Source organism: Pseudomonas sp. NUPR-001 (genome assembly GCF_052147955.1).
Classification (GTDB): domain Bacteria; phylum Pseudomonadota; class Gammaproteobacteria; order Pseudomonadales; family Pseudomonadaceae; genus Aquipseudomonas.
Map to the genome: position 1 here is coordinate 5,437,474 of NZ_CP197353.1, position 459,000 is coordinate 5,896,473.

The 459,000-nt window shown below is 60.5% G+C and carries 405 protein-coding genes, 2 tRNA genes, 1 other RNA gene, 8 pseudogenes and 2 riboswitches (1 of these 418 only partly in view); of the genes and pseudogenes, 185 read left to right on the plus strand and 231 right to left on the minus strand.

The features are described 5' to 3' along the window. Positions 1–1,402 carry the 5' portion of an AsmA family protein gene (locus ACP6KB_RS25015; protein WP_442110145.1) on the minus strand. 632 nt of this gene lie to the left of the window's left edge, so the window shows 1,402 of its 2,034 coding nt (coding positions 1–1,402); the start codon lies at positions 1,400–1,402; its stop codon lies beyond the left edge, outside the window. A gap of 325 nt (positions 1,403–1,727) precedes the next feature. Here ACP6KB_RS25015 and ACP6KB_RS25020 point away from each other — a divergent pair, with 325 nt between their 5' ends. The 3 genes from ACP6KB_RS25020 to ACP6KB_RS25030 all read left to right on the plus strand — a co-directional run bounded on the left by ACP6KB_RS25020 (position 1,728) and on the right by ACP6KB_RS25030 (position 4,089). After that, on the plus strand, positions 1,728–2,138 hold the full coding sequence (locus ACP6KB_RS25020) for a hypothetical protein (protein WP_442110147.1): 411 nt from the start codon (positions 1,728–1,730) through the stop codon (positions 2,136–2,138). 133 nt (positions 2,139–2,271) lie between these two features. Further along, complete coding sequence (locus ACP6KB_RS25025; RefSeq protein WP_442110149.1) at positions 2,272–2,904, plus strand: TetR family transcriptional regulator; 633 nt, start codon at positions 2,272–2,274, stop codon at positions 2,902–2,904. 72 nt (positions 2,905–2,976) lie between these two features. Next, positions 2,977–4,089 carry an AGE family epimerase/isomerase gene (locus tag ACP6KB_RS25030; protein ID WP_442110151.1) on the plus strand — a complete coding sequence of 371 codons (1,113 nt, stop codon included), beginning with the start codon at positions 2,977–2,979 and terminating at the stop codon, positions 4,087–4,089. A 101-nt stretch (positions 4,090–4,190) separates the two neighbouring features. On the opposite strand, the gene ACP6KB_RS25035 is transcribed toward ACP6KB_RS25030, so the two are convergent. The 6 genes from ACP6KB_RS25035 to ACP6KB_RS25060 all read right to left on the minus strand — a co-directional run bounded on the left by ACP6KB_RS25035 (position 4,191) and on the right by ACP6KB_RS25060 (position 10,750). Continuing rightward, positions 4,191–4,958 (minus strand): SDR family oxidoreductase, encoded by a 768-nt coding sequence (locus ACP6KB_RS25035; RefSeq protein WP_442110153.1) that lies wholly within the window; start codon positions 4,956–4,958, stop codon positions 4,191–4,193. A 708-nt stretch (positions 4,959–5,666) separates the two neighbouring features. Further along, positions 5,667–6,383, minus strand: a complete 717-nt coding sequence (locus tag ACP6KB_RS25040) for an ABC transporter ATP-binding protein (protein ID WP_442110155.1) — start codon at positions 6,381–6,383, stop codon at positions 5,667–5,669. Continuing rightward, positions 6,380–7,255, minus strand: coding sequence for an ABC transporter ATP-binding protein (locus ACP6KB_RS25045; RefSeq protein WP_442110157.1), 876 nt, complete (start codon positions 7,253–7,255; stop codon positions 6,380–6,382). The genes ACP6KB_RS25040 and ACP6KB_RS25045 overlap by 4 nt, the downstream gene beginning before the upstream one ends. Then, complete coding sequence (livM, locus tag ACP6KB_RS25050) at positions 7,252–8,535, minus strand: high-affinity branched-chain amino acid ABC transporter permease LivM (RefSeq protein WP_442110158.1); 1,284 nt, start codon at positions 8,533–8,535, stop codon at positions 7,252–7,254. Before livM ends, ACP6KB_RS25045 begins: the two co-directional genes overlap by 4 nt. Positions 8,536–8,537: 2 nt before the next feature. Further along, positions 8,538–9,452, minus strand: coding sequence for an ABC transporter permease subunit (locus ACP6KB_RS25055; protein WP_028945700.1), 915 nt, complete (start codon positions 9,450–9,452; stop codon positions 8,538–8,540). Positions 9,453–9,613: 161 nt separating this feature from the next. After that, complete coding sequence (locus tag ACP6KB_RS25060; RefSeq protein WP_442110161.1) at positions 9,614–10,750, minus strand: branched-chain amino acid ABC transporter substrate-binding protein; 1,137 nt, start codon at positions 10,748–10,750, stop codon at positions 9,614–9,616. A gap of 470 nt (positions 10,751–11,220) precedes the next feature. Between ACP6KB_RS25060 and pncB the strand changes: the two genes are divergently transcribed. Continuing rightward, the gene (gene pncB / locus ACP6KB_RS25065) at positions 11,221–12,423 is read left to right on the plus strand and encodes a nicotinate phosphoribosyltransferase (RefSeq protein ID WP_442110162.1); all 1,203 of its coding nucleotides are present in this window, start codon (positions 11,221–11,223) and stop codon (positions 12,421–12,423) included. Positions 12,424–12,426: 3 nt separating this feature from the next. Next, positions 12,427–13,254, plus strand: coding sequence for an ammonia-dependent NAD(+) synthetase (gene nadE / locus ACP6KB_RS25070; protein WP_442110164.1), 828 nt, complete (start codon positions 12,427–12,429; stop codon positions 13,252–13,254). 73 nt (positions 13,255–13,327) lie between these two features. On the opposite strand, the gene azu is transcribed toward nadE, so the two are convergent. Beyond that, entirely contained in the window at positions 13,328–13,774 is a 447-nt protein-coding gene (gene azu, locus ACP6KB_RS25075) for an azurin (RefSeq protein WP_442110166.1), read from the minus strand. A gap of 349 nt (positions 13,775–14,123) precedes the next feature. On the opposite strand from azu, the gene ACP6KB_RS25080 reads away from it, so the two are divergent. Further along, positions 14,124–14,711 carry a TIGR00730 family Rossman fold protein gene (locus ACP6KB_RS25080; RefSeq protein WP_442110167.1) on the plus strand — a complete coding sequence of 196 codons (588 nt, stop codon included), beginning with the start codon at positions 14,124–14,126 and terminating at the stop codon, positions 14,709–14,711. Here the strand turns inward: ACP6KB_RS25080 and ACP6KB_RS25085 are convergent. The 11 genes from ACP6KB_RS25085 to rnr all read right to left on the minus strand — a co-directional run bounded on the left by ACP6KB_RS25085 (position 14,708) and on the right by rnr (position 31,261). Then, complete coding sequence (locus ACP6KB_RS25085; RefSeq protein WP_442110169.1) at positions 14,708–15,613, minus strand: transglutaminase family protein; 906 nt, start codon at positions 15,611–15,613, stop codon at positions 14,708–14,710. The genes ACP6KB_RS25080 and ACP6KB_RS25085 overlap by 4 nt on opposite strands. Beyond that, positions 15,613–18,099, minus strand: coding sequence for a circularly permuted type 2 ATP-grasp protein (locus ACP6KB_RS25090; RefSeq protein ID WP_442110171.1), 2,487 nt, complete (start codon positions 18,097–18,099; stop codon positions 15,613–15,615). Before ACP6KB_RS25090 ends, ACP6KB_RS25085 begins: the two co-directional genes overlap by 1 nt. Positions 18,100–18,138: 39 nt before the next feature. Then, positions 18,139–21,423 carry a transglutaminase family protein gene (locus ACP6KB_RS25095; RefSeq protein WP_442110173.1) on the minus strand — a complete coding sequence of 1,095 codons (3,285 nt, stop codon included), beginning with the start codon at positions 21,421–21,423 and terminating at the stop codon, positions 18,139–18,141. A 256-nt stretch (positions 21,424–21,679) separates the two neighbouring features. Next, complete coding sequence (locus ACP6KB_RS25100) at positions 21,680–23,983, minus strand: YgiQ family radical SAM protein (RefSeq protein ID WP_442110175.1); 2,304 nt, start codon at positions 23,981–23,983, stop codon at positions 21,680–21,682. Positions 23,984–24,083: 100 nt separating this feature from the next. Further along, positions 24,084–25,481, minus strand: coding sequence for a replicative DNA helicase (dnaB, locus tag ACP6KB_RS25105; RefSeq protein WP_442110176.1), 1,398 nt, complete (start codon positions 25,479–25,481; stop codon positions 24,084–24,086). Between the two features lie 110 nt (positions 25,482–25,591). Then, positions 25,592–26,038: a 50S ribosomal protein L9 gene (gene rplI / locus ACP6KB_RS25110; protein ID WP_133211574.1), complete on the minus strand. Its 447-nt coding sequence runs from the start codon at positions 26,036–26,038 to the stop codon at positions 25,592–25,594. A 21-nt stretch (positions 26,039–26,059) separates the two neighbouring features. Then, positions 26,060–26,959: a hypothetical protein gene (locus ACP6KB_RS25115; RefSeq protein WP_442110179.1), complete on the minus strand. Its 900-nt coding sequence runs from the start codon at positions 26,957–26,959 to the stop codon at positions 26,060–26,062. 36 nt (positions 26,960–26,995) lie between these two features. Beyond that, a complete protein-coding gene (rpsR, locus tag ACP6KB_RS25120; RefSeq protein WP_009403887.1) occupies positions 26,996–27,226 on the minus strand; it encodes a 30S ribosomal protein S18 in 231 nt (76 codons plus the stop codon). A 28-nt stretch (positions 27,227–27,254) separates the two neighbouring features. After that, positions 27,255–27,680 (minus strand): 30S ribosomal protein S6, encoded by a 426-nt coding sequence (gene rpsF, locus ACP6KB_RS25125; RefSeq protein ID WP_010221605.1) that lies wholly within the window; start codon positions 27,678–27,680, stop codon positions 27,255–27,257. Positions 27,681–27,920: 240 nt separating this feature from the next. After that, positions 27,921–28,673, minus strand: a complete 753-nt coding sequence (gene rlmB / locus ACP6KB_RS25130) for a 23S rRNA (guanosine(2251)-2'-O)-methyltransferase RlmB (protein WP_442110182.1) — start codon at positions 28,671–28,673, stop codon at positions 27,921–27,923. Next, positions 28,670–31,261, minus strand: a complete 2,592-nt coding sequence (rnr, locus tag ACP6KB_RS25135) for a ribonuclease R (RefSeq protein ID WP_442110184.1) — start codon at positions 31,259–31,261, stop codon at positions 28,670–28,672. Before rnr ends, rlmB begins: the two co-directional genes overlap by 4 nt. Positions 31,262–31,528: 267 nt before the next feature. On the opposite strand from rnr, the gene ACP6KB_RS25140 reads away from it, so the two are divergent. The 4 genes from ACP6KB_RS25140 to ACP6KB_RS25155 all read left to right on the plus strand — a co-directional run bounded on the left by ACP6KB_RS25140 (position 31,529) and on the right by ACP6KB_RS25155 (position 34,624). After that, positions 31,529–31,615 (plus strand) — tRNA-Leu (locus ACP6KB_RS25140). 87 nt (positions 31,616–31,702) lie between these two features. Beyond that, a tRNA-Leu gene (locus tag ACP6KB_RS25145) sits at positions 31,703–31,789 on the plus strand. A gap of 256 nt (positions 31,790–32,045) precedes the next feature. Then, the gene (locus tag ACP6KB_RS25150) at positions 32,046–33,056 is read left to right on the plus strand and encodes an extracellular solute-binding protein (protein ID WP_442110186.1); all 1,011 of its coding nucleotides are present in this window, start codon (positions 32,046–32,048) and stop codon (positions 33,054–33,056) included. Continuing rightward, entirely contained in the window at positions 33,056–34,624 is a 1,569-nt protein-coding gene (locus ACP6KB_RS25155) for an ABC transporter permease (protein ID WP_442110188.1), read from the plus strand. Before ACP6KB_RS25150 ends, ACP6KB_RS25155 begins: the two co-directional genes overlap by 1 nt. Before the next feature lie 71 nt (positions 34,625–34,695). Here ACP6KB_RS25155 and ACP6KB_RS25160 read toward each other — a convergent pair whose 3' ends face one another. The 12 genes from ACP6KB_RS25160 to ACP6KB_RS25215 all read right to left on the minus strand — a co-directional run bounded on the left by ACP6KB_RS25160 (position 34,696) and on the right by ACP6KB_RS25215 (position 49,006). Next, complete coding sequence (locus tag ACP6KB_RS25160; protein ID WP_442110190.1) at positions 34,696–36,630, minus strand: methyl-accepting chemotaxis protein; 1,935 nt, start codon at positions 36,628–36,630, stop codon at positions 34,696–34,698. 138 nt (positions 36,631–36,768) lie between these two features. Then, positions 36,769–38,058: an adenylosuccinate synthase gene (locus tag ACP6KB_RS25165; protein ID WP_442110192.1), complete on the minus strand. Its 1,290-nt coding sequence runs from the start codon at positions 38,056–38,058 to the stop codon at positions 36,769–36,771. Positions 38,059–38,112: 54 nt separating this feature from the next. Next, a complete protein-coding gene (locus ACP6KB_RS25170; protein ID WP_442110194.1) occupies positions 38,113–39,300 on the minus strand; it encodes an ATP phosphoribosyltransferase regulatory subunit in 1,188 nt (395 codons plus the stop codon). 278 nt (positions 39,301–39,578) lie between these two features. Beyond that, positions 39,579–40,445 (minus strand): protease modulator HflC, encoded by an 867-nt coding sequence (hflC, locus tag ACP6KB_RS25175; RefSeq protein ID WP_442110196.1) that lies wholly within the window; start codon positions 40,443–40,445, stop codon positions 39,579–39,581. Next, a complete protein-coding gene (gene hflK / locus ACP6KB_RS25180; protein WP_442110198.1) occupies positions 40,445–41,608 on the minus strand; it encodes an FtsH protease activity modulator HflK in 1,164 nt (387 codons plus the stop codon). Before hflK ends, hflC begins: the two co-directional genes overlap by 1 nt. A gap of 96 nt (positions 41,609–41,704) precedes the next feature. Then, positions 41,705–43,006, minus strand: coding sequence for a ribosome rescue GTPase HflX (gene hflX, locus ACP6KB_RS25185; protein WP_442110200.1), 1,302 nt, complete (start codon positions 43,004–43,006; stop codon positions 41,705–41,707). A 12-nt stretch (positions 43,007–43,018) separates the two neighbouring features. Beyond that, positions 43,019–43,279 carry an RNA chaperone Hfq gene (hfq, locus tag ACP6KB_RS25190; protein WP_028945676.1) on the minus strand — a complete coding sequence of 87 codons (261 nt, stop codon included), beginning with the start codon at positions 43,277–43,279 and terminating at the stop codon, positions 43,019–43,021. A 94-nt stretch (positions 43,280–43,373) separates the two neighbouring features. Continuing rightward, a complete protein-coding gene (gene miaA / locus ACP6KB_RS25195) occupies positions 43,374–44,345 on the minus strand; it encodes a tRNA (adenosine(37)-N6)-dimethylallyltransferase MiaA (protein ID WP_442110202.1) in 972 nt (323 codons plus the stop codon). 1 nt (position 44,346) lies between these two features. Further along, positions 44,347–46,263 carry a DNA mismatch repair endonuclease MutL gene (mutL, locus tag ACP6KB_RS25200; protein WP_442110204.1) on the minus strand — a complete coding sequence of 639 codons (1,917 nt, stop codon included), beginning with the start codon at positions 46,261–46,263 and terminating at the stop codon, positions 44,347–44,349. Then, positions 46,260–47,684, minus strand: a complete 1,425-nt coding sequence (locus ACP6KB_RS25205) for an N-acetylmuramoyl-L-alanine amidase (protein WP_442110206.1) — start codon at positions 47,682–47,684, stop codon at positions 46,260–46,262. The genes mutL and ACP6KB_RS25205 overlap by 4 nt, the downstream gene beginning before the upstream one ends. A gap of 3 nt (positions 47,685–47,687) precedes the next feature. Continuing rightward, complete coding sequence (gene tsaE / locus ACP6KB_RS25210) at positions 47,688–48,158, minus strand: tRNA (adenosine(37)-N6)-threonylcarbamoyltransferase complex ATPase subunit type 1 TsaE (RefSeq protein ID WP_442110208.1); 471 nt, start codon at positions 48,156–48,158, stop codon at positions 47,688–47,690. Continuing rightward, on the minus strand, positions 48,146–49,006 hold the full coding sequence (locus tag ACP6KB_RS25215) for an NAD(P)H-hydrate dehydratase (protein ID WP_442110210.1): 861 nt from the start codon (positions 49,004–49,006) through the stop codon (positions 48,146–48,148). The genes tsaE and ACP6KB_RS25215 overlap by 13 nt, the downstream gene beginning before the upstream one ends. A gap of 63 nt (positions 49,007–49,069) precedes the next feature. Here ACP6KB_RS25215 and queG point away from each other — a divergent pair, with 63 nt between their 5' ends. Beyond that, positions 49,070–50,185 (plus strand): tRNA epoxyqueuosine(34) reductase QueG, encoded by a 1,116-nt coding sequence (gene queG, locus ACP6KB_RS25220; protein ID WP_442110212.1) that lies wholly within the window; start codon positions 49,070–49,072, stop codon positions 50,183–50,185. A gap of 3 nt (positions 50,186–50,188) precedes the next feature. Here queG and ACP6KB_RS25225 read toward each other — a convergent pair whose 3' ends face one another. Then, positions 50,189–50,800 carry a trimeric intracellular cation channel family protein gene (locus tag ACP6KB_RS25225; RefSeq protein ID WP_442110214.1) on the minus strand — a complete coding sequence of 204 codons (612 nt, stop codon included), beginning with the start codon at positions 50,798–50,800 and terminating at the stop codon, positions 50,189–50,191. 100 nt (positions 50,801–50,900) lie between these two features. Then, a complete protein-coding gene (orn, locus tag ACP6KB_RS25230) occupies positions 50,901–51,443 on the minus strand; it encodes an oligoribonuclease (RefSeq protein ID WP_038615221.1) in 543 nt (180 codons plus the stop codon). A 91-nt stretch (positions 51,444–51,534) separates the two neighbouring features. On the opposite strand from orn, the gene rsgA reads away from it, so the two are divergent. Both rsgA and ACP6KB_RS25240 read left to right on the plus strand, forming a co-directional pair. Beyond that, a complete protein-coding gene (gene rsgA / locus ACP6KB_RS25235; protein WP_442110216.1) occupies positions 51,535–52,566 on the plus strand; it encodes a small ribosomal subunit biogenesis GTPase RsgA in 1,032 nt (343 codons plus the stop codon). A 260-nt stretch (positions 52,567–52,826) separates the two neighbouring features. Further along, positions 52,827–53,309 carry a molecular chaperone Tir gene (locus tag ACP6KB_RS25240; protein ID WP_442110218.1) on the plus strand — a complete coding sequence of 161 codons (483 nt, stop codon included), beginning with the start codon at positions 52,827–52,829 and terminating at the stop codon, positions 53,307–53,309. Positions 53,310–53,375: 66 nt separating this feature from the next. Here ACP6KB_RS25240 and motB read toward each other — a convergent pair whose 3' ends face one another. Together motB and motA are read right to left on the minus strand one after the other, a co-directional pair. Continuing rightward, the gene (gene motB / locus ACP6KB_RS25245) at positions 53,376–54,392 is read right to left on the minus strand and encodes a flagellar motor protein MotB (protein WP_442110220.1); all 1,017 of its coding nucleotides are present in this window, start codon (positions 54,390–54,392) and stop codon (positions 53,376–53,378) included. A 3-nt stretch (positions 54,393–54,395) separates the two neighbouring features. Beyond that, positions 54,396–55,247, minus strand: a complete 852-nt coding sequence (motA, locus tag ACP6KB_RS25250; protein ID WP_442110222.1) for a flagellar motor stator protein MotA — start codon at positions 55,245–55,247, stop codon at positions 54,396–54,398. Between the two features lie 129 nt (positions 55,248–55,376). Here motA and ACP6KB_RS25255 point away from each other — a divergent pair, with 129 nt between their 5' ends. Genes ACP6KB_RS25255 through asd form a run of 3 tightly spaced genes read left to right on the plus strand, consistent with a single transcriptional unit; the run spans position 55,377 to position 58,641 of the window. Further along, the gene (locus ACP6KB_RS25255) at positions 55,377–56,912 is read left to right on the plus strand and encodes an HDOD domain-containing protein (RefSeq protein WP_442110224.1); all 1,536 of its coding nucleotides are present in this window, start codon (positions 55,377–55,379) and stop codon (positions 56,910–56,912) included. A 46-nt stretch (positions 56,913–56,958) separates the two neighbouring features. Continuing rightward, positions 56,959–57,768, plus strand: coding sequence for a rhodanese-like domain-containing protein (locus ACP6KB_RS25260; RefSeq protein ID WP_442110226.1), 810 nt, complete (start codon positions 56,959–56,961; stop codon positions 57,766–57,768). 9 nt (positions 57,769–57,777) lie between these two features. Continuing rightward, on the plus strand, positions 57,778–58,641 hold the full coding sequence (gene asd, locus ACP6KB_RS25265; RefSeq protein ID WP_133211524.1) for an archaetidylserine decarboxylase: 864 nt from the start codon (positions 57,778–57,780) through the stop codon (positions 58,639–58,641). 47 nt (positions 58,642–58,688) lie between these two features. Here the strand turns inward: asd and serB are convergent, their stop codons facing one another. Next, positions 58,689–59,903, minus strand: a complete 1,215-nt coding sequence (gene serB / locus ACP6KB_RS25270) for a phosphoserine phosphatase SerB (protein ID WP_442110228.1) — start codon at positions 59,901–59,903, stop codon at positions 58,689–58,691. A gap of 135 nt (positions 59,904–60,038) precedes the next feature. On the opposite strand from serB, the gene ACP6KB_RS25275 reads away from it, so the two are divergent. After that, complete coding sequence (locus ACP6KB_RS25275; RefSeq protein ID WP_442110230.1) at positions 60,039–61,529, plus strand: histidine kinase; 1,491 nt, start codon at positions 60,039–60,041, stop codon at positions 61,527–61,529. A 136-nt stretch (positions 61,530–61,665) separates the two neighbouring features. Here the strand turns inward: ACP6KB_RS25275 and ACP6KB_RS25280 are convergent, their stop codons facing one another. The 9 genes from ACP6KB_RS25280 to ACP6KB_RS25320 form a co-directional block, all read right to left on the minus strand. Then, positions 61,666–62,370, minus strand: coding sequence for a PqiC family protein (locus ACP6KB_RS25280; protein WP_442110232.1), 705 nt, complete (start codon positions 62,368–62,370; stop codon positions 61,666–61,668). A 176-nt stretch (positions 62,371–62,546) separates the two neighbouring features. Continuing rightward, positions 62,547–64,805: a DNA topoisomerase IV subunit A gene (parC, locus tag ACP6KB_RS25285; RefSeq protein ID WP_442110234.1), complete on the minus strand. Its 2,259-nt coding sequence runs from the start codon at positions 64,803–64,805 to the stop codon at positions 62,547–62,549. 10 nt (positions 64,806–64,815) lie between these two features. After that, on the minus strand, positions 64,816–65,334 hold the full coding sequence (locus ACP6KB_RS25290; protein ID WP_442110236.1) for a retropepsin-like aspartic protease family protein: 519 nt from the start codon (positions 65,332–65,334) through the stop codon (positions 64,816–64,818). Further along, positions 65,331–66,317 (minus strand): esterase-like activity of phytase family protein, encoded by a 987-nt coding sequence (locus tag ACP6KB_RS25295; protein ID WP_442110238.1) that lies wholly within the window; start codon positions 66,315–66,317, stop codon positions 65,331–65,333. The genes ACP6KB_RS25290 and ACP6KB_RS25295 overlap by 4 nt, the downstream gene beginning before the upstream one ends. Next, complete coding sequence (gene parE / locus ACP6KB_RS25300; RefSeq protein WP_442110240.1) at positions 66,314–68,218, minus strand: DNA topoisomerase IV subunit B; 1,905 nt, start codon at positions 68,216–68,218, stop codon at positions 66,314–66,316. The genes ACP6KB_RS25295 and parE overlap by 4 nt, the downstream gene beginning before the upstream one ends. A 36-nt stretch (positions 68,219–68,254) precedes the next feature. Further along, positions 68,255–68,863, minus strand: coding sequence for a YqiA/YcfP family alpha/beta fold hydrolase (locus tag ACP6KB_RS25305; protein WP_442110242.1), 609 nt, complete (start codon positions 68,861–68,863; stop codon positions 68,255–68,257). A 103-nt stretch (positions 68,864–68,966) separates the two neighbouring features. Continuing rightward, positions 68,967–69,782 (minus strand): 3',5'-cyclic-AMP phosphodiesterase, encoded by an 816-nt coding sequence (gene cpdA / locus ACP6KB_RS25310; RefSeq protein ID WP_442110244.1) that lies wholly within the window; start codon positions 69,780–69,782, stop codon positions 68,967–68,969. 84 nt (positions 69,783–69,866) lie between these two features. Beyond that, positions 69,867–70,319 carry a DUF1249 domain-containing protein gene (locus tag ACP6KB_RS25315; RefSeq protein ID WP_038997472.1) on the minus strand — a complete coding sequence of 151 codons (453 nt, stop codon included), beginning with the start codon at positions 70,317–70,319 and terminating at the stop codon, positions 69,867–69,869. Further along, complete coding sequence (locus tag ACP6KB_RS25320) at positions 70,310–70,927, minus strand: NUDIX domain-containing protein (protein ID WP_442110246.1); 618 nt, start codon at positions 70,925–70,927, stop codon at positions 70,310–70,312. Before ACP6KB_RS25320 ends, ACP6KB_RS25315 begins: the two co-directional genes overlap by 10 nt. 183 nt (positions 70,928–71,110) lie before the next feature. Here ACP6KB_RS25320 and ACP6KB_RS25325 point away from each other — a divergent pair, with 183 nt between their 5' ends. Then, a complete protein-coding gene (locus ACP6KB_RS25325) occupies positions 71,111–71,857 on the plus strand; it encodes an RsiV family protein (RefSeq protein WP_442110248.1) in 747 nt (248 codons plus the stop codon). On the opposite strand, the gene cytX is transcribed toward ACP6KB_RS25325, so the two are convergent. Then, the gene (gene cytX, locus ACP6KB_RS25330) at positions 71,826–73,118 is read right to left on the minus strand and encodes a putative hydroxymethylpyrimidine transporter CytX (protein WP_442110250.1); all 1,293 of its coding nucleotides are present in this window, start codon (positions 73,116–73,118) and stop codon (positions 71,826–71,828) included. The genes ACP6KB_RS25325 and cytX overlap by 32 nt on opposite strands. A 105-nt stretch (positions 73,119–73,223) precedes the next feature. After that, entirely contained in the window at positions 73,224–75,113 is a 1,890-nt protein-coding gene (thiC, locus tag ACP6KB_RS25335; RefSeq protein ID WP_442110252.1) for a phosphomethylpyrimidine synthase ThiC, read from the minus strand. Between the two features lie 157 nt (positions 75,114–75,270). Continuing rightward, a riboswitch (TPP riboswitch) is annotated at positions 75,271–75,375 on the minus strand. 142 nt (positions 75,376–75,517) lie between these two features. On the opposite strand from thiC, the gene ACP6KB_RS25340 reads away from it, so the two are divergent. Then, positions 75,518–76,957 (plus strand): TolC family outer membrane protein, encoded by a 1,440-nt coding sequence (locus ACP6KB_RS25340; protein WP_442110254.1) that lies wholly within the window; start codon positions 75,518–75,520, stop codon positions 76,955–76,957. A 156-nt stretch (positions 76,958–77,113) separates the two neighbouring features. Beyond that, positions 77,114–78,361, plus strand: coding sequence for a hypothetical protein (locus ACP6KB_RS25345; protein ID WP_442110256.1), 1,248 nt, complete (start codon positions 77,114–77,116; stop codon positions 78,359–78,361). A 12-nt stretch (positions 78,362–78,373) separates the two neighbouring features. Here the strand turns inward: ACP6KB_RS25345 and waaA are convergent, their stop codons facing one another. Beyond that, complete coding sequence (waaA, locus tag ACP6KB_RS25350) at positions 78,374–79,642, minus strand: lipid IV(A) 3-deoxy-D-manno-octulosonic acid transferase (protein ID WP_442110258.1); 1,269 nt, start codon at positions 79,640–79,642, stop codon at positions 78,374–78,376. Between the two features lie 14 nt (positions 79,643–79,656). Continuing rightward, entirely contained in the window at positions 79,657–80,547 is an 891-nt protein-coding gene (locus ACP6KB_RS25355; protein ID WP_442110260.1) for a LysR family transcriptional regulator, read from the minus strand. Positions 80,548–80,634: 87 nt separating this feature from the next. Here ACP6KB_RS25355 and ACP6KB_RS25360 point away from each other — a divergent pair, with 87 nt between their 5' ends. The 4 genes from ACP6KB_RS25360 to ACP6KB_RS25375 are packed head-to-tail and all read left to right on the plus strand — an operon-like array spanning position 80,635 to position 84,012. After that, on the plus strand, positions 80,635–80,967 hold the full coding sequence (locus ACP6KB_RS25360) for a DMT family transporter (protein ID WP_442110262.1): 333 nt from the start codon (positions 80,635–80,637) through the stop codon (positions 80,965–80,967). A gap of 53 nt (positions 80,968–81,020) precedes the next feature. Then, a complete protein-coding gene (locus ACP6KB_RS25365; RefSeq protein ID WP_442110264.1) occupies positions 81,021–82,196 on the plus strand; it encodes an NAD(P)/FAD-dependent oxidoreductase in 1,176 nt (391 codons plus the stop codon). Next, positions 82,193–83,002, plus strand: coding sequence for an aldo/keto reductase (locus tag ACP6KB_RS25370; RefSeq protein ID WP_442110266.1), 810 nt, complete (start codon positions 82,193–82,195; stop codon positions 83,000–83,002). The genes ACP6KB_RS25365 and ACP6KB_RS25370 overlap by 4 nt, the downstream gene beginning before the upstream one ends. 47 nt (positions 83,003–83,049) lie before the next feature. Further along, positions 83,050–84,012 carry a metal ABC transporter ATPase gene (locus ACP6KB_RS25375; RefSeq protein WP_442110268.1) on the plus strand — a complete coding sequence of 321 codons (963 nt, stop codon included), beginning with the start codon at positions 83,050–83,052 and terminating at the stop codon, positions 84,010–84,012. A gap of 57 nt (positions 84,013–84,069) precedes the next feature. Here the strand turns inward: ACP6KB_RS25375 and hldE are convergent, their stop codons facing one another. The 3 genes from hldE to ACP6KB_RS25390 form a co-directional block, all read right to left on the minus strand. Beyond that, the gene (gene hldE / locus ACP6KB_RS25380; protein ID WP_442110270.1) at positions 84,070–85,491 is read right to left on the minus strand and encodes a bifunctional D-glycero-beta-D-manno-heptose-7-phosphate kinase/D-glycero-beta-D-manno-heptose 1-phosphate adenylyltransferase HldE; all 1,422 of its coding nucleotides are present in this window, start codon (positions 85,489–85,491) and stop codon (positions 84,070–84,072) included. Positions 85,492–85,636: 145 nt separating this feature from the next. Further along, positions 85,637–87,451 carry a lipid A export permease/ATP-binding protein MsbA gene (gene msbA / locus ACP6KB_RS25385; protein WP_442110272.1) on the minus strand — a complete coding sequence of 605 codons (1,815 nt, stop codon included), beginning with the start codon at positions 87,449–87,451 and terminating at the stop codon, positions 85,637–85,639. A gap of 15 nt (positions 87,452–87,466) precedes the next feature. Continuing rightward, the gene (locus ACP6KB_RS25390; RefSeq protein WP_442114377.1) at positions 87,467–88,642 is read right to left on the minus strand and encodes an O-antigen ligase family protein; all 1,176 of its coding nucleotides are present in this window, start codon (positions 88,640–88,642) and stop codon (positions 87,467–87,469) included. 100 nt (positions 88,643–88,742) lie between these two features. Between ACP6KB_RS25390 and ACP6KB_RS25395 the strand changes: the two genes are divergently transcribed. Then, positions 88,743–89,345: a toluene tolerance protein gene (locus tag ACP6KB_RS25395; protein ID WP_442110274.1), complete on the plus strand. Its 603-nt coding sequence runs from the start codon at positions 88,743–88,745 to the stop codon at positions 89,343–89,345. Positions 89,346–89,349: 4 nt separating this feature from the next. Here the strand turns inward: ACP6KB_RS25395 and ACP6KB_RS25400 are convergent, their stop codons facing one another. From ACP6KB_RS25400 to putP, 9 genes are all read right to left on the minus strand, one after another. After that, positions 89,350–90,444: a glycosyltransferase gene (locus tag ACP6KB_RS25400; RefSeq protein ID WP_442110276.1), complete on the minus strand. Its 1,095-nt coding sequence runs from the start codon at positions 90,442–90,444 to the stop codon at positions 89,350–89,352. 48 nt (positions 90,445–90,492) lie between these two features. Continuing rightward, complete coding sequence (locus tag ACP6KB_RS25405) at positions 90,493–91,266, minus strand: glycosyltransferase family 2 protein (RefSeq protein WP_442110278.1); 774 nt, start codon at positions 91,264–91,266, stop codon at positions 90,493–90,495. A 66-nt stretch (positions 91,267–91,332) separates the two neighbouring features. Further along, positions 91,333–92,289: a glycosyltransferase family protein gene (locus ACP6KB_RS25410; RefSeq protein WP_442110280.1), complete on the minus strand. Its 957-nt coding sequence runs from the start codon at positions 92,287–92,289 to the stop codon at positions 91,333–91,335. A gap of 48 nt (positions 92,290–92,337) precedes the next feature. Further along, positions 92,338–93,738 carry a PIG-L deacetylase family protein gene (locus ACP6KB_RS25415; protein WP_442110282.1) on the minus strand — a complete coding sequence of 467 codons (1,401 nt, stop codon included), beginning with the start codon at positions 93,736–93,738 and terminating at the stop codon, positions 92,338–92,340. Next, entirely contained in the window at positions 93,735–94,631 is an 897-nt protein-coding gene (locus tag ACP6KB_RS25420) for an antimicrobial resistance protein Mig-14 (protein ID WP_442110284.1), read from the minus strand. The genes ACP6KB_RS25415 and ACP6KB_RS25420 overlap by 4 nt, the downstream gene beginning before the upstream one ends. Beyond that, on the minus strand, positions 94,631–95,761 hold the full coding sequence (locus tag ACP6KB_RS25425; RefSeq protein WP_442110286.1) for a glycosyltransferase: 1,131 nt from the start codon (positions 95,759–95,761) through the stop codon (positions 94,631–94,633). The genes ACP6KB_RS25420 and ACP6KB_RS25425 overlap by 1 nt, the downstream gene beginning before the upstream one ends. Next, positions 95,745–97,502, minus strand: coding sequence for a carbamoyltransferase family protein (locus ACP6KB_RS25430; RefSeq protein ID WP_442110288.1), 1,758 nt, complete (start codon positions 97,500–97,502; stop codon positions 95,745–95,747). The genes ACP6KB_RS25425 and ACP6KB_RS25430 overlap by 17 nt, the downstream gene beginning before the upstream one ends. A 162-nt stretch (positions 97,503–97,664) precedes the next feature. After that, positions 97,665–98,501 carry a 23S rRNA (adenine(2030)-N(6))-methyltransferase RlmJ gene (locus ACP6KB_RS25435; RefSeq protein WP_442110290.1) on the minus strand — a complete coding sequence of 279 codons (837 nt, stop codon included), beginning with the start codon at positions 98,499–98,501 and terminating at the stop codon, positions 97,665–97,667. Positions 98,502–98,742: 241 nt separating this feature from the next. Next, entirely contained in the window at positions 98,743–100,227 is a 1,485-nt protein-coding gene (gene putP / locus ACP6KB_RS25440) for a sodium/proline symporter PutP (protein WP_442110292.1), read from the minus strand. A gap of 353 nt (positions 100,228–100,580) precedes the next feature. On the opposite strand from putP, the gene putA reads away from it, so the two are divergent. Beyond that, positions 100,581–104,534: a trifunctional transcriptional regulator/proline dehydrogenase/L-glutamate gamma-semialdehyde dehydrogenase gene (putA, locus tag ACP6KB_RS25445; RefSeq protein WP_442110294.1), complete on the plus strand. Its 3,954-nt coding sequence runs from the start codon at positions 100,581–100,583 to the stop codon at positions 104,532–104,534. Between the two features lie 90 nt (positions 104,535–104,624). Here the strand turns inward: putA and ACP6KB_RS25450 are convergent, their stop codons facing one another. After that, complete coding sequence (locus ACP6KB_RS25450; RefSeq protein WP_442110296.1) at positions 104,625–105,269, minus strand: hypothetical protein; 645 nt, start codon at positions 105,267–105,269, stop codon at positions 104,625–104,627. A gap of 234 nt (positions 105,270–105,503) precedes the next feature. Then, positions 105,504–105,746: a hypothetical protein gene (locus tag ACP6KB_RS25455; RefSeq protein ID WP_442114378.1), complete on the minus strand. Its 243-nt coding sequence runs from the start codon at positions 105,744–105,746 to the stop codon at positions 105,504–105,506. 426 nt (positions 105,747–106,172) lie between these two features. Here ACP6KB_RS25455 and ACP6KB_RS25460 point away from each other — a divergent pair, with 426 nt between their 5' ends. The 7 genes from ACP6KB_RS25460 (at position 106,173) to yccS (ending at position 117,309) form a co-directional block, all read left to right on the plus strand. Further along, positions 106,173–107,975, plus strand: coding sequence for an acyl-CoA dehydrogenase (locus tag ACP6KB_RS25460; protein WP_442110298.1), 1,803 nt, complete (start codon positions 106,173–106,175; stop codon positions 107,973–107,975). A 32-nt stretch (positions 107,976–108,007) separates the two neighbouring features. Then, a complete protein-coding gene (locus ACP6KB_RS25465) occupies positions 108,008–109,450 on the plus strand; it encodes a TldD/PmbA family protein (protein WP_442110300.1) in 1,443 nt (480 codons plus the stop codon). Beyond that, entirely contained in the window at positions 109,450–110,781 is a 1,332-nt protein-coding gene (locus ACP6KB_RS25470; protein ID WP_442110302.1) for a TldD/PmbA family protein, read from the plus strand. The genes ACP6KB_RS25465 and ACP6KB_RS25470 overlap by 1 nt, the downstream gene beginning before the upstream one ends. A gap of 77 nt (positions 110,782–110,858) precedes the next feature. Continuing rightward, a complete protein-coding gene (gene mdtD, locus ACP6KB_RS25475; RefSeq protein WP_442110303.1) occupies positions 110,859–112,286 on the plus strand; it encodes a multidrug transporter subunit MdtD in 1,428 nt (475 codons plus the stop codon). Positions 112,287–112,391: 105 nt separating this feature from the next. Beyond that, complete coding sequence (gene dbpA / locus ACP6KB_RS25480; protein ID WP_442114379.1) at positions 112,392–113,729, plus strand: ATP-dependent RNA helicase DbpA; 1,338 nt, start codon at positions 112,392–112,394, stop codon at positions 113,727–113,729. Positions 113,730–113,828: 99 nt separating this feature from the next. Next, positions 113,829–115,010, plus strand: coding sequence for an NAD(P)/FAD-dependent oxidoreductase (locus tag ACP6KB_RS25485; RefSeq protein WP_442114380.1), 1,182 nt, complete (start codon positions 113,829–113,831; stop codon positions 115,008–115,010). Between the two features lie 118 nt (positions 115,011–115,128). Further along, a complete protein-coding gene (gene yccS, locus ACP6KB_RS25490; protein ID WP_442110305.1) occupies positions 115,129–117,309 on the plus strand; it encodes a YccS family putative transporter in 2,181 nt (726 codons plus the stop codon). On the opposite strand, the gene ACP6KB_RS25495 is transcribed toward yccS, so the two are convergent. Next, positions 117,310–118,047: a substrate-binding periplasmic protein gene (locus ACP6KB_RS25495; RefSeq protein WP_442110307.1), complete on the minus strand. Its 738-nt coding sequence runs from the start codon at positions 118,045–118,047 to the stop codon at positions 117,310–117,312. 239 nt (positions 118,048–118,286) lie between these two features. On the opposite strand from ACP6KB_RS25495, the gene ACP6KB_RS25500 reads away from it, so the two are divergent. Further along, a complete protein-coding gene (locus tag ACP6KB_RS25500) occupies positions 118,287–118,739 on the plus strand; it encodes a GNAT family N-acetyltransferase (protein WP_442110309.1) in 453 nt (150 codons plus the stop codon). A 50-nt stretch (positions 118,740–118,789) separates the two neighbouring features. Here ACP6KB_RS25500 and ACP6KB_RS25505 read toward each other — a convergent pair whose 3' ends face one another. From ACP6KB_RS25505 to tkt, 9 genes are all read right to left on the minus strand, one after another. Further along, a complete protein-coding gene (locus ACP6KB_RS25505; protein WP_442110311.1) occupies positions 118,790–119,086 on the minus strand; it encodes a winged helix-turn-helix domain-containing protein in 297 nt (98 codons plus the stop codon). A gap of 17 nt (positions 119,087–119,103) precedes the next feature. Continuing rightward, positions 119,104–119,604, minus strand: a complete 501-nt coding sequence (locus ACP6KB_RS25510; RefSeq protein WP_442110313.1) for a M48 metallopeptidase family protein — start codon at positions 119,602–119,604, stop codon at positions 119,104–119,106. Positions 119,605–119,642: 38 nt separating this feature from the next. Beyond that, on the minus strand, positions 119,643–121,763 hold the full coding sequence (locus ACP6KB_RS25515; RefSeq protein ID WP_442110315.1) for a putative bifunctional diguanylate cyclase/phosphodiesterase: 2,121 nt from the start codon (positions 121,761–121,763) through the stop codon (positions 119,643–119,645). 216 nt (positions 121,764–121,979) lie between these two features. Further along, positions 121,980–123,044 carry a class II fructose-bisphosphate aldolase gene (gene fba / locus ACP6KB_RS25520; RefSeq protein WP_045182031.1) on the minus strand — a complete coding sequence of 355 codons (1,065 nt, stop codon included), beginning with the start codon at positions 123,042–123,044 and terminating at the stop codon, positions 121,980–121,982. A 100-nt stretch (positions 123,045–123,144) separates the two neighbouring features. Continuing rightward, positions 123,145–123,471, minus strand: a complete 327-nt coding sequence (locus ACP6KB_RS25525) for an MliC family protein (RefSeq protein ID WP_442110318.1) — start codon at positions 123,469–123,471, stop codon at positions 123,145–123,147. Between the two features lie 51 nt (positions 123,472–123,522). Next, the gene (locus ACP6KB_RS25530) at positions 123,523–123,774 is read right to left on the minus strand and encodes a hypothetical protein (protein ID WP_442114381.1); all 252 of its coding nucleotides are present in this window, start codon (positions 123,772–123,774) and stop codon (positions 123,523–123,525) included. Continuing rightward, the gene (locus ACP6KB_RS25535) at positions 123,774–124,937 is read right to left on the minus strand and encodes a phosphoglycerate kinase (protein WP_442110320.1); all 1,164 of its coding nucleotides are present in this window, start codon (positions 124,935–124,937) and stop codon (positions 123,774–123,776) included. Before ACP6KB_RS25535 ends, ACP6KB_RS25530 begins: the two co-directional genes overlap by 1 nt. Before the next feature lie 12 nt (positions 124,938–124,949). Beyond that, positions 124,950–126,017: an erythrose-4-phosphate dehydrogenase gene (epd, locus tag ACP6KB_RS25540; RefSeq protein ID WP_442110322.1), complete on the minus strand. Its 1,068-nt coding sequence runs from the start codon at positions 126,015–126,017 to the stop codon at positions 124,950–124,952. Between the two features lie 109 nt (positions 126,018–126,126). Continuing rightward, on the minus strand, positions 126,127–128,124 hold the full coding sequence (gene tkt / locus ACP6KB_RS25545) for a transketolase (protein WP_442110324.1): 1,998 nt from the start codon (positions 128,122–128,124) through the stop codon (positions 126,127–126,129). Between the two features lie 259 nt (positions 128,125–128,383). Between tkt and ACP6KB_RS25550 the strand changes: the two genes are divergently transcribed. From ACP6KB_RS25550 to ACP6KB_RS25565, 4 genes are all read left to right on the plus strand, one after another. Beyond that, the gene (locus ACP6KB_RS25550; protein WP_442110326.1) at positions 128,384–129,379 is read left to right on the plus strand and encodes an ArsR/SmtB family transcription factor; all 996 of its coding nucleotides are present in this window, start codon (positions 128,384–128,386) and stop codon (positions 129,377–129,379) included. A 19-nt stretch (positions 129,380–129,398) separates the two neighbouring features. After that, the gene (metK, locus tag ACP6KB_RS25555; RefSeq protein ID WP_045182013.1) at positions 129,399–130,589 is read left to right on the plus strand and encodes a methionine adenosyltransferase; all 1,191 of its coding nucleotides are present in this window, start codon (positions 129,399–129,401) and stop codon (positions 130,587–130,589) included. A gap of 171 nt (positions 130,590–130,760) precedes the next feature. Next, positions 130,761–132,446: an NAD-dependent DNA ligase LigB gene (gene ligB / locus ACP6KB_RS25560; protein WP_442110328.1), complete on the plus strand. Its 1,686-nt coding sequence runs from the start codon at positions 130,761–130,763 to the stop codon at positions 132,444–132,446. A gap of 131 nt (positions 132,447–132,577) precedes the next feature. Beyond that, a complete protein-coding gene (locus ACP6KB_RS25565) occupies positions 132,578–132,973 on the plus strand; it encodes a DUF1090 domain-containing protein (RefSeq protein ID WP_442110330.1) in 396 nt (131 codons plus the stop codon). Positions 132,974–133,049: 76 nt separating this feature from the next. Here ACP6KB_RS25565 and ACP6KB_RS25570 read toward each other — a convergent pair whose 3' ends face one another. After that, positions 133,050–133,499, minus strand: coding sequence for a c-type cytochrome (locus ACP6KB_RS25570; protein ID WP_442110332.1), 450 nt, complete (start codon positions 133,497–133,499; stop codon positions 133,050–133,052). A gap of 130 nt (positions 133,500–133,629) precedes the next feature. Between ACP6KB_RS25570 and mltA the strand changes: the two genes are divergently transcribed. After that, positions 133,630–134,781 (plus strand): murein transglycosylase A, encoded by a 1,152-nt coding sequence (gene mltA, locus ACP6KB_RS25575; RefSeq protein ID WP_442110334.1) that lies wholly within the window; start codon positions 133,630–133,632, stop codon positions 134,779–134,781. Between the two features lie 63 nt (positions 134,782–134,844). Here the strand turns inward: mltA and ACP6KB_RS25580 are convergent, their stop codons facing one another. Continuing rightward, positions 134,845–135,231, minus strand: coding sequence for an MAPEG family protein (locus ACP6KB_RS25580; RefSeq protein ID WP_442110336.1), 387 nt, complete (start codon positions 135,229–135,231; stop codon positions 134,845–134,847). 25 nt (positions 135,232–135,256) lie between these two features. After that, entirely contained in the window at positions 135,257–136,090 is an 834-nt protein-coding gene (locus tag ACP6KB_RS25585; RefSeq protein ID WP_442110338.1) for an EamA family transporter, read from the minus strand. Positions 136,091–136,311: 221 nt separating this feature from the next. Between ACP6KB_RS25585 and ACP6KB_RS25590 the strand changes: the two genes are divergently transcribed. Next, entirely contained in the window at positions 136,312–137,547 is a 1,236-nt protein-coding gene (locus tag ACP6KB_RS25590; RefSeq protein WP_442110340.1) for a cation:proton antiporter, read from the plus strand. 69 nt (positions 137,548–137,616) lie between these two features. Here ACP6KB_RS25590 and ACP6KB_RS25595 read toward each other — a convergent pair whose 3' ends face one another. Beyond that, entirely contained in the window at positions 137,617–138,015 is a 399-nt protein-coding gene (locus ACP6KB_RS25595; RefSeq protein WP_195885514.1) for an acyl-CoA thioesterase, read from the minus strand. Positions 138,016–138,197: 182 nt separating this feature from the next. Further along, positions 138,198–138,302, plus strand: a riboswitch (S-adenosyl-L-homocysteine riboswitch). A 21-nt stretch (positions 138,303–138,323) separates the two neighbouring features. Here ACP6KB_RS25595 and ahcY point away from each other — a divergent pair. The 5 genes from ahcY to ACP6KB_RS25620 all read left to right on the plus strand — a co-directional run bounded on the left by ahcY (position 138,324) and on the right by ACP6KB_RS25620 (position 144,830). Further along, entirely contained in the window at positions 138,324–139,733 is a 1,410-nt protein-coding gene (gene ahcY, locus ACP6KB_RS25600) for an adenosylhomocysteinase (RefSeq protein ID WP_442110342.1), read from the plus strand. Between the two features lie 96 nt (positions 139,734–139,829). Further along, the gene (metF, locus tag ACP6KB_RS25605) at positions 139,830–140,675 is read left to right on the plus strand and encodes a methylenetetrahydrofolate reductase [NAD(P)H] (RefSeq protein WP_442110344.1); all 846 of its coding nucleotides are present in this window, start codon (positions 139,830–139,832) and stop codon (positions 140,673–140,675) included. 104 nt (positions 140,676–140,779) lie between these two features. Continuing rightward, positions 140,780–141,862, plus strand: a complete 1,083-nt coding sequence (locus ACP6KB_RS25610) for a hypothetical protein (RefSeq protein WP_442110346.1) — start codon at positions 140,780–140,782, stop codon at positions 141,860–141,862. A 65-nt stretch (positions 141,863–141,927) separates the two neighbouring features. Further along, a complete protein-coding gene (locus ACP6KB_RS25615; RefSeq protein ID WP_442110348.1) occupies positions 141,928–142,713 on the plus strand; it encodes a substrate-binding periplasmic protein in 786 nt (261 codons plus the stop codon). Between the two features lie 224 nt (positions 142,714–142,937). Continuing rightward, positions 142,938–144,830, plus strand: a complete 1,893-nt coding sequence (locus tag ACP6KB_RS25620; protein WP_442110350.1) for a DEAD/DEAH box helicase — start codon at positions 142,938–142,940, stop codon at positions 144,828–144,830. 132 nt (positions 144,831–144,962) lie between these two features. Here the strand turns inward: ACP6KB_RS25620 and ACP6KB_RS25625 are convergent, their stop codons facing one another. The 3 genes and pseudogenes from ACP6KB_RS25625 to ACP6KB_RS25635 form a co-directional block, all read right to left on the minus strand. After that, entirely contained in the window at positions 144,963–145,541 is a 579-nt protein-coding gene (locus tag ACP6KB_RS25625) for a YceI family protein (RefSeq protein ID WP_442110352.1), read from the minus strand. 33 nt (positions 145,542–145,574) lie between these two features. Beyond that, positions 145,575–146,126 (minus strand): cytochrome b, encoded by a 552-nt coding sequence (locus tag ACP6KB_RS25630; protein ID WP_442110353.1) that lies wholly within the window; start codon positions 146,124–146,126, stop codon positions 145,575–145,577. 239 nt (positions 146,127–146,365) lie between these two features. Then, positions 146,366–147,841 (minus strand): annotated as a pseudogene (locus ACP6KB_RS25635) (flavin monoamine oxidase family protein); the annotation flags it as partial. Between the two features lie 192 nt (positions 147,842–148,033). Here ACP6KB_RS25635 and ACP6KB_RS25640 point away from each other — a divergent pair. Together ACP6KB_RS25640 and ACP6KB_RS25645 are read left to right on the plus strand one after the other, a co-directional pair. Beyond that, positions 148,034–149,440: an adenosylmethionine--8-amino-7-oxononanoate transaminase gene (locus tag ACP6KB_RS25640; RefSeq protein WP_442110355.1), complete on the plus strand. Its 1,407-nt coding sequence runs from the start codon at positions 148,034–148,036 to the stop codon at positions 149,438–149,440. Positions 149,441–149,531: 91 nt separating this feature from the next. Then, the gene (locus ACP6KB_RS25645; protein WP_442110357.1) at positions 149,532–150,251 is read left to right on the plus strand and encodes a 16S rRNA (uracil(1498)-N(3))-methyltransferase; all 720 of its coding nucleotides are present in this window, start codon (positions 149,532–149,534) and stop codon (positions 150,249–150,251) included. On the opposite strand, the gene trhA is transcribed toward ACP6KB_RS25645, so the two are convergent. From trhA to pilG, 7 genes are read right to left on the minus strand one after another with little or no spacing between them, the layout of a single operon-like run. Further along, entirely contained in the window at positions 150,248–150,865 is a 618-nt protein-coding gene (gene trhA, locus ACP6KB_RS25650) for a PAQR family membrane homeostasis protein TrhA (RefSeq protein WP_442110359.1), read from the minus strand. The two genes, ACP6KB_RS25645 and trhA, sit on opposite strands and share 4 nt — an antisense overlap. A gap of 55 nt (positions 150,866–150,920) precedes the next feature. Further along, entirely contained in the window at positions 150,921–151,388 is a 468-nt protein-coding gene (locus ACP6KB_RS25655; RefSeq protein ID WP_442110361.1) for a chemotaxis protein CheW, read from the minus strand. Next, positions 151,381–156,717, minus strand: coding sequence for an Hpt domain-containing protein (locus ACP6KB_RS25660; RefSeq protein WP_442110363.1), 5,337 nt, complete (start codon positions 156,715–156,717; stop codon positions 151,381–151,383). Before ACP6KB_RS25660 ends, ACP6KB_RS25655 begins: the two co-directional genes overlap by 8 nt. Before the next feature lie 16 nt (positions 156,718–156,733). Continuing rightward, a complete protein-coding gene (locus ACP6KB_RS25665; protein WP_442110365.1) occupies positions 156,734–158,779 on the minus strand; it encodes a methyl-accepting chemotaxis protein in 2,046 nt (681 codons plus the stop codon). Between the two features lie 15 nt (positions 158,780–158,794). Beyond that, positions 158,795–159,349, minus strand: a complete 555-nt coding sequence (locus ACP6KB_RS25670) for a chemotaxis protein CheW (protein ID WP_442110367.1) — start codon at positions 159,347–159,349, stop codon at positions 158,795–158,797. Next, complete coding sequence (pilH, locus tag ACP6KB_RS25675) at positions 159,346–159,711, minus strand: twitching motility response regulator PilH (protein ID WP_038615379.1); 366 nt, start codon at positions 159,709–159,711, stop codon at positions 159,346–159,348. The genes ACP6KB_RS25670 and pilH overlap by 4 nt, the downstream gene beginning before the upstream one ends. A gap of 45 nt (positions 159,712–159,756) precedes the next feature. Continuing rightward, positions 159,757–160,167: a twitching motility response regulator PilG gene (gene pilG / locus ACP6KB_RS25680; protein ID WP_133211362.1), complete on the minus strand. Its 411-nt coding sequence runs from the start codon at positions 160,165–160,167 to the stop codon at positions 159,757–159,759. Between the two features lie 261 nt (positions 160,168–160,428). Between pilG and gshB the strand changes: the two genes are divergently transcribed. The 14 genes from gshB to ACP6KB_RS25750 all read left to right on the plus strand — a co-directional run bounded on the left by gshB (position 160,429) and on the right by ACP6KB_RS25750 (position 174,349). Then, positions 160,429–161,382, plus strand: coding sequence for a glutathione synthase (gshB, locus tag ACP6KB_RS25685; protein WP_442110370.1), 954 nt, complete (start codon positions 160,429–160,431; stop codon positions 161,380–161,382). Between the two features lie 109 nt (positions 161,383–161,491). Continuing rightward, the gene (locus ACP6KB_RS25690) at positions 161,492–162,397 is read left to right on the plus strand and encodes a TonB family protein (RefSeq protein WP_442110372.1); all 906 of its coding nucleotides are present in this window, start codon (positions 161,492–161,494) and stop codon (positions 162,395–162,397) included. Positions 162,398–162,556: 159 nt separating this feature from the next. Next, positions 162,557–163,126 carry a YqgE/AlgH family protein gene (locus ACP6KB_RS25695; RefSeq protein ID WP_442110374.1) on the plus strand — a complete coding sequence of 190 codons (570 nt, stop codon included), beginning with the start codon at positions 162,557–162,559 and terminating at the stop codon, positions 163,124–163,126. Beyond that, positions 163,126–163,560, plus strand: coding sequence for a Holliday junction resolvase RuvX (gene ruvX, locus ACP6KB_RS25700; protein WP_128321645.1), 435 nt, complete (start codon positions 163,126–163,128; stop codon positions 163,558–163,560). The genes ACP6KB_RS25695 and ruvX overlap by 1 nt, the downstream gene beginning before the upstream one ends. 54 nt (positions 163,561–163,614) lie before the next feature. Next, positions 163,615–164,133: a bifunctional pyr operon transcriptional regulator/uracil phosphoribosyltransferase PyrR gene (pyrR, locus tag ACP6KB_RS25705; protein WP_442110376.1), complete on the plus strand. Its 519-nt coding sequence runs from the start codon at positions 163,615–163,617 to the stop codon at positions 164,131–164,133. 12 nt (positions 164,134–164,145) lie between these two features. After that, on the plus strand, positions 164,146–165,150 hold the full coding sequence (locus ACP6KB_RS25710; RefSeq protein ID WP_442110378.1) for an aspartate carbamoyltransferase catalytic subunit: 1,005 nt from the start codon (positions 164,146–164,148) through the stop codon (positions 165,148–165,150). After that, on the plus strand, positions 165,147–166,418 hold the full coding sequence (locus ACP6KB_RS25715) for a dihydroorotase (protein ID WP_442110380.1): 1,272 nt from the start codon (positions 165,147–165,149) through the stop codon (positions 166,416–166,418). Before ACP6KB_RS25710 ends, ACP6KB_RS25715 begins: the two co-directional genes overlap by 4 nt. Before the next feature lie 154 nt (positions 166,419–166,572). Next, positions 166,573–167,103, plus strand: coding sequence for an ATP-dependent protease subunit HslV (hslV, locus tag ACP6KB_RS25720; protein ID WP_028945572.1), 531 nt, complete (start codon positions 166,573–166,575; stop codon positions 167,101–167,103). Positions 167,104–167,180: 77 nt separating this feature from the next. After that, positions 167,181–168,524 (plus strand): ATP-dependent protease ATPase subunit HslU, encoded by a 1,344-nt coding sequence (hslU, locus tag ACP6KB_RS25725; protein WP_442110382.1) that lies wholly within the window; start codon positions 167,181–167,183, stop codon positions 168,522–168,524. Between the two features lie 93 nt (positions 168,525–168,617). After that, positions 168,618–168,995 (plus strand): gamma-butyrobetaine hydroxylase-like domain-containing protein, encoded by a 378-nt coding sequence (locus tag ACP6KB_RS25730; protein ID WP_442110384.1) that lies wholly within the window; start codon positions 168,618–168,620, stop codon positions 168,993–168,995. Between the two features lie 347 nt (positions 168,996–169,342). Continuing rightward, a complete protein-coding gene (gene phaC / locus ACP6KB_RS25735) occupies positions 169,343–171,022 on the plus strand; it encodes a class II poly(R)-hydroxyalkanoic acid synthase (protein WP_442110386.1) in 1,680 nt (559 codons plus the stop codon). 62 nt (positions 171,023–171,084) lie between these two features. Beyond that, a complete protein-coding gene (gene phaZ / locus ACP6KB_RS25740) occupies positions 171,085–171,933 on the plus strand; it encodes a poly(3-hydroxyalkanoate) depolymerase (RefSeq protein WP_442110388.1) in 849 nt (282 codons plus the stop codon). A 105-nt stretch (positions 171,934–172,038) separates the two neighbouring features. After that, a complete protein-coding gene (phaC, locus tag ACP6KB_RS25745; RefSeq protein WP_442110389.1) occupies positions 172,039–173,721 on the plus strand; it encodes a class II poly(R)-hydroxyalkanoic acid synthase in 1,683 nt (560 codons plus the stop codon). Positions 173,722–173,734: 13 nt separating this feature from the next. Beyond that, entirely contained in the window at positions 173,735–174,349 is a 615-nt protein-coding gene (locus ACP6KB_RS25750; protein WP_442110391.1) for a TetR/AcrR family transcriptional regulator, read from the plus strand. Between the two features lie 74 nt (positions 174,350–174,423). On the opposite strand, the gene ACP6KB_RS25755 is transcribed toward ACP6KB_RS25750, so the two are convergent. The 3 genes from ACP6KB_RS25755 to ACP6KB_RS25765 form a co-directional block, all read right to left on the minus strand. Continuing rightward, positions 174,424–175,173, minus strand: coding sequence for a phasin family protein (locus tag ACP6KB_RS25755; protein WP_442110393.1), 750 nt, complete (start codon positions 175,171–175,173; stop codon positions 174,424–174,426). A 10-nt stretch (positions 175,174–175,183) separates the two neighbouring features. Then, a complete protein-coding gene (locus ACP6KB_RS25760; protein WP_442110395.1) occupies positions 175,184–175,603 on the minus strand; it encodes a phasin family protein in 420 nt (139 codons plus the stop codon). Between the two features lie 189 nt (positions 175,604–175,792). Continuing rightward, the gene (locus ACP6KB_RS25765; protein WP_442110397.1) at positions 175,793–176,068 is read right to left on the minus strand and encodes a polyhydroxyalkanoic acid system family protein; all 276 of its coding nucleotides are present in this window, start codon (positions 176,066–176,068) and stop codon (positions 175,793–175,795) included. A 125-nt stretch (positions 176,069–176,193) separates the two neighbouring features. Here ACP6KB_RS25765 and ubiE point away from each other — a divergent pair, with 125 nt between their 5' ends. The 13 genes and pseudogenes from ubiE (at position 176,194) to ACP6KB_RS25830 (ending at position 186,344) form a co-directional block, all read left to right on the plus strand. Further along, positions 176,194–176,964, plus strand: coding sequence for a bifunctional demethylmenaquinone methyltransferase/2-methoxy-6-polyprenyl-1,4-benzoquinol methylase UbiE (gene ubiE / locus ACP6KB_RS25770; RefSeq protein ID WP_442110399.1), 771 nt, complete (start codon positions 176,194–176,196; stop codon positions 176,962–176,964). Then, positions 176,964–177,587 (plus strand): ubiquinone biosynthesis accessory factor UbiJ, encoded by a 624-nt coding sequence (locus tag ACP6KB_RS25775; RefSeq protein WP_442110401.1) that lies wholly within the window; start codon positions 176,964–176,966, stop codon positions 177,585–177,587. Before ubiE ends, ACP6KB_RS25775 begins: the two co-directional genes overlap by 1 nt. Beyond that, positions 177,584–179,185 (plus strand): ubiquinone biosynthesis regulatory protein kinase UbiB, encoded by a 1,602-nt coding sequence (ubiB, locus tag ACP6KB_RS25780; RefSeq protein WP_442110403.1) that lies wholly within the window; start codon positions 177,584–177,586, stop codon positions 179,183–179,185. The genes ACP6KB_RS25775 and ubiB overlap by 4 nt, the downstream gene beginning before the upstream one ends. A 74-nt stretch (positions 179,186–179,259) precedes the next feature. Further along, positions 179,260–179,652, plus strand: coding sequence for a phosphoribosyl-AMP cyclohydrolase (hisI, locus tag ACP6KB_RS25785; protein ID WP_133211315.1), 393 nt, complete (start codon positions 179,260–179,262; stop codon positions 179,650–179,652). A gap of 1 nt (position 179,653) precedes the next feature. Further along, positions 179,654–179,989 (plus strand): phosphoribosyl-ATP diphosphatase, encoded by a 336-nt coding sequence (locus ACP6KB_RS25790; RefSeq protein WP_133211313.1) that lies wholly within the window; start codon positions 179,654–179,656, stop codon positions 179,987–179,989. A 25-nt stretch (positions 179,990–180,014) separates the two neighbouring features. Then, the gene (locus tag ACP6KB_RS25795; protein ID WP_010222335.1) at positions 180,015–180,284 is read left to right on the plus strand and encodes a twin-arginine translocase TatA/TatE family subunit; all 270 of its coding nucleotides are present in this window, start codon (positions 180,015–180,017) and stop codon (positions 180,282–180,284) included. A gap of 3 nt (positions 180,285–180,287) precedes the next feature. After that, positions 180,288–180,668: a Sec-independent protein translocase protein TatB gene (gene tatB / locus ACP6KB_RS25800; protein WP_442110406.1), complete on the plus strand. Its 381-nt coding sequence runs from the start codon at positions 180,288–180,290 to the stop codon at positions 180,666–180,668. Further along, positions 180,665–181,456: a twin-arginine translocase subunit TatC gene (tatC, locus tag ACP6KB_RS25805; RefSeq protein WP_442110408.1), complete on the plus strand. Its 792-nt coding sequence runs from the start codon at positions 180,665–180,667 to the stop codon at positions 181,454–181,456. The genes tatB and tatC overlap by 4 nt, the downstream gene beginning before the upstream one ends. Further along, positions 181,453–182,160, plus strand: coding sequence for a 16S rRNA (uracil(1498)-N(3))-methyltransferase (locus ACP6KB_RS25810; protein WP_442110410.1), 708 nt, complete (start codon positions 181,453–181,455; stop codon positions 182,158–182,160). Before tatC ends, ACP6KB_RS25810 begins: the two co-directional genes overlap by 4 nt. Before the next feature lie 78 nt (positions 182,161–182,238). Then, positions 182,239–183,300, plus strand: a pseudogene (locus tag ACP6KB_RS25815) (methyl-accepting chemotaxis protein); the annotation flags it as partial. Between the two features lie 141 nt (positions 183,301–183,441). Continuing rightward, positions 183,442–184,155, plus strand: a complete 714-nt coding sequence (locus ACP6KB_RS25820; RefSeq protein ID WP_442114382.1) for a methyl-accepting chemotaxis protein — start codon at positions 183,442–183,444, stop codon at positions 184,153–184,155. 269 nt (positions 184,156–184,424) lie between these two features. After that, positions 184,425–185,486 (plus strand): annotated as a pseudogene (locus tag ACP6KB_RS25825) (methyl-accepting chemotaxis protein); the annotation flags it as partial. Positions 185,487–185,630: 144 nt separating this feature from the next. Beyond that, the gene (locus ACP6KB_RS25830) at positions 185,631–186,344 is read left to right on the plus strand and encodes a methyl-accepting chemotaxis protein (protein WP_442114383.1); all 714 of its coding nucleotides are present in this window, start codon (positions 185,631–185,633) and stop codon (positions 186,342–186,344) included. A 79-nt stretch (positions 186,345–186,423) separates the two neighbouring features. On the opposite strand, the gene ACP6KB_RS25835 is transcribed toward ACP6KB_RS25830, so the two are convergent. The 16 genes from ACP6KB_RS25835 to hutC form a co-directional block, all read right to left on the minus strand. After that, entirely contained in the window at positions 186,424–187,158 is a 735-nt protein-coding gene (locus tag ACP6KB_RS25835) for an amino acid ABC transporter ATP-binding protein (RefSeq protein ID WP_442114384.1), read from the minus strand. Next, positions 187,151–188,113, minus strand: a complete 963-nt coding sequence (locus ACP6KB_RS25840) for an amino acid ABC transporter permease (protein ID WP_442110412.1) — start codon at positions 188,111–188,113, stop codon at positions 187,151–187,153. Before ACP6KB_RS25840 ends, ACP6KB_RS25835 begins: the two co-directional genes overlap by 8 nt. A gap of 79 nt (positions 188,114–188,192) precedes the next feature. Further along, the gene (locus tag ACP6KB_RS25845) at positions 188,193–188,996 is read right to left on the minus strand and encodes a transporter substrate-binding domain-containing protein (RefSeq protein WP_442110413.1); all 804 of its coding nucleotides are present in this window, start codon (positions 188,994–188,996) and stop codon (positions 188,193–188,195) included. Between the two features lie 209 nt (positions 188,997–189,205). Next, positions 189,206–190,042 carry an IS3 family transposase gene (locus tag ACP6KB_RS25850; RefSeq protein WP_442107850.1) on the minus strand — a complete coding sequence of 279 codons (837 nt, stop codon included), beginning with the start codon at positions 190,040–190,042 and terminating at the stop codon, positions 189,206–189,208. Beyond that, the gene (locus ACP6KB_RS25855; protein WP_442107852.1) at positions 190,039–190,341 is read right to left on the minus strand and encodes a transposase; all 303 of its coding nucleotides are present in this window, start codon (positions 190,339–190,341) and stop codon (positions 190,039–190,041) included. Before ACP6KB_RS25855 ends, ACP6KB_RS25850 begins: the two co-directional genes overlap by 4 nt. 88 nt (positions 190,342–190,429) lie before the next feature. After that, positions 190,430–193,003: a glucans biosynthesis glucosyltransferase MdoH gene (mdoH, locus tag ACP6KB_RS25860; protein ID WP_442110415.1), complete on the minus strand. Its 2,574-nt coding sequence runs from the start codon at positions 193,001–193,003 to the stop codon at positions 190,430–190,432. Continuing rightward, a complete protein-coding gene (locus ACP6KB_RS25865) occupies positions 192,996–194,702 on the minus strand; it encodes a glucan biosynthesis protein G (protein ID WP_442110417.1) in 1,707 nt (568 codons plus the stop codon). The genes mdoH and ACP6KB_RS25865 overlap by 8 nt, the downstream gene beginning before the upstream one ends. Positions 194,703–194,963: 261 nt before the next feature. Beyond that, the gene (gene dtd / locus ACP6KB_RS25870; RefSeq protein ID WP_442110419.1) at positions 194,964–195,401 is read right to left on the minus strand and encodes a D-aminoacyl-tRNA deacylase; all 438 of its coding nucleotides are present in this window, start codon (positions 195,399–195,401) and stop codon (positions 194,964–194,966) included. Then, a complete protein-coding gene (gene pip, locus ACP6KB_RS25875; RefSeq protein ID WP_133211291.1) occupies positions 195,398–196,369 on the minus strand; it encodes a prolyl aminopeptidase in 972 nt (323 codons plus the stop codon). The genes dtd and pip overlap by 4 nt, the downstream gene beginning before the upstream one ends. Positions 196,370–196,538: 169 nt before the next feature. Then, entirely contained in the window at positions 196,539–197,342 is an 804-nt protein-coding gene (hutG, locus tag ACP6KB_RS25880) for an N-formylglutamate deformylase (protein ID WP_442110422.1), read from the minus strand. A gap of 10 nt (positions 197,343–197,352) precedes the next feature. Continuing rightward, complete coding sequence (hutI, locus tag ACP6KB_RS25885; protein WP_442110424.1) at positions 197,353–198,558, minus strand: imidazolonepropionase; 1,206 nt, start codon at positions 198,556–198,558, stop codon at positions 197,353–197,355. Positions 198,559–198,573: 15 nt separating this feature from the next. After that, a complete protein-coding gene (locus ACP6KB_RS25890) occupies positions 198,574–199,983 on the minus strand; it encodes an amino acid permease (RefSeq protein ID WP_442110426.1) in 1,410 nt (469 codons plus the stop codon). 106 nt (positions 199,984–200,089) lie between these two features. Further along, positions 200,090–201,622 (minus strand): histidine ammonia-lyase, encoded by a 1,533-nt coding sequence (gene hutH / locus ACP6KB_RS25895; RefSeq protein WP_442110428.1) that lies wholly within the window; start codon positions 201,620–201,622, stop codon positions 200,090–200,092. A 67-nt stretch (positions 201,623–201,689) separates the two neighbouring features. Continuing rightward, positions 201,690–203,369: a urocanate hydratase gene (hutU, locus tag ACP6KB_RS25900; RefSeq protein ID WP_442110430.1), complete on the minus strand. Its 1,680-nt coding sequence runs from the start codon at positions 203,367–203,369 to the stop codon at positions 201,690–201,692. Between the two features lie 287 nt (positions 203,370–203,656). Then, positions 203,657–204,229, minus strand: coding sequence for a HutD/Ves family protein (locus tag ACP6KB_RS25905; RefSeq protein WP_442110432.1), 573 nt, complete (start codon positions 204,227–204,229; stop codon positions 203,657–203,659). Beyond that, the gene (gene hutC, locus ACP6KB_RS25910) at positions 204,226–204,936 is read right to left on the minus strand and encodes a histidine utilization repressor (protein ID WP_442114385.1); all 711 of its coding nucleotides are present in this window, start codon (positions 204,934–204,936) and stop codon (positions 204,226–204,228) included. Before hutC ends, ACP6KB_RS25905 begins: the two co-directional genes overlap by 4 nt. A gap of 141 nt (positions 204,937–205,077) precedes the next feature. Here hutC and ACP6KB_RS25915 point away from each other — a divergent pair, with 141 nt between their 5' ends. Further along, positions 205,078–206,442, plus strand: coding sequence for a formimidoylglutamate deiminase (locus tag ACP6KB_RS25915; protein WP_442110434.1), 1,365 nt, complete (start codon positions 205,078–205,080; stop codon positions 206,440–206,442). 106 nt (positions 206,443–206,548) lie between these two features. Here ACP6KB_RS25915 and ACP6KB_RS25920 read toward each other — a convergent pair whose 3' ends face one another. The 4 genes and pseudogenes from ACP6KB_RS25920 to bamE all read right to left on the minus strand — a co-directional run bounded on the left by ACP6KB_RS25920 (position 206,549) and on the right by bamE (position 208,352). Beyond that, positions 206,549–206,833: a hypothetical protein gene (locus ACP6KB_RS25920; RefSeq protein ID WP_442110436.1), complete on the minus strand. Its 285-nt coding sequence runs from the start codon at positions 206,831–206,833 to the stop codon at positions 206,549–206,551. Between the two features lie 443 nt (positions 206,834–207,276). After that, positions 207,277–207,357 (minus strand): annotated as a pseudogene (locus ACP6KB_RS25925) (type VI secretion system tube protein Hcp); the annotation flags it as partial. A 162-nt stretch (positions 207,358–207,519) separates the two neighbouring features. Beyond that, positions 207,520–208,098, minus strand: coding sequence for a lipocalin family protein (locus ACP6KB_RS25930; protein WP_442110438.1), 579 nt, complete (start codon positions 208,096–208,098; stop codon positions 207,520–207,522). Then, positions 208,098–208,352 carry an outer membrane protein assembly factor BamE domain-containing protein gene (gene bamE / locus ACP6KB_RS25935; protein WP_442110440.1) on the minus strand — a complete coding sequence of 85 codons (255 nt, stop codon included), beginning with the start codon at positions 208,350–208,352 and terminating at the stop codon, positions 208,098–208,100. The genes ACP6KB_RS25930 and bamE overlap by 1 nt, the downstream gene beginning before the upstream one ends. 234 nt (positions 208,353–208,586) lie before the next feature. Between bamE and ACP6KB_RS25940 the strand changes: the two are divergent. Continuing rightward, a pseudogene (locus ACP6KB_RS25940) lies at positions 208,587–209,624 on the plus strand (HAMP domain-containing protein); the annotation flags it as partial. Positions 209,625–209,753: 129 nt separating this feature from the next. Beyond that, positions 209,754–210,479: a methyl-accepting chemotaxis protein gene (locus tag ACP6KB_RS25945; RefSeq protein WP_442114386.1), complete on the plus strand. Its 726-nt coding sequence runs from the start codon at positions 209,754–209,756 to the stop codon at positions 210,477–210,479. Positions 210,480–210,566: 87 nt separating this feature from the next. On the opposite strand, the gene ACP6KB_RS25950 is transcribed toward ACP6KB_RS25945, so the two are convergent. The 3 genes from ACP6KB_RS25950 to ACP6KB_RS25960 all read right to left on the minus strand — a co-directional run bounded on the left by ACP6KB_RS25950 (position 210,567) and on the right by ACP6KB_RS25960 (position 214,769). Continuing rightward, positions 210,567–211,163 (minus strand): DUF924 family protein, encoded by a 597-nt coding sequence (locus ACP6KB_RS25950; RefSeq protein WP_442110442.1) that lies wholly within the window; start codon positions 211,161–211,163, stop codon positions 210,567–210,569. A gap of 3 nt (positions 211,164–211,166) precedes the next feature. Then, positions 211,167–212,177: a class 1 fructose-bisphosphatase gene (locus ACP6KB_RS25955; RefSeq protein WP_403042320.1), complete on the minus strand. Its 1,011-nt coding sequence runs from the start codon at positions 212,175–212,177 to the stop codon at positions 211,167–211,169. A gap of 141 nt (positions 212,178–212,318) precedes the next feature. After that, complete coding sequence (locus tag ACP6KB_RS25960) at positions 212,319–214,769, minus strand: glycogen/starch/alpha-glucan phosphorylase (protein ID WP_442110444.1); 2,451 nt, start codon at positions 214,767–214,769, stop codon at positions 212,319–212,321. 198 nt (positions 214,770–214,967) lie between these two features. On the opposite strand from ACP6KB_RS25960, the gene ACP6KB_RS25965 reads away from it, so the two are divergent. Beyond that, positions 214,968–215,375: a YkgJ family cysteine cluster protein gene (locus ACP6KB_RS25965; RefSeq protein WP_442110446.1), complete on the plus strand. Its 408-nt coding sequence runs from the start codon at positions 214,968–214,970 to the stop codon at positions 215,373–215,375. 118 nt (positions 215,376–215,493) lie between these two features. Here ACP6KB_RS25965 and typA read toward each other — a convergent pair whose 3' ends face one another. Then, on the minus strand, positions 215,494–217,317 hold the full coding sequence (typA, locus tag ACP6KB_RS25970; protein WP_442110448.1) for a translational GTPase TypA: 1,824 nt from the start codon (positions 217,315–217,317) through the stop codon (positions 215,494–215,496). Positions 217,318–217,444: 127 nt separating this feature from the next. After that, positions 217,445–218,899 carry a tRNA uracil 4-sulfurtransferase ThiI gene (thiI, locus tag ACP6KB_RS25975; RefSeq protein WP_442110450.1) on the minus strand — a complete coding sequence of 485 codons (1,455 nt, stop codon included), beginning with the start codon at positions 218,897–218,899 and terminating at the stop codon, positions 217,445–217,447. A gap of 331 nt (positions 218,900–219,230) precedes the next feature. Here thiI and glnA point away from each other — a divergent pair, with 331 nt between their 5' ends. The 4 genes from glnA (at position 219,231) to ntrC (ending at position 224,110) form a co-directional block, all read left to right on the plus strand. Next, positions 219,231–220,637: a type I glutamate--ammonia ligase gene (gene glnA, locus ACP6KB_RS25980; protein WP_442110452.1), complete on the plus strand. Its 1,407-nt coding sequence runs from the start codon at positions 219,231–219,233 to the stop codon at positions 220,635–220,637. 152 nt (positions 220,638–220,789) lie between these two features. Further along, entirely contained in the window at positions 220,790–221,335 is a 546-nt protein-coding gene (locus ACP6KB_RS25985) for a chorismate mutase (protein WP_442110454.1), read from the plus strand. A 256-nt stretch (positions 221,336–221,591) separates the two neighbouring features. Then, positions 221,592–222,677, plus strand: a complete 1,086-nt coding sequence (gene glnL, locus ACP6KB_RS25990; RefSeq protein ID WP_442110456.1) for a nitrogen regulation protein NR(II) — start codon at positions 221,592–221,594, stop codon at positions 222,675–222,677. After that, positions 222,674–224,110 (plus strand): nitrogen regulation protein NR(I), encoded by a 1,437-nt coding sequence (gene ntrC, locus ACP6KB_RS25995; RefSeq protein WP_442110458.1) that lies wholly within the window; start codon positions 222,674–222,676, stop codon positions 224,108–224,110. Before glnL ends, ntrC begins: the two co-directional genes overlap by 4 nt. 253 nt (positions 224,111–224,363) lie before the next feature. Here the strand turns inward: ntrC and ACP6KB_RS26000 are convergent, their stop codons facing one another. After that, positions 224,364–224,801: a hypothetical protein gene (locus tag ACP6KB_RS26000; protein ID WP_442110460.1), complete on the minus strand. Its 438-nt coding sequence runs from the start codon at positions 224,799–224,801 to the stop codon at positions 224,364–224,366. Between ACP6KB_RS26000 and trmL the strand changes: the two genes are divergently transcribed. Beyond that, on the plus strand, positions 224,800–225,255 hold the full coding sequence (trmL, locus tag ACP6KB_RS26005) for a tRNA (uridine(34)/cytosine(34)/5-carboxymethylaminomethyluridine(34)-2'-O)-methyltransferase TrmL (protein WP_442110462.1): 456 nt from the start codon (positions 224,800–224,802) through the stop codon (positions 225,253–225,255). The genes ACP6KB_RS26000 and trmL overlap by 2 nt on opposite strands. A 126-nt stretch (positions 225,256–225,381) precedes the next feature. Here trmL and secB read toward each other — a convergent pair whose 3' ends face one another. The 3 genes from secB to ACP6KB_RS26020 are packed head-to-tail and all read right to left on the minus strand — an operon-like array spanning position 225,382 to position 226,584. Beyond that, complete coding sequence (secB, locus tag ACP6KB_RS26010) at positions 225,382–225,870, minus strand: protein-export chaperone SecB (RefSeq protein ID WP_442110464.1); 489 nt, start codon at positions 225,868–225,870, stop codon at positions 225,382–225,384. A gap of 41 nt (positions 225,871–225,911) precedes the next feature. Next, positions 225,912–226,166 (minus strand): glutaredoxin 3, encoded by a 255-nt coding sequence (gene grxC / locus ACP6KB_RS26015; protein ID WP_442110466.1) that lies wholly within the window; start codon positions 226,164–226,166, stop codon positions 225,912–225,914. A 1-nt stretch (position 226,167) separates the two neighbouring features. Continuing rightward, positions 226,168–226,584 (minus strand): rhodanese-like domain-containing protein, encoded by a 417-nt coding sequence (locus tag ACP6KB_RS26020; protein WP_442110468.1) that lies wholly within the window; start codon positions 226,582–226,584, stop codon positions 226,168–226,170. Positions 226,585–226,799: 215 nt separating this feature from the next. On the opposite strand from ACP6KB_RS26020, the gene gpmI reads away from it, so the two are divergent. From gpmI to ACP6KB_RS26040, 4 genes are all read left to right on the plus strand, one after another. Next, positions 226,800–228,329, plus strand: coding sequence for a 2,3-bisphosphoglycerate-independent phosphoglycerate mutase (gene gpmI, locus ACP6KB_RS26025; RefSeq protein ID WP_442110470.1), 1,530 nt, complete (start codon positions 226,800–226,802; stop codon positions 228,327–228,329). A gap of 190 nt (positions 228,330–228,519) precedes the next feature. After that, complete coding sequence (locus ACP6KB_RS26030) at positions 228,520–229,806, plus strand: murein hydrolase activator EnvC family protein (RefSeq protein WP_442110472.1); 1,287 nt, start codon at positions 228,520–228,522, stop codon at positions 229,804–229,806. An 89-nt stretch (positions 229,807–229,895) separates the two neighbouring features. After that, positions 229,896–231,218, plus strand: a complete 1,323-nt coding sequence (locus ACP6KB_RS26035) for a S41 family peptidase (RefSeq protein WP_442110474.1) — start codon at positions 229,896–229,898, stop codon at positions 231,216–231,218. A gap of 8 nt (positions 231,219–231,226) precedes the next feature. Beyond that, positions 231,227–231,997: a divergent polysaccharide deacetylase family protein gene (locus ACP6KB_RS26040; RefSeq protein ID WP_442110476.1), complete on the plus strand. Its 771-nt coding sequence runs from the start codon at positions 231,227–231,229 to the stop codon at positions 231,995–231,997. A 6-nt stretch (positions 231,998–232,003) separates the two neighbouring features. Here the strand turns inward: ACP6KB_RS26040 and ACP6KB_RS26045 are convergent, their stop codons facing one another. Both ACP6KB_RS26045 and ACP6KB_RS26050 read right to left on the minus strand, forming a co-directional pair. After that, positions 232,004–232,270, minus strand: a complete 267-nt coding sequence (locus ACP6KB_RS26045) for a hypothetical protein (protein ID WP_442110478.1) — start codon at positions 232,268–232,270, stop codon at positions 232,004–232,006. 77 nt (positions 232,271–232,347) lie between these two features. After that, positions 232,348–234,351 carry a BCCT family transporter gene (locus ACP6KB_RS26050; RefSeq protein WP_442110480.1) on the minus strand — a complete coding sequence of 668 codons (2,004 nt, stop codon included), beginning with the start codon at positions 234,349–234,351 and terminating at the stop codon, positions 232,348–232,350. Positions 234,352–234,773: 422 nt separating this feature from the next. Between ACP6KB_RS26050 and betI the strand changes: the two genes are divergently transcribed. From betI to trxC, 8 genes are all read left to right on the plus strand, one after another. Further along, positions 234,774–235,439 (plus strand): transcriptional regulator BetI, encoded by a 666-nt coding sequence (betI, locus tag ACP6KB_RS26055; RefSeq protein WP_442110482.1) that lies wholly within the window; start codon positions 234,774–234,776, stop codon positions 235,437–235,439. A 30-nt stretch (positions 235,440–235,469) separates the two neighbouring features. Beyond that, positions 235,470–236,942 (plus strand): betaine-aldehyde dehydrogenase, encoded by a 1,473-nt coding sequence (gene betB / locus ACP6KB_RS26060; RefSeq protein WP_442110484.1) that lies wholly within the window; start codon positions 235,470–235,472, stop codon positions 236,940–236,942. A gap of 81 nt (positions 236,943–237,023) precedes the next feature. Then, complete coding sequence (gene betA / locus ACP6KB_RS26065) at positions 237,024–238,721, plus strand: choline dehydrogenase (RefSeq protein ID WP_442110486.1); 1,698 nt, start codon at positions 237,024–237,026, stop codon at positions 238,719–238,721. Between the two features lie 201 nt (positions 238,722–238,922). Next, positions 238,923–240,665: a potassium/proton antiporter gene (locus ACP6KB_RS26070; RefSeq protein ID WP_442110488.1), complete on the plus strand. Its 1,743-nt coding sequence runs from the start codon at positions 238,923–238,925 to the stop codon at positions 240,663–240,665. Between the two features lie 39 nt (positions 240,666–240,704). After that, positions 240,705–244,061, plus strand: coding sequence for a mechanosensitive channel MscK (mscK, locus tag ACP6KB_RS26075; protein WP_442110490.1), 3,357 nt, complete (start codon positions 240,705–240,707; stop codon positions 244,059–244,061). Positions 244,062–244,119: 58 nt separating this feature from the next. Then, positions 244,120–245,580: a protein adenylyltransferase SelO gene (gene selO / locus ACP6KB_RS26080; RefSeq protein WP_442110492.1), complete on the plus strand. Its 1,461-nt coding sequence runs from the start codon at positions 244,120–244,122 to the stop codon at positions 245,578–245,580. Positions 245,581–245,693: 113 nt separating this feature from the next. Then, complete coding sequence (locus ACP6KB_RS26085; RefSeq protein ID WP_442110494.1) at positions 245,694–246,836, plus strand: helix-turn-helix domain-containing protein; 1,143 nt, start codon at positions 245,694–245,696, stop codon at positions 246,834–246,836. Between the two features lie 137 nt (positions 246,837–246,973). Further along, on the plus strand, positions 246,974–247,408 hold the full coding sequence (gene trxC, locus ACP6KB_RS26090) for a thioredoxin TrxC (RefSeq protein ID WP_442110496.1): 435 nt from the start codon (positions 246,974–246,976) through the stop codon (positions 247,406–247,408). On the opposite strand, the gene ACP6KB_RS26095 is transcribed toward trxC, so the two are convergent. Together ACP6KB_RS26095 and ACP6KB_RS26100 are read right to left on the minus strand one after the other, a co-directional pair. After that, positions 247,405–248,178 (minus strand): ParA family protein, encoded by a 774-nt coding sequence (locus tag ACP6KB_RS26095; protein ID WP_442110498.1) that lies wholly within the window; start codon positions 248,176–248,178, stop codon positions 247,405–247,407. The two genes, trxC and ACP6KB_RS26095, sit on opposite strands and share 4 nt — an antisense overlap. Before the next feature lie 53 nt (positions 248,179–248,231). Next, positions 248,232–249,152, minus strand: coding sequence for a LysR substrate-binding domain-containing protein (locus ACP6KB_RS26100; protein WP_442110500.1), 921 nt, complete (start codon positions 249,150–249,152; stop codon positions 248,232–248,234). Between the two features lie 108 nt (positions 249,153–249,260). Between ACP6KB_RS26100 and ACP6KB_RS26105 the strand changes: the two genes are divergently transcribed. Beyond that, the gene (locus ACP6KB_RS26105; RefSeq protein WP_442110502.1) at positions 249,261–250,535 is read left to right on the plus strand and encodes an MFS transporter; all 1,275 of its coding nucleotides are present in this window, start codon (positions 249,261–249,263) and stop codon (positions 250,533–250,535) included. A 99-nt stretch (positions 250,536–250,634) separates the two neighbouring features. On the opposite strand, the gene ACP6KB_RS26110 is transcribed toward ACP6KB_RS26105, so the two are convergent. The 11 genes from ACP6KB_RS26110 to pilM all read right to left on the minus strand — a co-directional run bounded on the left by ACP6KB_RS26110 (position 250,635) and on the right by pilM (position 265,757). Next, positions 250,635–250,982, minus strand: a complete 348-nt coding sequence (locus ACP6KB_RS26110) for a YgiW/YdeI family stress tolerance OB fold protein (protein WP_442110504.1) — start codon at positions 250,980–250,982, stop codon at positions 250,635–250,637. 138 nt (positions 250,983–251,120) lie between these two features. Then, a complete protein-coding gene (gene hemE / locus ACP6KB_RS26115) occupies positions 251,121–252,185 on the minus strand; it encodes a uroporphyrinogen decarboxylase (RefSeq protein ID WP_133211193.1) in 1,065 nt (354 codons plus the stop codon). A 171-nt stretch (positions 252,186–252,356) separates the two neighbouring features. Next, positions 252,357–253,775, minus strand: coding sequence for an FAD-dependent oxidoreductase (locus tag ACP6KB_RS26120; RefSeq protein ID WP_442110506.1), 1,419 nt, complete (start codon positions 253,773–253,775; stop codon positions 252,357–252,359). Between the two features lie 123 nt (positions 253,776–253,898). Then, positions 253,899–258,344 (minus strand): glutamate synthase large subunit, encoded by a 4,446-nt coding sequence (gltB, locus tag ACP6KB_RS26125; protein ID WP_442110508.1) that lies wholly within the window; start codon positions 258,342–258,344, stop codon positions 253,899–253,901. Between the two features lie 363 nt (positions 258,345–258,707). Further along, the gene (locus tag ACP6KB_RS26130; protein WP_442110510.1) at positions 258,708–260,324 is read right to left on the minus strand and encodes an AAA family ATPase; all 1,617 of its coding nucleotides are present in this window, start codon (positions 260,322–260,324) and stop codon (positions 258,708–258,710) included. 16 nt (positions 260,325–260,340) lie between these two features. Further along, a complete protein-coding gene (aroB, locus tag ACP6KB_RS26135; protein WP_442110512.1) occupies positions 260,341–261,438 on the minus strand; it encodes a 3-dehydroquinate synthase in 1,098 nt (365 codons plus the stop codon). A gap of 99 nt (positions 261,439–261,537) precedes the next feature. Then, the gene (gene aroK, locus ACP6KB_RS26140; RefSeq protein ID WP_442110514.1) at positions 261,538–262,056 is read right to left on the minus strand and encodes a shikimate kinase AroK; all 519 of its coding nucleotides are present in this window, start codon (positions 262,054–262,056) and stop codon (positions 261,538–261,540) included. 4 nt (positions 262,057–262,060) lie between these two features. Further along, complete coding sequence (locus tag ACP6KB_RS26145; protein WP_442110516.1) at positions 262,061–263,350, minus strand: type IV pilus secretin PilQ; 1,290 nt, start codon at positions 263,348–263,350, stop codon at positions 262,061–262,063. Positions 263,351–263,374: 24 nt separating this feature from the next. Beyond that, positions 263,375–264,307, minus strand: a complete 933-nt coding sequence (locus ACP6KB_RS26150) for a pilus assembly protein PilP (protein WP_442110518.1) — start codon at positions 264,305–264,307, stop codon at positions 263,375–263,377. After that, positions 264,304–264,831, minus strand: coding sequence for a PilN domain-containing protein (locus ACP6KB_RS26155; protein WP_442110520.1), 528 nt, complete (start codon positions 264,829–264,831; stop codon positions 264,304–264,306). The genes ACP6KB_RS26150 and ACP6KB_RS26155 overlap by 4 nt, the downstream gene beginning before the upstream one ends. Next, complete coding sequence (pilM, locus tag ACP6KB_RS26160) at positions 264,819–265,757, minus strand: type IV pilus biogenesis protein PilM (protein WP_442110522.1); 939 nt, start codon at positions 265,755–265,757, stop codon at positions 264,819–264,821. The genes ACP6KB_RS26155 and pilM overlap by 13 nt, the downstream gene beginning before the upstream one ends. Before the next feature lie 176 nt (positions 265,758–265,933). Between pilM and ACP6KB_RS26165 the strand changes: the two genes are divergently transcribed. Then, complete coding sequence (locus tag ACP6KB_RS26165; RefSeq protein ID WP_442110524.1) at positions 265,934–268,387, plus strand: penicillin-binding protein 1A; 2,454 nt, start codon at positions 265,934–265,936, stop codon at positions 268,385–268,387. Between the two features lie 176 nt (positions 268,388–268,563). Here ACP6KB_RS26165 and ACP6KB_RS26170 read toward each other — a convergent pair whose 3' ends face one another. The 3 genes from ACP6KB_RS26170 to rpmE all read right to left on the minus strand — a co-directional run bounded on the left by ACP6KB_RS26170 (position 268,564) and on the right by rpmE (position 271,050). After that, positions 268,564–269,832 carry a malic enzyme-like NAD(P)-binding protein gene (locus tag ACP6KB_RS26170; RefSeq protein ID WP_442110526.1) on the minus strand — a complete coding sequence of 423 codons (1,269 nt, stop codon included), beginning with the start codon at positions 269,830–269,832 and terminating at the stop codon, positions 268,564–268,566. 178 nt (positions 269,833–270,010) lie between these two features. After that, positions 270,011–270,832, minus strand: coding sequence for a thermonuclease family protein (locus ACP6KB_RS26175; protein ID WP_442110528.1), 822 nt, complete (start codon positions 270,830–270,832; stop codon positions 270,011–270,013). A 2-nt stretch (positions 270,833–270,834) separates the two neighbouring features. Next, positions 270,835–271,050: a 50S ribosomal protein L31 gene (gene rpmE / locus ACP6KB_RS26180; protein ID WP_133211167.1), complete on the minus strand. Its 216-nt coding sequence runs from the start codon at positions 271,048–271,050 to the stop codon at positions 270,835–270,837. Positions 271,051–271,220: 170 nt separating this feature from the next. Here rpmE and ACP6KB_RS26185 point away from each other — a divergent pair, with 170 nt between their 5' ends. From ACP6KB_RS26185 to ACP6KB_RS26195, 3 genes are all read left to right on the plus strand, one after another. Then, a complete protein-coding gene (locus ACP6KB_RS26185; protein WP_442110530.1) occupies positions 271,221–273,440 on the plus strand; it encodes a primosomal protein N' in 2,220 nt (739 codons plus the stop codon). Between the two features lie 134 nt (positions 273,441–273,574). Then, on the plus strand, positions 273,575–275,311 hold the full coding sequence (gene argS / locus ACP6KB_RS26190) for an arginine--tRNA ligase (RefSeq protein WP_442110533.1): 1,737 nt from the start codon (positions 273,575–273,577) through the stop codon (positions 275,309–275,311). A gap of 1 nt (position 275,312) precedes the next feature. Next, positions 275,313–276,002, plus strand: a complete 690-nt coding sequence (locus ACP6KB_RS26195) for an SPOR domain-containing protein (RefSeq protein ID WP_133214093.1) — start codon at positions 275,313–275,315, stop codon at positions 276,000–276,002. A 43-nt stretch (positions 276,003–276,045) separates the two neighbouring features. On the opposite strand, the gene ACP6KB_RS26200 is transcribed toward ACP6KB_RS26195, so the two are convergent. Further along, complete coding sequence (locus ACP6KB_RS26200; RefSeq protein ID WP_442110535.1) at positions 276,046–276,465, minus strand: NINE protein; 420 nt, start codon at positions 276,463–276,465, stop codon at positions 276,046–276,048. Positions 276,466–276,621: 156 nt separating this feature from the next. On the opposite strand from ACP6KB_RS26200, the gene ACP6KB_RS26205 reads away from it, so the two are divergent. Continuing rightward, the gene (locus ACP6KB_RS26205) at positions 276,622–277,248 is read left to right on the plus strand and encodes a C40 family peptidase (RefSeq protein WP_442110537.1); all 627 of its coding nucleotides are present in this window, start codon (positions 276,622–276,624) and stop codon (positions 277,246–277,248) included. Here the strand turns inward: ACP6KB_RS26205 and ACP6KB_RS26210 are convergent. Further along, positions 277,245–278,273 carry a type IV pilus twitching motility protein PilT gene (locus ACP6KB_RS26210; RefSeq protein ID WP_442110539.1) on the minus strand — a complete coding sequence of 343 codons (1,029 nt, stop codon included), beginning with the start codon at positions 278,271–278,273 and terminating at the stop codon, positions 277,245–277,247. The genes ACP6KB_RS26205 and ACP6KB_RS26210 overlap by 4 nt on opposite strands. Positions 278,274–278,339: 66 nt before the next feature. On the opposite strand from ACP6KB_RS26210, the gene ACP6KB_RS26215 reads away from it, so the two are divergent. The 9 genes from ACP6KB_RS26215 to ACP6KB_RS26255 all read left to right on the plus strand — a co-directional run bounded on the left by ACP6KB_RS26215 (position 278,340) and on the right by ACP6KB_RS26255 (position 284,959). Next, positions 278,340–279,026: a YggS family pyridoxal phosphate-dependent enzyme gene (locus ACP6KB_RS26215; RefSeq protein WP_442110541.1), complete on the plus strand. Its 687-nt coding sequence runs from the start codon at positions 278,340–278,342 to the stop codon at positions 279,024–279,026. A 35-nt stretch (positions 279,027–279,061) separates the two neighbouring features. Further along, positions 279,062–279,880 (plus strand): pyrroline-5-carboxylate reductase, encoded by an 819-nt coding sequence (gene proC / locus ACP6KB_RS26220; protein WP_442110543.1) that lies wholly within the window; start codon positions 279,062–279,064, stop codon positions 279,878–279,880. A 10-nt stretch (positions 279,881–279,890) separates the two neighbouring features. After that, positions 279,891–280,481: a YggT family protein gene (locus ACP6KB_RS26225; RefSeq protein ID WP_442110545.1), complete on the plus strand. Its 591-nt coding sequence runs from the start codon at positions 279,891–279,893 to the stop codon at positions 280,479–280,481. Between the two features lie 114 nt (positions 280,482–280,595). Continuing rightward, a complete protein-coding gene (gene metX / locus ACP6KB_RS26230) occupies positions 280,596–281,735 on the plus strand; it encodes a homoserine O-succinyltransferase MetX (RefSeq protein ID WP_442110547.1) in 1,140 nt (379 codons plus the stop codon). A 7-nt stretch (positions 281,736–281,742) separates the two neighbouring features. Then, positions 281,743–282,363: a methionine biosynthesis protein MetW gene (gene metW / locus ACP6KB_RS26235; protein WP_442110549.1), complete on the plus strand. Its 621-nt coding sequence runs from the start codon at positions 281,743–281,745 to the stop codon at positions 282,361–282,363. 24 nt (positions 282,364–282,387) lie between these two features. Next, positions 282,388–282,822, plus strand: a complete 435-nt coding sequence (locus tag ACP6KB_RS26240; protein ID WP_442110550.1) for a DUF4426 domain-containing protein — start codon at positions 282,388–282,390, stop codon at positions 282,820–282,822. Next, the gene (gene rdgB, locus ACP6KB_RS26245) at positions 282,819–283,415 is read left to right on the plus strand and encodes an RdgB/HAM1 family non-canonical purine NTP pyrophosphatase (protein ID WP_442110552.1); all 597 of its coding nucleotides are present in this window, start codon (positions 282,819–282,821) and stop codon (positions 283,413–283,415) included. The genes ACP6KB_RS26240 and rdgB overlap by 4 nt, the downstream gene beginning before the upstream one ends. After that, positions 283,412–284,626, plus strand: coding sequence for a radical SAM family heme chaperone HemW (hemW, locus tag ACP6KB_RS26250; protein ID WP_442110554.1), 1,215 nt, complete (start codon positions 283,412–283,414; stop codon positions 284,624–284,626). Before rdgB ends, hemW begins: the two co-directional genes overlap by 4 nt. A 9-nt stretch (positions 284,627–284,635) precedes the next feature. Continuing rightward, positions 284,636–284,959, plus strand: coding sequence for a DUF3392 family protein (locus ACP6KB_RS26255; protein WP_133214071.1), 324 nt, complete (start codon positions 284,636–284,638; stop codon positions 284,957–284,959). A gap of 65 nt (positions 284,960–285,024) precedes the next feature. Here ACP6KB_RS26255 and trmB read toward each other — a convergent pair whose 3' ends face one another. The 4 genes from trmB to ACP6KB_RS26275 all read right to left on the minus strand — a co-directional run bounded on the left by trmB (position 285,025) and on the right by ACP6KB_RS26275 (position 287,273). Beyond that, positions 285,025–285,747 (minus strand): tRNA (guanosine(46)-N7)-methyltransferase TrmB, encoded by a 723-nt coding sequence (trmB, locus tag ACP6KB_RS26260; protein WP_133214069.1) that lies wholly within the window; start codon positions 285,745–285,747, stop codon positions 285,025–285,027. A gap of 9 nt (positions 285,748–285,756) precedes the next feature. After that, positions 285,757–286,551, minus strand: a complete 795-nt coding sequence (locus tag ACP6KB_RS26265) for a thiazole synthase (RefSeq protein ID WP_133214067.1) — start codon at positions 286,549–286,551, stop codon at positions 285,757–285,759. A gap of 48 nt (positions 286,552–286,599) precedes the next feature. Further along, positions 286,600–286,800: a sulfur carrier protein ThiS gene (gene thiS / locus ACP6KB_RS26270; protein ID WP_028943904.1), complete on the minus strand. Its 201-nt coding sequence runs from the start codon at positions 286,798–286,800 to the stop codon at positions 286,600–286,602. 101 nt (positions 286,801–286,901) lie between these two features. Further along, the gene (locus tag ACP6KB_RS26275; protein WP_442110557.1) at positions 286,902–287,273 is read right to left on the minus strand and encodes a DUF423 domain-containing protein; all 372 of its coding nucleotides are present in this window, start codon (positions 287,271–287,273) and stop codon (positions 286,902–286,904) included. Positions 287,274–287,306: 33 nt separating this feature from the next. Between ACP6KB_RS26275 and mtgA the strand changes: the two are divergent. Next, a pseudogene (gene mtgA / locus ACP6KB_RS26280) lies at positions 287,307–288,064 on the plus strand (monofunctional biosynthetic peptidoglycan transglycosylase). Between the two features lie 62 nt (positions 288,065–288,126). Here mtgA and ACP6KB_RS26285 read toward each other — a convergent pair. Beyond that, a complete protein-coding gene (locus ACP6KB_RS26285) occupies positions 288,127–288,636 on the minus strand; it encodes a DUF1993 domain-containing protein (RefSeq protein WP_442110559.1) in 510 nt (169 codons plus the stop codon). 297 nt (positions 288,637–288,933) lie between these two features. Between ACP6KB_RS26285 and ACP6KB_RS26290 the strand changes: the two genes are divergently transcribed. Together ACP6KB_RS26290 and ACP6KB_RS26295 are read left to right on the plus strand one after the other, a co-directional pair. Then, positions 288,934–290,055, plus strand: a complete 1,122-nt coding sequence (locus tag ACP6KB_RS26290; protein WP_442110560.1) for a colicin E3/pyocin S6 family cytotoxin — start codon at positions 288,934–288,936, stop codon at positions 290,053–290,055. Continuing rightward, entirely contained in the window at positions 290,052–290,285 is a 234-nt protein-coding gene (locus ACP6KB_RS26295) for a DUF7683 domain-containing protein (RefSeq protein ID WP_442110562.1), read from the plus strand. The genes ACP6KB_RS26290 and ACP6KB_RS26295 overlap by 4 nt, the downstream gene beginning before the upstream one ends. A gap of 180 nt (positions 290,286–290,465) precedes the next feature. Here the strand turns inward: ACP6KB_RS26295 and rpoH are convergent, their stop codons facing one another. From rpoH to ftsY, 4 genes are all read right to left on the minus strand, one after another. Next, positions 290,466–291,320 carry an RNA polymerase sigma factor RpoH gene (gene rpoH, locus ACP6KB_RS26300; RefSeq protein WP_038615587.1) on the minus strand — a complete coding sequence of 285 codons (855 nt, stop codon included), beginning with the start codon at positions 291,318–291,320 and terminating at the stop codon, positions 290,466–290,468. Between the two features lie 114 nt (positions 291,321–291,434). Then, positions 291,435–292,463: a permease-like cell division protein FtsX gene (gene ftsX / locus ACP6KB_RS26305; protein ID WP_442110564.1), complete on the minus strand. Its 1,029-nt coding sequence runs from the start codon at positions 292,461–292,463 to the stop codon at positions 291,435–291,437. Next, positions 292,460–293,131, minus strand: a complete 672-nt coding sequence (gene ftsE, locus ACP6KB_RS26310) for a cell division ATP-binding protein FtsE (protein ID WP_038615591.1) — start codon at positions 293,129–293,131, stop codon at positions 292,460–292,462. Before ftsE ends, ftsX begins: the two co-directional genes overlap by 4 nt. Continuing rightward, positions 293,128–294,654 carry a signal recognition particle-docking protein FtsY gene (gene ftsY, locus ACP6KB_RS26315; RefSeq protein WP_442110566.1) on the minus strand — a complete coding sequence of 509 codons (1,527 nt, stop codon included), beginning with the start codon at positions 294,652–294,654 and terminating at the stop codon, positions 293,128–293,130. The genes ftsE and ftsY overlap by 4 nt, the downstream gene beginning before the upstream one ends. 231 nt (positions 294,655–294,885) lie before the next feature. Here ftsY and ACP6KB_RS26320 point away from each other — a divergent pair, with 231 nt between their 5' ends. From ACP6KB_RS26320 to ACP6KB_RS26345, 6 genes are all read left to right on the plus strand, one after another. Beyond that, positions 294,886–296,241, plus strand: coding sequence for a M16 family metallopeptidase (locus tag ACP6KB_RS26320; protein ID WP_442110568.1), 1,356 nt, complete (start codon positions 294,886–294,888; stop codon positions 296,239–296,241). Next, a complete protein-coding gene (locus ACP6KB_RS26325; protein ID WP_442110570.1) occupies positions 296,234–297,733 on the plus strand; it encodes a M16 family metallopeptidase in 1,500 nt (499 codons plus the stop codon). The genes ACP6KB_RS26320 and ACP6KB_RS26325 overlap by 8 nt, the downstream gene beginning before the upstream one ends. Continuing rightward, on the plus strand, positions 297,733–298,326 hold the full coding sequence (gene rsmD / locus ACP6KB_RS26330) for a 16S rRNA (guanine(966)-N(2))-methyltransferase RsmD (protein ID WP_442110571.1): 594 nt from the start codon (positions 297,733–297,735) through the stop codon (positions 298,324–298,326). The genes ACP6KB_RS26325 and rsmD overlap by 1 nt, the downstream gene beginning before the upstream one ends. A 117-nt stretch (positions 298,327–298,443) precedes the next feature. After that, on the plus strand, positions 298,444–299,802 hold the full coding sequence (locus tag ACP6KB_RS26335; protein WP_442110573.1) for a M16 family metallopeptidase: 1,359 nt from the start codon (positions 298,444–298,446) through the stop codon (positions 299,800–299,802). 175 nt (positions 299,803–299,977) lie between these two features. Beyond that, entirely contained in the window at positions 299,978–301,183 is a 1,206-nt protein-coding gene (locus ACP6KB_RS26340; protein WP_442114387.1) for a M16 family metallopeptidase, read from the plus strand. A 65-nt stretch (positions 301,184–301,248) separates the two neighbouring features. Beyond that, complete coding sequence (locus tag ACP6KB_RS26345) at positions 301,249–302,241, plus strand: hydrolase (protein ID WP_442110575.1); 993 nt, start codon at positions 301,249–301,251, stop codon at positions 302,239–302,241. A 93-nt stretch (positions 302,242–302,334) separates the two neighbouring features. Here ACP6KB_RS26345 and ACP6KB_RS26350 read toward each other — a convergent pair whose 3' ends face one another. Together ACP6KB_RS26350 and ACP6KB_RS26355 are read right to left on the minus strand one after the other, a co-directional pair. After that, positions 302,335–303,189, minus strand: a complete 855-nt coding sequence (locus ACP6KB_RS26350; RefSeq protein WP_442110577.1) for a sulfurtransferase — start codon at positions 303,187–303,189, stop codon at positions 302,335–302,337. 40 nt (positions 303,190–303,229) lie between these two features. Further along, the gene (locus ACP6KB_RS26355) at positions 303,230–303,895 is read right to left on the minus strand and encodes a TetR/AcrR family transcriptional regulator (protein WP_133214039.1); all 666 of its coding nucleotides are present in this window, start codon (positions 303,893–303,895) and stop codon (positions 303,230–303,232) included. Between the two features lie 149 nt (positions 303,896–304,044). Here ACP6KB_RS26355 and ACP6KB_RS26360 point away from each other — a divergent pair, with 149 nt between their 5' ends. The 6 genes from ACP6KB_RS26360 (at position 304,045) to ggt (ending at position 310,304) form a co-directional block, all read left to right on the plus strand. After that, a complete protein-coding gene (locus ACP6KB_RS26360) occupies positions 304,045–305,478 on the plus strand; it encodes a coniferyl aldehyde dehydrogenase (protein WP_442110579.1) in 1,434 nt (477 codons plus the stop codon). Between the two features lie 24 nt (positions 305,479–305,502). Further along, positions 305,503–306,036 (plus strand): twin-arginine translocation pathway signal protein, encoded by a 534-nt coding sequence (locus ACP6KB_RS26365; protein WP_442110581.1) that lies wholly within the window; start codon positions 305,503–305,505, stop codon positions 306,034–306,036. Between the two features lie 29 nt (positions 306,037–306,065). Beyond that, positions 306,066–307,664: a GMC family oxidoreductase N-terminal domain-containing protein gene (locus ACP6KB_RS26370; RefSeq protein ID WP_442110583.1), complete on the plus strand. Its 1,599-nt coding sequence runs from the start codon at positions 306,066–306,068 to the stop codon at positions 307,662–307,664. A gap of 112 nt (positions 307,665–307,776) precedes the next feature. Further along, positions 307,777–308,256, plus strand: coding sequence for a pantetheine-phosphate adenylyltransferase (gene coaD, locus ACP6KB_RS26375; protein WP_274296215.1), 480 nt, complete (start codon positions 307,777–307,779; stop codon positions 308,254–308,256). A gap of 108 nt (positions 308,257–308,364) precedes the next feature. Then, on the plus strand, positions 308,365–308,616 hold the full coding sequence (locus tag ACP6KB_RS26380; protein ID WP_010222176.1) for a YfhL family 4Fe-4S dicluster ferredoxin: 252 nt from the start codon (positions 308,365–308,367) through the stop codon (positions 308,614–308,616). Further along, positions 308,616–310,304, plus strand: a complete 1,689-nt coding sequence (gene ggt, locus ACP6KB_RS26385) for a gamma-glutamyltransferase (RefSeq protein ID WP_442110586.1) — start codon at positions 308,616–308,618, stop codon at positions 310,302–310,304. Before ACP6KB_RS26380 ends, ggt begins: the two co-directional genes overlap by 1 nt. A gap of 128 nt (positions 310,305–310,432) precedes the next feature. Here the strand turns inward: ggt and mutM are convergent, their stop codons facing one another. Both mutM and ACP6KB_RS26395 read right to left on the minus strand, forming a co-directional pair. Further along, entirely contained in the window at positions 310,433–311,245 is an 813-nt protein-coding gene (gene mutM, locus ACP6KB_RS26390; protein WP_442110588.1) for a bifunctional DNA-formamidopyrimidine glycosylase/DNA-(apurinic or apyrimidinic site) lyase, read from the minus strand. Between the two features lie 3 nt (positions 311,246–311,248). Further along, entirely contained in the window at positions 311,249–312,061 is an 813-nt protein-coding gene (locus tag ACP6KB_RS26395) for an HDOD domain-containing protein (RefSeq protein WP_442114388.1), read from the minus strand. 207 nt (positions 312,062–312,268) lie between these two features. On the opposite strand from ACP6KB_RS26395, the gene ACP6KB_RS26400 reads away from it, so the two are divergent. Continuing rightward, positions 312,269–313,465 carry a class I SAM-dependent rRNA methyltransferase gene (locus tag ACP6KB_RS26400; protein WP_442110590.1) on the plus strand — a complete coding sequence of 399 codons (1,197 nt, stop codon included), beginning with the start codon at positions 312,269–312,271 and terminating at the stop codon, positions 313,463–313,465. A gap of 67 nt (positions 313,466–313,532) precedes the next feature. Here ACP6KB_RS26400 and ACP6KB_RS26405 read toward each other — a convergent pair whose 3' ends face one another. After that, positions 313,533–314,213: a magnesium transporter gene (locus tag ACP6KB_RS26405; RefSeq protein WP_442110592.1), complete on the minus strand. Its 681-nt coding sequence runs from the start codon at positions 314,211–314,213 to the stop codon at positions 313,533–313,535. Positions 314,214–314,738: 525 nt separating this feature from the next. Here ACP6KB_RS26405 and ilvD point away from each other — a divergent pair. Next, entirely contained in the window at positions 314,739–316,580 is a 1,842-nt protein-coding gene (ilvD, locus tag ACP6KB_RS26410) for a dihydroxy-acid dehydratase (RefSeq protein WP_442110594.1), read from the plus strand. Positions 316,581–316,656: 76 nt separating this feature from the next. Here ilvD and ACP6KB_RS26415 read toward each other — a convergent pair whose 3' ends face one another. Genes ACP6KB_RS26415 through ACP6KB_RS26425 form a run of 3 tightly spaced genes read right to left on the minus strand, consistent with a single transcriptional unit; the run spans position 316,657 to position 321,859 of the window. Then, a complete protein-coding gene (locus ACP6KB_RS26415; protein ID WP_442110596.1) occupies positions 316,657–319,704 on the minus strand; it encodes an efflux RND transporter permease subunit in 3,048 nt (1,015 codons plus the stop codon). Beyond that, the gene (locus ACP6KB_RS26420; RefSeq protein ID WP_442110598.1) at positions 319,701–320,771 is read right to left on the minus strand and encodes an efflux RND transporter periplasmic adaptor subunit; all 1,071 of its coding nucleotides are present in this window, start codon (positions 320,769–320,771) and stop codon (positions 319,701–319,703) included. Before ACP6KB_RS26420 ends, ACP6KB_RS26415 begins: the two co-directional genes overlap by 4 nt. Next, positions 320,768–321,859 (minus strand): efflux RND transporter periplasmic adaptor subunit, encoded by a 1,092-nt coding sequence (locus tag ACP6KB_RS26425; RefSeq protein WP_442110599.1) that lies wholly within the window; start codon positions 321,857–321,859, stop codon positions 320,768–320,770. Before ACP6KB_RS26425 ends, ACP6KB_RS26420 begins: the two co-directional genes overlap by 4 nt. A 149-nt stretch (positions 321,860–322,008) precedes the next feature. Between ACP6KB_RS26425 and ACP6KB_RS26430 the strand changes: the two genes are divergently transcribed. Continuing rightward, on the plus strand, positions 322,009–323,205 hold the full coding sequence (locus ACP6KB_RS26430; RefSeq protein WP_442110601.1) for an AAA family ATPase: 1,197 nt from the start codon (positions 322,009–322,011) through the stop codon (positions 323,203–323,205). A 54-nt stretch (positions 323,206–323,259) separates the two neighbouring features. On the opposite strand, the gene ACP6KB_RS26435 is transcribed toward ACP6KB_RS26430, so the two are convergent. The 8 genes from ACP6KB_RS26435 to ACP6KB_RS26470 all read right to left on the minus strand — a co-directional run bounded on the left by ACP6KB_RS26435 (position 323,260) and on the right by ACP6KB_RS26470 (position 331,892). After that, the gene (locus ACP6KB_RS26435) at positions 323,260–324,150 is read right to left on the minus strand and encodes an ABC transporter permease subunit (protein ID WP_442110603.1); all 891 of its coding nucleotides are present in this window, start codon (positions 324,148–324,150) and stop codon (positions 323,260–323,262) included. Then, the gene (locus tag ACP6KB_RS26440) at positions 324,147–325,067 is read right to left on the minus strand and encodes an ABC transporter permease subunit (RefSeq protein ID WP_442110605.1); all 921 of its coding nucleotides are present in this window, start codon (positions 325,065–325,067) and stop codon (positions 324,147–324,149) included. Before ACP6KB_RS26440 ends, ACP6KB_RS26435 begins: the two co-directional genes overlap by 4 nt. Continuing rightward, positions 325,064–326,206: a polyamine ABC transporter ATP-binding protein gene (gene potA / locus ACP6KB_RS26445; RefSeq protein WP_133214009.1), complete on the minus strand. Its 1,143-nt coding sequence runs from the start codon at positions 326,204–326,206 to the stop codon at positions 325,064–325,066. The genes ACP6KB_RS26440 and potA overlap by 4 nt, the downstream gene beginning before the upstream one ends. A 59-nt stretch (positions 326,207–326,265) precedes the next feature. After that, on the minus strand, positions 326,266–327,360 hold the full coding sequence (locus tag ACP6KB_RS26450; RefSeq protein WP_442110607.1) for a polyamine ABC transporter substrate-binding protein: 1,095 nt from the start codon (positions 327,358–327,360) through the stop codon (positions 326,266–326,268). A 160-nt stretch (positions 327,361–327,520) separates the two neighbouring features. After that, on the minus strand, positions 327,521–328,618 hold the full coding sequence (locus ACP6KB_RS26455) for a polyamine ABC transporter substrate-binding protein (protein ID WP_442110609.1): 1,098 nt from the start codon (positions 328,616–328,618) through the stop codon (positions 327,521–327,523). 169 nt (positions 328,619–328,787) lie between these two features. Continuing rightward, on the minus strand, positions 328,788–330,146 hold the full coding sequence (locus ACP6KB_RS26460; RefSeq protein ID WP_442110611.1) for an aspartate aminotransferase family protein: 1,359 nt from the start codon (positions 330,144–330,146) through the stop codon (positions 328,788–328,790). Positions 330,147–330,193: 47 nt separating this feature from the next. Next, the gene (locus ACP6KB_RS26465) at positions 330,194–331,552 is read right to left on the minus strand and encodes a glutamine synthetase family protein (RefSeq protein ID WP_442110613.1); all 1,359 of its coding nucleotides are present in this window, start codon (positions 331,550–331,552) and stop codon (positions 330,194–330,196) included. Positions 331,553–331,559: 7 nt separating this feature from the next. Next, positions 331,560–331,892 (minus strand): hypothetical protein, encoded by a 333-nt coding sequence (locus ACP6KB_RS26470; RefSeq protein WP_442110615.1) that lies wholly within the window; start codon positions 331,890–331,892, stop codon positions 331,560–331,562. A 241-nt stretch (positions 331,893–332,133) separates the two neighbouring features. Here ACP6KB_RS26470 and ACP6KB_RS26475 point away from each other — a divergent pair, with 241 nt between their 5' ends. Both ACP6KB_RS26475 and ACP6KB_RS26480 read left to right on the plus strand, forming a co-directional pair. Further along, the gene (locus ACP6KB_RS26475) at positions 332,134–333,510 is read left to right on the plus strand and encodes a glutamine synthetase family protein (RefSeq protein ID WP_442110616.1); all 1,377 of its coding nucleotides are present in this window, start codon (positions 332,134–332,136) and stop codon (positions 333,508–333,510) included. Positions 333,511–333,915: 405 nt separating this feature from the next. Beyond that, positions 333,916–334,218, plus strand: a complete 303-nt coding sequence (locus ACP6KB_RS26480) for a DUF6124 family protein (protein ID WP_442110618.1) — start codon at positions 333,916–333,918, stop codon at positions 334,216–334,218. 78 nt (positions 334,219–334,296) lie between these two features. Here ACP6KB_RS26480 and argA read toward each other — a convergent pair whose 3' ends face one another. Both argA and argE read right to left on the minus strand, forming a co-directional pair. Further along, positions 334,297–335,595: an amino-acid N-acetyltransferase gene (gene argA, locus ACP6KB_RS26485; protein ID WP_442110620.1), complete on the minus strand. Its 1,299-nt coding sequence runs from the start codon at positions 335,593–335,595 to the stop codon at positions 334,297–334,299. 115 nt (positions 335,596–335,710) lie between these two features. Beyond that, positions 335,711–336,868 carry an acetylornithine deacetylase gene (gene argE / locus ACP6KB_RS26490; RefSeq protein WP_442110622.1) on the minus strand — a complete coding sequence of 386 codons (1,158 nt, stop codon included), beginning with the start codon at positions 336,866–336,868 and terminating at the stop codon, positions 335,711–335,713. A 127-nt stretch (positions 336,869–336,995) separates the two neighbouring features. Here argE and ACP6KB_RS26495 point away from each other — a divergent pair, with 127 nt between their 5' ends. Then, entirely contained in the window at positions 336,996–338,387 is a 1,392-nt protein-coding gene (locus tag ACP6KB_RS26495; protein WP_442110624.1) for a CYTH domain-containing protein, read from the plus strand. 149 nt (positions 338,388–338,536) lie between these two features. Here the strand turns inward: ACP6KB_RS26495 and ACP6KB_RS26500 are convergent, their stop codons facing one another. After that, positions 338,537–339,007, minus strand: coding sequence for an Lrp/AsnC family transcriptional regulator (locus tag ACP6KB_RS26500; RefSeq protein WP_133213991.1), 471 nt, complete (start codon positions 339,005–339,007; stop codon positions 338,537–338,539). A gap of 126 nt (positions 339,008–339,133) precedes the next feature. Here ACP6KB_RS26500 and ACP6KB_RS26505 point away from each other — a divergent pair, with 126 nt between their 5' ends. The 3 genes from ACP6KB_RS26505 to ACP6KB_RS26515 all read left to right on the plus strand — a co-directional run bounded on the left by ACP6KB_RS26505 (position 339,134) and on the right by ACP6KB_RS26515 (position 341,619). Beyond that, positions 339,134–339,454: a hypothetical protein gene (locus ACP6KB_RS26505; protein WP_442110626.1), complete on the plus strand. Its 321-nt coding sequence runs from the start codon at positions 339,134–339,136 to the stop codon at positions 339,452–339,454. 99 nt (positions 339,455–339,553) lie between these two features. After that, positions 339,554–341,263, plus strand: a complete 1,710-nt coding sequence (locus ACP6KB_RS26510) for a GspE/PulE family protein (protein WP_442110628.1) — start codon at positions 339,554–339,556, stop codon at positions 341,261–341,263. 53 nt (positions 341,264–341,316) lie between these two features. Next, a complete protein-coding gene (locus ACP6KB_RS26515; RefSeq protein ID WP_442110630.1) occupies positions 341,317–341,619 on the plus strand; it encodes a DUF2388 domain-containing protein in 303 nt (100 codons plus the stop codon). 95 nt (positions 341,620–341,714) lie between these two features. Here the strand turns inward: ACP6KB_RS26515 and gcvP are convergent, their stop codons facing one another. The 10 genes from gcvP to ACP6KB_RS26565 all read right to left on the minus strand — a co-directional run bounded on the left by gcvP (position 341,715) and on the right by ACP6KB_RS26565 (position 353,990). Continuing rightward, positions 341,715–344,591, minus strand: coding sequence for an aminomethyl-transferring glycine dehydrogenase (gene gcvP / locus ACP6KB_RS26520; protein ID WP_442110632.1), 2,877 nt, complete (start codon positions 344,589–344,591; stop codon positions 341,715–341,717). An 81-nt stretch (positions 344,592–344,672) separates the two neighbouring features. Beyond that, positions 344,673–345,056, minus strand: coding sequence for a glycine cleavage system protein GcvH (gene gcvH / locus ACP6KB_RS26525; protein ID WP_442110634.1), 384 nt, complete (start codon positions 345,054–345,056; stop codon positions 344,673–344,675). Between the two features lie 45 nt (positions 345,057–345,101). Beyond that, entirely contained in the window at positions 345,102–346,184 is a 1,083-nt protein-coding gene (gene gcvT, locus ACP6KB_RS26530) for a glycine cleavage system aminomethyltransferase GcvT (RefSeq protein WP_442110636.1), read from the minus strand. 121 nt (positions 346,185–346,305) lie between these two features. After that, positions 346,306–347,928: an ABC transporter permease gene (locus ACP6KB_RS26535; RefSeq protein ID WP_442110638.1), complete on the minus strand. Its 1,623-nt coding sequence runs from the start codon at positions 347,926–347,928 to the stop codon at positions 346,306–346,308. Positions 347,929–348,061: 133 nt separating this feature from the next. Further along, the gene (locus tag ACP6KB_RS26540) at positions 348,062–349,063 is read right to left on the minus strand and encodes an extracellular solute-binding protein (RefSeq protein WP_442110639.1); all 1,002 of its coding nucleotides are present in this window, start codon (positions 349,061–349,063) and stop codon (positions 348,062–348,064) included. A 113-nt stretch (positions 349,064–349,176) separates the two neighbouring features. Then, positions 349,177–350,394, minus strand: a complete 1,218-nt coding sequence (locus ACP6KB_RS26545) for a 2-octaprenyl-3-methyl-6-methoxy-1,4-benzoquinol hydroxylase (protein WP_442114389.1) — start codon at positions 350,392–350,394, stop codon at positions 349,177–349,179. Between the two features lie 9 nt (positions 350,395–350,403). Next, positions 350,404–350,886: a DUF4442 domain-containing protein gene (locus ACP6KB_RS26550; RefSeq protein WP_442110641.1), complete on the minus strand. Its 483-nt coding sequence runs from the start codon at positions 350,884–350,886 to the stop codon at positions 350,404–350,406. A 2-nt stretch (positions 350,887–350,888) separates the two neighbouring features. Beyond that, on the minus strand, positions 350,889–352,082 hold the full coding sequence (gene ubiH, locus ACP6KB_RS26555; RefSeq protein WP_442110643.1) for a 2-octaprenyl-6-methoxyphenyl hydroxylase: 1,194 nt from the start codon (positions 352,080–352,082) through the stop codon (positions 350,889–350,891). Beyond that, complete coding sequence (gene pepP, locus ACP6KB_RS26560; protein WP_442110645.1) at positions 352,079–353,413, minus strand: Xaa-Pro aminopeptidase; 1,335 nt, start codon at positions 353,411–353,413, stop codon at positions 352,079–352,081. The genes ubiH and pepP overlap by 4 nt, the downstream gene beginning before the upstream one ends. Before the next feature lie 22 nt (positions 353,414–353,435). Beyond that, entirely contained in the window at positions 353,436–353,990 is a 555-nt protein-coding gene (locus ACP6KB_RS26565; protein ID WP_442110647.1) for a YecA/YgfB family protein, read from the minus strand. A gap of 152 nt (positions 353,991–354,142) precedes the next feature. Between ACP6KB_RS26565 and ACP6KB_RS26570 the strand changes: the two genes are divergently transcribed. The 4 genes from ACP6KB_RS26570 to ACP6KB_RS26585 all read left to right on the plus strand — a co-directional run bounded on the left by ACP6KB_RS26570 (position 354,143) and on the right by ACP6KB_RS26585 (position 355,553). After that, positions 354,143–354,352, plus strand: a complete 210-nt coding sequence (locus tag ACP6KB_RS26570; RefSeq protein ID WP_133213963.1) for a TIGR02449 family protein — start codon at positions 354,143–354,145, stop codon at positions 354,350–354,352. Then, positions 354,349–354,666 (plus strand): cell division protein ZapA, encoded by a 318-nt coding sequence (locus tag ACP6KB_RS26575; RefSeq protein WP_442110649.1) that lies wholly within the window; start codon positions 354,349–354,351, stop codon positions 354,664–354,666. The genes ACP6KB_RS26570 and ACP6KB_RS26575 overlap by 4 nt, the downstream gene beginning before the upstream one ends. An 18-nt stretch (positions 354,667–354,684) precedes the next feature. Beyond that, a non-coding RNA gene (gene ssrS / locus ACP6KB_RS26580) (6S RNA) lies at positions 354,685–354,862 on the plus strand. Positions 354,863–354,944: 82 nt separating this feature from the next. Beyond that, positions 354,945–355,553, plus strand: a complete 609-nt coding sequence (locus ACP6KB_RS26585) for a 5-formyltetrahydrofolate cyclo-ligase (RefSeq protein WP_442110651.1) — start codon at positions 354,945–354,947, stop codon at positions 355,551–355,553. Between the two features lie 17 nt (positions 355,554–355,570). Here ACP6KB_RS26585 and ACP6KB_RS26590 read toward each other — a convergent pair whose 3' ends face one another. Continuing rightward, positions 355,571–355,711 (minus strand): hypothetical protein, encoded by a 141-nt coding sequence (locus tag ACP6KB_RS26590; RefSeq protein ID WP_165392175.1) that lies wholly within the window; start codon positions 355,709–355,711, stop codon positions 355,571–355,573. Between the two features lie 180 nt (positions 355,712–355,891). Here ACP6KB_RS26590 and ACP6KB_RS26595 point away from each other — a divergent pair, with 180 nt between their 5' ends. The 4 genes from ACP6KB_RS26595 to ACP6KB_RS26610 all read left to right on the plus strand — a co-directional run bounded on the left by ACP6KB_RS26595 (position 355,892) and on the right by ACP6KB_RS26610 (position 361,233). Then, positions 355,892–356,341, plus strand: a complete 450-nt coding sequence (locus ACP6KB_RS26595) for an EVE domain-containing protein (RefSeq protein ID WP_442110653.1) — start codon at positions 355,892–355,894, stop codon at positions 356,339–356,341. A 94-nt stretch (positions 356,342–356,435) separates the two neighbouring features. Continuing rightward, positions 356,436–357,395 (plus strand): HlyD family secretion protein, encoded by a 960-nt coding sequence (locus ACP6KB_RS26600; protein WP_442110655.1) that lies wholly within the window; start codon positions 356,436–356,438, stop codon positions 357,393–357,395. Further along, positions 357,392–360,115: a ribosome-associated ATPase/putative transporter RbbA gene (gene rbbA / locus ACP6KB_RS26605; RefSeq protein WP_442110657.1), complete on the plus strand. Its 2,724-nt coding sequence runs from the start codon at positions 357,392–357,394 to the stop codon at positions 360,113–360,115. The genes ACP6KB_RS26600 and rbbA overlap by 4 nt, the downstream gene beginning before the upstream one ends. Beyond that, positions 360,115–361,233, plus strand: coding sequence for an ABC transporter permease (locus tag ACP6KB_RS26610; protein WP_442110659.1), 1,119 nt, complete (start codon positions 360,115–360,117; stop codon positions 361,231–361,233). Before rbbA ends, ACP6KB_RS26610 begins: the two co-directional genes overlap by 1 nt. A 12-nt stretch (positions 361,234–361,245) precedes the next feature. Here ACP6KB_RS26610 and ACP6KB_RS26615 read toward each other — a convergent pair whose 3' ends face one another. Continuing rightward, complete coding sequence (locus ACP6KB_RS26615; RefSeq protein WP_442110661.1) at positions 361,246–361,650, minus strand: flagellar basal body-associated protein FliL; 405 nt, start codon at positions 361,648–361,650, stop codon at positions 361,246–361,248. Between the two features lie 235 nt (positions 361,651–361,885). Between ACP6KB_RS26615 and ACP6KB_RS26620 the strand changes: the two genes are divergently transcribed. Continuing rightward, positions 361,886–362,863, plus strand: a complete 978-nt coding sequence (locus ACP6KB_RS26620; protein WP_442110663.1) for an NADPH:quinone oxidoreductase family protein — start codon at positions 361,886–361,888, stop codon at positions 362,861–362,863. A gap of 5 nt (positions 362,864–362,868) precedes the next feature. On the opposite strand, the gene ACP6KB_RS26625 is transcribed toward ACP6KB_RS26620, so the two are convergent. The 6 genes from ACP6KB_RS26625 to trxA form a co-directional block, all read right to left on the minus strand. Continuing rightward, positions 362,869–363,510 (minus strand): energy transducer TonB, encoded by a 642-nt coding sequence (locus tag ACP6KB_RS26625; protein ID WP_442110665.1) that lies wholly within the window; start codon positions 363,508–363,510, stop codon positions 362,869–362,871. A gap of 178 nt (positions 363,511–363,688) precedes the next feature. Next, positions 363,689–364,345, minus strand: coding sequence for a gamma-glutamylcyclotransferase (locus tag ACP6KB_RS26630; protein ID WP_442110667.1), 657 nt, complete (start codon positions 364,343–364,345; stop codon positions 363,689–363,691). Positions 364,346–364,621: 276 nt separating this feature from the next. Further along, positions 364,622–365,590, minus strand: coding sequence for a CDP-6-deoxy-delta-3,4-glucoseen reductase (locus tag ACP6KB_RS26635; protein WP_442110669.1), 969 nt, complete (start codon positions 365,588–365,590; stop codon positions 364,622–364,624). Beyond that, a complete protein-coding gene (ubiD, locus tag ACP6KB_RS26640; protein ID WP_442110671.1) occupies positions 365,591–367,057 on the minus strand; it encodes a 4-hydroxy-3-polyprenylbenzoate decarboxylase in 1,467 nt (488 codons plus the stop codon). A 196-nt stretch (positions 367,058–367,253) separates the two neighbouring features. Then, positions 367,254–368,513 carry a transcription termination factor Rho gene (gene rho, locus ACP6KB_RS26645; RefSeq protein WP_010221159.1) on the minus strand — a complete coding sequence of 420 codons (1,260 nt, stop codon included), beginning with the start codon at positions 368,511–368,513 and terminating at the stop codon, positions 367,254–367,256. A gap of 229 nt (positions 368,514–368,742) precedes the next feature. After that, positions 368,743–369,072 (minus strand): thioredoxin TrxA, encoded by a 330-nt coding sequence (gene trxA, locus ACP6KB_RS26650; RefSeq protein ID WP_045201042.1) that lies wholly within the window; start codon positions 369,070–369,072, stop codon positions 368,743–368,745. A gap of 242 nt (positions 369,073–369,314) precedes the next feature. On the opposite strand from trxA, the gene ppx reads away from it, so the two are divergent. After that, entirely contained in the window at positions 369,315–370,817 is a 1,503-nt protein-coding gene (ppx, locus tag ACP6KB_RS26655; protein WP_442114390.1) for an exopolyphosphatase, read from the plus strand. Here ppx and ppk1 read toward each other — a convergent pair. Together ppk1 and hemB are read right to left on the minus strand one after the other, a co-directional pair. Continuing rightward, complete coding sequence (gene ppk1, locus ACP6KB_RS26660; protein ID WP_442114391.1) at positions 370,804–373,002, minus strand: polyphosphate kinase 1; 2,199 nt, start codon at positions 373,000–373,002, stop codon at positions 370,804–370,806. The genes ppx and ppk1 overlap by 14 nt on opposite strands. Before the next feature lie 79 nt (positions 373,003–373,081). Then, on the minus strand, positions 373,082–374,092 hold the full coding sequence (gene hemB, locus ACP6KB_RS26665; RefSeq protein WP_442110674.1) for a porphobilinogen synthase: 1,011 nt from the start codon (positions 374,090–374,092) through the stop codon (positions 373,082–373,084). A gap of 207 nt (positions 374,093–374,299) precedes the next feature. Between hemB and ACP6KB_RS26670 the strand changes: the two genes are divergently transcribed. Both ACP6KB_RS26670 and elbB read left to right on the plus strand, forming a co-directional pair. After that, the gene (locus ACP6KB_RS26670; protein WP_442110675.1) at positions 374,300–374,926 is read left to right on the plus strand and encodes a DedA family protein; all 627 of its coding nucleotides are present in this window, start codon (positions 374,300–374,302) and stop codon (positions 374,924–374,926) included. A 110-nt stretch (positions 374,927–375,036) separates the two neighbouring features. After that, a complete protein-coding gene (elbB, locus tag ACP6KB_RS26675) occupies positions 375,037–375,705 on the plus strand; it encodes an isoprenoid biosynthesis glyoxalase ElbB (protein ID WP_442110677.1) in 669 nt (222 codons plus the stop codon). A 71-nt stretch (positions 375,706–375,776) separates the two neighbouring features. Here elbB and ACP6KB_RS26680 read toward each other — a convergent pair whose 3' ends face one another. From ACP6KB_RS26680 to ACP6KB_RS26700, 5 genes are all read right to left on the minus strand, one after another. Further along, positions 375,777–376,229, minus strand: coding sequence for a YaiI/YqxD family protein (locus ACP6KB_RS26680; protein ID WP_133213927.1), 453 nt, complete (start codon positions 376,227–376,229; stop codon positions 375,777–375,779). A gap of 59 nt (positions 376,230–376,288) precedes the next feature. Then, on the minus strand, positions 376,289–378,187 hold the full coding sequence (locus ACP6KB_RS26685; protein WP_442110680.1) for an FTR1 family protein: 1,899 nt from the start codon (positions 378,185–378,187) through the stop codon (positions 376,289–376,291). 182 nt (positions 378,188–378,369) lie between these two features. Then, positions 378,370–379,002 (minus strand): LysE family transporter, encoded by a 633-nt coding sequence (locus ACP6KB_RS26690; protein WP_442110681.1) that lies wholly within the window; start codon positions 379,000–379,002, stop codon positions 378,370–378,372. 83 nt (positions 379,003–379,085) lie between these two features. Further along, a complete protein-coding gene (locus ACP6KB_RS26695; protein ID WP_442114392.1) occupies positions 379,086–379,622 on the minus strand; it encodes a mechanosensitive ion channel domain-containing protein in 537 nt (178 codons plus the stop codon). A gap of 50 nt (positions 379,623–379,672) precedes the next feature. After that, entirely contained in the window at positions 379,673–381,583 is a 1,911-nt protein-coding gene (locus tag ACP6KB_RS26700) for an ATP-binding cassette domain-containing protein (protein WP_442110683.1), read from the minus strand. A 50-nt stretch (positions 381,584–381,633) separates the two neighbouring features. Here ACP6KB_RS26700 and ACP6KB_RS26705 point away from each other — a divergent pair, with 50 nt between their 5' ends. Then, on the plus strand, positions 381,634–382,116 hold the full coding sequence (locus tag ACP6KB_RS26705) for a TIGR02444 family protein (RefSeq protein ID WP_442110685.1): 483 nt from the start codon (positions 381,634–381,636) through the stop codon (positions 382,114–382,116). Here ACP6KB_RS26705 and ACP6KB_RS26710 read toward each other — a convergent pair. Next, the gene (locus tag ACP6KB_RS26710; RefSeq protein ID WP_442110686.1) at positions 382,092–383,213 is read right to left on the minus strand and encodes an AlgP family protein; all 1,122 of its coding nucleotides are present in this window, start codon (positions 383,211–383,213) and stop codon (positions 382,092–382,094) included. The two genes, ACP6KB_RS26705 and ACP6KB_RS26710, sit on opposite strands and share 25 nt — an antisense overlap. Positions 383,214–383,439: 226 nt before the next feature. On the opposite strand from ACP6KB_RS26710, the gene ACP6KB_RS26715 reads away from it, so the two are divergent. Next, positions 383,440–384,105: an FKBP-type peptidyl-prolyl cis-trans isomerase gene (locus tag ACP6KB_RS26715; protein WP_442110688.1), complete on the plus strand. Its 666-nt coding sequence runs from the start codon at positions 383,440–383,442 to the stop codon at positions 384,103–384,105. Between the two features lie 16 nt (positions 384,106–384,121). On the opposite strand, the gene rsd is transcribed toward ACP6KB_RS26715, so the two are convergent. From rsd to ACP6KB_RS26755, 8 genes and pseudogenes are all read right to left on the minus strand, one after another. Further along, a complete protein-coding gene (gene rsd / locus ACP6KB_RS26720) occupies positions 384,122–384,592 on the minus strand; it encodes a sigma D regulator (protein ID WP_442110690.1) in 471 nt (156 codons plus the stop codon). Positions 384,593–384,815: 223 nt separating this feature from the next. Further along, on the minus strand, positions 384,816–385,334 hold the full coding sequence (locus tag ACP6KB_RS26725) for a disulfide bond formation protein B (RefSeq protein ID WP_442110691.1): 519 nt from the start codon (positions 385,332–385,334) through the stop codon (positions 384,816–384,818). 217 nt (positions 385,335–385,551) lie between these two features. Next, positions 385,552–386,790, minus strand: coding sequence for a heme biosynthesis protein HemY (locus tag ACP6KB_RS26730; RefSeq protein ID WP_442110693.1), 1,239 nt, complete (start codon positions 386,788–386,790; stop codon positions 385,552–385,554). Beyond that, on the minus strand, positions 386,787–387,881 hold the full coding sequence (locus ACP6KB_RS26735; protein ID WP_442110695.1) for a uroporphyrinogen-III C-methyltransferase: 1,095 nt from the start codon (positions 387,879–387,881) through the stop codon (positions 386,787–386,789). The genes ACP6KB_RS26730 and ACP6KB_RS26735 overlap by 4 nt, the downstream gene beginning before the upstream one ends. Before the next feature lie 45 nt (positions 387,882–387,926). Next, entirely contained in the window at positions 387,927–388,694 is a 768-nt protein-coding gene (locus ACP6KB_RS26740) for a uroporphyrinogen-III synthase (protein WP_442110697.1), read from the minus strand. Next, positions 388,691–389,632, minus strand: coding sequence for a hydroxymethylbilane synthase (gene hemC, locus ACP6KB_RS26745; protein ID WP_442110699.1), 942 nt, complete (start codon positions 389,630–389,632; stop codon positions 388,691–388,693). Before hemC ends, ACP6KB_RS26740 begins: the two co-directional genes overlap by 4 nt. A gap of 117 nt (positions 389,633–389,749) precedes the next feature. Then, positions 389,750–390,496: a LytR/AlgR family response regulator transcription factor gene (locus ACP6KB_RS26750; RefSeq protein ID WP_442110701.1), complete on the minus strand. Its 747-nt coding sequence runs from the start codon at positions 390,494–390,496 to the stop codon at positions 389,750–389,752. Continuing rightward, positions 390,493–390,599 (minus strand): annotated as a pseudogene (locus ACP6KB_RS26755) (sensor histidine kinase); the annotation flags it as partial. The pseudogene ACP6KB_RS26755 and the gene ACP6KB_RS26750, both read right to left, overlap by 4 nt. A gap of 219 nt (positions 390,600–390,818) precedes the next feature. On the opposite strand from ACP6KB_RS26755, the gene argH reads away from it, so the two are divergent. Beyond that, positions 390,819–392,213 carry an argininosuccinate lyase gene (gene argH, locus ACP6KB_RS26760; protein ID WP_442110703.1) on the plus strand — a complete coding sequence of 465 codons (1,395 nt, stop codon included), beginning with the start codon at positions 390,819–390,821 and terminating at the stop codon, positions 392,211–392,213. A gap of 54 nt (positions 392,214–392,267) precedes the next feature. On the opposite strand, the gene ACP6KB_RS26765 is transcribed toward argH, so the two are convergent. Beyond that, positions 392,268–392,933: a glutathione S-transferase family protein gene (locus ACP6KB_RS26765; protein WP_442110705.1), complete on the minus strand. Its 666-nt coding sequence runs from the start codon at positions 392,931–392,933 to the stop codon at positions 392,268–392,270. A gap of 148 nt (positions 392,934–393,081) precedes the next feature. On the opposite strand from ACP6KB_RS26765, the gene ACP6KB_RS26770 reads away from it, so the two are divergent. The 4 genes from ACP6KB_RS26770 (at position 393,082) to ACP6KB_RS26785 (ending at position 397,642) form a co-directional block, all read left to right on the plus strand. Further along, positions 393,082–393,366, plus strand: coding sequence for a hypothetical protein (locus ACP6KB_RS26770; RefSeq protein ID WP_442110707.1), 285 nt, complete (start codon positions 393,082–393,084; stop codon positions 393,364–393,366). 84 nt (positions 393,367–393,450) lie between these two features. Further along, positions 393,451–393,696: a TIGR02647 family protein gene (locus tag ACP6KB_RS26775; RefSeq protein ID WP_442110709.1), complete on the plus strand. Its 246-nt coding sequence runs from the start codon at positions 393,451–393,453 to the stop codon at positions 393,694–393,696. Positions 393,697–393,834: 138 nt separating this feature from the next. After that, on the plus strand, positions 393,835–396,717 hold the full coding sequence (locus tag ACP6KB_RS26780; RefSeq protein ID WP_442110711.1) for a class I adenylate cyclase: 2,883 nt from the start codon (positions 393,835–393,837) through the stop codon (positions 396,715–396,717). 82 nt (positions 396,718–396,799) lie between these two features. After that, positions 396,800–397,642 (plus strand): hypothetical protein, encoded by an 843-nt coding sequence (locus ACP6KB_RS26785; RefSeq protein ID WP_442110713.1) that lies wholly within the window; start codon positions 396,800–396,802, stop codon positions 397,640–397,642. A gap of 47 nt (positions 397,643–397,689) precedes the next feature. Here ACP6KB_RS26785 and rnk read toward each other — a convergent pair whose 3' ends face one another. The 3 genes from rnk to cyaY form a co-directional block, all read right to left on the minus strand. Continuing rightward, positions 397,690–398,109, minus strand: coding sequence for a nucleoside diphosphate kinase regulator (gene rnk / locus ACP6KB_RS26790; protein WP_442110715.1), 420 nt, complete (start codon positions 398,107–398,109; stop codon positions 397,690–397,692). A gap of 133 nt (positions 398,110–398,242) precedes the next feature. After that, complete coding sequence (locus tag ACP6KB_RS26795; protein WP_442110717.1) at positions 398,243–398,464, minus strand: DUF1289 domain-containing protein; 222 nt, start codon at positions 398,462–398,464, stop codon at positions 398,243–398,245. 1 nt (position 398,465) lies between these two features. After that, positions 398,466–398,798, minus strand: coding sequence for an iron donor protein CyaY (gene cyaY, locus ACP6KB_RS26800; protein WP_442110719.1), 333 nt, complete (start codon positions 398,796–398,798; stop codon positions 398,466–398,468). A gap of 195 nt (positions 398,799–398,993) precedes the next feature. On the opposite strand from cyaY, the gene lptM reads away from it, so the two are divergent. From lptM to ACP6KB_RS26830, 6 genes are read left to right on the plus strand one after another with little or no spacing between them, the layout of a single operon-like run. Further along, complete coding sequence (gene lptM, locus ACP6KB_RS26805) at positions 398,994–399,131, plus strand: LPS translocon maturation chaperone LptM (RefSeq protein WP_442110723.1); 138 nt, start codon at positions 398,994–398,996, stop codon at positions 399,129–399,131. A gap of 9 nt (positions 399,132–399,140) precedes the next feature. Further along, positions 399,141–400,388, plus strand: coding sequence for a diaminopimelate decarboxylase (lysA, locus tag ACP6KB_RS26810; RefSeq protein WP_442110725.1), 1,248 nt, complete (start codon positions 399,141–399,143; stop codon positions 400,386–400,388). Between the two features lie 4 nt (positions 400,389–400,392). Then, positions 400,393–401,223: a diaminopimelate epimerase gene (dapF, locus tag ACP6KB_RS26815; protein ID WP_442110727.1), complete on the plus strand. Its 831-nt coding sequence runs from the start codon at positions 400,393–400,395 to the stop codon at positions 401,221–401,223. A 13-nt stretch (positions 401,224–401,236) separates the two neighbouring features. Next, positions 401,237–401,974 carry a DUF484 family protein gene (locus ACP6KB_RS26820; protein ID WP_442110729.1) on the plus strand — a complete coding sequence of 246 codons (738 nt, stop codon included), beginning with the start codon at positions 401,237–401,239 and terminating at the stop codon, positions 401,972–401,974. After that, positions 401,974–402,873 carry a tyrosine recombinase XerC gene (xerC, locus tag ACP6KB_RS26825; RefSeq protein ID WP_442110731.1) on the plus strand — a complete coding sequence of 300 codons (900 nt, stop codon included), beginning with the start codon at positions 401,974–401,976 and terminating at the stop codon, positions 402,871–402,873. Before ACP6KB_RS26820 ends, xerC begins: the two co-directional genes overlap by 1 nt. Beyond that, positions 402,870–403,565, plus strand: coding sequence for an HAD family hydrolase (locus tag ACP6KB_RS26830; protein WP_442110732.1), 696 nt, complete (start codon positions 402,870–402,872; stop codon positions 403,563–403,565). The genes xerC and ACP6KB_RS26830 overlap by 4 nt, the downstream gene beginning before the upstream one ends. Before the next feature lie 209 nt (positions 403,566–403,774). Here ACP6KB_RS26830 and sutA read toward each other — a convergent pair whose 3' ends face one another. From sutA to glnK, 3 genes are all read right to left on the minus strand, one after another. Further along, positions 403,775–404,101, minus strand: coding sequence for a transcriptional regulator SutA (sutA, locus tag ACP6KB_RS26835; RefSeq protein ID WP_442110734.1), 327 nt, complete (start codon positions 404,099–404,101; stop codon positions 403,775–403,777). A 475-nt stretch (positions 404,102–404,576) separates the two neighbouring features. After that, positions 404,577–405,908: an ammonium transporter gene (locus ACP6KB_RS26840; protein WP_442110736.1), complete on the minus strand. Its 1,332-nt coding sequence runs from the start codon at positions 405,906–405,908 to the stop codon at positions 404,577–404,579. 42 nt (positions 405,909–405,950) lie between these two features. Continuing rightward, complete coding sequence (glnK, locus tag ACP6KB_RS26845) at positions 405,951–406,289, minus strand: P-II family nitrogen regulator (protein ID WP_002555808.1); 339 nt, start codon at positions 406,287–406,289, stop codon at positions 405,951–405,953. 371 nt (positions 406,290–406,660) lie between these two features. Here glnK and ACP6KB_RS26850 point away from each other — a divergent pair, with 371 nt between their 5' ends. Continuing rightward, positions 406,661–406,906: an accessory factor UbiK family protein gene (locus ACP6KB_RS26850; RefSeq protein ID WP_442110738.1), complete on the plus strand. Its 246-nt coding sequence runs from the start codon at positions 406,661–406,663 to the stop codon at positions 406,904–406,906. 94 nt (positions 406,907–407,000) lie between these two features. Here ACP6KB_RS26850 and ACP6KB_RS26855 read toward each other — a convergent pair whose 3' ends face one another. The 3 genes from ACP6KB_RS26855 to ACP6KB_RS26865 form a co-directional block, all read right to left on the minus strand. Continuing rightward, a complete protein-coding gene (locus tag ACP6KB_RS26855) occupies positions 407,001–407,303 on the minus strand; it encodes a DUF6124 family protein (protein ID WP_442110740.1) in 303 nt (100 codons plus the stop codon). Between the two features lie 415 nt (positions 407,304–407,718). Next, on the minus strand, positions 407,719–409,005 hold the full coding sequence (locus ACP6KB_RS26860; protein ID WP_442110742.1) for a type II toxin-antitoxin system HipA family toxin: 1,287 nt from the start codon (positions 409,003–409,005) through the stop codon (positions 407,719–407,721). Beyond that, positions 408,995–409,243: a helix-turn-helix domain-containing protein gene (locus tag ACP6KB_RS26865; protein WP_442110744.1), complete on the minus strand. Its 249-nt coding sequence runs from the start codon at positions 409,241–409,243 to the stop codon at positions 408,995–408,997. Before ACP6KB_RS26865 ends, ACP6KB_RS26860 begins: the two co-directional genes overlap by 11 nt. 243 nt (positions 409,244–409,486) lie before the next feature. Here ACP6KB_RS26865 and ACP6KB_RS26870 point away from each other — a divergent pair, with 243 nt between their 5' ends. The 6 genes from ACP6KB_RS26870 to ACP6KB_RS26895 all read left to right on the plus strand — a co-directional run bounded on the left by ACP6KB_RS26870 (position 409,487) and on the right by ACP6KB_RS26895 (position 415,249). Further along, entirely contained in the window at positions 409,487–410,983 is a 1,497-nt protein-coding gene (locus ACP6KB_RS26870) for a YifB family Mg chelatase-like AAA ATPase (RefSeq protein WP_442110746.1), read from the plus strand. A 140-nt stretch (positions 410,984–411,123) separates the two neighbouring features. Further along, positions 411,124–411,921 (plus strand): winged helix-turn-helix domain-containing protein, encoded by a 798-nt coding sequence (locus ACP6KB_RS26875; protein WP_442110748.1) that lies wholly within the window; start codon positions 411,124–411,126, stop codon positions 411,919–411,921. A gap of 152 nt (positions 411,922–412,073) precedes the next feature. Beyond that, on the plus strand, positions 412,074–412,397 hold the full coding sequence (locus tag ACP6KB_RS26880; protein WP_442110750.1) for a hypothetical protein: 324 nt from the start codon (positions 412,074–412,076) through the stop codon (positions 412,395–412,397). Between the two features lie 123 nt (positions 412,398–412,520). After that, entirely contained in the window at positions 412,521–413,204 is a 684-nt protein-coding gene (locus tag ACP6KB_RS26885) for a DUF3313 domain-containing protein (protein WP_442110752.1), read from the plus strand. 43 nt (positions 413,205–413,247) lie between these two features. Then, positions 413,248–413,748, plus strand: coding sequence for an outer membrane beta-barrel protein (locus tag ACP6KB_RS26890; protein WP_442110754.1), 501 nt, complete (start codon positions 413,248–413,250; stop codon positions 413,746–413,748). Between the two features lie 70 nt (positions 413,749–413,818). Beyond that, positions 413,819–415,249 (plus strand): mechanosensitive ion channel domain-containing protein, encoded by a 1,431-nt coding sequence (locus ACP6KB_RS26895; RefSeq protein WP_442110756.1) that lies wholly within the window; start codon positions 413,819–413,821, stop codon positions 415,247–415,249. A gap of 3 nt (positions 415,250–415,252) precedes the next feature. Here the strand turns inward: ACP6KB_RS26895 and amaA are convergent, their stop codons facing one another. After that, positions 415,253–416,539 (minus strand): L-pipecolate oxidase, encoded by a 1,287-nt coding sequence (amaA, locus tag ACP6KB_RS26900; protein ID WP_442110758.1) that lies wholly within the window; start codon positions 416,537–416,539, stop codon positions 415,253–415,255. 103 nt (positions 416,540–416,642) lie between these two features. Continuing rightward, a complete protein-coding gene (gene amaB, locus ACP6KB_RS26905; RefSeq protein WP_442110760.1) occupies positions 416,643–418,133 on the minus strand; it encodes an L-piperidine-6-carboxylate dehydrogenase in 1,491 nt (496 codons plus the stop codon). A gap of 136 nt (positions 418,134–418,269) precedes the next feature. Between amaB and ACP6KB_RS26910 the strand changes: the two genes are divergently transcribed. Both ACP6KB_RS26910 and hglS read left to right on the plus strand, forming a co-directional pair. Beyond that, positions 418,270–419,160 carry a LysR family transcriptional regulator gene (locus tag ACP6KB_RS26910; protein ID WP_442110762.1) on the plus strand — a complete coding sequence of 297 codons (891 nt, stop codon included), beginning with the start codon at positions 418,270–418,272 and terminating at the stop codon, positions 419,158–419,160. Positions 419,161–419,260: 100 nt separating this feature from the next. Beyond that, complete coding sequence (hglS, locus tag ACP6KB_RS26915; RefSeq protein ID WP_442110764.1) at positions 419,261–420,658, plus strand: 2-oxoadipate dioxygenase/decarboxylase HglS; 1,398 nt, start codon at positions 419,261–419,263, stop codon at positions 420,656–420,658. Positions 420,659–420,761: 103 nt separating this feature from the next. On the opposite strand, the gene ACP6KB_RS26920 is transcribed toward hglS, so the two are convergent. After that, entirely contained in the window at positions 420,762–421,682 is a 921-nt protein-coding gene (locus ACP6KB_RS26920) for a LysR substrate-binding domain-containing protein (protein WP_442110766.1), read from the minus strand. On the opposite strand from ACP6KB_RS26920, the gene ACP6KB_RS26925 reads away from it, so the two are divergent. Further along, positions 421,681–421,860 (plus strand): hypothetical protein, encoded by a 180-nt coding sequence (locus tag ACP6KB_RS26925; protein WP_442110768.1) that lies wholly within the window; start codon positions 421,681–421,683, stop codon positions 421,858–421,860. The two genes, ACP6KB_RS26920 and ACP6KB_RS26925, sit on opposite strands and share 2 nt — an antisense overlap. After that, entirely contained in the window at positions 421,838–423,229 is a 1,392-nt protein-coding gene (locus ACP6KB_RS26930) for a NorM family multidrug efflux MATE transporter (RefSeq protein ID WP_442110770.1), read from the plus strand. The genes ACP6KB_RS26925 and ACP6KB_RS26930 overlap by 23 nt, the downstream gene beginning before the upstream one ends. Positions 423,230–423,297: 68 nt before the next feature. Here ACP6KB_RS26930 and ACP6KB_RS26935 read toward each other — a convergent pair whose 3' ends face one another. Continuing rightward, positions 423,298–424,962, minus strand: a complete 1,665-nt coding sequence (locus ACP6KB_RS26935) for a putative bifunctional diguanylate cyclase/phosphodiesterase (protein ID WP_442110772.1) — start codon at positions 424,960–424,962, stop codon at positions 423,298–423,300. A gap of 265 nt (positions 424,963–425,227) precedes the next feature. Here ACP6KB_RS26935 and rep point away from each other — a divergent pair, with 265 nt between their 5' ends. Together rep and xpt are read left to right on the plus strand one after the other, a co-directional pair. After that, positions 425,228–427,237 carry a DNA helicase Rep gene (gene rep / locus ACP6KB_RS26940; protein ID WP_442110774.1) on the plus strand — a complete coding sequence of 670 codons (2,010 nt, stop codon included), beginning with the start codon at positions 425,228–425,230 and terminating at the stop codon, positions 427,235–427,237. Positions 427,238–427,300: 63 nt separating this feature from the next. Continuing rightward, positions 427,301–427,873 (plus strand): xanthine phosphoribosyltransferase, encoded by a 573-nt coding sequence (xpt, locus tag ACP6KB_RS26945; protein ID WP_028689919.1) that lies wholly within the window; start codon positions 427,301–427,303, stop codon positions 427,871–427,873. 60 nt (positions 427,874–427,933) lie between these two features. Here the strand turns inward: xpt and ACP6KB_RS26950 are convergent, their stop codons facing one another. The 6 genes from ACP6KB_RS26950 to dadA all read right to left on the minus strand — a co-directional run bounded on the left by ACP6KB_RS26950 (position 427,934) and on the right by dadA (position 433,983). After that, the gene (locus tag ACP6KB_RS26950) at positions 427,934–429,790 is read right to left on the minus strand and encodes an acetyl-CoA hydrolase/transferase C-terminal domain-containing protein (RefSeq protein WP_442114393.1); all 1,857 of its coding nucleotides are present in this window, start codon (positions 429,788–429,790) and stop codon (positions 427,934–427,936) included. A 178-nt stretch (positions 429,791–429,968) separates the two neighbouring features. After that, positions 429,969–430,391: a c-type cytochrome gene (locus ACP6KB_RS26955; RefSeq protein WP_442110776.1), complete on the minus strand. Its 423-nt coding sequence runs from the start codon at positions 430,389–430,391 to the stop codon at positions 429,969–429,971. 140 nt (positions 430,392–430,531) lie between these two features. Then, positions 430,532–431,080: a cupin domain-containing protein gene (locus tag ACP6KB_RS26960; protein ID WP_028942437.1), complete on the minus strand. Its 549-nt coding sequence runs from the start codon at positions 431,078–431,080 to the stop codon at positions 430,532–430,534. A gap of 108 nt (positions 431,081–431,188) precedes the next feature. Continuing rightward, on the minus strand, positions 431,189–432,262 hold the full coding sequence (gene alr, locus ACP6KB_RS26965) for an alanine racemase (RefSeq protein ID WP_442110779.1): 1,074 nt from the start codon (positions 432,260–432,262) through the stop codon (positions 431,189–431,191). Between the two features lie 94 nt (positions 432,263–432,356). Beyond that, positions 432,357–432,710, minus strand: a complete 354-nt coding sequence (locus tag ACP6KB_RS26970) for a RidA family protein (RefSeq protein WP_133213831.1) — start codon at positions 432,708–432,710, stop codon at positions 432,357–432,359. Further along, on the minus strand, positions 432,682–433,983 hold the full coding sequence (gene dadA / locus ACP6KB_RS26975) for a D-amino acid dehydrogenase (RefSeq protein ID WP_442110781.1): 1,302 nt from the start codon (positions 433,981–433,983) through the stop codon (positions 432,682–432,684). Before dadA ends, ACP6KB_RS26970 begins: the two co-directional genes overlap by 29 nt. Positions 433,984–434,139: 156 nt before the next feature. Between dadA and ACP6KB_RS26980 the strand changes: the two genes are divergently transcribed. After that, a complete protein-coding gene (locus ACP6KB_RS26980) occupies positions 434,140–434,628 on the plus strand; it encodes an Lrp/AsnC ligand binding domain-containing protein (RefSeq protein WP_431742253.1) in 489 nt (162 codons plus the stop codon). A 3-nt stretch (positions 434,629–434,631) separates the two neighbouring features. Here ACP6KB_RS26980 and ACP6KB_RS26985 read toward each other — a convergent pair whose 3' ends face one another. Beyond that, positions 434,632–434,985, minus strand: coding sequence for a YkgJ family cysteine cluster protein (locus tag ACP6KB_RS26985; RefSeq protein ID WP_442110783.1), 354 nt, complete (start codon positions 434,983–434,985; stop codon positions 434,632–434,634). A 115-nt stretch (positions 434,986–435,100) separates the two neighbouring features. Here ACP6KB_RS26985 and ACP6KB_RS26990 point away from each other — a divergent pair, with 115 nt between their 5' ends. Continuing rightward, on the plus strand, positions 435,101–436,405 hold the full coding sequence (locus tag ACP6KB_RS26990; RefSeq protein ID WP_442110785.1) for an NAD(P)/FAD-dependent oxidoreductase: 1,305 nt from the start codon (positions 435,101–435,103) through the stop codon (positions 436,403–436,405). A 119-nt stretch (positions 436,406–436,524) separates the two neighbouring features. On the opposite strand, the gene ACP6KB_RS26995 is transcribed toward ACP6KB_RS26990, so the two are convergent. Then, positions 436,525–436,755: a DUF1127 domain-containing protein gene (locus ACP6KB_RS26995; protein ID WP_442110787.1), complete on the minus strand. Its 231-nt coding sequence runs from the start codon at positions 436,753–436,755 to the stop codon at positions 436,525–436,527. A 177-nt stretch (positions 436,756–436,932) separates the two neighbouring features. Between ACP6KB_RS26995 and ACP6KB_RS27000 the strand changes: the two genes are divergently transcribed. Both ACP6KB_RS27000 and ACP6KB_RS27005 read left to right on the plus strand, forming a co-directional pair. Next, a complete protein-coding gene (locus ACP6KB_RS27000; protein ID WP_442110789.1) occupies positions 436,933–438,363 on the plus strand; it encodes an aminotransferase-like domain-containing protein in 1,431 nt (476 codons plus the stop codon). Positions 438,364–438,422: 59 nt separating this feature from the next. After that, entirely contained in the window at positions 438,423–439,979 is a 1,557-nt protein-coding gene (locus ACP6KB_RS27005) for a phospholipase D family protein (RefSeq protein ID WP_442110791.1), read from the plus strand. On the opposite strand, the gene ACP6KB_RS27010 is transcribed toward ACP6KB_RS27005, so the two are convergent. Continuing rightward, positions 439,976–441,115, minus strand: a complete 1,140-nt coding sequence (locus ACP6KB_RS27010) for an MFS transporter (RefSeq protein ID WP_133213817.1) — start codon at positions 441,113–441,115, stop codon at positions 439,976–439,978. The genes ACP6KB_RS27005 and ACP6KB_RS27010 overlap by 4 nt on opposite strands. Positions 441,116–441,208: 93 nt before the next feature. Next, positions 441,209–442,702, minus strand: coding sequence for an aldehyde dehydrogenase (locus tag ACP6KB_RS27015; protein WP_442110794.1), 1,494 nt, complete (start codon positions 442,700–442,702; stop codon positions 441,209–441,211). 196 nt (positions 442,703–442,898) lie between these two features. On the opposite strand from ACP6KB_RS27015, the gene ACP6KB_RS27020 reads away from it, so the two are divergent. Beyond that, a complete protein-coding gene (locus ACP6KB_RS27020; RefSeq protein WP_442110796.1) occupies positions 442,899–443,258 on the plus strand; it encodes a cupin domain-containing protein in 360 nt (119 codons plus the stop codon). 155 nt (positions 443,259–443,413) lie between these two features. On the opposite strand, the gene rpmG is transcribed toward ACP6KB_RS27020, so the two are convergent. Together rpmG and rpmB are read right to left on the minus strand one after the other, a co-directional pair. Beyond that, the gene (rpmG, locus tag ACP6KB_RS27025; protein WP_010225867.1) at positions 443,414–443,569 is read right to left on the minus strand and encodes a 50S ribosomal protein L33; all 156 of its coding nucleotides are present in this window, start codon (positions 443,567–443,569) and stop codon (positions 443,414–443,416) included. 11 nt (positions 443,570–443,580) lie between these two features. Further along, on the minus strand, positions 443,581–443,817 hold the full coding sequence (rpmB, locus tag ACP6KB_RS27030) for a 50S ribosomal protein L28 (RefSeq protein ID WP_010225868.1): 237 nt from the start codon (positions 443,815–443,817) through the stop codon (positions 443,581–443,583). Positions 443,818–444,179: 362 nt separating this feature from the next. Here rpmB and ACP6KB_RS27035 point away from each other — a divergent pair, with 362 nt between their 5' ends. Further along, entirely contained in the window at positions 444,180–445,769 is a 1,590-nt protein-coding gene (locus ACP6KB_RS27035) for an ABC transporter substrate-binding protein (RefSeq protein ID WP_442110799.1), read from the plus strand. A 74-nt stretch (positions 445,770–445,843) separates the two neighbouring features. On the opposite strand, the pseudogene ACP6KB_RS27040 reads toward ACP6KB_RS27035, so the two are convergent. Beyond that, a pseudogene (locus ACP6KB_RS27040) lies at positions 445,844–446,008 on the minus strand (JAB domain-containing protein); the annotation flags it as partial. A gap of 46 nt (positions 446,009–446,054) precedes the next feature. On the opposite strand from ACP6KB_RS27040, the gene ACP6KB_RS27045 reads away from it, so the two are divergent. The 4 genes from ACP6KB_RS27045 to ACP6KB_RS27060 are packed head-to-tail and all read left to right on the plus strand — an operon-like array spanning position 446,055 to position 451,609. Beyond that, a complete protein-coding gene (locus tag ACP6KB_RS27045; protein ID WP_442110801.1) occupies positions 446,055–447,278 on the plus strand; it encodes a tyrosine-type recombinase/integrase in 1,224 nt (407 codons plus the stop codon). Continuing rightward, complete coding sequence (locus ACP6KB_RS27050) at positions 447,244–448,851, plus strand: site-specific integrase (RefSeq protein WP_442110803.1); 1,608 nt, start codon at positions 447,244–447,246, stop codon at positions 448,849–448,851. The genes ACP6KB_RS27045 and ACP6KB_RS27050 overlap by 35 nt, the downstream gene beginning before the upstream one ends. Then, on the plus strand, positions 448,848–451,244 hold the full coding sequence (locus ACP6KB_RS27055) for a hypothetical protein (RefSeq protein ID WP_442110805.1): 2,397 nt from the start codon (positions 448,848–448,850) through the stop codon (positions 451,242–451,244). Before ACP6KB_RS27050 ends, ACP6KB_RS27055 begins: the two co-directional genes overlap by 4 nt. Positions 451,245–451,249: 5 nt before the next feature. Further along, positions 451,250–451,609: a hypothetical protein gene (locus ACP6KB_RS27060; protein ID WP_442110806.1), complete on the plus strand. Its 360-nt coding sequence runs from the start codon at positions 451,250–451,252 to the stop codon at positions 451,607–451,609. Positions 451,610–451,730: 121 nt separating this feature from the next. Here the strand turns inward: ACP6KB_RS27060 and ACP6KB_RS27065 are convergent, their stop codons facing one another. Beyond that, the gene (locus ACP6KB_RS27065) at positions 451,731–452,228 is read right to left on the minus strand and encodes a hypothetical protein (RefSeq protein WP_442110808.1); all 498 of its coding nucleotides are present in this window, start codon (positions 452,226–452,228) and stop codon (positions 451,731–451,733) included. After that, on the minus strand, positions 452,225–452,677 hold the full coding sequence (locus ACP6KB_RS27070; RefSeq protein WP_442110810.1) for a hypothetical protein: 453 nt from the start codon (positions 452,675–452,677) through the stop codon (positions 452,225–452,227). Before ACP6KB_RS27070 ends, ACP6KB_RS27065 begins: the two co-directional genes overlap by 4 nt. 89 nt (positions 452,678–452,766) lie before the next feature. On the opposite strand from ACP6KB_RS27070, the gene ACP6KB_RS27075 reads away from it, so the two are divergent. The 3 genes from ACP6KB_RS27075 to ACP6KB_RS27085 all read left to right on the plus strand — a co-directional run bounded on the left by ACP6KB_RS27075 (position 452,767) and on the right by ACP6KB_RS27085 (position 457,587). Then, positions 452,767–453,066, plus strand: coding sequence for a helix-turn-helix domain-containing protein (locus ACP6KB_RS27075; protein ID WP_442110812.1), 300 nt, complete (start codon positions 452,767–452,769; stop codon positions 453,064–453,066). A 1,436-nt stretch (positions 453,067–454,502) separates the two neighbouring features. Further along, positions 454,503–456,218 carry an ATP-dependent nuclease gene (locus tag ACP6KB_RS27080; protein ID WP_442110814.1) on the plus strand — a complete coding sequence of 572 codons (1,716 nt, stop codon included), beginning with the start codon at positions 454,503–454,505 and terminating at the stop codon, positions 456,216–456,218. Next, the gene (locus tag ACP6KB_RS27085) at positions 456,211–457,587 is read left to right on the plus strand and encodes a UvrD-helicase domain-containing protein (protein ID WP_442110816.1); all 1,377 of its coding nucleotides are present in this window, start codon (positions 456,211–456,213) and stop codon (positions 457,585–457,587) included. Before ACP6KB_RS27080 ends, ACP6KB_RS27085 begins: the two co-directional genes overlap by 8 nt. Before the next feature lie 87 nt (positions 457,588–457,674). On the opposite strand, the gene ACP6KB_RS27090 is transcribed toward ACP6KB_RS27085, so the two are convergent. Then, positions 457,675–458,871, minus strand: coding sequence for an MFS transporter (locus tag ACP6KB_RS27090; protein WP_442110817.1), 1,197 nt, complete (start codon positions 458,869–458,871; stop codon positions 457,675–457,677). Positions 458,872–459,000 lie beyond the last annotated feature (129 nt).

The window sequence follows — 459,000 nt, forward strand, 5'->3', positions numbered from 1 at the left end:
TTGCCTGGCCCTGCATCGGGACCGTGCGGCCATCCAATCGAACCTGCGCATCCAGCTTGCCGCCCGCAACACCGAAACGCAGCGGCTCCAGGCGCAGCACACCATCGTCGAGCACGAAGTGACTCGACAGGTCGTTGAACGGCAACGCTTCGTTGTGCACGATGCGTTTGCCGCTGAAGGTCACGTCGGCGTCCATGCTGCGCCAGCGCTCGGTACGAAACTCTTCAACCGGCAACACCTTGTCGCTCGGCTGCTTGCTCGCCCCGCCCCGGGCCTTTTGCTGGGCATTGGAGTCGGCGCCGATCAACGGCGCGAGGTCTTTGAACAGCAACTGATTGGAAACCAGGCTGCCGCTGAGTTTGGGCCGCGGCTGACGCGCGACGAAGGTCAGGTCGCCGTGGATATCGCTGTTACCGATCTTGCCGTTGAAGTCTTCATAGCGAAACAGCGCGCCACCGGGTTCATGCAGCTTGGCGGTCAGATGGCCGTCGGTGGAGTACGCGGGCGAGTCCGGCAGGATCACGCCGGTCAACGGGTAGAGATTGCCCAAGCTGGTACCGGACAAGCGCAAACGCAGGTCCAGCGCACCCAGGTTACGCGGGTCGGTCAATGTCCCGGCGAGGGCGATGCGGGTATCGGCGATCTGCACATCAGCCTGCAAGGGAAACGGCTGGTTCGCGTCCTGCAGCGCCAGCAAGCCACCAATCTTGCCATCACCGGACAGCGCCTGGTCCTTGTAGCGGCCTTTGACCTTGAAACCGAAGGCGTAGTCTTGCGCTGCGGTGCTTTTTTGCGCCGAGGCTTTGCCGACGATATCGCTGAAGGGAATCGGCTTGCCCAGCGGGTCGATCAACACCTCAAGGCGGGTTTTCAAGGTCTGGTCATCAAGGTTTACCTGGCCCTTATCGAAGCCAATGGCGCCGATGTCCAGCACCCAGGCCGAGGGCTCGGCCTGCGGGTCTTTGGCGCCGAAATCGAAGGTCCAGTTGGCGCGGCCATCGGCCAGGCGCTTGAGGCTGGCGGTGGGCTGGTTGAGGTCAATGCGCGGAATCACGATCTGCTGGAACAACAACGGCAACGGTGACAAGCGAAACTCCACCCGCTTGAGGCCGACCATCTGTGGCTCCTTGAGCCAGTCCGGGTTGCCCAGGGTCAGGTCTTCGGCGATGAAGCGCGGCCATGGCACCCAGGCACGCCAACCGCCCTGTTCGGGTTCACGCTGCCAGTGCACGGCGAGGTTGCCATTGATGGCGAAAGGCCGGTGCAACGCTTCGGAGACTTTGGCATTGAGGGTCGGCTTGATCCGGTTCCAGTCAAACGTCGCAATGACGATTACCAGCACGGTGAGCACCAGCAGCAGGCTGGCGAGGGTCCAGGTGAGGATTCTGGTGGGACGCGTCATTGCATAAATCTCCTGACGACCACGCTGCATCAGTGGACGTTTTGATGGCACTTAACCATCGGACTGACGAAACCCGCAGGGGTTTAATTGATCATGGAAATTGCCGATTTTTTCTTGGTTTCCCATCGATACCCACATTGATCAAACGCGCGCGCTGCCCGCAAACGGCTCTTCAAATCGGCTGTAAGCACTGAGCTAGAGCCTGCGCCGCAGAGCATCAATTCCGTTGATTGTTACCATTATCTTTATGAACTTCTAACTCTCGCCCCCAAGCGTAGCATTGGCTCCGTACTCACTTTCCAGCCCCACCAAGGAGCACCGAACAATGAAACGCCAATTACTGCTGAGCTTGTCCCTGTCCATCCTGGCCGCCAATGCCTTCGCCATCCCAGCCAGCGAACAAAGCCTGACCGCCGAATCCCGCTCCAGCTCGGTGGTGGTCTCGCAGCCGCTGAACACCCTGGCCGAAGGCGGCTCGGATCGCTTGCTGGAACGCACCAATCGCGTTGCCGAAGGTGGTTCGGATCGTCTGCTGGAACGCAACAATCGCGTAGCCGAAGGTGGCTCGGATCGTCTGCTGGAACGCAACAACCGTGTAGCCGAAGGTGGCTCGGATCGTCTGCTGGAACGCAACAATCGTGTAGCCGAAGGTGGTTCTGATCGTCTGAAAGAACGCTATCAGGTTGCCGAAGGTGGTTCTGACCGTCTGATCGAAAAGAACCAACGTGTGAGCTGAAGCCTATGCCAGACAATAAGAGATCCCAACCTTGCAACGGTTCCCCTCCAAGCCCGGTCAATTGACCGGGCTTTGTTTTCCCGGCGCAGGCTATTAGAGTGCAGGGCTGTTTCACTGCCAACTGACACTCGCCATGCTGCCGCGCGCCGAACAAAAGCAACAGACACGCCAAGCCTTACTGGATGCCGCCCGCCACCTGATGGAAAGTGGCCGAGGTTTCGGCAGTATCAGCCTGCGCGAAGTCAGCAAATGTGCTGGCATCGTCCCCACCGGTTTCTACCGCCACTTTACCGACATGGACCAGCTCGGCCTGGCCCTGGTCAATGAAGTAGGCGAAACCTTCCGCCAGACCATTCGTCTAGTGCGCCAGAACGAGTTCGAACTCGGTGGCATCACCGACGCGTCGGTGCGCATCTTCCTCGATGTGGTCACGGCCAATCGCCCGCAGTTCCTGTTTCTGGCACGTGAACAGTACGGCGGCTCACAGCCCGTGCGTCAGGCGATTGCCACACTGCGCCAGGGCATCAGCTCTGACCTGGCCACCGACCTTTCGATGATGCCGCGCTGGCAGCATCTGGATAATGCTGCACTGTCGGTGATCGCGGATCTGGTGGTAAAAACCGTGTTCGCCACCCTGCCGGAACTGATCGACGAACCTGGCGGTGACGTTGAGCAAGCACTGAGCCCTCAGGACAAGATCACCCAACAACTGCGTTTCATCTTCGTCGGCGCCAAACACTGGCAAGGGCTCAGCACCCCGAGTTGAGCCTGGCCGCCGCCGCCCGCGGGATTCCTGCTACCATGCGCGCAAACGCATTGATCGCGATGAATCTTCTCCATGCCCGACCTTCATAACGCCCAGCCTGAACTGCCTGCCCTGCTCGAACAGGTGCAGACGCACTTTACCCAGCGCATTGTGCCGCTCTGGCAAGGCCCGGGCTGGAACGCGCAGATGGCCCTGCCATTCGAAGCGCTCGATGCGCAGCAGCAACCACTGCCTGCACAGCGCTACCGGGCCATGGCCTGCGCCCGCCAGCTGTACCTGTTCAGCAGCCGCATCGAACAACCTGGCGCCCGTGAGCACGCAGCGGCACTGTTTCGCTCGCTGCAACGGCATTTCCACGATGCCGAACATGGAGGCTGGTTCTACAGCATCGATGCCCAGGGCAAACCGCTGGACCGGCGCAAAGATCTCTACACCCACGCCTTCATCATTTTTGCCTGCGCCCATTACTGGGGGCAGGTGCGCGAGCAACTGGTCGAGTCCACCCTCAACGCCGCACTGAGCGTGGTGGCCGAACAATTCGCCCGCGACGACGGTTTGTATGAAGCCAGTCTGGCTGAAGACTGGTCAGACCTGGGCAGCGGCCCGTTGCAGAACCCGTTGATGCACCTGGCCGAAGCATTCCTGGCAACCTTGGCGGTGCGCGACGACGAGCAGGTGCAAAGTGACCTGCTGGGGCTGGCCGAGGCCATGCAACAACACTTCATCGACCCTGAGCATGGGGTGATGCTGGAAAAGCCGCGCGGGTCTGTGGATAACTGGTTTGAACCGGGTCACCAGTTCGAATGGTTCTACCTGCTTGAGTCTTCAACGCTGCTACGCGGTAGCGAACTGCACGCGTCGCTTGATCGCGCATTCGTTTACGCCGAGCACTGCGGTGTGAAAAACACAGCGGTGTTGGCCATGCTCAGCCCAGACGGCCGGGTCCGCGATGCCACCCAGCGCATCTGGGCTCAGGCCGAGTACTTGCGCGCCCTGACCTTGCGCCCGAACAGCGCCAGCAAGGTCCTCGCCCAGCTCCAGGCGCTGCAGCAGCAGTTCCTGCATGCCGGTGGCTGGCACGAGTGCCGTGACGCCAGTGGCGCGGTGAGCCGCAGCGATATGCCGTCGACCACCCCGTACCACCTGGCTACCTGCCTTCAAGGCCTGGGTGGGCAACTTCCTTGAACAGATGCTAGCACTCTGTAGGAGCGGGCTTGCCCCGCGATCGCGGTGTGTCAGGCAGATCGCTATCGCGGGGCAAGCCCGCTCCTACCGGAGGGGGGGCGTCAGGCCTTGCTGGAGCGGTCGATCGAGAAACCGGCCCACGCCTGGCTCACTGGCATCAACTCCAGGCTGTTGATGTTGATGTGCGCCGGCTGGTTCATGATCCAGAAGATGGTCTCGGCAATGTCCTGCGGCTGGATCGCCTCGGCACCGGCATAGGTCGCGTCGTAGCGCGCCTGATCACCGCCAAAGCGCACCAGCGAGAACTCGCTTTCACACAGCCCTGGCTCGATGTTGCTGACGCGTACGCCGGTGCCCTGCAAGTCGCAGCGCAAGCTCAAGGAAAACTGCCCGACAAACGCCTTGGTGCCGCCGTACACATGGCTGCCCGGATACGGGTAGTTACCCGCCACCGAGCCGACGTTAAGAATGGTCGCGCCACGGCCATGGGCGATCAGCCGCGGCAACAGCAGACGGGTGCTGAACATCAGGCCTTTGATGTTGGTGTCGACCATGGTTTCCCAATCGTCCAGGTCGCACTTCGGCGCAGGGTCCGCACCCAGGGCCAGGCCGGCGTTGTTGATCAGCCCGCGCAGCTTGGCAAACGATGGCGGCAGGTTGGCAATCGCCGCTTCCATGGCCTTGCGGTCACGTACGTCGAGCACCAGGCCGTGCACTTCGGTTTTTTTCGACAGCTCTTCACATAGCGCATCCAGGCGCTCCTGACGGCGACCGGTCAGCACCAACGACCAACCTGCCTCGGCGAATCGACGGGCACAGGCTTCGCCGAAACCAGAGGTGGCCCCAGTGATAAATACGGTGGAAGTCATCGGGTACTCCTTGCAAGGTCGATATTACGGATCAGCAGAATGCCCGCCGCCAACCGCGTCAGCAAGCAGGCAGATGCTGTACAAAAAACGCTCAATAGTGGCAAAGCCTTGATCTGTAAGGGCTGGAGCAAGCTTTGCTCACCTTATCCACAGGCTCTTGCACAAACTCTGGGGGCAACTTCAGCCCTGTGCAATCGGGCTTTTCAGCGGCGCCAGCAAGTATTTTCCTTGACTATCAGCCCTCTTGCCTTAGTGCACCCGCATTAAAGCATTTCCGATGATGGCCCAACGCCTGTGAAAACGCTGCCTGCAGCGTTCTTTCCAATGCTTGCCCACAGAGTTATCCACAGGCCATTCAGTGAATCAGAGCCGTAGTTGCACCGCGTACAAAACACTTGACAATGGCCGCCGAAAATCTTTGTTGAATACTTGATCAAAAAACAACCACAAAGCTCAAGGCCTTGTAATTCAAGGCTTTCAGCAAGGTGCCACCAAGTTACCCACAGCCGCTTCCACACCAATGGTGGACAACTGAAAAGCATGGGAAAACATTCGTTTGCAGCGACTTTGTGTCGCGCTTGAGAGGAAGTGCTCGTAAGGTTTTCCACAAACGGGTGGATAACCCTGGTGGGAGCGGGCTTGCCCCGCGATAGCGATTTAACTGACACACCGCCATCGCGGGGCAAGCCCGCTCCTACCTAGGTTGTATCAGTGGCCGCCGAGGTAGGCGTTGCGCACATCCTCGTTGACCAGCAGCTCTTGCCCGGTGCCGCTCAGACGGATCTGGCCGTTGACCATGACATAGGCACGGTCCGACAGTTTCAGCGCATGGTTGGCGTTCTGCTCCACCAGGAAGATGGTCATCCCGCTCTGTGCCAACTCACGCAAGGTGGCGAAGATCTGTTTGACCACGATCGGCGCCAACCCCAACGACGGCTCATCCAGCAGCAGCAACTTGGGCCGGCTCATCAAGGCGCGGGCGATGGCGAGCATTTGCTGCTCGCCACCGGACATGGTCATGGCCCGCTGATTACGCCGCTCCTTGAGACGCGGGAACAGTTCGAACATACGCTGCATGTCTTCGCTGGCAAACTTGTCACCAATGGGGATGGTGCCCATCATCAGGTTCTCTTCCACCGACATGTCCGGGAACACCCGGCGCCCTTCCGGCGACTGGGCGATACCGTTGGAGGCGATGTAGTGGGAAGACTTGTGGGTAATGTCGGTGCCTCGGTAGACGATCTGCCCCGCAGCCGCTCGCGGCTGGCCGAAGATCGACATCAGCAGCGTCGATTTGCCCGCACCGTTGGAGCCGATCAGGCTCACCGTTTCACCTTCATCGATGTGCAACGAGACTTTCTTCAGGGCCTGGATCGGCCCGTAGAACACGTCGATCTCTTTCATTTCGAGGATCGCTGTACTCATACCAGTTCCTCTTCATCGGCGCCCAGATAAGCCGCAATCACCGTCGGGTTGTGACGAATGTCTTGCGGTGCGCCTTCAGCGATCACGTTGCCGTGGTCAAGCACCACGATATGGTCGGAAATGCTCATGACCATGCCCATGTCATGCTCAATCAGTACCACGGTCAAATCATGCTCATCACGCAGCACCCGAATCATCTTGCTCAGCGCTTCGGTTTCCTGCGGGTTGAGGCCAGCGGCCGGTTCGTCCAGGCAGATGATCTGCGGCCGCGTACACATGGCCCGGGCAATTTCCAGGCGACGTTGCTGGCCGTAAGACAACTCACCGGCCAGGCGGTTGGCGCAATCGACCAGGTCGACCACTTCCAGCCAGTAGAACGCGTGATCGAGAGCATCGCTTTCCGCTTTGCGGTAGGCCTTGGTGTTCAATACACCGGCCAGCAGGTTGCGGTTTACCCACATGTGCTGGGCCACCAGCAGGTTTTCCACCACCGACATTTCCTTGAACAGACGAATGTTCTGGAAGGTGCGCGCCAACCCTGCGCGGTTGACCAGGTGGGTACCGCCGAACATCTTGTAGTGCAGGCGGTTGATAAAACGTTTGGGCGAAACGAAGTCACCCAACTGGAAGCGCTCGCCAAGCAACTGAATGACGTTGGTACGAGTGCCGCGCATGTTCAGTTCGATCTTGCCGCCACTGGCTTTGTAGAAGCCGGTGAGGCAGTTGAACACCGTGGTTTTGCCAGCGCCGTTGGGGCCGATCAGGGCAAAGATGGCGTTGCGTTTAACCTTGAGGCTGACGTCGCTGAGCGCTTTGATCCCGCCAAAATGCATCATCAGGTTGTCGACCGAGAGAATCACGTCATCGCTCATGGCGCTACTCCTTTACGTGGCACCACACCGGTACGGCTGATACGAATCAAACCGCGCGGTCGCCAGATCATCATCAACACCATGAGCACGCCGAACAGCAGTACCCGGTACTCAGAGAAGCTGCGCAGCAGCTCTGGGGCCACGGTCAGTACGAACGCGGCGATCACCACACCGACCGTCGAGCCCATGCCGCCCAGCACCACAATGGCGAGGATCAGCGCCGACTCGAAGAAGGTGAACGACGACGGGTTCACAAAGCCCTGGTAGCTGGCAAAGAACACCCCGGCCAGACCGGCGGTGGACGCACCGATGGTGAAGGCCGAGAGCTTGACCAGCACATGGTTCAGGCCCATCGAGCGGCAGGCGATTTCGTCTTCACGCAGCGCTTCCCAGGCGCGCCCTACCGGCATGCGGGTCAGCCGGTGCTTGATGTACAGCACCGCCAGCACCACCAGGAACAGCACGATGTAGATGAACAGGAATTTCAGGTTGGGGTTGTAGTCAACGCCAAAGAACTCGTGAAACGGTATCCCGCCATCCTTGGCCCGACGCCCGAATTCCAGGCCAAAGAAGGTTGGCGACGGCACCGGCATGCCGTTGGGCCCACCGGTAAACGACAGCCAGTTGTTGAGCACCAGGCGAATGATTTCACCAAAGCCCAGGGTCACGATGGCCAGGTAGTCGCCGTGCATGCGCAACACCGGAAAGCCCAATATGCACCCGGCCAAGGCGGCAGCAATGGCCGCCAATGGCAACACCGTCCAGAAGCCCAGGCCCAGGTACTGATAGCCCAGCGCCAACCCGTAGGCACCAATGGCATAGAACGCCACGTAGCCAAGGTCGAGCAAACCGGCCAGCCCGACCACGATGTTCAGGCCCAGCCCCAGCAGCACATAAATCAGACCGAGGATCACCACGGTCAGCAGGTACTTGTTGGCAAAGAATGGAAAGACAATGGCGATCACGATCAGCGCCGGGATGATCCAGCGCAGCCGCGATTTGTAGTCCGGTGCCAACACATGCACGCCGGAGCCACCGCCCTCAAAACTCTGCAGGATCGACTGGCCCTTGGGGGTCTGCAGGAACAGGCTGAGCACAAAGCGCCCGACCATCACCCCGGCAACCAACCAGGCAACGCGGGTCGGTTCCATGTTGAAGCTGTAGCCGTCGAGCACCACGCCGACGATGGGCCCGAAGACAATCAGGGAAATCAGCCCAGCGAGAATCGCGTCGATCAGGCTGCGCTTGAGATCGAATGAAGCGGATTTGGCAGCAGACATACTTACACCTTCGCCACGAGTGGGCGACCCAGCAGGCCTTGGGGACGGAAGATCAGAATCAGCACCAGCAGGGAGAAACTGAACACGTCTTTGTAGTCAGAGTTGATCAGCCCGGAGAACAGCGACTCGGAGATGCCGAGGATGATCCCGCCGAGCATGGCGCCCGGTAACGAGCCGATGCCGCCCAGTACCGCTGCGGTGAAGGCCTTGATGCCGATGATGAAGCCGGCATAGAAGTCGAAGGTGCCGTAGTTCATGGTGATCAGTACACCGGCCAGCGCGGCCATCACGGCACCGATGACGAACACGTAGGAGATCACCCGGTCGGTGTTGATGCCGAGGATCGAAGCCATCTTGCGATCTTGTTGGGTCGCGCGGCACATGCGCCCCAACTTGGTGAACTTGATGATGTAGGTCAGCGCGGCCATACCGACGAACGCGGCAACCAGGATAAAGATCTTGGTGTAGGTCAGCTGGACGAACCCGGTACCCACTTCCAGGCGCCAGGCGCCTTCGAGCAGAGTCGGTACGCCTTGTTGCCGTGCACCCTGGCTGATCTGCGCGTAGTTCTGCAGGATCAGCGAAATGCCGATGGCACTGATCAATGGTGCCAGGCGCGTGGAGTTACGCAGGGGTTTGTAGGCGATGCGTTCGATGGTCCAGCCATACACGCCGGTAACCACAATGGTGAAGATCAGCGTCCCGAGCATCAGCAGCGGGAAGGATTCGATACCGAAGTACGCCAGCAATGCCAGACTGATCGCCGCCAGGTAAGCGGAGATCATATACACCTCGCCGTGCGCGAAGTTGATCATGCCGATAATGCCATAGACCATTGTGTAGCCGATGGCGATCAGACCATAGACAGACCCCAGGGTCAGTCCATTGATCAGTTGCTGCAGAAAAATACCATCCATAACGCAATCTCACGTATTTGAGATTGCACAAGCGCCGACTACGGTGAGCCCCGGATGAAGCGGCTCTCGCAGCGCAGGGATTGTGCAGATCTACGAGAAAAGACAGGTACGGCGCAAAACCGGGTAGCGACCCGGGCACAGGCCCGGGTCGAATACCGTTGTTATTTTTGTTTTTCCAGTTGGTGGTACTTGCCGTCCTTGTCCCACTGGTAGACCACGTAGTCGGAGACGGTCAGGTCGCCTTTGCTGTCCCACTTCTTCTCGCCCATCACGGTGCTCACCGGATTGGCCTTGAGCCACTTGGCAGCGTCTTCGCCCTTGTTCGACTTAGAACCGTTGAAGGCGGCGGCCAGCGCCTGGACCGAGGCATAGGCGTACAGGGTGTAGCCTTCAGGCTCGGTGCCACCTTTGCGGAACGCGTCTACCACCGCCTTGCTTTCTGGCAGCAGGCGCGGGTCGGCGCCGAAGGTCATGTACACGCCATCGACGTACTGCGCGCCACCGGCGGTGGTCACCAGTTCATCGGTGACGATGCCGTCATCGGACATGAACTTGACGTCTTTCAGACCTTGCTCACGCATCTGCCGAACCAGCGGACCGGCTTCCGGGTGCAGGCCACCGAAGTACACCACGTCGGCACCGGCGGCGCGGATTTTGGTGACCACGGCGCTGAAGTCTTTCTCGCCACGAGTCAGGCCTTCATACAGCACCGGCGTCACCCCACGCTTGGCCAGCTGGGCTTTGGTGGCATCGGCCAGGCCCTGACCGTAGGTGTCCTTGTCGTGCAGCACCACGACCTTCTTGCCTTTGAGCACATCGACGATGTAATCGCCGGCCACGATGCCCTGCTGGTCGTCACGCCCGCACATACGGAACATGGCGCTCAGGCCGCGCTCGGTAACCTGAGGGTTGGTCGAGCCCGGGGTAATCGCGATCACCCCAGCTTCGTCATACACCTCGGAGGCCGGAATGGTGTTGGACGAGCAGAAGTGCCCGACTACACCAATGACCTTGTCCTGATCGACCAGACGGTTGGCCACGGCCACAGCCTGCTTCGGCTCACAGGCATCATCGCCCTTGACCAGGACAATCTTCTCGCCGTTGACCCCACCCGCGGCGTTGACGGCATCAGCCGCTGCCTGGGCACCTTTCATGTATTGCTCGCCAAACGCTGCGTTGGCACCGGTCATCGGGCCCGCTACACCGATCTTGACGTCGGCCTGAACATACGAAGAAACACCCAGTGCCGTAGCTACGGCGAGGGCCAGAAAGCCTTTCTTGTAAAACGTCTGCGACATGAGGTGGTGCTCCTTGGAGTTTTTTTGGTTGGCACTACAACTTTCAGCAATTGCTCTGAGCAAGGGCCGTGCCATTGGATTTTTATTCTGGAAAAACTCATGAAGAACTTGTCGGAGCCCAAGCCGTGTCCTTTTTTTATTGGCTGTGCAACCGTCTGCCATACGGCAAGCGCCACCGCTTTCCAAACAAAAGAGCAACCGCTCAGTGCCATCATTGCAACCCCGGCAAGTGTTTACGTGCAACTAGCCTGTAACAGGATGCGTAACCGAACTGCACATCCGTGGTGCGCGACTGCTACAGCGGGCACCATTACAGGCTAGCCGCTGACTGGCGAAAGTGCTGCTACCTTGAGCTGCTACCGATGTACCCGAGGCGTGCCTGCCCCACCTGTGGAAAAAGGCTGGCACAATGGCGAGGTCTGTGTGTCGTCGCTGGCTGGTGATGGCGCGCGCCCCTATCGGAGCCCCTTATGAGCGAGAGCGCCTTCGCCGATCGCATCGTGCAAAACCTGCTCGACACGGATTTCTACAAACTGAGCATGATGCAGGCCGTCCTGCACAACTACCCCAACGTTGAGGTGGAATGGGAGTTTCGTTGCCGTAATGGCGAAGACCTGCGCCCCTATCTGGAGCAGATTCGTGAACAGATCGATCTGTTATGTGAACTGAACCTGGCCAACGGCCAACTCAACTTTCTTGAGCAGATCACCTTCATAAAGCCGGACTTCCTGCGTTTTCTCGGCCTGTTCCGCTTCAATCTTCGTTACTTGCAACTGGGCATCGAGAACGGTCAGCTGTTCCTGCGCCTGCGCGGCCCCTGGCTGCATGTGATCCTGTTTGAAGTGCCACTATTGGCGATCATCAGCGAAGTGCGTAACCGCCAGCGCTACCCGCAGGTCAAACTCAGCGATGCTCGCGACCAGCTGTACCGCAAGTTCGACTGGCTCAAGGCGCACGCCAGCGGTGACGAATTGGCCGAGCTGCAGGTGGCCGACTTCGGTACCCGCCGACGCTTCTCCTACAAGGTTCAGGAAGAAGTGGTGCGAGTGCTCAAGGAAGACTTCCCTGCACGTTTTGTCGGCACCAGTAACGTGCACCTGGCACGAAAGCTGGATATCAAACCCTTGGGCACCATGGCCCATGAATGGATCATGGCCCACCAACAACTGGGCCCGCGGTTGATCGACAGCCAGATCGCCGCCCTCGACTGCTGGGTACGCGAGTACCGCGGCTTGCTCGGCATCGCCTTGACCGATTGCATCACCATGGATGCCTTCCTCGGCGATTTCGACCTGTTCTTCGCCAAGCTGTTCGATGGCCTGCGCCATGACTCGGGTGACCCGGTGCGCTGGGCGGAAAAAGCCATCGACCACTACCGCAAGCTGGGAATCGACCCGATGACCAAGACCCTGGTGTTCTCCGATGGCCTGAACCTGACCAAGTCACTGGAGATCTTCCGCGCCCTGCGTGGCCGGATCAACGTCAGCTTCGGCATTGGCACCAACCTGACCTGTGACATTCCCGGGGTGGCGCCAATGAACATCGTGCTTAAAATGACCGACTGCAACGGCCAGCCTGTCGCCAAGATTTCCGACGAGGCCGCCAAAACTCAATGTCGCGACGAAAATTTCGTCGCCTACCTGCGCCACGTATTCAAAGTGCCCAAGGAGTAATTCATGCAAGCCGTTCAGCAAGAGATTGCGCAAGCGCTCAAGGTTCAGCCGCCGTTTGCCGACCGCGCCGCGCTCGATGCCGAAGTAACCCGGCGTGTGGCGTTCATCAAGCAGTGCCTGAACAACGCCCGGCTGAAAACCCTGGTACTGGGGATCAGTGGCGGCGTTGATTCGTTGACCGCTGCGTTGTTGGCCCAACGGGCGATCAACGAGCTGCGCAGCGAGACCGGCGACGCGGCCTACCGTTTCATTGCGGTGCGCCTGCCGTATCACGTCCAGCAAGATGAGCACGACGCCCAGGCTTGCCTGGACGTCATCAAGGCGGACGAGATACACACCGTGAACATCGCGCCAGCGGTACAGGCGCTGGCCAAAGAGGTGCAGGCGCTGGAGAACGGCAAGCCGGAAATGGTCGATTTCGTCGTGGGTAACACCAAGGCGCGGATGCGCATGGTGGCGCAGTACACCATTGCCGGTGCCCGTGGCGGGCTGGTGATTGGTACCGACCATGCCGCTGAAGCGGTGATGGGCTTCTTTACCAAGTTCGGTGACGGCTCCTGCGACCTGGCGCCGTTGAGCGGGCTGGTGAAAAACCAGGTGCGGGCGATTGCACGCAGCTTTGGCGCGCCGGAATCACTGGTGGAGAAAGTGCCTACTGCCGACCTCGAAGACCTGGCACCGGGCAAGCCGGATGAAGCGTCGCACGGCGTGACCTATGCGCAGATCGATGCCTTTCTGCACGGTGAACCGGTGAGCGAAGAGGCGTTTGCGATTATCCGGGGGACTTACGAGAAGACCCGGCACAAGCGCGAGATGCCGTTCGCGCCGTGAAATGCATCGCGGGGCAAGCCCGCTCCTACAAACCTGTAGGAGCGGGCTTGCCCCGCGATCAAAAGGCCCCGAATTACTTCAGAGTAATGGTGCCTTTCATCATCGAGATGTGGCCTGGGAACGAACAGAAGAAGCCGTAGCTCTCGCCTGCAGCCAGCTTGGACACGTCGAAAGTCACCTCATCTTTCTCGCCAGCGCCGATCACTTTGGTGTGGGCAATCACACGAGCATCGCCGTCCTTCAGATACTGCTTGTCGATACCGGCGCTCAGACCGTCGGTCGCGATAGGCTGCATGTCAGCCGTTTTGCTGATCACCAGGTTGTGGCCCATGACGTTCTTCGGCAGGTTGCCGGAGTGGGTCAGTTCGACGGTGAATTGCTTGCAGCTCTTGTCGATCGCGATGTCCTTGGTGTTGAAAGACATCTGGTCGGTAGAGTCGACCGTGACCTTGCACTCTGCGGCGAAAACCTGAGCGCTGGCGAGGGTCAGCAAGGATACGGCAACAACTTTGGCAAACATCGTGAATCTCCTTGGCAGGGTTTTGATCAGTTTGCAGACTGCCTGAAACCCTTCAGCCCAGCCCTGATATGGATCAAGGGGCTGGCCAAGGGCCAGTCAGTAGAATTGTTCTATGGATTGTATACAGCCAATCAAAGAGCACATCATGCGCCATTAAGGGACGATGAGACAACCTCTCATTCAGGAGCAATCAACATGTCCTTTAGTCGCTTGTTGCACAGTCTACTCGCCAGCTATGCCTGCGGTGCAAGCGGGGTCGCGTGCGAGCTGTCCTCTGCCGAATGAATCCGGCCTTGGAAGCCTCAGGCATGCGCTTTACTCTGTGTCGGCTTGTAACTGGAGAGAAGCAATGTCTGTACGTTCCGTTTGTGTGTTCTGTGGCGCCAGCAGCGGCGTCAGCCCAGCTTACCGCGAGGCGGCCATCGCCCTCGGCCAGGCCATCGCTCAACGCGGCCTGACCTTGGTGTATGGCGGTGGTGCCGTGGGGTTGATGGGTATCGTTGCCGATGCGGCGATGGCCGCCGGTGGCGAAGTCATCGGCATCATTCCCCAGGCGCTGAAAGATGCTGAAGTCGGCCACAACGGCCTGACCCGCCTGGAAATCGTTGACGGCATGCACGCGCGCAAGGCGCGTATGGCCGAGCTGAGCGATGCGTTCGTTGCCCTGCCGGGCGGCCTGGGCACCCTCGAAGAGCTGTTCGAAGTGTGGACCTGGGGCCAACTGGGCTACCACGCCAAACCGCTGGGCCTGCTCGACGTCAACGGCTTCTACAGCAAGCTGGGCAGTTTCCTCGACCATGTGGTCGAAGAAGGCTTCGTACGCCCTCAGCACCGCGCCATGCTGAAACTGGCCGACAGCCCCTCTCAGTTGCTCGACGCCATGGACAGCTATCAAGCCCCCATCGCCCCCAAGTGGGTCGACAAGAAACCTGACTAAGGCTGCCCATCCTCCAGCGGCATCACCGTGACCTGCACCTGCGGGTCATGACTGCCGCCACCGAGGATCACCCCGCGCAACGGTGACACATCGGAAAAGTCCCGGCCCCAGGCCAGGGTGATGTGCTCCAGCGCAGGGCGCAGATTATTGGTGGGATCAAAATCGACCCACCCCTGCACCGGGCAATACACCGACACCCAGGCATGCGAGGCATCCGCCCCGATCAGCCGTGGCTGCCCCGGCGGTGGGCGAGTCAGCAAATAACCACTGACATAGCGCGCCGCCAGCCCACGCGAACGCAAGCAGGCAAGCATCAAGTGCGCGAAGTCCTGGCAGACACCACGACGGCGCTCAAGCACCTCCACCAATGGCGTGGCCACTTGGGTGGCCTCGGCATCGAAGGTGAATTCGCTGAAGATTTTTTCCATCAGCGCCTGCGCGCCCGCCAGCAACGGCTGCCCCGCACCGAAGCACGACTCGCTGAAGGCCACGAAACGTTGTTTGAGGCGTACATAGGGTGATTCAAAGCGATAGCGGCACGCTTCCAGGTGCTCACCCGACAGCGGCTGGCTGGCGTAGGTCAGGGCATCGCGCACCTGCTCCCAGGCCGGTGAGGCGCTGAACTGCAGCTCGCAGCGAGGCAATACCTCGACCTGCAGACGTGCCACTACCCGTAGCTGCTCGTGCTGACGTTCGAAAGCCAGACGCGTGAGCGGGTTACCGAACACGTCCCACTCATCACGCCGCTGCGTCGGGGTCGGGCTGACCTGCAGCACCTGCGCCGTGCAGCGCTGCCAGGCGCACGGCCTGGGCCACAGGTGTGCCAGTTGCTGGGCCAGCGACACCGGGCTGTCATAGCGGTAATGGGTGTCGTGAATCACTTGATAATGCGCGCTGTTCATCACACCGACACCGTTTGCTGGCTGACATCATCGACATGGGCAAAGTGGCGCAAGGCCAGGCGCTCGGAGATTTCCCCGCTGGCCAGGGCAATGCCGTGCAGCAGGTCCGCCAGCCCGGCAAGCACCGCGTGGACGCTGTCCGTGCCGAACAGCGATCCCTCCAGGCTATGCAAATCGAAATGCTTGAGCTGTTCGGCCAGCAACGCCAGGCCTGGGTCGGGCTGGCTGGCGAACTCGTCACACAAGCGGCGATAGGCGCGTACCAACAGGTTGAGCTGAAACAGCACGGCATGGGGGTTCTGCTCATCAAGCAGGAGCAGGTCGAGCACTGGAATCAGCTGGGCGACTGCCAGGTAACGCGAACGGTAGGTGATGCTGCTGTTGCCCAGTTCCAGCAACCACTCAAGCCCCGCTTGATCAAGCACCGCAGGCCCGCGCAGAAAGGCGGCCAGGCTGCTGCACAGCGACTGCAAGCGCTCGATCCGGCGGCCGATCATCAGAAAGCGCCAGCCCTCATCGCGGGTCATGTCGTCCAGGGCAAAGCCCGACAATGCCGCCATGGACATCACCAGACGATTGAGAAAATCGACCTGCTCACCGAAGTCTGCCGCCTGATCATCAAGACTCTGGGTTTCGCGCTGCAATTCCACCAACGCCTGCCAGTTCTCTCGCGACAGCTTGCCGCGCACTTGCGACGCGGCCCACTGCAGGCGCTGCAGATTGGCGCTGAGGCTGAAGGCCCAGTCGCTGTCGGCCAGGGCGGTGCGCAAGCGCTCAGGCAAGCTGCCCTCCTCGGGCATCAGCGACAGCTCATCGGCCAAGGTTACTGCCGCCTGCAGGGCCAAGGGGTCATCGCCGTCCAGATAACGGGTGAGGATAATCCGCAGTAAGCGGGCACTGGCATCACAACGCTCGCAATAGCGCCCGAACCAGAACAGGTTTTCGACTACCCGTGAGGGCAGGTACGGGTCTTTGCGCACCAGGTCGGCGACGCCCAACGTGCGCTGGGCCCGCCACTGCTCACCGACGGGCGCCGCTTCGCCCAGCACCCAGGTGTCTTTGCTGGCACCGCCGCGTTGCATCGACACCACGTCGGCATCGGCCAGCGCCGCCACCCGGGTCAGGCCGCCGGGCAACACCCGATACCCCTCTGCCGAAGCCACCGCATACACACGCATGCCAATCGCCCGCGCATGCACCTGACCCTGATCCTGCTGCCATACCGGCGCCTGCGACAACTGCGCCAGCTCCTGAGCCACATAGGCATAGGGACGCGCTTGTATCCGCTCGGCAAGCGCCTGACGCTGGCGCGCATCAAGGTCGCGGCCAAACACCGGGGTAAAGCTCTGTGAAGGAAACGCTGGCTTGACCAGCAACTGCGGCAAGCGCTCAAGCGCCTTGGCCATCACCGGCGGTTCACCGCACCACCAGGTGGCTATCGACGGCAAACTCAACGCCTGGCCAAACAAACGCTGGTTGATTGCCGGCAAAAAGCCCAGCAGCCCGGGGGATTCCAGCACGCCACTGCCCAAGGCGTTGGCCACCAGCACCCGGCCGCGGCGCACGGCATCCAGCAACCCCGGTACGCCCAGTGCCGAATCCGTGCGCAGTTCCAGCGGATCGCAGAAGTCATCGTCCAAGCGGCGCATGATTGCATGGACCCGGCGCAAGCCGCTGAGGGTTTTGAGGTACACCGTGGCATCGCGCACGGTCAGGTCGCCGCCCTCGACCAGTGGATAGCCCAGTTGCCGCGCCAGGTACAAGTGCTCGAAATAGCTTTCATTGAAACGCCCCGGGGTCAGCAACACCACCAGCGGCGGTTCTTGCTCACTGGGGGCCAGGCGCACCAGGGTCTGCTGCAAGGTGTGGAAAAACCCGGCCAGGTGCTGCACTTTCAGGTCCCGGTACAGCTCAGGCAAGGCGCGGGAAACGATAGTGCGGTTTTCCAGGGCGTACCCGGCACCGGAGGGCGCCTGGGTGCGGTCGGCAGTGACCCACCAGCGCCCGTCAGGCGAGCGCGCCAGGTCAACCGCATACACGTGCAGGAAGGTGCCATCGGGTGGGCAAATGCCCTGGCAGGGCCACAGGAAGTTGTTGTGCCCGTACACCAGTTCGGCGGGCAGCAAGCCTTCGCGGATCAGCTGTTGCGGCCCGTAGATGTCGGCCAGCACGGCATTGAGCAGTCGTGCCCGCTGGGCAACGCCACTGGCCAGCTGTTGCCATTGCGCGGCAGGCAGCAGGTGCGGCAACAGGTCGAGCTCCCAGGGACGATCTGCGCCTTTGGGGTCGGCGTACACATTGTAGGTAACGCCATTTTCCTGCAACTGCCGGGTCAAAGAGGCCTGACGCTGAGCCAGTTGCCCCGGCCCGCTGCGCTGCAAGTAGTTACACACGCCCTGCCAGTGTTCGCGAACCTGGCCTTGGGCCTCGAACATTTCGTGGTAAGTCCCCGACTGCAGCGGGTAGGCATCGAACAGATCAGGCATGGCAGTGCTCAAAGGCCGCGAGTCATTTCAGAGTAGCGCTCAGTGTCGGCGCAAATCCAGGGTAAAGGGCAGTTCTGCATCGACTTCAATCGCTGGCACCGGAAGGTTGCCTGGGCTATGTCCAACCCTGAAGAAGCGCGCCTGACGACGACTCTGCGCTTCGTTGGCATTGACCGGCTGGGTCTCGTAGTTGCGCCCTCCAGGGTGCGCCACGTGATACTGGCAGCCGCCCAGCGAACGCCCCATCCAGGTGTCCAGCAGGTCGAACACCAACGGCGCGTGCACGGGGATGGTCGGCTGCAGGCAGTTGGCCGGTTGCCAGGCGCGGTAGCGCACAGCGGCGACACATTCTCCGACCCGCCCGGTGGCCTGCAGCGGCACAGCAACGCCGTTGCAGGTCAGCCGATAGCGCTCGGCACTCATACCGGTGACCTTGACCTGCAGGCGCTCCAGCGAGGAATCGACATAACGCACATTCCCCCCGCCACTGCCCTCTTCGCCCAGCACATGCCAGGGCTCCAGGGCCTGGCGCAACTCCAGCTCGATGCCCTTGACCGCGTAATCGCCGATGCGGGGAAAACGGAACTCCAGATGCGCGGCAAACCACTCGGCACGCAGTGGATAACCGGCGGCATTGAGCTCCACCAGCACATCGGCAAAATCCTGCTCAATGAAGTGCGGCAGCATAAAGCGGTCATGCAGTTCGGTACCCCAACGCGCCAGCCGTGCGGGGGCATAGGGTTCACGCCAGAAACGCGCGACCAGCGCACGCAGCAACAGCTGTTGCACCAGGCTCATGCGCGCATGCGGCGGCATCTCGAACGCACGTAGTTCCAGCAGCCCCAGGCGCCCGGCCGGGCCGTCCGGGGAGTAGAGTTTGTCGATGCAGAACTCAGCGCGATGGGTGTTGCCGGTCACATCGATCAGCAAGTTGCGCAGCAAGCGGTCCACCAGCCACGGCGCGCACGGTTCACCGGGGGCAGGCATTTGCGCGAAGGCGATTTCCAGTTCATACAAAGCATCATTGCGCGCTTCATCGACCCGTGGCGCCTGCGACGTCGGGCCAATGAACAAGCCAGAAAACAGATAAGACAACGATGGATGGTTGTGCCAGTAACTGATCAGGCTGCGCAGCAGATCAGGCCGGCGCAGGAACGGTGAATCTGCCGGGGTAGCGCCGCCGAGGACAAAGTGATTGCCGCCGCCAGTGCCGGTATGGCGCCCATCGATCATGAATTTCTCGCTGATCAGACGCGTTTGCCGCGCTTGTTCGTAGAGAAACTCGGTGCGCTCGACCAACTCGTCCCAACTGGCCGATGGCTGCACGTTGACTTCGATCACCCCCGGATCAGGCGTCACTTTGAAGTTAACCAGTCGCGGGTCAGCCGGTGGCTCATAGCCTTCAAGCAGCACCGGGCAATTCAGCTCCGTGGCGCAAGCCTCGATCACTGCGACCAACTCAAGGTAGTCTTCCAGCCGCTCCAAAGGCGGCATGAACAGGTACAGGCGCCCTTGCCGGGCTTCGGCGCACAACGCCGTGCGGGTCAGCCAGTCGGCCGATGCATCGACCTGCGGTGCTGGCCGCTCCTGCTCATCGACCTCGTGAGATTCACTGGCTGCTGCCAGTTCAGTGTGCTCGGGCAAGTCGCCTTGCGCCTGATTGGGATCGGTGGGGTGCACAAAGGGATACTCTGCAGCACTGACCCAGGGCTGCGATGCCAACGGCAAGCGGTAGCCGAGCGGCGAATCCCCCGGAACCAGGCGGCAATGCTGCTCACGCAAGTACCATCGGCCACTCTGCCAGCGTTGCTGATCGGCACTGCGCGCCAGCGGCAGCACCTGGCCGATCACTTTGTCCAGGCCTTGAGCAAACACCTTGCGCAGCCGTGCACGCTCCATCTCATCATCCAGGCGCGCATTGTCGACGCTGACGTTGACCGGCAAGCCGCCCTCGCGCCACAGGTAATACAGTGCATCTTCATAGGCCGGGAACACATAGCGTGCTGGCTGTTTCAAACGCTCGGCAACACTGGCCAGAAAGCGCTCGGCCAACAGGCTGTCAGCGCCATAGTCGTGGTGTTCTTCGGCGATCAACGCCGGATTGTTCCACACCGGCTCGCCGTCACGCCGCCAGAAGCAATTGAGCGACCAACGCGGCAGTTGTTCGCCCGGGTACCACTTGCCCTGACCGAAATGCACCAGCCCCTTGGGCGCATAGTGCTGGTACAAACGCTGGAACAGCTCAGCGGCCAGATGGCGCTTGTTCGGCCCCAGGGCGGTGGTGTTCCACTCGGCACCGTCGGGGTCATCCAGCGCCACGAAGGTCGGCTCGCCGCCCATGGTCAGGCGCACATCGGCCGCTTTCAGGTCGCTATCGACCTGACGCCCGAGCGCAACGATGGCCTGCCACTGCTCCTCGGTGTAGGGCAACGTCACCCGCGGCGACTCCCACAGCCGTTCCACCCGCATTTCATGGGCGAAGCTGCACTCACAGGGTTCAACCAGGCCACTGATGGGCGCCGCCGAGGTGGGATCAGGGCTACAGGCCAAGGGAATGTGGCCTTCACCGGCAAACAACCCGGAGGTCGCATCCAGGCCAATCCAGCCAGCACCGGGCAGGTACACCTCGCACCAGGCGTGCAGGTCGGTGAAATCCTGTTCAGTGCCAGACGGGCCATCCAGGGCTTTGACATCGGCGCTCAGTTGAATCAGGTAGCCAGAAACAAAACGTGCCGCCAGGCCAAGGTGACGCAGCAACTGCACCAGCAACCAGGCCGAGTCGCGGCAGGAGCCAGAGCTAAGCTCCAGAGTCTGCTCCGGGGTTTGCACGCCGGGTTCGAGACGAATCAGGTAGCTGATGTCCTGGCTCAGCTGTTGGTTCAGTGCCACGAGAAAATCAACGGAGGGCTTCGGGGTGCGGTCGATGCGCTCGAGGTACGTGGCAAACGCCGGCGTCAGTGGCAGTTGCTCCAGATAGGGCAGCAACTCATGGCGCTCATCTTTGCCGTAACTGAAGGGAATCGTCTCGGCATAGGGCTCAAGAAAGAAATCGAAAGGGTTGAACACCGCCATCTCGGCGACCAGGTCCACTTCTACCCGCAGCGTGTCGGTTTTCTCCGGGAACACCAGGCGTGCCAGGTAGTTGCCTTGCGGGTCTTGTTGCCAGTTGATGAAGTGCCCGTCGGGCTGCACTTTCAGCGCATAGGAGAGAATCCGCGTACGACTGTGGGGCGCCGGACGCAAGCGGACGATCTGTGGCCCCAGTTCGATGGCACGGTCGTAGGTGTACTGGGTGACATGATGCAACGCGACATGGATCGACACGGCGGGCCTCCTGCGAGCCTGAGCGGTAGCGGAACCGCGCAAGACTTGTGCCATGAGGCCAGGCCTGCGATTCCCTGCATGCAGTTCGTACGGTCGCATCCGGTGCGCACCAACGCGAAGCTGCCGAGCAAGCGTTGCACAGATTTGAGGCTTTGCCAGAAACAAGTAGGAGCGGGCTTGCCCCGCGATGCGATGTGGCTGACAAATCGCTATCGCGGGGCAAGCCCGCTCCTACCAGGGCCGACTGATGTCGTTTTTAACGCGGCAGTACCGGCTGGCGGGCGGGCTTTTTCTTGCCCTTACCGCCCTTGGCGGCTTCCTTGCGCTCCTTGGCGGCCTGCTGGTTGCGGGCAAATGCCGCCGCCTTGGCCTGTTCGCGCTTGTCCCACGGGTTGGAACCGTCGCTACCCCGTGGTGGCAGGCCAGTATGCTGGGTGAGGATCTTCTGCTCCTTGCCCACTTTATGGCTGCCGGCCGGCGTGGAGTTCTTGCGCCGTGCACTCTGGTAGCTGTCGGTGGCCGGTTGATGCAGCGGGATCAGCTGATGCTTGCCCGGGCCGATCAAATCAGCGCGGCCCATGCGCTCCAGTGCTTCACGCAGCATTGGCCAGCCTTTCGGGTCGTGATAACGCAGGAAGGCCTTGTGCAAGCGGCGCTGCGCCTCGCTCTTGACGATGGTGACCGGGTCGCTCTTGTAGGTGACCTTGCGCAACGGGTTCTTGCCCGAGTGGTACATGGCCGTGGCCGAGGCCATTGGCGACGGGTAGAACGCCTGCACCTGGTCGGCGCGGAAGCCGTTGCCCTTGAGCCACAGGGCCAGGTTCATCATGTCTTCATCGGTGGTGCCAGGGTGCGCGGCGATGAAGTACGGGATCAGGTACTGTTCCTTGCCTGCCTCTTTGGAGTACTTCTCGAACATGCGCTTGAAGCGGTCGTAGCTACCGATGCCCGGCTTCATCATCTGATTCAGCGGGCCTTCTTCGGTGTGCTCCGGGGCAATCTTCAGGTAGCCGCCAACGTGGTGCGTCACCAGCTCCTTGACGTACTCAGGCGATTCCACCGCCAGGTCATAACGCAGACCCGAGGCAATCAGGATTTTCTTCACGCCCGGCAAGGCACGGGCGCTGCGGTACAGTTTGATCAGCGAAGAGTGATCGGTGTTCAGGTTCGGGCAAATGCCGGGGAACACGCACGAAGGCTTGCGGCACGCCGACTCGATCTCGGGGCTCTTGCAGGCGATGCGGTACATGTTCGCGGTCGGGCCGCCGAGGTCGGAAATAACCCCGGTAAAACCTGGCACTTTGTCGCGAATTTCTTCGATTTCACGAATGATCGAGTCGTGGGAACGGTTCTGGATGATCCGCCCTTCGTGCTCGGTGATCGAGCAGAAGGTGCAGCCACCGAAGCAGCCACGCATGATGTTCACCGAGAAGCGGATCATGTCGTAGGCCGGGATTTTCTCCTTGCCGTACGCCGGGTGCGGAATGCGCGCATAGGGCATACCGAACACGTAGTCCATTTCTTCAGTAGTCATCGGAATGGGTGGTGGGTTGAACCACACATCCACTTCGCCGTGCTTCTGTACCAGGGCACGGGCGTTGCCCGGGTTGGTCTCCAGGTGCAGCACGCGGTTGGCGTGGGCATAGAGCACCGGGTCGTTACGGACTTTCTCGAACGATGGCAGGCGGATGACCGTCTTGTCGCGGGTCATGCGCGGGCTGTCGAGGATTTGTACCACCTTGGCTTCGTTCGGGTCTTCGACCTCGCCCTTCTCCTGCTCGATGGCGCAGGCCTGGGTGTCCTGGGTGTTGACGTACGGGTTGATGATCTTGTCGACCTTGCCCGGACGGTCAATACGCGTGGAGTCGACTTCGTACCAGCCTTGCGGCGTGTCACGGCGAATGAAGGCCGAACCGCGAATATCGGTGATGTCTTCGATTTTTTCGCCAGCAGACAGACGCTGGGCGACGTCGACGATGGCCCGCTCGGCGTTGCCGTACAGCAGGATATCGGCGCAGGCGTCGATCAGGATCGAATGACGGACTTTGTCCTGCCAGTAGTCGTAATGGGCAATACGGCGCAGCGAGGCTTCAATACCGCCGAGGACGATCGGTACATGCTTGTAGGCCTCTTTGCAGCGCTGGCTGTAGACCAGGCTGGCGCGGTCCGGACGTTTGCCAGCCAAGCCACCCGGGGTGTAGGCGTCGTCGGAGCGGATCTTTTTGTCGGCGGTGTAACGGTTGATCATCGAGTCCATGTTGCCGGCCGCGACGCCGAAGAACAGGTTCGGCTCGCCAAGCTTCATGAAGTCGTCTTTGGACTGCCAGTTCGGCTGGGCGATGATGCCTACGCGAAAGCCCTGGGCTTCCAGCAGACGACCGATGATGGCCATACCGAACGACGGATGGTCGACGTAGGCGTCGCCGGTCACGATGATGATGTCGCAGGAATCCCAGCCGAGCTGATCCATCTCCTCCCTGCTCATTGGCAGGAAAGGCGCTGGCCCGAAGCATTCGGCCCAGTACTTGGGATAGTCGAAAAGTGGTTTGGCTGCTTGCATGTCAGTGACCGGTAGCTAATCGATGGAAAATCGCGGGCGCGGAATATAGCACAAAAAATGACCAATTCCGACGTTAAAGGTCGGAATAAGCAGAATTGCCTTATTCGTCGTCGTCGAAGTTGTAACTGCCCGGCGCCAGGTTCTCGAAGCGCGTGTATTTACCGATGAAGGCCAGGCGGATAAAGCCGATCGGGCCGTTCCGCTGCTTGCCGATAATGATCTCGGCAATGCCTTTGTGTTCGGTTTCCGGGTGATACACCTCGTCACGGTAAACGAACATGATCACGTCGGCGTCCTGCTCGATCGCACCCGATTCACGCAAGTCGGAGTTCACCGGGCGCTTGTTGGGCCGCTGTTCAAGGGAGCGGTTGAGCTGCGACAGCGCCACGACCGGGCAGTTGAACTCTTTGGCCAACGCCTTGAGGGATCGGGAGATTTCAGAAATCTCGTTGGTACGGTTGTCGCCGCTGGAGCCTGGGATCTGCATCAACTGCAGGTAGTCGATCATGATCAGGCCGATTTCACCATGCTCACGTACCAGACGGCGGGTACGCGCGCGCATTTCCGACGGGCTGATACCGGCCGTATCGTCAATGAACAGCTTACGGTCATTGAGCAGGTTGACCGCCGAGGTCAGGCGCGGCCAGTCGTCGTCTTCCAACTGACCGGAACGCACTTTGGTCTGGTCGATACGGCCCAGGGAGGAAAGCATACGCATGATCAGCGATTCACCTGGCATCTCCAGGGAATACACCAGAACGGCCTTGTCGCTGCGCAACACGGCGTTCTCCACCAGGTTCATGGCGAAGGTGGTTTTACCCATGGACGGACGGCCGGCGACGATGATCAGGTCGGCCGGTTGCAGGCCGCTGGTCTTCTCGTCGAGGTCGGTGTAGCCGGTCGACAGGCCAGTGATCGCGTCAGCAGTGTTGAACAGCGTGTCGATACGGTCGATGGCCTTGGTCAGCAGCTCGTTGACACCGACCGGGCCACCGGTCTTGGGCCGCGCTTCGGCGATCTGGAAGATCTGCCGTTCGGCCTCGTCGAGGATCTCTTCGGCGTTACGGCCCTGGGGGTTGAACGCGCTGTCGGCAATGTCGGTGCTGATGCTGATCAGCTGACGCAAAGTCGCCCGCTCGCGAATGATCGCGGCGTAGGCCTTGATGTTGGCCACCGACGGGGTGTTTTTCGCCAGCTCGCCGAGGTAGCCAAGGCCACCCACTTGCGAGCTCAGGCCTTCTTTATCCAGTTGCTCATGCAAGGTGACGACGTCGAACGGGGCGTTCTGGTCGGCAAGCTTGTAGATCGCGCGGAAAATCAGGCGGTGGTCATGTCGATAGAAATCACCATCGGAGACTTGATCAAGCACTCGCTCCCAGGCGCCGTTATCCAGCATCAGGCCACCGAGTACGGCCTGTTCGGCTTCGATGGAATGCGGCGGCACCTTCAGGGCAGCGGTTTGCAGATCATATTGCTCAGGGGCGGATATCTCGTTCATGGCCACGCAGGAATCAGGGTGATGAAAAAGACAAAGGGCACGACCTGCAAAGCAGGATCGTGCCCGATGTTAACCGGCTGACACGCAAGGTGCCAGCCGATCGGTACAGCTTAGGCTGCGACAACAACCACGCGTACGGTAGCTTCAACGTCGCTGTGCAGGTGCACGGCTACGTCGTATTCGCCAACCTGACGGATGGTGCCGTTCGGCAGACGAACTTCAGCTTTAGCCACTTCAACGCCGGAGGCGGTCAGGGCGTCAGCGATGTCGTGGGTGCCGATCGAACCGAACAGCTTGCCTTCGTCACCAGCGGTGGCAGTGATGGTCACTTCCAGCTCAGCCAGTTGGGCAGCGCGAGTTTCGGCCGAAGCTTTTTTCTCTGCAGCGATTTTTTCCAGCTCAGCACGACGCTCTTCGAACGCAGCCAGGTTGGCAGCGGTAGCAGCGGTAGCTTTGCCGAATGGCAGCAGGTAGTTACGGCCGTAACCGGCCTTAACGTTTACCTTGTCGCCCAGGTTGCCCAGGTTGGCGACTTTTTCCAGCAGGATCAGTTCCATTTGGTAATAACCTCTTAACTTTTAACCTTCACCGTTCGCGGAATCGTTATCGGCACCTTTTGGGGGCGCCTTGCGACCGCGAAAATCAATCAGGCTGTCGACAATGGCCAGAACCACGAGCAACGGATAAGTCAGCTGCATAAACAGCAGCAGTGTCACGTACATCCCGACCAACCAGAACTTGCCCAGTCGGCCTTGCGCCACCAGCCCATGCATCAGGGCAAGCCCTGCGAACATCAGCGGTATGCTGCACAGCGGCGTTAACATCGCCAGTTCAGGACCGAAATTCGGCCCGACCAGCATAAGCACCACCAGTACCAGCGTTGGCACCAGGGGAAGCCTGACCGCTTGAAACTCGCGACCAAAACCTCCCGGGTTATACAGAACTGCTTGCCAGTAGCGCCCCAACATCAGGGCCAGCACACTGACGGCTTGCAACAACGCCGCTATGAGGCCGTTGAGCACAGGTACGATCAGGCTACCCAGGCGGGCCCGCTCCTCTACCGATAACTGTTGGTAGAGACCGTCGAGCATCTGCGGCAGGGCTTTTTCAAGCGCTCCAGCCAGAGCTTCAATCGGTTCGCGGAACACCGACCCCAGAATGACGCCATATACCAGGCCCATGGCGATGCTGAACAACAGCACCCGATTCCAGGACTGCCCGGCGCGCAACAGCGCAGCCAGCCCCAGCGTCCCCAGCAACACCATCAAGGTGCGCGGCTCGCCGAAGAACCACCAGGCCAACGCCGGCAATAATGCCCAGGCGAGGACTCCGGAGGCGTCCTTGAAACCGCGCCGCAGGAACACCAGGCTCCCGGCGGCGGCACTCAACCAGAACAACAGCGGCAATGCCGCACAACCCACCACCACCAGGGTGGCTTGCACACGACCACGCATGATGAAATCAGCTAAGGCGCGCATGCACTCTATCCTTTGCTACTTGTCGAAAACCCGGTCTCAGCGGCCGTGGCTGTCGGTGTAGGGCAGCAGGGCCAGGAAGCGGGCGCGCTTGATAGCGGTAGCCAGCTGACGCTGATAACGAGCTTTGGTACCGGTGATACGGCTTGGAACGATCTTGCCGGTTTCGGATACGTAAGCTTTCAGGGTGTTGAGATCTTTGTAATCGATCTCTTTCACGTCTTCAGCAGTGAAGCGGCAGAATTTACGACGACGGAAGAAACGTGCCATGTAATAGGCTCCTCAAAAGGTCCGTGGATTACTCGTCAGCGTTATCGCTGTTGTCGCTGTCATTGCTGTCGTCGCCATCGGCGCTGTCAGCATGCTCAGGACGGTCGCGACGCTCACGGCGCTCACTGCGGTTTTCTTCAGCCTTGAGCATCTCGGACTGGCCGGTAACGGCTTCGTCGCGACGGATGACCAGGTTACGGATCACGGCATCGTTGTAGCGGAAGTTGTCTTCCAGCTCGGCCAGGGCCTTGCCGGTGCACTCAACGTTCAGCATCACGTAGTGAGCTTTGTGAACATTGTTGATTGCGTAGGCCAGTTGACGACGGCCCCAATCTTCCAGACGGTGGATCTTGCCGCCGTCTTCTTCGATCAGCTTGGTGTAACGCTCAACCATGCCGCCGACTTGCTCGCTCTGGTCAGGGTGGACCAGAAAGATGATTTCGTAATGACGCATGAATGCTCCTTACGGGTTGTAGTCTGCCACCAGAGTGGTCAGACAAGGAGTGAATGACACTGTATGTCTTGCCTTGAGTGAAGGCGCGTTGGCGCCTGCCAGCATGGCAAGGGGCGCAATTGTAGAGAAGCGCCGGGGGACAAGCAAGGGAATTGGTGAATTATTGAGCAGCTGAAAAGCATCGCGGGGCAAGCCCGCTCCCACAGCACCTGTGGGAGCGGGCTTGCCCCGCGATCGGGCTCAGCCCTGCGCTTTAGCGTTACGTTGACGAACGGCTTCGAACAGGCAAACGCCCGTTGCCACCGACACGTTCAGGCTGCTGACGCTACCGGCCATCGGCAGTTTCACCAGGAAGTCGCAGTGCTCGCGGGTCAGGCGGCGCATGCCTTTGCCCTCGGCACCCATGATCAGGATGGTCGGCCCGGTCAGGTCTTGCTGGTACAGCTCCTGCTCGGCCTCACCCGCTGTACCGACGACCCACAGGCCACGCTGCTGGAGCTTCTCCAGCGTGCGCGCCAGGTTAGTCACGGCCACCAGCGGGATCACCTCGGCGGCACCACAGGCCACCTTGCGCACCGCAGGTGTCAGGGTCGCCGACTTGTCTTTGGGCACGATCACTGCCAGCGCCCCGGCCGCATCGGCGGTACGCAGGCAGGCACCCAGGTTGTGCGGATCGGTGACACCGTCGAGCACCAGAATCAGCGGTGCGCCTTCGGTACGGTCGAGCAGCTCTTCGAGCATCGCCTCGCCCCAGACCTGGCTTGGGCTAACCTCAGCCACGACCCCCTGGTGCACACCCTCGACCCAGGCGTCCATCTCGCGGCGCTCGGCCTGACCGACCGGCACCCGGCTCTGCCCGGCCAGCTCGACAATCACCTGCACGCGCGGGTCGCTACGCCCTTCCGACAACCAGATCTGCTTGACCCGCTTGGGATGATGACGCAACAGGGCTTCTACGGCGTGGACGCCGTAGATTTTTTCCAACTGACTCATGACTTGGCCTTGGGTTTACGTGATCCAGAGCTCGCTTTTGGCGGCCCTTTGCGATGCTTGCTCGGTTTTTCCGACGACTTGCCGCCTTTGCCCGCCGGCTTGCCGCCTGCGTGCTTGGCATCGGCCATCAGGGCCTTTTTCATTTCCCGGCTTTTGCGCACTTCGGCGTTTTTCGCCGCAGCATGCGAAGGGAAATACGCTTCGGCGGTTTCGTTCTTCTTGCTCCGGCGCGCAGGCTCGGCCTTGGTGGTTTCAGCCTTGTCGAGCACTGGAATTGTCTTGCCGTCTTGCGGGCGCACACCCTCGGCACGCGGCTTGCGGCCAATCGGTGCTTTGAGCGTGTTTTCAGCCATTTCGAAGTCGATCTTGCGCTGTTCCAGATCAACGCGCATGACCCGCACTTCCACCGTGTCGCCCAAGCGGAAGCTACGCCCGGTGCGCTCACCGGCCAGGCGATGGTGCACAGGGTCGAAGTGGTAGTAGTCGCCCGGCAAGGCACTGACATGCACCATGCCTTCGACGTAAATGTCGGTCAGTTCGATGAACAGGCCAAAACCGGTCACTGCGGTGATCACACCCGGGAAGCTCTCGCCAACACGGTCTTTCATGTACTCGCACTTGAGCCAGTTGACCACATCGCGGGTCGCTTCGTCGGCGCGCCGCTCGCTCATCGAGCACTGCTCGCCGAGCTGCTCCAGGGTCGGTTCATCGTACGGGTAGATGCGTGCCTTGGGGATGCTCGCGGCACCCGCGCGCTTGACATGCGGGGTGTCCTGACGCGAGCGGATGACACTGCGGATCGCCCGATGGGTCAGCAGGTCCGGGTAACGGCGGATCGGCGAGGTGAAGTGTGTGTACGCCTCGTAATTCAAGCCGAAGTGGCCGTTGTTGTCGGCACTGTAGACCGCCTGGCTCAGGGAGCGCAGCATCACCGTCTGAATCAGGTGGAAGTCAGGACGGTCGGCGATATTCGCCAGCAATGCCTGGTAGTCCTTCGGCGACGGGCCGTCTTTACCTTTGTGCAGCGACAGTCCCAGCTCACCGAGGAACGCACGCAGCTTCTCCAGACGCTCTGGTGGCGGGCCATCGTGCACACGGTACAGCGCTGGAATTTCGTGCTTCTTGAGGAACTCGGCCGTAGCAACGTTGGCCGCCAGCATGCACTCTTCGATCAACTTGTGCGCATCGTTACGCACTGTTGGCCGAATTTCGGCGATTTTGCGCTCGGAACCGAAGATGATCCGGGTTTCCTGGGTTTCGAAGTCGATGGCGCCACGGGTATGGCGAGCCGCCAACAGCACTTTGTACAGGGCATAGAGCTGCTTGAGGTCTGGCAGCACTTCGCTGTACTGCTCGCGCAAGGCTTTGCCTTCGCGGGTACGGGCATGCTCGAGCATGCTGCTGACCTTGTTGTAAGTCAGGCGCGCATGGGAGTGGATCACCGCTTCGTAGAACTGGTAATCGACCATTTGCCCGGATTTGTTGATGGTCATTTCGCAGACCATCGCCAAGCGGTCGACGTGCGGGTTCAGCGAGCACAGACCGTTGGACAACTCTTCAGGCAGCATCGGAATGACGCGCTCGGGGAAGTACACCGAGTTGCCACGCACCTGTGCTTCGGCATCCAGGGCAGACCCCAGGCGCACATAGCTGGAAACGTCGGCAATCGCCACGTACAGGCGCCAGCCACCGGAGAACAGGCGCAACTTGCCCAGGCTCTCGCAGTACACCGCATCGTCGAAGTCGCGGGCATCTTCGCCGTCGATGGTAACGAACGGCAGATGGCGCAGGTCGATGCGATGCTCTTTGTCTTTCTCTTCGACTTCCGGCTTGAGCTTGCGCGCTTCCTTGATCACGGCCTCTGGCCAGACGTGTGGAATGTCGTAGCTGCGCAGCGCTACGTCGATTTCCATGCCCGGTGCCATGTAGTTGCCGATCACTTCGGTGACATCGCCCTGCGGCTGGAAGCGCGGTGTTGGCCAGTGGGTGATCTTCACCTCGACGAACTGACCGACCTTGGCGCCGCCGTTACGCCCCGGAGTGACCAGCACTTCTTGCTGGACCTTGGGGTTGTCCGGGGTGACGAAGCCGATACCGCCTTCTTCGAAATAGCGACCAACGATGCTTTCGTGGGCACGGGAGATCACTTCAACGATGACGCCTTCGCGACGACCGCGACGATCGAAGCCGGACACACGGGCCAGGGCTTTGTCACCGTCGAAGACCAGACGCATTTGCGCCGGACTCAGGAACAGGTCATCACTGCCGTCGTCCGGGACCAGGAAACCGAAACCGTCGCGATGCCCGGCAATGCGGCCGAGGATCAGGTCCAGCTTGTCTACCGGGGCATACGTGCCGCGCCGGGTATAGATCAGCTGACCATCACGCTCCATTGCCCGCAAACGGCGGCGCAACGCTTCGATCTGATCTTCGGTGGTCAGGCCGAACTCTTCGACCAGTTGCTCGCGCGCAGCCGGCGAGCCGCGCTCGTCCAGGCGCTGCAGGATCAGCTCACGGCTAGGAATAGGGTTTTCGTATTTTTCCGCTTCACGAGCGGCCTCGGGATCGAGGGACTGCCAATCGGCCATTAGGAGGGGTTCACCTTGTCTATATAAGGGTTAGTTTGGCATAGGCGTATTGAAACCGGAAATTTCAGGCTTGGACAGCCCTCTCAGAGCTCCCAAGACGCTGCTAAAACTGCCTTTAGGAACAACGGCTTGAATTTTTTAAGTTTTTTTCTGAACGGGGCTTTACAGCCCTCAGGGTCATCCGTATAGTGCGCACCACAGCGACGGACACCGTCGTTATAGTTGAGATGCAACCTGATGTGAAGCATCATGTGACCTCAGCGAAATGCCCAGATGGTGAAATTGGTAGACACGCCAGCTTCAGGTGCTGGTGACCTTACGGTCGTGGAAGTTCGAGTCTTCTTCTGGGCACCAATTTCAAATCTTAGAACTGTTTAGCACTTCTGAGATTTACTGCAAGACGCTACACTGTTTTTGTTTCATGCAACATCGCTTCACTTTGCCCAGATGGTGAAATTGGTAGACACGCCAGCTTCAGGTGCTGGTGACCTTACGGTCGTGGAAGTTCGAGTCTTCTTCTGGGCACCATATTTCAGATAAAACCCGCGAAAGCGGGTTTTTTCGTTTCTACCTCCTGTGGGAGCGGGCTTGCCCCGCGAAGCAATGTTACTGGCACACCGCAATCGCGGGGCAAGCCCGCTCCCACAAGAAGCTCCCTCTCCAACAGTACCGCCTCGCGCATTCCGATAGCCTGCTCATGAAATTCCTCTCATGCAGGCAATTGAGAAGCCATATCGTTTATCATTGTTACCAGATATGTAGCCGCAAGCGAGGAAGTACCCGCATGACGTTCCGCAATGCCCCCCTATTGCGCGGCCTGGCCGTTTCTCTGTTGACCCTGGTACTCGGCGCTCCCGCCTTGGCCGCCGACCCGGTAACGCTGACCCTGTACAACGGCCAGCACAAGGAAATCGGCGATGCCATTGCCAAGGCCTACGAGGCCAAGACCGGCATCAAAATCAATATCCGCAAAGGCAGCAGCAACCAGCTGGCCAGCCAGATCATCGAAGAAGGCGAACGCTCGCCAGCCGATGTCATCTACACCGAAGAGTCACCACCCCTGAACAACCTGGGCGAGCTGGGCCTGCTGGCCAAGATCGACGATTCGACCCTGCAGGTGTTGCCCAAGGAATTCGTAGCGGCCAATGGCACCTGGATGGGCGTCACGGCGCGCACCCGTGTAGTGGCCTTCAACCCGAAAGTGATCGACGAAAAAGAACTGCCGCCTTCGGTCATGGACTTTGCCAACCCCGAGTGGGAAGGCAAGGTCGGTTTCGTGCCGACCAGCGGCGCCTTCCAGGAACAAGCGGTTGCGATCCTCAAGTTGCATGGTCGTGATGCTGCCGAAGAATGGCTGACCGGCCTGAAAGCTTTCGGCAAGACCTACACCAACAACATGGTTGCCCTCAAAGCCGTGGAAAACGGTGAAGTGGCAGCGGTGCTGGTGAATAACTACTACTGGTACGCCCTGAAGAAAGAGCGTGGCCAGCTGGATTCGAAGCTCTACTACCTGGCCGATGGCGATGTCGGCGGTTTGATGACCATTTCCGGTGCCGCCGCCGTCAAAGCCAGCAAGCACCCGAAAGAAGCCCAGGCACTGCTGGCCTGGATGGCCAGTGAAGAAGGCCAGCGCGTAATCACCCAGACCACTGCCGAGTACCCGCTGCACAAGGGCATGGTGTCGGATCAGGGCTTGAAGCCGTTCGAAGACCTGCGTCCGCCGAAAATCACTCCGGCTGATCTGGGTAATGCCGAAGAAGCCCTGGAACTTGAACGCGAAGTTGGCCTGCTCTGATGACTGCAGCCTTACCCGCACCGGCACAGCCCAGCCGCTACATCCCCAAGCGCAAACGACCTTCAATCTGGGTCGTGCTGCCAGTGCTGCTACTGGTCGGCCTGAGCTTGCTGCCGCTGCTCTACGTAGCGCTGAAAGCCTGGGAAGCCGGCTGGCGCGAGGCCTTGCACCTGCTCTGGCGCCCGTTCGTCTGGGGCCTGATGCGCAACACGCTGATGCTGATGGCCGGCGTCACCCTGGCGTGCATGGCGCTGGGTGTGTCGCTGGCCTGGCTACTGGAGCGCAGCGACCTGCCCGGCAGACGGGTGTGGGGCGTGATCCTGTGCCTGCCCTTTGCGGTTCCAGCCTTCGTCAGTGGCTTTACCTGGGTGTCGCTGAGCCCACGCTTTGAAGGCCTGGCCGGCGCCATTCTGGTGATGAGCCTGTCCAAGTACCCACTGGTATTCCTGCCTGTGGCCGCAACCCTGCGCAACCTCGACACCTCCCTGGAGGAGTCGGCGCGCACCCTGGGGCAAAATCGCTGGGGGGTGTTCTTCAAAATCACCCTGCCGCTGCTATGGCCCTCGATTCTTGGCGGCAGCCTGCTGATCGCCCTGCACATGCTGGTGGAGTTCGGCGCCTTGTCGATTCTCGGCCTGCAAACCTTCACCACGGCGATCTATCAACAGTTCGAACTGGAATTCAGTAACGCCAATGCCGCGATGCTGTCGGCAGTATTGCTGTTCATGTGCCTGCTGATGCTCTGGTTTGAACTGCGTGTGCGTGGCAATGCCCGCCACGTGCGAATCGGTCAGGGCGTAGCGCGACGCGGCGCACCGATTCGCCTGCGCGCCTGGATGCCCCTCGGGCAACTGTACTGCCTGACCCTGGCACTGCTGGGCAGCGGTATTCCGCTGGGCATGCTCGGGTACTGGTTGAGCGTCGGTTCGTCTGCCGCCTTCCCGGTGGCCGACATCAGCCGTGCACTGTTCTCGTCGTTGTCACTGTCGCTGGGCGGCGCCGCCTTGAGCCTGTTACTGGCATTGCCGGTGAGCTTTCTGGTGGTGCGCTACAAAGGCCAGTTGGCGATCTGGGCGGAGCGCCTGCCGTACTTGCTGCACGCCCTGCCCGGCCTGGTGATTGCCCTGACGCTGGTGTATTTCGCCCTGCACTATGTGCCGGTGCTGTACCAAACCACCGGGCTGTTACTGCTGGCCTATGCGTTGCTGTTTCTGCCACTGGCCCAGGCGCCAGTGCGCACTGCGCTGCACAAGGCGGCGCCACAGCTCGAAGAGGCCGCACGCACCCTGGGCGCAACGCAGTTCACTGCGTTTTGCAGAGTGACCTTGCCGATCATCTTCCCGGCATTGGCGGCGGCGTTTGCTCTGGTGTTTCTGGATGCCATGAAGGAGCTGACCGCCACCTTGCTGCTCAGCCCTACGGGCATGACAACGCTGGCCACTGAAGTCTGGGCGCATACCGCCAACGTCGAGTTTGCCGCTGCGGCGCCTTATGCGGCGTTGCTGATTCTGGTGTCGGGGTTGCCGGTGTATCTGCTGACTACGCGGATGTATTTGAATCGGGCTTGAGGGTATTTCGCAGGGCAAGCCCGCTCCTACAGGAGCAATCTGTAGGAGCGGGCTTGCCCCGCGATGCTTTCTCAGGCGCGAAACTGCCCAAGACTCGCCTTAAGCTGCCCCGCCAGATCATCCAGCACTTTGCTACTGGCCGTGGTTTGCATCACCACCTCAGCAGCCCGCTCGGCCTGGGCATGTATGGTCTGCACCCGCCCGCGCACCGCCTGCGCCCCCTGAGCCTGTTGCTCCGCCGCACGCGTGGCCAGGCCTATCGCGGCATGCACTTGCTCAACCGAAGCCTGCACCGATTGCTGCACCCGCGCGTTGTCGCGCAGCACCAGCAATCCCTCACTGGCCTGACGCCCGGCCTGACTGATCGCCGCCACGGCCTCCTTGGCGCCTTGCTGCAGCGCACCGATATGCGCCTGGATGTCGCCAGTTGAACTCTGGGTCTTGCTGGCCAAGGCGCGCACTTCATCGGCAACCACGGCAAACCCACGCCCGGTCTCACCCGCCCGCGCCGCTTCGATCGCCGCGTTGAGCGCCAGCAGGTTAGTCTGCTCGGCGATGCCGTGAATCACCGTCAGCACCACTTCGATCTGCTCGCTCTGCTGGGCCAGCCGCTCAATGACTTTCGAGCCGGTCTCAACCTGCCCGGCCAGGTCTTCGATCAGCTTGGCCACCTGGGTCGAGGTACGGCTGTTTTCGTCGGTGGCCTGGCGGATATCCACCACCTGCTGCAGGGCCGACTGCATGGCATGGCTCTCGGCCTGCGCCTCGTCCGCCATGGTCGACAGGTCGCGCAGGCTGGCCGCGACCTCATCACGCTGAAGCTCGGCAGCCGCATCGGCGCCGGCATTGCGCTGGGCCATGACACCGATTTCAACGCCGGTACGCTGCGCCACTTCACCCGCCTCGCGGACGATTGGCTGCAGCTTGTCGACAAACTGGTTAACCGCTGCCGCCATATCTCCAATCTCGTCGCGACTGTCGATACTGACACGCTTGGTCAGATCACCCTCGCCTGCGGCCAGATCGTTCAGTGCGGCAATCAGCAGGCGCAGCTTGTTGACCACGCGCCGCCCCAGCACCACCGCCACCACCAGCAGCACACCGAGCCCGACCAGGGCCAGGCCAACGCCGATGTTCCAACGCAGGGTTGCCGCAGCGTCCTGGACGCTCTGCGAGGTGTTGGCTTGCATACCAGCAGCACTGGTTTGCGCGGCCTCCAGGCGTGCACGCAAGGCCTTGTTGCTGTCAGCCGCCGCCCCGACCAGGCTTTCGCCGACCAGTTGATCACCGCTGGCGATCAGCGCGGAAAAGCGTTGATCGAGCGCAGCCAGCTCGGCATCCACTGCAGCGGTAGATACTCCCATCAGCACCTTGCCAATTTCCGCACCATTAGGGCTGATCGGTGCTTCGACGAAATACACCGATGGATCTTTGCGCGCCGCATCCAGCACCTTATCCAGCGCCCGCTCGCCCTGGCCCTTTTCCAGCAAGGCCTGGTTGACCGGGTTCTGCCGGTTCAGGTAACGGGTCAGGTGCTGGCCTTGGGCGTCGTCGTACACCACGAACAGCACATTGGGGTTGCGCTGGGCCCGGCGCGAGAACTCGGACAAGGTCGGCACATCGTTGTCCCACATGGCCCGCGGGGCGACCGAGGCCAGCAGTTCAGCCATGTCGTTAGCTGAGTCCTTGAGGTTTTTCTCCAGGGTCGCGCGCAACTGCGCCTGCTCACTTTGCAGACGCGTCGAGAGCCCCGCCGTCAGCCGCTGCCGAGTGCTGGCAGAAAGACTTTCCAGCCCGGCACTCACCTCTTGGCCGGCCTGCTCGAGTTCAGCCGACAATTTCTGACTGTCAGCCCCCAAACGTTTGCCCAAATCGGCCTCTAGGGTGGTGACTGTGCTCCGGGTCAGCGCGACGGCGACCAGCACTTGCACCAAAAGAGCGATACCAAGGGCAACAAACACAGGCCGCAGCAGGCGGCTTCGTAACAGTGAGAGAACGGCAGACACGTAAGAACCCTCTACTACTGGGGCCATTAAAATGATGGCAACCCCGAAACGATTCTTACAGCAAAGGTTGTGCCGAACAGCAGGCAGAAACGACAAAGGCCCCTATAGAGGGGCCTTTGTGTTCACTTCAATCGCGGATCAGGCGAACGGGTGACGCAGAACGATGGTCTCGATGCGGTCAGGGCCGGTGGAGACGATATCGATCGGCGCGCCGATCAGCTGTTCGATGCGCTTGATGTACGCACGAGCATTGGCTGGCAGCTCTTCCAGGGTTTTGGCACCCACGGTCGATTCGGTCCAACCCGGTACTTCTTCGTACACAGGCTGCAGACCTACATAGCTGTCGGCGTCAGTCGGGGCAACGTCGTTACCTTCTGCATCTTTGTAGCCGACGCAGATGTTGATGGTTTCCAGACCGTCGAGCACGTCCAGCTTGGTCAGGCAGATGCCCGAGATGCTGTTCACATCGATAGCGCGACGCAGGATAACAGCGTCGAACCAGCCACAACGGCGAGCACGGCCGGTAGTCGCACCAAACTCGTGGCCTTGTTTGGCCAGGTGCGCGCCGACTTCGTCGAACAGCTCAGTCGGGAACGGACCCGAGCCTACACGGGTGGTGTAAGCCTTGGTGATACCCAGGATGTAGTCGAGGAACATCGGACCAACACCCGAACCGGTAGCAACGCCGCCAGCGGTGGTGTTGGAGCTGGTGACGTACGGGTAGGTACCGTGGTCGATGTCCAGCAGCGAACCCTGGGCGCCTTCGAACATGATGTCTTTGCCAGCGCGACGCAGCTCGTGCAGCTCGGCAGTGACGTCCAGCATCAGCGGCTTGAGCAGCTCAGCGTATTCTTTGCACTCGGCCAGGGTCTTGTCGAAGTCGATGGCTGGCTCTTTGTAGTAACCAACCAGCATGAAGTTGTGGTATTCCACCAGTTCACGCAGTTTGTCTTCAAAGCGCGGCATGTTCAGCAGATCGCCAACACGCAGGCCACGACGTGCGACCTTGTCTTCGTAAGCTGGGCCGATGCCGCGACCGGTAGTACCGATCTTCAGCTCGCCACGCGCCTTTTCACGGGCCTGGTCCAGCGCAACGTGGAAGGACAGGATCAGTGGGCAGGACGGGCTGATACGCAGGCGCTCACGCACCGGTACACCCTTCTCTTCCAGCTTGGTGATCTCACGCAGCAGGGCGTCTGGTGCAACCACCACGCCGTTGCCGATCAGGCACTGCACGCCTTCGCGCAGTACGCCCGACGGGATCAGGTGCAGCACGGTTTTTTCACCGTCGATCACCAGGGTGTGGCCCGCGTTGTGGCCACCTTGGTAGCGCACTACGGCGGCAGCATGTTCGGTCAGCAGATCAACGATCTTGCCTTTGCCCTCATCACCCCACTGGGTGCCCAGGACTACGACATTCTTACCCATAACACTTGTCCTCATTCGCGCAAACTTGGCGCCGGCTCTTGCCGGCGGGGAATCTCAAATGGCCAGCGGCAGTACCTGCCAAAGCCCGTTTTGCTGAATCAATTGCCGATCGCAATCCGCCTCGACGGCGGCAGTCAATGGCTGCCCAGGCAAGGCCTGAACCACCCGCTGACCTTCACTGCGCAATTGGCAGACCAACTGCCAGAGTCCTGCGTCGCTGCTGTCGGGCATCCAGATCCCGCCAGACGGCAACACAACCTCGGCTCGCCCCAGTGTGACCAGGGTCTTCAAATCCGTGGAGAAACCAGTGGCCGGGCGCGCCCGACCAAAGTCTGCTCCGATGTCGTCGTAACGACCGCCCTGGGCGATCGACTGACCGACACCCGGAACGAAAGCGGCAAACACCACACCGGTGTGGTAGTGGTAGCCACGCAGTTCGCCCAGGTCGAAATACAACGGCAGCTGTGGATAACGCGCGGCCAGTCGCTCAGCGATGGACATCAGGTCATCCAGCGCTGCCAGCACTGCAGCTGGCGCACGGCCCAGGCGCACGCGCGCTTCGGCCAGCACTTCACGACCACCGCACAGCTCGGTCAGCGAGCGCAACATCGCGGCGAGATCGGCTGGCAGGTTGGCGGTCAGCTCGATGACTTCATCGATAGCCTTGCGCTGCAGGGCGTCGAACAGTTGTTGCTCGACCGCACCCGACAAGCCTGCGGCACGGGCCAGGCCGCGGTAGATACCGACATGACCGAGGTCCATGTGCACGTCCGGCACGTCGGCCAGTTGCAGCATGGCCAGCAGCAGGCTGATCACCTCAACGTCGCTGACCGGGCTGGCATCGCCGTACAGCTCGGCACCGAGCTGGATCGGGCTACGCGAGGTCGACAGTGCGCGCGGCTGAGCGTGCAGCACGCTACCGGCATAGCACAGGCGGCTCGGCCCTTCACGGCGCAGGGTATGCGCATCGATGCGCGCGACCTGCGGCGTGATGTCGGCACGAAAGCCCATCTGCCGGCCCGACTGCGGGTCGATTACCTTGAACGTCCGCAGATCCAGGTCCTGGCCGGCACCGGTGAGCAGCGATTCCAGGTACTCGATATGCGGGGTCACGACAAACTCGTAACCCCAGCTCTGGAACAGATCCAACACCTGACGACGCGCGATCTCGATGCGCGCCGCCTCAGGTGGCAGTACTTCTTCGATGCCATCTGGCAGGAGCCAGCGGTCTACCGTTGCCATTACGCCATTTCCCCTTTGGTCCAGGCGGCCTGCCCGCAGGCTAGCCTTGAGTGAAGCAGGTATCGCCAAACTATGACGCGCAGCACTGATTCCAGCGCAACCGCCGTGCCGATACCCTCAAATACCTTGGGCTGCTCTACAGATCAGCGGCGGCTTGCCACCGTTCGATCTTGCAGACGCAAAAAAGCCGGGAATTTCCCGGCTGCCGCATCATACACCCGTTTTCTCGCAGTATCACCCCGCCAGACGTTTAAACCGCCCGGCGGGGTGCAACCTTGTTACTTGTCTTTGTTCATGAAGCGGAAGAAGTCGTTGCTCGGATCGAGCACCAACACATCGCTCTTGTTGGCAAAGCTTTCACGGTAGGCCTTGAGACTGCGGTAGAACGCGTAGAAATCCTGGTCCTGACCATAGGCCTTGGCGTAGATCGCCGCCGCCTGGGCATCACCATCACCGCGGGTCTCTTCCGACTCGCGATAGGCTTCTGCAAGCAGAACACGGCGCTGACGGTCGGCATCGGCGCGAATACCTTCGGCCAATTCGTTACCTTTGGCGCGGTGCTCACGTGCTTCACGCTCACGCTCGGTGCTCATACGCTCGAACACGCTGCGGTTCACTTCCTTGGGCAGGTCGATGGCCTTGACGCGAACGTCGACCACTTCAATGCCCAGCTCCTTGCTGGCCATACGGTTCAGCGAGGCAGTGATGTCAGCCATCAGTGCGTCACGTTCACCAGAGACCACTTCGTGCAGGGTGCGCTTACCGAACTGGTCACGCAGGCCGCTTTCCAGACGACGCGACAGACGCTCGTCGGCGATCTGCTTGAGGCCCGAGGTAGCGGTGTAGAAGCGCTCGGCATCCTTGACGCGCCATTTGGCGTAGGCATCAACCATTACCGCTTTCTTTTCCAGGGTCAGAAAGCGTTGGGTCGGCGCGTCCAGCGTCATCAGGCGGGCGTCGAACTTGCGCACCTGGTTGACGTAAGGAATCTTCACGTGCAGACCAGGCTGAACATCTGTCTGGACCACACGACCAAAGCGCAGCATGACCGCACGTTCGGTCTGCGACACGATATAGAAGCTGTTCCAGGCCACGATCGCCAGCACCACGCCAACGATCAGGGCGATCAGCGATTTATTGCTCATCAGCGGCTCTCCCTAGAACGCAACTGTGTTTGCTGCTGTTGCAGCTCCGCCGCCGCGCGGTTGGCCGCGTCATTGACCGAAGCCGGGACGCTGACAGGTGCACTGCTGGCACGGCTGCCTTCAACCATCTTGTCCAGCGGCAGGTACAGCAGGTTGCTCTGGCCATCTTTGCCGGAAACCAGGACCTTGCTGGTGTTGCTGTAAACTTCCTGCATGGTGTCCAGGTACAGGCGCTGACGCGTTACCTCAGGTGCCTTGCGGTACTCGGCAACCAACTTGGTAAAGCGGTCTGCCTCACCCTTGGCGCGCGAGACGACTTCGTCGCGGTAACCGTTGGCATCCTCGATGATCCGCTGGGCCTGACCACGGGCCTCTGGCACCACGCCATTGGCGTAGGACTCGGCCTGGTTGCGGGCACGCTGCTCGTCTTCACGGGCACGGATCACGTCATCGAAGGCCTCTTGCACTTCACGCGGGGCTGCCGCGCTCTGTACGTTGACCTGAGTGACGGTGATACCGGTACGGTAAGTATCGAGGAACCGCTGCAAGCGCTCCTTGATCTCCACTGCCATCTGCTCACGACCTTCGGTCAGTACCTTGTCCATGGCGGTGGAACCCACCACATGGCGCAGGGCGCTGTCGGTCGCGTGCTGCAGGCTGACTTCAGGCTGATCAACGTTCAGCACGAAATCCTGCAGGTTGGTAATTTTGTACTGCACGGTCAGCGGCACTTCGACGATGTTTTCGTCTTCAGTGAGCATCTGCCCCTGCTTGGTGTAGGCACGCTCACGCGTGACGTTTTCCATGTACTTGCGATCGATCGGCGGGAAGTAGATGTTCAGGCCCGGCCCTACGGTTTCGTAGTATTTGCCGAAGCGCAGCACGACGGCCTGCTCCTGTTCGTCCACCACATACACGGCGCTGTACAGCCAGATAGCTGCCAGCACGGCCAGACCGACGCCGAGCAGGCCGAAGCCACCGCCCTTGCCGATGCCGTTGTCACCACCGCGTTTCTTGCCACTGCCAAACATGCCGTTCAGGCTGTCCTGCAGCTTGCGGAAGGCCTCGTCGAGATCCGGCGGTCCTTTCTTGTCGCCGCCACCGCGGCGTCCGCCCCAAGGATCTTGATTGTTCGAGTTGCCACCCGGCTCATTCCAAGCCATAGCGCTCTCCATCTGATAAAGCAAAGACGCACCCACGGCGCGCCGTCCAATGCTACAGAATGCCTGTCACGGCTGCCCGGCCGCGTCGCCGGGCTTTTATTGCAAAGTGTGTTGCTCGATGAACTCTGCCGGCTTCAGGCCTTCGCGACTGACCAGGCGATTGAACTCGACCCGAGACACCCGCACGGCCAGAAGGCTGCTGCCTTCATCGTCGTGCTCTTCGCCCTGTACAGCACCCAATGCAAAGAACTGCGCGCGCAACCGCGCGAAACGCTGTTCAAGGCGCAAGGTTCCGATAAACAGGTCATCCCCCAGCAATTCGGCGACTGCCTGCCCCACCAGCTCCAGGCCACGCCCATCACGCGCCGAGACCCAGACCCGCTGTGGCTTGCCATCGGCATCACGCTGAATCTGTGGCTCAACGCCTTCAAGCAGGTCGAGTTTGTTATAGACCTCGAGGATCGGCAAGCCTTCTGCACCAATCTCCCCCAAGACCGCCATAACCTGCTCGATCTGCTCCATGCGATCAGGCTCATGGGCGTCGATCACGTGCAACAGCAAGTCAGAGTTGCTCGACTCTTCGAGCGTAGCCCGAAAAGCTTCGACCAGCTTGTGTGGCAGGTGGCGAATGAAGCCCACGGTGTCGGCCAGCACGATCGGCCCGACATCATCGAGCTCAAGTCGGCGCAGGGTTGGGTCGAGGGTCGCGAACAACTGGTCGGCCGCGTAGACCTCGGATTCGGTCAGGGCGTTGAACAGGGTCGACTTGCCGGCGTTGGTATAACCAACCAGGGACACTGACGGGATATCTGCCCGCTTGCGCCCGCGACGCGCCTGCTCGCGCTGACTGCGCACTTTCTCCAGCCGCGCCTTGATCTGACGCAGGCGCACCCGCAACAGACGACGGTCGGTTTCCAGCTGGGTTTCACCCGGACCGCGCAGGCCGATACCACCTTTTTGCCGCTCAAGGTGCGTCCAGCCGCGTACCAGGCGCGTGCTCATGTATTCAAGCTGGGCCAGTTCAACCTGCAGCTTGCCTTCATGGGTGCGTGCCCGCTGGGCGAAAATGTCGAGAATCAGACCGGTGCGGTCAAGCACGCGACACTCGAAGACTCGTTCGAGGTTACGTTCCTGACTGGGTGTGAGGGTGTGATTGAAAATCACCAAATCTACCTGTTCGGCTTTGACCAGGTCGCGTAATTCCTCGACCTTGCCGCTGCCAATCAGGTATTTGGCGGTGGGCTGATGTCGCGCCACACTGGCGAACGCGACTATATCGGCCCCAGCCGACAACGCCAGTTCCCGAAACTCCTGCGGATCTTCGCGCGCCTCAGGGTTCTGACCTTCCAAGTGAACGAGGACCGCTCGTTCACCACCACCGTGGCGCTCAAAGAACAAAGCAGACTCCTATCAGGCGTTACCTGGCTCAGCGTCGCCATGCTCGGATTCGGATGCGCTTGGCAGACGGATCGGACGCACAGGAACAACTGTCGAGATAGCGTGCTTGTAAACCATCTGGCTGACGGTGTTTTTCAGCAGGATCACGAACTGGTCAAACGATTCGATCGTGCCTTGCAGCTTGATGCCGTTAACCAAATAGATCGAAACCCCAACTTTTTCTTTTCTCAAAGTATTCAAGTAAGGGTCTTGTAGCGAATGCCCTTTTGACATATGCCGCACTCCTGTAAGGATCAATAGTAAAAAAACAAAAAAACTGATGGCTCAAGCCGCCCCACCCCCAAGGATAGACGGCAATTACAAGGACTCAGCTCAATATGGTGGCCGTTCCCAGGTATTTCAAGGTGCGAGACAGATTGTCGCAAGCCAGGCTGTCTAACCACTGCAAGTCAGCCCAACTACGCAACCAGGTGAATTGCCGTTTCGCCAATTGGCGAGTAGCAATAATGCCGCGCTCCTGCATTTCAACTGATGTTAACTTGCCATCAAGATGATCCCAGACCTGGCGATAACCAACCGCCCGTATAGACGGCAGTCCCGCATGCAAGTCACTTCTGGCTCGCAGCAATCGGACCTCGTCAACGAAGCCCTGTTCCAGCATTTGCCCAAATCGTAGCGCAATTCGTTCGTGTAAAACGTGACGATCGGCAGGCGCAATGGCCAGGCTGGCGACAGTATAGGGCAAATGACCCGCCGCCGAAGGGCCTGCGGCGCTACTTTCCGCGGATTGACGCTGACGATGTGCCGTCATTGTCATGCCGCTGACCCGATAAACTTCCAGCGCGCGGATCAGCCGCTGCGGATCATTGGGGTGAATTCTCGCTGCTGACTCTGGGTCAACCGCCGCCAATTGCTGATGCAAGCCCTGCAGGCCGAGGCGCTCAGCCTCCTCTTCCAGCTCGGCGCGCACCTGCGGATCGGCAGCCGGCATGTCGGCCAGGCCGTCAACCAATGCCTTGTAATAGAGCATGGTGCCGCCGACCAGCAGCGGTATTTTACCGCGCGCAGTGATCTCGGCCATGGCTTGCAGGGCATCACGACGAAACTCGGCAGCCGAATAGCTCTGGGCCGGGTCGAGAATGTCGATCAAACGATGGGGATGGGCAGCCAGCACCTCTTTCGAGGGCTTGGCAGTACCGATGTCCATGCCTCGGTAAACCAGTGCCGAATCGACGCTGATCAACTCGCACGGCAGCACCTTGGTCAGCTCGATGGCCAGATCGGTTTTGCCCGCCGCGGTCGGGCCCATCAAGAATATCGCGGGAGGTTTACCACTCATTTTATCGACCGCGCAAAAACAGTTTGTCCAGATCGTCCAGGCCCATCTGGGTCCAGGTCGGTCGGCCATGGTTGCACTGGCCGCTGCGCTCGGTGTTTTCCATATCGCGCAACAGGCCGTTCATCTCCGCTATCGCCAAGCGGCGGTTAGCGCGGACTGCGCCGTGGCACGCCATAGTGCCGAGCAGTTCGTTCAAATGCGCCTGAATGCGGTCGCTGGTACCGTATTCCATCAAGTCGGCCAGCACATCCTGGACCAGGCGGTTGGCCTCGGCCTGCTTGAGCAGCGCCGGAATCTGCCGAATCGCCAGGCTCTCCGGGCCCAGGCGCTGAAGCTCGAAGCCCAGGCGCTGGAACCATTCGGCGTGTTCTTCGGCGCAGTCGGCCTCGCGCTGACTCAAGGCCAGCGACTCAGGCACCAGCAGGGGTTGGCCGCTCAGGCCTTCGCTGGCCATGGCCACCTTCAAGCGCTCGTACATAATGCGCTCGTGGGCCGCGTGCATGTCTACCAGCACCAGACCCACGGCGTTCTCGGCGAGGATGTAGATACCTTTCAGCTGGGCAAGGGCATAGCCCAACGGTGGAATGTCACCCTGGCTGTCGGGCAACGCCACCGGCGCCGCTTCGTTGAGCGGGGCAAAAAACTCGCGGTAGACGCCCTGCGCTTCCGCTGCCGGCAAGGCCTGAGTTGGGCGCGGGGTGTACTGATACTGATAGCCAGCGCCGCTGCCGCCACCGCTACTGCTGCTACCCATGCTGGAGGGGCGCATACCCGGCTCGGCCACAGGCTGTTCCAGCAGGTTGGCGGCCAGGCGCATTTCGCCCTGGGGGCCGAACTCGCCGGCCTGCAGGCCGCTGGGACGGATGATTTCGCTGCTGGCGGCAGGCGCGGCCAGTTGATCTTCCGGCCGCACGTCAGCCAAGGCCCGATGCAGGGTGCCATAGAGGAAGTCATGCACCATGCGTCCATCACGAAAACGCACTTCATGTTTGGTCGGGTGTACGTTGACGTCGACGCCAGTGGGGTCGACTTCAAGAAACAGCACGAAGGTCGGGTGCCGACCGTTGAACAGCACATCGCGATAAGCCTGGCGCACGGCGTGGGCCACCAGCTTGTCGCGCACCGCCCGACCGTTAACGAAGAAATACTGCAAATCGGCCTGGCTGCGCGAGAAGGTCGGCAAGCCTACCCAGCCCCACAGGTGCAGACCGTTACGCTCAATCTCGATGGGCAGTGCCTGCTCCAGGAACCCCGGGCCGCAAATCGCCGCCACACGCCGGGCGCGGGCGGTATCGTCCTGGGCCTCGTGCAGGCTGAGAATGCTCTTGCCGTTGTGGCGCAGGTGAAATGCCACATCAAAACGCGCCAGCGCCAGGCGGCGGATCACTTCCTGCAGGTGATCGAATTCGGTTTTCTCGGTTTTGAGAAACTTGCGCCGTGCCGGAGTATTGAAGAACAGGTCGCGCACTTCCACCGAGGTGCCCACTGGGTGCGCGGCCGGCTGCACGCGCGGGGCCATGTCACGCCCTTCGGTCTCTACCTGCCAGGCCTGGTCGGCATCGCGGGTACGCGAGGTGAGGGTCAGGCGCGCCACCGAACTGATCGAAGCCAGGGCCTCACCACGGAACCCCAGGCTCATGACCCGTTCCAGGTCTTCCAGATCACGGATTTTGCTGGTGGCGTGACGGGCCAGGGCCAACGGCAGGTCATCGGCAGCAATGCCGCTGCCATCATCACGCACCCGCAGGAGCTTGACGCCACCCTGCTCGACTTCGACGTCAATACGCCGGGCACCGGAGTCCAGGCTGTTTTCCAGCAGTTCCTTGATCACCGATGCCGGGCGCTCGACCACCTCACCGGCGGCAATCTGGTTCGCCAGCCGCGGGCTGAGCAGCTCGATTCGCGCACTGCCGGTCATTGCTGGGACGCCAGGGCAGTCGCGGGGATGTTCAAGCTCTGCCCGACTTTAAGTTCGTCGGTCTTGAGGTTGTTGGCCGAGCGCAGGCTGGCCACGTTGACCTGATAGCGCACGGCGATCATTGCCAGTGTTTCACCCGGACGCACGCTGTGCTCGCGCGGGCCTTGGGCAATCTTGCCGCTGTCACGCAGGAAAGCGATGTAGGTGCCCGGCGGCGGGTTCTGCTGGAAGAACTGGCGCACACCACTGTGGATCGAGCGCGCCAGCGATTGCTGATGGCTCGGGGTGGCCAGCTTGGCCGCCTCGTTGGCGTTGGAGATAAAACCGGTTTCAACCAGAATCGAGGGGATGTCTGGCGATTTGAGCACCATGAATCCGGCCTGCTCGACCCGACGCTTGTGCAGCGAGGTGACCCGACCCATGTTGCCCAGTACTTTCTGCCCGACGTTGAGGCTGGAACTGAGCGATGCGGTCATCGACAGGTCGAGCAACACGCCCGCGAGCATGCGGTCCTTGTCATCGAGGCTGACGTTACCGGCACCACCGATCAGGTCCGAACGGTTTTCACTGTCGGCCAGCCAGCGCGCGGTTTCCGAGGTGGCACCACGATCGGAGAGGGCGAACACCGAGGCACCAAAGGCCGCTTTCGACGGCGCAGCGTCGGCGTGAATCGAAATGAACAGGTCGGCGCCCTTCTTGCGGGCGATCTCCGTACGTTTGCGCAACGGAATGAAATAGTCACCGGTACGCGTCAGCTCGGCACGGAAGCCTTTTTCGCTGTTGATCTGGCGCTGCAACTCTTTGGCAATCGACAGCACGATGTCTTTTTCATGCTGGCCCTTGGAGCCGGAAGCGCCCGGGTCTTCGCCACCATGGCCTGCATCGATGGCGATGACGATGTCACGCTTGCCGCTAGGCACAGGGGTCAGCTTGATGGCTGGCTGCGCAGGCGTGACCGGCACGGCAGGCGTGGTGGCCACTGGCGGTGTTGGCGGCGGCGAAACCGCGTCGGCCGCCTGGTCGTACAGATCGACAACCAAACGATTGCCGTACTGGGCGTTCGGCGCCAGGGTGAAGCTCTTGGGCGTCACCGACTTGCTCAGGTCAATCACCACGCGCAGGTCGGTAGGCGTGCGCTGGGCCGAGCGCACACTGGTAATCGGGGTGTTGGAGGTAGACACCGACAGCGGTGCAGCCAGGGTCGCGCCATTGATGTCGATAACCAGGCGGTCCGGGGCACTCAGGGTAAAGACGCTGTGCTGGACAGGCCCTGAAAGGTCAAACACCAGACGCGTGTTATCCGGTGCTCGCCATAAACGCACACTTTTAACTTGCGTGACGGCCCAAGCATCAACAGTTACCGCCGTAAGCAGCAATCCTACGACCGCAACCAGCGCGCGAATGCGCATACCTATCCCCATTTTCTATTTGAATTCCAAGGCCAGAGCGGCACACCAGGCTTCGCCACGTGCCCCCTGCGGCGACAGGTTCAGCGAACGACCGCTCGCCTGGGGGCTTATGGTAATGGTCAGGTCGGGCTTTGGCAAAACACCTGCCCCCTTTTGGGGCCACTCGAACAGGCACAAGGCGTCATCTTCGAAGTAATCGCGAATACCGAGAAACTCCAGCTCTTCAGGATCGACCAAGCGGTAGAGGTCGAAGTGGAAGGCGCGGATGTCGCCGATTTCATAGGGCTCAACCACAGTAAAGGTAGGGCTTTTGACCGCCCCCTTGTGCCCCAGACCACGGATAATGCCCCGCGACAGGGTGGTTTTGCCCGCCCCCAGGTCGCCTTCCAGAAAAATCACGCCGTGACCTTTTGTCACTTCGGCGATACGGGTCCCGAAGCGGACCATGGCCTCTTCATCGGCCAAAAACAGGGTTACACCTGACACGCTGAATGCTCCTCCAATAAATGACGAATGGCCGGAACCAGATCACTGGCCGCCAAGCCCCGACCCTGCGCGCCTAGACGCTCTCCGGCACAGGCATGCAACCAGACCCCCAGGCATGCGGCGTCCCACGCCGACAGGCCTTGCGCCAGAAGCGCCCCAAGCACGCCGCTGAGCACATCACCCAGCCCTGCTCCCGCCATGGCGGGGTGACCGCGATCACACAAACGCAGTTGCCCGCTCGGGTCGGCCACCAGGGTGCCCGCGCCTTTGAGCACACATATGACCGCGTATTTGCGTGCCAGTTTGCGCGCCGCCCCGGCACGATCGGCCTGCACTGCTTCGGTAGACATGCCCAGCAAGCGTGCAGCTTCGCCTGGATGCGGGGTCATGATCGAGCCCGAAGCGATCGGCAGCGGCTCCCGTGCCAGCAGGTTCAAGGCATCAGCGTCCCACACCTGTGGAGCCGCAGCGTTGACCACTGCCGACAATAAGCTGCGGCCCCAGGCGGCCTGGCCAAGACCAGGCCCTACCACCAGCACCGATGCCCGCTCAAGTGGCGTCATCAACTGATTGGCCGAATGCACGCCCAGGCACATCACCTCGGGCAATCGAGCCAGCGCCGCAGGCACGTGCTCGCTGCGGGTGGCCAGCGAAACCAGCCCGGCGCCACAGCGTAACGCCGCTTCGGCACTGAGCATGACCGCCCCGCCAGTGCCACGATCACCGCCGACCACCAGCACATGGCCAAAGTCACCTTTCTGCGCTGCCCACGGGCGTGGCGCAAGTGCAGTCAATGCGCGACTGCTAAGGGTTTGTGGCTGGTTTGCCGAGTGTTTGGTCTGAGGCATGGGTCAAAGGCTCCGATGTCTGGCAGAATTATACGCACCTGAGTCTGCGTTGCCTTATTTCCCATGTCCGCTTCTATCCCCGATCTTCCTGTACTGGCCCAATCGATCAAGGATTGGGGCAAAGAGCTCGGCTTTGCCCATGTCGGCATTGCCGGGGTGGATCTGGCCGAGCACGAACAACACCTGGAACGCTGGCTGCAAGCCGGCTACCACGGTGAAATGGACTACATGGGGGCCCACGGCAGCAAGCGCTCACACCCCGACCAACTGGTACCGGGCACGCTGCGCGTGGTGTCGTTGCGCATGGACTACTTGCCAGGCGACACGCGCATGGCCCAGCAACTGGCCCAGCCGGAAAAAGCCTACATCTCCCGTTATGCCCTGGGACGCGATTACCACAAGCTGGTGCGCAAGCGCGTCCAGCACCTGGCCGAGCGCATTCAGAAAGAAATTGGCCCGTTCGGCTTTCGCGCCTTCGTCGACAGCGCCCCGGTGCTGGAAAAGGCCATCGCCGAACAGGCCGGCCTTGGCTGGATCGGCAAAAACACCCTACTGCTCAACCGCAAGGCTGGCAGCTACTTCTTCCTCGCCGAGCTGTTCGTCGACTTGCCGCTGCCGGTCGACCCGCCCCAGACCAGCGAACACTGTGGCCGTTGCAGCGCCTGCCTGGACATCTGCCCCACCCAAGCCTTTGTCGGGCCCTATGTGCTGGACGCCAGACGCTGCATTTCCTACCTGACCATCGAATTGAAAAGCGCCATTCCCGAAGAGTTGCGCGCCCTGATCGGCAACCGGGTATTCGGCTGCGATGACTGTCAGATCGTCTGCCCGTGGAACCGCTTTGCCCGGCCCACCGCCGAGAACGACTTCAAGCCCCGGCACAACCTCGACAGTGCCGACCTGGCGGAACTGTTCATGTGGGACGAACAGACGTTTCTCGACAGCACCGAAGGCTCACCGCTGCGCCGTGCCGGTTATGAGCGCTGGTTGCGCAACCTGGCGGTAGGGCTGGGGAATGCGCCGTCGACCATTCAAGTGCTGGAGGCACTCAAAGCACGCCTGGACTATCCGTCGGAGTTGGTGCGAGAGCATGTGCAGTGGGCATTGGCGCAGCATTCATCGCGGGGCAAGCCCGCCCCCACACACCCTACCGGTGGGAGCGGGCTTGCCCCGCGATGATGCTCAATGCTCGTCGTTGTAATGAAACTTCGGCATTTCCCAATGGAAGCGAATGGCCAACAGGCGCAGCAGGAAACCACCAAACAAGGTCAGTAAAATCGCCTGTTCACTGGGCACATTGAAGTGCACGCAGCCCAGGTAAAACCAGGCTGCAGCAAAGGATACGCTGGCGTATAGCTCGCGCCGGAAGATCAGCGGAATATCGTTACAGAATATATCGCGAAGAATCCCGCCAAATACCCCAGTGATTACCCCACTGATCGAGGCCACCAACATACCCTGGCCCATTTCCAGCGCAGTCATGCAACCGATCAAGGTAAACGCCACCAGGCCCAGCGCATCGAGCACCAGGAACAACGAACGCAAGTGACGCATCAAGGGTGCGATGAAAATGGTCATCAGCGCGGCGAAGCTGGTCAGCACCAGGTATTCAGGGTGTTTCACCCAAGTCAGCGGGTAATGCCCAAGCAACACGTCGCGCACCGAGCCGCCGCCCAATGCGGTAATGCAGGCGATCAACACCACGCCAAACCAATCCATGCCGCGACGCCCGGCAGACAGCGCGCCAGTCATGGCTTCAGCGGTGATAGCAATGAGGTAGAGCATCAACAACATGGTGCGGATCCGTGCAAGGGGGCGCGCAGTCTAACCAGTTGCCTCAAGCACCAAAAGGGGGCGCCGCACGGATTGTCTGTACAAGCGTGCGGCGACACGATCAGAACTTGATGAAGTGCTCACGGTAGTGGCGAAGTTCATTGATCGATTCGCGGATGTCATCCAGCGCCAGGTGAGTACCACCCTTCTTGAAGCTGTCACGCACTTCAGGTGCCCAGCGCGCTGCCAGCTCTTTGAGGGTCGAGACATCCAGGTTGCGGTAGTGGAAGTAGTTTTCCAGGCCACGCATGTGACGGTAGAGGAAGCGTCGATCCTGGCAGATGCTGTTGCCGCAGATCGGCGACTTACCCTTAGGCACCCACTGTTCGAGGAAGGCGATGGTCTGGGCCTCGGCCTCGGCCATGCTGACCTTGCTGTCCTTGACCCGCTGCGTCAGGCCGGAAGCACCGTGGGTACGGGTGTTCCACTCGTCCATGCGCGCCAGCACTTCATCGCTATGGTGAATGGCTATCACCGGGCCTTCGGCCAGGGTGTTGAGGTCGCTGTCGGTAACAATAGTGGCCATTTCGATGATGACATCGTGGTCCGGATCCAGACCGGTCATTTCCAGGTCGATCCAGATCAGGTTCTGTGGGTTCTGCATGATTCTGCTCCTCGGTAGGTGCGCAGTTTAGCCTAGTGGAGCGTGCTAAACTCCTCGCCGTTTAATAATGCATGTCTCACACGGAACCTTCATGGCCAAACGCCAGCTCAATCGCCGCCAGAACTGGCGGATCGAAAAAATCCAGGGTGAACGCGCTGCCCGCGCCGCCAAACGCGAACAACAGACCCTGAAGGAGCTCGAAGGCGGCGACCTGGGCCCCGAGCAACTGGGCTTGGTCATTGCCCACTTTGGCGTGCAGGTCGAAGTCGAGGCACAGGACGGTGATGACGCCGGCCAAGTATTCCGCTGCCACTTGCGCGCCAACCTGCCAGCACTGGTCACCGGTGACCGTGTGGTCTGGCGTGCCGGCAACCAGGGCATCGGCGTTATCGTTGCGCAGATGCCGCGTAACACCGAACTGTGCCGCCCCGACAGCCGTGGCCAGCTCAAGCCGGTTGCCGCCAACGTCGACCTGATCGTGATCGTCTTCGCTCCGGCGCCAGAACCTCACGCCAATCTGATCGACCGCTATCTGGTGGCCGCTGAGCATGCTGGTATTCGCCCCCTGTTGCTGCTCAACAAAGCCGACCTGATCAACGAACAGAACGCCCCGGCGCTCAATGCGTTGCTGGCGGTGTACCGGCAACTGGGCTATCCCGTGCTGGAGGTTTCAGCCCACCACGGTGATGGCATGCAGCAGCTGCAAGCGCAGCTGGACGGCCATATCAGCGTCTTCGTCGGGCAATCGGGGGTCGGCAAATCGTCGCTGGTCAACAGCCTGCTGCCCGATGTGCAGACCCGCGTTGGCGACCTCTCGGAGTGGTCCGGCCAGGGCACGCACACCACCACCACTGCACGCCTGTACCACTTCCCCGGCGGCGGTGAGCTGATCGACTCTCCAGGTATTCGTGAGTTCGGTCTTGTCCACGTCAGTCGCGCCGACGTCGAAGCAGGCTTTATCGAATTCAGCGACTTGCTCGGCACCTGCCGCTTCCGCGACTGCAAGCACGACCGCGAACCTGGCTGCGCTCTGCTCAAGGCCTTGGAAGACGGGCGCATCCAGCAGCAGCGCATGAACAGCTACCGCTCGATCCTTGCCAGCTTGCCGCAAGACAGCTACTGATCGCCTGGGTGAGGCTTACCGCGAGCCTCACCCTGCGGCTCTGTAGGACAAGCTTGTGGGAAAAGTTACCCAGCAAAGCAGGACCCTTCCTTAAATATCGTGGTCCCTTGCTGTCATAGCGGCTTTCATTGATTGTCACCTTTCAGGTTCGCCACCACGAAGCGAATCATCGCCATACCCTGCGTATGAAAGGACTCAACAATGACAATTCGATCCTTGCTCATCCACTGCCCTGCCTGCACACCCGGAGGGCTTGCCTGATGCCTGTCGTTATCAGCTATCGCCACCCACAACGCCTTGATGCCTACGTGATCAGCGAACGTCTGAAACTTGAAGGCATTGCCACCCACCTGGACCTGTTCGACGGCGACGCCGGGCAGACGGCCGACGATATCAGCGGCGTGCTGTGCAGCAACATTCGCAGCTGTACCCACCTGATCACCGTGCTTTCTCAGGACAACGCCGAAACCTGGTGGGTGCCTTTTCAGCTCGGTGCTGCCACCCTCAGCAATCGCCGCATCTCGCTGTATCACTGCGCAGAGAGCCCCTTGCCGGACTACCTCGACAAGTGGCCGGTCATGAGTGTGAGGGCGCACCTGGACCTGTTCGTTCTTGCTTACCACGACGAGCAGACCTTCAACCGCGCCATTGCCCGAGACGAGAGCGACGCCGACGCCTTGAACCGCCTGAACGCCGGTTTCTTCCATGCCGACCTGAAGGCCAAGATCCGCCGTGGATTTTGAGCCACCCCAGATAACACAACGCCCGTGGGCATCGCTGCACACGGGCGTTGTGTTCTGAGCGCAGGATTACTCCTTGCTCTCGTCCATCTTCAATACGCCATCCTCGAAGATATTCAGCTTCTGACGCAACTCACGGGGCTGCATCGGTTCGGCCTCGGGTGCCGCTGGAGCCGGAGCAGCAGGCGCGGGTGCATTGGCACCTGGCGCTGCACCTTCCGGCGCCGCAGGCTGAGGCTGCTCACCTTCAATGGTGCGCTGGGCCTTTTTGGTCAGGACAATAATGTCGATACGGCGGTTGACCGGATTGAACGGGTTGGCCCGGTCAAACAGTGATGACGAGGCATAACCCACCACCCGCGCCACCTGATCGTCCGGATAACCTCCCGCTACCAGGGCGCGGCGTGCCGCGTTGGCACGGTTGGCCGACAACTCCCAGTTACCGAAATCACCAGTACCGGCGTATGGCTTGGCATCGGTATGGCCGCTGATGCTGATCTTGTTCGGCACCGCCTTGATGGTATCGGCCATGGCCAGCAAGATATCTTCGAAGTAAGGCTGCAAGCGGGCGCTGCCCAGATCGAACATTGGCCGGTTTTCCGCATCCATGATCTGGATGCGCAAGCCATCCTGGGTGATTTCGAAGAGGATCTGATCCTTGAACTTCTGCAGTTGCGGGTTCTCTTCGACCTTGTTCTGCAACTCTTGCAAAAGCAACTCAAGGCGCTCGCGCTCAACTTGCTCAGCCATGCTCTCAACCTTGTCCTGATCCAGCTGAATGCTGGTATCGGGTGTCGGTTCAGACTTCACTTCCGGGTTGATGGTTTTTTCCGGAGCGAGCTGCGGCGAGCCGCCCAGGTCAATAATGTAGGGCGTGCCGCTTTCAGAAAAACCGATCGGGTCTTTGAAGTAGCCGGCGATAGCGATCTTCTGTTCCGGCGTGGCCGTGGACATCAGCCAGAGCACCAGGAAGAACGCCATCATCGCCGTGGCGAAGTCGGCGAAGGCGATTTTCCAGGCACCACCGTGGTGGCCGTCGCCAAAGCGCTTGACGCGCTTGACGATAATGGGCTGATTGTTCTCCATGACTTAGCGACCGCGAACCGCTTGTTCCAGCTCGGCGAAGCTCGGACGGTGGCCTGGGTACAGCACCTTGCGCCCGAATTCCACGGCCAGCGACGGTGGCATGCCGGAAGCCGAGGCCACCAGCGAAGCCTTGATGGCTTCGTAAACGTTGAGCTCTTCCTTGGCGTCCTGACGCAGGCAGGTAGCCAGCGGGCCGAAGAAGCCATAGGCCGCCAGAATACCGAAGAAGGTACCTACCAGCGCCGCACCCACGTGCAGGCCGATGGACTTCTGGTCGCCGTCACCCAGCGAGGCCATGGTCACCACGATACCCAGTACCGCCGCGACAATACCGAAACCTGGCATACCGTCAGCGATGCCTGTCACCGCATGGGAGGGGTGCTCAAGCTCTTCCTTCATGCTCAGCAGCTCCATGTCGAACAGGCCTTCAAGCTCATGCGGAGCCATGTTGCCGGTGGACATGATGCGCAGGTAATCGCAAATGAACGCGGTCATGCGCTCATCGCCCAGCACTGCAGGGTATTTGGCAAAAATCGGACTGGCAGCGGCGTCTTCGATATCGGCTTCGATCGCCATCATGCCTTCACGCCGGCTTTTGTTGAGGATCTCGTAAACCAACCCGAGCACCTCGATATAGAAGGTGTGGGTAAAGCGCGTACCAAACATTTTCAGCGACTTTTTGATTACATGCATGGTCATGTAACCAGGGTTCGCCTGCAAAAACGCACCAAAGGCCGCACCACCGATAATCAGCACCTCAAAAGGCTGGATCAGTGCAGCAATTTTGCCGTGGGACAGAACATATCCGCCGAGCACACTCGCGAATACGACGATGATGCCGATAATTTTAGCCATAGATTGAAAGCACTTACTGTCGTGGTCAGGGTCGTGGGCGGAAGTTAATAAAACTCTTCTTCTACTTATCGGCAGATCTGCGCCAGACTATAGTCAGTCAAGGCGAAAAGCCAGTTCGGCCCCCTCAGCATGCCAATTGAAACCATCGTGCCAGATCAAACACCAAAAACACTCGATGCCTGGGTCAAACTTCTCGATAGCGTACGACTGCCTGTTCCCCAGGCCAGTTACGAGCGCGTCAACGCCGCCATTGCCGACAGCCGCCGCTCACTGCGTGATATCGCGGAGATAATGCAGAGCAGCCCAAGCCTGGTGCTCAGCGTGATGCGCGAGGCCAACCATCACACCAACTCCAGTATTGGCGAGCCGGCCGAAAGCCTTGAAATAGCCCTGAACCGTCTGGGCCTGGCGCGCACAGCAGCGCTGCTGGAACGTTTGCCTGCGCTCCCAGAAGCCGACATTTCACCAGCCCTGCGCCAGTTGCAACTGGTCAGTCAGCACGCCAGCCAGCAAGCCAATGGCCTGTTCGCCAGCCGTCTGGCGCGACTCTGGCAGGAAATCCACTGGGGCAGCCTGTTGTTTCTGTCACCACTGTGGCCTTTGGCCCTGACTTACCCCAAGCACATTGAGGCGTGGGAACTGCGGGTGGTACACAAAGGTGAGTCGGCACAACAGGTAGAACTGGAGTTGTTTGGCGTACGGGTGCTGAGCTTGTGCAAGGCACTGGCCGAACACTGGCGCCTGCCGGATTGGGTCACTCGCGGCTACCACCTGCTGCAGGATGAACAACGCTTTCTGGCCCAGGCGCTGCACATCGCTCGCGAACAAAACAGCCTGCGCCAGCAACAACACCTGGACGAACACCCGCACCTGCGCCGCTGGTTCAATCAACCGGCCAACACCGTACTGCTGGCCAACGGCCTGGCGCTGGCGGCGCAAGTGGGCTGGACCAGCCCTCACGTTCGGCGCTGGCAACTATTGATCAGTCTGTATCTGCAGGTTGGCGTAGACGATGTTCAACAATTAACGCACCAGCAAGCGGCAAGCAGCGCTCGCCAGCATGCATGCAAGGATCTGTTTCACCCGGCCGAAGCGTTGCTCTGGCCCTGGCAACAACGCCGCCGTCACCCTGGGCAGATCGCACCGCCACCGCCCTCGGCCCAGGCGTTGGGCACCTGGCGCAAGCTCTGTGCCGAACTGCTGACTGAGCCCAGCCCCTTCAGCAACGCCATCCACCTGGCCACCCTGGCGCGTGATGCCCTGGTAGCCTGCGGCATGCAGCGGGTCGTACTGCTGATGACCGATAAATCACTGACGCAGTTGCGGGTGCAACAACTGGCTGGCGTACCGACAGAGGCGTCGAGCCTGGTGTTAGCCATCGAGCACAGCAAACTGCTCCAGCGCTTGATGAGCAGTGCCGCGCAGTTACGCCTGACACCCGAAAACCATGCGCAATTTTCCGCCCTGCTGCCGCCGCAGCTTCGCGCGCTGTTTCGCAGCGAGCACGTCTTGCTGCGCTCACTGTCGAGCAATGGTCGGGTGGTGATGCTGGTCATTGCCGATCAAGACGCCAAGCCGCTGACCGACATCAGCGTGCAGGCCTTCGGCAAAACCGCGCAATGTATCGAACGAGCCTTGACCGCCTTCAGCAACCGCAGCGCCTGACCCATGCGCTACAATCGCCACCCCTGCTCTACTCTGGAGACTCTGGATGACTGACTTTTCTGGCTTGCCCCTGGTAATCGAGCCGGCTGACCTGCAAGCCCGGCTGGATGTACCCGAGTTGATCCTGGTAGACCTGACCAGTGCCAATCGCTATGGCAGCGGTCATGTTCCAGGGGCACGCTTCGTTGACCCCAAGCGCACGCAATTGGGCCAACCACCGGCACCGGGCCTGCTTCCGGCCAAGGCCGATCTGGAAAAACTGTTCGCCGAACTCGGCCACAACGCCAACGCGGTGTATGTGGTGTACGACGACGAAGGTGGCGGCTGGGCCGGGCGCTTTATCTGGCTGCTGGATGTCATCGGCCACACGCGCTACCACTACCTCAACGGTGGCGCACAAGCGTGGCCGGCCAGCACCCTGAGCACCGACGTACCGGCGCCTGCCAACGCTACGGTCCAGCTGACCCTGCACGAAGAACCCACGGCCACCCGTGAATACCTGCAAAGCCGCCTCGGCGCTGCCGACCTGGCGATCTGGGACGCCCGCAGCCCGGCGGAATACCGCGGCGACAAAGTGCTGGCGGCCAAAGGCGGGCACATCCCCGGCGCGGTCAACTTCGAGTGGACTGCCGGCATGGACATGAACGACGCCCTGCGCATTCGTAAAGACATGCCACAGATTCTCGAGAATCTGGGCATCAGCAAAGACAAGGAAGTGGTCACCCACTGCCAGACTCACCACCGCTCCGGCTTTACCTACCTGGTGGCCAAGCATCTGGGCTACCCTCGGGTCAAAGCCTATGCCGGATCCTGGGGCGAATGGGGCAACCACCCCGATACCCCTGTAGAAGTTTAAGGAAACCTAATGAAATCCCGTTTGTTCATCATCAGTCAGTACCTGCTGCCTCACCACTTGCTGTCACGTCTGGCCGGCTGCGTTGCCGAATGCCGCGTGCGCTGGTTCAAGAATGCCTTCACCAGCTGGTTCGCTAAGCGCTTCCAAGTTGATATGTCCCAGGCCCTGGTTGAAGACCTGACCGCCTACGAGCACTTCAACGCCTTCTTCACCCGCGCGTTGAAGCCGGGCGCACGCCCGCTCGACGAGACCCCGGGCGCCATCGTCTGCCCGGCCGACGGTGCGGTCAGCCAACTGGGTGCGATCGAACACGGTCGCATCTTCCAGGCCAAAGGTCATAGCTTCAGCGCCCTTGAGCTGCTGGGCGGCGATCCGGCCAATGCGGCACCGTTCATGGGCGGCGAGTTTGCCACCATCTACCTGTCACCCAAGGACTACCACCGCGTGCACATGCCGCTGGCCGGTACCTTGCGTGAAATGATCTACGTGCCGGGTCGGCTGTTCTCGGTCAACAAGACCACCGCCGAAAACGTACCGGAGCTGTTCGCCCGCAACGAGCGTGTGGTGTGCCTGTTCGATACCGAGCGCGGGCCAATGGCCGTGGTGCTGGTTGGTGCAATGATCGTGGCCTCGATCGAAACCGTCTGGGCCGGCCTGGTGACGCCACCTAAGCGTGAACTGAAGACCTTCCGCTACGACGAAGCCAGCCGCGCGCCGATCCACCTGGAAAAAGGTGCGGAACTGGGCCGCTTCAAGCTGGGTTCGACGGCTGTCGTACTGTTTGGACCGGAGCAGGTCAAATGGGCTGAAGAGCTCGGTGCCGGCTCGGTGGTGAGCATGGGCCAACGCCTGGCGTTGCCAGCCCAGGCTTGATGCTGCTGTAGGTGGGAGCAACTGGCTTGCTCCCACCATAAGCCCCTTTAGCTGCGGCCGTCGCGATCGCGGAAGCCCAGCAGGTACAGCACGCCGTCCAGGCCCAAGGTCGAAATCGCCTGTTTGGCCGATTGTTTGACCAACGGCTTGGCACGGAACGCTACACCCAGACCGGCGATTGCCAGCATCGGCAAGTCGTTGGCGCCGTCACCCACGGCAATGGTCTGCTCCATCTGCAAACCTTCCTTGCGCGCCAGCTCAGCCAGCAGATCGGCCTTGCGCTGCGCATCAACGATTGGCTCTACCGCGACACCGGTAACCTTGCCATCAACCACTTCCAGCTCGTTGGCAAACACGTAGTCGATGCCCAGTTTGGCTTGCAACTGCTTGGCGAAGTAGGTGAAGCCGCCCGACAAAATCGCGGTTTTGTAGCCCAAGCGCTTGAGCTCGGCGAACAGCGTTTCGGCACCTTCGGTCAGGCGCAGCGAAGCACCAATTTCGTCGAGCACATTGACGTCCAGACCCTTGAGCAACGCCAGACGCTCCTTGAAGCTGGCACGAAAATCCAGCTCGCCACGCATGGCCCGCTCGGTAATTTCCGAAACTTGCTCACCAACCCCGGCTGCTTTGGCCAGTTCGTCGATCACTTCCGCTTCGATCAGCGTCGAGTCCATGTCGAACACCGCCAGACGACGGTTGCGACGGAACAGCGAGTCTTGCTGGAAGGCGATATCAACGTTCAGCTCTTGCGCCACACTGAGGAACTCAGCACGCAGCGCCTGCGGATCAGCCGGTTCACCACGGACCGAGAACTCGATGCAGCCTTTGCCCTGCTCAACCGGGGTATCCAGCGCCACACGGCCGGAAAGACGATCGATGTGATCGATGTTCAGCCCGTACTGGGCCGTGATGGAGCTGACCCGTTGCAGTTGCTCGGCAGTCACTTTGCGCGTGAGCAAGGTAACGATGTGACGCGCCTTGCCCTGGCCCTCGACCCAGCTTTGGTAGTCTGCTTCGGACACCGGCGTGAAACGGACCTGTTGGTCGAGTTCGTAGCCCGCAAACAGAATATTCTTCAGTACCGATGAAGCCTTTTCGGTATCCGGGATTTCCACCAGGATGCCAAAGGACAGCGTGTCATGAATCACCGCCTGACCGATGTCGAGGATGTTCACACCACCCTGGGCCAGAACGCCAGTGATGGCCGCAGTAAGACCCGGACGGTCTTCACCAGTGATGTTAATCAGAACGATTTCGCGCAAAACGGGCTCCGACTCGTGGAAAAAAACCACATTCTACCGACTTTCGGTGACCATCGGGCGCAGCCGATACTTTGCCGGTCCTTGAGCGCTCGCTATACTGCGCAGCAACTTCTCCGACATAAAGAGCCGCGCTCTGTGAACCGGCCCACGCCCGTTAAGACCGACAACTTCTTCCTGCTGATTTTCCGTGCCCTGCGCCACCGTCGTGTGCCGCTAGCGCTGCGCATCGCCTGCCATAACGTGCTGCTGGTTGCACTGGCACTGGTGATTTACGCCTGCGTGATGGGTTTGCAGTTCAAGCAGGCCATGCATGATCAGGCCGACGCCCTGGGCCAGAGCCTGACCACGCAAACCGCAACCTCGGCAACCGAGCTGCTGGTGTCCAACGACATCCTCAGCCTCAACGTGCTGCTGGGCAACCTGGTGAAGAACCCGCTGGTGGCCCATGCTGCCATCTACAGCGTCGATAACCGGATTCTTGCCGAGGCCGGCCAGCGCCCGAAGAACGGCCTGCTGGGTGAGGCTGAAGGCCTGTACCAGACCAACATCACCTTCCAGGACGTGACCGCCGGCAAGCTGCGCATCAGCCTGGACATGACCGAGTTCCAGCAGCCACTGACCATCAGCTTGCAGAGCATGGGCATCCTCGCCGGCATCCTGCTGGCGTTGGCCTTGGCCATGAGCTTGCGCCTCGGGCGCTTCATCTCGACGCCGCTGCTGCAATTGCGCGTCTGGCTGCGTGACATCAACGAGTACACCCCGGCAACTGATCGTCAGGATGAAATCGGTGACCTGGCGCGTCAGCTGCATACCCGCTTTGCCCCACCGCCCCGGGAAGTCGAGCCAGAGCCCGAAGAACTGGACGAAGACGAGCCCGAATTCGAAGTGCGCAACCTGCGTGATCCGAGCTTCGACGAAGCGCCTGCGGTGGCCAAAATCAGCAAACCTGTCACCGCCGACGATGAAAGTGATGACGCGTTTGCCGACCTGATCGATGTCGAAGACGACAGTGCGCCACGCCCTGTGGCCCTGCCGGTCAAGCGCGAACCCCAGGCCAGCGCTGTACTGGCCGTGCAACTGGGCTCCCAGGAGCAACTGCGCCGCCTGCCTCGTGCACGCCTGACCGAGCTGCTGGAACGCTACCGTGACTGCCTCGACCAAGCGGCATCACTGTACGAAAGCGAAGTGCACACCCTCAACGACGGCAGCACCCTGCTGTTGTTCCACAGCCAGGACAGCGGCGAGGATTACCTCACCAATGCCATCTGCTGTGGCGAACTGTTGCGGGCGCTGGGGCATGCCCTGCAAATCGAAGTGGCCGACAGCGGTATCACCTTGCAACTTCAACTAGGCCTGGCGCTGGGTGAAGACTTGCAGGGTCTGAGTCAGATCGATCTGCTGCTGACCGAGAAGGCCCAGGACGCCCTGGCCCTGTCGCAGCACAGCCGCAACCTGTTGCTGGTTGAGCGCAAGATCAGTGACGACGCTCTGATCCGCCAACGCGCCCGTATTCGCCCGATTGCCAGCCCTGAAGGCGCGAGCTGCGTTGAACGCCTGATGGAACCTTACCCGTCGATGCTGGAGCGCCAGCTGGCGCGCATGCACGAGCGCCGGGTCAAGACCTGATCAACCGCTGCAGGAGCGGGCTTGCTGTGGGAGCGGGCTTGCCCCGCGATAGCGATCTGCCAGTCACATCGTATCGCGGGGCAAGCCCGCTCCTACACCGGCCACAAAAAAGCCCGCATCGTTGCGGGCTTTTTGTTTAGAAGCGGAACACTTCCAGATCGGTACGAATCGGTGTTGCCAATGGAATCTTCGGCTTCTCCGGTTCTTTACGTACTTGCACCGGCGCCGCCTTTCTCGGTGTTTCTTCAACCAACGGTGGCTGGTTGGCGAGGGGCTTGAGGGCAACACTCAGCTGTTCAGCAAGCTTTTGCAGCAATTGACCCTGGGCCTGAACCTGGGCTGCGGCGCTGCCTTCGTGCTGCTGCTCAAGGTGAACGATACGGTTGTCCCGCACCTGGCCACGACGATCGAGCAAACGCCATTGCGCGTCGAGAATCGCCGGCTGGTTGGCACCAGAGTCCAGGCGGGTGATCGACAACAGTACCTGCACATCCGGCGTGAAACCGGTATTGCCCGGTGCCAGCACTACGCGCTGGCTGTCCAGGCGCCAGGCCAACTGACGGACCAGCAATTGATCGATATCTGCCGAAAGGCTGCCCGCCCAACGACCATCGGTCGCTGCAGTCAGGCTGCCATCAGGCTGGCGCTGCAACAGGGTTTCGCGCTGCAAGTAGTCAGCCACCGAGACCGGGCCGAGCACAACGGCCATGCCCGCGCTTTGCTTGGGTTGGCCAGGCTCACCGCTGTCAAGCTGGTACAGGGAAACCGGCTGATGCATGCTGCAACCGGCCAGACCCAGCACGCCGCACAGCAAAACCAACGGAAGACGCAGAAATTTCATCATCCCATCCAGGCGGCCGCCACAAGGCACACCGCAATGATACTCATGTAGATTCAGTCGGATACACAGCTACGCCGGTATCGCAAGGGGCCTATCATCCGCGAAATAACGGTGCGACTCCAGTGTTTAAACCCCGAACAGGCAGGAAAATACCTATTCGGGGCTTCTAACTCGGGTTATCCGAGGTTTTCGACCAACAACGCATCAACACGCTGGAAGCCACGCGGGAGTTTGTTGCCGCGGCGGCCACGCTCACCCTTGTAATGCTCCAGGTCGTCGGCCTTCAGTGATAGCGTACGCTTACCGGCCTGCAACACAAGCGTCGCGCCATCGGCAATCACCGCCAGGTCCGTGACGTATTCCTCACGGCTGGCAACTCGGTCACCAGGGATGCCGATGATCTTGTTGCCCTTGCCTTTGCCCAGTTGCGGCAAGTCGCTGACCTTGAAGATCAACAAGCGACCTTCGGTGGTCACGGCGGCCAACCAGTTCTGCTCACGGTCAGCGACCGCGCGCGGAGCCATGACCTTGGCGCCGTTGGGCAGGCTGAGCAAGGCTTTGCCGGCCTTGTTCTTGGCCTGCAGGTCTTCGCCCTTGACCACAAAGCCGTAGCCCGCATCGGAGGCGATCACGTACAGGGCATCATCTTCAGGCAGCAGCACACACTCGAACGTCGCGCCCGGTGGCGGGGTCAGGCGCCCGGTCAGCGGTTCACCCTGGCCACGGGCCGAAGGCAAGGTGTGAGCGGCAACCGAATAACTGCGCCCGCTAGAGTCGATAAACACGGCAAACTGATTGGAGCGCCCGGCCGCAGCGGTCTTGAAGCCATCACCGGCCTTGTACGAAAGCCCGGTGGCGTCGATGTCATGACCCTTGGCGCAACGCACCCAGCCTTTTTCCGAGAGCACCACGGTTACCGGCTCGGTCGGCATCAATTCGTTTTCCGAAAGCGCCTTGGCTTCCGCGCGCTCGATGATCGGCGAACGGCGGTTATCACCGTAGGTCTCGGCATCTTTGATCAGCTCGGCACGCACCAGCTTGCGCAGCTTGGTTTCGCTACCCAGCAAGGCGATCAGTTTGGCTTGTTCCTTGGCCAGCTCATCCTGCTCGTTGCGGATCTTCATCTCTTCCAGCCGCGCCAACTGGCGCAGGCGGGTTTCAAGGATGTAGTCGGCCTGGGTTTCGGTGAGGTCGAAACGGGCAATCAACGCCGCTTTTGGCTGGTCTTCGGTGCGGATGATGTGGATCACTTCATCCAGGTTGAGGAACGCAACCAGCAAACCTTCGAGCAAGTGCAGGCGGCGCTCAACCTTGTCGAGGCGGAATTTCAGGCGGCGGCGCACGGTTTGTACGCGGAATTCCAGCCATTCGACCAGCAGCGCCCGCAGGTTCTTCAACTGCGGGCGGCCATCCAGGCCAATGATGTTGACGTTGACCCGGTAACTGGACTCAAGGTCAGTGGTGGCAAACAGATGCTGCATCAGCTCATCGAGATCAACCCGGTTAGAGCGCGCGATGATCACGATACGGCATGGGTTCTCGTGATCCGACTCGTCGCGCAGGTCGGCGACCATCGGCAGCTTCTTGGCCTGCATCTGCGCGGCGATCTGCTCCAGCACTTTCGCCCCGGACACCTGATGCGGCAACGCGGTAACCACGATGTCGCCATCTTCAATGCGGTAGACCGCACGCATACGCACCGAACCACGACCACTTTCGTAGATTTTCAGCAGTTCGGAACGCGGCGTGATGATCTCGGCTTCGGTCGGGTAGTCAGGCCCCTGGATATGCTCACACAGCTGCTCGACCGTGGCCTTGGGCTCATCGAGCAGGCGCACACAGGCGCTGGCCACTTCCCGCAGGTTGTGCGGCGGCACATCAGTCGCCATGCCCACGGCAATACCGGTGGTACCGTTGAGCAGGATGTTCGGTAAACGCGCCGGCAACACCGCTGGCTCATCGAGGGTACCGTCGAAGTTCGGCACCCAATCGGCCGTGCCCTGGCCCAGTTCGCTGAGCAGCACTTCGGAATAACGCGACAGGCGTGCTTCGGTATAACGCATGGCCGCGAACGACTTCGGATCGTCCGGAGCACCCCAGTTACCTTGACCATCGACCAGGGTGTAGCGGTAGCTGAATGGCTGGGCCATCAGCACCATGGCTTCATAACAGGCCGAGTCGCCATGGGGGTGGAACTTACCGAGTACGTCACCGACGGTACGCGCCGACTTCTTGTGCTTGGAATCGGCGTCCAGACCCAGTTCGCTCATGGCGTAGACGATGCGTCGCTGCACCGGCTTCAGGCCGTCGCCGATGTGTGGCAGGGCGCGGTCCATGATCACGTACATGGAGTAGTTGAGGTAGGCCTGTTCGGTGAAGTCAGCCAGTGACCGGCGCTCTACGCCATCGAGGCTGAGATCAAGGGAGTCGCTCATGCGGGCCTCATCATTTCAGGTTCTGGCGCAGCAGCAAGGTGCCGCTGCGCTGGGTAAATTCGAGTTGTTTCAGGGCGCTCATGCCCAATAGCACCTGCTCGCCATCGAGCCCCGGTACCACCAGGGCACGCACTTCGCGCAGCAGGATATCGCCCAGTTGCAGGGTGTCCAGACGCGTGCGGTAGCCCTGGGTGCGGCCATTGGCGGTGCTCAGCATCACCGGGGCACCGCGCTGCAGATCAAGCTTGGCGGCCAGACGCTCGGGGATGGCGACATCGGTTGCGCCGGTATCGAGCAGAAAATGTACCGGCTGACCGTTGATCTGACCATCGGCGACAAAGTGGCCCTGACCGTTACCGGCCAGTTGCACTTCGATAAAGCCTTCACCGTGCTGCGAGCGAACCTCGGCATTGGGATTGGCCTGACGCTGCTCCCAGTCGCCGAAAAACCGCGTGGCCAGGAACAGACCGGCCGCCCAGGCGAGCACCAGCAGTACCCTGCCCGCACGCTTGCCCGGTGGCTGACTCACGACTTGCTGCTCCAGCCGCCAGGCGGCGCGGCAAAGCGCCAGACAATCGGTCGCGACTCGCCATCATTGCGGGTTGCGCCGTTGTTGTCCAAACCGATCCAGGCGCCTTCGGCATCAATCACCAACGCTTCGGCCAGGCCAAACGGCTGGGCGTACAGGCGCGACTCGGCCAAGCCACCTTCAGCGTAAGACCAGCAGCGTTCGACCTTGCCGTTCGCGGCGTCACGCCGGCAGATACGATGGGCGTTACGCTCCAAGGTAAACAACTTATTCTTGAACAGCGCCAAGTCAGCAAAGTCGCGGGGCAACGCGCGTGGCTCGAGCATCTGCGGCGGTTGCATTTCAACCCCGGCTTCGCTGAGCAACACGCAGCCATCCCCGCAGTTCCACACCGTTTGCTGGCGATTGATCAGCAGCAGGCCGCGTCGTTCACGCTCCGCTGCCAACCAGATGCGGTCTCCGCTTGGGCTCACTGCCAGCCCTTCGAACAACGCGTTGAAGTGCAGCAGCATGCCACTGGCCCGCGCCTGACGGACCATGCTCGGGTCGATTTTCAGCCAGTTCGGCTCACCCTCAACCGGCACCTGCAACACCGCAGCATGGGCTTCGCTGACCAGATAGCGATTGCCGGCATCGTCACAACTGATGCCTTCGAAATCCAGATCACCGCCGCGCACCTGGCCAGCCGCCCAGGTCCGGGAGCGAATGCCCCAGGGCAAGCCGCTTTCCGGTACCGTAGGCGCTGCCAGGTGGACGGACTGCGCCTGCCACACGGGCGTTTTGGTATCGAGCCGGTAAATCAGGTCGTCATCGCGGTCGGAGACGGTCCACAGCTCGCCCTTGCACAGGGCCAGGCCCGACAGATTGCCACCGCGCATGCCCTCGACCGGGTGCTCGGCGACAAACTTCAGCTCCGGCCAAGGGGCGGCTTGCGCTGACAAGGCAAAGACACCCAGCACCGCTGCCAGTAGTGAACGAATCAAGCCAGAACCTCAGCCAGGTTGCCTTTGGATTCCAGCCAGTTCTTGCGATCGCCAGCCCGTTTCTTGGCCAGCAGCATGTCCATGATTTCGCGGGTGCCGTCCAGATCGTCCAGGGTCAATTGGACCAGGCGGCGGGTGTTCGGATCCATGGTGGTTTCACGCAGCTGCGGCGGGTTCATTTCACCCAGGCCTTTAAAGCGTGTGACCTGTGGTTTGCCGCGTTTTTTCTCGGCTACCAGGCGATCGAGAATGCCATCGCGCTCGGCTTCATCCAGGGCGTAGTAGATTTCCTTGCCCAGGTCGATGCGGTACAGCGGTGGCATGGCGACATACACGTGGCCGGCTTCGACCAACGGGCGGAAATGCTGGACAAACAGGGCACAGAGCAAGGTAGCAATGTGCAGACCGTCGGAGTCGGCGTCAGCGAGAATGCAGATTTTGCCGTAGCGCAGCTGGCTCATGTCGGCCGCACCGGGATCGACGCCGATGGCCACGGCAATGTTGTGCACTTCCTGGCTGGCGAGGACTTCGCCGCCATCCACTTCCCAGGTGTTGAGAATCTTGCCGCGCAGCGGCAGGATGGCCTGGAACTCCTTGTCGCGTGCCTGCTTGGCCGAACCACCTGCCGAGTCACCCTCAACCAGGAACAATTCGGCGCGCATTGGGTCTTGCCCGGCGCAGTCGGCCAGCTTGCCAGGCAGGGCTGGCCCTTGGGTGACGCGCTTGCGCTCGACCTTTTTGCTCGCCTTCAAGCGCCGCCCGGCATTGCTGATGGCCAGTTCGGCCAGCTGCATGCCCAGTTCAGGGTGCGCGTTGAGCCACAGGCTGAACGCATCCTTGACCACGCCGGAAACAAACGCCGCAGCTTCGCGCGACGACAGGCGCTCTTTTGTCTGCCCGGAGAATTGCGGCTCCTGCATTTTCATCGACAGCACAAAGGTGATGCGCTCCCAGACGTCTTCCGGCGCCAGCTTGACCCCGCGAGGCAGCAGGTTGCGGAACTCGCAGAACTCGCGCATGGCATCGAGCAGGCCCTGGCGCAGGCCGTTGACGTGGGTACCGCCCTGAGCTGTAGGAATCAGGTTGACGTAGCTTTCCTGCACGCTGTCGCCGCCTTCCGGCAGCCACAACAGCGCCCAGTCAACCGCTTCCTTGTTGCCTGCCAGGCTGCCGCAGAACGGTTCGTCCGGCAGGCGCTGAAATTCGCTGACCGAATCGACCAGGTACGAGCGCAGGCCGTCTTCGTAGTGCCATTCGACCTTTTCGCCGCTGGCTTTGTCTTCGAAGCTGACCAGCAGCCCCGGGCACAGTACCGCCTTGGCCTTGAGCACATGCTTGAGGCGGCTGATGGAGAATTTCGGTGAATCGAAATACTTGGGGTCCGGGGCGAAGTACACGCTGGTCCCGGTGTTGCGCTTGCCGACCGTGCCGACCACTTCCAGCTCGCTGGCCTTGTAGCCGTCGGCGAAGGTCATCTGGTACTCGGTACCGTCGCGCTTGACCTTGACCCGCACCTGGCTGGACAAGGCGTTGACCACCGAGATACCCACCCCGTGCAGACCACCGGAGAACTGGTAGTTCTTGTTGGAGAACTTGCCACCAGCGTGCAGCTTGGTGAGGATCAGCTCAACCCCGGAAACGCCCTCTTCCGGGTGAATATCCACAGGCATGCCGCGGCCGTCATCGCTGACTTCCAGGGAATGGTCGGCATGGAGAATGACCTGCACCGATTTGGCATGCCCGGCCAGGGCTTCGTCGACACTGTTGTCGATCACTTCCTGGGCCAGGTGGTTGGGCCGGCTGGTGTCGGTGTACATGCCCGGGCGTTTGCGCACCGGATCAAGGCCCGAGAGGACTTCGATGGCGTCTGCGTTATAGGCACTAGCGCTGGGAATGGCCATGGGGTCTCGTCGTCAGTCGTAGGTGAATATAAGTCATCAAAATACAGAAAAATCGAGCGTTTGATACTGCTGGGGAGCAATACCGGCGAAGCTCAGTAGCGCTGGCAGACGCTCGGCGAAGCCCTGAAAGCTGTGATCGCCTCCGGCCTGGATGCGCAGTGCGCAGGTCCGGTAGAACTGCTCGGCCTCGCGGTAGTCGAGGGTCTCGTCGGCTGTTTGCAGCCAGACCTGGTAGCGCTCGCCATCGGTGGGCGGTGCAACCTCGAGCTCGGCCAGGGCCTGCACGTGATCCAGGGTCAGCTCCCAGGACTCACCGGTGTAGTGGTTCTGCTGAGTGCCCAGGTAGCCGTCAAAGCGGCGGTGCGGATTGACCGCCGGGTTGACCAGCAGCGCCTTGAGCCCATGGCGCTCAGCCAGATGGGTCGCATAGTAGCCGCCGAGGGAGCTGCCGACCAGTAATGGCGATTCAAGCTCGGCCAGCGCGGCTTCCAGCTGCGCCATGGCGTGGCGCGGGTGATGATGCAATGCTGGCACGCGCAGGCGCTCGCCCAGGCCGATCTGCTGCATCACCGCGACCAGCTGGCAGGCTTTCTTGGATGAGGGCGCGCTGTTGAACCCGTGAATATAGAGAATCGAACCCGTCATGCCGCCCCCAATGCGCCTGAGTTGCCTGGCGATACCAGGCAGGAAAGCGCGCATTTTAGCCTGTTCGACGGCAGATGCAGCAGTTTCACCCATTCAGCAACACTTAATAACCGTCGCCTTCGTAATCGATGGTGAAGGCGAAGTCGGTGACACGGGAAACGCCAGTGTCGATCGAGCCGTCCGCGTGCAGACGCAGCCAGCGATAGCCAGGGGCCTGTTCGCCCACCTTGAAGTCTTCGCTACCCGGCTCGAACTGAATACAAGTAGAGGGCGAGGCCAGCAAGCGCACGCCGTCGCGCCACTGGTCCCATTCCTGATGAATGTGCCCCCATAGCAATGCCCGCACTTGTGGATAACCTTTCAACAGGGCAAACAAGGCGTCGGCGTTGCGCAGGCCGATCGGCGCCATCCAGGCGCAATCGATGGGTACCGGCTGGTGGTGGAAGCAAATCAGGTGGTGACGCTCAGGTGCGGCCTGCAACGACTGTTCGAGTAGTGCCAACTGGCCCTGGTCGAGCACACCGGGTACCGCTCCCGGCACTGCCGAGTTGAGCATGAGGATGCGCCAGTTGCCGATGTCCAGCAGCGGGCTGAGCAAATCGCTGCCCTGCGCCACCCGCTCCATCGGCAGCGGCTCGTCATGGTTACCGGCAAGCCAGCGCGCGGGTGCCCCGAGGCGTGCGGTCAGCTCACGAAAACAGCGATAGGAGGCTTCGCTGCCATCTTGCGACAGGTCGCCAGTGGCCAGCAGCAGGTCAATCTGCGGCTGCTCTTCGAGGACTTTATCGATCACCCGCTGCAGGCTGTCGCGGGTGTTCATGCCCAACAATGTGCCGTGCGCTTCGGCAAATAGATGGCTGTCGGTCAGTTGCACCAGGTGCACAGGGGCGCCACTGGACGGGATAGAGGGTTGCGGCAAGGGCCGACTCCTTGGACGGATTCAGCGCAATTATGGCGGCAAGCGCCGGTTGAGCAAATACTCGAAATCGACCGGCGTCACATTTCAGCGAACGACAGCCAGCTCATGGCCACAGGCCAGGCAATGGCTCAGCCACTCACCCAGGAACAGGTTGAGTTGCGCCTTTTCGTCAGGCTGGTGCATCGCTGCATTCGGGTACGGATAGATGCTGCGAAAGCGCCGGGCATGCTCGGCGCTGACCACTTCGGCCATACGTGCATCGTGATACACCTGCACTTCCAGCTGCGGCACCGGCAGCCAGGGCAAGCTGTGCTCCTGGCGCACGCGCAAGGTGGTGGTGTAGGGGCACGCGAGCACTACATCCAGCACCAGCACGCCGAGCATCTGATCGCCCTGGGTCATACCAATTCGGCGCGAACTCATGGTCGAGCGCATGTCAGGCAACAAGCGCATCAATCGCGCATAGTTAGCCTCGCAAGCAGCCTGCAACCCGACCAGATCGACCCGGTAGCGTTCGCGCAAAAGATTCACGACCATAGCCCCCTGACTTCCTCTCGATTCAAGGCCAGCCACTGCAAGGCAATAATGCTTGCCGCATTGGCAATCAGCCCGTCACGCACGGCCTGCATGGCGTCTTCGAACGCCCAGACCTTGACGCGAATATCTTCACCCTCTTCTTCCAACCCGTGCAGGCCGCCCGCCCCAAGGCTGCTGCACTGGCCCAGATACAGGTGGACAAATTCATCGCTGCCGCCCGGTGACGGAAAGTATTTGGTCATCGGCCACAACGCGTTGAACACAAGCCCAGCTTCCTCCTGCGCTTCACGGTGTGCAACTTCTTCCGGCGCTTCGTCTTTATCGATCAGACCAGCGACCAGCTCGATCAACCACGGATTGCTGACCTTGCCCATGGCACCGACCCGAAACTGTTCGATCAGCACCACTTCATCACGCTGGGCGTCGTAGGGCAGCACGCACACGGCGTCGTGACGCACGAACAGTTCACGGCTGATCTCACGCCCCATGCCACCGGCGAACAATTCGTGGCGCAAGCGCACCCGGTCAAGCTGGTAAAAGCCCTTGAAGCAGTTAACCCGCTCGACGATCTCGACATCCTTGGGCACAGTGTTCGGCGTATCTGACATGGGAATCCTCATTACTTCTGTCACAGCTTCGCGCAATCCTAACCTGCACACCGCCGTGTTTCACCCCTTTAAAGTTGTAGGCCGGGCTGCGAGGATAGACAGCCTGCTGATATTCAGCTTAGTGGCGAACTGAAGGCCTTGCCGACGGTCCAAGCCCGATCACCTTTGCTTGAAAGGATCATCATGACGCTTGCGAAACTGACTACTGTGGCCGTGCTGGCCTTGGCCCTGGGGGCCTGCCAAAGCTGGTTCCAGCCCAACATGCGCACGCCGCTGGAGGTCAAGCGCGACCGCTGGGAACACATCAAACCCGGTTGCACGACGGCCGATTGCCCGCTGGTCAATATCGACACCATTCACTTCCCGGCCAACCCCAAGCTGGATGCGATTGTCGAGAAACGTCTGCTGCAAATGACCCAGGATAACCAGCACAGCGCGCTGCCCAGCTCGCTCAAAGCCTACGAAGAGCAGTTCATGGCCAGCGCCGAGCCGCGCCACAGCAGCTACTTGCAAGCCAAGGTACGCGAGCAGCATGACGGACTGGTGATCATCGAGTTTTCCAGCTACCTGGACACCGGCGGCGCCCATGGCATGCCCGGGCGTGGCTTTATCAACTACTCACGCCAGCAGGACAAGGTCCTGACCTTGCAAGACATGCTGGTGCCCGGCCAGGAAGAGACCTTCTGGAAAACCGCCGAAGAAGCGCACAGGGCCTGGTTGATCAGCACCGGCATGGACAAGGATGCCGAGTTCGTCAAAACCTGGCCGTTCCGCCAGACCCCGCATATTGCGCTGACTTACGGCGCGGTAGTGCTCAAGTACGAAGTGTATGCCATCGCCCCGTATTCCATGGGCCACATCGAACTGAAGATCCCCTACCCGCGCCTCAATGGTGTGATCAAGCCGCAGTTGTTTCCCGGCCGCGGATAACTGACGGCGCAGCCGCCCAGTACACGCACCCTGCCAGCAGCAAGGCCGGCAGGGTCGAACCGACATCAGCGGCGTAATGCGCCAGCACATGATAGGTAGCGACACCACAAGCCCAGGCCACTAGCGCACGCCAGTGCAGGCTGTGGATCGGGCTGGCGTCGCTGCGACGGCGGCGTACGATGAAGTGATCGACCAGCACTACGCCAAACAGCGGGGCAAACACCGAGCCGATCAGCAGCAGGAAGTTCTGGTACTGCGCCAGCGGCGCAAAGCAGGCGATCAGGGTGCACAGCACGCCAATGGCCAGTGCCAGATGCTCGACCTTCAAGCGAATCAGCAGGCCAGTGGATACGGCTGCCGAATGGATGTCGGCAAAGGCTTTTTCCGACTCATCGAGCAGAATCAGCAGCAACGGAATGCCGATACCGGCGCCCGCCAGGGCCAGCAGCAAGGTATTGACTTCGCCCGCCGGGGCAAAGGCCAAGGTGTAGGCCACGCCCAGGCTCATCATCCACACGTTGCCGAGCAGATAGCCCAGCGCCGTGCCGATAAATACCCGACTGCCATGACGGGCAAAACGTGAGTAGTCGGCAATCAGCGGCAGCCACGACAACGGCATGGCAATGGCGATATCGATACCCACGGCCAATGACATCGAACCGTCACCGGCACGCGCCCACAACGCGGCCAGGTCAGCCTTGGCAAACAGGTTCCAGGTCAGCCACAGGCAGGCGCCGAGCAGCAGCCAGATGCCCCATTTACGCAAGATCTTGCGCACGAAGGTCAACGGCCCGCTGACCGCCAGTAAGGTCGCCAAGGCGCCGAACAGCAAGGTCCACATCAACGGGTTGGTCAGCGCGCTGCCTTCACCGAAGGCGCGAGCGCCCAACAGGCTGGCGGCATCGCGCATGACGATAATTTCGAACGAGCCCCAGCCAATCAGCTGCAGCAGGTTGAGTAATGCGGGGAGTCGAGCCCCGTCACGGCCAAGGCTGCGGCGCAATGCCGCCATCGAGGACAGGCCGGTATCGCTGCCGATTACACCCACCGCCGCCAGCAACAGGACGCCCACGGTAGTACCAAGGATGATCGCCAGCACGGCATTGGCCAGGCCCAGGCCAGGGCCGAGCAAGGCGCCGGTCTGCAGGACCATCAGGCCGATGCCGAGGGAAAACCATAGGGAACAGAGGTCGCGACCGCTGAGGACGCGTTGCTGGTTGCTGACCGGATGGTCGGGGGAGAACTGGCTGGGTGTGCTCACAAGGGGGTCTCGACAGGGAGAGAGTTGTTGTTTTGGTTAGGTATCGCGGGGCAAGCCCGCTCCCACAGAGATATTCTGTGGGAGCGGGCTTGCCCCGCGATCGGGTTACACCTTCTTGTACAACTGGCTGCCTTCCTGGCGGAACCGCTCGGCCTGCTCGCGCATGCCATCCTCAACCGCCACATCCACCGCATCGATGCGCTGGTTGGCGGCGTATTCACGCACTTCCTGAGTGATTTTCATCGAGCAGAACTTCGGCCCGCACATGGAGCAGAAGTGCGCGACCTTGGCCGAATCCTTGGGCAGGGTCTCATCATGGAACGAACGCGCGGTGTCCGGATCCAGGCCGAGGTTGAACTGGTCTTCCCAGCGGAACTCGAAACGCGCCTTGGACAAGGCGTTGTCACGGATCTGCGCGCCCGGATGGCCCTTGGCAAGGTCAGCCGCGTGTGCGGCGATCTTGTAGGTGATGATCCCGGTCTTGACGTCATCCTTGTTCGGCAACCCGAGGTGCTCCTTGGGCGTCACGTAGCAGAGCATGGCGCAACCGAACCAGCCAATCATCGCCGCACCGATGCCGGAGGTGATGTGGTCGTAACCCGGAGCGATGTCGGTGGTCAGCGGGCCAAGGGTGTAGAACGGCGCTTCGTCACAGCACTCCAGCTGCTTGTCCATGTTCTCCTTGATCAACTGCATCGGCACGTGGCCCGGGCCTTCGATCATGCACTGGACGTCGTGCTTCCAGGCGATCTTGGTCAACTCGCCCAGGGTCTCCAGCTCGCCGAACTGCGCAGCGTCGTTGGCATCGGCAATCGAGCCCGGACGCAAGCCATCGCCCAGCGAGAAGCTGACGTCGTAGGCCTTCATGATTTCGCAGATTTCGTCGAAATGGGTGTAGAGGAAGTTTTCCTTGTGATGCGCCAGGCACCACTTGGCCATGATCGAACCACCACGGCTGACGATACCAGTCACGCGCTTGGCGGTCAGTGGCACGTAGCGCAGCAGCACCCCGGCGTGGATGGTGAAGTAGTCCACGCCCTGCTCTGCCTGCTCGATCAGGGTGTCGCGGAACAGCTCCCAGGTCAGGTCTTCGGCAACGCCATTGACCTTTTCCAGCGCCTGGTAGATCGGCACGGTACCAATCGGCACTGGCGAGTTACGGATGATCCACTCGCGGGTTTCGTGAATGTGCTTGCCGGTGGACAAGTCCATGACCGTGTCCGAACCCCAGCGAATACCCCAGGTCAGCTTGGCCACTTCTTCTTCGATCGAAGAGCCCAGGGCGCTGTTGCCGATGTTGCCGTTGATCTTCACCAGGAAGTTACGGCCAATGATCATCGGCTCCAGCTCAACGTGGTTGATGTTGGCCGGAATGATGGCGCGGCCGCGAGCGATTTCCTCGCGAACGAACTCAGGGGTGATTTCTTTCGGGATGCTGGCCCCAAAGCTGTGGCCCGGGTGCTGCTGATCAAGCAGGCCAGCGGCGCGTGCTTCTTGCAGCTTCATGTTCTCGCGGATGGCAACGTATTCCATCTCGGCGGTGATGATGCCCTGGCGCGCGTAGTGCATCTGGCTGACGTTGGCACCGGCCTTGGCGCGGCGCGGGTTGCGCACATGGGCAAAACGCAGCTTGGTCAGTTCAGCATCGGCCAGACGCTGCTGGCCGAAGTCCGACGACAGCCCGGCCAGGCGCTCGGTGTCGCCACGCGCGTCAATCCAGGCCGAGCGCACATCGCCCAGGCCTTTACGCACGTCGATGATGACGTTGGGATCGGTGTAAGGGCCGGAGGTGTCGTACACCAGCACCGGGGCGTTGGCTTCGCCGCCGAAGTCGGTGGGGGTGTCGTCGAGGCTGATTTCACGCATTGGCACGCGAATGTCCGGGCGCGAGCCTTCGACATAGATTTTGCGCGAACGGGTGAACGGCTGTACGGACTGTCGATCGACCTGGGCCGACTCACTCAGATTGGTAATATATTTTTCTTGTTTACTCATCACAGGCTCTCCAGACGGCTTCCTAGCGGTGGAATGTCGGGGAGAACCTGAAAGGCACGGACGCACCAAGATCGGTGCTGTGCCAGATGTGCGGTGATGCCTGCAGCGCTTGAGGCTGACTGGACATTCCCGGACCTGACACAAGAGACTCGCCGGGAAAGCGAGAAATCTTGTTCCCTACGCAGGCGCTAACCTGATCAGGTTCAACGGGATCCGGATTATCCGATCTCAGCCTCAACGCAAGGCACCCCGACAAGAACGCATTCAGTCTAGACTGGAGTCGCCTGCAAAGCCAACACTACAAACACAGGCACGATAAATGGCGCAAATGGCAGATTGTTGCAAAGTGTCTGCGCATCTACACTCACCGGTTCAGAAAGACTCATTTGTTCAAGGATCGCCCTATGCTGCGCAAACTTTCACTGGCCCTTGCCGTGTCTTGTGCTACCAACGGAATGGCCTGGGCAGCAGACGTGCCCTTGTCAGCGAAAAACGACTTGGTCAGCGTGTACCAGGAAGCTGTGGACAATAACGCCGATCTGGCGGCGGCCCGTGCCAACTACGGCGCACAGAAAGAAGTGGTACCGCAGGCCCGAGCAGGCTTGCTGCCCAACCTCTCGGCCGGCGCCGAAATGCAGAACACCCGAACCAAGCTTGACGACCCGTCGATCACCTCCAACCGCAGCGGCAACTCCTGGTCGGCAACCCTGGCTCAGCCGGTGTTCCGTGCCGATCGCTGGTTCCAATTGCAGGCCGCTGAAGCGGTCAACGAGCAATCCGCGCTGGAACTGTCGGCCACCGAACAGAACCTGATTCTGCAAACCGCCGAAAACTATTTCTCGGTACTGCGCGCCCAGGACAACCTGGCCTCGACCAAAGCCGAAGAAGCGGCGTTCAAGCGGCAACTGGATCAGTCCAATGAACGCTTCGACGTCGGCCTTTCCGACAAGACCGACGTGCTGCAGTCCCAGGCCAGCTACGACACCGCCCGCGCCAACCGGATCGTGGCACAGCGTCAGGTTGACGACGCGTTCGAAGCGTTGATTACCCTGACCAACAATTACTACAACTCGATCCAGGGCATACGCCATACCCTGCCTGTGCAGGTACCGGTGCCTAACGACGCCAAAATCTGGGTTGAAACCGCAGGTAAACAGAACCTCAACCTGCAGGCGACCAACTACGCTGTCACGGCGGCAGAAGAAACCCTGCGCCAGCGCAAGGCCGGGCACGCGCCGACCCTGGATGCCGTGGCGCAGTACCAGAAAGGTGACAACGACAACCTTGGCTTCACCAACCCCAACCTCGGCGGCCGCATCAGCGGCGACGTAGAACAGACCACCGTTGGCCTGCAACTGAACATCCCGATCTACAGCGGCGGCCTGACCAGTTCGCAAGTGCGCGAGGCCTATCAGCGTTTGAGCCAGAGCGAGCAGCAACGCGAAAGCTTGCGCCGCCAGGTGGTGGAAAACACCCGCAACCTGCACCGTGCGGTCAACACCGATGTGGAACAGGTGCAGGCGCGCAAACAGTCGATCATCTCCAACCAGAGCGCCCTGGAAGCCACCGAAATCGGTTATCAGGTCGGTACTCGTAACATCGTCGACGTACTCGATGCCCAGCGCCAGCTGTATACCTCGGTGCGCGACTACAACAACACCCGTTACGACTACATCCTCGACAACCTGCGCCTGAAACAGGCGGCGGGTACCTTGAGCCCGCAGGACCTGACGGACCTGAGCCGTTACCTGAAGCCCGACTACAATCCGGACAAAGACTTCCTGCCGCCAGATCTGGCCGCCCTGGCCAAGGCCAACTTCGACGCCCGTCCGCCGGAAAACTGAGTTCAAGCCATACCTGCATCAGGGGCATCGCAAGGTGCCCCGCTACACCCCTCCTGCCGTCCCGGCAACTCTCATTTTTACCAGTTTCGTCCCTTCTGGCTGGCTCGTAGGCTAAACCCGGCAACCTTCACTTCACTTGCACGGGACGCGATCAGCATGAATACGCTCAATGAACTGAGTCCAACCTGGCTGAGCAAGACCGCATTCGCCAGCAGCATCGGCACGCTTTGCCCGACCAAAGACAACAAGATCCTGGTATTCAGCGACTCCGATACGGAAAAGAGTGACGTCTTCATCGGCCGCCTGCTCAGTGACGGAACGCTCGACCGCAGCTTCCAAGGCACTGGCTTCATCAAACACGTGTTTCCGTGCGTTGAAGGCTCCTTGTTTTTTGCACTGAGCGCTCATCAGCAAAGTGATGAAAAAATCTTTCTGGTCGGCACTATCGTCGGCCCCGAGGCCCTGTACCCCGCAGCGGCAAGGTTCGAGGACTCAGGCAAGGCAGACCCTAGCTTTGGCGAAGGTGGCTTTGCGGTGTTCGCGGATAAGTCCGTGGCCAGGAAGGCTGGCGCGCAGACCATTGCCGATCTCAGAACCCTTCGCGAGCAGCCTTCCAACGCGCACAACGTCAACGCCTCACGCCTTGCCGATGGCGGCTACCTGATTGCCTCTGCCGAAATCGGTTACCTGCTCGGCGTCACAAAAGATGGCACGCTCAACACCGCGTTTGGTGATAACGGCTACCTGCGCCCAAAGCTGGAGAACGCTGAGGTCATAGAGCTGCAAAGTGCCATGGTGTTTGGCGAGCGCATTTATGTCGTGGGCTATGTGAACGCCTCCGGGGTCATTGCGTGCTTTACCCTGGACGGAAAGCGTGATGACACGTTCGGCGAGCAGGGTGCTCGCTCTATCCCGATCGCCGATGCCAATCACGTGCGACTGACTAACCTGAGCAGCGCAGCAAGCTTGCTCAACCTCATTGGCTTTGCTAACACCAGCACGCAAAGGAACGGCGCATTGCTGACTCGCCTGACCACCGAAGGCGCGCTGGACACTAGTTTCAACACCGGCAAGCCCGTGCTGCTGTACCCGGACGGCAGGCAGGCCGACTGCCGGCATGTCGCGTCAGGGCAGAACCAATCGCCCGATAAACCCATTTACATCGTCGGCCAGACCACCCTGCAAGATCAGGGTGATCCACGCTTTTACGCAGCCGCCTACCAAGCCAATGGCTCCCTGGATAACAGTTTCACCCCTGGAGGTTGGGGCCTGGGACCTGGGCGCTCAACGGCCCTGGGCATGTACCTGGGTTCGCAGAACAACATGCTGCTGTGCGGAACGGCCCGCGACGCCAACGGTACCTATGAAGGATTCGTGGCCAGTTACACACTCAACGGATCCTGACCCGCAGCCGAGTCAAAGCAGCCGACCCAAGCCTGCCAGCAAGCGCTGCAAAGCGCCCTGGTTGGCTTGCATGATTGCCAACCCTGCCGCCCCCATGCGCTGCGCATCACGTGGCAACTCGATCAAACGCCGTACGGCAGCTGCCAGCCCTTGGGCATCGTCCACTTCCTGCAAGGCTCCGGCGTCACGTAGCATTGCGGCAATTTCCAGGAAGTTGAACAGGTGCGGGCCGCTCAGCACGGGCAACGACAGCGCCGCAGGTTCCAGCACATTGTGCCCACCGTTGGGCACCAGGCTGCCGCCGACAAAAGCGATGTCGGCCAGGGCATAGAGAAACAACAGCTCGCCCATGGTGTCGCCAAGCAGCACTGCTGTCTGTGCTGTCACCACTTCGGCGCTGGAGCGGCGCACGGTGGGGAACTGCGCCGCACATAACGCGTACACCGCATTGAAGCGTTCGGGATGGCGCGGCACCAGGATCAGCAAGGCATCGGCATGATGCTCAAGCAACTGGCGGTGCGCGGCCAGAATCACTTCGTCTTCGCCCTCGTGGGTACTGGCGGCAATCCACACCGGGCGCTGACTGGCCTGCCACTGCTCACGCAAGGCGCGGGCGCGCGGCAACAACTGGTCGTCGATACGCAGGTCGAACTTGATCGAGCCGGTCACTTCCACACAGTTCGGGCGCGCACCCAATTGGCGAAAGCGCTCGGCCTCGGTCTCGGTCTGCGCCGCGATCAGGCTCATTTCTGCCAGCATCGGCCGGGTCAACCCGGCGAAGCGTGCATAGCCACGGGCCGAGCGCTCAGACAAGCGCGCATTGGCCAGGGCCACGGGAATGCCGCGTTTAGCACATTGGTGGATATGGTTGGGCCACAGCTCAGTTTCCATGATCACCGCCAGCTTCGGCTGCACGTGATCAAGAAAACGCCCCGCCGCCCACGGCAGGTCATAGGGCAGGTAACAATGCTGAATGCGCGGCTCATCGGCGAACATCGCCCGCACCCGTTCCGAGCCAGTTGGCGTCATGCAGGTGATGGTGATCGGCAGCTGTGGATAAGCCTGCAACAACGCACGAATCATCGGCGCCGCTGCGATGCTTTCGCCCACCGACACCGCATGCACCCAGATCCCGCCGCGGCGCATCGGCGGCAGGTTCATCGCAAAGCGTTCGCCAATGCGCTGGGCATAGGCCGGTGCCTTGCGCGAGCGCAGGAACAGGCGCAGCGCAACCAGCGGCAGGCCCAGGTGAAACAGCAAGGTATAGAGTGTTCTGTTCATGGCGCCGAAGTGTACTAGCCAATCGCTCGCAAGTGCACTGCGAAGCGCTCGGCCAGCCACTGCGCGGCAGGTCCGAGGGGTTCATCGCGGCGCCACACCAGCTCCACCACCAAGGCGGGCGGCGTCCATTCACTGATCAGTTCAACCATCTGTTCATGGTAGGTCGGGTACTGCACCACATGCCGGGGCAACCAGGCCCAGCCCAGACCACGCATCAGCAATTCGGCCATTGCGTAGAAACTGTCGGCCCGCCAGACCTGCGGGCTGATCGGCTCGCCTCCGGGGTAACCACTTTCCTGTGGGGCGATCAGCAACTGCCGATGGCGCGCCAGTTGCTGCCGATTGACCCGGCCGAGCTGCGCCAAGGGGTGGTTGACGGCACATACAGTGACCATCTCCACCTTGCCCAAGGCACGGCGTTCCAAGGCCGGCGGCATGCGCTCCGGACGAAACAGCAAGCCCAGGTCAGCGCGGCGCTCGACCAGCTTGCGCGCCACATCGCCCTGGGCGCCGCTGGCCAGTTGCACTTCCAGCAAGGGGAACTGCTGCGCCAGCTCATCAAGGCTGTCGATCACCGGTTGATAGGGCATGGCTTCGTCCTGAGCAACGCGCAGTTGCGCTTCTTGCCCACGCATCAGTGCCAGCGCCCGGCCGTCGAGGCGCTCGCATTGGCGCAACAGTTCACGCGCCTCCTCCAGCAACGCCGCACCCGCCTCGGTCAAACGCGGCTGACGGCCGCTGCTGCGCTCGAACAGGGTCACGCCCAGATCGGCCTCAAGCAAGGCAATGGCATTGCTCACCGCCGATTGCACTTTGCCCTGAGCACGGGCCACCGCTGAAAACGAGCGCTGCTCGGCCACGCCGACAAACAGCCGAAGTTGTTCCAGATTCCACTGTTGCGCCATGCAACCTATCTCCAGAAAAGATAGGTAATGACTTTACCCCAACCAGGCTTGCTCTAAAATGCCCAGCCAGAACAGAGGAACACCGACATGAACGCCTACACCTACCTGGCTATCGCTATCTGCGCCGAAGTCATCGCCACCGCCTCGATGAAGGCCGTCAAGGGCCTGAGCACGCCTCTGCCCTTGTTGCTGATGATTTGCGGCTATGCCGTGGCGTTCTGGATGCTGACCCTGGTGGTGCGCAGCATTCCGGTGGGCATCGCCTACGCCATCTGGTCGGGCCTGGGGATTGTCTTGATCAGCGTTGCCGCACTGGTGATCTACGGGCAGAAGCTGGACATCCCGGCCATGCTCGGCATGGCCATGATCGTCGGCGGCGTGGTGGTGATCCAGGTCTTCTCGAAAACCGCCGGGCATTGATTGCGCTCACAGGCTGTATACTGGGCTTCTGTCCAAGCTTGTGAGGTGCATGCATGCCATCCGTTATTTCCACCGACGTCCTGATCGTCGGCGCAGGGGTCGCAGGCCTCTGGCTCAACGCTCGCCTGCGCCGCCTGGGTTATTCGACGGTGGTGGTGGAACGCGCCAGCCTCGGTGGCGAGCAGACCCTCAAATCCCAGGGGATCATTCATGGTGGTGCCAAGTATGCCCTGCATGGCGCGCTGACCGGTGCCTCTGAAGCCATTGCCGATATGCCGCGGCGCTGGAGTGAAGCCCTCAATGGCAGCGGCGAGCTGGACCTGACCGGTGTTCGTCTGTTGTCCGACGCGCATTACCTGTGGTCGCCCGGCACCATCGCCGGCAACCTCACCAGTTTCTTCGCCAGCAAGGCGGTACGTGGCCGCGTTGACCAGGTCAAAGGCGAGCAACTGCCCCCTGCCCTGCAAGACCGCGCGTTCAAGGGCAAGGTCTACCGCTTGGCCGAACTGGTGATTGATGTCCCCAGCCTGCTGACCCGACTCGCGCAACTGGCCGGTGACAGCCTGCTGGCTGGCGAGCGGATCGAACCTGTGCAAGAAGCGGGCGAACTGGTCGGCTTGCGCGTCGATGGCCGCGAGATCCGTGCTCAACGCATCGTCCTCAGCGCTGGCGCCGGCAATGCTGCCCTGCTCGAAGCCATCGGCCTGAGCCAGCCGGCCATGCAACGCCGGCCGCTGCACATGGTCCTCGCCAAGGGCCCTAGCCTGAAACCCTTGTATGCCCATTGTCTGGGTGGCGGCCCGAAACCGCGTATCACCGTCACCAGCCACCCTGCTGCAGACGGTCAGTGGGTCTGGTACCTGGGCGGCGACTTGGCCGAAGCCGAGGGTGTAGCCCGTGAGCCCGACGCACAGATTGCGGCGGCGAAAAAAGAAGTTGCCCACCTGCTGCCCTGGATCGATCTGAGCCAGGTGCGCTGGGCCACCGTACGTGTCGATCGCGCCGAACCCGAGCAATCTGGTTTGGTACGCCCGGACAACGCCTTCCTCGCCGAGCAGGACCGCCTGCTGGTCGGCTGGCCGACCAAGCTGGCGCTGGCACCGGACTTTGCCGACCGCGTGTTGAGCAGCCTTGAACGTGACGGCATCAAACCCGCCGCCCAGGCCGCCCTGCCTGACCTGCCCAAACCACCCCTGGCGGTGCCGGTCTGGGAGCAATTGCTGCCATGAGCCTGCCCACCCTGCACGCCCTGCACCGCCCGCTGGGCAGTACCGGATTGCGCGTCTCGCCGCTGGGTCTGGGCACGGTCAAGCTGGGCCGTGATCAAGGGGTCAAGTACCCCAATGGCTTCACTATTCCCGATGACGATCAAGCCCGCCTGCTGCTGGCTCAGGCCCGCGAGCTGGGCATCAACCTGATCGACACTGCGCCGGCCTACGGCCACAGTGAAGAGCGTCTCGGCCCGCTGCTGCGTGGCCAGCGCGAGCAGTGGGTGATCGTCAGCAAGGTGGGCGAGGAGTTCGAAAACGGTCAATCGCGCTTCGACTTCAGCGCTGCCCACACGCGCTTTTCCATTGAGCGCAGCCTCAAGCGCCTGGAAACCGAGCAGATCGATCTGGTGCTGGTGCATTCTGATGGCAACGACCTGCACATCCTCGAACACGAGGAGGTCTACCAAACCCTCGAAGCCTTGAAGCAGGAAGGCAAGATTGGCGCTTTCGGCTTGTCCGGGAAAACTGCAGCCGGTGGCTTGAAGGCGCTGGAGCGCGGCGATTGCGCGATGGTCACCTACAATCTGAACGAACAGGCAGAGCGTCCGGTACTCGACTATGCCGCTGAGCATGGCAAAGCCATCCTGGTAAAAAAGGCCCTGGCCAGCGGACACGTCTGCCTCAGCCCGGGTGTTGACCCGGTGCGTGCCAGCTTTGAACTACTGTTTAGTCACCCGGGTGTGAGCAGTGCGATCGTCGGCACCATCAACCCTGTGCACCTGGCGCATAACGTCGCCACCGTTGCTGACGTATTGAATCGCTGACGCCAACGCCGCCGTCGCGGCCGACCCCAACGCAAGAAGGAGCCGACATGCCGCGAACGCTGATCCGCAAGAATCCGAGCAACTTCAAAACCCTGCCACTGCACGTCGAAGCCAGCCCTGAGGGGCTGTGCTACCAGAGCATCGGCAAGCCTCAGAACTTCAGCCAGACCCAACAGCGGCGCAAGCAGATCCACCTGGCCGACACCCAGCGCTTTGCCGTTGAGCTGGCCAACCTGGGGGTTTCTGTACGCCTGACCCTGCACTGGCAGAACCGTGACTACTGGGTATTGGTGCGCCAGCGCCGCCAGGACCGTGGTGACGTGGTGTTGAAGCTGATCTCTGGTTATGTGCCCGCCCAGGAACTGAACCTGCCGCTGCACACGGCTATCCAGGAAGTAGCCGAGGAGTGCTTGCTGGAAACGCCAGAAGGCTGGTTAGGGGGGCGCTTTAACGACACCTGGTTACCGGCTCCTTACGCCGATGCCCTGCACTACCGTGAAGCGCTGCCTTTTGTGCTGACCCCGCAATCTGGCGCGGCAAGGCCGGTGCACTGCGCCAACCTACAACTGCTGGAACGGCCCAGGGCTTACGTGCATCTGCCGACAGCGTCACTGCAGTTGATCTATGACCTGCGCCTGCAGGTACCACGCGAAGCCAAACCGCTGAGCCTGTTTCATGTCGACGAGCGCCTTGAAGGCAACCAATTGGTCGCCCGCCTCAATCGCTCCCGTCCCGACTTGTACCTGATGCCGTTGGAGGATGGACATCCTCGCGCCGAGCTCTACACCTTGAAGAAAGACCGCCTGGTACCGGCGAGCACACGCGGCCTGTACCTGGCAGAAAGCTTTGCCCGGCAAGAGGGATGGGTGGTCAGGGATGAACGGGTACGCTGGAAGGACTGGGTCAGCCAGCAAGGGCTGGCAGTGCCGAAAGCGGACAGCGGGTTGCAGCGTTTGACGGGCAAGGCCCGGGAGTTGTTGCAGCTGGCGCGTGGTGGCGTGCGTAAATAGCTTCGCGGGGCAAGCCCGCTCCCACAGTGGGAGCGGGCTTGCCCCGCGAAGGCTTGATCAGTTTTTGCGAATCTTCTCGACAATGGCCGTGGTCGAGCTGTTTTCCACCAGCCCCAACACCTTCACCGTGCCGCCGTAAGCCTTGACGATATCGGCGCCAACCACCTGGTCGATGCCGTAATCCCCGCCTTTGACCAGCACATCGGGCTTGACCTGGCTGAGCAGGTTTTCCGGCGTACCTTCAGGGAAGCTGATCACCCAGTCCACCGCGCCAAGACCGGCCAATACCGCCATACGCCGATCCACACTGTTGATCGGTCGGCCAGGGCCCTTCAGACGGCTGACCGAGGCGTCATCGTTGACCGCGACGATCAAGCGATCACCTTGCGCACGCGCCTGTTCCAGGTAGGTCACATGACCGGCATGGAGGATGTCGAAACAGCCGTTGGTGAAGACGATCTTTTCTTTGTGCGCGCGGGCATCGTCAATGGCCAGCAACAACTGATCGAGGCTCAGCACACCGCGCTCCGAACCTTCTTCACGCTGAATCGCGCGGCGCAGTTCCGGCGCGCTGATGGCGGCAGTACCCAGCTTGCCGACCACGATACCAGCGGCCAGATTAGCCAGGCCTACGGCATGAGGCAGGTCTTCGCCGGCAGCAATGGCGGCGGCCAGGGTCGAAATCACCGTATCACCAGCACCGGTGACATCAAAGACTTCGCGGGCACGGGCTGGCAGGTGCAAAGCAGGATGCTCGGGACGCAACAGGGTCATGCCATGTTCGCCACGGGTCACCAGCAAGGCCCCCAACTCCAGCTCACGCATCAGCTGGCCACCTTTGGCCACCAGCTCGGCTTCGTCGGCACAGCGACCAACGATGGTCTCGAACTCGCTGAGGTTTGGCGTGATCAGGCTGGCGCCACGGTAGATCGAAAAATCTTTGCCTTTGGGATCAGCCAGCACCGGAATGCCTTTGGCACGCGCAGCCTGGATCAGGCTCTGATGGTTCTTCAAGGCACCTTTGCCGTAATCCGACAGCACCAATACTTTGACCCCATCAAGCAGGGTGTCGACTTCTGCACCCAACGACAGCGGATCGGTGGCGAAGGGTTCTTCGAAGTCGATGCGCAGCAGTTGCTGGTGACGGCTCATGACCCGCAGTTTGACGATGGTCGGCTGGTGCGCAATGCGCTGGAAGATCGAGCGCACACCGGCGGCCTGCAGGCTGTTGGCCAGGCTCTCGGCAGCTTCGTCCTGACCGGTAACGCCGACCAGTGCGGCGGGTGCACCCAGGGCCGCGATGTTCAAGGCAACGTTGGCCGCACCACCAGGACGGTCCTCGATCTGCTCGACCTTGACCACCGGGACCGGGGCTTCAGGTGAAATCCGAGAGGTACCGCCATGCCAGTAGCGGTCGAGCATGACATCGCCCACCACCAGCACCGGGGCTTGATCGAAACGCGGCATGGACAACTTCATGGGCAACCCATATATACAAAATTAACAGGGGCGGGATATTAGCACAGGCAAAGCTAAGGCTTGATTGCTGCCTTTCCGACAAGCTATTGCAAGAAAACCTATTGCAAGAATCCACCGGAGCCCAGGACGGGCTCCGGCATCAGGCTCAGGTGATGTCGGCCTTGGTCGGTTCGTCCAGGCCCATGGCGTGAAGCCTGGCGTAGTAACCGTTGGCCGCCAGCAACTCGGCATGCGTGCCACGCTCGACCAGCTTGCCCTGATCCATGACCAGAATCATGTCAGCCTTTTCGATGGTCGACAGGCGGTGAGCGATAACCAGTGTAGTACGCCCCTTCATGACATGATCGAGCGCGGCCTGAATATGCCGCTCCGACTCGGTATCCAGGGCCGAGGTGGCCTCATCGAGGATCAGCAGCGGCGCATTCTTGAGCAGCGCCCGGGCAATTGCCAGGCGCTGACGCTGGCCGCCGGAGAGCAACACGCCATTCTCGCCTACCTGAGTATCGAAGCCCTGAGGCAACTGATCGACGAACTCCTTGGCGTACGCATCAGCCGCCGCAGCCTCGATTTCGGCCCGCGGTGCACCGGCCAGATCACCGTAGGCAATGTTATTGGCCACAGTATCGTTGAACAGCGTGACATGCTGGGTCACCTGCGATACATGGCGGCGCAGGTTGCGCAGCTTGTAGTCCTCGATTTCCACACCATCGAGCAGGATTTGCCCCTGATCATGGTGATAGAACCGGGGAATCAGCGCCGCCAGCGTCGACTTGCCGCTGCCCGAGCGCCCCACCAGAGCAATCATTTGCCCGGGTTCGGCGGTGAAGGAAATATCCGTCAGCACCTGACGCTCGGTACCTGGGTAGGTGAAGTTCAAATTGCGTACTTCCAGACGCCCTTCGACCCGATCCAACTCCACGGTGCCGTCATCGACTTCCGGTTTTTCATCCAGTTGCTCGAAAATGCTTTCAGCACCCGCCAAGCCCTTCTGGATGGTCGAGCTGACTTCCGACAACTGACGAATCGGCTTGGGCAACAGGCCGGCAGCGGTAATGTAAGCAACCAGGTCACCCGCCGTGGCATCGCCGCGCAGGAACAGTACCAGGAACATCAGCGCAGCCATCGCGCTGTAGATCACCAGTTGCAGCATCGGGGTATACACCGCCCCGGTCTTGGTCATGCGCAGTTGTTTGTCGGTATTGCTCTGGCTGGCATTGGCAAAACGCTGCTGCTCATAGCTCTCACCGCCAAAGCTGCGCACCACGCGATAGCCCTGAATGGTTTCCGAGGCCACGTGGGTCACATCGCCCATCGCCACCTGAATCTTCTTGCTCTGCTTGCGAAACTTCTTGCTGGCACTGCCGACCATCAGGGCAATGACTGGCAGGATTGCCAGCATGACCAGGGTCAGCTTCCAGTTCATCCACAGCAGGTAAATGAACAGGAACACAACCGTCAGGCCTTCACGGATCACCACCTTGATGGCATCGGTAGCCGCACCGGTGACCATGGTCACGTTGAAGGTAATACGTGAAATCAGATGGCCGGAGTTGTGGTTATCGAAGTAGCGGTTCGGCAGCACCAACAGCTTGTTGAACAACTCAACCCGCAGGTCATGCACCAGCCCGAGCGAAACCTTGGCCAGAAAGTAGTTACCCAGGAACGAGCCCAGGCCTTGCCAGGCGGCGATCAGCACGATCAGCAGCGGTACGGCCTGCAGCAGTTGCAGATCGCGCAAATACGGCACGTTGGGGAACAGCACCGCCTGGGGGTTGCTCAAGCCATCGACGAAATACTTGAGGATGCCTGCCAGCATGGGCTGGGTGGAGGCAAAGATCACGAAACCGAGGATACTCAGCACGAAAATGCCGATATACGGTTTCACATAGCTCAGTAGCCGGAAGTAGATTTTCAGGCTGGAGCTGCTCTGCTGCTCCGCCTTTAGCGGTGTTTCGGCCATCGTCGAGCTCGCTGTTCAGATTGAACCGGAAATTTTATCACAGCCCGGGCGACGGGCATGCATCCAGACCAATGCCATTGCCAAGCCCACCGGCAGCCAACTGATGAACCATTCGGCCCGCGGCGTGCCTGTCAGGCTTGCAGCATCGAACTGCATGGCCAGGGTAGAGAACAACCACAGACCCATCAGGCCCTTACCGATCGTCGTAGCGCGAACCCGCCAGATTTCCCGCAGCACACAGAGCCAAACGGCCAACCACAGCAGCATGCCGGGAATGCCCAATTCGATTGCGATATGGGTGAACATGTTGTGGGTGTGGTCGAACGGCATGCCCACGGCCATAACCTTATAGAAGCTACCCAAACCGAGCCCTGTCCAGGGATGTTCTGCGATCATCTGCAAACTGGAGTGGAAAATTTCCGGCCTGTACGACGTACCACGCCCCGTGATTTGCGCGTACATGAATACAAAGCCTGCGATTGCAGTTGCGACCGTGCCCAGAGCGATAACGCAGCTCCAGCGATCGCGGCGCCACAAGGGCATGGCGACCAATGTAATCAGCAATGCCAAGGCTGCGCCTCGGCTTTGGCACAACAGCAGAAATGCGCCCAGGCTTAACAGGGACAACGCCCAAAGCGCCTGGAACCAGCGTTGTTTTGGCATGAAATGCAGCATCCAGACTATGGCTGCAGTAATGACATACGCGCCTAGTATCGGATGAGAAACCTCACCGACGCCCAGCAGTCGGTAATGCCACGGAAATCCTCGCACACCGTAAAACTGATAAATCGAAATCGCTGATGCGACTCCCAACCCAATGCCACCCCATTGCATTAGCTTGATCAGTCGTTCGTAGTCCGCATTGGCCAACAGCGGAAAAAACAGTAAGAAGAATGCAATATACAACAGCCGCTTGAACTCACGGCCAGGCTCCTCACCAGTAGCCCAGGAAAGACTCAACGCCGACCACAACAGTAGCAGGGAAACCGACAGACACAGGCCGCGCTGCGATCGCCAGAGCTCGGCCAATACACCACGCGCAGACCACAGCAGTGCCAGCGTAGGCAGCCAAAGGAACAACACCAACCCCTGTTGATAGATCTTGTTGCTCGGTGCCAGGGCAATCGCCATCAAAAACCAAAGAAACCCTATCGCCAGCCAGGTCTGCGCCCAGCGCCTTGCGTACATCATCCGTAACCCCATCAAATCAATCACACCGGCATGGTGCATCTTTATACTTTTCGGCATTATGGCCGGTCATTATGCTTGCCAGTAGACAAGGCCCCTTTTCATGCAATGTTTCCGGCTACCCCAGGTCGACCTCAACCAGCTCATCCTCGGCGCCCAGGTGCTGGAGGCTGACAGCTATGGTGCCAAAGTTTACCTGCTAAGTGATGGCAATATCCTCAAGCTCTTCAGGCGCAAACGGCTAATTTCATCTGCCTTGCTGCGACCTTACTCGCAACGCTTCATCGACAACGTGTTGCAGCTGGAAAAGAAGGGAATTCCGACGCTAAAGGTGCTGAAGTATTACAAGCTGGAAGCGCCAGGGATGACTGCAGTGCTGTACCAGCCACTGCCCGGCGAAACCCTCAGCCAACTGTCCCGCAAAACCGGTTTCAGCTGGCAGGAGCGTCTGCCGGATCTAGTGGCCCTGGTACGCAGGCTGCATAACTCGGGCGTCTATTTTCGCTCGCTGCACCTCGGTAACATCGTCGTGACGCCAGATCAGCAAATGGGCCTGATCGATGTGGCTGATATGCGTTTCATGAGGGCGCCACTGTCCCGACGCATGATCAAGCGCAACGTGCAGCATTTCGCCCGCTACATTGCCCGGGAGCGTCTACAGGATCAGTTTCCACTCGCCGAGCTGGAGCGCGCCTTGCTGGGTTAAGCCCTCAGGACTCACCCAGCAAATCGCTGGAGATTTGACTGAAGCGCTGCCAGGCCTGCTCGGGGGCCAGCGCCTGGCACTGCGCCTGGGCCACCTGACTGCCATCGAGAGCAACACTCTCGACAATTGCCTGCCCCCACGCCGCCACATCGCCAACGCGAACATAGCACCCAGCCTCACCCAGTTGCTCACGAAACACCGGCAACTCGCTGCACAGCACCGGCACATCGGCCATTACCGCTTCTTGCAGCACCAGCCCCAGGCCCTCGGATCGAGAGGGGATCAGCACCCAGTCGAATGCCCGGTACAGCGTCGACATCTGACGGCAATGGCCTTGCAGCGTGACAGATGTCTCCAACCCCAAAGCCTGAATGCGAGACTCGAGCACCGAACGCTGATTGCCTTCACCGAGAATCACCAGATGCATATCGGGACGCTGCTGCCGTGCTTGCGCAAAGGCATCGAGCAGGTTGTCGAAGCCCTTGCTGTCGACCAGGCGCCCCACCGCACCCAATATCGGCCCCCTCTTGAGCGGCAACCCGAGTACCTGACGCGCCGCTTCGCGTGATAGCAAAGCCTTGCGAAACCCTGACGGCTCAAGCGCCGAACGCAACACTTGCACCGGCACGCCAAGGTCTTGCTGCAAATTGGCAGCCAAGGTCTTGGAAACCGCAACGAGTTTGACCTGAGGCGCGTCAAAGCTGCGCAACAACGCAATGTCACCACGGTGCAGGCGTGTCTTGCCATGAAAGACTACAGTCGCACGCACGCCAGGCAGACGCCGCAACGCTGGCAGGACCAACCGTGACACACCCAGCCCATCGAGCAGCAGCACTTGAGTCCCACCCTTTACCAGGGCTTTACGGAAACGACTGCGCATCCACGGCCGCAGCAACCGCCACAGATGCCGCCCTTTGAGCAGACGCTGCGACAACTGCCACTCACGCGTAGCGCCGTCATTGCAGCACGAACCCTGCCCCTGAAGAAGCCAACTGCTGACCGAAGCGCCCGGTGCCGCGTGGGAAAGAATCTGTTGATGCACCTTGTGCACCGAAACGTACGGCGCGCCGCCCGCCCACATGATATTGACGATGTTCACGGGGTATTACCCCTTGTTTTGGACCGGACTATGCGCAGATGAACCAAGTCAATGTGCAAAGAAACCCACTCCCGCCCCCAGAACTACACCGACTACCAGTATCACCAGCAACTTGACCCGATCACGCTTGCGCCGCCGCGCCTTACGCCGACGCTCGCCGGGCAGGCTCACATGCGCGCCGAACCCGGTGTGCAGTACTGCATCACCTTCGAGACTCACAGCAGTGAGATTCAACTCGGCATAGCGTTTGGACAGTGCCTTTTCACCAGCATAGGCGGCAAATGGCGCACAGCGCTGATAATCACTCAGCCGACGCAAACCTGGGTTCAACGAGAAACTCTGCCATTCCGGTTTGTCCGAAAGCACTGGGTAACAGGCAACACCGCCAATGACCTGGCGCTCGCCCATGCGCAGGTACGGGCTGTGCACTTTCAAGTCATGGGCATAGCTGCGCAACCAGACCTGAAGCAGCTGCGGACTCACGTCCAGAATGCTGCGCGAGTCCTCGACAAAACCTGGGCGATAGAACTCCCAGTCATCCTCGCAGTGAAAGATGTAGGGGGTTTTGACGTGACTGTAGGCCAGGTCGATCGATGGCAGTTGCCCCAGTTTTGGCCGATTGACGAACACTGTGCAGTGCGGCTTCCAATGCTCAGGCACAGCCTGATGAACAGCGTCATCGCCGGAGTCTTCAGTGATGAACACTTCGCGGATCGGTGCAGTGTTGAAACGATCGAAGCTCTCGAGCGTAATCTTGAGCAGGTCGAACCGCCCGCAACTGGTAACCACCAGGGTTACATCACTGTCTTCACTGAATCGCACCGGATTCTCTCCCCATCTTCTGTATGCTGTTGTTCAAGACCACGCCCCTTGTGCGGGACAATCGGCTCATATGCCCAGTCTCAAACGCAAACGCTGCCAACCGGTCAGGGCTGGACGGGAACGCAGAGGTGGCTGCATTTTTTCTACGATGCTGCGCCCCACTTGGGCGAAGCTGAACTGCGAAACAGCCAGATCACGACCATTTTTGCCAATGCTTTCGACCAAGGCGGGGTCGGCACGCAATACTTTCAGTTTTTCCTGCAAGCGGGCAATGCTGTCATACAGCACGACGTTATGCATGTCTTTGAGGCCCAGGGCGCGATTCTCCGCCTCGCCCTGATCAAAAGCCAGTAGCACACAGCCACAGGCCATCGCCTCGAAATTCTTGATCATGTACTCGCCCATGCCGACATCGGCACTGACGAAGAAACGAATACGGTTGAGCGTGTCGCAATACTCTTCGCCGGATTTGGTGCGTGTTACCAGCAGGTTTTCAACCTGAGCGAGCTCATCGAGCAATGCCTTGCGCCCACTGTAAGCGACACTGTTGGTGCTGCCGACAAACGCCAGCTCGATATCCCGCTCACGGCCCTGGTCGGCCAACAATTGCTGGTCGTAACCTTTGGGTACAAATTCGGCATCGAAGCCTTCCTGGCGCAGACGCTCACTGACCATGTACCCGGAGCTGATCACACGCGCCCACGGCAACTGCCGGTAGTGCGCACTGAATTTACCGGTGTACTTGCACGGGATGTAATTCTGATAGGCGTCGTGCTCGAGGATGACCAGGTTTGGCACGGTACGGATAAAACCGACCTGACGGATCTCTTGCTTGAATCGCAGGAAAAACACGATCCGGTCATACTTTTCGACGTCGACTTCACGATGGAAATAACTGCGCAGGTTGCGCTGATCGGCACTGCTGAGCCAGCGCAGATCGCATTCGCAATGGGCGGCGACGCCGTCATAGAGACGGTCGAGGATTGCCCGCTGTTCCTTCTGCACCAGAAATAGAACTTTCATTGTTTTCCTTGCGGCCTTTGCTCAGCCGCTAACAGTCATGCGCCAGGATCAACGATCACGGCGCCAGAACAATTCATGACGACGCACGGCCTTGCGGAAAAACTCGTTCTCGCCATAGGGCGAGGTTTTTCGGCCTGCCAGCCAACGTTGGAGCAAGCGTCGAATGCGACGCTTGAACGGTGCCGGCGGCTGCAAGTCATGCATCATGCCCAACGCCATCGCCTTGTCACGCTGGGTCGCGAGGTCTAGCGTCAGGCTGTACGGCGCCCAGATCTGACCATTCTCCAACTGTGGCGGCAAGGCTACGCCTGCACCGCTATCACCCATCGGCCAACGGTCGTTGTCATGCAGGTGGTTGGCATAGCCCAGTACGGTTTCCGGCTGCCACTCCAAGCCCTGCAAGGCTTCAAGCACTGCGGCTTGCGCACAGATATGGTCAGGGTGCGGGTCAAGACCCGGATGAGGCATTACCAGCACCTGCGGACGCGCTTTAAGCAGCACCTCGCGCAGGTCGGCCAGCAGGTTGTTCCAGGTGGGTGCGCCATCCTGATCACTCGGCAACGCCATCAGGTTGAATTGACGGAACAGGCGGGTATCGGCCAGGTCCGCCTCGCGGGAGGAAACGGGCTGATCCGGCGCCGCCTGCATGGCCGGCAACTGCAGGCAAAAATACCCCAGCTGTACACACTGCGACTCAGGAACACCCGCCCAACGTGGCACGGCAATGCTGTCCCAGGCGCGCAAACGGCCCTTCATACGGGCAGACTCAACCTTGCTCATGCCCATCTGCTGATAGTGCTCAGCCTCGATTTCGCCAGCGGTCAGGGTGACCACCCAAGTCTCTTTCGCCTGGCTGTAGAGGCCGTAAGCAGCCAGCTCGGCATCGTCGGCATGTGGTGCGATAACCATCACGCGCTTGTCGCGCAGGTCACTGCCAGCGGCTACCCACAACCGACCTTCAGCAGGCAGTCGGCAATGACGCCCAAGCAAGCGCAACTGCCCGGCCGCCAGCGGCTCGGCGAGCCCGGTCAGGTTAAGGTAACGCAGACCCGCGACACCACGCTCGAAGGTTTGTCGGTCGTCGCTGTTCAGCGCCACCGAAGGATCAAGCAAGCGCCCCAGCCAGCGGCTCTTGAGACGCAGCTCCAGCACCAGGGTTTCGTCCCCTGCAAGCTGCAACGGCGCCTGCGCCTGAACGACGCCATCGACCAGTTTGACCGGATGCGCCCTGCATTCGGGTGGAAACTGATACTGGTAATCCTCGCCAGGCGAGTAGAACAGGTGGTCGGCGAACCAGGCCTCATGCGCAGCCCACAGCAGTGGCAGCAGCAACAGCGGCAACCACCAGTGCACAAAGACGCCCAGGCCCAGCAGCAGCACCAAGCCGACCAGCAAGCCCATGCGCTTGTTGCGTCGGTGCTGTTTGAGCAATTGCTGCTTGCGGCTCACACCTGAAACACCGGCACGGGGTTGCACCAACGATCTTTGTACTCTCGATCGGCGCGACCAAAGGAAAACCGCAGTGGTTTATTGCGCGCCCGGGCATCTTCCCAGGCCGCCTGGGTATTGAGGAAACTCAATACGCTACCGGGGCTGAACGCCTTGGTTTGCGGGTCAACACCACCGTTGATGTACTCGACACTGATCCACTCTGGTGCTTCCACCCGGTAGACCAACTGAATGGCAATCGGCGCATCCTCAAGAAACAGCACCGAGCCGATCAGCAGTTCGCGCAGACGCTCGATCACCTCGGCCATGCGTTCGGCACCCGTAGCCGGAAACCCCCAGCGACGCTGGAACAGATCGCAGTAGATCGCTGCCAGTTCACTACTGGTGAACGACGATACCGGGCGCACCTGGCCGCCCGCCTCTTCCAGCAAGCGCAATTCGCGACGCTGGTTGTAGCGAAACTTCTTCGACAACTCTTCAGGCGTGCGCGCCATCGCCAGCGACTCGGCTTGCGGCTTGAGCTGGGTGAAGCGGCCCTGATTGAGCTCGGACAAGTAACGCCCGGCATGGCGCAGCGGTGCCTGGGCATCGGCAGCGGCAGGCAGAATCAGCTCGGCGTTACCCAAGTCGTACAAACCCTTCTTGCCATGACGCTTGAGTACGTCTTTTGACAACGCCAGGTAACGCCCCCAGGTAGGGATCGCCGCCTTCAGCTCGCCATCGCGCTGCCAACCGAGGTAGCGCACCGGAATCTGCGCCAGCTCTGCCAGTTGCTCGACCACCAGCGGGTGCGTGGCAACACTGCCACCGAAGCGCTGCCAGGCCTGCGCATACGCCGCCCCATCGATCTCGCTCCAGCCGCGCTCGCGCCAGCCTTGAATTCGATTGAGCATCAAACCTCCGCAGTCAACGCACGCACCGCTGGCAACTGCCAGAACGTATCGCGCACAGCACTATCGGAAAAACGCTCATGCAGCCGCGCAAGCATGCGCTCGGCACACTCCTGGCGCTGCCCTTGATCAAGCACGGCCAGATGCTGCAACCCTTGGGCCAGACGGCTGGCGTCTGCCAACGGGAACAGAATACCGACACCCTCAACCACCTCCACGGCGCCACCACAGGCGGTTGCCAGCACCGGCACGCCAGCGACCATGGCCTCCAGCAGCACCATGCCGAACGGCTCGTGGTCGGAGCTCAGGGCAAAAGCGTCGAACGCCTGGAAGTAGCGTCGGGCATCAGCGACCTGGCCAAGAAAATCCACTTGCCCAGCGATACCCAATTCGACCGCCAGGTCCTTCAACGACTGCTCCAGTCGTCCCTTGCCGAGAATCGCCAGGCGCGCACCGGCCGGCAAGCCTGGCAACGCCTCGGCAAAGCCACGCAGCAAGGTGGCCTGGTCCTTGTCTGGGTGCAGGCGCCCGACATTGCCGACAATCCAGGCCTGTGGGTCCAGCCCCAGCGCTTGTCGCGCCTCGGTTGCGGGCACCAATGCAGACTGCAGTGCCTCGATGTCGATGCGGTTGTAGAGGGTCTGAATGCGCTCAGCTGGCCACTTGGGCAAGCACTTGCGCATGTCGTCACGCACCGCGTCGGAGACACCGAGCAAGCTCAAGCGCTTGGCGAACAGGTTGGCGAACAGCCGACGACTGCTGCGCTGATAGTCGCCAAACGCGTGATGCACACCGATCACCGGCAAGTTACTGCCAAGCAAGGCGATGTAGATCGGCTTGAAACGGTGAGCGATGCAGAAACTGAAATTACGGCTGGCAACGATCCGCCGTAACGCGCGGATCGCCCCCAATTTCAGGCCACGGATAGCCTTGGAGCTGAACTCCAGGAAGATCACCTCATCAGAGGCGCAACCGGCGGCCACCTGCGGATCGGCAGCACCGGTAAGGAACACCGTGGTGACCTTGTAGTCGCTGCCGTTGAACAGGCTGGCGTACTGCCGCGCGCAGTCCAGAAACGGACCGTCATAGCCGTGGCAGAACTGCAGGACGCGCTTTTCAGCCCTGGACGTCATAAGTGTTCGCGCCGTCCTTGACTACCAGAATGTCTTCCATGATCAGGTACTGCAGGTCCGAACCGAAGAACATGTTCAGAGCGTCGGTCGGCGAGCAGATCATGGGCTCACCACGGCGGTTAAGCGAAGTGTTGAGCGAAACACCATTGCCGGTGAGTTTTTCCAGCGCCTTCATCATGTCGTAGTAGCGCGGGTTGTATTCGCGCTTGAGCACCTGGGCCCGCGAGGTGCCGTCTTCGTGGACGACCTCTGGCACACGGGTTTTCCACTCTTCAGCCACTTCGAAGGTGAAGGTCATGAACGGTGCCGGGTGATCGATCTTGATCATCTGCGGGGCGACGGTGTCGAGCATCGACGGGCAGAAAGGCCTCCAGCGCTCGCGGAACTTGATCTGATGGTTGATGCGGTCGGCAACGCCGGCCACGCTTGGACAACCAATGATCGAACGACCACCCAGAGCACGCGGACCGAACTCCATGCGCCCCTGGAACCAGGCCACCGGATTGCCATCGACCATGATCTGGGCGATCTGCTCGGGCATGTTTTCCAGCTTGCGCCATTTCGGCTGGCTCGGGTGACGGGCACAGGCGGCGATCACGTCCTCGTTGGAGTACGCAGGGCCGAGGTAGACGTGTTCCATCTTCTCGACCGGCACACCGCGGGCGTGGGAAACATAAGCTGCCGCACCCACTGCAGTACCGGCGTCACCGGAAGCAGGCTGAACGAACAGCTCCTTCAGATCAGGACGGGCAATGATCTTCTGGTTGAGCTTGACGTTCAGCGCGCAGCCGCCAGCGAAGGCCAGCTTGCCGGTTTCCTTGAGGATGTCGCCCAGGTAGTGGTCGATCATCTGCAGGGCGATCTTCTCGAACAGCGCCTGCATGCTCGCAGCGTAGTGAATGTACGGCTCGTCGGCGATGTCGCCTTCGCGCTTGGGGCCCAGCCATTCGATCAGCTTCGGCGAGAAGTAGAAGCCCTTGCCCTTTTCTTTGTAACGGCGCAGGCCGATAACGTTGGCATAGTCGGTGTTGATGACCAACTCGCCGTTCTCGAAGCTGGCCAGACGCGAGAAGTCATACTTGCTGGCGTCGCCATACGGCGCCATGCCCATGACCTTGAACTCGCCATCGAGCATTTCGAAGCCGAGGAACTCGGTGATCGCGCCATACAGGCCGCCGAGCGAGTCCGGGTCGAAGAATTCCTTGATCTTGTGGATCTTGCCGTTTTCGCCGTAGCCAAAGAAGGTTGTGGCGTATTCGCCTTTACCGTCGATCCCGAGGATCGCGGTTTTTTCCTTGAAGCCCGAGCAGTGGTAGGCACTGGAGGCGTGCGCCAGGTGGTGCTCGACCGGCTCGATCTTGACCTTCTTCGGGTCGAAGCCCAGTTGCTCCAGGCACCAGACGATTTTCTTGCGGTAGCGCTTGTAGCGACGGTTGCCCATCAGGATCGCGTCCAGCGCACGGTCCGGGGCGTACCAGTAGCGCTTGGCGTAGTGCCAGCGGGCCTTGCCGAACAGACTGATCGGGGCAAACGGAATGGCCACCACGTCTACGTCAGACGGCTTGATCCCCGCCTGTTCCAGGCAAAACTTCGCCGATTCGTAGGGCATGCGGTTCTTTGCATGTTTGTCGCGCACGAAGCGCTCTTCTTCAGCGGCGGCAATCAGCTTGCCGTCGATGTACAGGGCCGCGGAAGGATCATGGCTAAGGGCGCCGGACAGGCCAAGAATCGTCAATGCCAAGGGTCTAGCCTCTTCAAACTGTAAATATGCGCCCTGGCCCCGTGGGGCGAGCGGCAACGAAAGAGCGGGATTATAACCCAAACTGTAGGAGCGGGCTTGCCCCGCGATTGTTGCGAGGCAGTTACACTCTGTCGCGGGGCAAGCCCGCTCCCACAACCGCAGTTATTCGGCGATCAGCCAGTCCATGCGCCAGCTACCTTGGGTCTGCGCCAGCACTTGGGAGAGCCACGGCAGCAATTCACGCAGCTCATCTTCCAGCCCCCATGGCGGATTGGCGATGACCAGCCCGGAGCCATTCAGACCCTGCGGACTGTCCTGGGGATGCACATACAACTCGACGCGCAGCAGCTTAGGGGCGCCAGTACTGGTCAGATCCTGATAGAAACGCACCAGCTGACGCTGATCCTTGATCGGATACCAGATCGCCGCGACGGTCTGGCGCATGCGACCGATAGCCTCTTTCATCGCTACCGTGCAACGCTTGAGCTCATCAGGCTGCTCGAACGGCGGGTCGATCAACATCACCGCGCGTTTTTCCTGCACCGGCAGCAGCGCCCGCGGCACATGCCAGCCTTCACCCAGGTGCACCGTCACACGCGGATCTTTCTTCATGTTGTCTTTGAGCATGCGCCCGTCTTCAGGGTGCTTCTCGTTGAGCAACACGCGATCCTGCTGGCGCGCCAAGCGCCGGGCCAACTCGGGCGAGCCTGGGTAATAACGCAATTCACCGTCGGGATTCATCTTGCGCAGAATGCGCAGATAGTCAGCGGCCACCTCCGGCAGGTCATCACGCCCCCAAAGCCGCCCGACACCTTCAAGCCACTCACCGGTGCGTGTTGCCTGATCACCCTGCAAGTCATACAAGCCAAGACCGGCATGGGTATCGAGGTAGGCGAACGGCTGCTCCTTGCGCGACATCAGCGCAATCAGACGGGTCAATACAAGGTGTTTGAAGACGTCGGCATGGTTGCCGGCGTGAAAGGCGTGACGATAGTTCATGGCAACTCCTGCAAGACTGCGCAGTTTACCTTGTCGCGCCAGGCTGTGGGGCAACTGTCTTGCACCATCTGTGGGAGCGGGCTTGCCCCGCGAACACGGGCGAAGCCCGTGCCATTCACCGCAGTGCCTGCATCGCGGGGCAAGCCCGCTCCCACAGATGAGGCAAGACAGTTCCCACACAAAAAAATGGCCCGACCTTCAATGAAGGCCGGGCCATTTTCACGCGGAGTTCAGCAGTCGATCAATGACCGGCTTTGAACGCCTCATCTGCAGTTTCGAAACGCGAAACCATCGCAGCCGACGGGCTACCCGCCTTACTGACAATGTAGATAGCCAAGGCGCCCAGGATGAAGCCTGGGATAATTTCGTACAGACCCCAGATAGCGAAGTGCTTCCAAAGGACGACAGTAACCGCACCCACCAGGATACCGGCCAACGCGCCATTACGGGTCATGCCTTTCCACAGTACCGAGATCAGTACAACCGGGCCGAAGGCGGCACCGAAGCCGGCCCAGGCATAGCTGACCAGACCCAGTACACGGTTGTCCGGATTGGAAGCGATCATGATGGCGACTACTGCCACCAGCAGCACCATGGCGCGGCCGACCCAAACCAGCTCGACCTGCGAAGCGGTCTTGCGCAGGAAGGTCTTGTAGAAGTCTTCAGTCAGGGCACTGGAGCACACCAGCAGCTGGCAGCTCAGGGTACTCATGACCGCAGCCAGAATGGCCGACAGCAGTACACCGGCGATCCATGGGTTGAACAGGATCTTGGCCAGTTCGATGAACACACGCTCATGGTTCTCGGTAACCGGACCGGCAACTTCCGGGTGCGCCGAGAAGTAGGCGATACCGAAGAAGCCCACCGCACAGGTACCCACCAGGCACAGGATCATCCAGGTCATGGAGATGCGACGGGCCTTGGCGATCGATTTGACCGAGTCGGCAGCCATGAAGCGCGCCAGGATGTGCGGCTGACCGAAGTAGCCCAGACCCCAGCCCATCAGCGAGATAATGCCGATAAAGGTGGTGCCCTTGAGCATGTCGAAGTTCGCCGCATCCTTGGCCTCAATGGCCAGCATGGTGGTGTCGAAGCCACCGGTGGCGATCAGCACGATCACCGGGGTCAGGATCAGCGCGAAGATCATCAGCGTAGCCTGAACGGTATCGGTCCAGCTCACCGCCAGGAAGCCGCCAACGAAGGTGTAGGCGATGGTCGCCGCCGCACCTGCCCACAGCGCTGTCTCATAGGACATGCCGAAGGTGCTTTCGAACAGGCGGGCACCGGCAACGATGCCGGAAGCGCAATAGATGGTGAAGAACACCAGGATCACGACAGCGGAGATGATCCGCAGCAGACCGCTCTTGTCTTCGAAACGGCTGGAGAAGTAGTCCGGCAGGGTCAAGGCATCGCCGTTGTGCTCGGTCTGCACACGCAGACGACCGGCAACGAACAGCCAGTTCAGGTAGGCGCCGATGATCAGGCCGATGGCGATCCAGCTCTCCGACAGACCCGACATATAGATGGCGCCCGGCAGGCCCATCAGCAGCCAGCCACTCATGTCCGAGGCACCGGCGGAAAGCGCCGTTACAACGCTACCCAGGCTACGGCCACCAAGGATGTAGTCGGAAAGGTTGTTGGTGGAGCGATAGGCCATGAAGCCAATCAACACCATTGCCGCGATATAGATCACGAAAGTGATCAAGGTTGGATTGCTTACACTCATTGTTGCGCCCTGGCGTTTGTTTTTATGTAGCGACAGCCTCAGAGGAGGTTGCACCCAGGCCGCGAATCCTATGCAACAACGCAAAGTAGGTGCAACCAGTTTTTACAATACAGTTGCACCTCGTCGGATTTTTTGCGCACTAGCGGTTTTTTGCTCCTTTTTGGAGCAAAAAGCGTCGCCAACCGAAGAAAGTGCACCACAAACAACCATTCGTCCCCTGGGGTTTTACCCACCAGACGAGCTGCACTTTTTTCCTACAGAATTTGGGTTGCACTAGGTTGCACCCAGATTCGCGCGCGGCTAATCTTGACGCTAGCTTACGCCACAGCCTGTGGCAATAATGAGGATAAGAAATGGCGACGACCACCCTTGGGGTCAAACTTGACGACCCTACCCGTGAGCGACTCAAGGCAGCTGCGCAGTCCATCGACCGCACGCCGCACTGGTTGATCAAGCAAGCGATCTTCAACTACCTGGAGAAGCTCGAGGGTGGTGCCACCCTGACCGAACTCAACGGTCAGGCCATCGGCAATGGCGATGAAGTCGGCGAAGTGTCGGGCGATCACGCCCACCAGTGCTTCCTCGAATTTGCCGAAAGCATCCTGCCGCAGTCGGTACTGCGCTCGGCCATCACGGCCGCCTACCGTCGCCCAGAGCCAGAAGTGGTGCCAATGCTGCTGGAGCAGGCGCGCCTGCCTGCCGCCATGGCCGAAGCCACCAACAAGCTGGCTGCTGGCATTGCCGAAAAACTGCGTAACCAGAAGAGCGCCGGCGGCCGTGCCGGTATCGTTCAAGGCCTGCTGCAAGAGTTCTCCCTGTCGTCCCAGGAAGGCGTGGCCCTGATGTGCCTGGCCGAAGCACTGCTGCGTATTCCGGACAAAGGCACTCGCGACGCCCTGATCCGCGACAAGATCAGCACCGGCAACTGGCAGCCGCACTTGGGCAACAGCCCGTCGCTGTTCGTCAACGCTGCAACCTGGGGTCTGCTGCTGACCGGCAAGCTGGTCTCGACCCATAACGAATCCGGCCTGACCTCCTCGCTCAGCCGCATTATCGGCAAGAGCGGCGAGCCGATGATCCGCAAGGGCGTCGACATGGCCATGCGCCTGATGGGCGAGCAGTTCGTTACCGGCGAAACCATCGCCGAAGCCCTGGCCAACGCCAGCAAGTTCGAAGCCAAAGGCTTCCGCTACTCCTACGACATGCTCGGCGAAGCGGCACTGACCGAGCACGACGCACAGAAATACCTGGCCTCCTACGAGCAAGCGATCCACTCGATCGGTAAAGCCTCGCACGGTCGCGGCATTTATGAAGGCCCGGGCATCTCGATCAAGCTGTCGGCCCTGCACCCACGCTACAGCCGCGCCCAGTACGAGCGCGTGATGGAAGAGCTGTACCCGCGCCTGCTGTCGCTGACGCTGCTGGCCAAACAGTACGACATCGGCCTGAACATCGACGCCGAGGAAGCCGACCGCCTGGAGCTGTCGCTGGACCTGCTCGAGCGTCTGTGCTTCGAGCCACAACTGACCGGCTGGAACGGCATCGGTTTCGTTATCCAGGCCTACCAGAAGCGCTGCCCGTACGTGATCGACTACGTCATCGACCTCGCCCGCCGCAGCCGTCACCGCCTGATGATCCGTCTGGTAAAAGGCGCCTACTGGGACAGCGAGATCAAACGCGCCCAGGTCGATGGCCTGGAAGGCTACCCGGTCTACACCCGCAAGGTGTACACCGACGTGTCCTACATTGCCTGTGCACGCAAACTGCTGTCGGTACCGGAAGTCATCTACCCGCAGTTCGCGACCCACAACGCCCACACCCTGTCGGCGATCTACCATATCGCCGGTCAGAACTACTACCCTGGCCAGTACGAGTTCCAGTGCCTGCACGGCATGGGTGAGCCACTGTACGAACAAGTGGTCGGCAAGGTTGCCGATGGCAAGCTGAACCGTCCGTGCCGCGTATACGCCCCGGTTGGTACTCACGAAACCCTGCTGGCTTACCTGGTCCGCCGCCTGCTGGAAAACGGCGCCAACACCTCGTTCGTCAACCGCATTGCCGACCAGTCGATCTCGATCCAGGAACTGGTCGCCGACCCGGTTGCCACCATCGAGCAAATGGCTACTCAAGAAGGTAGCGCCGGCCTGCCGCATCCGCGCATTCCACTGCCGCGTGACCTGTACGGTGCCGAACGCGCCAACTCTGCTGGCATCGACATGGCCAACGAACATCGCCTGGCCTCGCTGTCCTGCGCACTGCTGGCCTCCGCGCACAACGACTGGAAAGCCGCCCCGATGCTCGGTTGCGCCTCCAGCAATGAAGCTGCCGCTGCGGTCCTGAACCCGTCTGATCACCGCGATGTGGTCGGCCACGTGCAAGAAGCCACCGTTGCCGATGTCGACAACGCCATCCAGTGCGCACTCAACGCCGCGCCAATCTGGCAGGCCACGCCGCCAGCTGAGCGCGCTGCGATCCTCGAGCGTGCCGCCGATCTGATGGAAGCGGAAATCCAGCCGCTGATGGGCCTGCTGGCCCGTGAAGCTGGCAAGACCTTCGCCAACGCCATCGCCGAAGTGCGTGAGGCCGTCGACTTCCTGCGTTACTACGCCGTCCAGGCCCGTAACGACTTCAGCAACGACGCCCACCGCCCGCTAGGTCCGGTGGTGTGCATCAGCCCATGGAACTTCCCGCTGGCGATCTTCAGTGGTCAGGTTGCCGCCGCGCTGGCTGCGGGCAACCCGGTACTGGCCAAGCCTGCCGAGCAAACCCCGCTGGTCGCCGCTCAGGCTGTGCGCCTGCTGCTCGAAGCCGGTATCCCTGAAGGCGTGGTGCAATTGTTGCCAGGCCGTGGTGAAACCGTCGGTGCGCGCCTGGTCGGTGACGACCGCGTCAAAGGGGTGATGTTCACCGGTTCCACCGAGGTTGCTCGTCTGCTGCAACGCAACATCGCTGGCCGCCTGGATTCCCAGGGCCGTCCGATCCCGCTGATCGCCGAAACCGGCGGCCAGAACGCAATGATCGTCGATTCCTCGGCGCTCACTGAGCAAGTGGTTATCGATGTGGTTTCCTCGGCCTTCGACAGCGCCGGTCAGCGCTGCTCGGCACTGCGCGTACTGTGCCTGCAGGAAGACTCGGCCGACCGCGTGATCGAGATGCTCAAAGGTGCCATGGCCGAAAGCCGCCTGGGCAACCCGGAGCGCCTAGCCGTAGACATCGGCCCAGTGATCGATGCAGAAGCCAAGGCTGGCATCGAGAAGCACATCCAGAGCATGCGCGACAAAGGTCGTTCGGTGTACCAGATCGCCATCGCCGACGGCGAAGAAATCAAACGCGGCACCTTCGTCATGCCAACCCTGATCGAACTGGAAAGCTTTGACGAACTGCAGCGCGAAATCTTCGGCCCGGTACTGCACGTGGTGCGCTACAACCGTAAGAACCTCGACCAGCTGATCGAGCAGATCAACGCTTCCGGTTACGGCCTGACCCTGGGTGTTCACACCCGGATCGACGAAACCATCGCCAAGGTCATCGACAACGTCAACGCCGGTAACGTCTACGTCAACCGCAACATCGTCGGTGCCGTGGTCGGTGTCCAGCCGTTCGGTGGTGAAGGCCTGTCGGGTACCGGTCCGAAAGCCGGTGGCCCGCTGTACCTGTACCGCCTGCTGTCGACCCGTCCTGCCGATGCGATCGAGCAATCGTTCCAGCGCACCGACGGCGACAACACCCCGGACACCCGTCTGCGTGATGAACTGAGCAAGCCGCTGCAAGCGCTGAAAGCCTGGGCTGCAAGCAACCAGCTGAACGAACTGGGCAGCCTCTGCGAGCAGTTCGCCAAGCAGTCGCAAAGCGGTATCAGCCGTCTGCTGGCGGGCCCGACCGGTGAGCGCAACAGCTACACCATCCTGCCGCGCGAGCACGTGCTGTGCCTGGCAGAGGTCGAAGCTGACCTGCTGACGCAACTGGCTGCAGTGCTGGCGGTTGGCAGCTCGGCCGTATGGCCAGAGGGCGAACTGAGCAAAACCCTGCGCAACCGTCTGCCCAAAGAGGTTCAGGCGCGCATCAAGCTGGTCGGTGACTGGACCAAGGACGAAGTAGTGTTCGATGCCGTCCTGCACCACGGTCATTCCGATCAACTGCGTGCGGTCTGCGAGCAAGTGGCCAAGCGCGCCGGTGCCATTGTCGGTGTTCATGGCCTGTCGTCGGGCGAAACCTCGATTGCCCTGGAGCGCCTGGTGATCGAGCGCGCGCTGAGCGTCAACACCGCTGCAGCGGGTGGTAACGCGAGCTTGATGACCATCGGCTGATAGCCTTAAGCAACAAATCGCGGGGCAAGCCCGCTCCCACAGGTGGATTTGAAACCTGTGGGAGCGGGCTTGCCCCGCGATGCTTTTCACTCAACCTTGGCTCAACACCCAGCTCAAATACAGCGCTATCAGGGTAGCCACTATCGTTATTACCCAGTGAATAATTCCGATAGCCATCCAGGCCCAGTTCGCCAGGGTGAACGATGAGTTGCTCACTCCCAGAGGGTCACCTTCTACGAAGTTGATCGCCCGTTGTATTGTGCTCATCAGCCACAGCTGAACGCCCATCAATGACACAGAGAACAAGAGCAACTTCAGCGAATCCGATAGTATTTCTCCAGACTGCTCGGTACTCCACTGCCCTACAGGCTCTTCTGTCAACACTGGTGGCGTCAGGCCCAAGGCAATTGAGAGTAGAGCAGTCATCACAAGCCCCAACATAAGCATCGCCGGCGACCACTCATATCGCTGCTTCCTAGATTGGATCTGCCGATCGAGTCTGGCCAGCAACGGATAGAGAAACAGAAGAGGGCATATTGAGCGCAAGAATGGGCTCAACTTTTCTCCCGTTGCCTGTCGATAAGCCGCCCAATTCCGATAATTCCAATAGAACATATAGAAACCAAACGTAAAAAAGCTCATCACGATGTGCTTCTTGACCGACACCACGAAAAACATCGGTTCAGTTTTAGATTCAGGCGACTTGTAGCCGATTTCAGTAGCGATAGTGCTCATTGCAGATAGTTAAGTCCGTAAAGGGAAGACTCCGCTATCAGACAGACTGCAACGACGCCATGTATGCAGTCCAATTCCTCAAATCATGTACGCTCCGTCTCTCGTTTACGATAAGCCCACCCCCACAAATCCTGGTGGGAGCGGGCTTGCCCCGCGATGAATTACGGCTAAGCCCTCAGTCCTGAGGTAGCACCACGAGCATTAGCTGGCCGGAGCAGGAAGTACCGCAAGGATCTAATGCAACGGTCGCGCTGGTGCCTGCATCTGCAACTGGATCAATGCGGACTCAAGCAGCACGCTCAGTGACTCGATCTCATGCATTGTTGCCATCATCAGAATCGAAACGGGCGATTTGGGCTGTAGCAGAATCGCCTGATGAGCCACGGCTTGCGCGCACTGTGCATAATCCGCAGCCTGGATGAGCGTATCTTCAAGGGTATGGTGATGATGGGGTGGGTCGGGGACAATTTTCAGCATTGTGTGTTTTTCCTGAAAATGGGCCGCCATCCTCTTGCTGTCAAACATGAAGGGTGGCAGCTGTGCATGGGTTGACAGACCGGCAGGAAAAACCAAAAAACCCGGCGCACACAAAGTGCCCCACGCACAGCCACCATAAAGGCAAAAGCCATGAGTTTTAACCTGGACGGCCTGTCAAAGCCGGTCGTTGATGCGCAACGACTCACCGAGACTAGGGGGCAATCCAGAGCACTGCAATGACTTGGAAGTGCCAGAAGTATCTTTGGGAAATGGCCTACAGGAAAGAGGAGAAGTCTTAAAAACCTTGTCAGAATTGCCGCCAGCCATGGCACACAACTTTGCCTGACTTATCACCCTCACCTATTTCCCTGTTACCTCCCACTCCCCGCCTCTAGACTCGTCCGATCACACGATAGGACCGCCGCCATGTCCGAGACTCTGCTCAGCGCCCGCAACCTCGCCTTCGAACTCTACGAAGTGCTCGACGCCGAGGCCCTCACCCAACGCCCACGCTTTGCCGAACACACCCGCGAGACCTTCGACGCCGCCCTGAGCACGGCACGCACCATCGCCGAGAAGTACTTCGCCCCACACAACCGCAAAGGTGACGAACAGGAACCGCGCTTTGAAAATGGCGAAGCGGTGCTGATCCCGGAAGTGAAACCTGCGGTGGATGCCTTCCTTGAGGCGGGCTTCCTCAACGCTACCCGTGATTTCGAAGTCGGTGGCATGCAGCTGCCTACCCTGCTCTCGCAAGCCTGCTTTGCCCACTTCCAGGCGGCTAACGCGGGTACCACCGCTTACCCGTTCCTGACCATGGGCGCCGCCAATCTGATCGAAAGCTTTGGTAGTGACGAGCAGAAACGCCTGTTCCTGCAGCCGATGATCGAAGGCCGTTTCTTCGGCACCATGGCGCTGACCGAACCTCATGCTGGCTCATCCCTGGCCGACATCCGCACCCGTGCAGAACCCGCCGAAGACGGCAGCTACCGTTTGCGCGGCAACAAGATTTTCATCTCGGGCGGCGACCATCCGTTGTCAGAGAACATCGTCCATATGGTCCTGGCCAAACTCCCGGATGCACCGCCAGGCGTCAAAGGCATCTCGCTGTTTATCGTGCCCAAGTTCCTGGTCAACACCGACGGCAGCCTTGGCCCACGCAACGATGTGCAATTGGCCGGTTTGTTCCACAAGATGGGCTGGCGCGGCACCACGTCGACGGCGCTGAACTTTGGCGACAACGGCCAGTGCGTCGGCTACCTGGTGGGCAAGCCGCACCAGGGCCTGGCCTGCATGTTCCAGATGATGAACGAAGCGCGTATCGGCGTCGGCATGGGGGCGGTGATGCTCGGTTATGCCGGTTACCTGTATTCGCTCGACTACGCCCGTCAGCGCCCACAAGGGCGTCCGCTGGACAACAAAGACCCTGCGACCGCAGCGGTGCCGATCATCAGCCATAGCGATGTAAGGCGCATGCTGCTGACCCAGAAAGCCTATGTCGAGGGCGCTTTCGATCTAGGCCTGTACGCGGCGCGGCTGTTCGATGAAACCCAAAGCGGCGAGACCGAGGCCCAGCGCCAGCAAGCCCACGAACTGCTCGACCTGCTCACCCCGATCGTCAAATCCTGGCCTTCGGAGTTCTGCCTCAAGGCCAACGAGCTGGCGATTCAGATCCTCGGTGGCCACGGCTACACCCGCGAGTACCCGGTCGAACAGTACTACCGCGACAACCGCCTGAACCCGATCCACGAAGGCACCCACGGCATCCAGTCGCTGGATTTGCTCGGGCGCAAGCTGGCACAGAACGGTGGCGCCGGGCTCAAGCAACTGGTGCGCCTGATTGCCGGTACCTGCGAGCGGGCCAGCGGGTATGTCAGCCTCGACCACCTGCGCACGCCACTGGAGCAATTACAGGTGCGTCTGCAACGTGTGACGCTGGGGCTGCTCGGCGATCTGGCCCAGGGCCAGGTCAACAGCGCCCTGGCCAACTCCGCGCTGTACCTGAAAGCCTTCGGCCACTGTGTGATCGGTTGGCGCTGGCTGGAGCAGGCCATTCATGCCGAACAAGGGCTAGCACACGGCAACCCGGCGGACCGCGAGTTCTATCAGGGCAAACTGCAAGCGGCGCGTTATTTCCTGACCTGGGAAGTGCCGGGCTGCCATAATGAGCTGGCATTGCTCGAGGCCCGCGACGACACCTGCCTGAGCATGCGCGACGAGTGGTTCTGAGGGGGAACCACCGTATCCACGGAGGTTCTTGCATGTTCGAGATGACTGCAGTGCTGCGCCAACGCTTTGCCGCGTTGCGCAGCGGTGCCGAGTTTTTTTCCCTGCGCTATGTGCAGCAGTCCCAGCAACAACTGTCGGTGCGCAAAAACGTTGCCGAACCGCCGTTTATCTCCCGCGACGAAGGGGCCATGCTGACCGTCAGGCTCAACGGCGTAGAGGCCTATGCTGCCACCGCTGACCTTTCGCAATCGGGTTTGCAACGCGCCCTGGAGCAGGCAGAGCACCTCGCCGCTCAGATTTTCACGCGCACGCTGCTGGATCTGCGTGAGCAACCAGTGGCCACTGAACGCACCGACTATTGCTCACCCAACCTTGAGCAACGCTTCCCGTCACTTGCTGACTGCTACGACCTGCTTGCCCGTGAGTCGGGCAGCGTGCCCGCCGACAGCCGCCTGGTGAACTGGCAGGCAAGCCTTGGCATCAGCAACGTCGAACAGATCTACCTGAACACCGCTGGCGCCGAGTTGCGTCAGGCGCAGCGCTTTGTCTACCCGGGGTTCAGCGCCACCGCCTTCGATGGCCTGGACAGCCAGAGCCGCACCCTGGGCCGGGAAAACTTCGGCCAGCAAGGCGGCATGGATGTGATTGAGCGCTGCGGCCTGGTGGGCGCCGGGGCCAAGGTTGCCGATCAGGCCCTGCAGCTGCTGCTGGCGCCCAACACCCCGAGCGGTGTGCGCGACCTGTTACTGATGCCGGACCAGATGATGCTGCAGATCCACGAGTCCATCGGCCACCCGCTGGAGATGGACCGGATCCTCGGTGACGAACGCAATTACGCCGGCACCAGTTTCGTCAAAGCCAGCGACTTCGGCACCCTGCAATACGGCTCGAAGCTGCTCAATGTGACCTTCGACCCGAGCATTGGCGAAGAACTGGCCAGCTACAGCCATGACGACGACGGCACAGCCGCCAACAAGCAGTTCTTGATCCGCGACGGCCTGCTGGTACGGCCACTGGGTGGAGCGCTGTCGCAGTTCCGCTCGGGCCTGGACGGTGTAGCCAACAGCCGTGCGTGCAGCTGGAACCGTGCGCCGATTGACCGCATGGCCAACCTCAACATCGAGCCGGGTGACCAACGCCTTGATCAGCTAATCGGCAATATCGAGCACGGCATCCTGATGCGTACCAACCGTTCCTGGTCTATCGATGACGCCCGCAACAAGTTCCAGTTCGGTTGTGAATGGGGCCAGTTGATCGAAAACGGCGAGCTCAAGCACGTGGTCAAGAACCCCAACTACCGAGGTATTTCCGCGCAGTTCTGGGGCAACCTCAGTGCCGTGGGTGACGCCAGCACATTCCAGGTCCTGGGCACACCCAATTGCGGCAAGGGCGAACCGAACCAGGTGGTCCGGGTCGGGCACGCCTCGCCCGCCTGTGTATTCAGCCAGATCGACGTATTCGGAGGAGACGCCTGATGGCTGCCACCCCACTGCACAGTTTCCAGCGCCTGGTGAGCAGCCTGCAGGAGCAGGTCAACGCCGCCGAACACTTCACCCTGAGCTACAGCGCCGAACACTCGCACTTCATCCGCTTCAACCACGCCAAAGTCCGCCAGGCCGGTGACGTGCTGCAGGCCAGTTGCATCCTCAAACTGGTGAACGACGGCCGCCAGGGCGAACTGCAGTTCACCTTGAGCAATGACCCCGACGTCGACCAGCAGCGCCTGGCCGAAGCTATCGAACAACTGCGGCAAACCCTGCCGCTGCTTGAGGCCGACCCTTACCTGCAACTCAATGACAGCGCTTGGCAAAGCCACAGCGTGCAGGATCAAGCGCTGCCGGAAATCGAGCAGGTACTGACGCAGATCGAGCAAGGTGCCGGCGAACTGGATTTGGTTGGCATCTACGCTGCTGGCCCGATCTGCCGCGGCTTTGCCAGTTCGTTCGGGGCCTTTGGCTGGCACCAGGCCAACAGCTTCAACTTCGACTGGAGCCTGTTCCACCCCAACGGCCAGGCAGTCAAAGCCAACTATGCCGGGCAGTACTGGGACAGCGAAGCCTTCGCCGAGCGCCTGCGTCTGGCACGCGAGCAGCTGGAATACCTCGGTCGCCCGCTCAAGCAACTGACACCCGGCGAATACCGCGCCTACCTGGCACCGGCCGCCATGGACGAAATCATGGGCATGCTGTGCTGGGGCGGCTTCTCTGCCCAGTCACTGGCGACCAAGAACAGCCCGCTGCAACGCCTGTACGCCGGTGATGCCCGCCTGAGTCAGCAGGTCAGCATTGCCGAGCAGGTCAGCGGCTCGCTGAGCCCGGCGTTTTCCGATGAAGGCTCACCGCGCAGCGACCTGCGCCTGATCGAGCAAGGCCAGGGGCTGGACCGGCTGATCTGTGCGCGCAGTGCCGCCGAATTTGAACTGGCGGCCAACGGTGCCGACAGCCATGAAACGCCCTGCGCCTTGAGCATGGCTGCGGGCGAGCTGGAGCACAGCGACATCCTCAGCCGTCTCGGCACCGGTCTGTACATCAGCAACCTGTGGTACCTGAACTTCTCCGACCTGCCTGCCGCACGCATGACCGGGTTGACCCGTTTCGCCACCTTCTGGGTCGAGGACGGGCAGATTCAGGCGCCGGTGAGCACCATGCGTTTTGATGACAGCGTCTACAGTTTGCTGGGTTCCCAGCTTGAGGCACTGACACGCGAGCGCGAGCTGATTCTGTCGACCAGCACTTACGGACAGCGTCAGACCAGCTCCAGCCATTTGCCGGGGGCTTTGGTTAAACGCCTGACCCTGACGTTGTGATACACCTGATCGCGGGGCAAGCCCGCTCCCACCGGAGCGGGCTTGCCCCGCGATAGGTCCTTGAAGGATTAAAGGCCATGCCCGAGCGCACCCCGCTGGACCCCATAACCGCCCGCTGGATCCCTTGGGTCGTGGCCATCGCTTTCTTCATGCAATCGCTGGATGGCACCATCCTCAACACCGCCCTGCCGGCCATGGCCCGTGACCTGGCGGAAGACCCGCTGCGCATGCAATCGGTGATCATCGCCTACATGCTCACCGTGGCCCTGCTGATTCCCGCCTCAGGCTGGATTGCCGATCGCTTCGGCACCAAGCGGATCTTTTTCGGCGCGATCTTGCTGTTCAGCCTCGGTTCCCTGCTCTGCGCCCTGTCCGAAAGCCTCAGCATGCTGGTCGCCGCACGGGTAGTCCAGGGCTTGGGCGGCGCCTTGATGTTGCCGGTCGGGCGCTTGGTGGTACTTCGCGCCTACCCGCGCTCGGAGCTGGTGCGGATCATGAGCTTCATCACCATTCCCGGCCTGCTCGGCCCGTTGCTAGGCCCGACCATGGGTGGCTGGCTGGTGGAGATCCTCAGCTGGCACTGGATCTTCCTACTTAACCTGCCGGTGGGCGTGGTCGGTTGCTATGCCGTCTGGCGCTTCATCCCCGACCTGCGCGGCAGTGAACGCACACGCTTCGATACGGTGGGCTTTGTGCTGTTCGGCGCGGCGATGGTGCTGATCACCATTGCCATGGAAGGCCTGGGTGAACTGCATCTGCCGCACCTGCGGGTGATGCTGCTGTTGTTTGCCGGCATGGCCTGCCTGGCCGCCTACTGGTTACGCGCAGGCAGCATCGACAATCCGCTGTTTTCTCCCAGCCTGTTCCGCACCCGAACCTTTTCCGTTGGCATCCTTGGCAACCTGTTCGCCCGTCTGGGCAGCGGCGCCCTGCCGTTTCTGGTGCCGTTGCTGCTGCAAGTTGCCTTGGGCTACTCACCTGCTCAGGCCGGCATGAGCATGATTCCGCTGGCCGCCGCGGCGATGGTGGCCAAATCCATTGCCCGGCCACTGATCGAGCGCTTCGGCTACCGCACCATCCTTACCGGCAACACGCTGTTGCTCGGCCTGTTGCTGGCGAGCCTGGGCCTGGTGGACGAGCAAACGCCCTATGCCCTGCTGTTGTTCCAACTGGCCCTGCTCGGCGCGGTGAACTCCATGCAGTTCACCGCGATGAACACCGTGACGCTGATCGACCTCGACGATGCCAGCGCCAGCAGTGGCAACAGCCTGTTGTCGGTGGTGGCGCAACTGTCGCTGAGCCTGGGCGTCGCCTGTGCCGGCGCCCTGCTCGGCGGCTTCAGCGCCGCAGGCAGTGCTGAAGGCGTAGAAAGCACGTTGGGGGCCTTCCAGCTGACCTTCCTGACCATTGGCTTGATGGCCATGCTGGCGGCGGCGATCTTCATGCAACTGTCGAGGACAGACGGAAGGCGTGCCCGTCGTCCGGAACCGGAGATCGAGGCTTAGGGCTATTGGCGTCGAGACTGGTACACTGCGCGACATTTTGTTTTGCAGGCCCGTCTCGTGACCACCATTGCCACCGCCTTCGCCACTTTGCCGCTGTCCGCCGCCATGCTGGCCAACCTGGAAGCCCTCGGCTACGCCCAGATGACCCCGATCCAGGCACAAAGCCTGCCGGTAATCCTCAAGGGCCTGGACCTGATCGCCCAGGCCAAGACCGGTAGCGGCAAAACCGCTGCGTTCGGCATTGGCCTGCTCAACTCGATCAACCCGCGTTACTTCGGTTGCCAGGCCCTGGTGCTGTGCCCGACCCGCGAGCTGGCCGATCAGGTGGCCAAAGAGCTGCGCCGCCTGGCCCGCGCCGAAGACAACATCAAGATTCTGACCTTGTGCGGCGGCGTGTCCCTGGGCCCACAGATCGCTTCGCTTGAGCACGGCGCGCACATCATTGTCGGTACCCCAGGCCGGGTGCAGCAGCACTTGAGCAAAGGCACCCTGGTGCTCGACGGCCTCAACAAGCTGATTCTCGACGAAGCCGACCGCATGCTCGACATGGGCTTCTACGACGCCATCGCCGACATCATCGGGCAAACCCCGAGCCGCCGTCAGACGCTGCTGTTCTCGGCGACCTATCCCGCTGGGATCAAGCAACTGGCTTCGTCGTTCATGCGCGACCCGCAAACCGTCAAGGTCGAAGCCCTGCACGCCGATACCCAGATCGAACAACGCTTCTATGAAATCGCTCCGGAACAGCGCCTGGAAGCGGTCACCAAAGTGCTCGGGCACTTCCGCCCGCAATCCTGCGTAGCCTTCTGCTTCACCAAGCAGCAGTGCCAGGAGCTGGTCGAACACCTGCAAGCCAAGGGCATTTCCGCCCAGGCCCTGCATGGCGACCTGGAACAGCGCGACCGTGACCAGGTGCTGACCCTGTTCGCCAACCGCAGCCTTTCGGTGCTGGTAGCCACTGACGTTGCCGCCCGCGGCCTGGACATCGATGCCCTGGAAATGGTCATCAACGTCGAACTGGCCCGCGATGCCGAAATCCATGTGCACCGCGTCGGCCGTACCGGCCGTGCCGGTGAGAAAGGCCTGGCGGTGAGCCTGGTGGCCCCTGCCGAAGGGCATCGTGCCCAGGCCATCGAAGACTTGCAGAAGTCGGCGCTGCGCTGGGAACAGCTGGACAGCCTCAAGGCCCAGAACGGCGCGCCGCTGCTGCCGACCATGAGCACCCTGTGCATTGCCGCCGGACGCAAAGACAAACTGCGCCCGGGCGATATCCTCGGCGCCCTGACCGGTGACGCTGGGTTGCCGGGCACCCAAGTGGGCAAAATCGCGATTTTCGACTTCCAGGCGTTTGTCGCGGTAGAGCGCACGGTGGCCAAGCAGGCCCTGCAACGACTCAACAGCGGCAAGATCAAAGGCCGTTCGTTGCGGGTCCGCATCGTCTGAGTTGTTTGAAACTTTTCGCGGGGCAAGCCCTCTCCCACAGCCCTTGTGGGAGCGGGCTTGCCCCGCGATGACTTCCCCACCGTACCAGAGGATTTTGCAGTGCGCTCCACCGAAGTGATCATCATTGGCGCAGGCGCCGCAGGCCTGATGTGTGCCCTGACCGCCGCCGGTCGCGGCCGTCAGGTGCTGCTGCTCGACCACGCCAACAAACCGGGCAAGAAGATCCTGATGTCCGGGGGTGGCCGCTGCAACTTCACCAACATGTACACGGAACCGGCCAACTTCCTCTCGCAGAACCCGCATTTCTGCAAGTCGGCCCTGGCCCGCTACACCCAGTGGGACTTCATCGAAATGGTCGGCAAGCACGCCGTGCCGTACCACGAGAAGAAGCTCGGCCAACTGTTCTGCGATAACAAGTCCAGCGACATCCTCGACATGCTCCTGCGCGAATGTGCCCAGGCCGGTGCCGAACTGCGCATGGACACCCGCATCGAGCAGATCGAGAAAATCGACAGCGGTTACCTGCTGGAAACCAGCGCCGGGCAACTGCAGTGCCAATCGCTGGTGATCGCCACCGGCGGCCTGTCGATCCCGACCCTGGGCGCCACCGGTTTTGGCTATCAGGTGGCTCGCCAGTTCGGTCACAACCTGTTGCCGACGCGTGCCGCACTGGTGCCGTTCACCATCACCGAGCCGGTGCTCAAGGGCATCTGCACCGAGTTGTCGGGCAGCTCGGTGGATTGCATCGCCAGCTGCAACGGCACCAGTTTCCGCGAGAACCTGTTGTTCACTCATCGTGGCCTGAGTGGCCCGGCGATCTTGCAGATCTCATCGTTCTGGGAAGCGGGCGACACCGTCGAAATCAACCTGCTCCCCGACCACGACGCCCTGACCTGGCTGCAACAGCAACAAGCCGAGCGCCCTAACAGCGAACTGAAGACCTTGCTCGCCGAAGTCTTCACCAAAAAGATGGCCAACCTGCTCAGCGAGCACTGGTTCGTCTCCAAGCCGATGAAGCAGTACACCCCGGCAGAGCTGGCGCAGGTCAGTGACAAGCTCGGCGCCTGGCAGGTGGTGCCAGCCGGTACTGAAGGCTACCGCACGGCTGAGGTAACCCTCGGTGGCGTCGATACCCGCGAGGTGTCGTCGAAAACCATGGAGTCGCTGAAAAGCCCTGGCCTGTACTTCATCGGCGAAGTACTCGACGTCAGCGGTCACCTGGGCGGCTTCAACTTCCAGTGGGCCTGGGCATCGGCTTACGCGGCCGCGCAGTTCGTCTAACCTTCGCGGTAGAATCAGCGCATCAAGGAACAAATTTTGCTGTTCAGAGGCTAGCGGTAACACGCTTGCCATCTGAATGGCTCAATTTCGATCATCGCCCAAGGCCTGCCTACCTGACATGTCATCCCCCTCGCTCAGCCAATCATTGCGTCGCCTCTGGGCCCTGGACAAATTCAGCTATGCCATCCGCGTACTCATCGCCCTGACCGGCAGCATGGTGCTGTGCTGGTACCTGGATGAGATGAGCCTGCTGATCCCGCTGTTCCTCGGCATTATCGCCAGCGCCCTGGCCGAGACCGACGACAGCTGGCAAGGGCGCCTGAACGCCCTGGCCGTTACCCTGGTGTGCTTTACCGTTGCTGCGTTGTCAGTGGAATTGTTGTTCCCCTACCCGCTGGTGTTCGTCTGTGCCCTGGCCCTGGCAAGCTTTGCCCTGACCATGCTCGGCGCCCTGGGTGAACGCTACGGCGCCATCGCCTCGGCGACCCTGATTCTGTCGGTCTACACCATGATTGGAGTCGACCAGCGCGGTGGTGAAGTCAGCGATTTCTGGCACGAACCCCTGCTGCTGGTGGCCGGTGCGGCCTGGTATGGGCTGCTCTCGGTACTATGGCAGGCGCTGTTTTCCAACCAGCCGGTGCAGCAGAGCCTGGCGCGGCTGTTCCGCGAGTTGGGGCGTTACCTGAAGCTCAAGGCCACACTGTTCGAACCGATCCGCCAGCTGGATGTGGAAGCCCGACGCCTGGAACTGGCGCAGCAAAACGGTCGTGTGGTGGCGGCGCTGAATGCGGCCAAGGAAATCATCCTGCACCGGGTCGGCAATGGTCGGCCAGGCTCGAAAGTCAGCCGTTACCTGAAGCTGTACTTTCTCGCTCAGGACATCCACGAGCGCGCCAGCTCGTCCCACTACCCCTACAACGCCCTGGCCGAAGCCTTCTTCCACAGTGACGTGCTGTTTCGCTGCCAGCGCCTGCTGCGCCAGCAAGGGGTAGCGTGCCAGCAATTGTCCGAGTCGATCCAGTTGCGCCAGCCGTTCACCTACGACGCTGGAACCGCCCAGGCCCTGGAAGACCTGAACGCCTCGCTTGAACACCTGCGCATCCAGAGCAACCCGGCCTGGCGCGGGCTGCTGCGCTCCCTGCGTGCCCTGGCCGCCAACCTGGCCACCCTCGACCGTCTGCTGAGCGATGCCAGCAACCCCGACAATCTGGCCGACGCCAGCGACAGCAGCCTGCTCGACCGCTCGCCCCACAGCCTGGCTGATGTCTGGAGCCGCCTGCGCCAGCAACTGACCCCGACCTCACTGCTGTTCCGCCACGCACTGCGCCTGCCGCTGGCCTTGTCGATCGGTTATGGCATGGTGCACCTGATCCACCCCACCCAGGGCTACTGGATCATTCTGACCACCCTGTTTGTCTGCCAGCCCAACTACGGTGCGACTCGGCGCAAGCTGGTGCAACGGATCATCGGCACTGGCATTGGCCTGACAGTGGGCTGGGCACTGTTCGACCTGTTTCCGAGCCCGATCATTCAGTCGCTGTTTGCAGTGGCCGCCGGCGTGGTGTTCTTCGTCAACCGCACCACCCGCTACACCCTGGCCACTGCGGCGATCACCCTGATGGTGCTGTTCTGCTTCAACCAGGTCGGCGACGGCTACGGGCTGTTCCTGCCGCGCCTGTTCGATACCCTGGTTGGCAGCCTGATCGCGATTCTCGCGGTGTTCCTGTTCCTTCCAGACTGGCAGGGACGACGCCTGAACAAGGTGCTGGCCAACACCCTGAGCTGCAACAGCATCTACCTGCGCCAGATCATGCAACAGTACGCCCAGGGCAAGCGTGACGACCTCGCCTACCGCCTGGCCCGGCGCAACGCGCACAACGCTGATGCGGCGCTGTCGACGACGCTGGCCAACATGCTCATGGAGCCCGGGCATTTTCGTAAGGAAGCCGATGTCGGTTTTCGTTTCCTGGTGCTCTCGCACACCTTGCTCAGTTACCTGTCAGGGCTGGGCGCGCACCGGGAAACCACCCTGCCTGCCGATGTTCAAGAGCAGTTGATTGACGGTGCTGGCGCCAGCCTGGCCAACAGCCTGGATGAGATTGCTGAAGGCCTGGCGAGCAAATTGCCGGTGGCGATTCACAGCGATGCGGAAGAAGCCCTGGCCACCGAGCTTGAGCAGATGCCCGAAGAGCTTGAGGAGAACCAGCGTCTGGTGCAAACCCAACTGGCCCTGATCTGCCGGCAGTTGGGCCCATTGCGCACCCTGGCCGCCCATTTGATCAAAGACACCCCGACCTGATCAGAAGCCGTAGTGCTTGAGCAAGCGCTCATAGCTGCCATCGGCTTTCATTTCGCTGATCGCCTGATTAAAGCCCGCGACTACCTTTTGATGCTCGGGGGTCTTGAGGCTCACCAAAATGTGCAGGGTGTTTTCGCCCAGCGGTTTTTCGACGACCTCGATACTGTCGCGGACCGAACGCGTCTCGCGTTGCAGGAAGTACCGCGCAACGTACTCGTCTTCAAGGGTTAGCCCCACCCGCCCGGCCGCCAGCATGCGTACCGCAACGGAAAAATTGCGCACCGGTATTTTCTGCAAGCGCACATCTGCATCGAACGCAGGCGAATAGGCATAGTCCCTGACAACGGCAATAGGATAGGGATACAAATCGCTCAATGCCTTGAACCTGAGCGGATCACCCTTGCGCTTGAGCAGGCGGATACGATTGGTCATGTAAGCGCTCGAAAACGCGCCAATATGGGTACGGCTTTCGTTGAACCAGGCATTGATCAATACGTCGTAGCGCCCTTCCTCAACCCCCAGCAAGGCCCGCGCCCAAGGCGCCTGCTCGAACTCGCTGGTGAAACCGGCGCGCTGCAAGGCGGTGGTGACAATCACCGTGGCCAAGCCGCCACCCGGCATGCTGGCGTCGGTAAACGGTGGCCAGCTGTCGGCGACCAGGCGCAGTTTTTCCGCGTGGGCGGTGTTGTACGCCAACAGCAATCCCAACAAAACCAAGGCTCGAAGCAGTGCGGCCATGCTCAAATCCTTTAGTACACACGCCATTACATGTCGTTGATATCAACTGTTCGAGCGCTATTGCTGCCTGCTCGGTTACGCAGGTTACACAAATAAGAAGCCTGAAGTCAGAACCAATGATGTCAAATGGCCTCTATTTTGAATGACATCACATTTTGTGTTGACTTGTGGCAATTTCATCCTCGTCCTGGCCCCTGGTATCTGCCATGATCAAGGCCATTAACTGCTTGAGAAGCCCCATGAGTATTGACTGGATCTGCAAACATCACAGCGACCTTGGCAAAGAACAACTCTATGCCATTCTGCAGCTGCGCACCGAAGTCTTCGTTGTGGAGCAAAAGTGCGCCTATCAGGACGTCGATGGCCAGGATCTGGCCGGTGACACCTGCCACCTGATGGCCTGGCAGGACGACCAACTGCAAGGTTATCTGCGCCTGCTCGATCCGGAGTCCCAAGGGGGTGATGTGGTGATTGGCCGGGTGGTGATCATGCCGTCGGCACGAGGACAGGGGCTGGGGCACGCGCTGATGGAGAACGCGCTGGAGCAGGCCGAGAAACACTGGCCGGGGGTGCCGGTTTACCTCTCGGCACAATCGCATCTGCAGGACTATTACGGGCGATATGGCTTTGTGGTGGCGGGTGAGGAGTTCGTCGAGGACGGCATTCCACATATCGGGATGCGTCGCGGCTGAGGGCCTCTTCGCGGGGCAAGTGGGAGCGGGCTTGCCCCGCGATCAGGCCTTCAAGGATACCCAAGCACCTCACGAATACTGCGCAGGTGCTGAATGATCCACTGTTTGTCGATCGCCCCCCAATCGCGAATCCGATAATGCCCGGCATGATTGCGTGCGCCCGCCTGCTGCTCGAACTCACAGACGATGTCCAGGTCGGCCAGCGCTGCAATGGTGTCCTGGGCGGTGCGCCGCGGCATGCCGGTGGCTTCCATCAGGGCTGGCACGGTTGTGGCGGTCTGGCTGTCGATCAGCCAGGCAACATAGAGACGGCGGTAGAAGCTGGTCTTGGTCTTGCTCACATCCATTGGCAGGTCCTCGCAGCTCACCCTATACCAGGCAGCTCGCGGTAAGTGAGGTAGACACGCAAGTCGAACTCCAATTGATGGTAGCCCGGCTGCATGTGTTCACAGAGTTGGTAAAAGGCCTTGTTGTGATCGCTTTCTTTCAAGTGCGCCAACTCATGCACAACGATCATTTTCAAAAACTGCGGCGCGGCTTCCTTGAACAACGAGGCAATGCGGATTTCTTTCTTCGCCTTCAACTTGCCGCCCTGCACCCGTGACACCGCAGTGTGCAGGCCTAGCGCACGATGGGTCAGGTCGAGGCGGTTATCGAACAGTACTTTGTCGAGGTTCGGCGCGTTGCGCAGGTATTCCTGCTTGAGGCCCTGGGCATAGCTGTACAGCGCCTTGTCACTTTGCACTGCATGACGCTCCGGGTAACGCTGCTGCAGGTAGTCGCCCAGGCGATTGCTGGCAATCAACTGGCGTACCTGCTCTTGCAGGGCAGGCGGATAAGCTTGTAAGTACTTGAGCGGCGTCATGGTCAGCAAGCGAGCGAGTAAAAACGCAGTTTACCCAACTACACCTGATGCCAGTCAAAAAAGCGCGGAAACTCGCCGGCATCGCTGGCGGTCATCGGGTGTGCCAATAGAAAGCCTTGCACGTACTCACAACCATTGGCCCGCAGCCATTGCACTTGCTCGTGGGTTTCAACCCCTTCGGCGATCACGCTGATCTGATAGGCCCGGCAAAGATCGATCACACAACTCACCATTGCCGCATCTGCAGTGGATGCCGGTATTCGCGCGAGCAGATGTCGATCCAGCTTCAGGGTGTCGATGGGCAGGTCGCGGATCATGCTCAGCGAGCACTCGCCCACGCCAAAGTCATCCAGCGCGATGCGCACACCAAGCTCGTGCAACCGGTGCAACTGTTTGACCGCATCGTCCAGGTTGTAGCGCAGCGAGGCTTCGGTAATTTCGACTTCCAACTGGGCAGGCTGCAGTTCCTGGCAGAAAATCACCCGCGCCAGTTCTTCAACCAGGTTGGGCATACTGAACTGCGCCTGGCTCAGGCTGATACTCAAGACCAGATCCGCATCGTAGGACTCATACCAGGCCCGGCGCTGCGCAGCGCCTTGCTGGTAAATCCAGCTGGCCAGACGTGTGATCAGGCGCGCCTCTTCAAGCAAGGGAATGAACAGCCCTGGCGGCACATCGCCGACACTGGGATGACGCCAGCGCAACAGCGCTTCAAAGCCGCGCAGGCGGCCGTCTGCCAGGCTCACTTGCGGCTGGTAGACCAGGCAGAAATCCTTGTGCTCAATCGCCTCACGCATGCTGTCTTCGAGCATCAGCCGCGACCGCGCGCGACCGTTGAGGTCCTGGTCGTAATACCGGTATTGCTGGCGGCCCGACTGCTTGGCGGCATACATTGCCGCATCCGCAGCCCGTAGTAATCCGTCCAGGCTGGTGCCGCTCTCGGGATACGTAGCGATACCGATGCTGACGCCCAACGTCACTTCCAGCCCGCCGATCTCCTGATAGATCGACATGCGCTCAATCAACATTTCCGCGCATCGAGCGGCCTGCTCGGGGTATTCGAGCGAATCGAGCAGCGCGGTGAACTCATCGCCCCCGATGCGCGCAAGAATCGCGCAGTGCCCCAAACAGTCCTTGAGCTGCTCAGCCACCCAGTGGAGCACCCGGTCACCGGCTTCATGCCCCAATGAGTCGTTGATACGTTTGAAGCCATCCAGGTCCAGGAACAGCAACGCGTGGGGCCGGTCTGCACGCTCGTTACGCAGCAATGCACTTTCGGCTGCCTGGTAGAAACCACGGCGGTTGAGCAGGCCGGTCAGTGGGTCGGTGATGGCCTGGTATTCAAGCTGTTGGTGCAGGCTGCGCACCACAGACATGTCCAGCACCGTAACCACCAATGCACGCTGCTCGCTGGGCAGCGGCGCGCACGACAGCGCTACCGGAATCGGGTGCCCACCCAGGGTGCGTAATACCGCATCGTGAATGCGGAAGGTATCGCGCGACAGGTAAGCTTCGTGGAACGCCGACTCTCGCCAGGATGCCGCGCCGGGTGACTGGATGAAGTCCAGCAGGTTCATTCCCTGCAAGAGCTCGAAAGGCGCATCGAGCAACCTGGAGATCGCCGGGTTGGCGAAGCGGATCACCCCGTCTTCGGCAACCACCAGAATGCCTTCGGCGGCGTTCTCAAGCACCGAGGCATTGAACGCGCGGGCAGCTTCCAGGTCATTGCTCAGGCGCTGCAAGGCACGACGGCTACGCTGCTGCTCCAGCAGGGCCTGAACCTTGGGCTTGAGGATCTGTGGGTCAAACGGTTTGAACAGGTAATCCACCGCACCACTGGCATAGCCTTTGAGCACAGCATCTTGAGACTGTTCGTTGGCGGTCAGGAAAATAATCGGTGTGAGCCGTGTGCGCTGGCTGCCACGCATCAGCCGGGCCACTTCAAAGCCATCCATGCCTGGCATCTGCACATCCAGCAGGACCAGATCGACGTCGTGCTCCAGTAACGCGCTCAGGGCTTCGGTTCCGGAGCTTGCGGTCAGTACTTGCCAGTCCTGTCGGGCCAGCAGGGCGCGCATGCTGATCAGATTCTCAGGGTAATCATCGACGACCAGTAATACCGAGCGGCCTTCGTTTATGTGAGGTTGAGCGCAATCCATGCTGCTTCTCTTGTGAAACTGACATCGAACTTCGGTTGAAATCCGAAATTAACTCTAGACCTGGCTGTAAAAATTCTGAAGTGATCAGATTGCCATCACCCAAGGAAAGTTCCGCAAGCCGACTAACGGACTGTCCATCGAGGCCAATTTATCCATAGCCGTGGCGCGAAAGGCGAAAAAAAACCCGCATCGCTGCGGGTTTTCTTGACGCGGGTCTTAGTTGACCTTGGCGGCCAGCTCACCTTTGAGGTAACGCTGGAACATGCCTTCCAGGGAGATCGGCTTGATCTTGGAGGCATTGCCGGCAGTGCCGAACGCTTCGTAACGGGCGATGCAGACGTCACGCATGGCGGTGACTGTGGCACCGAAGAACTTGCGTGGGTCGAACTCGCTCGGGTTCTGGGCCATCAGGCGGCGCATGGCACCGGTCGAGGCCAGGCGCAGGTCGGTGTCGATGTTGACCTTGCGTACGCCGTACTTGATGCCTTCGACGATTTCTTCAACCGGCACACCGTAGGTTTCTTTGATGTCGCCGCCGTACTGGTTGATGATCGCCAGCCACTCTTGCGGAACCGAGGAAGAACCGTGCATCACCAGGTGGGTGTTAGGGATGCGCTTGTGGATTTCCTTGATACGGTCGATCGCCAGTACGTCGCCGGTAGGCGGCTTGGTGAATTTGTAAGCACCGTGGCTGGTACCGATGGCGATTGCCAGGGCGTCAACCTGAGTCTTCTTGACGAAGTCAGCAGCTTCTTCCGGGTCGGTCAGCATCTGGCTGTGATCCAGGATGCCTTCAGCGCCGATGCCGTCTTCTTCACCGGCCATACCGGTTTCCAACGAACCCAGGCAGCCCAGCTCACCTTCAACCGAAACGCCACAGGCGTGGGCCATGGCCACGGTCTGCTGAGTCACACGGACGTTGTACTCGTAGTCGGTCGGGGTCTTGCCGTCTTCACCGAGGGAGCCGTCCATCATCACCGAGCTGAAGCCCAGCTGGATCGAACGCTGGCACACGTCAGGGCTGGTGCCGTGGTCCTGGTGCATGCACACCGGGATGTGCGGGAATTCTTCGATCGCTGCCAGGATCAGGTGGCGCAGGAACGGCGCACCGGCGTATTTGCGGGCACCGGCCGAAGCCTGGACAATCACCGGGGAGTCGGTCTTGTCGGCAGCTTCCATGATGGCGCGCATCTGCTCGAGGTTGTTAACGTTGAAAGCCGGAACGCCGTAACCGAACTCGGCGGCGTGGTCCAGCATCTGGCGCATGCTAATGAGTGCCATTGTGTATCTCTCTCCCGACAAGCGTCGTTTTTCGTGCAAGCCTGCCGCAGTGGCGGCTGCTATTCAAGTAGTGTGGGCCGCCATTACACGGCCCGGCCAGTCACGGCGCCTTGCAGCCCCGCCCTATCAAATCGTCGGTGGCAGCCCAGTACACCAGGCCTTCGTCACCTTTGCTGTGAAACGCCAGCACACCATCGCTGTACAGACTGCCGGAAGCGCTAGGTTCAGCCTTGAGCCGGTAAACCTGATCACCGCCGCCCAGACGCACGTCCATCTGCTGCTGGCTGCTATCGGCAAAGCGCCAAAGCACTTCGGCCTGACTGTCACACACCCAACGGGTCCAGGTGTCCGACACTGGCGCCGAGGGCGTCAGGCTTGCGCATCCGCCCAGTACTGCCAGGGCCATCAAGGCCATGACTCCTTTCATGCAATATCCTCTAGCAGACCACAAACTGGCCGGTAGGTTGCCATCAACCGATCAAGGGCAACCCGGCGCCCGGCGCTGGTGTTCGTCGTCGTATTTTTCCAGGCCATCCGGGCCGAGTCGCTTGTTGATCACCGGCACGGTTTCCGCCTGCCATTCAGACTGATAGCAGCCGCCTTTCGGCGCACCAGGCTTATCAGTCTGCGGCTCCGGGGTGCTGGAGCATGCGCCCAGCAGTGCGACCAGGACAAACACAGACAATCGCTTGACCATCAGGTCACTCCCTTTGCCAGGCGCTGAGCGAATCAGGCCTTGGCCCGTTGTTCCAGTACTTCTACGGCAGGCAGCACTTTGCCTTCGACGAACTCGAGGAACGCACCGCCACCGGTAGAAATGTAGGAGATTTGCTCGGCAACGCCATATTTATCGATGGCCGCCAGGGTATCGCCACCACCGGCGATGGAGAACGCGGCGCTGTCGGCAATGGCCTGGGCCAGTACCTTGGTGCCGTTACCGAACTGATCGAACTCGAACACACCAACCGGGCCGTTCCACAGAATGGTCTGCGACGACTTCAGCAGCTCGGCGAAGTTGGCTGCGGTTTGCGGGCCGATGTCGAGGATCATGTCGTCTTCGGCAACTTCAGCGATCAGCTTGACGGTGGCGGCAGCGGATTCAGCGAATTCCTTGGCCACGACCACGTCCACTGGCAGCGGCACATTGACCTTGGCAGCGATGGCTTTGGCAGTGTCGATCAGGTCTGGCTCGTACAGCGATTTACCGACCGGGTGACCAGCAGCAGCCAGGAAGGTGTTGGCAATACCGCCGCCAACGATCAGCAGGTCGCAGACCTGGCTCAGGCTGTTGAGCACGTCCAGCTTGGTCGAGACCTTGGAGCCGGCGACGATGGCAGCCATCGGCTTGGCCGGGGCCTTGAGGGCCTTGCCCAAAGCGTCGAGTTCAGCGGCCAGCAACGGGCCTGCAGCAGCGACCTTGGCGAATTTGGCCACGCCGTGGGTCGAACCCTCGGCGCGGTGAGCGGTACCGAAGGCGTCCATGACAAACACGTCGCACAGGGCAGCGTATTTCTGCGCCAGTTCGTCAGCGTTCTTCTTCTCGCCTTTGTTGAAGCGTACGTTCTCGAACAGCACGATATCGCCGGCTTTGACTTCGACACCGTCCAGGTAATCGGCAACCAGCGGCACTTCGCGGCCCAGGGCCTTGCTCAGGTAATCGGCAACTGGCTTGAGGCTGTTCTCGGCAGAGAATTCGCCTTCGGTCGGGCGGCCCAGGTGCGAGCAGACCATCACGGCCGCGCCTTTTTCCAGCGCCAGCTTGATGGTCGGCAGCGAAGCAAGGATGCGCGCATCGCTGGCAACCACACCGTCCTTCACAGGAACGTTGAGGTCTTCGCGGATCAGCACGCGCTTACCTTGCAGGTCGAGGTCGGTCATCTTCAACACGGTCATGAATGCAGTCCTTCAGGGCTGTTTACAAGTAGAGCGGGTTTGATTGACGACGTGCAGATAGTGTTCGGCAACGTCGAGCATACGGTTGGCAAACCCCCATTCGTTATCGAACCAGGCCAGCAGGTTGACCAGCCGGGGGCCGGAAACGCGGGTCTGACTGGCATCGACAATCGCCGAATGAGGGTCATGGTTAAAATCACAACTGGCGTGCGGCAGTTCAGTGTAGGCCAGCAAGCCCTTGAGCGGCCCACTCAGGGCGGCTTCACGCAGCACCTGATTGACCTCCGCCGCGCTGGTATCGCGGGCGGTTTGCAGGGTGATGTCCAGGCACGACACATTGACCGTCGGCACGCGTACGGCTTTGGCCTGAATTCGCCCGGCAAGTTCCGGCAGCAAGCGCTCGATACCACGCGCCAGCCCGGTGGACACCGGGATCACCGACTGGAACGCCGAACGGGTACGGCGCAGGTCTTCATGGTGGTAGGCATCGATGACCGGCTGATCGTTCATGGCCGAGTGGATCGTGGTGATCGACACATACTCAAGGCCGAACGCCTGGTCCAGCACACGCAGCAGCGGTACACCGCAGTTGGTGGTGCAGGAGGCGTTGGAGACCAACTGCTCGCTGCCATCCAGGCAATCCTGGTTGATGCCGTAGACAATCGTGGCATCGACATCCGATTCACTGGCCATCGGCTGGGAGAACAGTACGCGTGGTGCACCGGCGTCGAGAAAACGCTGGGCATCGGCACGGGTGTTGTAGGCGCCGGAACACTCCAGCACCAGGTCGACGCCGAGCGCCGCCCAGTCGATACCTTCCGGGGTGGCACTGCGCAAGACTTTCACGCAGTCACCATTAATATGCAGACAGTCGCCATCGACCTTCACCTCACCGGGGAAACGCCCGTGGGTGGAGTCGAAGCGTGTCAGGTATTCGATACTGGCCTGATCGGCCAGGTCGTTCAGTGCGACAATCTCGAAGCCCGCCTTCGCCCCCCGTTCAAAGAGTGCGCGTAAAACACAACGACCGATACGGCCGTAGCCGTTGAGTGCAACTTTGTAGGGACGCGGTTGGGGCATGGGATGCTCACGGAACAGAAGCGTTATCTGCGAATCGCGGGGCAAGCCCGCTCCTACAGGGGATACCTGTGGGAGCGGGCTTGCCCCGCGATGAATCCAACACTGTTGATCAGTCTTCCAGCAACTCTTCAGCAGTACCCAGGATGTTTTCCAGGGTGAAGCCGAACTCTTCGAACAAGGCGGCCGCAGGGGCCGACTCGCCGTAGGTGGTCATACCGATCACACGGCCTTCGAGGCCGACGTACTTGTACCAGAAGTCGGCATGGGCCGCTTCGATAGCAATACGTGCACCGACCTGAACCGGCAGCACCGACTGCTTGTAGGCAGCGTCCTGGGCGTCGAACACGCTGGTGCACGGCATCGAAACGACGCGCGCCTTGCGGCCTTGCTCGGTCAGCTTGTCGAAGGCCTGAACGGCCAGGCCGACTTCGGAACCGGTGGCAATCAGGATCAGCTCAGGCTCGCCTGCGCAGTCTTTCAGCACATAGCCGCCACGGCTGATGGCTTCGATCTGGCCAGCATCACGGGTTTGGTGCTGCAGGTTCTGACGCGAGAAGATCAGCGCCGACGGGCCGTCTTTGCGCTCCAGAGCGTGCTTCCACGACACCGCCGACTCAACGGCGTCGGCTGGACGCCAGGTGTCCAGGTTCGGCGTGCTGCGCAGGCTGGTCAGTTGCTCGATCGGCTGGTGGGTCGGGCCGTCTTCGCCCAGACCGATGGAGTCGTGGGTGTAGACGTGGATAACGCGCTGCTTCATCAGTGCCGACATGCGCACAGCGTTGCGGGCGTATTCCATGAACATCAGGAAGGTGGCGCCGTAAGGTACCAGGCCGCCGTGCAGGGCAACGCCGTTCATGATGGCGGTCATGCCGAACTCGCGCACGCCGTAGTACATGTAGTTGCCGCTGGCGTCTTCAGCGCTGACGCCCTTGCAACCTTTCCACAGGGTCAGGTTGGAACCGGCCAGGTCAGCCGAACCGCCGAGGAACTCAGGCAGCAGTGGGCCAAAAGCGTTGAGGGTGTTCTGGCTGGCTTTACGGCTGGCGATGGTTTCGCCTTTGGCCGCAACTTCAGCGATGTAGGCCGATGCTTTCTCGGAGAAGTCAGCTGGCAGCTCGCCGCTCAGGCGGCGCTTGAGCTCGCTGGCCAGCTCAGGGAAGGCTGCAGCGTAGGCGGCGAAGCGTTTGTCCCACTCGGCTTCAACGGCTTTACCGGCTTCCTTGGCGTCCCACTCGGCGTAGATCTCAGCCGGGATTTCGAACGGACCGTGGTTCCAGTTCAGCTCTTTGCGGGCCAGGGCGATTTCGTCGTTACCCAGCGGAGCACCGTGGCAGTCTTCCTTGCCCTGTTTGTTCGGCGAACCAAAACCAATGATGGTCTTGCAGCAGATCAGGGTTGGCTGCTCGCTCTTGCGTGCGGTTTCGATGGCGGTGCGAATCTCGTCGGCGTCATGGCCGTCGACATTGCGGATCACCTGCCAGTTGTAGGATTCGAAGCGCTTCGGTGTGTCATCGGTGAACCAGCCTTCGACTTCGCCGTCGATGGAGATGCCGTTGTCATCGTAGAACGCGATCAGCTTGCCCAGGCCCAGGGTGCCGGCCAGGGAAGCGACTTCGTGGGAAATGCCTTCCATCATGCAACCGTCACCCAGGAACACATAGGTGTGGTGATCGACGATGTTGTGGCCTTTACGGTTGAACTGCGCACCCATCACTTTTTCGGCAATGGCGAAACCAACGGCGTTGGCCAGGCCCTGACCGAGCGGACCAGTGGTGGTCTCGACGCCTGGGGTGTAGCCGAATTCCGGGTGGCCCGGGGTACGGCTGTGCAGCTGACGGAAGCCTTTCAGATCGTCGATGGTGACGTCATAGCCAGTCAGGTGCAGCAGCGAATAGATCAGCATCGAGCCGTGGCCGTTGGACAGCACGAAGCGGTCACGGTCAGCGAAGCTCGGGTTGCTCGGGTTGTGCTTCAGATAGTCGCGCCAAAGAACCTCGGCGATATCCGCCATGCCCATTGGGGCACCTGGATGGCCGCTGTTGGCCTTTTGCACGGCATCCATGCTGAGGGCACGAATGGCGTTGGCACGCTCACGACGGCTGGGCATCGCTTATCTCCTGGGGCTTGAATTGATTACGGAACGAAAAAAGGCGGCCATTTTCGCCCAGGCACATGCCTGGGGGCAATGACGTATGGTCGATGCAGCATGATTTTCCTGTGATTGAGAGCAGAATCAGGCATTAGCCCGGGCAAATCGCAGGTTGAGCTGACTCGGCTGCGACGATTTGCCCCGCTCATCGTCCAATATCAAAACTTTTTGATATTGCTCTTGCGGCAACCGGGTGCCGTGTCTAGACTGCCGCCCCATGAACCTACCCTTGTCGGCAATCCGTCCGGAGCAAAGCGAAGACCTGGCTGCCCTGTGCAAAGCCAGCGGTGATCCGCTACGCCTGAATGTATTGCGGGCACTGGCCAGCGACTCGTTCGGCGTGCTGGAGTTGGCGCAGATTTTCGCCATCGGCCAGTCGGGCATGAGCCATCACCTCAAAGTCCTGGCCCAGGCCGGGCTGGTGGCCACCCGCCGCGAGGGCAATGCGATCTTCTATCGTCGCGCCCTGCCCGACGGTTTGCGCCTGGGCGGCAAGCTACACACGGCACTGCTCGAAGAAGTCGACAGCTTGTTTCTGGCCGACGATGTGCAGGAGCGCATCGGCCAGGTCCAGCAGCGCCGGGCCGCCACCAGCCAAGACTTCTTCCTGCGTGTCGAAGAAAAGTTTCGCGCCCAGCAAGACCTGATCGCCGGGCTTGCGCAATACCGCGAAAGCCTCCTGGCGCTGCTCGACAAACTCAGTTTCAGCGCCGATGCCAGTGCCCTTGAAGTGGGCCCCGGCGATGGCGAGTTTCTTCCCGAGCTGGCCCGGCGTTTTGTTCGGGTCACCGCACTGGACAACAGCCCGACCATGCTCGAGCTGGCGCGCCAGGTCTGTCAGCGCGAAGCCCTGGTCAATGTGAACCTGCAGTTGGCCGATGCACTCAGTGCAACGGATGTGGAAGCCGACTGCGTAGTGCTGAACATGGTGTTGCACCATTTCAGCGCCCCGGCCGAAGCCCTGCGGCAGCTGGCCAACCGTGTGAAAGCAGGCGGCAGCCTGTTGGTTACAGAGTTGTGCAGCCACGACCAGAGCTGGGCCAGAGAAGCCTGTGGCGATATCTGGCTGGGCTTTGACCAGGACGACCTGGCCCGCTGGGCCAGCGCTGCGGGACTGACGCCCGGGGACAGCCTGTATGTGGGCTTACGTAATGGTTTCCAGATCCAGGTCCGCCATTTTCAGCGGCCGGCTGGCGACACTCAATATCGGTAAATTTTAGGAACCCGTCGAGATGAGCGAATACTCCCTTTTCACCTCCGAGTCCGTGTCTGAAGGGCATCCGGACAAAATCGCCGACCAGATTTCGGACGCCGTACTGGACGCCATCATCACCCAGGACAAATACGCACGCGTTGCCTGCGAAACCCTGGTGAAGACCGGTGTAGCGATCATCGCCGGTGAAGTCACCACCTCGGCCTGGGTCGACCTGGAAGAAATCGTACGTAAAGTCATCGTCGACATCGGCTACAACAGCTCCGACGTTGGTTTCGACGGCGCCACCTGCGCGGTCATGAACATCATCGGCAAGCAGTCGGTAGACATCGCCCAGGGCGTTGACCGCAGCAAGCCGGAAGACCAGGGCGCAGGCGACCAGGGCCTGATGTTCGGCTATGCCAGCAACGAAACCGACGTGCTGATGCCAGCGCCGATCTGCTTCTCGCACCGTCTGGTCGAGCGCCAGGCAGAAGCACGCAAGTCCGGCCTGCTGCCGTGGCTGCGCCCGGATGCCAAGTCGCAGGTTACCTGCCGTTATGAAGGCGGCAAGGTCGTCGGTATCGACGCCGTGGTCCTGTCGACCCAGCACAACCCTGAAGTGTCGCAAAAAGACCTGCAGGAAGCGGTCATGGAGCTGATCGTCAAGCACACCCTGCCTGCCGAACTGCTGCACAAAGACACCCAGTTCCACATCAACCCGACTGGCCAGTTCATCATCGGTGGCCCGGTGGGTGACTGCGGCCTGACCGGTCGCAAGATCATCGTCGACAGCTATGGCGGCATGGCCCGTCACGGTGGCGGCGCATTCTCCGGCAAAGACCCGTCCAAGGTTGACCGTTCCGCCGCCTATGCCGGTCGTTACGTGGCCAAGAACATCGTTGCTGCCGGCCTGGCCGAGCGCTGCGAGATCCAGGTTTCCTACGCAATCGGTGTAGCCCAGCCGACGTCGATCTCGCTGAACACCTTCGGCACCGGCAAAATCTCCGACGACAAGATCGTCCAGCTGGTACGTGAATGCTTCGACCTGCGTCCGTACGCCATCACCACCATGCTCGACCTGCTGCACCCGATGTACCAGGAAACTGCAGCGTACGGCCACTTCGGTCGCATCCCGCAACAGAAGACTGTCGGCGACGACACCTTCACCACCTTCACCTGGGAACGTACCGACCGCGTTGACGCCCTGCGCGCTGCTGCCGGTTTGTAAGCACCCCCTGTAGGAGCGAGCTTGCCCCGCGATGCTGCCGCCAGGCACACCGCGATCGCGGGGCAAGCCCGCTCCTACTAGCCTGACATATGGGCTGACAACTGAGATCCATGCACCGGCCAGCCATTGCCTAGGCTAAGGATTCCCTATCGCCAAGCAAGGATGCTGGCCATGTTGCACAAGCTGCTGGTTTTTCTTTCGGTTGCTTTCTACCTCCCCACACCCTTTGCCCAAACGTGCCCGGCCTGGCCCGTCGAGCGTGCGCGTGACGAAGTCGTTCGACTGCAAGAAGCCGTAAGCCGATGGGATGATCACTATCATCGCCTGGGCGTTTCGCTGGTAGCAGACGACATCTACGACCAGAGCCGACAGCGCTTGCAGCACCTTCAAGGCTGCTTCGGCCTGACTGACACCGCCAGTCCGCTGGCCAGTGCCCGCGGCCAGATCAGCCACCCCGTCGTGCATACCGGCGTGGAAAAGCTGGTCGATGATCAGGCAGTCACGCGCTGGATGCAGGGCAAGCAACACATCTGGATTCAGCCGAAGGTGGATGGCGTGGCCGTGTCACTGGTCTTCCGACAGGGCCAACTGGTGCAACTGCTCAGCCGCGGCGATGGTGTGCAGGGTCACGACTGGAGCCACCATATTCCCGCGCTTGGCGGTATCACCCGGCAACTGCCACAACCTCTCGACCTCACCCTGCAGGGCGAACTGTACTGGCGCCTCGATGCGCATGTGCAGTCAAGTGCAGGCGGGCTGGGAGCACGCGGGACCATCGCCGGGCTGATGGCGCGCAAACAATTGAGCGCAGCCAAGGGTGCGGGTATCGGGCTGTTTGTCTGGGACTGGCCACAAGGCCCCGACACTCAAGCCGAGCGCCTGGCCAGGCTGGCGGCGCTGGGCTTCGCTGACAGTCAGCGCTTCAGTGTGGCCATCAGCAACCCGACCGAAGCGGCGCGTTGGCGCCAGCACTGGTATGACACTGCCCTGCCCTTTGCCACTGACGGGGTGATTCTGCGTCAGGACAGCCGCCCACCGGCTGAGCGCTGGCGGGCCAACGCACCGTACTGGATCGCTGCCTGGAAATACCCCTTGCGCCAGGCCATGGCCGAAGTGCGTGCCGTACATTTCCGGATCGGCCGCACCGGCAAGGTCACGCCTGTTGTCCAACTACAGCCTTTCACCCTCGATGACCGGCGCATCACGCAAGTCAGCCTGGGCTCACTGGCGCGCTGGCACACCCTGGATATCCGCCCGGGTGACCAGGTGGCAGTGAGCCTCGCCGGGCTGACCATTCCGCGCCTGGAGCAGGTGGTGCATCGCAGCATTGAACGCCCTGCCGTACACCCTCCGGCAAGTGGCCGGTTTCACCCGTTGAGCTGCTGGCAAGCCGGCCCGGACTGTGAAGAACAGTTCATCGCGCGGCTCACCTGGCTGAGCAGCAAGCAGGGGTTGGACATGCCGAAGCTGGGCGCTGCGACCTGGCGTGAACTGGTGCAGGCGGGTCAGGTCAGCACCCTGGCCGACTGGCTGGCATTGAACCGCGACCAGTTGAGTGAGCTGCCGGGCATCAGCACAGCCCGCGCCGATGCCCTCGTACGAAGCTTTCAAAGCGCTCGCGAACGCCCGTTCCCCCAATGGTTGCGAGCCTTGGGCGTACCTGCGCCGCGTCATCTGACGCTGCATCCTGACTGGCCCACACTGGCCACCAGAACCGTCGATCAGTGGTCCCAGGAAGCGGGAATCGGCGCAACTCGCGCTAAACACCTGCAGGCTTTTTTCACTCATCCTCATGTGCAATCGCTGGCTGAACAATTGCTCGCCCATGGCATTCAAGGCTTCCAGCGCGCCGGCTAATCACAGCCGCCAGCAAGCGTAGGATTTCCCTGCTTTGCAACTGAAAAACCTACACAGGGTTTCTTAATTGAGCAAATCAAGGCAGGATTTCTCCCAACTTTTGCTGCCCCGCCCCGAACAAGGAGGCTCACATGAAGCTATTTTCCCACCTGGTACTGCTTGGCGTTATTGGTTTTGGCGCCACCTCGATCCAGGCTGCCCAGCCAGACGAAGGCCTGACCGGGTGCGCTGCCAAACGCAGTGCCATCGAAAATCAGCTCACCGAAGCACGCGCGCACAACAACAGCGATCAAGTTGCTGGCCTGGAGAAGGCGTTGAGCGAAGTCACGGCTAACTGCACCGACGCCAGCCTGCGCAAAGAGCGTGAGCAGAAAGTGCTCGAAGCGCGTCACGAAGTCACTCAGCGCACCAAGGACCTGGACAAGGCCATGAAAAAAGGCGACGCCGAGAAGATCAACAAGCGCAAAGACAAGCTGGCGGAATCGAAGAAAGAGCTGCAGGAAGCGTTGGATCAGCTTGAGCAGTAAGTGATTGAGTGATTATCGCGGGGCAAGCCCGCTCCCACAGAGCCTGTAGGAGCGGGCTTGCCCCGCGATCACGTATTCAATGGTTACGAAATTCGGTATGACAAGCCTTGCACGCTGCTTCAACCTTATCGGTCGGCGCGGCCAGGTCCGCTGCTTTCAGCGGTTGGGTACGGGTAACAGCCACCAGTTCAGCGGTAGCCACTTCCAACTGGCGAGCCAAGTCTTGAAAACGTGCCTGCTTCTCCCAGACCTCTGGGCGCGCACTGGTTTCATCGTCTTCGCGAACCTGCGGAAAATGCTTCCACGGTTCACGGGACAAGTTGTCGAGCTTGACGGCGCCATCGGCAAATTTCTGGCTGTCAAAAGCCAGCCGCCCGCGCAGCATGCCGCCCAGGTCCTCACTGGTCTTGAGCATCTGTTTGAACAGGGTCTTGCGCTGGCCCAACGGCGAGTTGGGATCGACACCACCGCAGGCAGTCAGGGTCAGGCAGGCCAGCACAACAACAGAGAGTCGCTTGAGCATCATGGTTATTTCGGCTCACGGTAAAAAAGGCGGCCAGTATCCTCGCCTCGCCCGCAAAGACCAATACCCTTATTAACTCTATGGATTGCCTGGACCGCTACACCCCAGGCAAACCGCCAAGGAAACCCCGTTCATGAAATTTTCGCTGCGCCACCTGGGATGGTCGCTTTCGGTACTGGCACTGCTCGCCGGATGCAACGGCGGTGGCCCGGAAAAGCCCAAACCTCACGCGCTCGCCACTTATGTCAGCAGCACCTGGAAAGACCTGCCGCAGGTCAGCGACAGCGACCTGCTGGCCGGTTTCGAAGCCTGGCGCAGTGCCTGCGAACGTCTCAAACGTGATGCCATCTGGGCCAACACCTGTGCGGCAGCCGCCGCGGTGCCCAGCGACAGCGTCCAGGTACGCAACTTTCTCCAGACCCAACTCGACGTCTACAGCATGCGCTCGGGGGGAAACAACGCGAACGGCCTGATCACTGGTTACTACGAACCGGTCTACCCCGGCAGCCTGACGCAAACCGACAGTGCGCATGTACCGGTCTACGGCGTACCCGACGACATGATCGTGGTGGCGCTGGACAGCGTCTACCCGGAGCTCAAGGGCAAACGCCTGCGTGGCCGCCTCGAAGGACGCACCCTCAAGCCTTACGACACTGCCGAAGTAATCAACCAGCAAGGCGTACCAGCCCCCGTGCTGGCCTGGCTGACCGACCCGATGGACCTGCAGTTCCTGCAGATTCAGGGTTCTGGCCGGATCCAGCTGGAGAGCGGCCGCCAGTTGCGCGTTGGTTACGCCGACCAGAATGGCCACCCCTATCGCCCGGTGGGCCGCTGGCTGGTCGAGCAGGGTCAGCTGAAAAAAGAAGACGTGAGCATGGGCGCTATCCATGCCTGGGCGCAGGCCAACCCGGCCCGCGTGCCCGAGCTGCTGGCAAGCAACCCCAGCTACGTGTTCTTCAGCACCCGCCCGGACAGCAACGAAGGCCCACGCGGCTCGCTCAACGTGCCGCTGACCGCAGGCTACAGCGTGGCCATCGACCGCAAAGTGATTCCGCTGGGCAGTCTGTTGTGGCTGTCCACCACCCGCCCTGACGGCGCCCCCGTGGTGCGTCCAGTGGCCGCTCAGGACACCGGTGGCGCAATTACCGGCGAAGTGCGTGCCGACCTGTTCTGGGGGACCGGCGCTGAAGCGGGTGAGCTGGCTGGCAACATGAAACAGCAGGGCCAGATCTGGTTGCTGTGGCCCAAAGGCGCGGCGTTGCCTGAAGTGCCGAAAGTGTTGTGAACCTATCGCGGGGCAAGCCCGCTCCTACAGTCGCTGTGGGAGCGGGCTTGCCCCGCGATCAAATCAAGCTGACACCACAAAAAACGACACGATCAACCCCACACCCACGAACCACACCAGCGAGCGCAGTGCAGCCCAGTCCGCCAGGTAGCAAATGATGTAGAGCAAGCGGCTGGTGATATACATCACCGCCAGCACATCCTGGGTCACTTGTTCGGCATTGCCGACGATATCGGCAATGATCACCGCCGCCGCAAACGCCGGGAACGCTTCAAAACTGTTCAACTGCGCCGCATGGGCGCGCCGTGGCAACCCTTCGAGGCTGTCGAGAAACGCCCGTGGATCATGGTTCTGACGCAGACCGAAACGGCCGCTGCTGAGCTTGGCGATACTGGTACAGAGAATCGGCAGGAACAACGCAATCAATACACACCACAGAGCAACGGTCATGGCTAAATCCTTGTCAGAGGGAACGTCAGAGTTTCATGATCAGCATGCCGATCAGCACCAGGGCACAAGCTAAGAGCCTGGGACCGCCAAAAGGTTCTTTGAGGTAGCGCATACCGAACAGCACCACCAGGATCACGCTCACCTCACGCAGCGCCGCCGCCTCGGCCACCGAGCCCAACTGCATGGCCCAGAGCACCAGGGCATAGCTCAACAACACGCATAAGCCGACCGCCAGACCAAGCCGCCACTGCAAGCGCCAGAACAGCATGAACGGTGCGCGACGAGCGACACCCGCCAGCAACGGAAACGGCCAGGCACTGAGCAGCGTCAACCATACAAGATAGTCCAATGGCTGCGACCACAGCCGGATCGCCTGGCCATCGAACCAGGTGTAGCAACCGATGCACAAGCCGATCAAGGCCACCACCGGCAGCATCGACCACGGCAGACGATCACCGCCCCCGCCCTGCCAGAGCAGGCAAGCCATGCCACAGGGAATCAGCAGAATGCCAATGATCTGCTGGCTGCTCAGGGTTTCACCCGCGAAGGTCAACGTCAGGGCCAGCACCACCAGCGGCGAGAGCCCGCGCATCAGTGGATACACCAAGCCCAGGTCACCGACGCGGTAAGCCTGGATCAACAGGAACCGATACAACTGCTCAAACAATGCCGAGGCCAGCAACCACGGCCACACCTCGGCGGGCGGGAACTGCACGAAGGCCACCATTACCAACGCAAACACCAATGCCACGGTATCCATGCTGGCAATGACCAGCAGGCGCTCGCCGCTGAATTTGATCAAGGTGTTCCAGGTTGCGTGCAAGAGCGCGGCAATCAGAACCAGGGAAGTGGCTAACACGCGAAAGTCCTTGGCTATGCAGGTTGGGTCATCAATGGCCAGCCGCTATCTAAGCATTTCCGTCAACGCGGCGTCGCGCAGATTCGCCTGATGCGCAACGAATTCCACACTGTGTGGTCAACGCATGCAGCAAAAAACTGTGCCCCCACCCGCCCGGCAGACCATCCAAAGGCTGCCCGATGGGATCGGGCGCCACATTGAAAGCCATTACAGGACCCGGAATGCTTGAGCTTGTTGCTGCGTTTATCTGTTTGACCACACTTCTTACCTACCTGAACTACCGCTTCATCGGCCTGCCGCCCACCATCGGCGTGATGGTCACCGCGCTGTTGTTTTCCCTGTTGCTGCAAGGCCTGAGCGTGATCGGCTACCCCGGCCTTGAAGAGCGCGTGCAAGGCTTGATGAGCCAGATCGACTTCAACGACTTGCTGATGCACTGGATGCTGTCGTTCCTGCTGTTTGCCGGCGCCCTGCACGTCAACCTCGCCGACCTGCGCAGCTATCGCTGGCCGATCGGCTTGCTGGCTACCTTCGGAGTATTGATTGCCACCGTGGTCATCGGCTTTCTTGCGCACTGGATCTTCGCCTTGTTCGGCTGGCACGTCAGCCTGCTCTACTGCTTGCTGTTCGGCGCACTGATTTCACCGACCGACCCGATTGCCGTGCTGGGCGCCCTGCGTACCGCCAATGCCTCAAAGCCACTGAAAACCACGATTGTTGGCGAGTCATTGTTCAACGACGGTACTGCGGTGGTGGTCTTCACCGTGTTGCTGGGCATTGCCCAACTGGGCGAAACCCCAACCGTCAGCGAGACGCTCGTGTTGTTCGCCCGCGAGGCGATTGGCGGTGCGGTATTCGGCGGCCTGATCGGCTATGTGACCTACCGCATGATCAAAAGCATCGAGCAGTATCAGGTCGAAGTCATGCTGACCCTGGCCCTGGTGATCGGCGGCTCGGCCATGGCCTACGAGCTGCACGTTTCGGCACCGATTGCGATGGTGGTGGCGGGGCTGATCATCGGTAACCTGGGGCGCAATCTGGCGATGAACGAGATGACCCGGCGTTATCTCGACGGTTTCTGGGAACTGATCGACGACATGCTCAATGCCCTGCTGTTCGCGCTGATTGGCCTGGAACTGCTGCTGTTGCCCTTCTCGTGGATGCACCTGGCGGCGGCCTGTGTCCTGGCGTTGGCGATCCTGCTGTCGCGTTTGCTGACTGTGGCCCCGGCCATCGTCATGCTGCGTCGCTGGCGCACAGTGCCACGCGGCACCGTGCGGGTACTGACCTGGGGTGGTTTGCGCGGCGGTGTGTCGGTGGCCCTGGCGTTGTCGCTGCCAGCGGGCAGTGAACGCGACCTGCTGCTGAGCATCACCTACATCGTGGTGCTGTCGTCGATCCTGTTGCAGGGGCTGACGATCGGGCGGGTGGTGCGCGGGGTTACCGAGCAACCTTGAGGCTCTTTCGCGGGGCAAGCCCGCTCCTACCAGTTCTCTGTGGGAGCGGGCTTGCCCCGCGATGCTTTCTTACTCTACCGCCGTATCAAACTGATCCTTGATGTACTTGATCTCGGTCCGCCCATGCGCCGCCGGCAGGCCGTCTTCACCGAGGTTGACGAAGACCATGCGGTCGACGGTCAGAATGCTCTTGCGGGTGATCTTGTTACGCACTTCACACTTGAGCGTGATCGAAGTCCGCCCGAATTCGGTGGCAGTAATGCCCAGCTCGATGATGTCGCCCTGACGCGAAGCGCTGACAAAGTTGATCTCCGAGATGTACTTGGTCACCACACGCTGATTACCCAGCTGGACGATGGCATAAATCGCCGCTTCTTCGTCGATCCAGCGCAGCAGGCTGCCGCCGAACAGGGTGCCATTGGGGTTGAGGTCTTCGGGCTTGACCCACTTGCGGGTGTGAAAATTCATATCTACTCCTGACCATCTTGCCAATCAATGTGGGTAATGATGGCAGAGCCTGCCGCCCTCCTCCATTTAACATCGACTATGGTCTCGATTAATCGACAGAAAACCTTGGGCTGATGCGCGGGCGCAGCTATAATCGCCATCGCTTTAAAACGGTAATCTGCACTTGATACCGTTCCCGCCACCTGTCCGAGGGGCGCTGCAGCAGGTTCAACCTGTCAGGCTCGGATGGGGCGTTGCCTGGCCAGGCTTGCCTGCAGGCACTAAACGCACAACGGCGCCCATTCGCACATTACGAATGGAGGCTCTTCATGAGCGCTGTAAACACGCCTGCCGGTTTTACCGATTTCAAGGTCGCTGACATCTCCCTGGCTGCCTGGGGCCGTCGCGAAACCATCATCGCCGAATCGGAAATGCCTGCACTGATGGGCCTGCGCCGCAAGTACCTGCAAGAGCAACCGCTCAAGGGTGCAAAAATCCTCGGCTGCATCCACATGACCATTCAGACTGCCGTGCTGATCGAAACCCTGGTTGCCCTGGGTGCCGAAGTACGCTGGTCGTCCTGCAACATCTTCTCCACTCAGGACCAGGCCGCTGCCTCCATCGCCGCTGCTGGCATCCCGGTATTTGCCTGGAAAGGTGAAACCGAAGAAGAGTACGAGTGGTGCCTGGAGCAAACCATCCTCAAGGATGGCGCGCCATGGGACGCCAACATGATCCTCGACGACGGCGGTGACCTCACCGAGCTGCTGCACAAGAAGTACCCGGCTGTGCTTGAGCGCGTTCACGGCGTGACCGAAGAAACCACCACTGGCGTGCACCGTCTGCTGGACATGCTGGTCAAGGGCGAGCTGAAAATCCCGGCGATCAACGTCAACGACTCGGTCACCAAGAGCAAGAACGACAACAAGTACGGCTGCCGTCACAGCCTCAACGACGCCATCAAGCGCGGTACCGACCACCTGCTGTCGGGCAAGCAAGCACTGGTCATCGGCTACGGTGACGTGGGCAAGGGTTCGGCCCAATCGCTGCGCCAGGAAGGCATGATCGTCAAGGTCACTGAAGTTGACCCGATCTGCGCCATGCAAGCCTGCATGGACGGCTTCGAACTGGTTTCGCCGTTCATCGACGGTATCAACAATGGCACCGAAGCCAGCATCGACAAAGCACTGCTGGGCAAGATCGACCTGATCGTGACCACCACCGGCAACGTCAATGTCTGCGATGCCAACATGCTCAAAGCCCTGAAGAAGCGCGCTGTGGTCTGCAACATCGGCCACTTCGACAATGAAATCGACACCGCTTTCATGCGCAAGAACTGGGCCTGGGAAGAAGTCAAACCACAGGTACACAAGATCCACCGTACCGGTGCTGGCGAATTCGACCCGCAAAACGACGACTACCTGATCCTGCTGGCTGAAGGCCGTCTGGTGAACCTGGGCAACGCCACTGGCCACCCAAGCCGCATCATGGATGGCTCCTTCGCCAACCAGGTACTGGCGCAGATCTTCCTGTTCGGCCAGAAGTACGCCGACCTGTCGCCAGCCCAGAAAGCTGAGCGTCTGACCGTTGAAGTACTGCCGAAGAAACTCGACGAAGAAGTGGCCCTGGAAATGGTCCGCGGCTTCGGCGGCGTGGTGACTCAGCTGACTCAGCAGCAAGCCGACTACATCGGCGTCACTGTTGAAGGGCCGTTCAAGCCACACGCCTATCGCTACTGATTCAAGTAAGTAGCTTCAAGCTTCAAGCTGCAAGCGGTTCGCGCCGTTTCTGCTTGAGGCTTGTGGCTTGTAGCTTGCCGCTGAAGAGAATCTTCTATGTCCCAGGAACGTCGTTACAGCTTCGAGTTCTTCCCGACCAAGACCGATGCTGGACATGAAAAACTGCTCGCCACTGCCCGCCAGCTGGCCAGCTACAACCCCGATTTCTTCTCCTGCACCTACGGTGCCGGTGGTTCGACCCGCGACCGCACGCTGAACACCGTGCTGCAGCTGGAAAGCGAAGTGAAAATCCCTGCTGCCCCGCACCTGTCGTGCGTCGGCGACAGCAAGGAAGACCTGCGCAGCCTGCTGACCCAGTACAAGGCTGCCGGCATCCAGCGTATCGTCGCCCTGCGCGGCGACCTGCCTTCGGGTATGGGCATGGCCAGTGGCGAACTGCGCTACGCCAATGAACTGGTCGAGTTCATCCGCCAGGAAAGCGCTGATCATTTCCACATCGAAATCGCCGCCTACCCAGAGATGCACCCGCAGGCGCGCAACTTCGAAGACGATCTGAACAACTTCGTGCGCAAGGCCAACGCCGGTGCCGACAGCGCCATCACCCAATACTTCTTCAACGCCGACAGCTACTTCTACTTCGTCGAGCGCGTGCAGAAGCTGGGCGTGAACATTCCTGTGGTACCGGGGATCATGCCGATCACCAACTACAGCAAACTGGCGCGCTTCTCCGACGCCTGCGGCGCCGAGATTCCACGCTGGATCCGCAAGCAACTGGAAGCCTATGGCGATGACGTCGGCAGCATTCAGAAGTTCGGTGAAGAAGTGATCACCCGCATGTGCGAACAACTGCTGCAAGGCGGTGCGCCGGGGCTGCACTTCTACACCCTGAACCAGGCCGATCCGAGCCTGGCGATCTGGAACAACCTCAAGCTGCCACGCTGATCGAAGCACTACAAAACTCGTAACAATTGCTGCGGGATACTCAAAAGGCCTTGGCATACGCTAAGGCCTTTCTGCTTTACAAGACAACGGACGCTCGTGCTTTCATGCCTCAAGGACATACCCCGCCTCGCCCGCAACTCGTTTATCTGGTTTTCGGCCCTGTAACCTACCATCAGGAAGCTCAGTTCAGCATTGTCAGCGCCCTTGCCAACCTGGCCAAAACACCAGGAGAAACCCTGGACATCCAGGTCTATAGCGACAACCCCGAACCGTACCGACATCTTCCGGTAATCGTCCACGCACTGGACGACGCTACCCGTGAAACCTGGAACCAACCTTATGGTTATCACTTTCGCAGTAAGCACGTCGTACTGCGCAAGGTCCTGGCCGATGCACCGGTTGCTGCACTGATCGATACCGACACCTTCTTCCATCAGTCGCCGATGGAGCTGTTCCGACGCATCCAGCCTGGCACGCTGTTATGTAACGCGATTGGCGCCACCTTCGGTAACGACAGGCATTGCCCGCTGTATCAAAGTCTGGCGCCCATGCTCGAGGCGCGCGGGCTGGCCGATCAGCACATGGACCTGCTCAACTCGGGCGTCATCGGCCTGACGCAGGAAGATGCGCCGCTGCTCGACCACTCGACTGCCCTGATGGACGAGTATTACCCGCATGCCAAGGGCGCTTACACCCTTGAAGAGCTTTGCCTGGCCGTTGCCGCCTACCGCCGCCTGCAGGTCAACCAGTGCACCGATCTGCTGCACCACTACTGGAGCCGCAAACAGCTGTTCAGGGCCAAAGTCCAGGCCTGGCTGGCCAAGCACCAAGAGGCGCCGTTGAGCTGCCAGGCCCTCGCGGATGTCGCCCTGGTCAATGCCGCGCTACCCCGGCCACCCGCCCTGCAACGTCTGGGCTACAAGGCGCTGAGCCTGACCTTGCCGAGCGAACAGCGCCAGTTTCTACGTGAACTGATGTACGGCTGTTACGAATACCCCAACGAGTTCGATCGAGCCTGCGCCAGCACCTGGTGGGACAAGGCGTTGGAAAACGTCACTACCCGCCAATCGCAGCCGCTATGCGAGCACACTCTGCGCCAGTGGTTCGGCCGTCCGGGCATGCGCCTGGGCCTGGGCCGCAAGCACACGACCGTGCGTGATTCGCTGCTAAAACGCGCCAAAGCCTGACAAGCTGGACTGCACAACACGCACGCCTACTAGCCATAGGCGTGCACACGTCGTAATCTCCAGCCATGCCAGATTTCTCCCGCCTGATTGCCGCCCTGTTGCTCACTTGCCTGAGTGCATTAGCCCATGGCGAGAAATTGCGTATCGTCACCGAGCCGTGGGCACCTTACGTGTACCTGGAAGATGGCCAGGCCAGAGGCTTCGACTATGAGGTCACCGTCGAGGTTTTCAAACGCCTGGGGGTAGAGTTGGACTGGCAGTTCCTGCCCTGGAAACGCTGCCTGGCGATGGTCGACCAGGGCCTGGCGGACGGCATTCTGGATATTTTTCAGACTGAAGAGCGGCGCAAACTGCTGTTCTACCCCAACGAACCGCTGTCGGATGTGGAATTCGTGCTGTTCTACGCCAACGCCCGCCCGCACAACGTCAGCAGCTTGAATGACTTGCGCGGTTTGACCGTTGGCACCTCGCCCGGCTATGCCTACGCATCCGTATTCAGTGAATCGACATTGTTCAGACGCGAGCCCGCGCCAACGCATGAAGCCAACTTCGGCAAACTGCAGCGTGGAAGAATCGATCTGCTGATAACCGACCGCCGCGTCGGGCGCTACCTCAGCAAAAACCTGGGCCTGGATCAGCAAGTCAGCGAGCTGCCGCTGGTGGTCAGCCGCCAGAGCCAGTACCTGGCGGTACGCCGCAGCGCTGGCATGGATGTGTTGATGCAGCGCTTCGCCGTCGAGCTGCGCCGCTTCAAGAGTGAACCGGCATACGCCGCCTTGAATGCCCGTTATGCCGGTGTCGGAGACAACTTTCGAACCACCGTTGAGCAGCAGGAACGCAGCACGCCCTGATTGCTCTGTTATACTCGGGCCTTCCCGCCAGGCTTACGCCCGGACGCTCGGCCTTGCAAAAGGCATCCCGACCGGCAGGATAGCGCGGCCAAACGCCCGCCCGCCATGCTCCGGATGCGCATTGAAGTCCCTGCTGGACCGGACGCGATAGCATCTTCCGATGCCCGTCGCGCCAGGCAAGATTATCCCATCGGGCTTAGCCCCCACTAAGAACAGGATTACTCATGTCCTTTGCTTCCCTCGGTCTCTCCGAGGCTCTAGTCAGCGCCATCGAGGCAGCTGGCTATACCCAGCCCACTCCGGTGCAACAGCGGGCTATTCCCGCCGTGTTGCAAGGTCGCGACCTGATGGTTGCCGCCCAGACAGGTACTGGTAAAACCGGTGGTTTCGCCCTGCCGATCCTCGAGCGCCTGTTCCCAGGTGGTCACCCAGACAAATCCCAGCGCCATGGCCCACGCCAGCCGCGGGTCCTGGTGTTGACCCCTACGCGCGAACTGGCAGCCCAGGTGCACGACAGCTTCAAGGTCTATGCCAGCAATCTCAAATTCGTCAGCGCCTGCATCTTCGGTGGCGTCGGCATGAACCCGCAGGTTCAGGCCATGGCCCGTGGTGTGGATGTGCTGGTTGCCTGCCCGGGTCGCTTGCTCGACCTGGCCGGTCAAGGCAGCGTCGACCTGTCCCACGTCGAAACCCTGGTACTGGACGAAGCCGACCGCATGCTCGACATGGGCTTTATCCATGACGTGAAGAAGGTCCTCGCTCGGCTGCCAGCCAAGCGTCAGAACCTGTTGTTCTCGGCGACGTTCTCCGAAGACATCACCGACCTGGCCGACAAGTTGCTGCACAACCCCGAGCGTATTGAGGTCACCCCGCCCAATACCACGGTCGAGCGCATCGAGCAGCGCGTCTATCGCCTGCCGGCCAGCCACAAACGCGCCCTGCTGGCACACCTGATCACCACCGGTGCCTGGGAACAGGTGCTGGTCTTCACCCGTACCAAGCATGGCGCCAACCGCCTGGCTGAATACCTGGAAAAGCACGGCCTCACCGCCGCAGCGATCCACGGTAACAAAAGCCAGAACGCCCGCACCAAAGCCCTGGCCGACTTCAAGTCCGGTGCTGTGCGCATCATGGTTGCCACCGACATCGCCGCACGCGGCCTGGACATCGACCAACTGCCGCACGTGGTCAACTTCGAGTTGCCTAACGTCGAAGAAGATTACGTACACCGCATCGGCCGTACTGGCCGTGCCGGGCGTTCGGGCGAGGCCATCTCGCTGGTTGCCCCGGATGAAGAAAAGCTGCTCAAGAGCATCGAGCGCGTGACGCGCCAGAAAATCCCGGATGGCGACCTGATGGGCTTTGATGCCTCCAAGGTCGAAGCCGAGAAGCCTGAAACCCGCGAGCGTCCGCAAAACGCCCCACGCGGTGGCCGTGGCCAGCGTGCCGATGGCACCAACAGCGGCAACGGTGGACGCAAGGACAAAGGCAAGGATCAGGGTAAAGAAAAAGGTCGCGACAAAGACAAGGAAAAAACCGCCGAGAAAGCTGCCGGTGGCCGCCAGGAACGCAAACCACGCGACAACAAAAAGCCACGCCAGCAGCAATCGGCCCAGACAGGCATCCCAGCCGTGCCAGCCGATCGCGATCCGGAAGAGTTCCTGGATGACGACGTGGACAACTTCGGCAACCGCGCCGACTACGTCAGCCCCTATCAGAACAAGGGCAACCAGGGCCGCAACCGTCGCCCGGGCGCGCCAGCCCAGAACGGTGCAGGCGCTAACGGCCAACAACGTAGCAACAACGGTGGTGGCCAAGGCCGCAACCAGGGCCAACGCAATGGTTCCGGTGGTTCGGCCAGCGGTGAGAAGCGCGGCGGCTCGCGCAGCGGTGGTGGTGGTCAGCAACGTCGTGATGGTGGTGGCCGTAACCGTCGCCCAAGCAGTGACAACCCGTCGAGCGAACCGGCTGTACGCAACCCGCGTGAGGGCCAGCCGCAGCCGAAAATCATGCACAAAGAGTCGAAGATCGACCGCTTCCCGACTGCCGAACAGCTGGAGCAACTGCCTAGCCGTCCGCGTGGTGAGAAACCTGCACTGCTGACGCGTAATCGCTGATTCAGTAACGCAGACACAAAAACGCCGCCCCTCGGGGCGGCGTTTTTGTGCGTGGTGTAGGAGCGGGCTTGCCCCGCGATTGCGATCTTCCTGATACATCGCATCGCGGGGCAAGCCCGCTCCTACAGGCGCTTACTTCTGTTTAACGCCTTCGACCGAGATGTCCAGGTCCAGAGTCTGGGAAGATGCACCTGGGCCTTTGATACCGAAGTCATTCAGGTTCAAGGTGGTGGTGGCGTTGAAACCTGCACGCTCACCGCCCCATGGATCTTTACCTTCGCCGATGAACACAGCCTTGAAGGTCACAGGCTTGGTCACGCCGTGCATGGTCAGGTCGCCCGTCACGTCAGCGGTTTTCTCGCCGGTCGACTTAACGCTGGTGGAGACGAACTTGGCGTCTGGGTACTTCTTCACATCGAGGAAGTCTTTGCTGGCGATGTGCTTGTCACGCTCGGCGTGGTTCGACCACAGGCTGGCGGTTTTCAGATCAACCGCGATTTTGCTGGCTTCTGGCTTGGCCGAGTCCCAGCTGAACGAACCATCGAAATCTTTGAAGGTACCGTGAATGAAGCTGTAGCCCAGGTGGCTGATTTTCCAGTCAACGAAAGCGTGTTGGCCTTCCTTGTCGATCTTGTAGTCTGCAGCCATGACCTGGCCAGCCGAAAGCAGTGCGGTACCGAGCGCCAGAGCGGCAAAAGTCTTCTTCAACATGCGTCTATATCCCTTTGGAGTGGAGGTTGAACATCAAGCTTTGCGGCCCAACATACGTTTGAGGGTCGCGTCACGGTCGATAAAGTGGTGCTTCAGGGCAGCCAGGCCATGCAAACCGGCAAAAATCACCAGGCCCCAGGCCAGGTAGAAATGGATCTCTCCGGCAACATCTGCCTGATCAGGCAAGTTACTCACCAGCGCTGGCACTTCGAACAGTCCGAACACCGGGATACCCACGCCATCGGCGGTGGAAATCAGGTAGCCGGCGATCATCACTGCAAACAGACCGAAGTAAAGCAGACTGTGCCCGGCCTTGGAGGCCAAGCGCGTCAGTTTGCCGTGGTTAGGCAGTGCCGGCGGCGGCGGGCTGATGAAACGCCAGGCCACGCGGGCCAGCATCACCGCCAGCAGCACCAGACCGATACTCTTGTGCAGTTCCGGCGCGTCTTTACGCCATGTGCTGTAGTAGTCCAGGCCCATCATCCACAGGCCAAGCGCGAACAGTCCGAAAACTGCCAGTGCCACACCCCAGTGCATCACGATGCTGACCAGGCCGTAGCGAGAAGATGAATTGCGCAGTTGCATTGCCGTGTTTCCCTGTAAGAACTGTGCTCAAGACTAACGCGTTATCTATCGAATTAAAGCGGAAAATTTTGCTTTGAACGATCGAGAAAGACGATTGTTAGTGTTTTACAGCGCTATTAAGGAAACATTAACTGCAGGGGAAGGTATGCAGCGATCGCGGGGCAAGCCCGCTCCCACCGACCCGGTAGGAGCGGGCTTGCCCCGCGATAAATTCAGCGCATTTACTGCGCCGAGGCAGGCTTATCGTTACTGCCAAACAGCCGAGAGAAGAAACTTTCCTTGCTCTCTTCTTTCTTCACCGGTGCCGCCGTTGGCGCCGCTTTGACCACGTCAAACGACTTGCCCGCCGCCAGGTCCTGAACCTGACTGGCCGCACGCTGGCCGCTGCGCAGGGCACCTTCCAGGGTGCCCGGGTACAATGCGTCAGTGTGTTCGCCAGCAAAGGCTACACGCTGCACCGGACGCTCCCACAGGCGCCAGAACTTACTGATCTGACCCGGACCGTAAGCCAGGTAGGCACCGCCCATGTTGGAATCGGTGCTGTAACGGCGGACTTCGTAGCCGGTGAATGCACCACGGGCCTGCGGGTAGAACGCATGCATGCGAATCAACACCTGGTCGACCATCTGCTTGTCGCCGAAAGCCTGCAGCAAGCGCGCATTGTCACCCGAGAGGTTGATCACAACGTTGGCACCACCTTTAAGCGCAGGCTCAACCCAGAGCATGCCCAGGCCGGTGTTGCTGAAGATCTCGCCAGACATACGGGCGCGGCTCTCCCACACCGGATGCTTGAACTTCAGCAACAGCTGGTCGCGCCAGCCGTAGTTGGTGCCCTTCAGGGCTGCTAGGTGCTTGGTGTCCAGGCCCGGCGTCATCTGGATCTTGGCCAGGGCCCGTAGCGGCACGGCCAGCACTACATAATCCGCCTGATAGCCGACGCTGCCGACTTTAACGGTGACGCCGTCCTTGTCCTGAACAATGGCGCTGACCGGCGAGCTGGTCTTGATGGTCTTCAGCTGTTTGACAAACGCCTGGGCCAAGACCGGGCTGCCGCCTGGCAGGCGTGCAGCGCGCAGGTCACGGTCGCTGACACCACGGTAGACACGGGTCTGTTGGGCGAAATAGAGCAGCGACAGGCGCGATGGCTCGTCGTAGCGCGTGCGGATCTGCTGGTTGATCAACTGCCGCGCCGTGGTTGGCAATTGCAGCTTGTCCAACCAGGTGGAGACGTTCAGTTGATCCAGGGCGAACAAGGTGCTGTTGGCGGCCGGATTCTGCGGATCATCAATCGAGCGCGCCAGGTCGTCGAGGGTCTTTTCGTAGCGTTTGAGCGCCTCGGCGGTGGCCGGCTGCTTGGTTGCCAGATCCGTCGAGCTGAAATACTCGCCGTCGATCAGGTAACCTGGCGTTCGCACGAATTCCGGTGCTGGCTGGGTACTGATCTTGAAGGTGTCGAGGTACTGGTTGAGGATCGGCTGGGCCTTGCTGTTACCGATCCATTCACTGGTGGCCAGGCCCGAACGCCCGCCCATCCCCGACTTGGCTTCAAGCAGGGTCACCTGCCAGCCTTTACCTTGCAATTCATAAGCAGCCGTCAGGCCAGCCAGACCACCACCGACGACGATTGCCGTCGGGGTTTTGTCCTTGGCCAGCGCAGCGCCGCTGAACAGTCCTATCATTACCAGCGCACAGGCGCGTAGCCACCCAGCAGACATGTTGGCGAACTCCGGTTTTAAGCAGAAAGTTAGGGGGAGACTCCCCCTGAAAAGAGTAGCCGAAGAATACGCGAGGCCAAGCCACCCGACCAGCGACACCAACGCTTGATTAACGGCTACGGGTTGTCCTTGAGCGACGCTTTGCATAGGCTTGCGCCGCATGTCTGCGCTGTCGTCGCCAGGAGAATGGAAATGGGCCTAAACCAACAGTGGATGCAACGTGACCTGAAGGTCCTGTGGCACCCCTGCACCCAGATGAAAGACCACGAGCAACTGCCGCTGATCCCGATCAAGCGCGGTGAAGGTGTGTGGCTGGAAGATTTCGAAGGCAAGCGTTACCTCGACGCGGTCAGCTCCTGGTGGGTCAACGTCTTCGGCCATGCCAACCCACGGATCAACCAGCGCATCAAAGACCAGGTCGATCAGCTTGAGCATGTGATTCTCGCTGGCTTCAGCCACCAACCGGTGATTGAGCTGTCCGAGCGTCTGGTGCAGATCACACCTGAAGGCCTGACACGGTGCTTCTACGCCGATAATGGCTCGTCCTGCATCGAAGTTGCGCTGAAAATGAGCTTTCACTACTGGCTCAACAAAGGCCAGCCAGCGAAGAAGCGCTTTGTCACGCTGAGCAACAGCTACCACGGCGAAACCATTGCGGCGATGTCGGTAGGTGACGTGCCACTGTTCACCGAAACCTACAAGGCGCTGCTGCTTGACACCATCAAGGTGCCAAGCCCGGACTGCTACCTGCGCCCGCAAGGGGTGAGTTGGGAAGAACATTCGCGCACGATGTTCGCGGCCATGGAGCAGACCCTCGCCGAACACCACGAAACCCTCGCGGCAGTCATTGTCGAGCCGCTGATCCAGGGTGCTGGCGGCATGCGCATGTACCACCCGGTGTACCTCAAGCTGCTGCGCGAGGCCTGCGACCGCTACGGTGTGCACCTGATCCACGATGAGATCGCGGTCGGCTTCGGCCGTACCGGAACGATGTTCGCTTGTGAGCAGGCGGGTATCCGCCCGGATTTCCTCTGCCTGTCCAAGGCCCTGACCGGCGGCTACCTGCCGCTGGCGGCGTGCATGACCACCGACGAGGTGTACAACGCCTTCTACGACGACTACTCGACCCTGCGCGCCTTCCTCCACTCGCACAGCTACACCGGCAACCCGCTGGCCTGTGCAGCGGCGCTGGCGACCCTGGACATCTTCGAGCAGGACAACGTCATCGCCAACAACCAGGCCCTGGCCCAACGCATGGCCAGCGCCACCGCACACCTGGTCGATCATCCGCATGTTGCCGAAGTACGCCAGACCGGCATGGCCCTGGCCATCGAAATGGTCCAGGACAAAGCCAGCAAAACCGCCTACCCCTGGCAGGAGCGGCGCGGCCTGAAAGTCTTCGAACACGCCCTGACCCGTGGCGCGCTGCTGCGTCCGTTGGGCAGCGTGGTGTATTTCCTGCCGCCCTATGTGATTACCCCGGAGCAAATCGACTTCCTTGCCGAAGTGGCCAGCGAAGGTATTGATATCGCGACCCGCGACAGCATTAGCGTGGCGGTGCCGGGTAATTTCCATCCTGATTTTCGTGATCCGGGCTAGTAAGAGTATCGCGGGGCAAGCCCGCTCCCACAGGTGATGTGGGAGCGGGCTTGCCCCGCGATAACAGCCAACACCTCTACCGAGTTTAGAAATGAGACTGTCCCGCTTTTTCATCGATGCCCCGCTGAGCCTCGGCGAGCACGATCTGCCTGAAGCCCAGGCCCACTACATCGGCCGGGTGCTGCGCATGGCCGCTGGCGATGCCGTACAGCTGTTCGACGGCAGCGGCCAGGAGTTCCTCGGCCAGTTGCTCGAGGTCGGCAAGAAGACCGTCCGGGTTCAGTTGAACGAATCCTTCACCGGGCAAGCCGAATCCAGCCTCACGGTTCACCTCGGCCAGGGTCTGTCGCGCGGGGAACGGATGGATTGGGCGATCCAGAAAGCCACCGAGCTGGGTGCCACTGTCATCACCCCGATCGTCAGCGAACGCTGTGAGGTGCGCCTCAAAGACGAGCGCGCCGACAAGCGCCTGGCCCACTGGCGCCAGGTGGCGATCAGTGCCTGTGAGCAGTGTGGCCGCTCCAGCGTGCCGCAGATCAATCCGCCCCAGCTATTGGCCGATTGGCTCAACGCCTGTGATGAACAGCTCAAGCTGGTCTTGCACCCGGTGGCCGAGCCGCTGCTCAGCCATCAAAAACCGCAAAGCCTGGCCTTTCTGATCGGCCCGGAAGGCGGCTTGAGCGACGCCGAAGTCGAGCAAGCCAAAGCCGCTGGCTTCCACGCTGCCCGCCTCGGCCCGCGGGTGCTGCGCACCGAAACTGCGCCGGTGGTGGCCTTGGCGGTGGCTCAGCAACTGTGGGGCGACTTCTAGAGCACGTAGAAGAACACGGCGATGAAGTGCAACAGGCTGCCGGCGATCACGAACAGGTGCCAGATACCATGCCAGTGGCGAAAGCGGCTGTCATAGGCAAAGAAGATGATGCCGATGGTGTAGAACGCACCACCGGCAGCCAGCCAGCTGAAGCCCGCAGTTCCCAGACTGGCCAGCAACGGTTTCACTGCTACCAGCACGATCCAGCCCATCACTGCATAGATAATGATCGACAGTACCCGGGCTTCGCTACGCGGCTTGATCTCTTGCAGCATGCCGATCAGCGCCAGCCCCCAGACCACGCCGAACAGGCTCCAGCCCCAGGGCCCGCGCAGGCTGACCAGGCAAAACGGCGTGTAACTGCCGGCAATCAGCAAATAGATCGACAGGTGGTCGAGCTTGCGCATCACCACTTTGGCCTTGCCACGCACGCTGTGATAGAGGGTCGAGATGCTGTAGAGCAACAGCAGGGTGAAGCCATAGATCGCCAGGCTGACGATCTTCCACGGGTCGCCCTCAAAGCTGGCGATTACCAGCATCCAGATGGCGCCGATACAGGCCAGCACGGCGCCGACCAGGTGGGTCCAGGCGTTGAAACGTTCACCGTGATACATACAAACGGGTCCTCCGAACGACGGACAAGCGTTCCATCCTACACAGGTGAATGTGTCAAACCAGCCCGGCCTCCTCAAGTAGCTGCTCAAGTGCAGCAAGGTCAGGCACCCGGGCAACCTGATCGCCCACCTGCACCGCCGCCAGCTCCAATGCTGCCAGCGGCACATCAACATAATTGAGTTGGCTGTCGAGTTTGCAAGAGCGCGGAATGCCTTGCACCAGCATGGCAATAAAACGCAGGCGGCTGCCGCCCAAGGCATTGAGCACCACAATCCGCGCCCGCTCACCGACCCGTACCTGACCGCCGCAGGCGGCCTCGAAGTTGAGCAGCGGCAAACGCTGATTACGCCAATCGATCCAGCCCAGCATCCATTGCGGTTGTTCAGGCGCCGGCAAGCCAGCCTGATAACCGATCAGCTCGGCCACCGCGACGTTGGGTAGCACCAGGCAGCGGTCATCCAGTGCCAGCAACAGCCCGGTGAGGCTGCTGCGCCGACCATTGCGGGCAGGTTGTTCAAGCATGGCGGGCACTCCACAGGGCAATGCTCTGCAGCAGCACAGACTCTTGATAGGGTTTGCCCAGGTAGTCGTTGACCCCGATGGACATGGCCCGGTCGCGGTGTTTCTGCCCGGTTCGCGAAGTAATCATGATGATCGGCAGGTCCTTGAGGTCCGGATCGTGACGCACCAGGGTGGCGACCTCAAAGCCATCCATGCGTGGCATTTCGATGTCCAGCAGCAGGACGTCCGGGCGGTGTTCCTGCAGCAGCGCCATGGCGTCGACGCCGTCTTTGGCGGTCAGCACGTTCATGCCGTGACGCTCAAGCAGACGGCCCGTCACTTTACGCACCGTCACCGAGTCATCCACCACCATTACCAGCAACGGCCGCTTCGGCGCCCGCTCGATCTGCTGTTGGCGCACGTAGGGGCTGCTGCCTGCTTGCTGCAGTACATGCCGCTGTTGCAAGCCGCGCAATTGTCCGGGCAGGTCGAGAATCAGCACGACCCGGCCGTCACCGAGCAAGGTCGCCCCGGACAGTCCCTGAACGCTGGCAAACTGCGGCCCCAGGCTTTTCACCACGATCTCGCGGCTGGCCGCCAGGCTGTCGACCTGAATCGCAAACTGCTGCTCATGCACATGCACCAGCAGTACCGGCAACGGCAGGCTCTGCCCAAGCAGGCGCGGTTGTACTGCACCCTGGAGCAGTTCACCCAGGTAACGCAGTTCGTAGCGATGCCCGGCGTATTCATAGTGCGGCGAGTCGAGTTGGTAACACGCCTCCAGCTCGGCAGGCGGTACCCGCACAATGCCCTCGATGGTGTTCAGCGGCACGGCATATTGTTCCTCGCCGTAGTGCACCATCAGGGCGCGGTTGACCGATACGGTGAACGGCAAGCGAATCAGAAAACGCGCGCCCTTGCCCGCACTGGACTCGATCACCATCGAGCCACCCAGCTGCTTGACCTCCTCATGGACCACGTCCATGCCCAGGCCGCGTCCGGAAATCTGGGTGATTTTCTCCGCCGTGGAGAAGCCCGGCTGGAGGATGAACTGCATCACCTCATGGTCGCTGAGCACCGCTGCCGGGTCGAGCAGCCCGCGCTTGATCGCCTTGCGTCGCACAGCATCCAGCGGCACACCGGCGCCGTCGTCGGTCATTTCGATGACGATGTCGGCGCCTTCGTGCAACAGGTTCAGCGAAATCAGCCCCTGCTCCGGCTTGCCCGCCGCCAGGCGCGCTTCGCGGGCTTCCAGGCCATGGTCGACGGCATTGCGCAGCATATGCTCCAGCGGCGCCACCATGCGCTCAAGCACACTGCGGTCCATCTCGCCTTCCGCATTGCCGACCACCAGCTCAACCTGCTTGCCCAACTCGCTGGCCACCTGCCGCACCACACGTTGCAAGCGCGGTACCAGGCGTTCGAATGGCACCATGCGCGTACGCATCAGGCCTTCCTGCAGGTCACTGTTGACCCGTCCTTGCTGCTGCAGCAGGCCCTGCGCTTCCTGGGCGCGGACGCTCAAGGTTTCCTTCAGATCAAGCAGGTCGGAGGCCGACTCGAACAAGGCCCGCGACAACTGCTGCAGTTGCGAATGGCGGTCCATTTCCAGCGGGTCGAAATCGTCGTAGACCTGACCATCGCCATCACCCGCCTGACGGCTGAGAATCCGCCCCTGGGTTTCGGTGTCCAGGCGGCGCAGCTGATCGCGCATGCGCTCCAGCGTGGTTTCCATCTCGTTCAACGCCACTTGCGCGTCATTGACCTGCTGTTCGATGCGCCCGCGGATGATCGAGTGCTCGCTGGCCAGGTTGCCCAGGTCATCGAGCAGTTCCGAGGCCACCTTGACCATGTCCACCGGCCCACGCTCCGGCACGGCCGCCGGCACTTCCAGCGGCGCCACATCAACCTGTGACTGATGTGCAGCGGTATCGGCCAGCGCTGCGCTACTGAAATTGCGGATGTAATCGATCAGCGCCGTCGCCGCGTGCAGCGGCTGTTGCAAGCGAACCGCGTCGAGCATGTGCGCCAGACGGTCATGGCAGTTCTGCAGCAAACTGAACAGCGCCGCACTGGGTTGCAGTTGCCCGGCCGCCAACAGCTCGTAGAGAAATTCCAGTTCATGGGCGAGGTCGCCAATCGGTGCGATCTCGACCATCCGCGCGCCCCCTTTGAGGGTATGCAGGTCGCGCAGCAGGTTCTCCACCTCGACGCTGTTGCGCGGCTCGGCCTGCCAACGCAGCAAGGCGGCCCCGGAGCTTTCGACAATGTCGAAAGATTCTTCGAGGAAGATCTCCAGCAGCTCTTTGTCCCCGGCTTCTTGCACCGGGTCGGCAACTTTGTCGGCGGCCACCGCCGGGGGCGCGTTATGCCGGTACTCGCGCAGCGCTGCCAACAACTCCACTGCCGCCACCGGTGAAGCACCGGCCTGCAACTGTTCAAGCATACGGGCCAGCTTGGCGTGGCTGCGCTCAAGCAGGGCATACAGCTCTGTTGTGGGAGAGAAGCGCCGATCAACCAGGCCTTCGTACAACAGCTCAAGCGCTTGAGCGAGCACCTCGACCGTGCCAATTGCCGCCATCTGCGCGCCGCCTTTGAGGGTCTGCAGGTCGCGTTGCAGCGATGACAGCGCCGAGGCATTGTCCGGCTCGCTGAGCCAACGCTGCAGCGCCTGATTGGCACTTTGCAGCAAGTCGCTGGCTTCTTCGAGAAACAGCTCAATCACTGCCGGATCGGTCGCCAGGGCTGCGGTTGCGGCGCCAAGATCGGCAATCTGCGCCTGACCATCCTGGTGGCTGATCAGGCCGGTTGCGTCTGGCGCCAAGGCTTCCTCAAGCAACTCGCGCAAGGCTTCCAGACGTTCCGGTCGCGGGTCCACTTCTTGCCCGGCGGCAAGCTGATCGAGCATGTCGATCAGCGCTTCATGGGCCAACTGCGCCTGTTCGAAAAAGCGCGCGCTGACCGCCAGGCTGCTTTCCTCGACCGCGCCGTACAGGTCCAGCAACGCCTCGCACAGTTCATCCACCTGCCACAAATCCGCCAGGTGCGCACTTTCGCCCAGTGTGGTCAGTTCATCGAGCAGCGCGCTGAGCTCCTGACGTTCGCCGGGGTGCTCTTGCCAGCGCAGCAACAGCGATTCGGCATCCAGCAAAATATCCATGCCCTGGGCGAGGAAGCTGGCGATCAACTGCGGGTCGCGCTTGATCCGCCCGCCTTGGCTTGGCGCCTGCAGCAATGCTTGCAGGCGTGCTTCCACCACTTGATGGATTTCGTCGATCAGGGTCGAGGCGCCTTTGATCGCCGCCAATGGCGCACTGGATAACTGCTCCAGGCCCCGACGCAGCAGCGGTTCGGCGCTTTCCAGCAGGTAGATTTCTTCCAGGTCGAAGGCCAACTGATGCGCCTTGAACTCGCGTGCCAGCAGATCGAGGGCCGCAGCCAGCTCTGCAATCGGCGCGACACCGGCCATCGCCGCACTGCCTTTGAGGGTATGGAAGGCGCGCTGCAAACTGTCGCTGACCGGCAGCGGCAACTGTTGATCGGCGGTTTCCAGAAAGCGCTCAAGGCTGGCCAGATGCCCGGCCGCCTCGTTGCGGAAAATCTCCAGCAACTGCGGGTCGATGGCTTCGTTGCTGTCCGCCTCATGGGGCGCGTCGTTCATGGCCAAGGCATGCAGGTGCTGCGCCAGCTGTTGGACATCACTGGACACTTGCGCCTGGCCATTGGCGAAGGCCGCCAACAGACCGGGAATCAGGTCCAGCGCCTGCTGCAGACTGGCCAACGGCGCCGCCGCCATTTCCACCCGGCCTTCCAGAACACGGTTAAGCAAATGCTCAGCGGCCCAGGCCAGCTCGGCCAAGCCTTGCGCCCAGACCATCCTGCCGCTGCCTTTGAGGGTATGCAGGCCTCGACGCACATCTACCAGTGCGTCGCGATCCGCGTGATTGGCCTGCCAGCGTGCCCACTGTTGGTTCAGCAGTGGCAGTAGCTCATCGGCCTCTTCAAGGAACACCTCGCGAAGCTCGTCATCGACCACCGGTGTTTCGACAACGGCGGCCTTGATTTCCACCGCTTCGGGCTCGGGCTCGGGCGCTGGTGCATAACCCAATGCGAGCAAGCTGGCCTGGGCCGCATCGAGAAACCGCCACGGATTGGCCTGAGCGTCGGCGGCCAGCCACTGCAAGTAGCATTCACCGGCACTCAAGGCATCGGCCAGGTGCGCCAAAGCCGTGTCATCCGGTGGCGCAGCGCCGAGCATGCGCCGCTGCATGAATTCGGCACAACCGCCCATCAACGCTGCGGCACGCGGCAACATCAGCATGGCCAAGGCACCGCGGATCTGATGCAGCAGGTTCGGTAGCACCAGCAAGCGCTGGGGTTGCCAGCCAGCATCGAGGCAATCGCCAATCTGGTCCTTGACCTGTTGCAACACCGCACGTGCTTCTTCGAGCACCAACTGACGGATTTCCGCCAGGTCAGTGCCGGGCAGCGAGCTCTGGTTCGGGTGCTGCTCCAGCGGTCCGACCATGCCCGCCAGCGTCGCCTCGACATACAGCAAGGCCCCGGCCACATCCATCAGCACGGCATCGTCGGCAACGCGCTGACCCTGGGCCAGGCTTTGCAACACCAGTACCTGATCGATGATCACCCGCCGCGGCTGGTTAAAGCCGAGCACCGCCAAGGTGTCGGCAATCTGCCGCAGGGGTGCCAGCAAGGGTTGCAAGTCGTCCAGACGCTGACGGTCGCTGCGTACGAACAGGTCCAGGCGCTCCTTCACCCGCATCAGGTCTTCACACAACGCGGCGACCACCGAGCGCAGGGCATCGCGGTCGGAGCCGGCCTGCAGACGCTCACGCAGGGAGCTCAACGACAAGTCGAGGTTGGCCATCTCTTCGGCGGCCACAGGCGCTGCATCCGACAGACTCCCCGGCGCCAGTGGCTCGGCACCGCGCTCGGCACGCAACTGGTTGAGCACCGGCAGCACCACCAGCGGCAGGTCGCTGCGGGCGCTACGCAGGCGCTCCAGGTACAGCGGCAACTGCTCAAGGCCGCGAAACAAAGCGCCCAGTGCTTCGCCGCGCTGGCTGACGCGCTTCTCTTTGAGCGCCAGCCCCAACTGCTCAAGCTCTCCGGCCAGAAACGCTGCGCCGCTGAGTTCGAGCATCACCAGGCAGCCGTGCACCTGATGCAGGTTATCGATGAACCCGGCCAGGTCGTCTTCGTCGCCAGGTTCGGCACAAAAATGCTCCAGCGCCAGCCGCGCCTGCGCCAGGCAGTCTTCGATGGCGCCTTTGACCCAGGCCAGGGCTACCGTATCGCGCCGCTCAGCCATATTTGCTCCCGTAGCCATGCTCACCTGCAGGCGCTCAACGTGGTGGTGTCGGTGGCAAGGTAAAACCGGACACCGAACGGCGCATTTCACTGGCCATACGTGCCAGGTTGCCAATGCTTTCAGCGGTTGCGTTGGAACCGGCTGAGGTCTGCGAGGTGATCTGCTGGATAACCGCCATGGTATGCGAGATCTGCCCGGCCGATGAGGTCTGGAGCTGGGCGGCATCGGAGATGCTGTGGATCAGTTCGGCGAGGGTCTGCGATACCCCTTCGATTTCTTCCAGGGCAACCCCGGCGTCCTGCGCCAGGCGGGCACCTCGTACCACTTCGGCGGTGGTCTGCTCCATGGAGATGACCGCCTCGTTAGTGTCGGTCTGAATGGTGCGCACCAACGCTTCAATCTGCCGGGTGGCCGACGATGAGCGCTCTGCCAGGCGCTGCACCTCGTCGGCCACCACGGCGAAGCCGCGCCCGGCCTCACCGGCCAGCGACGCCTGAATCGCGGCGTTGAGGGCGAGGATGTTGGTCTGGTCGGCAATGTCATCGATCAGGCTGACAATGTCGCCAATTTCCTGGGATGACTCGCCCAGGCGCTTGATCCGCTTGGCGGTGTCCTGGATCTGCTCGCGAATGTTGTCCATGCCGTGGATGGTGTTGTGCACCACCTCGTTACCCTTGTTGGCAATGGCCACGGAGCGCTCGGCTACTTTCGCCGACTCGTAGGCGTGGGTAGACACCCGGTCGATCGACTCGGCCATGTCCCCCACCGCCACCGATGCCTCGGTAATCTGTTCAGCCTGATGCTCCGAGGCCTTAGCCAACTGGTGCGCGGTGTTCTGGGTGTCCTGCACGGCGCTGGCCACTTCCTCGGCACTGAGGTTGATGGTGGCAACCAGATCGCGCAGTTGGTCGATGGAGTAATTGATCGAGTCGGCAATCGCACCGGTGAAGTCTTCGGTGACCGACACCATCACCGTCAGGTCGCCATCAGCCAGGTCCTCTATTTCATCCAGCAGGCGCATGATCGCTTGCTGGTTGCGCTCGTTCATCTGCGCGGTTTCACGCAACTGCCGATGCGTCTCACGCACCATCACCAGGCCAATCAGAATGATCGAGGCCAGCGCCAGCAGGCCCAGCACATAGCCGCCGACGGTATCCAGGGTGCGCCCGCCGGCCAGGTTCTCAAAGCCGTTGGCCAGGCGCGAGGCCTCGTCGAGCAGGGTCTGCGACTGATTGAAGATGTTCCCGGCGGCCTCGCGTACCCGGAACAGCTCTGGCGAGGTTTCGAGAATTTCGTCCACCGAACCGGCAACGAACTGGAACAGCTCGGCAATCTCTGCCAGGCGTGCCCGGGCATCCGGGTCCTGAACGCGAGTGACCTGGATGCTCGGGTTGCCGCTGAGCATGCCTTCAAGCACCTGACCGAAGCGGCTGGCGTCACGCCCGAAGGCATCTGCCGCCTGCACCGAGGTTTCATCACCGGCCAGCACTGTGTTCACCGAGCCGAGGATGCGCTCGGCAAGCAGCGACTGGCGTTGAGCTACCACCACTTGATTGGCCGGTGCTCCGCTCTGCAGCAGGATTTCCACGACTTTCTCGTATTCCACCTGAAGCTGCGGCACCGTCTCAGCCAGAGTCGCGGCAACTTGATGCAACGACAGCACCGTTTGTTCGCTGGCCAGAATGGTATCGGTGTTCTTGCGCAGGCCTTCCCAGTCGCGCAGTACGGCATCCATTTCATTGCGCACTGCCGGTGGTGCGGCAGGCAAGCCGGTGGCAGCATCGCCCTTCTTCAGATACCCCCAGCGCTGCTCAAAATCGTTACGCGCCTCACTCAGCAGCCGAAACGCGCGGGCCTTGCCCGCTGCTGCTTCGGTGGCGTTCTTGGCAATGCGCTGGGACAGCACCCGCAGCTCACCGGCATGGCCGATGTACTGCTTGTCATAGTTGGCCTGAGTATTGAGATAGGCAAAATTGGCGAACAGCAGGATGATCGACAGGATCAGCACGACGAACAACGCCGCGATCCGTGCGCTGCTGCGCGAGCCTGGGGTCGAAGAAGCCGTGGTGGTCTTGGTCATGAATCTGGCATTCCTTTACAGCGCCACGTCGAGAAAGCCCGGCGCCTGGGCCAAGGCCAGCGGGCTGAAAATGGCCCAGCAGCGTTGCTGCTGGAAATGACCCTGAACAAAGGGTTCCGCCCCGCTCAGCAAGGGATCGGGCGGCGACAGTTCAAGGCTGTGCAGGGGAAAATGCTGCAACCCCAGCACCTCATCGACCAGCAAGCCGGCAAACAGCTCCTCCTGATCGAGCACCAGCACCCGGCGTTGCTTGCGTGGCGCCGACAAGCCCAGGCCAAAAAAGCCGCACAGGTCCATGACCGGCAACAACCGCCCGCGCAGGTTAGCCACACCACTGACCCAGGGTTTTACCCCGGGAATCCGGCTCAGGCGCGGCTCATGCAAAACTTCGGCAACCTCGCCCATCGGTGCGACGAACCACTGCTCACCGATGCGAAAGCCAATACCGCTCCAGCTCTGCAACCGGGTTTCCTGCAACGGCAGGTCCGCCGCCAGCAGCCGGCAGCGCCGGTCGATATCCAGCAGCAGCTCGAACGCCGTCAGCGACTCGCCCATCGGCCGGGTGGTCAACCTTTGAGGACGCCGTTGAGCACTTTGATCAAGGTTTCTTCATCCACCGGCTTGGTCAGGTAGTCGCTGGCGCCCTGGCGCTTGCCCCAGACCTTGTCGGTTTCCTGATCCTTGGTGGTGACAATGATCACCGGGATGGCAGCGGTTTCCGGGTCTTTGCTGAGCTGGCGGGTGGCCTGGAAACCGTTGACCCCTGGCATGACGATATCCATCAGCACCGCGTCAGGCTTTTCATGACGCGCCAACGCCACGCCATCGGCGCCGTTTTCGGCTTTGAGCACCTGATGCCCGTGTTTTTCGAGCATTCCGGTCAGTTTGTACATTTCGGTCGGCGAATCGTCGACGATCAGAACTCGGGCCATGCTGTTCCCCATCAAAAGACTGGACGTCGCTGCCGCGGCGCGGCGTCAAGGTGCGTGTTGTTCTTCTGCGGCGAACCCGGGCACGTGCGCCCTGATTGCATCCAGCAGTTCTTCCTTGCTGAAAGGCTTGGTTAAAAATTGATCAGAGCCAACCACGCGGCCTCTGGCCTTGTCGAACAGACCGTCACGGGACGACAGGAGGATCACCGGGGTGTCCTTGAAGACGCTGTTGTGCTTGATCAGTGCGCAGGTCTGGTAACCATCCAGACGTGGCATCAGCACGTCGACAAAGATGATCTGCGGATGCTGGTCGACGATCTTGGCCAGCGCATCAAAGCCGTCGGTGGCCGTGATGACCTCGCAGCCGGCTTCACTGAGCAACATTTGTGCGGTGCGACGGATCGTTTTCGAATCATCGATGACCATCACCTTCAGTGCCGCGCCGGGCTGTTCCATAATTGCTCTACCATCGCTGCTCGCTATGAGCGGCAAGCTGTAAGATTCAAGCTTCTGGCTTGCAGCTGGAGACGACCGTGCAGGCCACGTGCCAGGCCTTTTTAGCACACTCTGGGGGTGCATTCCATCGGCCCGCGCCACGGCCGGTTGAGTCATCGCCCAAGATGCGTTTTTCCCTTGACCGCCAGCGTTGCGAGCGCCACCCTGACGCCACTTTTCATTTGAGCCAACGCGGCACACTGCCGCCAGAGGATATAGCCCATGAGCGTTCGCCTCGGGATTGTCATGGACCCCATTGCGCGCATCTCCTATAAAAAGGACAGCTCGCTGGCCATGCTGCTTGCCGCCCAGGAGCGCGGCTGGTCGCTGTTCTACATGGAGCAGCAAGACCTCTATCAGGGCAAGGGCCAGGCCCGCGCGCGGATGCGCCCGCTGAAGGTGTTCGCCGACCCTGAGCACTGGTTCGAGATTGAAGCCGAACAAGACTGCGCCCTGAGCGATCTGGACGTGATCCTGATGCGCAAGGATCCGCCGTTCGACATGGAATTCGTCTACAGCACCTATTTGCTGGAACAGGCCGAAGCGGATGGCGTGCTGGTGGTCAACCGCCCGCAAAGCCTGCGTGACTGCAACGAAAAGCTGTTCGCCACCCTGTTCCCGCAGTGCACGCCGCCAACCCTGGTCAGCCGTCGCCCGGACATCATTCGCGAATTCGCCGCCGAGCATGGCGATGTGATCCTCAAGCCGCTGGACGGCATGGGCGGCACGTCGATCTTCCGCCACCGCGTGGGCGACCCGAACCTCTCGGTGATTCTCGAAACCCTGACCGCACTTGGCGCGCAGCAGATCATGGCGCAAGCCTACCTGCCGGCGATCAAAGACGGTGACAAGCGCATCCTGATGATCGATGGCGAGCCGGTGCCTTACTGCCTGGCGCGGATTCCGGCCAGTGGCGAAACCCGTGGCAACCTGGCCGCTGGCGGGCGTGGCGAAGCGCGTCCATTGACCGACCGTGACCGCTGGATCGCTGAACAGGTCGGCCCGACCCTGCGCGAAAAAGGCCTGCTGTTCGTTGGCCTGGACGTGATCGGCGAGCACCTGACCGAAATCAACGTCACCAGCCCGACCTGCATCCGCGAAATCGACAACGCCTTTGGCACCCGCATTGGCGTGCAGTTGATGGACGCCATTGATCGCAAGCTCAAAGCGCGCTGACAGCCGACGCGGAGCAACTGCCCAGAGTGGGGTATCATGCCGGTCGTTTTTTTGACCTGCGCACCCACTCTGGCGGTTTTCCCCGAGCCTTGTGGTTGCTGGATACCTGATGACGCTGCCTGCTGACATCCCTGCCGACTTCAACCCGCCCCGCGTTCGCCCGGCGGATCGGCTCGGCTTTACCCTGTTTATGGCAGCCTTGGTACACCTGGCGCTGATTCTCGGTGTGGGCTTTACCATGACCAAGCCGGAGGAAATCCGCCGGACCATGGAAATCACCCTGGCGACGTTCAAAAGCGAGAAGGCACCGGAAAAGGCTGACTTTCTGGCTCAGGATAACCAGCAAGGCAGCGGCACCCTGGACAAGAAGGCGGTGCCGAAAACCACCGAAGTCGCACCATTTCAGGACAGCAAGATCAACAAGGTAACACCGCCCCCGGCCGCCAAGCCGGAGGTGAAGCCACAACCTGCACCACCCAAGGCGGTGGTCGCCACCCAGGCACCTAAACCGCAAAAAGTCGAAACACGGCCCAAAGAAGCCAAGCCGCAGCCTAAACCCAAGGCCGCAACCCCGGATTTTGACAGCTCGCAACTGTCCAGCCAGATCGCCAGCCTTGAAGCCGAGCTTTCTCATGAGCAGCAGCTGTACGCAAAGCGTCCGCGTATTCACCGATTGAATGCCGCCTCGACCATGCGCGACAAAGGCGCCTGGTACAAAGACGAATGGCGCAAGAAGGTCGAGCGTATTGGCAACCTCAACTACCCCGACGAAGCCCGCCGTCAGCAAATCTACGGCAGCCTGCGGCTAATGGTCTCGATCAACCGCGATGGCTCGCTGTATGAGGTGTTGGTGCTGGAGTCTTCCGGACAGCCGCTGCTCGACCAGGCCGCCCAGCGCATCGTCCGCCTGGCGGCGCCCTTTGCACCCTTCACCGGTGATTTGGCCGACATCGACCGCCTGGAAATCATCCGCACCTGGCGCTTCGCCCGCGGCGACCGCCTGTCCAGCAACTAACTGTAGGAGCGGGCTTGCCCCGCGATGCGGTTTACCTGACAGACCGCTATCGCGGGGCAAGCCCGCTCCCACCTAGAACTCCGCGAAGCCAGCACGAGCCCACAAAACAAACATGCTTCAGGCTTGTCAGTCCGGCGCCCCGACGCCACACTAATAGCCATGAAAAACCTCAGCCCGAGTTACCTCAAGCATCAGTTCCTGATTGCCATGCCGCACATGGCCGATCCGAACTTCGCGCATACCTTGACCTACATCGTCGAACACAACGCCAATGGCGCGATGGGGCTGGTGGTCAATCGGCCTCAGGAGCTGAACCTGGCCGATATCCTCGAACAACTGCGCCCGGACGTCGAGCCGCCAGCAGGCTGCATCCAGATGCCGATCTACATGGGCGGCCCGGTACAAACCGACCGCGGTTTTGTCCTGCACACCAGTGACAAGAGCTTTCAGGCCACTGTCGAACTCAATGGCTTGTCGCTGACCACCTCCCAGGATGTGCTGTTCGCCCTCGCTGATGGCGTTGGCCCCAAGCAAAGCCTGATCACCCTGGGCTATGCCGGCTGGGAAGCCGGGCAACTGGAGGCTGAACTGGCCGACAATGCCTGGCTCAACTGCCCGTTCGACCCTGAAATCATCTTCGGCATGGCCTGCGAGCAGCGTCTGGCCGCAGCAGCAGCGAGCCTGGGCATCAATCTGAGCCTGCTCACCAGCCAGGCGGGGCACGCCTGATGGCCGAACTGCGACTGCTGCTGGGTTTTGACTACGGCACCAAACAGATCGGCGTGGCCGTTGGCCAGGTGGTCACCGGCCAGGCCCGCGAGCTGTGCACGCTCAAAGCGCAAAACGGTGCCCCGGACTGGGCCCAGGTGGAAAAACTGATAAAGGAATGGCAACCCGATGCCATCGTCGTTGGCCTGCCGTTGAACATGGACGGCACCCCCAGCGAAATGAGTGCCCGCGCCGAGAAGTTCGCCCGGCGCCTCAACGGCCGCTTCAACTTGCCCGTGCACACCCACGACGAACGCCTGACCACCTTCGAAGCCAAGGGCGAGCGTATGGCCCGCGGCGGCCAACGTGGCAGTTACCGCGACAACCCGGTCGACGCTATTGCCGCCGCCCTGCTGCTGCAAGGCTGGCTGGAGGCCAATACCGGGCAATCCTGATCATCGGATTCAAGCCGGGGTAGCGCTACGCCCCCGGCCTCTTGAGGAGCAAGCATGAGCCTACCCAATCCCGCCGAACTGATCCGGCAGATGGCTGTCGACCTTCGTGCCCACCTGGCCCGGCGCAATATCAGCGAACCACGCTTTATCGGCATTCGTACCGGTGGCATCTGGGTTGCCCAGGCCCTGCTGGAAGAACTGGGCAGCGACGAGCCACTCGGCACCCTGGATGTTTCCTTCTATCGCGATGACTTCAGTCAAAACGGTCTGCACCCGCAAGTGCGACCCTCGGACCTGCCGTTCGAGATCGAGGGCCAGCACCTGATTCTGGTGGACGACGTACTGATGAGCGGTCGCACCATCCGTGCGGCGCTCAACGAATTGTTCGATTATGGCCGTCCGGCCAGTGTGACCCTGGTGTGCCTGCTCGATCTGGATGCCGGCGAATTGCCAATCCGCCCGAATGTGGTCGGCGCGACCCTGTCGCTGGCGGCCCATGAACGGGTAAAATTGACCGGACCCGCACCGCTCGCCCTCGAGCGCCAGGACCTCGCCTCCGCTTCCGCACTTTAAGAGTCCCTCGCGATGACGCCAATCGACGCCAAGCGCCCGCTGCAGCTCAATGATCAGGGCCAGCTGCGCCACTTTCTCTCGCTCGACGGTTTGCCCCGCGAACTGCTGACCGAAATCCTCGACACCGCCGACTCCTTCCTGGAAGTCGGCGCCAGGGCCGTCAAGAAGGTTCCGTTGCTGCGCGGCAAAACCGTCTGCAACGTGTTCTTCGAGAACTCCACCCGTACCCGCACCACCTTCGAACTGGCTGCCCAGCGGCTGTCGGCCGACGTGATCACCCTGAATGTGTCGACCTCCTCGACCAGCAAGGGCGAAACCCTGTTCGACACCTTGCGCAACCTTGAAGCCATGGCCGCCGACATGTTCGTGGTGCGCCATGCCGATTCCGGCGCTGCGCACTTCATCGCCGAGCACGTATGCCCGGATGTCGCCATCATCAACGGTGGTGACGGCCGTCACGCCCACCCGACCCAGGGCATGCTCGACATGCTCACCATTCGTCGGCACAAAGGCGGCTTCGAGAATCTCTCGGTAGCCATCGTCGGCGACATCCTGCACTCGCGGGTGGCGCGCTCGAACATGCTCGCCCTGAAAACCCTGGGTTGCCCGGACATCCGCGTGATTGGCCCGAAAACCCTGCTGCCGATCGGTATCGAGCAGTACGGCGTGAAGGTCTACACCGACCTGGAACAAGGCCTCAAGGACGTTGACGTGGTGATCATGCTGCGCCTGCAGCGTGAGCGCATGGCCGGTGGCCTGTTGCCGAGCGAAGGTGAGTTCTATCGCCTGTTCGGCCTGACCACTGCGCGCCTGGCCGGGGCCAAGCCTGACGCCATCGTCATGCACCCGGGGCCGATCAACCGTGGTGTGGAAATTGAATCGGCGGTGGCCGACGGTGCCCACTCGGTGATCCTCAACCAGGTCACCTACGGTATCGCCGTGCGCATGGCGGTGCTGTCCATGGCCATGAGCGGGCAAACCGCCCAACGTCAATTCGAGCAGGAGAACGCCCAGTGACCCTCAGTATTCTCGGAGCCCGGGTCATTGACCCACTGAGCGGCCTGGACCAGACCACTGACCTGCACATCGATGCCGGTAAAATCGTTGCCATCGGCGCCGCCCCGGCAGGCTTCAAGCCTGCACGCAGCATCGATGCCCAGGGCCTGGTAGCCGCGCCTGGCCTGGTAGACCTCAACGTCGCCCTGCGCGAGCCGGGCTACAGCCGCAAGGGCAGCATTGCCAGCGAAACCCGCGCAGCCGCTGCGGGCGGTGTAACCAGCCTGTGCTGCCCACCGCAAACCAAGCCGGTGCTGGACACCTCGGCGGTCGCCGAACTGATCCTCGACCGCGCCCGCGAAGCCGGGCACAGCAAAGTGTTTCCGATTGGCGCTCTGAGCAAAGGCCTGGAAGGCGAGCAACTGGCCGAGCTGATTGCCCTGCGCGACGCGGGCTGCGTAGCGTTCGGCAATGGCCTCAACGCCTTTGGCAACAACCGCACCCTGGCACGCGCCCTGGAATACGCGGCAACCTTCGACCTGACCGTGATTTTCCACTCTCAGGACCGCGACCTGGCCCAGGGCGGCCTGGCCCATGAAGGCGCCATGGCCAGCTTCCTCGGCTTGCCAGGCATCCCGGAAACCGCCGAAACCGTGGCGCTGGCCCGCAACCTGTTGCTGGTCGAGCAGACTGGCGTACGCGCGCACTTCAGCCAGTTGACCAGTGCCCGTGGTGCACGTCTGATTGCCCAGGCTCAGGAACTAGGCCTGCCGGTCACCGCTGACGTCGCCCTGTACCAGCTGATCCTCACCGACGAGGCGCTGCGCGACTTCTCCAGCCTGTACCACGTGCAACCACCGCTGCGCACCCGTGCCGACCGCGACGGCCTGCGTGAAGCGGTGAAGTCCGGGGTGATCCAGGCTATCTCCAGCCACCACCAGCCGCACGAGCGCGATGCCAAGCTGGCGCCATTCGGGGCCACCGAGCCGGGCATCAGCAGCGTCGAGCTGTTGCTGCCGCTGGCCATGACCCTGGTGGAAGACGGCTTGCTCGACCTGCCGACTTTGTTGCAGCGTTTGTCTGCCGGCCCTGCCGACGCCCTGCGTCTGCCTGCGGGTCAACTGAAGGTAGGCGGTGCTGCCGACCTGGTGCTGTTCGATGCCAACGCCTCGACCGTAGCCGGTGAGCAATGGCGCTCCAAAGGCGATAACTGCCCGTTTATCGGCCACTGCCTGCCAGGCGCGGTGCGTTATACCTTGGTCGATGGCCACATCAGTCACGAGGCCTGATTTTCGCGAGGCAAGCCCGCTCCTACCGCTTACCGTAGGAGCGGGCTTGCCCCGCGATGCATTCAACCGCTCATCCCCCAAGGTTGAAATCCTTCCCTGCACCCCCATATGAGTCTGCATCGGCATTTTCGCCCCGCTGCGTGGAGACTCTCCCTTGACCACTATCGTTTCAGTTCGCCGCCACGGCAAAGTCGTCATGGGCGGCGACGGCCAGGTTTCTCTCGGCAATACCGTGATGAAAGGCAACGCCAAAAAGGTTCGCCGTCTGTACCACGGTCAGGTCATCGCTGGTTTCGCCGGTGCCACCGCCGACGCATTCACCCTGTTCGAACGTTTTGAAGGCCAGCTGGAAAAGCACCAGGGCCACCTGATCCGTGCCGCCGTCGAGCTGGCCAAAGAATGGCGTACCGATCGCTCCCTGAGCCGCCTGGAAGCCATGCTGGCGGTCGCCAACAAGGACGCTTCGCTGATCATCACCGGCAACGGTGACGTGGTCGAACCCGAAGACGGCCTGATTGCCATGGGTTCCGGTGGCGCCTATGCCCAGGCTGCGGCCCGCGCCCTGCTGCAAAAAACCGACCTCTCGGCGCGTGAAATTGCCGAGACCGCCCTGAACATCGCCGGTGACATCTGTGTGTTCACCAACCACAACCTGACTATCGAGGAGCAGGACCTGGCCGAGTAAGTCAGCTGTTCTGGCGCCTGGCCCCGGTGGCCAGGCTTTTCCACGCTGACTTATCGAGCCCAAGGACCATCACTACCATGTCCATGACCCCCCGCGAAATCGTCCACGAACTCAACCGCCACATCATTGGCCAGGACGACGCCAAGCGCGCCGTCGCCATTGCCCTGCGTAACCGCTGGCGGCGCATGCAGCTGCCTGCCGAGCTGCGCGTTGAAGTCACCCCCAAGAACATTCTGATGATCGGCCCGACCGGCGTCGGCAAAACCGAAATCGCCCGTCGTCTGGCCAAGTTGGCCAATGCGCCGTTCATCAAGGTCGAAGCGACCAAGTTCACCGAAGTCGGCTACGTTGGCCGTGACGTCGAGTCGATCATCCGTGATCTGGCCGATGCCGCCATCAAGATGCTCCGCGAACAGGAAATCATCCGTGTCGGCCACCGCGCCGAAGACGCTGCCGAAGAGCGCATCCTCGACGCCCTGCTGCCGCAAGCACGGGTCAGCAGCTTCGCTGAAGAAGCCGCACAGACCAGCAGCGATTCCAACACCCGCCAGCTGTTCCGCAAACGTCTGCGCGAAGGCCAGCTGGACGACAAGGAAATCGAGATCGAAGTGGCCGAAGCCATGGGCGTCGACATTTCCGCGCCGCCTGGCATGGAAGAGATGACCAACCAGCTGCAGAACCTGTTTGCCAACATGGGCAAGGGTAAGCGCAAGAGCCGCAAGCTGAAGGTCAAAGAAGCACTGAAAATGGTGCGTGACGAAGAAGCCAGCCGCCTGGTCAACGAAGACGAACTCAAAGCCAAGGCCCTGGAAGCGGTCGAGCAGCACGGCATTGTGTTCATCGACGAAATCGACAAGGTGGCCAAGCGTGGCAACGTGGGCGGCGCCGACGTTTCGCGTGAAGGCGTACAGCGCGACCTGCTGCCGCTGATCGAAGGCTGCACGGTGAACACCAAGCTGGGCATGGTCAAGACTGACCACATCCTGTTCATCGCCTCCGGTGCCTTCCACCTGAGCAAGCCAAGCGACCTGGTGCCTGAGCTGCAAGGCCGTCTGCCGATCCGCGTTGAACTCAAGGCCCTGAGCCCGGAAGACTTCGAGCGCATCCTCAGCGAGCCGCACGCCTCGCTGACCGAGCAATACCGCGAGCTGCTCAAGACCGAAGGCCTGCACATCGAGTTCGCGCCTGAAGGTATCAAGCGCCTGGCTGAGATCGCCTGGCAGGTCAACGAAAAAACCGAGAACATCGGTGCCCGTCGCCTGCACACCTTGCTCGAGCGTCTGCTCGAAGAGGTGTCGTTCAGCGCCGGTGACCTGGCCAGCGCCCACAACGAAGCGCCGATCCGTATCGACGCCGAGTACGTCAACAGCCACCTCGGCGAACTGGCGCAGAACGAAGACCTGTCGCGCTATATTCTGTAACTGAGCTGCAAGCTTTAAGCTGCAAGTTTCAAGCTGGACACCGGTGTCTTGCAGCTTGTAGCTTGCAGCTTATAGCCCAAGAGCAATTTAGCCATGCCCCGAATTCCTACCGGTATCAACCTGCACAAAGCCTCCAAGACCCTGTCGCTGACCTACGGACCTGATGAGGTGTACCACCTGCCCGCGGAATTCCTGCGTGTGCACTCCCCTTCCGCCGAGGTTCAGGGCCACGGCAATCCCATCCTGCAATTTGGCAAACTGGGCGTCGGTCTCACACAGATCGAAGCGGCCGGCCAGTACGCACTCAAGCTGACCTTCGATGACGGCCACGACAGCGGCCTGTTCACTTGGGAGTACCTGGAGCAACTGTGCCTGCGTCAGCAATCTCTGTGGGAAGACTACCTGCAGGAGCTGGAAAAGGCCGGAAAATCCCGCGACCCTTCCGAGTCTGTAGTCAAGCTGATGCTCTAGTTCGGGCCTCCCAGGATTTAGAGCGCATTTTCTAATTCTATTTGCTTGAATGCCTGCGTAACGGCCAATGGATGGCCGTCTTGCGCAGCACTCGAAAGTCGGGTAACCAATAGATCTGGCAAGTTCCCTGCATCCTTTTGACGCAGGGTCGGGCCGGTACGCAGGTGTCGCGAGCGAAAGCAGGCAGTCTTCTCAAGCAGAACAAACCCGCAGGGCTCATCGTCGTTTGCATCCGGCCGCAGGACCGTAGTTCGATATCACTGGTCACCCGAGCAGCAGTACCGGACCTCGTCTGTGTTACGCGCACAGCACACCGGTACTCGTCTCAGGACAACGGAGCGTCGTAGATGAGTAACAAGAACAACGATGACCTGCAGCGCCAAGCCTCGGAGAACACACTGGGCCTGAACCCGGTGATCGGTTTGCGCCGCAAGGATTTGCTGACTTCTGCGCGCATGGTGCTGGGCCAGGCTATTCGCCAGCCGCTGCACAGCGCCAAGCATGTCGCACATTTCGGCCTTGAGCTGAAGAACGTCATTTTCGGCAAGTCGGCACTGCAACCGGAGAACGACGACCGTCGCTTCAATGATCCGGCCTGGAGCCAGAACCCTCTTTATCGCCGCTACCTGCAAACCTACCTTGCCTGGCGTAAAGAACTGCACGAATGGATCGACACCAGCAACCTGTCAGACCAGGACATCAGTCGCGGTCACTTCGTCATCAACCTGATGACCGAGGCCATGGCGCCGACCAATACCGCCGCCAACCCGGCTGCGGTCAAACGCTTCTTCGAAACCGGTGGCAAAAGCCTGCTCGACGGCCTGTCGAACCTGGCCAAGGACATGGTCAACAATGGCGGCATGCCCAGCCAGGTGAACATGGAGGCCTTCGAGGTCGGCAAGAACCTGGGCACCAGTGAAGGCGCCGTGGTGTATCGCAATGACGTGCTGGAGCTGATCCAGTACAAACCGATCACCGAACAGGTGCATGCCCGCCCACTGCTGGTGGTGCCACCGCAGATCAACAAGTTCTACGTCTTCGACCTCAGCCCGGAAAAGAGCCTGGCGCGTTTCTGCCTGCGCTCCAACGTGCAAACCTTCATCGTCAGCTGGCGCAACCCGACCAAGGCCCAGCGCGAATGGGGGCTGTCGACCTACATCGATGCCCTCAAGGAAACGGTCGACGTCATTCTCGCCATCACCGGCAGCAAAGACCTGAACATGCTGGGCGCCTGCTCAGGCGGGATCACCTGCACCGCTTTGCTCGGGCACTACGCCGCACTGGGCGAGAACAAGGTCAACGCCCTGACCCTGCTGGTCAGCGTGCTCGACACCACACTCGACACCCAGGTTGCGCTGTTTGTCGACGAGCAGACCCTCGAATCGGCCAAGCGCCAGTCCTATCAAGCCGGTGTGCTTGAAGGCAAGGACATGGCCAAGGTGTTCGCCTGGATGCGGCCCAACGACCTGATCTGGAACTATTGGGTCAACAACTACCTGCTGGGTAACGAGCCGCCGGTCTTCGACATCCTGTTCTGGAACAACGACACCACGCGTTTGCCGGCCGCCTTCCACGGCGACCTGATCGAATTGTTCAAAAGTAATCCACTGACCCGCCCCGATGCACTGGAAGTGTGCGGAACGCCGATCGATCTGAAGAAAGTCACCGCTGATATCTACAGCCTGGCAGGTACCACCGATCACATCACACCGTGGCAGGCCTGCTACCGCTCGGCCCAGTTGTTCGGCGGCAATATCGAGTTCGTACTGTCCAACAGCGGGCACATCCAGAGCATCCTCAACCCTCCGGGCAACCCCAAGGCGCGCTACATGACCGGTAGCGAACTGCCGCCTCAGGCCACTGACTGGCAAGAGAATGCGCACAAGCACACCGACTCCTGGTGGCTGCACTGGCAGAACTGGCTGGCCACGCGTTCCGGTGAGCTGAAAAAAGCGCCCACGCGCCTGGGCAATAGGGCCTACGCCGCTGGCGAGGCGGCACCGGGGACTTACGTACACGAGCGCTGATCACAACGGCCGCCGGGGCCACAGGCTGGCCTCGGCGACTCATCCACTACAGGGCCTCGCGCATGCCGCAACCGTATATCTTCAGAACTGTCGACCTGGATGGCCAAAGCATCCGTACCGCAGTTCGCCCCGGCAAGCCGCACTTGACGCCATTGCTGATTTTCAACGGCATTGGCGCCAACCTGGAGCTGGTGTTTCCGTTCATTCAGGCGCTTGACCCTGACCTGGAGGTGATCGCCTTCGATGTTCCCGGGGTCGGCGGCTCATCCACGCCCAAGCGCCCCTACCGTTTCCCCGGGCTGGCCAAGCTCACTGCACGCATGCTCGATTACCTCGACTACGGCCAGGTCAATGCCATTGGTGTGTCGTGGGGCGGTGCACTGGCCCAGCAGTTCGCTCATGACTACCCCGAGCGCTGCAAAAAACTGGTACTGGCCGCCACCGCCGCAGGTGCGGTGATGGTGCCGGGCAAGCCCAAAGTGCTGATGCTGATGGCAAGCCCACGGCGCTATGTCCAACCGTCCCATGTGATTCGCATCGCTCCGCAGATCTATGGCGGAGCCTTTCGCCGCGACCCGGACCTGGCAATGGCGCATGCCGCCAAGGTGCGTTCCTCGGGCAAGCTCGGGTACTACTGGCAGCTATTTGCCGGCCTCGGCTGGACCAGCATCCATTGGCTGCACAAAATCCAGCAGCCGACCCTGGTGCTGGCCGGAGACGATGATCCGTTGATCCCGCTGATCAATATGCGCCTGTTGGCCTGGCGCATTCCCAATGCCCAGCTACACATAATCGACGACGGTCATTTGTTCCTGATCACCCGGGCCGAAGCCGTTGCTCCAATCATCATGAAGTTTCTCCAGCAAGAGCGCCAACGTGCCGTTATGCACCCTCGCCCAGCACCTACCTGAGGCGTTGCGTCCACTTGAGTCTGTGGCAAGACGCCCGCGACATGAGATTGGTGTCGCTCTTGCATTGATCTGTTAGTTGATGGCCTGACGACGGAGTGTTGCCTGATGAAAGACAAACCCGCGAAGGGGTCGGTACCGGTCCCCGCTTCGTACATGAACGTGCAGAACGCAATCACCGGCCTGCGTGGTCGCGACCTGCTGTCGACGTTGCGCAATGTCAGCCGCCACAGCCTGCGCCATCCGTTGCACACGGCCAAACATATGCTCGCCCTGGGCAACCAGTTGGGCCGGGTGCTGCTCGGCGACACCCCGCACCAGCCAAGCCCACGCGACAATCGCTTCAATGACCCGGCCTGGCAGCTCAACCCCTTTTACAGCCGTGGCCTGCAAGCATATCTGGCCTGGCAGAAGCAAACCCGCAAATGGATTGATGAAAGCCAGCTGGACGCCGATGACCGTGCCCGCGCACATTTCATCTTCGCCTTGCTCAACGATGCGATGGCTCCGACTAATTCCTTGCTCAACCCGGCCGCCGTCAAAGAGCTCTTCAACTCCGGTGGCCTGAGCCTGGTGCGCGGCCTCAACCATCTGCTCGACGACCTGCGTCATAACGATGGCTTGCCGCGCCAGGTCAATCCCGAGGCGTTCGAAGTGGGCCGCAACCTGGCCACCACCCCCGGCGCGGTGGTGTTTCGCAATGAACTGCTGGAACTGATCCAGTACAAGCCAATGAGCGAAAAACAGTACGCCCGGCCAGTGCTGGTGGTTCCGCCGCAAATCAACAAGTTCTATATCTTCGACTTGAGCCCGGCCAACAGCTTTGTGCAGTACATGCTCAAAAATGGCCTGCAGACCTTCATGATCAGCTGGCGTAACCCCGACCCGCGGCATCGTGAGTGGGGCTTGTCGAGTTACGTCGAGGCACTCGAAGAGGCCATGAATGTGTGCCGGGCAATCACCGGCAGCCGCGAAGTCAACCTGATCGGCGCCTGCGCCGGCGGCCTGACCATGGCGGCCCTGCAAGGTCACCTGCAGGCCAAGCGGCAGTTGCGCAGGGTCAGCAGCGCCACGTACCTGGTGAGCCTGCTCGACAGCCAGATCGACAGCCCCGCCAGCCTGTTCGCCGACGAGCAGACCCTGGAAGCAGCCAAGCGCCGCTCCTATCAACAGGGTGTACTCGATGGCCGGGAGATCGCCAAGGTCTTCGCCTGGATGCGCCCCAACGACCTGATCTGGAACTACTTCGTCAATAACTACCTGCTGGGCAAAGCACCGCCGGCCTTCGACATTCTCTACTGGAACAACGACAACACCCGCCTGCCCGCCGCCTTGCACGGCGACCTGCTGGACTTCTTTAAGCACAACCCGCTGACCCACGCCGCTGGCCTGGAGGTCTGTGGCACCCCGATCGATTTACAGAAGGTCAACGTCGACAGCTTCAGCGTTGCTGGCAGCAACGACCACATCACCCCGTGGGATGCGGTGTACCGCTCGACCTTGCTGCTGGGCGGCGAAAAACGCTTCGTCCTGGCCAACAGTGGCCATGTGCAAAGCATCCTCAACCCGCCGGGAAACCCCAAGGCCAACTACGCCGACAACCCGCGCCTGAGCAGTGATCCACGGGCCTGGTTCTACGACGCCAAGCAGATTGAAGGCAGTTGGTGGCCGCAGTGGCTGGAATGGATACAGGCGCGCTCTGGCGCCCAACGCGAAACCCTGATGACCCTGGGTAACCAGAACTACCCTCCCATGGACCCCGCACCCGGAACCTATGTCCAGGCGCGCTGAACAAGTAGAACGGATGAAAACCCGCGACCGAATTCTCGAGTGTGCCCTGCAGCTGTTCAACCAGCAGGGCGAACCGAATGTCTCGACCCTGGAGATCGCCAATGAGATGGGGATCAGCCCGGGCAACCTGTACTACCACTTCCATGGCAAGGAGCCGTTGGTGCTGGGTTTGTTCGAGCGTTTCGAAGACGAACTGACACCCCTGCTCGACCCGCCGCTGGAGGTGCGCCTGGATGCCGAGGACTATTGGCTGTTCCTGCACCTGATCGTCGAGCGCATGGCCCAGTACCGTTTCCTGTTCCAGGACCTGTCGAACCTTACTGGCCGCCTACCCAAGCTGGCTCGCGGCATGCGTAACCTGCTCAATGCCCTCAAGCGCACCCTTGCAGCACTGCTTGCCAGCCTCAAAGCACAAGGCCAGGTGGTCAGCGACACACGCGCGCTGGGACAGCTGGTGGAACAGATCACCCTGACGCTGCTGTTCTCACTGGATTACCAGCGTGTGCTGGCCCGTGATGGCGAGGTCGGTGTGGTGGTGTATCAGGTGATGATGCTGGTGGCGCCGCATCTGGAAAACGGCTCGCGGCATGCGGCTGAACAGCTAGCACTGCGGTATCTGGATGGCTGAAAAGCATCGCGGGGCAAGCCCGCTCCCAGCGAATACCACTGTGGGAGCGGGCTTGCCCCGCGATAAAGCCCAGATCAGTTCTGACTGATCGGGCTTACGGCTGCCGACGGTGCCGGCGCGACAGGTGCTGCCGTTACGACAGGCGCTGCGGTAGCTGCCGGTGCTGCACTGGCAGCAGGTGCTGCTGGTTTGGCGGCGGCAGGTTTGGCCGGCGCTTTTTTCACTGCAGGCTTTTTCGCCGCTGCCGGCTTGGCTGCTGCCGGTTTCGCTGCGGCTTTGGCGGCTGGCTTGGCTGCAGGTTTTGCCGCTGGTTTGGCTGCCGCGGTTTTCGCTGCAGGCTTGGCCGCCGCTTTCGGCGCGGCCTTGGCCAGTGGCTTGGCTGCAGTTTTGCTCGCTGCCGGTTTGCTGGAGACCGACTTGACCGAAGCGCCGGTCAGTTTCTCGATCTGCTTGGTCAGGGTATCGACCTGCTGGTGCAGTGCCTTGACTTCATTGCGGCTAGGCACGCCCAGACGCGAGATCGCACTGTTCAGGCGCTTGTCGAAAGCCTCTTCGAGCTCGCTCCATTTGCCCAGCGCGCGGTCTTTCACATCGCCCACCCGAGAGGTGGCCGACTTGGCCGACGTCTTGGCCGCATCGACAGAACTCTTGGCCTGTTTTTCAGCCTTCTCGCCATCTTTGACCAGCGACTCGAACAGCTTGCTGCCGTCCTGATCGATCTTGGAGTAGATACCCAAGCCAGCCAGCCAGATCTTGCGGGAGTACTTCTCGACCCCACCGACCCAGGAGCTGCCTTCTTTTTCGCTATTCTTCTTGCCAGCCATCCCGCTCTCCTTATTGTTTACGTGCGACACGTTCAAGCAATGCCGTCAGCTCGTCGAGCTTGACAGAGAGTGTCTCCACGTCATGTTTAGACGGAATACCGATGCGATTCAAGGCGCTGGCAACCCGTGAGTCGAAAGCCTTTTCGATTTTATCGAGCTGAACTTCGACCTTGCCTTTGACGCTGCTGATCTCACCCTTGACCGAATCGATCTGGCTGTTGGCGGCATCGAGCTCATGGTCGATGCGTTTCTTGCCACGCTTCTCGACCGTCTCGCCAGCCTTGACCAGCTCTTTCAGGTAGTCAGCACCTTCCTGACCAACCCGGGCATAAGCACCCAGACCCGCCAGCCAAATTTTGCGCGCGTAGCCGCGCACTTCACCCAGCGTGCTCTGGGCGTCGTCTTTTTTCTTCAGAATCACTTTTGCCATGCTCTGCACCTCACGCTCGAAAGATATGGAGGAACTGCCCATGGAAGCTGGGCTTGAGCATAAGGTAGGGAGAAAAATTAGAATCCTCACCCTAAGGAGGGAAATTTTCGGTAGGAGCGGGCTTGCCCCGCGATATCGGTGTGTCAGACATATCGCTATCGCGGGGCAAGCCCGCTCCTACCGGGTGTTTCAAGTCAGTGCTTTGTCGAGCGCTCGCTCGATCTCGCTCTTGATGGTTGCGCCCATCATCGACAGCATCATGCCGAGCTTCAGTTCGACCTTGATGGTGTCTTCACCGATCTGCACGCTGCCCGAGGCACCACTGCGTTTGACCTCGACACGGTCACCGTTCCAACGGGCGCTGAGGTCGTACTCACGCGCCAGCTTGTCGACCAGAGCCTGGGCCTTTTCCCGCGCCGCTTCGCGGCCCAGGCTGTGTTTGCGCTCAACGCTGATCTGGGTCATTCATTCAATCCTGAGTTCAGAGGCATACTTCTATTATGCCCGCGCCCTGACCTGCGACACACCCCGCCAAGACAAATCCGACCGTACGCCCTAGAATGGCCAGTAATTTTTTCCGGTGAAGCGATATGAACGACCAGCGCAAAGGCGACCACGCCGAACCCACCACCCATTTCGGTTACCAGAACGTGCCGGAAAGCCAGAAAGCAGAGAAAGTCGCTGAGGTTTTCCATTCGGTAGCAGCCAAATACGACTTGATGAACGATGTGCTTTCCGGCGGTATGCACCGCTTGTGGAAGCGTTTCACCATCGAGCTGTCTGGCGTGCGCAGCGGCAACCGTGTGCTCGACATCGCCGGCGGTACTGGCGATCTGGCCGCCAAGTTTTCCCACCTGGTCGGCCCAACCGGCCAGGTAGTGCTGGCCGACATCAACGAGTCGATGCTCAAAGTCGGTCGCGACCGCCTGCTCGACCGTGGCGTGGCTGGCAACATTGAATTCGTCCAGGCCGATGCCGAGAAGCTGCCGTTCCCGGACAACCACTTCGATTGCGTCACCATCGCCTTCGGCCTGCGCAACGTCACGCACAAAGACGAAGCCATCCGCTCAATGCTGCGGGTGCTCAAGCCCGGCGGCCGCCTGCTGGTGCTGGAATTCTCCAAGCCGACCAGCAAGCTGATGTCCAAGGTCTACGATGCCTATTCGTTCGCCTTCATGCCGCTGGCCGGCAAGCTGATCACCAACGACTCGGAAAGCTACCGTTACCTGGCCGAATCGATCCGCATGCACCCTGACCAGGAAACCCTCAAGGCCATGATGGTCGATGCCGGTTTCGACCGTGTGACCTACCACAACATGACCAGCGGCATCGTCGCCTTGCACCGCGGTATCAAGCCCTGATGCTCCTGGCCGGCGTACTTGCCAGCGTCGAGCACGGTTTGAACCGTGTCTTGCGCCTGGACAGCACTGCGCTGCCGCGCCTGGCGTCGCTCGATGGCAAAGTGATTGCCATCGACTGTCGCCAGCCGGCAATGCAGGTGTTCATTCTGCCCAGTGATGAAGGCTTGATGCTTGCCTCGCACTGGGCCAATGCGCCCGACTGCACCTTGCGCGCTCCTGCCAGCAGCCTGCTGCGTTTGGCCCTGAGCCAGGACAAGAGCGCCGTGCTGCACAGCCCGCAGGTTGAGCTCGAAGGCGACAGCGCCGCGCTGCTGGACCTGGTCGCCGTGCTTCAGGACCTGGAGCTGGACTGGGAGTACGAAGTCTCGCGCTGGCTTGGCCCGGTGGCCACGCAACTGCTCAGCGGTCACCTGCGCAGCCGCGCCAGCTGGACGCGCCAGGGCCTGGCCGCGATCAGCCAGAACCTCTCTGAGTACCTGGCCGAAGAAGCCCGTACCCTGGTCGGTCAACGCGAAGCTGAAGCCCGCTTCAGTGAACTCGACACCTTGAAAGTCGATATCGAACGCCTCGAGGCGCGCATTGAGCGCCTTGCCCGATCCCTTGATACCAGCGATAACGCATGAAGCTGCTTGCCGTCCGCCGTCTGTTTCGCATCCAGCGCGTGGTCATCCGCTACCGCCTCGATGACCTGCTGTTCGACCTGCCCCTGCCCTGGTGGCTGATGGCCTTACGGCACGTGATGCCCTGGCGCTGGCTGCCACGCAAACCGCTGGACCTCAGCCGTGGCGCGCGGTTGCGCCTGGCCCTGCAGGATCTTGGGCCGATTTTCATCAAGTTCGGCCAATTGCTGTCAACCCGCCGCGATCTGCTGCCTGAAGACATCGCCGACGAGCTGATGCTGCTGCAAGACCGCGTACCGCCGTTCGACCCGCAAAAAGCCGTGGCGATGATCGAAGAACAGCTCGGGGCGAAGATCAGCGAGGTGTTCAGCCGCTTCGACGTCGAGCCACTGGCCTCGGCCTCGGTCGCTCAGGTGCATGCGGCCAAGCTCAAGAGTGGCGAAGAGGTGGTGGTCAAGGTCGTGCGCCCTGGCCTCAAGCCGATCATCGCCCAAGACCTGGCCTGGCTGTTCCTGATCGCCCGCGGCGCCGAGCGGGTGTCGGCCGATGCCCGTCTGCTGCACCCGGTAGAAGTGGTCAGCGATTACGAGAAAACCATCTACGACGAACTCGACTTGCTGCGCGAGGCGGCCAACGCCAGCCAGCTCAAGCGCAACTTCGAAGGCTCGGAGATGATGTACGTGCCCCAGGTGTACTGGGACTGGTGCCGCCCCAAGGTGCTGGTAATGGAGCGCATCTACGGCATTCAGGTGACCGACCTGGCAACCCTCGCCGACCAGCGCACCGACATGAAACTGCTGGCCGAACGCGGTGTGGAGATCTTCTTCACCCAGGTGTTCCGCGACAGTTTCTTCCATGCCGACATGCACCCGGGCAATATTTTCGTCAGCACCGTCAAACCGTGGAGCCCGCAGTACATTGCGATCGACTGCGGTATCGTCGGCAGCCTGACGCCGGAAGACCAGGACTACCTGGCGCGCAACCTGTTTGCCTTCTTCAAACGCGACTACCGCCGCGTGGCACAGCTGCACATCGACTCGGGCTGGGTCCCGGCGCATACCAAACTCAACGAGTTCGAAGCGGCGATCCGTACCGTTTGTGAGCCGATCTTCGAAAAACCGTTAAAAGATATTTCTTTCGGCCAGGTACTGATGCGCCTGTTCCAGACGGCGCGGCGCTTCAACATGGAAGTGCAGCCACAGCTGGTGTTGCTGCAAAAAACCCTGCTTAACATCGAAGGCCTGGGCCGTCAGCTGTACCCCGAACTGGACCTGTGGAGCACCGCCCAGCCGTTCCTGGAGCGCTGGATGCGCGAGCGAGTCAGCCCCAAGACCCTGCTGCAGAACCTGCATGGCCAGGTTGAGCAGATCCCACACCTGGCCGGCATGACCCGTGACCTGCTGGAGCGCATGTCGCAACCGCACCAGGCCGAAGCCTCTGGCCAGAAGAACGTCGATGGCTGGGCCTTGCGTCTGCTCGGTGCCGGCCTGCTCGGCGGTGGCGCCACCCTTGCCGCCGGTGCGGTCAGCCTCAGTGCCCCGGCGGCCTGGCCGGCCTGGCTGATGCTCGCCGCAGGCCTGTACCTGATCGTGCGTCGATAGCCAGCCGGGCCGCCGACTGGCACACTAGCGCAAGAAGTCGGAGGCGGATCGGGCCTCTAGTTTTGGAGTCGTACATGAAAGACTGGCTGGACGAGATCAAGTGGAACAGCGATGGCCTGGTACCGGCTATCGCCCAGGACCACAAGACCGGGCGCGTGCTGATGATGGCCTGGATGAATCGCGAGTCGCTGGCCCTGACGGCCGCCGAGCAGCGGGCCATCTATTGGTCGCGCTCGCGTGGCAAACTGTGGCGCAAGGGCGAAGAATCCGGGCACGTGCAAAAACTGCATGAAATGCGCCTGGACTGCGACGCCGATGTGATCATCCTGATGGTCGAGCAACTGGGGCATATCGCTTGCCATACCGGTCGCGAAAGCTGCTTCTACCGTGTGTACGAAAACGGCGAGTGGAAGACCGTCGATCCCGTCCTCAAAGACCCTAACGCCATTTACCACGCAGGACACTGACATGAGCGACACCCTGAACCGCCTGGCCGAAGTGCTGGAAGCGCGCAAAGGCGCCGAACCTGACAGTTCCTACGTGGCCAGCCTTTACCATAAAGGCCTGAACAAGATTCTGGAAAAGCTCGGCGAAGAGTCGATCGAGACCATCATTGCTGCCAAGGATGCCGCCCACAGCGGAGATTACAGCGATGTCATCTACGAGACCGCCGATCTGTGGTTCCATAGCCTGGTCATGCTCGCCCAACTGGGCCAGCACCCTCAAGCGGTGCTGGATGAGCTGGATCGCCGCTTCGGCCTGTCCGGGCACGCCGAGAAAGCCGCACGTCAGCCATCGGCCTAACTGAATTAAATCGAGGGATTGCACCATGGGTATTTTTGACTGGAAACACTGGATCGTCCTGTTGGTCGTGGTGGTACTGGTGTTCGGTACCAAGAAGCTGAAAAACTTCGGCAGCGACCTGGGTGAATCGATCAAGGGCTTCAAGAAAGCCATGAACGAAGAAGAAACCAAACCGGCCGAACAAACCCCACCGCCGGTGCAACCCGTTCAGCCACAAGCCACTTCGCCATTGAACCAGCCGCAAACCATCGACGGCCAGGCGCACAAGGTCGAAGAGCCGATCAGGAAAGATTGATCAATGTTCGGGATCAGCTTCAGCGAACTGTTGCTCGTGGGCCTCGTCGCCCTGCTGGTACTCGGCCCTGAGCGCTTGCCGGGGGCCGCGCGTACGGCTGGCCTGTGGATTGGCCGTCTCAAGCGCAGCTTCAATAGCATCAAGCAGGAAGTGGAACGCGAAATCGGCGCCGATGACATCCGCCGTCAATTGCACAACGAGCACATCCTCTCCATGGAGCAGGAAGCGCGCCGGATCCTCAACCCGCAGAGCGTCAGCCCTGAAGCCCCTGCGGCGCCGGTAGCCAACAGCGAAGCCGTCCCGCCCTCACCTGTCGCCAGCGCCGAAAGCACACCGGCTGCCAGCGCAACCACCGAACCGACACAGCCGCCGCGAGCCCCATGAGCGATATTCCGGAAAACGACCAGCCGATGCCGCTGGTTTCGCACCTCACCGAGCTGCGTACGCGCCTGCTGCGTTGCGTCGCGGCCATCTTCCTGATCTTCGCCGGGCTGTTTTCCTTCGCGCAGCAGATCTACACCCTGGTGTCGGCGCCACTGCGTGAGCACCTGCCGGCCAACGCCACGATGATTGCCACCGACGTGGCCTCGCCGTTCCTGACGCCGTTCAAGCTGACCATGATCGTTTCGCTGTTTCTGGCGATCCCGCTGATTCTCCAGCAGATCTGGGGCTTTATCGCACCGGGTCTGTACCGTCATGAAAAGCGCATTGCCATCCCGTTGCTGATCTCCAGCATCATCCTGTTCTACGCCGGGATGGCCTTTGCCTATTTCCTGGTGTTCCCGCTGATTTTTGGTTTCTTCGCCAGCGCCACCCCTGAAGGGGTGTCGATGATGACCGACATTGCCAGCTACCTGGACTTTGTCATGACCCTGTTCTTTGCCTTCGGCGTGGCCTTCGAGATCCCCGTTGCGGTGGTCTTGCTGGTGTGGATCGGCGTCGTCGATGTGAAGTACCTGAAGAAGATCCGTCCGTACGTGATCATCGGCTGCTTCGTGGTCGGCATGATCCTTACGCCACCCGACATCTTCTCGCAGACCTTGCTGGCGGTGCCCATGTGGCTACTGTTCGAGATCGGCGTGTTGTTTGGCGGGCTGATCCGCAAGCGCGGCGAGCATCCGGAAGACGCCACTGACGACCACAACGACCAGCCGCCAGCGACTCAACCGTGAACCTGCTGTTACTCGAAGAAGCCGATTTCATCGCGGCCGATCGCGTCGTTCTGGCTGATCGGCGCTTTACCCACATGCAGGAGATTCACCGTGTAGCCGTCGGCGATACGCTGCGCGTCGGACGCATTGGCGCACGCATGGGCGAAGCCCGGGTAGAGCGTCTGGAAGGCCATGAGGCGGAATTGTCGGTCACCTTCGACCGCGAACCGCCGACCAAACTGCCGTTGACTCTGGTGCTGGCCTTGCCACGCCCGAAGATGCTGCGCCGGGTGTTCCAGACCGTCGCCACCATGGGCGTGCCGAAACTGATTCTGGTCAACAGCTACCGGGTCGAGAAAAGCTTCTGGCAAACACCGTTCCTGGAGCCCGAGGCGATCCGCGAGCAGCTGATTCTGGGCCTGGAACAGACGCGTGACACGGTGCTGCCCGAGGTCATCATCGAAAAGCGCTTCAAGCCGTTCGTCGAAGACCGCCTGCCCGCCATCGCTGAGGGTACCCTCGGTCTGGTCGGCCACCCCGGGCCATTCCCGCCCTGCCCGCGTGGTCTGAACGAGCCCGTTACCCTGGCAATCGGCCCGGAAGGCGGCTGGATTCCCTACGAGATCGACTTGCTGGGCAAGGCCGGTCTTACCCCCGTGCAACTGGGTGAGCGCATTCTGCGCGTAGAGACTGCAGTCACCGCCTTGCTCGCTCGTCTGTTCTGACTTCAGTTTTGCGATCTGGCGCCGATGCAAGGGCACCAGAACAACAAATCGCCTCGCCGATCGCATTGGAGTCCCACCATGTACCGTTGGTTAGCCCAGCACCTGAGCAACGTGAGCGTCAATCGAAAACTCGGCATCGGCTTCGGCCTGGTTCTGCTCCTGACCTTGAGCATTACCCTGACCGGCTGGCAGGGCGTTAACGGCATTATCAACCGTGGCGACACCCTGGGTGGCATCTCCCAGGTGCTGCAGGCCACCCTTGAACTGCGCATCGCCCGGCAAAACCTGCAGCTCAAGGCTGATGACGCCTCGGCGCAGAACCTCGAAAACGCCCTGGCGAACCTTGAGCGTCAACTGCAGCAGGTTGGCCAACGCATTGTCCTGCCCGAGAACCTGCGCCGCATCGAGCAGCAGAAAGAAGCCGTGCGCCAGTACCGCCTTGCCCTCGACAGTGCCGAGAAAGCCGCGCGCCAGCGTGAGGCCGCCCGTGCAGTACTGGGCAGCAGTGCCGATGAAGCGGCAAAGCTGACGACCGAGGTCGAGCAGCAGTTGCTCAGCGGTAGCGACCTGAACCTGTTCAACAGTGTCGTGGGGGCAAACAAACTGCTGCAGCAGGCACGCTTCCAGGTGCGCGGCTACACCTACAGCGGCAAGGCCGAGTTTCAGCAAACCGCGCTTGAAGCCATTGACCAGGCCGTCTCCCAACTCAAGACGTTGGCCGATGTACTGCCAGCGAGCTACACCGGCAATCTCAACCAGGCGGCTCGCGCGCTGGGCAATTACCGAGCGGCGGTGATCGAGTTCGGCAGCGCACAAAATGCCTCGGAACAAGCTGCTCAGCAAATGGCTGCGCAAGGCCAGATCCTGCTGGAGCAAAGCCAGCATTTGACCAGCACACTGACGCAACTGCGCGACGAAGAATCGCAACATGCGAAATCCACGCTCACCCTGGCCACGGCGATTGCCTTGCTGTTCGGCATGCTCGCTGCCTGGGCCATCACCCGCCAGATCATTATTCCGCTGCGCCAGACCCTCAATGCCGCCGACCGCGTTGCCAGTGGCGACTTGCGCCATGATCTGGTGGTCGAGCGTCGTGACGAGTTGGGTCAGTTGCAACACAGCATGCAACGCATGACTGTCAGCCTGCGCGAGTTGATTGGTGGCATCGGTGACGGTGTCACGCAGATCGCCAGTGCAGCTGAAGAGCTCTCGGCGGTGACCGAGCAAACCAGCGCCGGGGTCAACAACCAAAAGGTCGAGACCGATCAGGTGGCCACCGCCATGAACGAAATGGCGGCCACCGTGCAAGAAGTCGCACGCAATGCCGAAGAAGCCTCGGAGGCCGCTCTGGTGGCCGATCAGCAGGCCCGTGAAGGCGATCGTGTGGTCGGTGAAGCCATTGCCCAGATCGAGCGCCTGGCCAACGAAATGAATCTCTCCAGCGAGGCGATGGGCCTGCTCAAGAGTGAGAGCGACAAGATCGGCAGCGTGCTCGATGTCATCAAGTCGGTCGCCCAGCAAACCAACCTGCTGGCCCTCAACGCGGCTATCGAAGCTGCCCGCGCAGGCGAGGCCGGACGTGGCTTTGCCGTGGTCGCCGATGAAGTGCGCAGCCTGGCTCAACGCACCCAGCAATCGACCGAAGAGATCGAAGCCTTGATTGCCGGTTTGCAAAGCGGCACGCAACAGGTCGCCAGCACCATGGATGCCAGCCGCAACCTGACCGATAGTAGCGTCGAGCTGACCCGTCGCGCCGGCACTTCTCTGGACACCATTACCCGCACCGTCTCTTCGATCCAGGCCATGAACCAGCAGATCGCGGCGGCAGCCGAGCAGCAGAGCGCGGTGGCAGAAGAGATCAACCGCAGCGTCATGAACGTGCGCGACGTGTCGGACCAAACCTCCGCTGCCAGCGAGGAAACTGCAGCCTCCAGCGTCGAGCTGGCACGCCTGGGCACTCACCTGCAGGGCCTTGTAGGCAAATTCCAGCTCTGAGCTAAACAACCTGTGCTACCGCATTGTGTAGCACAGGTTGGACCTCTCGCCGTTCAGGCAATCTGCCTTTGGGCAACCTTCCTACATACCCCGAAATTCAGCCGTTTTCCTGACCTATCAGGGCGAAATCTCCTACACGGTTTGCAGGTCTAGGCCGCTGCATGTCTGCCGATCAGCAAGGGGCAGCGCCTGAACCCTTCATGGCGTCTGCTCCCCAAAACTGCAGGAGCCCCTCCATGTTCGGAGCTATGAATCGGATGCTAGGCAACATGAGCGTCAGGCTGAAACTGACCCTGGCTTTTGCCTTGGTCCTGGTACTGACACTATTGATCACCTTCAGTGGCTGGCACGCGCTGGAAGGCGCCATTGTGCGCTCGGAAAAACTTCAGGAAATCGCCCACCTCAACGCCACGGGTAAAGACCTCAGGGCCGAACGCATCACCTTTCGGGTACTCAGTGATGCCCAGAGCAAGGCCCAGGTCGAGCAGTCACTGGCCGCCCTGCACACACTGCTGACAAGCATGCGCGAGCGCTATGAAGCGCCCGAAGATCGGCAGATGATTGCCAGCATGCTGCAAACCGTTCAGGGCTTTACCCAGGGCTTTGCACAACTGCAGCAAGCGGTAGCGTTACGCCTTACGCGACAACAGGCCATGCACGCGGCTGAACAGCGCCTGGTCGAACTGAGTGACGCGCTGCAGAGCCAGGTGCTGGTGAACCTGCGCGACGATAGACAACAAAGCGCCCAAGGCCGTCTGCTGAACCTGATCGAAGCCTTCACGCGACACATCGACGTCGCCAACCAGCAGAGCCTGGCACCGGCCTATACCTTCGACCCCATCGACAGCTACAGCGCTGTCGGCCAGATTGCCGTCGAGGCCGCTGTGCAGGCCGTTGTACAACTGGCGCAACTGATGCAGCAACACGGCCTGTCAGGGACCGCGCTGGATAACCTGCGCTCGGCACTCTCTGGCTATCAAAGCAGCCTTGATCAGTATCGTCGCGCTGCCATTGAGGTGGAGCAGCTGCAGGGCCGCCTGGAACAGCTAGGCATCCAGCTGCGTGATACCAGCGGTGCACTGAGTGAACACCAGATCGAACAGCGCGACACTGAAGCGGTACAGGCCGAGGCGGGCCTGACGCTTCAGGCCGCCTTGGCGTTGATCTTTGGCAGCCTGGCCGCGTGGTTGATCACCTTGCAGATCACCACACCGCTCAAACACACGCTGGCGTTGGCCGCCCGGATTGCCAAGGGCGACCTGCAGCACGCCGAGAAGGTCCAGCGACGCGACGAAATGGGCCAATTGCAGAACAGCATGTATGCCATGACCCTGAGCCTGCGCGAATTGCTCGGCGGTATCGACCAGGGCATCAGCCAGTTGTCTGCGGCAGTCGAGCAGCTGGCGGCGGTCAGCGAACAGACCAAGGTCAGGGTCGCCCAGCAAAAAGATGAAACCGACCAGGTTGCCACGGCCATGAACCAGATGAGCGCCACCGTTCATGAGGTTGCGCGTAGTGCCGAACAAGCCTCACAAGCGGCGACCGCGGCGGACCAGCAGGCACAACTCGGTGACCGCGTGGTAAGCGAGGCAGTGGAGCAGATTGAAGAGCTGGCCAAACAGATGGACCACTCGATCAGCGCCATGCATCAACTGGCCGGTGAAAGCCAGCGTATCGGCAGCATTCTGGATGTGATCAAGTCGGTGTCGGAGCAAACCAACCTGCTGGCACTCAACGCGGCCATCGAGGCCGCACGGGCGGGGGAAGCGGGACGTGGCTTCGCCGTAGTCGCCGATGAAGTCCGCGGGTTGGCGCAACGCACCCAACAATCAACCGAAGAGATCGAATTGTTGATCGGCAACCTGCATGAAGGCACCGATCAGGTTACCCGCCTGCTCGACAACAGCAAGAACCTGACCCGCGACAGTGTCGAATTGAGCCGCAAGGCAGGCGACGCGCTGGGGCAGATTACCCACACGGTGTCGAACATTCAGGGGATGAACCAGCAGATTGCCACGGCCAGCGAAGAGCAGAGTGCCGTTGCTGAAGAGATCAACCGCAGTGTGATCAACGTACGCGAAGTGTCGGACCAGACCAGTACAGCCAGTGAACAAACGGCGGCGTCCACGGCTGAACTGGCACGGCTGGGCCGTCACCTGCAGACACTGGCAGGACGCTTCAACCTGTAACCCTGTAGGAGCGGGCTTGCCCCGCGATTGCGGTGTGTCAGGCATACCGCAATCGCGGGGCAAGCCCGCTCCTACCGGGTTACAGCACCTGGCGCAGGAAGGCTTGGGCCCGCAGGTCTTTGGGCGAGGTGAAGAACGCCTCAGGCGGCGAGTCTTCCAGCAATTTGCCATGGTCGAAGAACAACACGCGGTCCGCCACTTCACGGGCGAAGCCCATTTCGTGGGTCACGCAAACCATGGTCATGCCTTCCAGGGCCAGGGTTTTCATGACGTCGAGTACTTCCCCGACCATTTCCGGGTCGAGCGCCGAAGTGGGCTCATCGAACAACATGACTTTCGGGTCCATCGCCAACGCCCGGGCAATGGCGACCCGCTGCTGCTGCCCACCGGACAGGCGCGAGGGGTATTCATTGGCCTTCTGGCCAATACCGACTTTCTCCAGCAATGCACGGGCCTTGGCCTCACGCTCAACCTTGCTGCGTTTACGCACCACTTTCTGCGCCAGGCACAGGTTCTCCAGCACGGTCATGTGCGGGAACAGGTTGAAGTGCTGAAACACCATGCCGACTTCACGGCGGTAGGCGTTGACGTCGGTCTTCGGGTCAGCCAGTTGCAGACCATCGATTGCCACAGTGCCTTCGTCGAACGACTCCAGGCCGTTAAGGCAACGCAGGAAGGTCGATTTGCCCGAGCCCGAAGGCCCTAGCACCACCAATACTTCACCCTTGGCCACGTTGGTGCTGACGTGATCGACAGCACGCACCACTTGGCCCCGGGTATCGAAGACTTTTACCAGATCACGGACTTCAATCACTTTGCGCAAGCCTCCGCTCAAGCCGGCCAGCAATCTGCGACAGCGGCAGGTTGATCAACAGGTACAGCCCGGCGACGCAGAACCAGATCTCGAACGTCGAGAACGAGGTGGTGATCGCTTCGCGGCCGCTCTTGGTCAGTTCGGTAATGGCAATCACCGACACCAGCGAGGTGTCCTTGACCAGGCTGATGAATTGCCCGGCCAGCGGTGGCAGCACGCGTTTGAAGGCTTGTGGCAGCACCACATGGCGCATCGACTGACCGGCGCTCAAACCCAACGAACGGGCCGCTTCGCCCTGCCCTTTGGCGATCGACTGCACACCAGCACGGACGATTTCGGCAACATACGCGCCGGTGAACAAGGCCAGCGCAGCCACCCCGGCAAACTCGCGGGAGAGGTTGAGCACCGTACCGATGAAAAAGTAGAAGATAAAGATCTGAACCAGCAGCGGCGTACCGCGCACCAGCTCGACATACACCGTCGACAGGTCGCGCAGGGTCGGGTTGTTGGACAACCGGCACAACCCGGCGAACAAGCCGATCACCAGGCCCAGAATGCCCGAGGCCACAGAAATCCAGATCGTGGTCCACAGGCCCCAGGCCAGCGGGCCTGCAGCCCAGTGATGGGTCACACCGATCAGGTCGCCTTCAGCCACGTCGTCACCGCGCGACAGCAACAGGCTGGCCGATTCGACGTCGAACACTTGCTCGCCACCACTTTCGTCGCGCAGCGTAACGCTGGCCATGTCACCTTTGTTGGTGATCGACTCGATGGTGCCATTCTCGCTTGCGCGCTGGGCCACTTCGGCCTGGTAGGCGAAATACTGCGGCACCCGATTCCAGCTCCACTCATAGGAGATCGTCGAGGTCGCGTAGTACAGGCTCAGCGCCAGGCCCACCAGAACCAATGCGGTCAGCCCGTGCCAGGGCCACTGGGCTTTCTTGTGTTTGATCACGTCAGGGTACTTCCGTAAAAGCGAACGCGCAGGGCTTGGCCTGCGCGTCGGGTTTCAAACCGGGCGTGGTGCCTCGGCCTTATTCCATGTCCTTGAGCCAGGCGGTGTCCTTGAACCACTTGTCGTGGATGCGATCGTAGGTACCGTCGTGCTTGATCTGGTGCAGGAAATTGTTGATGAAGTTCAGGCTGTCGTAGTCGCCTTTCTTCAGGCCAAAGGCCAGGGGTTCGAAGGTGAACGGCTTGTCGAGGAACAGCAGCTTGCCCGCACCGGCTTTGTTGACTGCAACGACGTTGTACGGCGCGTCGTAAACGAAGGCATCGGCCTTGCCGTTGACCACGTCCATCACCGCTTCTTGCTCGTTGTCGTAACCGTGGTACTTGGCTTTGCCGATCAGCTTCTTGGCGACCATCTCACCGGTGGTACCGAGCTTGGAGGTCAGGCGGTACTTCTCGTTGTTCAAGTCTTTGTAGGACTTGATTTCGCCAGCCAGTTCCTTGCGGATCAACAGGGTTTGACCGACCACGATGAAGGGTTCGCTGAAGTTCAGCTTCAGGTTGCGCTCTTGAGTCAGGGTCATGCCGCTGCTGATGATGTCGAACTTGTCGGTCATCAGGGCCGGAATGATGCCGTCGTAGGCGGTGGAAACCATCTCCAGCTTGACGCCCATGGACTTGGCCATGGCCTTGAGGATATCGACTTCGAAGCCGACGATTTCGCCGCGCTTGTTGGTCATCTGGAACGGCATATAGGTCGGGTCCATGCCCGCACGCAGGGTACCGCGCTTGACCGCCTCATCAATAGCGCCGGCCGCCTGTGCGGCATTGACTGCCATCAGTGCGGTGACGCCGACCAGCAGCATCGACAGATATTTCTTGAACATCACCAGATCCCCCAGCAAGAAAGCTCGAATTTTATTCTTGGCGCGAACCGTCCTACAGACGGGTGCGAGATATCGGGAGGGATGCTAACGCATGGACAGCGTTGTGGGTATCAGAAAAAGGGCTTAAACAAAACGCGGGGCAAGCCCGCTCCTACAGGGTGTAGGAGCGGGCTTGAACTGGTCAAGTAATCCTGGACACCCGTTAAGGTTTACGCCGCCAGCTTCTCTGCCTCGACCGGCGACCGGTATCCGTTGTAGCTGTGAGGCCTAGTGGTGTTGTAGCGGGTGATAAAGCGCTGCACATCCATTCGGGCCTCATGCTCCGAGTCGTAGCCATCTTCGGGTACCCACTCAGATTTCAGGCTTCCAAAAAACCGCTCCATCGGGGCGTTGTCCCAGCACTCGCCTTTACGGCTCATGCTCTGCCGGTGCCCATGCTCGCGCAGCTCATTTCTGAACTTGTGGCTGGTGTACTGACAGCCTTGGTCAGAGTGAAATAGCACACCCTTGGGGCGTCCGCGCAGCTCGGTTGCCATGCGTAAGGCCGCGCAGGTCAGTTCAGCATCCGAGATCATCGAGAACGACCAGCCGACAATCCGCCGTGCAAACAAGTCCAAGACAGCCGCGAAGTACAGCCAGCGCTTACCAGCCTTGATGTACGTTACATCTCCGCACCAGACCTCATTTGTCGCCCGCACATCGAATTGCCGTTTGAGCTCGTGCGGTGCGGTCAGGGCTTCAACGCCTGAAGATTTGTATTTGTGGCGTCTGCGTTGACGGCTGCTGATCCCAGCTTCTTGCATCAGGCGGCGCGCCTTGAAGCGGCCGACTGGGTGTCCACTGGCTTGCAGCATCTTGGCCAAGGTGCGCGAACCTGCCGCCCCTCTCGACTCACGATGATGTCTGATCAACTGGGCCTTGAGTTTTTCCCGTCCGGGGTAACGCCGGTCCTTACGCTGGCGCCAGCAGTAGAAACTGCTGCGGCTGACCCCAAGCACCCGACAACACTCATTAACGCCGTATTGCTCACCCAGCTCATCGATCAACGCGAGTGATCTTTGGCGTCCAAAAGCAGGAGAGCGCTGGCCTTTTTTAGGATTTCGATATCCCGGTCTTTCTGCTTGAGCAGGGCTTTGAGCCGTTGGATTTCCTGCTGGTCTGCCGTTATTGCCTTGGCACCCACAGGGGTTAAGCCTTGACGCTCCTGGCGCAGTTGATCGACCCAACGACGCAACGCTGTAGGGCCAATGCCTAAACTGGCACAGACCTGTGGAACTGATTGGCCTTCGTCCAGCACCATGCTGGCCGCCTGTAGCTTGAAGTCACTCGAGTAAGAATTACGCATATCCAAACACCTCAGGTTTGGGCGCCATCATAGCGCCCGATTGAGGTGTCCAGGATCATTAGGCCAGTTCAGCTTGCCCCGCGATCAATCAGGCGCTGGCCAAAGAAGGCTGCGCCTCAGGCTCCGGATGCAGAGGCAGCAACGGCGAGTGCGGATCGTTGGCGATCGACTTGCGCCAAACGTCCAGCCAGGCCTCGTTGCTCTCAGCCCAGACCCGGTTGTGCAGGCGCGCCAAGGCGACCGGATCACTGAGCAGGGCCAGACGGGTATTGCCGTCCAGATTGCCTGGGCCGACCTCCAGCGCCTTACCGATACGCTCGGCACGCAACGCCTCGATCGGCGCCGCGACACCGTGACGCGCCGTGGCCAGGGCACAGGCCAGGGCGTTTTGCTGCGGATCGACCACCGCCCGGGCAAAACCGTCGTGCATGGCGTGCCAGCGGTTCTCGTGGGTGTACTCATCGGTTGCCAGTAGCTCGCGTGGCGTCGCGTATTCCTCAGGGATCAGGAACAGGCTTTCATCCTTGGCACGCAGGCCCAGGTGCACGCGGCTGGAGATCACCGACACCGGGATCGACAGCATCAGCGAACCGACAATCGGCACCAGCCACCACAGGAAGCTCGGGTTCAACCACGCCACCAGCAGAGCCCAGGCCACACCCAGCAAGGTTTGCGGGCCATGACGGCGCACCGCCTCGCTCCACGGCGTGGAGTCATCGTCACGTTGCGGCGAGTTCCAGGTCGCCGCCCAGCCGAGGAACGCGGCCAGAACGAAACGGGTGTGGAAAATCATCCGCACCGGCGCCAGCAGCATGGAGAACAGCATCTCCAGCAGCATCGACAGGGTGACTTTGAAGCGCCCACCGAACTCTTTCGCACCCTTGGCCCAGATCAGGATGACGCTGAGCAGTTTGGGCAGGAACAACAAGACAATGGTGGTGGAGAACAGCGCAATGGCCTTCTCCGGATGCCACTGTGGCCACAACGGGTAGAGCTGACGCGGCTCAAGGAAGTACTGCGGCTCCATCAGGGTGTTGGTCGCCAGCAACGCCGTCGACAGCACCAGGAAGAAGAACCATAGCGGTGCCGACAGGTACGACATCACGCCGGTGAGGAACACCGCACGGTGCACCGGGTGCATGCCCTTGACCAGGAACAGGCGGAAGTTCATCAGGTTGCCGTGGCACCAGCGCCGGTCGCGCTTGAGCTCATCGAGCAGGTTGGGCGGCAGCTCTTCGTAGCTGCCCGGCAAGTCGTAGGCAATCCACACGCCCCAGCCGGCACGGCGCATCAGCGCAGCTTCGACGAAGTCGTGGGAGAGGATCGCACCGGCGAACGCACCCTTGCCCGGCAACGGCGCCAGGGCGCAGTGCTCGATGAACGGCTTCATGCGGATGATCGCGTTGTGCCCCCAGTAATGCGACTCACCCAGCTGCCAGAAGTGCAGGCCAGCGGTGAACAGTGGGCCGTAGACGCGCGTTGCGAACTGCTGCATGCGCGCATACAGGGTATCCATGCCCGAGGCTTTCGGCGCGGTCTGGATGATCCCGGCATCCGGGTTGGCTTCCATCAAGCGCACCAGGCTGGTCAGGCATTCGCCACTCATCACGCTGTCCGCGTCGAGGACCACCATGTAACGGTAGTCGCCACCCCAGCGACGGCAGAAGTCGTCGAGGTTGCCGCTTTTGCGTTTCACCCGGCGACGACGGCGACGGTAGAAGATCCGCCCGAAGCCTTTGGCTTCACGGCAGACTTCCAGCCACGCCTGTTGTTCGGCCACGGCAATATCGGTGTCGTTGGTGTCACTGAGGACAAAGAAATCGAAGCGGTCCAGGTCACCGGTGGCGGCAACCGACTCGAACGTCGCGCGCAAGCCGGCAAACACCCGTGGGACGTCTTCGTTGCAGATCGGCATGACGATGGCGGTACGCGCACCGGCCTCGATCGGCTCGTTACCGGCGCTGCTGCCGGAAATGCGGTACTTGTCGCGCCCGGTCAACAGCTCAAGAAAGCCCATCAACGCCGTCCAGAACCCGGCTGACACCCAGCAGAACAGGATGCCGAACAGAATCAGGATGCTGGTCTGCAGCGCATACGGCCAGACCTGGGTGATGGTCTGCATCAGCGACTGGTGCATGACTTCATCAAGGTCCACAAACGACCAGCCCTGGTACGGCAAGATGCCTTTCATGTACCAACCGGCAACGATGGTCTGCCCGAGCATCAGCGCCAGCAGAATGTAGCGGCGCATCGAGCCGACCCAGCGCCAGCGCGCCTTTGGCAGCTCGCGCTTGGGCGGGGGCGGCGCGTTGGTGCGCCCGGTCAGGCGGCGCCAGGCGCGGATCAGAATATTGGTGCGCCACGGCTCGGGAATCACCCGTGTGCGGCGGATTGGCGGCGTCGCTTTCAGGCACACCCGGCCACTGGCATCGACGGCCAGCATCTCGGCGTCGTGCATGTCCTGGGCGCAGGTCAGCGTCAGCCGCTCACCCACCGAAGCCTGTACGGCTTCGGCGTCACGGGTGCCCGGCTGCGCCGACAATCGTTGATGCAGCTCGCTGAACGAGGTGCAGCTGGCAAGTTCTGCCCGCTGCTCATCGCTCAGTGGTAAGTGGGCCAGGTATTCGCCAAGCGATTCTGGCCGTGCTTGAGAGTTACTCATCGGCAGGCAACTGATAGCTCCAGGTCTCGGTCAGCACCTGTTCGGTGGTGGCCGGTGCCCCAGTGGTGGACGCCGCATCGGCGGCAGGTTGCTCGGCAGGTTTCTCGGCTTTGGCGGTCTTGGCCGCAGCCTTGTCCTGTTTAGCCGGCTTGGCAGGCTCGACCGGAACGTCACGCAGCAGCGCTGCACGCATTTCAACGGACTTGCTCGGATCCTTGACGTTCATCCGCAAGGTCAGGCGCCAGCCTTTGATTTCCGGGTTGTAGCGCAGGTTATTTTCCACCAGTTCAGCGTTGTCACCAAGGCTGACCTGACTACGAACAGCAGTGTCTTCCGGCAGTTTAGCCAGCACCGGGCCTTCAAAGTCGACCAGGAAGGCAATGCTGCCGTCTGGCTGGCGAATCAGGTTGGACTGCTTGACGTCACCGGTCGAACGCAGGGTCTGCTTGACCCAACCCAGGTTCGGCGAGTGGAACTCGGACTCGTCGATAGTCCAGTGTAGACGGTAGGCGTATTCGAACGGCGTACCTGGCTCCGGCAGCTTTTCCGGGCTCCAGAAGGCAACGATGTTGTCGTTGGTTTCATCGGCGGTCGGAATCTCGACCAGATCGACGGTACCCTTGCCCCAGTCACCCACCGGCTCGATCCAGGCACTTGGGCGCTTCTGGTAGTTGTCATCGAGGTCTTCGAACTGGCTGAACTCGCGCTGACGCTGCAGCAGGCCGAAACCACGTGGGTTTTCAACGCTGAAGTTGCTCACGGCCAGGTGTTTCGGGTTGTTCAGCGGACGCCACAGCCATTCGCCATTGCCGGCATGGATCGACAGGCCTTCGGAGTCGTGCAGGGCCGGACGGTAGTTCGGCACCTTCGACGGCTGGTTGCCACCGAACAGGAACATGCTGGTCAGCGGGGCGATGCCCAGGCGGCTGACGTGGTCACGCAGGAACACCTTGGACTTGACGTCGACAATGGTGTCGCTGCCCGGACGCAGGGTCAGCTTGTAGGCGCCGGTGGAGCGCGGCGAGTCGAGCAGCGCATAGATCACCAGGTGCTTGTCGGTAGGCTTTGGCTTCTCGATCCAGAACTCGGTGAAGCGTGGGAACTCTTCACCCGACGGCAGCGCGGTGTCGATCGCCAGGCCACGGGCGGACAGACCGTAGACATGGCCCTTGCCGACGACGCGGAAATAGCTGGCCCCCAGCAGGGTCATGATTTCATCCTGCTTGTCGGCCTTGTTGATCGGGTACAGCACGCGGAAACCGGCGTAGCCGAGGTTTTCGGTGGCCTTGGCATCGAACTGCACGTTGCCGAAATCGAAACGGCTCGGGTCGTACTTGATTTCCTCGACCTTGGTCGCGGTCACTTCGTTGATTTTCACCGGCGTGTCGAAATGCATGCCCTGGTGATAGAAGGACAGCTTGAACGGCGTCTTGTCGTTGGCCCACTCGGCTTTTTCCGAGCGGAAGCGGATCTGCTGGTAGTCGCCGTACTTCATGTCACGGAACACGGCTGGCAAATTGCTTTTCGGCGCCTCGTACTTTTGCCCGGCAAGATCCTTCGCCTTGGCCGCAACATCGTCAAGGTTGAACGCCCAGAGCTGGCCAGCGCTGAGCAGGCCTACCAGTGTTGCGCCTGCCAACAAGGCTTTACGCAGCCGATTGCCAGAGGTTATTGGTGCATTACAGGGACTTACAATCACGAGCAACCCTCGCCGAAAACAGATCAATAAACCAACGGCCAGCTACAAATGCCAGGTTGGCGAGCACTGTTCGGACTCCGAAAGGGCGCAATGATTCCCCAAACGGTTCCGGACAGTCTCAAGTCAGAGTAAAACGAACCTACGAACGCAGGTCCTTAAAGCGCGCGATTATCCAGCAGGCTGCGTTACAACGCATCAGGCCAAGCAAACTATTTATGCTACAAACCCCCTTGTTTTCGTGCAAACAGGGGTTTTTTGCCATCAGATTTGTAACATAAATGTTACCGGGCCATCATTGACCAAATGCACCTGCATGTCAGCCCCGAACAGACCGCTGGCTACCGTGCCATGCTGCGCCTGTGCCCGGGCCAATAAATAGTCAAACAGTTCGGCACCGAGCGCCGGAGGCGCCGCGGTGGAAAAGCTTGGACGCAGACCACTTTGGGTATCTGCGGCCAGGGTGAACTGCGAAACCAGCAGCAACCCGCCGTCGATATCCTTGAGCGACAGGTTCATCTTGCCCTGCGGGTCGCTGAACACCCGATAGTTAAGCAGCTTATGCAGCAATTTATCGGCGTGCGCCTGGGTGTCGCCCGGCTCGACGGCGACCAACACCAACAAACCCTGGTCAATCGCCCCTACGGTTTTGCCTTCGACATCGACCCGCGCACCACGTACGCGCTGCAGCAGCCCCTTCATGCTTCTTCCAGAGGCAGATCGAGCAAACGCCGGGCCATCTGGTCGGCAGCACGCACCAACGCATCGGTAATCCCCGGCTCGGAGGCAGCGTGACCAGCGTCGCGAATCACCTTCAATTCGCTGTTCGGCCAGGCCTGGTGCAGCGCCCAGGCGTTGTCCAGCGGGCAGATCACGTCGTAGCGGCCATGCACGATGACGGCTGGCAAATGAGCGATCTTGGGCATGTCACGGATCAGTTGGTCTGGTTCAAAGAACGCATTATTGGTGAAGTAGTGGCATTCGATACGGGCGATCGACAGTGCCCGCTGTGGTTCAGAGAACCGATCGACCACCAACGGGTTAGGGCGCAGCGTTGCAGTGCGGCCTTCCCAGGTGGACCAGGCCTTGGCTGCATGCATCTGGGCAATCTGGTCGTTGCCGGTCAGGCGCTTGTGGAAGGCTTTGACCAGGTCGCCGCGCTCTTCGGCCGGAATCGGCGCGATATAGTCCTGCCAATAGTCCGGGAACAAGCGGCTGGCGCCAGCCTGGTAGAACCATTCGATTTCTTGCGGGCGGCACAGGAAGATACCGCGCAGAATCAGGCCGTGAACGCGCTCGGGGTGCGTCTGGGCATAGGCCAGGGCCAGGGTCGAACCCCAGGAGCCGCCGAACAGCACCCACTTTTCGATACCCAGGTGCTTGCGGATGCGCTCCATGTCTTCGACCAGGTGCCAGGTGGTGTTGTTTTCCAGGCTGGCATGGGGAGTGGAGCGCCCGCACCCACGCTGATCGAAGGTGACGATCCGGTACAGGTTGGGATCGAAGTAGCAACGGCTCTGGGCATCACAGCCAGCACCCGGGCCGCCATGGATGAACAGTACCGGCAGACCCTCCGGCGAACCGCTCTCGTCGACATACAGCACATGCGGTGCTTCCACGGCCAGATCGTGCCGTGCGTAAGGTTTGATCTGCGGGTACAAGGTCTGCATTACGCACTCCGTGTGGGAATTATTCTGCCGTTGGGCATCATAAACCTGAATTGCGCTTTGAGCATGTCCCTGTGTTGCGCACAGGGACGTTATTGCTCGCTTTGCCGGTTCCCACAGGTGTCAGTACAGACGAATCGATTGAGGTCGGGGCGTTGGCTCCCTCCCAAGATCAGGCCTGGTAACGCTCCCGTCCCCAGGCCAGCACTGTCTCCAGCAATTTACGCAACACCACCTGGGTCGGTTGCGCCAGGTCTTCGCGATACTTGAACGGCTCGACCTCTTCCATATAGGTGCTCTGCGCCAACTCCAGCTGCACGGCATGGATATTGTTGGCCGGGTCGCCGTAATGGCGGGTGATGTGGCCGCCTTTGAAGCGGCCATTGAGTACGTGACTGTACTGCTTGGCTGTGGCGCAGACGTCTTGCAGTCGTTCGGCAAGCTGAGGATCACAACTGGCGCCATTGAAGGTGCCAAGGTTGAAGTCGGGCAGTTTGCCTTCGAACAGGTGCGGGATGTGCGAGCGGATCGAGTGCGCATCCCACAGCAGCGCATAGCCGAACTGCTCGCGCAGGCGCGCCAGCTCTTTGCCGATCGTCTCGTGGTAAGGACGCCAGATGTTGTCCAGGTACTCGGCACGCTCTTCCGGCGAAGGCTCCTTGCCCGCCTGGAACAGCGGCTCGCCTTCAAACAGTGTGGCTGGATACAGGCCTGTAGTAGCCCCGGCGTACAGTGGTTTATCGTCGTCCGGGCGGTTCAGGTCGATCACAAAGCGCGAGTATTCAGCCGCTACCACACTGGCACCCAGCTCACGGGCAAAGTCGTACAACTGCGGAATATGCCAGTCGGTATCGGGCAGGCTTTGCGCTTGCGCTACCAATCCGGCCTTGACCACCGGCGTCAGGCGCAGGCCGGCGTGCGGCATGCTGATCAGCAGCGGCAGGCTGCCTTGGTGAAAGCTCAGTACCTTGTCCATAGGCCCTCCTTCAATTGAAAATTTCACGGCCCAGGCGCACCACCCGCTTGGGCAGGTCACCGCCCAGCCAGTAGCACAGGTCTGCCGGACGCTCGATCTGCCAGGCGACAAAGTCGGCGACCTTGCCGACCTCCAGCGAACCATGGCTGTGGCCCAGCCCCAACGCCGTTGCCGCATGCGTGGTGACGCCGGCCAGGGCTTCTTCCGGCGTCATGCGGAACAGGGTACAGGCCATGTTCATCATCAAGCGCAGCGACAGGGCCGGCGAGGTGCCCGGGTTCAAGTCGCTGGCAATCGCAATCTTCACCCCATGCTTGCGCAAGGCATCCATCGGCGGCAGTTGGGTTTCGCGCAGGAAATAGAAAGCGCCTGGCAGCAAGACCGCGACAGTACCGGATTTGGCCATGGCGATGGCATCGTCTTCGGTCATGAACTCCAGGTGATCCGCCGACAGCGCCTGATAGCGCGCCGCCAAGCTCGATCCGTGCAGCGACGACAGCTGTTCGGCATGCAACTTCACCGCAAGCTGCAGTTGCTGAGCCTTGATGAACACGCGCTCGACCTGTGCCGGAGAAAAGGCCAGGTATTCACAGAAGGCATCCACCGCATCGACCAGCCCCTCAGCGGCCAGGGCCGGGAGCATGTCATCGCAGATGTGGCTGATGTAATCGTCCGCCCGATCCTTGTATTCCGGCGGCAAGGCATGGGCCGCCAGGCAGGTGCTGCGTACGGTCAGCGGCAACTCCTCACCCAGACGACGAATCACCTTGAGCATCTTGCGCTCGTTGGCCAGATCCAGGCCATAGCCAGACTTGATCTCCACGGTGGTCACGCCATCGCGCATCAATGCCTGCACCCGCTGGCGAGCGCTGGCCAACAGCTCATCTTCGCTCGCCGCACGGGTGGCACGTACGGTGCTGGCAATACCACCGCCTTGTGCGGCGATTTCGGCATAGCTGACCCCCTGCAAGCGCTGCTCGAATTCGCCGCTACGATTGCCACCGAAGACCGCGTGGGTGTGACAATCAATCAGCCCCGGCGTGACCCAGGCGCCGCCCAGGTCCACGGTTCTGTCAGCGTTCAGGGTCGGCAGCGACGCGCGCGGTCCGATCCATTCGATGTGACCGCCACGGGTGACAATCGCCGCATCCTCGATGATCGAGTAAGTGCCTTGGGCCATGCTCGCCACATGGCAGTGCTGCCAGAGGGTTTTCATGCAATCGCTCCGTTTTTAGCGTTGAAGTTGAGACGGATCCTGGGCCACCAATGCTGCATTCTTCGCTGCCCGCGGCTTGCACCACAGCAGGTAGGACGCAACCAGGAACAGCACCCAGACCAGGCCAACCAGCAGCGCCGCCTGAGTATCCGGAAAATAACCGAGCACGCCGAACACAAACAGCATGAAGGCAATCGCCGCCGCCGGCCCGTACGGCCAGAACGGTACCGGGAACTTGAGTTCGGCAACTTGCTCAGGCGTCATGCTGCGGCGCATGGCAACCTGGGTGAGCAGGATCATCAGCCAGACCCAGACCGTCGCGAAGGTGGCGATCGAAGCGATCAGCAGGAACACGTTTTCCGGAATCAGGTAATTGAGCACCACGCCACCGAGCAACGCCGCGCCCATGACCAGTACGGTCATCCACGGCACACCGTGGCGCGAGATCTTGGCGAAACCTTTTGGTGCATGCCCTTGCTGGGCCAGGCCGTACATCATTCGCCCGGCACCGAAGATATCGCTGTTGATCGCCGACACCGCCGCCGAGATCACCACGATGTTCAACACCGTTGCCGCCGAGCCAATGCCCAGGTTGTTGAAAATCTGTACGAACGGGCTGCCCTGGCTACCAATCTGCGGCCATGGGTACAGGCACATCAGCACGAACAGGGTGAGCACGTAGAACAACAGAATACGCATCGGTACTGCGTTGATCGCTTTGGGCAGTACACGTTGCGGGTCTTTGGCTTCACCGGCGGTGATGCCAATGATCTCGATGCCGCCAAAGGCGAACATCACCACGGCAAACGAGGCGATCAGGCCCGCAATACCGTTGGGCATGAAGCCGCCATGGGCGAACAGGTTGCTGACACCTACCGCGTTTTCAGCACTGGCGTTGTTCAGGCCAAAGATCATGATGCCGAAACCGGCGAGGATCATCGCGACGATGGCGCCGACCTTGAGCAGCGACAGCCAGAACTCCATTTCGCCGAACACTTTGACGTTGCACAGATTCAGGCCGCCAATCACGAAGACGATGCCCAACACCCAGATCCAGCGTGCGACTTCCGGAAACCAGAAGCCCATGTAGATGCCGAATGCCGTGACGTCAGCGAGGCAGACGATGATCATCTCAAAGGCATAGGTCCAGCCGAGGATGAACCCGGACATCGGCCCCAGGTAGGTGCTGGCATAGCTGCCAAATGAGCCGGAGACGGGATTGTGCACAGCCATTTCGCCCAGTGCGCGCATCACCATGAAGACGGCGGCGCCACCGATCAGGTAGGCCAGCAAGACTGCCGGACCAGCCATCTGAATGGCCGAGGCAGAACCATAAAACAGCCCGGTACCGATCGCCGAGCCGAGCGCCATAAAACGAATATGACGGGCCGTCAGGCCACGTTTGAGCCCTTCTGCTTGTTGCATGTCACGTCCTTATTGTTGTTCTGGTCGTGAGGGGAATGATCGCGGGGCAAGCCCGCTCCCACTGCAGACAATCTGTGGGAGCGGGCTTGCCCCGCGATAGGCTGAATTACAGGCTAGGCAGCACCTTGGCCGGCAGCAGACCGGTCAGTGTGCCTTCAGCCAGCAAGGCGATTGCCGCCTCGATGTCAGGGGCAAAGAAACGGTCTTTCTCGTAGAACGCCACTTTGCCACGCAGCGTCTGGCGCGCCTGCTCAAGCTTCACCGAGGTTTTCAGACCTTCACGCAGGTCCAACCCCTGAGCCGCCGCCAACCATTCCACAGCAACTACGCCACGGGTGTTCTCAGCCATTTCCCACAGACGCTTACCAGCAGCCGGCGCCATCGACACATGGTCTTCCTGGTTGGCCGAAGTCGGCAGGCTGTCGACGCTGTGCGGGTGGGCCAGTGCCTTGTTCTCACTGGCCAGTGCCGCAGCGGTCACCTGGGCAATCATGAAGCCGGAGTTGACCCCACCATTGGCCACCAGGAACGGCGGCAGCTGGGACATGTGCTTGTCCATCATCAGCGAGATGCGGCGTTCGCTGAGCGAGCCGATTTCGGCAATGGCCAGGGCGATGTTGTCGGCGGCCATGGCTACTGGCTCAGCATGGAAGTTACCCCCGGAAATCACATCACCTTCGTTGGCGAACACCAGCGGGTTGTCGGACACCGCGTTGGCCTCGATCCCCAGCACTTCGGCAGCCTGGCGCAGTTGCGTCAGGCAGGCGCCCATGACTTGCGGCTGGCAGCGCAGCGAGTACGGGTCTTGAACCTTGCCGCAGTTCTGGTGCGAGGCGGACACCTCGCTGCCGTCGCCGAGCAAGTCGCGATAGCAGGCCGCGGCGTCGATCTGACCACGCTGACCACGGGCGGCGTGGATACGGGCATCGAACGGCGAGCGCGAGCCAAGCACCGCTTCAACCGTCAGAGCACCAATCGAAGTGGCTGCTGCGAACAGGTCCTCACCTTCGAACAGGCCGCGCAACGCATAAGCAGTCGAGGCCTGGGTGCCGTTGAGCAGCGCCAGCCCTTCCTTGGCCGCCAGGGTCAGCGGCTCAAGGCCAGCGACCGCCAGGGCTTCGGTGGCAGGCAGCCACTGGCCGTTGTGGCGTGCCTTGCCTTCACCCAGCAACACCAGCGACATGTGCGCCAGCGGTGCCAGGTCGCCGGACGCGCCCACCGAGCCTTTCAGCGGAATGTGCGGGTAAACCTCGGCATTGACCAGGGTGATCAGCGCGTCGATGACTTTGCGGCGAATACCGGAGAAACCACGGCTGAGGCTGTTGATCTTGAGCACCATGATCAGGCGCACCAGGGCATCGTCGAGCGGCTGTCCCACGCCAGCGGCGTGCGACAGCACCAGCGAACGCTGCAGGTTTTCCAGGTCGTGGCTGGCGATGCGGGTCGATGCCAGCAGACCGAAACCGGTGTTGATGCCGTAGGCGGTGCGGTTTTCCGCAAGAATTTGCTCGACACAGGCCACGCTGTCATCGATCTGCTGATCGGCGCTGGCATCCAGCTTGAGGGTTACTGGCTGCTGGTAGATCGCACGCAGCTGAGCCAGGGTCAAGGTGCCAGGCTTCAGGGTCAATTCAGTCACGTTAATGCTCCGTACTCGTGAGGCGCTATGGCCTGCATAGTTATCAGTATCAACCATTTGGCGCAGATCAGCCTGTGATCATCGGCAGGTTCAAACCTTGTTCCTTGGCACAGTCGATGGCGATCTGGTAACCGGCATCGGCGTGACGCATAACACCGGTGGCCGGGTCGTTGGTCAGGACGCGAGCGATACGTGCAGCCGCCTCGTCGGTACCGTCGCAGACGATGACCATGCCCGAGTGCTGGGAGAAGCCCATGCCCACGCCACCACCGTGGTGCAGCGAGACCCAGGTGGCGCCGCTGGCGGTGTTGAGCAAGGCGTTGAGCAGCGGCCAGTCGGAGACGGCGTCGGAGCCATCACGCATGGATTCGGTTTCACGGTTAGGGCTCGATACCGAGCCGGAGTCGAGGTGGTCGCGGCCAATCACGATCGGTGCCGACAGCTCGCCGCTGCGTACCATTTCGTTGAATGCCAGGCCGAGCTTGGCACGCAGGCCCAGGCCTACCCAGCAGATACGCGCTGGCAGGCCCTGGAAACTGATGCGCTCGCGGGCCATGTCCAGCCAGTTGTGCAGGTGCGCGTCGTCCGGGATCAGTTCCTTGACCTTGGCGTCGGTCTTGTAGATGTCTTCGGCATTACCCGACAGCGCCGCCCAGCGGAACGGACCAATACCGCGGCAGAACAGCGGACGGATGTACGCTGGGACGAAGCCTGGGAAGTCGAAGGCATTGCTTACACCCTCCTCCTTGGCCATCTGACGGATGTTGTTGCCATAGTCGAAGGTCGGCACGCCTTGCTTCTGGAATTCGAGCATGGCTTGAACGTGCACGGCCATGGATTGCTTGGCGGCTTTGACCACGGCAGCAGGTTCGGTCTGGGCGCGGTCGCGATACTGCTCCCAGGTCCAGCCGGCGGGCAGGTAACCATTGAGTGGGTCGTGGGCGCTGGTCTGGTCGGTGACCATGTCCGGACGCACACCGCGCTTGATCAGCTCAGGCAGCACTTCTGCAGCGTTACCCAGCAGGGCGACGGAGATGGCTTTGCCTTCGGCGGTGTATTTGGCGATGCGGGCCAGGGCGTCATCCAGATCCTTGGCCTGTTCGTCGACATAACGGCTGCTCAGGCGGAAGTCGATACGGCTCTGCTGGCACTCGATGTTCAGCGAGCAGGCACCGGCCAGGGTTGCGGCCAGCGGCTGGGCGCCGCCCATGCCACCGAGGCCAGCGGTCAGCACCCACTTGCCCTTGAGGCTGCCGTTGTAATGCTGGCGGCCAGCTTCTACGAAGGTTTCGTAAGTGCCTTGAACGATGCCCTGGCTGCCGATGTAGATCCAGCTGCCAGCGGTCATCTGGCCGTACATGGCCAGGCCCTTGGCATCCAGTTCGTTGAAGTGTTCCCAGTTGGCCCAGTGCGGTACCAGGTTGGAGTTGGCGATCAGCACACGCGGCGCGTTGGCGTGGGTCTTGAACACGCCGACCGGCTTGCCCGATTGCACCAGCAGGGTCTCGTCTTCGTTAAGGTTGGTCAGGCTCTCGACGATCTTGTCGTAGCACTCCCAGTTACGCGCGGCACGGCCAATACCACCGTAAACCACCAGCTCTTTCGGGTTTTCGGCCACTTCCGGATCGAGGTTGTTCATCAGCATGCGCAGCGGCGCTTCAGTCAGCCAGCTCTTGGCGGTGAGCGTGTTGCCACGTGCAGCGCGGATTTCAACGTCACGGAATTTATTGGATTTATTGTCGGTCACGGAAACGGCTCCTAAGCGATCAGTTCAAACCAACCCAGGCATTGGGTGTGTGATGATGCTTATACAAACACATATTTACTTGTATGTACAAGCATAGGCAATTGAAAAACCAACTCACCGCCATCCCCCTGGAACCGGCTGGAACGCAGGCAGCAGAGCGCCGCAACGCGCGGGAATGGCGATGAAAAAAATTTCTCAAGGGATAAGCCGTGCAGCAAAACCGACCAGTGGCGTTGCACCACCTCGGGTCAGCCTCAGCCGATTTGCTCGGCCGAGGCATAACTATTTCACTGAGCGATGAGTTCGATCAGGCAGCAACGGCCTTGCACGTTCAAGGTTTGCAAGGTGGCGTTGGCTTCAAGCTGCAAGCAGTCGTAACGACCAAGCTGCAGCGGCTGTTCACCGTTCAGTGCCACCTCCACATGGGCCGCAGCAGCAAACAACAACAGCGTCGAAGCAGAACTGAATACCCGCTGGCTGCCATCGAGCCACTGCAAACGGGCGCGGTAACGCTCGGGCGAATAGATCAGGTTGAAGTCGCGGATCGAACCGCCGAGCAAGGTACAGCTGACCTGGCTTTCGCCACCGAAGGCAAACGCATCGAACGGCTGCAGCGGCCGGGTGGCCTGGCCATCGACGTGCAAACGCATGCCCTCACCTTCGAGCACGGTGATGATGCGCTGATACCCGGCAAAACTGGAAAAGCCACCCGATTCGGCGATATCGGCAATCGACAGCCGCCAGCCGAAGCCTTCCAGGCCTTCGCCTGCGTCGCGGGCAATCTCTTCGGTACTGCCGCCACCGTTTTTCCACGGCATGCGGGGGTAATCTTTGGCGCGTAAAACCTGCAACTGGCTCATTTACTGAAGCGTCCTTCCAGACGGTGACGGGAACCGGGGTGAATCAGACGAGCGGCAGTCACCGGCTGACGCCCCGACCAGGTACGACGGCGAATCAGCAAGCACGGCTCGCTCGGTTCGATCTGCAACAAACGGCACTCCTCCGGCTCGGCGAGGATCGCTTCGACCACGTGCTCACCCTCGGTCAGCGGTGCGACCTGCGACAGGTACGCGTAGGGCGTCTGCCGGGTGAAGTCCTGCTTGAGGTAATCCGGGGCGATCTGTGCGTTGACGAAGCGGTCTTCGATCTGCACGGCAATACCGTTCTCGTAGTGCACGATCAGCGAGTGAAACACCCGCTGGCCCTCTCGCATGTCCAGGGCCAGGGCGCGCTCGGAGCCCGCCGCTTCCTCGGCCAGGGTGATCACCTTGCAGGTGTGCTGATGGCCACGGGCGGCGATTTCGTCGGCGATGTTGTTGACTTCAAACAGCGCTGAGCGGGTCTTGGGCTCGGCCACAAAGGTACCAACGCCTTGCATACGCACCAGCAGCCCTTCGGCGGTGAGTTCACGCAAGGCGCGGTTGATGGTCATGCGGCTGAAGCCCAATTCACTGACCAGCTCACTTTCCGACGGCACGCGGTGATGCGGCGGCCAGCTACCGTTCTGGATCTGCTGGGCAATCATCTGCTTGACCCGGGCATACAGTGGCGCCGGCCCCTCGCCCATCTGGGCAACCAGCGCGGAGACAGGAGGTGTCGGCACGGAAATATCCTTGTTCGGTTGAATGAACGTAGCTTGCCGGAGTTTACCCAGCAGGCAAACGTCTGTATATGTATATACAAATAATCACAATGAGGTGTTGCACCGATGTCCGTCTTCTTTGCCGAGCGCGCTCTGCTGCCTACGGGCTGGGCCGAAAACGTCCGAATCGAGGTCGGTGCCGATGGTTTGCTCAGCCGTATCCAGCCTGACGCCCAGGCAGAAGGCGCCGAACGGCTGGCTGGTCCGTTGCTGCCGGGCATGCCCAACCTCCACTCGCATGCCTTCCAGCGGGCGATGGCCGGGTTGGCAGAAGTCGCGGGCAACCCTAACGACAGCTTCTGGACCTGGCGCGAACTGATGTACCGCCTGGTCGGCAAGATCAGCCCCGAGCAATTGCAGGTCATCGCCCGCCAGCTGTACATCGAGATGCTCAAGGCCGGCTACACCTCCGTTGCCGAGTTTCACTACGTGCACCATGACAGCCATGGCCAGGCCTATGCCGACCCGGCCGAGTTGTCGCTGCGTATCAGCCAGGCGGCCAGCGCCAGCGGCATCGGCCTGACCTTGCTGCCGGTGCTGTACAGCCACTCCGGCTTTGGCGGGCAGGCACCAAACGACGGGCAGCGACGCTTTATCAACAGCACCGAACAGTACCTGAACCTGCAAGCGCGGCTGGCGCCGCACCTGGCGAAGCAGCCTGCCCAGGCGCTGGGCCTGTGCTTCCACTCCCTGCGCGCGGTAACCCCAGAGCAGATTGCCCAGGTGCTGGAGGCCAGCGACAAGGCCTGCCCAGTGCATATCCACATCGCCGAGCAACAGAAGGAAGTCGACGACTGCCTGGCCTGGAGTGGGCGTCGGCCGCTGCAATGGCTGTACGAGAACACCGAGGTTGATCAGCGCTGGTGCCTGGTCCACGCCACCCACGCCGAACCCGACGAAGTCGAGCTGATGGCCCGCAGCGGCGCCGTCGCCGGCCTGTGCCTGACCACCGAAGCGAACCTTGGCGACGGCATCTTCCCGGCAGTGGACTACCTGGCCCAGGGCGGACGCCTGGGAATCGGTTCCGATAGTCATGTATCGCTGAGCGTGGTCGAAGAACTACGCTGGCTGGAGTATGGCCAGCGCCTACGTGACCAGCGCCGCAATCGTCTGTATCGCGGCGATCAGCCGATGGTTGGACGGACCTTGTATGACGCCGCGTTAAGTGGCGGCGCGCAGGCGCTGGGACAGCCGATTGGTGAACTGGCCGTGGGCAAACGGGCGGACTGGCTGGTGCTTGATGGCGCCGATCCGTATCTGGCGACTGCAAGCGAGGATGGCATTCTCAATCGCTGGTTGTTCGCCGGAAGCGATCGTCAGGTGCGGGATGTGATGGTCAATGGCCAGTGGGTGGTGCGCCACGGGCGGCATGCCCAAGAAGAAGAAAGTGCGCAGGCGTTTGCCGGCGTTCTGAAGACAGTATTGAGCTGAGGCACAAGAAATGCCTTGCTCTCGGCAAAGGGCAAGGCATTAGGGTCGTACTTTGCTTTTCATTCAATTAAGCTTCTGACAAAAGAGGCTGATAAGTTCAATAGATTCAATCACCCTGCAAGCGCTCAGTCTTTTTTGGGATAAGTGTCGCTTGAGCAACTGCAGCAATTATCACCAACCAAAGAACAAGTGGATATTCATCGACACTGTTGGATACGTCACCAACGAAAAATATCTTTTCATATGTGACAACATCCAAATGCAGCGCGATAAAAAATCCATTAAACAAAAAACAAAAGAAAATACCCGTAAAACCCAAATCCGGACCTGTGAAAGCTCTCTTGAAGTGACGACCAAGACAAAGCCCGGCAATGAGCAAAATCAAGTACAACAGAAGCTTCAGTTATCCAGCCCCTCTTGTATACACCGACACACTAAAGCCTTCAAGCTCGATGGTGCAGTACTTTTCTTGTGTGCCCAAGGCACACGTACGGCATAAGCGGATCGTACAATCAACCACCTCCCAACTGATTTCAACCATCCTGGAAGCGCTCAGTCTTTTTAGGGATGAAAGTCGCATGCGCAACTACACCAATTAGCGCTGGAAAACCAACAAGTGGATATTCATCAACCCAGCTGGATATATCACCAAAAAACAGCAATCTTTCGTGCGTTACGATCCCCAGATGAACCGCCCCCAAAAGACAATTTAATAAAATACAAAAACTGCTCCTGAATAGCCTAGATCGGGACCAGTAAAAAAGCCCTTAAAAAATCGGCCTAGCCAAATTCCAAAAACAAGAAAGGCCAGATAAAGAAATAGCGTCACCTAGTTATCTCATCCTGAGCTGAACAGCCTGCAGAGATAAGACCTTGCGTCTTACCGGTGATGGTCATGTAACCGTAGCTCGCCATGCGCATTACTCCCTGTGGTCAGAGAGCGAGGCCTAGCGGGCAGGCACCAAGAGATATGTAGGGCGCTTCCGATAATTGTTACAGGAGCGGGTATTTGAGCGTCGCGGGGCAAGCCCGCTCCTACCGATGCGGTGGGAGCGGGCTTGCCCCGCGATCAGGCCATCAAGGCTTATGTACAGCGATATCGGTATCCGACACCCGCCAGATCAAACGGGTGGTGTCATACCCCTGCTGCCGCGCCTTGGCCAGCAAGCTCTCGCGCTGCCAGGCCGGAACGTTTGGCGTGCGCGACAGTATCCACAAGTACTTGCGATCCGGGTTGCCGACCAGTGCGGTCTGGTAGTCGTCGCCGATATAGAGCACCCAGTATTCACCTTTAGCGACGCCGGGCAGCACTTTCGAGAACCAGTTGTCGAACTCCACCCAGAGCTTGTCGGTTTTGCCCGGCAATTGCGCCGTGGCGGTACCACTGGCTTCCTGCCACTCGCCGTCCAGGGTCACGCAACGATTGAGCACACCCACCGAACCGTCCGGCCGCAGGTTGTAATGCGCTTCGGACTGGGCGCAGTCACGCTGGAAAAACATCGGCAAGCGCGCCAGCTCGAACCACTTGCCCTGGTAACGCTTGAGGTCGACATTGGCGACCGTCTTAGGCGGTATCGGCCCCGTCCCCGAATTTGATGCGCAGCCCCCTAGAATCAGGCCAGCACACAGGGCCAGCAGCAGATACACCGGTTTCATTATTTGAGCCCCTGCCCCGAGTACATCAGCACCTTGTCAGCAGCGTACTGCACGCTGATGAAGGTCTTTTCGTCACCCCAGGTGCAGCTGGACATACCCAATGCGCCAGAACAATCCTTAGGGGCGCCGAGCAGCTTTTCGACCTCGGCCTTGGTCATACCCGATTTGAGCTGTGAATAGTTTTCCTGATTGATCTTGTTGCACGCAGTCAGAAACACGCACAAGGACAGCAGGGCGAGGGAACGCAACGACATGAAAGGTCACTCCTGGACATGAGGGCATAGGCGCGGTGGCCTACTGACAGCTTAGAAGGGCAAAACCGCCTGTGGTTCCCAAGCCCCGGCGCTTTCCTGTAGCCATTTGCCTACCTTTGGTCGTATAGCGCGATTGGCGGTTAATCTTTTTCCAGCAACGGACGACACAGAAAGGCGCTGCGACGTTTTGCCGCGCCCTCCCCGTTGACCCGCCGTGTGCAGATAGACCTCGCAATGACAAAAAACCTGAAGTTCAGCCACAAAATCCTGCTGGCCGCCGCCCTGGTGGTCGCTGTTGCCTTTACCTGCTTTGTCCTGTTCAACGATTACCGCCAGCGCCAGACCTTACGCAACAACACCGAAGCCTCGATGCAGGAGCTCGGCAGCCTGACCAGCAGCAACATCCAGACCTGGCTGCAAAGCCGCGTGCAAATCCTGCAGTCGCTGTCCCAGCAACTGGCGGTTGAAGGCGCCAGCAAAGACACCCTGACGCGCAGTCTCAACTTTCCGGTGTACGGCAGCAATTTCCTCCTCACCTACTTTGGCGGCCAGGATGGCTACATGCAGTCGGTGCCGCTGGGCAGCCGCCCCGCCGACTACGACCCCCGCGTACGCGGTTGGTACAAGGCCGCCAGCAGCGCAGGCCAGACCATCATTACCGAGCCGTACATTTCAGCCTCCGCACAAAAACTGGTCATCACCCTGGCAACGCCTGTGCTGCATCAGGGCCAACTGATCGGCGTGAGCGGCGCCGACACCGATCTGGACAGCATCAGCGCGATCATCAACGCCCTGAACTTCGACGGTCATGGCCAGGCCTTCATCGTTAACGGTGACGGCAAAATCCTCGTGCATCCCGATGCCAAGCTGGTGCTCAAAGACCTCAGCGAAGCCTATCCACACAACACCCCGCAGATTGGCAAAGGCCTGAAGGAGGCTGAGCAAAACGGTCAGCAGCAGTTCATCACCTTCACCAAGGTCAACGGCGTACCCTCGGCCGACTGGTATGTCGCCCTGGTGCTCGATCAGGACTTTGCCTTTGCCATGCTCAGCGAGCTGCGCACTTCGGCGATTGTCGCCACGGTGATTGCGGTGCTGATCATCATTGCCTTGCTCGGCGTGTTGATCCGCGTGCTGATGGAGCCGCTGCACGCGATGGGCCGAGCCATGCAGGACATCGCAGAAGGCGAAGGCGACCTCACCCGCCGTCTGCGCATTCACGGCCAGGATGAATTCGGCAGCCTCGGGCAATCGTTCAACCGCTTTGTCGAACGCATCCATGAGTCGATTCGAGAAGTGTCTTCGGCCACTGGCCAGGTCAATGAAGTCGCCCTACGCGTGATCAGCGCCTCGAACGCTTCGATCCATAACGCCGACCAGCAAGCCAGCCGTACCAGCAGTGTGGCTGCGGCGATCAACGAGCTGGGCGCCGCCGCCCAGGAAATCGCCCAGAACGCCGCCCTTGCTTCGCAGCATTCAAGTGATGCGCGCTCGCTGGCAGAAGAAGGTCAGCAGGTGGTTGAGCAAACCATCGAGGTCATGCACCAGCTGTCGAACCGCATCAGCGACTCGTGCGGCAACATCGAAACGCTCAATGCCAACACGGTGAACATCGGCCAGATTCTGGAAGTGATCAGCGGTATCTCGCAGCAGACCAACCTGCTGGCCCTCAATGCCGCCATCGAAGCCGCACGCGCCGGTGAAGCCGGACGCGGTTTTGCCGTGGTTGCCGATGAAGTGCGTAACCTGGCCCACCGTACTCAGGACTCGGCGCAACAGGTGCAGCGCATCATCGAAGAGCTACAGGCGGGCGCGCAAGTGGCGGTCAGCACCATGACCGAAAGCCAGAGCCACAGCCAGCACAGCGTCGGTATTGCCAATCAGGCGGGTGAGCGGCTGGGCAGCGTGACCCAGCGCATTGGCGAGATCGATGGCATGAACCAGTCGGTCGCCACCGCCACTGAAGAGCAGACAGCCGTGGTCGAGTCGATCAATGTCGACATTACCGAGATCAACATGCTCAATCAGGAAGGGGTGGAAAACCTGCAAGCGACATTGCGTGCCTGCAATGACCTGGAGAATCAGGCCAGCCGGTTGAAGCATCTGGTGGGTAGTTTCAGGATTTGATGTGAGATTGATCGCGGGGCAAGCCCGCTCCCACAGGTTAGTGGATCACCTTTGTGGGAGCGGGCTTGCCCCGCGATCGCATTCAACTCAGAACCGCGACCCAGGCTCCAACAGAAAATCCATTTCCTCATCGGTACTAGGCCGATTCAAAACCAGATTGCGGTGCGGGAAGCGGCCGAAGCGGGCAATCACGCGCTGATGCTGTTCGGCATAGTCGAGAAACCCTTCGAACAGCTCCCGGTCACACTCAGGTTGGGCATCGAGCAGCATCCGGGAACGCTCGACACTGGCGTTCTGCCAATCCAGCACTTCGGCATGCTCCAGCACCAGCAGGACAAACACCCGCTGAATCGGCAGCAGCTGATAGTCCCAATCCTTCTGCAGCCCCTGCATGACCACCACCTGGGCACGCCGGTCACCCTCGAAGGCGCGCGGCGTGTCGCGGTAGATCATGCGCGGCAGTTGGTCCAGCAGCAGGATCAGCCCCAGCCAGCCTTGCGGGCTTTGCTGCCACTCATCCAGGCCGCCAGCCAGGGCGTGCTCGACCAGATCGCCGAAGCGCTCCTGCGCTTCGGCATCGTGGTGCTTGCCGAACCACAGGGTCTTCTTCTCGTCAGCGACGCTCTGAGGGCTGGTGCCCCATCCGAACCACCACTCCAGTAACGGCTGCCAAGGTGCGAGCATGACTTACTCCTGGTGATAACCGGTAACGCGCTCGACTTCCTGTTTGGAACCGAGGAACACCGCCACACGCTGGTGCAGGCTCTCAGGCTGGATGTCGAGGATGCGCTGAGTGCCGTCGGTGGAAGCACCGCCGGCCTGTTCGATGATGAAGGACATCGGGTTGGCTTCGTACATCAGGCGCAGTTTGCCTGGCTTGGAAGGCTCACGGGCATCGCGTGGGTACATGAACAGGCCGCCACGGGTCAGGATGCGGTGCACGTCGGCAACCATCGAGGCGATCCAGCGCATGTTGTAGTTCTTTTTCAGCGGGCCGGTCTCGCCTTCGAGCAACTCGCCAACGTAACGCTTGACCGGGGCTTCCCAGTGACGCTGGTTGGACATGTTGATGGCGAACTCTGCGGTGGTTTCCGGCACCTTGATGTTCTCGTGGGTCAGCACGAAGCTGCCCAGCTCGCGGTCCAGGGTGAAACCTTTGACGCCGTTGCCCAGGGTCAGGATCAGCATGGTTTGCGGGCCGTAGATCGCGTAACCGGCAGCTACCTGCTTGGTGCCCGGCTGCAGGAAGGCCTGTTCGTTGAGGCTTTCGTTCTGGCTCAGGTATTCGTTAGGGCAACGCAGTACCGAGAAGATGGTACCGACCGAGACGTTGACGTCGATGTTCGACGAACCGTCCAGCGGGTCGAATACCAGCAGGTAGGCACCTTTCGGGTATTTGCCCGGGATCTGGTAGGCGTTGTCCATTTCTTCGGACGCCATGCCGGCCAGGTGACCGCCCCACTCGTTGGCTTCGAGCAGGATGTCGTTGGAGATCACGTCCAGCTTCTTCTGCACTTCGCCCTGCACGTTTTCCGTGCCCATGCTGCCCAGAACGCCGCCCAGGGCGCCCTTGGAAACGTTGTGGCTGATCTCCTTGCACGCACGCGCCACCACTTCGATCAGGAAGCGCAGATCGGCAGGGGTACTGTTGCTGCGGGTCTGCTCAATCAAATAGCGACTCAGGGTAACGCGGGACATGTAAGGCTCCGAAGGAAGGGGGTAATAAAAACCCCCGCAGTTTACAGGGAGAGCGCAGCGCTAGCGAGCTATCCGACACGCTTGCCCGATCAGACGGCACTCAGGCCCGAGAGTTCACCCCCTCAGGCCTTGATTCACAGCTTAGTCGAGGGCTTTCCAGATCTGCGTGGCGTATTCGCGAATCGTGCGATCCGATGAGAACCAGCCCATGCGTGCAGTGTTGAGTACAGCGATACGCCACCACTGCTGAGGGTCGTGCCAGAGCGCTTCGACGCGCATTTGTGCATCCCAATAGGCGTCGAAATCGGCGCACACCAGAAAGCGGTCATGGGCCACCAGCGAATCCACCAACCCCACGTAGCGGGCTGGGTCATCCGGGGAAAACACCCCGCTGCGAATCGCCTGCAGCACGTCACTAAGCCGGTGTGAAGCGCTGATCGCAGCATTTGCACCGAAGTCGCCGCTGCGCTTGCGCGCCTCTACTTGCTGGGCGCTCAAACCGAAGATGAACATGTTTTCGGCACCCACCTGCTCGCACATCTCCACGTTGGCCCCGTCCAGCGTGCCGATGGTCAGGGCGCCGTTGAGGCCAAACTTCATGTTGCTGGTACCGGAGGCTTCGTAACCAGCAGTGGAAATCTGCTCGGAGAGGTCGGCTGCCGGGATGATGCTTTCTGCCAGGCTGACGTTGTAGTTGGGCAGGAACACCACCTTGAGCAAACCGCGCACGGTGGGGTCATTGTTCACCACACGAGCAATATCGTTGCTCAGCTTGATGATCAACTTGGCCTGGTGATAACTGGCCGCCGCCTTGCCGGCGAAAATCTTCACCCGCGGCGCCCAGCCAGCGCCCGGTTCAGCACGGATGGCCTGGTGCAGGGCCACGGTATGCAGCAGGTTCAGCAGTTGACGTTTGTACTCATGGATACGTTTGACCTGCACGTCGAACATCGCTTCCGGGTTGACCGTAATGCCCAGGCGCTCCTGAATCAGGCTGGCCAGTGCCTTCTTGCTGTGCAGGCGTTGGGCGGCAAATTGCTTGCGAAACGTGGCCTTGTCGGCAAACGGGTCAAGGTCGCGCAAACGGCCTTCGGGGTTATCCAGCACCTCCTCCCCCAGCGCCTCGACCAGCATGCCGGTCAGTTGCGGATTGGCCTGGAACAACCAACGGCGGAAAGTAATGCCGTTGGTCTTGTTGTTGATCCGCTCGGGGTAGAGCTTATGCAGTTCGGCAAACACCGTGCTGCGCATCAATTTGCTGTGCAACGCCGACACGCCATTGACACTGTGCGAGCCAAGAAACGCCAGGTTACCCATGCGCACGCGACGGCCGTTGTCTTCCTCGATCAGCGACACTGCACGCAGCACGTCGAAATCGTGAATGCCCTTGGCACGCAAGGCATCGATGTGGAAGGCATTGATCAGGTAGATGATCTGCATGTGCCGCGGCAGCAGACGTTCCATCAGGCTGACCGACCAGGTTTCCAGCGCCTCGGGCAACAGCGTGTGGTTGGTGTACGCCAGGGTCTCGACCGTCAGCTGCCAGGCGGTATCCCACGGCACTTCGTGCTGGTCGACGAGCAGACGCATCAGCTCGGCCACGGCAATCGAGGGGTGGGTATCGTTGAGCTGGATCGCGGCCTGCTGCGGCAGGTTCAACAGCGTGTCGTGCATGTTAAGGTGCCGGCGCAGCAGATCTTGCAGCGAGGCGCAGACGAAGAAGTATTCCTGGCGCAGGCGCAGCTCCTGGCCCGCTTCGGTGCTGTCGGCCGGGTACAGCACCCTTGAGATGCTCTCGGCACGCGCCACCTCGGCTACCGCCCCCAGGTGATCACCAGCGTTGAATCGCTCCAAGTGCAGCTCTTCCAAAGCCCGTGCACGCCACAGGCGCAAGGTATTAACACTGGCCCCGCGCCATCCCACCACCGGCGTGTCGTAGGCAACGGCCCGCACGGTCTCGGCAGGCCACCAGACCTGACGTTGTTGGCCATCGGCGCCTTGCACTGTCTCGACACTGCCGCCGAAGCTGATCGGGTAAATCACTTCAGCCCGCTCGAACTCCCACGGGTTACCGAAATCCAGCCAGTTTTCGGTCTGTTCCTGCTGCCAGCCATCGACCACGGCCTGACGAAACAGGCCATGTTCATAGCGAATGCCATAGCCGTGGGCAGCAATCCCCAAGGTCGACATGCTTTCCATGAAGCAAGCGGCCAAGCGGCCAAGACCACCGTTGCCCAGCGCCGCATCCGGCTCCAGCAGGCGAATGCGCTCCAGATCGACATCCAGGCCGCTAAGGGCCTCGCGGGCAATCTCCAGCAACCCCAGGTTGCTGAGGCTGTCGTACAGCAAACGCCCGATCAGAAACTCCAGCGAGAGGTAATACACCCGCTTCTGGCTCTTGCGGTAAATCTGCCGGGTGTGGTCCATCCAGTGATCGACCATGTGATCACGGGCAGCCAGGGCGATTGCTTCAAACCAGTCATGCTCAAACGCATGCTCTGGGTCTTTACCTACCGCGTAAGTCAATTTATTCAGTACAGCGGTGCGAAACGCGGCCACCTCTGCGTCACGAGCGAGTGGTTCCTGAGACATGCGACGTCCTCGATCAGGTTGACGAATGCGGATGGAGATTTCTCAGCCTAGACCGTTCGACACAGAGCGACAGTGCGGGTTCGGGTGTTTGTGCGTAAAAGCGCGATCCGGTGGTAAACAACCGGCAAATGGTTGTTCACATTTTGATCAACTCCGGTATGATCGCGCGCCTACCAAAACACCTAAAACCAGAACCTGATGAAACCGACCCTGATTGCCGCCGCCGAAGTCGACCGCCTGGAGACCTGGCAGAAGTACCAAAGCCATATGTGCGGGGGCTGCAACTCGACCTGCTGCACCTTGCCGACAGAAGTGAAAATCAAAGACCTGATCCGCATGGGCGTGGTCGATGAGTTCGAGGTGGGCGAGCCACCGAAGAACATTGCCAAGCGTTTGCAGAAGGACGGGATCATCCAGCGCTTCAACCAGAAGTCGGGGATTTTCACCCTGGCGCAGATGAGCAACGATGATTGCTTGTACCTGGATCGTAAAAGCCGCTTGTGCACCATTTACGAAACCCGTCCGGATACCTGCCGTAACCATCCACGGGTGGGGCCGCGGCCGGGGTATTGCGCGTACATTCCCAAACCTGCGGCGCGCCGCTAAACGCATCGCGGGGCAAGCCCGCTCCCACCGTAGGAGCGGGCTTGCCCCGCGATTGATTTCCAGACAAACAAAAACGCCCCCGGCCTTGCGACCGGGGGCGTTTTCGTTTCAGCCGGGCTTAGTTAGCCTTGGCTTTCTTGGCAGCGCGGGTACGCTCGCCTTCGTCGAGGATCTTCTTACGCAGACGGATCGACTTCGGCGTTACTTCACACAGCTCGTCGTCCTGGATGAATTCCAGAGCCTGTTCCAGAGTGTGACGTACTGGCGGAACCAGGGCGATGGTTTCGTCCTTGCCCGAAGCACGCATGTTGTCGAGCTTCTTGCCTTTGGTTGGGTTAACGCCCAGGTCGTTGTCGCGGCTGTTCAGACCGATGATTTGACCGTTGTAGATCTCCTGGCCGTGCTCGACGAACAGCTTGCCGCGCGCCTGCAGGGTTTCCAGGGAGTAGGTCAGGGCCTTGCCGGTTTCGACCGAAACCAGAACGCCGTTCAGACGGCCAGACATGTGGCCCGACTTCATGGTGTCGTAACGATCGAAGATCGAGGTCAGGATGCCTGCACCGTTGGTCAGGGTCAGGAACTGGTTACGGAAACCGATCAGACCACGGGCTGGAATGTTGTATTCCAGACGTACACGGCCCTTGCCATCCGGCGCCATGTTGGTCAGGTCGCCTTTACGCAGACCCATTTCTTCCATGACCTTGCCCTGAGCTTCTTCAGGGATGTCGATGGTGACGTTCTCGAACGGCTCCTGCTTGGTGCCGTTGACTTCGCGGATGATGACTTCCGGACGGCCTACAGCCATTTCGAAGCCTTCACGACGCATGGTTTCGATCAGAACCGACAGGTGCAGCTCACCACGGCCGGAAACCTTGAACTTGTCAGCCGAGTCGCCTTCTTCAACGCGCAGTGCAACGTTGTACAGCAGCTCTTTGTCCAGACGCTCTTTGATGTTACGGCTGGTGACGAACTTGCCTTCTTTACCGCAGAACGGCGAGTCGTTGACCTGGAAGGTCATCGAAACGGTTGGCTCGTCAACGGTCAGCGGCTTCATCGCCTCAACCGCGTCAGGGCTGCACAGGGTGTCGGAGATGAACAGCTCGTCGAAACCGCTGATGCAGACGATGTCGCCAGCCTGGGCTTCTTCAACGTCAACGCGGTGCAGACCGTGGTGACCCATCAGCTTGAGGATACGGCCGTTGCGCTTCTTGCCGTCGACGTCGATAGCGACAACCGGGGTGTTCGGCTTGACGCGACCACGGGCGATACGGCCAACACCGATAACACCCAGGAAGCTGTTGTAGTCCAGTGCCGAGATTTGCATCTGGAACGGACCGTCACGGTCAACAGCTGGCGCTGGAACGTTGTCGATGATCGACTGGTACAGCGGGGTCATGTCTTCAGCCATGTCGGTGTGGTCCAGACCGGCAATACCGTTCAGGGCCGAGGCGTAGACGACTTTGAAGTCCAGCTGTTCGTCGGTAGCACCGAGGTTGTCGAACAGATCGAAGATCTGGTCCAGAACCCAGTCAGGACGTGCGCCCGGACGGTCAACCTTGTTGATGACCACGATTGGACGCAGGCCGGCTTCGAACGCCTTCTTGGTCACGAAACGGGTTTGCGGCATCGGGCCGTCTTGGGCGTCGACCAGCAGCAGTACCGAGTCAACCATCGACATTACACGCTCAACCTCGCCACCGAAGTCGGCGTGGCCGGGGGTGTCGACGATGTTGATGTGGTAGCCGTTCCAGTTGATGGCGGTGTTTTTCGCCAGAATGGTAATACCGCGCTCTTTTTCCTGGTCGTTGGAGTCCATGACGCGCTCGTCGTTGAGCTCGTTACGCTCCAGAGTGCCGGACTGACGCAGAAGTTTGTCAACCAGGGTGGTTTTACCATGGTCAACGTGGGCGATGATGGCGATGTTACGCAGATTTTCGATCACTTGTGTATCTCGATCAGAGGATTCGGGTTGCCACTATTTTAAGTGGCGAATATGAATGAACGGCGCTCAGACTGCCCGGCGGTCGGGAGGGCGATGGCGGATACTTCCGCCATACAGCCCCGGCGTCTTATGCCGGACGATAAACACGCACATTGGCATGTCCCTCGCTCAGCAGGTGGTGGGCATGCAGCCGACTCATCACGCCCTTGTCGCAATACAGCAGGTACTGGCGCGTTGGGTCCAGTTCCTTGAAGCGGCTGTTGATCGCATAGAACGGCATGACTTTGACTTCGATGCCATCCAGTTCCAGCGGTTCATCTTCCTGGGCATCCGGGTGACGGATGTCGATCACGACCTGACCGGCCAGTGCCTGGCCGACTTCTTCGACCTGGATGTCCTGGCTCAGCTCCTCGATCACATGGTCGATGGAGATCAGGCGGGCGCGCTCCAGAGCGCGCTCCAGCACGGCCATGTCGAATTGTTTCTCTTCGTGCTCGATGCGGTGGCGCTTGGCGTGGGTGGTCGGGTTCACCGAAATCACCCCGCAGTATTCAGGCATGTGCTTGGCGAAGTCAGCGGTACCAATTTCCACGGCCTGGTCGATGATGTCCTGCTTGTGGGTGGCCAGCAGCGGACGCAGTACCAGTTTATCGGTGGCCTGGTCGATGATCGACAGGTTCGGCAGGGTCTGGCTGGAAACCTGGGAAATCGCCTCGCCGGTGACCAGCGCGTCGATTTCCAGGCGGTCGGCCATGTGCGCCGCCGCGCGCAGCATCATGCGCTTGAGGGTCACGCCCATGTAACTGTTGTCGACCTTGCCGAGGATCTCGCCGACCACTTCCTCGAACGGCACGCTGATGAACAGCACGCGCTGGCTGCTGCCGTATTTCTTCCACAGGAAGTGGGCAACTTCCATCACCCCCAGCTCGTGGGCACGGCCACCGAGGTTGAAGAAGCAGAAGTGAGTCATCAGGCCGCGGCGCATCATCTGGTAGGCCGCCACGGTGGAGTCGAAACCACCGGACATCAGCACCAGGGTCTGCTCCAGGGCGCCCAGCGGGTAGCCGCCGATGCCTTTGTGCTGGCTGTGGATCACATACAGGCGCTGGTCGCGCACTTCGATGCGTACCTCGACTTCGGGGTTGCGCAGGTCGATACCGGCGGCGCCGCACTGCTGACGCAGCTGGCTGCCGACATAACGGTCGACATCCATCGAGGTGAAGGTGTGGTGACCGCCTCGCTTGCAGCGCACAGAGAAGCGCTTGCCGGCCAACAGGTGACCGAAGTGGGTCTTGCACTTGGCGACGATGTCGTCGAAGTCACCCAGCGGGTACTCTTCGACCTGCAGGAAGTGGGCGATACCCGGCATGCAGGTCAGGCGCTCGGTCATCTCGCGCAGGACTTTCTCGTCCTCGACGCGGGTAACCACCTCGAGATTGTCCCAGACACCATCGACCGCCAGCTCAGGATCGAGGTCCTTGAGCACGATACGAATGTTGCGGCCCAGTTGACGGATGAAGCGCTTGCGAACCGGGCGGCTCTTGATGGTGATCTCTGGAAAGACTTTTACGATTAGTTTCATGAAAAACAGCGCGCGAGGTGCCGACTAAAAAAGTGGGGCGCGGATTATAGCGGAAATTGCTCAAGGTTTAACCAATTAATCTACAGAAGGTTTCACGCGCACTCATTTGGTGCGCTACGCACCAAAAGCGCCTCTTAAGAGTGCAGAAAACCACCGGCATTTCAGCCAAACCGCCCGTTAATGCATGAGAATCGGGCAAAACATCCAAACCGGGGCACTGGCATGCAATTTGCTCCCTTGTGAGGCAGGTTGCCTTGGCCGACTATTCGCGCCCGGCATCACCCAAATTAAAGGGCTGCACAGGCAAGCTCTACCCCACCCGGAGGACACTATGTCGAAGTCGGTTCAACTCATCAAAGATCATGACGTTAAATGGATTGATCTGCGCTTCACGGACACCAAAGGCACCCAGCACCACGTGACCATGCCAGCTCGCGATGCGCTGGAAGACGACTTCTTCGAAGTCGGCAAAATGTTCGACGGTTCCTCCATTGCTGGCTGGAAAGGCATCGAAGCCTCCGACATGATCCTCATGCCGGTCGACGACACCGCCGTACTGGACCCGTTCACCGAAGAGCCGACCCTGATCCTGGTCTGCGACATCATCGAACCTTCGAGCATGCAAGGCTACGACCGCGACCCACGTGCGATCGCCAAGCGCGCTGAAGAGCACCTGAAAGCCACCATGATCGGTGACACCGTGTTCGCCGGTCCAGAGCCTGAGTTCTTCATCTTCGACGAAGTGAAGTTCAAGTCCGACATCTCCGGCTCGATGTTCAAAATCTTCTCCGAGCAAGGCTCGTGGATGTCCGACCAGGACGTAGAAGGCGGCAACCGCGGCCACCGTCCAGGCGTTAAAGGTGGCTACTTCCCAGTTCCGCCGTTCGACCACGACCACGAAATCCGTACTGCCATGTGCAACGCACTGGAAGAAATGGGTCAGACCGTCGAAGTTCACCACCACGAAGTGGCAACTGCCGGCCAGAACGAAATCGGCGTCAAGTTCAACACCCTGGTGAAGAAAGCTGACGAAGTTCAGACCCTGAAGTACGTCGTGCACAACGTTGCCGATGTCTACGGCCGTACCGCTACCTTCATGCCTAAGCCACTGTACGGCGACAACGGCTCGGGTATGCACGTGCACATGTCGATCTGGAAAGATGGCAAGAACACCTTCGCTGGCGAAGGCTATGCCGGTCTGTCCGACACCGCCCTGTACTTCATCGGCGGTATCATCAAGCACGGTAAGGCTCTGAACGGTTTCACCAACCCTTCGACCAACTCCTACAAGCGTCTGGTACCAGGCTTCGAAGCCCCGGTCATGCTGGCCTACTCGGCCCGTAACCGTTCCGCTTCGATCCGTATTCCTTACGTGTCGAGCCCTAAAGCCCGCCGTATCGAAGCACGCTTCCCGGATCCGGCTGCCAACCCATACCTGGCCTTCGCTGCACTGCTGATGGCCGGCCTGGACGGTATCCAGAACAAGATCCACCCAGGCGACGCTGCCGACAAGAACCTGTACGACCTGCCGCCTGAAGAGGCGAAAGAGATCCCACAGGTTTGCGGCAGCCTGAAAGAAGCCCTGGAAGAGCTGGACAAAGGCCGTGCGTTCCTGACCAAGGGCGGCGTGTTCTCCGACGACTTCATCGATGCCTACATCGCCCTGAAGAGCGAAGAAGAAATCAAAGTCCGCACCTTCGTACACCCACTGGAATATGAGCTGTACTACAGCTGCTAATTCAGTGACGCCTGCGCAAGCGGCGTGACGCTACAAAAAGAGGCCTCCTTCGGGAGGCCTTCTTTTTTTCTGACAAAGGTATGCGAAGCAGCCGACAGGTAAAAAGATTGAGCCACGGCACACTCAGCGCTCCCTTTTCTGAAGGCCTTATCATGCGTACTTTCTTGCCTGTCTTACTGTTTACACCCCTGCTGCTCACCGGCTGCACCTCAACACCCTCCCCTGACAGCGAATTGCAGCGGTTGCTCAACAGCGTTGATCAACGCCTGGACATCGCCCAGGCCGTGGCCCTGAACAAATGGGACTCGGGCCAGCCCGTACAAGACCTTAGTCGCGAAGTGCAGATCATCACTAACGTTCAGGCTCAGGCGGTGCGTTTCGGCGTTGACCCACGGCGGGCGGCAATATTTTTCGGCGACCAGATTGAAGCCAACAAACTGCTCCAGTACAGCGCGCTGTCGAAGTGGCACGCCGTAGGCAGTGCACCCGGCACGCACCGCGTCGATCTGGCCATGCACTTGCGCCCGCAACTGGACCGCCTGCAGCGCAGCCTGCTCAGCGAGCTTGCAGCGTTCGATCGCAATCGTCCCGAAGATTGCCAGCGCACGGTGGCTCAGGCCATTGGCCAACGGGCAAACGACCCACAACGCGCCTTGGCCCTGGTTCGCGCCACCGCTCACCTGTGCGCCGTGCAGTAATCTTTCCTCTATGCTCTATATTGGTGCACGAAACAGCGTGCACTTGAGCGATTCAGCCCATTTTGGTTCAAGCACACTGCCGTTTTAGGGCTTTATAGCCATATTTAGCGCAAATACAGGTCTTTATCCGGCAGATCCGCTTCTTTTCGGAGCCTTGGTTTGTTTTTTGCATTTTCTTGTTACCAGCAGACAACCAGCGCCCACGACCCTGGCCCAGCCGGAGTCGTCATGAGCCAAAAGAGGTCACAGACACCCCATGACCATCAGCGATGCCCTGCACCGACTGCTACTGGACAACCTGACCACCGCTACCATCCTGCTCAATGCCGAATTGCGCCTTGAGTACATGAACCCGGCAGCGGAAATGCTCCTGGCCATCAGCGGCCAGCGTAGCCATGGGCAATTCATCAGTGAGTTGTTCACCGAGTCACCTGAAGCGCTCAACTCCTTGCGCCAGGCGGTGGAACACGCCCACCCGTTCACCAAGCGCGAAGCTCAGCTGACCTCGCTGACCGGGCAAACCCAAACCGTCGACTATGCGGTAACGCCGATCCTCAACGCCGGACGGACTTTGCTGCTGCTTGAGGTTCACCCGCGCGACCGGCTGCTGCGCATCACCAAAGAAGAAGCCCAGCTGTCCAAGCAGGAAACCACCAAACTGCTGGTACGCGGCCTGGCCCACGAGATCAAGAATCCACTGGGTGGTATTCGCGGGGCGGCGCAGTTGCTGTCGCGGGAACTCCCCGAGGAAAGCCTCAAGGATTACACCAACGTGATCATTGAAGAGGCTGATCGCCTGCGCAACCTGGTCGATCGTATGCTCGGTTCGAACAAACTGCCGTCACTGGCGATGACCAACATCCATGAAGTGCTCGAGCGGGTCTGCAGCCTGGTCGAAGCCGAAAGCCAGGGCGGCATCACTCTGGTGCGTGACTACGACCCAAGCCTGCCCGATGTGCTGATCGACCGCGAACAGATGATTCAGGCGGTGCTCAACATCGTGCGCAACGCCATGCAGGCCATCAGTGGCCAAAACGAGCTGCGCCTGGGGCGTATCAGCCTGCGCACTCGGGCCATGCGTCAGTTCACCATTGGCCATACCCGCCATCGCCTGGTGGCCAAGGTCGAGATCATCGACAACGGCCCGGGCATTCCCGCCGAACTTCAGGAAACCATCTTCTACCCCATGGTCAGCGGCCGCCCGGACGGTACCGGGCTGGGCCTGGCCATTACCCAGAACATCATCAGCCAGCACCAGGGCCTGATCGAATGTGACAGCCATCCTGGCCACACCACCTTCTCGATCTTTCTGCCGCTGGAACAAGGAGCCTCCGCCTCATGAGCCGTAGTGAAACCGTCTGGATCGTCGACGATGATCGCTCCATCCGCTGGGTTCTGGAAAAAGCCTTGCAGCAGGAAGGCATGACCACACAAAGTTTCGACAGCGCCGACGGCGTCATGAGCCGACTGGCTCGGCAGCAGCCGGACGTGATCATTTCCGATATCCGCATGCCGGGTGCCAGTGGCCTGGACCTGCTGGCGCAGATTCGTGAGCACCACCCACGCCTGCCGGTCATCATCATGACCGCGCACTCAGACCTCGACAGCGCGGTGGCGTCCTATCAGGGCGGCGCGTTCGAATACCTGCCGAAACCGTTCGACGTTGATGAAGCGGTATCGCTGGTCAAGCGTGCCAACCAGCACGCCCAGGAGCAGCAAGGCCTGGACACCGCACCGAGCCTGACCCGCACCCCGGAAATCATCGGCGAAGCGCCGGCGATGCAGGAGGTGTTTCGCGCCATCGGTCGCCTGAGCCACTCCAACATCACCGTGCTGATCAACGGTGAGTCCGGAACCGGTAAAGAACTGGTCGCCCACGCCCTGCACCGTCACAGCCCACGGGCCGCCTCACCGTTCATCGCCCTGAACATGGCGGCGATCCCCAAGGACCTGATGGAGTCCGAGCTGTTCGGCCACGAAAAAGGTGCCTTCACCGGCGCGGCCAACCTGCGCCGCGGGCGCTTCGAGCAAGCCGATGGCGGCACCCTGTTCCTCGACGAAATCGGCGATATGCCCGCCGACACCCAGACACGCCTGTTGCGGGTATTGGCTGATGGCGAGTTCTACCGGGTGGGTGGTCATGTGCCGGTCAAGGTCGACGTGCGCATCATTGCCGCAACCCACCAGAACCTGGAAACCCTGGTGCAGGCCGGCAAGTTTCGCGAAGACTTGTTCCACCGCCTGAACGTCATCCGCATCCACATTCCACGCCTGGCCGACCGTCGTGAAGACATCCCGACACTGGCGCGCCACTTCCTCGGCCGCGCCGCTCAGGAGCTGGCGGTCGAGCCTAAACTGCTCAAAGCCGAGACGGAGGAGTTCATGCGCAACTTGCCGTGGCCGGGCAACGTGCGTCAGCTGGAAAACACCTGCCGCTGGATCACCGTCATGGCCTCGGGCCGGGAAGTGCATATTGGTGACCTGCCGCCCGAGCTGCTCAACCTGCCGCAAGACAGCGCGCCCGTCACCAATTGGGAACAGGCGTTGCGTCAATGGGCTGACCAGGCGCTGAGCCGCGGCCAGTCGAGCCTGCTTGATAGCGCCGTGCCGAGCTTTGAACGGATCATGATCGAAACCGCCCTCAAGCACACCGCCGGGCGTCGTCGGGATGCGGCGGTATTGCTTGGCTGGGGGCGTAATACCCTGACGCGCAAAATCAAAGAACTGGGCATGAAAGTCGACGGTGGTGAAGAAGACGGCGACGACGAGGCCTGATTTTTTACCGATATCGCGGGGCAAGCCCGCTCCTACAGAAGACCTGTAGGAGCGGGCTTGCCCCGCGATGCTTTTTGCACCGAACCTGTGCCCCGCGCACCACCGCAAAGCACAAATCCCCCGCAAAACCCCACGCTAGACCCTTAAACCCCCTATTTCACTGGCTGCCACAAAACTGGCACACACTCTGCAATAGAATCAGTACTTCCAGTTTTGGGGGCCTTGGTACAGGCAGGCCGGGGATTCCCCTCTTTTATTCGTGCAGACGTACCTGCACACGCCAACGCCCTTCATCCTCTGCACCGGCCCAGTTGCCGTGCAGAGGACGGGCCGCCACCAGCGTCACAAGCAACCCACCATCACTTTTCTGCACCCGCCAGCTGACCGGCTTGCCCTGTTGCTGCAACTGGCCACGCGCAGCCTTGCCTTCTGCATCGAACAGCAACGCCAGGGTGCCATCGACCTCTTCGCCATGCAGCTTGGGCTCTTCGTTGAACCATAGGTCCAACCCGCCCTCCACCACCTGCACCTGTTCCAACACCCGCGGTTCAGGCGCGGTCAGGCGCCCGATCATCAGGCCCACCAACATGCCGAAGATTGCCAATGAAAACAGCACCCGTGGCCATTGTTGCGAACGGATGTCCGGTTCAGGAGTAGAATGCTCGCCATCTTTATGCTCGGAGCCGTGCATGTTTCACGTCATCCTCTTCCAACCAGAAATTCCACCGAATACTGGCAACATTATACGGCTGTGCGCCAACAGCGGCTGCGACTTGCACCTGATCGAACCCATCGGCTTCGAGCTGGACGACAAACGCTTGCGCCGCGCCGGGCTCGACTACCACGAGTACGCCAGTCTCAAGCGCCATGCCGACCTGGCAAGCTGCCTGGAAAGCCTTGGGCAACCACGGCTGTTCGCCTTTACCACCAAGGGCTCGCACCCCTATCACGAGACCAGTTACCAGCCGGGTGACGCCTTTCTGTTCGGCCCGGAAAGCCGTGGCCTGCCCGCCGAGGTGCTCGACAGTCTGGCACCCGAGCAGCGCCTGCGCCTGCCGATGCGTCCGGGTTGCCGCAGTCTGAACCTGTCCAATACCGTGGCGGTGACGGTGTACGAAGCCTGGCGCCAGCAAGGGTTTGCCTGATGTTGATCGCGGGGCAAGCCCGCTCCCACAGGTTGAACCTAATCCCTGTGGGAGCGGGCTTGCCCCGCGATAGAGCCCCATGAAAAAAGCGCCCATCGGGGCGCTTTTTTCAGTTCCTCACACTGCTTATTGCAGCGAAGGTGCTTCACCTGCTTCCTGCATGCGCTGCATTTCTTGCGCGTACAGGGCATCGAAGTTGACCGGCGAAAGCATCAGCGCCGGGAACGAGCCACGGGTCACCAGGCTGTCCAGCGCTTCGCGCGCGTACGGGAACAGGATGTTCGGGCAGAACGCACCCAGGGTGTGGCTCATCGAAGCCGCATCGAGGTTCTTGATCAGGAAGATACCGGCCTGCTGAACTTCAGCAATGAACGCCACTTCGTCGCCGTTCTTCACGGTAACCGACAGGGTCAGTACGACTTCGTGGAAATCGCCTTCCAGGCCTTTCTGCTTGGTGTTCAGGTCCAGGGCAACGCTCGGTTCCCACTGCTGACGGAAGATCGCCGGGCTTTTCGGCGCTTCGAACGACAGGTCGCGCACATAGATGCGCTGCATGGAGAACTGTGGTGCGCTTTCGTCGGCTGCAGCAGCGTCGTTGTTCTGTTGGTCAGTCATGACAGATCCTTCTTTGCAGGGTCTTTAATAAGGGTTCTGGTTCAAGCCTTGAGCAGGCCGTCGAGTTTACCGGCGCGCTCAAGGGCATACAGGTCGTCGCAACCGCCGACGTGGGTGCTACCAATCCAGATCTGCGGCACCGAAGTACGGCCGGCCTTCTGGCTCATCTCGGCGCGCACTTGCGGCTTGCCATCGACCTTGATTTCCTCGAATGCCACGCCTTTGCTCTGCAGCAGGTGCTTGGCGCGTGAGCAATAAGGGCAGTAGTCACTGGAATAGACGATGACGTCGCTCATTTCACTTCACCAACGGCAGGTTATCGGCTTTCCAGCTCGACACGCCACCCGACAGTTTGGCAGCGGTGAAACCAGCCTTGAGCAGTTCACGGGCCGTGGTGCCAGCGTGCTGGCCCATGGCATCGACCACGATCAGGGTCTTGTTGGCTTTATGCTTTTCCAGCTCGCCGATACGGGCAGCGAACTTGTCCTGCGGAATGTTCACGGCGCCGACGATGTGGCCAGCGGCATAGTCCTTGGCCGAACGGATGTCGATAACCAGGCCTTTTTCGCTGTTGACCAGAGCGGTCAGCTCGCCGGTGCTCAGGCTGCGTCCGCCTTTGCGCGCTTCGGTAACGATCAGCAGCACCAGCAGAACGACGAAGGTACCAACCAGCAGGTAGTGGTTTGTTGCGAATTCAATCAGGTGAGCAACCATCGGAGGGTGTTCCAGGCCATTAAAAATGTCGGCCAGTATACACAGCCCCCAAGGTCGGCCAAAGCCCGCCCGACCGGCTTGTCGCCAGTAATTCTCATCCAGGCGCTACTGTCCGTCGGCCAGCGCCCGCTGGTGAACAAGGTTAATTCGTCATTCATGGCCAATTTGCCCTAAAATGCGTGTCTTTATCATCTGAACAACCGTGAGTTCTATTGATGACGAGCACGCCCAAGCCTTTGGTCCTGATCATCCTGGATGGTTTCGGTCACAGCGAAAGCCACGAATACAACGCCATCTACTCGGCCAACACGCCGGTTTACGATCGTCTGCGCGCCACCCGGCCGCATGGCTTGATCTCCGGCTCCGGCATGGACGTCGGTTTGCCTGACGGGCAGATGGGTAATTCCGAGGTCGGCCACATGAACCTCGGTGCCGGTCGCGTGGTGTACCAGGACTTCACCCGCGTCACCAAAGCCATCAAAGACGGTGAATTCTTCGACAACGCCGTGCTCTGCGGTGCCGTCGACAAAGCCGTGGGTGCTGGCAAGGCTGTGCATATCCTTGGTCTGCTCTCCGATGGCGGCGTGCACAGCCACCAGGACCACCTGATTGCCATGGCTGAACTGGCAGCACAGCGCGGCGCCGAAAAGATTTACCTGCACGCCTTCCTCGACGGTCGCGACACACCGCCGAAAAGCGCGCAATCGTCCATCGAACTGCTCGACGCCACCTTTGCCAAGCTGGGCAAAGGCCGCATCGCCAGCCTGATCGGCCGCTACTACGCCATGGACCGCGACAACCGCTGGGACCGCGTATCGACGGCCTACAACCTGATCGTCGACAGCGTTGCCGACTACACCGCCGACAGCGCCCTGGCCGGCCTTGAAGCCGCCTACGCTCGCGACGAAAGCGACGAGTTCGTCAAAGCCACGCGCATCGGTGAGGCGGTCAAGGTCGAAGACGGCGACGCCGTGATCTTCATGAACTTCCGCGCTGACCGCGCGCGCGAACTGTCGCGGGTGTTTGTCGAAGCCGACTTCAATGAGTTCCCCCGTGCCCGCCTGCCGAAACTGGCGGCCTACATCGGCCTGACCCAGTACTCGGCAAAAATTCCGGCACCGGCCGCTTTTGCCCCCGGCAGCCTGAATAACGTGCTTGGCGAATACCTGGCGAAGAACGGCAAGACCCAGCTGCGTATCGCCGAAACCGAGAAGTACGCCCACGTCACCTTCTTCTTCTCCGGCGGTCGCGAAGAACCGTTCGAAGGCGAAGAACGCATCCTGATTCCGTCGCCAAAGGTTGCCACCTACGATCTGCAACCGGAAATGAGCGCACCGGAAGTCACCGACCGTATCGTCGAGGCCATTGAGCAGCAGCGCTACGACGTGATCGTGGTCAACTACGCCAACGGCGACATGGTCGGCCACAGCGGCGTGTTTGAAGCGGCAGTGAAAGCGGTCGAAGCCCTGGACCTGTGTGTTGGCCGCATTGTCGATGCCCTCGACAAAGTCGGCGGCGAAGCGCTGATCACTGCCGACCACGGCAACGTCGAGCAGATGGAAGACGCCTGCACCGGCCAGGCGCACACCGCTCACACCACTGAGCCGGTGCCGTTCATCTATGTTGGCAAGCGCGACCTGAGCGTGCGCGAAGGCGGCGTGCTGGCCGACGTGGCACCGACCATGCTCAAGCTGCTGGGCCTGGAAAAGCCGGCGGAAATGACCGGCACCTCGATTCTCGTCTGAAGGCTCAAGCCGCAAGTGATGAGCGTTAAGCGGCAAGAAGCAGCGTGTTTGCACGCCCTTCCTGCCGCTTGAACCTTAAAAGTTATCGCTAAAGCCGACCAATGCCTCAATGCATATGCCTTGAGGCGTTTTTTTTGGCGTCTATGGCGGGCATACTAGGCCAGTCTCTATCCCTGGTGTCGCCCACTCCATGTTTCGCGCCCTGATCCTACTCGCCCTGTCTTGCCTGCTCAGTCCGGCGTTTGCCGATGAGCGCGCGCAAACCCAGCAGCAACTCGACGCTACGCGTCAGGACATTGCCGAGCTGAAAAAAATGCTCGGTCAGTTGCAGCAGGAAAAATCCGGTGTGCAGAAAGACCTGCGCAGCACTGAAACCGATATCGGTAAGCTGGAAAAGCAGGTGGAGGCCCTGCAGCAGGAACTAAAAAAGACCGAGGGCGAGCTGGAGCGCCTTGATCACGAGAAAAAAAAACTCCAGAGCGCCCGCGTTGAACAACAACGCCTGATTGCCATCCAGGCCCGTTCGGCCTACCAGAACGGCCGTGAGGAATACCTCAAGCTGCTGCTCAACCAGCAGAACCCGGAAAAATTCGCCCGCACCCTGACCTATTACGATTACCTGAGTCAGGCGCGCATGACGCAACTGCGTAACTTCAATGAGACGCTGCGCCAGCTGGCCAACGTCGAGCAAGACATCAGCCTGCAACAGGCGCAGTTGCTGGCTCAACAAGGCAACCTCGACGCCCAGCGCCAGGAACTGGAAAAAGTCCGTGTCGAGCGCCAACAGGTGCTGGCCAAGCTGAACAACGACGTCAAAGCCCGCGACCAGAAGCTCCAGGCCCGTGAACAAGACCAGGCCGACCTGACCAAGGTCCTCAAGACCATCGAGGAAACCCTGGCCCGCCAGGCACGTGAAGCCGAGGAAGCTCGGAAAAAAGCCCTGCTCGCAGCCCAGGAAGCGGAAAAACAGCGCCAGCGCGAAGCCCTGGCCGCCAGCAGTAGCAGCACCCCGAGCAAACCCAAGTCGATGCCCGGCCCGCTGGTTTCCAGCAACGGCGAAACCTTCGGTGGCGCTTTTTCTTCGGCGCGGGGAAAACTTCCATGGCCAGTTAATGGTCGATTACTCGCCCGCTTTGGTGAAACCCGGGGTGACGATTCACGGGCAAAGTGGGATGGTGTGATGATCAGTGCCTCACCCGGCAGCCAGGTACGCGCCGTACACGGTGGCCGAGTAGTGTTCGCCGACTGGTTGCGTGGCGCTGGACTTCTGGTCATTCTCGACCATGGTAATGGTTACCTGAGCCTCTACGGCCATAACCAGAGCCTGCTCAAGAGCGCCGGAGACGTCGTCAAGGCCGGTGAGGCGATTTCCACCGTCGGCAACAGTGGCGGCCAGGACAACTCAGGGCTGTACTTCGCCATCCGCCAGCAAGGTCGCCCCAGCGACCCCGCACAATGGTGCCGTGCCCAGGGATAGGTACCACCCCCTATTTGACGGCCTAGCGTGACATCGCGCTGTGCCGAGGCTCCAGCCGGAGCGCTACCAGGATCAGGAGTTCGTTCGACATGCTGCATTTGCCTCGCCTCACCTCACTGGCCCTGACCATCGCCGTGGTCCTCGGTGCGCCTCTGGCCCATGCGGCCGAGCCGACCAAGCCGACCACTGTGCCGGCCACGACGGTATCGGCGGCGGCCAAGGCGCCGTTGCCACTGGAGGAGCTGCGCACCTTCGCCGAGGTCATGGACCGGATCAAGGCAGCCTATGTCGAACCCGTCGACGACAAGACCCTGCTGGAAAACGCCATCAAGGGCATGCTCAGTAACCTCGACCCGCACTCGGCCTACCTTGGCCCGGAAGACTTCCAGGAGCTGCAGGAAAGCACCAGCGGCGAGTTTGGCGGTTTGGGCATCGAAGTCGGCATGGAAGACGGTTTCGTCAAAGTCGTATCGCCGATCGACGACACGCCAGCCTCGCGCGCCGGCATCGAAGCCGGTGACCTGATCGTCAAGATCAACGGCCAGCCGACCCGTGGCCAGACCATGACCGAAGCCGTCGACAAGATGCGCGGCAAGATCGGCGAGAAAATCACCCTGACCCTGGTCCGTGATGGCGGCACTCCATTCGACGTCACCCTTGCCCGTGCAGTCATTCAGGTCAAGAGCGTCAAGAGCCAGCTGCTCGAAGATGGTTACGGTTACATCCGCATCACCCAGTTCCAGGTCAAGACCGGCGAAGAAGTCGGCAAGGCGCTGGCCAAACTGCGTAAAGACAACGGCAAGAAGCTGCGCGGCCTGGTCCTGGACCTGCGCAACAACCCCGGCGGCGTTTTGCAATCTGCAGTAGAAGTGGCTGACCACTTCCTGACCAAAGGCCTGATCGTCTACACCAAAGGCCGTATCGCCAACTCCGAGCTGCGCTTCTCGGCCGACCCTGCCGACGCCAGCGAGGGCGTGCCGCTGGTGGTGCTGATCAACGGTGGCAGTGCTTCGGCGTCGGAAATTGTCGCCGGTGCCCTGCAAGATCAGAAGCGTGGCGTGCTGATGGGTACCGACAGCTTCGGTAAAGGCTCGGTGCAAACCGTTCTGCCGCTGAACAACGATCGCGCCCTTAAGCTCACCACCGCGCTGTACTACACCCCGAACGGCCGCTCGATCCAGGCCCAGGGCATCATCCCCGACATCGAAGTGCGCCAGGCCAAGCTGACCGCCGAAGCCGACAGCGAGAACTTCAAGGAAGCCGACTTGCAGGGCCACCTGGGCAACGGCAACGGTGGTGCCGACCGTCCAACCGGCAGCACCAAGCGCAAAGAGCGTCCGCAAGACAACGACTTCCAGCTCAGCCAGGCCCTGAGCCTGCTCAAAGGCCTGAGCATCACCCACAGTAAGTGACAGCCTGCATGCGTTACCTGCTGGTCTTGCTGTACCTGTTGAGCGGCGCCGTGATCGCGGCGCCTGCTCAACCGGGCAAGGCTTATATGAGCATCATCATCGACGACCTCGGCCAGAGCACGGCCCGGGACAGCCGCACCTTGGCCCTGCCCGGCCCGGTCACCCTGGCGATCATGCCCGATACCCCGCACGCGACCGAATTCGCCCGCCAGGCTCACAAGGCAGGTAAAACGGTGATCCTGCACATGCCCATGGACCCTGCCACTGGCCCCTATGCCTGGCACCCCGGCACCACCATGCCAGCGCTGGCGCAGCGCCTGGACGCCGCCCTGGCCAAAGTGCCGTACGCTGCGGGGATCAACAACCACATGGGCAGCCGCATGACCTCGCAACCTGAGCCCATGGCCTGGTTGATGGGCGAACTGCAACGCCGCCACCTGTTCTTCGTCGACAGCCGCACCAGTGCCGCTACCGTGGCTGCCGCCAAGGCCCAGGCCACCGACCTTGCACATGTCTCGCGGGATGTATTTCTGGACGATGTGCGCACCACCGAAGCAATCGCCAGCCAACTGCAATCGGGCGTCGAGCTGGCACGCAAACAAGGCTCGGCGGTGTTGATCGGCCACCCTTATCCACAAACCCTCGAGGTGCTGGAACGGGAAATGCCCCGGCTGAAAAGCCAGGGCATCGAACTGATCAACATCCAACAGATGATTGCCGAGCGCAGCAACCAGGCCATGCCCGCACACGGCAGTCATGGCCTGTATCGCAATCGCTGAGACCAGTCAGGCAAACGGAATCATCCCGTCGACATCGGACAAGACCAGATTGCCCCGATAGACCGCCAGCAACTCACGGGAGTCACTGTGCGCCGCCTCAATCTGGACTTTCCGGCCAATCAATCGCTGCGACCAGATTTTCAGGTGCCCTTTCACAAACTGACGTGCCGGAATTGCCGCCGTCTTGTAGTGAAAATGCGCTTCCCAAATTGCCGTACCTGCCTGGTCGTCCCGCGATAGCGAACTGCCTGTCACACCGCTATCGCGGGCCAAGCCCGCGCCTACCAGTGCAAGTCAAACAAAAAGGCCCTGTTCTTGCGAACAGAGCCTTTGAGGTTACCCGGAACAGGTCAGCTATAGACCCGGCCCAGCAACTGGCGATGACTCTCGAACTGATCGAGCACATCACGGGTGATCTGATCTGGGGTAAAGCCCATCAGATCATATTCCTGGCTACCGCTTTGCAGGTAAACCTCGGCACGGTAAAAACGCTGACGCACTTCGCTTTCACCTTCTACCGGTGCTTCACTTGGCGCCGCCAGGTAGCCGTCAAGGCTCACTTCGTAAACGAACGGGTTGCCCTCTTCCATCATGACCCGCAGGCCCATGGTCGAACGCGACTGCCCCACTCGGGTCTCCACCTCGACCCCTAGGTTCTGCAACTGTACGGCCGCTTCCTTGAGCGCCGGGCTTACCTGTTTGTCCATGAAGCGCTGAACCATCGCCTGGGTCGGCTGCAGATCCAGCTGGCTCAAACGCTCGCTGAAACCACGACGACCACGCGCAGCCAGTTCGGCTTGCTCCTGCTCGGTCTGGCTGTCTTGTTTCATGGCCTTGTACAGGCCGAACATGAACAGCACCAGCACCACCGAGAACGGCAGGCCCGCCAGTACCACCATGGTCTGCATCGCGGCGAAGTTACCGGCGAACAGCAAACCAATGGTCACCAGGGTGATCACCACCGACCAGAACACTACCATCCAGTGCGGCGCGTCCTCGTCGACTTGACCGCCTTTGCACGACAGGTTGGCCATCATCACCGCGCCCGAGTCGGCCGGGGTGAGGAACAGCACGAAGCCTACGAACACTGCGACACCAATGACGATCTTGGCCGCTGGGAAGAACTCCAGCAGTTGGTAGATCGACATCGACGGTTGCTCAAGCGCGGTCTTGCCGAGCTCTACGGCGCCATGGTTCATCACCAGGTCCAGCGCGGTGTTGCCGAAGATCGACAGCCAGGCCAGGGTGAAGCCCAGCGGAATCAGCAGCACGCCAGCAACCAGCTCACGCACGGTGCGGCCCTTGGAGATACGGGCGATGAACATGCCGACGAATGGGCCCCAGGAAATCCACCAGGCCCAGTAGAACACGGTCCACAGCCCCAGCCAGCGCTCAGACTTGCCCGCCTCGCTTTCGTAGACGTAGAGATCGAAGGTCTTCAGCACAATGCCGTTGAGGTAGTCACCGACGTTCTGAACGAAACCGTTGAGCAGGTGCAGGGTGTCACCGGCCAGCAGCACAAAGATCAGCAGGCCGCTGAACAGAACGATGTTCAGGTTGGACAGGCGGCGGATGCCGTTCTCCACACCGGACACTGCGGCCACAGTGGCCACTGTCGCCATCACCAGGATCACGATCAGCAGGTTGGTATTGCTGTGATCCATGCCGAACAGGTATTCCAGGCCCGAGGCCACCTGCATCGAACCGATGCCCAGGTTGGTCACCAGGCCCAGCAACGTCACGAACATGCCGAAGATGTCCACCGCATGACCGGCGCCACCTTTGACCCAGCGCTCACCCATCAGCGGGTAAAGCGCCGAACGCAGAGCCAGCGGCTGGTTATGACGGTAGGCGAAGTAGCCCACAGCCAGGCCAACCAGGGCGTAGATCGCCCAGCCATGCAGGCCCCAGTGCAGGAAGGTCAACTGCAAGCCCTGACGCGCAGCCTCAGCAGTGGCCGAGGCGCCTTCTGGCGGGTTGAAGTAGTGATCCAGCGGCTCGGAGGCGCCGAAGTACAGCAGCGAAATACCAATACCCGACGAGAACAGCATGCCGGCCCAAGCGCCGTAGCTGAAGTCTGGCTTGTCGTCCTTGCCACCCAGCTTGAGTTTGCCGAAGTTGGAAAACGCCAGAACGATGACGAACAGCAGGTAACCGCCGATCACCAGCATGTAGTACCAGCCGAAGCTACGTGTCAGCCAGGTCTGGGCGACATTGAGCACTTCGCCGGCTTTTTCAGGAACAGCGATAAGCAAGGCAGTCAGTACAAGGATCAGCAACGCGGAAGTGATGAACACCACGCTATTGACCCGGACCCTCTCGGTGGGGGTCTTGATTAGGGAGGCAGAACTCATTGCACATTTGCTCCGGGCAGTGCGAGAGAAACGAAAACAACCTGGCCCTGAGCAAATGGTGCAATAGCCCCACTGCATCAGGTGTTATAAAAGCACCTTGAAAAAACCGTGATCCCGAATCGATTGCGTTGAGAAAAAACAGACCAAAAGCCCCGCTCCGAGGGTTGCCCTGGCGGTCATGGACCGCTCGGCAGATCTTCTCAACACGCCGTTTACACCCGTCAACACCTTGTATTCCGGGGGTTCCACGTCTTTTTGGGGTGCCAATTTGGGCCATCTGACATCGGAAATTTCCTGTCAATGGCACAGATTGTCGCAGAGCTTATTCTTTGTTGATTGAACGTTCAATCAAAACAAAATAGACTGGCCTTCGCCGAGGCAGCCGCTCGTCGACTGCTCGCAGGCCTGAGGAGATTTGCAAAATGCCCAAGGTCGGTATGCAACCCATTCGTCGCCAGCAGTTGATCGAAGCCACATTGCTGGCCATCGACCAGGTCGGAATGGGTGACGCCAGCATTGCGCTGATCGCCCGTTTGGCCGGTGTGTCGAATGGCATCATCAGTCACTACTTTCAGGACAAGAACGGCCTGATCGCGGCGACCATGCGGTACTTGATGAGCGTGCTGAACGAGAACGTCGCGGCCAACCGCCAGGCGCTCAAGGACAACAGCCCGCGTGCCCACCTGCAGGTGATCATCGAAGGCAACTTCGACGCCAGTCAGGTCAACGGCCCGGCAATGAAAACCTGGTTGGCCTTCTGGGCCTCCAGCATGCACCAGCCGTCTTTGCACAGGTTGCAGCGGATCAACGATCACCGCTTGTATTCCAACCTGTGCTGCCAGTTCCGTCGCGCCCTGCCGTTGCCTCAGGCACGCAGCGCAGCCCGCGGCCTGGCAGCGTTGATCGACGGACTGTGGCTGCGCGGTGCGCTGTCAGGAGACGCCTTCGACACCGACCAGGCGAAGCAAATCGCTTACGAATACATGGATCTACAACTGGCGAAACAGACGAGCCCGGACACACAAACCCAGGCCTCTGAACCACTACGCGCCGCGAATGCCAAACAGGCAGGAGCGCCGCTCGGATAGCCAATAACACTATGCACTTGCGAGGACACTATGGCCCGTTTCGAACTGCAAAAACTCTACATTGATGGTGGTTATGTCGACGCTTCCAGCGACGCTACCTTTGACGCCATCAACCCGGCCAACGGCGAAGTCCTCGCTCAGGTACAACGCGCCACCCAAGCAGACGTCGAGCGTGCCGTAGAAAGCGCCGAACGCGGCCAGAAAGTCTGGGCTGCCATGACCGCCATGCAGCGTTCGCGCATCCTGCGCCGCGCTGTCGACATCCTGCGCGAGCGCAACGATGAGCTGGCTGCCCTGGAGACCCTGGACACCGGTAAGTCCTACTCCGAAACCCGTTACGTCGACATCGTCACCGGTGCTGACGTACTGGAGTACTACGCTGGCCTGGTGCCTGCGATCGAAGGCGAGCAGATCCCGCTGCGCGACAGCTCGTTCGTCTACACCCGCCGCGAGCCACTGGGTGTGACCGTGGGTATCGGTGCCTGGAACTACCCGATCCAGATCGCCCTGTGGAAATCCGCACCTGCCCTGGCGGCCGGTAACGCGATGATCTTCAAGCCAAGCGAAGTCACCTCGCTGACCACCCTGAAACTGGCCGAGATCTACACCGAAGCAGGTCTGCCAGACGGCGTGTTCAACGTCCTGACCGGCAGCGGCCGTGAAGTCGGCACCTGGCTGACCGAGCACCCACGCATCGAGAAAATCTCCTTCACCGGCGGCACCACCACCGGCAAGAAAGTCATGGCCAGCGCCTCGAGCTCGACGCTCAAGGAAGTCACCATGGAACTGGGCGGCAAGTCGCCACTGATCATCTGCGAAGACGCCGACCTCGATCGCGCCGCCGACATCGCCATGATGGCCAACTTCTACAGCTCCGGTCAGGTCTGCACCAACGGCACCCGCGTGTTCGTCCCTGCCTCGATGAAAGCGGCTTTCGAAGCCAAGATCGCTGAGCGCGTTGCCCGCATCCGCGTTGGCAACCCAGAAGACGAGAACACCAACTTCGGCCCGCTGGTCAGCTTCGCCCACATGGAAAGCGTGCTGGGTTACATCGCCAAGGGCAAGGAAGAAGGCGCACGCGTACTGTGCGGCGGCGAGCGTCTGACCGACGGCGAGTTCGCCAAAGGTGCGTTCGTGGCACCAACCGTGTTCACCGACTGCCGTGACGACATGACTATCGTCAAAGAAGAAATCTTCGGCCCAGTGATGAGCATCCTCTCCTACGAGAGCGAAGAAGAAGTCATCCGCCGTGCCAACGATACCGAATACGGCCTGGCCGCTGGTGTTTGCACCAACGACATCAGCCGCGCCCACCGCATCATCCACCAGCTGGAAGCCGGTATCTGCTGGATCAACGCCTGGGGCGAGTCGCCAGCTGAAATGCCGGTTGGCGGCTACAAACAGTCGGGTGTTGGCCGCGAAAACGGCGTGAGCTCGCTGGCTCAGTACACCCGCATCAAGTCGGTACAAGTCGAGCTGGGCAACTACAACTCGGTGTTCTAAGCACCCCTGTAGCCGCGCCTGGGCCCGCAAGGCCCGGGCGCTTCCCGCTTTCCTGTCTACCGCCAAAATGAGGGAACAGAAATGTCCCATGAATTCGATTACATCATCGTCGGTGCCGGCTCGGCCGGTAACACCCTGGCGACCCGCCTGACCGAAGACCCAAACGTTACCGTTCTGCTGCTCGAAGCCGGTGGTCCTGACTACCGCATGGACTTCCGCACCCAGATGCCAGCTGCCCTGGCCTTCCCGTTGCAGGGTCGTCGCTACAACTGGGCCTACGAAACCGATCCAGAGCCACACATGGATGGCCGCCGGATGGAATGCGGTCGCGGCAAGGGCCTGGGTGGCTCGTCGCTGATCAACGGCATGTGCTACATCCGCGGCAACGCCATGGACTTCGACGGCTGGGCACAACTGCCAGGCCTGGAAGACTGGACCTACCTGGATTGCCTGCCGTACTTCCGCAAAGCGGAAACCCGCGACATCGGCGCCAACGACTACCACGGTGGCGAAGGCCCTGTCAGCGTGACCACGCCTAAAGCCGGCAACAACCCGCTGTTCCACGCCATGGTCGAAGCCGGTGTACAAGCGGGCTACCCGCGCACCGAAGACCTCAACGGCTACCAGCAGGAAGGTTTCGGCCCGATGGACCGTACCGTGACGCCTAAAGGCCGTCGCTCCAGCACCGCCCGCGGCTACCTGGACACCGCCAAAAAGCGTTCGACCCTGAACATCGTGACCCACGCCCTGACCGACCGCGTGCTGTTCGAAGGCAAGCGTGCCGTCGGCGTCACCTACCTGGTAGGTTCCAGCGAAGAACGCGTGGAAGCCCGTGCGCGTAAAGAAGTCATCGTCTGCAGCGGCGCCATCGCCTCGCCGCAGTTGCTGCAGCGCTCCGGTGTCGGCCCGGCCGAACTGCTGAAGAGCCTCGACATTCCGGTGGTCCATGACCTGCCGGGCGTCGGCGAAAACCTGCAGGACCACCTCGAACTGTACCTGCAATACGCCTGCACCCAGCCGGTATCGCTGTACCCATCGCTGCTCTGGTACAACCAGCCAGCCATCGGTGCCGAGTGGCTGTTCAACGGCACCGGTATCGGCGCCAGCAACCAGTTCGAAGCCGGTGGTTTCATCCGCACTCGCCCAGAGTTCGAATGGCCGAACATCCAGTACCACTTCCTGCCGGTTGCGATTAACTACAACGGCAGCAACGGTGTACAGGAACACGGCTTCCAGGCGCACATGGGTTCGATGCGTTCGCCAAGCCGCGGTCGTATCCAGGCCAAGTCGAAAGACCCACGCCAGCACCCAAGCATCCTGTTCAACTACATGGCCACCGAGCAAGACTGGCAGGAATTCCGCGACGGCATTCGCCTGACCCGTGAAATCATGGCCCAGCCGGCACTGGATGCCTTCCGTGGTCGCGAGATCAGCCCGGGCGCCGAGGTGCAGACCGACGAAGAGCTGAACACGTTCATCCGCGAGCACGCCGAAACCGCGTTCCACCCGTCCTGCTCGTGCAAGATGGGCACCGACGACATGGCCGTGGTCGATGGCCAGGGTCGCGTGCACGGTATGCAGGGCCTGCGCGTTGTCGATGCGTCGATCATGCCGATCATCATCACCGGCAACCTCAACGCCACCACGATCATGATCGCCGAGAAAATCTCCGACAAGATCCGCGGCCGCCAGCCACTGCCGCGTAGCACTGCCAAGTACTACGTTGCCAATGGCGCACCGGTCAAAGGCAAGGCCATGCGTGAAGTGAAGCAGGCCTGATGCATTTCGCGGGGAGCCCGCTCCCACAATCACTGTAGGAGCGGGCTTTCCCCGCGATAAAAAAAGCACCTCACGGTGCTTTTTTTGTGCCTGCGATTAACCCTTTACAGCCCGCCAACCCCTCAGGTTAGAATCCTTGGCACGCGACCTGCTTATTCACAGCACACCGCCCCCTTCCTGCTTTTCCCCGGAGTACTGCCTTTGGATGCGTCCACCATCAATAGCCTGTTCTTGATCGGCGCATTGCTGGTAGGTGCAAGTATTTTGGTCAGCTCACTGTCATCACGGCTGGGCATCCCGATTCTGGTCATCATCCTCGCCGTTGGCATGCTTGCCGGGGTGGATGGCGGCGGAATCATCTTCAACAATTACCCAACCGCGTACCTGGTGGGCAACCTGGCACTGGCGGTGATCCTCCTCGATGGCGGCTTGCGCACGCGTGTCGCCAGTTTCCGTGTGGCCCTGTGGCCGGCCCTGTCGCTGGCCACCGTTGGTGTGCTGATCACCACCGGACTGACCGGCATGGTCGCCGCCTGGCTGTTCAACCTGAGCCTGATCCAGGGCCTGTTGATCGGTGCGATTGTTGGCTCTACCGACGCCGCTGCAGTGTTCTCGCTACTCGGCGGCAAAGGCCTGAACGAACGGGTCACCGCCACCCTGGAAATCGAGTCAGGTAGCAACGACCCAATGGCGGTGTTTCTCACCGTCACCCTGATCGACATGATCGCCAGCGGCCAGACCGGCCTGCACTGGAGCCTGCTCACCCATCTGCTGCGAGAGTTCGGTATCGGCGGCCTGATGGGCCTGGGCGGTGGCTGGTTGATGCTGCAACTGGTCAATCGCATCAACCTGGCCGGCGGCCTCTACCCGATTCTGGTGATCGCCGGCGGCCTGGTGGTGTTCTCCCTGACCAACGCCCTGCACGGTAGCGGTTTCCTCGCCGTTTATCTGTGCGGCCTGGTGCTGGGTAACCGCCCGATCCGCAGCCGCCACGGCATTTTGCACATGCTCGATGGTATGGCCTGGCTGGCACAGATCGGCATGTTCCTGGTGCTGGGTCTGCTGGTGACACCACACGACTTGCTGCCCATTGCCCTGCCCGCCCTGGGCCTGGCGCTGTGGATGATCATCTTCGCCCGCCCCCTGTCGGTGGTGGCCAGCCTGCTGCCGTTCAAGGCCTTCCATGGCCGCGAAAAGGCCTTTATCTCCTGGGTTGGCCTGCGCGGCGCGGTACCGATCATTCTCGCCGTGTTCCCGTTGATGGCCGGGCTGCCTGATGCGCAGCTGTTCTTCAACCTGGCGTTCTTTATCGTGCTGGTGTCGCTGTTGGTGCAGGGGACCAGCCTGCCGTGGATGGCCAAGCTGCTGAAAGTGACGGTACCGCCAGACCCGGCGCCAATCTCCCGCTCTGCCCTGGAAGTGCACATCACCAGCGAGTGGGAGCTGTTCGTTTACCGTCTTGGTGCGGAAAAATGGTGCATCGGTGCCGCCCTGCGCGAGCTGAAAATGCCCGAAGGCACCCGTATCGCTGCCCTGTTTCGTGGCCAGCAACTGCTCCATCCGTCGGGAAGTACCACCCTGGAAGTCGATGATTTGCTCTGTGTAATCGGCCATGAACACAATTTGCCGGCCCTCGGGAAGCTGTTCAGCCAGGCCCCGCAACGCGGTCTCGATTTGCGCTTCTTTGGTGACTTTGTGCTCGAAGGTGACGCAGAACTGGGGGCTGTAGCGGCGCTGTACGGTTTGCAACTCGACGGCCAGGACCCTCATACACCGCTCAGCCGCTTCATCGCCCACAAGGTTGGCGGGGCGCCGGTGGTCGGTGACCAGATCGAATGGAACAACACACTATGGACGGTGGCGGTGATGGAAGGGAACAAGATCCTCAAAGTAGGCGTCAAATTCCCCGAAGGTACTCGACCCGGCCCTGGGCTGTTCCTTTAAACTCAAAACTTCGCCTTTGGCTGTAAGAACTTTCTGCCTATGTCCCCGCGCATTTTATTAAGCGCAGCCTTGCTCGGGCTGTGCCTGTCACTCTCCTTCGCTTGGGCGGCAGAGCCGCCTACCCGTGCCTCGGTCCAACACAGCCTCGACAAGATTGCCGAACGCAAGCTGCCCGAAGCGGAGCAGAAGGCGCTACAGCAAGTGCTGGAAAAAACCCTGGGCTTCATCGCTACCCAGGAAGACAGCGAGAAAAAACTCGTCGCGCTCAAGCAACAGCTGAGCGATGCGCCGCGCAAAACCACCGAGAGCCAACGCGAACTGGCCAAGCTCACTGAGAGCAAAGTGGTCCCCGTGGCCCAGCGCTATGCCGCGCTGAGCGTACCGCAGCTTGAACAGCTGCTGGCCGAGCGCACCACCGAGCAAGGTGAACTGCAAAAGGCCTTGTCTGAAGCCAACAGCCTGACCATCACCTCGCAGACCCGCCCGGAGCGCGCGCAGGCTGAAATCAGCGCCAACCAGACCCGCGCCCAGCAGATCAACAGCAGCCTGAAACTTGGCAAAGATGGCGGCAAACCGCTCACCACCGATGTGCGCAACCAGCTCAATGCCGAACTGGCGGCGATCAATGCGGTAACCCTGCTGCGCCGTCAGGAACTGGCCGGCAACAGCCTGCTGCAAGACCTGGGCAACGCCCAGCACGACCTGCTGATCGAGCGGGCAACCCGCCTGGAACAAGAAATCCAGGACATGCAGACGCTGATCAACCAGAAGCGTCTGGCGCAGTCACAGCAAACCGTTACCGAACAGTCCCTGGAAGCGCAGAAGGCCGGTGGCAGCACCTTGCTGGCCACCGAAAGTGCCGCCAACCTCAAACTGTCCGATTACCTGCTGCGCAGCACCGACCGTCTCAACGAACTGACCCAACAGAACCTCAAGACCAAGCAGCAACTGGACAGCCTGACCCAGGCCGACCAGGCCCTGGATGAGCAGATCAGCGTGCTCAAGGGCAGCCTGCTGCTGTCGAAGATCCTCTACAAACAGAAACAGGCACTGCCGCACCTGAAGGTCGACCGCAACCTGGCCGACCAGATCGCCGATATTCGCCTGTACCAGTTCGAGATCAACCAGCAGCGCGAAACCATCACCAGCCCCAGCAGCTACGTCGACAAGCTGCTCGCCAACCAACCGCAGGAAGATGTCACTCCGCAGCTGCGCAAGGCCTTGCTGGAAGTGGCGATTACCCGCAGCGACCTGCTCGAACGCCTGAACCGCGAACTGAGCGCGCTACTCAACGAATCCATCACCCTGCAGTTGAACCAGAAGCAGTTGCTCAGCACCTCGCAGAGCTTGCGTAACACCCTTGATGAGCAAATGTTCTGGATCCCGAGCAACAAGCCGCTGGATCTGGAATGGCTGGGCACCGTCCCTGAACGCCTGCACAAACAACTGATCAGCTTGCCCTGGGGTTCGGGGATCAAGGAACTGGGCGATGGCCTGGTTCAGCGCCCCCTGCTGTTCCTGCCGCTGTTGCTGCTGATCGGTGCCCTGTTGTGGCGGCGCAAGTACCTGTATGCCCGTCTGAGCAAGGTCCATCAGGATGTCGGACACTTCAAACGTGACAGCCAGTGGCACACGCCCCAGGCCATCCTGATCAACATCCTCCTGGCCCTGCCGGTGAGCCTGGGCCTGGCGCTGTGCGGCTTCGCCCTGCAGATCGACGCCCGCGGACAAAACGCCAACCTCGGCGCCGCCTTGTGGCAGGTCGCCCAGGCCTGGCTGGTGTTCTACACCGCTTATCGCGTGCTGGCCCCCGGCGGCGTGGCGGAACTGCATTTCCGCTGGGACAAGCCGCAAGTCGAGTTCCTGCGTCGCTGGGTCCGTCGCCTGGGCGCGGTGGTGCTGGCGTTGGTCGGTGTAGTGGCAGTGGCAGAACATCAGCCTTCGGCGCTGGCCGACGATGTGCTCGGCATTGGCGTGGTGCTGACCTGCTACGCCATGATGACCTGGCTACTCAGCCGCCTGCTGCTCAGCAGCCCGGCGCACCGCAATACCTCAGTGTTCCGGAAAGCGGTGGGCGTGGCCTTCACCGCCCTGCCGATCGCGCTGTTCATCGCCGTGTGCTTTGGCTACTACTACACCGCGCTGAAACTCACCGACCGCCTGATCGACACCCTGTACCTGCTGATGTTCTGGCTGGTGGTCGAGGCGGCCTTCGTTCGCGGCCTGGCCGTCGCCGCCCGGCGCCTGGCCTACCAGCGGGCACTGAGCAAACGTCAGGCCACCACCAAGGAAGGCCTGGATGGCGAAGTCATCGTCGAGGAGCCAACCCTCGACATCGAGCAGGTCAACCAGCAGTCCTTGCGCCTGATTCGCCTGGCGCTGCTCGGCGGCTTCATCGGGGCGTTGTACTGGGTCTGGTCCGACCTGATCAGTGTGGTGGCCTACCTCGACAACATCACCCTGTACGAGTACACCAGCGGCACAGGCGCCAGCATGAGCATGGTGCCGATCAGCCTCAGCGACATGCTCGGTGCCCTGGTGATCATCGGCATTACCTTTGCCCTGGCGCGCAACCTGCCGGGCTTGCTCGAAGTACTGGTGCTGTCACGCCTGAACCTGGCCCAGGGCAGCGCCTATGCCACCACCACACTGCTGTCGTACGTGATTGCCGGGGTCGGCTTCGTCTCCACCCTGTCGGCCCTCGGTGTGAGCTGGGACAAACTGCAATGGCTGGTGGCGGCACTGTCGGTAGGCCTGGGCTTCGGCATGCAGGAGATCTTCGCTAACTTCATCTCCGGCATCATGATCCTGTTCGAGCGTCCGGTGCGTATCGGCGACACCATCACCATCGGCAACCTGTCCGGTACGGTGAGCAAGATCCGTATCCGTGCGACCACCATTACTGACTTCGACCGCAAGGACATCATTGTTCCGAACAAGACGTTCATCACCGGGCAACTGATCAACTGGTCGCTGACCGACACCATCACCCGCGTCACCCTCAAGCTGGGTGTCGACTATGGCTCGGACCTCGACCTGGTGCGCACCCTGCTGCTCAAGGCGGCCAACGACAACCCGCGGGTGCTCAAGGAGCCGGAACCGATTGTCTACTTCCTGAACTTCGGCGAAAGCACCCTGGACCACGAACTGCGCATGCACGTACGCGACCTCGGCGACCGCAACCCGGTACTGGACGAGATCAACCGCTTCATCAACAAGGAATTCAAGAAGCAGCAGATCAACATCTCGTTCCGGCAGATGGAGATCTACCTGAAGAACATGCAGGGTCAGGAATACAAAATGGTGCCGATCGAGACCATGGACCGCACCGTGAGCGTCAACAAGCCGCTGGGCGATGGTGAGCAACCGAGCGCAACACCCGGCAAACCCGCCTGACTGGACGTAGACGGCCATACCCTTGCAGAATGATCGGATATTCTGCTGGAGATGGCCGTTGAAAGCCCTCGACGAACTAACCTTCGACAACCGTTTTGCCCGCCTGGGCGACGCGTTCTCAACCTCGGTGCTTCCCGAGCCCATTGCCGAGCCTCGCCTGGTGGTAGCCAGCGAGGCCGCCATGGCCCTGCTTGACCTGGAGCCAACCGAAGCACACTCCCCCGTATTCGCCGAACTGTTTGGCGGGCACAAGCTGTGGAGCGAAGCCGAACCCCGCGCGATGGTCTATTCCGGGCATCAGTTCGGCGGCTACAGCCCGCGCCTGGGCGATGGTCGCGGCCTGCTGCTGGGCGAGGTGTACAACGATGCCGGCGAGCACTGGGACCTGCACCTCAAAGGCGCCGGGCAAACCCCTTACTCGCGCATGGGCGACGGTCGTGCGGTGCTGCGCTCCTCGATCCGTGAGTTCCTTGCCAGCGAAGCCCTGCATGCCCTGGGCATCCCCAGCAGTCGCGCCTTGTGCGTGATCGGGTCGAGCACACCGGTGTGGCGCGAAACCCAAGAGCGCGCAGCCATGCTCCTGCGCCTGGCCCCCAGCCATGTACGCTTCGGCCACTTCGAGTATTTCTATTACACCCGCCAGCCCGAGCAACAGCGCATCCTCGCCGAGCATGTACTGAGTCAGCATTTCCCTGAATGCCAGACCGAGCCCGAGCCTTACCTGGCGATGTTTCGCACCATTGTCGAGCGCAACGCCGAGCTGATTGCCTTGTGGCAGGCCTATGGCTTCTGCCACGGCGTGATGAACACCGACAACATGTCGATTCTGGGCATCACCTTCGACTTCGGCCCCTTCGCCTTCCTCGACGATTTCGACGCCAACTTCATCTGCAACCACTCAGATGATCAGGGCCGCTACAGCTACAGCAATCAGGTGCCCGTCGCCCACTGGAACCTCAGTGCCCTGGCCCAGGCGCTGACACCGTTCATCAGTGTCGAAGCACTGCAACAAACCCTGGCCCTGTTCCTGCCGCTGTACGAGGCCCATTACCTCGACCTGATGCGCCGTCGCCTGGGCCTGCTGCAGGCTGAAGAAGATGACAAAGCGCTGATCGAACGCCTGCTGCAACTGATGCAGCCGGGCGCGGTGGACTACACCCTGTTCTTCCGCAAACTGGGTGATCAGCCGGCCGAGGCGGCGCTGCGTGTGGTGCGTGACGACTTCGTCGACCTGGCCGGTTTTGATGCCTGGAGCAGCGACTACCTCGCGCGCCTGGCCCGTGAGCCCGGCAACAGCGAAGGCCGCCGCGAGCGTATGCATGCGGTCAATCCGCTGTACATCCTGCGCAACTACCTGGCCCAGCGCGCCATCGAGGCGGCTGAAGGTGGAGACTACGAAGAAGTGCGGCGCCTTCATCAGGTGCTGCGCAAGCCGTTCGAAGAACAGCCCGGCATGCAGGCCTATGCCGAACGGCCGCCGGAGTGGGGCAAGCATCTGGAAATCAGCTGCTCATCCTAGACAACACCCTGTAGGAGCGGGCTTGCCCCGGGTACAAACCGGGGACATCCTTTACATTTCAAACCGGGGACATGGTTTACAGGCTAATACGCATGGTCAGGAGGTATCTGATCATGCCCTGGAACCAAGAGTCCCCTATGAACCAACGCATCCGATTGATTGGCGACTGGCTCTCCGGTGATTTCACCAAGAGCCAGCTTGCCTGGCGTTTCAAGGTCAGCCGTCCAACCGTAGACAAGTGGATCGCCCGCTATTGCGCAGACGGTGCCGCCGGGCTGGTCGACGCCTCCCGCAAGCCGCACCACAGCCCCCAAAAGGTCAATGATGAAGTCCTGTCTCGCCTCCTTGCGATGAAAGAGGCGCATGCCCGTTGGGGGCCGAAAAAGCTCATCGAGCTGCTGCGTCTGGAGGATCCATCCACCTGCTGGCCTGCGCCCAGCACCGCTGGCCAATGGTTGGATCGCTATGGGTTAGTCAAAAAGCGCCGCCCTAAGCGCCACTACGGCAAAAGTGCCCAGCAAATGCGTGAGGCCAATGAGCCCAATCAGACCTGGTGCGCGGATTACAAAGGTCAGTTCAAGATGCTGGACGGCCAGTGGTGCTTCCCGTTTACGGTCACCGACCATGCCTCACGAATGATCTTGGCGTGTCGGGCCCACGCCAAGGTCAACAGCTTGCCGGTTCGGCAGACATTTGAGCGGCTCTTCGAAAAACATGGCATGCCTGAGGTAATCCGCACCGACAATGGCATCCCGTTCGCATCACCAGGGCTTGCGCGAATGTCCACCTTGGCTGCGTGGTGGATACGTTTAGGTATTTATCCCGAGCGAACCGGGCTGGGGCGCCCCGATCAAAATGGCCGTCACGAACGCATGCACCGCAGCCTGAAGGCCGAGCTTCCACTGGGGCAAAATTTCCTCGAGCAGCAGCTTCTGCTGGAGCACTTTCGCAACGAGTTCAACCATGTGCGCCCTCACGAAGCGCTGGAGATGAAGCGTCCAGGCGAGCTGTATGTGCCGTCCAACCGCCCTTATCCCGGTTGTGTACCTGATGTGGAATACCCGGCAGAGATGCTGGTACGAAGCGTCAGGCAGAACGGTTCGATCAAGTGGAAAGGCAAGTTGTTGTTCGTCAGTGAAGCCCTTGCCGGTGAGCGGATCGGGCTTAAAGAAGTCGAAGATGACACCTGGGAGTTGTACTTATGTGACTATCCCTTGGGAAGGCTGAGACGCGGTGAAAACCGCGTCCAGGCCTAGAATGTGTAAACCATGTCTCCGGTTTACTGTGTAAAGGATGTCTCCGGTTGTACACCCGCGATAGCGGTCTATCAGATACAACGCATCGCGGGGCAAGCCCGCTCCCACAGGCAGGCAGACCAACTTTTGGAGTATCAATGACGGATTCACTGGTGATCCCTTGCCCCCACTGCAACGGCCTGAACCGTATCCCGGCTGAGCGTCTTGGCGACGCCCCCAAATGCGGCCGCTGCAAAAAACCGGTGCTGCTGGCCAAGCCGTTCGACCTCAAGCAAGGCGACTACGCCAGCCAGATCAAGGGCGATCTGCCGTTGCTGATCGATGTCTGGGCTGATTGGTGCGGACCGTGCAAACAGTTCGCGCCGATCTTCGAGCAAGCCGCGATCCAGCTCAGCGGGCGCTGCCGCCTGGCCAAGCTGGACAGCGAAAGTAATCAGCAACTGGCGGGGCAACTGGGGATTCGTTCGATTCCCAGCCTGATTCTGTTCAAGAACGGCCGGGAAGTCGCCCGCCAGAGCGGCGCATTCCCACTCCAGCAACTCCTGGAGTGGCTGCGCAGCCAGGGGATTTAAGCGTTTTCTTCGAGCAAGGCGTGCAGCTCGACAAACTGTTGCGTCAGCTTGTGGCGAGGTTCCAGGTGAATCAGCGGCAAGCTGGCCTGGTGCGATTCACGCATTTTCACCGAGCTGTTGAGGTACACCGGTAGCACCGGCAAACCTTCGGCGAGCAATTCGTCGAGCATCTGCTGAGGCAGGCTGGCGCGCGCCTGGAACTGGTTAACGACGATCCCCTCGACTTGCAGGTCTTCGTTGTGATCTTCCTTGAGGTCTTCGATCTCGGCCAGCAAGCCATACAGCGCCTGGCGCGAAAAGCTGTCGCAGTCGAACGGAATCAACACGCGATCCGCCGCGATCAGCGCGGAAACCGCATAAAAATTCAGCGCTGGCGGCGTATCCAGATAGATCCGCTCATAGTCCTCATCCAGCTCGTCGAGCAATTTACGCAGCTTGTTGATCTTGTGTTTGGCCTCAAGCTTGGGCTGCAAATCAGCCAGCTCGGCGGTGGCGGTCACCACATGCAGGTTGTCGAAAGGGGTTTCGTAGATATCTACCTTGTTCTTCTTGGCAAACGGCCCGGACGACAGGGTCTGCTTGAAGAAGTCGGCAATACCCATGGGAATGTCATCGCCGGTCAGCCCGGTGAGGTACTGGGTCGAGTTGGCCTGGGCATCCAGGTCGATCAGCAAGGTTCGATAGCCTTCATTGGCACTCACCGCTGCCAGGTTGCAGGCGATACTCGATTTACCCACACCACCTTTCTGATTGAACACCACGCGCCGCATGGAAAGACCTCCGTGTATCAGGGAATGACCGAGTATGTCGGCGCCGCGCCGGATTAGCCAGCACCATCCAGCACTCCAGCGCCACGCGCGTGCTGGGCACACAGCAACGCGGCAAACGCATCGGCCATCGGCGACGACGACTCACGCCGCTGCACCAGCCACACCGCGGTGTCTGCACCGTCATCGAGCAACGTGCGGTACACCACCCCGTCAATGCGCATGCGTTGAAACGAAGCGGGCAACACCGACACCCCCAGGCCCGCCGACACCAGGCCGATGATGGTCATCGCCTCGCTGGCCTCCTGGGCGAAGTGGGGGCTGAAGCCCGCTTGTCGGGCCAGGCTCAACAGTTGTGCGTACAAGCCACTGCCATAGCTGCGCGGGAAGAACACAAACGGCTCGTTCGCCAGTGCCGCCATGTGCACGCCCTGTTCGCTGCCCTCGGCCAGCGGATGAGCGGCGTTGATCACCGCGACCAGCGGCTCGCGGAACAACTCGGTGGCAACCAGGCTGTCCGGTAGGGCCAAGGGGCGCATCAAGCCGACTTCGATGCTTTCGTCGAGCAGCGCATCGGCCACCGCCTGGCTGCTCATCTCCTTGAGGTTCAGGTGCACAGCGGCAAAGCGTTGGCGAAACGCGTAAATGGCTTTGGGGATCGAAGAATTGAACGGCGCCGATGAGGTGAAACCGATCTTCATCTCACCCAGCTCACCCAATTGCGCACGGCGAGCGACGTCAGCCGCTTTATCGACCTGGGCCAACACCAGGCGCGCCTCTTCAAGAAACAGGCGCCCCGCTTCACTGAGTTCAACGCGACGATTGGTACGCTCGAACAACCGCGCCCCAAGCTCCTGCTCCAGCGCCTGAATCTGCTGGCTCAAGGGTGGCTGGGAGATCCCCAGGTTTTGCGCGGCCCGGCCAAAATGCAGCTCTTCGGCAACGGCGATGAAGTAGCGCAGGTGACGCAATTCCATACGGCCTCCAATAGGTCGTAAAAGCTCTTAAACAGGTCGAACAATATATTGGAAATGATCATTAGCCAGCTATATGCTTTTTTCACTGCCTGACAGGCCGTAGCGCCCATGAGGTCCCCCGTGAAAACTGCTGTTGCTCCACACGCCCACGATATCCCCGCAGCCCCCCTCGACGAAGTCGTCGCCACCCTGAACGAACGCTGGATCGAAAAAGGCACGCCAGCCTTTATGCGCACGGTATTGGCGCTGTTCTGCGGTGGATTCGCCACCTTCGCGCTGCTGTATTGCGTGCAACCGATGATGCCGCTGCTGTCCCAGGAGTTTTCCATCAGCGCCGCGCAAAGCAGCCTGATCCTTTCGGTGTCGACCGGTATGCTGGCTGTCGGCCTGCTGATTACCGGTCCGATTTCAGACCGCATCGGGCGCAAGCCGGTGATGGTGTTTGCCCTGTTCTGCGCCGCCCTGTGCACCATCGTCAGCGCGCTGATGCCCAGCTGGCACGGCGTGCTACTGACCCGCGCGCTGCTCGGCCTGTCGCTGAGCGGCCTGGCAGCGGTGGCCATGACCTACCTGAGCGAAGAGATCCACCCTCAGCACATTGGCCTGGCCATGGGCTTGTACATCGGTGGCAACGCCATTGGCGGCATGAGCGGGCGCCTGATTACAGGGGTACTGATTGATTTCGTCAGCTGGCACACCGCCCTGCTGGTGATCGGCAGCCTGGCCCTGATCGCGGCCGTGGTGTTCTGGAAAGTCCTCCCTGAGTCGCGCAACTTCCGCCCCCGCTCACTGCACCCGCGCAGCCTGCTGGAGGGCTTTACCCTGCACTTTCGCGATGCCGGGCTGCCGTGGCTGTTCCTCGAAGCGTTCTTGCTGATGGGCGCCTTTGTCACCCTGTTCAACTACATCGGCTACCGCCTGCTGGCCGAGCCTTACCATATGAGTCAGGCGCTGGTTGGCTTGCTCTCGGTGGTGTACCTGTCGGGTATCTACAGCTCGGCGCAGATCGGTGCGCTGGCCGACAAGCTGGGCCGACGCAAAGTGTTCTGGGGCACCATTGTGCTGATGTTCAGCGGCCTGCTGATGACCCTGTTCAGCCCGTTGCTGCTGGTGATTGTCGGCATGCTGGTGTTCACCTTTGGCTTCTTTGGTGCGCATTCGGTGGCCAGCAGCTGGATTGGGCGGCGCGCGACCAAAGCCAAGGGCCAGGCCTCGTCACTGTACTTGTTCAGTTACTACGCAGGGTCGAGTGTGGCCGGTACGGCCGGAGGGGTGTTCTGGCATCACGCCGGGTGGAACGGTATCGGGCTGTTCATTGGCAGCTTGCTGGTGGTGGCGCTGCTGGTGGCATTGCACTTGAGCCGGTTGCCAGCCAAGGCCTGAATGCTTCTGTAGGAGCGGGCTTGCCCCGCGATAGCGGTTTTATCTGACACACCGCATCGCGGGGCAAGCCCGCTCCTACAAGCCCCGCGATGCCTTTGATCAGTTGATCACTTCAACCAGGTCAACATCCACCTCACGGCTCATCAAGTGCTTCTCGACTTCACCGGTCAGCTTGACCTTGGTCTTGTCGTTGAACGGCACCGGCGGCATGTCTTCTTTGTCGATCTCGACGGTGATGGTGCCGGTGTTGTCCTTGAATTCGAACTTGTCGTCGTTGTTCAGCTTCTTGACCACAAAGCCCTGCAATACAACCGGGGTATCGTCTGCAGCGTCGTTGGCGGCAGCAACGGTGGTCACTGGCTGTGCGCCCGGGCCGGTGTAACCCGTGGCCAGGGCAGCGGTGCTGAACAGTGGGGCAAGCAGCAGAGCGAGGTAACGTTTTTTCATGGTGAAGATCCTGTCTGGGTTTCGATGAACAAAGATTACCCAAACAGGCTGAATTCAAACTTAATGTGGGAGCGGGCTTGCCCCGCGATACGATGTGACTGACACAACGCAATCGCGGGGCAAGCCCGCTCCTACCAGTTATTGGTGGTATTGCGCCGAGAGTTCGTGCACGGCGTTGATGAACGCGCCAGCGTGCTCCGGATCAACTTCTGGGGTAATGCCGTGGCCCAGGTTGAACACATGGCCGCTGCCATGCCCGTAGCTGGCCAGGATGCGCCCGACTTCAGCGCGGATCGCTTCTGGCTTGGCGTAGAGCACGGTTGGGTCCATGTTGCCCTGCAGCGCGACCTTATTGCCGACACGCTGACGCGCTTCGCCAATGTCGCAGGTCCAGTCCAGGCCCAAGGCATCAGCGCCAGCGTCGGCGATGCTTTCCAGCCACAGGCCGCCGTTCTTGGTGAACAGGATCACCGGCACTTTGCGCCCTTCGTGCTCGCGGATCAGGCCGCTGACAATCTTGCGCATGTAGGCCAGCGAGAACTCCTGGTAGGCCGCCGCCGAGAGGTTGCCGCCCCAGGTGTCGAAGATCTGTACCGCTTGCGCACCGGCAAGAATCTGCCCGTTGAGGTAGCTGATGACCGACTGCGCCAGCTTGTCCAGCAGCAGGTGCATGGCTTGCGGGTTGTCGTAGAGCATGGCCTTGGTTTTGCGGAAGTCTTTCGACGAACCGCCTTCGACCATGTAAGTGGCCAGGGTCCAGGGGCTGCCGGAGAAGCCGATCAGCGGCACGCGGCCGTTGAGCTCGCGGCGGATGGTGCTGACGGCATCCATCACATAGCCGAGGTCTTTCTGCGGATCAGGAATCGGCAGGGCTTCGATATCAGCCAGGGTGCTGATGACTTTCTTGAAACGCGGGCCTTCGCCGGTCTCGAAGTACAGGCCCTGGCCCATGGCGTCGGGAATGGTGAGGATGTCCGAGAACAGGATCGCAGCGTCCAGCGGGTAGCGGTCCAGCGGCTGCAAGGTCACCTCGCAGGCAAACTGCGGGTTCATGCACAGGCTCATGAAGTCACCGGCCTTGGCGCGGCTGGCGCGGTATTCCGGCAGGTAGCGGCCGGCCTGGCGCATCATCCACACGGGGGTGACGTCTACGGGTTGCTTGAGCAGGGCGCGCAGAAAACGATCGTTCTTCAAGGCAGTCATGTCGGCATCCGGAAAAAAAGTGCGGGCATTTTCTCAGACACCAACGGAAAAGGCACGGTCAGTACCGTGCCTTTTGTCTATCGGGTTGTGACAGATCAATAGATTTGTTGAATTCATCGCAGGACAAGCCCGCTCCTACCGGGTTCGGTGGGAGCGGGCTTGCCCCGCGATTCAGACTTGCAGGTAATCCAGAATCCCCTCAGCCGCATTGCGCCCTTCGAAGATCGCCGTCACCACCAGGTCCGAACCGCGGACCATATCGCCACCGGCGAAGATCTTCGGGTTGCTGGTCTGATGCTTGTAGGTGTTCTTCTCTGGAGCCACCACACGGCCCTGGCTGTCGGTCTGGATGCTGAACTGCTCGAACCACGGCGCCGGGCTCGGACGGAAACCGAAGGCGATGACCACGGCATCCGCCGGGATGATCTCTTCGGAGCCCGGGATCGGCTCGGGGCTGCGACGGCCACGGGCATCCGGCTCGCCAAGACGGGTCTCGACCACCTTCACGCCTTCTACCTTGTCTTCACCGACAATCGCGATTGGCTGGCGGTTGTAGAGGAATTTCACCCCCTCTTCCTTGGCGTTCTTCACCTCTTTGCGCGAGCCAGGCATGTTCGCTTCGTCACGACGATAGGCGCAGGTCACCGCTTTGGCGCCCTGACGGATCGAAGTGCGGTTGCAGTCCATCGCCGTGTCGCCGCCACCGAGCACCACAACCTTTTTGCCCTTCATGTCGACGAAATCTTCCGGCGACTTTTCAAAGCCCAGGTTGCGGTTGACGTTGGCCACCAGGAAATCCAGGGCATCGTGCACGCCCGGCAGGTCTTCACCCGGGAAGCCGCCCTTCATGTAGGTGTAGGTACCCATGCCCATGAACACTGCATCGTACTCTTCGAGCAGTTGTTCCATGCTGATGTCCTTGCCCACCTCGGTGTTCAGGCGGAACTCGATGCCCATGCCGGTGAAGACTTCGCGGCGATTGCTCAGCACGGTCTTTTCCAGCTTGAACTCCGGGATGCCGAAGGTCAGCAGACCACCGATTTCCGGGTTGCGGTCGAACACCACCGGGGTCACACCGCCACGCACCAGTACGTCGGCGCAGCCCAGGCCAGCAGGGCCGGCACCGATGATGGCGACACGCTTGCCGGTCGGCTTGACCTTGGACATGTCCGGACGCCAGCCCATGGCAAACGCGGTATCGGTGATGTACTTCTCCACCGAACCGATGGTGACGGCGCCAAAACCGTCGTTGAGGGTGCAAGCACCCTCGCACAGACGATCTTGCGGGCAGACCCGGCCGCACACTTCCGGCAGGGTGTTGGTTTGGTGCGAAAGCTCCGCAGCGGCGAGGATGTTGCCTTCGGAAACCAGCTTCAACCAGTTAGGGATGAAGTTGTGTACCGGGCACTTCCACTCGCAGTACGGGTTACCACAACCCAGGCAGCGATGGGCCTGCTCGGCCGATTGCTGGGGTTTGAAAGGCTCGTAGATTTCCACGAACTCTTTCTTGCGTTGACGCAACAGTTTCTTCTTCGGATCTTTGCGCCCGACCTCGATGAACTGGAAGTCATTACTCAGACGTTCAGCCATGTTCTAAACCTCATAACAGCAGCTGCTAGCTACAAGCCGCAAGCTGCAAGACGATCACTTAAGCCGGGCAAGCTTCGAACTGCTCTGACTTGCAGCTTGAAGCTTGCCACTTGCAGCTGTTGATTACTGCGGGTTGGCACGGGTGCTGGACAGCAGGTTCTTCAGGTTCGCGGCTTTCGGCTTGACCAGCCAGAAGCGACGCACGTAGTCGTCCAGGTTTTCCCAGAGCTCACGCCCCCATTCGCTACCGGTTTCTTCGACGTATTCAGCCAGCACGCGCGACAGGTGGCTACGGTAAGCCTCCATCGCTTCGCCACTGATACGCTGGATTTCCACCAGTTCATGGTTGAGCTTGTCGACGAAGCTGTTGTCCATGTCCAGCACGTAGGCGAAACCGCCGGTCATGCCAGAGCCGAAGTTATAACCGGTCTTGCCCAGGACGCAGACAAAACCACCGGTCATGTATTCACAGCAGTGATCGCCAGTACCCTCGACAACCGCGTGGGCACCAGAGTTACGCACAGCAAAACGCTCGCCTGCGGTGCCTGCGGCAAACAGCTTGCCGCCAGTGGCGCCGTACAGGCAGGTGTTACCAACAATGGCGCTGTGCTGAGTAGCGAACGGGCTGCCCGCAGGCGGCACGATAACCAGCTTGCCACCGGTCATGCCTTTACCGACGTAGTCGTTGGCATCACCTTCGAGGTACAGGTTCAGACCACCGGCGTTCCACACGCCGAAGCTCTGGCCCGCAGTGCCTTTGAAGCGGAACGTGATCGGCGCCTTGGCCATGCCCTGGTTGCCGTGCAGACGCGCGATCTCACCGGAAATCCGCGCGCCGATGGAACGGTCGCAGTTGCAGATGTTGAGCTCGAACTCGCCGCCGCTGAGGTCGCGAATGGCAGGCAGCGCCATATCGACCATTTTCTCGGCCAGCACACCCTTGTCGAACGGCGGGTTGCGGTCAACTTCGCAGAACTGCGGCTTGTCGGCCGGTACATGCGGGCTGCCGAGCAACGGGCTGAGGTCCAGGTGTTTCTGCTTCTCGGTTTCGCCGGGGAGCATTTCCAGCAGGTCGGTACGCCCGATCAGTTCGCCAAGGCTACGCACACCCAGTTTGGCCAGCCACTCACGGGTTTCTTCAGCCACGTAGGTGAAGAAGTTCACCACCATGTCGACGGTGCCGATGTAGTGGTCTTTGCGCAGCTTGTCGTTCTGCGTCGCCACGCCAGTCGCGCAGTTGTTCAGGTGGCAGATACGCAGGTATTTGCAACCCAGGGCGATCATTGGCGCGGTACCGAAGCCGAAGCTCTCGGCGCCAAGAATCGCCGCCTTGATCACATCCAGACCAGTTTTCAGGCCGCCGTCAGTCTGTACCCGCACCTTGCCGCGCAGGTCGTTGCCACGCAGGGTCTGGTGGGTTTCCGCCAGGCCCAACTCCCACGGCGCACCGGCGTACTTGATCGAGGTCAGCGGCGAAGCGCCGGTGCCGCCGTCGTAGCCGGAGATGGTGATCAGGTCGGCGTAGGCCTTGGCCACACCGGCAGCGATCGTACCGACGCCCGCTTCTGCCACCAGCTTGACCGAGACCAGCGCCTGCGGGTTGACCTGCTTGAGGTCGAAAATCAGCTGCGACAAGTCTTCGATCGAGTAGATGTCGTGGTGCGGCGGTGGCGAGATCAGGGTCACGCCAGGCACTGCATAACGCAGGCGGGCAATCAGGCCGTTGACCTTGCCGCCGGGCAGTTGACCGCCCTCACCCGGTTTGGCGCCTTGAGCGACCTTGATCTGCAACACTTCGGCGTTGACCAGGTACTCAGGGGTGACACCGAAACGACCGGTGGCCACTTGCTTGATTTTCGAGCTTTTGATGGTGCCGTAGCGGGCCGGGTCTTCGCCGCCCTCACCGGAGTTGGAGCGCGCGCCCAGACGGTTCATCGCTTCGGCCAGCGCTTCATGGGCCTCTGGCGACAGTGCACCGAGGGAGATACCGGCAGAGTCGAAGCGCTTGAGGATGGCTTCCAGCGGCTCGACCTCTTCCAGGGCCAGCGGCTGCTCGGCCGTCTTGACCTTGAGCAGGTCACGGATCATCGACACCGGACGCTGATCGACCAGTGCGGTGTATTCCTTGAACTTGCTGTAGTCGCCCTGCTGCACGGCAGCTTGCAGCGTATTGACCACATCCGGGTTGTAGGCGTGGTATTCGCCACCGTGGACGAACTTCAGCAAACCGCCCTGCTGGATCGGCTTGCGCGGGCTCCAGGCTTCGGCGGCAAGCAGCTTCTGCTCGTTCTCGATATCGACGAAACGCGCACCCTTGAGGCGGCTGGCAACGCCTTTGAAGCTCAGGCCGACCACCTCTTCAGACAAACCGACCGCTTCGAACAGCTGCGCACCGCGGTACGAACCGATGGTGGAGATGCCCATCTTCGACAGAATCTTCAGCAGGCCTTTGGAAATGCCCTTGCGGTAGTACTTGAAGACTTCGTCCAGATCGCCCAGCACTTCGCCGGTACGGATCAGGTCGGCCAGCACTTCGTAGGCCAGATACGGGTAAACCGCCGAGGCACCAAAACCGATCAGCACCGCAAAGTGATGCGGATCGCGGGCGGTAGCGGTTTCTACCAGGATGTTGCTGTCGCAACGCAAGCCCAGTTCGGTCAGGCGGTGGTGCACGGCACCCACGGCCAGCGACGCATGCACCGGCAGTTTGCCCGGCGCGATGTGGCGGTCGCTCAGCACCAGTTGGGTCTTGCCGCTGCGCACGGCTTCTTCAGCCTGGTCGGCGATGTTGCGCACCGCGGCTTCCAGGCCTACAGCCTCTTCATAGTTGAGGTCGATCAGCTGACGCTCGAAGCCTGGGCGGTCGAGGTTCATCAGCGAGCGCCACTTGGCCGGCGAGATCACAGGCGAGCTGAGGATCACCCGCGAGGCGTGCTCAGGGGATTCCTGGAAGATATTGCGCTCGGCACCCAGGCAGATCTCCAGCGACATGACAATGGCTTCACGCAGCGGGTCGATCGGTGGGTTGGTGACCTGGGCGAACTGCTGGCGGAAGTAGTCATAGGTCGAACGCACGCGCTGCGACAGGATCGCCATTGGCGTGTCGTCGCCCATCGAACCCACTGCTTCCTGGCCCTGTTCACCCAGCGGGCGCAGCACCTGGTCACGCTCTTCGAAGGTGACCTGGAACATCTTCATGTATTGCTTGAGCTGGTCAGCATCGTAGCTGGCCACACCCTGGTCGTCGCTGAGGTCAGCCTGAATGCGCAGGGCATTCTGACGCAACCAGCGCTTGTACGGGTGACGCGACTTCAAACGGTTGTCGATGGCGTCGGTGTCGAGGATCTGACCGGTTTCGGTGTCCACGGCGAAGATCTGACCCGGCCCTACACGGCCCTTGGCGATCACGTCTTCCGGGGTGTAGTCCCACACGCCGATTTCCGACGCCAGGGTGATGTAGCCGTTCTTGGTGGTCACCCAGCGCGCTGGGCGCAGGCCGTTGCGGTCAAGCAGGCAGACCGCATGGCGGCCTTCGGTCAGCACCACACCCGCCGGGCCGTCCCACGCTTCCATGTGCATGGAGTTGTATTCGTAGAACGCGCGCAGGTCGGCGTCCATGGTTTCGACGTTTTGCCACGCTGGCGGAATGAGCATACGCACGCCGCGGAACAGGTCGATGCCACCCGTGACCATCAGCTCCAGCATGTTGTCCATGCTCGAGGAGTCGGAGCCGACACGGTTGACCAGCGGACCGAGCTCTTCAAGGTCGGGGATCAAGTCGTTGGCGAACTTGGTGCGCCGCGCCTGGGCCCAGTTGCGGTTACCGGTGATGGTGTTGATCTCGCCGTTGTGGGCGAGGAAGCGGAATGGCTGCGCCAGCGGCCATTTCGGCAAGGTGTTGGTGGAGAAGCGCTGGTGGAAGACGCAAATGGCCGTCTGCAGGCGCTCGTCACCCAGGTCTGGATAGAAGGCGGCGAGGTCCGCCGGCATCATCAGGCCTTTATAGATAATGGTCTTGTGCGAAAAGCTGCAGATGTAGTGGTCGGTGTCATGGGCGTTGGCCACAGACGAGCGACGACGGGCACTGAACAGCTTGATGGCGAATTCCTGATCGCTCAGGCCTTCACCGCCGACGAACACCTGCTCGATCTGCGGCAGGCGCTCCAGGGCCAGGCGGCCGAGGACGCTGGTGTCGATCGGTACCTTGCGCCAGCCCACCAATTGCAGGCCGGCCGCGAGGATCTCGCGATTCATGTTTTCGCGCGCAGCTTCGGCTTTGCTGTTGTCCTGATTGAAGAACACCATGCCAACCGCGTACTGCTTGGGCAGCTCAACGCCGAATTGCTCCTGGGCTACCGCGCGCAGGAACTGATCGGGTTTTTGCATCAGCAGGCCACAACCGTCGCCGGTTTTGCCGTCAGCGTTGATGCCACCGCGGTGGGTCATGCAGGTCAGCGCCTGCATAGCTGTTTGCAGAAGGTGGTGGCTGGGTTCACCCGTCATATGGGCGATCAGGCCGAAACCACAGTTATCCTTGAATTCTTCGGGATGGTACAGACCTGTTTTCATAGACACTTTCTCACCAGGTTCGCCTCTCACCAAGGCAAATCTCTTTTTAGTACAACCACTTACCATCCACGCCGAACGAACGCCAGCTTTGCGGGGGCAATAGGAGAGCCATTGTTGCACAGCGACAGGGAAGCCCACAAATTTACGACGCATTGTCGCAAACCCATGTCGCATTTTTGAATGTTTTTAAGCGTGCGCCGTGGTAACGGCATGGCTTGAGTCTGAAGCGTTTCAGCCTGGACTGCAAGATGGGCTTGTGGCCGGCAGTCTGGGACAGAAAAGCCTGCCGCGCATTACGCAGCAGGCTTGACCTTAATTCAGGAGTCGCTCAGCAGGTGGCGGGGGTAGTGCCACCGAGCTTTATCAGCGGGTCGCGGCCAGCTCTTGTTGGACGCTGGCAACGGTACGAGGCCAAGGTTTACCAGCCTGGACCTTGGCTGGCAAGGCTTTGATTGCAGCCAATGCTGCATCGCGGCTGGAGAAACTGCCGTAAGTAATCACATACAGCGGCTTACCCTGCAAGGTTTTCTTGAAGTAGCGATAGTCGCCACCTTGCGCCTTCACGTAGGCCTGAGCGGAAGCCTCGGAGCTGGTGCCCAGGATTTGCACCACATAATTGCCCGGTTTTTGCCCGGCATACCAGCCGCCACCTGCAGCGGGCTTGGCTGCTGGCTTCTCGACGGGTTTCTCGACAGGCTTGGGTGCTGGCTTGGCAACGGCAACCTGGGTTGGCGCAGGTTTTACCGCAGGCGCAACCGGTTTGCTGGCAGCAGGCGCAACCGGCTGTGGTGCTGGCGCGACAGGCTGGGCCTGGGCAATCGGCTGGGCCGGAGCCGGCGCAGGGCCAGCACTGACGCCAGCAGGCGGGGCGATAGTGGTTACGGTCGGTGGCTGCAGTGCAGTGTCACCGGCTGGCCCACCCTCTTCACCTTCGCCCATGCCGGCCGCCTCAGCCAACGGGCCGCGCATGACCGGTTGCGACTGCCCAACCAGTGGCAGTGGCATTGGCTGCGAATTACCGGCGAACTCGATGGCCGGGCCACCATTGTTCGACTGTGCGTTGCCTGGCTGGCCTTCACCCAACGGCAGCTGCGCTTGCTCGGCAGGCGCGGTTGGCGCCTGATCGCCCTTCTTCGGCATCAGTACAGCGGCAGCAACCGCAACGACCACAACAGCAGACAGTGCCAGCACGTGTTTTTTAGGCATATTGAACCCCATTGATGGTCGCTTGGCCGTGGTCCGGCTGGCGATCATGGCTTCGATCAAGGTATCGCGGGCAACCTGGTTGATATTCCCAGGCCAACCATCCGAGTTTTGGTGAATATCGACAATCTGCTCACTGGTGAACACCTCGATCCCTCGTCCGGCACCTTCCAGGCGCTGCTCGAGGTATTCCCGGGTTTCTTCTTCGCTGTAGGGCGCAAGCTCGATGACATGGAAACGCTCCAGGTCAGTATCGATCGCTTCCAGCCCGGCAATCAGTGACGGCTCACCGAACAGGAAGACATGCGGACGCCCTTCCGGCGTACCCGCCGCCAGCTCCAGCAAGGCTTGGAGTGCCGACTCGTCCAGTTGTTCCGCGTCGTCCACCAACAGATAGACTTCTTGCCCCGTCAACGCCAGTTGCACGACCTGGGCCAGTAGCTCAGGCACTTCAGGCTGGGCAACACCCAACGCCTGAGCCACCTGGGCCAACACCGCAGCCGCATCGTTGGCGCCGCGCGCGGAAACCACCACGCTTTGCACCGTTTGCTTGTTGGTGCTGGCAACCAGTGCCTGACGCAGCAAGGTCTTGCCACTGCCCTGAGGGCCGGTCACTACCAGCAACAGCTGGCTGTAACGCGCCAGATGGTGCAGTTGGCCAAGCACCGGCTTGCGCTGGGCGGGGAAGAACTTGAACCCGGGCACCCGCGCAGCGAAGGGATCGTGGTTCAACTGGTAATGGCCGAGAAAGGCCTCGTCGGCATGCAGACTAGTCATCGAACTCTCATCAACCTCAAAGCTGAGCCACGATTGCGCGGTAATCCGCCGCCAGCGTGGCCTGAAGAATCTCTTTCGGATAGTCGTCGGTGACCACCGCTGCGCCCATTTGGCTCAGCAGGACCAGACGCAAACGACCGTCGAGTACCTTTTTATCTACCGCCATGTGCTCCATGAACTGCGCCGGGGTCATTTCCTGTGGGGGCACCACCGGCAAACCTGCCTGTTGGAACAAACGAATACCGCGATTGCGCTCTTGCTCGCTGATCCAGCCAAGGCGCATGGACATTTCCAAGGCCATTACCGTACCGGCGGCGACGGCCTCACCATGTAGCCAAACACCATACCCCATGTGGGTTTCGATGGCGTGGCCGAATGTATGTCCGAGGTTGAGGGTGGCGCGCACGCCAGACTCGCGCTCATCGGCGCCAACAACGGCAGCCTTGGCCGCACAGGAGCGGCGAATCGCTTCGGTCAGGGCGACCTGATCCAGCGCGCGCAATGCCGACATATTGGCCTCAAGCCATTGCAGGAAAGGCTCGTCACAGATCAGGCCGTACTTGATCACTTCGGCAAGGCCGGCCGACAGCTCGCGCGGGGGCAACGTATTGAGGCTGGCGGTGTCGATCACCACGGCGTTGGGCTGATAGAAGGCACCCACCATGTTTTTGCCCAGCGGGTGGTTGATCCCGGTTTTACCACCCACCGAAGAATCGACTTGCGACAGCAAGGTGGTCGGCACCTGGATGAAGTCCACGCCGCGCTGGTAGCAGGCAGCGGCAAACCCGGCCATGTCACCGATCACGCCGCCGCCCAGCGCCACTACGGTAGTGCGGCGGTCGTGGCGGGCGGTGAGCAAGGCATCAAAAATCAGCTGCAGGGTTTCCCAGTTCTTGAAGGCTTCGCCATCAGGCAACACCACTGGCAGCACCGAATAGGCGCCCAGGGTCTTGCTCAGACGCTCAAGATAAAGGGGTGCGACAGTCTCATTGGAGACGATGGCGACCTGCCGACCGGCAATATGCGGCGCCAGCAGCTCTGGCTGGTCCAGCAGCCCTTCGCCAATGTAGATCGGGTAGCTACGTTCGCCCAATTCGACCTTAAGTGTCTGCATGTGTCCCCACAATGAACGAGGCGCGGCATCGATGGCTCGATCCGCGCGATAACGATGTGCCCTGTCAAGGCGTGACTGGCCGCCGAGGATAGTCCCGGCTTAACGGGGCGGCAACTTCTGCAAGCGCTCGAGAATATCCAGCACAACCATCCGCGGTGGCCGTTCGTCGGTTTCCACCACCAGGTCGGCGATCTCGCGGTAAAGCGGATCACGGATCTCCAGCAAGGCGCGCAAGGTCGCCTCGGGATTGGCAGTGCGCAGCAACGGACGATTACGGTCGCGCGCAGTGCGCCCGACCTGCTGCTCGACCGAGGCGTGCAGGTACACCACGCGCCCACCGGCATGCAGGGCCTGGCGGTTGGCATCGCGCATGACCGCGCCTCCGCCGGTGGCCAGAACCACGCCATCGTAGCCGCACAGCTCGGCGATCATCGCCTGCTCGCGGTCACGAAAGCCCGGTTCGCCTTCCTTGTCGAAGATCCACGGGATGTTGGCGCCCGTACGCAGTTCAATTTCCTTGTCGGAATCTTTGAACGGCAGGCGCAGCTCTTTGGCTAACAGGCGACCGATGGTGCTTTTGCCAGCACCCATGGGCCCCACAAGTATCAAATTTCGCACAGAATCAACGACTCACAGCAATCGCCTGGTCACTCATGATACGCGGAGTCAGGAAGACCAGCAGCTCGGATTTTTTCTCTTGTATAGCATCGCGACGAAACAGCCGACCAACATACGGCACATCGCCTAAAAATGGCACCTTATCGACAACTTTACTTTGCACCGTGGAGTACACGCCGCCAATCACGATGGTCTGCCCATCGCTGACGCGAACCTTGGCGTTGACCTCGTTCTTCCTGATTGCCGGCACCTGATCCAACGCGTTGAGATAGTCCGGCTCGTCCTTGGTCACTTTCACGGCCATGATCACCCGGTTGTCCGGGGTGATCTGCGGTGTTACCTCCAAAGACAGCGACGCCTCACGAAAGGTCACGGAAGTCGCGCCGCTGCCGCTGGTCTCCTGGTACGGCACCTCGGTGCCCTTGAGGATCCGCGCAGTCTCCTTGTCGGCGGTGACCACCTTGGGCTGGGAGATGATTTCGCCATTGCCGGACTTCTCCATGGCGCTCAGCTCAAGGTCCAGCAGCAGGTTGTCCCGCACCAGGCCAAGGCCAATGGCCGAGCTAGCACGCTCTACGCCAAGATCAACGAAAGTATCCGCCCCACCCAGCGTCAAGCCGCCTCCCAGGCGTAACTCGCCACCCCAGCGCACACCCAATCCGCGCTCATAATCAACGTTTGCCTCAACGATCCTGGCCTCGATCATGACCTGACGTACCGGCACATCCAGGCGCGCGATCAACTGGCGCAGCGCCTCCAGTCGCTCAGGAGACTGGCGGGCAACCAGAGTATTGGTTCGCTCATCGACCGTAAGCGCTCCCGCAGCAGGCTCCGACGGGTCGCTCGCCATCAGCGATTCGAACACCGCAGCGATATCCACAGCCTTGGCGTAATGAATGGGCAGCAACTCCCGACCTGTCGCCGCCAGGCCTGCCGCTTGTTGACGGCCTTCGAGCAATTGCCGCTCATGTCCCGCCAGCTCTCCGATAGGCGCCACCAGCAGCACATTGCCTTCAGCACGCTTCTCCAGGCCCTTGCTGCGCAGCACCAAATCGAGTGCCTGTTCCCAAGGGACTTCCTGCAGGCGCAAGGTAATTTTTCCCTGCACCGCATCGCTGGCCACCAGGTTTACCCCGGAAAAATCCGCCAGTATCTGCAACACCGAACGCACCTCAACGTCTTGAAAGTTCAAGGACAACGGTTCGCTTTCCGGCACCGGGCTACTTGCCTGAGCGCTGAGCGACAACCCGATAGACAGCGTGGCAAACAGCGCCAGGCACCTTGCTGCGTTCATCTGCGACCTCCCTGGTCTGCATGCTTACCCCGCACTCGCGGGCACTTTCATACTCAACGTTCGCTGTCGCTCGACCCAGCCCTGGCCCACAACGAAAATTTCTTCGGCGATGTGCACCTGGCGCTCTTCAATCCGCACGATGCGGCCCCGATCACGCCCTAAGCGATCCCCAACCTGCAGGCGATGGACTACGCCGCCAGCATCCAGCAATGCAAAACGCAGCTGATGGCGGGTCAGGCTGCCCACCATCTCGAACTGGTCGAGCGAAAGCGTTTCCAGGTGCTGGCGGGCTTGCACCCTTGGCGAAGGCGCGAACGGGCTACGCGAAAAATTCGGTACAGTCCGAGAAGGCTGAGGTTCAGCCCCGGGCGAAACGGCGACCGGCTCGCGACTGCGGTAGGCGCTGGCACGCAGTTGCAGTCGCAGCCCGGCCTGACCCGGCAGCTGCACCGCCGACAGCGAGAAGTTCTCTTGGGTCACCAGCCGGGGCAGTTGCGCCAACCCCTGAGCAAAGCTCGCCAAGGCGATGTAGGTGCCTCGCAGTTGCAGCTGCATCGGCATTTCGATGTACTGCTCATGCGGGATTTCCGGCAACAGTTGCAACTGCTCGACCAGCACCCCGTCAGCCTGCGCCTGATGCGCGATACCTTCCAACAGCTCGGCCAGCTCACCGCCTGCAGCCAAGCGCCAGCGAGATACCTCTAGTTGCTGATACGACGCCGCCAATTGCGCCTCGCGGCTGACCAGCGCCTGCGCCTGCAAGGCTTTATCTGCACGCTCGGTCTGCAGGCGCTGCGCGTGTTCCGCACCCTGCTCAAGCTCAATGAACAGCCCCCTCAGGTGGACGATGTACGCCAGCCCCAGCAGCAACATCAGGCCGCTGCCCAGTAATACCCACTGCCGGATCAACGAGCCGCCGATCAGCCGCTGCCACCGGGCGGTGGATAACGCATTCAAGGTTTGGGCCTCATGACCACGCTCACCTCGAACGCCTCACCCTCGTCCACTGCGCTGGTGTGTTGCAACATCGCCTCGCCAAACGCGCTGGACAGGCCGCGCAGCAATTGCGCAACCAACGTCCCTGAGCGGGCCACGCCCTGAAGATGCAAGCCCGCGTCTTCGTGGGTTACAGCGGTGAGGTACACCCCCTCGGGCACCACCTGCTGAAGTTGCTCGAACAGCTCGAACAGAAACAACCGCTGGCCCTGCAGCCGCTCCAACACCTGCTGATGCTGCTTAACCTGTTCCTGCTCAACACCATGCTGCGCGATCTTCGCCAACTGACCATCGAGTTGTGCGATGGCCTGCTGCAATGAAGCGGTTTCCAGCCCTTGACGCTGCTGTGCCTGCCGCGCCAGAGCGTCCCCTAAGCAGACAATCAGTACAGCCAGCAAGCCGATAGCGGCCAAACGCACAGACAAACGCCGGATTTCGGCCTGACGTTGATGCTCACGCCAAGGCAGCAGGTTCAAACTAAGCATCGTTCGCCCTCACGCAGTGCCAAACCGCAAGCGATGGCAAGACTCGGGGCCTGCGCCATGAGTGCCTGAGCTTCCAGCCCTGGCGCCAGGGTCATACCCTGAAAGGGATCGACAGCACTTACAGCAATACCCAGGTGCCGCTGCAACGGGTCGCACACGTGCACGCCAGGTACCCCGGCACCACACAGCAGCAATTGCTTTGGCAGCGCCCTCCCCGGGCTGGACAACACGTAGTTATCCACCGCCGCAACCAGCGCCGCCACAGCATCCCCCTGCCGCTGTATCGGGACTTCGCGGCGCAGCGGCACGGGGTCGGCACCTTGCTCATGAAACACCAGGGTGTCAGCTTCCAGCTGCAACAGCAGCTCGCCTCCCGCGACACTGGGCCGAACAGCACGGTGCAAGGCATGGGCATCAGATTCCACCGCACAGGCATGCACCCCGGCCACCTCAAGACTGGCCTGCAACGCGTCAAGCAAGGCCAGGTGACAAGCCGCAACGAGCACGTGCTGACACTGGGGATCATCAGGGGCAATGCCAACAATCTGAAAGTCGATGGCAGCGTCTTCCAGGGCAAACGGAATGAAAGGACCGACATCCGCCGACAGATTTTCGGCAATCGCGTGATCGTCAAAGCCAACCGGCATTGCCACCTGCTTTTCGATGATCAGTCCGGCAGGCAAGGCGATCGCGGCTCTGCGGGCTGTGCCCACGCGGTGCTGAACAGCCTGGAGCAAACACGCCCCAACCTGTTGCACATCGCTAATCCAGCCATTGTGCGTGGCCGCGGCCGGCAAGGGCTCAAGCGCCCAGGCCTGCACGCAATAACCACCGCGATGGCGGCGCAGTTGCACCAGCCTGATGAACGGAGGGGTAATTTCCACCCCCAAAAGTGAACCGGCATCCTTGCCCCAGCGTCCAAGCATCGGTTTTCCTTTATCACTGCAGGTGTACAGCGGGCTTGAGCCCATCACACCTGGCTGACTCCCTGTCGGCGGCGCCAATAACGCGACCGTACGAAAAATGCTTATAATGCCCAGCGTTTTTCCTTGTCCGCTGGCACTGCGCGCAACCCATTCTTTAACCTGGACGCCCAAAAGCCTTGATACGTCTGCTGAAGTTCATCTGGTGGTCTTTCGTCGCAGTCATTTGCGCCATCGTGCTCGGTCTGAGCGGCGCGTTTCTGTATCTTAGCCCCAGCCTGCCCTCGGTAGAGGCCCTTAGAAGCATCCAGTTGCAGATCCCTTTGCGGGTCTACAGCAGTGACGGAAAACTGATCGCCGAATTCGGCGAGATGCGCCGTTCTCCCATCCGTTTCGCCGACATTCCGCCCCATTTCATCCAGGCTTTGCTATCGGCCGAAGACGACAATTTCGCCAATCACTATGGCGTCGACCCCAGCAGTTTGATGCGTGCTGCAACACAATTGCTCAAGTCCGGGCACATTCAAACCGGCGGCAGCACCATCACCATGCAGGTGGCGAAGAACTTCTTCCTCAGCAGTGAGCGAAGCTTTTCGCGCAAGACCACCGAAATTCTCTTGGCGCTGCAGATTGAACGCGAGCTGACCAAAGACGAGATCCTCGAGCTGTACGTCAACAAGATCTACCTGGGCAACCGTGCCTACGGCATCGAAGCGGCCGCTCAGGTGTATTACGGCAAGTCGATCCGCGACATCAGCCTGGCGCAGATGGCGATGATCGCCGGCCTGCCCAAGGCGCCGTCGCGCTTCAACCCGCTGGCCAACCCGGTACGCGCCAAAGAGCGCCGCGACTGGATTCTGGGGCGGATGTACAAATTGGGCAAAATCGACGAAGCCAGCTATCAAGCAGCCCTGGCCGAGCCGATCAACGCCAGTTACCACGTGCCAACACCTGAAGTCAGAGCCCCGTACATTGCGGAAATGGCCCGCGCCGAAATGGTTGGCCGCTATGGCAGCGACGCCTACACCGAAGGTTTCCGGGTAACCACCACGGTTCCAAGCGACCTGCAGGAGATCGCCAATAAAGCCGTGCTCGATGGTTTGACCAACTACGACGAGCGCCACGGCTATCGCGGTCCTGAAGCACGCTTCCCCGGCAAGACCCACGCGGCCTGGCTGCAGGAACTGAGCAAGCAACGCCCACTGGGCGGCCTGGAGCCGGTGATTGTCACCCAGGTCGACAAGTCCGGCCTGCAGGTGCTGACCCGATCCGACACCCTGGAAACGGTTGCCTGGGAGACCATGAAGTGGGCCCGGCCGTTCATCAACACCAACAGCCAAGGCCGTGCGCCGCAGCAGCCGTCTGACGTCGCCAAGGTTGGCGACCTGATCCGCGTTCAGCGCCTGGACAACGGCAGCCTCAAGTTCAGCCAGGTGCCGGGCGCACAGAGCGCATTGGTCTCGCTGGACCCGAACAGCGGCGCCATCCGCGCACTGGTCGGTGGTTTCTCCTTCGAGCAGAGCAACTACAACCGCGCCATGCAGGCCAAGCGTCAACCGGGCTCGAGCTTCAAGCCCTTTGTCTACAGCGCAGCGCTGGACAACGGCTACACCGCCGCCAGCCTGGTGAACGACGCCCCGATCGTGTTCGTCGATGAGTACCTGGACAAGGTGTGGCGCCCGAAAAACGACACCAACACCTTCCTCGGCCCGATCCGCATGCGTGAAGCGCTGTACAAGTCGCGCAACCTGGTGTCGATCCGCCTGCTGCAGGCCATGGGGGTCGGCCCGACCATCGACTACATCAGCAAGTTCGGCTTCAACAAGCAGGACCTGCCGCCCAACCTGTCTTTGGCACTGGGTACCGCGACACTGACGCCAATGGAAATCGCCACGGGCTGGAGCACCTTTGCCAACGGCGGCTACAAAATCACGCCGTACCTGATCGAGCGTATCGAAAGCCGTAATGGCGAGACCCTGTTCACCGCCAACCCACCGCGGGTGCCACAGGCTGAACAGGTCGAAGCAGGTATCGCCGCACCGGAAGCACCGATCAGCCCCCAACTGCCCGGCGAGCCTGCTGCTACGCAAGCCAGCAACGCTGCGGCCATCGCCCAGCCACCTGCCGTAGCCGAGCGCATTATCGATGGGCGCACCACCTACATCCTCACCAGCATGCTGCAGGACGTGATCAAGCGCGGTACCGGGCGGCGCGCCCTGGCCTTGGGCCGTTCCGACCTTGCAGGCAAGACTGGTACCACCAACGAATCCAAGGACGCCTGGTTCTCTGGTTACAACGCCGACCTGGTGACGACTGTCTGGAGCGGCTTCGATCAGCCTGAAACCCTGGGTCGCCGTGAATACGGCGGTACAGTGGCATTGCCGATCTGGATGAACTTCATGGGCCCGGCCCTCAAAGACAAGCCCAACCACCCGCCTGCCGAGCCGGAAGGCATCCTCAGCCTGCGGGTTGACCCGGTCAGCGGCCGGGCGGCAACGCCAAGCACGCCGAATGCCTACTTCGAGCTGTTCAAGGCCGAAGACACACCGCCTTCGGTCAATGAGCTGGGCAACGGCGCAGCACCGGGCAGCCCGCTGCCAGCAGACGAAGCGGCACCGATCGATCTGTTCTGATCGCGGGCTGTTGATCATCCTGTGGGAGCGGGCTTGCCCCGCGAACACGGGCGAAGCCCGTGCCATTCACCGCAGTGCCTGCTTCGCGGGGCAAGCCCGCTCCCACATAAGGTTGGCCTCAAGGCAAAAAAAAGCCCCGACGCTTGCGAGCCGGGGCTTTTTGTTACGCGTTCGGATTAACCGTTGAACACGTCATCCACGCTTTTCAGCGGGTAGTTCTTCGGATACGGCAGGGTCGCTACGCCGGTTTCGATAGCCGCTTTAGCCACAGCATCGGAAACGACGGTGATCAGGCGGGCATCCATTGGCTTCGGAATGATGTACTCACGGCCGAATTCCAGGGCGTCAACGCCGTAGGCTGCACACACTTCTTTCGGAACTGGCAGCTTGGCCAGGTCTTTCAGTGCGTTGGCAGCAGCGATCTTCATCTCTTCGTTGATGCGCTTGGCGCGAACGTCCAGAGCACCACGGAAGATGAACGGGAAGCCCAGAACGTTGTTGACCTGGTTCGGATAGTCGGAACGACCGGTCGCCATGATCACGTCGCTACGGGTAGCGTGTGCCAGTTCCGGGGAGATTTCCGGATCCGGGTTGGAGCAGGCGAAGACGATTGGGTTTGGCGCCATCGACTTCAGGCCTTCAGGGCTCAGCAGGTTCGGGCCGGACAAGCCTACGAACACATCAGCGCCGTCCAGGGCATCAGCCAGGGTGCGCTTGTCGGTAGCGTGGGCAAACACTGCCTTGTACTGGTTCAGGTCGTCACGGCCAGCGTGGATCACGCCAGTACGGTCAACCATGAAGATGTTTTCGATTTGCGCGCCCATGCTCACCAGCAACTTCATGCAGGAGATGGCGGCGGCGCCAGCGCCCAGGCAGACGATCTTGGCATCGGCCAGGGTCTTACCAGCGATTTCCAGGGCGTTGATCATGCCGGCGGCGGTAACGATCGCGGTACCGTGCTGGTCATCGTGGAACACTGGAATGTCGCACTGTTCGATCAGCGCGCGCTCGATCTCAAAGCACTCTGGTGCCTTGATGTCTTCCAGGTTGATACCACCGAAGGTGATGGAGATACGTTTGACGGTGTCGATGAAGGCTTGCGGGCTTTCGGAGTCGACTTCGATGTCGAATACGTCGATGCCAGCGAAACGCTTGAACAGAACACCCTTGCCTTCCATGACTGGCTTGGACGCCAGTGGGCCGAGGTTACCCAGGCCGAGAATGGCGGTGCCGTCGGAAATGACTGCTACCAGATTGCCCTTGCCGGTGTACTTGTAGGCCAGCTCTGGATCGCGACCGATTTCACGTACGGGCTCAGCTACACCCGGGCTGTAGGCCAGCGCCAGGTCGCGAGCAGTCGCGGTAGGTTTGGTGAGCTCGACGCTCAGTTTCCCCGGACGAGGCTGAGCATGATATTCGAGAGCGGCGGTTTTCAAATCTGACATGGTGGGCATTCCGCTATTTACTGTTCTGACGGACCGCCGAGGATACGCAAAGAGCAAAGGGCCGACAAGACTGGCCGGTCACTTGTGTCAAGGCCTTTAACCTACGACTTTCCGCCAAGAGCCGCAGCCCGCAAGGGTTTCAATGTGTACAATCGAATAAAAAAATGTTCACAATATTTTATCTTTCGATGCGTTCCAGCATCGACGGATCGGTCAATGGCAGCAACCAGCGCTTCTGCCCGGGTTTCAAGCCGCCTTTGCGGGAACGATCCAGCACCCAACCTCGCGCTTCAACCATCTGCCCTTGCAAGCCTTGTACAAAGGAAGCGGGAAAGTTGCGCTGTAACCGCGCAGGCACCTGAAGCACCAGCGAATCGTCGATTTCGATCCAGATTCCGCCGCGATTGCGCTCGATGCCCATGACTTTGCCGCTGATCAGCGCAAAGCCGGATTGCTGTATCTGCGCCGCCGCTAGCACCGCAGGTTTGCGCCACAGGCCAGCCTTGGCCTGACGAGCGGCATGCTCGGCCTGCTGCTGGCAGTCGCTCAAACTCACGTTGGGGGCGACGGCCACCCGGTAGCCCAGCCCCTCGCCCAGCAGTTGTGCTTCGAAATTGTCGCCAGCACGGCCATAGATATGCGCCAGAGTGCGCCCGTACTTGTCTCTGGGCTCGACGCCCGGCACCAACCCGACTTCGCCGCCATTGGCCTTGACCAAGGCCTGCAGACGCTGCCGGGCAGCTTCGGCGAAGGGTTCACTGGCGCGGCCCTTGCGGCCGATTTCCGGGGCGTTGATGCCAATCAGGCGAACGCTGCGGCCATCATTCAGACGCACGGTATCGCCATCTACCACCTGGCGCACGCTCACGCGCTGTGGATCGACGGGCGTCGGGCAGAACGCCTGAGCCTCAAGCTGCCAAATTGCGCCCACAAAAAAGGCGCCCACAAGGGACGCCTTTTTCAGCAGCAATGCCAAACCCATTGGGCCAGCTTCGCGCAATCTTACTTCTTGGCACCGAACATGCCGAAGCGATCTGCGAACTTCTGTACGCGGCCGCCAGTGTCCAGAACCTTTTGCTTACCGGTGTAGAACGGGTGGCACAGGTTGCAGACGTCGACTGGCAGTGCTTTGCACAGGGTCGAACGCGTTTCGAACTTGTTACCGCAGCTGCAGGTAACTTCTACAACTTCGTAACCCGGGTGGATTTCTGGCTTCATGGGGTATACCTCAGTGCTGACGTGCCGCCACTCAACACCATTGTTGAATACCGCACGCAAAATAGGGCCCGAATAATACCAGAGCATGCCGCCAACGCAAGTTGTCGCTTGCACCAACCGTCGTCTGCTAGGCTCGCCGGGTCTTGCAACCCCTTCAGAGAACTCATCGCGTGTCCGACGTCATCCTGCGCCTCGCCCTGCCCTCGCCCCTGCGGCGACTGTTCGACTACAGGGCGCCGGCAAGCATGGCGCGCCAGGAATTGGCAGCGGGCATGCGCATTCGCGTGCCGTTCGGGCGCCGGGAAATGATCGGCATACTGGTCGAAATCGCTGACAAGAGCGAAGTCCCGGCAGACAAACTCAAACCGGCCATCGCCCTGCTCGACCCGGTGTCGCCCCTGCCTCCGGCGCTGTTCAAGCTGTGCCTGTGGACCGCCCAGTACTATCAGCACAGCCTCGGCGACACCCTGAGCTGGGCGTTGCCGGTGCTATTGCGCCAGGGCGAGCTTGCCGAGGCGCGTCAGGAGCGCTTCTGGCACGTGGCACCCGGCGCGCGCCTTGATGATCCGCGTATCGCCCGCGCACCACGCCAGCGCGAAGCCCTGGCAACCCTGGCGCAGCACCCCCACGGCGTTGCCCACACCCTGCTGAGCAAATTGATGCTGAGCAAAGACAGCCTCGACCTGCTGCTGGCCAAAGAACTGGTACAGGTCGAGGTGCGCCGCCACCTGCCGCAGGAGCGCCATGAACACTGGCTGGCGCAACCGGAGCTGCCGCTGAACGACGAGCAACGTGCTGCCTTCAACGCCGTTCGCTCGGGCTTTGGCAGCTTTCATGCCTTCTTGCTGGCCGGGGTTACCGGCAGTGGCAAGACCGAGGTGTACCTGCAGCTGATCCGCGAAACCCTCGAGGCCGGCAAGCAAGCCTTGATCCTGATTCCGGAGATCAACCTCGGGCCACAAACCCTGGCGCGCTTCGAACAGCGCTTCAACGCCCGCATCGCCCTGCTGCATTCGGCAGTCAACGACCGCGAACGCCTGGACGCCTGGCTGGCGGCCCGCGACGGCGAGGCCGACATCATCATCGGCACCCGTTCAGCACTGTTCACCCCGATGAAGCGCCCCGGCCTGATCATCATCGATGAGGAACACGACGGCTCCTATAAACAGCAGGAGGGGCTGCGTTATCACGCCCGTGATCTGGCCGTGGTGCGTGCGCGCCAGGAGCACATTCCGATTCTGCTCGGCTCGGCAACGCCCTCTCTGGAAAGCCTGCACAACGCCCACAGTGGCCGTTATGGCCTGCTGCGCCTGAACCAGCGTGCTGGCGGCGCGAAACAGCCGCGTTTCCTGCGTCTGGACGTGAAAAGCCGGCCACTGGACAGCGGCATCAGCGGCCCCTTGCAGCAGGCCATCGGCCAGACCCTGGCGGCCGGCCAGCAAGTGCTGGTGTTTCTCAACCGTCGCGGTTTCGCCCCGACCCTGTTGTGCCACGATTGCGGCTGGATGTCGGAGTGCCCGCGTTGCGATGCGCGCATGACCGTGCACCAGCGCTCCAACGAGCTGCGCTGCCATCACTGCGGGTACGACGAGCGCGTACCGCGCCAATGCCCGCAGTGCCACAAAGTCGATTTGCGCCCGGTGGGCGCTGGCACCGAGCGCGCCGAAGAGCGCTTGAGCATCTTGTTCCCCAACGTTCCGGTGCTGCGTGTAGACCGCGACAGTACGTCGCGAAAAGACGCCATGAACCAGTTGTTTGCCACCATTCATCGCGGTCAGCCCTGCATCCTCGTCGGCACCCAGATGCTCGCCAAAGGGCACCACTTTCCGCGTGTGACTCTGGTGGCGATTCTCGACGCCGATGGCGGCTTGTTCTCCGGCGACTTCCGCGCCAGCGAACGCATGGCGCAGTTGATCGTGCAGGTGGCCGGGCGCGCCGGGCGGGCCGAGGAACCGGGCAAGGTGATCATCCAGACCCACCTGGCCGACCACCCGCTCCTAGTACAACTGACCGAGCAAGGCTACTTTGCCTTCGCCGAGCAGGCCCTGAGCGAACGCCGTGCGGCCGGCCTGCCGCCGTTCGCCCACCTGGCACTGCTGCGCGCCGAAGCGCACAAGCCGGGGCAAGCCGAAGGTTTTCTCGACGAAGCCTGCAGCGCAGCAGAGCGGCTGCTGGCCGAGCTCAACCTGCACGGCATCGAACTCTTGGGCCCGGTACCGGCGCCGATGGAACGACGCGCGGGTCGTTTTCGTGCACAACTATTGCTCCAGGCCAATGCACGGGCGCCTTTGCATCGACTGATCAGCGCCTGGTTGCTACTGTTGGAACACATGCCGTCCGGGCGCCAGGTGCGCTGGTCTTTGGATGTAGACCCCGTAGACCTGTACTGACCCCCACTGTGGGAGCGGGCTTGCCCCGCGAATGCGCCTCAAAGGTTGGCAACCTCGCCCCGGCAACGGATAATGTCCAGTTTTTCCACCTGCGCATCGAAGCGCTACCGCGCTCGCGGTTGAAAGAGAAGCCCATGAAAGACACCATTCGCCAGCTTATCCAGCAAGCCCTCACCCAACTCGTCACCGACGGTGTGTTGCCTGAAGGGCTGACGCCGGCGATCCAGGTGGAAAACGCCCGGGACAAAACCCACGGCGACTTCGCCAGCAATATCGCGATGATGCTCGCCAAGCCGGCCGGCATGAAGCCGCGTGACCTGGCGGAAAAAATCATTGCCGCACTGCCTGCCGATGAGCAGGTCAGCAAGGTCGAAATCGCCGGCCCGGGCTTTCTCAACTTCTTCCAGAATACCCAAGCCCTGGCTGCCCGCCTGGATGCAGCCCTGGCCGATGCCAAACTCGGGGTGAAAAAGGCCGGCCCGCAGCAGAAGGTCGTGGTCGACCTGTCGGCGCCTAACCTGGCCAAGGAAATGCACGTTGGCCACCTGCGCTCGACCATCATCGGCGACGCGGTATCTCGCGTGCTGGAATTCCTCGGCGATACCGTGGTGCGTCAGAACCACGTCGGCGACTGGGGCACTCAGTTCGGCATGCTGATGGCGTACCTTCAGGAAAACCCGATCACCAGCGACGAGCTGTCTGACCTGGAAAACTTCTATCGCGCCGCGAAAAAGCGCTTTGACGAGTCGGAAGAGTTTGCCGACCGCGCCCGTGGCCTGGTGGTCAAGCTGCAAGCCGGTGACGAGGAATGCCTGAAGCTGTGGACCCGCTTCAAGGACATCTCGCTGTCGCACTGCCAGAAGACCTACGACCTGCTCAACGTCAAACTGACCATGGCCGACGTCATGGGCGAAAGCGCCTACAACGACGACCTCGCCAACGTCATCAACGACCTCAAGGCCAAGGGCCTGCTGGTCGAGAGCAAGGGCGCCCAGTGCGTGTTCCTTGATGAATTCAAGACCGCTGAAGGCGAACCACTGCCGGTAATCGTGCAGAAAGCCGACGGCGGCTACCTGTACGCCACCACCGACCTGGCGGCCGTACGCTACCGCAGCAACGTGCTCAAAGCTGATCGCGCCCTGTACTTCGTCGACCAGCGTCAGGCCCTGCACTTCAACCAGGTGTTCGAAGTGGCGCGCCTGGCCGGCTTCGTTGGCCATCCGATGGACATGGAGCACATGGGCTTCGGCACCATGAACGGCGCCGATGGCCGTCCGTTCAAGACCCGCGACGGTGGCACGGTGAAGCTGATCGACCTGCTCACCGAAGCCAAGGAGCGCGCCTACGCCCTGGTCAAAGAGAAGAACCCTGAGCTGCCAGAAGATGAACTGCGCGCTATCGGCCAGGTGGTAGGCATCGACGCGGTGAAATACGCCGACCTGTCCAAGCACCGCACCAGCGACTACAGCTTCAACTTCGAACTGATGCTCAACTTCGAAGGCAACACCGCGCCGTACCTGCTGTACGCCTACACCCGTGTTGCTGGCGTATTCCGCAAACTGGGCAAAAGCTTCGACGAAGTGGACGGCAAGATCGTCCTGCAGGCCGCTCAGGAGCAAGACCTGGCCGCGCGCCTGGCCCAGTTCGGTGAAATCCTGAACAACGTCGCCGAGAAAGGTACCCCGCACGTACTCTGCGCCTACCTGTACGACGTTGCCGGCCTGTTCTCCAGCTTCTACGAGAACTGCCCGATCCTGGCTGCCGAAACCCCTGAACAACAGCAGAGCCGCCTGCGCCTGGCCGCCCTGACTGGCCGTACCCTCAAGCAAGGTCTGGAGCTGCTCGGCCTGGAAACCCTGGAGCGTATGTAAGTTGGCTGCCAAGAAAAAACCCGCACCCAAGCGCGGCGCCAGCCGCAACCAGGCCCCGGCAAAGCAACCGATTCCGGGCTGGTTGTGGCTGGCGATCGGCCTGACCGTCGGCGCCTTCATTGTGTTTCTGATGAAACTTGAGCCGGGCAACGAAGAAGTCAAACGCAGCAAGCCTGAACAGCTGAAAGCCGAGAAGGCTGCCGAAGCCAACAAGACCGCGCCTAGCCCGCAACAGCCGGTCAAGCCCAAGTACGACTTCTACACCTTGCTGCCCGAATCGGAAGTGATCGTGCCGCCGGAAGCCGTACCGGAGAAAACCCCGCCGGTACCGGCGCAGCCTCCGGTCACTCCGGCGGAAGCAGCCAAGATCGACACTGCGCGGGCTCAGGCGGCGCTGATGGGGCAAACGCCACCGCCCGCGCCACCGGTGATCAAGCCTGCGGCGACCACCCAGTTCTTCCTGCAGGCCGGGTCGTTCCGCAAACAGGCGGACGCCGACAAAGTGCGGGCACAGATCATCCTCCTTGGCCAGGCGGTCAAGGTCGAGTCGGGTACGGTGAAAGAAGAAACCTGGTACCGGGTGCTGGTCGGCCCGTTCAGCAATCGCGAACAACTGACCGTGGCCCAGAAACAACTGGCCGGCAGCGGCTTCAGCAACCTGCTGCTGCAACAGCGCCAGACCCGCCAGTAACCCTGCGTGGGGCCTTGTCGGCAACGACAAGGCCGCCGTTGCGTCAACGACGCTGGGCGTTGGCCAGCGATACCTGGGTGTTCAGCGTCCAGAAGTCATACAAGATCCCCACCAGAAACAGCCCACCCGTGCACAGGTAGATGATCCCGGTGATCCATTTGCCCTGGTACATGCGGTGCACGCCGAACACGCCGAGAAAGGTCAGCAGAATCCAGCTCAGGCTGTAGTCCAGTGGGCCGGCATGGAAACGCAGATCAGCCTCGCGATCCATCGACGGGATCAGGAACAGGTCGATCAGCCAGCCGATGCCCAACAGGCCCAGGGTGAAGAACCAGATCGTCCCGGTAACCGGTTTACCGTAGTAAAACCGGTGCGCCCCGGTGAATCCGAAAATCCACAGCAGGTAACCGATCACCTTGCTGTGAGTGTCGTGCAGCTGCCCATCCTGTTGATAACTGTTCATTCATAGCCTCTGCGGGTTATCGATAAATTTTCTAAGAAAAAATGTGACTTTTTCGTGTCAGGGCGACGTATGGCAGCGCTCCAATCGACCAACGGATCAGAAATTGATCAAAAAGCTGTTATAAAGTTGCGCGCTAACCAACCAAGAGCCCTGCCTATGCGTCCTTTTTTGAAGACATGGCTAACCATTTGCCTATTATTGCCACTGGCCGCCCACGCCACCAACCGTGAGCAACGTCTACCCAACGGTTTTTCCGGGTACACCACAAATTCCAACGCTGTACGTTCCAGCTCCAGCAAGCACGTCAGCAGCAAAGCCCAGCCGCGTAGCTACTCCAGCAAGCCAGGCTTACCGGTCGCCGCAATGTCGCCGCAACAAAGCAGCGAAGTGCTCAGCCGTGCCGTCAATGTGCTGGGCACGCCTTACCGCTGGGGCGGTAGCACCCCGAGCAGAGGCTTCGACTGCAGCGGCCTGGTCAAGTACGCGTTCCACGGCATCGAAGAAGTCGACCTGCCTCGTACCTCCAGCGCCATGGCCCAGGGCCAGGGTGTGAAGGTCAATCGCAACGACCTCAAGCCCGGCGACCTGATCTTTTTCAACATCAAGAGCCGTCGGGTCAACCATGTTGCCATTTACCTGGGCAACGACCGCTTCATTCATGCCCCGCGCACCGGTAAGCGCGTCAGCATCGACACGCTGAACAAGCCGTACTGGCGCAGCCGCTACGTGGTAGCCAAGCGCGTACTGCCAAAAAGTCAGCAATTGGCCCTGGCCAACCGTTAACACCATTGATGCGTCCGCTCGCGGGCGCTTTCAAGGCTGATCACACCGCGCGACAGCAGGCCCTGCAGACAACCGTCAAGGGTTTGCATGCCTTGCGCCGCACCCATCTGCATCGTCGAGTACAACTGCGCCACCTTGCCTTCACGCACCAGGTTACGTACCGCGGGCGTGGCCAGCAGAATTTCGTGCGCCGCAACCCGCCCGCCGCCGACCTTGTCGACCAACACCTGCGACACCACCGCCTGCAGGGCTTCGGCCAGCATGGTGCGCACCAGGTGTTTTTCCTCTGCGCTGAACACGTCCACCAAACGATCAATAGTCTTTGCCGCTGACCCGGCGTGCACGGTCGCCAACACCAAGTGCCCGGTTTCTGCCGCCGTCAGGGCCAGGCGGATGGTCTGCGCATCACGCAGCTCGCCAAGCATGATCACATCAGGGTCCTGACGCAGGGCACCGCGCAAGGCCTGGGCAAAGCCGGCACTGTGGCGGCCGATTTCGCGCTGACTGATCAGGCTGCGCTGAGGCCGGTGAACAAATTCAATCGGGTCTTCGAGGGTCAGGATATGCAACGCCTGCTCGCGGTTAAGGTGGTCGAGCAACGCGGCCAGGGTGGTGGATTTGCCCGACCCCGTCGGCCCGGTGATCAGCACCAGCCCCGCCGGCAACTCGGCAATCTGACGAAACACCTCACCCAGTCCCAGGTCGCTCAGCGTGCTCACCTGACTTGGAATCACCCGAAGCACCGCTGCAGGGCCTCGGCACTGGACAAAGGCATTGACCCGAAACCGCGCAAGATCGGCTACGGCTAGCGAAAAGTCGATATCCAGATGTGTTTCAAAATCCTTTTTCTGCGCCGTCGTCATCAACTGGTTCAGCAGCTCAAGCACCTGTTCAGCGCTCAGCGCCGGTAAATCCAGGCGGCACAATTGCCCATCCAGGCGTACGGTCGGCACCTCCGACGCGGCCAGGTGCAGGTCCGAGGCCCCGGCATTTATTGCCAGGGTCAGCAGTTCAGTCACATCCATGAGACTCCCCAAAGGCTGCCAAGCAGGTAGAATGCCGCAGACCCAAAGAGCCGCTGGCATCGATCAATGTCCACCATAGCAGACAACCTTTCCACGCTCGCCGCCCGCATCAGCGCTGCTGCGCAGGCCGCAGGGCGCGCGCCGTCCGACATCCGCCTGCTGGCGGTAAGCAAAACCAAACCCGCCAGCGCCGTGCGCGAGGCCTTTGCCGCAGGGGTGCGCGATGTCGGCGAGAACTACCTGCAAGAAGCCTTGAACAAACAAGGCGAATTGACCGACCTGCCCTTGACCTGGCACTTCATCGGCCCCATTCAGTCGAACAAGACTCGTGCAATTGCCGAGCATTTTGACTGGGTACATTCCGTGGACCGCCTGAAAATCGCCCAACGCCTGTCCGAGCAACGCCCTGACAGCCTTGCCGCGCTGAACATCTGCCTGCAGGTCAACGTCAGCGGTGAGGCCAGCAAGTCTGGCTGTACGCCTGAGGAGCTGCCCGCTTTGGCCGCCGCTATCGCCGCCTTACCGCGGTTGAAACTGCGCGGGCTGATGGCAATCCCAGAGCCGACCGATGATCGTGTCGCTCAGGAAGCCGCTTTTGCCCGGGTTCGCGAACTGCAAGCCAGCCTGGGGCTGGGCCTGGACACGCTGTCGATGGGTATGAGCCACGATCTGGAAGCGGCCATCGCCCAAGGCGCAACGTGGGTGCGAATCGGCACCGCGCTGTTCGGCGCCCGCGACTATGGCCAAGCCTGAAACATGCCTTTCAACTTTTCCCTTAAGGACCTGACATGAGCAAGACTCGTATTGCCTTTATCGGCGCCGGCAACATGGCCGCCAGCCTGATCGGCGGCCTGCGCGCCCAGGGCCTGGACGCCTCGCAGATCCGCGCCAGTGATCCGGGTGCCGAGCAGCGGGCAAAAATCCATGCCGAGCATGGCATTGAAATGTTTGCCAACAACGCCGATGCCGTCGAAGGCGCCGATGTTGTCGTCCTGGCGGTCAAGCCCCAGGCCATGAAAGCCGTGTGCGAAGCGCTCAAGCCGAGCCTCAAGCCTGAGCAACTGGTGGTGTCGATCGCCGCCGGGATCACCTGCGCCAGCATGAACAACTGGCTCGGCGCCCAGCCGATTGTGCGTTGCATGCCCAATACTCCAGCACTGCTGCGCCAAGGCGTGAGCGGTCTGTTCGCCACTGCCGAAGTGTCTGCTGCACAGCGCCAGCAGGCCGAACAGCTGCTGTCAGCCGTCGGTATTGCCCTGTGGCTGGACACCGAGCAGCAACTGGATGCGGTGACCGCCGTCTCAGGCAGCGGCCCGGCCTACTTTTTCCTGTTGATCGAAGCGATGACCGCCGCCGGTGAAAAACTCGGCCTGCCACGCGAAACCGCCGCCAAGCTGACCCTGCAAACCGCCCTGGGCGCCGCGCACATGGCTGTCAGCAGCGACGTCGATGCCGCCGAGCTGCGCCGCCGCGTGACCTCCCCGGCTGGCACCACGGAAGCGGCGATCAAGTCGTTCCAGGCCGATGGATTTGAAGCGCTGGTGGAAAAAGCGCTGGGCGCTGCCGCGCATCGCTCGGCCGAGATGGCCGAACAACTGGGCAACTAAGGAGCCGAACATGATCGGATTGAACACCGCTGCCAGCTATATTGTGCAAACCCTGGGCAGCCTTTACCTGCTGATCATCATGCTGCGTTTCATCCTGCAGCTGGTACGCGCCGACTTCTACAACCCACTCAGCCAGTTTGCCGTGCGTGCCACCCAGCCGCTGCTCAAGCCCATGCGCCGGATCATTCCAAGCCTGTTCGGCCTGGACATGTCTTCGTTGCTGCTGGCGATCATCGTGCAGATGCTGGTCATGGGCCTGACCCTGCTGCTGAACTACGGCACCATCGGTAACCCGGTGCAGCTGCTGATCTGGTCGATCATTGGCGTCACCGCGCTGTTCCTGAACATTTTCTTCTTTGCCCTGATCATCAGTGTGATCCTCTCCTGGGTCGCTCCGGGCAGCCACAACCCGGGCGCCGAGCTGGTCAATCAGATCTGCGATCCGTTCCTGGCGCCGTTCCGCCGCCTGCTGCCGAATCTGGGCGGCCTGGATATTTCGCCGATCCTGGCGTTCATGGCCATCAAGTTGATCGACATGCTGGTAATCAACAACCTGGCGGCAATGACCGGGATGCCGGAAATTCTGCGCCTGTTGATGTGAGTTTTCGCGGGGCAAGCCCGCTCCTGTAGGAGCGGGCTTGCCCCACGATGCTTTTCTTGCCGCACAGATCAACGGTCTTTAGACTTACGCCTCATTTAAGCGTGAGCAGGGTCGATGTCCACTGTCTTTCCCGAAGATTCGGTCGGTCTGGTAACACCGCAACTGGCGCAGTTCAACGAGCCCCTGGCCCTGGCCTGCGGCCGCTCGCTCGCCACCTATGAACTGATCTACGAAACCTACGGCACCCTCAACAGCACGGCCAGCAATGCCGTACTGATTTGCCATGCGTTGTCGGGTCACCATCATGCGGCGGGCTATCACAGCCCCAACGACCGCAAGCCGGGCTGGTGGGACAGCTGCATTGGCCCAGGCAAGCCAATCGACACCAACCGTTTCTTCGTGGTCAGCCTGAACAACCTCGGCGGCTGCAATGGCAGCACTGGCCCAAGCAGCGTCAACCCGGTAACCGGCAAGCCGTATGGCGCCGACTTCCCGGTGCTGACCGTGGAAGACTGGGTGCACAGCCAGGCGCGCCTGGCCGACCGTCTGGGCATCGCACAGTGGGCCGCGGTGATTGGCGGCAGTCTGGGCGGTATGCAGGCGCTGCAGTGGACCATCACCTACCCTGACCGCGTGCGCCACTGCCTGGACATCGCCTCGGCGCCCAAGCTTTCGGCACAGAACATCGCCTTCAACGAAGTGGCACGCCAGGCCATCCTCACCGACCCGGAGTTCCACGGTGGCTCGTTCCAGGACCAGGGCGTGATCCCCAAGCGCGGGCTGATGCTGGCGCGCATGGTCGGGCACATCACCTACCTGTCGGACGACTCCATGGGCGAGAAATTCGGCCGTGAGCTGAAAAGCGACAAGCTCAACTACGACTTCCACAGCGTCGAGTTCCAGGTCGAAAGCTACCTGCGTTATCAGGGCGAGGAATTCTCCGGGCGCTTTGACGCCAACACCTACCTGCTGATGACCAAGGCGCTGGATTACTTCGACCCGGCCGCATCGCACGGCGGCGATCTGGCGGCAACCCTGGCGCATGTCACGGCGGATTACTGCGTGATGTCGTTCACCACCGACTGGCGTTTCTCGCCAGCGCGCTCGCGGGAAATCGTCGACGCCCTGATCGCCGCACGCAAGAACGTCTGCTACCTGGATATCGACTCGCCCTATGGCCACGATGCCTTCCTGATCCCGACCCCGCGCTACATCACGGGATTCACGAACTACATGAACCGCATCGTCTGCTGAGGAACCTATGAGAGCCGACCTGGAAATCATCCAAGACTGGATCCCCGCCGGCAGCCGGGTACTCGACCTCGGTTGCGGTACCGGTGAACTGCTGGCCTCGCTGCGTGACAACAAGCAGGTCAGCGGCTACGGCCTGGAAATCGACCCCGACAACATTGCCCAGTGCGTGGCCAAGGGCGTCAACGTCATCGAGCAGGACCTGGACAAAGGCCTGGGCAATTTCGCCAGCAACAGCTTCGACGTGGTGGTCATGACCCAGGCCCTGCAGGCTGTGGAATACCCTGACCGGATCCTCGACGAAATGCTGCGCGTGGGCCGCCAGTGCATCATCACCTTCCCCAATTTCGGTCACTGGCGCTGCCGCTGGTACCTGGCGACCAAAGGTCGCATGCCAGTTTCCGACTTCATGCCGTATACCTGGTACAACACGCCGAACATCCACTTCTGCACCTTTGAAGACTTCGAGGCGTTGTGCAGCGAACGTCGCGCACAAGTTCTCGACCGCCTGGCCGTTGACCATTTGCACCGCCACGGGTGGGCGAGCAAGCTATGGCCTAATCTTCTAGGGGAGATCGGCATTTACCGTGTCAGCAGCCCCGGCCTTACCGAACACAAGGTCGCGGTTTAACCCGCACACTGGAGGAGAACGATCATGGGTCGCTTGTTGAGTTTTCTACTGGCTGGCTGCCTGAGCATGACGGCGGTTGCCGCCGATGCCATCAAGGGCGAGCGCCAGGAAGTTTTTGGTGATACCACGGTGCACTACAGCACCTTTATCTCGACCTTCCTGCAGCCGGACATCGCCAAGGCGGCGGAGCTGGTGCGCAGCAAGAACCAGGGCGTGATCAACGTCTCGGTGATCAAGGCCGGCACACCGGTGGTCACCCAGGTCAGCGGCAGCGTCAAAGATCTCACCAGCAATTCGATCCCGCTGAAATTCAAGCAGATCACCGAACAAGGCGCGATCTACTACATCGCCCAGTTCCCTGTTGAGCAACAGGAAACCCGTACCTTCACTATCGACGTTGGCATTGGTGGTAAAACCGAGACCATCAGTTTCAACCAAGAGCTTTTCCCAGGCGAATGATGACTTTCAAGCAAATCGTATTGGCCAGCCACAACGCCGGCAAACTCAAAGAACTGCAGGCGATGCTCGGTGATACCGTGCAACTGCGCTCGATTGGCGAGTTCAGCAGCATCGAGCCCGAAGAAACCGGCCTGTCGTTCGTCGAGAACGCCATCCTCAAGGCACGCAATGCCGCGCGCATTTCCGGCATGCCGGCCCTGGCGGATGATTCGGGCCTGGCCGTGGACTTCCTTGGCGGCGCTCCGGGCATCTACTCGGCACGCTATGCCGACGGCAAAGGCGATGCGGCCAACAACGCCAAGCTGCTGGATGTCCTCAAGGATGTGCCACAGGAGCAGCGCGGCGCTCAGTTCGTCTGTGTGCTGGCACTGGTACGCCACGCTGACGATCCACTGCCGATCCTGTGCGAAGGCCTGTGGCATGGCCGCATCCTGACCGAAGCCAGCGGCGAGCATGGTTTTGGCTACGACCCGCTGTTCTGGGTACCTGAACGCAACTGCTCCAGCGCCGAACTCAGCCCCGGCGACAAGAACCAGATCAGCCACCGTGCCCGTGCCATGAGCCTGTTGCGTCAACGTCTGGGCCTGGCATGACCGATCGTTCGCCGGCACAGCCACTGCACCTGGGCGAGGCTGGCTTTACTTCCCAAGCACCGCGGGCGGCCTTGCCACAGCTGCCGCCCCTGGCGCTGTACATCCATATCCCCTGGTGCGTGCGTAAATGCCCGTACTGTGACTTCAACTCCCACGCCGCCACCCCGGAGCTTCCGGAACAGGCCTACGTCGATGCCTTGCTGGCTGATCTCGACCAGGAACTGGGCGCCGTGTATGGCCGCCCGATCAGCTCGATCTTCTTTGGCGGTGGCACCCCCAGCCTGTTCAGCGCCAATGCCTTGGGCCGCTTGTTGGCAGGTGTGGAGCAACGCATCCCGTTTGCCGCTGATATTGAAATCACCCTGGAAGCCAACCCCGGGACCTTTGAGCAGGAGAAGTTCAAGGCCTACCGACAACTGGGGATCAATCGCCTGTCGATCGGTATCCAGAGCTTCCAGCAGGCCAAGCTTGAAGCGTTGGGCCGGATTCACAATGGTGACGAAGCCATTCGCGCCGCCGATATGGCGCGCAATGCCGGGTTCGATAACTTCAACCTCGACCTGATGCACGGCCTGCCCGATCAGTCGCTGGAAGATGCCCTGGGCGACTTGCGCCAGGCGATCGCGCTCAACCCCACGCACCTGTCCTGGTACCAGCTGACGCTGGAGCCCAACACGGTGTTCTGGAACCAGCCGCCGCTGCTGCCTGAAGACGACATCCTCTGGGATATTCAGGAAGCTGGCCAAGCCTTGCTGGCCAGACACGGCTACAGCCAGTACGAAGTGTCGGCCTATGCCCAGCCGGGGCGTGCCGCGCGACACAACCTCAACTACTGGAGCTTTGGCGATTTCATCGGCATCGGCGCGGGCGCCCACGGCAAACTCAGCCACCCCGACGGCCGTATCCTGCGGACCTGGAAGACCCGCCTGCCCAAGGACTACCTGAACCCGGCCAAAGCCTTCAAGGCCGGCGAGAAGCTGCTGCCGGTGGATGAGCTGCCGTTTGAGTTCCTGATGAACGCCTTGCGCCTGACTCAGGGCGTGGACGCCGAACTGTTCAGCCAACGCACCGGACTGCCGCTGGAACAGCTGGCTGCGGCCCGCCGTGAAGCCGAACAAAAGGGCCTTTTGCAGGTCGAAACGTCGCGGCTGGTCGCTACCCCACGGGGCCAGTTGTTCCTCAACGACTTGCTGCAGTATTTCTTGACCTAAGGATTTCGAATGGACTTGGTACTCGACCTGCTTTCGACCGTTTCGCGCTGGAGTCGCAGTAATCTGTCGGAGATCTCACTGGCGCTTGTGGGCTGCTTGCTGGTGCTGTTTGGCACCGACATCAAAGGCTGGGTCGAACAACGCCTGGGCGGCCTGGCAGGCGCCTTGCGCGTCCCGTTCATGGCCTTGCTGGTGATGATCGGCAGTGGTGCGGCGCTGATCTATGCCACGCCGTGGGTGGTGAAAGGCCTGGCGCAGTTCAACAACTATGCGTTGGCGCCGGTATTGCTGGTTGTGCTGGTGTTGATCGGCGTGGTTGCTGATCGGCGCTGAATAAACATCGCGGGGCAAGCCCGCTCCCACAGCACCTGTAGGAGCGGGCTTGCCCCGCGATCGATTTACGCCAGCTTCTCGAACTTCAAATCCCACACCCCATGCCCAAGTCGCTCGCCACGGCGTTCGAACTTGGTGATCGGGCGTTCAGCCGGACGCTCTACGCACTTGCCATCGGCCGCCAGGTTGCGATAACCCGGGGCGACATTCATCACTTCCAGCATGTATTCAGCATAGGGCTCCCAGTCGGTGGCCATATGGAACACACCGCCCACCTTGAGCTTGCTGCGCACCAGAGCGGCGAACTCAGGCTGAACAATGCGGCGCTTGTGATGACGGCTCTTGTGCCAAGGATCAGGGAAGAACAGCATCAGGCGATCAAGGCTGTTGTCTGCCACGCACTTGTTCAGCACTTCAATGGCATCGCAGTCATACACCCGCAGGTTCTTCAGGCCCTGGGTCAGCACACCGTTAAGCAGCGCGCCAACACCCGGACGGTGTACTTCTACACCGATGAAGTCCTGCTCTGGCGCGGCAGCAGCCATTTCCAACAGGGAATGGCCCATGCCGAAACCGATTTCCAGGGTGCGCGGCGCCGAACGGCCAAACACCTGGTCGTAGTCTACCGGGCTATCGGCCAACGGCAGGATGAACAACGGCCCACCCTGCTCCAGGCCACGCTGCTGGCCTTCGGTCATGCGCCCGGCGCGCATCACGAAACTCTTGATGCGGCGGTGTTGGCGCTCTTCGCCTTCGGTGGAGATCGGCGTTTCTTGCGATTCAGTCATCAGGGGCTCTTACTTGATCAGACCATCCAGCGGCGACGAGGCGCTGGCATAGAGTTTTTTCGGCATGCGCCCGGCGAGGTACGCCAGACGACCGGCAACGATAGCGTGCTTCATGGCTTCAGCCATCATGATCGGCTGCTGGGCATTGGCAATCGCCGAGTTCATCAGCACGGCCTCGCAGCCCATTTCCATGGCGATGGTCGCATCCGAAGCGGTACCGACACCGGCATCAACCAGCACAGGCACTTTCGATTCTTCGAGGATGATCTGCAGGTTGTACGGGTTGCAGATGCCAAGACCAGTACCAATCAGGCCAGCCAGTGGCATGACCGCGATGCAACCGGCTTCCGCCAGCTGGCGGGCGATGATCGGGTCATCGCTGGTGTAGACCATCACGTCGAAACCGTCCTTGACCAGCACTTCGGCGGCCTTGAGGGTTTCGATCACGTTAGGGAACAGGGTTTTCTGGTCGGCCAACACTTCCAGCTTGACCAGATTGTGACCATCGAGCAGTTCACGGGCCAGGCGGCAGGTGCGCACGGCTTCGACCGCGTCGTAGCAGCCCGCAGTGTTTGGCAAAATGGTGTAGCGATCCGGCGGCAGCACATCGAGCAGGTTCGGCTCGCCCGGGTTCTGGCCAATGTTGGTGCGACGCACAGCAACGGTGACGATCTCGGCACCCGAGGCTTCGATGGCCAGGCGGGTTTCTTCAAGGTCACGGTATTTGCCGGTGCCGACCAGCAGGCGCGACTGGAAGGTACGGCCGGCCAGAGTGAAGGGCTTGTCGGTGCGAAGGTTGCTCATCGGAAATCCTCTGAAAGGTTGAGGGACTTGCAAGGTGATCCTGGGGCCCTAGCCGCCGCCGATGGCATGCACGACTTCGACCTGGTCGCCGTCACGCAACGCCGTGGCGGCGTGCTGGCTACGTGGCACGATATCCAGGTTGAGCTCTACCGCGACACGGCGCCCGACAAGGTCCAGGCGGGTCAGCAGGGCCTCGACGCTTTCGCCATCGGGCAACTCGAAGGGTTCACCGTTCAATTGAATGCGCATGCGCACGGCCACCATTGTTTTTAGGGGCCCGCATTCTAGCCCTGATCAGGTGCTGCGACCAAGGCCAAGCATTGCCATTCGTCTCGATTTGGACCGCCGAGTCAAGCCAGGCGCCAGGCAGCGAGCCCCAGGCACAGCCAGCCAGCGAGGAAGGCCATGCCGCCAATCGGGGTGATCATGCCCAGTTTGCCGATACCGCTGAGGGTCAACAGGTACAGGCTACCGGAGAACAACACAATCCCTAGGGCAAACAGACCACCGGCCCAGGCAACCAGGCGACCGGGCAATTGCGTGGCCAGCACGGCAACGCCGAGCAGCGCCAGGGCGTGCACCAGCTGGTAGGTGACCCCGGTGTGGAAGACTGCCAGGTATTCGCTGCTCAGGCGGCCTTTCAAGCCATGTGCGGCAAAGGCGCCCAGGGCTACACCGGTAAAGCCGAAAAAGGCAGCGAGCATGAGAAAACTACGCAACATGAGGCGACTCCTAGTCATCACAGGGTCTGTATAATGGCCCGCTCATTCGGTTCGGCCAAGCCATCTCTATGTTGTCGTCCATTATCCGCCGTCTTACCCGCGCCCTGCTCTGGTTCGCTGCTGGCAGCGCATTGTTGGTGCTGGTACTGCGCTGGGTTCCGCCACCGGGCACGGCGCTGATGGTCGAGCGCAAGGTCGAATCCTGGTTCAATGGCCAGCCCATTGACCTGCAGCGCGACTGGGAGCCCTGGGAGCGCATTTCCGACGAGCTCAAAGTGGCGGTCATTGCCGGCGAAGACCAGAAATTCGCCAACCATTGGGGCTTCGACTTTATCGCCATCCAAGCTGCACTGGCGCACAACGAGCGCGGTGGCAGCATTCGCGGCGCCAGCACCCTGAGCCAACAAGTGGCCAAGAATCAGTTTCTCTGGTCGGGGCGCAGTTGGTTGCGCAAAGGCCTGGAGGCCTGGTTTACCGCCCTGATCGAACTGCTCTGGTCCAAGGAGCGGATACTGGAGGTGTACCTCAATAGCGCCGAATGGGGTGAAGGTGTGTTTGGTGCCCAGGCTGCGGCGCAACATCACTTTGGCGTCGACGCCAGCCGCTTGAGCCGCCAGCAGGCCAGCCTACTGGCCGCCGTGCTACCCAGCCCGCTCAGATGGAGCGCTAGCCGCCCCAGCAGCTACGTGGCACGGCGTGCGGGCTGGATTCGCCAACAGATGCGCCAATTGGGTGGCAGCGACTACCTCGCGCAATTGGACAGCCCACGCAAGGCACCCTGGAACCAATAAAAACCCGGCAAAGCGCACACTTTGCCGGGTTTTCATTGTTTGCCGATTACGGGGTAAACGCCTTAGAACGCGCCCATGTAATCACGCTTGCCCACTTCCACACCATTGTGACGCAGGATTGCGTACGTGGTGGTGACATGGAAGAAGAACTGCGGCAGGCCGTAGGTCAGCAAGTAGGCCTGACCAGTGAAGCGCTTCTCTTTCGGCGTACCCGGACGGGTCACGATTTCAATACCTTCCTTGCCATCGATCTGCGCTGGCGCAACGCTGTCCAGGAACGCTAGTACCTTGCTGATCAATGCTTGCAGCTCAGCAAAGGTGGTTTCGCTGTCGTCGTATTTTGGCAGCTCGACCTCAGCCAGACGTGCCGATACACCCTTGGCGAAATCAACCGCGATCTGCACCTGGCGAACCAGTGGAAACATGTCCGGATAAAGGCGTGCCTGCAGAAAGACGCTCGGATCAATGTTTTTAGCCGTAGCGTGAGCTTCAGCCTTGTTCAAAACCTCACTCAAGGCGTTGAGCATTTGCTTGAAAACAGGAACAGAAGCGGCATACAAGGAAATGGTCATAACAGTCTCGACATGGGTGGCGGAAAAAGTGACGGGGCCAACGTGGCGCGATTATAGACCGGCGCTGTCGCCTGAATGGCCCAGCACCATAAAAAAAGGTTCTTCACGGATTGTCGATTTGGTACGAATTTGAGCGCGGAAGCTCAAAATTACGAAAGATTTTGCGGATGAAATTACGAACTTCATCTCCCGTAGTTTCGACGGAGCTGAAATTTTCAGTTACCGAGCAAAATTGACCAACATCCGCACTGAAAGACAAGCTCTCGGCGTCTACATGAAGTGGCCCAAGGACTTGACATGAACAAGGAAAAACCGAAAAAGCCTTTCGACGATCAATGGGGGCAGAAGCTTCCGAACGGTGGAGCCTCTTGGGCCGCGTTTAATCCTCCCCGCGATCCAGAGCCGGTGGCCTACATTGCAAAAGATGAATGGCCAGCAACAAAGCCGCGTAGCGACCGCGTATTTGCCAAATCCTGCGCACCGGGAAACTGGTGCAGCACCAAGCCGGGTACCGACACCGTACCCGCCTCAGACTTTGGCAAAGTCATGCTGGCTGCTCCCATGCTTGTGCCCTCGTCAATCGAAGCGATTGGACTGACGGCAGGCTTCGACGCAGTGCTGGGACGCATAGCCGGTAGCGGCATCCTGCAAAAGGGGTTCAGATGGGCCCTGCGAGGCAGCCCTGCCGGCGTATTCATCGCTGGAATGCTCCCAGCCGAGATGGGCGATGGGACGCTCTACAATGATGACGATCTGCGTCAGATGAGCCATGCACCTACCCGCGTCCGCTTTCAGTTCCGCCGTGATAGTGAAGGTGTAATGCAGGTCTATGGTATTCATACCGGACCGACCGGTGACGATTCTGTTCGCACGGTGCAGGTCAAATGGAATGCCAACAAAACGGTGCTCGAAGCGGATCTGAACGGCATCACCATTTTATGGACCCCCAGAGGACCGCTAGCCATCCCGTCCATGTCCCACCCCGAGCAGCGCAGTGGCGATCCCATCATCCTTGTTCATCCGATACAGGAAAACAAAGACTCGGCGATTGAGGTTTATCCAACTGGCGAGGACGTTGAAACCCACGACTGTATATTGGTGTTCCCGGCAAACACCGGTCTTAGCTCGCTGTATCTGGTATTCACACGACCTATTGGCGGTGACCACAGCTATCATCCTCCCCCCAAAGGGCTCACGGCTTTTCCTGATGCCAAGATTGCCCCGCGTAAAACGCCAATAAAAGGCGGGGGCGGTCTGCGCAAAAGGTGGAAAACCAGCGACGGCATCATTTACGAGTGGGATAGCCAGCATGGCACCGTTGAAAAATACAACAAACGGGGAAAGCACCTTGGGGAGTTCAACCCAAATACTGGCGAGCAAACGAAAGATACGGACAATGCGCGCGAGGTGGAACCTTGAAATACATCATTGAAGCATTCGATAAAGAGACCGAACAACTAGCTTATGAAATCACTCTGCCTGACGGATGCGATACACAGCTAGCGGAAATCATGGGGTGGATAGCGCCCCAGCGAGGGGATGAAGGATACAACCTGACCAGCGAACAGGTGGCGGCGATTGAAGTGCTCGCCAACAGAACCATTCACGAACACGACCATATCCTGCAGCTCACCTGCAACATCGATTAATTGTCTGACCGAGGGGGGGCGTGCCGAACGGGAGGCAGCCGTAACTCTTGATGATGCCGTAACGGGATAAGCACACATTTGCAGTGCACAACCCAGTCCTGCCCCATCTACCCACGAAAATCCGTGAACCTAAAAAAAGCCCCGACACGTCGGGGCTTTTTGTTTGTGGCGTATCGCGACTTAGATTGCGATCAAGGCTTTCACCTTGTTCATCGCATTCTTTTCCAACTGACGGATCCGCTCGGCAGACACGCTGTATTTCTCAGCCAGGTCATGCAGGGTGGCCTTTTCCTCGGCCAGCCAGCGCTGGTAAAGAATGTCACGGCTGCGATCGTCCAGGCCCTGCAGCGCTTCGTGCAAGTTGCTGGTGGAGTTGTCGCTCCAGTCGGCATCTTCCAGTTGCAGCGCCGGGTCGTAGCGGTGGTCTTCCAGGTAATTGGCCGGCGACTGGAAAGCGCTGTCGTCATCGGCTTCGGACGCTGGATCGAACGCCATGTCCTGACCGGTCAGGCGACTTTCCATCTCCCGCACTTCACGCGGCTCGACACCCAGGCTTTCGGCGACACGATGCACTTCATCGTTGTTCAGCCAGGCCAGACGTTTCTTCTGGCTGCGCAGGTTGAAGAACAGCTTGCGCTGGGCCTTGGTGGTGGCGACTTTGACAATGCGCCAGTTACGCAGGATGAACTCGTGAATCTCGGCCTTGATCCAGTGCACGGCAAAGGACACCAGACGCACACCCATTTCCGGGTTGAAACGTTTGACCGCTTTCATCAGGCCAACATTGCCTTCCTGAATCAGGTCAGCCTGGGCCAGCCCGTAGCCGGAATAGCTGCGAGCGATATGTACGACAAAACGCAGGTGGGCGAGCACCATCTGCCGAGCTGCCTCAAGATTCTGCTCGTAGTAGAGACTCTCGGCCAGTTCACGCTCCTGCTCCGGCGTCAGCAGTGGAATGCTGTTTACCGTGTGCACATAGGCTTCCAGGTTTGCACCGGGAACCAAGGCATAGGCAGGTTGCAACGAAGTGGTCATACGAAAAAACCTCCGACTCACTAAACTCGTGCCCGTGGGCACTGCCAACATTGACCGGGAACCGCGAAACAAGTTCCCTGAAACATGAAAATAGTCAATAGCAGCAAAAAGACACTATCGCGGTGCGAGCTCGCTCAAATGACGGGCGACCGCAATCCAAGCACCGATATACCCTAACAGTACCGCTCCAAGCAAGAGCGACAGACCATCGGCAGGTGGTACCCCGGCCAAGGCGAAATTACTGCCATACAGCCCGGAAAGCCCGATAACCGCGTCATTCAGCCAGTTCAGGCCAAATGCCAGTACGCCCCAGGCCAACACCCCAGCACCCAGACCATACAAGGCGCCCATGTACAGGAAAGGCCGACGCACATAGCTGTCGGTGCCGCCTACCAGCTTGATGACTTCGATCTCGGTACGGCGGTTCTCGATGTGCAGGCGAATTGTGTTACCAATTACCAAAAGCAGCGCCGAAACCAGCAAGACCGTCAGTCCGAAAACAAATCGGTCGCCCAGCTTGAGAATCGCCGCCAGGCGCTCGACCCATACCAGGTCCAGTTGCGCCACATCCACCTTGGGCAACTCGGCAAGACGCTGACGCAAGGCCTCCAGGGCCGGCTTGTCGACTTCCGCCGGGGTCACGATGACCACGCCGGGCAACGGGTTTTCCGGCAGTTCGCGCAGGGCATCGCCCAACCCGGACTGCTGTTGGAACTCTTCCAGCGCCTGCTCGCGGCTGACGTACTCCGCTTCCGCTACGCCCGGCAAGCCTTTGATCTGCTCGCGCAATGCCTCGCCATCACGGCTATTGGCATCGAGCTTGAGGTACAGGGAGATCTGCGCCGCACGCTGCCATGAACCACCCAGGCGCTCGACATTGCTCAGCAACAGCGAAAGCCCCATCGGCAGGCTCAGTGCCACCGCCATGACCAGGCAGGTGAAAAAGCTGCCGATCGGCTGCTTGGCGAGGCGCCGCAAGCTGTCGAGCAAACTGGAGCGGTGGCTTTCCAGCCAGGCATGGAACAGGGTGCGGAAATCCGGACCATCGTCGTCATGGCTGCTGCGTTTGTTTTTTTCAGGTGCCGGATCGGCGGCCTTGGGGGCTACCCGCTCGGAAACCTTGGGACTGCGTGTTGCACTCATTGCCCGGCCTCCCCGTCGCCGATCAAGCGGCCGCGCTGCAGGGTCAGCATGCGATGGCGCATGCGCGCGATCAGTGCCAGGTCGTGACTGGCGATCAGTACGCTGGTGCCCAGGCGGTTGATGTCTTCAAATACCCCCATGATCTCCGCCGCCAGGCGTGGATCGAGGTTACCGGTGGGTTCGTCCGCCAGCAGCAGGGCCGGGCGGTGAACGATGGCGCGGGCAATACCGACGCGCTGTTGCTGGCCGGTAGAGAGGTCGCCGGGAAACAGTTCGGCCTTGTCTGACAGCGCCACGCGCTCAAGCGCCGAATCGACGCGCTTGGCCACTTCAGCCTTGGACAAGCCAAGGATCTGCAGGGGCAACGCGACGTTGTTGAATACGGTGCGATCAAACAGCAGCTGATGGTTCTGGAACACTACGCCGATTTGCCGACGCAGGAACGGAATCTGCGCATTGCTGATCTGCCCCAGGTCTTGCCCGGCCAGCAGCAGCTTGCCACTGGTCGGCCGTTCCATTGCCAGCAGCAAGCGCAGCAAGGTGCTCTTGCCTGCGCCCGAATGACCGGTAACGAACAGAAATTCGCCCCGACGCACCCGAAAACTCAACTCATGCAGGCCTACGTGGCCATTGGGGTAGCGCTTGGCGACCTGTTCGAATCGAATCATGGATGCTCCCGCTCGGCAAACAGTGCTTTCACGAAGGGTTCGGCTTCGAAGGTGCGCAGATCGTCGATACCCTCGCCCACGCCAATATAGCGGATCGGCAGGCCGAACTGCTTGGCCAGGGCGAAGATCACCCCACCCTTGGCCGTGCCATCGAGCTTGGTCAGGGCCAGGCCGGTCAGCTCAACGCTCTGGTTGAAGTGCTTGGCCTGGTTGATGGCGTTCTGCCCAGTACCGGCGTCCAGCACCAGCAGCACTTCGTGCGGCGCGTCGGCGTCGAGCTTGCCGATCACCCGGCGAACTTTCTTCAACTCTTCCATCAGGTTGTCTTTGGTGTGCAGACGACCGGCGGTATCGGCGATCAGTACATCGATGCCCCGTGCTTTGGCGGCCTGAACGGCGTCAAAGATCACCGAAGCGGAGTCGGCACCGGTGTGCTGGGCAATCACCGGAATCTGGTTGCGCTCACCCCAGACTTGCAGTTGCTCAACCGCTGCGGCGCGGAAGGTGTCACCGGCCGCCAGCATGACTTTCTTGCCTTCAAGCTGGAGCTTCTTCGCCAGTTTGCCGATGGTGGTGGTTTTACCGGCGCCGTTAACGCCAACCACAAGAATCACGAATGGCTTGTTCTGCGCTTGAATGCGCAATGGCTGCTCAACCGGCTTGAGCAGGTCGGCCAGCTCACCTTGCAGCGATTTGTACAGGGCATCACTGTCGGCCAGCTGCTTGCGCGCCACCTTCTGGGTCAGGCTCTGGACGATCACCGAAGTGGCCTCGACGCCTACGTCGGCCGTCAGCAGACGGGTTTCGATTTCATCAAGCAGGTCGTCGTCGATGGCCTTCTTGCCCAGGAACAGGCTGGCCATGCCCTCGCCGATGCTGGCACTGGTCTTCGACAAGCCTTGTTTGAGGCGGGCGAAGAAACCACCTTTGCTCTCTTCAACGGGCGCCTTGGCGACTGCTTCGACAGGTGCTGGCACGGCAGCAACCGGCTCAACAGCGGCTACAGGCGCTACAGGCGCTACAGGCGCTACAGGCGCTACAGGCGCTACAGGCTCGGGGGTAATGGTTGCAACTGCAACGGGTTCCGGCTCGACGGCAACGGGTGCTGGCTCAACAACTACCGGCGCAGGGACATGAACAGGCTCAGGGACAACCTGAACCTCCACTACCGGCGCCGGACGCTCCGGAATCGGTGGCGGCGTGTGTGGTGTCAGGTCGGCCACCAGCGCTACCGGCTCTTCAGGAACCGGCAACACCAGCCCGCCCGTCGGCGCTTGTGGCGCTTCGACCGGCGCAACCTGCACAGGCTCGGGCGCGGCAACCGGCGTCACAGCAGTTTCTACCGGGGCAATGGCCGCCGGCGCTGCTTCGCTCAGCGCTACGGGCTGCTCCGGCTCAACCGGTGCAGGGGTTTGTGGCTGCTCGGCAACAGGTTGCTGGGGCTTTTTGCGCAGCCAGCTGAACAGGCCTTTCTTTTCACCAGCCGCGGCCGGCGTCTTTTTGTCGTCGTTGGAACCAAACATGGAAGACGGCTATCTCAGGGTAGCGATACGCCACTGCGGCGCATCGAAAAATTCTTTTCACGCAGAACAGACTACTTTTATTCCGGCTTGTTCATGCGCAACATTTTGTCTTGGGGCCTGCGGGTCAGATCCACGACAGGCATGGTCGTCGAGCAACCGGATCAGTATCCTAGCACCTCCTAGCCCGCTGACGCTAAGACCACGCGGGCAGTCCTACAGGTTAAACAACGTATGAATGCTCTAGCCCGCCGCGCCGCTGGCCTGTTGCTCAGCACAGTTTGTCTGCCACTGGCCGCCTTTGCCGCCCCTGCGCAGCCCACCCACGAGTTCATTCTCGACAACGGCCTGAAAGTGGTCGTGCGTGAAGACCACCGGGCGCCAGTGGTGGTTTCGCAGATCTGGTACAAGGTCGGTTCGACCTACGAATCCCCCGGCCAGACCGGCCTGTCCCATGCCCTGGAACACATGATGTTCAAGGGCAGCGAAAAGCTTGGCCCCGGCGAAGCCTCGCGCATCCTGCGTGACATGGGCGCCGAAGAGAACGCCTTTACCAGCGACGACTACACCGCGTATTACCAGGTGCTGGCCCGCGACCGCCTGCCGGTAGCCCTGGAGCTGGAAGCTGACCGCATGGCCAGCCTGCGCCTGCCCGCCGACGAATTCAGCCGCGAAATCGAGGTGATCAAAGAGGAGCGCCGCCTGCGCACCGACGATCAGCCCAACGCCAAGGCCTTCGAACTGTTCAGCGCCATGGCCTTTCCGGCCAGCAGCTACCGCACGCCGACCATTGGCTGGATGGCGGACCTGAACCGCATGAAGGTTGAAGAGCTGCGCCATTGGTACGAATCCTGGTACACGCCGAACAACGCCACCCTGGTGGTGGTCGGTGACGTCACCGTCGATGAAGTCAAAGGCCTGGCCCAGCGCTTCTTCGGCACTATCCCGAAACGCCCGATTCCACCGGCCAAGTTGCCGCTGGAACTGGCCGAGCCGGGCTATCGCGAAACCACCCTGCATGTGCAAACGCAACTGCCTAGCTTGATTTACGGCTTCAACGTGCCTGGCCTGGCCACCGCCAAAGACCCTCGCACCGTGCACGCCCTGCGCCTGATCTCGGCGCTGCTCGATGGCGGCTACAGTGCGCGCTTGCCTAGCCGCCTTGAGCGCGGTGAAGAACTGGTGTCCGGCGCCTCGTCCAGTTACAACCCGTTCACCCGCGGTGACAGCCTGTTCGTGATCTCGGCAATGCCGAACCAGCAGAAGCAAAAGACCCTGGCAGACGTCGAAACTGGCATCTGGAAGCTGCTCGACGAACTCAAGACCACGCCGCCTTCGGCTGAAGAGCTTGAGCGCGTGCGCGCTCAAGTAATCGCCGGGCTGGTCTACGACCGTGACTCCATCAGCAGCCAGGCCACGGCCATCGGCATGCTGGAGACTGTCGGCCTGTCGTGGAAGCTGATCGACAGCGAACTTGATGAACTCAAAAGCGTGACCCCCGCCGACATCCAGAACGCCGCGCGCACCTATTTCACCCGCGAACGCCTGAGCGTTGCCCATGTACTGCCTGAGGAGAACGCTCATGAGTGAACGCAGCGCACCCCGCTACACCCTGATCGGCCTTGGCATCTTGTTGCTGGTGGCCGTGCTGGCGTTTTTCCTGGCCAAGCCCGCCCAATCGGACAACGCCGCGCAACCCGCTGCCAGCACTGCCGCCAAACCAACCAACAAACTGCAATCGCTGGCAGAACTGGACGGCAAGGCCCCTAGCCGCCGTCAACTGAACATCCAGACCTGGAACACCGCTGAAGGCGCCAAGGTACTGTTTGTCGAAGCTCGCGAACTGCCGATGTTCGACCTGCGCCTGACATTCGCCGCCGGCAGCAGCCAGGACGGTGATGCACCCGGCCTGGCCACCCTGACCAACGCCATGCTCAACGAAGGCGTGGCCGGCAAGGATGTCACCGCGATTGCCGAAGGCTTCGAAGGCCTGGGCGCCGATTTTGGCAACGGTGCCTACCGCGACATGGCCGTGGCAACCCTGCGCAGCCTGAGCGCGACCGACAAGCGTGAGCCGGCACTCAAGCTGTTCGCCGAAGTCGTCGGTCAGCCAACCTTCCCGCAGGATGCCCTTGCACGCATCAAAAACCAGATGCAAACCGGCTTTGAGTATCAGAAGCAGAACCCGGGCAAGCTGGCCAGCATTGCGTTGTTCGAGAAACTGTACGGCACTCACCCTTATGCCCACCCCAGCGATGGCGATGCCAAAAGCATCCCGCCCATCACTCTGGAGCAATTGCGTAGCTTCCATGCCAAGGCCTATGCCGCCGGCAACGCCGTCATCGCCCTGGTGGGTGACCTGAGCCGCAGCGAAGCCGAGGCCATTGCTGCCCAGGTGTCAGCCGCCCTGCCCAAAGGCCCGGCGCTGGCCAAACTGCCTGAGCCGAGCGAACCAAAACCAGGCGCAACCCATATCGACTTCCCGTCCAAGCAGACGCATCTGATGCTGGCGCAGCTGGGTATCGACCGCAACGATCCGGACTATGCAGCGCTGTCGCTGGGTAACCAGATCCTCGGCGGCGGTGCCTTCGGCACGCGCTTGATGAGTGAAGTGCGCGAGAAACGCGGCCTGACCTATGGTGTCTACTCGGTGTTCAGCCCGATGCAGGTGCGCGGCCCGTTCATGATCAACCTGCAGACCCGTGCCGAACTCAGTGAAGGCACGCTCAAACTGGTCCAGGACATCCTCGCTGACTACCTCAAGACCGGGCCTACTCAGCAGGAACTCGACGAAGCCAAGCGCGAGCTGGCGGGCAGCTTCCCGCTGTCCAACGCCAGTAATGCGAGCATCGTTGGCCAACTGGGTGCCATCGGCTTCTACAACCTGCCGTTGACCTGGATGGAAGACTACATGCAGCAGTCCCAGGCGCTGACCACCGAACAGATCAAGGTGGCCCTGAACAAGCACCTTGCGGCTGACAAAATGGTTATCGTTACCGCAGGCCCTAGCGTGCCGCAGCAACCGCTGCCGCCGCCCACTGACAAACCTGCCGAGCAACCGCTTGGCGTACCGGAGCATTAATGGCCAGTCCATCTGCAAAATCGGCCAAGCCACATCAAGGCCAAGGCCAGCTACGCATCATTGCCGGCGAATGGCGCAGCCGTCGCCTGAGCTTCCCTGACGCCCCCGGCCTGCGCCCCACGCCAGACCGGGTACGTGAAACCCTGTTCAACTGGCTGGCACCGCATATCGAAGGCGCCAAGGTCCTCGATGCCTTTGCCGGCAGCGGCGCGTTGTACCTGGAGGCGTTGTCGCGCGGTGCATCCGAGGCCGTGGCACTGGACAGCAACCCGGCGGCCATTGCCAGCTTGCGGCAGAACCTGGAAATTCTGCGCTGCCCGCGCGGTCAGCTGATCCAGAGCGATGCCCAACGCTACCTGCAAGGTGAGCCGAAGCTGGCCTTCGACCTGGTATTTCTCGACCCGCCGTTCCACCAGGATCTGCTGCCCACCACCTGTGCCTTGCTCGAAGAGCGCCAGTGGCTGGCAGCCAATGCCTGGATCTACACCGAAAGTGAAACCCCGCCTTCAACCCTGCAGTTGCCTGGCAACTGGCGCCTGCATCGGGAAAAAAAGGCTGGCCAGGTGTACTACGCACTCTGGCAACGCGGCTGACACAGCCATCGGCCCGGCATCTGCCGGGCCGTCAACCTGTGTGGTAACTATCTAACCCCCTTCGCCCCTGCTCTTGCCTGATCGTGCTGCTGGTCACCCACCAGAAGGAGCACCCTCATGCAACGACGCTCTGCGCCAATCTATGGCTTGATCGGCCTGCTCGGCTTATTGATGCTCGCTGCGCAAGCCATGGCCGACACCCCCAATCGCCACGAATTCACACTGGACAACGGCTTAGAGGTAATCGTAGTTCGAGACCAACGCGCCCCGGTTGTAACCACCCAACTACTGGTCAAGGTGGGCTCAAGCCACGAATACCCCGGCCAATCCGGGTTATCCCATGCATTGGAACACCTGCTGTTTCGTGGCAGCGCAAAAACCGCGCCCGGTGAGTTCTCGAAAATCATCGAGCGCCTGGGCGGCACTGACAACGCGCTGACCAACCGCGACTTCACCCTCTACCACCAGACCCTGCCCAGTGACCGCCTGGCCGTCGCCCTGGAATTAAGTGCCGATCTGTTGAAAAACGCCCACCTCTCAAGCGCCGAATTCGCGCGTGAGATCGAGGCGGTGAAAGCAGAGCGCCGCGAGAATGTCGACAGCTACCCAAGGGCAAGGCTCGCTGAGCAGTTGTACGCCATCGGTTTTCAGAGCAGTAGCTACCACACGCCGGTAATCGGCTGGATGGACGACCTGGAGCGCATGACCAACGAGGAACTCAAAAGCTGGTATCGACAGTGGTATGCCCCCAACAACGCCATTTTGATCGTCGTCGGCGATGTGCAGCCTCACGAGGTGCAACTGCAAACGGAACGCTACTTTGCAGGTTTCGCCCGACAAAACCTTCCCAGCATCAAATCACCGGTACAAGCCAGCGCAGCGGGGCCGCGGCACGTAACGGTGTACGACGCGTTCAATACCCCCATGCTATTCATGTCGTTCAATGTGCCCAGCTACGCAACGGCCAAAGACTCGCTCGATGTCGATGCCCTGCGGCTGATCCAGGCCATGCTGGGTGCTGGACGCAGTGCACGGCTGCGCACACAACTGGTACAGGAGCAAAACCTGCTTTCCAATCCGCACGTCAGCTACGCCCCGCTAGTCAGAGGCGATACGTTGTTCAACCTTTCGGCGTCGGTCAATCCGACCCAGGTCAAGCCGTTAGCAGAACTGCAGCAGGCCATTCGCGCCCAACTTGAAATCCTCAAAAGCACCCCTCCCAGCCCGGCAGAGCTGGCCAGAGCCCGCGCCCTGTTGTTGGCCGAGCGGGTTTTCAGTCAAGACCAGCTGGAAGGCCAGGCCGCTGAAATCGCAGCGACCCGTGGCAGCGGGCTACCCGCCTCGCTGCTGGATAACGATGCAATCAATCTGGCACGCGTGACACCTGAACACATCCAGCAAACCGCACGTACCTACCTCACCCCGGAGCGCCAGGTAATGGCCTATTTGCAGGCCAAGGAGGCCGAAGATGAGTAAGTTCAAGCAAAGCCTGTCGTTTGCCCTGCTGTTGGCTTTTCACGGTGCCGCAACCGCGCAACTGGAATCCCTGAAGACGCCTCCTCAAGCGCTCTCTGAGCTGCAGCTACCGATTGAGTCATGGCAAACACCGCAAGGTAGCAAAGTACTGTTTGTACGCAGCAACCAGTTACCCATGTTCGATCTACAGGTTGTGTTTGACGCCGGTGGTGCCCGGGATGATGGTGCTGACGGCCTTGCGCAGCTCACCATGGGCATGCTGGATGAAGGCACCAGCAAACGTGATGCGGCACAAATCGCCGAAGGGTTCGACGCAATCGGCGCAAAACTCAGCAAGACGGTAAGAACCAGCAGGGCCGAAGTCAGCTTGCGCAGCCTGAGCTCGGCGTCGCATCGAGAACAAGCCGTTAACTTGTTGGCAGAAATGCTGGGGGAGCCGCTGTTCGACGAAGCAAAACTGGAAAAAACCAAGAATCAATTGATCAGCTTGTCGGCACGACGACAGGATTCTCCCCACGTCAAAGCCTACGACCAGTTGCTTGAGCATGCCTTTGCCAACCACCCGTACGTGACCAATAGCTATGGCAGCGCAACGACAATCAATGCAGTGACTGCAGCAGACCTTCGCGACTTTCACCTTCGCGCCTTCAGCGCAGGTAATGCCTTGATCACCCTGGTCGGCGATCTCACCAGCAAACAAGCCCATGACATCGCGCTGCAGCTATCCAAGGCGCTACCTGTAGGGCCGACACTACCGCCACTTCCGATACCCGCCGTATTTGAGCCCGAGATTTACCACCTGGAACATCCAGGGTCTCAATCTTTCTTGTTGTTTGCCATTCCAGGGGTAAGCGTCAAACACCCGGACGCCCCGGCGCTGGCATTAGCCAACCTGATACTCGGTGGCCCCGGAGCAAACTCCCGACTCGTCGAAGTGCTACGCACCCAACGTGGGCTGACCTACGGCGCTGACTCACAATTGATTCAACTGGCTGAAAACGGCCTGTGGACCTTTAGCACTCAGGTCCAGGCGAAATATCAGGATGCTGCGATGAGCCTCCTGGAAAGTGTGCTGCAGGAATACGCCGATAACGGGCCGAGCGAGCAACAGTTTGCTGACGCGAAACAGCAGCTACGCGGCAGCTACCTGCTCGAATCGGTGAGTAACCAACAGATCAGTCAGGTATTGGCCCACATTGGTTTCAATCGACTGCCGCAAGACAGCCGGCAGACGTTCATCGAACAAATCCAGGCACTGACCCTGGTTGAGCTGAAAGTCGCCTTGAAAAGTCACCTGAAGCTCGACAATCTGGTGCAGATCAGCGTCGGCCCGACGGTCGATCAACTTGAATTGCCCAATGTCCAGCCGACCAGCGGCTAATCCATTTCGGCATGTTTCAGTGACCGGACATACACTTGTCTAAAAGAAATTTGCGAGCAAAAACGATGTCTGCCACCGCCCCCAGCCCCTTCAAACCCGCCGTGGGGCTGGGCAATCCACACCTGCAAACGCTGTGGGGGCCGCTGTGGCGCAAATCCACTGCTCTGACCCGCCAACGTGAGCGCTTGTGGCTGGCCGATGGTGACTTCCTTGACCTCGACTGGCATGGTCCGCACGAGGCCAGCACCCCGTTAGTGCTGGTATTGCACGGCCTGACGGGGTCCTCCAACTCGCCCTACGTCATTGGTATGCAGCAGGCGCTTGCCAATCGCGGTTGGGCCAGTGTGGCGCTGAATTGGCGCGGCTGCTCGGGCGAACCCAACCTGCTGCCACGCAGCTACCACTCCGGTGCCAGTGAAGACCTCGCCGAAGCCATCGGCCACCTGCGTGCGCAACGGCCACTGGCACCGCTGTATGCCGTTGGCTACTCGTTGGGCGGCAATGTGCTGCTCAAGCACCTGGGCGAGGCAGGCTCGACCAGCCAGCTACAGGCGGCGGTGGCGGTTTCGGTACCTTTTCGCCTGGATCAGTGTGCTGATCGCATTGGCCTGGGGTTTTCCCGCGTGTACCAGGCGCACTTCATGCGCGCCATGCTTGCCTATGTGAAAGACAAACAACGTCACTTTCAGCATCACGGCCAACACGAATGCCTCGCGGCGCTGGAGCGCCTGGGGCCACTGGAAAACCTTCGAACCTTTTGGGACTTCGATGGCCGCGTGACCGCGCCGCTCAATGGGTTCAAAGATGCCAACGACTACTACCGCCGGGCATCGAGCCGCTACTTTCTCGGCGAGAACCGGACACCCACGCTGATCATTCACGCCAATGATGACCCGTTCGTGTTCAGCCACAGTTTGCCAGCGGCCAATGAACTGGCCCCGCAGACCACCTTTGAGCTGCACTCACGCGGCGGGCATGTCGGTTTTGTTGACGGCAGCGTGCGGGCCCCGGGCTATTACCTGGAGCGGCGGATTCCGCAGTGGCTAGGAGAGCGGTAGGAGCGGGCTTGCCCCGCGATGCGATGTAGCTGACAGATTGCTGTCGCGGGGCAAGCCCGCTCCCACACCGGATGATCTCCCACCGCAATGGAATCAATCGCCTGTTGCAACCTGACGCTGCGGATCGGTAATCCACTCACTCCACGACCCGGCATACAGCTTGCCCAGCGGATAGCCCGCCAACGACAAGGCAAACAGGTTATGGCACGCCGTCACCCCCGAACCGCAATACGCCACCAGTTGCTCCGCTGAACGCTTGCCGAGCTTTTCAGCAAAACGCTTTTTAAGCTGGGCTGCCGGGAGAAACCGGCCATCGGCGCCGAGGTTGTCGGTAAACGCCGCGCACTGCGCCCCGGGAATATGCCCGGCCACCGGGTCGATGGGTTCCACTTCTCCGCGAAAACGCGGCAAGCCACGGGCATCGATCAACGTCAGGTCGGGCTGGCTCAGGCGCTCACCCAGCTGTTTGGCGTCCAGCACCAGATTGGCATCAGGCTCGCCACTGAACGTACCTTCACGCTTGGCCGGAGCATCCAGGCTCAATGGCAGGCCTGCCGCGTGCCAGGCCTTCAGGCCACCATCGAGAATCGACACACCGCTGCGCTTGCCGAGCCACGCCAGCAACCACCAGGCGCGCGCCGCAAAGGCTCCCGGACCGTCGTCATACAGGACGATTTCACTGTCGTTATCGATGCCCCAGGCGCGCAGCCGCTCGATCAGACGCTGTGGGTCCGGCAACGGATGACGCCCGGTCACGCCCTTGATGATCGGGCCACTGAGGTCGCGTTCCAGGTCGGCAAAATGCGCTCCTTCAATATGCCCCTCGGCGTAACTGCGCTGGCCATAATCGATGTCTTCCAGAGCAAAACGGCAATCGAGTATCACCAGCGCCGGCGCCTGCAGGCGTTCGGCCAATTGCTGGGCGGTGATCAGTTGCGCGAGGGGCATGACAGTCTCCTGAACGATTGAATAAAGAGGGCCTGAAGCCTTATTGCTCCAATGCCTGGTTAAGCGATACGTAGAATTCTTCGCACAAGGCATCCACTGCCGGGCGCGCACTGGCCGTGACAAAGCCAAGCTCCAGCACCAGCACCTGATAAATCCCGCGTTTGACCGCGTCTTCGCTCAAGTGGGCGGAGTTTTCCCGGGTGGTACACAGAAAACGCACCCAGGAGGTGAGCACGATCCAGGCATTGAGGGTCAGCGATTCGATCTGCACCGCATCCATCTGCACGATGCCGGCTTCGACGAAGCCGCGGTAGATGGCCTGGCCCTGAATCAGGCAGCGCTGGGAAAAGCGCCGGTAGCGCGCGGCAAGCTCCTTGTCGCTGTCGAGCAAGTGTTCGAGGTCGCGGTGCAGAAAACGGTAATCCCACATCGCCGCCAACAGCTCTTTGAGGTAATAGCGCTTGTCTTCGACGGTCGACAGACGCCCCTGCGGCGGGCGCAGGAAGCTTTCCACTTGTTCTTCATACTGGGTGAAGAGCACCGCAATGATTTCTTGCTTGTTGGCGAAGTGGTAGTACAGGTTGCCCGGGGAAATCTCCATATGGGCTGCAATGTGATTAGTACTGACACTGCGCTCGCCTTGTTGGTTGAACAGCTCCAGGCTGTTCTGCACGATGCGGTCGCGGGTCTTGATACGCGGGGCCATGGCCAGCTCCAAATGCCGAGCTTTTTGTGAATAGGTCCATCTTACGGTTTATCCGGATCGGGATGTACCTGCCTATCATCAAAAAGGGGTCGCACAAGGCGATCTTTAGAGTATAAGCTCTATAAAAACGTCTTGCCGTGGAGTTGCGCATGTCCGCCGATGCTGCTGGTCTTTTGCCGTCGATCGCCTTTGATGAACTCACCGCCCAGTTCGATGCCCAGCGACAGGCGTTTGCGGGCAACCCGATGCCGCCGTTGGCTCAACGTCGGCAATGGCTCAAAAGCCTGCGGCAGATGCTGCTCAGCCATCAAGACGCATTGATTGCCGCTATTCATGAGGACTTCAGTGGGCGTAGCGCCGACGAAACCCGCCTGGCGGAACTGATGCCGAGCGTCCAGGGCTTGCTGCATGCCGAACGCCACCTCAAGCAGTGGATGAAGGCCTCACCACGCAAAGTCGGCCTGGCTTTTCAGCCGGCCAGCGCCAAGGTGGTGTATCAGCCGCTCGGTGTGGTGGGGATCATCGTGCCGTGGAACTACCCACTGTTCCTCGCCATCGGCCCGCTAACCGGCGCTCTGGCTGCTGGCAACCGGGTCATGCTCAAACTCAGCGAAGCGACGCCCGCCACCGGTGAGCTGCTCAAGCAGTTGCTGGCGTCAGTGTTCCCCGAAGACCTGATCAGCGTGGTGCTGGGTGAGGCGGATGTGGGTGAAGCCTTCTCGCGCCTGCCCTTCGATCACCTGCTGTTCACGGGCGCTACCAGCGTTGGCCGGCATGTGATGCTCGCCGCCGCGCAGAACCTGACACCGGTAACCCTGGAGCTGGGCGGCAAATCGCCCGCCATCGTTTCCTCCAGCGTGCCGCTGGCCGACGCTGCCGAGCGCATAGCCTTCGGCAAAAATATCAATGCCGGGCAAACCTGCGTGGCGCCTGACTACGTGCTGGTTCCCCGGGAGCGAATGGATGACTTTGCCAGCGCCTACCGCAATGTGGTGCAGCGCTTCTACCCGAACGTAGCGAACAACCCCGATTACAGCGCGATCATCAACCCGCGCCACCTGGCACGCCTGGAAGGCTACTTGAACGATGCCAGCGAAAAAGGCGCGAAAATCGTCAATTTGTACCCACAAGAGGCGCGACAAGGCAGACGCCTGCCTCCGCACCTGCTGCTACAGGTCAACGACCAGATGCGCGTAATGCAGGATGAAATCTTCGGGCCGCTGCTGCCACTGGTGCCCTACGACACCCTTGACCAGGCGCTTGCCTACATCAATCAGCGCCCTCGCCCCTTGGCCCTGTATTACTTCGGCTACGACCGGGCCGAGCAACAGAAAGTCCTTGAACAGACCCACTCCGGTGGCGTCTGCCTCAACGACACCTTGCTGCATGTCGCCCAGGACGACCTGCCGTTTGGCGGAGTCGGTCCGTCTGGCATGGGCCACTACCACGGTTATGAGGGTTTCCTGACCTTCAGCAAGGCCAAGGCGGTGTTTGCCAAGCAACGCTTCAACGCAGCACGCCTGATCTACCCGCCGTATGGCAAACCTTTGATCAAGTGGGTGTACAAACTCTTCATTCGCTAATCACGACTACCAGGCATAACAACAATGACCACCAGCCTGCCAGTAACACCTGCCCTGAGCCGCCGCGGCTTGCTCAAGTTCAGCCTCGGCGCCAGCGCCTTCCTGGCCACCGCCGGGTTGGGCGCCAGCCTCAGCGGTTGCTCGGCGCAAACGCCTGCCAGTGGCTACCTCACCTTGCGCCAGAGCGATTTGCCGATTCTGCGGGCCCTGATCCCGGTGATCATGGCCGGCACCTCTGCCGCCGAACACCTTGACGCCATGCTGCAGCGCTTGGACCACAAGCTCGCCAGCCTGTCGCCCGCCATGCTCAAGCTGACCCAGCAGCTGTTCGATGTGCTCGCCCTGCCGGTCACCCGCGGGCCGCTCACCGGCATCTGGGGCAGCTGGGAAAACGCCAGCGGCGAGAACATCCGGGCCTTCCTGCAACGTTGGGAGAACAGTTCGCTGAATTTGCTGCGCATGGGCCATGCCTCGCTGCTGCAGCTGTTGCAGATGGCCTGGTATGAGATGCCCGAATCCTGGGCGCAGTGCGGATACCCCGGCCCGCCGAAAATCTGAACCACACTCATAACGACAAGAGGCTGAAGATGCCCGTACCCGATCTGTTCCGCGAAGGCATGGCCCGCGGCTGGAAAACCCGTGATGCGTCACGCCTGGAGCAAGACCTGACCCTGGAAGCCGATGTCGCCATCATCGGCAGCGGTGCCGGCGGCGCCACCAGTGCCGAACTGCTCAGCGCCGCCGGTTTCAAGGTGCTGCTGATCGAAGAAGGCCCGCTCAAGACCAGCAGCGACTTCAACCTGCTCGAAGACCAGGCCTACTCCAACCTCTATCAGGAAGGGATCGGGCGCATGAGCAAGGATGGCGCCATCACCATCCTCCAAGGCCGCGCAGTGGGCGGTACCACGCTGATCAACTGGACATCGAGCTTCCGCACGCCGGAACCTACCCTGCAGCACTGGGCCAGCGAGCATGGCGTCAAAGGCTTGAGCAGCGCGGAACTGGCGCCCTGGTTCGAGCGCATGGAGCAGCGCCTGGGTATCGCGCCTTGGGCCCTGCCGCCCAACGCCAACAACGAAATCCTCAAACGTGGCTGCGAGGCGCTCGACTACAGCTGGAAGGTCATCCCGCGTAACGTCCGCGGCTGTTGGAACCTCGGCTATTGCGGCATGGGCTGCCCGGTCAACGCCAAGCAGTCGATGCTGGTGACCAGCATTCCCGCCGCCCTGGAAAAGGGCGGTGAACTGCTCTATCTGGCGCGCGCCGAACGCCTGATCCACGACGGAGAACGCATCAGCAGCCTGCAATGCGTGGCCATGGATGCGCGCTGCGTAAACCCTACCGGACGGCAAATTCAGGTCAAGGCACGGCACTACCTACTGGCCGGTGGCGGTATCAACAGCCCGGCCCTGCTGCTGCGCTCAGAGGCACCAGACCCCCACGAACGCCTGGGAAAAAGGACCTTCCTGCACCTGGTCAACTTCAGTGCCGGGCTGTTCAAAGACAAGGTCAACCCGTTCTACGGCGCGCCTCAGTCGATCTACTCCGATCACTTTCAATGGCGCGACGGCGTCACCGGCCCGATCGGCTACAAACTTGAGGTACCGCCTCTGCATCCGGCGCTGGCGGCCACCTTGCTCGGCAGCTTCGGCAGTGAAAATGCCTTGCGTATGGAGCAATTGCCCAACACCCACATCATGCTCGCCCTGCTGCGTGACGGGTTCCACCCACAGAGTGTCGGTGGCGAGGTACAACTGCGCAGCGACGGCACGCCGGTTCTCGATTACCCGGTGTCGGCCTACGCCTGGGAGGGCGTTCGCCGTGCGTTCCACAGCATGGCCGAGATTCAGTTCGCCGCCGGCGCCGAAGCGGTGCTGCCAATGCACAGCGACGGTCGCTATGTGAAAAGCCTGGCCGAAGCCCGACAACTGATCGATAGCCTGAGCCTGGAACTGTTCCGCACGCGGTTGGGCAGTGCCCACGTCATGGGCGGCTGCGCCATGGGCGAAGACCCGCGCCAGGCCGTCTGCGACAGCCTTGGGCGCCATCATCAGCTGGCCAACCTGTCGATCCACGACGGCTCACTGTTCCCCACCAGCATCGGTGCCAACCCGCAATTGTCGGTGTATGGCCTCGCGGCACGGCTCACCGATGGCCTGATCGAACGCCTGGCTGCCAACAGATGACAACAAATGGACACACTGTCTATAGTGCCTTCAGCGTGCGCAGGCGACTTGGCCGACTGCCACTGCTGCGATACCATCCGACTCCCCAACGCACTCCTGCCAGGACGACGCGATGAACCGAGTGTTGTACCCAGGTACTTTCGACCCTATTACCAAGGGCCATGGCGATCTGGTCGAGCGTGCCTCGCGGCTGTTCGACCAGGTGATCATTGCGGTCGCTGCCAGCCCGAAGAAAAACCCGCTGTTCCCCCTGGAACAACGGGTAGAACTGGCTCGTGAGGTCACCAAGCACCTGCCCAATGTCGAAGTCATCGGCTTCTCTTCCTTGCTCGCGCACTTCGCCAAGGAACAGCAAGCCAATGTCTTTCTGCGCGGCCTGCGCGCCGTCTCGGACTTCGAGTACGAGTTCCAGCTGGCCAACATGAACCGCCAGCTGGCACCGGATGTCGAGAGCCTGTTCCTGACCCCGTCAGAGCGGTATTCCTTCATTTCCTCGACCCTGGTTCGGGAAATTGCAGCGCTCGGTGGCGATATCAGCAAATTCGTCCATCCGATAGTGGCCGAAGCCCTGACTGAACGCTTCAAGAAGTGACATCGGCGATTTGACCACGGCGCCCGCGTGCACTGCGGGCGCTAATGCGGCACAATTATGCCCATTGGTTTTCAAATGCCCGGGTTCTGAGCCCTGGCCGGAGTCCCCATGTCCCTGATCATCACCGACGATTGCATCAACTGCGACGTCTGCGAACCCGAGTGCCCAAACGCCGCTATTTCCCAGGGCGAAGAGATCTACGTGATCGACCCGAACCTGTGCACCCAGTGCGTTGGTCACTACGACGAGCCACAGTGCCAACAAGTCTGCCCGGTTGACTGCATCCCGCTGGATGAAGCCCACCCCGAGACTGAAGAGCAGTTGATGGAAAAATACCGCCGCATTACCGGCAAGGCCTGATGCTGTTTGTCGCCAGGCTAGCACCGCTGGTTCTTGGCGCCTCGCTGGCGCTGGGGGCCGTCAGTGCCCAGGCACAAGGTCCGGGCCGCGCGGCCATCGCCAGCCCGCACGCCGAAGCGACTGCTGCTGCGCGAGAAATTCTCGAACAAGGCGGTAATGCCTTTGACGCCGCCATTGCCGTGAGCGCCGCCTTGGCGGTGGTCGAGCCTTATGGTTCCGGGCTTGGCGGCGGCGGTTTCTTCCTGCTGCGCGAGGGCGGCAGCCCGGCACGCTACGTGTTTATCGACGCCCGTGAGCGCGCGCCAGGAAAAGCCAGCGAGGGCATGTACCTCAAAGACGGCAAGGTTCAGCCTGGCCTGTCGATCAACGGCCCCCTGGCTGCGGCAATCCCCGGACTGCCCGCCGCGCTGGCCGATCTTGCTGCGCACTACGGCAAATTACCGCTGAAAAACACCCTGGCCCCGGCCATTCGCTTGGCCAACCAGGGTTTTAGCGTCGACCGCATCTACCGCGACCGGGCAACCATGCGCCTGAACGCACTGCGCGACGATCCGGAAAGCGCCCGGTTGTTCCTCAAGCAAGGTGAAGTCCCGGCACTTGGCGCACAGATTCGCCAACCTGAGCTGGCGACCACCCTTGAACGTCTGGCCAATCAGGGCCGCGATGGCTTCTACCGCGGCCCAACTGCGCAGGCTATGGTGCAAGGCGTGCAGGCTGCCGGCGGTATCTGGAGCCTGGACGACCTGGCCAACTACCGTACCGCCAAACGCGAACCCCTGCGCTACCAGCTGGCCGGGCAGCGTGAACTGATCAGCGCACCGCCGCCGTCCGCCGGTGGCGTCGCCCTGGCCCAGAGCCTGGCGATGCTCCAGCGCCTGCCTTGGCAGAGTGCCGAGCCGGTGCAACGCAGCCACTACGTACTGGAAGTATTGCGCCGCGCCTACCGCGACCGCGGTCTGCTCGGCGATCCGGATTACGTCGCCAACCCGGTGCCGCAACTGCTGGCGCGCAATTACCTGACCCAACTGGCCGACAGCATCGACGTCCACCAGGCCACGCCAAGTAGCAGCTTGCCTCCGGCACCAGCCTGGCGCGAAGGCGACCACACCACCCATTTCGCCGTGATCGACGCCGACGGCAATGCCGTGGCCGCGACGCTATCGGTCAACTTGCCCTTCGGTGCGGCCTTCAGTGCGCCGGGTACCGGCGTGGTGCTGAACAACGAAATGGACGACTTCGCCGCTGATCCGCGCGGCAGCAACAGCTACGGTCTGGCCGGCAGCCAGGCCAATGCCGTCGCCGCAGGCAAACGGCCGCTGTCGAGCATGAGCCCGAGCTTCATCGAAAGCCCGACCCAGTTCGCCGCGTTCGGCACACCCGGCGGCAGCCGGATTCCCAGCATGGTGCTGCTGTCGATGCTGGGCTTTCTGGAAGGCAAACCGGTCGCCAGCTGGCCCGCTGTACCACGCTACCATCACCAGTACCTGCCGGATGTGGTCGAACACGAACCGGGCGCGTTCAGTACAGAACAACAGCACGAACTGCAGGCCCGCGGCTACCAGCTCAAAGACCTTGGCCGCACCTACGGGAACCAGCAAGTGCTGTACTGGGACAAAGCCAAACAAACCCTGGAAGCCGCCAGTGATCCGCGTGGCGTAGGCGAGGCCGAGGTGCTCAGCCCGCGATAGCGGTGCACCTGCCACATCGCCTCGCGGGGCAAGCCCGCTCCCACAGGAAGACAATTGAAAATTGCTCACGGCCCCCCTGTAGGAGCGGGCTTGCCCCGCGATAAAGGTCATCTGCCGAACCGCCGCCCTTACTTCTGGCAGCGCGGGCAGAACACGCTGGCGCGCTGGCCCAGTTTGACCTCGCGCAAAATGCTCCCGCAAACCTTGCAAGGCTCTTCCCGGCGCCCGTAAACGAACAGCTCCTGCTGGAAGTAACCCGGCTGGCCATCACCGCCGATAAAGTCGCGCAACGTAGTGCCTCCGCGCTCGATCGCGCAGGCGAGGATGCGTTTGATCTCGATCGCCAGCTTCAGATAACGCGCTCGCGAGATGCTCCCCGCTTCACGGCGCGGGTCTATACCCGCCGCGAACAGCGCCTCGGTCGCGTAGATATTGCCCACCCCGACCACCACGGCGTTATCCATGATGAACGGCTTCACCGCCATGGCCTTGCCACGTGACAGCTGAAACAGGCGCTCACCATCGAACAGGTCGGTCAGCGGCTCCGGGCCGAGCTTGATCAGCAGCTCATGGTTGAGTGGGTCGAGGCTCCAGAGCATGGCGCCGAAACGCCGTGGGTCGGTGTAGCGCAAAGCCAGGCCCGACTCCAGTTCGATATCCACATGTTCGTGCTTGGCGGCGGGCAAGCCGATCTCGACCAGACGCAGGTTGCCAGACATCCCCAGGTGGCTGATCAACGTCCCAACTTCGGCATTGAGCAACAGGTACTTGGCGCGGCGCTCTACTTTGACGAAGCGCTGCCCTGAAAGGCGAACGTCGAGGTCTTCGGGAATCGGCCAGCGCAGGCGGCGGTCACGCACGATCACCCGGTTGACCCGCTGGCCTTCCAGGTAAGGCGCTATACCGCGCCGGGTAGTTTCGACTTCGGGTAGTTCCGGCATGGATCAGTGAGTGCCCAGTTCGCGAATGGTCTGTTTGAGGTTCTCAAAGTCGTACTCGGAAAGCCCTACGTAGTCGAGCACCAGGTGCCCAACGGCATTCCACTCGTGATCGACACTCTGATTGCCTAGCACCCGGTACGACGCGCAGATGTGTTCAGCCATCTTGAGGATCGCCAGCAGGTTCTTCAACTGCGTGTTGCGCGCCGAGTCATCGCTGAACACCGCCAGGGCGTTGTGATGGTTGGCGATGGCATTGCTCAGGTGCTCGGGCAAACGCCAGGACTTGGCGGTGTAGTAACCCACCACTGCATGGTTGGTATTGAACGCCTGATTCTCGGTGTCCACCACGCGTTGATGACTGCCGGCATGGGCATAGGCTTGTTCCAGCACGCCCATGTAATCGGGGAAGCGCTTGAGCATCAGCGGCACGCCGCAATCATGGAACAGGCCCAGCGCATAAGCCTCATCCACGGCCTGCGAGCCGATGCGCTTGGCCAGGGTCATGCAGGTCATGGCTACGTCCTGGGCGGTATCCCAGAAGCGGTTGAGGGTAACGATGGTGTCATCGCTCATCTCGCCCTTGATCGATTGGGCGTTGATCAGGTTGATGATCGATCGGCTGCCAAGCAGATTCACTGCACGCTGGATCGAGGCAATCTTGTTGGTCAATCCGTAATAGGGCGAGTTCACCAGCTTGAGCAGTGCGCCAGACAGACCCGGATCCTGGGAAATCAGCTTGGCGATTACCTCTAGGTCAGGATCAGGCATGTATTGCTCGAACTGCAGGTCAACCATGATCTGCGGTTGCGGCGGCACGCTGATGCCTTGCAAGGCGTGCTGGATCTGTTCGGCGGAGAGTTCCTGGGACATAAGTACACACTCGGGGCTGAGCGGCGATTCTAACCTGTTCGTACAGCCCAGGGGTGAGGCGCAAGGCCAGTGCTCTGTTGCAATTTGTCGCTAATAACATCAGTGCAACGGGCATCAGGTTATACTCCCGCTCTTTTTTCCCGGAGCGACGTCATGTCCCTGCCCAGCCTTCGTCTCAAAGCCAATGCCGACCGCCGTCTGCGCGCCGGTCACCTGTGGGTCTACAGCAACGAAATCGACGTCGCCGCCACCCCGCTGCACGGCTTCAAGGCCGGTGATCAGGCGATTCTCGAAACCACCAGCGGCAAGGCCCTGGGCGTCGTAGCCATGAGCCCGAACAACCTGATCTGCGCCCGCCTGCTGTCGCGCGATGCCAAGCTGGCCCTGGACAAGTCGCTGCTGGTGCACCGCATCAACGTGGCCCTGTCGCTGCGCGAGCGCCTGTTCGACAAGCCGTTCTACCGCCTGGTCTACGGTGATTCCGACCTGCTGCCGGGTCTGGTCGTCGACCGTTTCGGCGATATCCTCGTGGTGCAACTGGCTTCGGCCACCATGGAACTGCACAAGGACGACGTCATCGCCGCCCTGGTTCAAGTGCTCAAGCCAAGCGGCATTCTGTTCAAGAACGATTCGGCCGCGCGTGACGCCGAAGGCCTGAACCGCTATGTCGAAACCGTATTCGGCCTAGTGCCGGAGTGGGTCGCGCTGGAAGAAAACGGCGTCAAGTTCGAAGCCCCGGTGATGGAAGGCCAGAAAACTGGCTGGTTCTACGACCACCGCATGAACCGCGCGCGCCTGGCGCCGTACGTCCAGGGCAAGCGCGTGCTTGATCTGTTCAGCTACATCGGTGGCTGGGGTGTGCAAGCGGGTGCTTTCGGCGCCAGCGAAGTGTTCTGCGTTGACGCCTCGGGCTTCGCCCTTGATGGCGTAGAGCGTAACGCTGCGCTCAACGGCATCGCGGAAAAGCTCACCTGCGTTGAAGGCGACGTGTTTGAAGCGCTGAAGGAACTCAAGGCCGCCGAAGAGCGTTTCGACGTGATCGTTGCCGACCCACCCGCCTTCATCAAGCGTAAAAAAGACCTGAAAAACGGCGAAGGCGCTTACCGTCGCCTGAACGAGCAAGCCATGCGCCTGCTGAGCAAAGACGGTATTCTGGTCAGTGCGTCGTGCTCGATGCACCTGCCTGAAGACGATCTGCAGAACATTCTGCTGACCAGCGCCCGTCACCTGGACCGCAATATTCAGCTGCTCGAGCGTGGCGGCCAAGGGCCGGATCATCCGGTGCATCCGGCGATCCCGGAGACTCGCTACATCAAGAGCATTACCTGCCGTTTGCTGCCTAACAGCTAACGTCCATTTCGCGGGGCAAGCCCGCTCCTACACGCGATGTAGGAGCGGGCTTGCCCCGCGACCACACTCAGAACCCCAATACCACAGACGCAATCCCGAAGTACACCAACACCCCGGCAGCATCGGCGATGGAGGTGACCAAGGGACCACTGGCAGTGGCCGGGTCGAGCTTCATTTTGGTAAACATGAACGGCAAGCTCAGGCCGATCAGACTGCCAATCAATACGATGACCAGCATGCTGCTGGCCACGATCACGGCGATTTCCGGCCCGCCGCGCAGCATGCCCAGCGACGCCACGGCAATCGCCATGGTGCAACCCAGCGCCAGCGCCACACCGCATTCACGCCCGAGCATACGCAACCAGTCACGCATCACCACTTCCCCGGTGGCCAGGCCACGCACCATCAAGGTCGCAGACTGCGCGCCAGCATTGCCACCGCTGTCGACCAGCAGTGGCAGGAAGAACACCAGAACGATATGTGCGGCGATGGTTTCTTCGAACGCGGCAATACCGGCGCCGGAAAACAGGTTGCCGAACACCAGCAGCACCAGCCACAGCACGCGCTTGCGGTACAACAAGCTGACAGTGGCCTCTTTCAGGTTGCCGATGTGGGTGGTGATGGAAGCACCTTTGTGGAAGTCTTCGGTGGCTTCATCAACCAGTGCATCAATGGCCTGGCTAGCGCTCAGCCCATTGCAGGTGCAGGAGCAGCAGCTGTTCAGGCGTACTTCGGGGGTATAGGTCATATCGATCTCCAGGCAGCAGCACAGGCGCCTGGAGGCCAACCGGCAAGGCTGTCGGTCAGCTAACGGGCAGCCCTGACGCCACTGCGTTCAGTGCCAGAATGTAGGTTCGCGATGAACTGAAACTGGGAAGGTCCATTAAGGGTGTCGTCTCGTGAGCCGCACATGCGGCGCGGGGATGTTAGCCAGATCGAGCGGCGGAAACAGCCGTTAATTAGGCATCTACCAGCATTTCGGAAGCGTCTTACAGATGGGTCTTACTGGCGTTTTCGCGAGGCAAGCCCGCTCCCACCGTTACCTGCAATCACCGCCAACCATCTACAACACCATTCCTTCACAGCGCCAGCGGTGTAGAATCGGGCTATTCATCGCCAGTCATCCCGGCGGGTTTATGAGCTCTGGCTGAGCGCACGGCGATCCCGCGGCGATCTCGGCTTCATCCGTACCAGCGGCCACCTGCCTTCGGTGCAAAGGACAAGAGAAGCTCACTTCCCTTTTTGTTACCTGATTAGCCGCCAGGAGTGTTTCATGCCTGTTTACCGCTCGAAAACGTCCACCCACGGCCGCAATATGGCCGGCGCACGCGCCTTGTGGCGTGCCACCGGGATGAAAGATGACGACTTCAAAAAGCCGATCATCGCCATCGCCAACTCGTTCACCCAGTTCGTCCCGGGGCACGTTCACCTGAAGGACCTGGGCCAGTTGGTCGCCCGCGAGATCGAACGCGCCGGTGGCGTAGCCAAGGAGTTCAACACCATCGCGGTTGACGATGGCATCGCCATGGGCCACGACGGCATGCTCTATTCGCTGCCAAGCCGGGAGATCATCGCCGACTCGGTCGAGTACATGGTCAATGCCCACTGCGCCGACGCCATTGTCTGCATCTCCAACTGCGACAAAATCACCCCCGGCATGCTGATGGCCGCCCTGCGCCTGAACATCCCGGTGATCTTCGTCTCCGGCGGGCCGATGGAAGCCGGTAAAACCAAACTGGCCAGCCACGGTCTGGACCTGGTTGACGCCATGGTGATCGCTGCCGACTCGACCGCGTCCGACGAGAAAGTCGCCGAGTACGAGCGCAGCGCCTGCCCAACCTGCGGTTCCTGCTCTGGCATGTTCACCGCCAACTCGATGAACTGCCTGACCGAAGCCCTGGGCCTGGCCTTGCCGGGTAACGGTTCGACCCTGGCCACCCACAGCGACCGTGAGCAACTGTTCCTGCAAGCCGGGCGCACCATTGTCGAGCTGTGCAAGCGCTACTACGGCGAAGACGATCACAGCGTCCTGCCGCGCAACATTGCCAACTTCAAGGCGTTCGAGAACGCCATGATGCTCGATATCGCCATGGGCGGTTCGACCAACACCATCCTGCACTTGCTGGCCGCCGCCCAGGAAGCCGAGATCGATTTCGACCTGCGCGATATCGATCGCCTGTCGCGCAAAGTGCCGCAGCTGTGCAAGGTTGCGCCGAACATCCAGAAGTACCACATGGAAGACGTCCACCGCGCTGGCGGCATCTTCAGCATCCTCGGATCGCTGGCCCGTGGCGGCCTGCTGCACACCGACCTGCCGACCGTGCACAGCCCGAGCATGGAAGAAGCCATCGCCAAGTGGGACATCACCCAGACTGACGACGAAGCGGTGCACCACTTCTTCAAGGCAGGCCCGGCCGGTATCCCGACCCAGACCGCATTCAGCCAGTCGACCCGTTGGGAAACCCTCGACGACGACCGTGAAAACGGCTGCATCCGCAGTGTCGAGCACGCCTACTCGCAAGAAGGCGGCCTGGCCGTGCTGTACGGCAACATCGCGCTGGACGGTTGCGTGGTGAAAACTGCGGGCGTCGATGAGTCGATCCACGTGTTCGAAGGCAACGCGAAAATCTTCGAAAGCCAGGACAGCGCAGTACGCGGCATTCTTGCCGACGAAGTGAAGGAAGGCGACATCGTCATCATTCGCTACGAAGGTCCGAAAGGTGGCCCGGGCATGCAGGAAATGCTCTACCCGACGTCCTACCTGAAGTCCAAAGGCCTGGGCAAAGCCTGCGCCCTGCTGACCGACGGCCGCTTCTCCGGCGGTACTTCGGGCTTGTCGATTGGTCACGCCTCTCCTGAAGCGGCCGCTGGCGGTGCGATCGGCCTGGTGCAGGACGGCGACAAAGTGCTGATCGACATCCCTAACCGCTCGATCAACCTGTTGGTCAGCGACGAAGAGTTGGCGGCACGTCGTGTGGAGCAAGACAAGAAGGGCTGGAAACCGGTTGAAGTGCGCCCACGTAAAGTGACCACAGCGCTGAAAGCCTATGCCCTGCTGGCCACCAGTGCCGACAAGGGTGCGGTGCGTAATAAAGCATTGCTTGATGGGCTGTAAGTAACAAACATCGCGGGGCAAGCCCGCTCCTACAGGTTCTGTGGGAGCGGGCTTGCCCCGCGATTGCTTTCATCCATCACTCAGCCTGCGGCTCCCTGATCTTGTACCAGGCCACATACAGCGCCGGCAGGAACAGCAAGGTCAGCAGCGTCGCGATAATGATCCCGCCGATCATCGCGTAGGCCATCGGCCCCCAGAACACTTCCCGCGCAATAGGAATCATGCCCAGACTCGCCGCTGCCGCTGTCAGCAGAATCGGCCGTCTACGGTGGTTGGTAGCTTCCTGCACAGCTGCCCAGGGCGACAAGCCCTGCGCCTCGTACTCGTCGATCTGGGTCACCAGAATCACCGAGTTACGGATGATGATACCGATCAGCGCGAGAATCCCCAGAATCGCCACAAAGCCCATCGGCGTTCCCGTCGGCACCAACGCCAGCACCACCCCGATCAAGCCCAGCGGCGCCACGCTGGCCACCAGAAAGAGCTTCTGCACACTGTGCAACTGGATCATCAGGAAGGTGCCCATCAGGAACAGCATCAGCGGCAACACCTTGGCGATCGGACCCTGCGCTTTACCGCTGGCCTCCACCGTACCACCGGTTTCAACGGTGTAGCCCACCGGCAGTTTGCTGATGAAGTCGTTGATTTGCGGTTCAAGCTCACGCACCAGGTCGGTCGGCTGCATGTCGCCACGCACCGCGGCCTTGATGGTAATGGTCGGCTTGCGGTCGCGACGCCAAACCAGTGGTTGCTCCAGCTCGTAACGCACGGTGGCGAAGGCCAGCAACGGAATCGAGGTACCGTTGGGGGTGACAATCTGCAGGTTCTGCAAGGTCTGGGGTGAACTGCGCTCACTGTCTACGGCGCGGGCGACGACGTTGATCAGGTAGATGCTGTCGTTGACCTGGGTGATCTGCGTCCCGCTGACAATGCTGTTCATGACGTTGGCCACGTCTTCAGATGACAGCCCCAGCTGGCGCGCCTTGTCCTGGGCAATTTCGACCCGCAGCACTTTGCCGGGTTCGTTCCAGTCATAAATCAGACTGCCAATGTGCTCATTGCTGTCGAGCATGGCCGCCAGGGCGATGGCATGTTTGCGCACCTGATCAATGTCTTTGCCCATGACCCGGTACTGAATCGGCAGGCCCACCGGCGGGCCCATTTCCAGCGTCTGAACGTTGCTGCCGATACCGACGAAGTCTTCGCGCAAACGCTGTTTCAAGCGCTTGACCAGCCCTTCACGTTCCTCGAACCCTTTACTGACGATCACCAACTGGGCGTAGTAGGGGTTCTGCAGTTGCTGGTCCAGCGGCAGGTAGAAGCGAATGGCACCCTGGCCGATATAGGTACTCCAGCGCTCGATATCCACATCGTCCTTCAGCGTTGCCTCAAGCTTATCCACCGCTTTGCGGGTTTCCTCGATCGAGGCGTTCTGCGGCAGGTTGAGGTCCACGAGAATCTCGGGGCGGTCCGAAGACGGGAAGAACTGGTTCTGCACGAAACGCATGCAGAACAACGCCAGCAGGAACAGCAAAATAGTGCCGACAATGGTCAACCAGCGATGGCGCATGCACCACAGCAAGCTGTGTTCGAATGCCTTGCCGACGCGCCCCGCTTCTTCATTGTGCGGTTTGACCTTGGCGTTGAGGATATGCACGCCCAGCACCGGCGCAAACACCACGGCCACCACCCAAGACACCAGCAACGCGGCAGCGATCACCGCGAACAAGGTGTAGGTGTACTCCCCCGCCGAGCTGGCATTGAGGCCGATCGGCATAAAGCCCGCCACGGTTACCAGCGTGCCGGTGAGCATCGGGAAGGCGGTCGAGGTGTAGGCAAAAGTCGCTGCCTGCTCCTTGGTCTCACCCATTTCCAGGCGCGTGACCATCACCTCCACGGTGATCATCGCATCGTCCACCAACAGCCCCAGGGCGATGATCAAGGCACCCAGCGAGATCCGCTGCATGGTGATGCCGCTGTACTCCATGAAGATGAACACCATCGCCAGCACCAGCGGAATCGAGCAGGCCACCACCAGGCCGGCGCGAATGCCGAGGCTGACGAAGCTCACCGCCAATACAATGATCACCGCTTCGAACAACGCACTGGTGAAACCACCGACGGCCTCTTCCACCACCACCGCCTGGTCAGAAACGGTGTGCACCCCGACCCCGACTGGCAACTCTGACGTCACCCGATCCATCATTTTGTGCAGGTCGGCACCAAAGGCCTGGATGTTGCCACCGGCCTTCATGCCGATACCTAAACCGATGGCAGGTTGACCGTTGAAACGGAACAGCGGTGAAGGCGGATCAACGAATCCGCGCTCGATCTCGGCAATGTCGGCCAGGCGGAAGAAGCGGTCGTTGATGCGCAGATTCACCGTTTCCAGGTCTTTTTCCGAGGCGAACTGCCCGGTTGTACGCACCGATACCCGCTCGGGCCCGGCTTCGATCACCCCCGCCGGGGTGACCGCGTTCTGGCTCTGCAAGGCTTGCAGCACCTGACGCTGATCGATACCGAACGAGGCCAGCTTGCGGGTGGAGAAATTAAGGTACAGCACCTCGTCCTGGGTGCCGATCATTTCGACCTTGCCCAGCCCTGGCACTTCACGGATCTCGGCGCGCACCTGCTCGACGTAGTCGCGCAGTTGGCGCATGGTCAGGCCGTCGGCGGTAAAGGCGTAGATCGAACCGTAGACGTCACCGAACTCATCGTTGAAACCCGGCCCCTGGATACCCTGGGGAAACTGGCCGCGAATATCCTGGATCTTCTTGCGCACCTGGTACCAGATTTCGGGGATGTCCTTGGCCGGTGTGGTGTCCAGCAAGTTGACATAGACCGTCGATTCACCCGGTCGGGTGTAGCTTTTTACGTAGTCGAGCGAGTCCAGCTCTTCGAGCTTTTTCTCGATGCGGTCAGTGACCTGGTTCAGGGTCTCGTCCTGGGTCGCGCCCGGCCAGCGGGTCTGGATCACCATGGTTTTGATGGTGAATGAAGGGTCTTCCTCACGCCCAAGGTTCACGTAGGAGAACACGCCCATCAGCAAGCCGACGAACATCAGGTACCAAACAAAGGATTGGTGCTTCAGCGCCCATTCCGACAGGTTGAAGCTTCCTTTCATTGCGGACCTTCCTCATCGACTATGACCTTCTGGCCCGGTTTCAGGGTGTTCACCCCTGCTGTTACCACCCGCTCTCCGGCCTGAACACCCGAGCTCACCACGATGCTCTCGGGTGTACGTTCAATTAGCTTCACCTCGCGGCTCGCGACTGTGTTCTGTCGCGGATCAACCACCCATACCCGGGTCTGTCCATCGCGCTCCAACAACGCCGAAGCCGGAAGCTCGCTGCGCGGCGAAATGGCCGAAGTCAGGGTGACACTGATCGCCGTGCCCAGGTAAAACGACTCCGGTGTAGTGGCCAGGGTCAGGCGCGCACGGCGGGTTCGGGTGGCCGCGTCGGCCTGCGGCTCCAGTTCGCGCAAGGTCGCGGTGGTGTTGATACTCGGGTCGAGTTGCGAAGCCACCTCAAACTTCAAATCAGTGGTCAGTTGCTCAGCCAGATACGTCGGCAGATCGATGACCGCTTCTTTGACATCCGGACGGGCCAGGGTGACCACTGGTTGCCCGGCGCTGACAGTCTGTCCGGCTTCGGCCTGCCAGTTGGTGACCACGGCGTCGTGATCGGTGCGTAGTTCGCTGTAGCCCAGCTGGTCGCGCGCCTGGCTGACGGCCGCGCGGGCCTGCTCCAGCGAAGCACCGGTGGTTTTCAGGTTGGTCTGGGCCTCATCCAGTTGCGCCTGGGCGCCCACGCCACGGTCAAACAGTTGTTGTTGGCGGCGCGCATCGGCCTGGGCGTTGATCCACTGCGCCTGGACCTTGGCCAGATCGCCTTCGGCAGCGCGCAACTGGTTGCGCTGATCGGCCGGGTCGAGGCTGGCCAGAACGTCGCCCGCTTTCACCGAGTTGCCCACATCGACCCAGCGTCGGGCGATACGTCCGGCAACACGAAAGCCCAGCGTGCTCTCGTAGCGCGCCTGAATGGTGCCGGCAAAGCGCCCGAGATCGGCCTGGATCTGGGGTTCGACAATGACCGAAAGTACCGGTCGGACCGGGTCCGACTCCGCTGCTTCTTTCCCGCAGCCAACCAGCAATAGCGCACTGCACAGGCCAAGTGTGACTGCTTTCATTGCGCTACCCCGATATCCTTGAACGGTGCGACTTCCACTTGCATGCCGGGCGTAAGCAACTGCCCGCCTGCCACCACCACGCTTTCCCCGCCCTTGAGGCCTTCGCTGATGACCACCTTGCCAGTGAGATAGCGGCTGACCTTGACCTCCTGCAACCTGACTTTATTGCCTTCCTCCACCAGCCACACCGCCGGGTCATGCAGGGCCTTGGTCAACGCCGACCAAGGCAGTTCGATACTGGGCTTGCCCTTGATATGACCGGTCGCTGAGACAGCCGAGCCCAGCTCCATACCGGCGGGGACTTCAGTCAGTGCCACTTTGACTTGTACCGTGCCGCTTTGCGCGGAAACGGTCGGGGTCACTTCCCGCACATGGCCGCTGGCCTGAATCGTGGGTTTATCTACCAGGCTGACGGTGATGGATTCGTTAGTGGGTGGCGCTACCAGTAACGATTCATAGACATTGAACACGGCATCGCGCTCGCCATCGTGGGCCAGGCTGAAGATGGGTGCTGTAGCCTGCACCACCTGCCCGACTTCGGCCTGACGATCAGTGATCACCCCGGCCGCGTCGGCGATCAGTGCGGTGTAGCTCAGTTGATCGCGGGCGTTGGCCAATTGCGCCTGGGCCGCTTTCAAGGCGCTCTGGCTGCTGCGCAGGGACGCCTGGGCAGAGTCATATTCACTCTGGCTGGTATAACCCTTGGGCAGCAGCTTCTGCTGACGATAAAAGGCCTTGCTGGCTTCGGTGACCCGCGCTTGCTCGGCGAACACCTCCGCCTTGGCCGAGTCGACATTGGCCTGCAAATCTTTCGGATCGAGCCGGGCCAGAACCTGATTGGCTTTCACGTGATCGCCAACATCGACGCTACGGGAAATGATCTTACCGCCAACACGAAACGAGAGGTCTGCCTGAACCCTGGCCTGAATGTCGCCGGTGAGGGTCACCGGCGCAGCAAAATCACTGGGCTGTACGCGCTGTACAGCCACCCTGCGCAGCTCGGCTTCGACAGCGGTTTGCTTATCACAGCCGACCAGCACGAGCCCCAAGCCCAGACTGACGATCAATACCCTACGCGACACCGTCATGCAGGCTCCTTGCATGTGTCAATTCGATACAGAGATGCGAGTGTTAGCGTAGATCAGGGAATGTGCTGTTGCTGTAACAAATGCAATTCCTTTGAGTTTGATCAGGTGGGTGATACTACCGCCCTCCTCACCTGCGCAAGGATGCCAAGATGCTGACCACATTGGCCGTTGCAAACTACCGCTCGATCAACCACCTGGTATTGCCCCTGGCGCGCCTGAACGTCATCACCGGTCCCAACGGCAGCGGCAAATCCAACCTATACAAAGCCTTGCGCTTGCTCGCTGAAACCGCCCAAGGCGGTGTGGTCAACGCGCTGGCCGGTGAAGGCGGACTGGAATCGACCTTCTGGGCAGGCCCCGAGCGCATCAGTCGCCGCATGAGCCGCGGCGAAGTGGCCGTCGAGGGTGGCTCGCGGCAAGAAGCCAAACGTCTGCGTCTGGGCTTTACCAGCGAAGATTTTGGATATGCCATCGGCCTTGGCCTACCTACATCCAGCGGGCATTTCATGCTCCCCGGTATCAGCTCACCGATGCCTTCATGCTTCACCCTCGACCCGCAGATAAAGCGCGAAAGCATCTGGGCGGGTCCGCTCTATCGGCCGGCGAGCTTGCTGGTCGATCGCCAGGGCGCAGTGGTGCGCGCTCGCGAAGGTCGTCAATGGGAGGTGTTGGCCCAGCACACGGCGGATTTCGACAGTCTCTTCGACCAGGTGGGCAACCTGCAGTCTTCACCAGAGGTGCTGCACCTGCGCGAGCGCATCCGCGGCTGGCGCTTTTACGATCATTTCCGAACGGATCGCGATGCCCCGGCCCGACGACCTCAACTCGGCACCCGCACGCCGGTGCTGCACCATGATGGCCGCGACCTGGCCGCCGCCCTGCAAACCATCATCGAGATCGGTGATGCGCAGGCGCTATGGGAGGCGATCAGCGACGCCTTTCCCGGCTCACACCTGACCATCGATGCGCTGCCTGGCAGCCAGTTCAGCGTGCAGTTCCATCAGAAGGGCCTGCTGCGACCGCTGTCCGCTGCCGAGCTGTCGGATGGAACCCTGCGCTATTTGCTGCTGGTGGCGGCATTATTGAGCCCCAGGGCGCCGTCCATGATGGTACTCAACGAACCGGAAACCAGTCTGCACCCGGACCTGCTACCGGCGCTGGCACGCTTGATCCATCGCGCCGCCGAGCATTGCCAGGTATGGGTGGTGTCGCATGCACAGCAATTGGTGGCCGCGCTGGAACAGGATGCGACCTGCAACTCGATTGTGCTGGAGAAGGTACTGGGACAGACCCGTGTGGCAGGTCAGGGGATGCTGGATGAACCGGCCTGGAATTGGCCAGATTAAATGGCAAGCCCGCTCCTGTAGGAGCGGGCTTGCCCCGCGATGCTCTACTTCAAATCAAGCCGAAACAGGCGTCGCAGCACGGCTCACTTCAGGCTGTTTCCAGGAGTCGGCAGCGCTTTCTTCGATGGCCTGCTGGATCGCCCGACGGCGACGTTCTTCGGCCTGACGGCTGAAGTACCAGACCAGGAAAGTCACCAGCGACACCGACAACAGGATCAGGCTGGCCACGGCGTTGATTTCCGGCTTCACGCCCAGACGCACGGCAGAGAAGACTTCCATCGGCAGCGTGGTCGAGCCCGGGCCGGACACGAAGCTGGCCAGTACCAGGTCATCCAGCGACAGGGCGAAGGACATCATGCCGCCCGCCGCCAGCGATGGCGCGATCATCGGGATGGTGATCAGGAAGAACACCTTCCACGGCTTGGCACCCAGGTCCATTGCCGCCTCTTCGATCGACAGGTCCAGCTCGCGCAGGCGGGCCGAAACCACCACGGCTACATAAGCAGCGCAGAACGTGGTGTGAGCGATCCAGATGGTGACGATGCCACGCTCTTGCGGCCAGCCGATCATCTGCGCCATGGCCACGAACAGCAGCAACAGCGACAGACCGGTGATCACCTCAGGCATTACCAGCGGCGCAGTCACCAGGCCACCGAACAGGGTACGGCCCTTGAAGCGCGTCACCCGGGTCAGCACGAACGCGGCCAGGGTACCCAGCGCCACCGCAGCGATCGCGGTGTAGCAGGCGATCTCCAGCGAGCGCATCACCGAGCCCATCAGCTGGCTGTTGTCGAGCAGGCCGACGTACCACTTCACCGACCAGCCACCCCACACGGTCACCAGCTTGGAGGCGTTGAACGAGTAGATCACCAGGATCAGCATGGGCAGGTAGATGAACAACAAGCCCAGGACCAACATCAGCTTGGAGAAACTGAAACGCTTCATGCCCTGCCCTCCATCTCTTTGGCCTGACTACGGTTGAAGAGCAGAATCGGCACGATCAGGATCGCCAGCATCACCACCGCCAGGGCAGAAGCCACAGGCCAGTCACGGTTGTTGAAGAACTCTTGCCAGAGCACTTTACCGATCATCAAGGTTTCCGGACCGCCAAGCAGTTCCGGAATAACGAACTCACCCACCACCGGAATGAACACCAGCATGCAGCCGGCGATGATGCCGTTCTTCGACAGCGGCACGGTGATCTTCCAGAAGCTGTTGAAGGTGCTCGAACCCAGGTCAGAGGCCGCTTCGAGCAGGCTCGCATCGTGTTTGACCAGGTTGGCGTACAGCGGCAGGATCATGAACGGCAGGTACGAATAGACCACACCGATATACACCGCCAGGTTGGTGTTGAGGATCTGCAACGGCTGATCGATCAACCCCAGCCACATCAGGAAGCTGTTGAGCAGGCCGTTGTTGCTGAGGATACCCATCCAGGCATAGACGCGAATCAGGATCGCGGTCCAGGTCGGCATCATGATCAGTAGCAACAGTACGGTCTGGGTCTCTTTCTTGGCGTTGGCAATGGCATAGGCCATCGGATAGCCGATCAGCAAGCACAGCAACGTGCTGAAAAAGGCCATCTTCAACGAACCCAGGTACGCCGAGATGTACAGCTCATCCTCGGTCAACAGGCCATAGTTGGCCATGTTGAGCACCAGCTGCAGCTTGTCTTCGACGTAGCTGTAGATTTCGGTGTACGGCGGAATCGCCACGTCTGCTTCGGCAAAGCTGATCTTCAGGACGATGAAGAACGGCAGCATGAAGAACAGGAACAGCCAGATGAAGGGCACGCCGATCACCAGATGGCGTCCCTCGGGTTTCACCCGTTCGAAGGCTCGCTTGAGCTTGCGCATGTTCATGACCGCAGTACCACGCCGCTGTCGTCTTCCCACCAGACGTAAACCTGATCATCCCAGGTAGGACGAGTGCCCTGACGCTCGGCGTTGGCGACGAACGACTGGACGATCTTGCCGCCAGGCAGCTCGACGTAGAACACCGAGTGGCCACCGAGGTAGGCGATGTCATGGACCTTGCCGCGCGACCAGTTGTGCTCGCAGGTGGGTTGCTGAGTGGTCACCAGCAGTTTTTCCGGACGCAGTGCATAGGTGATGCGCTTGTCTTCAACCGAGGTGGTCACACCGTGGCCCACGTAGATCTTGCGCTCCAGCTCCGGAGTGGCAATGACCGCGTGGCCTTCGGCGTCTTCTACCACTTCGCCGTCGAACAGGTTGACGTTGCCGATGAACTCGCAGACCAGACGGCTGGTCGGGGTCTCGTAAATGTCGATCGGGCTGCCGATCTGGGCAATCCAGCCCAGGTGCATGATGGCGATGCGCTGGGCCATGGTCATGGCCTCTTCCTGGTCGTGCGTCACCATTACGCAGGTCACACCCACCCGCTCAATGATCTCAACCAGCTCAAGCTGCATCTGCGAACGCAGCTTCTTGTCCAACGCACCCATCGGCTCGTCGAGCAGCAGCAGCTTCGGACGCTTGGCCAGGGAGCGAGCCAGGGCCACACGCTGACGCTGGCCACCGGAGAGCTGGTGTGGCTTGCGCTTGGCGTACTGGGTCATGTGCACCAGCTTGAGCATCTCGCCGACACGGGCGTCGATCTCGGCCTTGGGCATGCGGTCCTGCTGCAGGCCGAAGGCGATGTTCTGCGCCACGGTCATGTGCGGGAACAGTGCATAGGACTGGAACATCATGTTGATCGGACGCTCGTAGGGCGGCATATCCGTGATGTCTACGCCATCAAGGAAGATGCGCCCTTCGGTCGGCCGTTCGAAGCCGGCCAGCATCCGCAGCAACGTGGATTTACCCGAACCGGAGCCGCCAAGCAGCGCGAAGATCTCGCCCTTCTTGATCTCGAGGGACACATCGTCCACCGCGACCGTTTCGTCGAATTTTTTCGTGACCCGGTCGATTTTGACCAGCACCTGCTTAGGTTGCTGGTCGCCCTCGAGGGCTTTCTTATAGGCACCGGAGGCAACAGCCATTTGTGAAACTCCCAACAAGATTTTTTGCGTCCGCCCCTGCCGTGGCGGACTCTGGATTTTTACTTGCCCGACTTGATCTTGGTCCAGCTACGGGTCATCAACCGTTGCACCTTGGGAGGTAGCTCGGAGTTGACGTACAACTTGTCCAGCACTGCTTGCGGTGGATAAACCGCTTCGTCGGTTCGCACGCTCTGGTCCATCAGCTCGCCAGCCTTGGGGTTCGGGTTGGCATATCCGACGTAATCACTGACCTGGGCAATCACCTCAGGCTTCAGCAAATAGTTGATAAAGGCATGGGCCTCTTTGACATTGGTCGAGTCCTTGGGGATCGCCAGCATGTCGAACCAGAGGTTGCCGCCCTCTTTAGGAATTACATACGCCACTTCCACACCCTTGCCGGCCTCTTCGGCGCGGGATTTGGCCTGGAACACATCACCGGAGAAACCAGCGGCCACGCAGATGTCGCCGTTAGCCAGGTCGGAGATGTACTTGGAGGAGTGGAAATAGGTCACGTAAGGACGCACTGCCAGCAGTTTTTTCTCGGCATCGGCGTAGTCCTTGGGATTGGTGCTGTTGGGGTCACGCCCCATGTAGTTCAACACCGCCGGGAGCATCTCGTCAGCCGAGTCGAGGAAGGCGACGCCGCACTTGGAGAGTTTCTTGATGTTTTCCGGTTCGAACAGCATGGCCCACGAGTCGATCGTGTCGGTACCCAGCGCCGCCTTGACCTTCTCGACGTTGTAGCCGATGCCATTGGTGCCCCACAGGTAGGGAACGGCGTACTGGTTACCCGGATCGTTCTTCTCCAGACGCTTCATCAGCACCGGGTCGAGGTTCGAATAGTTCGGCAGCAGCGACTTGTCGAGCTTCTGGAACGCGCCCGCCTTGATCTGCTTGCCGAGGAAATGGTTGGACGGCACCACTACGTCATAACCGGTACGACCGGCCAGCAGCTTGCCTTCCAGGGTTTCATTGGAGTCAAAGACATCCTGTACCGGCTTGATACCGGTTTCTTTTTCGAAGTCCGCGAGGGTCGTCTGACCGATGTAGTCCGACCAGTTATAAATGTGCACCGTGGGCGCCGCTTGGACGCTGATCGCCAGCGTCATACCCGCTCCAGCCAGCATGGCCTTGCGAAATACAGAATTAGACAAGTGGATAGTCCTCACATTAATGCCCGTAGCAAACGGCATAAATACCTGCCGTTTCAGCAAACCGGCGCGCAACTTACCTTCGATGCACTCATGTCGCAAAAAAAATTAACTTTTGAAGCGCCCTGGGCGCGAAATGCACCGCCCAGGGCCTCAAGCCGGCTTACTTGCCCGACTTGATTTTCGTCCAGCTGCGGGTGATATCGCGCTGGGCGGCTTTCTCTGGCGCCTTGATGGCGTACAGCTTGGCCTTCACTTCATCGTTCGGGTAGATGGCCGGATCGCTGGTGATTTCTTTGTCTACCAGCGGGGTTGCAGCCAGGTTGCCGTTCGGGAAGCGTACGGCGTTGGTGATTTCAGCCATGATTTCCGGCTGCATCAGGAAGTCCATGAACTTGTAGGCGGCTTCGACGTTCTCGGCATCTTTCGGCATGGCGACCATGTCGTAGAAGGTACCGGCGCCTTCCTTAGGAATGGTGTAGCTCAGCTTGACCTTGTCGCCGGCCTCGTGAGCACGCGCCTTGGACTGCTCCAGGTCACCCGAGTAACCCACGGCCACGCAGATGTTGCCGTTGGCCAGATCGGAGATGTACTTGGAAGAGTGGAAGTAGGTGATCGAAGGACGGATCTTCAGGAACAGCTCCTCGGCCGCCTTCAGGTCTTCCTTCTTGGTGCTGTCGCTCGGCTTGCCCAGGTAGTGCAGCGCCGCCGGGATCATCTCGGTCGGTGCATCGAGGAAGCTCACGCCACAGCTTTTGAGTTTTTCGATGTTCTCAGGCTTGAACACGGCATCCCAGGAGTCGATCTTGTCGACGCCCAGCGCAGCCTTGACCTTCTCCGGGTTGTAGCCAATGCCGATGGAGCCCCACATGTACGGGAACGCGTATTTGTTGCCCGGGTCGCTGGCATCGCCGACGGCCTTGAGCAGTGCCGGGTCGAGGTTTTTCCAGTTCGGCAGCTTGGAGCGGTCCAGCTCCTGGTAAACACCGGCTTTGATCTGTTTGGCCAGGAAGTTGTTGGACGGGATGACCACGTCGTAGCCCGACTTGCCCGCCAGCAGCTTGGCTTCAAGGGTTTCGTTACTGTCAAAGACGTCATAAACAACTTTGATACCGGACTGCTTTTCGAACTTGGCAACGGTATCTGGCGCGATGTAATCGGACCAGTTGTAAACGTGGACAACCTTGTCATCCGCTTGAACAGCACTGGCCATGGCGCCCATCAGGGACACAGCCAACAACGTCTTGCCCAATTTCATCATGCGTAATGCTCCAGAATTTTTTATTTAGCCATCTGTTCAGTGGCCAGCTCTCTACGGTGCAAGTACTGGGCGACTGAAACAGCCGCTAGTCTGGCAAGTTCCAAGGCGCTCTTTCAAGGAAAGCGCGCCTCGAAACACGATGATGCCATTACGCTAGCCTAGCACTTGGTTATTTCAGCGCCTCAAGTGTCAAATCCAGGCATTTGCGCGCCTTTTCCACCAACTCGTCGATCTCTTCACGGCTGATCACCAGCGGTGGAGCGATGATCATGGTGTCACCTACCGCACGCATGATCAGGCCATTGTCGAAGCAGTGCTGGCGGCAGATCATGCCTGCGCCCTGACCTTCGTAACGTGCCCGAGTGGCTTTGTCTTTGACCAGTTCGATTGCACCGAGCATACCCAAGCCACGCACTTCACCCACCAACGGATGATCGCTGAGCTCGCGCAGACGTTTCTGCAAATACGGTGCCGTTTCTTCCCGAACCTGATCGATAATTTTCTCTTCGCGTAGGATGCGCAGGTTTTCCAGGCCCACAGCGGCGGCCACCGGGTGACCGGAGTAGGTAAAGCCGTGGTTGAAATCACCCCCTTCGCTGACCACCTTGGCCACTTCGTCACGCACGATCACACCGCCCATAGGGATGTAACCGGAGGTCAGGCCTTTGGCGATGGTCATCAGGTCAGGCTTGAGGTCGTAGTAGTCAGAACCGAACCACTCACCGGTGCGCCCGAAACCGCAGATCACTTCGTCGGCAATAAACAGGATGTCGTACTTGGCAAGGATCTCTTTGATCTTCGGCCAGTAGGTCTCAGGTGGAATGATCACGCCGCCAGCGCCCTGGATCGGCTCGGCAATAAAGGCAGCGACGTTGTCTTCGCCGACTTCAAGGATCTTTTTCTCCAGTTGCTCGGCAGCCCAGACCCCGAACTCATCCGGCGTCATGTCACCGCCTTCACCGAACCAGTAAGGCTGCGGGATATGCACGATGTCTGGCAGCGTGCCGCTTTGTGCGTGCATACCGCTCATGCCACCCAGCGCAGCACCGGCCACGGTGGAACCGTGATAACCGTTGATGCGGCCGATGATCACCTTCTTCTGTGGCTTGCCCTTGACCGCCCAGTAGTGGCGAACCATGCGCAGGTTGGTGTCGTTACCTTCGGAGCCAGAGCCAGTGAAGAACACATGAGTCATACCTTCAGGCGCCACGGCCGAAACCGCTTTGGCCAGTTCCAGCGCCGGTGGGTGGGCGGTCTGGAAGAACAGGTTGTAGTACGGCAGCTCGCGCATTTGCTTGGCTGCAACGTCAACCAGCTCTTCGCGACCGTAACCAATCGCCACACACCACAGACCAGCCATGCCATCGAGGATCTTGTTGCCCTCGCTGTCCCACAAGTGCACACCTTCGGCTTTTGTGATGATTCGCGGGCCCTTCTCTTTCAGCTGCTTGTAGTCACTGAAAGGCGCCAGGTGATGATCACGGCTCAGGTCTTGCCACTCACGGGTTTGCGGGTTGTTGACGCTCATGTGCTTCTCCGTTTTCTGACGGCCGCGCTCCTGCGGCTCCGGGTTGATCAGACCGCAAACAGCAGGAACTCACGTTCCCAGGAGCTGATTACGCGTTTGAAGTTTTCATGCTCGGCGCGCTTGGTAGCGACGTAGCCGGTAATGAATTTCTTGCCCAGGTAAGGTTCCAGGGCGGTGCAGTTCTCCATGCGCTCCAGGGCGTCTTCGATGGTCAACGGCAAGCGCAGGTTGCGCCGCTCGTAACCACGACCCTGTACAGGCGCGCTTGGCTTGATGCCTTCGACCATGCCGATGTAGCCACACAGCAAGCTGGCAGCGATGGCCAGGTACGGGTTGGCATCGGCACCTGGCAGACGGTTTTCGACCCGGCGATTCTGTGGGCCGGCATCCGGCACGCGCAGGCCAACGGTACGGTTTTCCTCGCCCCATTCGACGTTCACCGGCGCCGAGGTGTCGGGCAGGAAGCGGCGGAACGAGTTGACGTTCGGGGCAAACAGCGGCAACACCACTGGGATGAATTTCTGCAGGCCGCCAACGTGGTTGAGGAACAGCTCGCTCATGCGGCCATCTTCATCAGAGAAGATGTTCTTGCCGGTGTGCACGTCGATGATGCTCTGGTGCAGGTGCATGGCGCTGCCTGGCTCACCGGTCATCGGCTTGGCCATGAAGGTGGCGGCCACGTTGTGCTTGAGCGCCGCTTCACGCATGGTGCGCTTGAACACCAGAATCTGGTCGGCCAGCGCCAGGGCGTTACCGTGACGGAAGTTGATTTCCATCTGCGCCGTGCCGTCTTCGTGGATCAGCGTGTCGAGGTCCAGGTTCTGCAGTTCGCACCAGTCGTAGACGTCTTCGAACAGCGGGTCGAATTCGTTAGCCGCTTCAATAGAGAACGACTGACGACCGGTTTCCGGGCGGCCGGAGCGGCCAACTGGCGGCTGCAGCGGGAAATCCGGGTCTTCGCAGCGCTTGGTCAGGTAGAACTCCATCTCGGGCGCCACGATCGGCTGCCAGCCCTTGTCGGCGTAGAGTTTCAGCACCTTCTTGAGCACGTTGCGCGGCGACAGCTCAACCGGGTTGCCCTGTTTGTCGTAGGTATCGTGGATCACCTGAGCGGTTGGCTCGATGGCCCAAGGCACGAGAAACACCGCGTTCTCGTCAGGCCGGCAGATCATGTCGATGTCTGCCGGGTCCAGCAATTCGTAATAAATGTCGTCGTCGACGTAATCGCCGGTAACGGTTTGCAGCAAGACACTCTCGGGCAAGCGCATGCCTTTTTCAGCAATGAACTTGTTGGTTGGAGAAATCTTGCCACGTGTGATCCCGGTGAGGTCGCTGATCAAGCACTCGACTTCGGTGATCTTGTGTTCTTTCAACCAATCGGTGAGCTGGTCGAGGTTATTACTCATAACTACCTCAGGAGGTAAATGTCTGGACTGTCGTCAGGACACCCGGAGTGGGCCGTCCCAGACATTCTGGATGCCGCGCGAAGCTAAAGCAAAAGCCACGCAGGGGCATACCGCGGCGCTGGCCGCTATAGTGATGGCAGAGAATATTTGAAGGTGCATCGACAACAGGCAGGCTGCCCTGGGCGTCAATTATTTCAGCCAGGGTGCTGCGTACTGACGCGTAGCGATAAGCGCTCGCGTAAAATGCGTGCAGACCGATCTGCGGGCGGCAGGCGGTGATGCCGGTTGTCGGCAGGCGTGACATGTAACCCCCGGTATTATTGATGTTATGGGTTGCCACCGAGCTTAGCCTTGTTCATTTTTTTACACAACACCCCCGTAAAAAATAGAACACGGCCCGCTCAAAACCGCTTCTATCGTACGAAAGCAGCAATTGTCCGCGCCCTCAATTGCAGCAAAAATGCCGCTTGAGGGCCAATTTAGGGCATCATGGGGTTGGCTTGACTTCAGTAGGGCTTTCCGATTGACTGGAGCTGCAAGCCCCCATTGATTGATATTTTTAACAACAAAGGTGTTGCATCATGTCGGTACCCCCGCGTGCCGTTCAGCTTAACGAAGCGAACGCGTTCCTTAAGGAACATCCTGAGGTTCTCTACGTTGACCTTCTGATTGCAGATATGAATGGTGTGGTGCGTGGCAAGCGCATCGAGCGCACCAGCCTCCACAAGGTTTACGAGAAAGGCATCAACCTGCCGGCCTCACTCTTCGCATTGGATATCAACGGTTCAACGGTCGAAAGCACCGGCCTTGGCCTGGACATCGGCGATGCCGACCGCATCTGCTATCCAATCCCGGACACCCTGTCCAACGAACCCTGGCAGAAGCGCCCTACCGCGCAGCTGCTGATGACCATGCACGAACTTGAAGGCGAGCCGTTCTTTGCCGACCCGCGGGAAGTCCTGCGTCAGGTTGTGAGCAAATTCGACGCGATGGGCCTGACCATCTGCGCCGCGTTCGAGCTGGAGTTCTACCTGATCGACCAAGAGAACGTGAATGGCCGTCCGCAGCCGCCACGCTCGCCGATTTCCGGTAAACGCCCACAGTCGACCCAGGTGTACCTGATCGATGACCTGGACGAGTACGTAGACTGCCTGCAAGACATCCTCGAAGGCGCCAAGGAACAGGGCATCCCTGCCGACGCCATCGTCAAGGAAAGCGCCCCGGCGCAGTTCGAAGTCAACCTGCACCACGTAGCCGACCCGATGAAGGCCTGCGACTACGCGGTACTGCTCAAGCGCCTGATCAAAAACATCGCCTACGACCATGAAATGGACACCACCTTCATGGCCAAGCCCTACCCGGGCCAGGCGGGTAATGGTCTGCACGTCCATATCTCGGTGCTGGACAAAGATGGCAAGAACATCTTCACCAGCGAGGATCCCGAGCAGAACGCCGCACTGCGTCACGCGATCGGCGGTGTGCTCGAGACCCTACCGGCGTCGATGGCGTTCCTGTGCCCGAACGTCAACTCGTATCGCCGATTCGGTGCCCAGTTCTATGTACCCAACGCTCCGAGCTGGGGCCTGGACAACCGCACCGTGGCCCTGCGCGTACCGACCGGTTCGCCGGATGCCGTGCGCATCGAACACCGCGTTGCCGGTGCCGACGCCAACCCGTACCTGCTGATGGCTGCCGTACTGGCGGGCGTGCACCATGGTTTGAGCAACAAGGTCGAACCTAACAAGCCGATCGAAGGCAACGCCTACGAACAGGTTGAGCAGAGCCTTCCGAACAACCTGCGCGATGCACTGCGCGAGCTGGACGACAGCGAAATCCTCAACAAGTACATCGATCCGAAGTACATCGATATCTTCGTGGCCTGTAAGGAAAGTGAGCTGGAGGAGTTCGAACACTCCATCTCCGACCTTGAGTACAACTGGTACCTGCATACCGTTTGATGCTCGTATCGCGGGGCAAGTCGGGTCGCCGCACCGCCGCTCCCACCGGTGATTGCCGGTGGGAGCGGGCTTGCCCCGCGATGGTTTCCCGGTTCCCACACCACTCGTTGAAAATCCACAGCTCTGTAAGAGTGTTCTGTCAGTCCCTTCTGATTCATACTTCCGGCCGTTGCGCCTGATGCCTCCTGAACCTAGTCTGCTGTCGTCGTTGGATCGTCCAATGACCGGATTTAGCAGTCCGAACTTAGATTCAGTCACTTCGCAACGCTGCTGTTATGGCAGGTGTGCGCGGGGCATCTTCGGGTGCGCCGGGGTTTTGACTGACTCTGCCCGGTCTGCTAACCCGCGTACAGCTGCCACCCTTCGTTTAGCAGCGAATTGTGGCTGCCCGATGTGGAGTCAGTCATGAAGAAACACGTACCCGATCCCCCCAGCTTCGACCTTTCCACCCTCACCACCGCCAGTCGATCCTTCGGCGAAGGCCGGATGTTCAATATCAGCGCGGGTATCTCTAGCGAAGAAGCGTTGCTTTACGCCTGCCACTTGCTGCAAAACGCCGAAGCTACGGTAATGGCAGCGACCAATAACCTGGAGCTTTCGGACCGTTCTCTGGTTGCAGGCGTCGGCCAGCATATCGAGACTGCGCGAGCCTTGATTGATGCGGTGATCGATGGGGCTGGAGTGCCGCGGCTGTTCAGCTACTGCTAGTTGGCTGAGGACCTTTTCGCGGGGCAAGCCCGCTCCCACCGGTGATTGCCTGTGGGAGCGGGCTTGCCCCGCGATGCTTTACAAGGCCTTTTCGAAGATCTTGGAGTTTCGCTGGTAGTTGTACAGCGACGCCCGCGCCGCCGGCAGCCGCTCTACCCCGCTAGGCACAAACCCACGCTCGCGGAACCAGTGTGCGGTACGGGTCGTCAGGACGAAAAGGGTATTGAGCCCCATCTCCCGCGCCCGCGTTTCAATGCGCTCCAGCAGCTCATCACCACGGCCGCCATGGCGATACTCAGGATTGACCGCCAGGCACGCCAGCTCCCCCGACTCGGAATCGGCAATCGGGTACAACGCTGCACAGGCGATGATCATGCCTTCGCGCTCAACCACACTGAATTGCTCGATTTCACGCTCCAGTACTTCACGCGAACGACGCACCAGAATGCCCTGCTCTTCCAGCGGGCTGATCAGGTCAAGCAGGCCACCGACGTCTTCGATCGCCGCCTCGCGAACCTTCTCGAATTGCTCCTGGGCCACCAGGGTGCCGCCACCGTTGCGGGTGAACAGTTCGGTAAGCAGCGCGCCGTCTTCGGCATAGCTGACGATATGGCTGCGCGCCACACCGCCACGGCAAGCCTCGGCGGCGGCATCAAGCAGTTCACCCTGGTAGTCACTGCCCAGGCGAACCAGATGCGCGGAAACCTGTTGCGGACGCAATTCACGCACCAGCCGCCCCTGCTCATCGAGCAACCCGCGTTCGGCACCGAACAGCAGCAGCTTGTCAGCCCCCAGCTCAATCGCCGCACGCGTGGCGACGTCTTCGCAGGCCAGGTTGAAAATCTCGCCAGTCGGCGAATAGCCCAGCGGCGACAGCAGCACGATGGAGCGCTCATCGAGCAGGCGGTTGATACCTTTGCGGTCTACCCGGCGCACTTCGCCGGTGTGGTGGTAATCCACCCCTTCGAGCACCCCGATCGGGCGGGCGGTGACCAGGTTGCCCGAGGCCACGCGCAAGCGCGAGCCCTGCATCGGCGAAGCCGCCATGTCCATCGACAGGCGCGCTTCGATGGCCAGACGCAGATGCCCTACCGCATCGATCACACACTCCAGGGTGGCGGCATCGGTAATGCGCATGCCGCGATGGTAGTGCGGCGTCAGGCCGCGATTGGCCAGGCGCGCTTCGATCTGCGGGCGCGAACCGTGCACCAGCACCAGGCGCACGCCAAGGCTGTGGAGCAACACCAGGTCGTGAACGATATTGCCGAAATTAGGGTGTTCAACACCATCACCGGGCAACATGACCACAAAGGTGCAGTCGCGGTGGGCGTTGATGTAAGGCGAAGCATGACGCAGCCAGTTGACGTAATCGGGCATAACCACAGAGCCTGTAAAAAATGGGACAAGAACGGGAAAGCACACAGCGCTCGAAGGGTTATCGTCGGAACAGGCTTGGCGTCACGCGCACTCTCCTTTGGCAAAACGGCTGAGCTCAGCGGGCAATTACCGGGCTCAGGCAATAATGTTCGATCAATTCACGCAATAGACGCACGGTAGGCTGCAAGCGTGACATTTCAAGGTACTCGCCCGGCTGGTGGGCGCAGGCGATGTCGCCCGGGCCCAGTACCAGGGTGTCGCAGCCCAGGCGCTGAAGATAAGGCGCTTCGGTGCCAAAGGCTACCGCTTCGGCACGGTGTCCGGTTAGACGTTCGGCCAGGCGCACCAGTTCAGCATCGGCAGCCTGCTCGAACGGCGGCACTTCGGGGAACAGCGGGGCATAGTCGATTTTCACCTGATGCTGCTCGGCCAACGGCGCCAGTTTCTGCCGGATCGCGGCACGCAGCATCTCTGGGTCCATCCCCGGCAACGGCCGCAGGTCGAACTCCAGGGCGCACTGGCCACAGATACGGTTGGGGTTGTCGCCACCGTGGATGCAACCAAAGTTCAGGGTCGGTTGCGGCACACTGAATTGGGTGTGGTTGAAGTCTTTTTGCCATTGGCGGCGCAAGCTCATCAGCTCGCCCATCACCTCATGCATGGCCTCCATCGCACTATGCCCCAGGCTAGGATCCGACGAATGGCCACTGCGCCCGAGAATATCGATGCGCTCCATCATCACGCCCTTGTGCATGCGGATCGGCTTGAGCCCGGTCGGTTCACCAATCACCGCCGCCCGGCCCAGCGGCCGACCAGCTTCGGCCAAGGCACGGGCGCCAGACATCGAGCTTTCTTCATCGCAGGTGGCGAGAATCAGCAGCGGCTGCTTGAAATCATGGGTCAGCAACGGCTGCACCGCCTCGATGATCAAGGCGAAGAAGCCTTTCATGTCACAACTGCCAAGGCCAACCCAACGGCCATCGACCTCGGTCAGTTTCAACGGGTCGGTCTGCCACAGGCCCGGGTCATAGGGCACCGTGTCGCTGTGCCCGGCCAACACCAGCCCACCCGGGCCGCTGCCGTAACTGGCGAGTAGATTGAACTTGCCCGGCGCCACCTGCTGGATATCGCAGGCAAAACCCAGATCGCCCAACCAGCCGGCCAGCAGGTCGATCACCGCGCGGTTGGACTGGTCCAGCGCAGGTTGGGTGCAACTGACCGAAGGCGTCGCAATCAGGGCGGCAAACTGGTCTTTGAGCGATGGCAGCGGCATGCGCGTTCTCCTCGGGACGAAGCTCATCATAGGGCCATCGGGCACCTGGAATAAACCGTCGGCGGCCGAGTCCTGTACACTGCACGGCCAAGACGCTCCCTGTCATCCGAGCCTGGATTACCCAGCAATGCACAAAGAAACCGAAATCAAACTGCGGGTCAGCCGCGAGACCCTCGCCGCCCTGCGTGAACATCCATTGCTGAAGAAGCGCAACAAGTCTGGCTGGCAGCAGCGCGAACTGCTGAACCAGTACTTCGACACCCCTGAGCGTGACCTGGCTGGCGCCAAAGTTGCGCTGCGCCTGCGCCGCGACGGCGATGTGGTCATCCAGACCCTCAAGACCCGCGGCCAGAGCGTTGCCGGTCTGTCTCAGCGCAATGAACACGAGTGGCAACTGCCCAAGGCCAAGCTCGATCTGAAAAAGCTCGACGAGCAATGCTGGCCAGCCGAACTCGCCGAGGTGGATAAAAAAACCATCAAAGCCCTGTTCACCACTGATTTCACCCGTGAATACGCCGAAATCGCCTGGGGCCGTGGCAAGTCGAAAGTGGTCATCGAAGCGGCCCTCGACCTGGGTACCGTGGTGTCCGGCAAGCTCAAGGAAGAAATCTGCGAGCTGGAGCTGGAGCTGCGTGAAGGCGAACCTGAAGCACTGCTGGAGCTGGCGGCTGAACTGTCCGCCACCCTGCCGCTGTTCCCGTGCGACATCAGCAAGGCCGAGCGCGGTTACCGCCTGCTCGATCCGGCCAGCTATGCCTTGAGCCTGCCTGCTGCCGAGCTCACTGCCGAAATGCCGCTGGACGACGCCTATGCCGCCCTCGCCTGGCAATTGCTCGGCGCCAGCCAGCGTCTGGCTGAGCAGTACCGCTTCAACGGCCACTGGCGCCTGCTGCAAGACTGGGTTCAGGCCCTGGCCGAACTGCGCGCACTGACCAGCAGCCTGGGTCAGGCGGCGCCACGCAGCACCACTGCTGCCCTGCGCAGCAGCCTCGATGCTCTGTTGGAAGACTGGCGCCCGCTGGTGCTGGCCGGTAACGACGATGAAGACGTTCGCCGCGCCGCGCCTGAGCAGTTCGCCGAAGAGCTGCTGGACACCCGCTGGGGCCAGTTCTCCCTGGAAACCTCACGTTGGCTGCTGGCCCGCGGCTGGGCCGTCGAGCGCAACAAGCGCGGCGACCGTCAGGGCGCTGCGCAACTGACCAACTGGCTGAACGTGCTGCTGGCCGATGAAGCCAAGGCCCTGAACCTGCCGCTGTACCATCGCCAGCCGGAAGACCTGGCCGAACAGCTGCCGCGTATCGAGCGCCTGCTGGCCTGGCTGCACCATGCCCGTCAGGTACTGGAGAGCCCGGACCTGGACCGCCTGTTCGGTGAGCTGAACAAGTTGCACGAATTGGCCAACCTGCCGATCAGCGACGAAGTGGAAGCTGATGTGCGCACTGAAGTCCTCGAGGCGCGTGTCCACCAGGTGATGGCCGTGTTCCAGAGCCGTGGCTGGAAGCACCTGCTGCGCAAGTAAGTCCTAGGCTCTGTACGGCAAGTTTTGTGGGAGCGGGCTTGCCCCGCGAATTCAGGCTTTGCTGCCGCGTTGCGGCAGATCGCGGGACAAGTCGGGTCGCCGCACCGCCGCTCCCACTACGATGGATGACCATACTTTTCGCACAAAACCTAGCGCAGCACCGGCAGACTCGTCGTGGACTTGATTTCGGACAAGGCCACGATCGAGTTGACCTCTTGAATCCCCGGCACCATCGACAGCTTCTCGAAGAAGAACCGCTCGTAAGCTTCGATGTCCGGGGTGACAATACGCAACAGAAAATCCACCGATCCCATCAGCACGTAGCACTCCAGCACTTCCGGGAAACCGCGTATCGCCTCGGTGAACTCGGTGAAGTTGGAACGCCCGTGGGCGTTGAGTTTGACCTCGGCAAAAATCTGCGTGTTCAGGCCGATCTTCTTGCGATCGAGCAAGGTCACTTGCCCGCGAATCACCCCCTCTTCCTTCAAACGCTGAATACGTCGCCAGCAAGGCGACTGAGAAAGGCCAACACGCTCGGCGATCTGTGCACTGGACAGCGAAGCGTCCTCCTGCAGCAAGGCCAGAATGCGGCGATCATAAGCGTCGAGTTCGCTGTGCATAATTTTTCCTGATTTGTGCTTACTGGCGAATTGAACGAGTCGAACATTCGCTGATTACGCTGATCATAGAGAAAAAATACCCGCTCACGCATGGGAAAATTCCTGACACTGAATCCGGAGACACCCATGAGCGCACTTGAACGCTTCGACAGCCCTGTGACCCCCTTGCGAGACGACGTCTGGGCCGTCGGTAGCGCCCAGCGCTGCGTGCATTACCAACTGCAGGTCGAAGCCGAACCCGACAGCCTGTGCCGGGTGCTGAATCTGTTCGCCCTGCAGTTCCTCACCCCACACAAGGTGCAGATGACACAAAGCGGCGATGTGCTGGCAGTCGACATCGAAATTGCCGGTTTGAGTTGGCATCGGGCGGAACTCATTGCACAAAAAATGCGCAATCTGATCTGTGTCGACGAGGTGCATCTGGCGTTGGTGCAGCGCCTGGACTGAACCTGGAAATGCCTGGATACGTAGATCGGCCTTGCATTTGTCCACAGTCAACTACGCTTGTGATTGCCACCCCTTCAGGCAGCAAGGCAAGGACGCCACATGACTGTCAGCGACGAAGACCGCAGGCTTAGCCTCGACGGTCTCCTGGCCGATCTGCTGGATGCCCGGCTGATCAGCGCAAACACGGCCCACACCCTACGATCTCAGCGTCTGTCCAACGACATCCATCCGCTTGAACACCTTGCTTGTCAGCGCCTTCCCGACCCACACCAGCCCGGTCGGCACCTGGATCTGCAAGCCCTCTGCCAGTGGCAGGCCAAACGGGCCGGCTTGCCGTACTTGCACATCGACCCGCTGCAACTTGACCTTGCTGCCACCACCGGCCTGATGTCTGCCGCCTTCGCCCAGCGCCACGGTATTCTGGCCATCGCCGCCGATAGCCAATGTGTCACGGTGGCCAGCGCCGAACCTTACGTCCGCGCCTGGGAAACGGACCTTGCGCAGGTGCTGCGTCGACCGATCAAACGTGTGATGGCCAGCCCGGTACAGATCCGTCAGTTCAGCCAGGCATTCTTCCACCTGGCCCGCTCCGTCAACGGCGCCAGCCGCCAGCCACTGCCGCTGTCGTCAGCTGCCAACCTCGAGCAACTGCTTGAAGTGGGGGTTCACAGCCAGCCACATGCAGACGATGACGCCCATATCGTCAGCATCGTTGACTGGCTGCTGCAATACGCCTTCGATCAGCGTGCCAGCGATATTCACCTTGAACCGCGGCGCGAGCAGGGCCATTTGCGTTTGCGTATCGACGGTGTGCTGCATCCGGTCTACCAGTTTCCGGCCGAGGTCACGCTGGCCGTTGTCAGTCGCCTGAAAACCCTGGCGGGGATGAACGTCGCGGAAAAACGCCGGCCCCAGGATGGCCGGATCAAAACCCGCCTGCCAACCGGCAGCGAAGTCGAACTCCGTTTGTCGACCTTGCCCACCACCTTTGGTGAAAAGCTGGTGATGCGCATCTTCGACCCCAACCTGCTCCAGCAGGACTTCGCTCAATTAGGCCTGGCAGGTGAAGACCTGCTGCGCTGGCAAACGCTGATCGGCCAGCGCCACGGCCTGATTCTGGTGACGGGGCCGACCGGCTCCGGCAAAACCAGCACCCTGTATGCCACCCTCAAATACCTGGCAACACCACAGGTCAACCTGTGTACGGTCGAAGACCCGATCGAAATGGTCGAGCCCGGCTTCAATCAGTTGCAGGTCCACCCGGCGATAGACCTGGGCTTTGCCGAAGGCGCCCGCGCACTGCTGCGCCAGGATCCGGACATCATCATGATCGGTGAGATCCGCGACCTGGAAACCGCTCAGGTCGCCTTCCAGGCAGCGCTGACCGGCCACCTGGTGCTGTCCACCCTGCACACCAACGATGCCTGCAGTGCGATCAGCCGTTTACTCGAACTGGGCATTGCCGCGCACCTGATCAAGGCGGGCCTGATCGGGGTGATGGCCCAGCGTCTGGTGCGTACCCTGTGCAACGTCTGCAAGGTGCCGGCTGCGAAGGGTGAAATCGGTTATCAGGCGCAAGGCTGCAACGCGTGCCGCCAGACTGGCTATCACGGGCGCACCGGCATTCATGAGTTGTTGTGTATCAGCAGCGCACTGAGCGCAGCCATACGCCCCGATAGCGATCTGGCGGAGCTACGCCAGCAAGCCCTCCAGGAAGGCCTGTGCAGCCTGCAGCAGAGCGGTAAGCAAAAAGTGGCCGCTGGCCTTACTACAGCGGCAGAAGTCCTCAGAGTGGCCTCAGGGAACTAGAGACGGGCAAATCACTCCAATCGCTCAGTTCAACTCAGCTGGAGTCACCCTTGATGCGTCTCAAACCTGCAGTCGCAACCCTTGCCCTGCTTTCCCTGCCCCTTGGTTCGGCCATGGCCGACACGTTCTGGCGCAATGTCATTACCTCCGGCGCAACCACCGGCTCCACCTACCTGACCTCCAAAGACCACAAACTGGTCGCTGCCGCTCAGGACGATGCCAGCAGCTTTGTTGCCAGCGAAGGGGCTATTCGTGGGCCTTACCTGGAATCCGCCATGCGTCAGGTACGGGCTGAAAACCCGGGGCTGGAAGCTAGCGACATGGAGCTGGCCAACGCCATTCTGGCTAAGCCGTAAATTTACCGGTAGGAGCGGGCTTGCCCCGCGATTGCGGTGTACCAGTTACATCGCAATCGCGGGGCAAGCCCGCTCCTACAGGTGGTGCAAGGCGATCAGCTGCGGTACTCATCCACCGGCACACACGCACAAAACAGATTGCGGTCGCCAAACACGTTGTCCACCCGATTCACCGCCGGCCAGTATTTGTGCAACCGCACATGCTCACTCGGCGCAACGCCTTTGGCCAGGCTGTAAGGCCGCTCCCACACCCCGAGTACATCCGCCAATGTATGTGGCGCATGTTTTAGCGGGTTGTCTTCTGCCGGCCAATTGCCGTCCTGTACCTCACGAATTTCTTCACGAATGCTCAGCATCGCTTCAACGAAGCGATCCAGCTCCGCCTTTGACTCGCTCTCGGTCGGCTCGACCATCAGGGTTCCCGGCACCGGGAACGACATGGTCGGCGCATGAAAGCCGTAATCCATCAGGCGCTTGGCCACGTCCTCTTCGCTGATCCCGGTCAACGCCTTCAACGGCCGCAGATCAAGAATGCACTCATGCGCGACCCGTTCATTGCGCCCGCGATACAACACCGGAAATGCGCCGCCCAGTTGTTCGGCCAGGTAGTTGGCCGAGAGGATCGCCACTTCACTGGCGTCGGCCAGTTGCGGCCCCATCATGGCGATGTACATCCAGCTGATCGGCAGGATGCTCGCACTGCCCCACGGCGCTGCACTAACGGCGGTGTTCTGTGGATCTGGCCCGGGAACTGGCACCACCGGGTGGCTGGCAACGAAGGGCGCCAGGTGCGCACGTACGCCGATCGGGCCCATGCCCGGCCCACCCCCACCGTGGGGAATGCAGAACGTCTTGTGCAGATTCATGTGTGAAACATCGGCACCGATGTCGGCCGGCCGGGTCAAGCCGACCTGGGCATTGAGGTTGGCGCCATCCATGTACACCTGACCACCGTGACTGTGGATAACTTCGCAGATCTCGCTGATCCCCTCCTCATACACACCATGGGTCGAGGGATAGGTCGCCATCAGGCACGACAGCCGCTCACCGGCCGCCATCGCTTTGGCCTTGAGGTCAGCCAGGTCAACGTTGCCCGCCTCATCGCATTCGACGATCACCACTTGCATACCCGCCATCTGTGCCGAGGCCGGGTTGGTACCGTGCGCCGAAGAAGGAATCAGACAGATGTCGCGCTGCGGCTGATGCCGGCTGCGGTGGTACTTGGCAATCGCCATCAGCCCGGCGTACTCGCCCTGAGCGCCAGAGTTGGGCTGCATGCAGATCGCGTCAAAGCCGGTGATTGCACATAACCAGGCTTCCAGCTCATCGATCATCGCCTTGTAGCCCTGCACCTGGGCAGCAGGCGCAAAGGGATGCAGCGCAGCAAAGCCCGGCCAGGTGATCGGGATCATCTCGCTGCTGGCATTGAGCTTCATGGTGCAGGAGCCCAGCGGAATCATCGCCTGGTTCAGCGCCAGGTCCTTGTTCTCCAGTTGTTTGAGATAGCGCAGCATCTCGGTTTCACTGTGGTGCAGGTTGAACACCGGATGCGTGAGGAAGGTCGACTGTCGCACCAGGGCTGCAGGAATGCCTTCCGGCAAGGCCAAGGCATCGAGCGCGGCAATGTCCAGACCGTGGTCAGCGCCCAGGAACACATCGAACAGGCGCATCACCGTCGATTCATCGCAGGTTTCGTCGAGGCTGACGCCCAACTGGCCGCGGCCAAGAATACGCAGGTTGATCTGCGCGGCTTCCGCGCTTTCGATAATGGCCGTCTGGCTGCCGCCCACTTCCAGGGTCAGCGTGTCGAAGAAGTGTTCGTTTAGGCGTTTTATGCCTTTGCTCTCAAGCCCCGCCGCCAGCACAAAGGTCAGCGCATGCACGCGCTGGGCGATGCGCTGCAAGCCTTCCGGGCCGTGGTACACCGCATAAAAAGCGGCGATATTGGCCAGCAGCACCTGAGCGGTACAGATGTTGGAGTTGGCCTTCTCGCGGCGGATATGCTGCTCACGGGTTTGCAGGGCCATGCGCAACGCCACGTTGCCGCGAGCATCCTTGGACACCCCGATAATGCGCCCAGGCATCGCCCGCTTGAACGCATCCCGGCAGGCAAAGTAGGCCGCATGCGGGCCGCCATAGCCCATCGGTACGCCAAAACGCTGCGAGGTGCCCAGCACCACGTCGGCGCCCTGCTCGCCCGGAGGGGTCAGCATCAACAGGCTGAGCAGATCGGCCGCCACACAGGCCAGTGCATGCTGCTTGTGCAGGTGCTCGATAAGCGGCCGCAGGTCACGGATTTCGCCGTGGGTATCGGGGTATTGCAGCAAGGCCCCGAACACCTGGTAGTTGGCGAGGTTATCCACAGCATCGATAACCAGCTCGAAGCCGAAGCCCTCGGCGCGGGTCTGCAGCACCGACAGGGTTTGTGGATGACAATGCTCATCGGCGAAAAACACATTGCTTTTCGACTTGGCCATGCGCTTGGCCAGCGCCATGGCTTCCGCCGCTGCCGTGGCTTCGTCGAGCAAGGAGGCGTTTGCCAGGTCCAGCCCGGTGAGGTCGATGATCATCTGCTGAAAGTTCAGCAGCGCTTCGAGGCGGCCTTGGGCGATTTCTGGCTGATAGGGTGTGTAGGCGGTGTACCAGCCCGGGTTTTCGAGGACGTTGCGCAGAATGACGTTGGGGGTGACCGTGCCGTGGTAGCCCATGCCGATCAGGCTGGTCCACACCTGGTTCTGTTCGGCATAGCCCCTGAGTTTGCTAAGGGCGGCCTGTTCATCGAGGGCGGCGGGTAATGCCAGCGGGCCACTCAAGCGAATGCCTGGTGGTACCGTCTGCTCGATCAGCTCACGGCGGCTGCCCAGGCCCAGGGCCTGCAGCATGACCTGCTGCTCCGAGGCATCAGGGCCCAGGTGGCGACGCAGGAAAGGATTGGGGTCGTGCAGTTGGCTCAGGGACGGCGACTGGGACATAGCGGCTCTCTCTTCCTAGACCAAGCCCCGAGCAGTCGAGGCATATTGAGTCTAGGAAGAGATTGGCGCTTTGTGTGAAAACTATTCGCCGATAGCGGCTGCGTAACCTGCAGCGTCGAGCAGTTTGTCCAGCTCGGCCTTGTCGCTTGGCTTGAGCTTGAAGATCCAGCTGGCGTAAGGATCGCTGTTCAGCGACTCAGGGCTGTCGGCCAGTTCTTCGTTCACCGCGATCACTTCACCGCTGACCGGGGCGTAAATGTCCGAAGCCGCCTTAACCGACTCGACCACACCCGCAGCATCGCCAGCCGCGAAGACTTTGCCGACTTCGGCCAGCTCTACGAATACCACGTCGCCCAGTGCTTCCTGGGCATGATCGCTGATACCGACGGTGATGGTGCCGTCAGCTTCCAGTTTGGCCCACTCGTGGCTTTCGGCAAAACGCAGGTCGGCGGGGATATTGCTCATCTTGTTGTCCTCGATAGGGTCAGCGGTAGGCCCGCCAGAATAGGTTCAGATCAAAATCTTGCCATGGCGCACGAAGGTCGGCTTGACCACCCGCACCGGGTACCACTTGCCGCGGATCTCCACCTCGGCACGATCTGCGGTTGCCATCGGCACCCGCGCCAGCGCAATCGACTTGCTCAGCGTAGGAGAGAAACTACCACTGGTGATCTCTCCTTCGCCAATCCCGGCGACATGAACCACCTGATGAGCGCGCAAAACACCACGCTCCTCCAGCACCAGGCCGACCAGTTTTTGCTCAACGCCGTGCTCGATTTCTGCAAGCAGACCCTGGCGGCCGATGAAGTCACGCTCCGCCGGTTCCCAGGCCACGCTCCAGCCCAGGTTGGAGGTCAGCGGGGTGTGTGCCTCGTCAATGTCCTGGCCGTACAGGTTCATGCCTGCTTCAAGACGCAGGGTGTCGCGTGCGCCAAGGCCGCTCGGGGCGATACCGGCGCCAACCAGATCGTTGAAAAACGCGGGGGCCTGAACGGCCGGAAAGATGATCTCCAGACCGTCTTCCCCGGTGTAACCGGTGCGGGCGATAAACCAGTCACCTTCGTTACGGCCCTCAAAGGGTTTGAGCTCACGGATCAACGCTGCCCGCGGTGCCGATACCAGCTCGGCAACCTTGCTGCGCGCATCCGGCCCCTGGATTGCCAGGATGGCCAACTCGGGGCGCTCGATCAGTTCAACCTGATAACTGCCCTTGCAGGCATTCATCCAGGCCAGGTCTTTCTCTCGGGTCGCGGCATTGACCACCAGGCGATAACCGTCTTCACAGCGGTAGACGATCATGTCGTCAATGACCCTACCCTGTTCATCGAGCATGGTGCTGTACAGCGCCTTGCCGACTTCGGTCAAACGTTCGACGTCGTTGGCCAGCAAGCGCTGCAGCCAGACACGGGACTCGGCGCCGTGTACATCGATGACGTTCATGTGGGAAACATCAAACACTCCACAGTCGCTTCGCACCTGATGGTGCTCTTCGACCTGCGAGCCATAATGCAAGGGCATGTCCCAACCGCCAAAATCGACCATTTTGGCGCCAAGCGCCAGGTGCAGGTCATACAAAGGCGTGCGCAGTCCCATGGGTTTCTCCTTCCGGGCGTGGCTAAGCCACGGCTGTTGGCAGCATTTCAGCTACCCGGTCTGTAGGACCGGCCGCAGCGAATGCCGCGCATTGTAGCTGCAAGCTCGAGGGCTGACACCCTCAGCGCGTTTGACCGACGTTTCGGGCTGAGCGTCGAATCAGACCGATGACCGGTAACAGGCCGACCACAATAAGGGTCAGGGCAGGCAGCGAGGCCCGCGCCCACTCGCCTTCGCTGGTCATCTCGAAGACCCGAACCGCCAGGGTGTCCCAGCCGAACGGACGCATCAGCAGCGTTGCCGGCATTTCCTTGAGGACATCGACGAACACCAGCAAGGCCGCACTCATGGCGCCCGGCACCAACAGCGGTAGATACACCTTGAAAAACAATCTTGGGCCACTGACCCCAAGGCTGCGTGCGGCTTCCGGTAGTGACGGGCGAATTCGACCCAGGCTGTTCTCCAAGGGCCCATACGCCACGGCCATGAAGCGCACCAGATACGCCAACAGCAAGGCCGACAGGCTGCCCAGCAACAGCGGCCTGCCGGAACCACCCAACCAGTTGGACAGCGGCACCACCAGTTGATTGTCCAGGTAACTGAACGCCAGCATGATCGACACCGCCAATACCGAGCCAGGCAAGGCATAGCCAAGATTGGCGATGCCAACCCCGGCACGGATCCCCGAAGTGGGCGCCTGACGACGGGCAAAGGCCAGCACCAGTGCCACGGACACCGTGATCAACGCTGCCATTGCCCCCAGGTAGAGGGTGTGAAGAATCAGGCTGGAATAACGCTCATCGAGATCGAAGCGCCCGCGCTGCCAGAACCACACCAGCAATTGCAGCACCGGGATGACGAAGGCGCAGGCAAATACCAAAGTGCACCAGCCCGTCGCAGCCAGTGCCTTGATGCCGCGCAGGTGGTACAGCGCCTTGCCCCGGGGCCGCTCATTGCTGCTGCGTACCGCGCCACGGGCACGGCGCTCGCCGTAGAGCACCAACATCACCGCCAACAGCAGCAAACTGGCCAGTTGCGCGGCACTCGACAGGCTGAAAAAGCCGTACCAGGTCTTGTAGATCGCGGTGGTGAACGTGTCGAAGTTGAACACCGACACCGCGCCGAAATCAGCCAGGGTTTCCATCAATGCCAAGGCGATACCGGCAAAAATCGCGGGGCGCGCCATCGGCAATGCCACTCGCCAGAACGCCTGCAGCGGCGAATGACCAAGCACGCGCGCGGCCTCCATCAGGCCTTTGCCCTGGGCCAGAAAGGCAGTGCGCGCCAGCAGGTAGACATAGGGGTAGAACACCAGCACCAGCACGATGATAACGCCGCCGGTGGAGCGTACTCGCGGCAGGCGCATCGGCCCGAACCACTCCCGCAGCAGGGTTTGTACCGGCCCGGAGAAGTCCAGCAAACCCACGAAAACGAAAGCCAGCACATAGGCAGGAATGGCGAACGGCAGCATCAGCGCCCAGTCCAGCCAACGCCGTCCGGGGAATTCGCACAGGCTGGTGAGCCAGGCCAGGCTCACGCCCAGCAAGGTGACACCCACTCCGACCCCGACAATCAAGGTCAGGGTGTTGCCCAACAGGCGGCTCATCTGGGTGTCGAGCAGGTGCGACCAGATCTGCATGTCGATCGACTGCCACGACAGCAGCAGCACGCTCAGCGGCAGCAGCACCAGAGCGGCAATGGCGAAAACCAGGGGATACCAGCGGCGTTGGGCGGGGTGAGCCAAAAGGAAGAATCTCTACATAGGAACATGGGCTCTGTGGGAGCGGGCTGGCCCCGCGATAGCGCTGTGTCAGTCACGTTGCTATCGCGGGGCAAGCCCGCCCCCACAGGGTGCCCGGCAGGATAAAGCTTTGCGCTTAGTTCCAGCCAGCCCGGTCCATCAAGCGAATGGCTTCGGCCTGACGCTTGCCGGCCACTTCAACCGGGATGCTGTCAGCCTTGAAGCTACCCCAGGCGGCGACTTCTTCAGACGGTGCGACTTTCGGGTTGGCCGGGAACTCCTGGTTCACGCCCGCGAAAATCTTCTGCGCTTCTTCGCCGGTCATCCACTCGACCAGCTTTTTGGCCGCTTCAGGATGCGGTGCATATTTGGTCAGGCCGATGCCCGAGAGGTTGACGTGCACACCACGGTCAGCCTGGTTTGGCCAGAACAACTTGACCGCCAGGTTCGGGTTTTCCTTGTGCAGGCGGCCGTAGTAGTAGGTGTTGACGATGCCCACGTCGCACTGGCCGGCGTTGATGGCCTGCAGCAAGGCGGTGTCGTCAGAGAACACGTCGGTGGACAGGTTGTTGACCCAGCCCTTGATGATTTCCTCGGTTTTCTTCTCGCCGTGGGTTTCGATCAGGGTTGCGGTCAGCGACTGGTTGTAGACCTTCTTCGCGGTCCGCAGGCACAGGCGCCCTTCCCAGTTTTTGTCGGCCAGCGCCTCATAGGTGCTCAGCTCTTCGGGTTTGACTCGGTCGGTGGAGTAGACGATGGTCCGTGCGCGCAGGCTCAGGCCGGTCCAGTCGTGGGACGAAGCGCGGTATTGCTTGGGAATGTTGGCGTCGATCACGTCCGATTTGATCGGCTGCAGGATGCCCATCTGTTCGGCCTGCCAGAGGTTGCCAGCATCGACGGTGAGCAGCAGGTCGGCGGTCGCGTTCTGCCCTTCAGCCTTGATCCGCTGCATCAGCGGCGCTTCTTTGTCGGTGATGAACTTGACCTTGACCCCAGTCTTGGCGGTGTAGGCGTCGAACACCGGCTTGATCAACTCGTCGATGCGCGAGGAATACACCACCACTTCATCTGCTGCCTGGGCGGTACCGCCCAACAGGGTCAGAGCCAGGGCGGCCAATACGTGCTTGCGTGGCAACATGGTGCAGTCCTCGGAGTTCAATTGAGGCGCAAATGGTAGTGAATGCCATTTACCTTCTCAACCGAACTCACTGGGGAGGAGTTACCAGATGTTACAGCGGCAACGGAGTAGCTTCAGGCCTGCGCCAGTTCTGGCAGATCACCACTGAGCCCCAACGCCTGGCGCACGAACAACGCTTTGGCCTCAGGTAATTGCTCAACCCATTTCAAACCACTGTTGCGCAACCAACGCAGCGGCAGCGGATCGGCCTGGAACAAACGCTCAAAGCCTTCCATCGCCGCCATTAGCGCCAGGTTGTGCGGCATGCGCCGCCGCTCGAAACGGCTCAACACACGCTCATCGGCCAGGCGCTCGCCACGCTCATAGGCGCGCAGCAATTCTTCGGCCAGCACTGCGGCATCAAGAAAGCCCAGGTTGACGCCCTGGCCCGCCAGCGGGTGAATGGTGTGTGCAGCATCACCAATCAACGCCAGGCCTTCGGCGACGTAACGTTTGGCATGCCGTTGGCGCAGCGGTACGCACAGCCGTGGGTCAGCCTGCAGCACGCGGCCAAGGCGGCCTTCGAAGTCACGTTCAAGTTGTGCACAGAACTGCGCGTCGTCCAGCTGCATCAGGCGCTCGGCCTGTTCAGGTGTGGTCGACCAGACAATCGAACACCAGTCCTGCTGGCCATCGCGCAGCAGTGGCAAGAAGGCCAGCGGCCCCTCGTCGGTAAAGCGCTGCCAGGCTGTGGCCTGGTGCGGCGCGCTGCAGCGCACACTGGTGACAATGGCGTGGTGCAGGTAATCCCACTCGCGGGTTTCGCAACCGGTCAGGCGGCGCACCGCCGAATTCGCCCCGTCGGCGGCAATCACCAGTGGCGCGCGCAGGGTGCGGCCATCGGCGAGAGTCAGCAGCCATTCATCACCGGAGCGGCGCATTTGCTCCAGGCGTGCATTGGCCAGCAAGCCGACTTCACTGTCATGCAGGCGCTCCAGCAAGCCATCCTGCACCACACGGTTCTCAACGATATGGCCGAGCACTTCGGCATGTACGCTGGCGGCAGAGAAATGAATCTGCCCGGTGCCACTGCCGTCCCAGACGCGCATGTCGGTGTAAGGGCTGACACGCCGCCGCTCGATGCCTTGCCAGGCACCCAGACGCTCAAGAATACGCTGGCTGGCCATCGACAAGGCGCTGACCCGCGGCTCGAAAGGCGCTTGCTCATCGAAGGATTTGACCGACAGCGGGCTGCCATCGAGCAGGAGAATTTCCAGGCCACTGTGCTGCAACGCCAGGGCCAGGGCGCTGCCGACCATACCGGCACCGACAATCAACAGATCTGCGCGCATTTCCATGCCTTAAGCCTGTCTCGCTTGCGGCTTGAGCCGCACGTAAAGGGTTTTGTCGACCTGCGCCACCAGCTCGCCGGCAGCGTCACGGATATCGACCTGGAGGCGTGGCAGGTACTTCTTGCCGCCCGCCGTGTGCTCCCGAATATCGGCCAACAGTTGCTCGTCGATACGCAGCTCGGCGAATACCGGGCCTTTGCCCGGCGAGATGAAATCGATGCTGGCCGCTTTGTCCCAGACAATGTATTCGCGGCCCAACAGCTCCATCAGCATCAGCATGTAGAACGGATCGACCATCGAATACAGGCTGCCGCCGAACTGGGTGCCGACATAGTTGCGATTGAGCCGGTTCAGGCCCATGCGCACCTTCACCTGACGAAAGTCGGCACTGATGCTTTGCACCCGGATGCCCGCGCCGATGTAGGGCGGATAAAAGTTGAGTATCCAGCGCAGCACGCGCGCACGCCGTGCCAGTTTGCGCGAATCGGCCATGCTCAGCTCCGTGGGTCCGGACGGGTTCCCAGGCCCATGGCCTGACGAGCGAACCAACGTTTGGCCGGGGGCAACAGATCGAGGCCGAGCAGCCCCAGGTTACGCCCCGTGGCAATCAGCGGTTGAGCGCTGCCGAACAAGCGGGTGACCCGGTCGGAGAAGCCGACGGTCAGATCCTGATCCAGGCGCTGGCGCTCGCGATAAGCCTGTAGCGTGGCGAAATCACCGGGTACTGCCGGGCCTGCCAGCAGGCCTTCGGCCAGCGACTGCACATCGCGCAGCGACAGGTTGAACCCCTGCCCGGCAATCGGGTGCAGACTGTGCGCGGCATTCCCCAGCACCACCAGGTGCGGGCGTACCTGCTCTTGAGCCTCTACCAGCGACAAGGGATACAGATGCCGTGCGCCAACCTGGCGCAAGGCACCCAGGCGGTAGCCGAATACGTCCTGCAACTCGCTGAGGAAACTGCGCTCGTCCAGCTCGGCCAGGCGCTTGGCGTCCATACCGGCGCGGGTCCAGACCAGCGCACAGCGATTCTCCGGCAGCGGCAACAAAGCCATCGGCCCTTCATCGGTGAAGCGCTCGAAGGCCTGGCCGCGATGGGCTTCGCTCGGTGTGATGTTGGCGATCAAGGCACTCTGGTTGTAGGGCCGCTGGCTGACATGAATGCCCAGTTGCTCACGCAACCCGGAGCGCCCGCCATCGGCCAGCACCGCCAGGTCGCACTCGACCACGGTGTCATCGTTGAGCGACAGTCGATAACCGTCTTCCAGCGCTTGCATGGCCGTCACTTCAGCCGGGCAACGCCAGCTCACCACCTCGGCATCCAGGCCTTTCCACAGGCACTGGCCGAGCCAGGCGTTCTCCACCACGTAACCCAGTGCCGGAACCCCTTCTTCCATGGCATCCAGGCGCGTGGCGCCAAAACGGCCACGGTCGGAAACCTGGATCTGGCGGATCGGCTCGGCGCGGCGGCTGATCTGTTGCCACAGCCCCAGGCGCTCATAAATCTGGCGTGTACCGAACGACAACGCCGACGAACGTGCGTCGTAGCTGGGCTGGTAGCTATCGCCCGGAGCAAAGGGCTCAATCAGTAGAATTTTCCAGCCGCGGGCTTTGGCGCCCGCTTGCAGGGCGAGTGCCAGGCTGGCGCCGACCAGGCCGCCGCCAATGATTGCCAGGTTCACCCGGTTCATGCCGCAGCACTGCGCGCAGCAGCCATCAAGGCCTCGATTTCAGCAACCGTTTTCGGCACACCCGAGGTCAGGATTTCACAGCCCTGCTTTGTTACCACGACGTCATCCTCGATACGTACACCAATGCCGCGCCACTTTTTCGCGACACTCTGGTTATCGGCACCGATATAGATGCCAGGTTCCACGGTCAGCGCCATGCCCGGTTCAAGTACCCGCCACTGGCCACCGACTTTATATTCGCCCACATCATGTACATCCATGCCCAGCCAGTGTCCGGCGCGGTGCATATAGAAAGCGCGATAAGCCTCGCTTTCAATCAAGTCTTCAACCTTGCCCTTGAGCAGGCCCAGCTCCACCAGGCCCTGGGTAATGACCTGCACTGTCGCTTCATGGGCGTGGTTCCAGTGCTTGCCCGGGGCAATTACCGCGAACGCCGCCTCCTGGGCTTTGAGCACCAGTTCGTAGATCGCCTTCTGCTCGGGCGAAAACTGCCCGCTGACCGGAAAGGTACGGGTAATGTCGCTGGCGTAGCAGTCGATTTCACAACCGGCGTCGATCAGCACCAGATCGCCGTCTTTGAGCGGTGCATCGTTTTCCTGGTAATGCAGGATGCAGCTGTTGCGCCCGGCCGCGACAATCGAGCCGTAAGCGGGCATCTTCGCTCCGCTTTTGCGGAACTCGTAATCCAGCTCGGCTTCCAGGCTGTATTCATGCAGCCCGGCACGACACGCCTGCATCGCCCGTACATGAGCCCGCGCGGAAATCGCCGCGGCCTCACGCATCACCTTCACTTCTGTCGCCGATTTATACAGGCGCATGTCATGCAGCAGATGATCCAGGGCAACGAATTCGTTCGGCGGCTGGGCGCCGAGGCGCGCTTTAGAGCGGATCACGTTGATCCATTCCATCAGGTGGCGATCGAATTCGGCATTACTGCCCATGGCCGAATAAACACGGTCACGGCCTTCGATCAGGCCGGGCAGAATGTCGTCGATATCGGTGATCGGAAAGGCATCGTCAGCGCCAAAATCACGGATTGCGCCTTCCTGGCCTGCGCGCAAGCCATCCCACAGCTCACGCTCCGGGTTGCGCTCACGGCAGAACAACACGTACTCGCCGTGCTCGCGGCCCGGGATCAGGGCGATGACCGCTTCCGGCTCGGGGAAACCGCTCAGGTACTGGAAGTCGCTGTCCTGGCGGTACACGTGCTCGACATCGCGATTGCGAATGGCAACCGCGGCAGCGGGCAGGATGGCAATACTGTTGGGCTCCATCTGCGCCATCAGCGCCTTGCGTCGACGGGCGTATTCCGACTTGGGGATGTGGCTCATGGGCAGAGGAGTCCTACGTTGATCAGTGCAGCGAAGGTTTGGCTGCAGGTTCGACCGGCTTGGCCAGCTCTGTGTACAGCAGCAACGGCGCGACGCGCAGGTATTCCATTACTTCCATATAGTCGCTTTCGCCGTCTTCGGATTCTTCCAGGGCATCCTGAACCTGCGAGATCGCGTCCAGGTCCTGCAAGACTTCCTTGGCTTCGGCGCTCAGGGTCAAGCCACCGGCGTTCAAGCCAAAGCCATAGAGGAAGCCCTTGCACCACTCGCCCAGGGCGGCAGCGCGGTCGGTCAATGCGGCTTCATCGCCCGGCAACAGCAGCACAACAGTGATATCGTCGCCAGTGAGTTCACCTTTGACCATTTCCTGCAGGCCGATTAAAGCGTTACGAACGTTGTCTGCCGGATCGTTTTCCAGCAGGTGCGCGGCGTCGGCCAGCCAGGCTTCGGCATCGAAGCCGGCACCGGCGCAACTGCGGCCGAGCAACAGCCCGTGCAGTTCGGCAGGGGAAACAGGATGCCCGCTGCTGCTGAGCAAGGTGGCGAAAGCGGTGTACGGCGAATTGGTATTGGGCATGGGCAACTAGGCGCCAGACGGCGCAATGACTAGAATGAAGACCTTGTATCCTAGCACCGGCAGGCGCGCCAAGACCATCGACGCGGCCAACTCGGGGCAGACCAGGGTATAAACCGGGCAACCACCCGCCAGACCGAATCGAGTGGCAATCCATGCAAGAGAACGATCTGCAAACGCTGATGGGCCGATTCGAGCTACTGATAGAGCGAGTCGAGCAACTAAAACGGCAAAACGCACTCCTACTAACTCAGGAAAAGTCCTGGCGCGAGGAACGCGCCCACCTCATCGAAAAAAACGAAATCGCCCGGCGTAAGGTCGAATCGATGATTTTGCGACTCAAGGCCCTGGAGCAAGACTCATGAGTTCAAGCAATAGCGTCACCGTTCAGATCCTCGACAAAGAGTACTCGATCATCTGTCCGCCTGAAGAACGCAGCAACCTGGTCAGCGCCGCACGCTACCTGGATGGCAAAATGCGTGAGATCCGCAGCAGCGGAAAAGTGATTGGTGCCGATCGGATTGCCGTGATGGCTGCGCTGAACATCACCCACGACCTGCTGCACAAGCAGGATCGCCCTGAAGTTGCTGCCGGCGGTGCTACCCGCGAACAGGTGCGCGACCTGCTGGAACGGGTCGATCAGGCACTGGCCGACGATCACGATTCAAATAAGGGTTGAGTATCGGTATACTGGCGCCACTCCCTGGAGTGCTTGCCAGTCGGTCATGTCCCTGAGCCGATACGCACAACCACGGGGGTTGCACGTGGGGCCGGTGTGCATGTCCGCTTGACGGAAAGCCTTAACGCCTCCTGCAATCTCCACCTTGAACTTTCGGGTTCAAGGGCTACACCGACAGCGGTTCGTCGGGGAGCCTGAATTACCTTTGCTCGCGCCAAGCGCGGGCAAGTCGAGCTGTCACCCGTTCGGGGGCAGCCCTCTCTGGGAACGCCCGTGCCATGACCGACACCGCGCCGCTCACCCGCCCCCAGCTACGCCGCCTGTTACGTGATGCCCGCCGCGCTTTGAGCCCGGCTGAGCAGCGTCAGGCCGCGCGCGGGCTGTATCGGCAACTGGCCCAGCATCCACTGTTCCGCCGCGCCCGCCATATCGCCCTGTACCTGCCCAACGATTGCGAGATCGATCCACGCCTGTTGCTGCGCGAAGCCCAGCGGCGTGGCAAGCACACGTACTTACCGGTGCTCAATGCCTGGCCAAAAACCAAGATGGCCTTTCAGCGTATCGAGCCGGGTGAAAAGCTGCGCCCCAACCGTTTTCGCATTGCCGAGCCACACATCAACCTGGCGCGACAACGGCCGATCTGGGCGCTGGACCTGATCCTGCTGCCCTTGGTGGGGTTTGATGAAATGGGTGGTCGGCTGGGTATGGGCGGCGGCTTCTATGATCGAAGCCTGGCCTACCTGACGCGGCGCAAGGCGTGGAAAAAGCCTTTGCTGCTGGGCTTGGCCCATGAGTGCCAGAAAGTCGAACGGCTGGCGCAAGCCAGCTGGGACGTGCCACTACAAGGAACGGTCTCGGACCGTGGTTGGTACCTGGCGCCTGTCTGAAAGCGCCAGCATGGCGATCAACGCTGCTGCGGATTCACCGGCATTTCGTAAGGAGCGTCGAGCTTGCGCTCCCAAAGGCTTTGCGCATAACCGGTAGTGACCACACCCAAACCGAACAGAAACACCAAAATCCAGAGCAAGTCCGGTTTGCGATTCATTGATTGCCCCCCTCAGGCAAACTGATCACGTTGTCAGCAACGTTTTTTAATGGTTGCAGCAGCGTCAAGCTTAAAATGGGCGCATTCTCCGACAACCTGCGTCGACACGCAAACCTTGACGCCAACCGACTGTCGGTTTCATGCAACAGGTTATTTCAAATCTTGTCAGGAGCAGTATCCATGGCCTATTGGCTGATGAAGTCCGAGCCCGATGAACTCTCGATCAAGGATCTGGCCCGCCTGAAGGAGGCGCGCTGGGACGGCGTTCGCAATTACCAGGCGCGCAATTTCCTGCGCAGCATGGCGGTGGGCGATCAATTTTTCTTCTACCACTCAAGCTGCCCGGAGCCGGGCATCGCCGGTATCGCCCGGATCAGCACCGCGGCCTACCCGGACCCAACTGCACTGGACCCACAGAGCCATTATTTCGACGCCAAGGCCAGTGCCGACAAAAACCCCTGGAGTGCCGTAGACGTTGCCCACGTAGAAACCTTCAACAAGGTGCTGGGCCTGGGCTACCTCAAATTGCAGACGGCCCTGGCCGAGCTGCCGCTGGTGCAGAAAGGCAGCCGCCTGTCGGTGATGCCCGTAACCGCTGAACAGTGGGCGGCCATACTCGCGCTGCGATAAACAGCGTAGGATGCTATCGATTTGACTAACATCAACGCACCAGGATCGGTGCCACGTCACAATCTGACGTGTGAACACAGCAGGATGCAGACTGATGAGCCAACGTACCCCGAAACTTTTTGCCGGTGCCTTGATCGCCCTGCTTCTGGCGGCGGGCGGCCTGGGCTACTGGAAGTCACTGCACGACCGCCTGCCGGAAGGCCTGAGCATGGGCAACGGCCGGCTTGAAGCCACTGAAGTACAAATCGCCAGCAAGATCCCCGGACGCCTGGCCGAAGTGCTGGTCGACGAAGGCGATAGCGTGCGCCAAGGCCAGCTGCTGGCACGTATCGACACCCGCACCCTTGAAGCCCAACGCAGCCAGGCTGAAGCCGAAGTGCTGCGCGCCAAGGAAAACTACTCCGCTGCCCAGGCCAACGTGCAGTTGCGCCAGAGCGAGTTGTTGCTGGCCAGTCAGGAACTCAAGCGGGTGCGGGAGATCTTCCAGCGCAAATATGCCAGCCAACAACTGCTCGACCAGCAGCAGGCGCGCTACGACACCGCCAACTCTGCGGTCGTCGCCGCACGCGCACAGCTGGCTGCGATCAAAGCGGCCATCGGTGCCGCCGAGGCGCAGGTAGCGCAACTGACCAGCGAAATCGATGACAGCAGCTTGCGCGCGCCCATCGATGGCGTTATCCAGCTACGCCTGGCTGAGCCCGGCGAAGTGCTGGGCGCCGGTGGCCGGGTACTGATGCTGATCGACCCGAACGATCAGTACATGAACCTCTACCTGCCCGCCTCGACGACCGGCCGCCTGACCGTGGGCGATCAGGCGCGCGTGGTACTCGACGCCCTGCCGGAAAAGGCCCTGCCGGCAAAAGTTGCTTTTGTTGCCGCCAAAGCCCAGTTCACCCCGAAGCAGGTGGAAACCCGCGACGAACGCCAGAAGCTGGTGTTCCGGGTCAAGTTGCGTTTGACCGAACCCAGCGCCGTGCCACAGGCCAAGCCCGGCATGCCCGGTGCGGGCTACGTGCGCACCGCTGACGTGGACTGGCCGGCCAATCTGCAATGAACGCTCTGGCGCTGCAGGCCGAAGGCATCAGCCACCGTTACGGCAAGCTCAACGCCCTGCGGGACATCAGCTTTGACTTGCCCGCTGGCACCCGCTGCGGCCTGATCGGCCCGGACGGCGCGGGCAAGTCCAGCTTGCTGGGGCTGATCGCCGGGGTGAAGAAACTGCAAGCCGGTGAACTTGCGGTGCTCGGCGGCTCGATCCGCAAACGCCGCCATCGCAACAGCTTGTACCCGCGCATCGCCTTCATGCCTCAGGGCCTGGGCAACAACCTGTACCCTGAATTGTCGATCAGCGAGAACATTCGCTTTTTCGCCACGCTGTTTGGCCTTAGCGCCACAGAGTGCGAGCAGCGCATGCACAACCTGCTACTCGCCACTGACCTTGCGCGCTTTGCCGAGCGGCCGGCGGGCAAGTTATCGGGCGGCATGAAGCAGAAGCTGGGCTTGTGCTGCGCCCTGATCCACGAACCGGACCTGCTGATTCTCGACGAACCGACCACCGGTGTAGACCCGCTGTCACGCCGACGCTTCTGGGAGCTGGTCGAGCAGGTACGCCAGGAACGGCCGCAGCTCACCCTGCTGGTAGCAACGGCCTATATGGAAGAAGCCGAGCAGTTCGAGCATTGCCTGATGCTCGACCGCGGCAAGCTGATTGCCGCCGGGCTCAGTCACGAGCTGGCCAGCGTCACTGCCAGCGGCAAGCTGGATGACGCCTTTACCCACTTCCAGGGCGACAGCGCACACGATGCGCAGCCGCTGCAGATTCCGCCGCGCCCTGAAGGTGACAACACGATTGCCATCGAGGCCCATGAACTGACCCTGCGTTTCGGCGATTTCACTGCCGTGAACAAAGTCAGCTTCGCCATCGGCCGCGGTGAGATCTTCGGCTTTCTCGGCTCGAACGGCTGCGGCAAGACCACCACCATGAAGGTGCTCACTGGCCTGATGCCGGCCACCGAAGGCAGCGCCACGCTGCTTGGCCGCCCGGTAGACGCCAAGGACCTGGCCACCCGCAAACGGGTCGGTTTTATGTCGCAGAGCTTCTCGTTGTATGGCGAGCTCAGCGTGCGACAGAACCTTGAACTACACGCCCGCTTGTTCGACTTGCCCAAAGCCGAAAGCGCACCGCGCATCAGCGAGCTGATCGAACGCTTCGACCTCGGTGAAATCGCCGACCAGCAGTCCGGCGCCCTGCCCCTGGGTTTGCGCCAGCGCCTGTCGCTGGCGGTCGCGGTTCTGCACCGGCCCGAGGTGCTGATCCTCGACGAACCCACCTCAGGGGTCGATCCCGCCGCGCGTGATGATTTCTGGCGATTGCTGATCGAACTGTCGCGGGATCAGGGGGTGACCATCTTCCTGTCGACGCACTTCATGAACGAAGCGCTGCGCTGCGATCGCATTTCCCTGATGCACGCTGGCAAGGTATTGGCCTGCGACACACCGGCCGCGCTGCAGCAGCAGTTTGCCGGTGAAACACTCGAAGACGCCTTCGTCACCTGCCTGGAACAAGCCCAAGGCGCCAGCGAGGCCCCGGCAGCCAGCACCCAGCTCGATGCCCCGGCCTCGACCGAACCGCTGCCAATGGCTCAGGGCTTCAGTATCAGACGCCTGTTCGCCGTGGCCACCCGCGAAGGTAAGGAACTGCTACGCGACAAAGTACGCCTGGCGTTTGCCCTGCTGGGCGCCATGTTCATGATGGTGATCTTCGGTTTCGGCATTTCGCTGGACGTCGAAAACCTCGCCTTTGCCGTGTATGACCAGGACCAGAGCCCGCAAAGTCGTGCTTATCTGGAAGCCTTCCGGGGCTCGCGCTACTTCGCCGAGCAACCGCCGATTCGCGATTCGGCAGAGCTGCATAAGCGTCTGCAACGCTCGGAAATCAAACTGGCGCTGGAGATCCCACCTGGCTTCGGTCGCGACCTGCATGCCGGACGCCAGCCGGTGGTGGCCGCCTGGCTCGACGGTGGCATGCCGTTTCGTGCCGAAACCAGCCGCAACTACGTTGAAGCCGTGCACCAGGCCAATCTGGAGCAACTGGCCGCGTTGAGTAGCAAGGCGCAGCCCGGACAATCTCCGGTACGTCTGGAAACCCGATTCCGCTACAACCAGGACGTGGTCAGCGTCAATGCGATTGGCCCTGGGGTGATGGCGCTGATTCTGGCGTTCATCCCGGCCATGCTCACGGCCCTTGGTATTGTCCGTGAGAAAGAGCTGGGGTCGATCACCAACTTCTATGCCACACCGCTGACCCGCCTGGAGTTCCTGCTCGGCAAACAAGCGCCCTACCTGGCCATCAGCCTGGTCAACCTGGCCCTGTTGGTGGCCATGAACCGCTGGCTGTTCGGCGTGCCGTTCAAAGGCAGCGCGCTGGCCCTGGCCTGCGGTGGCCTGCTGTATCTGCTGGCCACCACCAGCATGGGCCTGCTGATTTCGGCGTTCACCCGCACCCAGATTGCCGCGATCCTCGGCACCATGATTATCACCAGCCTGCCGACTATTCAGTTCTCCGGGCTGATCGTGCCGCGCTCATCGCTCGACGGCTCGGCAGCGCTGATGGGCCAATTGTTCCCGGCAGGCTACTTCCTCGATATCGCCGTCGGCACCTTCACCAAGGCCTTGAGCCTGCGAGAGCTGTGGCCTCAGTGCCTGGCGTTGCTGGCGTTCTTCATTGGTTTCACCGGGCTGAGCCTGGTCATGCTCAAGAAGCAGGAGGTCTGATGCAGCGCCTTGCACACACACTGCGCCTGGGCCTCAAAGAGCTGACCAGCCTGCGCCACGACAGCGTCCTGCTGCTGTTCCTGTTGTATGCCTTCAGTGTGGCGATCTACATGCCCGCGGCGGGATCAATCATTGGCGTGCACAACGCCAGCGTCGCGGTGGTCGACGAAGATCACAGCCAGCTGTCGCGCAAACTCGCCGAGTCCCTGCAGCCGCCGGAGTTCCAGCCCGCCGCACCGCTGGCCTTCGATCAGCTCGACCAGGCGATGGACAGCGGCCTGTTCACGTTTGTCATCAACGTGCCGGTCAACTTCCAGAGTGACCTGCTGGCCGGCCGCTCACCCGAGCTGCAGATCAACGTCGATGCTACCGCCATGAGCCAGGCGTTCATGGGCGCGGGCTATATCGGGCGGATCTTCGAGCGCGAGTTGCTCGACTACGCCAACCAGGGCTCGGCGGCCGCCAACAGCCCGGCGCAGATCAGCCCCCGGGCCCTGTTCAACCCGAACCTGGAGGGTGGTTGGTTTCTGGCGGTCATCCAGATCGTCAACAACATCACCATCCTGGCGATTGTGCTGACCGGCACGGCCTTGTTGCGTGAACGCGAACACGGCACGCTCGATCACCTGCTGGTGCTGCCACTGACGGCACTGGAAATCATGCTGGCCAAGATCGGCGCGAATGCGCTGGTGGTGGTGCTGTGCACCTGGGTGTCGCTGGAGGTGGTGGTCAAAGGCGCGCTGGGCGTGCCGTTGGCCGGCTCGCTGACGCTGTTCCTGGGGGTGACTGCACTGTATTTGTTTGCCAGCACGGCACTGGGGATTTTCCTCGCCACCCTGGCGCGGTCGACCCCGCAATTTGGCCTGCTGGCGATTCCGGTGATCATCCCCATGCTCTTGCTGTCCGGTGGCAGCACCCCGCTGGACAGCATGCCGCAGTGGTTGCAGTGGGTGATGCAACTGTCGCCGTCGACCCACTTCGTCAGCCTCAGCGCCGCCATTCTGTTTCGCGACGCCGGGTTGAACGTGGTCTGGCCAGACCTGCTGGCACTGGCCGCCATCGGCCTGGCGTTCTTCGCCGTGGCCCTGGCACGCTTTCGTCGCAGCCTTACTTCGTAAGGCCTGCGCGGCTTACTGCACGATCAGGTTGTTGAACAGCAGGTCATCAACCATCGGCTTGCCTTCTTCATTTTCCAGCACCTGCTGGACCTGCTTCAGGGCTTCCTGGCGCAGTTTTTCCTTGGCCTCGACGTTGCTCATGCTTTCCAGGTTCTGCTGGGTGAACAGCGCCACCAATTGGTTACGGATCAACGGCTCATGGTGTTTCACCGCAGTCGCCGCCGCATCGCTGTTAACGCGCAAGGCGACGTCAGCCTTGAACACACGAAGCTTCGGGCCACCATCGAGGGCATAGTTGCCAACAAAGGGCGGGCTCAGCGAGATGTAGGACACCTTCGGTTCCCCTTCCTTGGCTTCTTCGGCCATGGCCGACATCGGCAGCATCAACGCCAGTAGCATCACGATCCACGCTTTCACGAATTCTCTCCTCAAACAGTTGGCGCCAGCATACCCAGCACATCGGTCAAACCCAAGCAGCTAATCCTGTAGGAGCGGGCTTGCCCCGCGATTGCAGTGTGTCAGTCAAATACCATCGCGGGGCAAGCCCGCTCCCACAGCGCTTATACCCAATTATCAGGCCGAGCCATGCTCGTTGACCCGATAGCGTGCCCACCTACACTTATCGGCCACTACGCGCAAAGGAATAGTCCCGATGAAAGCAGTGTTGTGCAAAGCGCTGGGCCCGGCTCAGAACCTGGTTGTCGAAGAAGTCGAAAGCCCGCTGCCGAAAAAAAACGAGGTTGTGCTGGAAGTACACGCAGCCGGGGTCAATTTTCCCGACACCCTGATCATCGAGGGCAAGTACCAGTTCCAGCCACCACTGCCCTTTTCGCCCGGTGGCGAAGCTGCAGGCATTGTCCGGGCCGTCGGTGAAAAGGTCACCACGCTCAAGGTCGGAGACCGGGTCATGGGCCTGACGGGCTGGGGCAGTTTTGCCGAGCAGGTGGCGGTACCTGCCTACAACGTGCTGCCGATCCCCGAGCACATGGACTTCACCCACGCCGCGGCCTTTTGCATGACCTACGGCACGTCAATGCATGCTCTGCAGCAACGTGGCCAGCTCAAGGCCGGTGAAACCCTGTTGGTGCTCGGCGCGTCCGGTGGTGTCGGGCTGGCCGCGGTAGAAATCGGCAAGGCCATGGGCGCACGGGTGATTGCTGCCGCCAGCAGCGCCGAGAAGCTCGCCGTGGCCAAGGCCGCCGGTGCCGATGAGCTGATCAACTACAGCGAGCACAGCCTCAAAGACGAGATCAAGCGCCTGACCGGCGGCAACGGTGCCGATGTGATCTACGACCCGGTGGGCGGCGACCTGTTCGACCAGGCCGTACGCGCTATCGCCTGGAATGGCCGCCTGCTGGTGGTGGGTTTCGCCAGTGGACGCATCCCCGAGCTGCCGGTGAACCTGGCACTGCTCAAGGGTGCGGCGGTACTCGGGGTGTTCTGGGGCGCGTTCGCGCAGCGTCAACCGGCCGACAACGCGGCGAACTTCCAGCAGCTGTTCAGTTGGTACGCCGAGGGCAAGCTCAAACCGCTGGTGTCGCGCACGTATCCACTGGCCGAGGCCGGAGCGGCCATCGACCAGTTGGGGCAGCGCAACGCCGTGGGTAAGCTGGTGGTGACGATGCGCTGAGCGCTTTAGCGCGTAGGCACCAGGCGATCACGCAAGTAGGCCGGCCACAGATCGACGAAGTCTACGCCCGGAAAGGCCTGGCACTGCTTGGCAATTTTCGGCAGTGCCTTTCTGAAGGCGTCCCCAGTGGCAACTGACTCCTTGTAACTGGTGGCGCCGTCGACGTTGTAGTGCGAAATCATGCGGATCGACAACAGCGTGGTGTCCATCTCGGCAAGCGATCGCTTCGGGTCGTCCTTGCGGTACAGCGCCACTTCGTCGTTGAACTGTTTGCAGGTCATCAGCACCAGCCCGGCGCGCTCATAGATCTGCCGCCACTCATCCTTGTCGTTGAGGCGAAAGCGCAGCTCATTGCGTACTTCGATCGATGCGGGGTTTTCCTTGGATACCGTCCAGGGCTTGAAACGCCACTGTTTGACGGCATCCAGTGCAGCATCGGCAAATGCCGGGTCGCTGCTCTGAATCACCTTCACATCAGCGACCGAGCCGTTGGCCAGCACGTTAAAACCGACTTTAACGGAACCGGTGATGGCTGCCTTGCGCAGCTCGGCGGGGTAGACCGGAATGACTTTCTCAACGAACTCGATATTGACATCGGCCTGGGCAATGCTCGCGCACAGGCACAACAGTACTGCTAACCACTTCATCCTTGATCCTTTTGCGTCCCGTCAGATTCAAGGCGCTATGGTAGCGTGCAAGTTCCGCCCACAAAATAACAATTCTCATTATTGCCTGTAGGAGCGGGTTTACCCCGCGATACGATGTGTCTGACAGATTGCTATCGCGGGGCAAGCCCGCTCCTACAGGCCATCTGTGGGAACGGGTTTACCCGCGAATGCAAGGTGCCCCGCACACCGCGTGAAAGCGGGCTTCCAGATTGCGATCAGGCATGGCATGGCTGCGCAGGGCATTGAGGGTCTGCTCGACGTAGTCACGGGTGCTGCCGTAACGCCCCTTGGCCGTAGCGAAGATCTGACTGAGCAAGTCGTCAGGTACATTGCCGGCATAGCACGGCAGGTGCCGTTCCAGCACAAAGCCCAGGGCCTGAACCTTGCTGCCATCCTCCAGACGGCAGCTGAGCCAGTGCGGCCGATACGCCGGATAGGGCATCTCGCGCTGCCACAGGGCCAACAGGGAATCTTCCAGGCATTCGTCCGGCAGACGATAGGCAAAGCCGCCACACGAACCCCCGCGATCCAGGCCGAATACCAGACCAGGACACTCCGGCGTGCCGCGGTGCTCATGCGACCAGAGGTAAAGCCCTCGATGATAGCCATGCACCTTGGCCCGCCGCCGTTCAGCGGCATTACATTCCGGGCGCCAGATCAATGAACCGTAAGCAAACAACCACACCGGGCCACCCTGATGCCGGGCCATGGTGTGCTGTACCGAAAGTTTAAGTTGCTCAAGAGACAGTTGTTGTCCGAAATCGAGCAACGGAGGATAGGCCACATTAAAGGATGCAGTTTCAATCGCCGACATAGCTGCCGCCAGAATTCCTCGTGAACTACTGAAGTGAGTCACTGTAAACCAATACAACATCCGCGTACTTACCGTACGGCAGATCGCTGCTCGAATACAAGCCTCACCCCGCCCAAGGAAGCGCTCTACAAAGGGCTTTGAGCGAACAACCGGGCGTTATTTCAAGTGTAGCGAAAGTTATTTACGCTGCTGGCAATAATAATTGTGTTGTGCGGCCCACAAACAACAACGGCTATTAAAGCCGGCACGCTATTGCAGCGTGCCTTATTCCTTCACTCAACCGCGAGGGGCATAAGCGAATACATCGGCGCGCATCTGGTGCGCATCCATTCCCGCCTCAACCAGTGCATCGAGGGTGGCATAGATCATATTGGGTGAACCGCTGGCATATACATGCACCCCGGCCAGATCGCTCAGGTCTTCGCAGACGGCTTCGTGCAACATGCCGCAACGGCCCTCCCAGCCACACAGATCACTGACCACCTTGTGCAGGAACAGGTTAGGCAAGCGCTCCCACTCATCCCAATGTTCAATCTGGTAGAAGTCTTCCGGAAGGCGCACACCCCAGTAGAGGTGCACCGGGTGTTTGAAGCCTTGGGCGCGGCAGTGTTCCAGCAGGCTGTGCATTTGCGCCATGCCGGTACCTGCAGCAATCAGTACCAGAGGGCCATCGGGCAGTTCTGCCAGGTGCGTATCACCAAACGGCATCTCCAGCCGCGCCATGCCGTTGCGCTGCAATTGCGCAATCAACTCCACCGCGCTGTTCTCGCGGGCCAGCACATGCAGTTCGAGGTCGCGTCCGCTGTGGGGTGCCGAGGCCAGCGAGAACGCTGCCTTGTCGCCACTTTCGCGCTCGATCATCAGGTACTGCCCGGCATGGTAACGCGGCGGTTTGCCGGCAGGTGCGCGCAGGCGTACGCGCCAGACGTCGCCACCGACCTCAACGCACTCGCTCAACTGACAAGCCAGTGTCCGTACCGGCAACTCGCCTAACGCGAGCACGCCATCCCACAACAAGACACAATCCTCCAGCGGTTCGGCGATGCAGGTAAACAGTTCGCCATGATCACGCTCCTGCCCTTCCTGACGCACCCGTCCTTCCACCAGCAAGGCTGCGCAGACATGGCAGTTGCCATTGCGACAGCTCTGCGGGCAGTCGTAACCAAGCCGCCGCGCTCCATCCAGAATCCTTTCGCCGGGGTTGAGCACCAACACTGCCCCGGACGGCTGCAAGGTCACCTGCATTTAGTCTATTCCCAACTGGTTCCACAGCTCATCGATCCGCCGGGTGACTGCTTCATCCTTGACGATGACACGTCCCCATTCGCGGGTGGTTTCGCCCGGCCACTTGTTCGTCGCGTCCAGGCCCATTTTCGAGCCCAGGCCGGAAATCGGCGAAGCAAAGTCCAGGTAGTCGATCGGGGTGTTGTCGATCATTACCGTATCGCGCTTGGGGTCCATGCGCGTGGTGATGGCCCAGATTACATCGTTCCAGTCCCGGGCATTGATGTCGTCATCGGTGACAATAACGAACTTGGTGTACATGAACTGTCGCAAAAACGACCAGACACCCAGCATGACCCGCTTGGCGTGCCCCGGGTACTGCTTCTTCATCGTCACTACCGCCATGCGGTAGGAGCAGCCCTCAGGCGGCAAGTAGAAGTCAGTGATTTCCGGGAACTGCTTCTGCAGAATCGGTACAAACACTTCATTGAGTGCGACACCGAGAATTGCCGGCTCATCAGGCGGCCGCCCGGTGTAGGTGCTGTGGTAGATCGGCTTTTGCCGGTGGGTGATGCGCTCAACGGTGAACACCGGGAAGCTGTCGACTTCGTTGTAGTAGCCGGTGTGGTCGCCGTAAGGGCCTTCCGGGGCCATCTCGCCCGGATGGATCACCCCTTCCAGAATGATCTCGGCAGTGGCCGGTACCTGCAGGTCATTGCCGCGGCATTTGACCAGTTCAGTACGGTTGCCACGCAGCAGGCCGGCAAAGGCGTATTCGGACAGGGTGTCAGGCACCGGGGTAACAGCCCCGAGAATGGTCGCCGGGTCTGCGCCCAGGGCAACGGAAACCGGGAACGGTTGACCCGGATGCTTCTCGCACCACTCGCGATAGTCGAGCGCGCCGCCACGGTGGCTGAGCCAGCGCATGATGACCTTGTTGCGGCCAATCACCTGCTGACGGTAGATCCCCAGGTTCTGGCGTTCTTTGTTCGGCCCACGGGTGACGGTCAGGCCCCAGGTGATCAGCGGCGCCACGTCTCCCGGCCAGCAGTGCTGCACAGGCAGCATGCCGAGGTCGACGTCGTCGCCTTCAATGATCACTTCGTGACAGGCGGCATCCTTGACCACTTTCGGCGCCATCGACACGACCTTCTTGAAGATCGGCAGCTTCGACCAGGCATCCTTGAGGCCCTTGGGCGGCTCAGGCTCCTTGAGGAAGGCCAGCAACTTGCCAATCTCACGCAGCTCGTTGACCGACTCGGCACCCATGCCCATGGCCACCCGCTCCGGGGTACCAAACAGGTTGCCGAGTACTGGAATGTCGAAGCCCGTAGGCTTTTCGAACAGCAGCGCCGGGCCTTTGGCGCGCAGGGTGCGGTCGCAGACTTCGGTCATTTCCAGAACTGGAGAGATCGGAACCTGGATGCGCTTGAGTTCGCCGCGCTGCTCCAGGCCTCGGATAAAGTCGCGCAAATCGCGATACTGCATGCAAAAGCCTCGTATTCGCCCTACCGGTCGGGGTGCAAAGTGTATCGCTTAACGGGCCGCAATAGCCAAATCACAGATGGCAAAAATGATTTGGGGCCGCTGCGCGACCCATCGCGGTGCAAGACCGCTCCCACCGTAGGAGCGGTCTTGCACCGCGATGGGCTGCACAGCAGCCCCAATCGGTCTGAAAAAGACCTTACTTGCGCTTCATCGACAAGAAGAACTCATCGTTGGTCTTAGTCTGCTTGAGCTTGTCGACCAGGAACTCGATGGCGGCCACTTCGTCCATCGGGTGCAGCAGCTTGCGCAGAATCCACATGCGCTGCAGCTCGTCGTCGGCGGTCAGCAGCTCTTCGCGACGGGTACCGGAACGGTTGATGTTGATGGCCGGGAATACACGCTTCTCGGCGATCTTGCGGTCCAGCGGCAGTTCCATGTTGCCGGTGCCCTTGAACTCTTCGTAGATCACTTCGTCCATCTTCGAGCCGGTTTCAACCAGCGCGGTGGCGATGATGGTCAGCGAGCCGCCTTCTTCGATGTTACGCGCAGCACCGAAGAAGCGCTTTGGCTTCTCCAGGGCGTGAGCATCGACACCACCGGTCAGCACCTTGCCGGAGCTTGGGATCACGGTGTTGTAGGCACGCGCCAGACGGGTGATCGAGTCGAGCAGGATGACCACGTCTTTCTTGTGCTCAACCAGGCGCTTGGCCTTCTCGATGACCATTTCCGCAACCTGCACGTGGCGGGTTGGCGGCTCGTCGAAGGTCGAGGCAACCACTTCGCCGCGCACGGTGCGCTGCATTTCGGTTACTTCTTCCGGGCGCTCGTCGATCAGCAGAACGATCAGGTGGCACTCGGGATTGTTACGGGTGATGTTGGCCGCGATGTTCTGCAGCATGATGGTCTTGCCCGCTTTTGGCGGTGCAACGATCAGACCACGCTGACCTTTACCAATCGGGGCGCAGAGGTCGATAACCCGGCCGGTGAGGTCTTCGGTGGAACCGTTACCGGCTTCCATCTTCAGGCGCTCGTTAGGGAACAGCGGCGTCAGGTTTTCGAACAGAATCTTGTTCTTCGCGTTTTCCGGCCGGTCGAAGTTGATGGTGTCGACTTTCAGCAGGGCGAAGTAACGCTCGCCTTCTTTTGGCGGGCGAATTTTGCCGACGATGGTGTCGCCGGTACGCAGGTTGAAGCGACGGATCTGGCTTGGCGAGACGTAGATGTCGTCCGGGCCGGCCAGGTAAGAGGCATCAGCCGAGCGCAGGAAGCCGAAGCCGTCCTGGAGAATCTCCAGCACGCCGTCACCGGAGATTTCCTCGCCGCTTTTCGCATGCTTTTTCAACAGGGAGAAAATCACATCTTGCTTGCGCGAACGGGCCATATTTTCTATGCCCATCTGTTCGGCCATTTCGAGCAGATCGGTAATCGGCTTTTGCTTGAGTTCAGTCAGGTTCATAAGGGGAGTGACGTAATCATGTAAGAAGGGAGAATTAAGCTTCTGGCTTAATGAAGCCGCGCCGCAGAGATGGCGACAGGATCGCGTACTGATTCGAATTAGGGATGCGTCGGCGACGGCGTGCAGAGGGCACCGAAAAAACAGTGCGAGGCCGAATGTAACACCTGCATTTTCTGGCGTCTAGTCACCAGATAAAGAAAAGCCCCGGCGAATGCGGGGCTTTTTTCACTCAGATATTGGCGTCCAGGAAGGCTGCCAGCTGAGACTTGGACAGTGCGCCGACCTTGGTGGCCTCGACGTTGCCGTTCTTGAACAGCATCAGCGTCGGGATGCCACGCACGCCGTGCTTGGCCGGGGTTTCCTGGTTGTCGTCGATGTTCAGCTTGGCGACGGTCAGTTTGCCCTGGTAGGTAGCGGCGATGTCGTCCAGTACTGGCGCGATCATTTTGCAAGGGCCGCACCATTCAGCCCAGTAGTCGACCAGCACCGGGCCTTCAGCTTTCAGTACTTCGGCTTCGAAGGTGGCGTCGGTGACGTGTTTGATAAGATCGCTGCTCATGGAAGTCTCCAAGGTCGTAAGCAAAAAAACGTGGCCCATCATAGCCGCACCTGCGACGGACAGGAAGCCGCGGACGATTGAGTGTAACTATAGTTATCCATGACCGCGCATATCATCGCCGTCACGGGAAAGTCATATTTCCTCAATCAACCTGCCCCACATCAAGCCTTGATACGCTGCGCGTTGGCGTCAGCTCTGGATCGTGGCAGGATTGCCGGGTTATCGACCGAGAAGCCATGACCATGCCGCAAACCACAGCCAAGAATCTGTCCTTGATCGCTGCCATCGACCTGGGCTCCAACAGTTTCCATATGGTTGTGGCCAAGGCCCACCATACCGAAATCCGCATCCTTGAGCGGCTTGGTGAAAAGGTTCAGCTGGCCGCCGGTATCACCGAAGAGCGTCTGCTCAACGAAGAGTCGATGCAACGCGGCCTGGATTGCCTCAAGCGCTTCGCGCAACTGATCAATGGCATGCCTGACGGCGCCGTGCGCATTGTCGGCACCAACGCCCTGCGCGAAGCCCGCAACCGTGGCGAGTTCATCCGCCGCGCCGAAGAAATTCTCGGTCACCCGGTAGAAGTGATTTCTGGCCGTGAGGAAGCCCGCCTGATTTACCTGGGCGTCTCCCACACCCTGGCCGACACCCCGGGCAAACGCCTGGTAGCCGACATTGGCGGCGGCAGTACCGAGTTCATTATTGGCCAGCGTTTCGAACCGTTGCTGCGTGAGAGCCTGCAGATGGGCTGCGTCAGCTATACGCAGCGCTACTTCCGCGACGGAAAAATCACCCCGGCGCGCTACGCACAGGCCTACACCGCTGCGCGCCTTGAGCTGATGAGTATCGAAAATGCCCTGCACCGCCTGACCTGGGACGAAGCGATCGGCTCCTCCGGGACCATTCGCGCCATTGGCGCGGCGCTCAAGTCTGGCGGCATGGGCAACGGTGAAGTCAATGCCGAGGGCCTGGCCTGGCTCAAGCGCAAACTGTTCAAGCTGGGTGAAACCGACAAGATCGACTTCGACGGCGTCAAACCCGACCGCCGTGCGATCTTCCCGGCGGGCCTGGCGATTCTCGAAGCGATTTTCGACGCCCTTGAGCTGCAGCGCATGGATCACTGCGACGGCGCGCTGCGTGAAGGCGTACTGTTCGACCTGCTCGGCCGCCATCACCACGAAGACGTGCGTGAACGCACCCTGACCTCGCTGATGGAGCGCTATCACGTTGACCAGGGCCAGGCTGCCCGGGTTGAACGCAAAGCCCTGCATGCCTTTGACCAGGTGGCCAAGGCCTGGGACCTGGAAGACGGTATCTGGCGCGAGCTGCTTGGCTGGGCGGCCAAGGTGCATGAAGTGGGCCTGGACATCGCCCACTATCACTATCACAAACACGGCGCCTACCTGATCGAGCACTCGGACCTGGCCGGATTCTCCCGCGAAGACCAGCAAATGCTAGCGCTGCTGGTACGCGGTCATCGCCGCAACATTCCCAAGGATAAGTTCGCCGAGTTCGGCGAAGACGGCACCAAGCTGATCCGCCTGTGCGTGCTGCTGCGCTTTGCGATCCTGTTCCACCATATCCGTGGCACCCAGCAAATGCCGACCGTCACCCTGCACGCGGCGGGCGACAGTCTGGATGTGGAATTCCCGGCAGGCTGGCTGGAGCAGAATCAGCTGACCCAGGCCGACTTCGGCCTGGAGGCCGAGTGGCTGACCCGGGTCGGCTTCGTCCTCAGCGTACGCTGAGGACCGGGTTGCTCAGGCGCTCGAGCAGAGCGGCCTGGGCACTGCGCGGGTTCTGGTTGCCGGTCGGCGTGCTGCGCACGTAGCGGCCGTCGGGCTGCAGGATCCAGGCGTGGGTGTTGTCGGTCAGGTACCCTTCCAACTCCTTTTTCACCCGCAAGATCAGCTTCTTGCCCTCGACCGGGAAGCAGGTCTCGACTCGCTTGTCGAGGTTGCGCTCCATCCAGTCGGCACTGGAGAGGAACATCTGCTCTTCACCGCCGTTGAGGAAGTAGAACACCCGGGTGTGCTCCAGGAAGCGACCGATGATCGAACGCACCTGAATGTTATGCGACACCCCGGCAATCCCCGGCCGCAGGCAGCACATGCCGCGCACCACCAGATCGATACGTACCCCTGACTGACTGGCTTTGTACAAGGCGCGGATGATCTTCGGATCGGTCAGCGAGTTGAACTTGGCGATGATGTGCGCAGGTTTGCCGTCCAGGGCAAACTGGGTTTCACGCGCAATCATGTCGAGCATGCCCTTTTTCAGGGTGAACGGCGCATGCAGCAGCTTCTTCATGCGCAGCGTCTTACCCATGCCGATCAGCTGGCTGAACAACTTGCCGACGTCTTCGCACAAGGCATCGTCCGACGTCAGCAGGCTGTAGTCGGTGTACAGGCGCGCGTTACCTGCGTGGTAGTTACCGGTACCCAGGTGGGCATAGCGCACGATCTCGCCTGCTTCGCGACGCAGGATCAGCATCATTTTGGCGTGGGTCTTGAAACCGACCACACCATAGATCACCACCGCACCGGCGGCTTGCAGACGGCTGGCCATCTGCAGGTTGGACTCTTCGTCGAAACGCGCGCGCAATTCGATCACCGCAGTGACCTCCTTGCCGTTACGTGCGGCATCGACCAGTGCGTCGACAATCTCCGAGTTGGCTCCGCTGCGGTACAGGGTCTGGCGCACCGCCAATACATGCGGATCTTTGGCGGCCTGGCGCAGCAGATCGACCACCGGCGTGAACGACTCGAAGGGGTGCATGAGCAGGATGTCCTGCTTGCCGACCACACTGAAAATGTTCTCGGCGTTCTGCAACAGCTTGGGAATCGCTGGCGTGAACGGGGTGTATTGCAACTCCGGGTGGCTGTCGAGGCCGGTGATGCTGAACAGTCGGGTCAGGTTGACCGGGCCGTTGACCTGATACAGCTCACTCTCGCTCAAGCTGAACTGCTTGAGCAGGTAATCGGAAAGGTGTTTCGGACAGGTGTCGGCCACTTCCAGGCGCACCGCATCACCATAACGACGCGAGAACAGCTCGCCACGCAGGGCGCGGGCAAGGTCTTCGACATCTTCGGAATCCAGTGCCAGGTCGGCGTTTCGGGTCAGACGGAACTGATAGCAGCCCTTGACCTTCATGCCCTGGAACAGATCGTCAGCGTGAGCGTGGATCATCGACGAGAGGAACACGTAGTTGTCGCCCGGGCCGCCGACATCTTCCGGAACCTTGATCACCCGCGGCAACAGGCGCGGTGCCGGAATGATCGCCAGGCCCGAGTCGCGACCGAAGGCATCGACGCCTTCGAGCTCGACAATGAAGTTCAGGCTCTTGTTCACCAGCAACGGGAACGGGTGCGTCGGGTCCAGACCAATCGGGGTGATGATTGGCGCGATCTCGTCGCGGAAGAAACGCCGCACCCAGGTTTTCAGCTTGGTGTTCCAGTGGCGGCGGCGGATAAAGCGAATCTGGTGTTTTTCCAGCTCTGGCAGCAACACATCGTTGAGGATCGCGTACTGGCGATCGACTTCGCTGTGGACCACCTCACTGATGCGCGCCAATGCCTGGTGCGGCTGCAGGCCGTCAGCACCGGCCTGCTCACGGGCAAAGGTGATTTGCTTTTTCAGGCCCGCCACACGAATTTCGAAGAACTCATCCAGGTTACTGGAGAAGATCAGCAGGAACTTCAACCGCTCCAGCAGTGGGTAGCTCTCATCCAGTGCCTGTTCGAGCACACGGATGTTGAACTGCAACTGGGACAACTCGCGGTGAATGTACAGGCTGCTGTCATCCAGACCGGGGATCGCCACGGCCGGCGCTGCCGCTGCCGGAGACGGCGCAGGCGCGGGTGCCGGCGCCTCGACCTCGACCTCGGCCACAGGCTCAGGCACTGCCGCAGGCTCCGGCGGTGTCTCAAGCATCTGCTCTGGCACGGGCTGGGCTTGTTTCATAGCGACATCACTGAGTACTTCGTTATTCATCTGGCGTTCCTGAAGGGCGTTACTGCCCTCTCATCAATTGAGCAGCGCGAACAGCGAAATAGGTCAGGATGCCATCAGCTCCTGCCCGTTTGAAGGCCGTGAGGGATTCAAGGATCACTCCCTCACTGAGCCAGCCGTTCTGAATCGCGGCCATGTGCATGGCGTACTCGCCACTGACTTGATAGACAAAGGTCGGGACCTTGAATTCATCCTTGACCCGATAAAGGATGTCCAGGTACGGCATGCCTGGTTTGACCATCACCATATCGGCGCCTTCGGCCAGGTCCGCAGCCACTTCATGCAGCGCTTCGTGGCTGTTGGCCGGGTCCATCTGGTAAGAGGCCTTGTTGGCCTTGCCCAGGTTCAGGGCCGAGCCGACGGCATCACGGAATGGACCGTAGTAGGCACTGGCGTACTTGGCCGAATACGCCATGATACGCACGTTTACGTGACCGGCCAGCTCCAGTGCTTCACGAATCGCCTGGATGCGACCGTCCATCATGTCCGACGGCGCAACCACCTGAGCGCCCGCCTCGGCATGGGACAACGCCTGACGCACCAGGGCATCAACGGTGATGTCGTTCTGGACGTAGCCTTCTTCGTCGAGAATGCCGTCCTGACCGTGGGTGGTGAACGGGTCCAGGGCAACGTCGGTGATGACGCCCAGCTCCGGGAAACGCTCGCGCAGCGCGCGGGTAGCACGCTGGGCAATGCCCTGCGGGTTCCAGGCTTCAGCGCCATCGAGGGATTTTTTCTCGGTAGGCGTCACCGGGAACAGTGCCAGGGCTGGAATGCCCAACTTCACCCACTCCTGCGCAGCTTCCAGTAGCAAATCGATACTCAGACGCTCTACACCCGGCATCGACGCTACTTCTTCGCGGCGGTTCTCGCCATCGAGCACGAACACCGGCAGGATCAGGTCATCGACAGTCAGTACGTTTTCGCGCACCAAGCGACGGGAAAAATCGTCACGACGGTTGCGACGCAGACGAGTGGCAGGAAACAAACGGTTAGCGGGGGTAAAGCTCACGGCAGACTCCTGAGCCCGCACAGGCGGGCGAGCGCGACAGTTATAAGCGGCCATTATGACGCTTGTATGACGGCCTGGGACAACCCTGCGACTTAAGGGCGCAGTCATTGTCCTTGTAGGAAATGTTAACGTCGAGACACATTTGGATACTTTCCCCAACGGCCACGAAGGGTTAGGCTGCGCGTTCATTTCGCCAGCACCCAGAAAATGCTCCAAGAATTCCTGCAGGATTTTGGTTACTTTGCCCTTTTTCTCGGCACCTTTTTCGAAGGTGAGACCATTCTGGTTCTCGCAGGCTTCCTTGCGTTCCGCGGATACATGGATATCAACCTGGTGGTCCTGGTGGCCTTCTTCGGCAGCTACGCTGGCGACCAGCTGTGGTACTTCATGGGGCGCAAGCACGGGCGCAAATTGCTGGCACGCAAACCGCGCTGGCAACTGATGGGTGACCGTGCGTTGGAGCACATCCGTCGCCATCCGGACATCTGGGTCCTGAGTTTTCGTTTCGTCTATGGCCTGCGCACCGTCATGCCGGTAGCTATTGGCCTGTCCGGCTACCCGCCACGTCGCTATTTGCTGCTCAACGGTATTGGTGCAGCGGTTTGGGCCCTGGCACTGGGCGCTGCGGCCTATCACTTCGGGGCAATTCTCGAAGGCATGCTGGGCAACGTGAAAAAGTACGAGTTGTGGGTGCTCGGCGGCTTGCTGGCCTTCGGTGGCTGCCTGTGGCTGCGCCGCCGCTTCAAGGCCGCGCGCGTGGCACGCAAAGAAGCCGCGGCGTTGCAGAAACAGGCCAGTCAGCACGACCCTGACCAAGGCAGCGACAAGTCATAAGCGGCGCTCAGCGCCGGATTCGGCCACACTCAGAGCAATGAACGCTGGCACCTCTGGCAGCATCTGCTGTTTTAGGAGACATTGAGTGCCTCGACTCGGGAGTAGTGAGCATGACCAAGAAAAAAGTTGCAGTGATTCTTTCCGGCTGTGGTGTCTTTGACGGCGCCGAAATCCACGAAAGCGTCATCACCCTGCTGCGCCTGGACCAACGTGGCGCCGAGGTGCAGTGCTTTGCCCCCAACATTGCGCAGATGCATGTGGTAAACCACCTGACCGGCGAAGAAATGCCGGAAACGCGTAACGTTCTGGTGGAGTCGGCGCGCATCGCCCGCGGCAACGTCAAAGACCTGCGCGAAGCTGACGCCAAAGACTTTGATGCCTTGATCGTACCGGGTGGCTTTGGCGCGGCGAAAAACCTGTCCAACTTTGCCGTTGAAGGCACGGGCTGCACCGTCAACCCAGACGTGCTCGCCCTGGCAGAAGCCTTCGCCGAGGCTGGCAAGCCGGTTGGCCTGATCTGCATCTCCCCTGCCCTGGCGGCAAAAATCTACGGTCCCGGCGTGGTCTGCACCATCGGCAACGACGCCGACACCAGCGCCGCCATCGTCAAGATGGGCGGCACCCACGAAGAATGCGATGTCCACGACATTGTCGAAGACACCCAGCGCAAACTGGTCAGCACCCCGGCGTACATGCTGGCACAGTCGATCTTCGAAGCGGCTGGTGGCATCAACAAGCTGGTAGACCGGGTGCTCGAGTTGACTCACGAGAAAGACTGAAACGCATCGCGGGGCAAGCCCGCTCCCACAGCAAATCCTGTGGGAGCGGGCTTGCCCCGCGATCAACCTGACTACTGACGTGCCAGACGCGTAAGAATCCGGTCCAGGGAATTGGCAAACGCCTGCTTCTCACGATCGCCATAAGGCGCCTGGCCACCCCCGACCTGCCCCTGCTCGCGCAGGTCAGTGAACAGATTGCGCACCGCCAGACGCTCGCCCATGTTGCGCTCATCGAACTCGCGGCCACGCGGGTCAAGGCAAGCCACACCTTTTTTCACCAGCCGGTCGGCCAGCGGCACATCGCTGCAGATCACCAGTTCACCCGGCACGGCATGCTCGACCAGGTAATCGTCCGCAGCATCAGGGCCGCTCGGCACCACGATCAGCTTGACGCAAGCAAAGGCCGGCTTGATCTGGCTCTGCCCGGCGACCAGCACCACTTCCAGCTGGCGTTTCAGGGCAAATTTGACGACCTGATCCTTGGCCGCCTTGGGGCAGGCATCGGCATCAATCCAGACACGCATGACAACACTTCCAACAAAAACGGGCGAACAGTATCCCCGCTCGCCCGCTGCGCTTCAAATCAGCCTGCTGAAACGCGTCGCTTCTCAGCCAGACGGCTGCGCCCGTAGAGAATCACGATAGCCAGCAAGGCAACGGCTTGCGCCGCCAGCGAGTAGGCGTCAGCGTGGATACCCAGCCAGTCGAAGTCAAAGAAGGCCACCGGACGCGTGCCGAACACCCCCGCCTCCTGCAATGCTTTGACCCCATGCCCGGCAAACACCACCGACAAGGCGCAGAGCAAGGCGGCGTTGATGCTGAAGAACAGCGCCAGCGGCAGCTTGGCCGAGCCGCGCAGAATGATCCACGCCAGCCCCACCAGCAGCACCAAGGCGGTGGCGCCACCCGCCAGAACCGCCTGATGCCCGGCAGGCCCTGCCTGCAGCCACAGGGTTTCGTAGAACAGAATCACTTCGAACAGTTCGCGGTAAACCGAGAAGAACGCCAGCAAGGCAAAGCCGAACCGCCCGCCGCCACTGACCAGGCTGCTTTTGATGTAGTTCTGCCAGGCCGCGGCATGCCGACGGTCGTGCATCCACACCCCCAGCCACAGCACCATGACGCTGGCGAACAACGCCGTACAGCCTTCGAGCAGTTCACGCTGCGCACCGCCAACGTCGATCACATAGGCCGCCAGGGCCCAGGTGCCAAACCCGGCGAGCAACGCCAGCAGCCAACCAATGTTGACGCTGCGTACCGCCGACTGTTGGCCGGTGTTGCGCAGGAAGGCGAGAATCGCCGCCAGCACGAGGATCGCTTCCAGGCCCTCGCGCAGCAGAATCAGCAAGCCTGAGATGTAGCTCAACGACCAGCTCAGGCTGTCGCCGCCCAACAGTCCGGCAGCCTCCTTGAGCTTGGCCTTGGCCGCCTGCAAACGCTGACTGACCTGCTCGATGGGCAGGCCATCTTGCAGCGACTGACGGTAAGCCATCAGTGATTTTTCGGTGTCCTTGCGTACATTGGCGTCGACGTTGTCCAGGGAGCTCTCGACCAACTCGAAGCCCTCCAGGTACGCCGCTACCGAGAGGTCGTAGGCCTGTTCATGATCGCCGCTCTGATAGGCCGCCAGGCTCTTGTCCAGGGTGTCGGCGGTATAGTCCAGCAACTGCGCCGGGCCACGCTGCACCTGCGGTGGCTGCGCGCGCTGGGCGCGAAACACTGCCGCTGCGTCCAGGCCTTGCGACGCTTCAATCTCCAACGGGGTCTGGCGTGCCAGATCAGCAAGGTTGTAGCGGATCTCGCCGCTGGCCTTGGCCGGGTCGGCGGTGAAACTGGCGATATAGGTGGCCAGGTCCCAACGCTGACGCTCGTCCAGCTGGTCGGCAAAGGAAGGCATGTCGGTGCCTTCGATGCCTTGCCCGAGGGTGTTGTAGAGGTCATACAGGCTCAACCGCGCGAGGCGCTCGCTGCTGCGCAGGTTGGCCGGTGGTGGCTCCAGGCCTACACCCGCCGGGCCATCGCCGGCACCGGTATCGCCATGGCATACCGAACAGTGCTGGGCATACAGTGGTGCACCACGGGTAGGGTCCGGGGTGATGATCGGTGCTTGGCTGACTTCGTAGGCGACCGCCAGTTGTGCGCCAAGCTGCCGGGCCTGACGCGCAACGCCAGCGCCGTCATGACGCTGATCGATCGCCTGACGCAGGCTCGCCACACCCTGCTCCAGGGACTGGCGCTCGGGGCGCGCGGGCAAGCCACTGACCAGGCCTTGCAGCACCTCAGTGAACTCCAACTGCTCGCGGTATTCACCGTCATCCACCACCTTGCCAGCCTCGACCGTGGCCGGGTAATCGGCGCCGATGTAATCGAGCAAATGCAAAGCCTTGGCAGCGTCGTCCACGGTGTCGGCCAGCAGCACAGAACTGCACAGCGCCAACACCGGCCATAACAGCCAGGCGAGCAAGCGGGAACGGGGAATCATGAGCCAATCTCAAATAACAATGCGAGGAATTGCATTGTTCACTTCCATTGGCGATCGCTCAAGGTGTGCCGGTCAATCTAAGTAAAATTTAGTGACAATTTCACCTGTAGGAGCGGGTTTGCCCCGCGAAGCGGTATGACTGACACACCGCTATCGCGGGGCAAGCCCGCTCCTACCGGGATTCAGACGGGAGCTCGGCGGATGGTGGCGAGCAAGGTGGCTGCGCCGAGGAACAAACCGGCAAAGGTCCGGTTCATCCGCCGCTGTTGCTTGGGCGTGCGCAGCAAACGCAATACCCGTGCAGCCAGGCCGGTATACCCGGCCATCACCAGCAGGTCGACGGTGATCATGGTCGCGGTGATGATCAGGTACTGAGGCAGCAGCGGTGCATGGGGGTTGATGAACTGTGGCAGCACCGCCAGCATGAAAACCAGTGCTTTGGGGTTGCTGACATTGACCAGAAAGCCACGAAACACCAGGCTCAGCGGCTTGCCAATCGGCCGTACCGCTGACTCATCGCTAAGATCCGAAGGCAGCGCACGCCATTGCTTCACGGCCAGGTACACCAGGTAGGCAACACCGAACCATTTGATCAGCTGGAACGCGGTCGCCGAGGCCGCCAGGATGGCGCCGACACCGGCAGCAATGATCGCAATCTGCAGCACCAGGCCCAGTTGCAGGCCCAAGGCGTTCCAGTAACCGCGCCAGAAACCGTACTGCAGGCCACAGGACATCGAAGCAATCGCCCCGGCGCCCGGTGAGAGGCTGATCACCCAGCAAGCGGCAAAAAAGGCCAACCACGTTTCCAACGACATCGCACACCTCGGACCGAACTTGTTACAAAGCTCTAAGCTAGTGTGCTGGTGAAAAAATAACCACGATTTTTTTCAGATCGCGATCATTTACCCGTGGTTTTGTCGTCGCCTACCAAAGGCACAACGTCTGTACCGCGCCAACGCCTGACCGATTTCTGGAAGAACTGGCTGTTCGGCACCTGCACCGTCGCCCCACCCGCTTCAGGCATTTCGGTGAGGGTGGTGAACAGCAGGTTGATGGCCACTACCCGCCCTTTGACGCCGGGCTTGTCGATGGTTTCGACCAGCTCCACCACGTCCCCGATGCGAAACGGCCCGACGGTGAAGATCAGCACCGCACACAGCAGGTTGGACAGCACACTCCACATGGCGAAGAACGCCACCGCTGCCACGGCCACAAAGCCCGACAGGGCCGTCCACAGCACCGTGGCAGAAACCCCAAGGCGCTCCAGCACGAACACCAGTGCACTGCCCATGATCAGCCAGCGCAAGCCGCCGCGCACCGGCACCATCAGCTCCGGTGGCAACGGATAACGCTCGCCCAGGCGCTTGAGGCCGCGCCCCACCAGGCGCTGCAGCACGAACGCAGCGCACAGGATCAGGAGTATCTGCAGGCCCATCCAGAACGGCGCAATCCACTCCGGCGGTACCGGAAGCTGCAACGACGTTATCAAGACAACGCCTCCAGCTCCGCCTGCATGGTCTCCAGCTGCTCGAGGGCGGCCATCCAGGCTTCTTCCAGTTCAGCTTCGCGAACCTTGAGCTTGGCCTGCTGGGCCAGCAAGTCGCGCAGCTCGTCCTTGCGTGCTGCTTCATACAGGGCGCTGTCACCCAGGCTGGCATCGACCTTGGCCAATTGCTCATGCAAGGTGCCCAGCTCACGCTCGAGCTTGTCGGCTTCACGCTTGTGCGGTGCCAGTTGCTGACGCAGTGCGGCGGCGGCCTGACGCTGAGCTTTCTTGTCAGTCTTGTCGGCATTGACCGGCGCAGTGCTGACAGGCGCGTTGCGTTGACGGTACTCGACCAGCCAACGGGTGTAATCGTCGAGGTCGCCGTCGAAGGTCTCGACCTTGCCGTCGGCCACCAGCAGGAAGTCGTCGGTGGTGCTCTTGAGCAAGTGACGGTCGTGGGAAACCACCAGCACCGCACCACTGAACTCCTGCAACGCCATGGTCAGCGCCAAGCGCATTTCCAGGTCGAGGTGGTTGGTCGGTTCGTCGAGCAGCAACAGGTTGGGACGTTCCCAGGCAATCAGGGCCAGGGCCAGTCGCGCCTTCTCGCCACCGGAGAAATTCAGCACCGGTTCATCGATACGGCCACCGCGGAAGTCAAAGCCACCGAGGAAATCGCGCAAGGTCTGCTCACGCTCGGTCGGTGCCAGGCGCTGCAGGTGCAGCAAGGGGCTGGCCTTGTTATCCAAGGAGTCCAGCTGATGCTGGGCAAAGTAACCCACAGACAGGTTCTCACCGCGCACCAGGCGGCCGCTCAGCGGCTCCAGTTCACCGGCGAGGTTTTTGATCAGGGTCGATTTACCGGCACCATTGGGGCCGAGCAAGCCGATACGCGCACCCGGGGTGAGCTGCAGCTTGACCTTCTCCAGAATGGTCTTGTCGCCGTAGCCCAGGCGCCCTTCCGACAAATCGAGCAACGGGCTGGAGATTTTCTCTGACTCACGGAAGGTGAAGTCGAACGGCGAATCGACATGCGCCGCCGACAGTTCTTCCATGCGCTCCAGCGCCTTGATCCGGCTTTGCGCCTGACGGGCCTTGGTGGCCTGCGCCTTGAATCGGGCGATGTATTTTTCCATGTGCGCACGCTGGGCCTGCTGCTTCTCATAGGCCTGTTGCTGCTGCGCCAGACGCTCGGCACGGGTGCGTTCGAACGCCGTGTAGCCGCCACGGTAGAGCGTCAGTTTGCACTGCTCGACGTGGGCCACATGGTCGACCACCGCATCAAGGAAATCGCGGTCGTGGGAAATCAGCAGCAGTGTGCCCGGATAACCCTTGAGCCAATCTTCCAGCCACAGGATCGCATCGAGATCCAGGTGGTTGGTGGGTTCGTCGAGCAGCAGCAGGTCGGAAGGGCACATCAGCGCCTGAGCCAGGTTCAGGCGCATCCGCCAGCCACCGGAGAAGTCGCCGACTCGGCGGTCCATCTGCTCGTTGGTAAACCCAAGGCCTGCCAGCAGTTTGCGCGCACGGGCATCGGCGGTGTAGCCGTCGGCGCTGTCGAGTTCGATGTGCAGACGCGCGAGCGCCGTACCGTCATGCGCAGCCTCGGCAGCAGCGAGGTCGGCCTGGACCTTGCGCAAACGAGCGTCACCATCAAGCACATAATCAACCGCCAGCCGGTCGAGGGTATCGACCTCCTGGCGCATGTGCGCGATGCGCCAGTCTGCCGGCAGCTGACAGTCGCCGGAGTCAGGCGTCAGCTCCCCGCGCAGCAAGGCGAACAAGCTGGATTTACCGGCGCCGTTGGCACCGATCAGGCCGGCTTTCTGGCCGGCGTGCAGGGTCATCTCGGCGCCTTCTAGCAGGCGCTGAGGACCACGCTGTAAAGTGAGGTTCGATAGTCTGATCATAATGGCCGCGGAGTCTACCAGCTTCGTCGGCAACTGGCGCGAGTGGGACCATGTACACCGACCTGTGGAATTTTGCCCTGGATCTTTACGCCCGCCCCGGCGTGGAAGCTGCCTGCCTGCAATGGCAGGATCAAGGCGGCGACGTCTGCCTGCTGCTGTGCGCAGCCTGGCTCGACAGCCGTAGCATTGCAGCGAACGAGCAACGCCTCCAGGCCCTGCGCGAAGGTGCCGAAGCCTGGCAAACCGATGTGGTTAAGCCGTTGCGCAATTTGCGTCAGCAATGGCGCACAGCGGCCATGCATGACCCGCAGTTGGCTACGTTGCGTGAGCAGGTGAAGGGGCTGGAACTGAATGCCGAGCGCATCGTGCTCGAACGTTTGCAGGGGATCTGTGACGGTTGGTTGGCAACACCGGGAGTGGCTGCCGACTGGCTTGGCGCTCTAGCGCCTGCAGGCGCCGGTGTGCATCACGACGCGCTGCATACGCTGCGCGCCGTGATGCAATCGACTCAGGACGCCGAAGACGGCGTTTGAGCTGGGGTTACCGGCGATGCTGCAGGGGTTGCGGCAGGCGTCGTCGGTGCAGTGGCTGCAGGTGCTGGAGTGGAAGCCACTGGCGCGGGTGCCGCAGGCTTGGCTGCAGCGGGTTGAGCAGCTGGCTTGGCAGGTGCTTTTGCAGCGGGTTTGACCGCTGGTTTTGCAGGTGCTTTGGCTGCCGCTGGCTTGGCTGCAGGCTTGGCGGGGGCCTTAGCTGCTGCGGGTTTGGCTGCTGGTTTGGCAGGTGCTTTCGCCGCCGCTGGCTTGGCTGCTGGTTTGGCAGGTGCCTTCGCTGCTGCAGGTTTAGCCGCGGGCTTGGCCGCTGGCTTCGCTGCTGCTGGTTTGGCTGCCGCTGGCTTGGCGGCGGCAGGCTTGGCAGCAGCCGTTCTGGCTGCAGGTTTCGCAGCGGCTTTAGCAGCTGGCTTGGCCGCAGGTTTTGCAGCAGGTTTTGCAGCAGCTGGTTTGGCCGGTGCTTTAGCGGCAGCCGGTTTGGCTGCGGCAGTTTTGGCTGCGGGCCTGGCCGCTGGTTTAGCCGCAGGTTTTGCAGCGGCAGGCTTGGCAGCCGCAGTGCGTGCCGGGGCCTTGGCAGCCGGTTTTGCAGCAGCTTTTACAGCGGGTTTAGCGGCAGGTTTGCTCGCCGCTTTTGCCGCGGGTTTGGCAGCTGGCTTGGCCGCTACCGCAGCAGGTTTAGCTTCACGCTGGGTCAGTGCCTTGGCAGCTGCTTCTTTAACTTTGCCAACACCCTGAGCCAGTTTCAGGCTTTCCTGGGCATCACGCTTGAGTTGCAGAATGTAGGTGCGCGTCTGCGACTGGCGCTCTTTGAGCGAATCGAGCAACTCTTCCAGTTCAGCGGCAGCGGACTTGGCCTTGGCCTGCGCTTTTGCTTTTCCAGACTTGGCTGACTCTTGCAGTTTGAGACGGGATTTGTGCAGTTTCTCTTGTGCTTTACCGCGTTGCTTCTCCAACTTGGCGAGCAGTTTTTCAGCATCAGCCAGCGCTTGCGAGCAGGCATTTTCCAAATGATCGAGCAGGCTGCCCGAGAGTTGTTGGAGCAGGTGCAACGGCGTACTTACTGGCTTCTTATTGGCCGACATGGTTTACCTCCTGGCTGACGAGAGTGCGGCTCATACTATGCTTCTGCTGCTACCGCCGCTAGGGCATGTTGACAGTATTGAAGGCGCCGCGTTGCATGCCTGGGCAAAGTTGTTATCGCTGCAGCTGGAATCAAGTGTAGATGCTTCACAAAGTGTTGCTGATATTTACACGAAGTCACTGGCGAAGGCTGGCATACTTCATATCCGCTGAAGCAGGAGTGAGCCCGTGTCACGCCATCTAGTGTTAGCTGTTTTTTTATTCCCGGCATCGCTCATTGCAGCGCCCTCGCAACCCACCACAAACGAGCACGATCTGGCCTACAGCCTCGGCGCCAGCCTGGGCGAGCGCTTGCGTTCGGAAGTTCCCGACTTGCAACTGGATGCCCTGCTTGAAGGCTTGCGTCAGGCCTATCAGAACAAGCCACTGGCACTGAGCAAAGAGCGCATGACGGCCGTACTCACTGAACATGAAAAGCGTGCCAATGAAGCTGCACTACAAGCACAGCAGGAACAGTTGCTAAGTGCCGAAAAACGCTTCATGGCCACTGAGCGAGCTCGCTCGGGTGTGCGCGAATTAGCCGCAGGCATTCTGGTCAATGAGTCAGTCAAAGGTAGCGGTGCCAAACCCTCCGCTCACGGAAAAGTCCAGGTTCGCTATGTCGGCAAGTTGCCTGATGGCAGCGTCTTCGATCAAAACCAAAATGCGCAATGGTTCAATCTGGACAGTGTGATCGAGGGATGGCAAATGGCGTTGCCAGAAATGGCAACAGGATCGAAGTGGCGTGTGGTGATTCCTTCAGCCCTGGCCTATGGCGCCGAAGGCGCGGGCGACCTGATTGCGCCCTATACGCCACTGGTGTTCGAGATCGAGCTGGTGGGGGTCGCCGACTGAGTAGCCGGCGCATCCATCACGCCTGTACCGCAGCCTCTTCACTGTGCGCGGTATGCAGTACTTCGATCAGGCAATCTTCGAGTTCGAAGCGCTCGTGCAGCAAGCTGCCCAGCTCGTTCAGCTTCTTCGCGAAGCGCTCAGGATCGTTGCAGTTGCCCTTGTCGCAATGGTCGTTGAAGGCCGTAGCGATTTCAGTGGTCGCATCGATACGCGGGCTGATCTGCTTGGCCAGTTCCAGCCCCTTGGTATCACCAAAGGCCTTGGCTTCGCTGACCAATTGTTCGCTCACTTCAAAATGCCAGGCCGACACGTAATCGATCAGCACCGCACAGAAGTCCCGGCTTTTTTCTTTGTCAGCGAATACCGGCTTGGCGTCGCGCAACGTGCGAAAGGCTGTCACCAGTTCTGCACGCTCATCCAACCAGCGGTCAATAAGCTGATGAACCCCACCCCAGCGTTCCTGAGCATTCTGACAACTATCTAGCATGGCGATCTCTTCCCTTTTGGGTTATGCGCCTGCCCCCGCTCGCAAATGTGCAGAGCAAAGGTGAAAGCAGCAGGCGGCATCGAGCAGCTGTGTTTTCGGTATGCGTGCAGGGAGATTATTCCCGTGCGCCCTAGGCTTCAAGGTACGCAGGCGACAAAGTTCATACAAGTGTTTAATCCCACTTTGACCTGCCGCCGGTCGCAAGCAACCGTAGCCCTGCGCTTCAGCTTTTGAGCGGATGCCGGATAACCGCATGCCGGTAGGCAACCAGACGAAAAAGTAGCAGTGCGGCCAACAGCACGAATGACAACAAGCTCCATTCTGGAACCGTCAGGTCGAGAAAACTCCAGTTGATCGGTGCGCATTCAGCGCTGCCAAGCACCATGACTTTGAGCAACTGACTCAAGGGCATGCTTTCGATGAAATAGTTCATCGATGGCTGACAACCAAGGGTCAGTGCCGATGCGCCCTGCAACCACACATGCCTGGCCGCAAGCAGCGCCCCAGTGGTGGCAAACAACAGCGCCAGCGCCGCGTATACGTAGGTGCCGAAGCGTCCGGGGAAGTGCACCACGGCGCATAGACAGACCAGCACAATACCGACAAGCGACAGCCGCTGGCTGTAACACAACGTACAAGGCGCCAACGCCACACCCCATTCAAGATAGAGCGCAACGGCCAGCACGAGCACCGAGGCCAACAAAGCCGGAAGGAACATTGAGCGCAAGCGGGCCAACGGCATGATGGTTCCGTGATTGAAATAAACAGGCTTCAACGGTAGAGGAAAGTTGCGCCTTGTTTCAAGGCGCGACAAATAAGGCAACTCCCTGAAGAGAAAGGGAATAATCGCTTAGAGGAGTAGTTATTTCGTCTGACTTTGTCAGATATAGAAACTTGTAGCTGTAGGGACTTTCTGAAAGGCCTTGGGCTCGCGCATTACGCACAAGCCCAAGGGTGAATCATGCTTGTACTGCGCCCGGCAAAGGCAAGGCTAGCAGTCGCTTGTCCAGCAAGCCCAAGCCTTCTTGAAACAGCTGGTTGCTGCGCTCGGAATCACCCAGCCCGGCCAATAAACGCGCAAGCTCTGCACAGGCCTCAGGGTTACGTTGAAGGCGCAAACTACTTTCCAGGTAATCACGCGCCTTGCCCCACAGGCGATTCTGCAGGCTCAAACGCCCCAAGGTAAGCAGCAGGCCGGGATCATCGGCATGCGCCTTCAACCAGCCTTCGGCCGTCTGCAACTGGCGTGCGGGGTCTGCGCCACGCACCAGGCCATAGAGCCGCGCCAAGTGGCTTTCATACTCACGCTTGAGTGCAGTGCGCAGGGCCTTTTCCGCCTCGCTTTCGGCACCCAGCTGACGCAACTGCTCGGCATAGGCCAACACCAGTTGCGGCTCCTGGCGCTGCGCCGTCGTGAGCTGCTGCCAGGCCCGCTCCAGCGCCTGCAGAGCGCTTTGCTCTTCACCTTCACGGCTGGCGGCCAGGCTCAGGTTTTCACCCCAGGCGCGTTGCTCCAGCTCGGCCAGCTCGGATGCAGGCAATACCTTGCCTTTGCGCAGCTCCGGCATCAGGCGGATCAGTGCCGACCAGTCGCCACGTTCGCGGTACAGGCGCTGCAGCAACCTGAGCACCTGAGCGTTATGCGGATGACGTTCCTGCATGGCCTGCAAGGTCACCAGCGCCGCATCGCTCTCACCATGGTCCAGTTGCAGCTGGGCATGGCTCAAGGCAATCGCCAGCTCTGCTTGCGGCTGGCGCTCCAGGGCGCGCTCAAGCAGGCTGTCACGCTCTTCGATGCGCCCCAGTTCGTTGGCGGCTCGCGCCGCACCGAGGTAGTACAGCAACGGTTGGCGTTCAGCTTCGGCGGCGCGCTGCAGGTGGCGCTGGGCGCTGGCCCAACGACCTTCTGCGAGGTCCAGCTGACCCTGCTCGATAGCCAGCCGGGTACGACGGCTGCGGTTGCGCCGCGACCACGGGTTGACCACACCGCTGGACGTCAGCACCAGGCCGACCAGGTAGCGCACCAGCAGCACCGCGAGAATGATGCTGGCCAGCACCGCCAGCGCGGCCCAGAGCCCCGATTGATAGCGAAAGCTGCCGTACGAAATCAGCACATAACCGCTGTGCTTGGCGATCGCGATCCCGAGTGCGGCAGCGACCGCAATGGCCACCACCGCCAACAGGTAGACGCGCTTCATGGCTTGGCCTCCTCGGCTGGCAGGTGCCGACGCTCAAGGTAGGCCTGCACCGCGCTGAGGCTGTCGGCCAGGTCCGGAACCACCACCGACACCGGCTCCTCAGCCAAGGCATTGAGGCTGTCGAGCATCGCCTTGCTCTGCGGGTTGTCAGGGTTGAAGTTGGCCAGCAAGACACTGCGCGCATCATCCAGGGCCTGGGTGTAGACCTTGGCCTCACCATTGAGCGCAGCCCACTGCGCCTGCTCGATAGTCAGGCTCAGGGCCAGACGCAATTGGTTCAGCGACTGCCCGGCCAGCAACGGACGTACATTGTCGTCCACGTCGAAATCGATCTGGAAGTACTTGGTCATCTCTGCCCACCACTGCGACCAGCGGCTGGCGCCATCGCCATCGGCGGTCAACGCGCCGAGGGCATCGGCATTACTGTCGAACTCGGGCGACTGAGCACTGAGCTGCTGCACCAGTTCACGCTGAGCCGCCAGCTTCAGGAACAACCCGGTGCGATCCGGCTGCTGCACGCTGTTGAGGGTCGCCAGGCTCTTGGCCAACTGCTCGCGGGCGGCGAAGGCACCCGGGTCGCTCTGCTCACGCAAAATATCATCGGCACCCTGCACCAGCGCACGGGCGCTGACGATGTCTTGCAGGGCCGACAAGCGCAAGCTGGCCAGGCGCAGCAAATGCTCCGCCTCCGCCAGGCGCCAGTCTTTGCGGCTGGCGCCGAGAATGGTTTCCAGGCGCTGGCTCAAGCGCTGCTGATCGCCCTGCAATTGCGCCACCAGACGGCGACGGTCTTCCAGTTCATTGGCCGCAGGCAAACTGGCCAACTGTGCGGATATCTGTTGCTCGCGCAACTGCAGCGCCTGGGTCTTTTCGCTCAAGGATTGCAGGTATTGCCCCTGGCCTTGTTCAGCACCCTGGAGCTGGCGCACTTGCCATACGCCCCAACCACCGACGGCTACGCCTGCGGCGCCAAGCAGCAGCGCGAAGATTGCCAGACCATTGCCTGAACGTTTGCCCGGCGGGGTGGCAGCGGGTTCGGACGCCGCGGGCGTCGATTGCAAGTCATCGTTGGGCAAGACAGTTTCGCTCACGTATCCATCCTTTGCATTGGGCTCGTCGCCAATCAGCTTAGCGCTTCAGAGGGCAGGTGCAGGCATTTGCTGCAGCGCTGCCAACAACGCCGCGGCACTGGCGCCGCGACAGTCCACTACATTCTGTGCCCCGGCATCCCGGGCTTGCGCGGCAACGCGCGGGCTGGGAACGAACAGCGTCAGCTGTGCAAGCTGCGGCCAGTCATTCCCGGCCAACTGCCGCAAATGTTCAAAACCCTGCCCACTGCTGACCACCAGGCCGTTCAGGCGTTCCGCAGTTACACGGGCAGGCAGCACACCGTGCGGGTAAGTCGGCAGCAGGCGGCGATAGAGTTGCAGATAATCGACACTAGCACCTTGCTCGCTGAGACGCTCGGCAAGCAATTCGCGCCCGCCTTCGCCGCGCATGATCAGCACCCGTGGTGCCGGGCCAGCCATTGCCTGGTGCAACGCTGGAAGTTGCAGCAGTGCTTCGCTGTCGTCTCCGGCAGCCGGGTAGCTGACCTGGCAGCCACTGGCTTCGAGCACCTGCGCAGAGGCAGCGCCCACGGTAAACCAGGCCTGCTTGGGCAGTTGCGGCCAGAACCGGGACAACGCCGCCAGCCCAAGACGGGCTGCCGGCTTGCTGACCACGATGATCGCGGCGTAGCGATCCACGCCACGCGCCACGTCCAGCTGCGCTTGATCCAGGCTCAGCGCCTCGATTTCAAGCAGCGGCAGACTGCTGCTGGCAATGCCTTGCTCGGCCAACACCTGCGCCAGCGCAGCGCATTCTTCCGCTGGCCGGGTCAGGAGCAGACGCCAGCTGCTCACGGGTGGCCGGCCTCGCCATAAACGGCTTTGAGGATTTCTTCGGCGCCTTGTTTGAGCAGGTCTTCGGCAACCTGCACACCCAGCGCTTCGGCATCCTGGCGCGGGGCCCGGGCTTGGGCGCACAGCAGCTTGCCGCCACTCGGCTCACCGACCAGGCCACGCAGCCACAGCTGATCGCCTTCAAGCACGGCATAACAGGCAATCGGCACCTGGCAACCGCCATTGAGGTGTTTGTTGAGCGCTCGCTCAGCAACCACGCGGTCAGCAGTGTCCTGATGGTGCAGTGGCGCCAGCAGGGCATGGATCTCGCTGTCTGCACTGCGGCATTCGATGCCCACGGCACCTTGGCCACCCGCAGGCAGGCTGTCTTCGATGCTGATACCTGAGGTGATGCGATCTTCAAAGCCCAGGCGGATCAAACCGGCTGCGGCCAGGATGATTGCGTCGTACTCACCGGCATCGAGCTTGGCCAGGCGCGTGTTGACGTTGCCGCGCAGAAAACGGATTTCAAGGTCAGGGCGACGGGTCAGCAACTGGGCCTGGCGGCGCAGGCTGGAGGTACCGACGATACTGCCAGCTGGCAGCTCATCAAGGCTCTTGAAGGTGTTGGAAACAAAGGCGTCACGCGGGTCTTCGCGCTCGCAGATGCAGTACAGGCCCAGGCCTTGCGGGAAGTCCATGGGCACGTCTTTCATGGAGTGCACCGCGATATCGGCCTGGTTTTCCAGGAGCGCGGTTTCCAGTTCCTTGACGAACAAGCCCTTGCCACCGATTTTCGACAACGGTGAGTCGAGCAGCTTGTCACCCCGGCTGACCATCGGCACCAGCGTGACCAGCAAACCTGGGTGGGCCTGCTCCAGGCGGGCTTTGACGTATTCGGCCTGCCACAGGGCAAGGGCACTTTTGCGTGTGGCGATGCGGATTTCACGAGTGGACATGGATCGATCCGTACAAGATAGATGTAACGGATGATAACAGCTCAGTCCGACCCACTTGCAGATCTATGTCACTGGGAGAATGGACCATCCTTGGTAGGAAAATTCTCCAGGCCCGGCCTAAAGCTGCCGCATCATGTTGCGCACACCGGCCACATGCCGACGGCTGACAATCAATGCGTCGCCATTAAGGCCTTTGAGAAACAGTTGAAAGTGCCCAAGCGGCGTGCGCTGCAGACGCTCGATACGGTTGCGCGCGACCAGTGCATTGCGGTGAATACGCACGAAGCGTTCGCCAAATTCGTCTTCCAGGGCCTTGAGCGGCTCATCCAGGAGCACTTCGCCAGAATCGTGGCGCAAGGTCACGTATTTGTGGTCGGCGATGAAATAGATCACCTGGTCCAGGGGGATCAGCTCGATGCCCTTGCGGGTCCGCGCACTGATATGGCTGCGCGGGCCACTGCCGCTCTCGGCGGCCGGACGGGTCAGCGCCGCCAGTTGGACCCGGCTGGGCCGCTCGGCCTTGCGCAACGCTTCGCGCAGGGCATCGGCGGTCACCGGCTTGAGCACATAACCCAAGGTGCTGTCGGTAAAGGACTGTACGGTGAACTCGTCGTCACTGGTACAGAACACGACTGCCGGCGGGGCTTCGCGCTCGCAGAGGCGCGCGGCGACCTGCAAGCCATCCATACCCGGCATGCGGATGTCGAGCAAGACCACCTCGGGTTTGAGGCTGTCGATCAGGGCCAGAGCCTCTTCACCATTGCTGGCACTGGGCTCCAGTACTGTATAGCCTCCCAGTTCACCTAGCAGTCGGCTCAGGCGTTCCCGGGCTTGGGGTTCGTCATCAACGATCAGGACATTCATATTGCGCTGGATTCCTGCGTGAGTCTCGCACAAGGGTAGCGTAGACAAGTGAGGTACGACCGTCACGGCGATCCACGCTCAGACTCGCACGAAGGCTAAAGATTCACTGGTTCGGCTGGAAACATGCCGATCCTCTGTCCAACTGTAGACGGTTGGCGCAACACTGCCGTTCAATCGATAAATATCCTGTTGCAAGCGTGCTGTCGCGCACCTTTGCTGCGACACATTCACGCATTTGCACCGACCGCCGTCCTGCGGCACAGCCGCTAACCCTGTTATCATCGACACCACTTTTCCGTTCACGCCTTCAACGAGTGAATCCATGAGCACCGACAAGACCAATCAGTCCTGGGGCGGCCGCTTCAGTGAGCCCGTCGACGCCTTCGTCGCCCGTTTCACCGCCTCCGTCAATTTTGACCAGCGCCTGTACCGCCACGACATCATGGGTTCGATCGCCCACGCCACCATGCTGGCGAAGGTCGGCGTGCTGACCGATGCCGAGCGCGACACCATCATCGATGGCCTGAAAACCATCCAGGGCGAGATCGAAGCCGGTAACTTCGACTGGCGCGTCGACCTTGAAGACGTGCACATGAACATCGAAGCACGCCTGACCGACCGCATCGGCATCACCGGTAAAAAACTGCACACCGGCCGTAGCCGTAACGACCAGGTCGCTACCGACATCCGCTTGTGGCTGCGTGACGAGATCGACCTGATCCTGGCCGAAATCACCCGCCTGCAAAAAGGTCTGCTGGAACAAGCCGAGCGCGAAGCCGAAACCATCATGCCCGGCTTCACCCACCTGCAAACCGCTCAGCCTGTGACCTTCGGCCACCATCTGCTGGCCTGGTTCGAAATGCTCAGCCGTGACTATGAGCGTCTGGTCGATTGCCGCAAGCGCACCAACCGCATGCCGCTGGGCAGCGCTGCGCTGGCGGGCACCACCTACCCGATCGATCGCGAACTGACCTGCCAGCTGCTGGGCTTCGAAGCCGTAGGCGGCAACTCGCTGGACGGCGTTTCCGACCGCGACTTCGCCATTGAATTCTGCGCCGCGGCCAGCGTGGCAATGATGCACCTGTCGCGCTTCTCCGAAGAGCTGGTGCTGTGGACCAGCGCCCAGTTCCAGTTCATCGACCTGCCCGACCGCTTCTGCACCGGCAGCTCGATCATGCCGCAGAAGAAGAACCCGGACGTTCCGGAGCTGGTTCGCGGCAAGACCGGCCGCGTATTCGGTGCCCTCACCGGCCTGTTGACCCTGATGAAAGGCCAGCCGCTGGCTTACAACAAGGACAACCAGGAAGACAAAGAGCCGCTGTTCGACGCCGCCGACACCCTGCGCGACTCGCTGCGTGCCTTTGCCGACATGATCCCGGCGATCAAGCCACGCCACGCAATCATGCGCGAAGCCGCCCTGCGTGGTTTCTCGACCGCCACTGACCTGGCCGATTACCTGGTGCGCCGCGGCCTGCCATTCCGTGACTGCCACGAAATCGTCGGCCACGCGGTCAAGTACGGGGTCGACAGCGGTAAAGACCTGGCCGAAATGAGCCTGGACGAACTGCGTCAGTTCAGCGACCAGATCGAGCAGGACGTGTTCGCGGTGCTGACGCTGGAAGGTTCGGTCAACGCCCGTAACCACATCGGCGGTACCGCACCGGCCCAGGTGCGCGCTGCGGTTGCTCGCGGTCAGGCCCTGCTGGCCAGCCGCTGAGTCACTGAACAGGCTCGTCGGCGCAATGCCGCGAGCCTGCTGCTGGTGTGCAGGCTAGCGCTTGCCGCCACGCACCATCTCAAGGAACGCCGGCATTTGCGCGTCCTTGTCTGCGGCGATTTTCTGCACGTTAGGGTTCTGCTTGAAGTGTTTGAGCAGGGCCTTGGCCTGCGGGAAGTCCGCCAACAGGTCCATGTCGAACACCTCTTTGCCCACTGCACTGGCCAAATCCAGGCTGAAGCAGAACATCACATCGGCAAGGGTCATCTGGTTACCGGCAACGTAAGGCGAGAACGCGCCGTTGCGCTTGAGGGTCTGCACCCCAGCCAGCAGTTCTGCCTTGGCTTTTTCTTTGATCGCCGGGTCAACCTTGGCACCAAAGAAGGCCTCGGGATAACAGGCACGGGCGGGCAGTTCGATATACAGCTCGATTTCCTTGACCAGCTCGCGCACCTTGGCCTGGGCAAAGGCATCAGCCGGCAGCAGGGCTTTCTCGCCGGGCTGGGTCTGTTCGATGTAATCGAGGATCAGGTTGGTTTCGCTGAGAAAGCCATGCTCAGTCTCCAGCACGGGCACCTTGCCGCGCGGACTGACCTTCAGCGCCTCCGGGCTCTGGCCGCCAAAAAACAGCACTTCTTCGAACGCAACGCCTTTTTCCAACAGCGCCAGCTTGACCATGTTGTAGTAATTGCTGACGGCAAATCCATGAAGCTTAAGCATGAAAACAGCCTCCAGGCCGCAAAGGGGGTTGGCCGAGTTGTTATAGCCCCATGCCCGGTTACTGACCAGCATCATGGCGTTTGTCGATAGCAAGGCATTGGCGTCTGGCTCGTGGCAAACTGAGCATCCCTTGAAAGGAGATTCGCCCATGAGCGAGCCAACCGATATCGACAACGACGAAGAAGAGTTCGCCGAGTCGACCTTGATCGAAGCGATCGAAAACCAGATCGAAAGCGATAACCCGCCTGCGGCCAAAGCCACCTTCAACAAACTCACCCTCGTCGGTTACGAGCGCGAAGACATCCTCAACCTCATGGCCCACGTGCTGGCCTACGAGATCGATGCGATGCTTGAAGATGACCGCGCTTTTGACACTCAGTGGTATGAGACCGCCTTGCGCGCCCTGCCTGAGCTGCCACCTGAAAAGGACTGAAGCAAAGCAGGATTTCCCTGACTACACTGCAAAACCAGGCACCGCCAACGGTGCTGCCCTCCTTGTCTGGAAGTCGGAGTTTCTATGTCGTTTACCCCCGATCTGATTGCCGAGCTGGAAGTCCTTGCCCTGTTCAACCTGGATAGCACCCAGGAAGGTATCAAGGTTCATAACACCGCTTCGAAAGCGCTTATCGACGCCGCCCAGCGCCTGTACGACAAACAACTGACCGACCAGCCTGATGGCGGTTACCTGACCAGCCTGGGGCATGATGCGGCTGAGCATGCGCAGCAGCTGTTGACCATTTTGAACGTCACTCAGCCGGCCTGAGAACACTGTAAATCGCGGGGCAAGCCCGCTCCTACCGGGTGGGAGCGGGCTTGCCCCGCGACGCGTTAATAAAATGGCGTCAAATTTCAATTAGCGCTTAAACTTGCCCGTGCTCCCTGACGGCCGGTTTAGCCCGCAATGAACCACCCCCACGAAATCCGCCCCGACCTTGACCAGGGCATCGACCGCAAAGTGCTCAGCCAGCTGCGCACGCGCTTTCTGACGCTCAATCAGGGCCGTTTGGCGCGCGCCATGGAAGGGTTGTCGAGCCGTCAGCAGCAAGTGCTGACCCTGCTGCCGCTGTTCTTGCACGTCAATCACCCCCTACTGCCCGGGTACGTATCGGGAACCACGCCCGCAGGCGTTGCGAATTTTGAACCGGATAACCAGCTACTCGCCGAAGCCCAGCGCCTGACGCGCTCATTCGCCTATAAGCCGCGCCACGGCAATCCACCCCAGGCTATTCAAGGCTTGTTCCTGATGGGCAGCTTGGGCACCCTGGCCCAGGCCGAACAAAGCGATATGGACGTCTGGGTCTGCCATGCCACCGAGCTCAACGAGAGCGAGCTGGCAGAGCTGCGCAAGAAATGCCAACTCTTGGAAACATGGGCCGCCAGTCAGGGCGCCGAAGCCCATCTGTTTCTGATCGAGCCGCAAAGTTTTGCCAAGGGTGAGCGCGACAGCCAACTGAGCTCCGATGACTGCGGCACCACCCAGCACTACTTGCTGCTCGATGAGTTCTACCGCACCGCCATCTGGCTCGCCGGGCGCACACCGCTGTGGTGGATGGTGCCGACCTATGAAGAAGCCCGTTATCACCCGTACATCGCAACCCTGCTGTCCAAGCGTTTCGTCCGCCCCGAGGACAACCTCGATCTGGGCCATTTGGCGCACATACCAGCGGGTGAGTACGTCGGTGCAGGGCTGTGGCAGTTGTTCAAAGGCATCGAGTCGCCTTACAAATCGGTGCTCAAACTGCTCCTGACCGAGGCCTACGCCAGTGAACACCCGCAGGTACAGTGCCTGAGCCTGCAGTTCAAGCAGGCGGTGTTCGCCAATCGCCTCGATCTCGACGAACTTGATCCGTACATGATGGTGTACCGGCGTATTGAGCAGTACCTGCAAGGGCGTGGCGAACAACAACGCCTGGAACTGGTACGCCGCAGCCTGTACCTGAAAGTGAACAAGAAACTCACCGGCAGCGGACGCCAGCGCAGTGCCAGCTGGCAGCGCGACCTGCTCCAGCGCCTGACCCAGGAATGGGGCTGGGACGAACGCCAGCTGACCCTGCTCGACAGCCGTAACCAGTGGAAAGTGCGCCACGTTGCCGTCGAGCGCCGCGAACTGGTGGCCGAACTCAACTTCAGCTATCGCTTCCTGTGCCAGTTTGCCCGTAACCAAAACGTCGCCAGCTGCATCGATCAACGCGACCTCAGCGTGCTCGGACGGCGCCTGTACGCGGCCTTCGAGCGCCGTGCCGGCAAGGTTGAGTTCATCAACCCGGGGATCGCCCCGGACCTGGGCGAAGACACCCTGACGCTGGTCCAGTCGCCTAACCGCAAAGAGCCCGGGCACGTGCACTGGGGCCTGTACAACGGCAACCTGGGGGCTCATGAGTGGGAACATTTTGCGCCGATCAAGCGCTGCCGCGAGCTGCTTGAACTGCTGGCCTGGGCTCACCGCAATGGCGTGATCGACAGCAGCACACGCCTGGCCCTGCACCCAGGCAGCAGCGACTTGAGCGAGCACGAGCTGTTCAACCTGCTCGGTAGCCTGCAACAGGCTGTCGCCCTGCCCCTGGCGGAAGTCTGCGAGCAACGCCTGCTGCAGCCCAGCGTGGCTGACGAGGTGCTGCTGCTGATCAACGTCGGGGTCGATCCGCTGCGCCACCATCGCGACCTGAACATCCTGATGACCACCGAACGCACCGACTCGCTGAGCTATGCCGGGGTGCGTGAAAACCTGGTGCTAACCCTGGATCAGGTGACCCTCAACAGTTGGAACGAGGTACAGGTGCAGCGCTACGACGGCGAGCATGCCCTGCTGCGCTGCCTGCGTGACTACCTCAACAGCCTGGGGCATACCAAGCACCTGCCACGCTTGCAGGTACGCTGCTTCTGCCACAATCGCGCCCAGGCCATTGCCCAGCGGGTTGAAGACGTCTTCAGCACTGCCCAGGCGCTGTTAGCGCAGAACCTCAACCACCGTTACCTGCTGCAGGTCGAGCAATACACCCATGTCCTGGAACTGCAGGGCAACGCAGTGAATCTGGTCAGCCTTGATGATCAGGAGGCGCTACTGCGCTATCTGGGCAAGGAACGTAATAACTACAGCCCCCTGCACCTGGATGCCAACGCCCTGCAGGAGCTCGACCTGGCCCAACTCTTACCCCTGGGCCAAGCGCAGTGCATCCAGTTGTTCTACCGGGTACAGGACGGCTGGGTCGATGTTTACGTGCTGGACGAGCACAACGCGCTGTGGCAACAACGCCTGCCATTTCATGATGAAAGCAGCCTGTTACGGCCCCTGCAGCGCTTCTTGCAGTCGATCGTGTTTCGCCGCGAAGCACGCCTGCCGTTGGAGCGTCTGCAGGCCCGCGGCGCTCTGGATATTCTTTATTACCAATTGTTGCCATCAGGCCCTGGCAAGGTCCGCCAGGTGGAAAGCCGCCAGGTCGAGTTCACGACCCTCGACAAGCCGTACTACGAAGTGCAGGCGATTTTGCAGGCAGGCGCCAATGACGATGTGCAGGTCACGCTGTACTGCAACCAGCGCGAGTTTTCCCAGCTCGAACATGGCGATCAACTGTACACCGTGGTCGCCCGCGAGATCATCGAACAGCGCCGCGAGGCCGAACACTACCCTTGCTACATCACCGACCTGGACCTCTCCGAACTGCTGGCAGATGAGCAAGACTCGACCATCACCTACCTGCGATACAAACGCGAGCTGGAACAGGCGCTGAGCAACGGACTCAAGCAATTGCAGACGGCACAGGAAACGTCGAGCACACCGCAATGAATTGACTTGCGGTGCGTTTCCCGCTGCCTGTCAGCCCCCTGGCTGGCAAATGCTGCACACCTCTCAGAATAAGAGGTGTGACATGAACAAAGAAAATTGGATGGGTAACACCCCGGAGCTTGGCAGCTTACGCATCGATCAACTGATCCTGCCTGGCAGTCATGACTCCGGGATGGACAAGCAGATAGACAATCTGTGCGTCCCTCAAGAGATCACCCAAGATGTGTCGTGCATCGAACAGATCCGCGGGGGCATTCGCGTGCTGGATCTCAGAGTTCGGGCCTATCGTGAATACACCCCGGACTCGCCTTACCGTTACCAACTGTTCCACCTTACTTCGTCGGGACGAACCCTGTACGGCGATGTGATCAGCCAGTTGGAGCAGTTCTATCAGCAGCCTGCCAATGCCAAGGAAATCATCATCCTCGATTTCCATCAGTTCGACCGGTTCACGCCTCAAGAGCACCTGTGGCTACAGCAAGCGTTGCAGCCGCGCCTGGAACAACGCTTGATTCCCTGGTCGCTGAGCCACTTGACCCTGAATGAGCTGTGGCGTGATCACCCGGGCAAGACCGTGGTTGTGGCGTACAACGGCCCGAGCAGGCCCGAATACTGGCCCGGCGTTAAGCAGGTATGGATGGGTGAGAATACGCCCAGCACAGAAGAGCTGAAGGCCTTCATGGACGAAGCGGCAGCAAGCCGGGCATCAAGCGACTGGCTGACGTCGATCCAGTGCGCCAAGTACAACAAGGTGCTGTTCACTCCGGACGATTTCAGCGACAAGATCGACGAGTGGTTCGACTCCAAAGACCTGGACAGCTACATCCAGAACTTCCGCATCATCAACACCGATTGGTCGCTGCGCAGCCGCATCGTCGAGAACTGTGTCCACGCCAGCACACTGCGGGCGTTGAGCGTCAGGTAATCATGCCGTGATCGGTCGCCTATCCACAGACAGGCGACCGCGAGGCATCAGAGGTCGAAGTCGCCAGCCGCTTCTGGCTGGTACTCGACTTCCAGCAGCTTGAGCTTGAGGGTCTTGCCGCCTGGCGCTGGCCAGTCGATCTGTTCACCCACCGACAGGCCCAGCAGCGCGCTGCCGATCGGCGCCAGGATGGAGATCTTGCCTTCGTCTGCGTTGGCATCCTTGGGGTAGACCAGGGTCAGGTGGTAGTCCTTGCCGCTGGCTTCTTCGCGGCAATGAACCCGGGAGTTCATGGTCACGACACCGGCCGGCACTTCCTCGTGACTGACCAGCTCGGCCCGGTCCAGCTCATCCTGCAGGGCGAGCACACCCGGCGAGTCCTGCGTCTTTTCATCGAGGCTGTCGATCAGACGCTCGAGACGCTGAACGTCCAATCGGGTGACGATAATGGAAGGCGTGGTGCTCATGATCCAATCAGGCTCCTTTTTCTGAGCGGCATAAAGCAAAACCCCGCCCAAGGGCGGGGTTTGCAAGAACTCGGCACAGCCGAACTAAGTCCGACACTACCACAGCCAAGTAAATACACAATAGCTATAGGGTTTAGCTCGCCCCTGCCAACTGCCGGCGAACCTGAGCCTGCTGACAGATCTGCCGACGCTGCTGATCATCGGCCGAGCGCCACTGGCGAATGTCTTCGACATGGCGAAAACAGCCGATGCACACCTTGTGCTCGTCCAGTCGGCAGGTGCTGATGCAGGGCGACGGCACCGCCGGGCTGACGTTGCTGTAGAGCGGCTTGGCCGGTTTGGCTGCAGTGCTCATCTCAAATCTCGTCGAAGTCCAGCTTTTCGCCGACGCGTTCCCAGACAATCCGCTCCAGCATCTCGCCGAGCAGCTCTTCGCTTTTCTCGCAGACCCACTTGCCGCTGGCTTCGTCGTAGTCGAAGTGGAAACCACCGGACTTGTCGGCCAACCACAGCTGGCGCAGTGGTTCCTGGCGGCTGAAGATCAACTGGGCGCCGTCTTCGAACTTGATGGTCAGAATCCCCGCCGAGTTCTCCATGTCCAGATCCAGGTCCGTCTCATCGAACAGGTCTTCCAGTGCCTGTTGGGTCGCGTCGACCAGGTCGTGAAAACGCGCTTCGGTCAAACTCATTGCAAGAACCTCAAAAATGTCTGCACACACGCAAGCCGGGCAAGATACGAGTGCCGCGCGCCGAATGCAAAGGATAACGACCTGCGTCCACTGGCGCAGCTCCCCCCCCGCCCGACGGCGAGCTGCCTGCATAGGCAAGGCGGCGGGTGCTCGGTATACTCGGGCGCAATACTGCTTATTTCAAAGGATTACGCCATGAAGCGCCTGATCTCCTCCCTCGCGGCGCTCGTCGCGATTGCCTTGCTTGTGTCCGCCTGCGGCCAGAAGGGCCCGCTGTACCTGCCAGACGACAGTAAAGACGGTCAAAAGTCGCAATCGCACAAGCATCAGTAAGGGTAAACCATGGACGCTTTCAACTACCGCGACGATCAACTGTTCGCGGAAGGCGTGGCCCTGTCGGCCATCGCCGAACGTTTCGGTACACCAACCTACGTCTACTCGCGCGCCCACATCGAGGCCCAGTACCGTAGCTATGCCGACGCCCTGCAGGGCGTTTCGCACCTGGTGTGCTTTGCTGTCAAAGCCAACTCCAACCTGGGTGTGCTGAACCTGCTGGCGCGCCTGGGCGCAGGTTTCGATATCGTTTCCGGCGGTGAGCTGGAGCGTGTCCTGGCCGCTGGCGGCCGTGCCGACCGCGTGGTGTTCTCCGGTGTGGGTAAAACCCGCGAAGACATGCGCCGCGCCCTGGAAGTCGGCGTGCACTGCTTCAACGTCGAGTCCACCGACGAGCTGGAGCGCCTGCAAGTGGTTGCCGCCGAAATGGGCCTGCGTGCGCCTGTCTCGCTGCGGGTCAACCCGGACGTCGACGCCGGCACCCACCCGTACATTTCCACCGGCCTTAAAGAAAACAAGTTCGGTATCGCCATCGCCGATGCCGAAGAGGTGTACATCCGCGCCGCGCAGTTGCCTAACCTGGAAGTGATCGGTGTCGACTGCCACATCGGTTCGCAGCTCACCACCCTGGAACCCTTCCTCGATGCCCTCGACCGCCTGCTGGCGCTGATCGACCGCCTCGGCGACTGCGGCATCCTCCTGCGCCACCTCGACCTGGGCGGCGGTGTTGGCGTGCGTTACCGCGACGAAGAGCCGCCGCTGGCCGGCGACTACATCAAGGCCATTCGCGAGCGCGTCGGCGAGCGTGACCTGGCCCTGGTGTTCGAGCCTGGCCGTTACATCGTGGCCAACGCTGGCGTCCTGCTGACCCGCGTCGAATACCTCAAGCACACCGAACACAAAGACTTCGCCATTGTCGATGCGGCCATGAACGACCTGATCCGTCCGGCCCTGTACCAGGCCTGGATGAACGTCACCGCCGTGCAGCCTCGCGCGGGCGAAGGTCGCAACTATGACGTGGTCGGGCCGATCTGCGAAACCGGAGATTTCCTCGCCAAGGAGCGCACGCTCAACCTGGCCGAAGGCGATCTGCTGGCGGTGCACTCGGCGGGCGCCTATGGTTTTGTCATGAGCTCGAACTACAACACCCGTGGCCGTTGCGCCGAAGTGCTGGTCGATGGCGACCAGGCGTTCGAAGTACGTCGCCGGGAAACCGTAGCCGAGTTGTTTGCCGGCGAAAGCCTGCTGCCGGAGTAAACCCATGCTGCTGCGTTTTACCAAAATGCATGGGCTGGGCAATGACTTCATGGTCCTCGACCTGGTCAGCCAGCATGCGCACATCCTGCCCAAGCACGCCAAACAATGGGGTGATCGTCACACCGGTATCGGCTTCGACCAGTTGCTGATCGTCGAAGCACCGAGCAATCCGGAGGTGGACTTTCGCTACCGGATTTTCAACTCCGACGGCTCGGAAGTGGAGCAGTGCGGCAACGGCGCGCGCTGCTTCGCGCGCTTCGTGCTGGACAAGCGTCTGACCGCGAAGAAACGCATCCGCGTTGAAACCAAAGGCGGCATCATCGAACTGGATGTACGCAACGACGGGCAGATCTGCGTCGACATGGGCCCGCCTCGTCTGGCACCCGCCGAGATTCCGTTCGATGCACCGGCGCAGGCCTTGAGCTACCCGCTGGAGGTGGCCGGGCAACAGGTTGAACTGGCTGCCGTGTCGATGGGTAACCCCCACGCCGTACTACGGGTCAGCGACATCAACAGCGCGCCGGTTCACGACCTGGGGCCGAAAATCGAGCACCACCCGCGCTTCCCGCAGCGGGTCAATGTCGGCTTCATCCAGGTCATCGACCGCCATCGCGCCCAACTGCGCGTCTGGGAACGTGGCGCCGGGGAAACCCAGGCCTGCGGTACCGGCGCCTGCGCCGCCGCCGTGGCCGCAATCAGCCAGGGCTGGATGGATTCACCGTTACTGATCGACCTTCCCGGTGGGCGCCTGTCCATCGAATGGGAAGGCCCGGGCAAGCCGGTGCTGATGACCGGCCCAGCCGTGCGTGTATTTGAAGGACAGGTTCGTCTATGAGTGAGTGCCAACCATGACCGATCAGCCCCAGGCTCCTGCCGAACAGCCCACCGACCTTAGCGCCGAGGGCTCGACGCCCGCCTTCGGGGCTGATGCCGTGGTGGCCTTTCTGCGCGACAACCCGACGTTCTTCGCCGAGCACGATGAACTGCTCAGCGAGTTGCACATCCCCCACCAGCGTGGCGATAGCGTTTCGCTGGTGGAGCGCCAACTCAAGCTGCTGCGCGACCGCAATATCGAGATGCGCCACCGCCTCTCGCAATTGATGGACGTGGCCCGCGACAACGACCGCTTGTTCGATAAAACCCGCCGCCTGATTCTCGACCTGCTCGATGCCGACAGCCTGGAAACCGTGGTCATGGCCGTTGAAGACAGCCTGCGCCAGGAATTCAAGGTGCCCTTCGTGAGCCTGATCCTGTTCGGCGACAGCGCCGCGCCAGTGGGGCGTTGGGTCAACAGCGCCGACGCCCAGCAAGCCATCGGTGGCCTGCTGTGCAGCGGTAAAACCGTCAGCGGCAACCTGCGCGAGCATGAACTGGACTTCCTGTTTGGCGAAGACCAGCGCAAGGAAGTCGGCTCTACCGCCGTTGCCACCCTGAACCATCAAGGCCTGCATGGCGTACTGGCGATCGCCAGCCGAGACCCGCAGCACTACAAAAGCAGCGTCGGCACCCTGTTCCTCAGCTACATCGCCGAAGTGCTCGGCCGCGTGGTGCCACGCTTTACCCAGACCTTGCGCCCGGTGCGCTGATGGAACGCCAGCTACAGGCTTTCTGCGCGCATCTGCGCAATGAACGCCAGGTATCCGAACATACCCAGCTGGCCTACCGCCGCGACCTCGACAACGTGTTGGCCTACTGCAGCAAAGCCGGAATCGACAGCTGGAATGCCCTGCAGATCCAGCACCTGCGCCAGTTCATCGCCCGTCAGCACCATCAGGGCCAGTCATCGCGCAGCCTGGCCCGCCTGCTCTCGGCGGTGCGCGGCTTCTACCGCTACCTCAACCGCGAAGGCCTGTGCAGCCACGACCCGGCCAACGGCCTGTCAGCGCCCAAAGGCGAACGGCGGCTGCCGAAAACCCTCGACACCGACCGTGCCCTGCAACTGCTCGACGGCGCCGTGGAAGATGACTTCCTCGCCCGCCGCGACCAGGCCATGCTCGAGCTGTTCTACTCCTCGGGCTTGCGCCTGTCGGAGCTGACCAGCCTCAACACCGACCAGCTCGACTTGCCCGCAGGGCTGGTGCAAGTCCACGGCAAGGGCAGCAAGACCCGCGTCCTGCCGGTCGGCCGCAAGGCACGCGAAGCCCTGGAGCAATGGCTGGCCCTGCGCGGCATCAGCGCGCCACAAGACAACGCCGTGTTCGTCAGCCGCCAGGGCCGCCGTCTTGGCCCCCGGGCTATCCAGGTGCGCGTACAGGCTGCCGGCGAGCGCGAACTCGGCCAGAACCTGCACCCGCACATGCTGCGGCACTCGTTTGCCAGCCACTTGCTCGAGTCGTCGCAAGACCTGCGCGCCGTGCAAGAGATGCTTGGCCATGCCGACATTGCCACCACACAGATCTACACTCACCTTGATTTCCAGCATTTGGCCGCCGTCTATGACAGCGCCCATCCGCGGGCCAAACGCAGCAAGGGCAGCGACTCATGAGCATCGAGCTGATCACTTTCGACCTCGACGACACCCTCTGGGATACCGCACCGGTCATCCTCAGCGCCGAGGCCGTTCTCAGGGACTGGCTAGCCGCCAATGCTCCCGACCTGGGCGCAGTGCCGGTTGAGCACCTGTACAGCATCCGCGAGCGCCTGGTCGCGGCCGAGCCAGGGCTCAAACACCGCATCAGCGCCTTGCGCCGCCGCGTGCTGTTCCATGCCCTGGAGGATGTTGGCTACAGCGAAAACAAAGCCCGTGAGCTGGCCAACGAAGGCTTCGAAGTGTTCCTTCACGCCCGCCATCAGGTCGATATTTTCCCGGAAGTGCAGCCAGTGCTGGAGATCCTCCGTCACCACTACACCCTGGGCGTGGTCACCAATGGCAATGCCGATGTGCGTCGCCTGGGGCTGGCCGACTACTTCAAATTTGCCCTGTGCGCCGAAGACGTCGGCATTGGCAAACCGGACCCGAAACCCTTCCTTGAAGCGTTGCGCCAAGGCCAGGTCGAGGCGCACGCCGCCGTGCATATCGGCGACCACCCCGGTGACGACATCGCCGGAGCCCAGCGCGCAGGCCTGCGGGCGATCTGGTTCAATCCCCAGGGCAAGACCTGGGATGCCGACAGCCGTCCTGACGCTGAGATCCAGCGCCTTTCGCAGTTGCCTGAGCTGCTCAATAGCTGGCGCTGAAACCCCCGGTGGGAGCAACTGTTTTGCACTACCTGTGGGAGCGGCGGTGCGGCGACCCGACTTGCCCCGCGAACACGGGCGAAGCCCGTGCCATTCACCGCAGTGCCTGCTTCGCGGGGCAAGCCCGCTCCCACAGCTCCGCTGTTCAGCTACACGACACCCACAAAAAAGCCCGCAGCGACGGCGGGCTTTCTTGTTGACGAAACCACTCAGATAGGGCGGCTACCGTACTTGTTGTCAGGCTTCTTGGGCGGATCGGCGACCACGTTGGCCTCCACTTCCTGCACCTTGCCACCACGGGCCAGGAACTCTTCCATCGCCTTGGCCAGAGCGTCACGCTCTTTCTGCTTGGCTTCCATGCTCGGCATTTCATCGACCGAGACCGCAGCCGACTTGGACTTGCCTTTGGCAGCAGGTGTCGGGCTGTCGTCGCCGCTGTCGTCAGTTACATCATCAGCTGCCGCTTCGAGGCCTTCATCACCTTCGTCTTCGTCGCCTACTTCGAGGTCGTCATTTTCCAGATCGTCGTCGCTCATGTTCTACCTCATGACTTGCGAAAAGCAGATTAGTTTTGAACCAGCAGCGCCGGGAATCGGCAGCCACCGGAAAAATTCACAGGGTCGCGGGTTTGCCGCCACCTCAGGCGTGCGCCATGGCATATGCCGCGCGCCGTGCAAGCCCCGCTCTTGGCAGGGCCTGACGAAATTAAAGAGCTGCCGACAGAACATCCGTCGGCCTACCCCGGCGTGATCGGCCTGCTCATTGGCAAGCCTAGCAAAGGGTAGCGAAGTTTGCGGACAGCTTGTCAGCTCCCTTCGGCGCGCATTCTAGCGTGCTGGGAAAAAAAACAAAGCGTCTAACCATCACTCTGAGCTGTAAGTTTTCTGCCTGTGGGAAGCCAGCAAAAATAGCAATGGCAAAAGCGCCGCAAGAAACCGTTTGCGCTGTGCAAAAGCGCCAAATCGCAGGCAAAAAAAATGCCCGGCAAGCCGGGCAAATTTTCGAGCCGAGTTACAGGTTGTAGCCACGCTCGTTGTGTTGCGCCAGGTCGAGACCGACCGACTCTTCTTCTTCGTTAACCCGCAGGCCCATCACCAGGTCCAGCACCTTGAGGATCACGTAGGTGACGATCGCGGTGTAGATCACGGTAAAACCAACGCCTTTGGCCTGAATCCAGACTTGCGCGCCGATGTCCTCGACGGTGCCGAAGCCACCCAGTGCAGGGGCTGCGAACACACCGGTAAGGATGGCACCGACGATACCGCCAACACCGTGCACGCCGAAGGCGTCCAGAGAGTCGTCGTAACCGAGCTTGCGCTTGAGGCTGGTGGCGCAGAGGAAGCAGACCACACCAGACACCAGGCCGATCACCAGAGCCCCCATCGGGCCAGCGGTACCCGCAGCCGGGGTAATGGCGACCAGGCCGGCAACCACACCAGAGGCAATGCCCAGCGCGCTTGGTTTACCGTGGGTCAGCCATTCAGCGAACATCCAGCCCAGGGCAGCCGCAGCGGTGGCGATTTGAGTCACCAGCATGGCCATGCCTGCAGTACCGTTCGCCGCAGCGGCAGAACCTGCGTTGAAGCCGAACCAGCCGATCCACAGCATGGCCGCACCCATCAAGGTGTAACCCAGGTTGTGCGGCGCCATCGGCGTGGTCGGGAAGCCTTTACGCTTGCCCAGCACCAGGCAGGCTACCAAGCCGGCGATACCGGCGTTGATGTGCACCACGGTGCCGCCAGCGAAGTCCAGCACGCCCCAGTCCCACATCAGGCCGCCATTGCCGGCCCAGACCATGTGCGCAATCGGTGCGTACACCAGGGTGAACCAGATGGCCATGAAGATCAGCATGGCCGAGAATTTCATACGTTCGGCAAAGGCACCGACGATCAGCGCCGGAGTGATGATCGCGAAGGTCATCTGGAAAGTAATGAAGACCGCTTCAGGGAACAACGCCGCCGGAGAAGTCAGGCTCGCAGGCGTCACGCCAGCCAGGAAGGCTTTGGACAGGCCACCAACGAAAGAATTGAAGTTAACTACACCTTGCTCCATACCCGTGGTATCGAAGGCCAGGCTGTAGCCGAAAACCACCCACAAGACGCTGATCAGGCCGGTAATCGCAAAGCACTGCATCATCACCGACAGCACGTTCTTGGAACGCACCATACCGCCATAGAACAGGGCCAGACCTGGGATGGTCATGAACAGCACCAACGCGGTGGCGGTCAACATCCAGGCGGTGTCGCCGGAGTTAAGGACGGGGGCTGCCTCCTCTGCCAGGGCCAGGCCGGGCATTACGAGGGACAAAAGGGCTCCTAGCCCTGCGAATTGACGCAGAGTCATGTTGTTATCTCCTGGGGCGTTGGGGTTTGGTGAGGCTTTTTTTTAGATCGCGTCGGTATCGGTTTCGCCGGTACGGATGCGAATCGCCTGCTCCAGATTGACTACGAAAATTTTCCCGTCACCGATCTTGCCGGTGTTGGCGGCCTTGGTAATCGCTTCAATGACCCGGTCCAGATCCTTGTCGTCGATGGCGACGTCGATCTTCACCTTGGGCAGGAAATCAACCACATACTCAGCACCGCGATACAGCTCGGTGTGGCCCTTCTGCCGACCGAAGCCTTTGACCTCAGTGACAGTAATACCCTGCACGCCGATTTCAGACAGCGACTCGCGCACGTCGTCCAACTTGAACGGCTTGATGATGGCAGTGACTAGCTTCATGAAACTCTCTCCCGAATTGGTGGACTTGCCCCAGGAAAACAAACCCGACTCAAGTCTAAGCGCAGCGCCTGGCTTTGTAACGCATCGTCGACCGAAACAGCTGGATGCCCCGCTTGCACCCTGCCTCGTCACAGTGACTGCATCAGTGCATGGGTCACGATGGTCTTTGCAGAAAGCTTGCCAGAACCGCTAAATCACCCAATTACAGGCACTTACGTTGAACGCTGGTGAGAGGCCAGTCGCCAGCACCGTCTACCTGCACAAATACGGTGCGCGGCGATTCACCGCGATGCGCAAAAAGCGTGCAGCGCAAGGCGAGTAAAACTGCGTGCTACACTGGCGCCCCACTTCGAAACAGCGGATAGCCGAACATGCTCGCGCCCAAAGCCTTTCTCGACGCCCTGAGCGACCAAGCCTCGCGCCTGTTCAGCGGCGACACCTCGCAGCCACGCGCCGAACTGGAAAGCCAGCTCAAAGCCCTGCTGCAAAGTGGATTCAGCAAACTGGAGCTGGTCAGCCGGGAAGAGTTCGACAGCCAGATGGTGGTCCTTGCCCGCACCCGTGCGCGCCTTGAAGCCCTTGAGGCCAAAGTTGCCGAAATGGAAGCACGCCTCTAAGCGTAGGAGCGGGCTTGCCCCGCGATTGCGGTCGTTCAGACACATCGCTTCGCGGGGCAAGCCCGCTCCCACAAACAGGCGATTGCCTGCATCCTCAGCCGGGCAAACGCTGTAGCTCAATCCCGTCGATCAACGAATCGATCAACGCCCGCGCCAGCTCAACAGAATGCTGGACCGACCAGGCATAACTCCGCCCTGGCTCACCCACGTACTGCACAACCTGTTCGACATTGACGCTGGCGCATCTGAGATAGAGCGATGCGTGCACCAGCGCGTCTTCAGCGCTGACACCCGTACACACAGAAAACAACGGCAGATGCTCGGGGCAACTGGCGACAGGCCTTTCGACCGTTGTGACAAATGGCAGGTCGGGCGGATCGGGAACAGACTTTTTCATCAGGCAACTCCTATGCATGTGGAGCTACCACCGCTCGCTGCGAAACGAATGGGTGGCAGCTGTACGCGGGTTCGCAGACCGGGCATAGGAACCGGCGCACCCGAAGGTGCCCCACGCACAGCCGCCATTAACCTGTTGCAGGAAAATGGGGCTCTACTACGCCTGGACTGCGACATCCGGTCGTTGAATTGGCAACGACAGTCGCAGGGTAGGCAGGCACCTGAGTGGGCGCAATAGAGCAGCGGCGCCGGCAGTATGATTCAGAAGCGTCTGACAGAAAACCACTACAAACTGTAGGAGCGGCGGTGCGGCGACCCGACTTGCCCCGCGATGTGATGTGCCTGGATGATCATCCTCACGGGCCACCCCGTTGGCACTCGGCCTAAGGCTTCCTAACGAAGCCTTAGGTACTTACCTACTGGGACCCTTCTCTGGGTGAGGCTGGTTTTTGTGCCTCGCCCATGTCAATGACCTTAGCCCGCCTCTCCGACATCAGGCTACGAGTCACGCCAGCATTCCAGGCATCCAGCATCTTGGTACCGATTAACTCGAATTGAGGGTTGCTCTCAATGTACTCAACCATTTCTTTTCGGGCATCGCTGATGCCATCGGCGATTTCTTGCAGGATTTGTCCAACAGCTCGCTCAGTAAACCCACACATCACGCGTCCAAACTGGGCCAACCTCTTATGCTTCGGGAAAGCCTTACTCCCCTCCATCATCAGCGCCATCATGTCCTGCGGGTTGTAGGGAGTTGTGGTAACGATGTCATAAGCAGGAGCCAGCTTAATCACGGCATCATCACCGGTGTTGTTATACAGTAGCGCGAAATTTTTCAGGTGGGCGTCACCACCTCTCACCGCCGCCGATAGCGCCACGCACCGAAAGTACTGGAGCAACGACTCCTGGACCAGTGACGGCTCGACCATCAGTTTTATCTGTCGCGCCCCCCCCTCATAGCTACCATCGTACTTACGCTTGGCTCCCCAGCCATTGAGCACGCAGAAGTCCTCAAGGCCCAGATAACCCTGATCGTCGATATCGAACCGCTCAACAATTAGAAACTTACCGCCACTGCTCAACTGGAATTTCGGCACAGCCAGACCAGCCAGCTCAGCTGCTCTCATGCAAAAGAACTCATTTGCTGCCAGCTCAGGGTAGTCTTCAGCACGCCAGGCTTTGACGATGTGCGTTGCTCCCCTGTGGGTAACCCGATCGAAATCATCTGCCCCTTCGTCCCGCACCAGTACCTTCGGCTGCACCCCGGAGACACCAGAGTACTTGGCATATGTGGTCAGCAGATCTTCGAACAATCCGTGCGCGCCGTCATAGACAAGTAGCTCATTGATCGAGGTCCCCGGCATCGAGCCATCGGACTGCCCTCCCACGATTACCCGACCCAACTGGTGGGGACCAACAATGCTGAGCAGATCCAGGTCATCAAAGCCACGGATGACCTTTGAAAACATCTGCTGCAAACGGCTTCTGAGATAGCCTTCAGGCAAGTTCATCTCGAAGATGGGATGCAACCCTTGCTCCCAAAGGTAATCATCTCGGCGGACAGGCATCGTCAACGACACGGCTTGGCTGTCGTCCGCTGATTGGCGGTACCTGAACGAGGTAGCTCCAGGTGCAGAGTCAGCTCGGGCTAAATCGCCAATGGACTCACCACGTACGGCTACATTCAGAGCATCACTGCCCATGGAAGTTTGTCTCCTTCAACTGATCGAGCGTTGGCCTGCGGCGCTGAGCAACAGCGGCCAAGGTGTACCCAAACACGTTCAAGATCGCTTCTACCTTGCGAATCCCGATCTCTGCCACAGTGTTGTTCTCAATGCTGGAGATCGTTGAGCGGCTCATACCCAACTGGCTTGCCAGATCTGATTGGGAAAGGCCCTTTTCTTTGCGCAGACGCTTAATGGTCAGCCCTATGGATTCCATAATTGCACCGTATACAAGACACTCTGCGCTAAAGATTAGCACTTGACTCATATATGATGCATTTTTCAGTTTTCGATAAGGATCACCTCCTTATGAGCGACCCTGTGCATCGCATCGCGGGGCAAGCCCCACCGAAGGGGTGTGTTGTAAAAACCTGACTCACTCTTCCCTGCCCTCGCCCTGAACGCACCACTATGCTTTGAATGCCGCAGGACGCGGCCCCGCACAGAACACGGAGCGTTCATGTCCCTCGCCTTAGTCCATAGCCGCGCGCAGGTCGGTGTTTCGGCCCCGGCTGTCAGTGTCGAAGCCCATTTGGCCAATGGCCTGCCCGCCCTCACGCTGGTGGGCCTGCCTGAAGCCACGGTCAAGGAAAGCAAAGACCGGGTCCGCAGCGCGATTCTCAATTCAGGCCTGGAGTTTCCCGCGAGGCGTATCACCCTCAACCTGGCACCCGCCGATTTACCCAAAGACGGCGGGCGCTTCGATCTGGCTGTCGCCTTGGGCATTCTTGCGGCCAATGCGCAGTTCCCGTTCAAAGTACTGGAAGACATCGAATGCCTGGGTGAACTGGCCCTGTCGGGCGCGATACGCCCCGTTCAGGGTGTGCTGCCGGCCGCTCTGGCCGCGCGGGAAGCCGGGCGGGCATTGGTGGTGCCGAAGGAGAACGCTGAAGAAGCGTGCCTGGCCTCGGGGCTGGTGGTGTACGCGGTTGGCCATTTGCTGGAGCTGATAGGCCATTTCAACGGCCAGGCGCCAATCACGCCCTACAACGCCAACGGCCTGGTATTACAGGTAAGGCCCTACCCCGATCTCAATGAAGTTCAGGGGCAGGTGGCGGCCAAACGTGCGCTACTGGTCGCTGCAGCAGGCGCCCATAATCTGCTTTTCAGCGGCCCTCCAGGCACCGGCAAAACCTTACTCGCCAGCCGCCTGCCCGGCCTGCTGCCACCGCTTGATGAGCGCGAGGCATTGGAGGTGGCTGCGATTCAGTCCGTTGCCAGCCATGTGCCCTTGAGCAGTTGGCCGCAACGCCCGTTCCGGCATCCTCATCATTCGGCCTCTGGTGCTGCGCTGGTGGGCGGTGGCAGTCGCCCGCAACCCGGTGAAATTACCCTGGCTCACCATGGCGTGCTGTTTCTTGATGAATTGCCGGAGTTTGAACGGCGGGTGTTGGAGGTGCTGCGCGAGCCACTGGAGTCTGGCGAAATCGTCATTGCCCGGGCCAAAGACAAGATCCGCTTTCCGGCACGCTTCCAATTGGTTGCGGCCATGAACCCCTGCCCCTGTGGATATCTTGGCGACCCAACCGGACGCTGCCGATGCGGCAGCGATCAGATCCAGCGCTACCGCAACAAACTGTCCGGCCCGCTGCTCGATCGCATTGACCTGCACCTGACCGTCGCCCGTGAAGCAACGGCGTTATGCCCGACCGACCAGCAGGGCGACAGCAGTGCCACCGTCGCAACGCACGTTGCCACTGCCAGAGCGCTGCAACAACAACGCCAGGGCTGCGCCAATGCGTTTCTGGATTTACCGGGTTTGCGCCAGTACTGCGAGTTATCCACAGCCGACCAGCACTGGCTGGAAAGCGCCTGCGAACGCCTCACGTTGTCGCTGCGGGCTGCACACCGTTTGCTGAAGGTAGCCCGCACGCTAGCCGATCTTGAACACGTCGAACGCATTGGCAGAGCGCACCTTGCCGAGGCACTGCAGTACCGCCCGACAACTACGCACTGAGCATTTATTTCAACATTGAAATATATATAGCCCAATAGTCTATTTATACATTAAGGCCAGGGCAAGCACATTCCATCGACTTGCTTCATTGATGGCGAGCCTTATAATAGCGGCTAATTCCACAACACGCGTACTGTTGGATGATCTACCAATTTCGACTAAAAAACAGCGAGCTTGTGGAGTTTAATTCCGAACACTGCAAGATAATCATTCACAGAATTCATGGCGCCACCGAGGAGCTCACGCTCGCCCGCGCCGAGTCTCGCATTCTTGAACTTTTGCTGATGGACGCAGGGGCCATCTGTTCACGCGAGGCCATTCTGGAGTTTGCCTGGGATGACCGCGTTGTCTCGGCAGGTAGCCTGAACCAGTCGATTTTCATGCTGAGAAACATTCTCGGCGACGGCAAGGATCACGAGATCGTGATCACCGTGCCGCGCCGGGGTTACCGTTTCAACAGCGATTATGTTGTGTCTCAAGCCGAGGCCGACGCCGAGCAAGCGCCAGCACAACCCGCTCCTGAGCCCAGCGCCCCACCCGCTGCGGTAATCGACGCCGCACCTGCAAAAAAAGCCTCCTTGGGAATTGCCGTACGGCTCGGTTATATGGCTGCAGCCCTATTCGCTATCTTTTCAATTTGGCGCTTGTATGTATGGTACGAGCCAGTCAGTGAATTAAATATTGCCGTTATTCAGCATGGCGAACTTTCAATCTCGGCAGTAGGCAAAAGCCAAACAGCCGTTGATGCGCTCAAGTCAGAAGTGCTGAGTTTAAACATGAGCGAAGAAAACTTGAACGGTCAGATTTTTATCAGCCGAACAGGCTCGCGCATTAACCTGTCCTGTATTAGAAAAACGGGGAAAACTTACAACCTCGAATTCCAAGTCAAGGACGAAGCCCTTACCAACATGTTGAAAAAGTGCGTGAGCGGTGAATGATGATTAACAATAAATCCGCACGACGGCACTGGCTAATTATCGCTGCAGTTTTTTCGATCTGCCTGGCATTGCTGTTAATAACCCTGCCTCGCCCTTACGCGAACAGCCAGCCTTATCGGTCGGAGGGGCGCAATTACATCGGGCAGGAAATCATGGAGTCCAAAGAGGCACTGACCATCAGCGAGCCAAGCGCTGTGATCAGTGTGCTGGAGCGCCTGGGCGATAAAGAACGCCACGTTGCCGTGGGTGCATCGCTGGTAGACATTTCGCACAGTCGTATAAAGATCAAGGTCGAAGATCTTCAGGCCAGCACGCACACCGAGCTGTTCGACGTCAGCCGCCATTCAGAGCTGCTGTTTGCCCGGCAATACTTCAGGCTTGGCTCTATTCTCAGCCTGGTAGTAATCCCTACCAATAGTGAGGCTTTGTGCTACTACTTTCTTGAACTTGATCGCATGCGCTGCATGAACAAGTGACAGCAACCGCAGCCGACGTGCGTTTGCGGGCATAAATAACGATTTTTGATTCCTGTTTTCCCCACTCACCGGCCAGAGTGGGGATACGCCGCTCACCTCTATGTGACGCCAACAGGAACGTACATGCCGCTTAAAAAACTCTGCATTTTTCTCTTCCCGATGAGCCTGTTTGGTTGCTCGATGGCTCCCAGCATCGACACCACCATGCCAGCCGAGACGCAACCCAAAGCAACACAGCAGGTGATTGAACACAGTGACGGCAGTGTTGCCTGGAAAAAGTCCGCCGCACCTTTGTCACAGAATCATGACAAAACAATATTCATCAACTTGCCTAAAACGTTTTCCTTCGACAGTAAGGATCCACGCTTTGCCCAGTTTGCTGGCGATGCAAATAAGCTGCGCCAACACTTCCGCAGCCAGTTGGAAAAACAACTGACCACTGCAGGTTATCGCCTGGTCGATAAACCCGCCGCCAAGGCGCTGTCGCTGAATGTATCGATTGCCGATATTGAACGCGCACCGCGTGATCCGAATGTCACCGAATACATCCCCATCGGCATGCTGGTTGGCCTCTCGCTGCACGCCACCGGTATTCGCGACGAAACCCTGTACCTGTTCGTACAAAGCGAAGTCCGCGACAGCCTCAGCGGCGAAACCCTCAGCCACGCGGTAGACCGCGCCACCGGCAAGAACATTGGCCAAGACCAGGGGCCTGCCATCGAGGATCTCTACCCCGCCATGGACAGCGCCGCGCAGCTGATCCGTGAACGCCTGGACCGGGAATTTCAACGCAAGGGATCGGCTTGATCCCTCCCGCCTGCCTCATTGACCACACCTCGTTGGAGAAACGATGAACGTTGCAAAACAGCTTGTAGCTGCCTTCTGTGTATTCACCTCGCTGAACGTCATGGCCGATGACCGTGGCCTTTACCTGGGTGGCGGTGTCACCCGCGTGGAGGCCGACGAACACCAGCTCAGTGATGACGACACCGCCTACAAGGCGTTTGTCGGCTACCGCCTCAACCCTTACCTGGCCGTAGAAGGTGCCTGGGTAGACCTGGGCGATCTCGGCGGTAAATACGGCAGCTTCGACGGTCACTCCGTGCAGGCCGCCGCCCATCTGGGCTTTCCGATCGGTCAGCGTATTCGCCTGTTCGCCAGTGCCGGGGTGCATGCCTGGGATGCTGACAAAGATGTCGCTGGCGACAGCAGCGATCTGGACATGACCTACGGCCTCGGTGTCGAGATGGATGTACTGCGCAACGTTGGCGTGCGTCTGGAGCAGGAAGTACTGAAAGTCGGCGATATCGATCTGGACCAGACCAGCGCCAGCGTCTATGTGATGTTCTAAGCCCACAGGGCAGTAGTAATTGCCCACAACCTGCTCTTTACTAGCAGCAGTCCACCGCCGCGAGACCGGTATGATTGCGCTAATCCAGAGTTATCCACTGCTGATCGGCATTCTGCTGATCGTACTCGACATGCTGCTCTGGCATTTCATTCCGGTGCAGCGGCGGGCCCTGCGTATCGGCCTGCGCCTGGGCATGTTCCTGGTGTTTACCTGGGTGCTGATCAGCAGCGGTGTCAGCCCGCTGCAACCGGCACCGTGGGCCGATGACCTGGCGCGCAATCTGCTGGCTACGGTGCTGGGCATCGGTTGGTGGTTATTCGCGGCGCGCACCATGACCGTGGTGCTCGGCGTGATCCTGGTGTCACGCAGCAGCCATACCGGGCGCCTGTTGCAGGATGTACTAGGGGCGGTGATTTTCCTCATCGCCATTGTTGCTGCAGCGGCTTATGTGCTGCAGCTACCCGTCAAAGGACTATTGGCCACTTCCGGGGTGATGGCCATTGTCATCGGCCTGGCGTTGCAGAGCACGCTCAGTGACGTGTTTTCCGGGATCGTCCTCAACACCACTCGCCCCTACCAGATTGGCGACTCGATCAGCATCGACGGCACCGAAGGCAAGGTCATCGACATCGACTGGCGTGCCACCCGATTGCTCACTGGCAACGGTAGCCTGGCGGTGATTCCCAACTCGGTGGCGGCCAAGGCCAAGCTGCTCAATTTCAGCCAGCCCAACGATGTGCATGGGGTATCGATCAGCGTCGTGGTGCCCGCCAAAGTACGCCCCCGGCGTGTGTTGGATGCACTGGAAAAAACCCTGCAAGGCACCCGCTCCCTGCTGAGCTCGCCAGCGCCGAAAGTGATCATCAAGAGTGCTAGCCTGGAGTCGGTGGAATACGAAGCGAGTGGCTTTGTCAGTGCCATGAGCCAGAAAACCGAAGTGCGTAACCACATGTTCGACCTCGCCCACCGCCATCTGGAAGCAGCCGGCGTGGTGTGGAATGCCGACACCCTGACCCCGCACGCCTGGAGCCGCCAACGCGCACTGCTTGAAGATGTGCGGATCTTCCGCTCGCTGAGCAGTGAAGAGAAAGACAGCCTCAGCCAACGCATGACCGCTGTCGAATACCTGGCCGATCAGGTGATCCTTGGCGTAGGCGACAGTTCAGACTATCTGCTGGTGATCGGCACCGGAGTGGTTTCGGCGGGCATCCGCGATGGTGACAAGCAAATCGAGGCGGGCCGCATGGGACCGGGTGAGGTGCTGGGTGTGGAAGGGTTGCTGGAATCAGAAGACTCCAACGCCGAGTTCCGCACCCTCACCAGTTGCGTCCTCTACCGCATCGACAAAGCCGAAGTGCGCAGCTGCCTGGAACAACGTGCCGAGGTGAAAACGGCATTGATCAAGCTGCAACGCTTCCGCCAGCAAAACCGCCAGTCGTTACTGGAGCAGAAACCGGCAGCCATCAAGAAAGGCGGCTTTCTCAGCTGGCTGCACAAGTAACGATCAGAGCACCACGCGCAAGCATTGCCCGGCGTGATACAGCGAGAAGCCGGTTTCGTAGAAGCCGGTGCGCAGCGCCGGTGCCGACACGGGTTTCATGGCCGAGAACGGGATTGGCAAAGCGTCCGGATTGTCCTGCAGCAGGAACTGGGCAAAGGCCTTGCCGATAACCGTGCCGGTGGTGTTGCCACGGCCGTTGTAGCCCGTCACGGCAACCAGGCCCGGAGCCGGTTCGAACAGGCGCATGAGGTGATCGGGGGTGAAGTCGATGCAGCCGGTCCAGTGCATTTCCCACTCAACCTTGCCCAACTGCGGGAAGTAGTGATTCTGGATGCGGTCGGCCCAACTGCGGATGAACCAGCTGGGTTTGTTATCCACACGCCCGAGACTACCGAGCAACAGACGGCCCTCATCATCACGACGAATGCTGCTCAGCACCGTGCGGGTATCCCACGAGCCCTGGCCGTGTTTGAGCACGTTGTCAGCGGCAGCGCCGTGCAGCGGTGTGGAGGCAACCTGGTAGTAGTAACCGCGGAAGAAATGCTTTTGCAGGGTGGTCCAGTCGCCTTCGGTGTAAGCACCGGTGGAGATCACCACCTTGTCGGCCGTCACCGCGCCGTTGGCGGTTTTCACCCGCCAGCTGCGACCTTCGCGCTCCAGCCCTTCGACGGCTGATTGCTGAAAAATCTGCCCACCCAGGCGGCTGACAGCTGCGGCCAGGCCTTGGGTATAAGCCATGGGATTGATGGTGCCAGCGCGGCGATCGAGCAGCGCGGCGGAAATCTTGTCGGTACCGCAATACTCCTCACAGCGCGCGCCGGTCAAAAGCTCAACGTCTGCACCGCGACGGCTCCATTGCTGATGCCGTGCTTCGAGATCGGCAACACCCGTGGCGTTGTGCGCCATGTGCAGGGTGCCGCGGTTGTGTGCCTGGCAATCGATACCCAAGCGTTCGATGGTGGCAAAGACTTCAGCCGGGGCTTCGCCCAATACCTTGTTCAGGCGGCTACCTTGCTGTTGCCCCAGGGTGGCCTCGACGTCATCGGGGCGAATCCAGGTACCGGCGTTGACCAACCCGACGTTGCGCCCGGAACCGCCGTGGCCGATTTTCCAGGCCTCAAGCAACACCACCGACTTGCCCGCTTCCAACAAATGCAGGGCTGCGCTGAGGCCGGTAATACCACCGCCGATCACACAGACATCGGCCTTGAGTTCGCTGGTCAGCTTGTTGAGCGGCGCAGCTTGCTTGGTTACGTGTTCCCACAAACAGTGTTGGCGCAGCTCTGGCATGGCCGGTTTCCTTGATTGTTCTTATTGTCCGTAGGAGCGGGCTTGCCCCGCGATAGCGATTTGTCAGACACACCGCCTCGCGGGGCAAGCCCGCTCCTACAGTTCAGTCAAACACAATCCCCTGAGCCAACGGCAGCTCACGCGAATAGTTCACGGTGTTGGTTTGCCGACGCATGTAGGCTTTCCAGGCATCGGAACCCGACTCACGGCCGCCACCGGTTTCTTTCTCACCACCAAACGCACCACCGATTTCAGCACCGCTGGTGCCGATGTTGACGTTGGCAATGCCGCAATCACTGCCCGACGCACTCTGGAAGCGCTCGGCTTCACGCAGGTCGGTGGTGAAGATGCACGACGACAATCCTTGCGGCACTTCGTTGTTCAGGCGCAGCGCCTCTTCGAAGTCGTCATAGGCCAACACGTAGAGAATCGGTGCGAACGTCTCGTGGCGGACCACGGCGCTCTGGGCTGGCATCTCGGCAATGGCAGGCGAAACATAGTAAGCGTTCGGGTACTGCTCCTGCAGTTGGCGTTCACCACCAAACACTTGGCCGCCCTCATCGCGGGCACGGGCCAGCGCGTCTTGCATGGCGTTGAAGGAAAGCTTGTCGATCAGCGGGCCGACCAGGTTGTCCTTGCGCGGGTCGCCAATTCGCACCTTGGCGTAAGCGGCTTTGACCCGGGCTACCACTTCATCTTTGATCGAACGGTGCACGATCAGGCGACGCAGTGTGGTGCAACGCTGGCCCGCAGTACCGACGGCACTGAACAGGATGCCGCGCACCGCCAGGTCCAGGTCTGCGCTAGGCGCCAGGATCATGGCATTGTTGCCACCCAGTTCAAGGATGCTGCGACCGAAACGGGCGGCAACCCGCGGGCCGACTTCACGCCCCATGCGTGTGCTGCCGGTAGCGCTGACCAGCGGCACGCGCGGGTCATCAACCAGGGCTTCACCGGCTTCGCGGTCACCAATAATCAACTGGCTCAGGCCTTCTGGCGCTTCACCGAACGCCTTCAGGGCCTTCTCGAACAGTGCCTGGCAGGCCAGCGCAGTGAGCGGGGTTTTCTCCGAAGGCTTCCACACCACCGCGTTGCCGCACACCAGTGCCAGGGTGGTGTTCCAGGCCCACACCGCAACCGGGAAGTTGAAGGCGCTGATCACCCCGACCACCCCCAGTGGGTGCCAGGTTTCACGCATGTGGTGGCCAGGACGCTCGGAGGCGATGGTCAAACCGTACAACTGGCGCGACAGGCCAACGGCGAAGTCGCAGATGTCGATCATTTCCTGCACTTCACCCAGGCCTTCCTGAGTGATCTTACCGGCTTCGACGGAAACCAGTTCGCCAAGCGCCGCCTTGTTTTCACGCAGCACTTCACCAAACAGGCGAATCAACTCACCGCGACGCGGCGCGGGAACATTACGCCAGGCCTGGAATGCCTGCTCGGCCTTGTCGATCTTGGCCACAACCTGGGCTTTGCTCTCCAGGTGCACCGAGGCAATCGCGCTGCCATCGATAGGGGTGTGAACGGGATGGTTGCCATGCGTGTAGGCACTGGCCGGGACACCAAGGCGGTCAAGCAGTCCATCAACCATTTTCTTCTCCTGCAATGCGATGAGTGGTTGAAATCGTGATTCGGATCAGTATTAATCCGATCACTCTGGTGCAACAAACGACCTTTATTCCGCACATCATTCCGCCAGGTAATGATCTACCTGCTTAGAGACTGCAATGTCCAAACGCTTGGTGCCATCGATGGCCGCCCTGCAGTGTTTCGAGGCTGCTGCGCGACACTTGAGCTTCACTCGCGCCGCCGAGGAACTGCACCTGACCCAAAGTGCGGTGAGCAAGCAGGTTGCGCAACTTGAAGAGATGCTGCGTCATCACCTGTTCCTGCGCATCCGCCGTCGCCTGCAACTGACGCCAGCAGGCGCGCTGTACCTGGCCGAGGTCAACAAGATCCTCACCCAGGTCGATATGTCCAGCCGCTACATCCTCTCCTATGGCGAGCAAACCGAAGTACTGACGGTAGCTACCCAACCGAGTTTTGGCGTGCGCTGGCTGATTCCGCACCTTAAAGGCTTCGGCAAGCGCCATCCGAATATCCACTTGGATATCCGTAACGAAATGGAGCCGTTCGCCTTGTTGCAGGGCAAGGCTGATGTGGTGTTTTTCTTCGGCCAGGGCACCTGGCCGGGCGCTACCTGCATCGAGCTGTTCGGTGAAGAGGTGGTGCCGGTCTGCGCCCCGGAGCTGATGCAAGGCCGCACCCTGAGCGACGCCAGCGAGCTGTCCGAACTGGTGCTGCTGCAAAGCACCGCGCGCCCTGAGGCCTGGCATGAGTGGTTCCTTGAGCAAGGCTTACATTCGGCCCACAGCTACCACGGGCCACGCTTCGACACGTTTTATATGAGCCTCAGTGCCGCCCAGTCTGGCTGCGGTGTGGCCTTGGTGCCGCGCTATCTGGTGGCTGAGGAACTGGCCGAAGGCAAGTTGATCGTGCCGTGGCAGCACAGCATGCGCAGCAACGGCTCACACTTCCTGGCCTTTGCCGAGCACGCGGCAGAAGTCCCCAAGGTGCGCGCACTGGTAGACTGGATCGCTGCCGAGTTGGCCGTGTAGATCAAGAATCTACGGAATGACTCATCGACTTTTTTTCGCTTGCCGCCGCAGTGCATTCCTCGCTTTCATGTAGGGGTGCCCACTCACCAGGAAGCTTTCGATGCCCGCTCAAGATTTCGTCAGCCCGGACAGCATTCGCGCGCAGTTCTCCGCCGCCATGTCGCTCATGTACAAGCAAGAGGTGCCGTTGTACGGCACCCTGCTGTCGCTGGTGAGCGAGGTCAACCAGCAGGTCATGGCCGAGCAGCCAGAAGTGGCCCAAGCCCTGCGCTGGACCGGTGAAATCGAGCGTCTGGACCACGAGCGTCACGGCGCGATTCGCGTCGGCAGCGCTGAAGAGCTGGCGACCATCGCCCGCTTGTTCGCGGTAATGGGCATGCAGCCGGTGGGTTATTACGACCTCAGTTCGGCGGGTGTGCCGGTGCACTCCACGGCATTTCGTGCGGTGCATGAACAGTCGCTGCATATCAGTCCGTTCCGGGTCTTCACCTCACTGTTGCGCCTGGAGTTGATCGACAACCCGGCCCTGCGCGAACTGTCCCGGCAGATCCTCGCCAAGCGCCAGATCTTTACCCCGCGCGCCCTGCAACTGATCCAACAGTTCGAGCGCGAAGGCGGCCTTAACGCCGACGATGCCCGCACGTTCGTTGATGAGGCCTTGCACACCTTCCGCTGGCACCACGACGCTACGGTCACCGCCGAGCAGTATCAACAACTGCATGACCAGCATCGCCTGATTGCCGACGTGGTGGCCTTCAAAGGCCCGCACATCAACCACCTGACGCCGCGCACCCTGGATATCGATGCGATCCAGCTGGGTATGCCGGCCAAAGGCATTCCGCCCAAGGCGGTGATCGAAGGCCCGCCGCCGCGCCGTTGCCCGATCCTGCTGCGCCAGACCAGCTTCAAGGCCCTGCAGGAAAAGGTCGTGTTCAGTGATCAACAGGGCACTGCCGGTGGCAGCCACACGGCGCGCTTCGGTGAGATAGAACAACGTGGCGCAGCGCTGACGCCCAAGGGCCGCCAGCTGTATGACCAACTGCTCGATGCTGCCCGCGATGCCTTGGGCGGAGTACCGGCCGAAGCCAATGCCGAGCGTTACATGCGCCTGCTGAGCGACAGCTTCCAGGCCTTTCCGGATGACCTTGCGCAGATGCGCGAACAAGGCCTGGCGTATTTCCGTTACTTCGCCACCGAACGCGGCCTGGCGGCACGCGGTGATGCAGAGCGCCCGACCTCGCTGCAGGGCCTGATCGACGCCGGGCATGTGCATTTCGAAGCGCTGGTGTACGAAGACTTCCTGCCGGTCAGCGCTGCCGGGATTTTCCAGTCCAACCTGGGTGACGATGCCCAGAGCGAATACGGCAGCAATGCCAACCGAGATGCCTTTGAACAGGCGCTGGGCATGCCGGTGCAGGATGAGTTGGCGCTCTATGCCCAGAGCCAGCAGCGCTCACTACAGGCCTGCGCCCAGGCCCTGGATTTGCCCAGCCTCTAACCCTGTAGGAGCGGGCTTGCCCCGCGATGCGATTTGGCTGACACACCGTAATCGCGGGGCAAGCCCGCTCCTACAGGTGGTGCAAGACAGTTGCCCCACAGGGTCAGGTGAGCACTTCCACCTTGGGCAAGTCCATGGCATCGGCCTCGCCCTGCAGGAAGTCACTCAGGCGCCGCAGTCGCTCACCGCCCGGACGGGTTTTCGGCCACACCAGGTAATAGTCCAGACCACTGGCCACTGCTGTTGGCCAGGGCAGGCTCAAGCGCCCTTGCGCAACGTCTTCGGCCACCATCAGCAAATCACCCATCGACACTCCGTAACCCCGCGCGGCAGCGATCATGCCCAGTTCCAGGGTGTCGAACACCTGGCCACCCTTGAGCGAGACCTTGTCGGTCAACCCCATGCGCGCCAGCCAACTGCGCCAGTCACGCTTGTCGGGTGTGGGGTGCAGCAGTTCGATACCGGCCAGGCGCTTGACGTCCCAAGGCCCTTCGGCCAGCAAGTCGGGCGCCCCCACCGGGATCAGCAATTCTGAAAACAAGCGTGCCACTTCCCAATCAGGCGGAAAGTGACCGTCGCCCAACAACACCGCGCAGTCGAACGGCTCATGGTTGAAGTCAACATGATCGACGTCCATCCAGGCGCTGGTCAGTTGCACTTCGTTACCCGGCTGCAGGTGACGAAAGCGGCTCAGACGCGCCAGCAACCAGCGCATGGTCAGGGTTGAAGGCGCTTTCATGCGCAGGATGTCGTCTTCGCTGCGCAAGGTATTGCAGGCACGCTCCAGCGCCGCAAAGCCTTCACGCACGCCCGGCAGCAACAACCGCGCAGCTTCGCTCAGCTGCAGGCTGCGGCCATTACGCACGAACAAGCGACAGGCGAAGTGCTCTTCCAGGGTGCGGATATGGCGGCTGACCGCGCTCTGGGTGATCGATAACTCATCCCCGGCGCGGGTGAAGGAGCTGTGCCGGGCAGCCGCCTCGAACGCACGTAAGGCATACAACGGCGGCAAACGACGGGACATGAGCGAATCCTCCACAGCGCTTCAGAACAATGCATTGGATCATACCGGCATGAGTTTTAATCATGCCACCGATCGTTTTTATCCTTTTGCGAATAACCGCACAAAGGATGAGAATTTCAGGCTTTCCCTAATACCGCGTCAAAAAGGACGATCCAATGCAGGCTGCACCCACTCATGAACTCAAGGCCCTGTTGCGCCTGGCCGGTCCGCTGATCGCCTCGCAGCTGGCGCACATGCTGATGGTGCTGACCGACACTCTGATGATGGCGCGTATCAGCCCTCAGGCCCTGGCCGGCGGTGGTCTGGGTGCGGCGAGTTATTCGTTCGTGTCGATTTTCTGCCTGGGGGTAATTGCTGCGGTCGGCACGTTGGTCGCCATTCGCAAGGGGGCCGGTGACATCGCCGGCGCCACCCGCCTGACGCAAGCCGGGCTATGGCTGGCCTGGGCCATGGCCCTGGTCGCGGCGCTGGTGTTGTGGAACCTGGAGCCGGTGTTGTTGCTGCTCGGTCAGAGCCCGAACAACGTTGAAGCCGCCGCGCAGTTTTTGCTGCTGCTGCCACTTGCCCTGCCCGGCTACCTGAGCTTCATGGCCCTGCGCGGCTTTACCAGCGCCATTGGCCGTTCAACGCCGGTGATGGTGATCAGCCTGGTGGGGACCGTGGCCAACTTCCTGCTCAACTACGCGTTGATCGAAGGCATGTTCGGCCTGCCGAAATTGGGCCTGGTGGGTATCGGCCTGGTGACCGCCATCGTTGCCAACTGCATGGCCGTGGCCATGGCCCTGTACATCCGCTGGCACCCGGCTTATGTGCCCTACCCGATCAGCAAGGGTTTGAGCCGCCCGTCCTGGCCGGCCTTGCGCGAGTTGTGGCGCCTGGGCCTACCGATTGGCGGCACCTACACCGTAGAGGTCGGGCTGTTTGCCTTTGCTGCGCTGTGCATGGGCGTATTGGGCAGCACCGAGCTGGCGGCTCATCAAATCGCCCTGCAGATTGTCTCCACGGCGTTCATGATCCCGGCCGGCTTGTCGTATGCCGTGACCATGCGCGTAGGCCTGTATTACGGGGCCGACAACCTGCTCGGCGCACGCCATGCTGGCCGCGTCGGTATCGGGTTTGGCGCAGCGATGATGCTGATGTTCGCCATTCTGTTCTGGCTGCTGCCCGATCCACTGGTGGGCCTGTTCCTCGACCACGGCGACCCGGCCTTTGCCGACATCATCCAGTTGGCGGTGAGTCTGCTGATGGTTGCCGCCTGGTTCGAGCTGTTTGACGGTGTGCAAACCATCGCCATGGGTTCGATTCGCGGCCTTAAAGATGCCAAGACCACTTTCCTGGTCGGCTTGTTCTGCTATTGGGTGATCGGCGCTCCGGCCGCGTGGTTGCTGGCCTTTACCTTAGGTATGGGTGCGGTAGGCGTGTGGTGGGGGCTGGCACTGGGCCTGGCGTGTGCGGCGGTGAGCCTGACGCTGGCGTTCGAGTGGCGGATGAAGCGTTTGTTGGGTGGGTTGGGTAAGGTGAATAAGGCTGCTGCTTCGGTGGTTTGAGGGTTCGATCGCGGGGCAAGCCCGCTCCCACACAGCCGGTGGGAGCGGGCTTGCCCCGCGATGCGTTATTACAAAGCCGCCACCTGACGCGCCGAACCACTCAACAAAAATGTCATCAGCTCATCAATCGGCAACGGCCGGCTGATCAGAAATCCCTGCACCTGGTCACAGTTGAAGCTGCGCAACAGGTCCATCTGCTCCGGGGTTTCCACACCTTCAGCCACCACCTCAAGGTTAAGGTTGTGCGCCAGGTTGATCATGGCGTGCACCAGCTTGCGGTTCTCTTCGCGCTTTTCCATGCCGCCGACAAAGCTGCGGTCGACCTTGAGCAAGGTGATCGGCAGGCTGTTCAGGTGCACGAAGGAAGAAAAACCGGTGCCAAAGTCATCGAGGGAAAAGCGCACACCCAGACGCCCGAGCGCATCCATGGTCTGCTCGACCAGGTCATTACGGCGCATCACCGCCGTCTCGGTAAGCTCGAATTCCAGCCAGCGCGCATCAACGCCATGCTCGATAATCAGGCGGCTCAGGGTGCTCAACAGCTGGCTGTCCTGGAACTGGCGAAACGACAGGTTCACCGCCATGTGCAACGGCGCCAGGCCCTGTTCACGCAGCGCCTGCATATCGCGCAGGGCACGGGAAATCACCCAGTAGCCCAAGGGCACAATCAAGCCGCTCTGCTCGGCAAGCGGTACAAACTCGCTGGGCGGCAGCAAGCCTCGTTCAGCATGGCGCCAGCGCACCAGCGCTTCCAAGCCGACGATGTGCCCGTCGGCCATGTCCAGCCGCGGCTGGTAGTGCAGTTCCAGTTCGTCACGGCGCAAGGCGCGACGCAGTTCGCTTTCCAAGTCGGCCAGGCTGCGCGCGTTGCGGTTGATACGCTCGTTGAAGATATGAAAGGTGCAGCCTTGCGTGCCCTTGGCCTGTTGCATGGCGATATGCGCATGCCACATCAAGGGGTCGGCGCCACCTTGTGCGCGGGCATGGGCAACGCCCAGGCTGCAACCAATCAACAGGCTCTCGCCATCCACCCAGTACGGCTCGGCCAGCGCCTCGGTAATGCGTTCGGCCATCCACTCGGCACGCTGTGGCTCACGGCGGGTGTCAATCAGCAGGGCAAATTCATCGCTGCCCAGGCGGGCCACTTGATCGCCCGCTTCGAGCTGGCTTTTCAGGCGCCCGACCACCTGCAGAATCAGGCGGTCACCTGCCTGATGACCAAGCGCATCGTTGGCACGGCGAAAGTTGTCCAGATCAAGGTGCCCAAGGGCCACGCCGCGCCCTTCGTTGTCGGCCAGGCGCGCAGCCAGCAGGGTCTGAAAACCCTGGCGGTTGGCAATACCGGTCAACGGGTCCTGTTCGGCCAGACGCTGCAGGGTTGCTTCCAGCACCCCGCGCTCACGCACATGGCGCAGGCAGCGGCGCAGGGTATCGGGGCCCAGTTGATCAAGTACCAGCCAGTCGCTGACGCCCGGCGGTGGAAGCTGCGGTTCGTGCTCCAGCAACAACACCATCGGCAACATGCAGCGGCCAGGCGCTGGCTGCAATGGCGGGGTCGCCAGCACCAAGGCATTGCGGTCATTGGCAAACAGGCTGTCTACCGCTTCCCAATTTGGCGCGGTCAGCATTACCACGCTGCCCGCCAGCGGCGTCAGGCAATCACGCAAGACGGCAGCCCACGCGGGTTCATCTGCCAGCAAAAGCAAACGCAAGGGTTCGGCAGGCGTAGACAAGCTGGCTCCTTAGGATGTGGGCACCGTCAGATGACAATGGGCAGCGAGAGGCTCATCCTAAACCATTAATGAAAATGATTTTCACTTAAAGTCGAGCCACTCCATTGCCGACATCCCGCATGTTTCGCCACGCATCCTGCGGGAAAGTAACGAAAGCGGCAAATATTAGATCGAGTGGTACGTCACACTGTCAGACGGTCGCGGCAGAAATTCTCTACCCCTGCTAAAATGCGCGGCTATTTTTCTAGCGACCCCGGTTTTTGTCATGTCCCGACTCAACCCTCGGCAACAAGAAGCCGTGAATTACGTCGGCGGCCCTCTTTTGGTGCTCGCCGGTGCAGGTTCCGGCAAGACCAGCGTGATTACCCGCAAAATCGCGCACTTGATCCAGAACTGCGGCATCCGTGCGCAGTACATCGTGGCCATGACCTTCACCAACAAGGCCGCGCGGGAGATGAAAGAACGGGTCGGTACCCTGCTGCGCAAAGGCGAAGGGCGCGGCCTGACCGTGTCGACCTTCCACAACCTGGGCCTGAACATCATCCGCAAGGAGCATGCACGGCTGGGCTACAAACCAGGCTTCTCGATCTTTGACGAAACCGACGTCAAAGCCCTGATGACCGACATCATGCAGAAGGAATACTCGGGCGACGACGGCGTCGACGAGATCAAGAACATGATCGGCGCCTGGAAGAACGACCTGATCCTGCCGCCCGAGGCGCTGGAGAAGGCCCGCAACCCCAAGGAGCAGATGGCTGCGATCGTTTACTCGCACTACCAGCGCACCCTGCGGGCGTTCAATGCGGTGGACTTCGACGACCTGATCCTACAGCCGGTAAAACTCTTCGAAGAACACGCCGACATTCTCGAAAAGTGGCAGAACCGTGTGCGCTACCTGCTGGTAGACGAATACCAGGACACCAACGCCAGCCAATACCTGCTGGTGAAGATGCTGATCGGCACGCGCAATCAGTTCACCGTGGTGGGCGACGACGACCAGTCGATCTACGCCTGGCGGGGCGCGCGGCCGGAAAACCTGATGCTGCTCAAAGACGATTACCCCTCGCTGAAGGTGGTGATGCTCGAGCAGAACTACCGCTCCACCAGCCGTATCCTGCGCTGCGCCAACGTGCTGATCGCCAACAACCCGCATGCCTTCGAGAAACAGCTGTGGAGTGAAATGGGCCACGGCGACGAGATCCGTGTGATCCGTTGCAAGAATGAAGATGCCGAATGCGAGCGGGTGGCGATGGAGATCCTCAGCCTGCACCTGCGCACCGACCGCCCCTATAGCGATTTCGCGATCCTCTACCGCGGCAACTACCAGGCCAAGTTGATGGAGCTGAAGCTGCAGCACCACCAGGTGCCGTACCGCATGAATGGCGGCAACAGCTTCTTCGGCCGCCAGGAAGTGAAAGACCTGATGGCCTACTTCCGCCTGCTGGTGAACCCGGACGACGACAACGCCTACCTGCGGGTGATCAACGTGCCACGCCGGGAAATCGGCTCGACCACCCTGGAAAAGCTGGGCAACTACGCCACCGAGCGCAAGATCTCGATGTACGCCGCCAGCGAAGAGCTGGGCCTGCGCGAGCACCTGGACAGCCGCTTCACCGACCGCCTTGAACGCTTCAAGCGCTGGATGGACAAGGTCCGCGAGCAGGTTGCCCTGGAAGATCCAATTGCTGCGCTGCGCAGCATGATCATGGACATCGACTACGAGAACTGGATTCGCACCAACAGCTCCAGCGACAAGGCGGCGGACTTTCGCATGAGCAACGTCTGGTTCCTGATCGAGGCGTTGAAAAACACGCTGGAGAAGGACGAAGACGGTGAGATGACCATCGAGGAAGCCATCGGTAAGCTGGTGCTGCGCGACATGCTCGAGCGCCAGCAAGAGGAAGAAGACGGTGCCGAGGGTGTGCAGATGATGACCCTGCACGCCTCCAAGGGCCTGGAATTCCCCTACGTGTTCATCATCGGCATGGAGGAAGAGATCCTTCCCCACCGTTCCAGCATCGAAGCCGACACCATCGAAGAAGAACGGCGCCTGGCCTACGTGGGTATTACCCGCGCTCGCCAGACCCTGGCCTTCACCTATGCAGCCAAGCGCAAGCAGTACGGCGAGATCATCGATTGCGCGCCGAGCCGCTTCCTTGACGAACTGCCCGATGATGACCTGGCCTGGGAAGGCCTGGACGATGCGCCCGTCGAAGTGAAGGCGGCGCGTGGCAATAATGCACTGGCCGATATCCGCGCCATGCTTAAACGTTAGATAATCAACCTTTGCTGCGGCGTACTGCCGTGGCCACTCTTGCTACATCGAGGAAATACCACAGTGGAAGCACTGCACCAGAAGATTCGCGAAGAAGGCATCGTGCTTTCCGATCAGGTTCTCAAAGTCGATGCGTTTCTCAACCATCAGATCGACCCTGCGCTGATGCAACTGATTGGCGACGAGTTCGCCCGTCTGTTCGCCGACTCCGGCGTCACCAAGATCGTCACCATCGAAGCCTCGGGCATTGCCCCGGCCGTGATGACTGGCCTGAAGCTCGGTGTACCGGTGATTTTCGCGCGCAAGCACCAGTCGCTGACCCTGACTGAGAACCTGCTGACCGCTTCGGTGTACTCCTTCACCAAACAGACCGAAAACACCGTGGCGATTTCCCCGCGCCACCTCAACAGCAGCGACCGCGTGCTGGTAATCGACGACTTCCTGGCCAACGGCAAAGCCTCCCAGGCGCTGATCTCGATCATCAAGCAGGCCGGCGCTACCGTTGCCGGTCTGGGTATCGTGATCGAGAAGTCGTTCCAGGGCGGCCGTGCCGAGCTGGACAGCCAGGGCTACCGCGTTGAATCGCTGGCTCGGGTGAAGTCGCTGGAAGGTGGTGTGGTTACTTTCATCGAGTAAGCACATTTATCGCGGGGCAAGCCCGCTCCTACACTGTGTAGGAGCGGGCTTGCCCCGCGATCAAGCGGTCGCTCGCAACCCCGCCAGCAATAACCGCTGATACAGCTCCTCTTTCAGCCCCTGCGGCTGCGCCAACCCCATCCGCATCAACTGCTGTGGATAAGCCTCGGGTGCCGGAGCATCCAGTGCCGCCTTGCCCAATTCCAGCACCTCGCTCAACTTGAACTTGCTCTTGAGCCAGTTCAACGCCCGCAACAAATCACGCTCTTCGTCAGTAAAGTCACTGCCCAGCGGATACTCCGGGAACAAACCTGCATGCGCATCGCGTATACGCTGCAAGCGTTGCGGAGTGTTGTCGGTGAAGCGTGGCTCCAGGGCAAAGTCGCTGGGTAACTTGCCCGCCTGCTGCGCCTGGGCGATCAGCTCGGGCTGGAAGCGCGAGTCGCTGACGGCCAGCAAGCGCCGAATGCATTCGGCATCGGTCTGCCCGCGCAGGTCAGCAATGCCGTACTCGGTGACCACGACATCGCGAAGGTGCCGGGGGATGGTGCAGTGCCCGTAGTTCCACACCAGATTGGAGCTGACCTCGCCGCCCGATTCACGCCAGCTACGCACCAGCAAAATCGAACGCGCACCTTCCAGGGCATGGCCCTGGGCCACGAAGTTGTATTGGCCGCCAACCCCACTGAGCACCTGCCCGTTGGCCAACTGGTCGGCAACACCCGCGCCCATCAGGGTCATCGTGAACGCAGTGTTGATAAAGCGCGCATCGCGGCGCTGCGAGCGCTTGAGCGCTTCTTCGCCGTACAGCTCGTTGATGTAGCTGATAGCGCGCATATCGATGCATTTGCGCCGTTCCAGCGGCATGTCGCGCAAGCGCTGGTAAAACGCCTGAGGGCCGAGGAAGAAGCCGCCGTGCACCAACACGCCACCCTCGACCGAGCGCCGGATGATGCCCGCCTCCAGCAACGCCAGCAGGCCGTTGACGAGCATTTCGCTACAGCCATACAACCCGTGGACAAAGGGCTCGGTACCGCCTTCGTGGGCGATCAATTGCTGCCAGGGCTGCAGGTCTACATCTGCGAGCAGTGCCTGATACGCCGGGTTGTCAGAGTGCCGGGCCAGCAGCGCTGCAGTGAGGGCATCACCCATGGCGCCAATGCCGATCTGCAAGGTGCCGCCGTCGCGCACCAGGGTGCTGGCGTGCAGGCCAATGAAGTGATCCTGGGTGGTCACCGGCATGTTCGGCGTCGAGAACAGGCGGCGTTGCTCGACGGTATCGATCAACAGGTCGAAGTCCTGGCGAGGCAACTCGGCGCTGCCGGGCATGTAGGGCAGTTCAGCATGTACCTGGCCCAGCAGCAGGATGGTTTCCCCAGCAGCGCGGCGGCGCTCGATCATCGGCAACAGGTCGAGGGTGATGTCTGGATTGCAGCTCAAACTCAGATGGTTCGGGCGCTGCGGGTCTTGCGCCACCAGTTGCGCCACCAGGTTCAGGCCTTTGCTGTTGATATCCCGGGCGGCGTGGCTGTAGTTGCTGCTGACATAGTCCTGCTGGGCAGTGGCACTGTGCAGCAGGCTGCCCGGCTGCATGAAGAACTGTTCGACACGGATATTGTCGGGCAGGCAGTCGTTGCGCAGATCCGCCAGATAGTCGAGTTCTTCATAGTCAGCGAAGACACGCTCAAGGAACGGCTGCAGAAAGCGTCGCTGCAGGCCTTCGCCGAGGTCGGGGCGGCCAAGGCTCAGCGCGGTATAGAGGGTCAGGCGCCGTTCTGGCAGCTGGCGTACGCGTGCATACAGCGCGTTCACAAACGCATTGGGCTTACCCAACCCCAACGGCAGCCCCATGTGGATATGTGCCGGTAACCGCGCCAGCACCTCATCAACGGCCTGTTCGATCGAGCATCGATCCATCATCTGCACCTCCGGTTGGAGTAGCTTTCATGCACCTTCTGTGGGAGCGGGCTTGCCCCGCGATAGCGGCATACCTGACACACCTCTATCGCGGGGCAAGTCGGGTCGCCGCACCGCCGCTCCCACCTTAAAACAACAAAGCCCGCACAGGGCGGGCTTTGTTGGAGAAGCGCGAGCCTTACAGGCCAGACATCTTCTTGATGGCGCCCATCAGGTCGTCATCCGAGCAATCGGCACAGGTGCCTTTCGGCGGCATGGCGTTGAGGCCGGTAATGGCCTTGGCCAGGATACCGTCCAGACCACCCTGGTGGTCGGCACGTTCTTTCCAGGCTGCAGTGTCGCCGATCTTCGGCGCGCCCAGCAGGCCGCTACCGTGGCAAGCATTGCAGTGCTTGGCGATGATTTCGTCCGGGGTCTTGGCACCACCGCCACCGGCGGAGACGGCAACTTCCATACCCTTGCATTCCTGACCCTGCACACACACCTGGCCAACCGGTTCCAGTCGCTTGGCGATGTCGTCGTTGGTCGCAGCTTGTGCGCTGACTGCCCAAAGGGCCAATACGGCAGCTGGTACGGCCAGCATTTTCTTGATTAGATTCACGCGTACACCCTCATGGTGGCTAGTCACGCCCGCGGCCACGGTTTCGCAGGCGGCGCAAGTATAACGGGAACCCTGCCATACCGAAACAACCCTAGTGTCCAAAGGGTCTTAGCCGCGACAATCCGCCGCGTGCCTGTGCCTTAGAAGTTCGCCGGGGTCGCCGCACTGATCAGCCGGGCCGGCTCATCGTACGGATTACGGAAACGGTGCGGCTTGGTACTTTCAAAATAGTAGCTGTCGCCCGCTTCGAGGATAAAAGTTTCCAGCCCGACGACCAGTTCCAGGCGACCTTCAAGGAGGATGCCGGTTTCTTCACCGTCGTGGGTGAGCATCTCTTCACCGGTATCGGCGCCCGGTGGGTAGACCTCATTGAGAAAAGCGATGGCCCGGCTCGGGTGCGCCTTGCCGACCAGCTTCATGGTCACCGCACCGTCGGAGATGTCGATCAGCTCGTGAGCCTTGTAGACGATCTGCGTGGGGTTTTCCGGCTGCAGTTCTTCAGAGAAGAACTCGACCATGGACATCGGAATACCGCCCAGCACTTTACGCAACGAGCTTATCGAAGGGCTGACGCTGTTCTTCTCGATCATCGAGATTGTGCTGTTAGTGACGCCCGCACGTTTGGCGAGTTCACGCTGGGACAGGCCCTTGAGCTTGCGAATGGCTTGCAGTCGTTCACCGACGTCCAAAGCTGGAGCCCTCCTAAACGAACGAGTGGGGTCGAAATTGAACGATATCATCGCAACAGCGTTCAGTATTTACAACACTTCGACCCGCAGCCTGTCCGCTTTGGCGCCTCAATCGCCGATATAGTCCAGCGGCACGCGCTTGAGGTTGCAGAAAATCTGGTAGGGAATGTTGCCTGCGTGCATAGCCAGCTCGCTGGCCAGCACGTTTTTGCCCCACAACTCCACCGGGCTGCCGACGCCGGCTTCCGGTACATCGGTGAGGTCGATGCACAGCATGTCCATCGATACCCGGCCGATTAATTGCGTGCGCTTGCCCGCCACCAGCACTGGTGTGCCGTTAGGCGCCTGACGTGGATAACCGTCGGCATACCCCATGGCCACCACGCCAACCCGAGTCGGCCGTGGGCTGATGAACTTGGCGCCATAGCCCACCGGCTCACCGGCAGGTAGCTCGCGTACGCTGATCACCCGCGATTGCACGGTCATCACCGGTTGCAGGCGAGCAGCTTCGGCCTGCGGCACTTCAAACGGCGTGGCGCCGTAGAGCATCAGGCCTGGGCGTACCCAGTCGCTGGGCATGTTCGGCCAACCGAGCACGGCCGGCGAGTTGCGCAGGCTGACTTCGGCGCTCAGGCCCTGACGTGCGGCCTGGAACACTGCCAACTGCTCATTGCTGGCACCACTGTCGAGTTCGTCGGCGCGGGCAAAGTGGCTCATCAGCACAATGCGCGCGACCTTGCCGCTGGCCAGCAGACGCTGATAAGCCGCCTGATAGTCCTTGGCATGCAAACCAACCCGGTGCATGCCCGAGTCGAGTTTCAGCCACACGGTGATCGGCTTGCTCAGGTGAGCTTGCTCGATGGCTTCAAGCTGCCACAGCGAATGCACCACACACCACAGGTCATGCTGGGTGATCAGTTCCAGCTCACTGGCTTCGAAAAAGCCTTCGAGCAACAGCACCGGTGCCTTGATCCCTGCTGCACGCAACTCCAACGCCTCTTCGATACAGGCTACGGCAAAACCGTCGGCTTGCTGCTCCAGGGCCAGTGCACAGCGCACCGCGCCATGACCATAGGCATCGGCCTTGATCACGGCCAGGGCTTTGGCACCGGTCAGTTCGCGGGCAAGTTGATAGTTGTGACGCAGCGCTTGTAGATCGATCAGGGCACGGGCAGGACGCATGACGGCAGCCTTCTGGGCAGTCTGGTTAGAGTAAAAAACCCGGTGCACAAAGGCCGCGTGTAGGCCGCCAGTGGCACCGGGTGAGGGATTACGGTTACGGCAGTGCAGCGACCACTGACAGCTCTACCAGGATTTCCGGCTCGCACAGCTTGGCTTCAACGGTGGCGCGAGCAGGCGCGACACCTTTGGGCAGCCAGCTGTCCCAGACACTGTTCATGCCCTGGAAGTGCGCATCGATGTCCTTCAGGTAGATGGTCACCGAGAGCAGACGGCTCTTGTCGGTGCCCGCCAGGTCCAGCAGGCGTTCGATGTTGGCCAGGGTTTCACGGGTCTGTTGTTCAATCCCGGCATTCATGTCGTCGCCCACTTGGCCCGCCAGGTAGACGGTGCCGTTGTGGGTGACGATCTGGCTCATGCGCTCATTGGTGAGCTGGCGCTGGACTGACATGTTTTGCAGACTCCTTCTGATTGCCGTAACGAGAGATATCCAGGCCTTCGGCACTGATCTGTGGCTTTTTGCGGGCGATCAGGTCAGCCAGCAAACGCCCGGAACCGCAGGCCATGGTCCAGCCCAGCGTACCGTGACCGGTGTTCAGGAACAGGTTACGGAACGGCGTAGCACCGACGATCGGCGTACCGTCCGGGGTGGTTGGACGCAGACCGGTCCAGAAGCTGGCCTGGGTCAGGTCGCCGCCACGAGGATAAAGATCGTTGACGATCATCTCCAGCGTTTCACGCCGACGCGGGTTCAGCGACAGGTCAAAACCGGCGATTTCAGCCATACCGCCAACACGGATGCGGTTGTCGAAACGGGTGATCGCGACCTTGTAAGTTTCATCCAGAATGGTCGACGTTGGAGCCATGGCCGGGTCAGTGATCGGCACGGTCAGCGAGTAGCCCTTCAGCGGATACACCGGGGCTTTGATGCCCAACGGCTTGAGCAGTTGTGGCGAGTAGCTGCCCAGCGCCAGCACATAACGGTCTGCGGTTTCCAGCTTGCCATCGATCCACACGCCATTGATGCGGTCACCGGCGTAGTCCAGGCGCTGAATGTCCTGACCGAAGCGGAATTCGACACCGAGCTTGATTGCCATTTCCGCCAGGCGGGTGGTGAACATCTGGCAGTCGCCGGTCTGGTCGTTTGGCAGACGCAGGGCGCCGGCGAGAATATCGGTGACATTGGCCAGTGCCGGCTCAACGCGGGCGATGCCTTCGCGGTCGAGCAATTCGTAGGGCACGCCAGACTGTTCGAGGACGGCGATGTCCTTGGCAGCGTTATCCAGTTGCGCCTGGGTGCGGAACAGTTGCGTGGTACCCAGGGTGCGGCCTTCGTAGGCAATACCGGTTTCGGCACGCAGCTCGTCGAGGCAGTCGCGGCTGTACTCAGACAGACGCACCATGCGCTCTTTGTTCACCGCGTAACGGTTGGCGGTGCAGTTGCGCAGCATTTGCGCCATCCACAGGTACTGATCGATATCAGCGGTGGCCTTGATGGCCAGAGGCGCATGGCGCTCCAGCAACCACTTGATGGCCTTGAGCGGCACACCTGGCGCAGCCCACGGCGAAGCGTAACCAGGCGAGACCTGGCCGGCGTTGGCAAAGCTGGTTTCCATGGCCACGGCCGGTTGGCGGTCGACCACGACGACTTCAAAACCCTGCCGTGCCAAATAGTAGGCACTGGCGGTTCCGATCACACCGCTACCAAGTACCAGAACTCGCATGTTTATTACCCTCGACGCAGCGTACCGCTGACATTTGTTGTTAATGGCGTAGATGGGCGCAGTATAGGAAGGTATGACCAGTGCATTTCACTGTATAAAAGCCTATATTTGGCGAGAATTCTCGGCAAACTGCGCTTTTACGGAGGGGCATCCACTATGAGAACCCAGCATCAAAGCAAGCGTGAACTGGATAAGATTGACCGCAACATCCTACGGATCCTGCAGGCAGATGGGCGGATCTCGTTTACTGAACTGGGCGAGAAAGTCGGCTTGTCGACCACGCCGTGCACCGAGCGGGTCCGGCGTCTTGAGCGCGAAGGGATCATCATGGGCTACAACGCCCGGCTCAACCCACAGCATCTGAAAGGCAGCCTGCTGGTGTTCGTTGAGATCAGCCTGGACTACAAGTCGGGAGACACCTTCGAAGAGTTCCGCCGCGCGGTGCTGAAGCTGCCCCACGTACTGGAATGCCACCTGGTTTCCGGCGACTTCGACTATCTGGTCAAGGCACGTATTTCCGAGATGGCCTCGTACCGCAAGCTGCTCGGCGACATCCTGCTGAAGTTGCCGCACGTGCGCGAGTCGAAGAGCTACATCGTCATGGAAGAGGTTAAAGAGAGCCTCAACCTGCCGATTCCGGAGTAAGGCTCAGACCAGCACCTGGCGGGTGCTGGCGATGTACTGGTGCACCAGCTTCTCGGCCTGGGGATCGATCATTTGCGCCGGGCCGCGACCATTCGGGCACGGCAGGCGCGGCGTGGTACCGAACAGCCGACAGATCAGCGGCCGCTCTTCGTACACCGTGCAGCCGTCTGGCCCGAGGTGCACACAGTTCAGCTCGGCCAGGGCGGCGTCCTGCTCGGCGGCACTTTTGCGGGGTAGTCGGGCCATTTCCTGCGAAGAGGTGGTGACCGGCCCACAGCAATCGTGACAGCCGGGAACGCACTCGAACGACGGGATCTGATCGCGCAGGAAACGGATCTTGTGACTGTTGCAACTCATAACGGCCTGCGGTGCAGAAAGGGGAAGACGCTATTTTGCCCCATGGTTGCCCAGCGTCGAAAGTGCAGCTTATCCTGCGTCAATTTTTCCAAACACTTAACATCAGGACTCACCCATGAGCGCCGCTGTGCAATCACCCGCTTCTCATGTCGCTTCCTACTATGCTGCCAGCAGCCTGCCTCAGCCGGAGTATCCGCCGTTGCAGGGCGAGTTGAGCTGCGATGTGTGCGTGGTGGGCGGCGGCTTTTCCGGGCTGAACACAGCGATCGAACTGGCCGAGCGCGGCTTCAATGTGGTGCTGCTCGAAGCCCGCAAAATTGGCTGGGGCGCCAGCGGGCGCAATGGTGGCCAGCTGATTCGCGGCGTTGGCCACGGCCTGGACCAGTTCACCTCGGTGCTCGGCAGCGACGGCGTGCGCACCTTGAAGCTGATGGGCCTGGAAGCGGTGGACATCGTCCGCCAACGCATCGAACGCCACGCCATTAGTTGCGACCTGACCTGGGGCTACTGCGACCTGGCCAACAAAGCCAAAGACCTGCAAGGCTTCGCTGAAGACGCCGAAGAACTGCGCGGCCTGGGCTACCGCCACGAACTGCGCCTGGTGCAACCCGAACAGATTCGCACGGTGGTCGGTTCAGACCGCTATGTGGGCGGCCTGATCGACATGGGCTCGGGGCACCTGCACCCGCTGAACCTGGCCTTGGGCGAGGCTGCGGTGGCCAGCGCGCTGGGCGTGCGCCTGTTCGAACAATCTGCGGTCACCCGTATCGAGTATGGCGCGCAAGTGCGTGTACACACGGCGCAGGGCTCGGTCAAAGCCAGCACGCTGGTGCTGGGCTGCAATGCCTACTTGAACAACCTCAACAGTGAGCTGGGCGGCAAAGTACTGCCTGCGGGCAGCTACATCATTGCCACCGAACCTTTGAGCGAAGCGCAGGCGCACGAATTGTTGCCGCAGAACATGGCGGTCTGCGACCAACGCGTTGCCCTTGATTACTACCGCCTGTCTGCCGACCGCCGCCTGCTGTTCGGCGGTGCCTGCCATTACTCCGGGCGCGATCCACAGGATATTGCCGGGTACATGCGGCCGAAGATGCTCAAGGTATTCCCGCAGCTGGCCAACGTGCGCATCGATTACCAGTGGGGCGGCATGATCGGCATCGGCGCCAATCGGCTGCCGCAAATTGGACGCCTGGCCGCGCAGCCCAATGTCTACTTTGCCCAGGCTTACTCCGGCCATGGGCTCAACGCGACCCACCTGGCGGGCAAGCTGCTCGGTGAGGCCATCAGCGGTCAGCACAGCGGGCGCTTCGACCTGTTCGCCAAAGTGCCGCATATCACCTTCCCTGGCGGCAAACACCTGCGCTCGCCGCTGTTGGCCCTGGGCATGCTCTGGCACCGCCTCAAAGAACTGGTATGAACCTGTAGGAGCGGCGGTGCGGCGACCCGACTTGCCCCGCGATCGTGGTGTGTCAGACAAACCGCGATCGCGGGGCAAGCCCGCTCCTACAGGTGGTGCAAGACAGTTGTTCCCACCGGTCAACTGCGCCAGAAGGGCTTGAGCCCTTCGTGGCGTGCCTGCTCTGCCGTCAGGCCAATATCGCGCAGTTGCTCGGGCGTCAGCTCAAGCAGCATGCGACGGCTGTGCCAACGGTGCAGCATGAGCCTCCAGCGCCCGAACCCTTGCGGAACATCGAACAACTTCAATTCGCGCCCACGGCTCAGTTCCTCCGCGTGCAATTTCAGACGCACATCGCTCATACCGCTCATGACTCGACTCCTCCGGCTGGTAGTACCGTGGACTAAGCTTGCGCGTCTGAGGAAAAGCATTACAGATCCAAAGCACGGCTATTATTCCCATACAGAATTGGCAAATTTCCCACTGAATGCTGTATTTTTTCGCCATCTGTATTGCTCACCAGTCAACGCCTGCTTCAGGAGTACGCCATGACCCTCTACGTCAACCTGGCCGAGCTGCTCAGCGCCCGCATCGAACAAGGCCTGTATCGCCCCGGCGACCGCTTGCCGTCGGTACGCGCGCTGAGCGTGGAACATGGCGTCAGCCTGAGTACCGTACAGCAGGCCTATCGCCTGCTGGAAGACAATGGCCTGGCCGCACCACGGCCCAAGTCAGGCTACTTCGTACCCAGCGACCGTAGCTTGCCGGCCCTGCCTGCTGTCAGCCGACCGGCGCAGCGGCCTGTGGAAATTTCCCAATGGGAACAGGTCATCGAGCTGGTCCGTAGCGTGCCAAGAAAGGATGTGGTGCAGTTGGGCCGCGGCATGCCCGACATCGACAGCCCGACCCTCAAGCCGCTGCTGCGCAGCCTCGCCCAGCTGAGCCGACGCCAGGACATGCCCGGGCTCTACTACGACACCATTTCCGGCACCCTGGCCCTGCGCGAGCAGATCGCTCGCCTGCTGCTCGACTCTGGCTGCAGCCTCGACCCGGCTGATCTGGTGGTCACCACCGGCTGCCACGAGGCGCTGTCGGCCAGTATCCGCGCGGTGTGCCAGCCCGGCGACATCGTTGCGGTGGAGTCGCCGAGCTTTCACGGCGCCATGCAGACCCTCAAGGGCCTGGGCATGAAAGCCCTGGAGATTCCCACCGACCCGATCACCGGCATCAGCCTCGAAGCCCTGGAGCTGGCCCTGGAGCAGTGGCCGATCAAGCTCATCCAGGTCACCCCAAGCTGCAACAACCCGCTGGGCTACATCATGCCGGAGGCGCGCAAAAAGGCCTTGTTGCACCTGGCCCAACGCTTCGACGTGGCAATCCTTGAAGACGACGTGTATGGCGACCTGGCTTACACCTACCCGCGCCCACGCACCATCAAGTCGTTCGACGAAGACGGCCGTGTCCTGCTTTGCAGCTCGTTCTCCAAAACCCTGGCACCGGGCCTGCGGATCGGCTGGGTCGCCCCCGGCCGCTATCTGGAGCGGGTGCTGCACATGAAATACATCAGCACCGGCTGCACCGCGACGCAACCGCAACTGGCCATCGCCGACTTTATCGAGGGCGGCCACTATCAGCCGCATATGCGCCGCATGCGTAGCCAGTATCAACGTGGCCGCGACCAGATGAGCGACTGGGTCACCCGCTACTTTCCGCCGGGCACTCGCGCCAGCAGGCCACAGGGTGGTTTCATGCTGTGGATAGAATTGCCGGAAAGTTTCGACACCCTTCGGCTGAACCGGGCTTTACTTGGGCAAGGCGTTCAGATTGCCGTAGGCAGTATTTTTTCTGCCTCGGGCAAATACCGTAATTGCCTACGAATGAATTTCGCCGTCCGCCCCACTGCCGAGATCGAAGCAGCGGTACGCAAGGTGGGTGAAACCGCCATTCGTCTACTGGCCGAAGCCGAGCGTGACGGGTAACGTTCCGCCGCCGTTCGCGGCCCCTATCCGTAAGCCTGCGTCGAGAAGGAAACCACCGTTTGAGAAGCCCGTGTGCGCTGCCAGTGCTGCTGTCGCTGATGCTCGGTCTGGGTGGATGCGCCAGCATCAGCCAGCCTCGGGAGGTCACCCAGGCGCTACCGGCCAGCGATTCAGCCTTTGGCCGTTCGGTACAACGCCAGGCTTCCGCCTACGACGGGCGCTCGGGGTTTCGCCTGCTGCCCAACAGCAATGAAGCATTTCGCGCCCGTGCCGAGCTGATCCGCAACGCTCAGTCGAGCATCGATCTGCAGTACTACATCGTCCACGACGGCCTGAGCACACGTGCCCTGGTGCATGAACTGCTACAAGCCGCCGACCGCGGCGTGCGCATCCGCATCCTGCTCGATGACACCACCAGCGATAGCATCGAAGACAAGATGGCCACCCTCAATGCGCACCCGAACATCCATATTCGCGTGTTCAACCCCCTGCACCTGGGGCGCAGCACCGGGGTAACGCGGGCGGTGGGCCGCCTGTTCAACCTCAACCTGCAACACCGGCGCATGCACAACAAGCTGTGGCTGGTGGACAACAGCATGGCCATCGTCGGCGGGCGCAATCTGGGCGACGAATATTTCGATGCCGAGCCCAACCTTAACTTCACCGACATCGACCTGCTGGGCGTCGGCCCGGTCGCCGAACAGCTGGGACACAGCTTCGATCAGTACTGGAACAGCGCGCTGAGCAAGCCGATTGAAGACTTTATTCTGCGCAAGCCGGACGCCGACGACTTGCGCGCCAGCCGCCAACGCCTGGAAGTTTCGCTGGCCGAGGCCGAGGTTGAGCACAAAGCCCTGTATGACCGGCTGATGTCGTACAAAACCCGCCCGCGCCTGGGGATCTGGCGCAATGAACTGATCTGGGCCCACAACCAGGCACTTTGGGATGCACCCAGCAAGGTGCTGGCCAGCGATGAGCCGGATCAGCAATTGCTGATGACCCACCAGCTGGCACCAGAGATGAACGGCGTCGAGCATGAGCTGATCTTGATCTCGGCCTACTTCGTACCGGGCGAGCCCGGCCTGCTGTACCTGACCAGCCGCGCCGATGCCGGTGTCTCGGTCAAGCTACTGACCAACTCCCTTGAGGCCACCGACGTGCCCGCAGTGCATGGCGGCTATGCACCTTACCGCAGGGCCTTGCTCGAACATGGCGTGCAATTGTACGAGTTGCGCCGACAACCGGGCGACCCCGGCTCAAAGCGTGCCCTGCACTTCTACGGCAGCTCGGATTCAAGCTTGCACAGCAAGGCGATCATCTTCGATCGGCGTAAAACCTTCATTGGCTCGTTCAACTTCGACCCGCGCTCGGTGCTGTGGAATACCGAAGTCGGGGTGCTGGTCGACAGCCCTGAACTGGCTGAATACACCCGCGACCTGGCGGTACAAGGCATGGCCCCGGCGCTGAGCTACCAGCCGCAGCTGGTCGACGGCAAGCTGGTGTGGGTAACGGAAGACAATCATCACCTGCACACCCTGACCACCGAACCCGGTGGCCTGTGGCGACGCTTCAACGCCTGGATCAGCAAGGCCGTCGGCCTGGAACGGATGCTTTAGACCGGCGCAGGCTCAAAGGCGTTGGCGCGTCGCGAAAGCAGCACCAGGCCAGCAGCACCAGCGGCCATCAACAATGGTAAGGCATGCCCGCTGATCCATTGGCCACCGGCACCGGCAATCAACGGCCCGAGCAGACAGCCAATACCCCAGAGTTGCGCAACATGTGCGTTGGCCCGTACCAGCGCATCATCCCGGTAACGCTCGCCGATCAGAATCAGCGACAAGGTGAACAAGCCCCCAGCGCTGGCGCCGAACAACACCCACAGCGGCCAGATCAGCCACGTGTGCAACGCCAACGGGATCGCCAGGCTCGACACCAGCAAGGTCAGCGCACATCCGCTGAACAGGCTGCGGCGCGACATGCGGTCGGCCAGCGCGCCCAGCGGCAACTGCAGCAGCGCATCGCCCACCACCACGGTACTGACCATGAACAGCGCAACCTCGGTGGTGAAGCCTTGCTGCAAGCAATACACCGGCAGCAAGGTCAGAATCATCGCCTCAAAAGCGGCGAACAGGGCAATCGCCCAGGCAATCACCGGCATGCGCCGGCAAAAGCCCACCAGGTCGAACAGGGTCACGCTGCACGACTCTGCACTCGGCGCACCACCCCGCCCCAATAGCACCAATGGCCCCAGCAACAGCAAACCAGCACCGAGCCAGAAGCCCAGATCATCTTCCGAGCCCAGTACACCGAGCAACAGCGGCCCGGCCAGTTGGCTCAAGGCATAGCTGCAGCCATACAGGGCCACCAGACGCCCACGCCATTGCTCGACCACCAGCTGGTTGATCCAGCTTTCGCCGAGGATAAATACAATGGTCAGGATCATGCCGATCAGCAGGCGCAGCACTATCCACACCGGATAACTGGGCATCAGCGCCAGCAAACCAATGGACAACGCGCCCGCCCACAGGCACAGCTGCATGGTCCCCGGCGTGCCAAAGCGAGCCGCGAGCCGACTGGAGAGGCTGGCGCCGAGCAGGACACCGATGGCCGGCATCGCCGCCATCACGCCAATGGCAAAGCTGCCATAGCCCCAGCCCTCCAGCCGCAATGACACCAGCGGCATACTCACACCCAGTGCCAGGCCGACACTGAGCACCGCCGTCAGCACGGCGAAATAGGTTCCCCAACGCATTGCAGCCTCCCAGGCTGGCTCTGTTGTGCAGAAACAACACAGCCGGACCTGCGTGGTGCAAGGTCCGGCTGCGGATGGATCGCGCTGTTAACGTTACAGCTTGATCCAGGTCGCCTTCAGCTCGGTGTACTTGTCCAGCGCGTGCAGGGACTTGTCACGCCCGTTGCCCGATTGCTTGAAGCCACCAAACGGCGCGGTCATGTCGCCACCGTCGTACTGGTTGACCCACACGCTACCGGCACGCAGCGCCTTGGCGGTCAGGTGAGCCTTGGAGATATCGGCAGTCCACACACCGGCGGCGAGGCCGTACGGGGTGTCGTTGGCGATGTTGATGGCTTCTTCGACGGTGTCGAAGGTCAGCACCGACAGCACTGGGCCGAAGATTTCTTCCTGGGCGATGCGCATGGCATTGCTGACGCCGTCGAAAATCGTTGGCTCAACGTAGGTGCCACCGGTTTCCTCAAGGATGCGCTTGCCACCCACCAGCAGCTTGGCGCCATCGCTGTGACCGGCTTCGATGTACGACAGCACGGTGTTCATCTGCTGGGTATCGACCAGGGCACCAACGGTGGTGGCTGGGTCCAGCGGGTTGCCCGGCTTCCAGGCTTTGAGGGCTTCAACCACCAGCGGCAGGAATTTGTCTTTGATCGAACGCTCGACCAGCAGACGCGAACCGGCGGTGCAGACTTCGCCCTGGTTGAAGGCGATGGCACTGGCGGCAGCTTCGGCAGCGGCGTTGAGGTCCGGAGCGTCGGCGAAAACGATGTTCGGGCTCTTGCCACCGGCTTCCAGCCAGACGCGCTTCATGTTCGATTCGCCAGCGTAGATCATCAGTTGCTTGGCAATTTTGGTCGAACCGGTGAACACCAGGGTGTCGACGTCCATGTGCAGGGCCAGCGCCTTGCCAACGGTGTGGCCATAGCCTGGCAGCACGTTGAGGACGCCTGCCGGGATACCGGCTTCGATTGCCAGCTGGGCAATGCGAATAGCGGTCAGTGGCGATTTTTCCGAAGGCTTGAGCACCACCGAGTTACCGGTGGCCAGCGCCGGGCCGAGCTTCCAGCAGGCCATCAGCAGCGGGAAGTTCCACGGCACGATAGCGGCAACCACACCCACTGGCTCACGGGTTACCAGGCCTAGCTGGTCGTGAGGGGTAGCAGCGACTTCATCGTAGATCTTGTCGATCGCTTCACCGTTCCAGCTCAGGGCCTGGGCGGCACCTGGCACGTCGATGTTCAGCGAGTCGTTGATCGGCTTACCCATGTCCAGGGTTTCCAGCAGCGCCAGCTCTTCGACATTAGCCTTGAGCAGGGCGGCAAAGCGGATCATGGTGGCTTTACGCTTGGTTGGCGCCAGACGCGACCAGACGCCGGAAGCGAAGGTGGCACGGGCATTTTCTACGGCACGCTCGGCATCGGCCAGATCACAGCTGGCAACCTGCGCCAGCAGACGGCCATCGACCGGGCTGAGGCATTCGAACGTCGCGCCGGAAACGGCGGCGGTGTATTCACCGTTGATGAAAGCGCGGCCTTCAATTTTCAGCTGCTGGGCACGCTGTTCCCAATCCGCACGAGTCAGGGTGGTCATACGAAACTCCTCCTCTTGTTAAGGTGCAGTGCCGCCCGAGGGGTCACGGGCACTGTCAAAAATTCTGGCTGGGCGAACTACGCGCACAGGCATCCGCCACCCTAAACCACTGGCGACCCAATTATCAATATATTTGACATAATTGCATCAAAAGCCTACTGATGTTCATTTTATTAAACAAACAAGAGAAAAAGCCATGCGCATTGATCAGATCGTCGACTTCGCCCAGGTGCTCACCGAGGCTGAACGCTACCGCCCGGCCGCCGAAAAAGTGCTCAAGGGCGACCCTGAGCAAGCGGTGTACAACCACTACTCCAGCCCCTGCTCGCAGTTTCATGCGGGTGTCTGGGAAGGTGAAGTCGGGCAATGGACCGTCAATTACACTGAACACGAGTACTGCGAGATCGTTCAGGGCGTGTCGGTGCTGCGCGATGCAGACGGCGGCGCGAAAACCTTGCGCGCCGGTGATCGCTTCGTGATTCCGGCGGGCTTCAAAGGCACCTGGGAAGTGCTGGAGCCGTGCCGCAAGATCTACGTGATGTTCGAACAGAAGTAACAGCAGGCTTTGTGGGAGCGGGCCTGCCCCGCGATTGCAGTGTGTCAGTTACATCGCAATCGCGGGGCAAGCCCGCTCCCACAGGCAGCATTCACAGCGCAAAAAAAAGGGCCCGTATCGTGAGATACGGGCCCTTTTTTCGTCAGCCGGATCAATTACTTGATCTTGGCTTCCTTGTAGATCACGTGCTTGCGAACAACCGGATCGAATTTTTTGATTTCGATTTTGTCCGGAGTGGTGCGCTTGTTCTTGTCGGTGGTGTAGAAGTGGCCGGTATTAGCGGTCGACACCAGACGGATCAATTCACGCATGATTCTCTCCCTTAGACCTTGGCGCCGTTACGGCGAATGTCAACCAGAACGGCATCGATGCCGCGCTTGTCGATGATGCGCATGCCTTTGGCAGATACGCGCAGACGCACGAAACGCTTCTCGGACTCGACCCAGAAGCGATGATGCTGCAGGTTCGGCAGGAAACGACGACGGGTTTTGTTGTTTGCGTGGGAAATATTGTTCCCGGTTACCGGACCCTTACCGGTAACTTGACAGACTCTCGACATGCCTCAGCCCTCTAAAACCACATGCCCAACCCGGCATGGGTTGGCCGCTTAATCTCTTAGTCTTTGGCGCTAGGCGCCGTGTTTCTTCAGGGTCTTATCGACTCAATCAGCAGATGCGACAAGCCGAGCCCCTAGAAAAGAGCGCTGCTTTATACCAGAAAGACCAGAGCACAACAACTGGAGATGTGCTCTGACATGCTGGTCGACACGCCGGGCCAGCATAGCGACTGGCTCTCAAGGATGTCGACCACTCGTCGCACGATTGGCAAAAAAGGAGTTGGCGATTTCTGGCGTGGCGCACTAGGGTAGGACTTTTCCAGACTGCATTGGCAGATGGGCCATCGATCAGCCAAGGAATCACCATGCGTGCTGCCGCTCTACCCCTGTTGTTCGCCACCCTGCTCGGCCCGGCATTCGCTCAGGCAGCCGCATTGAGTGTGTGTACCGAAGCCAGCCCTGAAGGCTTCGATGTGGTTCAGTACAACTCGTTGACCACCACCAATGCCTCGGCCGATGTGCTGATGAATCGCCTGGTCGAGTTCGATGCCACGAAAGGCCAGGTAGTGCCGAGCCTGGCCGAAAGCTGGACCGTTTCGCCCGACGGCCTGATCTACGACTTCAAGTTGCGGCCTGAGGTGAAGTTCCACAGCACCGGCTACTTCAAACCCAGCCGCGCCCTGAACGCTGATGATGTGCTGTTCAGCTTCCAACGGATGCTCTACCCCGCGCACTCCTGGCACAAAATCGCCCAGAGCGGCTATCCGCATGCCCAGTCACTGCAGCTGCCAAGCCTGATCAAGCAGATCGAGGCGCCAGAACCACTGACCGTGCGCTTCACCCTCGATCATCCGGACGCTACCTTCCTGGCCACCTTGAGCATGGGCTTTGCGTCGATCTACTCTGCCGAATATGCCGACCAGTTGCTCAAGGCCGGAACCCCGGAAAAGCTCAACAGCCAACCGATTGGCACCGGGCCGTTCGTGTTCAATCGCTTCCAGAAGGACGCGGTGATACGTTACCGGGCCAACCCGGACTACTTTGCTGGCAAACCTGCGGTTGATCCACTGATCTTTGCCATCACCCCGGATGCCAACGTGCGCTTGCAGAAGCTCAAGCGCAACGAGTGCCAGATCGCCCTGTCGCCCAAGCCGCTGGATATTGCGGCTGCCAGCGAAGATTCCGCACTGAAAGTGGAAAAAACCGATGCATTCATGACGGCTTTCGTTGCCATCAACAGTCAGCATGCGCCGCTGGACAAGCCTGAGGTGCGCCAGGCCATCAATCTGGCGTTCGACAAGGCTTCCTACCTCAAAGCGGTATTCGAAGGCACTGCGGTTGCCGCCAACGGCCCTTACCCGCCCAACACCTGGAGCTACGCCAAGGATCTGCCGGGCTACCCGACTGATCTGGACAAAGCCAAAGCGCTGCTTGCCAAGGCTGGGCTCAAAGACGGCTTCAGCACCACCGTCTGGACTCGTCCACAAGGCAGCCTGCTCAACCCCAACCCAAGCCTGGGGGCGCAGCTGCTGCAAGCTGACCTGGCTAAAATTGGCATCAAGGCCGAGATCCGCGTCATTGAATGGGGCGAGCTGATTCGCCGCGCCAAAGCCGGTGAGCATGACCTGCTGTTCATGGGCTGGGCCGGCGACAACGGCGACCCGGATAACTTCCTCAGCCCGCAGTTCGCTTGCGCGGCGGTGAAGTCCGGGACCAACTTTGCCCGCTACTGCGACCCGCGCCTTGATCAGCTGATCAGTGCAGGCAAGACCACCACCGACCAGAGCGTGCGTAGTCGCTTGTACCAGCAGGCCCAAACGCACATTCAGCAGCAGGCGCTGTGGCTGCCGCTGGCGCATCCGGTTGCTGCGGTGTTGGTGCGCAACGCGGTCCAGGGCTATCAGGTGAGCCCGTTTGGGCGGCAGGATTTTGCCAAAGTGAGTGTTTCGCGCTGATGCCGATCGCGGGGCAAGCCCGCTCCCACCGGGTTTTGCACAGCCTTTGTGGGAGCGGGCTTGCCCCGCGATCTTCATGCCGTGAACCAGCCTTTCTCGACCATCGACAAGGGCTCACCTTCACCAATGATGAAGTGGTCTAGCAAGCGGACATCCACCAAATCCAGGGCTTCCTTGAGCCGAAGTGTCAGCAACACGTCGGCCTGGCTAGGCTCTGAAACACCTGAGGGATGGTTGTGGCAGTTATGGTATATGCTCAGAAACGTTGCAGAGCTGGAGCCCCCTATGCCAGTCCATCCTTTCTGCGAAATTCGAGTGATCCGAACCTCGACCTCAGGTCTCCGCCCCTTCCTACTGATTGGCAGTACTCCGGTGATCCTAGCAAACCTCTGGGCTGAGGATTTGCTTCACAAGTCTCGTCTCAATACCGTTGAGAGCTACCTACGTGACGTTGCCATCGCTTATGAGTGGGCGCTTTCACGAGGAGCGCCGCTGGAGACAAAGCTAGAGCGCTTGGCGGTCTTTTCCTCAATGGAGTTGACGTCACTTGCACAATGTCTCTGCGCCACTAAGCAAGGTTCTAATGCGAGTCAATCGACCTGCGCCCGACGGCTTGAATCAATCAAATCTTTCATAGATTTCTCATTCGAGCATTACGTAGAGCTCAATCGGCTCAGCCTCATGGAACAAATTCAAGCCGATAAAAATAAATCCAAAAATCTCCGAAATCTGCAGAAGAAAATGCACAGGATTGCGCAACAATCCGAACCGCCGCTACCATCAACGGCCTTAAATTCAGATGAGCAGCTTATACTTAAAAGCGCACTAGACCCTGACAACCCGAAAAATCCTTTCTCCACTCCAGAACTCAAAGTTCGAAACTACTGCCTGTTTCTGGTCATGATTGAAACACTTTCCAGGCGCGGCGAGGCAGTACTTATTGAATTAACCGACGTTGATCTTGGCCCATCCCCGACTATTCGAATCAAACAACCAAATGATGTCAACAGGGAACGAAGAAGAGACGGTGCGAGCCTAAAGACTCTAGGACGGGAAATTCCAATCAGCATGTCACTGGCAACGGTTCTTAACGAGTACATATCGCAGTACCGCGGAAAATTTCTTAAACCCAAAAGGCCTTGCACTGCCCTTTTTGTTAGTTCTCGCGATGGTCGCCGCCTATCTGCTCGAACCATAAACACTATTCTCCGCACCGTCGCAGCCAACCTCGGACTGAAAAATTTTTCAACACGAATTCATCCGCACGGACTCAGGTCCACCGGTACAAACGTTGCCCGTAAACGATTTGAAAAAAGCGGTCACCCCAGTATAAATATTAAAGACTCACTTGCTTATCTTGGCGGTTGGAGCCCGAACAGCGGAAGTGTTCAAAGGTACTCTAGACAGTCAATATCAGATCGCCTTGGGGAAATCATCAGAAGCTCAGACAGCCTAAAATCGCAGGGTGAAATAAATGAAAACCCTTTCACCGATAGAGTTGGCGTATGAAATAGAGAGCAACTTTGGTATTGAGACAGACCCGCTCCCGCTCCAGGTTCAATCTACATTTGGCCAAACCATAAATATTTGCGATGGCAACGTATGGGTTGACACACTAATAATAGAAAAAATTGGATGCGCGCCAACCAACATCGTGTGGAGCAATCTTCTTCACCACAACGTCTATATTGAGTGGCTTCTTAGAGGATGGTTCATAGACCGTATTCAAACCCATATCGATCTGAGACCGCTAATTGTTGTGCAGCGAATTATGCTACAACAGCTTTTCCCAGGCGACACCCCAGAACAAATTGGTAAAGAAGTATCTATTTTCGCCTTACGTGAATGTATTAGACTCAAAGTATCTGGTTGCGAGGCGGAAATGGTCGCCATTCGTGTGTTCTATCGTTGGTGCTTGGAAGAAGGGCTTCCAGGGTTCAATGAGCACGACAATCTTGAGTTATCACAAATAACAGTGACAGCCTTTGACAACCGGCACCTAGTTACGATGCGTGATGAAGACTCCGGCCCATTCACTAGAGTGCAGCTTGCTCACATCGAAATGCATATTTCGACCAACGAGAGCGTAACTCAACGCCAACGAACTCTTTTTCTTCTTGCTCGTGATTGGGGAATTCGCCCTATTCAATTAGCGCTCATGCAGGTATCAGATTTTGGCATTGATGAAAGTGGCCCATTTGTCATGGTGCCGAGCGTAAAGGGGATTCGACGCTCAAGACTGAGACGCCACCCAAGCAACCTAGTAAAACGCTACATTGCCAACGATACCGCAGAAGCCGTCCAGCAACAATGCAAGTTAGCGGAAGAGCAAACTCAAGACGCATCGATATCGATACAGCAACTGTGTGTCAAGTACGGCATACAAGCACAGACTTTACCCACACCTTTGTTCCCGGCCACCCATAAAACAGAATTGCGTCTCCTCCGTTTTTTAACTAATCCAAAATTGATGCCCTACACGCTACACCAGGACAATCACCGCTTAAGCGCTGAATTGGTTTCGCTTACATGGACTCTAAAGTTATTCGACCCACACAGGAGCAATCAAGGTGTCGCTCCTTACATGCGTATTTCGGCATACAGACTGCGTCGAACAAAAGCCACATCGATGGTTCTCTCTGGAGCAACGCCGGAGGAGGTCGCGGAAGCGCTAGACCATCAAAATATAAATTCCATCAAACATTATTTCCGTTACAACATTGAGCTACAGGAATTCATAAATACCACACACATGGCAAGCCCAGAAATTAATGCGGCGGTCCAGATGTGGTGCGGAAGGTTCATGGAAGCAGCTTCTGAAGAATCAACATTAAAGACAATCAGTAGCTTAGGTAGGTGCAGCGCCACTGAACCATGTCCCTTTCACCCAACAGTGACATGCTACGCCTGCCCCAAATTTAGACCCAACCGCCATGCTGATCACGAAGCTGCTTTAGCTGGAATTACCAAATTTCAGGCAATGTTAGGCAGTAGCTCTACGGGAGCAATGGCTCAGCAAGTCGAAGCGGCCATACACGGGGCTAAATCCATAATTATCGCCGTGAAGGAGTTGGCCAATTGAGCATATCAATGGAGGTCTTGAATGCACGATACAGACTAGCAGAACAACAGTTTCTTAACCTTAAAGAAAGTGGATTAGTATCAGGTGAATTCGAAGACAAGATTTGGCAGTACAACTCTAGCAATATTCTTTTCACCTCAATCGAACAGGGGCGAAAACAAAATCGCTACCAAACACCATTACCAAGTGTCATTGGACAGCTTGCTCGCTGCTTCATAGTTAAAGAGATGATTAAGCTTCCATCAGCAGCGTTACTCATAGGGCGCATGAGTGCGATCAGGCACCTTTCTGAAGTTATGGATAAACAGTCTATTCAATGGAATGACTTAACACGCAAAGTCTTCGATCTTACGGTAAACTCAATTAAGATCGACCATTCAAAAAGTACAGTTTATCACCGAGCCAATGCCCTTAAAGCGTTCGTAGACTTTCTTAACCAACTGAATACCACGGTTGATGGAGTGACACTTCGCTTTCTTGACAGGTTTATCAGATGGACGAGCGGCATACCCAACCCGACTCGCAGTTCACTAGAGATCACGTCAGACGAGTTTTCTGAACGCGCTGGAAAGCTTTTCGCACCCGACCTGTACCGCGGGATTGCGCAAGCGAGATGGTTAGTTAAAAGCGATCCAAGTCTCGAACCATCATATGGCTTCGATAGAATACGCTTGGAGGCTACCTGCTTCGGCATGGCGCTAGGATTGCGAGTTGGCGAAATAACAAATTTGCCGGCAAATTGCCTGATCAATGACCGCGATACTGGCACAACTTTTGTCCGCGTGCCGATTGAAAAAAATATATTACCAAGCGCAGTACCGGTCGCTGACTTGTGGAGCGCCCCGCTCACAGAAGCCTACGAATATTTAATGGAGTGCTGCCAAGGTGCTAGGAATCGAGCGCTCGAAATTGAAGAGACTGGATTTTCTTTTGTAGAAAAGACATTAGCTGCCCACAGAGAAAAACACCCCTTAGACCCCGGTGCTGTGGATCAAATTTCGTCACTAGACATGCCCCTTGAGCATTACTATTTTTTAGAAGAAATAACAGAATGCTTTCCAATTTCGAGTAAAGAAATGACGCACGGCGGACGTTTTCATAGCTGCTCTACTGATCTTCCCAGAGTAACAGCCGCACGACTTGCGGTCTGGATAGACAAACGTATAGCAAACTGGGACTGGTCGAGTTACTTGAATAGCTACAAAAAAAAGTGCTACAGCGTATCTGTGCTTGACATAGGAATACACACCAAAAGTTCAAAAGCATCTATAAGCAAAAGTAAGTGGTTCATCGAACACCTTCGACAATTTCTTAAAAGGCTGGTCAACGAAGGACTTTTTAAGCCTGGCATTCAGCCACAACACGAACAACTCTGTGCAATTACAAAAGAATGGAGCTATATCAGGGAACTTATGCTTTCAAAAAGAGGTGAAGGCGGTGGCGTCCCCTCTTTGGTCATAAACGTAAAATTATTCATGCGGGCCTTAGAAAAAAAATATAGATTCCACTTGCAGCGTCATTTCGAAGAGCAATTTCCAATGCCTACCGATGGTGAGGAATCTCCTTATCATGCGAAGCACTCTCCCAGAGGCCACCCTAACAAGTTGAGTGAAAATCTTATTGTAATCTGGGAGAACCAATTCAACTCCTTCTCGGAGCAAGGCATCATTCCTAGACCCATTTTCAGGGCTGACCTCTATAACTATCTTTCCTCAAACTCTTCGAAAAAAACAATATTTCAACGACTAGAGTTAAGAGGTCAAGATGGTCAAATATTTTCAATCTCTCCTCACCAAATTCGCCGCTGGGTCACAACCGCAATTCTTCGAGCCGGTCCGTCTGAGACAGCTGTTGATTTGTGGATGGGACGAACTCCACGCCAGAGCCGTCAGTACGATTACCGTACAGCTAAAGAGCGAGCAGAGTACGTTAGATCGATGTACTTGACCGATGATCCCCCTCAAGATTATTTAGGAAAACAAATTATTCGGTGGCGCGAGGAGTCAATATCTGATAGCGAAATCGAAAATATGGTAGTTGAACAGCTCACAATTTTAAATTTTACGCCGTGGGGTGGATGCTCCCGTGAGCTTTACATTAGCCCGTGTGACAAGGGTTTAATGTGCGTAAGGGGTTTCGGAACGGAAACCGGCTGTAAATCCTTCCATCTTAACCCTAATGATTTAGAGGCCAAAGCCGCAATTGAAAACCTGCTTTGTAATTATGAAAAGATGTTCAAAGCCATATTTGGCAATCATGCTGAAATCACAGCAAACATAAAGGCAGAGTTAAACACCAGCCAAGCGCTTGACCAACACATACTTTTTATTTGCGACATGATAACCAGCTGCAAGGCAGCGCTAGCAGTTTACTTAATCGCAGAGAAGGCCTGACCACAATGAGACAGCAAAAGAACTGGACAGAAAAAGCCATAGTCATTCTTATGGGCTATCAAAATGGACAGACTCAAGGGGTACTAACACAAGCAGGCCTTGCCCACCAGCTTGGTGTCAGCAGACAAACGCTATGGAGAGATAAAGAAGTTAGACTCCTATATAGCTCTACACAAACCTTCCTTAAAGAGAATAAAAATCTAGGCCGCAAAACTAATGACATGCGAATTCGCAGCCTTGAAATCAAGCTGGAAGAAGTCCGCTCAGAGAATAATCTACTAATCCAAATAATAATCAGAGCAGCGCAACTAATGACTGAAGATGCTATTGATCCTAGAAAATATTTTGACGACGCTACGAGCTGACCACATCCACATTATTTACCGAAATAGTATTTTCAGAGCTAGGATGCAGGCAATCGACGCTATTTGCACTGGTAGTGTTGTCTACCGCTTTGAGCTGCTAAAAAGCGAAAGCTCCAATCGTTTAGCCGTTGTCTGACTCATCCAACGATTCGATAATTTGAGCGATCAATCTCGCATCCAGAAGTGCGTGGTGCGGAAACTCCACATTTCTCAATAAAGCTTGGTGTGCGTAAGAGATCGAGCTGGCAACAATGCCTTTGGGTAAGCCCTTTGGACCGGCTAAACGCACCAATAACGGCCAATCCCATTGAGGGGCGTCGGATATGATTTCAAGACGATCAAACTGCCCCAGCCATTTTTGAAGGGCCTTCGTCGCCGCGGACACAGATAAGCCGTACCTGTCCCAGTCCAGTTGGGGAAGCACTACTCGCTGCACAAAATTCGTGCAGTCATTGCGATGCCAGCCTTCTTCAATTTCGACATAAAACTCAGGCCCTGAAGGTACAACCAGCGCCAAACTTATGAGCTCATAAAAATCATCCAGCGAGGTAAATTCACAATCTAGGTATGCCCTCCCCACTCGGCTAGAAGGCACGCACCTCACTTGGGGACTGGTCATGCGGAGGGTCGCTGTCGAACGGAGTCATTGTCCCGAAGGCTGAAAATAACCTCAGTTTCCATTTCAGACGCCTCGCGAGCGAAATCACCCTCAAAGTAATCAACTTCCGGATGGACGCTGTATATCAAGCATTGGCGTTCGGACGCATGGACTCGTGTGATTTCGATCAACTCATCCATTTTCCAATTGCCGGAACCGTTGAGTCCACCAGGACTAACCATAAAGACTTGAAGAATGGACCAGCCTTGATCGCCTGCTTGTGCCAATTCTAGCAAGTCCTCCAGCAAGGGGATTAGGTACACGGCGCGGCGCAACAAATCGCCATCAGGCTCGAGCAGGGTGACATAGAACCAAGGGTGTTCAGTTAGGTACTCCACGTAGCGCCACATGTGGCCGCCCCGCACCAGGGCCCCGATGGGTGCTTCTGCATGCTCGAAGGTGAGGAACATAGAGACCTCTGGCTTTAAAATGAACACTATAGATTGTAGCCCTAAAGTGTTCGCTGGCGCTTCATCGTTCCTTTTGCCAGGTGTCACAAATGGAACTGAATGCCGCATTCGGCGAGGCTTTGAAGCGGATCCGCAATTTTCAAAAAAAGACCCAGGAGGACTTCTCTGACGTTAGCAGTCGAACGTACATGAGCACTCTTGAGCGTGGCTTAAAATCCCCAACCATCGAAAAGGTTGATGCCATTTCAGCAGTATTGGATATTCATCCCTTGACGCTGCTAGTGGCTACCTATTTGGTTCAGGAACAATTAGACGTGTCGATTTTGATGACTCAGATTCACGAAGAGCTGAGTGTCATGGGATGGCAGGATCGATCACCAGCAGAATGACTGCCAAACTGCACGCTATCTAACCACCGGGCGCACTCCTTTTGACCCGCGGACTACCATTTGCATTGGTGCTGGCAACGATGGATAACGTATCACCTCGACCAAACGCATCGAGCAAATGCCCTTCGCTCCCCAGTCCGCGCAAGGCGGGTATGGCGTAAGCCCACATCTTTTAGGCACCTCGCTGACGTTTGCTTATCCAGAGCCCAAAGTGGGCACTCGAATCGGTACCAGAATCATAATTACCTTCCGGCACAAAAAACCCCACCCGAAGGCAGGGTCTAGGTCATGACCGGTCAGCGCATTTAGAATAGATCCAGTAGCCAGCCAACCGCCCGACCGACACTGACGACACTCGCCGCCACGCATAGCCCCTGCCAGATCCGGCAGAAGATCGAACGCCGTTCCATAGGAAAGGTTCCTTGATAGGAATCCCGACGCGGCACGCCCTTACCGGGCAGAGCGTGCGGCTACTGAAAAAGAGTCGTCTGTTTCAGTACGTCAGGGAAACTGTTGGCCCTTCCTTCCCGGCGCGTTGTCCAGACGCGGTGAAGGGTCCCAAAGGCATGCAATGCCATTGCCGTACTTGATACCGCAAAACCCCTGACCGGAAAAAGTACTTTTACGTATTTTTGAAGTTTATTTTTCAGATCAATGGAAAACCCTTGACGCGCCCGGCGAGTGGCGTTCCTAGAATCCTTACGACTTCTTCGCTAGCGCGATATTCGCTGCGTGATATCCGCTCATTCGGCGAAGTTCGCTTTTCTAGTTGTGGGCCAATGCTACCAATAAACGCTCTGTTAACCGGCGTGATCAGCGGTGATAGCTACGCAAGGTTACGCGGGGCCATTGCGCAGCGAACGAATCGTAATTTATGATCGATTTGTCGTCTGTTTCAGTACGCCGCAATTCCGAACGTCCATTCGGAACTGCACAAATCAACCGCCCGTCCAGGCGGTTTTTTTGTGCCCGCGCTTCGCGGCGGTTTTGCCGGCGAAACTGCGGGCACTTTACCACGTGCATGCGACGGTGCCTGATCTGCGACGCATTAACGCGTACTGGCCGCGTGACACGTCACTACTCGACACTAAAGCCCACTACACGCGTGTCGTAGTAGTCGGCTACTGCCTGCAGACTGGCCTAAGTGCGCTCGCTGCACAGGGACTTGCGCATCAGGCCGGGGAGCGCTATCCGGATACCATCGGGATGACACGACCGAGTAAACCCTGCTGTAGCGATAGTGAGCTGCCAGGTCAACTTGATTAGGAATGCCCTTAACACTCACGCTCAAGTAGGAAGACATCGACGATCCCACCTAGTCGACAGCATCTCCCTCGCACCGAGACAGCTTTGAGCTAGGCTGATGAGCGGAGTACAAGGCCATTACGCACGGCCAAAGCTCCTCTGATCAAACCAGTGAGAGCAAGGGATTGCCAATGCGCATTGCACACGTCCAGATCCAAAACTTCCGTGGTATCACCGCACTCCGCTGGACGCCAGGTGCCGAACCTATCTGCTGCATCATCGGGCCAGGCGATAGCTCGAAAACCACCATACTAGATGCTACAGAAGCAGTTCTGTCACCGCGATGGATCACGTTTTCCGAGGCCGACTTCGTTGGCGGAGATACCGAACAAGAGATCCAGGTCGAGGTAACGGTTACCGAGTTGTCGCAGGCGCTGCTGGCAGACAATCGCTTCGGCTTGTACATCCGGGGCATCAGCCCAGATGGAACCATCCACGATGAACCAGAGGACGGTGATGATCCTGCGTTAACAGTGCGCCTCTCGGTGGATGCCACGATGGAGCCAGTTTGGGCGCTGATTTGTGAGCGATACGCTGTACCGCGCATCCTGTCTAACCGCGATCGATCCATGTTTTGTCTGGTCCGTCTCGCGGGAGAAGAATCTAGGCATCTGACCTGGGCGCAAGGTTCAATGCTTGCTCGCATGACTGGTCGTGCCGAGGGAGCAGCCCAACAACTGGCAACCGCGTACCGGTCCGCCAGGCAGAACGCGAATCTCGACTCCATCCAAGAACTTGTTGAAACAGCGCAGGCCGCAGAAGGCTATGCGCGCGGAATCGGAGCCTATATCAACAATGGGTACCGGCCAGACTTGGAGTTGGGCCGTGGAGGCTTCAACTCGGGCTCCATTGCCCTGCATGACGGCACCGTCCCATTACGATTGGCCGGCCTGGGAACGCGCCGGCTGGCCACGCTAGCGGTCCAGCGATCCGCACTGCAGGAAGGTGCCATCGTCCTGGTTGACGAGCTTGAACAGGGTTTGGAGCCGCATCGTATTTTAGGGGCAGTGTCCCAGCTCAAACGCTCACAAGCCGACGCTGCTCAACAGCACCGCCCAATCGGGCAGATTCTGATGACCACGCACTCGGATGTCGTTATCAGTGAACTGAACGCCACCTCACTGTTTATCATGCGCAAGAACCAAGCGACCCGCACCCTTAGCCTGCAACAGGCATCACTGGCTGGTGACCTAACGCCCATCATGAAGCACTCCCCGCGATCTTTGTTTGGGCGGCGGATATTGATTTGCGAAGGGGCAACAGAGCTCGGACTGATGCTGGGCTTGAGAGATTTTTATCCAGCACGTCACGGTGATGTCCCGGTTGAGCACCACGGCGCAGCTATCATTGACGGTAGAGGAGCTGCAGCACCTCCTTTGGCTCGTGCGTTAGCAATCCTTGGGTATCCGGTTGCGCTATTCCGAGATTCTGATCGTCCCCTCGACGCGAGATGGCGTCGGGCCCTCCAAGAACTAAATGTGCAGATCATCGAGTATGCAGAGGGCCTCAATACTGAGCAGGCAATTTTCCACGCTGCTCCTGATGAGTTGATAGACGTCTTGCTTGGACTCGTCCGAGGCTTCATAAACGAGCACAACGTCAGAGACCAATTGGTGCGGGCCATACCTGGCCTCAATCCACAGGCCCCGTTTGCGGAGTGGGACATGGTTGGAGACGACGCCCACGAGAGGACCGCTTTGAGCGCAGTCGCAGTGTCCAACAATTGGTTCAAGACTGAAGCTCGCGGGCGCGCCTTAGCACCGGCTATTAACCAGGTGATTGCCCGAGTACCTCAAAGCCCGCTCTCACAATGTCTTTCAAGCGTGGAGCGTTGGTTGTATGCCTGAGCCCCGTGCGATCTGGGATTTAACCCGTCGAGCGATCATAGCCCCGGCCGGCCACGGCAAAACCGAGCTCCTGGCCAGAGCCTCTGCCTTAGGCCGTCGGACCTTGATCCTAACGCACACGCACGCCGGTGTTCATGCGTTACGAGCCAGACTCAACAGGCTGCAAATACCCTCCGAAATCGTCTCCGTCGATACCATCGCATCCTGGGCCAATAAGTATGTCCAGGCCTTCCCACGCCTCGCGAACTTTCCCCCTGCAAATCCACGGGGAGCGCAGTGGAACCAGGTATATGAGTCGGCAGCTCGGATCCTACAAAGTGAGGTGGTCAAAACCGTCATCAAGGCATCTTACGACCGCATCTTGATAGACGAATATCAGGATTGTGAGCTACACCAGCATGGAATTGCTATGGCGCTCTCCTCGATCGTCCCGACTGTAGTGTTCGGCGACCCCATGCAGGGGATCTTCGAGTTTGTAGAAACGCGGATCCGATGGAGTGAGCATATCGACAACAGCTTCACCACCGCTTACGAGCTGACAGAGCCTCATCGGTGGAACACTGCGAACGCAGAATTAGGCCAGTGGATTTCCTACGCGCGACAGCAGCTCATGACCGGGCAACCGCTGGACCTGCGCACGGGCCCAATGAATTTCCTGCCATGTAACGACGCTTTCGAGATGGGGCTGTTTTTCAATGGCCTCGAGCAACGAGATGGAACTACGGCCGCGATTCATTGCCGGCGGGGAGTCTGCAACCGACTGGCTCAATCCACAAACGGGGCTTACCAAGCGATTGAAGAGATCGCCGCAGCACGGCTGATGGATTTCGCTGCGGCGTGGGACGGGGCCCAAACCCCCAATGACCGAGCCAACGCCCTTCGGGCCATCCTGAACGACACCATGACTCAGGCGAATGCTGATGGAGAAGTATCAGCGGATTACACAGCGCCCATAGTTGCGGCCTGGCAGTCCTTGCGTCAGACAGGCTCAGCCACCCATGCACTAGAGGTGATTACACGTGAGCGTGCTCATCCGCTGGCTAGGACTTATCGCGCGGAGTTGCTCAATGATGCAAAACGAGCGCTCAAAGACCTTGAAGCTGGAAGGCGTGTGAACCTGGTTGTGGCCTGCGAAGCCGTGCGGCACCGGTTGAGTCATACTGGGCGCGCGCCAACAGTGCGCACAATATCGACGCCTCTACTGCTCAAAGGGCTTGAGTACGACCATGTGCTAATTCCGGACGCCACGCATTTCCTGACAGAAACGGCCGCCGCGAAGCTTTTCTATGTGGCGATATCCCGAGCACGCTGGTCGTTGACCATTGCCTCCCGTAACCCAGTACTTCAGTTCCCGATACCCAACTTGTGAGTTTGTTGCCGCTCACTCTTGCATACCCTCGAAACCGACAAGATGAAAGCGCAGTTCCCCCGAGTCGGTCGCCATAGGAAAGGATGATTACGCTGATGGCCGCGTGGGCAGCATGAGACTGCCGTACAACGCCACAGCGACCATAATCGCCATTAGCACAAGCATTGATGATGCACCCTGACCACTCAGTACAAACGCCGCAGCAAATGGCCCGGCGGCTTGCGCTAGGAGCATGGGACGCGCCAGTGCTCCCATCCGTGCGCCATATCCTTGGGGACCAAAGAGCACCAGAGGCAGTGTCCCTCTAGCGATGGTGAGAATCCCATTACCCGCGCCGTAAAGCGCTGCAGCAACGAATGCCAGCCACGGCACGCCCGGGATGAACAGGCAAATGCCAAGGAGGCTCACAAGGACGCCGACGCGAGACGACCAGGTCGGATGAAGGTGCCGCGCGATAGAAAACTCCAACACCCTGGCCACCACCTGAGCGGGCCCGATGACCATTCCAACCGCCAACACCGTGACGGTTGGAAGCCCCAGTTGCTGAAGCGAGGTCAGCAGGTGGACAGATAGGCTCGCCATCACAAAGGCAATGATCGTCAGCAGCCCTGCAAGGAGCCAAAATAGTCGGCGGCTACCATAGTCCAGCGTGAGGGGCTCCTGAGCTTCCGGCGCTGGCCCCCTTCCTGCGTTGAGCGGCTTGGGTACTGCCAGCCAATGAATCGGCAGGCCGACCAGTAAATGCACTGCAACCAGCACCAAGCAGGTTTCTCTCCAGCCGATCCAGGACTCCAGCGCGGCCATTGCGGGCCATCCGACGGTGCTTGCAAACCCACCAATCAACGTTAATCCCGTGATCGCTCCCCGCGCCCGCTCTCCCAACAGCGTCCCCAGTGTGGCAAACGCTGCATCGTACAAGCCGGTGGCCATGGCCAAACCAAGTAGCGACCAGGCCAGGTAATAGAGCCACAAATTACTTGCCACTGACATCACCAGCAGCCCTGCACTCAGCATCAGCGAACTGAAGACAAGTACAGCACGCCCTCCGCGCCGATCAATCAATCGACCGGCAAGAGGTGAGCAAATGCCCGCAACCAGCATGCCCCCGGACAGGCCACCTACGACAGACGACAGAGACCAGCCCATGTCCCGAGCAATCGGCCCAGCCAGGACTGCCGGCAGGTAGAACGTCGACCCCCACGCCAAGATTTGGGTGATGCCCAAAGCGACCACCAACCGTACGCTGTTCACGCTAACTGGCAGGTGCGATTCAAGTCGAGTCATGGCAATCCACTTTAATAGTTGTTAGTGACAACCAAAGTAGTCGACCAAGCGTCGACAGGTCAATCTGATGGTAGGAGAGTTGACGAAATCAATCAGCGCCCATATTGTTGTAGGTAACAACCAATTGGA

Excerpts from the sequence above, each read along its gene's own strand:
- ACP6KB_RS25020 (WP_442110147.1), top strand. The coding sequence starts at position 1,728 with ATGAAACGCCAATTACTGCTGAGCTTGTCCCTGTCCATCCTGGCCGCC.
- ACP6KB_RS25025 (WP_442110149.1), top strand. The coding sequence starts at position 2,272 with ATGCTGCCGCGCGCCGAACAAAAGCAACAGACACGCCAAGCCTTACTG.
- ACP6KB_RS25030 (WP_442110151.1), top strand. The coding sequence starts at position 2,977 with ATGCCCGACCTTCATAACGCCCAGCCTGAACTGCCTGCCCTGCTCGAA.
- ACP6KB_RS25035 (WP_442110153.1), bottom strand. The coding sequence starts at position 4,958 with ATGACTTCCACCGTATTTATCACTGGGGCCACCTCTGGTTTCGGCGAA.
- ACP6KB_RS25040 (WP_442110155.1), bottom strand. The coding sequence starts at position 6,383 with ATGAGTACAGCGATCCTCGAAATGAAAGAGATCGACGTGTTCTACGGG.
- ACP6KB_RS25045 (WP_442110157.1), bottom strand. The coding sequence starts at position 7,255 with ATGAGCGATGACGTGATTCTCTCGGTCGACAACCTGATGATGCATTTT.
- livM (WP_442110158.1), bottom strand. The coding sequence starts at position 8,535 with ATGTCTGCTGCCAAATCCGCTTCATTCGATCTCAAGCGCAGCCTGATC.
- ACP6KB_RS25055 (WP_028945700.1), bottom strand. The coding sequence starts at position 9,452 with ATGGATGGTATTTTTCTGCAGCAACTGATCAATGGACTGACCCTGGGG.
- ACP6KB_RS25060 (WP_442110161.1), bottom strand. The coding sequence starts at position 10,750 with ATGTCGCAGACGTTTTACAAGAAAGGCTTTCTGGCCCTCGCCGTAGCT.
- pncB (WP_442110162.1), top strand. The coding sequence starts at position 11,221 with ATGAGCGAGAGCGCCTTCGCCGATCGCATCGTGCAAAACCTGCTCGAC.
- nadE (WP_442110164.1), top strand. The coding sequence starts at position 12,427 with ATGCAAGCCGTTCAGCAAGAGATTGCGCAAGCGCTCAAGGTTCAGCCG.
- azu (WP_442110166.1), bottom strand. The coding sequence starts at position 13,774 with ATGTTTGCCAAAGTTGTTGCCGTATCCTTGCTGACCCTCGCCAGCGCT.
- ACP6KB_RS25080 (WP_442110167.1), top strand. The coding sequence starts at position 14,124 with ATGTCTGTACGTTCCGTTTGTGTGTTCTGTGGCGCCAGCAGCGGCGTC.
- ACP6KB_RS25085 (WP_442110169.1), bottom strand. The coding sequence starts at position 15,613 with ATGAACAGCGCGCATTATCAAGTGATTCACGACACCCATTACCGCTAT.
- ACP6KB_RS25090 (WP_442110171.1), bottom strand. The coding sequence starts at position 18,099 with ATGCCTGATCTGTTCGATGCCTACCCGCTGCAGTCGGGGACTTACCAC.
- ACP6KB_RS25100 (WP_442110175.1), bottom strand. The coding sequence starts at position 23,983 with ATGCAAGCAGCCAAACCACTTTTCGACTATCCCAAGTACTGGGCCGAA.
- dnaB (WP_442110176.1), bottom strand. The coding sequence starts at position 25,481 with ATGAACGAGATATCCGCCCCTGAGCAATATGATCTGCAAACCGCTGCC.
- rplI (WP_133211574.1), bottom strand. The coding sequence starts at position 26,038 with ATGGAACTGATCCTGCTGGAAAAAGTCGCCAACCTGGGCAACCTGGGC.
- ACP6KB_RS25115 (WP_442110179.1), bottom strand. The coding sequence starts at position 26,959 with ATGCGCGCCTTAGCTGATTTCATCATGCGTGGTCGTGTGCAAGCCACC.
- rpsR (WP_009403887.1), bottom strand. The coding sequence starts at position 27,226 with ATGGCACGTTTCTTCCGTCGTCGTAAATTCTGCCGCTTCACTGCTGAA.
- rpsF (WP_010221605.1), bottom strand. The coding sequence starts at position 27,680 with ATGCGTCATTACGAAATCATCTTTCTGGTCCACCCTGACCAGAGCGAG.
- rlmB (WP_442110182.1), bottom strand. The coding sequence starts at position 28,673 with ATGAGTCAGTTGGAAAAAATCTACGGCGTCCACGCCGTAGAAGCCCTG.
- rnr (WP_442110184.1), bottom strand. The coding sequence starts at position 31,261 with ATGGCCGATTGGCAGTCCCTCGATCCCGAGGCCGCTCGTGAAGCGGAA.
- ACP6KB_RS25150 (WP_442110186.1), top strand. The coding sequence starts at position 32,046 with ATGACGTTCCGCAATGCCCCCCTATTGCGCGGCCTGGCCGTTTCTCTG.
- ACP6KB_RS25155 (WP_442110188.1), top strand. The coding sequence starts at position 33,056 with ATGACTGCAGCCTTACCCGCACCGGCACAGCCCAGCCGCTACATCCCC.
- ACP6KB_RS25165 (WP_442110192.1), bottom strand. The coding sequence starts at position 38,058 with ATGGGTAAGAATGTCGTAGTCCTGGGCACCCAGTGGGGTGATGAGGGC.
- ACP6KB_RS25170 (WP_442110194.1), bottom strand. The coding sequence starts at position 39,300 with ATGGCAACGGTAGACCGCTGGCTCCTGCCAGATGGCATCGAAGAAGTA.
- hflC (WP_442110196.1), bottom strand. The coding sequence starts at position 40,445 with ATGAGCAATAAATCGCTGATCGCCCTGATCGTTGGCGTGGTGCTGGCG.
- hflK (WP_442110198.1), bottom strand. The coding sequence starts at position 41,608 with ATGGCTTGGAATGAGCCGGGTGGCAACTCGAACAATCAAGATCCTTGG.
- hfq (WP_028945676.1), bottom strand. The coding sequence starts at position 43,279 with ATGTCAAAAGGGCATTCGCTACAAGACCCTTACTTGAATACTTTGAGA.
- miaA (WP_442110202.1), bottom strand. The coding sequence starts at position 44,345 with ATGAGTGGTAAACCTCCCGCGATATTCTTGATGGGCCCGACCGCGGCG.
- mutL (WP_442110204.1), bottom strand. The coding sequence starts at position 46,263 with ATGACCGGCAGTGCGCGAATCGAGCTGCTCAGCCCGCGGCTGGCGAAC.
- ACP6KB_RS25205 (WP_442110206.1), bottom strand. The coding sequence starts at position 47,684 with ATGGGGATAGGTATGCGCATTCGCGCGCTGGTTGCGGTCGTAGGATTG.
- ACP6KB_RS25215 (WP_442110210.1), bottom strand. The coding sequence starts at position 49,006 with ATGCCTCAGACCAAACACTCGGCAAACCAGCCACAAACCCTTAGCAGT.
- queG (WP_442110212.1), top strand. The coding sequence starts at position 49,070 with ATGTCCGCTTCTATCCCCGATCTTCCTGTACTGGCCCAATCGATCAAG.
- ACP6KB_RS25225 (WP_442110214.1), bottom strand. The coding sequence starts at position 50,800 with ATGTTGTTGATGCTCTACCTCATTGCTATCACCGCTGAAGCCATGACT.
- orn (WP_038615221.1), bottom strand. The coding sequence starts at position 51,443 with ATGCAGAACCCACAGAACCTGATCTGGATCGACCTGGAAATGACCGGT.
- rsgA (WP_442110216.1), top strand. The coding sequence starts at position 51,535 with ATGGCCAAACGCCAGCTCAATCGCCGCCAGAACTGGCGGATCGAAAAA.
- ACP6KB_RS25240 (WP_442110218.1), top strand. The coding sequence starts at position 52,827 with ATGCCTGTCGTTATCAGCTATCGCCACCCACAACGCCTTGATGCCTAC.
- motB (WP_442110220.1), bottom strand. The coding sequence starts at position 54,392 with ATGGAGAACAATCAGCCCATTATCGTCAAGCGCGTCAAGCGCTTTGGC.
- motA (WP_442110222.1), bottom strand. The coding sequence starts at position 55,247 with ATGGCTAAAATTATCGGCATCATCGTCGTATTCGCGAGTGTGCTCGGC.
- ACP6KB_RS25255 (WP_442110224.1), top strand. The coding sequence starts at position 55,377 with ATGCCAATTGAAACCATCGTGCCAGATCAAACACCAAAAACACTCGAT.
- ACP6KB_RS25260 (WP_442110226.1), top strand. The coding sequence starts at position 56,959 with ATGACTGACTTTTCTGGCTTGCCCCTGGTAATCGAGCCGGCTGACCTG.
- asd (WP_133211524.1), top strand. The coding sequence starts at position 57,778 with ATGAAATCCCGTTTGTTCATCATCAGTCAGTACCTGCTGCCTCACCAC.
- ACP6KB_RS25280 (WP_442110232.1), bottom strand. The coding sequence starts at position 62,370 with ATGAAATTTCTGCGTCTTCCGTTGGTTTTGCTGTGCGGCGTGCTGGGT.
- parC (WP_442110234.1), bottom strand. The coding sequence starts at position 64,805 with ATGAGCGACTCCCTTGATCTCAGCCTCGATGGCGTAGAGCGCCGGTCA.
- parE (WP_442110240.1), bottom strand. The coding sequence starts at position 68,218 with ATGGCCATTCCCAGCGCTAGTGCCTATAACGCAGACGCCATCGAAGTC.
- ACP6KB_RS25305 (WP_442110242.1), bottom strand. The coding sequence starts at position 68,863 with ATGACGGGTTCGATTCTCTATATTCACGGGTTCAACAGCGCGCCCTCA.
- ACP6KB_RS25315 (WP_038997472.1), bottom strand. The coding sequence starts at position 70,319 with ATGGTCGTGAATCTTTTGCGCGAACGCTACCGGGTCGATCTGGTCGGG.
- ACP6KB_RS25320 (WP_442110246.1), bottom strand. The coding sequence starts at position 70,927 with ATGTCAGATACGCCGAACACTGTGCCCAAGGATGTCGAGATCGTCGAG.
- ACP6KB_RS25325 (WP_442110248.1), top strand. The coding sequence starts at position 71,111 with ATGACGCTTGCGAAACTGACTACTGTGGCCGTGCTGGCCTTGGCCCTG.
- thiC (WP_442110252.1), bottom strand. The coding sequence starts at position 75,113 with ATGAGTAAACAAGAAAAATATATTACCAATCTGAGTGAGTCGGCCCAG.
- ACP6KB_RS25340 (WP_442110254.1), top strand. The coding sequence starts at position 75,518 with ATGCTGCGCAAACTTTCACTGGCCCTTGCCGTGTCTTGTGCTACCAAC.
- ACP6KB_RS25345 (WP_442110256.1), top strand. The coding sequence starts at position 77,114 with ATGAATACGCTCAATGAACTGAGTCCAACCTGGCTGAGCAAGACCGCA.
- waaA (WP_442110258.1), bottom strand. The coding sequence starts at position 79,642 with ATGAACAGAACACTCTATACCTTGCTGTTTCACCTGGGCCTGCCGCTG.
- ACP6KB_RS25355 (WP_442110260.1), bottom strand. The coding sequence starts at position 80,547 with ATGGCGCAACAGTGGAATCTGGAACAACTTCGGCTGTTTGTCGGCGTG.
- ACP6KB_RS25360 (WP_442110262.1), top strand. The coding sequence starts at position 80,635 with ATGAACGCCTACACCTACCTGGCTATCGCTATCTGCGCCGAAGTCATC.
- ACP6KB_RS25365 (WP_442110264.1), top strand. The coding sequence starts at position 81,021 with ATGCCATCCGTTATTTCCACCGACGTCCTGATCGTCGGCGCAGGGGTC.
- ACP6KB_RS25370 (WP_442110266.1), top strand. The coding sequence starts at position 82,193 with ATGAGCCTGCCCACCCTGCACGCCCTGCACCGCCCGCTGGGCAGTACC.
- ACP6KB_RS25375 (WP_442110268.1), top strand. The coding sequence starts at position 83,050 with ATGCCGCGAACGCTGATCCGCAAGAATCCGAGCAACTTCAAAACCCTG.
- hldE (WP_442110270.1), bottom strand. The coding sequence starts at position 85,491 with ATGAAGTTGTCCATGCCGCGTTTCGATCAAGCCCCGGTGCTGGTGGTG.
- msbA (WP_442110272.1), bottom strand. The coding sequence starts at position 87,451 with ATGGCCGAAACACCGCTAAAGGCGGAGCAGCAGAGCAGCTCCAGCCTG.
- ACP6KB_RS25390 (WP_442114377.1), bottom strand. The coding sequence starts at position 88,642 with ATGATGTACGCAAGGCGCTGGGCGCAGACCTGGCTGGCGATAGGGTTT.
- ACP6KB_RS25395 (WP_442110274.1), top strand. The coding sequence starts at position 88,743 with ATGCAATGTTTCCGGCTACCCCAGGTCGACCTCAACCAGCTCATCCTC.
- ACP6KB_RS25410 (WP_442110280.1), bottom strand. The coding sequence starts at position 92,289 with ATGAAAGTTCTATTTCTGGTGCAGAAGGAACAGCGGGCAATCCTCGAC.
- ACP6KB_RS25420 (WP_442110284.1), bottom strand. The coding sequence starts at position 94,631 with ATGCTCAATCGAATTCAAGGCTGGCGCGAGCGCGGCTGGAGCGAGATC.
- ACP6KB_RS25425 (WP_442110286.1), bottom strand. The coding sequence starts at position 95,761 with ATGACGTCCAGGGCTGAAAAGCGCGTCCTGCAGTTCTGCCACGGCTAT.
- ACP6KB_RS25435 (WP_442110290.1), bottom strand. The coding sequence starts at position 98,501 with ATGAACTATCGTCACGCCTTTCACGCCGGCAACCATGCCGACGTCTTC.
- putP (WP_442110292.1), bottom strand. The coding sequence starts at position 100,227 with ATGAGTGTAAGCAATCCAACCTTGATCACTTTCGTGATCTATATCGCG.
- putA (WP_442110294.1), top strand. The coding sequence starts at position 100,581 with ATGGCGACGACCACCCTTGGGGTCAAACTTGACGACCCTACCCGTGAG.
- ACP6KB_RS25450 (WP_442110296.1), bottom strand. The coding sequence starts at position 105,269 with ATGAGCACTATCGCTACTGAAATCGGCTACAAGTCGCCTGAATCTAAA.
- ACP6KB_RS25455 (WP_442114378.1), bottom strand. The coding sequence starts at position 105,746 with ATGCTGAAAATTGTCCCCGACCCACCCCATCATCACCATACCCTTGAA.
- ACP6KB_RS25460 (WP_442110298.1), top strand. The coding sequence starts at position 106,173 with ATGTCCGAGACTCTGCTCAGCGCCCGCAACCTCGCCTTCGAACTCTAC.
- ACP6KB_RS25465 (WP_442110300.1), top strand. The coding sequence starts at position 108,008 with ATGTTCGAGATGACTGCAGTGCTGCGCCAACGCTTTGCCGCGTTGCGC.
- ACP6KB_RS25470 (WP_442110302.1), top strand. The coding sequence starts at position 109,450 with ATGGCTGCCACCCCACTGCACAGTTTCCAGCGCCTGGTGAGCAGCCTG.
- mdtD (WP_442110303.1), top strand. The coding sequence starts at position 110,859 with ATGCCCGAGCGCACCCCGCTGGACCCCATAACCGCCCGCTGGATCCCT.
- dbpA (WP_442114379.1), top strand. The coding sequence starts at position 112,392 with ATGCTGGCCAACCTGGAAGCCCTCGGCTACGCCCAGATGACCCCGATC.
- yccS (WP_442110305.1), top strand. The coding sequence starts at position 115,129 with ATGTCATCCCCCTCGCTCAGCCAATCATTGCGTCGCCTCTGGGCCCTG.
- ACP6KB_RS25495 (WP_442110307.1), bottom strand. The coding sequence starts at position 118,047 with ATGGCCGCACTGCTTCGAGCCTTGGTTTTGTTGGGATTGCTGTTGGCG.
- ACP6KB_RS25500 (WP_442110309.1), top strand. The coding sequence starts at position 118,287 with ATGAGTATTGACTGGATCTGCAAACATCACAGCGACCTTGGCAAAGAA.
- ACP6KB_RS25505 (WP_442110311.1), bottom strand. The coding sequence starts at position 119,086 with ATGGATGTGAGCAAGACCAAGACCAGCTTCTACCGCCGTCTCTATGTT.
- ACP6KB_RS25510 (WP_442110313.1), bottom strand. The coding sequence starts at position 119,604 with ATGACGCCGCTCAAGTACTTACAAGCTTATCCGCCTGCCCTGCAAGAG.
- ACP6KB_RS25515 (WP_442110315.1), bottom strand. The coding sequence starts at position 121,763 with ATGGATTGCGCTCAACCTCACATAAACGAAGGCCGCTCGGTATTACTG.
- fba (WP_045182031.1), bottom strand. The coding sequence starts at position 123,044 with ATGGCACTCATTAGCATGCGCCAGATGCTGGACCACGCCGCCGAGTTC.
- ACP6KB_RS25525 (WP_442110318.1), bottom strand. The coding sequence starts at position 123,471 with ATGAAAGGAGTCATGGCCTTGATGGCCCTGGCAGTACTGGGCGGATGC.
- ACP6KB_RS25535 (WP_442110320.1), bottom strand. The coding sequence starts at position 124,937 with ATGACCGTGTTGAAGATGACCGACCTCGACCTGCAAGGTAAGCGCGTG.
- epd (WP_442110322.1), bottom strand. The coding sequence starts at position 126,017 with ATGCCCCAACCGCGTCCCTACAAAGTTGCACTCAACGGCTACGGCCGT.
- tkt (WP_442110324.1), bottom strand. The coding sequence starts at position 128,124 with ATGCCCAGCCGTCGTGAGCGTGCCAACGCCATTCGTGCCCTCAGCATG.
- ACP6KB_RS25550 (WP_442110326.1), top strand. The coding sequence starts at position 128,384 with ATGAACCTACCCTTGTCGGCAATCCGTCCGGAGCAAAGCGAAGACCTG.
- metK (WP_045182013.1), top strand. The coding sequence starts at position 129,399 with ATGAGCGAATACTCCCTTTTCACCTCCGAGTCCGTGTCTGAAGGGCAT.
- ligB (WP_442110328.1), top strand. The coding sequence starts at position 130,761 with ATGTTGCACAAGCTGCTGGTTTTTCTTTCGGTTGCTTTCTACCTCCCC.
- ACP6KB_RS25565 (WP_442110330.1), top strand. The coding sequence starts at position 132,578 with ATGAAGCTATTTTCCCACCTGGTACTGCTTGGCGTTATTGGTTTTGGC.
- ACP6KB_RS25570 (WP_442110332.1), bottom strand. The coding sequence starts at position 133,499 with ATGATGCTCAAGCGACTCTCTGTTGTTGTGCTGGCCTGCCTGACCCTG.
- mltA (WP_442110334.1), top strand. The coding sequence starts at position 133,630 with ATGAAATTTTCGCTGCGCCACCTGGGATGGTCGCTTTCGGTACTGGCA.
- ACP6KB_RS25580 (WP_442110336.1), bottom strand. The coding sequence starts at position 135,231 with ATGACCGTTGCTCTGTGGTGTGTATTGATTGCGTTGTTCCTGCCGATT.
- ACP6KB_RS25590 (WP_442110340.1), top strand. The coding sequence starts at position 136,312 with ATGCTTGAGCTTGTTGCTGCGTTTATCTGTTTGACCACACTTCTTACC.
- ACP6KB_RS25595 (WP_195885514.1), bottom strand. The coding sequence starts at position 138,015 with ATGAATTTTCACACCCGCAAGTGGGTCAAGCCCGAAGACCTCAACCCC.
- ahcY (WP_442110342.1), top strand. The coding sequence starts at position 138,324 with ATGAGCGCTGTAAACACGCCTGCCGGTTTTACCGATTTCAAGGTCGCT.
- metF (WP_442110344.1), top strand. The coding sequence starts at position 139,830 with ATGTCCCAGGAACGTCGTTACAGCTTCGAGTTCTTCCCGACCAAGACC.
- ACP6KB_RS25610 (WP_442110346.1), top strand. The coding sequence starts at position 140,780 with ATGCCTCAAGGACATACCCCGCCTCGCCCGCAACTCGTTTATCTGGTT.
- ACP6KB_RS25615 (WP_442110348.1), top strand. The coding sequence starts at position 141,928 with ATGCCAGATTTCTCCCGCCTGATTGCCGCCCTGTTGCTCACTTGCCTG.
- ACP6KB_RS25620 (WP_442110350.1), top strand. The coding sequence starts at position 142,938 with ATGTCCTTTGCTTCCCTCGGTCTCTCCGAGGCTCTAGTCAGCGCCATC.
- ACP6KB_RS25625 (WP_442110352.1), bottom strand. The coding sequence starts at position 145,541 with ATGTTGAAGAAGACTTTTGCCGCTCTGGCGCTCGGTACCGCACTGCTT.
- ACP6KB_RS25630 (WP_442110353.1), bottom strand. The coding sequence starts at position 146,126 with ATGCAACTGCGCAATTCATCTTCTCGCTACGGCCTGGTCAGCATCGTG.
- ACP6KB_RS25640 (WP_442110355.1), top strand. The coding sequence starts at position 148,034 with ATGGGCCTAAACCAACAGTGGATGCAACGTGACCTGAAGGTCCTGTGG.
- ACP6KB_RS25645 (WP_442110357.1), top strand. The coding sequence starts at position 149,532 with ATGAGACTGTCCCGCTTTTTCATCGATGCCCCGCTGAGCCTCGGCGAG.
- trhA (WP_442110359.1), bottom strand. The coding sequence starts at position 150,865 with ATGTATCACGGTGAACGTTTCAACGCCTGGACCCACCTGGTCGGCGCC.
- ACP6KB_RS25655 (WP_442110361.1), bottom strand. The coding sequence starts at position 151,388 with ATGCTTGAACAACCTGCCCGCAATGGTCGGCGCAGCAGCCTCACCGGG.
- ACP6KB_RS25660 (WP_442110363.1), bottom strand. The coding sequence starts at position 156,717 with ATGGCTACGGGAGCAAATATGGCTGAGCGGCGCGATACGGTAGCCCTG.
- ACP6KB_RS25665 (WP_442110365.1), bottom strand. The coding sequence starts at position 158,779 with ATGACCAAGACCACCACGGCTTCTTCGACCCCAGGCTCGCGCAGCAGC.
- pilH (WP_038615379.1), bottom strand. The coding sequence starts at position 159,711 with ATGGCCCGAGTTCTGATCGTCGACGATTCGCCGACCGAAATGTACAAA.
- pilG (WP_133211362.1), bottom strand. The coding sequence starts at position 160,167 with ATGGAACAGCCCGGCGCGGCACTGAAGGTGATGGTCATCGATGATTCG.
- gshB (WP_442110370.1), top strand. The coding sequence starts at position 160,429 with ATGAGCGTTCGCCTCGGGATTGTCATGGACCCCATTGCGCGCATCTCC.
- ACP6KB_RS25690 (WP_442110372.1), top strand. The coding sequence starts at position 161,492 with ATGACGCTGCCTGCTGACATCCCTGCCGACTTCAACCCGCCCCGCGTT.
- ACP6KB_RS25695 (WP_442110374.1), top strand. The coding sequence starts at position 162,557 with ATGAAAAACCTCAGCCCGAGTTACCTCAAGCATCAGTTCCTGATTGCC.
- ruvX (WP_128321645.1), top strand. The coding sequence starts at position 163,126 with ATGGCCGAACTGCGACTGCTGCTGGGTTTTGACTACGGCACCAAACAG.
- pyrR (WP_442110376.1), top strand. The coding sequence starts at position 163,615 with ATGAGCCTACCCAATCCCGCCGAACTGATCCGGCAGATGGCTGTCGAC.
- ACP6KB_RS25710 (WP_442110378.1), top strand. The coding sequence starts at position 164,146 with ATGACGCCAATCGACGCCAAGCGCCCGCTGCAGCTCAATGATCAGGGC.
- hslU (WP_442110382.1), top strand. The coding sequence starts at position 167,181 with ATGTCCATGACCCCCCGCGAAATCGTCCACGAACTCAACCGCCACATC.
- ACP6KB_RS25730 (WP_442110384.1), top strand. The coding sequence starts at position 168,618 with ATGCCCCGAATTCCTACCGGTATCAACCTGCACAAAGCCTCCAAGACC.
- phaC (WP_442110386.1), top strand. The coding sequence starts at position 169,343 with ATGAGTAACAAGAACAACGATGACCTGCAGCGCCAAGCCTCGGAGAAC.
- phaZ (WP_442110388.1), top strand. The coding sequence starts at position 171,085 with ATGCCGCAACCGTATATCTTCAGAACTGTCGACCTGGATGGCCAAAGC.
- phaC (WP_442110389.1), top strand. The coding sequence starts at position 172,039 with ATGAAAGACAAACCCGCGAAGGGGTCGGTACCGGTCCCCGCTTCGTAC.
- ACP6KB_RS25750 (WP_442110391.1), top strand. The coding sequence starts at position 173,735 with ATGAAAACCCGCGACCGAATTCTCGAGTGTGCCCTGCAGCTGTTCAAC.
- ACP6KB_RS25755 (WP_442110393.1), bottom strand. The coding sequence starts at position 175,173 with ATGGCTGGCAAGAAGAATAGCGAAAAAGAAGGCAGCTCCTGGGTCGGT.
- ACP6KB_RS25760 (WP_442110395.1), bottom strand. The coding sequence starts at position 175,603 with ATGGCAAAAGTGATTCTGAAGAAAAAAGACGACGCCCAGAGCACGCTG.
- ACP6KB_RS25765 (WP_442110397.1), bottom strand. The coding sequence starts at position 176,068 with ATGACCCAGATCAGCGTTGAGCGCAAACACAGCCTGGGCCGCGAAGCG.
- ubiE (WP_442110399.1), top strand. The coding sequence starts at position 176,194 with ATGAACGACCAGCGCAAAGGCGACCACGCCGAACCCACCACCCATTTC.
- ACP6KB_RS25775 (WP_442110401.1), top strand. The coding sequence starts at position 176,964 with ATGCTCCTGGCCGGCGTACTTGCCAGCGTCGAGCACGGTTTGAACCGT.
- ubiB (WP_442110403.1), top strand. The coding sequence starts at position 177,584 with ATGAAGCTGCTTGCCGTCCGCCGTCTGTTTCGCATCCAGCGCGTGGTC.
- hisI (WP_133211315.1), top strand. The coding sequence starts at position 179,260 with ATGAAAGACTGGCTGGACGAGATCAAGTGGAACAGCGATGGCCTGGTA.
- ACP6KB_RS25790 (WP_133211313.1), top strand. The coding sequence starts at position 179,654 with ATGAGCGACACCCTGAACCGCCTGGCCGAAGTGCTGGAAGCGCGCAAA.
- ACP6KB_RS25795 (WP_010222335.1), top strand. The coding sequence starts at position 180,015 with ATGGGTATTTTTGACTGGAAACACTGGATCGTCCTGTTGGTCGTGGTG.
- tatB (WP_442110406.1), top strand. The coding sequence starts at position 180,288 with ATGTTCGGGATCAGCTTCAGCGAACTGTTGCTCGTGGGCCTCGTCGCC.
- tatC (WP_442110408.1), top strand. The coding sequence starts at position 180,665 with ATGAGCGATATTCCGGAAAACGACCAGCCGATGCCGCTGGTTTCGCAC.
- ACP6KB_RS25820 (WP_442114382.1), top strand. The coding sequence starts at position 183,442 with ATGAACGAAATGGCGGCCACCGTGCAAGAAGTCGCACGCAATGCCGAA.
- ACP6KB_RS25830 (WP_442114383.1), top strand. The coding sequence starts at position 185,631 with ATGAACCAGATGAGCGCCACCGTTCATGAGGTTGCGCGTAGTGCCGAA.
- ACP6KB_RS25845 (WP_442110413.1), bottom strand. The coding sequence starts at position 188,996 with ATGTTCAAGAAATATCTGTCGATGCTGCTGGTCGGCGTCACCGCACTG.
- ACP6KB_RS25855 (WP_442107852.1), bottom strand. The coding sequence starts at position 190,341 with ATGCGTAATTCTTACTCGAGTGACTTCAAGCTACAGGCGGCCAGCATG.
- mdoH (WP_442110415.1), bottom strand. The coding sequence starts at position 193,003 with ATGAGTAACTCTCAAGCACGGCCAGAATCGCTTGGCGAATACCTGGCC.
- dtd (WP_442110419.1), bottom strand. The coding sequence starts at position 195,401 with ATGAAGGGGCTGCTGCAGCGCGTACGTGGTGCGCGGGTCGATGTCGAA.
- pip (WP_133211291.1), bottom strand. The coding sequence starts at position 196,369 with ATGCAGACCTTGTACCCGCAGATCAAACCTTACGCACGGCACGATCTG.
- hutG (WP_442110422.1), bottom strand. The coding sequence starts at position 197,342 with ATGGACAAGGTACTGAGCTTTCACCAAGGCAGCCTGCCGCTGCTGATC.
- hutI (WP_442110424.1), bottom strand. The coding sequence starts at position 198,558 with ATGAAAACCCTCTGGCAGCACTGCCATGTGGCGAGCATGGCCCAAGGC.
- ACP6KB_RS25890 (WP_442110426.1), bottom strand. The coding sequence starts at position 199,983 with ATGCAACAAGCAGAAGGGCTCAAACGTGGCCTGACGGCCCGTCATATT.
- ACP6KB_RS25905 (WP_442110432.1), bottom strand. The coding sequence starts at position 204,229 with ATGAGCCAGTTGCAGGTTTTACGCGCCAAAGATTACCCCCGCATGCCG.
- hutC (WP_442114385.1), bottom strand. The coding sequence starts at position 204,936 with ATGGGCGAGGGGCCGGCGCCACTGTATGCCCGGGTCAAGCAGATGATT.
- ACP6KB_RS25915 (WP_442110434.1), top strand. The coding sequence starts at position 205,078 with ATGTCCGTCTTCTTTGCCGAGCGCGCTCTGCTGCCTACGGGCTGGGCC.
- ACP6KB_RS25930 (WP_442110438.1), bottom strand. The coding sequence starts at position 208,098 with ATGAAACCGGTGTATCTGCTGCTGGCCCTGTGTGCTGGCCTGATTCTA.
- bamE (WP_442110440.1), bottom strand. The coding sequence starts at position 208,352 with ATGTCGTTGCGTTCCCTCGCCCTGCTGTCCTTGTGCGTGTTTCTGACT.
- ACP6KB_RS25950 (WP_442110442.1), bottom strand. The coding sequence starts at position 211,163 with ATGCTCGCACCTTGGCAGCCGTTACTGGAGTGGTGGTTCGGATGGGGC.
- ACP6KB_RS25955 (WP_403042320.1), bottom strand. The coding sequence starts at position 212,177 with ATGTCCCGCGTTACCCTGAGTCGCTATTTGATTGAGCAGACCCGCAGC.
- ACP6KB_RS25960 (WP_442110444.1), bottom strand. The coding sequence starts at position 214,769 with ATGTCTCAGGAACCACTCGCTCGTGACGCAGAGGTGGCCGCGTTTCGC.
- ACP6KB_RS25965 (WP_442110446.1), top strand. The coding sequence starts at position 214,968 with ATGAAACCGACCCTGATTGCCGCCGCCGAAGTCGACCGCCTGGAGACC.
- thiI (WP_442110450.1), bottom strand. The coding sequence starts at position 218,899 with ATGAAACTAATCGTAAAAGTCTTTCCAGAGATCACCATCAAGAGCCGC.
- glnA (WP_442110452.1), top strand. The coding sequence starts at position 219,231 with ATGTCGAAGTCGGTTCAACTCATCAAAGATCATGACGTTAAATGGATT.
- ACP6KB_RS25985 (WP_442110454.1), top strand. The coding sequence starts at position 220,790 with ATGCGTACTTTCTTGCCTGTCTTACTGTTTACACCCCTGCTGCTCACC.
- glnL (WP_442110456.1), top strand. The coding sequence starts at position 221,592 with ATGACCATCAGCGATGCCCTGCACCGACTGCTACTGGACAACCTGACC.
- ntrC (WP_442110458.1), top strand. The coding sequence starts at position 222,674 with ATGAGCCGTAGTGAAACCGTCTGGATCGTCGACGATGATCGCTCCATC.
- trmL (WP_442110462.1), top strand. The coding sequence starts at position 224,800 with ATGTTTCACGTCATCCTCTTCCAACCAGAAATTCCACCGAATACTGGC.
- ACP6KB_RS26000 (WP_442110460.1), bottom strand. The coding sequence starts at position 224,801 with ATGCACGGCTCCGAGCATAAAGATGGCGAGCATTCTACTCCTGAACCG.
- secB (WP_442110464.1), bottom strand. The coding sequence starts at position 225,870 with ATGACTGACCAACAGAACAACGACGCTGCTGCAGCCGACGAAAGCGCA.
- grxC (WP_442110466.1), bottom strand. The coding sequence starts at position 226,166 with ATGAGCGACGTCATCGTCTATTCCAGTGACTACTGCCCTTATTGCTCA.
- ACP6KB_RS26020 (WP_442110468.1), bottom strand. The coding sequence starts at position 226,584 with ATGGTTGCTCACCTGATTGAATTCGCAACAAACCACTACCTGCTGGTT.
- gpmI (WP_442110470.1), top strand. The coding sequence starts at position 226,800 with ATGACGAGCACGCCCAAGCCTTTGGTCCTGATCATCCTGGATGGTTTC.
- ACP6KB_RS26030 (WP_442110472.1), top strand. The coding sequence starts at position 228,520 with ATGTTTCGCGCCCTGATCCTACTCGCCCTGTCTTGCCTGCTCAGTCCG.
- ACP6KB_RS26035 (WP_442110474.1), top strand. The coding sequence starts at position 229,896 with ATGCTGCATTTGCCTCGCCTCACCTCACTGGCCCTGACCATCGCCGTG.
- ACP6KB_RS26040 (WP_442110476.1), top strand. The coding sequence starts at position 231,227 with ATGCGTTACCTGCTGGTCTTGCTGTACCTGTTGAGCGGCGCCGTGATC.
- ACP6KB_RS26050 (WP_442110480.1), bottom strand. The coding sequence starts at position 234,351 with ATGAGTTCTGCCTCCCTAATCAAGACCCCCACCGAGAGGGTCCGGGTC.
- betI (WP_442110482.1), top strand. The coding sequence starts at position 234,774 with ATGCCCAAGGTCGGTATGCAACCCATTCGTCGCCAGCAGTTGATCGAA.
- betB (WP_442110484.1), top strand. The coding sequence starts at position 235,470 with ATGGCCCGTTTCGAACTGCAAAAACTCTACATTGATGGTGGTTATGTC.
- betA (WP_442110486.1), top strand. The coding sequence starts at position 237,024 with ATGTCCCATGAATTCGATTACATCATCGTCGGTGCCGGCTCGGCCGGT.
- mscK (WP_442110490.1), top strand. The coding sequence starts at position 240,705 with ATGTCCCCGCGCATTTTATTAAGCGCAGCCTTGCTCGGGCTGTGCCTG.
- ACP6KB_RS26085 (WP_442110494.1), top strand. The coding sequence starts at position 245,694 with ATGCCCTGGAACCAAGAGTCCCCTATGAACCAACGCATCCGATTGATT.
- trxC (WP_442110496.1), top strand. The coding sequence starts at position 246,974 with ATGACGGATTCACTGGTGATCCCTTGCCCCCACTGCAACGGCCTGAAC.
- ACP6KB_RS26095 (WP_442110498.1), bottom strand. The coding sequence starts at position 248,178 with ATGCGGCGCGTGGTGTTCAATCAGAAAGGTGGTGTGGGTAAATCGAGT.
- ACP6KB_RS26100 (WP_442110500.1), bottom strand. The coding sequence starts at position 249,152 with ATGGAATTGCGTCACCTGCGCTACTTCATCGCCGTTGCCGAAGAGCTG.
- ACP6KB_RS26105 (WP_442110502.1), top strand. The coding sequence starts at position 249,261 with ATGAGGTCCCCCGTGAAAACTGCTGTTGCTCCACACGCCCACGATATC.
- ACP6KB_RS26110 (WP_442110504.1), bottom strand. The coding sequence starts at position 250,982 with ATGAAAAAACGTTACCTCGCTCTGCTGCTTGCCCCACTGTTCAGCACC.
- hemE (WP_133211193.1), bottom strand. The coding sequence starts at position 252,185 with ATGACTGCCTTGAAGAACGATCGTTTTCTGCGCGCCCTGCTCAAGCAA.
- ACP6KB_RS26120 (WP_442110506.1), bottom strand. The coding sequence starts at position 253,775 with ATGGCTGAACGTCTGAGTAATGACTTCCAGTTCATCGAGGTCGGGCGC.
- gltB (WP_442110508.1), bottom strand. The coding sequence starts at position 258,344 with ATGAAAACAGGTCTGTACCATCCCGAAGAATTCAAGGATAACTGTGGT.
- ACP6KB_RS26130 (WP_442110510.1), bottom strand. The coding sequence starts at position 260,324 with ATGACTAGTCTGCATGCCGACGAGGCCTTTCTCGGCCATTACCAGTTG.
- aroB (WP_442110512.1), bottom strand. The coding sequence starts at position 261,438 with ATGCAGACACTTAAGGTCGAATTGGGCGAACGTAGCTACCCGATCTAC.
- ACP6KB_RS26145 (WP_442110516.1), bottom strand. The coding sequence starts at position 263,350 with ATGAACGCAGCAAGGTGCCTGGCGCTGTTTGCCACGCTGTCTATCGGG.
- ACP6KB_RS26155 (WP_442110520.1), bottom strand. The coding sequence starts at position 264,831 with ATGCTTAGTTTGAACCTGCTGCCTTGGCGTGAGCATCAACGTCAGGCC.
- pilM (WP_442110522.1), bottom strand. The coding sequence starts at position 265,757 with ATGCTTGGACGCTGGGGCAAGGATGCCGGTTCACTTTTGGGGGTGGAA.
- ACP6KB_RS26170 (WP_442110526.1), bottom strand. The coding sequence starts at position 269,832 with ATGTCAGATTTGAAAACCGCCGCTCTCGAATATCATGCTCAGCCTCGT.
- rpmE (WP_133211167.1), bottom strand. The coding sequence starts at position 271,050 with ATGAAGCCAGAAATCCACCCGGGTTACGAAGTTGTAGAAGTTACCTGC.
- argS (WP_442110533.1), top strand. The coding sequence starts at position 273,575 with ATGAAAGACACCATTCGCCAGCTTATCCAGCAAGCCCTCACCCAACTC.
- ACP6KB_RS26200 (WP_442110535.1), bottom strand. The coding sequence starts at position 276,465 with ATGAACAGTTATCAACAGGATGGGCAGCTGCACGACACTCACAGCAAG.
- ACP6KB_RS26205 (WP_442110537.1), top strand. The coding sequence starts at position 276,622 with ATGCGTCCTTTTTTGAAGACATGGCTAACCATTTGCCTATTATTGCCA.
- ACP6KB_RS26210 (WP_442110539.1), bottom strand. The coding sequence starts at position 278,273 with ATGGATGTGACTGAACTGCTGACCCTGGCAATAAATGCCGGGGCCTCG.
- ACP6KB_RS26215 (WP_442110541.1), top strand. The coding sequence starts at position 278,340 with ATGTCCACCATAGCAGACAACCTTTCCACGCTCGCCGCCCGCATCAGC.
- proC (WP_442110543.1), top strand. The coding sequence starts at position 279,062 with ATGAGCAAGACTCGTATTGCCTTTATCGGCGCCGGCAACATGGCCGCC.
- ACP6KB_RS26225 (WP_442110545.1), top strand. The coding sequence starts at position 279,891 with ATGATCGGATTGAACACCGCTGCCAGCTATATTGTGCAAACCCTGGGC.
- metX (WP_442110547.1), top strand. The coding sequence starts at position 280,596 with ATGTCCACTGTCTTTCCCGAAGATTCGGTCGGTCTGGTAACACCGCAA.
- metW (WP_442110549.1), top strand. The coding sequence starts at position 281,743 with ATGAGAGCCGACCTGGAAATCATCCAAGACTGGATCCCCGCCGGCAGC.
- ACP6KB_RS26240 (WP_442110550.1), top strand. The coding sequence starts at position 282,388 with ATGGGTCGCTTGTTGAGTTTTCTACTGGCTGGCTGCCTGAGCATGACG.
- rdgB (WP_442110552.1), top strand. The coding sequence starts at position 282,819 with ATGATGACTTTCAAGCAAATCGTATTGGCCAGCCACAACGCCGGCAAA.
- hemW (WP_442110554.1), top strand. The coding sequence starts at position 283,412 with ATGACCGATCGTTCGCCGGCACAGCCACTGCACCTGGGCGAGGCTGGC.
- ACP6KB_RS26255 (WP_133214071.1), top strand. The coding sequence starts at position 284,636 with ATGGACTTGGTACTCGACCTGCTTTCGACCGTTTCGCGCTGGAGTCGC.
- trmB (WP_133214069.1), bottom strand. The coding sequence starts at position 285,747 with ATGACTGAATCGCAAGAAACGCCGATCTCCACCGAAGGCGAAGAGCGC.
- ACP6KB_RS26265 (WP_133214067.1), bottom strand. The coding sequence starts at position 286,551 with ATGAGCAACCTTCGCACCGACAAGCCCTTCACTCTGGCCGGCCGTACC.
- thiS (WP_028943904.1), bottom strand. The coding sequence starts at position 286,800 with ATGCGCATTCAATTGAACGGTGAACCCTTCGAGTTGCCCGATGGCGAA.
- ACP6KB_RS26275 (WP_442110557.1), bottom strand. The coding sequence starts at position 287,273 with ATGTTGCGTAGTTTTCTCATGCTCGCTGCCTTTTTCGGCTTTACCGGT.
- ACP6KB_RS26285 (WP_442110559.1), bottom strand. The coding sequence starts at position 288,636 with ATGACCATTTCCTTGTATGCCGCTTCTGTTCCTGTTTTCAAGCAAATG.
- ACP6KB_RS26290 (WP_442110560.1), top strand. The coding sequence starts at position 288,934 with ATGAACAAGGAAAAACCGAAAAAGCCTTTCGACGATCAATGGGGGCAG.
- rpoH (WP_038615587.1), bottom strand. The coding sequence starts at position 291,320 with ATGACCACTTCGTTGCAACCTGCCTATGCCTTGGTTCCCGGTGCAAAC.
- ftsX (WP_442110564.1), bottom strand. The coding sequence starts at position 292,463 with ATGAGTGCAACACGCAGTCCCAAGGTTTCCGAGCGGGTAGCCCCCAAG.
- ftsE (WP_038615591.1), bottom strand. The coding sequence starts at position 293,131 with ATGATTCGATTCGAACAGGTCGCCAAGCGCTACCCCAATGGCCACGTA.
- ftsY (WP_442110566.1), bottom strand. The coding sequence starts at position 294,654 with ATGTTTGGTTCCAACGACGACAAAAAGACGCCGGCCGCGGCTGGTGAA.
- ACP6KB_RS26320 (WP_442110568.1), top strand. The coding sequence starts at position 294,886 with ATGAATGCTCTAGCCCGCCGCGCCGCTGGCCTGTTGCTCAGCACAGTT.
- ACP6KB_RS26325 (WP_442110570.1), top strand. The coding sequence starts at position 296,234 with ATGAGTGAACGCAGCGCACCCCGCTACACCCTGATCGGCCTTGGCATC.
- rsmD (WP_442110571.1), top strand. The coding sequence starts at position 297,733 with ATGGCCAGTCCATCTGCAAAATCGGCCAAGCCACATCAAGGCCAAGGC.
- ACP6KB_RS26335 (WP_442110573.1), top strand. The coding sequence starts at position 298,444 with ATGCAACGACGCTCTGCGCCAATCTATGGCTTGATCGGCCTGCTCGGC.
- ACP6KB_RS26340 (WP_442114387.1), top strand. The coding sequence starts at position 299,978 with ATGTTCGATCTACAGGTTGTGTTTGACGCCGGTGGTGCCCGGGATGAT.
- ACP6KB_RS26345 (WP_442110575.1), top strand. The coding sequence starts at position 301,249 with ATGTCTGCCACCGCCCCCAGCCCCTTCAAACCCGCCGTGGGGCTGGGC.
- ACP6KB_RS26350 (WP_442110577.1), bottom strand. The coding sequence starts at position 303,189 with ATGCCCCTCGCGCAACTGATCACCGCCCAGCAATTGGCCGAACGCCTG.
- ACP6KB_RS26355 (WP_133214039.1), bottom strand. The coding sequence starts at position 303,895 with ATGGCCCCGCGTATCAAGACCCGCGACCGCATCGTGCAGAACAGCCTG.
- ACP6KB_RS26360 (WP_442110579.1), top strand. The coding sequence starts at position 304,045 with ATGTCCGCCGATGCTGCTGGTCTTTTGCCGTCGATCGCCTTTGATGAA.
- ACP6KB_RS26365 (WP_442110581.1), top strand. The coding sequence starts at position 305,503 with ATGACCACCAGCCTGCCAGTAACACCTGCCCTGAGCCGCCGCGGCTTG.
- ACP6KB_RS26370 (WP_442110583.1), top strand. The coding sequence starts at position 306,066 with ATGCCCGTACCCGATCTGTTCCGCGAAGGCATGGCCCGCGGCTGGAAA.
- coaD (WP_274296215.1), top strand. The coding sequence starts at position 307,777 with ATGAACCGAGTGTTGTACCCAGGTACTTTCGACCCTATTACCAAGGGC.
- ACP6KB_RS26380 (WP_010222176.1), top strand. The coding sequence starts at position 308,365 with ATGTCCCTGATCATCACCGACGATTGCATCAACTGCGACGTCTGCGAA.
- ggt (WP_442110586.1), top strand. The coding sequence starts at position 308,616 with ATGCTGTTTGTCGCCAGGCTAGCACCGCTGGTTCTTGGCGCCTCGCTG.
- mutM (WP_442110588.1), bottom strand. The coding sequence starts at position 311,245 with ATGCCGGAACTACCCGAAGTCGAAACTACCCGGCGCGGTATAGCGCCT.
- ACP6KB_RS26400 (WP_442110590.1), top strand. The coding sequence starts at position 312,269 with ATGTCCCTGCCCAGCCTTCGTCTCAAAGCCAATGCCGACCGCCGTCTG.
- ACP6KB_RS26405 (WP_442110592.1), bottom strand. The coding sequence starts at position 314,213 with ATGACCTATACCCCCGAAGTACGCCTGAACAGCTGCTGCTCCTGCACC.
- ilvD (WP_442110594.1), top strand. The coding sequence starts at position 314,739 with ATGCCTGTTTACCGCTCGAAAACGTCCACCCACGGCCGCAATATGGCC.
- ACP6KB_RS26415 (WP_442110596.1), bottom strand. The coding sequence starts at position 319,704 with ATGAAAGGAAGCTTCAACCTGTCGGAATGGGCGCTGAAGCACCAATCC.
- ACP6KB_RS26420 (WP_442110598.1), bottom strand. The coding sequence starts at position 320,771 with ATGAAAGCAGTCACACTTGGCCTGTGCAGTGCGCTATTGCTGGTTGGC.
- ACP6KB_RS26425 (WP_442110599.1), bottom strand. The coding sequence starts at position 321,859 with ATGACGGTGTCGCGTAGGGTATTGATCGTCAGTCTGGGCTTGGGGCTC.
- ACP6KB_RS26430 (WP_442110601.1), top strand. The coding sequence starts at position 322,009 with ATGCTGACCACATTGGCCGTTGCAAACTACCGCTCGATCAACCACCTG.
- ACP6KB_RS26435 (WP_442110603.1), bottom strand. The coding sequence starts at position 324,150 with ATGAAGCGTTTCAGTTTCTCCAAGCTGATGTTGGTCCTGGGCTTGTTG.
- ACP6KB_RS26440 (WP_442110605.1), bottom strand. The coding sequence starts at position 325,067 with ATGAACATGCGCAAGCTCAAGCGAGCCTTCGAACGGGTGAAACCCGAG.
- potA (WP_133214009.1), bottom strand. The coding sequence starts at position 326,206 with ATGGCTGTTGCCTCCGGTGCCTATAAGAAAGCCCTCGAGGGCGACCAG.
- ACP6KB_RS26455 (WP_442110609.1), bottom strand. The coding sequence starts at position 328,618 with ATGATGAAATTGGGCAAGACGTTGTTGGCTGTGTCCCTGATGGGCGCC.
- ACP6KB_RS26460 (WP_442110611.1), bottom strand. The coding sequence starts at position 330,146 with ATGAGCGTCAACAACCCGCAAACCCGTGAGTGGCAAGACCTGAGCCGT.
- ACP6KB_RS26465 (WP_442110613.1), bottom strand. The coding sequence starts at position 331,552 with ATGAGTAATAACCTCGACCAGCTCACCGATTGGTTGAAAGAACACAAG.
- ACP6KB_RS26475 (WP_442110616.1), top strand. The coding sequence starts at position 332,134 with ATGTCGGTACCCCCGCGTGCCGTTCAGCTTAACGAAGCGAACGCGTTC.
- ACP6KB_RS26480 (WP_442110618.1), top strand. The coding sequence starts at position 333,916 with ATGAAGAAACACGTACCCGATCCCCCCAGCTTCGACCTTTCCACCCTC.
- argA (WP_442110620.1), bottom strand. The coding sequence starts at position 335,595 with ATGCCCGATTACGTCAACTGGCTGCGTCATGCTTCGCCTTACATCAAC.
- argE (WP_442110622.1), bottom strand. The coding sequence starts at position 336,868 with ATGCCGCTGCCATCGCTCAAAGACCAGTTTGCCGCCCTGATTGCGACG.
- ACP6KB_RS26495 (WP_442110624.1), top strand. The coding sequence starts at position 336,996 with ATGCACAAAGAAACCGAAATCAAACTGCGGGTCAGCCGCGAGACCCTC.
- ACP6KB_RS26500 (WP_133213991.1), bottom strand. The coding sequence starts at position 339,007 with ATGCACAGCGAACTCGACGCTTATGATCGCCGCATTCTGGCCTTGCTG.
- ACP6KB_RS26505 (WP_442110626.1), top strand. The coding sequence starts at position 339,134 with ATGAGCGCACTTGAACGCTTCGACAGCCCTGTGACCCCCTTGCGAGAC.
- ACP6KB_RS26510 (WP_442110628.1), top strand. The coding sequence starts at position 339,554 with ATGACTGTCAGCGACGAAGACCGCAGGCTTAGCCTCGACGGTCTCCTG.
- ACP6KB_RS26515 (WP_442110630.1), top strand. The coding sequence starts at position 341,317 with ATGCGTCTCAAACCTGCAGTCGCAACCCTTGCCCTGCTTTCCCTGCCC.
- gcvP (WP_442110632.1), bottom strand. The coding sequence starts at position 344,591 with ATGTCCCAGTCGCCGTCCCTGAGCCAACTGCACGACCCCAATCCTTTC.
- gcvH (WP_442110634.1), bottom strand. The coding sequence starts at position 345,056 with ATGAGCAATATCCCCGCCGACCTGCGTTTTGCCGAAAGCCACGAGTGG.
- gcvT (WP_442110636.1), bottom strand. The coding sequence starts at position 346,184 with ATGGGACTGCGCACGCCTTTGTATGACCTGCACCTGGCGCTTGGCGCC.
- ACP6KB_RS26540 (WP_442110639.1), bottom strand. The coding sequence starts at position 349,063 with ATGTTGCCACGCAAGCACGTATTGGCCGCCCTGGCTCTGACCCTGTTG.
- ACP6KB_RS26545 (WP_442114389.1), bottom strand. The coding sequence starts at position 350,394 with ATGCGCGCAGATCTGTTGATTGTCGGTGCCGGTATGGTCGGCAGCGCC.
- ACP6KB_RS26550 (WP_442110641.1), bottom strand. The coding sequence starts at position 350,886 with ATGGCCGATTCGCGCAAACTGGCACGGCGTGCGCGCGTGCTGCGCTGG.
- ubiH (WP_442110643.1), bottom strand. The coding sequence starts at position 352,082 with ATGAACCGGGTGAACCTGGCAATCATTGGCGGCGGCCTGGTCGGCGCC.
- pepP (WP_442110645.1), bottom strand. The coding sequence starts at position 353,413 with ATGAGCCACATCCCCAAGTCGGAATACGCCCGTCGACGCAAGGCGCTG.
- ACP6KB_RS26565 (WP_442110647.1), bottom strand. The coding sequence starts at position 353,990 with ATGCCCAATACCAATTCGCCGTACACCGCTTTCGCCACCTTGCTCAGC.
- ACP6KB_RS26570 (WP_133213963.1), top strand. The coding sequence starts at position 354,143 with ATGCAAGAGAACGATCTGCAAACGCTGATGGGCCGATTCGAGCTACTG.
- ACP6KB_RS26575 (WP_442110649.1), top strand. The coding sequence starts at position 354,349 with ATGAGTTCAAGCAATAGCGTCACCGTTCAGATCCTCGACAAAGAGTAC.
- ACP6KB_RS26585 (WP_442110651.1), top strand. The coding sequence starts at position 354,945 with ATGACCGACACCGCGCCGCTCACCCGCCCCCAGCTACGCCGCCTGTTA.
- ACP6KB_RS26590 (WP_165392175.1), bottom strand. The coding sequence starts at position 355,711 with ATGAATCGCAAACCGGACTTGCTCTGGATTTTGGTGTTTCTGTTCGGT.
- ACP6KB_RS26595 (WP_442110653.1), top strand. The coding sequence starts at position 355,892 with ATGGCCTATTGGCTGATGAAGTCCGAGCCCGATGAACTCTCGATCAAG.
- ACP6KB_RS26600 (WP_442110655.1), top strand. The coding sequence starts at position 356,436 with ATGAGCCAACGTACCCCGAAACTTTTTGCCGGTGCCTTGATCGCCCTG.
- rbbA (WP_442110657.1), top strand. The coding sequence starts at position 357,392 with ATGAACGCTCTGGCGCTGCAGGCCGAAGGCATCAGCCACCGTTACGGC.
- ACP6KB_RS26610 (WP_442110659.1), top strand. The coding sequence starts at position 360,115 with ATGCAGCGCCTTGCACACACACTGCGCCTGGGCCTCAAAGAGCTGACC.
- ACP6KB_RS26620 (WP_442110663.1), top strand. The coding sequence starts at position 361,886 with ATGAAAGCAGTGTTGTGCAAAGCGCTGGGCCCGGCTCAGAACCTGGTT.
- ACP6KB_RS26625 (WP_442110665.1), bottom strand. The coding sequence starts at position 363,510 with ATGAAGTGGTTAGCAGTACTGTTGTGCCTGTGCGCGAGCATTGCCCAG.
- ACP6KB_RS26630 (WP_442110667.1), bottom strand. The coding sequence starts at position 364,345 with ATGTCGGCGATTGAAACTGCATCCTTTAATGTGGCCTATCCTCCGTTG.
- ACP6KB_RS26635 (WP_442110669.1), bottom strand. The coding sequence starts at position 365,590 with ATGCAGGTGACCTTGCAGCCGTCCGGGGCAGTGTTGGTGCTCAACCCC.
- ubiD (WP_442110671.1), bottom strand. The coding sequence starts at position 367,057 with ATGCAGTATCGCGATTTGCGCGACTTTATCCGAGGCCTGGAGCAGCGC.
- rho (WP_010221159.1), bottom strand. The coding sequence starts at position 368,513 with ATGAACCTGACTGAACTCAAGCAAAAGCCGATTACCGATCTGCTCGAA.
- trxA (WP_045201042.1), bottom strand. The coding sequence starts at position 369,072 with ATGAGCAGCGATCTTATCAAACACGTCACCGACGCCACCTTCGAAGCC.
- ppx (WP_442114390.1), top strand. The coding sequence starts at position 369,315 with ATGCCGCAAACCACAGCCAAGAATCTGTCCTTGATCGCTGCCATCGAC.
- ppk1 (WP_442114391.1), bottom strand. The coding sequence starts at position 373,002 with ATGCTTGAGACACCGCCGGAGCCTGCGGCAGTGCCTGAGCCTGTGGCC.
- ACP6KB_RS26670 (WP_442110675.1), top strand. The coding sequence starts at position 374,300 with ATGCTCCAAGAATTCCTGCAGGATTTTGGTTACTTTGCCCTTTTTCTC.
- elbB (WP_442110677.1), top strand. The coding sequence starts at position 375,037 with ATGACCAAGAAAAAAGTTGCAGTGATTCTTTCCGGCTGTGGTGTCTTT.
- ACP6KB_RS26680 (WP_133213927.1), bottom strand. The coding sequence starts at position 376,229 with ATGCGTGTCTGGATTGATGCCGATGCCTGCCCCAAGGCGGCCAAGGAT.
- ACP6KB_RS26685 (WP_442110680.1), bottom strand. The coding sequence starts at position 378,187 with ATGATTCCCCGTTCCCGCTTGCTCGCCTGGCTGTTATGGCCGGTGTTG.
- ACP6KB_RS26690 (WP_442110681.1), bottom strand. The coding sequence starts at position 379,002 with ATGTCGTTGGAAACGTGGTTGGCCTTTTTTGCCGCTTGCTGGGTGATC.
- ACP6KB_RS26695 (WP_442114392.1), bottom strand. The coding sequence starts at position 379,622 with ATGGGCCTGCAGATACTCCTGATCCTGTGCGCTGCGTTCGTGCTGCAG.
- ACP6KB_RS26700 (WP_442110683.1), bottom strand. The coding sequence starts at position 381,583 with ATGATCAGACTATCGAACCTCACTTTACAGCGTGGTCCTCAGCGCCTG.
- ACP6KB_RS26705 (WP_442110685.1), top strand. The coding sequence starts at position 381,634 with ATGTACACCGACCTGTGGAATTTTGCCCTGGATCTTTACGCCCGCCCC.
- ACP6KB_RS26710 (WP_442110686.1), bottom strand. The coding sequence starts at position 383,213 with ATGTCGGCCAATAAGAAGCCAGTAAGTACGCCGTTGCACCTGCTCCAA.
- rsd (WP_442110690.1), bottom strand. The coding sequence starts at position 384,592 with ATGCTAGATAGTTGTCAGAATGCTCAGGAACGCTGGGGTGGGGTTCAT.
- ACP6KB_RS26725 (WP_442110691.1), bottom strand. The coding sequence starts at position 385,334 with ATGCCGTTGGCCCGCTTGCGCTCAATGTTCCTTCCGGCTTTGTTGGCC.
- ACP6KB_RS26730 (WP_442110693.1), bottom strand. The coding sequence starts at position 386,790 with ATGAAGCGCGTCTACCTGTTGGCGGTGGTGGCCATTGCGGTCGCTGCC.
- hemC (WP_442110699.1), bottom strand. The coding sequence starts at position 389,632 with ATGTCCACTCGTGAAATCCGCATCGCCACACGCAAAAGTGCCCTTGCC.
- ACP6KB_RS26750 (WP_442110701.1), bottom strand. The coding sequence starts at position 390,496 with ATGAATGTCCTGATCGTTGATGACGAACCCCAAGCCCGGGAACGCCTG.
- argH (WP_442110703.1), top strand. The coding sequence starts at position 390,819 with ATGAGCACCGACAAGACCAATCAGTCCTGGGGCGGCCGCTTCAGTGAG.
- ACP6KB_RS26765 (WP_442110705.1), bottom strand. The coding sequence starts at position 392,933 with ATGCTTAAGCTTCATGGATTTGCCGTCAGCAATTACTACAACATGGTC.
- ACP6KB_RS26770 (WP_442110707.1), top strand. The coding sequence starts at position 393,082 with ATGAGCGAGCCAACCGATATCGACAACGACGAAGAAGAGTTCGCCGAG.
- ACP6KB_RS26775 (WP_442110709.1), top strand. The coding sequence starts at position 393,451 with ATGTCGTTTACCCCCGATCTGATTGCCGAGCTGGAAGTCCTTGCCCTG.
- ACP6KB_RS26780 (WP_442110711.1), top strand. The coding sequence starts at position 393,835 with ATGAACCACCCCCACGAAATCCGCCCCGACCTTGACCAGGGCATCGAC.
- ACP6KB_RS26785 (WP_442110713.1), top strand. The coding sequence starts at position 396,800 with ATGAACAAAGAAAATTGGATGGGTAACACCCCGGAGCTTGGCAGCTTA.
- rnk (WP_442110715.1), bottom strand. The coding sequence starts at position 398,109 with ATGAGCACCACGCCTTCCATTATCGTCACCCGATTGGACGTTCAGCGT.
- ACP6KB_RS26795 (WP_442110717.1), bottom strand. The coding sequence starts at position 398,464 with ATGAGCACTGCAGCCAAACCGGCCAAGCCGCTCTACAGCAACGTCAGC.
- cyaY (WP_442110719.1), bottom strand. The coding sequence starts at position 398,798 with ATGAGTTTGACCGAAGCGCGTTTTCACGACCTGGTCGACGCGACCCAA.
- lptM (WP_442110723.1), top strand. The coding sequence starts at position 398,994 with ATGAAGCGCCTGATCTCCTCCCTCGCGGCGCTCGTCGCGATTGCCTTG.
- lysA (WP_442110725.1), top strand. The coding sequence starts at position 399,141 with ATGGACGCTTTCAACTACCGCGACGATCAACTGTTCGCGGAAGGCGTG.
- dapF (WP_442110727.1), top strand. The coding sequence starts at position 400,393 with ATGCTGCTGCGTTTTACCAAAATGCATGGGCTGGGCAATGACTTCATG.
- ACP6KB_RS26820 (WP_442110729.1), top strand. The coding sequence starts at position 401,237 with ATGACCGATCAGCCCCAGGCTCCTGCCGAACAGCCCACCGACCTTAGC.
- xerC (WP_442110731.1), top strand. The coding sequence starts at position 401,974 with ATGGAACGCCAGCTACAGGCTTTCTGCGCGCATCTGCGCAATGAACGC.
- ACP6KB_RS26830 (WP_442110732.1), top strand. The coding sequence starts at position 402,870 with ATGAGCATCGAGCTGATCACTTTCGACCTCGACGACACCCTCTGGGAT.
- sutA (WP_442110734.1), bottom strand. The coding sequence starts at position 404,101 with ATGAGCGACGACGATCTGGAAAATGACGACCTCGAAGTAGGCGACGAA.
- ACP6KB_RS26840 (WP_442110736.1), bottom strand. The coding sequence starts at position 405,908 with ATGACTCTGCGTCAATTCGCAGGGCTAGGAGCCCTTTTGTCCCTCGTA.
- glnK (WP_002555808.1), bottom strand. The coding sequence starts at position 406,289 with ATGAAGCTAGTCACTGCCATCATCAAGCCGTTCAAGTTGGACGACGTG.
- ACP6KB_RS26850 (WP_442110738.1), top strand. The coding sequence starts at position 406,661 with ATGCTCGCGCCCAAAGCCTTTCTCGACGCCCTGAGCGACCAAGCCTCG.
- ACP6KB_RS26855 (WP_442110740.1), bottom strand. The coding sequence starts at position 407,303 with ATGAAAAAGTCTGTTCCCGATCCGCCCGACCTGCCATTTGTCACAACG.
- ACP6KB_RS26860 (WP_442110742.1), bottom strand. The coding sequence starts at position 409,005 with ATGGGCAGTGATGCTCTGAATGTAGCCGTACGTGGTGAGTCCATTGGC.
- ACP6KB_RS26865 (WP_442110744.1), bottom strand. The coding sequence starts at position 409,243 with ATGGAATCCATAGGGCTGACCATTAAGCGTCTGCGCAAAGAAAAGGGC.
- ACP6KB_RS26870 (WP_442110746.1), top strand. The coding sequence starts at position 409,487 with ATGTCCCTCGCCTTAGTCCATAGCCGCGCGCAGGTCGGTGTTTCGGCC.
- ACP6KB_RS26875 (WP_442110748.1), top strand. The coding sequence starts at position 411,124 with ATGATCTACCAATTTCGACTAAAAAACAGCGAGCTTGTGGAGTTTAAT.
- ACP6KB_RS26880 (WP_442110750.1), top strand. The coding sequence starts at position 412,074 with ATGGAGTCCAAAGAGGCACTGACCATCAGCGAGCCAAGCGCTGTGATC.
- ACP6KB_RS26885 (WP_442110752.1), top strand. The coding sequence starts at position 412,521 with ATGCCGCTTAAAAAACTCTGCATTTTTCTCTTCCCGATGAGCCTGTTT.
- ACP6KB_RS26890 (WP_442110754.1), top strand. The coding sequence starts at position 413,248 with ATGAACGTTGCAAAACAGCTTGTAGCTGCCTTCTGTGTATTCACCTCG.
- ACP6KB_RS26895 (WP_442110756.1), top strand. The coding sequence starts at position 413,819 with ATGATTGCGCTAATCCAGAGTTATCCACTGCTGATCGGCATTCTGCTG.
- amaA (WP_442110758.1), bottom strand. The coding sequence starts at position 416,539 with ATGCCAGAGCTGCGCCAACACTGTTTGTGGGAACACGTAACCAAGCAA.
- amaB (WP_442110760.1), bottom strand. The coding sequence starts at position 418,133 with ATGGTTGATGGACTGCTTGACCGCCTTGGTGTCCCGGCCAGTGCCTAC.
- ACP6KB_RS26910 (WP_442110762.1), top strand. The coding sequence starts at position 418,270 with ATGTCCAAACGCTTGGTGCCATCGATGGCCGCCCTGCAGTGTTTCGAG.
- hglS (WP_442110764.1), top strand. The coding sequence starts at position 419,261 with ATGCCCGCTCAAGATTTCGTCAGCCCGGACAGCATTCGCGCGCAGTTC.
- ACP6KB_RS26925 (WP_442110768.1), top strand. The coding sequence starts at position 421,681 with ATGAGCGAATCCTCCACAGCGCTTCAGAACAATGCATTGGATCATACC.
- ACP6KB_RS26920 (WP_442110766.1), bottom strand. The coding sequence starts at position 421,682 with ATGTCCCGTCGTTTGCCGCCGTTGTATGCCTTACGTGCGTTCGAGGCG.
- ACP6KB_RS26930 (WP_442110770.1), top strand. The coding sequence starts at position 421,838 with ATGCAGGCTGCACCCACTCATGAACTCAAGGCCCTGTTGCGCCTGGCC.
- rep (WP_442110774.1), top strand. The coding sequence starts at position 425,228 with ATGTCCCGACTCAACCCTCGGCAACAAGAAGCCGTGAATTACGTCGGC.
- ACP6KB_RS26950 (WP_442114393.1), bottom strand. The coding sequence starts at position 429,790 with ATGGATCGATGCTCGATCGAACAGGCCGTTGATGAGGTGCTGGCGCGG.
- alr (WP_442110779.1), bottom strand. The coding sequence starts at position 432,262 with ATGCGTCCTGCCCGTGCCCTGATCGATCTACAAGCGCTGCGTCACAAC.
- ACP6KB_RS26970 (WP_133213831.1), bottom strand. The coding sequence starts at position 432,710 with ATGTCAGTCCAGCGCCAGCTCACCAATGAGCGCATGAGCCAGATCGTC.
- dadA (WP_442110781.1), bottom strand. The coding sequence starts at position 433,983 with ATGCGAGTTCTGGTACTTGGTAGCGGTGTGATCGGAACCGCCAGTGCC.
- ACP6KB_RS26980 (WP_431742253.1), top strand. The coding sequence starts at position 434,140 with ATGAGAACCCAGCATCAAAGCAAGCGTGAACTGGATAAGATTGACCGC.
- ACP6KB_RS26985 (WP_442110783.1), bottom strand. The coding sequence starts at position 434,985 with ATGAGTTGCAACAGTCACAAGATCCGTTTCCTGCGCGATCAGATCCCG.
- ACP6KB_RS26990 (WP_442110785.1), top strand. The coding sequence starts at position 435,101 with ATGAGCGCCGCTGTGCAATCACCCGCTTCTCATGTCGCTTCCTACTAT.
- ACP6KB_RS26995 (WP_442110787.1), bottom strand. The coding sequence starts at position 436,755 with ATGAGCGGTATGAGCGATGTGCGTCTGAAATTGCACGCGGAGGAACTG.
- ACP6KB_RS27000 (WP_442110789.1), top strand. The coding sequence starts at position 436,933 with ATGACCCTCTACGTCAACCTGGCCGAGCTGCTCAGCGCCCGCATCGAA.
- ACP6KB_RS27010 (WP_133213817.1), bottom strand. The coding sequence starts at position 441,115 with ATGCGTTGGGGAACCTATTTCGCCGTGCTGACGGCGGTGCTCAGTGTC.
- ACP6KB_RS27015 (WP_442110794.1), bottom strand. The coding sequence starts at position 442,702 with ATGACCACCCTGACTCGTGCGGATTGGGAACAGCGTGCCCAGCAGCTG.
- ACP6KB_RS27020 (WP_442110796.1), top strand. The coding sequence starts at position 442,899 with ATGCGCATTGATCAGATCGTCGACTTCGCCCAGGTGCTCACCGAGGCT.
- rpmG (WP_010225867.1), bottom strand. The coding sequence starts at position 443,569 with ATGCGTGAATTGATCCGTCTGGTGTCGACCGCTAATACCGGCCACTTC.
- rpmB (WP_010225868.1), bottom strand. The coding sequence starts at position 443,817 with ATGTCGAGAGTCTGTCAAGTTACCGGTAAGGGTCCGGTAACCGGGAAC.
- ACP6KB_RS27035 (WP_442110799.1), top strand. The coding sequence starts at position 444,180 with ATGCGTGCTGCCGCTCTACCCCTGTTGTTCGCCACCCTGCTCGGCCCG.
- ACP6KB_RS27045 (WP_442110801.1), top strand. The coding sequence starts at position 446,055 with ATGCCAGTCCATCCTTTCTGCGAAATTCGAGTGATCCGAACCTCGACC.
- ACP6KB_RS27050 (WP_442110803.1), top strand. The coding sequence starts at position 447,244 with ATGAAAACCCTTTCACCGATAGAGTTGGCGTATGAAATAGAGAGCAAC.
- ACP6KB_RS27060 (WP_442110806.1), top strand. The coding sequence starts at position 451,250 with ATGAGACAGCAAAAGAACTGGACAGAAAAAGCCATAGTCATTCTTATG.
- ACP6KB_RS27065 (WP_442110808.1), bottom strand. The coding sequence starts at position 452,228 with ATGACCAGTCCCCAAGTGAGGTGCGTGCCTTCTAGCCGAGTGGGGAGG.
- ACP6KB_RS27070 (WP_442110810.1), bottom strand. The coding sequence starts at position 452,677 with ATGTTCCTCACCTTCGAGCATGCAGAAGCACCCATCGGGGCCCTGGTG.
- ACP6KB_RS27075 (WP_442110812.1), top strand. The coding sequence starts at position 452,767 with ATGGAACTGAATGCCGCATTCGGCGAGGCTTTGAAGCGGATCCGCAAT.
- ACP6KB_RS27080 (WP_442110814.1), top strand. The coding sequence starts at position 454,503 with ATGCGCATTGCACACGTCCAGATCCAAAACTTCCGTGGTATCACCGCA.
- ACP6KB_RS27085 (WP_442110816.1), top strand. The coding sequence starts at position 456,211 with ATGCCTGAGCCCCGTGCGATCTGGGATTTAACCCGTCGAGCGATCATA.
- ACP6KB_RS27090 (WP_442110817.1), bottom strand. The coding sequence starts at position 458,871 with ATGACTCGACTTGAATCGCACCTGCCAGTTAGCGTGAACAGCGTACGG.